This is a genomic window from Vibrio sp. KUL80 (genome assembly GCF_059725495.1).
This window is the reverse complement of record NZ_AP045842.1, coordinates 115,343-576,715: the sequence shown is the minus strand read 5'-3', so window position 1 is coordinate 576,715 and position 461,373 is coordinate 115,343. Positions and strand designations below refer to the sequence as shown.

The following is a 461,373-nucleotide window of genomic DNA, read 5'->3' as shown; positions in this document are numbered from 1 at the left end:
ATCTTGTCGCTATCTTTGTTTTAGGTTGGTTTATTTTACCTGAGACTCTGCCTTATCAGCCGAGACCGTTTCGACCTAGTCTAGTTATGAGCAATTACGCCAAGCTAATGGTCAACCCTCAAGTCATAGGCAGCGCGAGTTATAACTGGATAAGTTACCTTGGAGCAGTAGTGACGTTAAGCCTGTTTCCATTCCTTATGCAGCATGAGTTGGGGCTGACGGCCGCCGAATATGGATCTGTTATGATCATACCTTCGGCAGGGTTGATGATGGGTAGTGTGTCGCTCAATATCCTCAATCGGTTCTTCTCGACCAGTTGGATCTTGTTTCTTGCAATCATCATTATGAGCTTATCTGGTCTTTGGCTGATGATGACCGAGATGACCGTCTTCAACTTATTGTTCGCATTTACTTGGCTCACGGTGGCTCAAGGACTTTCATTTCCTATTTCTATATCGCTGCTGCTTGGGCCACATAAAGAGCAAGCCGGTGCCGTTTCTGCATTATCGGGCTCAATTCAAATGGTCATTGCCGGTGTTTTTGGCGGATATTTGGTTGAACAGTGGGTAACCACACAAGATTCACTAGGACGTTTTTATTTGATGTCCGCTCTAATCATGGTCGTCGTGTTGCTGATGAGCCAAATACGACGTTTTGGGCAAGGCGTTAGTTCTGCTAGTGATGTTGAGACGCCCTCACGCGTTAGAGAGTAAGCGGCCCTAAGTTATTCATTTGATTGACAACCCAGTGTGTTCTCTTGTTCACATAATCAGACATGGGAGTAGGCTGCATTCTGTATGGATTCGGTAACACGACGGCAAGTTGAGCCGCTTGAATGGCAGTGAGTTCTTTTGATTGAATTTCGAAGAACTGCTGGCTCGCGGCTTCGACGCCATAAATGCCCGGTCCAAACTCGATGACGTTGAGGTAAACTTCCATGATTCTCTCTTTGCCCCAGATCAGCTCAAGCAGCATCGCGATATACAGCTCGTAAGCTTTACGCACATAGGTTTGACTCGGAAACAAAAACACATTTTTTGCTGTCTGTTGGGTGATGGTGCTTGCGCCTCGTGCTGGTCCCGATGAGCCACTTTGTGCGATAACACTAAACAGGGCTTGAAAATCAACACCTGAATGAGATGGAAATTTTTGATCCTCAGAAGCGATCACAGCTTTGGGCATGTTTGGACTGATATTAGAGATGGATACCCATTGATGATAAGTCTGTTCAGGGTACCCGTTTGGGGGAGATAGGGTGCGCGCTATTTTCCACCCCCAAATGGGTGGATTAACAAACTTAAAAAACAGCACTAAGAGCAATGGAACGCCGAGTACGATACAAACCAAGTTGAGCAATAGCTTCTTTAGCATAGTTTTCATTGCCTTACAGGAGTCAAGAGCGACTCTTTAGTTTAGGTTGAAACGCAGACTGAGGCAAAAATACCGAGCTTGATTGTTGAACTATTAAAATCCTTCATCGTCTAACGTTGTGCATATCCAATGAGTTAGTATCTTAACTAACGTTGCCTATCAAAAAAACAAGGAAAGCACATGTTCGTCAAAGTCTCACCTTTACTGCTTGCAGTATGTATTGCCGTTACTCCTAGCGTATTTGCTGAGGAGGCTCAACAAGATGTTAATAAAGTACAAAACACTGCGTCTTCAGAATCTAGCAGTAAATATGAAGCCACTCTCAATAAGTTTAAGCAAGCGGAAGCCACGCAGCCGTTTTTTGAAAATGCGTATGGTTATGCTGTGTTCCCGACCGTCGGCAAAGGCGGGTTTGGTATCGGCGGATCTTATGGCGAAGGTCAGGTTTATCGTCAAGGTACACACGTTGGCGATTCGACATTAGCGCAGCTTAGTATCGGTTTGCAGTTGGGCGCTCAGGCCTATAGCGAAATCATCTTCTTCGAGAGTAAAGCGGATTACTACGCCTTTACGAGCGGTAGCTTTGAATTTGGTGCGCAAGCATCAGCGGTGGCTCTGACACTTGGAGCGAGCGCACAAGCAGGTTCAACAGGAGCGGGAGCACAAGCGGGTGATAAGCAGAGTAAAGCAACTTACATCAATGGTATGGCTGTGTTTACTATGACTAAAGGTGGCCTGATGTACGAAGCATCGATCGGTGGTCAGGGATTCTCATTTGCCCCAAATAACAACTATGACGCGGAATAGTTGAATAGAAATAAATGACGCCTCTAAAAGAGGCGTCATGGCTAGTTAGCGGTGAGACTCTCTGCGCCTCGCAACATGGCTTCGATCAATTCGCCGGCATTAAACTTCACCAGCGCTTCATGCGCCCCTACCTGATGGGCTCTTTCGGTACACATTTCACTTGAAAGTGAGGTGTGTAAAATACGATAAGCGTGACCAAGTGCAGGGTCATTTTGTACTTCAAAGGCGAGTTCATAGCCATCCAGCCCCGGCATCTCAATATCACTCACGAGAATATCTATCGCGTCATTTCGCGAGGCTTTTGCACGCATAAATTCAAGTGCACTGTTGCCATCTTTGCAGAGATCGAATGGAATGCTGATTTGGTTTAGCGCATCACCCAGTTGTTTTCTTGCGATGGATGAGTCGTCGACAAGCAGAATATTAAGCGCCTTTATTCTCTCGCGCTGCACGTCGGTAAGCATCGGGATCTTGGTATCGGCATATTGCGGATAGATCTTAGAAAGCAGAAGCTCCACATCAAGAAGCTGAACAATCTGATCATTAAAGCGTGTCACACCCGTGACGAACACATTTTTACCACTGCTCTCTGGTGCGGGCTCAATGGACTTCCAATCGCACTCGATGATTTTATCGATATCTCGGACCATAAACGCCACCACCGTGCGAAGGCAGTCGGTCACGACCAGATAGGTACTGTTGTACTCTTCAGGGGCGATAGGTCGGAACCCGATAGCAGCAGCCATATCGATGACGGGTACAGTAAGCCCACGTATGCTGACCGTCCCCACAACATGCTGGTGTGAATATGGGATTTGCGTAGTCGGCATAAAAGGCACAATTTCACGCACCTTGAGCGTACCAATGGCAAAACGCTGCTTTTGCATGTTAAGGGTAAACAACAACATGCCCTGAGATTGATTAGCCTTACTGATGCTTGCTTTCATTTGAATTCTTACTCTAATCACCAATAGGTTGATTTTATAAACTTTATCGCTAAAAGTTAATGCGGCAGATCATTAGAAAAGTTTAACTGCGTGAAAAGTAAACGTGATTTACATCTCAGTTTAGATTACACTCTGCGCCACTTATCATCCCATACTCGCGAGAACACAGAGGCATACCATGGCAAGAACTGCGGCAGCACTTCACATTTTGGTAAAACACAAAGAACAAGCTGAAGATATCATTAAACAGCTTAAGAAAGGCGCTAAGTTTCAAACGCTTGCAAAAAAATACTCTACGTGTCCATCTGGCAAGAAAGGGGGGGACCTGGGTGAGTTCCGCAAGGGTCAAATGGTGCCACAGTTTGATAAGGTGTGCTTTTCGGGTGAAACGCTTGTCCCTCATCTGGTGAAGACTAAGTTTGGCTGGCATGTTGTAAAAGTCTTATATCGCACTTAATAGAGTATTATTCCATAAAATTTAATAGCATACGGGTTAACGCCATGAGCATGAAACAAGAACTTCAAAAACTAAATAACCGCCTCGACAAGTGTAAGTACAAGTTGGATGGCGCGAAATCTCGTGGCGACAATGAGTTGATCTCACGCTTTACGGATGAGATTGATAAAATCACCAAAAAGATCGCTCAAATGAAACACAAGCAGAGCTATGACATGAACAAAGAGCGCAAAAGCTTGCTCGACATGCCATTCTCTCGTGAAATTACCAAAGCCGAACAGGCTGATATGGGTAAACTGAAAAAGTCAGTAAAAGGCTTAGTTGTGGTTCACCCAATGACTAAAATTGGCAAAGAGCTGAAGCTGAAGGTAATGACTGGCTACGCTCCTAAGCCATTCTAATCATTATTTCTTTTTCAAAGGCGCACTAGTTAGCTAGTGCGCCTTTTTTGTACCTGACAGACGTGGTTTTTCGATACAGTTACGTTGATACGTGCTGTGACACGGCTCACGGCTTAGGAAGCTAGAGATTTAACCATTTCGTAACGGGTGTGACAAAATGTTTCTTATTCAGGTCGAAATGTATTTATATTTCATAGTGTTATGACGATAACTTTAGAGATGCTCTAAAATATCATCTTAATTTTTTATCTACGCCCACTTTCTAATACAAGATAAAGCGGTCGGGGGATGAGCCCTACGTTTCCTCAGTCACTATAATTTGTCTTTATTGACGTAATTCCAAATAACAAAGGCGATTTAAATGTCTAACACTACCACTAGTCAGAGTAACGTGATTCTTCATGCGTTCGATTGGCCATATGCATTGGTAACTGAGAGAGCTCAGGAAATCAAAGCTTGTGGGTACAAGACAGTGCTGGTTTCACCGCCAATGAAGTCATATCGAAGTGAGAAAGAGGTCCTCTGGTGGCAACTTTACCAGCCGCAAGACTATCGAGTTATCGATAACAAGCTAGGTAACACCGAAGACTTCAAAGTCATGATGGATGCCCTCAATGAACTCGGCTTATGGGTTTATATTGATGTGGTCTTTAATCATATGGCGAATGAATCGAGTCAAAGGCTCGACCTTCAGTATCCTAGCGCTCAAGATATGACGAACTACCAAGATCATTCGACTTACTTTGAGCAGCAGAAGCTGTTTGGCGATCTCAGCAAGCCACTTTTTACTGAAGAAGATTTTGTTGAAGCGTTTGGTATCGAAAACTGGAAAGATCGCTGGGAAGTTCAAAATGGTCGTCTTACTGGTGGTCCAGAGGATCCAGGTTTACCAACACTCAGAACAAGCGATCACGTGATTGCGCAGCAGCAAGCTTACTTGCTAGCTATGAAAGACCTTGGCGTACGTGGCTATCGTATCGATGCCGCCAAGCATTTGACGCTAGAGCACATCAAAAAGGTGTTCACCAAAGATATTACTGAGGGTATGCACGTATTCGGTGAGATCATTACCGACGGCGGCGCGACGGAAGAAGAGTACGAGTTATTCCTTCAGCCGTATCTAGAGGAAACTCGCCTTGCTGCTTACGACTTCCCGTTGTTTAAGACCATTTTTGACGCCTTTTCATCGAAAGAAGGCAGTCTCACATCCTTGATCGACCCATACTGTTTTGGTCAGGCGTTAACGCATGAGCGCTCTATCACGTTTGTAACTACCCATGATATTCCAAACAATGATGTGTTTAGCAACATGGTTATGGAAGAGTCGGATGAATGGCTGGCATATGTTTATATTTTGACTCGCGGGGAGGGGGTTCCGCTGATTTACAGTGACCTTGATCCGAGTGGGATCAAAAATGCGAAAGGTCTACCAAGGTGGGTCGATAGCTGGAAAGATCCTAAACTGGCGAAGCTTATTCATTTTTACAATACAGTACACGAATCAAGTGCTGAGGTGATTGAAGCAAACGAAGATCTTCTCGCTTACCGTCGCGGCGATAAAGGTGTCGTCGTCATCAATAAATCTTCGCGCAGCAAAGTGATCGCACTGAATGAATCTAAGACACTGACGTCCATTTTCTCTGGCGCAGTCGTTGAAGCTGGTGGTGCACTGCACATTGAGCCTATGAGTGCTGAAGTGCTTACTATCGCTTGAGAAGTGAAAAGATATTGATTGAGAAAGCCCCTGCTGGATAGTAGGGGCTTTTTTGATTTCGGGTTAAGCTAGCGCAACGAGTTTAGTTACCAGTTTATCGATACCACTTGCCGCGTCTGAAATGCTATTAGCGAGCATATATGCAGGCGTCGACAGTACGTTGTTTTCTTCATCGAACACAATATCGTCGACTGGACAATCAACATGTTGGCCACCAAGGCCATTAAAGCCAGCTGCGGTGCCATCGTCATTGCCTATCGTACCTTTTACTGACTCTGGATAGACCATTGGGATGATGACAGGCGCAATACAGAGGTAACCCGCGGGCTTATTCGCATCCTTGAATGCACGACATGCAGCGGCAACGTCAGCATTGATTGAACACTCTGCACCGTTGATAGCAAAGTCTGTTAGGTTTTTAGCAGCGCCAAAGCCACCAGGTACAAGCAGAGCATCAAAGTCATCGACATTAAGCTTTGCAACATCTTCGATATTGCCTCTTGCTATTCGAGCTGCTTCAACAAGAACATTTCGTGACTCTTCCGTTGTTTCCCCTGTTAGGTGATTCACCACGTGGAGCTGCTCAACATTTGGCGCGAAGCAGTGCCAAGTGGCGCCTGCTTTTTCTACAGCGTGAAGCGCAAGTACGGACTCATGAATTTCCGCACCGTCAAATACGCCAGACCCGCTGAGAATTACTGCTATTTTTTTCATAAACCAATGACCCCTGTTGACTGTTTTTTATCAATAATAGTTTATCTAACAGAAGGTTGGAGTTACTTGTTTCTTTTCTGTGCTCTATCAAGCAAAAGTATATCAACCAGCATTCTTCTATCGAGTGGAAGCGTGTTGCAAAGAACCCTCATCAACGGTTTTGGTTGCTGCCATCGTAGAGTCCAGTACCGCTGCCATTTCTTCGAAGTAGGGGTTAAAGGTTAGTCGAGCGTGCACTTTACCCGGCTCTTGATACCCATAAGATGAATACCACATCTCTTCGCCTCTCAGACACGCATTGTAGCCTTCTTCAGATTGACCATTGTCGCAAATCGCAACCGTTCCTTTGGTGCCGTAATAGGGGTTGTTTGGGTGGAAAAGCATGCCCATATGAGAGCCATTTGACACGCGGTACTTCGGAAGTTTCATCGACTGTTGGATAACTCGCTCGCCACTGGGTGCTGATTCTCCTTGCCAAATCAATCGGTTGGCGGGGTTTGGAAATTGACGGTTGAACCATTCAACGGCTGCGGCTGTATCGACAACACTGTCACCCTCACTGAGTACCATTACGGTTGGCTTACTGAAGTCATGAGCAGCGAGCTTGTTTTGTACTTCGCTCACGGTGTCGTAATAGACGGCAGCGCCATTCATAGGTAGCGAGTTGTATCGAAGCATATTGTCTTCAGGGTCTTGGTCAGCCCATTGCATGAACAGGCTTGCAAAACCTGCGTACTTAACGGCGGTTGACGTTGGCTGGAAAGCCGGAGAAAACAGCAAGAGTCCAGATACACGGTGATCTTCAAGTGCTCTGGAGGTGACTAGGTTTGCGCCTGTGGAGTAACCGCCAAGCCAAACCGATGGATAATCTTCTAATAGTAGGTCGGTATGATGGTCTACGACGCCTCGCCAGTCTTCAAAACTTGGTAGGATAAGATCGCCCACTTTGCTGCCGTGACCAGGCAATAAAATGGCTCTGACTAAGTAGCCTTGATCAGCGAGATGCTGTGCGATATCGTGAAAAGAGTAGGGGGAGTCGCCCAAACCATGCACGAGTAGAACGGCCTCACCGTTAGGTTTGTTGGGAGTGACCTCAAAAGGGCTGTTCAAAGCCACTTCCAATTGATGATCGTCAGACTTATAGGCTCTGTTTTCGGCGAGCCATTGCTGCGTCTCGGTCACGTAACCTTGATAGCTATCTTGTTGATAACTAGGTAGTGACGTTGAATGCGTAAATGAAGGGTTTTCGTTTTTGGTTGAACAGCCAAAGATACCTGCTGTAACAAATGCAGCAAGATAGAACGCTAACGCCACCACTTTTCGTTTGTGGCGTGATCGCTTCTCTCGTTTAGATTCATTTGGACGATACTTCTTCATATTCACCCTCTATCGTATTTCCTTGTGTTGAGTGACCTTGAGCCTGACGCTGACGAGCGAATTCTTTATCTAACTGCTTTTTTATACGGTTGCCCGTGATGTATGCAGCAATCGCCATTGGAATCGCCATGATTAGGCTGAACATCATTGCAACAAAACCGATAAACAGTGCGCTGATAGTTAGGAGTGCTTGTTTCATAATGACCTCTCTGTAAAAACCGAATTTAAGAATGGATGAGTCTTTATGGCATCTCTCCTTGATATCGAAATAATACGACAGAGAATATGAACCAAACATGAACGCCTAGTCAGATTGGCGTTCATGTTTGGTAGGAGGAGGGAAATTTTTTAGGAGAGAGAGTTAATCGCCCAGTGGCTGACGATCACTGCCCGTACGATGAGTATCCAGAGCCAACTTCAATCGGCGTAGGCGGTCGCGAGAACGGCGCTTGTGATTCACGGCAAGTTCCATGGCTAGCACGTCAACAAGAGCCAACATTGCGTATCGAGATGCCGAGGGTTTGTAGATAAAGTCGGTCTCTTTATGAACGATAGGTAACACGATGTCGCTCAAGTCAGCCAGTGGTGAACCTGAAGGGGTAATGGCAATGATAGGAACCCCATATTGCTTCGCAGTTTCTGCGGTTTCGACCACGATCGGTGTGTGACCTGTTGCAGAGATGACCACCATAACGTCGTTGGCATCTGCCGTCGCTGCCACCATCCGGGTTAACAGACCGTCATTGTACGATACAACCGGGTATCCAAGGCGAAACAAACGATGTTGCAACTCTTGCGAGGTGATGGTTGAGCCTCCGCCAACGCCGATAGCAATGATCTGCCTTGCCGAATGCAGCAGTTCCACGGCTTTGCTGACGTCTGCTTCGTTTATTAATGCGCGGTTGATATCTAGAGCTTGTTTGATCGACTCATAAATACCTTGGTGCCCAGTTTGAACTGGGGGCTCAATGATGAAACGTTGACCCACAGCTAGCGATTGAGCGAGCTTGATTTTCAGGTCACGTACGTTTTTGCATCCCACTGCCTTGGCGAAGCGTGTAATAGTCGCTTCACTGACGCTCGCTTGTTCCGCAAGCTCTGTAATACTTGCGTTTGCGGCACCGCTCACATCGTCGGTGATCAGGTCTGCCACCTTCTTTTCTGCGTCACGAAGCGCGCTGTAGCGCTCCGTGATCTGAGAAATAATGTCTACTTCTACGCTCAAAATGTTTCCTCTAGAATGCCGTCTCGACCCAACGGTCTACGTTATGTTGGTCGTCACTGATGGCTATGTAACGCCACTTATCAAACGTCAGGCAAGGATGTGACGTTGAAAAGGCAATGATATCACCAACTTGGAGGTCGCAGTCCTCAGGAATGGATAAAAATGTGTGTTGATCCATCACATCTGTCGCTACAAGGTCTTTGATATTGAGTACTTCGCCATTGCGATAGATGCGCTCTGGGATGGGTAAGCCTGCGTCGAATGCTACATCCCTCTTTCCTAGTCCAATAATCGCCTTGGTAGCTTCTGGGCGTGAGATAACATAAGCCCAGACCTCTAATGCTGAGGAAAGATCGCCCCCTAGCTCACAGGCAAATCCTTGGTTTTTCTCGGCTCGTTGCATCACTTTGTGCTGCGCATCGAGGTAGATACCTGTGTCGTGAATAACGTAGCAACCTGGTCTTAAAATGGCATCAACGTTATCTAAGTGAGCAAACTCTTCGGCAACGACATCATACCAAGCCGAGCCAGCACCGGTGACGATTGGCTTCGCTGGCAGTAGTTTATCAGCGACTAAGCTGGCCGCCAGTCCAAGTGTGTTGGAAAGGAACTGACGTACTCGCGCCTCTTCGTCTCCGCCATGAATAACGCCCTCATAGACCTCAATTCCAACCAGTTCAACGTGCGATAGCGTTGCGATAAGCTGCGCAAGTGCGGTGACTTCTTCTACGGTGCGGCAGCCACAACGCCCCCCCTCAACCCCATATTCGATCAGCACTTCAATCGTGTGAACCGTTTGCTCAAAGTAGCGTTGCAACTGCTCAACGTTTTGTTTTGAATCGACACAAACCATTACTCTAGCGCCAGTATCACGCTTAACTCTGTGGATCAAAGCCATGTTAGCTTTGCCGACTAACTGGTTCGCCATCATGATGTTAGCAATACCGCTGTGAGCGGCGACTTCAACTTGTGGGGCGCTTGCTACCGTGATGCCCCAAGCGCCATGCTGTTGTTGCTGACGAAAAAACTCAGGCGTCATGGTGGTTTTTCCGTGAGGGCAAAGCTTCACGCCATGATGGTTAGCAAACTTCTGCATCCACTCCATATTGTTCGTCAAATGACTGCGTTTAATGACTGCCGCCGGCAGGCTGATGTCTTCATTGATTAAACTATAACTCTGCTTTTTTTCTTCACTACACGCCAAGCCTTTGTGACCGATTGCATAATCAAGTTCTTGTTTTTTGTGATTGTTTCTATCTTCTGTGAATAGGTTTTTCATTTGTTGTCTCGCACTAACATGATCTAAGTTGCTGATAATTAATGATTGTTGCTTTCTATTATATTTGTCATGTTAGAAACTATCAAACTTTGATTGTTATTTTGTGTAATTTGTCACTGAGTTTTGTCAGGTTAGTTTCTAACATACCTCTTATGGAAAGCGCGAAGATAAGAGAGAAGGTCATGTTGTTCGACATCATTATAAAAAACGTAGAAATCGTCGATGGCACCAATGGACCTGCCTACCATGCAGACCTAGCAATTAAGCATGATCGTATTGCAAAAATCGGTGATCTTGCAGGCTCAAAAGCGGGTTTGGTGATTGATGGGCAAGGGCAGGTATTGAGCCCAGGGTTCATTGATGTTCATACGCACGATGACACTAACGTTATTCGCTATCCAGATTGCTTGCCGAAAATTAGTCAAGGGGTGACGACGGTTATCGTCGGTAACTGTGGGATCAGTGCTTCGCCTGCGACGCTTCAAGTTGCACCACCTGATCCAATGAACCTACTAGGGAAACAAGAAGATTTTAAGTATCCAACGTTTGCAGAGTATGCCAAGGCGGTCGAAGCCGCGCAGCCAGCGGTGAATGTTGCGGCGTTGATTGGTCATACCACACTTCGCAATAACGTGATGGATGAGCTACTTCGTGAGGCGACCGAGGACGAGTTGCAATCAATGAGAAGCACTCTGAGTCAGGCGATGGCAGAGGGCGCGTTAGGCTTGAGCTCTGGTCTGGCTTACGCCAGTGCGAAACAAGCGACAGCGAGTGAAGTGATGCGTTTGGCTGAGGTACTTGCTGATTTTGGTGGTATCTATACCACGCACATGCGCACTGAATTTGAGGCTATATTAAATGCGATGGAAGAGGCCTTTGAAACTGGCAAACATGCTCGTGTTCCTGTGGTGATCTCGCATCTGAAATGTGCTGGAGCGGGTAACTGGGGCAGAACTGTCGAGGTGCTCGATCTGCTCGAAAAGACGGCAGAGCATCAAGATGTTTCATGCGATTGCTACCCATATTCGGCAAGCTCTTCAACTCTGGACCTAAAGCAGGTTACTAACGACTTCGATATCTTTATTACATGGTCGGAATCTAAACCTGAGTTTGCAGGTCAGCTTCTCGCTGACATTGCCAAGCAATTGGAAATGTCGTTGATGGATGCAGCGAAAGCTCTCCAACCAGCGGGAGCCGTATATCACTGCATGGATGAGCAAGATGTGGAGCGAGTACTTAAACACAGGCTTACCATGGTTGGATCTGACGGACTGCCGAACGATCCACATCCTCATCCAAGGTTGTGGGGCACCTTTCCTAAAGTATTGAAACATTACTGTCGAGATCGTGAGTTATTTCCACTCGAGGAAGCGGTTTGTAAAATGACAGGAATGTCGGCGCAACGTTATAACTTATTGAATCGAGGGGTCATCAAAGAAGGTGCCTTCGCGGACTTAGTTCTTTTTAATAAACATAATGTTCGAGATACTGCGACATTTGAAACACCTATTTCTGTAGCAGACGGAATAGAGTGTGTATTAGTTAACGGAAATGTTAGCTATCAAAATAAATTAGTCGCCAAAGAAAGATTTGGCCGATTTATATATCGTGATGGTATTAATTGCTCTTGAATTATACATATTCAAGAAATGTAGAACTTAAATAAGACGTAACAAAACTGGAGTAAACAATGACAATTAAACGCTATGGTGTAGAAGGTGGTGTCGGTACAGGTGGACAACATTTACCATTCGCTCGAGCAACAGAAGCTGGTGGTTTTCTTTACGTGTCGGGTCAAACACCAATGACAGATGGCGAAGTTGTGGAAGGCGGTATTGTTGACCAATCACGCCTGGCTATCCAGAACTGTGTCGATATTATGGAAGAAGCTGGCTACGGCCTAGAGGATGTTGTGCACGTTAAAGTGGTACTGACAGATTCTCGTTATTTCCAATCATTTAATAAAGTATTCAAAGAGTTCTTTGGTGCAAATCCGCCAGCACGAATCTGTATGGTTTGTGACCTAGTGGTGGATGTAAAAGTAGAAGTCGACGTGACTTGCTATCGCGAAGACCGTCGATAAATATAAAGTCGTTTCTACACACAACTTAATAATGGGCATTTTGCGATGCCCTTATCAATAAAAATAATAATGACATTGTGATTACATTGTGTAGTTACGTTTCGAGATTAAATAACGTAAAACGATAGGCAGTATATAAGTTGCTTATCTCTCTGGAGGTGTTCAATGAACAGTACACTATTCTTATCCGGATTCGGGATATATGTGTGTTTTCTTATTTGGCTTGGTTGGTATGTATCGCGCAACCAAAAGTCAGGTGAAGATTTTCTACTTGGTGGGCGCGGCTTACCACTGTTTTTGGTACTAGGTACCACTGTAGCGACCATGGTGGGTACTGGCTCAAGTATGGGCGCAGTCGGTTTTGGTTACGCTAACGGTTGGGCTGGTGCACTCTATGGCATTGGTGGCGCTCTTGGTATTTTACTACTCGCACTCTGGTTTGCCCCTGTTCGTCGACTCAATTTTATGACCATGAGTGAAGAGTTGTCCTACTATGTCGGTGCAAACCGCGTGGTGAAAAATCTGGTCGGTATTCTTATCTTTATTGCTTCTATTGGCTGGTTAGGTGCCCACATCTTAGGTGGCGGTATGTACCTAGCTTGGATTGCAGACATTGACCTTAATGTTGCGAAAGTCATCATTGCAGCCGCGTTTACGATTTACGTTGTCATTGGTGGTTACACCGCCGTGGTGTGGACTGATACAATTCAAGCTGTGATTCTTTTCGTTGGTTTCATCTTGATGGCAGTACTATCGGTGCAGCACATCGGTGGTCTTGATAACCTTTACGCTGCGATGGACCCAGCAGCGACCAGCTTTCTAGCGATTGAAAAACTCGGTCTGATTCCAGCTATCTCATTAGCCGTTGTGGTTGGTGTAGGTGTGTTGGCGACGCCTTCATTCCGTCAGCGTATTTACTCAGGTAAGAACGTATCGACCATCCGCCGTTCATTTGTGTTGTCTGGTGTATTGTACCTGTTCTTCTCAATCATCCCTGCGGTTATTGGTATGGCGGCGCATGCGATTGACCCTAATCTAGATAATGCTAATTTCGCGTTCCCATACATTGCAGCGACGGTACTACCAGTTGGTATTGGCATGATCGTTCTGATTGCAGGTTTGTCGGCAACTATGTCGAGCGCGAGCTCTGATGCGATTGCCGGTGTTTCTATCTTACTGCGTGACGTGTATGTCATGTTTACAGGTCGCGTTCCAAATAAAGAATCGATGATGAACTACTCAAGGCTAGCGCTTATCGTCGTGATTGGTTCTGCTCTACTGTTTGCACTGACGTCAAACGACATTATCGGCTACATCACTAAGATGATCTCAACGGTGATGTCAGGCATGTTCGTGTGCGGTATGTTGGGCCGCTTCTGGAAGCGCTACACATGGCAAGGTGCGATTGCGACGCTTGTTGGTGCATCAGCGGCTTCATTCACAGTTATTCTCAGCCCAAGCCTAACAGCATTCTGGGGTAACCCAGTCATCCCATCTGTTGCAGTCGCGACTCTAGCGGGTGTTGCAGTGAGCTTGTTCACGCCAAGAAATTTGGTGTCCCCAGAGGAAGCTCAAGCCATCTTAGACGCAGAACGCGCACAGATGGAGCAAGGTGGTGAGTCCAACAAGGACACCACGACTTCAACGCCAATTACAGAGTAATCACTCTCTTAGTCAGGGTGTAGCATACGAGCACCCTGACGCTACCGAATTAGTCTGAATTTTGTTTTCTAAGGAAGTGGTAATGAACAAGAAACTGGTATCTCTTTTAATTGCAGGCACACTAACATCAACGGCATGGGCTATGGCACCAAATACCGATCTGAACTTAATGCCTTATCCTCAAACGGTGGAATTGAAACAAGGCAATGTTGTTATCGATAAAGACTTCAGTATTTTTATCAAAGGGTACAATTCAGAGCGCGTTGACGCGACGGCAAAACGTTTTATCACTCGCCTTGAGCGTCAAACAGGTTTACCGACTCTGAATTGGCAGGCTGGAAGCGCGAGTGAAGCGACTTTGGTTATCGACATCCATGATGCGCCTAAAGCTTCGGTTCAGGATATCAATGCTGATGAATCTTACACCTTAAATGCAGAGAATGGGCAGATAGTTCTAAAAGCGAACCGTCCATACGGCGCGATCCGTGGTATCGAAACCATTCTTCAACTTGTCAAAACGGATGCTATCGGTTATTCGGTACCAGCAATTTATATTGAAGATGAACCTCGTTTCCGCTGGCGCGGTGTCTCTTATGATACCTCTCGTCACTTCATTGAGATGGAAGTGATCCTGCGTCAATTGGATGCGATGGCTTCAGCGAAAATGAACGTGTTCCATTGGCATATCTGGGATGACCAAGGCATCCGTATCCAACTGGACAACTACACTAAGCTTTGGGAGAAAACCACGGATGGTGATTACTACACTAAAGATCAAATTCGCTATGTTGTTGACTATGCTCGTAAGCTAGGTATTCGTGTGGTTCCTGAGATCTCACTTCCTGGTCACGCTTCGGCAGTTGCTCATGCTTACCCTGAACTAATGTCTGGGATGGGGGAGCAAAGCTACCCCCAGCAGCGTGAATGGGGTGTATTTGAGCCGCTCATGGACCCAACAAATCCTGAGCTTTACACCATGCTGAGTAGTGTCTTTGATGAAGTGGTTGAACTCTTCCCAGATGAGTACTTCCACATTGGTGGTGACGAGCCAAACTATAAGCAATGGCAAGAGAACCCTAAAATCCAAGCGTTTATCAAAGAAAATAATCTCGATGGCGAGCGCGGCTTACAGTCTTATTTGAATGCGAAAGTAGAGAAGATGCTTGAAGAACGCGGCAAGAAGATGACGGGCTGGGATGAGATCTGGCATAAAGATCTGCCAAAGTCCATCGTGATTCAAAGCTGGCGCGGGCATGACAGTATTGGTCGTGCGGCGAAAGAAGGCTATCAAGGACTTCTCTCAACGGGCTATTACCTAGACCAACCTCAGCCGACGAGTTGCCACTATCGCAACGATCCTATGCCACATGGTATTACGGTCGACGATACGTTGCATCAAGGCGAGCGTTTCGTTAGCTATCAGTGGGAAAAACCGCGTACGAAGGGCGGTCCACGTAAGGGGTTGCTCACTATCATTCAAGCTAAAGATGGCAGCGTCAGAGCGTTTACCGACTACAACGGTAAGTCTCGTACTGAAGTTGAAATTCTTGAGTACACGCCAGGCGAGAGCTTCAAAGGGCACTTTGACAACTTTATGTCGTATACGGAGTTTAACCTGAAGCTGGCTGGCGACAAGCTTGCAGAAGGGAGCTATCAGCTTATTGGCAACGTGCGTTGGCCAACCACGGGAGAAATCGTGGCTTCTTCTGCGCAGCCAGGCTCGACTATACCTGAGCCAAGCGGTGGTTACCCAGCGGAACTAACGGAAGACGAGCAGTCGCTCATTCTTGGTGGCGAAATCACCGTCTGGGCTGAAAACATTAACTCTCAGACTATGGAAAACCGTATTTGGCCGCGTAGCTACGCCATCGCGGAGCGATTCTGGTCTTCCGAAGAGCTGACAGACGAAGCAAGCATGTATAAGCGTATGCGCGCTATCGACAGTTGGTCGGAGATCTCTCTGGGGATGCGCCATCACGCTGACTCTAGAGTTATGATGCAGCGTTTAGCGAATGGCGCCGATGTAACGCCATTACTGACACTTGCTCGCTATACTGAGTCTGCGCAGTATTACGCTCGCAACTGGGAGAAGTGGATTCAAACGGAAAATCACGGTGATCTTTATAATCAACATGAGCGTTTGAATCGTTTCGCTGATGCACTGCCTGTTGAGAGCTATGTTGTGTATGAAATGCGAGATCTTGTAGAGCAGTTTGATAAAGGTGATAAGCAAGCGCTCTCTGCTTTAGAGCGTCACTATCAGACAGTTTTAAACGCTGCTACCACTGCTGAACCTATCTTCGCTGCGAACGTTGCATCTGTTGATACTGTTGCGGTGACAAAAGCAACGAAGAAAATCGCGGAATTAGGTCTGACTCTAGTGGCTAAAGCGCAAGCTGGAGAGGTTGTCTCTAAAGCAGATGCGAATGCATATCAAGCGATGATCAACGAGTCGGCGATCATCATAGACGAAACCATTGTTGCCATCGTTAAGCCAACGGAAATGTTGTTGGAAGCTCTCTGAATAGATCATAACTAAATCACAGAGCTGATTGGTCGAATGCCGAGTGTTGCGAGTAGCAATACTCGGCTTTTTTATGAATACGCCCGTTCGGTATAAGCTGATAACTACTGCTTATCAGCCTAATAACGACAAGTGAATTCCTTGCAACACGTCAAATCGGTATTCTCTCCGGCATAGAAACAACCACTGCGAGATTACTGCTATGACTTTTACTAAAACTTCTCTTAAATCATTATTTGCTGTTACGACACTAGCTTTGCTAGCTGGTTGTTCGTCACCTGCTTTCGATAAGGAAAACGAGAACGCAGCACGTAATCGAGGAGCAGCTGGAGGCGCACTTTTAGGCGCAACGATGGGCGTTCTAACGGGTGAACCTGATCTAGCGGTCAAAGGCGCAGTTGCAGGCGGTGTTGCTGGAGGTGTTGCCGGGTCGATGAAAGATCTAGAAGACTCTCGTGAAACTGGTCGTACGGAAACTCTGGCGGAGGGTATTAAACAGGATAATCGCAGCGATGCTGAAAAGCGTGCAGATGAGCTTGAGGCTGAAATTCGTATCCGTGAGTTAGAGCAAAAGCTAGCAGAAATGGAAAAAGCGCAAGAATCTCAATCTGGTCAGCAAGGGTAATAACTCGCTAGCCTGTTTTAAACGCCAAGACTAAATAACGCGCAAAGAAAAGGCCGATTGACAAGTCAATCGGCCGAAAACAGTGTGAACAAATCGGTTCACTAACAACGTCAGTTGGCTAGGTGACTTCAAAAAGAAGTCATAGTTTATAAAGCATGATGTATGCCAACTTTTTCAAAGTCTATTCTCCCTCTTTTTGTGCTCCAAAACACACATCAAGCCCTATTAATTCCAGTTTGCAAATGCATTACGCAATTAATTTGCTAAATGCGAATTATATAATTATCAACAGAGTGTGATTTCATATGAATTTACGATAAGAATATGATGCTTTTGTGGCAAGTCAGGGTAATTTTGGCTAATTTTAAGTCTGTAGTTCCGTTTGAATTCCGTGACTGAGCTATTCATAGGGACGCCCCGAGAATCATGCCAAGGAAAAAGAGCACATGCAGCCAGCGCCAATCCCGTTTGATGATGATTATCGCCTTAAAGTCGTTAAACAACTAAATATATTAGAAAAACCTGAAGAGCGTTTTGATAGAGTCACTCGACTGGCAAAGCGAATGTTCGATGTAGACATTGCACTTTTGAGCATAGTTGAGCAAGACAAACAATGGTTTAAATCTAATGTAGGCCTCAACGCTCGAGAAACGGGGCGAGGTGAATCTTTTTGCGGACATGCAATATTAGGCGATGAACCTTTTATTATTCCCGATGCATCTATTGACGTTAGGTTTAGCGACAACCCTTTGGTAATAGGTGAACCTAATATACGTTTCTATGCGGGTGTCCCGCTCAAGATAGACAACGGGGTGAAGATAGGGACGTTATGTATCATCGACAATAAACCAAGGCATTTAAGTGACCAGCAAGTTCAAGACTTAATTGATTTGGCAAAACTTGCGGAGTCAGAGCTTGTTGCGAATCTAAACTCGACCATAGACGAGCTGACACAGATTTCAAACCGACGGGGCTATAATGCACTTGCCAGCAAAGTCATTCAAAAGTGTCGCTTTGCTGCAGAACCTTGCACTATCGCTCTATTTGACTTGGATAGCTTTAAACGCATTAATGATACGTTTGGTCATTCAGTTGGTGATGATGCGTTACGTCAGTTCGCAAAGTTGCTGAAATCCAACTTTAGGGATTCGGACGTTATTGCTAGAGTCGGTGGAGATGAATTTGTTGTAGTGATGTCAGGGACAACAGGTAATGATTCTAAATTCCCGATCACGCGATTCAAAGAAAGGGTAGATACTTTCAATGAAAAGCAGAGTGCTGTTTACTCACTTGGTTATTGTGTCGGTGTTGTCTGTTGTACGCCTCTTGATTCAGTCGACCATGAAGAGTTGATAGAGCTTGCCAGTAAGGCGATGTATTTAAACAAAAGTACTACCTATTGAGTCTTTAAGTAGCTGTGAAGCGCGGTTAGAGACGGATAATGCAAATCTGCGCCATAGTTTGCTGATAGCTCTGACGAGTTGGATATATAACAGCTTAAACAACCAGCGTTTTGTGCAGTGAGTACATCGTATTGATGGTCTCCAACGTACAAAACGTTTCCTTTCTCTAAGCTCCATTCCTCCATTAAATGAAACAGTGCTGTAGGATCTGGCTTCGCTGGAAAATCTTCTCTTGTGATGAGCGTCTCGACAACAAGGGCGTGCTCTTTCAGTTTGGTTTCAGCGGCTTCACGGCAGTTTCGGGTAATGATACCAAAACGCATATCTTGTGTTAGCAGCCAATCGAGCAATGCTTGCGCCCCGCTCATAAGGTTGCTCGACTTAGCGTCATTGATCTCGTGCTCTAGAATGACACCGTTTCTCATCTTGCGTTGATTGTCACACTTGGTTTCAGCAACATGGGTAAGCAAGTCCTTACCTGTTGGACAATCGATCTCTCGCCTCAGCAGTTCAAAATCGATATTTGATGATACTAGGGTGTTGTCCAAGTCAAATACAACGGCTTTGATAGTCAAGTGCATGTCCTTTCGCTAGTGTACATCTCTACTTAGATATATTAGACGACTTTGGCGCAGCCTTGTCGGTCTGCTGTGCGTTTTTGTCTAGTATTCTTGTCGCTTCATGAATGTTGACTTCTACGAGATTTATCAGAGATTGGACTTCTTCCAAAGCAGGCAACTTGTCGAGTTTTAATGTGGTCTGAAGCTGTTCTATTTTGTCGACCACGCGATGCAGAGCAATAGCGCGACACTGCTGCGAAATGATTTTAAGAGTTTCATTCAGCAGTCTTGTATCTTTTGCTGAGTAATTGGAAATGATTCGATTTAAGTGCACTTCGCCAATTTGCTTAAAGTTGGCTACTTGCGCATAAGTGATTGGGTTTCCATTTTGAACCGAATCCATACTTAGTTCGGCTTCTGTTGCAGTTGGTAGATCAGACTTCGTAAAATCATGTCTAATTAGCTCGACGACACTGGAGTTGGCATCTGTTTTAGGAGGCATAACTAAGAGGTGTCGATAGCGTTGAAGTGCATCAATAAAACTCTCTTTTTGCAGTGGTTTAGTTAAAATATGATTAGCGCCCGCGGCAACAAAGTTATCGTGCGCTTCTTTGAAAACATCTGCAGTGCAACCAAAAATTATGGTCTCTGATTTGAGCTCTTCTCGGATGACTCGCGTTGCTTCTATACCATCCATTACTGGCATATGATTGTCCATAATGATGAGGTCATATGAGTTTTCCCTAACTTTATTAACGGCAATTTGGCCGTTTTCGGCAACCTCCACATCATGTCCTTGTTTTTTACAAAATGTTTTAGCGACTAACGCGTTAACTTTATTGTCTTCAACTAACAGAATCTTCAGGGATTGCGCTAGCGCTTGGTCATCGAGCGAGACAATGGCTTTTGTTTCTGCTTGTACGGGCTCAGCGTGCTCTAGCTTGAATGAGACAGTGAAAGTACTCCCTTTGCCTACGCAGCTGGTTACGGTTGCGTCGCCTCCCATGATTTTCGCGAGCTTTTTAACGATTGCGAGACCAAGACCCGTCCCACCAAATTTCCTTGTCGTTGATGCTTCTGCCTGAGTAAATGGATCAAATATGCTTTTCAATCTTTCTTCTGGAATACCAACGCCACTATCTTCGACAGAGATGGTGAGCTGTTCTGTACTATCGGAATTTGTTTCACCAGAGAGTGTTACTCTAATATGACCAGAGGCGGTGAACTTGACTGCATTGCCCAGCAAGTTAAATATGACTTGTCGAATTCGAGATTTGTCACCTCGGTAGCTCTTACCTTTTTCTAGATGATTATCTAGTTCAAACTCGATGCCTTTTTCCCTGCAGATCGAGGAATAGGTGCTGATGATAGGTGAGCAGAGTTCTTCTACGGCGAAGTCGATAGATTCAAGTTCAAGCTTACCTTCTTCTATTTTAGAGATATCGAGTATGTCATTGAGCAGTGACAGTAGGTGATTACCTGACTCAAGCAAGATATGCAGTTGCTGCTTGTGCTGCTTTTGCGTGACCGAGGATTCGAGAATTTGAGCCATACCAAGGATGCCATTTAGTGGCGTCCTCAGTTCGTGGCTCATCGTAGCGAGGAAGGTAGATTTAGCGTGGTTAGACGCATCCGCATTCTCGACCGCGAGTCTCAAGTCACTTTCAAGACGTTTCCTGTCACTGCTGTCTCTCTCAACGGCTATGAATTGTTCGACTTGATTGCTCAGGTTTTTAATAGGGGTGATTGCAATATCTATCCAATAAGGGGTGCCGTTTTTGTGGTAGTTGATGAGTTCTGACTGAACCGCATTACCCTCTCTTAGGCTAGCGGATATGCGTTGAACTTCCTCTTTCGATGTTTCTTCTCCCTGAAGGAAACTTCCCGGCTTTTGGCCCATGACTTCATCTAGCTCAAATCCCGATAAACGCTCGAATGCTGCATTGGCCCATGAGATACGACCTGATTTATCTGTGATGATGATAGCGTCACTTGCGTGCTCGACCACTAATGCCAGATGCGAGCGCTCCTTTTCTTTGGTAAACAGTTCACGATTGAGTTTGGCTTCTCTGTACTGTTGTATCCACTGACGCCAGTAAATGTAGCCCGCTAGAAAAAGAAACAGCAGTACGCCGGAGATAATGACATTTCGTTGTTGGCTAGAAGAGCGGTCTAACCAATAGGTATTCACATCATTAAGTAGGGTGTGTATCTCACTGTTTAATAGTGCTTGCTTGTCTTGGTCTATCTCCGCACCAACGCGATTATTGAGTTTGATATAGCTATCTATTGCCATGACCACATTATGTGTTTTGATATCAGAGGGCAGATCTTGGCGTCCGATGCGGTTATCAAAGTACTGGTAGATGCGAAGCTTGTTTTGCTCAGAAAGCGTCGTGGAGAGAAGTTCGCCTTTAAGCTCTTGAAGCGTGTTCGTTGAGTATTCAAAGGATACTTTCGCACTAAGTAGCCTCTCTAGACGTTGAGTAAAACCAAGAATCTCATTTTTGATGTGTCGCCCGAACAGCACAGCTTCATTGGGAATAGGGCTGAGCCAATCAACGTAACTCTTTTGGTTGAGTGTTAGGTTGTCATAGAGATGATTGGCTTTGAGCTCAATATCCACCAACTCATTCGAGAAGGTGTCGTAGGTTTTATTACTGTTGTACTCAAAAGAGTATATGTCCTCGAGAGAGCGAGTAATGTTGTGTGAGAGGCTTAGATAAGATTTCTGGTATGCATCACTAACTCGGCTGTTGGCTACACTAATGATCAACCAAATAGCCGATAGCACAATGGCAAGCTGGTAGAGCGCCTCGACGCGTCTTCTGGATAGTATTCTATGGCTCATGGTAAAAGCTCCTCAAGAATGGGAGGCGGTGGTGCGGTAAGAGCATTGAGAAACGCAGTGAGCTCAAGGATAGTTGTTGCATCGAGATCGCGCCCGAGTTGCACTCTAGCCATAGTAACAATGGCCGACTCTAAGGTTTGAGCTCTACCGTCGTGAAAGTAGGGGGCTGTATTGGCGACGTTTCTCAGGCTCGGAACGCGAAATACGCCTTTGTCAGACTCAACTCCAGTGACGTTGTAACGACCAAGATCTTTCTCTTGCTCGCCAGTGCTATTTACGTTGCCAAATTTTTGAAACAGGTTACCACCTACATTGGTACCTTGATGGCAAATGACACATCCGAGATCTTGGAACTTTTTCCAGCCGTTCTGTGCTGCTGCAGGCAATGCGCTTTTGTTCCCATCCAAATAGTGGTCGAATGGCGCATCGGGTGTGTCTAGCGCCATCATAAAGGATTTGAGGGAAGCTTTTATATTTGCTTCGTTGACCTTGCCATCAAAGTGTTTCGCGAATTTATCTTTGTAGTCCGATACTGACGATACATAGTCGCTGATCTTTTGCCAGTTAGTATTCATTTCAAGTGGGTTGTGTACCGGGCCATCCATCTGTGATTCCAAGCTTGATGCGCGACCATCCCAGAAAAAACGTGAGTTGTGGGTGATGTTAAATACTGTAGGAGAGTTCCTCACACCATTACCTTTCACCCCTTTAGAGACCTTAATATCTTCCGCGCCATTGGTAAAAATGTGATGACATGACTCACAACTGACGCGTCCATTCGAGGAAAGGTTTGGGTCAAGAAATAGCTGCATACCCAGCTTAGCAATAGCGAGTTCATCAGATGTTAACTGTACAGGAGGAATAGGTGAGACAAGTGCGATTAGGCTTTGATTTGCTGAGCGACTCTGGTCTTTAATTGCTGATGAAACGTGTTCATTTGGTGACGTAAAAGTGAGAAGAAGGTACACAGAAAGTGTCGCTATGGCACCAAGAGATAATATCCACCGTACAATGACAATGTTCATAATATGTTTCATCTATATAGAATACTTGTAGCAGTATGGGATACTTATTCATCGTTTCAATAAAAGATAAAAAAACACCAAAAATAGTGAACTAGTCCGATTTTCGTGGTCTTAGAGGGAGTTTCTACGTGCCACAGTGTGTAAATAGTGGTTAATGCGTTTTATAAAGTTATGTTTTTGTGTAACGTTTGTTGCTTTTTGCTACGCTTAATGTAACTTGTGAAATAGCGTGTATTCGATCTCGTTAGCCAAATATTGTATTGGTTTTTATAAATTTTTATTGGGTGGTTGTTATGAAAACTCATTTACGTGCTCTTACTCTGGCAGCAGCGATTGGCGTTGCTTTGACCGGTTGTAGCCCAGAGCCTGAAAAAACAGTCGAAGCGCCTGTAATTAGGCCAGTTAAAACTGTCGTTATCGGTTTAGAAAACCAAAGTATGATCCGCGAATTTCCAGCGCGTGTGCTCGCTTCGGATCGTGCAGATATGGCTTTTCGTGTATCTGGCAAAGTAAACAGTATTCCTGTGAAAGAAGGGGATAACGTTAAGAAAGGGACTGTGCTCGCCACACTGGACGACACAAACTTCAAACTTGCTGTACGTGATACTCGAGCAACGTTGCAAAGAACTCAAGCTGACTTCAAACGAGCGCAAGAGTTAATTAAAGATAACTTCATCTCTCAGAAAGACTTTGAGCAGTTGCGTGCAAACTTAACGCGAGCAAAAGCAGCTTACGATAAAGCCAATACTGAGCTTAGCTACACCAAACTTTTAGCGCCCTTTGACGGTTTCGTCGCTCAGCGTGATATCCAAAACTTCGAAAACGTTGAAGCGAAGCAGGTGGTATTTACATTCCAGAACCTAAATACCCTTGAACTGAAGTTCAATGTTCCTGAGAAACTTGTGCGTCAGATTCGTGATGAGCAGGCAGAAGATCCTGTTGAGATTCCCGTTTTTGCTTATTTCGATGTTGCTCGTGAAAAGCCATACCCAGTAACAGTCACTGAAGTATCCTCAAAAGCAGATTCAGATACTCAGACGTTTGAAGTAACGGTTTCTATGGAAGCGCCAACAGACCAGAATATTCTTCCGGGTATGACGGGTTACGTGACAGCTGATTTCTCTAAATTACAAGAAACCTCGGGTTCAATTCAGGTACCCGCAACCGCTGTAGTTAGTGATAACGCCCACAATGCGACCGTTTGGGTTGTTCAAGAAGATAATACTGTTGCACCGAAGCCTGTTGAAGTGTCAACCATGTCTGGTGATCGCATCACAATTCTTTCTGGCCTAGAGATGGGCGAGCGCATTGTAACGGTTGGTGTGCCATTCCTTATTGAAGGTATGGAAGTCAGCTTGATGCCAGAGATCGATCAAGCGCAATAAACCACTGTGACTCAGCAAGAAGAGAAGTTATATGAATTTAGGTGAGTATTCAGTAAAGAATAAGGTCAACAGTTGGCTATTAGTCCTGTTGATGACCATTGGCGGTATCTTAGCCTACTTTGAGATGGGTAAACTTGAGGATCCAGCGTTTACTATCAAAGAAGCCAAGATTATTACCACTTATCCAGGCGCTTCGCCTCAGGAAGTGTACGATGAGGTAACGTATCACATCGAAGATGCGGTACGTTTGCTTGGTCAAGTTAAGCGCATCAAGCGCTCAGTGACTCGTGAAGGTCTCTCGGACATTACCATCGAATTTAAAGATGAGTATACGTCTGCCGAAATGCCGGGCATTTATGATGAACTTCGTCGTAAGATCGCTGATAACAAGCATAAACTGCCTCCAGGTGCAGGTGAGCCGCAAATTATCGATGATTTTGCCGACGTTTACGGTGGTTTCATGGCGCTTAACGGCGAAGGGTATACGTATCGAGAGCTAAAAGATGTTGCTGACAATCTTAAGAAGCAGCTTGTTCTCGTCCCTGGTGTGCGTAAAGTCTCAATCGATGGCGACCAAAAAGAAGTGGTTTACGTGCAGATGTCTCGCACGAAAATGGCTGAACTTGGCATCGATATGGCGACGATTGAAAATCTCCTTCAATCTCAGAACTTGGTATCTGATTCAGGTCGATTCCGCGTTGGTCCAGAGTACATTCGTATCGAGCCAACGGGCTCGTTCAAGCATGTAAGTGAAATCGAAGATCTGCTTATCTCAAGTAACGATAAGAAGCTCATTCGCCTCGGTGATATTGCTAAAGTTACACGTGAGTATGACGACCAACCAAGCAAACTTATCTACTTTAACGGTAAGCCGTCATTGACCGTTGGTATCTCAATGCTAAGCGGCCGTAACGTAGTCGAAGTAGGCGCATTGATCGAAGACAAGCTAGCGAGCTTGGAAAACCAGATCCCGCTTGGGATGAACCTAGACATCATCTACAACCAGCCTCAAGAAGTCGATCAATCGGTAGCAGGTTTTGTGACCAATACGGTTGAGGCTCTCATTATCGTAGTTGTGGTACTTCTCGCCTTTATGGGACTTCGAGTTGGTCTCATCATCGGTGCGGTACTGATGATTACCGTAGCAGGTACGCTGGCGCTAATGCATCTGTATGGCATTGAACTGCAACGTATCTCGCTTGGTGCATTGATCATTGCTCTCGGGATGCTGGTGGATAACGCCATCGTTGTCGCCGAAGGTATGATGATACGGATCAAGCGTGGTATGCCTGCCATGAAAGCGGCCGGTGAAGTAGTTGGTGCGAATGGTTGGGCGCTACTCGGCGGTACTGCGGTTGGTATCCTTGCGTTCGCGGCGATTGGCATGTCGCAGAGTAACACAGGTGAGTTTACTCGTTCTCTATTCTACGTAATCCTAATTTCGCTGTCTCTAAGTTGGGTAACGGCAGTGTCTACAACACCACTGTTGTGTGCGCTTCTGCTTAAGAAAGATGACAAGAAAGAAGGGGAAGAGGAAAAAGATCCTTACGCTGGTGCTGGTTTTGTTATCTACAAAGGCATTCTTAAGTTCGCACTCAAGCAACGTGTGCTAACGATTGGTGTCATCCTTGCGATGTTCGTGTCTGCCGTTTGGGGCTTTGGGTTCGTTAAGAATGCCTTCTTCCCGAATGCGAATACGCCGATGTTCTTCGTGGATGTCTGGGAAGTTGAAGGAACGGATATTCATCAAACCCGCGACGATACTCTCAAAGTTGCTGAGTTTATTCGTGGACAAGAAGGTGTTGAATGGACAGCGACCTTTATTGGTGGCGGTGCATCTCGTTTCTCGCTGGTATATACACCACAAGACTCAACTAAAGCTTATGGGCAGATCATTGTTCGTACCGAAAACCGTGAGATGATCGCGGATCTTCAAACGAAAATTGATCAGTTCATGACGGACAACATTGAAAGTATCGAGCCGAAGATTAAGAGTCTTCGTATCGGTCCTGGACGTGACTCTAAGATCGAAGCTCGCTTTGCAGGTCCGGATCCTGAAGTTCTGCGTGACTTATCGTCTCAGGCTGAAGCGATTATGCATGCGGATCCTGGCGCGAAAGAAGTACGTAATGACTGGCGTCAACCAGTTAAGCTCATCAAGCCTATCTTTAACGAGCAGGTTGCGCGTCAGCTAGGTGTGACCAGAACAGAGCTTACTGCGTCACTTCGTGCGGCTAGTGAGGGTACTCAAGTCGGTATCTATCGCGATGGTGTGCGTTTGTTGCCAATCTACTTCCGAGCGGATGCAAGTGAGCGTCAAGACGTATCTCAGTTGATGGATGCTCAAGTATACAGTCCTGTACTTGAACGCACGGTTCCAATCGCTCAGGTAGTTGTTGGTTTTGAGACGGTCTGGGAAGATGCCATGATTCGTGGTCGTGACCGACTAACAACCATCATTGCATCAGCTAACCCAACCGGTGAGCTAGCAGCACCGCTGTTCGAGCGATTGAAACCTCAAATTGAAGCGATCGAGCTACCACCAGGCTACACGATGGACTGGGGTGGTGAGTATGAAGACTCTGCAGAAGCACAAGGCGCACTATTTAGCGCGATTCCTGTGTCATTCATCATGATGATCATTGTTGTCGTGTTGCTATTCGGTAAGGTTCGTCAGCCACTGATTATCTGGATCACGGTGCCACTTGCGATTATCGGTATCACAGCGGGTCTACTGCTACTTGATGGCGCTTTCGACTTTATGGCGCTACTGGGTGCATTGAGTCTGATAGGTCTGTTGATTAAAAATGCGATCGTACTCCTCGAAGAAATCGACATGCAGGCAGAAGAGAAACCTATCTACGATGCGATTATTGATTCTTCGATCTCTCGTATGCGTCCGGTTATGCTGGCGGCATGTACGACGATCCTAGGTATGATCCCTCTGTTAAGCGATGTGTTCTTCGTCAACATGTCCATTACGGTGATGTTTGGTCTTGGCTTCGCTACCGTTCTGACTCTGGTATTTATCCCAGTGATGTACGCGATTCTGTTCAAGGCTAAGAACCCAGCCTAAAAGCAATCTCGTAATTAAATAAGAAAAACCCAGGAGTGATCCTGGGTTTTCTATTTTTGGCGTTTAAGAATAGCTAAATGGAGTCAATTAGCTACATAGCCTTAAGGCCGGTCTTCTCTTCTAAGAAGCCAGTGAATGCCATCCAAGACTTCTTGTCTGCGTCCTCACGGTAGCGATCTGAGCCAAATACGGTGAACGCATGCGGTGCACCGCTGTAGGTAATCATCTCATGTTTAACGCCGCTCTCTTCGAGCTCAACCGCTAAGCCCGCAAACTGAGACATCGGGATTGCAGAATCAGCCGTGCCATGTAAAACCATGATTGGTGCCTTCGTTTGCGCATAGTTTTGACCTTCTGGCGTTTTCAAACCGCCGTGGAAGGTCACAAAGCCTCTTGCGTTCATACCTGCGCGTGCCGACTCTAACGCTGCTGCACCGCCGAAGCAGTAACCCATGACAACCGTGTTGTCGAGATTGCCACCTAACTTACCAGCTTCCGCTAATCCTGCCGCCATCAAGGCTTGGAGTTTATCGCGGTTTTTGTAGAGCTCGCCAGTATGCTGCCTCTTGTCTTCAACTTTTGTTGGGCGGACATCTTGCCCAAATAGATCCACAGCAAACACGTTGTAACCCATTTCGTTGAGCATTTCAGCACGCTTTTCTTCATATTCGGTCAAACCGTCCCAATCGTGTACTAAGAGTACGAGCGGAGCGGTATTGCTCACTTTAGCCCAGTAGCCTTCATACGGTTCGCCATCTACGTTGTAGATAACATGTTCGCCCGCTAATGCGACGGGGGCCATTAATGCTGCACAGACGGTAAGTCCTTTGAGTGTTGTTTTCATTGTTTTCCCTTTTGTCTGACATTTGTCATCAAAAGCTTAGTACGTCTTTAAATGCTTTATGGATGAATTTGCGAGAAATTTTTCTATTTAATTTATCGATTTTTTCTCAATGGATTAGGTGGCGTTTGGGATATTCAATTAATTGATTGGACTAGCGGCCAAGCGTTAGCGCTTCAAACCATTCAGTGTATACTGGTTAATGAACTGTATACATGGATGTTGTTAATGTTAAATCACCTTATTAGTCAGTGCTTAAGGCGTACTTCTTTTCTTTCTTTACTCGGACTTTTGGGGGCATCTTCATGGTCCGCTATCGCGGCAGAATATAAAGACCATGTTGATGATAAAAAAGCCAAAGTAGATAGCACTAGTAAAACCAATGAGGAGAAGCAGGGGTTTATCGCTTTACCCATTCCAATGTCAAACCCAACATTGGGTACAGGTGTGCAGTTAGTTGGGCTCTACATGCATGCTAAAGAGCCAGGCTCAAAAGCTCACAATGACACATCCGGTATTATTGGCATGTATACCTCTACCGAGAGTTGGCTAGTTGGCGCCTTTCATGACGGGGCATTAAAAGATGACTCAATGAGATACACCGGTGGGATTTTCCATGGTGATCTGAAACTTAAGTACTATGGAGACGGTAACGATCCCATATTTGCAGGTAATCCACTCAAGTACGACATGAAGATGAGTGGCGTGATGTTACGAGCCCTGTTTCAGGTCTTTGATTCCCATTGGTATATAGGTCCCCAATACAACTATATGCAAACCGACATTAACTTTCGTGAGTTGAATGAGTTTTGGCCTGAAGAAGAACGGGTAAAATCTGGCGGTCTTGGTGCCGTCATACACTACGATACTCGTGACGATAACTATTACCCAACTGAAGGTTGGTATACCCAGTTTAGCTATATGGATTACGGACAAAATTGGGGTGGGGATGGTAACTACAATATAGGCAAGCTATCGACAAGCAACTATTGGAGTGTCAGAAATGACTTAGTTATTGCTTCTCAATTAACCGGAATGACCAGTGGAGGTGATGTACCGTTTTATGAGAAACCGACACTTCAAATGCGAGGCTTTAACCATGGTCGCTATAGAAATGACAATATTGTGCAAGCGCAGTTCGAGGGGCGTTGGACGTTTTTGGCGCGATTTGGTCTAGTTGGTTTTGTTGGGTTTGGTAAGACCGCTGAAGCGGAGCAAGATATCTTAAGCCAGAGTACTGTCGTGACCAAAGGCGTTGGTCTTAGGTGGCAACCTGTCGAGCAAAAGAAAATGAATATCCGACTTGATGTAGCTCGAGGACCAGAGGAAAGCACACTTCACTTATCCGTGGGTGAAGCATTCTAGAGATTGCGAAAAGGGGGCACAAGCCCCCTTCGTTTGAGTGCTAAACGGTCATTGGTACCAAGACTAAAGTACCAAGAATCACCGTAATCAAACCCGCGATCACAGGTACAGACGTGCGTTTTACAACCTCAAAAGGCGAGATCTGTGCCATCCCCGATGTTGCAACAATAACACCTGAAACCGGTGAAATGGTTCGACCCAAGTTCGAAGCTTGAAGCATCGGGATGATAAGAAACGCTGGGTTAAGTCCCATTTTTGCTGCCAATGAAGGCGCAAGCTCTACAAATGCGTAGAAAGGAGCATTACCTGAGCCAGTGGCGATGGCTGCGGCAACAGTTAGGCCCGTTAGGATAAGCATAAGCGCGATACCGCCAGCCCCAGCTTTGTCCGCCAGGTGCAGTAGGTTATCGATAGCGCCAATAGACATCAGACCTTGCGCAAATACACCCGCCGCGACTAACAGCATGACAACGCCTTTGAATGCGTCTGCCATACCTTGGTAACAAGACTCGAGATCTTCCAATGTTTGTTTGCCGTTGAAGCGTTTGGTCACGAAATCAACAAGCGCGCCTAGGAAAATAGAACCTACCACAATGGTGTAGATATCGAGAGTCAACCCCGGGATTGTACGGCCGTTGAAAAGAAAAACCCCGATAATTGGTAGGAAAGGCAGCACACAGTAAAAAGCTGGCGCGTTTACTTCCATCTCAGAGACATCAACGCGCTCCATTGGTGTATTGTCTTTCTTGTCTAGGTATTTGTTCCAGAAAAAGGCAGCGACTGCCATAACAATAATGGCGCAAATAGAAACCGGTAAAACGGTTTGTACAGCAAACACATCCAGCGCCAAGCCAGACTTTTCAGCGGCAATCACAACATCGCCAGAAGTTGGCGATAGGATAATCGCTGCAGGAGATGCACAGACCGCGACAGCTGCCGGACGAGAAATCCCCATAGCGGTCATCATAGGAAAGAGCGTCGCCATTAGGAGTACACCTAAACCTGTTGCTGAACTCACAGCCAGAGACATCAAACAAGCTACTATGTATGCCGCAACCAGTAATACGTATGGAGAGGTGATGAATGACAGAGGCTTTGAGAATTGTTTAACGACAACGTTATTCGCGCCGATGTGCGTCATGTAAGAAGCAAAGCCACACAGCAACATGATTTGCATGCCCAAGCCGCCACCGCGGTATTGAAGCATGTATTTCACGTATTCCAGTGCATCGGTGACCATATTCCCGGTCGACGTAATCTTTGCAGGCAGTACAGTGTGCCCCAAAATACCGGTGAGTAGCAGCAGGAAAATCCCCGCTGTTAGCAACACGCCAGCGGGCTTATAGCCTTTAACAATAAAATAGCCCACGGTGATGGTGACGACTAGGCCGATCATCAGTTCTAACATAAATCTCCCCTGATACTGTTAAAAAGTTCGTCTATTTATTTCTAAATGTGTCAGGAACTGTACAGATAAATGTTTTGTAGCACGAGTGCAGTACGGCATATTGATGATCTAGGACAAATAATATTTTCATATGAGAAAATGGTGTGTCTAACTGGTTAAATGATGTATTTCTAGTTGTTAGTATTGTTATTGCTTTAAGGTTTGAATGTTTTAACTGGTTCGAATGTGGGCTTGAGTGGGGCTGAGCTCTATTTTTTATGATTTAGGGAGGTTAGCGGCCAAAGTGGATATTTAATTGCTTTTATTTTCTTGTGGCACTGACTGAAAATTGAGAAGTGCGTTGTTTAGGCTAACAATAGTTGCAATTTGCCCATTAGCGAACAAAATATAGAAATATACCCAATACGCGCGCAACCTATGTATCACTCTTCTATAAATCTGCTTGATATTCGTGCTTTTGTTCTTGTGGCAAACATGGGCAACTTTACTAAGGCTGCTGAGGCTCTTGGTGTTTCTCGTTCCCACGTTTCTCGTCAAATTCAGTCACTTGAAAAACAAATGGGCGTCAGTTTAATCATTCGCACCACACGTTCGATGAAGCTTACTGATGCTGGATTAAGCTTTTTGTCGTCCTGCGATCAAGCTTTGCATACGATAGATAAAGCAGTACATACCGCAGTCGATGATACTGAGACGATTCGCGGCAATATCAAGATCAATTGCGTTGGAGGCTACTTAGGAGAAGAAGTGGTCGCTGTGGCTGTCGCTCAGTTTCTAAATGCGTATCCTGATGTCACTATAGAATTGGATTTTTCCAGCCATCGTGTTGATTTATTGGAAGAAGAGTTTGATCTCGCCATTCGTATGGGCGATCTTGCCGATGCGAGCTATGTAGCCAGACGTTTGACTACTATCGAGATGCAAACCCTAGCAAGTCCAGTATACCTAGCAAACAACCCAGCACTGACACATCCAAAACAGCTAAAAGAACACAAGTGTATTACAGGGTCGGTGAAAAAATGGCATTTTGAGCATATTCACACCGCCGAATCTATCGAAGTACCTATTGAAAGCGCTTTGAACTGTAAGAATGGCCGGGTATTGGTAAATGCAGCAAAGCAAGGAGTGGGATTAATTAGAGTTCCAGCCGTGTACTGTGAAGAAGAGATTCGCCAAGGTGTACTTGTGCCAGTGTTTGAGGATTGGCGTATACGAGATGTACCACTTTCACTCATCTATCATAAAGATAGATTTCAGCCTAATCGAGTCCGAGCCTGTGTGAACCATCTTATCGGAGCCTTTAATGATACATAGAGCCAAACCTCTTGCATAAGAGTTACTCTAAGGTGTGTTATTGATTATAAAAGACTATTGTCTGATAATTGAAAGCGTTAACTTCACTATTGGTTCATACTTTTTGCATGCAAGCTCACGCCAAAAAATACGCCTTCATTTTGCTTAAATCCGTGCTTCTGTCGGTTTTACTCTATGGAGTGGGGGTTTATCATAGCAAAGATAAGCTTATCAATAATGAGGAAGCTCAGTTTCGCTTGCTGACGAAATCTATTCAGGACTACAAATCGACACTGTATCTCATTGGTGTTTTGTTTGAAGCTCAAGTAGAGGCCAATAAAGGGAAAACGATCGACGTAGAGGAGTTCAAGCGTGGTCAAATATATTATTACCACTACGATCGGACGTTAACGCACAATGAAAAAATCGTGGGTGCGACAGCTGAGAAAATGTTTAACAGTATGCCTGCGATCACCAATGACATTTCTCACGCACTGTATTACCGATCTTACGAGGGCAAAAAACTACTCTCCTCCAAAGACTTCGCCATGTCGCCCCAAGAGGTGAAAGAGGCATTCTCCAAGAAGGCGTGTGTCGCGACTCGAAATTGTGCGTTCTACATGCCTGCAGAAGACCTAGACAATCGACTTATCGCGTCTGATATCTACCTTGATACGATTACGAAGCAGCAAACCATTACGTTATCAACGCCTGTTTATGACGGACAAGTGATGGTCGGTGATGTGAATGTTGATATTTATCTGAGCTATTTCCCTTTCCTCAACAATAAGGACTTTATCTCAACGCGATCGGATGAGAAAAGGCAGGTTATCATAGAAAATCTTCGTTACCCATTCTATGAATCGGCCTTCTCCGTGCAGTTTGATATAGATGATAACCTCGAGTTTGTTTATCGAATTCCCTATAGTAAGTTGATCATTGATACAAGCTGGTGGCTTATCTGTCTCATCTTGGTGATGTTTTACGTCTTGCTTAAGCTTGAAGAGCTAAGAGTGAAGCGTGAAAAGCTTGAACTAGCAGAAATAGCGATCAGCAAAGATGAGCTTACAGGCTTGTATAATCGAGCCATCCTTAAAGATAGCGCTCTCAAATATGCAATAGAGAAACAAGGGCTCTCAGTGATAGTGATCGATGGTGACGGACTTAAACCGATAAATGATACACATGGTCATCATGCTGGAGATCAAGCGATAGTTCATATCGCCAATAGAATGGCAATGAACTTCAGAGAGAGTGACTACTTAGTAAGAAGTGGAGGCGATGAGTTTTTAGTGTTATTGCCGGGGTGTACGGGCAAGACAGCAGAGATACTTGCAGAACGGTTCGCTAACGATATTAAAAAACACTCTTTTGGCGATAAGGCATTAACTATCAGTATCAGCTTTGGTGTTACAGAGGTGCTGCGTGGAGAATCATTAGATGCCGCCATTAAAAGAGCAGATAATTTGTTGTACCGTGATAAACGGAGAAAAGCGCGTTTACTGTTAAAGTCGGAGTCCAAAAATGCATAAAGAACGTGACTATAACTTATTAAAGGTACTCGTTCTTATTTACGAGTATCGCAGTCTAACTATTGCTGCGGCTCAACTGGGCAAGACAGAAAGTGCTGTAAGCAAGCACTTAGCAAAGTTGCGTGAGCAACTGGGTGACCCTCTATTTGTTCGTGGTAGTGATGGTCTAGAGCCGACACATTACTTGGAACGTATCATGCCTGGAATTCAGCGTGGTCTACGTTTAGTCGAGACGGCACTGAAACAAGGGCCTATCTTTGATGAGTTAAGCTACGATCAACCCATTACCGTGGCGTTAGACAATATGTCTGTTGAACGGTTTGGAAGTGAAATTCTATTGGCGCTTAAATCGGTTTTTCAAAACTCGATGATTCACATCACGACTTGGCGCCGAGATACCTATCAATCGATCCTCGAAGGTAGTGTGCAAATAGGGGTTCAAATGTTCAATGAGGACTGTTCGAAGTCTCTTTATCAAAATTCGATCTTAAATATTGAAATGGGCGCTATCGTTGGTGCTCAGAGTGATATTCTTCAATGGCAAGATGTATTTGATTATCCCTGTATTCACTTTGAGATTCGTGGTTGGAATGAGACAAATCATCGTTTGATTAGACAGATGGCTGAGTACGATCTTGTTTTTGATTATCAAACCAAAATGGACAGTCTCTCATTGGCGTTAAAGATGGTTACTCAAGAGAATACTTCTGTGGTGTTAGCAAAGCACTTGATGACGGATGAGAGTGAGTTCAGGTATGTGCCTTTCCCTGAGCATATGCAAACTTATGCGCCGCTTGTTACCTGTATCAAGCAGAGCAACAGGCAAAATCCGTTGCATCAAAAACTTCATACCATTATCAAACAAGCAGTACTCGATGCTATCGCTTGATATTTGGGCGTCCTTGCCCAGAACGAAAAAACAAAACTAACACTAGACCATGGCGACTGGCGCTTCAACCATGGGGGCCAAGTTAGCAATAGGCGCGTCAGGCTGCGTTTGAACCACATCTTGAGTATGTAATAACTCTACAATTGAGTTCGCTTCGTACTTGTCGAGAATACGTGATTTATAAGTACTGATGGTTTTCGCACTCAATGATAGAAACTCAGAGATCTGTTTATTGGTGTAACCTTTTTTGAGGTAGTTAAACACCACAGTTTCACGTTGTGACAACACAATATTACGGCTGCGCTGCTTGTAATCTGTTTTAAACAGATTGTAGCCACGCATAACGCCTGCTATCGCATCGCGAATGAGCGCCGTATCTTCTGATTTACTAATGTAGCCGTTAGCACCCAGTTTGTAAGCGGTTTCGGAATATACCGGGTAGCCGTAACTAGACACGAATATGGCTTTTCCCTTATAGCCAGCAGCATAGGCACGACGCATAAGTTCAAACCCGTCAGCCTCCGCTAGGTTCACATCTAGAATGATCAGTTCGATATTACCCGTTTTAACCAGACTCAGAGCAGTCTGAATGCTGGCAGTTTGGTGCACTAAGTTCATGTCATCGATACTGGTGACAATCTTAGCGATAGACTCCCTAACGATTGGGTAGTTATCAACGATGAGACAATCTTTGCTGTTTGGATAGAGCATTAACTTAACCTTGCAAAACAAGTGAATAACAAAAAATGAGCGACTAGAAGGGCGCATCCACATTGCTTGTAAGCGTCATATCACTGACTCAATTAATTCAAGGCTCAAATTATCTGTGCCCGAAGTATAGGAAACATTCGGTTGAAAGTGTGGAAAGACGGAAATTCCAAAATGGAATAGTGTCAGAATCCTCTTTAGGGTATTAAAGATCAGAATGTTGGTTGACGACAATTCCAGTTTTCTATCGTGATGAGTTGAAAGATTGATTGACAGAATTAGGTCCAGAGCTATCAAGATACGCGTTGGGGTGGGAACTATTTTTGAAAGATAACCACAAAAAAGTGTGATTTGAGTCTTGTTTTTTTCTTGGTTAGGTATAAAATTACAATCAGATGAAATTTAATTACATTTTAATCGGGAAACAATCATGAGTTATGAACTAGGTTCTGCGTATATTGGTCAACTAGCAGCAAAGAAAATGATCGATGACATGATGTATGGAAAGCCGACGCCAAAGAAAAAGTCGTTCGTTAAGCGAATGATGAAGAAATTGGCAAAGTAATGGATTCAAAAAAGCCCGCAATTAATACTGCGGGCTTTTTGTTTGTATCTTCAAAGCGTTAAGAAGCATTCTTCTCGCCAAAATCGACAACATTGTCTGGTGTTTGAGCGTGGCTTCGATCCTTCAACCACTTCTCTAAATTGTCGGCACCACCAATATATTCCCCTTCCAACCAGATCTGCGGTACTGTCACTGGCGTCTTCAAGCCAATATGTGCTTTCACCTCAGGAATCATACGATACAGAGCGGCACTGTCTTTGACGACATCGGAATAGGTGTATGGGATACCTGCTTCATCAAGCATCTTCTTGGCTTTCACGCAATAAGGGCAGGTCGCTTTCCCATAGACAATGTTACCTTGTAAGGTATCGCGCTTGGTCCACTCCTGAATCACAGACTGCACGAGAACACCGCGGTTTAAGGCTTCTCCCTGACTGACGACTTTACCTTCAACCATCAGTATTGGAGCGTGCCATGATCCTGCTTTAAGAGGTTCCCACCAGTGAGACAGCCAATCTTTCACTTCAAGCTCAATAGGAATACCGTCCAGCTCGTTAGCAAAGGTATCCGTTAGGATGTCTTTTGTGAGCGTACATTCACCACAAGGAATGTTTACCTTGAATGGTCCCCAACTGCCTGCCCAACGATATAGAGTGAGTTTGATTGGTTGTGCCATGTTATTCGCCTCTTAATTCTTCCATTTATAGAGTAGAACCTTGGTTACGGGTTTTCATTTCATTCAGAGCAAAATATTTTTTACTTTGCTCGTTTAGACGTTTCCCAATGGGTAATGAACGCGACCGAAGCAATAATGATTGCGGCACCCAACCAGAGGCGTCCCGGTGGTGCCCAGCCAAATACAATCCATCCAGCGAGCACATTCATAGGCAGTTTAGCATGGTCAAATGGTTGTACGAATGAAGCATCAGCGACGGAGTAGGCTTTTACAATTGCCCACTGTGCCAACGCTGTGAGCGCACCTGCGCCTATTAAAAGCGCCCATACCCAAGCTGAGCTAGGCAAAGACCACTCGGGTACGGCTAGAAATAAGTTAAATGGCGTGATCAAAAGCAGTAGGTAGACCACCATGGTTGAAGGTGAATCTTCCGAAGACAAGTGTTTCACCATCAAAGAGTAGCACGCCCAAAAGAAAGCAGCACCGACTGGCAGCAAAGTTGCCCAGCTAAAATCATCCGCCCAAGGCTCGAGTATGATCATGGCTCCGACAAAGCCAAACAAAGTGGCTAGCCAGCGAGCAGGACCAACATTCTCTTTAAGCAATAGCCCTGAACCGAGGGTTGCAAATAAAGGTGATGTCATTAGCAAGGCGATTCCTTGCCAAATAGGCACGGGATAGGCAAGCGCCCACATCCATAGCTGAATACCAATGACAGAGAGAAAGACTCGAAAAAGGTGTTTAGAGAAATGTTGTGTCTTTAGTGAATGTCTTAACCCAAGCGAGCTGAGGTAAGGCAGTATTACGACGAGCGCTATTGCGTACTGAATCAGTGCGACCATAGTAGACGGCATTTGATGATTAATACTGACCACTTGCGCAATGTTATTTACAAGAGCGAATGACGCCCCAGCCGCTAGCATCCATACTGCTCCGCGAATAGGTTGGTGGTTTGAACTCATAGGTTGGCTTTAGATTGCATTCTTAGTTTTTGCGCATGTTACTACGAATGTTTAACACCACCAAGCGAGCGAGCTGAGGTACTCAGTTGAAGTACACACTGATATTCGCTGCTTTAGATCAATTTATCCTCCAAATGTTCAAATGCTAGTCAGTTGCTTATTGATTTTTTATGCTGGTTAAAGCATATTTATGCCAAATTTTATGCTTAACTAAAACATAATTATGAACACTCACACTGAAGCGCATTCAAGCGCGTCGTCAGGAACCAAAACCTGGCAGATGCCGGATACTCTTATCCTAATCTTTATCGTTGGCATCCTAGCAACGTTGTTGACCTATTTTATTCCAGCTGGTCATTTCGACAGTCAAGAAGTGACCTACTTGGTGGATGGTGCAGAGAAGTCTCGTACGGTAATCGATCCGCACTCTTTTGAGTATGCAACCGATGAAAATGGCGACCTGGTATACAAGTCAGTAGGTTTGTTTGCATCAGGTGGCGGCATTGGTCTTATGAACTTCGCGTTTGAAGGCCTAGTTTCTGGCTCTAAGTGGGGTTCAGCGATTGGTGTCATTATGTTCATGCTGGTTATTGGTGGTGCATTTGGCATTGTAATGCGCACTGGTACTATTGATAACGGTATCCTAAGACTTATCGACAAAACTAAAGGCAGCGAAGCGCTGTTTATTCCAGTTTTGTTCAGTTTGTTCTCGCTCGGTGGTGCGGTATTTGGTATGGGTGAAGAAGCGGTTGCTTTCGCCATTATCATAGCGCCATTAATGGTTAGGCTTGGCTATGATGGCATTACCACGGTAATGGTCACCTACGTAGCGACCCAAATCGGTTTTGCTACTTCGTGGATGAACCCATTCTCAGTAGCCGTCGCTCAAGGTATCGCTGGCATCCCAGTGCTATCAGGTATGACAATGCGCATGGTGATGTGGGCTGCGTTTACGATTATCGGTATTGCCTTCACCATGATTTACGCCTCTCGCGTTAAAGCGAATCCACAGCTATCTTACAGCCACCGAACGGATGGTTATTTTAGAAAGCAAACTGATACAGTACAGGAATCTCGTTGGAACCTAGGTGACACTTTAGTTCTGTCCACTGTCGTTGTAACGACTATCTGGGTAGTCTGGGGTGTAGTGGCTCACGCGTGGTATATTCCAGAAATCGCGTCTCAGTTCTTCACTATGGGCTTTGTTGCCGGGCTTATTGGTGTGATTTTCCGCCTTAATGGTATGACACTAAACGACATGGCTGATGCATTTAAAGAAGGTGCGTCTATCATGCTAGCGCCTGCTTTATTGGTTGGCTGTGCCAAGGGTGTCTTGCTGATTCTCGGTGGCGGTACAACGGATGAATCGAGCGTATTGAATTCAATTCTAAACAGCGCTGGTGGCATGATCAGTGGTCTTCCTGATGTCGCTGCTGCGTGGCTAATGTTCGCTTTCCAATCAATTTTTAACTTCTTTGTGACCTCAGGCTCTGGTCAGGCAGCCTTGACGATGCCGTTGCTAGCCCCACTTGCTGACATCGCAGGCGTAACGCGCCAAGTAGCAGTGCTGGCGTTCCAGTTAGGTGATGGCTTCACTAACGTTATCGTACCAACCTCGGCGTCGCTTATGGCGACACTCGGTGTCTGCCGTATCGATTGGGGTGACTGGGCAAAATTCTGCTGGCGCTTTATACTGCTGCTATTCGTTTTGGCAAGTTTTGTGGTTATTGGCGCGCACCTCGCAGGATTCGCGTAACATCGAACACAATACAAACTTGATTGATACTAAAAGCGGGCATAGTCCCGCTTTATTTTTATAGGCAATTCAATGACTCAACAACAACTTCAATCAGAGTACTCTACGATTACTGCACTTGACGTCGATTCACTCGCTGCGGGCGTTCACCGATTTTGGTTCCAAGCCTCAACGAACGCGATGGGCGTGAATATCCAATTGCCAGTGATAACAATCAAAGCTGACAAGCCGGGCCCTAAAGTCATGATTACGGCAGGTGTACATGGTGATGAGCTTAACGGCATATTGACGGCTCACAAACTCGCGCGAACGCTTGAGAATAAAGTGAGTGCAGGTGTGGTGACGATCGTTCCATCGGTCAACATCCCTGGGATTTTGAATCACAGTCGCGACTTTATCTCATCGGATCCAGACGCATCACCAGCCAACTTGAACCGCTTCTTCCCTGGTAACGAAGAGGGCGATGCGGCAAACCGCTATCTTTATCGCCTTTGGAATCTTTTACTCAAGCCTAATGCTGATTTTGCTGTGGATTTGCATACGCAAACTCGAGGATCAACCTATCCGCTGTATGTGTTTGCAGACTTTCGATTGGACAAGGCTCTTGAGATGGCTCGTCTCATTGAGCCCGATGTGATCTTGAATGATCCCGGTGATGCTGGCGTGCTTGAGACGGTATGGAACAGCTCGGGCATTCCAAGTATCACTATTGAAGTTGGGATGGGAAAAATTACCCAGCCAGAGTTGATTGAACGCACGGTAACCGGTGTTCAGCAAATTCTCATCAATAATGAAATGCTCGATGGAGCAGTCAAAGTGGTTGAACCATGTCAGCTGGAAGGGCAGAGCATTACCACGGTAAGAGCTCGTCAAGGTGGATTTGTCATCCCAGAAGTAAGCTTGCTACAGTCTGTTGAAGAAGGGGAGTTGCTTGCGAAACAGTTTGACGCGTTTGGTATGCAGATATATAGCTATCATGCTCCGCATGCAGGTACGGTTCTGAGCTATAACGTTGATAGTTTGAGAGATCCGGGTGCGCTGGTTGTTCGCCTAATCCGATAAAAACGGGATAAAAAAAGCCTCCCCCGTATTAGCATAAGGGGAGGCAAAATAGTGACCACTTATTAAGCCTCTTCTGCCTAGATAGCATCTACTGCGTTATCTTCTCCCTCTAAAAAAACAACTCAACAGACACCGAGACCGATAAGTGCAAATGCTGCCAGCATTTGTCCCTACTACTAAAGCAGTACTCGTGCCAATAATTGGATTTAATTTAAGTTACTGAAATATAGGGTTAATATTAAATTTTGAAGATTGAATGGTAGGGAAGGATTCAGTAGAAGTGGTGCAATTGCACTAAGATGGGGAAGGCTGAGTCAATGACTCAGCCTTTAAATACGAAGCTACTTAACAAGTTGGCAGTGGTTGAATAGCTATGTTTACAAGCGATTAGAAATCGTAGCGAACACCTAGACGCATTGAATCTTCAGCATCCACCGCAGTAAGTTTACTTGATTCGCCTTTCTTAAGGTTGTTCAGTTTAAATGCAAGGTAAGTGCGTAGGTTGCTGTTGAACTTGTATTGACCAGTCAGCTCATAGAAATTGGTTTTTTCTTTGCCGCTGTTTGCGTCAACGGAGTCTTTTTCTGTGTTCTGGTAAGCCGCAAGAACCGAGAAGCCGCCTGTGATTTTGTAAGCTGCTGAAAGCTCAGCACCTTTAAAGTCAGTACCTTTCTTGTCATCTAGCTTACCTTGAGTATAGGTAGCGCCAAGCTCTAGTCCGCCGATGTTGTAGCCTAGGCCTGCAATTGTTTGTTTTGCGTTGCCTTCGTCGATACCGTTTGTTTGACCATTTCCATTTTGTGCATAGCCAAGACCGACAGACAGACCAAACGGCATTTGGTATTTCGCTGCGATACCCGCACCATCTTCGTTTTTGCCAGACGCTAGGATTGCAGATGCTTCGATAGTCAGGGCATCCGTGAACTCAGCAGAGTACTTCACAGTGTTGTTGACTTGCTCGTTACCCGCGTTGATGAACTCTTTTTGAATGCCTGTGTAGATTTGACCATTGTCAGACATTTGAGAAATGATAACGCCGGCCGTATCTTGCTTACCGAATGATACAGCACCATATTGAGTGCCAAGACCTGCGAACATGTAGCGCTGTTTAAAATCAGACTTGTTGTCTTTACCTGCTGAATCTGGAACGCCGTGTTCTGCTTCATACTTACCGAAACCAGTTAGGTTGTCGCTAATCTGAGTCTTACCTTGGATGCTTAGACGTGCACGGCTCTTGTTTTTCATTGTACCGTCTATCTTAGTGCCGTCATCTGCCCCGCCAAAGTCACCACGAAACTCCATACGACCACCAACCTCTAGAGAAGTACCATCATTGCTGTAAACTTCTGCTGCGCAAACGATACCTGACATCAACGCTGATACTACTGCACTCGCTAATGCTGCTTTTTTCATTGTGTAAACACCTTAGTTATCATAAATGAGGTTCATGCCTCAAAGTCGATGGCTAAGGTAAGGGGGGGGATTGTGAAGGTAATATTTCAGTTTGATTAAGGAGTAAATATATTTTTGATAATGTTTTTATAGGGTTAAGCTAGAAGGTCTCGTTTGTAAACATCAATAATTAAAAGGCATTTAGGGTGGATTGGTGTTTGCCGCGTTAATGTTTTGGGGGTGGGGAATGAAAAAGGCTAGAGATTTCTCTCTAGCCTTGCTTTATGAAATATGGAATTTTTTTACTTCAAATTAGAAGTCGTAGCGTAGGCCTAGGCGTACTGTATCTTCTACTTTCTCAACACCCGCATCTTCTGCTTTGCGGTTGTCAAGTTTGTACGATAGGTACGTACGTAGAGACTTGTTGAAGTGGTATTGACCAGTCAGTTCAGCGAAGTCATTTAGAACTAGTTTGCTGCCGTCACCAGTGTCTTTAAGCTCTTGCTTCTGGTAAGCTGCCATGATTCGGAAACCATTGTCAAACTTGTAAGTACCAGAAAGTTCAACACCAGAGAAATCTACGTTACCAGAGAACGGTACGTTAGATACGTTGTCGAACTTGTAAGCACCTTGAGTGTATGTACCACCAACCGTCAGGCTTGCAATTGAGTAGCTAAGACCACCAATGATCTGGTCTGCTTTGCCTGGGTCAAGTGCGTCGACACCACCAATTACTATCTCGTTGAAATCATTTTGCGCGTAACCTAGACCAATATCTAAGCCAAATGGCGTAGCGTAGATACCAGAAATACCATAACCGTTCTCATTTTTCTCATCAGAAGCAATAACACTCGCTTTCAGTGAGAACACATCCGCAAATACGTTTGAGTAAGCAATAGCGTTGTTCGCTTGCTCGTCACCAGCTGCGATAAATGTCTTCTGAGCACCAGTCCAGATTTGGCCATCATCAGACATTTGTGAAATTTGAACACCAGCCGTGTCTTGTTTACCAAAAGAAAAATCACCAAACTGAGTGCCAATTCCTGCAAACATGTAACGTTGTGTGTTTTTTCCAGCGCTACCTTCTTTGCCTGAACTAGACTTCACAGTTTGCTCAGCTTCATAAAAACCAAAACCAGTTAAGTTATCAGAGATTTGAGTCTCACCACCAATGTTAAGACGAACTCGAGAGTTGTTCTTCATCGTGCCTTCAATCTCATCGCCATTGCTGCCGATGAAATCACCACGGAACTCTGCACGGCCGCCAATTTTTAGTGATGTACCATCTGCATTGTAAACTTCAGCCGCTAGAGCTGAACCCGAAATCATAGCTGCAAATACTGCGCTCGCTAGAACTGCCTTTTTCATTTTAATTACCTTTATAAGTATTGAATAACATGATGCTTTGAAGCGACATCACGTCTTCCTTGGGATGCGGATAAGGTATGATTTAAATGTGACAGATAAATGTGATTTATATTACATTCTGATTTAATTGAACTTTTTCAAAAGTTAAATGTATATAAGTGTTTCTAGAGGTAAAAAAGGGCGAATATATTCGCCCTTTGTATATTGAATCGATTGATAGGTTAGAAATCGTAACGTAGACCTAGACGTAGTGAGTTGTCTGCATCTTGGAAAACGCCATCAACATTCGTTGTTTGCTCATCGTCTGCTTTAAGGTTGTTGAACTTATAAGTGGCATACGCGCGAATTGCACTGTTGAAGTAGTAAATACCAGTCAACTCAGCATAGTCACTCACGTTGTACTTAGAACCACCTTCTGGGTCAATTTCACCTTTTTGATAACCAACAACAACCTCAAAGTTGTTTTGGAATCTATATTGACCAACGAATTCGATACTGTTGAAGTCGTTGTTGCCTGTTGCTTTCTTGGAACCTTCGCCTTGAGTGTATGTTAAACCAAGGTATAGACCGTCTAAGCGGTAGTTTAAACCACCGAGGAACTGTTTACCGTCTTGTTTTGTACCTGCGTTATCATTCGCCGCATAACCAAGGCCAATACCTAAACCAATCGGTGTGTTATAAATTGCAGAAAGTGCATATCCATCTTGATCTGCTTCGTTTGCGGCTAATAAACTTGCTTTCACCGACAGTGCATCCATAAAGTAACCCGCGTAGTTGATAGCGTTGTTAATTTGCTCATCACCAGCAGCAATGTATGTTTTCTGAATACCACTGTGGGTAGAGATCGTATCAGACATCTGTGAAATCTGAACTGTCGCAGCATCTTGTTTACCGAAAGAGACTGTATTGCCTCCAGTTACTAAACCTGCGTACATGTAACGCTGTTGGAATTCAGTGTTGCCAGTTTTTCGATCGTCTTTTCCGTTACCTACTCCGTTACCGACAGTTTGCTCTGCCTCGTAAAACCCAATACCTTTCAAATCACTTGTAATCTGAGTCTCACCACCTACGTTCAAACGAAAACGTGATGCATTATTCATTGTGCCACCTAGCTCGTCACCATCTGCAGTACCCTGGAAGTCGCCACGGAATTCCGCTCGACCACCTACGCTTAGAGAAGTACCGTCTGAATTGTATACCTCTGCTGCAAGTGCTGAACCAGAGACGAGTGCTGTTGTAATCGCCGTAGCGATGGCTGCCATTTTCATAATTTTATCCTTTAATTATTTTAACCACTGCAATGTTTCCACTGCGAGATCGCTCGTATACCACCTACGAATGATCTAATTGAAGAATAGAACGGGTTCTGAATGTTTCCTCTTCGTTTGGTGTAAAGTTCCGTCCAAACTGTAATTTTGTGATCGAATGCTCATATATTGCCCAACTCATTGGCAGATCTGTAACTCATATAACTGACGGTGCAGCTCAATAACCACAACGGTTTCATCCAAAATCTTCACTGCACCTCCATAGACTGCATTTCCAATTGATAGAAAAAACAACGAGTAACGAAACTAGTGCTGGCTGTTTTTTTGAACGGTAAATCGGTAAAAAGCACCATAAAAACCCCAAAAGATCTCAATTTCACTCAACATAAACGATGTTTTAGAACTGTTTATGAAATTTATATTTATTGTATGTAGCTGAATTTATTTGTTTTATTGAAATAGAAAACACTGTTTTTAATGTTTTACGTCTTTTTATGAAGTCTTTGGGAACTTTGAGGTTAAAGTGACTCTCGTCATGTTAATCCAGCGTTACACACCAGTGGGTTGCATGCATAGGTGTTATGTCTGTGTACGTAACCGCTTAGTGAACGTGATGTCATTGATTTCGATGACACAAAAACTTGAAATATGGAAATCCCAATGAACAAAAAATTTATCGCACTAGCAGTGGCAGCTGCAGCATTCGGTACAACTGCACAAGCAGTTGAGCTATACAACCAAGACGGTTCTACTTTCTCTGTAGGCGGTCACTTCACAGTTGGTCTAGGTGACTCTGAGTCAACAGCTGGTGGTGTAAACTCTGTTTCTCCACGTATCAACATCGAAGCAACTCAAGACCTAGGTAACGGCTGGACTGCTGATACTAAAGCTGAGTTCCAAACAAACCTTCTTGACGGTGGCGCTAACTCTTTCACTACTCGTCTTGGTTACATCGGTGTTGGTCACGATGAGTTCGGTCGCGTAGCTGCTGGTACACAGTGGTCTCCATACTACGCTGCTGCGGGCGTAGCGGATCTTCCAATCGCTTTCGCGAACGACTTCCTATATGACAACCACGGTGCCCTAGGTACTGGCCGTGCTGACGCAATGGTTGCATACACAAACGGTTTCGACTTTGATAACGCTGGCTCACTATTTGTAGGTCTAGGTTGGCAGGGTTCTAACGACATCGATAACAAAGATGAGAACGACAACTCTATTGCTAAGTACAACCTTGGTCAACGTGGTCAAATCGCTCTAGGTTACGAAATTGCAGGCTTCGGTGTTAACTATGCGTACACTGGTGGCGATATTTCATCAACAGCACAAAACATCGATGACAAAGCTCAATCTCACCTAATCTCTGCTAACTACGGTACTTACGGTAAAGGCCTATACGTAGCTGGTGTTTATGCAATGAACGATTACATGAACAGCTACGAAGGTATTCAGCTTAAAGATACTAAGGCGTACGAAGCTATCCTAGCTTATGGCCTATCTAACAGCCTAAACCTAAGCATCAACTACGAAGCAGTTAAGAACGACGGCGATACTTTCGGTGCTGGCTACAACGGCGAAACTATCTACGCTACTACTGCTATCCAAGCTGAGTACGACGTAACTTCTCGTCTACGTGCATACGCTGGTTATGAGTTCGACCTAGAAGGTACAGGCGAATTCAAGAACGACAACACTCGTGACAACGTATGGATGGCTGGTGTTCGTTTCTTCCTATAATGGAAAGCGTCTAACCTGACATTTTGAAACCCGCTCTTATGAGCGGGTTTTTTTGCCTGAAGTTTAGGTTTATTGTTGGGGTGAATAGCTTCCTTTTATTGTATTTGTAGAAAAAATGCACAAAAGGTAAAAATATCTTACAAAAGATGAGGTTTGCTCTGTTTTTCTTAAAGCTCTGTTGGCTATCTTGTTGAAATGAAAGTAGTAACTATGCCTTCTTTTTGTCTTTGTAATTCTTAATTTCATTTAACGTCACATCGCGGAACTTCCCGTTTAAAGTAATTCCATATCGCAAACACATGTTTTTCATGCACTTGTAGTGAGTGTTCTGTCAATGCAGGCATTCAGGTAGTGCGATTAACACCCTATTACTTGAGTTTTGCTTCTCGCTCTTATGGATAGAAAGAAGCGCTTAAGTATGAAACCGTCATATGGAAGTCATTATGAACAAAACACTACTAGCAGTAGCAGTTACAGCTACAGCAATCGGTACTCAAGCTAACGCACTAGAGCTATACAATAAAGAAGGCACGCAGATGAACATCGGCGGTCACGTAACTGTTGGTCTAACAAGTGCAAACGGTAAGAACAAAGATGCAGCTGTTGAAGAGAAGTCTCCACGTATCAATCTAGAAGTTATCCAAGACCTAGGTAACGGCTTCAAGGCTGATTTCAAAGGTGAATGGCAACTAAACATGCTAGAAGGCGGCGAAAACTCGTTCAAGACTCGTCTGGGCTACATCGGCCTTGGTCACGACACATACGGTCGTCTAGCTGCTGGTACACAGTGGTCTCCTTACTACATGGCTGCGGGTGTAGTTGATACTCCAATCGGGTGGTCAAACGAGTTCCTATACGACAACCACGGTTTCTTCGGTACTGCACGTGCTGAAAAAATGGCAGCATACTCAAACACAATTGATTTTGAAGATGCAGGTTCACTATACATCGGTGGTGGCTGGCAAGGTTATAACGAGCAAAAAGACTCTGCAGGTCAAGAGTGGTTAACGACTCAAAACCGCGCACAAGTTGCTGCTGGCTACAACATCACTGGCTTCAACGTAAACGCTGCATTCAACTCTGGCAATATTATCGATAAGAAACAAGGCAAGCAAAAAACTGCTGAATCTGCGTTAGTGTCTGCTAAATACGGTAACTTCGGTTCTGGTCTATACGTTGCAGCAACCTATGCTGACAACAAGCACATGAACTCTTTTGACAACCAGCTAATTGATAGCACTAAAGCATTCGACTCTATCCTTGCTTACGGTCTAGATTTCGGTCTAAACCTAATCCTTAAGCACGAAGAGATGAACGATGACGAAGCGAACCTACGCGTTAAGTCTGGTACGTCTGTTCAAGCTGAGTACACAATCTCTCCTCGCCTACGTGCATACACAGGTTACAACTACGATAACCAAGGTGAAGGCAAGTACATGAAAGCGAAAGATCACCAGTTCATCATTGGTACTCGTTTCTACCTATAATCGCTTAGGTTGATGATTAAAAAGGCGCTCCAATGGAGCGCCTTTTCTGTTTCAGTAAGTTAGAGTCTTGCCAAGGCGTCAGCCTCGTCACTTGTTAGTTTTAGCTTTTCAGTCCGTTCAATTAACTGTTTATTGTCCCAAGCACCGCTGGAATGACCTAGTGAGCTCTCGCTCATCCTGTTTAATTCACTTTGAGCAAAAGTAACGAAGTCTTCTGGAAGGCGCTCTTGCTTTCGCCAATGCTCAAAGCAAGATTGAGCCCAAATTGGGTCGCCGGATTTTATTGCTTGAATAAACTGGTCTTTCTCTGCCGCATTACGGTTCTTCCCTGTAGAAAAAGCCTCTTTAGATGCTGTTTTGGGAGCGCGACTTCGTTCTCTATACCAAAGAAAAACAAATGCTAGCCAAAGCGCCGCGAACAACGCCGTCAGTGTTGGCCAGATGCCGGCATCTGTGATCGTTTGAGGAGTAGGGGGCACAACAGCACTGGTTGAAGGAAGTGCTGGAACAGAGCCTTCTCCTTGCTCGATATCGACTTCAAGGCCAGCTAGCGTTGTTGTATCGGCTTTCTTCTCTTTTGTGTTCCACCATTGGATATCAAGCGAAGGTAGTTTGACTTTATCGACCGATTTGGCGATTAACACCTGCTTCATTGTCATGGTAACGGAGCCGTCAGGGTTGCTGATAAAGCTTGGTTTTTCTGGATACACTCGAAATGCACGCGGATTGGTGATGCTAAGAGCGGGCATTTGCTCTTGAGATACCCCTTGTGCGGTTACCGAAATGGTGCGAGTCAGAGCATCGCCTGTTTGAAGAGTAACGGACTTAGACGTTAACTCCTCTCCATTATCCAGTGTCCAGGATTGCTCAGCGGTCAGCGAGGCCGTAGGTAACCAAATACCGTTGTAGTCGTCAGGAATCGGCAGCACGCTAATCGAAACCTGAGGCGCTTTACCATCAAGGCTTAAGATCTTGGTGCTGCCATTGCGGTTGTTTCCATACAACACTCCACCACGCAGAGTTGGAGCCGTGATAGTAAAATCGCCGCTCTCTTTCGCAGTGACACGGTAGCTTTGATCAACGATTAACACTTCTACACCATCCATCACCGCTTGGTATTGCTTCGGTTCAGCGATAGGCTCAATGTTTAGTCCTGTTGCGATTGGATCACTTAGCGATGGGTTTTGTAACAACCTTGGGTCGACCTTTACTATGATACGGGTATCAAGAATGGTGCTCTCTTTCGGATAGAGCTCAGATTTACTGAGCTGCGTGCGAACTTCGATGAGATCGTCGGTCGTAGGCGTATGTTCATCCATAGTGACATTCAGCGTGATCGGAGAGGTCTTGACACCATCAACATCGAAACTAGGTATGACGATTTTCCCGAGTCGCTGTGGCGCAATAGCGATAGTCCAGATGCTGCTATCCGTTCTGGTGCCATTGAGAATGTTGACCGAAGAGCTGAAGTTTGGTCGCCCCATAAAGAAGTCGTCACTCAATACGTCGAAATTTACTTTACTGCCATCGAGTTTTTCGTCCGCCATGATCTTTAACTGAATGACTTCGTCTTTACTGACATTCGTTTTGGTCACGCTCGCGGAGACATTGAGCGCAAGCGCGTTATAGCTTGTTAGAATCGTTAAGATGACGATTAATGGTTTAATGAAAGATAATCTTGATTTCATTTTGTTTACCAGTTCTTACCCGTTGATGACGGAGTCTCTTTCTCTTTAGCTTGCAATAGCATTTGCGCTTTGAGTAGATAGCTAGGATCGCGAGCGCTTTCCACTTGCTCTAGTTTACGAAGGTCAGAGTTCGCTTCTTGCTGTTGTGCTTGAGAAGTGACCTTGGAGTTGCTTTGCGGTGACTCATTAGAATCTTGCTCTGCTTCGCCTGTCGTTGATTGTGCATCACTTTGACGCTCGTCATGTTGTTCTCCCTCGCTCTCTTGCGTTGATGGTGATTGAGGCTCAGGCTCACTAGGGCTTGAAGGTTGAGGTGTTTCTGAACTATCTCCATTGTCTTGAGATTGCTCTTGTTGGCTCTGCTGAGGCTGACTTGAGTCGGCAGTGTCTTGTTGCTCCGAACTATCTTGCTGCTCTGAATTCTGCTGAGATTGTCCTTGCTCCTGCTCTGCATCGCCTCCAGGCTTTTGTTGCTGTTGCTGTTGCTGTTGCTGTTGCTGTTGCTGTTGCTGTTGCTGTTGCTGTTGCTGTTGCTGTTGCTGTTGCTGTTGCTGTTTCAAGAGCTCTAGGTTGTACTTAGCGTCAGCATGCCCAGGATCGGCTGCCAGTACTTTTTCAAAGGCGTCGATAGCTTGATCTAACTCCTTTAGCTGTGCTAAGGCATTTCCTCGGTTATATAAGTCATCTACAGTTTCAAGCCCTTCGAGTGCATCTAGGGCACTTTGATAGTCACCAGCTTGATAGTAGGCAGCGGATTTCCAGCGTGGGTCTAGGAACAGAGCTGCGGCTTGGTCAAAGTTATTCGCTTCGTATTCGGCGAGCCCGCGCTGGTCATTATTCAAGAATGCCCCATCTAACACTGAAGCTTGCGCGGGAGTAGGGTAGCCAGCAGACACAACCATCAAACCAATCAATGAAAAGATCACTTCTTTACGAAACAGTGGAAGCACTAAAAGCAGCGCGAGAGGCAATAACCAATAGCCATGATTGATAGCGATATCGAGCGTTTGCCCTGACGACTCGGAGATCCCTTCAAACGATGATGCTGCTACTAATTTTTCGATATCCGAGTTGTCGGTTTGATAAGTGGCGAAATTGCCCCCCAATGATTTTGCAAGCTGTTGCATCTGTTTGTGGGGTGTTTTTGCGACCACGGTTCTGCCTTGGCTGTCGGTCAATAGCGAGCCATCGTTGAGCGGGATAGGTGCTCCGCTTTGACTACCAAAAGCTAAAATGGACAAAGTGAAGTCAGTGCCATTAAGCACCTTGCTTATGGCCTCTGATTCTGAAGAGCTTAGATCGTCAGCGAATAGAACGATACTGCCCCTAGTCGTCCCCGCCTGTGTCATTAGCTTGACCGCCTGTTCAACGGCCAGATCTGCCCTCGCACCCTGAAAAGGCATAATTTCAGGGGAGAGATACTGAATGGCATTAGCTAAGGTTGCCGCATCCGTTGTGAGAGGGCTAAGGGTGTATGCATCGCCAGCGTACGCCACCAACCCGGTTTGGCCCTGTTCAAACAGAGACAATATATCGAGCGCCTTATAGCGGATTTGAGCAAGTCGACTTGGCTTAATGTCTTCGGCGTAGACCGACTGAGACATATCTACGACCAAAACCCTTGAGTTTGCCGATTGAGCGCCCGGTTTTTCAGCCTTTCCGAAGCTAGGTCCCGCCAAAGCGATGATTAAGGCAAGGCATAGGGGGGTGAACCACCAAAAAAGGTTGTTCTGCTTTGTATCGGAGCCAAGTGCTTTGGCGAGGTGGTCAGCAATAATTCTTGAAGATTTTTGACGACTCTTAAGCCATAGAGAAATAGCCGCCATAGGCAATAACAGCCAAAGTGCTTGTGGGTAGAGAAACTCAAAATCAAACATGGCTCCTCCTAATCATCAGAGTCATAGCCAATAACAGTAAGGCGATAAATGTAGGGACAAAAAACCATTCGGTTTTTGGGCGCCATGACTGAGTCGCCTGCTGGACGGGTTGCAGTGCGTTGATCGTATCGTAAATGGTGCTCAGTTCTTTGGCATTTCTTGCTCGAAAATACTGTCCGCCCGTCAGTTCTGCAATGTCGATCAGAGCTCTTTCATCGAGATCCTCCGCAGTGTTAACGGTGCGAGTCATAAAGAACTCACGTACTTGCATCTCACCAGCACCAATACCGACGGTATAGATAATGGTATTGTTCTTTTTGGCAATTTCAGCCGCTTCCATTGGGTCAAGAACACCAGCATTGTTACTGCCATCACTGAGCAAAATCATGACACGTTGGGGCGCATCGCCATCAATGAAGGTTTTGGTTGCAAGACCAATACCGTCACCTATAGCGGTTTGTGTGCCGATAAGTTTTAGCACAGTTTGGTTGAGTTGAGTCTCAATCGCCTGGTGATCGAACGTGAGTGGCGTTTGAAGGTAGGCGTGATCGGCAAAGTAGACTAAGCCCAATCGGTCGCCTTCTCGCTGCTGAATGAAGTCCGATACAACGCGCTTCACTGTCGATAATCGATCGATATATTCGCCATCAAACAACATGTCTTCTTGTGCCATCGAGTAGGACAGATCGATCACGAGCATCATGTCGCGGTGTTTGGGGTAGACAGTAATGGGTTCGTCATACCAAACCGGGCGCGCGCTCGCGGTTACCAAGCAAATCCACGCCATCACCGCGAGCACTTTCCCCACGGTATCTCGACGATTTGCAGTGGTCGAGGCAGAGTCTATATGCGGTAAGGTCACTCTCACTGATGAGGACTGTGCTGGCATTAAGCGATAGGCAATGATGGGTAATGGGAGCGCGGCAAACATCCACCACCATTCAAACGTAAATCCAGTCATGACTGCTTCCAGTTTCGGTATTTTCGTTTAGGGGGGAGTGCTTTCTCTACCCAGTAAAGACAGTCTTCGACGAGCGCTTGGTTTGTCTCTTTGTTGTTGACTCCAGAAGTGTATAGCACTTGTTGCCATTGCGGATGGTTGTTGGCAAAGCGAGGTTGATCGAGTTGTGAATCCAAAAAAGACAACCATTTTTCACCCGTTAACTTAGCGATGTCTTCACGTGGGAAATAGCTGAGTGCCGCTTGCCGAACGACTTCCAATGCCGATGACGGTGTCGAGTTTGTGTTAGTTTTAATAAGATTAGACGCCGCCACCTTAGCTCTAGAGCGTTTTTTATGGTGGCGAATCATCCACACCAAAAAGCAAACTGAAATAATAGCGACGGCTAAGATTGCCCAGTAACCCCAAGGAAGAGGCCACATTCCCGGTTCTTGAGGAAGGTGGATTGGTTTAAGAGGCAGTGATGACGTTTGTGTTGATTGATTCATGATTTCGTTGTCGATTAAAGCGTTTTGATGAGTTGGCTAAGTAATGGTGAACCACTTGAGATCTGTGACAATGCGATCCCATGGTCTGATAACGTCTTTGCCAACGAGTCTTTTTGATCGTTAAAAGCATCCGCTAATTGATGCCTGACGTGGGCACTAGAAAAATCCAGAGATAGCTCTTGATGTCTGCCTCGAACTTTTTGAGTACCCCGTGCCAGAGTGTGTCCTATTTCGATTGGGTCGAAGACTTGAATCGCGCGTACGCGATTGTGCCTAGCTAGTCGTCCCATGGCTTGTTTATTCTCATCGCTCAGCTCAGAAAAATCGCTAAGAACAATGACCTCGCTGCCTTTTTTACATAGGTTAGAGAGAGCATTGAAAGGATCGGCGAGAATAGCCGGTTCTTTGTGATGCGATTGATGTAAGAAGCGATTGTGCAGCATACATAGCTGACTCAATAGACGAAGGACCGATGCCTTTGAACTAGAAGGTTTGATCTCGACTAGCTCAGATCCAACACGAACTACTGCGCCGACGCGATCTTTCCCACTCAATGCAACCCATGCGAGTAATGCTGCTAAGTGGCACTGTTGAACCGATTTTAGTAGCAATTGCGTGCCCGTGAGCATGCTCGGCGTCAAATCAATAAATAGAACGACAGGGCGTTCTCGCTCTTCGGTGAAAAGCTTAGTGTGAACTTTTCCTGTTCTTGCCGTAACGCGCCAGTCAATCTGACGTACGTCATCGCCGGCTTGGTATTGGCGAACTTCGGAAAAGGTCATACCACGACCTTTTCGTGGACTCGCATGCTGTCCATTGAGTTGAGACCAAATACTTTTAGCTGGTGGCTGCCACCGTTGGCTGTGCGTTTGGTAAAAGCAGAGTTCTTCTAGAGTGATGGTTACACCCGTAGTCTGCTGAGGTAGTTTTCCCATCTTCACATAGTCTTGTAGAGATGGTGCAGCTACTTCAGTTGACCCCAATGCCTGCTTTAGCTTTGATTTAATGCTAGTGAACATAGAGTGTTATTCTTATCTTCTTACAAATGCGATAGCAATCATGCCAGAGCTTCATTTATGCCGAAGCCACAGTGCGTAACAGCTCTTCGATAACCGCATTGCCATCAATGCCTTCTGCCTGTGCTTGATAGGTTAGCAGTAGGCGATGGCGTAGTACCGGATAGATAACTTCATGGATGTCCTCTGGGCTTACAAAGTCTCGTCCTGCCAACCAAGCGTGCGCTCTCGCTGCTCGGTCTAATGCGATGGTCGCTCGAGGGCTGACACCCATTTCAATCCAGTTTTCTAGATTGGCGCTGTAAGTGTTTGGTTGTCTGGTCGCCATGACCAAGCGTACGATGTAGCGCTCAATAGCGTCAGCCATGTGTATGGCAAGGACTTCTTGGCGTGCTTTAAATATCGATTCTTGCGAAATCTTGGCCTCAAATCGGTGCGTTTCGCCCTGAGCTTCGCCGCGATTCAACCTCAAAATCTCAAGTTCACTTTCTTCATTAGGGTAATCCACTTCCAAATGAAGCAAGAAGCGGTCGAGTTGCGCCTCTGGAAGAGGGTAGGTGCCCTCTTGCTCGATTGGGTTTTGTGTCGCCATCACCAAAAACAGTTCCGGTAATGGATAAGTCGTTTGACCCACACTGATCTGTTTTTCCGCCATCGCTTCAAGCATTGCTGCTTGTACTTTCGCAGGGGCACGGTTCACTTCATCTGCGAGAACCAGTGAGTGGAATATTGGACCAGATTTAAATTGAAACTCACCTGTTTCTGGACGATAGATATCTGTACCCGTCAGGTCCGATGGAAGTAGGTCGGGTGTAAACTGGACACGGTGAAAGCTTCCCTCAATACAATCTGCTAGGGATTTTACTGCACGTGTTTTAGCAAGACCCGGAGGACCTTCTACGAGGATATGACCATCAGCCAGTAATGCTACGAGTAGTTGCTTGACGAGATTGTCTTGGCCAATAACTTGAGATTGCAAGTACTGTTGTAGTTGTTGGAAAGACTGTGCTGGCATGATAATGGGTCCTTATAGCAAGCATTAAGAAAACAGTATAAGAAATAGAGAAAACAATGAGAGAAAAGTTCCCTAATCTAGGTCATTGTTTTGTAAATACATAGCTGTGGGCGCAATGGACAAAGTTCAAGAGCAAGCTGGATGAAAAGCAATCAGTTGCTTACCTAGTTCAACAGATAATTGGTATAGACCCCTCAAAACGAGTACACTTGCCGAAGTTTAGAGTTACAGATGAGGTTAATCATTATGAGCGATTTTGAGAAAGAGCTAGAGCAAATGGCGTCTCAAGTAGAGTCTGAGCCAGAAGTAGCGCTGCCTTCGATTGAAGAACAACGTGAAATTGCCGCAGAACTCAAAAGACTGGAAGCCGAAGGCAAGCTCACTCCAGAAGTGCTAGAGCACTATTTTGGTAAGTTCAACAAGGACAACCAAACCCCGATTCACTAATTGCTAATAATACAATAGTTAGCTGTCTAATTTGAGCCCTTACGGTCTTCTAAGTTATTAGGACTAGAATAAGTAGTAAGGGCTTATTTATGACTGTAATAATATAAACTTCCGAATGAGCCACATAGTAGCATTTATTCATTAGTTTAACTGCCATATTTATCTAATCTAAATTCTAATTCGTCTCATAAATGAGACTCAACCCTAAGCCACTGTTTATTATGCCCGCTATGGAATGTAATGGGTTTCATTGTGATCTAGATCGACTTGACGTTTTGAGGGTACAAGAGTCTATTATTAATCCTGTTATTTAAACTAAAATAATTAATTCAAAAATAATCAACTAATCACATGGAGTGATAGATGAAGATGGCTCAGGCAAGGAGTCAACGAGCAGTACTGTTGGCAGCAAACACTCTTCAATCGTGCCTGTTAAAGGATATGGTTGAACAGAATCTGGATGTGGAGATTCGGCTTATTTCCCCAGAACGGCTTAACTACAACAACAAAGACACTAACCTAGAGGGCTTTGATTTAATCATTGCTGACTGCACAACACTCACAGCATCGCAGTTCAAAAAATATCACGATCTGAAAACAAGCTCCAACAGCAGAGCTAGGGAAGTGTTGATAAATGCGAGTCCTGGCCTGCGGCAAAGTGAATTGCTGCAATGGCAGCATCTGGTGGGTGTTTTCTATATCAATGATGATTTGGACAAAGTGATCAAAGGGTTCGGTTGTATTCTCGAAGGTGAAATGTGGTTGAGTAGAAAGTTACTCCACGAATATATAATGTTTTATCGAGATAGAGTTTGTGCATCAACGAATCCTGATTACAGTAATCTAACCAAACGAGAACAGCAAATCATCAAGCTTTTGAGCGACGGAGCATCGAATGTGGAGATAGCTGAGAGGCTCTTTGTTAGTGAGAACACGGTTAAGGCACATTTACACAATACCTTCAAGAAAATAAACGTGACCAATCGGGTTCAAGCATTAATTTGGGCTAAAAATAACATCTCAGTGCACGAGTATGCTTAACTCAATGAAACAGGGAGATTTTGGACTTCCTGATTTAATTCGGTAACGCTAAATAAAGCTAGTTTGCAAGCGTGCTGGTTTCTCATATCTGAGAATATTTAAGTAACTTTCTGAATCTTGGACGTAAATACCAAATATGTACTAAGTCACTCGGCTTCTCTTTTTCTATCCTTTGTTATACTACACAAGTAGTAGCGCACAAAAGCATACTGACAAGGAGTTCGCTATGCCCAATGACAAGGACGCCAATACAAAGCAAGCTATTCTATTGGCGGGGAACAGCTTGCAATCCAGTTTGTTGAAGGAATCACTGGAACAAAAGGTGCCGTTGAATATTAGGCTGATTGCCCCTGAGCAGTTATATCAGCAACGACAGCAGGCACTCAGTCATGAGCTCGATTACGTCATTATTGATTATGCTGCGATTGGTAAGGGCAACATCGAGCGCTACCTTGAAATCGTTGAAGGCACAGAGCAGTATACGAAAGAGGTGTTATTAAACGCGCCGAAAAGTCTTGCTCATGCCGATATGCTCAAGTGGCAAAACTTGGTTGGGGTGTTTTACGACACTGACACCATAGAAACATTAGCGAACGGGTTTGAACGGATTATCGATGGGGAATTATGGATGAGCCGCAAGCTTGTCTACGAGTATGTACATTTTTATCGACGTCGTCAGTGCGCTAAAACCAGTCCTTATTACACGAAACTCACCAAGCGCGAGCAGCAGATTATAAAATTACTTGGCGATGGTGCTTCCAACACAGAGATTGCTGAGGCCTTGTTTGTAAGCGAAAACACGGTTAAAGCGCATTTGCATAACGCGTTCAAGAAGATAAAAGTGAAGAATCGCCTGCAGGCGCTACTATGGGTTAAAAATAACGTCGCGACGAGTGAGTTCGTGCCGTAACAACCAATCCTTAGTGAGTATACCGTGGTAATAATGTACAGCAGAAGCCGAGCCTATTCGCTTCTGCTTTTTTATGTTTATCTACTGCTCATTGAATTCACTACAAATAAGGCTTCTATTACTTTTGAGCTCCTTTTGTTCAGGAGTTTCAGTGATGAGATGTCTTTTTACTGTCTTTCTTTTTAGCCTGGTGTCTGGCGTTAGTGTGGCTGGTCAATTTCGTGAAGGTATCCATTACCTCGAAATGGATAGGGAACCTACAGTGACTCCGATGGTCATGCTATTTCACTCTCCCTATTGTGGGCCTTGTGCCATGATGCATGACCCAATTCTTAAGCTTGCTTCAGACAAAGCTATGGACATCAAGGAAGTCGTTGTCCCTGTTGGAAAGATAGGTAATGATATACAACAAGGGTATGTCGTCGCCAAGCGACAAAATAAAGCCCACGCTTATATCAAGGTGCTTATCCGTCGAATCCACTTTACTAAAGACGAGGCCCCTAGATACAGAAAGGATGTGTTGAAGGTATTAGATGACTGCGGCGTCGATGCGAGCGAGTTCGAAACGCCGAGCCAATGCACAAAAGATGAAATGGATGAGCACAACCTTTTGGTCAGTGAATACCGTATTCGCCAAACGCCAACGATTATCGTCAATGGTAACAAGCAAATTATTTTGCCTTCATTGAAGAATATGGATGAGCTAGAGGCGTTGATCTCTGAGCTTTATCAAGGATGAAAAAACAGGGCCACGGGTAAGTTCCTTTTTCCGCATAGCCCTGTTTGCTGCTTACTCGTTGAGAGCGTGCTCAAGCACTACAGTATTTCTGTGGTCTCGTTTGAATAGCGAGCGATGATAGGGTTAGACATCGCGTTTGGGTCTTGGGAGGACCACATACCTCTTTCCATTCCTTTCACGATAAGATGAATCACTGCAGCGTCAATGGCTGACATAATTGCGATGTTTACAGGCTCGTTATTACTGTATCCCATTTCAACTTCGAGTAACTCTTTGTAGTCGATAAAACGGAACGCCCCTAAGCCTACCTCATGAGAAGAAATGGTTTTGGACGTGGTGATACTCAGTAAGACTTGGCCACTACGAACGTCCACCGCTCTGAGGTTTACTGTCACTTGGTCCGTTCTGTATTGCCCTGACGCGCCAATGCCTAAGTATTTGGCGCCAACACCGCCTGTGCGTATGTTGGAGTCATAGGCGACGATGCCTCCCTCGATGACCACATTGGCTGAGTTGAGCGACGATAAGTCAGCACCGTGATTCGAGATGCTTTTTTCCTTCTTTTGAGCCGCTCTGATTATTTTCCGTTCTGTTAGCAGGTTTTGCAGTCCCTCACGTTCCAAGGGAATAAACCATTGTGAGTCAAGTAAGGAAGTCGTCAGCAACGATGTTCCACCTTGAGGAACTGCGGTTGAGAAGTTACTGTTTGGCTGGGGCTTGTATTGACCCGTCTGGTCTCTGAAATCATACACCGAGACTAATATCTTTCCCGCAGGCTTAGGGAGTGATACGAGATCTGTGTATGTTGCCCCTCTAGGCATTAGCTTTGGTGTCGCTGACGTATCTGGAATATCTAGGGAATATGCACACCCACCCAGCATTGCCGCTAGGCATAGCATAACGAGACCTTTCATAATTCTTTCCTTGTAAATTAGAGGTCGGGATTGAGTCCAGAAACACTGATTTCTGTCGATTCACCAGTTAACTTATCGACGATTTGAACCAGCAGGGTGCCGGAATCGTCGACGACGTTTAGGAAGAAGTCGTCGGTCTCGAGTTGTCCTGTATTACCGTTGCCAATATCTGCAAGCAACTGACTGATTAATCGAGACTCAAGGCTTGAGGCTAGTCTGTCCAACGAAGACTCTTCTTCAAAATCAAACGTGCTGGCATTTGGATCTTCGTAATCATTAATCGCGTTGGCGTGGTTGATCAAAATGGTGCTGTTTAACGGATTTCCCCCAAAGCTTGGGTTGACTGGGGTATAGATAAGTTCCGTTCCAAACGCATACAGCGGCGTCATTATAGCTGCCGCTAACAGGGTAAGTTTCATGGTTGCTTTTGCCATCCCTGACTCCTTAGAATTCATCATGCTCTAAATCGAACGTGTCTAAATACAGCCTTTCTGCTTGCCAACGGATCATATAATTGCCTACCACTCTAATGGCATCGTTTGCTCTATCTTTTGCTTGTCTTCGACCTGGCGAAAGAGCGGTTCTATATATCACCTGCCTTGAGTGAAACACTTCAATAATACTGCCGGACAATGCTGTGGGTATTTCTTTGACCGAAAGGTTTTCTTGTAAGTCTGGGTACTGATCGTTCAGTTGCTGAGAAAAGAAAAAATAAAAATCCTCACCCAGACGTGTAATCGTTCTATCGACGATGACACCGCTTACTTCGTTATAGTTGTAAAACGGAGAGGCTTCGTGGCTTTCGAGCTTGCCACCATTTTCAAGGGGAGCACTACTCTCCAAACTCTCCGCAGCCGCGGTAGAGCTCGTCATAAGTAGCAAGGTTGCAATTGAAGGAAGCAGCTTATCCATCCCTAATCCCGTTTGAAATCCATTCCCGATACAAGAGAAGCGGTATAACACCGACACCATTAAGACTAATCCACCGAATATGAATCCAAAATAAACTAGAGCACTAGTTATTAGATTAATTTTTTCATACTTGCGATGACCATTTCATAAAAGATATTGCACATCTCATTGAGAACTTAATTTGATAAATCAATTTAAGTTTAGGGTTAATGTCCTCACCAATATTTACTCTTACCAAGGCGCAACAATATTCGACACGTTAACTGGACATTAAATACATTTTGGGTCTTCATCCAACGTATTTGCTCAGTTTCATTTCGTGATCAAACAAACATTGTTGAACGCAAGGAGAGCTTAAATGGGATGGTCAAGAAACAGAGGTCGATTGGTGTGGAATGGGGTGACTAGCGCCATTCTAATGGCGTTTACATCATTACCCGTTTCGTCCTCTCCATTAGTGCTGGCACCAAACGGCGGTGTGTCGTCGAGTGGCTCTTTTTTACATGGCGTGAGTGAGGACATTGTAAGCGATTATGAGGACCTCGCTTCGTATTCGGGAGACGTAGACAACCTGTCGGAGATAGAGATCGTCAACTCATTTGATTCGGTTGTTATCGTCTCGCAAAAAAGTCACGGACCTGGTGCAGGGAATCGGTCGAGAGTAAGGCAAGAAGGAGTGAGTAATACCGCTTTAGTGGGACAAAAGGGTAATGACAACGTGGCGTATATCAACCAAGAGGGTGATAACAACGCTGCTGCTGTTGGGCAAATAGGGTTTAACGGAGAAGCGCTGGTCAATCAACGAGGTGACAACAATCTAGCGTTGCTAGGGCAGGCCAACTTCTCAGGCTCGTCCAACAGGCTAAGCATCAATCAGCAAAATGACAACAATATAGCGCTTGTTGTTGCTGGAGGTGGTGCCAATCTCGGTATTTCGCAAGACGGTGGCGATGCAGCCATCATCAATGCGTCGAGTGCCATGAGAGTTTATATAAACCAAGCGAATTGAGTGGTAGCTGCGCGGTTTAGAAAGAGTTTCTCGCAAGAGAAAAACTGTCGACAAGGAAAGAAAAAAAGGAAATAGGTGTGATTATGAAAAAGTTAGTTTTGTGTATAGGTTTGGCATTGGCTTCTACTACGGCTTTGGCGAATGGTCCTGCAACGGGTAAAGAAGTCAACTTCGGTGGCTACGGTCAACTGGCCAATCAAGGTCAAGACAACAACAGTGTGGTTCTACAAGCCAATGACCAAGGAACTACGGTCACGGTAATGCAGGGTGAGCTAGGTGTGTTTGACGGTAACCGTTCTGCGGTTGATATTCGCTTGCAAAGCCCAGGTAACAATAATGATGTGGCGATTACACAGTCTGGTAATTTCAGCTTCAATGACTCTTTGGTTAAAATCGCCGGCAAAACTGGTGGCGCAGATGTCGATATCATGCAGACAGGTCACGCTAACGACTCTGTTGTGTACATGGCACACGATGAAGACAACTCAACTGTTTCAGTGACGCAAAACGGGGTAGATAACTGGTCTCGTGTTCGTTCTACTAATAAGAGTAAAGGTAACGAGACGACTGTAGTACAAAATGGCTTACAACAAGACTCTGAAGTTTGGTTTGATGCGGCATCATCTAACAACACAGTAGATGTTAAACAGGGTAAGAATACCTCTCGCTTTGATAACACGTCGATCGTGTCTCTGCGTGCTGCTAGTTCAGACAATGAAATCAGTGTGAACCAAAAAGGCAACCGCAACGACTCTAAAGTCTTCCTACATTCATCCACTAACAATATGGTAGACGTAACACAAACGTGGGATGATGCATCGTATGTTGCTCAAACAAACTCTCACAATACTTCAGTCACAGTGACTCAGTACTAATCTCCTATGAGCCTCTATATGAAAAAGGTTACCCTTTGGGTAGCCTTTTTACTATGTTCGACTTTCGCTGATGCTAACAACCTCGGTGAGTACATGAAATGTTACAAAGACGGTCCATTTTTGGTGGTAGAACTCACCGTAAGAGACAGTGAATCGCTAAGGATTCAAATTCTGACGAGCGACTCCTCTGTATTAACATCGAATCAAAACGGTGGCGTATCGAGTTTTTATCTTCAACGAGATGCCTTTCCCTTGACTGTCATAAATAAGGTTGATGAAGAGGTATTTGCGGTAGACGAATACTGTAATATTTCACCAAAATAAAAACCCTCCGCTTCGTTAGAAGGGAGGGTTTTTCAGCAAGCAAAGATGCTTAAAACTGTTATGAAGGCTTATACACCCGCTTCTTTATACAAACGGCGGCAAGCTTTGCCATCGCTGTGGAATAGGTGACAGCGGTGAGCTGGGATACCAATCTCAAACTTATCACCAACTTCAACAGAAAGCGTATCTGGCTGACGGTAGATAACGTCTGCATCTGCGCTTTCAAGGTTTAGATAAACCTGAGTTTCGTTACCTAGTTTCTCAACGATCATGACTTCGCCACCGACTTTCGCATCGCCTTCTTCCGCCGATACCAAGTGCTCTGGACGCACGCCCATAGACATACGGTCGCCTTTGTTAACGGTTGTGCCGTCAACAGGAATCCAGAAAGAGTCGCCATCAGAAAGCTGAACTTTAACGCGCTCGGCTTCTACTTCTTCGATGAATACGCTCATGAAGTTCATCTTAGGTGAACCAATGAAGCCAGCAACGAAGCGGTTATCAGGGTAGTGGTAAAGCTCAAGAGGCTTACCAACCTGCGCAACATAGCCTGCGTCTAGAACAACAATCTTGTCTGCCATTGTCATCGCTTCCACTTGATCGTGCGTAACGTAGATCATGGTGCAGCCAAGTTGGCGTTGAAGTTTCGTGATTTGCGAACGCATGTTTACACGAAGCGCAGCATCAAGGTTAGATAGCGGTTCGTCTAGTAGGAATACGTTTGGCTGAGAGACTAGAGTACGACCGATAGCCACACGCTGACGCTGACCACCAGAAAGTGCTTTTGGTTGACGCTCTAGCAGGTGACCAAGCTGAAGGATTTCTGCAGCGTGCTCAACACGACGATCAATTTCTTTTTTGTCTGCTTTAGCAAGCTTAAGACCAAATGACATGTTGTCATATAGGTTAAGGTGAGGGTAAAGAGCGTAAGACTGGAATACCATGCCCACACCGCGCTTCGATGGTTCAACATCGTTCATGCGCTCGTCACCAATATACAAATCACCGGACGTGATGTCTTCTAAACCCGCGATACAACGTAGTAGAGTTGATTTACCACAACCTGATGGACCAACGAAGACAACAAATTCGCCTTCATTGATTTCTAGGTCGACATTCTTGGAGATCAGTACGTCACCGTACGCTTTACTAACATTTTTTAACGTGACACTCGCCATGTAGCTCGTCCTCGATTCATTTTTCTTTCCGTCGGTCATTATAGAGATAATTCGACAGGTAATAATAGTAGGAAATTGGTCAGTGTGTGACTCCAGCAACATGGCTGAAGCGTTAGGACTGTTTTGCTTATGGTATTAGGGTTTTATGTTCCTTCGTTAGTGCAAATTGTCCTAGATGGAAAGAAAAAAGGGTGGCGCTGTACGATTTGGCGCCACCCTCAAAGCCAAGACTTCGCTAGTATCCCCCGACACAAATTGAAAACCTCCCCCGTAAAATAAATTACCACTAGTACTTCAATTTATGACTACTTGGCGAGCCCGGCGATGAAAACCCAGTATACGTTCCTTGTAGAAACTGATAGAGACAAGCTCTTACTGGTAAAGGGTTCTTACCATCCACTCTTGGATGACTGCAGTTTCCTTGATTGAGGTCGCTCGGACATCCTCCTGACAAAAATAATTATGGGGGTAGTAGAAAAGGAGGAGGAGGATAGGGGGGTAGAAATGACGTGTGAGATCTTGGTCAAAAATTTGCCCCTGATAATAGTGAATTCTGTCACAAGTGCAGATTGTTTTGTGATGTTGATCTATAGTCTTGGGCGATTGAGGTCACGGAAATCAACGCTTGTAGCGAGGGCGTAGAGAGTAGGATGATGAGAGCTTGCTGTATTTTTTAGATGATACTCGTCGAAACTTGGGAAATCCTCTGGATGAACCTCTGGATGAACCTGCGATCAAAACTATAAAAAGGATATAAACATGAAAAAAGCCCTAAGCACTGTAGCTCTAGGTACCCTAGTAGCTCTAGGTTCTTTTGGTGCAAACGCTGCTATCGAAGAAGGACAACTTACCATTTGGATTAATGGTGACAAAGGTTACAACGGTCTTGCAGAAGTAGGTAAAAAGTTCGAAGAAGACACAGGCATCAAAGTGACAGTTGCTCACCCAGATGGTCTTGAAGCTCGCTTCCCTCAAGTTGCAGCGACTGGTGATGGTCCTGATATCATTTTCTGGGCACACGACCGTTTCGGTGAGTATGCTCAAGCAGGTTTGCTAGCTGAGGTTAAACCTTCTAAAGAAACTAAAGAAGGCATCGTTGATTTCGCATGGGACGCAGTTAAGTACGACGGCAAAATCATCGGTTACCCAGTAGCAGTTGAATCTCTATCTCTAATCTACAACAAAGATTTGGTTCCAAACCCACCTAAGACTTGGGAAGAAGTTGAAGCATTGAACGCAAAACTTGCTAAAGATGGCAAGACTGCAATCATGTGGAACCTAAAAGAACCGTACTTCACATGGCCTCTAATGGCTGCTGACGGCGGCTATGCATTCAAATACAACGGTGGTAGCTACGACGTTAAAGACGCAGGTATCGCTAAAGAAGGTGTGAAGGACGCGCTTAGCTTTGTTAAAGGTCTAGTAGACAAAGGCGTTATCTCTGCAGACATGGACTACTCAGTATCTGAGTCTGCGTTCAACCAAGGTAAGACTGCAATGACTATCAACGGTCCATGGTCTTGGGCGAACATCGAGAAGTCTGGCATCAACTACGGTGTTGCTACGCTTCCTAAGTTCAACGGTCAAGCTTCTAAGCCTTTCGTTGGCGTACTAACAGCAGGTATCAGCACTGCGTCACCTAACCGTGACCTAGCGGTTGAGTTCCTAGAGAACTACCTACTAACTAACGACGGTCTACGTGAAGTGAACAACGACAAGCCACTAGGCGCAGTTGCTCTGACTTCATTCCAAGACGAGCTAGGTTCTGATGCACGTATCGCAGCGACAATGGACAACGCGATGAACGGTGAAATCATGCCTAACGTTCCACAAATGAGCGCATTCTGGGCTTCTGCTAAGAACGCTATCATCAACGTGGTTGACGGTCGCCAATCAGTTGACGCAGCTGTTGCTGATGCTGAAAAGCAAATGACGAAGTAATTTTCTAGAACTACCCTTTTAAGGAGGGGGTAACCCCTCCTTCTTTTATTTTTTGTATTATCGCTAGCAGGTCCTTTTATGCAGTCAGTTCAAGGTACAGATGCCATGTCAGCTGAAACTAGTACAGTTCCAAGCAGCAAGAAAGTATTCATCAAGTGGGGACTTCTTGGCTCAGTGGGACTTATCAATGGTTACGCGACTATTCTTATGTATTCCCGTGGTGAGCTTGCATTCGCATTGCTTACTGTGATTCTTACCGCTCTGGCACTCTATATTTTCGGCAGTAAGAAAACGTACGCACACCGTTATATCTATCCAGGTATCGCGGGTATGATCCTCTTTATTCTTTTCCCTTTGGCGTACACGGTAGGCCTAGCCTTCACGAACTACAGTGCGAAGAACCAACTCTCTTTGGAAAGAACTCAAAACGTTCTGATGCAGCGTACTTTCCAAACGGGTGAGAGCTTCTCGTTTGATCTTTATAAGACAGAAAACGGTCACCGCATCTATGTGAAAGACGGTGAACAGCTGCTCGCTACACCTGAATTTGATATCTCTAGCCCATCTGCTGATTATGACCTATCGGCGGTAGATACTCAGGCTGGTGATAAGGAACAGATCAAAACGATCATTCAAAACCGTTCTACTTTGAACACGATTGATCTGCATATGCCGAGTGGTGAAGACATTCGTATGAGTGGTCTTCGTAAGTTCGCATCGGTACAGCCACTTTATACGTTTGTTGAAGGCACTGATGACCTACGCGACAACAAGACTGGCGATCTACTACGTCCAAATATGGAAGTAGGTTTCTACCAACCAGTGAATGACAATGGTGAGTTTGTTGGTAACACAGTCTCTCCTGGCTTCATTGTGGGTATTGGTACGCATAACTTTGAACGTGTCTGGAAAGACGACGGTATCAAAGAACCATTCATCAGTATCTTCATCTGGACAATCGTATTCTCTGCAGTGAGCGTCGCACTAACAGTACTGATTGGTCTTATCTTGGCGAGTGTTGTTCAATGGGAAGCACTACGCGGTCGCGCTGTCTATCGTGTACTACTGATTCTTCCATACGCGGTACCAGCATTTATCTCGATTCTAATCTTTAAGGGTTTGTTCAACCAAAGCTTTGGTGAAGTGAACATGCTACTTGAAGGTCTATTTGGCATTAGCCCGAGCTGGTTCTCTGATCCACTGATGGCTAAAGTGATGATTCTTATCGTAAACACTTGGCTAGGTTTCCCTTACATGATGATTCTATGTATGGGTATGCTAAAAGCGATTCCTGATGACCTGTATGAAGCGTCAGCAATCGATGGTTCAAACTTTGTTTCGAACTTCACTAAGATCACAATGCCACTGATGATTAAGCCGCTAACTCCGCTACTAATTGCAAGTTTCGCGTTTAACTTCAACAACTTCGTACTGATTGCCCTTCTAACGAATGGTGGTCCTAACATGATTGGTACTTCTGAGCCAGCGGGTTACACCGACCTATTGGTTAACTACACGTACCGTATCGCGTTTGAAGGCTCTGGTGGTCAAGACTTCGGTCTAGCGAGTGCAATCGCAACACTGATCTTCCTACTAGTAGGTGCACTAGCACTACTTAACCTACGCGTCACGAAAGTAGCTCAAGACTAAGGAGGCCTAAAATGGCAATGGTACAAGGTAAGTCATTAAAATACCGCGTTTGGGCAACACACATCGCTATGTGGGCTTTCCTATCGCTGATTATTTTCCCACTACTGATGATTATCGCTATCTCATTCCGTGAAGGTAACTTCGCGACAGGTAGCCTAATCCCAGAGAACCCATCGCTAGAACACTGGAAACTAGCACTAGGTTTCTCGGTAACGAACGCAGACGGCTCAGTAACACCGCCTCCGTTCCCAGTACTAACTTGGTTGTGGAACTCAATTAAAGTTGCGGGTATTTCATCAATCTTGATTGTATGTCTATCAACAACGTCTGCTTACGCATTTGCTCGTATGCGCTTTAAAGGTAAGTCAACCATCCTAAAAGCGATGATGATTTTCCAGATGTTCCCAGCAGTACTAGCACTGGTAGCGATTTACGCATTGTTCGATAAACTAGGTCAGTACATTCCGTTCCTAGGGTTGAATACACACGGCGGTCTGATTTTCTCTTACTTGGGTGGTATTGCACTTCACGTATGGACAATCAAAGGCTACTTCGAAACGATTGATGGCTCTCTAGAAGAAGCTGCAGCACTTGATGGTGCAACGCCATGGCAAGCATTCCGCCTAGTTCTTCTGCCACTATCAGTGCCAATTCTAGCGGTTGTATTTATTCTGTCGTTCATCATGGTTGTTGGTGAAGTACCGGTAGCATCACTACTACTTTCTGATGTAAACTCGTACACACTAGCGGTTGGTATGCAGCAGTACTTGTACCCTCAGAACTACCTATGGGGTGACTTCGCGGCAGCGGCAGTACTATCAGCACTACCTATCACAGTCGTATTCCTACTCGCACAGCGTTGGCTGGTTGGTGGTTTGACCGCCGGCGGTGTCAAAGGATAAAAACGATAAGGGTGACCGCAAGGTCACCCATTTTTTTGTCTTGTTTAACACCTATTGGTTTGGCCGCCGACAAGTTAAATAAGCAACACTGGTGTTACGTATAGCTGGCTGTTAAACGGATTCCTTACTATCACGACTAACAGTTCTTGTAACCGACGCCCGAGCATTCGCTCGGGCTTCTTCTTTTCTACACCTAGATGACTTTTCCCACTTGTTACTTGATGATGACGTTGACGTAATTGTCGCCTTGTCTGCGGTAGTAATGTCCATCCACACGTGCATAGGTGAAGTTGCCGATTTTTATGTACGTCGTGTGCCTCGGCATTTTTTTGTAGTGGTAGTGTCGATGTTTTGGGCGCTTCTTAGGGGAAGGGTGGTACTTCTTAACGACTACGACTTCCTTGTGGGGTTTTCCTTTATGTTTATGTTTGTGCTTGTGGTGTCCTTGAGGGTGTGCCGAAGCATTAAGGCTCACTAGACCAACGAGAATGGCTACCACTGCAGAAAGTTTTAATTTGGACATTATTCGCGTCTCTAATAGGTTCTTGGAGTGAACAATGTAGATCCCTAGGGTCATAGTCCTGTTACCCGACGGTTAGCGACCGTACGGGAATCGCAAAGAAATCCCCAACTTTGTCAGGATGTTACCTTTTGATACTTTTGTTTTTATGTGGAAAACGAATTGTTCCTAAGCTGACCTAACGTAGGAATGTGATAAGTGATGTCACCGTTTGCACTAACTTTGAGCAAACGGTGTGTCCGCCATAGGAATGGTCATATAGCTGTGTTATAAGAATTAACACAATGGTAATAGTTACTGCGTTTGGAAAGGATGACCAAATGATAAAAATCAATGAATCCAGAGCATTAATAATTTCAGCGGTAGGTGCCGGTATTCTCGCGCTTTGGGGCGGTATTATGGCCTCTATTTCGGGTTCTAGTGCCATCTTATTAGATGCTTCGTTTAACCTGCTTTCAGCTGTGGTATCGTTCGCCTCATTGCGTATCGCGAAGCTTACAGAGTCTGGCACGTCAAGACATTATCCCATCGGCTTCTTTGCGTTTGAGCCGCTAATTGTGGTGATTAAAGGCATAACGATACTGATTTTGATCGCGTTTGCGGTGGGCAGTAATATTCCTGTGATCCTTGCTGGTGGTAGAGAGCCCGCATTGGGTCTAATGGCCGTCTACGTGTTCCCTGCAGTGATTCTATGTGCACTTCTTTATTGGGCGTGCCACATAGGCCACAAGCAGTCTAACTCCGATATCCTCAAGGCAGAGAAGAACGCTTGGTTTATCAATGGTGTGATATCCGGTGCTATCGGTGTCGCATTGGTGCTGGTGATTATTATCCAAGAGACGTCGTTTGGATGGGTTGGGCGTTACATCGACCAAATCTTAGTGGTGCTGTTCAGTCTCGCGTTTATCAGTGACCCGATTAAACTCATAAAGAATGGTATGCGAGAGCTTACTCTAGCCATGCCACCAATTGAGCACACTAAACCGATCTACCGCAGCTTAAAAGGCTTAGCGCAAGAATACGAGATTGAGATTGTCGATATTTTCATTACCAAGTTGGGTAGAAAAACTTGGGTATCGATATACGTTGATCCGAAGCGAGAATCGATGACGTTTAAGAGCTACGAGCGCTTTGTGGAAGATGTTAGTTGTAAGGTCGATAAGCCTTATACGGTGACAGAAGTGGATGTCATTCTGAAACGCTCACCCACTACAGAAGACAGCGCTAACCTAGTTCACGGCTAGAGGGTGCACACCCTACGTACTGGAGTAAGACATATAAGCTTTCTTGCTCCAGTGCGACTCTCTGAAATAAATCAGCAAATACATCATCACCACCAAAGCAAGCATTGATGTAGTGGTTGATCTCTTCTCTTTGATACCCCTCGACATACATGGTTCTAATCCATTGATATTCAACAGACTTTAAGTTGGTCAATGTGGTTTCACTTAAGGTGATGTCGCTAAGGGTCAAGTCGAGCTCCTGTCTCTTACTAAAATAGGAGTCGCGATTACATCAAACTTTAATGAAAGAAAGATGACAATCGAGTGACCTTACAGGGAATTTACATTTGTGTACGCGATATCAGCGTTGGACTTCAGAAGTTCAATCAACTCATCCACGTTTCGCTTCGCTTCCCCTTGTTTAGTGTAGATACCAATGTTTCCGATTTTTTGGCTATCTAGATGCGCGGCAACGATGTTGTGCTTTTCCAACCATGCTTGTGCCCTATGGCTGTATGGCATTACGGCTTGGGTTATATGAAGCATATCTATACTCGCCATCACTGAGTCCACGTCATAGATGATCCGCTCGTCGAGCAGTTCATCATGTGGTAGGCCATTTAATAGGACAGACTGATGCCTTGGATGGCTTGGCGTCACTCTGAGCAAGGGGTAATCGCTTATACCACCGTGATCAGAGATGCCAGTGGCGAGAGGATGGTTATTTGAAACATAGAGCGCTTCGAAGTCTTGAAACAAAGGTTGAAAGGCGACGCGGCAGGATTCTGATAAGTCTGAAACCTCGTGACCTATAAATAAATCTATATCACCTTGGATTAAGTGATGCAGCAAAGAAAGATTGTTGCCAAACTCAAGATGAAAGGAACTCGCTGGATGTATCGCTTGATAGTCCATAACCGAACGCTTAACAAACCCTTCCCACCACACTTCACCAGTACCAATTTTCACCTTACCAAACTGTCGCTGCTGCATATCATTAAACTGGTGTTTTAGCGCAAAGTAATGCTCTTGCTGTTCTTGAGCAAACTCGCGAAACTTAAGACCATAAGCCGTCAGCTCCACACCTTTTGAGAGACGGTTGAAAAGTGGTGCTCCCATCTCGCTTTCTAGCTTTTTGATCGCCGCGGTGAGTGAGGGTTGGCTAATGTAGAGTTCATCAGAGGCACGTTTGATATTGCCGTGTTTTGCTACCGCTAAGAAGTACTTTATCGATTTATTTAGTGCCATGGCATCGAAAGCTCTGCTATATAAAAAAACTATAGGATTATACGAAGATTCTATTTTTAATCCCAGCATGAACTTCGTAAAGTGGTGGCAAATCAATATTAGTAAAGGATCGGTTCATGGAACAAAAATGGTGGCATGACTCTGTGGTCTATCAAATCTACCCGCGAAGCTTTTGCGATTCCAACGGTGATGGCATTGGTGACCTAAATGGTATTCGCTCAAAGCTCGATTATTTGGCAGGTTTGGGCGTCGATGTTCTTTGGTTGTCGCCTGTCTATCAGTCACCGATGGATGACAACGGCTACGATATTTCTAATTATCAAGCCATTGCCCCTGAGTTTGGCTCTATGCAGGATATGGAAGCACTGATCGAGGAAGCCAAACAAAAGAATATTCGTATCGTGATGGACCTTGTTGTCAACCACACATCCGATGAACATTCTTGGTTTCAACAAGCCTGTGAGTCAAAAGACTCGCCATATCGCGACTACTATGTGTGGCGAGATGCAAAGCCTGACGGCAGCGCGCCGAGTGACATGGAATCTATATTCGGTGGCAGCGCATGGGAGTGGCACGAGCCGACTCAGCAGTACTATCTTCACTTGTTCTCCAAAAAACAGCCTGATCTAAACTGGGAAAACTCAAAGGTCCACGATGAAGTTCATCAAATGATGAACTGGTGGATAGAGAAGGGGATTGGTGGTTTTAGACTCGATGTTATCGACCTTATTGGTAAAGATATCGACAAGGGCATCACAGGCAATGGACCGCGCCTGCATCCACTCCTTCAGAAAATGAACCAAGCGACATTTGGCAATAAGGACTTGCTGACAGTAGGGGAAACTTGGGGTGCAACGCCGGAGATAGCCAAATTATATAGCGCACCTGAACGAGGTGAGCTGTCAATGGTGTTCCAGTTTGAACATATCACCCTAACCTGGAAAGATGGGGACAAATGGCAGCCTGTTGCGTTAGACTTAAGAGCTTTTAAGGATGTATTAACAAAGTGGCAATTAGAGCTCAAGGATACGGGTTGGAATTCATTATTCTGGAATAACCATGATCTCCCTCGTGCAGTGTCCAAATATGGCGATGATGGAGAGCATCGTGTTAAGTCTGCAAAAATGCTGGCTACTGTTTTGCATTGCCTTAAAGGTACGCCGTATATCTATCAAGGTGAAGAGATTGGTATGACTAACGCGAACTTTGAGCATCTTGAACAATACCGAGATATCGAGTCGCTGAACTTTTATAAGGTCAAGACAGACGCAGGCGTCAGTCATGACGAGATGATGCAAGCACTGCAAGAAAATGGCCGAGACAATGCCCGCACGCCTATGCAGTGGTCTACAGAGCCGCAAGCTGGCTTTACAAAAGGTACACCGTGGATTGAGGTGAATTCAAACTACACAGAGGTAAATGCGGAAAAGGATTTAGCGTCCGACGACTCAATTTATCACTACTATAAAGCGTTAATTTCTCTTCGTAAGCAGCACAAGTCCATAGTGTATGGAGAGTTTCGCCCTCTACTAGAAGAGCATGAAGATGTGTTTGCTTATTTGCGTCATCTTGGTGAAGAGCGTCTATTGGTTGTTGCTAACTTCAGCAGTGAAAATCACCAGGTAGATCTGAGCCAATATAATGAGTTTAACCAAAATATCTTACTCTCAAATGGACGTGGTAAGCTTGAAAACCTCAATAGCTTAATGTTGCAACCATACGATGCGATGGTCATTCAGTTAACCTAACTATCCGAATAGGTGTTTAAAAAAGCAAAAGGCGAACTAAATACTTAGTTCGCCTTTTGCATTGCGCTTTGTCTGAAACTAGAACGAGCGATCACCTTCTTTATCTAGCTCAATCTCAATTTCTAGCTCATGGTAGTAGGGGTCATAGGAGCAATCACCAATCTCATTTCTAGGGCATACGTGTTCTGTGTTTCTCTCAATCATAGGGGTATTACACATTGGGCAAGTACGGTCCATATTAGTTCTCCTATATTCAACTAACACTGATGCTATCGCGCTAGGTTGACGGACACATCAGCTCTTTTACGCGCTCGATCCTCAGAGGAACGTTTGGCGGTATCTTTGTGTATAGCCAGTATTGTGGGGTAATTCCATGTCGGTTTTGTGAATCCAGAGCAGAGTGTGATCGTCCATTTACAATTAAATGTTCGATATGTAAGAAGTGACAACGTCAAGGTGTTGTTCTCACGTGGCTTTTGCGTAGATGATTATAAATTAGCCAAGTCGTCGCCAACATCCAGCAACACATTTGTTAACAACTTCGCTATTTGCAGATAGAAAAAAGTTGCAGATAGAAAAAAGCCCACCTGCTAGTGTGGGCAAAACCATTTAGGTGCAAACTATGGTGAAGGTTATTTCACTAACTGTTTCTCTGCTGTGGCCAAAGCGGCTTTGACTGTTTGACGACCAGTGAGAGCATTCTCAATGGCTGCGCCTTCCGACATCCAGAATGTCATCATTTGTGGTAACGCTGGCATGATTTCACCGTTTTCGGCGTTTATCATGGTAGAGCGGATCCTGTCATCGGATTCTAATGATTGTTGGAATGACTTGAGAGTGACAGCCCCCAGAGGTTTATCGTTGTTAATGGTCTCTAAAGCATCATCAGTAAACAAATAGTTCTCAATGAACTCAACCGCCAAATCTTCATTTGGACTCGCGGAGCTGATACCCGCACTTAAAATACCAACAAATGGGTTGGACTTATGGCCATTCAAAGTAGGGAAGGTAGCCACACCGTAATTAATACCTGCCTTGTCGAGGTTGCCCCATGACCAAGGTCCGTTGATGGTCATTGCGACTTGACCTTTAACGAACGATGACTCGGCGTTGGCGTAGTCCATTCCAGGGTCGAATATGCCACGCTGCTTCATATCTAATAGGAATGCCAAGTTTTCTTGCGCTTGTTGGTTGTTGATGCCAATGTCATTTGCATCATGACCATCTGCAGTTTTCGCGAATGAGTAAGTGCCTGCTGAAACAATTGGCCAGGTGAAGTAGGCGTTTTTCACATCCCACATCATAGTACCTTTGCCTTGCGCTGCCATTTTGGCGTGAATTTCTGGCAGCTCTTCCCATGTGCTTGGAGGCTCTGGCAATAGGTCTTTGTTATAGATAAGTGAGATAGCCTCAATGGCGAGAGGATAGCCAATCAATTTACCTTTGTAATTGACGGCATCCCAGCTAAAGTCGACCAGTTTTTCCTTAAACTCTTTGCTTGGATTTACTTCGCGGAGTAAGCCAGATTCCGCATAGCCTCCAAATCTGTCATGGGCCCAGAAAATGATATCGGGGCCATCGCCAGTAGCCGCCACTTGTTGAAAACGAGCTTCCAGAGACTCAGGAAACTGAACACTGACTTTGATGCCGGTATCTTCTTCAAACTGACGGCCGACTTCTGCGAGTCCTTCGTAGCCTTTATCACTGTTGATCCAGATAAGCAGCTCACCTTCGGTCACCGCGAGTGCGGGTGTAGCCATTGACGTTGTTAGTGCTAAAGCAGTTAAGGATGTTTTTAGTGTTTTCATTATGACTATCCTGTCCATTTGCATTGGACCCAGAATAGTCTGATGTTGGAGGAAGAGAAAATAGGCTAAGTTTATAGTGGTATAGTTTATTTCTATTTCACCTGATTGCTTTGTGATCTGAGTTACCTAAATGACGTGCCGCAGCATTTAAGCTAAGGCACGCCTGAGCTTCTGAGGCTACTTTGCAACAGAGGTCAGTTCGAAAATATGTGAGGCTAATGGCTTTATGTTCATATCGAGTACTGCTCGGCCTTGTTGCACACGTAGGACGGCGGATTTACTTGGCTCTAGTGAACAGCTAAGAGGGTAGTTGCCATCCGGCAGCGCCAAAGCATCAAAACTGGCCTCTGAGAGAGCAATAGGGCACGTGGTAGCGCTATTGGCATCAAAGTTGGTGACAATCAATGCCTTATGCTCCTTCCAGCTGCGAACAAACCCGTAAAGCCTGTGGGCAAGTTCTCCATGCGCTGAATCATGCTCTATACCTATCGGGACCATGCCACCTTTAAAGGCTGGGCAAGAGAGTGAAACTTGCATTAGACGCTGATAATAGTCCCGCAACTGTTTCTCTTGCTGGGAGCTCTGACCGCCATCAAAAGCGCCATCGTTCATCCAACGTTGGTGTGCTGGTACGCCGATATAGTCAAAGATAGAGGTTCTTGTCGGCTGCCCGAAACCTGCCATTTCTCTGCCAGCTTCACCTACTTCTTGTCCGAAGTAGAGCATGGTTGGTGCTCGGCTGATAGTTGCGGATAAGACCATGGCTGGTAGAGCTGCCTCGGCACTGCCTGCAAAGGCTTCACATGGAATACGCTGTTCATCGTGGTTATCGAGGAAGTGAAGCATATTCGGCTCGATATCGGCGAGTTCATTTTGAATTCGAGTGATTTCACTGGTGCTTGTATGACCGCGAATGATGCCTTTAAGGGTATCGTATAAATCGACCTTGTCGTACAGCGCATCCATTTTTCCAAGATGAATGTAATCACGATACAAATGAGGTTGATAGACCTCAGCAACCAGGAATGCTTGAGGGTTCTTCATTTTGATGGATGAGTTGAGAAAACTCCAAAATTCGACAGGCACCATTTCGGCCATGTCATAGCGAAACCCATCAACCCCTTGATCTAGCCAGTAGAGTGCGATGTCTCGAAATTTTCTCCAAGAGCTAGGCACATCTTTGGCATACCAAAAGTCGGCATGTTGCTGTGCATTTTTGCTTCGATAACACTCTGGCAGTTCTGGAAAATCTTTTGTGCCATCAGGTCTGATGCCGTAATTGACCTTAACTGTTTCGTACCAATCATCGACATTTGGTTTTGCGCTGCGTGAGCCATTGCCTGTCCATTTCGCTGGATACTCAAGGTAAGGTGTGGCAAGCAGCGGATGTGGTTCCCCGCCTAGCGGAGCAAGATGGTCGGGAATATCCGGCAACTCAAATCCTTGGTTGGGAATGTAGTAGAAATTGTTTTCGCGTGAGTACTCTAAGCCGGTGTCATCCTCTGCACCAAAGTCCGTAACACCAAGTGGGTTGTTGAGACCTTGATATTGCCTAGCCACGTGATTAGGCACGATATCAATGATGACTTTAAGGCCAGCTTGGTGGGTTCGCTGGATAAGTTCGTGAAACTCCTCGTTACGGTTTGCTGGGTTGTCTGCTAAGTCAGGGTTTACCGAGTAATAGTCTTTGACTGCATAGGGTGAACCTGCACGACCTTTAACAACCGCAGGGTGATCATTGCTGATACCAAACTCAGTGTAGTCACGCACTAGGGCATGATGAGGGACACCTGTGTACCAAACGTGTGTCATGCCGAGCTCTTTTATTGCGGTAAGGGCAGATTCGTTGATGTCACTAAACTTACCTACACCATTCTCCTCGGCAGTTCCCCAAGGTTTGTTGGATGTCTTTTTGTTGCCGTATAGGCGTGTGAAAATTTGGTATAGGTGTACTTTTTGATTGTTATTATCGATCGGAAGGGTAGACATAAGATCTCTCAATGCTCACTCTCAGGGTATAGAAAAAATCTATCATATGCGGCGAGTGTAGATGAAGTCGTTTAGCAAAAACTCATCCTTTTAGGGTGAGTTTAGGGCGTAGATGAGACCTTGTTAGAAAAGGCAGATCTTCGTCACGAGATCTGCCTTCTGTCATGAGGTGAAGCTAGCAGGGCATTACTTGAGATACTTAACGTGCGCTTCCATCTCTTCGCCAATCTCTTTACGCATGTTCATTAGCTTGATCGCGGAGTCGCGAAGTTTGATGTCTTCTTCACTCTCCGGCACCCATTCTGGCACTGAAGTGGGTTTACCGTCTTCGTCGACTGCCACCATAATCACGATACAGTGTGTGGTGAGTCTGTTCTGCAGCTCTTTAGGATCGCTTGCCTGTACGTCGATAGCGATGTGCATTGAGGATCTGCCGGTATAAATGACCTTTGCGCTAACCTCGACCAAGTTGCCGACATGAATCGGCTGAACAAATCGAATACCACCCGCATAAGCCGTAATACAGTATTTGCCACTCCAAGCGGCGCTACATGCATAGGCTGCTAAATCGATCCATTTCATCACGGCACCACCGTGTACCTTGCCACCAAAATTAACATCACCCGGTTCAGCAAGAAAACGAAGGGTTGTCTCTCTTCTGCCACTACTCATTTGTGTAATCCTTTTTATTTGAGCTGCTTACTCTTAGTCCATGTGGTTAGTTCGACCGACATTTTGAGCGTCTTAGGCGTTTAGTATGACAAATTTGTTAACAAGGTGCTACGACTTATGGCCCCCTTTTTTTAGAGGGCTCTGACCCAATTACTGTTTATCAATAGTGAGATTTTGTGCCACACCGTCTGTGGTCGGCTGCACTTTCCTTGTTTTGATTTGTGACAGAATAACGCCAGAGATCACCATGAGTCCGCCGATAAGGTGAAACTGAGTGATGGTTTCGCCAAGTAGCATGGCTGCGAGCGCTACGGCTATTACGGGTAGCAGGTTCATAAACATTGCACTGCTGTCCGCGCCAATAAGGTCGATGGATTTTACCCAAAGAAGTGGAGCGATTAGTGAACCGAGTAAACCTGCGTAGGCGATTAACGGTAGTGAGGCTTGAGTCGGCATCACCTGATGACTGGTCAGTAACAGTGGGAACAGCATGATGACCGCAAATACCCCTTGTGTGTAAATGAGCATCCAGCTAGAGAGTTGCATCTTCCAACGTTTAAGTAAAACGCAGTATGTCGCATAAACCACGGCTGCTAGGACCATTAGACCATCACCTTGAGAAACATCTTGGTGCACAAAGAATGCGACATCTCCTTGTCCTAGCATAAATGCGAGACCTGCGAGAGAAATGACACCGCCTACGATGCTCAATCCTGAAATACGCTTGCCCAATAGAGGTACTGAGATAAAGACAGCAAGTAGCGGCACGAGCGAGGTAATAAGGGCCATATTCGATGCCGTGGTGGTCACTGCGGCGTAGTAGCCTAACGATTGGTTGAGCACCATACCTAATAAAGCAAGGAACGCGAGTTTGCCGCTGTTACGACGGATCTCTGGCCAGTAGCGTTTTATCTTTGGGAGACAAAAGGGGGTCATCACCAAAATCGCCAGTGCCCAGCGATAAAAACTCATCGCACTAGGTTCGATAGCAGAGGCTGAAAGTTTGTTCACAATAGCGTTACCGCCCCATATGAGCACGGTAAAGAAAGGGAGAAGATAGACCACTGTGAACCTCATCGCGTTTTGTAAGTTGATACATAGTGTGACAGGTCGTTATACTATTATGTATCTTTAAAAAGACATTGCGCGCGATAGGAAGACAAGTTGAAAAAACACACTAGAAATCTGCACCCCTCTTTGTCTATCGACAAGATGCCATCCAATGTTTTCATGAACTTCGATGCGTTTCTTTCTAATACCGAAACACGTGTTCACTGTCATCCGTGGGGGCAAGTACAACTGATAAGTGGTGGGATTCTAGAAATGGAGGCCCAGGACACTCGATTTCTCGCACCGCCTCATCTTGCGATTTGGGTGCCGGCTGGCGTAATGCACTGCAGCTATAATCGAAAACCCCTAGAGTACTGCTCACTGAACATCGCTCATGAGCTTACTGATAGCTTTCCAGAAACCACGAGCCTGATAAAAGTCACCCCAATTGTATCGTCGATCATTGAGGATTTTCGCCATCGTAGTGTGAATGTGGCGGAGTCAGAAAAAGATAAGCGATTAATCCAAGTTCTTTTGGATCAACTGAGCGATCAGCAAGAGCAGCACCATTTTCTGCCATCAAGTAATAACAAGTATCTTGCGCCGATCCTTGCTGCGATTGAGGAGGAGCCGACGAACGACATTAGTCTTAAAGAGTGGGCGTCAAGGGTTCATACGACAGAGCGAACGTTAGCGCGATACTGTCAAAGTGAGCTCGGAATGAGCTTTACTGAGTGGCGCTTGAGGGTGCGCTATCTGTTTTCGATGGACTTATTGCGCAGTGGACATTCGGTCAAAGAGGTGGCATTTACGCTAGGTTATAACCAAGCAAGCCCATTTATCTCGATGTTCAAGAAGTATTCGGGCCAGACACCGGAGCAGTACAAGAACAAACTGCTCTAGCAAAAGAAAACCACTAATATTCTCTATTAGTGGTTTTCCTCGTTTGGTTTCTTTGAAGTTGTGAAGTCTAAGTCCTAGAGCTCGCTGAACTACTTAGCTTTGGAGCGGTAATTCGGATCCGTCCAACAGCGTGGTAGCTCTTCACCGGACATAAAAACCAAATCAGACTTCTTAAATTCTTGTGGGTCTTGCTGCTCTTCCCCTGGCTGAAGTCGACCTTCAACACTATCTTGGAATAAGTTAGTCAGCCTTCTCATTTCCACAACGTCTACGAGGTCGCCACTCTTTCTCTCTTTTAAAAACATTGTCTCTGTCCTTAATCGATTTGAACCCTATTAATTATAATTGCTATTCGGATAATGAGAACTTTTCCAATTCGCCGCTCCCTTGACTAAGTAAGCCTCAGAGCTACGCTTATGAATATCAATCAGTTAATCGATTAATAAGTGGAGCTGTCATGTCAATCGCACCAAAAGCAAACAACGTAAGTGAGCTCATTGGCAACACCGATCTCGTTCGAATCAACAGCCTTTCAGAGATTTCTGGCTGCGATATTCTTTTAAAATGTGAACAGCAAAATCCGGGAGGTTCAATCAAAGATAGAGCAGCCTTGCAGCTAGTTACCGATGCAATCGCTGCAGGCAAACTTAAGCCAGGCATGACGATCGTCGAAGGGACGGCTGGCAATACCGGGATCGGCTTAGCCTTGGTAGCAAAAGCGCTTGGTTACAAAATGTTGGTGGTTATGCCAAAAGGTCAGGCAATAGAGAAAGAGCGGATGATTTCACTCTACGGCGCAGAGCTCTTGCTTGTTGATCCCTGTCCGTTTGCGAATCCTGATCATTTCTATCACACCGCCAAGCGAATAGGGGCAGAGCGAGAAGACTGTTGGTGGGCGGACCAATTTGAAAATTTGAGCAACTATCGAGCTCATTACTTAAATACCGGTCCCGAAATCTGGAAACAAACTCAAGGTAATATCGACGCGTTAGTCTCGGTAGTAGGGACAGGCGGCACGATCGCGGGTAACTCGCACTACCTATCACAGCAAAAACCAGATCTAAAGACTTGGCTCGTCGATCCTGATGGTTCAGGTATCTATTCATTTTTGAAAGATGGTCAGTATCAATCAAAAGGCAGCTCGTTCACCGAGGGCATTGGTATTATGCGAACCGTTGAAAACTTTAGAAAGGCGAAAATCGATCATGCGATCACGTTGCCAGACCAAGATCTCGTGACCATTTCTCGATTGGTAGCAGAGCATGATGGCATTGTCTTAGGCAGCAGTTCATCTCTAAATGTGGCAGGTGCATTTTATACTGCGGCGAGAATGGGTAAGGGCAAGACGATTGTCACGTTTAGTTGCGACCTCGCTGATCGTTCTTATTCAAAGCTTTATAATGAAGAGTTTTTAAAAGACAAAGAAATAAAGCTCAATCACGAGAACCTAGAACAGATCTGGGCACGTTATCAAGCGGATGGTGATAGTAAGGTCGTGAATGTATAGTCCATTTCCCATGAAGAAGATCCATAAATAACTTTATGGATCTTCTCCGTCATTAAGGGGAAGTAGAAGTCGATATAAGTTCTTAGACTAGCTGTACCACCAGTCACGGACCAACCTAAACGTGAGCAGGAAAAATAGACCAAACAGGGTGATGCTGCCGCCTTCACGACTGACCGTGGAGGTATCCACTGAGCGACTTTCGATATCGGCACTTGTTGCACCCTGAATAGGAATGAGTTTAACCGCGACCACGGTTTCTGTTTCTAAACCATTGCCACAAGTGGCAAAGTGATCGGTGTTGTCATAGCCAGATGCACACTTAATAGCAGTCGCTGAAATGACACCCGCGTCGTTGATATCGGATGCGGTAACGATTCGGTAGGCGTTGTTTAAATCACCATAGCTGCCACCATTAGTAAGATCATCGAGCCACCACGCTCGCGAGCTAAATATCGCCATTCGTTCTTCGTCACTTCCGGCGCCACTGAATGGGAAGATAAATCCGCGTCGACGGCGTTGTGGTCCATCAATTTCGGTGTGACTTTCTGCGTCAACCTCTCCGACAATTTCATTGTAGGTGTTGATGGCATTGGCATTACCGCCAGCGCTAGTGAAGAAAATAGACTGCGATAAATCGCTAAAGTAGGTGGCAGAAGGTGATGATTGGCCAGCATCTGCAACAAACATGCGATTTGCCGCCGCTCCGCCTTCCGGTACGCTTCCTAATCTCTTGGTTTCGCCTATAACAATCAACTGTGAGTTGATGTCCGTTGCCAGCGAGTTGCTGTAGTAATAACTGTCGTCATACTCGAGTTTGGCGTTGTTGATAAATACCGATGTCCACGCGTTCTCATCGACAGAAAAGTTGCTGGTGCTGCCTGGGTAATAGACGGCAGCTTGCATTATCAAGTCATCGTCTGCTAACTCAGTGTTAAATCCAACGAGTACGGGTAGACCTTGGTATTCGCTGTCTTCTCGCTCAACAATCGTAGCTGCGCGGGCGCTGGCTTGAGCTGTGGCATAATCATAATTGTCGTAGCTGGTGGCCCAACTGCTTGCGGGAAAACGTGTTTCTCCATCGTCTGCGAGTGACCAGATAAATGCTTGGCTTGCGAAACCAAAGTGTTGACATGCGCTACCCAAAATAGGTTGTTCAAAGTCAATACACTCGCTGACATCCAAAGAGTTATAGTATTTTGAGGTATCTGAATAATCGAACGTGGCTACCGAAGCGCTGCCTATGACATAGGTTTGGCTCTCCTCACCAGAGGTGGGATAGGTGAAACTATCATACGCAATAGTGGAGCCCATCTCTTCGATGATCAACTGCTCACCTTCTGCGTCCGCAAAGCTTAACGTAGTGTTAGCTAAAGGCTTAAGAGATGTCGATTGGCTGCCATCTATTATTAACCCGCGGCTGCTGTATGGCTGGACATAATAACCGTCATAGTCAAAGTAACCACTACTTGCGTTAGCAATAATACGTCCCTCAGAGTCGATAGCGCGGGCTTTTAACTCAGTGGTATTGCCGACAGAAAATATCGTTTCTTCATATCCCGAGGGGACTTGAGGGTCGATGCCAAGTTCGGCGTCGTTTTCCATAAACGAGTGATAAAGTGGAGAGTAATTGGCGTTGTAGAACGCATCTTGAATGCTCTCGAGTCCACCAACTCCCGTACTGGCATCACCGTACCATCGATTACTTGCCCACGCCTCACATGTCGCATAACCCAGCTCACTTTCGCAGTAAGAATAAAGCGAATCATAATCGAGATAGTAGAAGTGATTATCGACGCCGAACGCGACTTCTTGATCGAGAGGGACACCTTCCATGCCATTCATACTGTAGCCAAGAACGGTGTATTGACTGTCGTAGCAGCTATCTTCAAAACACCAAGTTGATGATGAAGGTGAAATCGCAGCGGAGTAATACTCATTGGCTGTGGTAGTTGAAGATGTATCCACTTCGACGACTCGGTACAAAGCAGCAGAAGTAACAATGGGGTAGGTTAGCAAAGCGCAAACTAAAGGAAAGTGAAATACCTTGGACACGTAAAGACCTTATTTCCATATAAATGAGGAGAACACTGCATAACAGAACCGTTATGCAGTGAAGAGATTAAAGTTGATTAGCTATCGCGTTTCGTACGCTCAGGTGGCTCAGGAAGCTCAGACTCAGATAGGAAGCCATCACCGTCGCTATCAAACTTGTCGAAGTCATCCAGTAGCGGGCCTCGCAGTTCATCTTTACTCAGCAAACCATCACCATTCGTATCCATCTCTTCAAATGAAGGTGGCTTTCTGTGTTCCCCTTTAGCAAAAGCTGGCTGGAAAGCGGATGCGATCAGTACGATACAAAGTGCGAATACAGTTTTCTTCATGGGGTTTCTCTCATTGGCAATAATGAAGCATTAGTGTCGATGAAGACTGAGTGGAAAAAATGAGCAAAATGTGGAGAAAATAAGGAGAATAGCGATAGAATCACTCTGCTATTACCCTCTCGGAGCAATTGGAAAACAGATGGAAATCAAACTGCTGACAGCCGATGAAGTATTGCCAATAAGACATCAGGTTTTATGGCCAGATAAGCCGGAATCATTCTGTAGAGTGGAAGGTGACGAGCAAGCGCTTCATTATGGGGCTTTGATTGATGGTCGATTGGTGTGTGTAGCGTCGGTTTACTTGGATGGCAAAACGGCAAGGCTAAGAAAGTTTGCGACGCTAGAGGACTACCAAGGTCAGGGAATTGGTACCAAGATGCTAGAGCATACCATTGCATCAGTTCGTGCTTTAAGTGCTGATTACTATTGGTGTGATGCCAGAGTGAGTGCTCAAGATTTCTATAAGAAATTTGGGTTAGCAGTTGAAGGTGAAGCGTTCAACAAATCAGGTGTCTGGTATTTTAAAATGTCGGTCGATTGGTCGGAAAAACGTGTTTAGCCAAAAAACTAAAAAGGAGCGTGTTCTGAACAACGCTCCTATTTTTTTTGGTGGCTTTTAGCTTTTTTGGTATTAGTGACTAGCTACGATTGATAACCGATTCACGAGTAACAAGGCGGCCAGTAATTAGAGGCTTATTCGACATGGGTTTGTCGTCTAGAATCGCATCTAATTGCTCCATCGCCATATCAACAATCTGTTGGGAAGGGTAGCTGATACAGGTAAGCGGTGGATTAAGCTGACTGGCCAGTTGAGAATCTTCTAGCGACACGATCGAAACCTCTTGCGGTGTCGCTAAGTTGAAATCTCTAAACAGGTTCATTGCTACCGCGGCTTGGCTGTCACGCATAACGACCAGCGCCGTGAACGGGTGATAGCTGTTTAATAGCGACATAATCGCTTGTTCATTGTTGCCATTTGCTGTGACGATAAGCTGTCGATTAACTGGCATTGCCGAGTTTTGCAGTGATGTTTTATAGCCCTCGAGAACCTGCGTTGATGCGTAGCTTTCATCATCCACTACGATGGCGATACTTGCATGTCCTTTACTCGATAAGAATCGACATGCACTCTCTGCAGCAAACTTATAGTCGTATCCGATGGCATGCTCGGCGCTCGCCAAACTATCGACAGCAATAACATTGTCGTTGGCTAGAGACTCGACGGTGCCACCGAGCGAGATGATAGCGTCACAGTGTCTCTGGTTGAGTTCTTCCACCATGCGAACTTGCTCATCTGCGGTTTCAGCAAATTGCACCAGCATGTGCTTGCCTTTTGCTTTCAATGACTTTGCAAGTAGTGGCAGATAGGTAGAGACTTGTCCTGCATCGCTAGATGAGAGAATCACACCAATATAATCAGAGCGTTGATTTGCTAGTGTTTGCGCAGCGGCATTCGGACGGTAGTTCAGCTCTTCTGCGGCGCGTAATACGGCCTCACGACTTTCAGGTTTAACGCCACGGCTTCCGCTCATCACGCGAGAAACGGTCGCTTTCGATACGTTTGCTAGCAGAGAGACATCGGTGATAGTAGCCATGACAACAACCTTAATAGATTCATAGAGTTTCTAGAACTGGGAAACCGTTTCCCAAGATTTCCGTTATTGTACTCTTTCAGAGGTAGTGATCCAAGTCTGATGAGAGGTTATGTAGGGCGAGAAAAAAAGCAGCTTAGTGTATGGAGCACGACTGGCCTGCTACGACCAAGCTGCTTCGACCAAAGATGTTGAAAACGCTCCTATAAGACGTCTTCTTGCCTGACTCGCTCCGTGTCTGGTCGAAAAACTGGAAAAAGTAAGGTGAGACTGAATTACTTAGCAGTACGCTTATGTAGTTCAATCATCTCTGCGACGAGCTCTTTTGCGAGCATAGAGGTCATCAGGTGATCTTGTGCGTGAACCATGACTAGCGTCATCTTCATTTTACCTGTGCCTTCGTCAGCTTCGATAAGTTGGGTTTGCACTAGGTGAGCTTGGTTTGCGAACTCTTGTGCTTCTTTCATCAAACCTTCTGCTTCTTCGAACTCGCCGTTTTTAGCATGGCGAAGCGCTTCATAACATAGGCTGCGAGATTGACCCGCGTTGATGATGATGCCCATGACTTGTTCTTCTAAATCCATAGTTTCCATTTTACGTACCTCTTAAATCTTAAATGGTGTCTACCCGAAGGTAGGAAGTGTCGCCCCACGCTCAACCCCAATTAAGACTAGGGGGCGACTTTTTTATTATTTGTGTCAACTGCGTTTGTTGTTACTAATAACTAGTTGATTAAGCTGTAACTGGTTGACCTGCAGCTTCTTGTTGCTTCTTCTCGTCCGCTGCTTCTTGCTCTAGAAGTTGCTTCTCATAAGCTTTTAGGAACGGTAGGTACATCATTGCCGACATAGCCATACAGATGAAGCACATGATGACAGGACTGAATGCCCAGTTAGCTGCCCACGATGCACCGATAGGTCCTGGTGTTGTCCAAGGCGTTAGAGAAACCACGCGCTCTACTAGACCCCAGTCAAGAGCAAACCAACCAAGAGTCGCGTTCACCATTGGTACCAAGATGAATGGTAGGAAGAACACTGGGTTCATGATGATTGGCGCACCAAACAGAATTGGTTCGTTGATGTTAAATAGACCTGGTACTGTACCCATCTTGCCAATAGTGCGTAGGTGAACGGCTTTACTACGAAGTAGTAGGAACGCAAGTGGAAGCGTTGAACCTACACCACCGATAAGTAGGTAGTGATCCCAGAAACCTTGAACGAAGATGTGCGGGATTGCTTCACCTGCTGCCATTGCAGCTTGGTTAACTGAAAGGTTAGCCATCCAGAATGGGTTCATGATGCCAGTTACAATAAGCGCACCGTGGATACCTGCAAACCATAGGATTTGACAAACCAGTACTGCTAGTAGAACCGCTGGAAGCGTGTCAGATGCAGAAACTAGAGGCTGAACTAGGGCCATAATTGCTTCTGGAATGATCATGCCAGTTTGTGCTTCAACGAACAGGTTTAGTGGGTGAAGCGTAATGATGATCGCCAGTACAGGAATTAGGATTTCGAATGAGCGTGCAACACCGGTTGGTACTTCAGGTGGAAGCTTGATTGTGATGTTGTTGCGCTTCAGGTATGCGTACACTTCCGTTGAGTACAATGCAGTAATGATTGCAGTGAAGATACCTTGGCCAGAGAAGTACTGCATTGACAGCATGCCGTCTTGAACGGGTGCTGCAACAAGTAGGAAGCTCATTAGTGATAGTAGACCTGTCGTAACAGGATCAAGATCGTGATGGCGAGCCAAGCTGGACGCTATCCCTACCGATATGAATATGGTCATGATCCCCATACTCAAGTTGAATGGCAGCATCAACTGCTCACGATACGTCTCAGAAAAATCTAGCCATGCGCGTGCAAATCCCCAAGTTGTTTCCGCAGAAAACGGAGGGAAGATAAACACCAGCATGAAAGAACCAACAATCATAAAAGGTAGTGCGGCAATAAAGCCGTCACGTATAGAAGTGATGTATTTTTGTTGACCAATCTTACCGGCAATAGGGGTGACCTTTTGCTCGATAACATTGACCATTTTGTCGTACATAGCGCCCATGTCGTTACTCTCGTTAGGATAAAATTAAGAAAAGCTCGGCGTCAAAAAGTGACCAAGGGGGGACACCGAGCAAAAAGAAGTTAGCCGATAAGTTCTAGTGCAAAATCAAGCACCTTATCGCCTTTCTGCATGCCGTAATCCATCATGTTGATTGGCTCAACTTTGATGCCATGAGCATCTGCTTTCTTTTGGAAATCTGCTTGCATGTATTTCACTTGAGGACCAAGTAGAACGACTTCGTAGTTGCCTACTTGAACGTCAAACTCACTTGCGCCAAATGCTTTGATTTCAGCCTCGATACCGCGTTCTTGCGCAGACGCTTCCATTTTCTTAACCAGTAGAGAGGTAGACATACCAGCAGAGCAGCAAAGCATAATTTTTTTCATTTTTTCTTCTCCAGAATCTTGAATGCCTATTCAATATGCACGCTAGGAAATAATTTGGAAACCGGTTTCCAAATTATTTCCATCTAAGTGTGAAAACGATCACTGGAAACCAAAGTTATGGCGAAAAATTCGTGACACAGTTAACGAATGTTCTGGATTTGGGAAACCAGCCCGTTCAATCGAAGTGGATTGTTTCAATTCAGCGTCTGAAATGGCTCGCTGGCTGATGAACCGTGATCTGAATTCGGAATTTAGCGAACGGTTGGGTGAAAAACGTGGTGGAGTCAGCATATTTGGATAGTCGGTTTCCGCGAGTCTTTGCTTTCGGGTATCCTGTCGCGGATCCATATAGCTGGTAGAGTGAATGAACCAATCCATTATGAGACTGTGTGCCAATCAGGTAGAGCAGTTCATGAATCCTGTAGCAAAACTGCTGATGCGCAGTCAGCACCTTATGGCTATGCGTGATGGTTTCCAGTTGGCGATGCCCTTCATCTTTGTGGGCTGTATGTTTGTCCCGATTATCTTTCCCCCATTTGCAGATTCCGAGTCTTGGATGTCAATGGCTTGGATGGACTTATCTCTGGCGCTAAGACCTATACTGTTGCCGACTTATCAACTGACTCTAGGTGTCGTCGGGCTTATCGTTTCCTTTGGCGTTTCGGCAAGTCTCGCTAAGAGCTATCAATTGCCAGAACGACTGTCCGGACTGACAGGCTGTATGGCATTTCTCATGTTGGCGGGCTTCTATATCGATGGGCAAGAAGATGTTCGCTATCTTGGTGGGGCGGGGTTGTTCACGGCGCTTATCGCAAGTCTTTACTCTATCGAGATCGTTAGATTGTTTATCCGTATGGGCTGGTACATCAAGATGCCTGAAGATGTGCCCATCCTAACGATTCAAAGTTTTAAGCTCATCGTGCCGATCTTCGCAGTCATGATAAGCATATCGACGTTCAATGTATTTCTTGATGCGCAATTTGGTGTGCATTTCCCGCAGCTGATTGAAGAGCTATTTCGTCCCTTGGTGTTGGCCTCTGATAGCCTTGTTGCGGTCTTGATTTCGATACTCATCTGTCAGCTTCTTTGGTTTATGGGGATTCACGGTGCGCTGATCATTACCGGAATTATGAATCCATTTTGGATGTCCAACTTGTTAGAGAATCAAACTGCGCTAGAAGCGGGTGGACAGGTTCTTCCCCATATCTACTTACCTGCTTTTTGGGACTTCTTTGTCCTTATCGGTGGGGTAGGTTCAACGCTCCCTCTTGTGTACTTAGCGATTAAAAGCCGTTCGAAGCAGCTTAAATCGGTGGGTAAAGTCGGCGCCATTCCTGCGATATTCAATATAAATGAGCCAATATTGTTCGGTTTTCCAATCATTATGAATCCGCTTTTTCTTGTGCCGTTTATCTTCGTTCCTATGTTCAACGCTACTATTGCTTGGTTTTTAACCTCTGCTGAGGTCTTAGACCGCGTGGTATTAATGATCCCTTGGTCGGTACCAGCCCCAATAGGCGCGGCATGGGCTGCAAATGGTAGCTACATGAATGCACTAATGGTTGTGTTCGCAATGGTGAATGCCTACTTTATTTACCTACCATTTTTCAGAACTCATGAGAAAATTTTGGTCGAGCAGGAAGCAGAACGCGCTAAAAGAATGCAGCAAACGCAGGTTGCTCAGTAACACTAGTGTCCCTGTGTCAGAATTACCACTTCGGCGAGCATTCATTCGAGGTAAACCTATTACACCGGATTCTCATTGGCTGAGACCAAGCGACGAAAACGTTGCGTCAGATTAATGAAATCATCAATAGGTGCGAAGTATTATTGTTAAGTTATTCATAAACCAAAGCAATTTCGGCTCGTGTTTTCAAAACGTACTTGGCAAAACCTAATCTTAATTTTTCTCTACACTCTGCTTGTAGGCTGTGTGTATCAAGTGCTGACGTTTCGTCAGGAGCTTAGCGATAGTGCTGAGCGTGTGTTAAACCAAGTTGAAAGCCAGCTCGCCACTATCGAAGACGAACTTCGATCGATTTATGTCACTACTGAGTGTAGTGAAGAGGTGCAACGGACTCTCGCCCACCATGTGTTTAAAAGTGTCGGCTTACGCGGGCTTGCGGTCGGAGAACGTTCCTCAGCTGGGAATGTCAAAAACGTGTACTGCAGTAATTTTGGACCTCAAACTGGGGAGGTTGACGATACCTTTTGGAATGCACGCGCTCAGCGCGATATCGTCTTTGCTAAGCTGAAAATTAAACAATACCGCCGCGACTTGTCTTATGCGCTTGCCGTTATTGGTAACGGAAAAATCGCTATTGGCACGATAAACCCTCGAATCATACTCGGATGGTGGGTAGAACCCATGATTCCTGACACTCAGTTAGAATTATTTTTCAGTGATGGAGAGCGTCTTATTATCGCTGGCGAGCGAGTACAAGATGATGAAGGGTTTGAAAGTACAGCTCGGTCAGAGCGATATCCCATCATGATCAAGGCAACCCAACCAACTATCATTCTGCAAGAACGAATGGTGACTTTCTTTCAGAGGCTTGTTGTTGGAGGATTGATAGCACTATTGGCCTTAATCATTTTTGCTGTCTATCAGCGTATTACCGGCATAGATGAGCGAGACGCTGAGTTAGAGGTGAATCGTGATTAGACTGTTCATCGTTGCCTTATTATCAGGAGCTGTAAGCTTAGTATTTGCTTATGTTGTGATTAATAATGAGCTTAGTGTTAGCGCCAGTCAGTCTACCGCTAAAATAGATCAACAAATCGAAGACATTCTCAAAATCATTGATGATCTGCCTAGCGATCCAAGCTGTCCAGATGAAGTGAAGAGGGAGTACGCTGATATCGCTCACGAGAATGAACGAATTCGCGCGGTTGGGTATGTGTTTGATGCAGGAGAACAGTGGCATGTCTGCAGCATGTTTGGGAGAACATTGTCGAAACTCAACTACTGGAGCGGAGCTAAAGTTGAGGACGTGTTTGTTGGTCGATCTCTCCTAACGGTGCATTTTCCAGAAACTTCATTTGTGGTTGGTAAAGAGAGCGGCAATTTAAAAGCCTTCGCTTACGTCAATCCTCGCCGAGTATTGGGCTATTGGATTGAACCGAGTTTGCCTTATGCAAATTATAGCTTGAGATTGGATGGCGAGAATGTACCTGCGTACACACGTGCTCCCGTTGAGTTACAAAGTATGCTTTTGAAATCTGCGCACTCGAAGAAGTACCCGTATTCAATACAATCTGCGGCTTCCATTGTGGATATGCTCAAAAGATCAGGAGTTTATTGGTTACGTTTGTTAATAGCGATATTTTTTATTTGTAGTAGCTTTGGTTTGTTGCGACGTTCGATATTAAAGCCTACTTGAAGATATGCGCTATGCAAGTCCTCACAGGGCTAAATTTATAATGTCTAGCCTGATATTTTATGTATTTACTAAAATTAACAAAATCTCACATATATTTATGAAATGAATGTAAGTGTCAGGATTATATTTAATTATTCTTAGAAACTTGCGTTGAGATAAAGTACGCGTGTTTATGCTGGTGTATAAAAGTAAGGAAAGTCAGAAAATTCTTAATAAATGCGATTAAAACAGACCACTGCGAACTTATTTTATATTTTTATTTACACCCTATTAGTAGGGTGTGTATATCAGTTTTTTACGTTTCGTGAGCAAGCAAGTCAAGAAGCTGAGCAAGTGCTGGAAGGCATTGAACAGCAACTTAGTCAAATTCAAAGTGAACTCGAATTTATATCCGATCAAGTGTTGCCGGTTGGAGCCTGTGACAGCTCTATGCAAACTGAGCTAGGCCATACGGTGTTCCGCAGTGTACCGATAAGGGGTTTGTTTGTAGGTAGCCAGGCAGACGGGGTGTACGAGATATGCAGCAATCTGGGGCTGACAAAACAAGTACTCGATGAAAACTTTTGGAATGAAGAGCGAAAGCACAATATCGGATTTGCTAAAGTGCGCTTCGTAAGAAGTGATGGTAATACTTCTTTTGCGCTTGCTGTTTATCAAGGAGATGATGTGGCAGTCGCTACGATTAATCCGAGCGCAATTTTGGGGTGGTGGGTTCAACATGTACCCAATCAAACATATCGAGTTCTCCATTTTTCTAACAGTGAGCAGCCTTTACTAGTACAAGGTACTCTAGCTCAGAATCAATATAAAACCACCAAGACATCAGAGCATTTCCCGATTTCAATCTCAGTCTATAAAGATACATCATTATATATTCAAGGGATGGTCACTTTTGCGATTCGTCTTCTTTGTGCTTTTGGTGTGGTTGTTATCTTAGTTATAGGACTTGGTATACGACGACAGCGTGCACATGGAGTGAGTGAAGCACAATGAGAAAAACAGTTCGAATAGCGTTGTTGGTAGGTTTATTAGCAGCGTTTAGTTACGTATTGGCAAGAGCTTCGCTTATTCAAGAGATGCATGAAGAGTTGCAATCAAGTTTAATCAATATTGATAGTCGAATAGAAACGATGATTAAGTTACTTGATGCGCTACCTCGTCACGATGGGTGTGACGCTGAGCATAAACGTTACTACAATCAAGTGTCCTACACCGAAGAGGAAGTGAGAGCGCTTGGGTACATTAAAGAGCGCGATACTGGATGGTATGCCTGTAGCATCTTCGGAGAAACTCAATCTACACTCGCACATTGGGATGGAAACACAAACGTACAGGGTGTGTTCATCGGCTGGTCGTTACTCACTAACTATTTCCCTGAGCCCTCATTTGTCATTGCAATGCGCGAGCAAGACACAAAATATTTCGCTTATGTAAACCCTAGAAGAGTGGTTGGACATTGGCTTGAAAGGCCTTCTCAGCATTATGACTACCACGTATTTTTGCAGGGAGAGGCAAGTCCTCGGTACTCTAGTGAGCATGGTGATGTCAGCAGCGACTATTGGTCAGAGCGGATACTAGAACACCAAGCTGTGTCTGAGCGCTATCCTTATGAACTAAAACTATCAGCAGAGCGAGAAGCATTGGCCTGGAGAACTCTCACTTATACACTTCGTGGAGGCTTAATGTTTGCGGTTGTTTGGTGGCTGCTGATCATCGTGAGAAGTGCGGTAAAGCCCGTAGCGAGGCATCAGTCGGCAGTTTATACCGACTGATCATGAAGCGCTCTATTTTGATGCTGCTCGTTTACCAAAGGTATTAACGAGAGCCCCAACTACGATGAGTGAACCACCGATGTAGGTCCAAACGGTTGGAACTTCATTGAATAGCGCTAGCCCCAGTAATATAGAAAACACAATCTGAACGTAAGAGTATGCCGAAGCCTTGCCTGCCGCCTGTGTTTGCATGGCTTTGGTTAAACCTAGTTGACCAATTTGCGTGAAGACGCCTACCGCCACTAACATCATGGTGAGATACCAGTCTGGCATTATGAAGTCGTCCCCGATCAAGAGGATTGATACAGGCAGTGCGACTAACGGGAAGTAGAAAATGATCACTGAGCTGTCTTCAGTTTGACTGAGTTTTCTGACGATAACGTAAGCGATAGAGCTACCAAATGCGCCAAGAAGCGCGACACCAACACTAAATAGAGGCAGTGGCTCTGACGCGTTGCTACCTAATGTCGGGCCTACCATAAACATCAAGCCAAGAATGCTCAACACGATACAGATGATGGTGGATTTCTGAACGCTTTCTTTTAGAAACCAAAACGCCAGTAAAGCGGTGAAGATAGGGTGGATGTACTGAAGTATGGTTGCTTCAGCCAAAGGTAGCGTCGTCACTGCGTAATACACGCAGATCAACGCTAGTGAACCCACGATACCACGCAATAGCAGTAGGGGTTTGTTGTGTCCCCAGACAGAGATCCCTTTCCGTTTTACATCTAGATAGCTCAGGACCAGTGAAACTAAGGCACGGGCAGCTACGATTTCAAATACAGGAATGCCGTAGGTACTCACGTACTTTACGCAGGCAGACATCAGCGCGAAACCAAGCGCCGATAGCACCATATAACGAACGCCGACAGGGACAATTGAGTCGAAAGTAGTGGTCATAGATGTCTCTTTGAAAGGTTAAAATGGGTTCTATCTTTGCTTAGCTAAGAATTTCTCAACAGATGCTTTTGGCTGTTTGGCGAGTTTTTGCATCAATTCAAAGCTTGGCTGCCCAATAGCGTGTTTATCCGTAAGAGAGTTGACCAAAAGTAGCCATAGCGACGCGGTCACCTCAGCATCCGCTAACGCGCGGTGAAATACACCATCGTTGGCAATATTATGATAAGCGACGAGATCCCCCAGTTTGTGAGAGCTTGCCTCTTGATTGAGGCGGCGTGAGACCAACAGTGAACAAGCAAACTCGCCGCGATAGCCTTTGCCAATCAAATCCAGTTCAGCATCGAGAAATCGCTTATCGAATGAAGCGTTATGAGCCACTAGGTTCGCATCACCAATGAAATCGACAAATTCATTCATGACCTCGTCACAGCTCGGTGCGTGGCTTAGCATATTATTGGTGATCCCGGTATAGCCTTCAATAAAGCTGCTGACTCGAAAGCCTGGATTCATCAACGATTGAAAACGGTCAACAACCTCACCATTTTCTAGTTTCACTGCACCAATTTCAATTGCGCGATCTCCTTGGTTTGGTGATAAACCGGTGGTCTCGAAGTCGAGTACAATAGCGGAAGTGGCAGGCGCATTCATGGTGAAATCTCAGGAAAAATATGGGAGGCAAAGTCTAGCTTGAACGAGCGATGAAGGAAACCTCTCAAGCGTTGTTTTTGGGGTTACAGACAGTTTATTTGGAAAAGAAAAGGCCCAGTAAAACTGGACCTTTTTTAAAACGATTAATCGAGGTTTTCACCGTTAGTTTCTATCACTCTTTGGTACCAATAGAAGCTGTCTTTTTTGTAGCGTTTTAGCTCCTTCTCGCTCTCTTCGTCACGGTCAACGTAAACAAAGCCATAGCGTTTGGCATAGCCATTAAGCCAACTGAACAGATCTTGATAAGACCAAGTGCAGTAGCCGATCACTTCACAGCCGTCTTCAATAGCATCGTTGATCGCTTCAACGTGCGCTTTTAGGAATGCGATGCGATAGTCATCGTGCACTCGACCATCTTCCGTCAGCGTATCATAGGCCCCTAAGCCATTTTCACTGATAAGGATTGGAAGGTTGTAGCGTGACGTGATGCGGCGAAGTGCGACGCGCAGCCCCTCTGGGTCGATAGCCCAGTTCCAATCGGTCATTTTTAGATGTTCGTTGTCAGCGCGAACATAGTAATCATCAGTAGGAATACGAGCCACATCAGAAACGACAGAAACCTGCGCCGCATTACCAGTTTGAGCCGTCTGCTCACGGTTTTCTGGTGCGACAAACGTAGCAGATTGATAGTAGTTCAGACCCATGAAGTCGCAGATACCCGCTTTAAGCAGTTCTTTATCGCCCTCTTGGAAATCGATGTGGATGCCAAGACGCTCCAGTAGCTTTAGACCAATCTTTGGATAAGCACCTTTTGCGTAAACATCCATCCAGAGCAGATCTTGTATCTCTTGCGCGTTCTCTGCAGCAATTACATCTTCTGGAGCGGCTGTTTTTGAGTAGGTTGGGCTGTACGCAAAGCTTGCGCCAATTTGACCTTTGATACCCATCTCTTTGAATCGCTTCACTGCACTCGCGTTTGCAAGGCTTGCGATGTGGTTCGCGTTGATAAAACGCTGATAATCAGAGACTTTAGGTGGGTGAATCTTTTGAACATACCCTAGGCTCGTAAAGATATTTTGCTCATTCATGCAAACCCAGTACGGCACCTTGTCACCATACTCGCTGAATAAGACTTCGCAATATTGGGTAAAGTCAGCCAGAATCTTACGACTTTCCCAGCCTTGATATTCATCTTGTAGCGCCTGTGGCAGATCCCAGTGGTAGATTGTAAGGATCGGTGTGATGCCACATTCGATCAGCTTATTGATAACGTTATGGTAGAACTCAATGCCCTTCGGGTTGACCGTGCGACCATCTGGCATGATGCGCGTCCAAGCGACAGAGAATCGATAAGCCTTAAGACCCATTTCTCGCATCAGTTCGATGTCTTCTTCATATTTGTGGTAGAAGTCGATCGCCACTTCGCCCGTTGTATCCTTAAACGTATTGCCCGGAACGCGTGAGTACACATCCCAAATCGAATCGCCTTTACCGTCTAGGTTCGCTGCGCCTTCGATCTGGTAGGCTGCTGATGCGCTGCCCCATAAGAAGTTCTCTTGAAATGCCATAACTACCCCGATTAACCCTTTTTCATGTAATTGTTTTCTGCTGCCGATAATATTAAAACCATATGGTTTTGTAATTGTTATTAGCTCAAAACAAGATCTAGATCGGATTATTTTCTGTTTTGTTGAAATATTGAACGGATAAACTATAGGTTTATGTCGTATTGCTTGAGTCTGGCTGTAATAGAAAGTAATCTCAGTTGCACTTAATGTAGACATCAATTGTTATGGAAAGCGAGTAAACGAAATGGTCAAGTATCAGGGCATTTATAGTGAAATGAAGCAGCGCATTTTATCGGGGTACTATAGTGATTCCGATAAGCTCCCTGATGGCAAAGCTTTGGCTCAAGAGTTTGAATGCAGTGAGATAACGCTCAAGAAAGCACTGGATTTTCTTGTCAAAGAGGGGCTGGTAGTACGTAAGCGTGGTTCGGGGTCATTTGTAAAACAACGTTCAAATGCGGTGTCGCAATCCCATCTGCTCGGAACTAAAAAAAGAGCAGAGGATCGCGGACAAGTCGTGAATACTCGAGTTGTTACCTTCAAACTGATTGAAGCGACAGAAGACATAGCAGCGAAACTAAAATGTTCGGTTGGCGACGAGGTTTACAGCATTACGCGCGTTAGGATCTTAGACGGTGTTCCAACGATTATTGAGTACATCTATTTGTCCAAAACAGTGGTTCCAAACTTGTCTATTGAACACGTTAAATCATCGATTTATGGCTACCTCAGCGAGTACCTAAACCAAACCGTTCACAGTGCGAATCTCAAGATAACGGTGGGGCATGCAACCTCTACAGAGGGAGAGTATCTAAACACACCAATTGGTGAGCATCTTGTTTGTGTCGCTCAGAATGCTTATCTGGATAATGGTCAACTGTTTGAGTATTCAGTGGCTAAACATTTGTGTGAGTCGTTCGAGTTCTCTACAACCTATGTAAAAAGCGAAACTCAGCTTTAACAACAGAGACTTAATTTCACTCGATTTCAGTGTCTCATTATTGAGACACTCCTGTCCCTCTAAACGTGGTGACTACAACTAAACTGTAAGGAGTAGTCGTTTAGTTTATTCAGGAGGACTCTTTGACTGGCTTAAGTGGGGTCAGCAAAGCCATTGATATTACTAATAAACGGATTTCTCAATATGCAGCCAGTGACAGTGAAATACTGATTCAAGGAGAGACTGGTGTAGGTAAAAGTCGCTGTGCTAAGCTAATTCATCAATTATCTCTGCGCTCTAAAGGACCTTTCGTCGAAATCAACTGTGGTTCGATTCCTCGCTCATTGATCGAATCTGAGTTGTTTGGACATGAAAAAGGGGCCTTCACTGGCGCTGTCAAAAATCATGTCGGTTTTATTAAGCGGGCAAACACGGGTACGCTCTTCCTTGATGAAATTGGCGATATGCCGCTGGAAGTTCAAGGGCATTTACTTCACTTTTTGGAATCTAAAGAGGTACACAGTCTCGGATCAGACTGTAATGACATTGTCGATTGTCGTGTTATTGCTGCGACAAATGAAGCGCTCGATGCCCTAATGGCCAATGGGGATTTTAGACAAGATCTGTTCTATCGTTTGAACGTCCTTCCTCTGACGATACCCTCCTTAAGGGAGCGGACAAGCGACATTGAGATCCTCGCTAATTCGTTTCTAGAGCAAGAACTGCTCAAATCTGGACGAGAAGCGCTTACCCTATCGGACGCCAGTATTACCGTCTTAAAGCATCATCCTTGGCCTGGCAATATTCGGGAGTTGAAGAATGTCATCAAAAGAGCAGTGGTGTTAGCCACAGGCAGTGTCATCGAACCAGAAGCGTTAGGCATCGATATGGTGTGTGACTTTCGAACTGTTCATCATAACCAACTCGCATCAAAACACATAGAGAAGGTCATTAGAGATCACAAATACAATATGACCGCATCGGCAAGGTATCTTAATATCTCCCGTCCTACGCTGTATCGTTTAATCAAAAAGCACAAGTTAGAGCTGGATAGCTAGAACGAGGTCACCATTCGCGATGTCACTAGCAGCATACGTCGTTACAGACTGTAACGCGCACTGTAAAGGCAAACTGCTCAACTATCAAAATGTTAACATTTAAAGCTGTCCGCCCTGTATTTCAAATCTAATAAAATCAGTTAGTTAACTATGGTATAGGATTTGCTGTTGTAGTAGTTCAATCAGAACTCGTAAGGAGTAACGAATGAACTCTCAGCGAACTAGTACTCACACTCAGCGGCTGTGTTTTTCGTTTGTGTTGGCATCTTCGCTTGCGCTATCAGGAAACGCGGTTGCCAAACTTGATGATGCCATTTTTACGACAACTCCCGGAGGCGAGATCGTCAATGAGAATGTGCGTTATGAATCCAAACTGGAAGTTTTTTTAGATGGCGGTCCGGGTCCCAATGCACCGGGCAGTGCTGCTGCGCTTCCGGCGGGTTACTACTATTTTCAGGTCACGAATCCTTCGGGTAAGTGTTTACTGTCCAGCATTGAGCCTGATGCTGGTGTTAATGGGGGGACCTGTTATGAAACAGTAAAAGGAAAAGGTGGACCCAAAAACGCAGTGACATTTGAAGCTGAGCCTCTTGAGTGTCGTCTGTTCTACTTCGATGGTGAGGATGGTATCACGCTCACCAATCCGACTTACACCGTAACACAGAAAGTAAAAAGGCAATGGGTTGAGCAAGAGATACCCTGTTCACATGTCTTAGGCAGCGAGTATATTGCTGAGAATGGTGGTGAACTTGCCGAAGGCGATACCATTCAGCTTTATCCGTTTGCTAATACCCCGAATGCGGGTGGCGTCTACAAAGCTTGGGTGTCTACCTACGAGAGTGTCTATGATGCTTGTAATGGTGATGTCGATAATGGTGCAACCGGTGAAAACTGTGACGGTGTGTTTGGGTTTGTGCCGCGATTCTCCAAAACCGACAACTTTAAAGTTCGCCTTGGTGATCGAGATATACCAGTTACATACGACATTGCCTTGCGATCTTTCCACGATAAGAACCTGAACTGCCAATATGACCCAGATTACAACAACCCCGCCAATGGCGACGAGCTGATTGAAAACTGGGACTTTGGTGTGACTGACCCGTTCGCGAGTCGAACTATTTTCCGCACTACGGGCTCAGAGGCGCTACCCATTACGTTTAGTGTCTTAGAGCAGGAAATGCTTGCGTGGTCGGTGGATCATTTTATGTGGTTTGCGAGCGTCAATGGCGTCACTCCTCTTAATGCGAACTTCACGCACTTTACGACCTTTGCAGAGCTTCGTAACTTCGCGCCACGTCATAACGATGGGGCATTGCGACTTGGGTTCATGTCCCCGCTTGCATGTGACCAAGGTGAGGGTGCCGCTGTGATCAGTCGAGATTCTGGAGAACAAACGGATGATGGCTTTACGCCAACAGACTTTGCCGATCCTGTTCAGGGTAAAAAAGGCGAAGATCCGGATCCTGTGCTTGTCGTCGCGTTTGGTAGTATCGGTATTGCTGATATCAGCGTGTGTAAAGTGTTTGACCGCAACAAAAATGGCATGAAAGACGATGGCGAACGATACATTCCAAACTGGCCAGTGAAGCTGACAGTACCACTGAGTGTGCCATTGCCAGACGATATCAACCCAGTAGCGACTCGAGATCTATGGACTGAACTTGTCGCCATCTTTGGTAACGATATTAGTGGTATGTACAACCGAGTTATCAGCAAAAATACCGGAGACAACGGGTGTGCAGTCTTCAGAGCCTTGGTTCCTAATATTCGAGGTGACTTAGCGCCTTACGAAGTCAGTGAGAGCTTGAGTCAATCACCGGGGTGGGGTAATACGACGACCGATAAAGTCGAGTTTGATGTTCGATCTGTACTCACTTACGTAAACAGTTTGCCTGTTATTGATGGTGAAGTGGTGAACCGTACCGACGGCAAAACCGGTGATACATTTATGTTCCATAACACCTGCGACGTTCTAGTCAACTTTGATACTAAAGGGTACTGGCATAATAAAAACGGGTTATCTGAACTGGATGAAACAGATAAGGCATACGTAAACAGTCTTGCACCCTACAGTTCACCATCCGCCTACTTTGGCGCAGGTGACGAGCCATTCAACGGACTGTTCCAAGGCGGCGCGCCCGTTGCAGCGGCCTTTAGTGGTGATAGCGTGATATGGGAAGCGGGTACGTGGCAGTCTGAGGTGTCGCACTTCCTAGTTGATAGCAATGGCAATGCTGAAGAAAACATGCATAAAGAACAGCTCGCTCAACAATTGCTCGCGTTTATCTTCAACACACGTCACCGTCCAGGGACGGATGGGTTGTCCGGCTCAGCTTCGATTGAGGTCAATGGCACTTGGATGACCATTGATGAGATCATTTCACTGGCGGTAGCAACATGGTCGTCAAACGATGTCTCTGCCATCATCTCGCTTGCAGCAACAATCGATGGCTTCAACAACAATGATGCGCTACCAGTAGCGCCTCAAAGCTACACCGATTGTCTCGCGCCTTTCTAAGGATTGTGTGTCATTTGTCGATTAAGCCAACTCTTGCGGTTGGCTTTTTTATGACCACATTGAGACCTCGCAGTGTGCGCTTGCGGTCAAAATCTGGGGATGTTCTACGCTTTACAGTGCGATAACTATAATCCGATCAAGGAAGCACTATGAGCAAACCAATCATTGCCAATAACATCCCGGTCAAGGTTGAGCTGACCGAAGGTCAAGATTATTACTTCTGTACATGTGGCCGTTCCAAAAACCAACCTTATTGTGACGGCTCTCATGCCGGTACTGACTTTAAACCGAAAAACTTCAAGGCCGAGTCAACGGGTGACGCCTATCTGTGCCGATGCAAGCATTCTGCAAATCTTCCCTATTGCGATGGCACACATAAAAACTTTTCGGATGACATGGTGGGTAAAGAAGGACCGGGTATTTCGAGTGCTGCCGATGCCGCGCCGGTAGCAACCCAAACCAAAGAAGAGCCTACCGTTGAGTTCATTCATCAGCTCGCTCGTGAAGGACTATCAAAGCTGGGGCATCATGGTCCTATGACTTCGATGGGTGTGCCACGACATCTATTGCCGCATTGGGATGATCTTCAAATCATGGTGGCGCAAATGGCGACAAAGCCCCTGCTGGAAGATGTCGCAGTAGGTACAGAACTTGTGATTGGTCCACAAGCTAAGAAGCCGCTCAAGCTGAAAATTCCTTTGTTCGTCTCTGACATGAGTTTCGGTGCGTTATCTGAAGAGGCCAAAGTCTCACTGGCAACGGGGGCTGAGCTTGCGGGGACTGGGATTTGTTCTGGTGAAGGAGGTATGCTTCCTGAGGAGCAAGCCGCGAACTCACGCTACTTTTACGAGCTAGCCAGTGCAGGCTTTGGCTACGATGAAGAAAAATTGAAATCGGTTCAAGCGTTCCACTTTAAAGGCGGGCAGGGTGCAAAAACAGGAACAGGCGGTCACCTTCCCGGCAACAAGAATATCGGGAAAATATCTGAGGTTCGCGGTATTCCGGAAGGCGAGGCGGCAATATCGCCACCTACCTTTAAAGATCTCCATACAGTGGAAGACTTTAAAAAATTTGCAGATAGAGTACGGGAGGTTACCGGGGGCATTCCTATCGGCTTTAAGCTAAGCGCAAACCATATTGAGGAAGACATACAATTTGCATTGGATGCGAGTGCTGATTACATCATTCTCGACGGTAGAGGAGGCGGTACGGGGGCTGCGCCTGAAATGTTCAGGGATCACATTAGCGTGCCAACGATTCCTGCGCTGGCAAGAGCTCGTCGCTATCTAGATAAGCAAGGTATGAGCGGTAAAGTAACGCTCATCATCACAGGTGGATTGCGAGTACCAATGGACTTTGTGAAAGCGATGGCATTAGGCGCTGATGGTGTGGCGATTTCTAACAGTGCGATGCAATCCATCGGTTGCGTCGCCGCTCGAATGTGCAATACCAACAATTGCCCTGCTGGCATCGCAACACAAAAGGCCGATCTAAGGCAGCGACTAAACGTCGACAAAGCCTCTCACCAGCTAAAGAACTTCTTTGAAGCCTCGGTTTCGTTAATGCAGGTAATGGCGAGGGCGTGTGGTCATAATGAACTCGGTCAATTCAATAAGAAAGATTTGGCGACATGGAATCGGGAAATGGCACATTTATCTGGGGTCAAATACTCAGGTTTTGAGTAGGCGTCCATCTATTGACGGTATAACGTGGAGCTCGTAGTGATAACCGCGTCCTTTTGGTCGCGGTTTTTTCTATTTGCTGTTGACCTGTCTACAGCTTTATAGTTTACAGTGCCAACCATCAATCGAAGAGGACGTTGTGGTGTATCGGATATCAGAGTTAGCCGCAGAAGTGGGGTTGTCGAGAACAGCGCTGCTTTATTATGAAAAACAGAACCTTATTAGCGGGAAACGTTTATCCAATGGTTACCGAGTCTACAGCGATAAAGACCTGCAACGTGTCCGATTGATCCAACAACTGCAAGCTGGTGGTTTGACTCTGAAAGAGTGTAAAGCGTGTTTGGAGGCGAAAGTCGACCGAGCATTGTTACAGCAACGCTTGCAAGTATTGGATGATGAGATTGAGCAGAAGCAGCGCTCGCGTGATCTGTTAGCCGCTATGTTGGGAGAAGGTGATCTTAAAGCATGGCATGAAGGGCTAGATAAGTTAGCGCCAGATGCCCATCTCGAATGGTTAATTAATCAGGGCTTTAGTGAAAAAGATGCCCTGAGATTGAAATGGTTATCAAAAGACATGAACGAACACGAACTTTATATGGCTGACTTTATGACGGTATTCGAAACGCTTGAACGTTGGGGACCGGGAAGTGAGCAAGAAACACAAAAGGCACTACACGCAGTACCAAAAGAGCCCAAAAACCTGCTTGAAGTTGGTTGTGGAAAAGGACTGGCAACCAAAGTGCTAGCAGAAAACAGTAATGCAACTATTACTGCAATCGACAATGAGCAGTCAGCGTTGGATCGACTTACCGAGCGTTTCCAACAACTTGGTTTAGCTGAAAGGCTTAATACCGTTGCTGCAAGTATGACTGAGCTACCTTTTGAAAAGAAGAGCTTTGATCTTATTTGGGCAGAGGGCAGTGCCTACATCATGGGAGTAGAGAAAGCTCTATCACAATGGAAGCCTTTCTTAACGGACCACGGATACATTATGTTGAGTGACATGGTTTGGAAGACATCGACACCAAGTGAAGCGTCCGTGGAGTTTTGGAATCAAGAGTATCCAGATATCCAACAGGTAGAAACGCGCCTTGAGCAGATTAAAAATGCGGGCTACGTCGTTGTTGACCACTTTCCGATGAGCCGTGAAGCTTGGATGAACTACTACGGACCACTGGGTGAACGAGTCAAAGAGCTTGAACCAGAGATGTCTGAAAAGGCTGCATGGAAAGACATCAAGCATGAGGTAGAGATCTGCACTCAATTTGCTGAAGAGTTTGGTTACCATATGTTTATCGTTCAAAAGCAGTAACAATAAGGTTACTCGTCGATTTAAAGAGCCCACTAAACAGTGGGCTCTATAATTACTATGCCGCATCAGTTGCCCTCTATTATTCCAAAATGTTATGTAAATCATAATATCTGATAATTTCACGTACTTTCCCTTTTGTCGTAATCTAGCGCCAGTTGGAAATCACCATTTCGCTTATGTGGTTAACTCAACGGTTTAAAAGTGAGTGTCTGCATAAGATTCAGGCGAGGGTTAATATGAAAGTTTTGCACACAATGATTCGCGTAGTGGACCTAGATAAGTCCATTAAATTCTACTCAGAAGTTCTTGGTATGAAGGTATTAGACCGCTTCGAGAATGAAGAGTATCGCTATTCACTAGTCTTCGTCGGCTACGAGGGTCAAGATGCAGGTTCTACCATCGAGCTGACTTACAACTGGGACACAGACCAGTATGATCAAGGCAATGCATGGGGACACATTGCGATTGGTTGTGATGATATTTATGCGGCATGTGAGCGCATTGAACAACTTGGTGGCAACATCACTCGTGCACCGGGTCCAATGAAAGGCGGCGAAACTCACATCGCGTTTGTAAAAGATCCTGATGGTTACTCTATTGAGCTAATTCAATCGAGCAAATAATAGAGAACATATAGAGGTTTATGATTATGACAGATTCAATGTTTCAACCAATTCAATTGGGTTCACTTACTCTTAAAAACCGTATCGTGATGCCACCTATGACTCGCTCTCGCGCGTCACAGCCGGGTAACGCAGCGAACGATATGATGGCTGAGTACTACGCACAGCGCGCCTCAGCAGGTCTTATCGTTGCTGAAGGCACACAAATCTCTCCAATGGGTCAAGGTTACGCTTGGACGCCGGGTATCTACTCTCAAGAGCAGATTGCTGGCTGGAAAAAAGTGACTGACGCAGTACACGCAAAAGACGGCGCTATCTTCGCTCAGCTTTGGCACGTAGGTCGTGTTACGCACCCTGATAACATTGGTGGTGAACAGCCTATCTCTTCCTCTGCAATAAAAGCAGAGAATGTGAAAGTTTTCGTCGACAATGGCACTAACGAGCCGGGTTTCGTAGACGTGGTTGAACCTCGCGCAATGACAAAACAAGACATCAAAGATGTGGTCGAGCAATACCGCCAAGCAGCACTAAACGCTGTTGAAGCAGGTTTCGACGGTATCGAGTTGCACGGTGCAAACGGCTACCTAATCAACCAGTTTATCGACTCTGAGGCGAATAACCGTGATGACGAATATGGTGGTTCTATTGAAAATCGTCTACGTTTCCTAGACGAAGTAGTTGCTGCTGTTGTTGATGCCATTGGTGCAGATAAAGTGGGTGTTCGCCTAGCGCCATTTACTTCGCTAAACGGCACTGTCGATAAGACACCTGTTGAGACCTATACTGCGGCTGCACGTGTACTTAACAAACATAACGTAGTGTACATGCACATTGCAGAAGTAGATTGGGATGACGCACCTGACACACCGGCTGAGTTCAAAACAGCAGTACGTGAAGCGTATCAAGGTACCATCATTTACGCTGGTCGCTATAACCAAGAGAAAGCAGAACAGGCTCTGGCTGGTGGACTTGCTGACATGGTTGGCTTCGGTCGTCCATTTATCTCAAACCCAGACTTACCAAATCGTATCAAGCACGGCTACCCGCTAGCTGAGCACAATCCAAACACCTTGTTTGGCGGTAACGAAGTCGGTCTGCTTGACTACCCAGAGTACCAAGCATAAGTATACAAGCCCGAGGCTAGGGGGCTTCCCATTTAGGGAATGACGCCTTGGGCTTGTCTCCCGCTCCCTATTATCCTTGTTCCTTCTACTATCCCTATCCCTTTCTTATTTATTCGCTTCCAAAGTGACTATTCGTAGTCGATCGCTTACAATCTCGACAACTTCCTCAACCCTTTCCAGTACGATGAGCTTTGTTGAACTTCAAGACAAACTGGCGACCTTCACCGCTTTAGAACAAGTGTTTGACTACTTTGAGGTTGAATACGATCGCAAGTTTCTTGATGAATATCGCCTGCCGCTTTTAAAGCGTTTCAACGGCTATCTTTTGATGCAAAAACCGGAAGACTGGTTTGCAGCGAGAAGGGTGCTTAGAAATGCGTATTGTAAGATCCAAAGAGGTCGATTAGATTCTGCAACACGTTCTGCCTGTAGAGGATGTACGTCTTGTATTCGACGTTAAAAATCGAAACTTAGACTCAGTCAACATGGCTATAAAAAGAAAGTGTGACGACAAAGTTCGAAAATCACTTTTGGAAAAAAGCTTCTTGTTGATTCCAACCCCTCCGCTCGCCAGGTATTCTTCATCCTCACGAAAGCGAGGATCTCCTACCGCGTGTAGGTAACTGAAAATATTCGACTAAGTCACGTCATTCAACTTTTCAACGCGCTGAATGAGATCCCCCTTTTTCAAGGGGATGAGGGTGATTTTTGGTATGGTTTGCAATGATGAGATTATTTATTGAAAAACTCTGCGACAGCATTTGATGAGAGCGTGACTGCCTCAGGCTTATAGTAAAAATCGACGTGACTAAATTCAGCAAGTGCCGTAACTTCATGCTCATTCGTTAGCTTTTCAATAAACGCCGTTGAGCAGATTGCGGTTGGAGCATCTTGCCCGTAAACAATGAGTGTTGGCTGTACAATTTTATCCGCATAATGTTCACACAAAGAGAACAGAGACTGCATTGGTTGATCTGCTATATGCATATTAGTGTAGTTTTCTACCGCCACAGGGCCTCGGAAACCATCACGACCATAGTAATCATAACTTTCGCCAGCCATTGCTGGGTATGCAGTTTCACCTACAAACTCCTCTCTCGACTGTTCATCATTAAGGCCAAAAGGTGCGACGTAATCTGGCTTACTCGTTTCAAACATTTGTTGCTTTGAAGCGTTCGCTGCGGTAATCATTTGATGAGCCATAGCTTTATCAGTCCATTGGAATGCGTCTGCCGCCATCATGCCTGAGATGAGCGCCATCTTTTTGATTCGATGATCTGTCACTGAAGCTGAAGCCATAATGGAACCACCCTGACAGATTCCCAGGCCGTAAACTTCTTCGACGTACGGTAGCCCGCTCAAGAAAGAAACCGCATCCCACGTATTTTCAATAAGGCGGAACATATAGCGAGATTGCATGTATTCGCCCGGCAATGCTGGTGAGTCCCCCATACCTAAATAGTCGAAAGCCAAGAAGATGAAACCGCGCTCAGCCATTTCTGGGCCGTAAGTAGCAAGTACCTGCTCTTTTACTTGTGGGAACGGGCTTGCTCCTAGAATTGCTTTGTACTTTTTGTTTTCGTCAAAACCTTCTGGCAGGTATAAGTTGCCAGCGAGGTTCACACCAAATGATTTAAAAGTTACTTGTTTCGTTTTCATTGTTCTACCTTTTGTTTCTGATTTTATTGGAATAATTGAGCTAATCATTCTTGATTAATCATCGAACACTGGAATCAATTCTAGTGTTGTCGCTTCATGTTTTTTTCTATCGAACGTTAAGCGCATAATTGGGTAAATGAGACCTAATAGTTTTCGATAGGCTTGATTAACGCTTGGTATCATCGCATGCAAATCTTCTGGCACCTTGCCATTAATCTGCACTACTAAGTCACCAATTTTCATCGCTCCATTTGGCAGATCGTCATTCTTTGGATTATTGATGAAAGCGTCGTACCAGCTGCGTTTACCGAACTTGTATTGTCTAATGAAAAAGCGACCTTGGGTCTGAACAATGGTGATATCAATAAAGTGGTGATCACCACATCGGATTTGATGAACTTTTTGTCCATCGACAGCTTGAATGAGCTGAGTCAACTTTGCGCTTTTCGCCACCATGATTTTTACTCCTAGAGTCACTACAACGTTTCAATACAGGTATATTAGGCGTTGTAGCTAATGCGGTCAGTGCACAAATCTGCGGAATTTGTATACAAAAAAACGATAAGCCCAAATAAATCCAAGTTATTCATAAATGAGGTCGCTGTGTTATTTGGGTATGAAGACCAAAACTCTTTTTATCGTGCTTTAAACAGCTCGAAGGTGACACCCCATCGAGTTGGCGAGAATCCCACTTTTCCTTCAAATAAACTTGTTTGCCTAGAATGACTTCTTTAAGACAATGCAGCCTTATGGTAAACCACGAGGCTGCATTGATAGATTGATTGTGGTTATTGGGTTGTCATCACATCGAACATGGTGTTTTCAAGCTCTTGGTAGTAAGGGTTCCACGTTAATCTAGCATGCACCTTACCTTCTTCTTCATAACCCCAAGCAGACCACCATACCTCGCCGCCTTGCTCGCAATATGCTGTCGCCTTACTATCCATACTATTCATACACATTCTATAATCCGAGTCTTGACCATAGTGAGGATTGGCTGGTGAAAATAACGGGCTCATATGTGAGGCGGTACTGATTCTAAGATCTTCTAGCTTCATACTAGAAACCTTAACCGTCTCTTCCTCAACACTAGATTCGCCGTACCAAAGCAATTGATTTTTAGGGTGGGTAAATCTTTGTTGATAATAATTACTTACTGCTTCAGGATCGATAATGCTGTCTGCTTCACTCAACACAACCAACGTAGGTACCCCTACTTTATTCTCTTTCAATAGGTCTCTTAGCTTTTGCGCGCTTTGGGAATAGGCTATCGCGCCATTAAGCGGTGCTGAGTTGTAGCGAGCAAAATTGTCCTCTTGAGTGATGTAGCCATCAAAAAAGACAGAAGCGAGTGGCGCTAGCTTTTCAAGGTATGGCGTCTTAGATTGAAAGCCTGGTGAAAACAATAACAGACCATCAATATCCCCTTCCTCGATAGCGTGAATTGTAACGAGATTTCCGCCAGTAGAGAAACCACCTAACCAGACTTCATCATATTCTTGCTTGAGTAAACCAGCGTAGTGATCAACAACGGTTTGCCAATCTTTGTAGCTAGGCAGCATTAGGTCCTCTGGCTTGCTTCCGTGTCCAGGAAGTAGAAGTGTCTGAACGTAAAAACCTTGCTGTTGTAGGGATGGTCCAATGTCTGAGAAGCTGTAAGGCGAATCCCCTAAACCATGCACTAGCAAAATAGCTTTGTCTGTTTTCTGTTTTGGAGACAGTTCAAACGGCATATTCATCGCTACTTCTTTATCTTGCTCTTCACTGATGTAAGCTCGATTCTCTGCTAGCCATTCTTGCGTTACGGCTAAATAGTGTTCAAATGAGGGTTGAATATAGTCGTAATAATCTGGAGATTGATTAAGGGCCTTCGGAGCACTTGAAACGCAACCTATTAGTGAAAATACCAAACTAAGTAACAATAATTTAAAAAGGTTTGCTCGCATGTTCTCTATACCCTCATTTGTCATCAATGAATCTTCCGGGGAAGGAATATGGGCATAATACGTTGGAGAGTGCATTCTGGCAGTGCACAAAATTACCGGAGTTGTATACAAAATCCCGAAATTGTTGCCTTCGTTATTTTGTATACACATTACGGCGTTTTGTGCACTGCGTAATCAATCAAGCTTAATCATAATAATCCCAACTTAAGCACATACGTTGCTTTTGAAACTTGGAGAACGACACATGAATAAGCGTACAGAGTTGGTTTTAGAAAATATCATTGCTGGTAAAAACGAAGTTAAGTTCATCTCAACTACAATGGGTGGCGAGCTGAGGCTTGCTGGTCTACTGTTTACTCCTGCCGATTTTGATTCTTCAAAGCAATACCCAACAGTTGTGCTGACAGGCGCATTTAACCAAGTTAAAGAGCAAACATGCTCAATCTATGCCCAAAAACTGGCAGAGCAAGGCTACATCCGTCATTCCGCAGCCAATTTCAGAATTAAAATAATGTGATCCAGTGATCATTTACAACGGTTAGTGCGATAGGCCTCTTGACCGCGATCCCCAGTTTTGATCTATTACTGTTATTTAACGGTCACTTATTATGTCTGCTGTTCAACCTGTCATTAAACGCCTGGACCACTTAGGGCTAATCGCTGCTTTCTGTCATGAAGTCGGTTTACCAGGCATTATTGATCGCATCATTCCCAAGTACTCGGATCACAACGTCTCACATGGCGATGCAGTCTTAGCTATGATTCTGAATGGTCTTGGCTTTCACAGTAGAACGCTGCATATGTTCTCTGACTTCTTCGAGACGAAGCCTGTTGCCAAGTTACTCGCTAAAGACATTGAAGCGCACCATTTAACTGACGATGTACTCGGACGCACGTTAGATGCTTTATATGAAGCAGATGTGTCCGCAGTTTATCAAGCGATTGCAGAGCATGTCGTTGATAAGCTTGGACTTAAAACAGACTCTGTCCACCTCGATATCACGAGTTTTCATGTCGATGGTGAATACGCCCAAAACGAAGATCTTAATGCCATCAAACTGGTAAAAGGCTACAGCCGAGACCACCGTCCAGAGCTAAATCAAGTGGTTCTTGAACTGATTTGTGAAAATCAAGCAGGCCTACCTGTTTACATGCAAGCGCTCAGTGGCAACACCAATGACGCTAAGGCATTTTCAGAGGTCACTAAACGGCATATTCATTGCCTTAAGGCTGCTCAAAACAGTCGCTACTTCATCGCCGATGCCGCTCTATACACCGAGGAAAGCATTCGTTCACTGGATGAGCAACAACAGAAGTTTATTACGCGTGTTCCAATGACCATTAAGTCGGCCAAAGAAGCCTTAATGAACCTTGAACTAAAGCAGTTGAGTCCTATCGGTAATGGTTACTCGGGTTGTTGGATTGACGCTGACTATGGCTCAGTATCTCAGAAATGGCTGTTGGTTCATAGTGAACAAGCAACCAAACGAGAAGAGGCAACGTTCTATAAGAACTTAGATAAAAATATCACCAAAGAGCTGAAAGTACTGGGACAACTAATGAAAAAGAAGTTTGCTTGCGCAGTGGATGCCGAGCAAGCAATGAGCGACTTCGTCAGCCAGTGTCATTTGCTTGGCTTTGCGCAACCAACCATCGTTAAAGAGCCAATCTATTCAGGTCGCGGTCGGCCGAAGAAAGGCGCAAAGCCAGCGGGTTACCATTATGTTATAGATGCTACGCCTTATACCGATCTAGAAAGAGTGAAGCTGGCCAAGCTTAAAGCAGGTATGTTTATTCTCGCAACCAACGATACTGACTGCGCCGATCTAACAATGGCTGAGTTGCTTGAGCATTACAAGTCACAGCAAAAGGTAGAGCGCGGATTTCGCTTCTTGAAAAGCCCTGAGTTCCTAACATCATCAATTTTCCTGAAGAAACCTCAGCGAATTGAGGCACTGTTGATGATCATGACGCTTAGCCTACTCGTTTACGCAAGCTTAGAGCACAAAATCCGAGAGAGTCTCACTAAGACCGAAGAGTTCTTTCCTAGCATGGTGAAGAACAAAACGACAACCAAACCGACGGCTCGTTGGGTATTCTTAAAATTCGAAGGTATCGACACACTCGAGTTTGGCGGTCAAAACTTCATCACGGGCATTCAAGAGCATCAGATTCGGCTGCTCAAGCTTCTTGGCGCACTGTATGAAGCGGTTTATTCCTAAATTGGCTGCGGAATATCGGCTACATCGCCCTTTGTTTTGACCACCAAGGTTACGGTGAGAGTGAAGGCTACATTCGTAACTATGAATACGCACCAGCTAAAATCGAAGCTATTCATGATGCTATCAGCTTCTTGTGCATGCAAAAGTTTGTCGATACTGAAAACCTATTCGGTATGGGCATCTGTGCGGGTGGCTCTCATATGGCGTATACCGCTCTGACTGATAAGCGTCTTAAGAAGATTGCCCTAGTGGGTGGGATGCTAGTGAACACCGTGGTGCATTTTACGGCGAATGGCAAAAAGAAATCGCAACAGATGCTAGAGGCAGCGTCGCAAGCTCGTCAGAAAGCTTATGAGACAGGTGACGTAATCGCTTTTGATGCGCTAGGAATGGATGACGGCACTGCAAAAAACTCTAAAATCACCGACCAAAAAGAAGGCTATGATTACTATATGACTGAGCGTGCGGGTGCACAAACTTACCCAACCTACAGTCATAAAACGCCTGAATTTTTCATGCTAGATAACGCGCGCTATTCAGCAAGAGCGATCGCAAGGTTCTTAACCACGCCAACAATCACGATTCATGGTTCAAAGGCGAGCACTAAGGTTTTTTCATGCTTGTTTCATTGGGCTAAAAAAGGACCGAAAAAGCGCGTATCGATAAAAGGTGCTACCCATGTTGATCTATACGATAAAGACCAATATGTTGACCAAGCAATCAAAGCGGCAGCGGACTATTTTCAGGCATAATTTGTTATGACAACTGTTTTTAAAAACATGGGCTATGGACCACTGAATGAGGCTGAGCAATGAAACAATTTCACTTCGAAACCATTAGAGAACAAAATGAAGCCCTTGGTTTACGTCCGCCTGAGCACCCTTTAATTGATGTAATGAAGATGAGTTCAAGCAGTGAAGACAATCAGCTAAGTTGCGGTGAGGAGATTTCACTGGTAACGAGTTTCTATTCGATTTCGCTCAAACATATCATCTCAGGTGAACTCTTGTATGGGCGCACAAAGTACGATTGTTCAAATGGCACCATGCTCTTTCTTGCGCCCAACCAAGAGATGACCGCTAGTGGTATTAAGATCGACTCTATTGCTCGAACCATCTGTTTTCACCCTGATTACATCCGAGGGCATAAGCTGCAAGAAGAGTTAAAGCAGTATCAGTTCTTCAATTATTCAGTGAACGAAGCGCTTCACCTTTCACCGAAAGAAGAGCAGCACATGGCGATGATGTTTGATGCGCTAGAGGTTGAAACTAGCAATAGCTTAGATGCTTTTAGTAAAGATTTGATCTTGTCGCAAATCAGCACCTTATTGATGTACGCAAACCGCTACTACCACCGTCAGTTCTTGATGCGTAAAGAAGCCGACACCTCAGTTCATGATCAGTTTAACGCGCTTTTGGAAACTCGCTTACAGGCAGTGATTGAAGAGTCTGCGCCAATTCCTGAAGTAGAAGAACTGGCTGAAAGGATGAATATGACCAGTCGTTATTTGAGTGATGCCCTGAAAGCAGAGACAGGAAAAACGACCAAAGACTGGATTCATTATGCGTTGATTGATAAGGCGAAAGACCGCTTGCTTTCTAGCAAGGATTCTGTAGCCACCATTGCCTACTCACTTGGTTTTGAATACCCACAGTATTTCTCTAGGTTGTTTAAAAATAAAGTTGGTATGACGCCTTCTGAGTATCGAACTGAAAATATTCGTCACTGATTAAGAGGGGATTCATTGTCAGTTCCAATCGCAGACATATTGGTTTCAAACTCATTTCGAGGCAGTTCTGAGTTACGTTGATCTACCCCGCCAGCACAGGTCTGGACATAAATGCTCTGCATCCATTCATTTCTAACGTACCCCATATAACCGTCATTCACACGAAAGTGAGGATCTTCTATAGAGTGTAGATGACTGAAAGTATTCAACTAAGTCGCATAAATCAACTCCGCGACGCGCTGAATGAGATCCCCTTTTTCAAGGGGATGACGATGATTTTGGTATGGCTTGAAACACCAAAAAGGCCCACACTCTAATAACTATCTCTAGTTAAAAGCGTGTGAGCCTTTTCGTTTTAGACTACTTGTAGATTATTTATCGTCGACGTTAACAAACATCATAGTCAGAGCAAATGCCAGAGCAAATACACCCACAACACCAAGTACCGCTTGAATGAAGTTCTGTGTGCCGCTTGCTAGGTAAGCAGGAAGACTAAATACAGACGATAGAATGTAGCTTGTTAGGTGAGTATCAATCGTAACAGAGATTGCGCCGACAACACCTGCCGCCAAGCTCGCAGTAAACAGTGCCTTTGTGTACTTAGTTAGAACACCGAATAGAGCTGGTTCAGTGATACCTAGAATCGCTGTGATACCAGAGCCTACTGTTACTGACGACTCTTCTTTAGAAACGTGCTTACGCTGTTTGTACCACACGGCCATAGTTGCACCAGCGATGGCTAGGTTGCCAAGACACATGATTGGCATCAGTAGATCTTTTCCGTACAAAGCAAAGTTGTTCAAGCTGATTGGCGTCATGCTGTGGTGGATACCAAACACGATAGTAATTGGGCGTGTCAAACCGAACACGAAGCCAGTTAGCGTTGGTGAAATTTCAAGAAGTGAGCTCACGACCCAACCTGCACCGTTGCTTAGCCACATACCCGCTGGAGCAACCAAAGATAGGACGATTGTTGATGTTACGGTGAATGCGAGCAGTGGTGTGAATACCGGTTTTGCTGGCGATGGTACAAATCGGTCGACAAATGGAGTCACCTTAGAGAGTACCCAAACTGCTAGGATGGCCGGAACGATAGCACCGCCGTAGTTCAGCAGCTCTACAGGAATCACGCCCATTACGGTGAGTTCAGGTGCTGCGCCAGCATCTTTAAGTAGTGCTGCTTTTTCAACCAGCTTTGGTGCCAGCATCGCTGATGACACGGCTAGAGCGATGTACTCGTTAACTTTAAACACCTTGGCTGCAGAGAAAGAAACCAGCATAGGTAGGAAAAAGAATACGGCAGTAGAGATTGAACGGAAGAAATAGACCGTATCGGATGATTCTGAAATCACATTGGTTGCGATAAGACCAGACAGCAGTCCCATTAACATACCGGCACCAGCGATGGCTGGTACTACTGGCCCGAAAATACCCGCGACTACGCGCATTGCACTTTGGAACAGCTTACCTTTTTCGACTTCGAGAGTTGGCTCTTCGGTACTCGTGCTGACACCAGAGAGTGCGTTGTACCATTTTTCCACATCGACCCCGATGACAACTTGAGTTTGTCCTTGTGCAAGAACTACACCTCGCACGTCAGGGATTTTCTCAAGGGCATCTTTTTTTGCCAATGACTCGTCCGCAAGCTTAAAGCGCAGGCGCGTCATACAGTGGGTAATGTTTACGATGTTGCTCTCACCACCAAGCGCCGTCACTAGCACTTTTAGGTTGTCGTTGAAACCGTTTTGCTCACTATTATTTTTCGTTGTTGAGTTCACGTCATCAAGCGTTTCAGTCAGTTGCATAATGGAATTTCCTGCCGTTATTTGATGGGGACATAATATCCAGAGGGCGTATCTGCCCCAATCGAAAAAACAGAGAGATTCGTCACATTAAATGCGTCAATTCATTAATTTTAAGCTATTTTCATCGATTGGTTCGTTTTTCTTTGCAAAAGTCCATCGATAACGAACCAGTCAAATTTTGCCATAAAATAGCGCTTGAATTCTGTTTTTTTTCGCTGTTAGATAGAATGAAATTTCTGACCTAGAGCCAATATCGTGAAAGAAAATCTCATTACAAATATTGAATGTGTGATTACCAAACCGGACCGTCATAATCTAATTACTGTGATTGTGGAAACTGAATCAGGTGTGACGGGTTATGGTTGTGCAACATTTCAGCAGCGTCCACTTGCCGTAAAGACAATGGTGGATGAATATATTAAGCCACTGATTATTGGTCGAAATGCAAATAACATTGAAGACCTGTGGCAAATGATGATGGTTAATTCCTATTGGCGTAATGGACCAGTGATTAATAATGCGATTTCTGGTGTGGATATGGCGCTCTGGGATATTAAAGCAAAGCTTGCAAATATGCCGTTACATCAACTGTTTGGCGGCAAATCAAGAGATGCGATTCAGGTCTACACTCATGCAACTAGCGACACTATGGAAGGCTTGTACGAGCAGGTTGATCAGTTCCTAGAACAAGGCTACAAGCACATTCGTTGTCAGCTTGGTTTTTACGGTGGCGTGCCAGAGAACATGCACACAACAGAAAACCCAACGGAAGGCTCGTATTACGACCAAGACCAATACATGGCGAATACACTGAACATGTTTAAGCTACTTCGTGAGAAGTACGGTAATCAGTTCCATATTCTGCATGATGTTCACGAGAGGTTGTTCCCGAACCAAGCGATTCAATTTGCCAAGCAAGTCGAGCAGTACTATCCGTACTTTATTGAGGATATCCTGCCACCAAACCAAACTGAATGGCTGAGCAACATTCGCAGTCAAACCTCGGTATCTTTGGCTTTAGGCGAGTTGTTTAACAACCCAGAAGAGTGGAAGTCGATCATTATCAATCGTCAGATAGATTTCATTCGCTGCCACGTTTCGCAAATTGGCGGCATCACACCTGCATTGAAACTTGGTCATTTCTGCGAGAGCTTCGGTGTGCGAATTGCTTGGCACTGCCCACCAGATATGACACCAATCGGTGCTGCAGTGAACACACATATGAATGTTCATCTGCACAACGCGGCCATTCAAGAGCACGTGCATTACAAAGAGAATACGCGTCGCGTGTTCCCGAATGCAGCAGAGCCAAGAAAAGGTTTCTTGTACGCATCAGAAAAGCCAGGTATTGGCGTTGAAATGGATCTACAAGCGGCGAAAGACTTCCCTGTTGAATATCGTCCACATGAATGGACGCAAAGTCGACTACCTGATGGTTCAATTCATACGCCATAAAATGATTAATAGAAAACGACCGCTAATTTAGCGGTCGTTTTGATCTCGGTATTGCAAACTTTCGTTATTAAATTTGGTGTGATACGTACATTGATAGTTAATATCGAGAATGTCACTGACAATAAAAGCCTTTCCCGATAAAAGAAAACCTCGATTAGTAATATTCATAGCCGACGTAGAATGTTTGCATTCTAGTAACTTAGCATCTTCTGAAGATAAACTAACGGCTTTATAACTCGTTAAGTAGCTGTCTATTTCTAAGCCTAATGAAAGCGCGAGCTTTTGCAGCGAACTTTCAACAATAGTGTCGTTCATTTTAGGGAATAAATGTACCGGTAGAATCGTTTCTTCTATTTGAGTGATTTTATCTTGAACGAGTCTTAACCGTTTGATGTGCCACAAGTAATCATTTTCACCTATAGAGAAAACTTGCATCTCGTGATGAGTAGGTACTCGTTTATTAAGCTGAACTTTTTTATAGGAGATCTGTTCGAAGCTATTTTCTGTTATCGAGTTATATATGAGTGGCGAGCCAATCATCGCTGTATTAACAAAATACCCAGAACCCGTTTTAGGTTTGGCGACACCAATTGCCTCAAGTTTCGATAGGGCCTTTCTAATAGAGAATCGAGATAATTGATATTTGTCGGCGAGCTCTCTTTCTGAAGGCAGTTTGTGTGTGATAACACCTTGGCAGATTTTACTGATCAGGTCTTGAACCAGCTGTTCATGCTTTTTCATTGCGGGCTTTGTGAATTACATCAGATGGTATTAATGATAGCGACGAAAGAGGGATATTGGCAAACCTATTGAGTTAGCCTTTGAGAGTTTTGAGGGGTCAAGCGAGATTTGAAGCCAAGTGAGGTTTACTCACTTGGCTGCGAGGCGCTACATGCACTTATTCACTGATACAGCGACGGGATTTGCTTTCTCGTCAAACTTAACTGACCAAACGTACTTTCCAGCAGTTTCGATGACCGATTTAGTATCTTTGCCATAGCCACCCCACTTAAGTACTTTTGTCTCTCCTGGGTTAAGTGTGCGTCCTTCAGCGGTGTATTGTGGTTTCCAGTCTGAAGCTGCGTACTGCATGCTGAACTTACCTGGTTTTTCGTCGATCACTGCTTGATACAAACCGTCTCCTTTGTGCTCGAACTTACGTCCGTCGACGTGTTTCCAGTTTGAATCGGCAAACGTACCGACTACGAAAAGCTGTTTGCTAACAGGACCTTTATCAGCAACCGTTGGTGCGTCACAGGCTGCCATCGCGGCGGTATCGACGCCTGCTGGAGCAGCCGCCACAGCAGCTGTCGTTGTTGCAGCACTGTCATCCGCTGATGATGTCGCTGGGTCAGACGCACAGCCAAACATTAGTGCACTTATCACTGCCATAGACAGAGCAGATTTTATTGATGTCATGGTTTGTCCTTTTTTATTTTTGGTTAGGGCGAGCCTAGGATATTCCTGACCCAAAAATAGCTACTCATCCCCCTAAAGAGGTGAAGGGGGATGAGTACAAAGGGTGAGAGTAATAGGTCACAAAATGTGCAAGTTTTCTTGCTGCGTTTTGTTAGCTGTTTTTAAGATAATTCTGATTTTTATCGTTAACGACAGGTCTGTTCAATATAAAATTCTGAGACTGTTCTCTTATTGAGGAAATATAACCAAATATTACAAACTGATAACGGGATCGTTTTTGGTAACACGAAGGGGCGTGTTTTCTGGTATTTGAGGTGTGGTGATTTTGCTAAAAGGTGAACCAGTAAGAATTGCGTCGCGTAAGTAAAGAGCGTCGGCAAATCAGGAGAGAACCATGCGAAGCACTATAATCCTCGTAACCAGTATGATCGTTTCATCAAACCTTTGGGCTGCCGGCTCTGGCTCGAGCAGCAACTCTCTCAGCCGGGCTGAGCGGATATACAATCAGGGTGTTGAGTTGATGATGGACAAGCAGTTTCTTGATGCAGAGCGAAAATTTCGAACAGCCTTGAAGCGAGATAAAGACTGGGCGGAAGCGCACAACAACCTAGCGTATACCCTAAGAAAGCAAGGCCCAGACCATTACAATACCGCGATGTTTCACTACAACAAAGCCATAGCTCTCTCTCCAAAAATGCCTGAACCTTACATGTATCGAGGTGTATTACATGTTCAGATGGGCAATGCCGCACTCGCGAGAGAAGATCTAGATACGCTGAGACAATTGCGTTCACCTTTGGCGGATGAGCTGGCATTTGTTATTGCCCAGGGTGAAGAGAAAACGCCAGAGCAGTTCTTTGGTGTGTCTGAAAAAGTAAAAGGCTGAGGCTCGCGTGCGAGTTAGCCAATCTGTCGTGTGATACTGAATGTTGCACATCCGTTGAAATGAGCAAACTGTGTGAGTTCAAGCTCTAGACTGTCTTTAAATGCAGTCTGCTTGCTTGCACCTGGCTCAATGTGGAGCGTTATAACTTCTAGATGCGCCTCTTTTCTGTGGGCTTTACAATCTGCTCTTGCAACCAATCGCCCGTCCCACAATATCGGTAAGACAAAGTAGCCATGTTGCCGTTTGTTCGCGGGGACGTAGCACTCTAGAAGATAATCGAAGTTAAAAAGCTTGCTCACCCTGTCGCGCTGAATGACGAGATTATCAAAGGGGGAGAGGATGCGTGTTTGTTTTCGATTCAGCCTTTTATCTAATAACGAAAGGGATTGAGGACGAGTGAAATAGATCTCTCCATTCACTGATACCTTATCTATTTCTCCCTCCTCAATTAGCTGATTTATCGCTTCATTGACGCTCGCTTTCATACCTTTTTGTAGATAGGTTATTTCTGCCAATGTGGCTAGACCATGAGTCACAAGCGAGTTAATGACAAGAAACTTGGCGTACTCTAGCGCCGAGGGAGTGGTCGTATTGATACTAGATGGCAGTACACGTTCAGTTAGATCGTAAACTTTATGGAAGTTTTTGCGTTCAGTGATCATTAAATCACCTTGCATATACAACATTTCAAGCGCTTGTTTAGTTGGTTTGCTCTCCCATCCCGTTTTCTTTGTGACCGTAGAATCGAAGTCTTTCGCCATTAATGGCCCATCTGATGTGATTCTCGCGAGTACCTCCGACATCAGCTTAGGGTTTTTCCTAAACCAGTGATTTTGCTTGTCTGACTTGATGGCGTGTTTTCGAGGTAGTGAAAATTGAAAATTTGCCATATCCAGATACGAAGCAGCATGAGACCAATACTCGTATACCAAACGTTCTTTCACCATCCGATCTAAGTGCTCTGGAGCGTAACTATGATTCCGGCTCCATAAGGTATGGTGGTGAGCGCGTTGCACCACAGAGATGGTATCAATCTGCACATAGCCTAACGTCTGCATCGATTGCACGCTTTTTTGGTAAGCGGTACCAGTTAGCTTTTGAGCCGGGAGCCCCTGAGACAGCAGAGCAATTTTCTGAGCCTGTGCGAGAGAAATAGACTGCATTACATAACTTCCAAGCTAGCCATTAAGAAAACACTGTTGTTCGCTTGTTCATTATGTAGAACCAAGCACTGATAGCGATAAACAGAAACGCAAAGTAATAAACAAACGATGACAGAGAGGCAATGAAATCAATATGTTGCTCAATTTGTTGTTCCGTGTAGTTTTGGGAAAGCAGTTTGTAGTAATAGGCGTAAAGCATGCCGATAAACCCATAGCCAAGATTAAACATGAGTCCCTTAAAACTAAGTACAGTGGCTCTGTTGTGCGATTCGGTCTTCTTGTTCAGGTGATAGCTGATGAAAATGTTCATCGTCATAGTGATGAAGATTAATGCTAGTGCGGGAATGACTCCGTAGATAGGCCAGCCTAGACTAATGCAATAGTAGGTTGCGATTGTGGCAACTCCCATTGCTAGAATGAATTGTTTTGGTTCCATTTTTTCAGCCAGTCTACGACTCCTTCCTGCGAGTAGTATTTGAAACACACTGATTCCGGCACCAATAAAGCCGATGTAGATAATGGGGATCTCAATCGCTCGATAATATTGACTGTTCATGGTGAGAAACATGCGCGAGGTATGCTCGAACAGGCTGTAGTAGAGCAAAATAAACAGAACGTAAGGGGTTGATAGCACCCACTTCCCAGTATTCATGGTTAGCTTGAGGCTCGCCATCGTTGTAGCGAGTTTTCCACCTTCTGCCGTCTTCTCCTTTTTCTCTTCTTCCATACTAAATGCAGCATAGATAGCAATGAGAGCGACAATTAGAGTGGCGAAAACCGGAATACGCATGATGTCTTGTGTTGACTCTGGCCGCTTCATCCCAAGCGCTTCAAAAATCGGAGCCATAAAGTTCACATCGTACATCGCCGCACCAAGCAAGGTAACGACAATCCCTACGCTTGAGGCAATGCGAAGCTGCATTTGCAGAACTTGGGGCCAGACTTCTTCTTTACCTTGATCTTTGAGTGTGTCGTACGCGAGTGCTTCGTCGGCACCACTTGCCAGTGACATGGCGAGCCCACTCAACACTCGATTAATCAAGAAAACCATGAAGACCACGTTGGGGTTCTCTGTCGGTACTAACGCTATCATGGCGATTTCAACAAACATCACGAGCGAGGAGAGGACGACCAGCTTTTTGCGACCTAAGGTGTCAGCAAACGCGCCCGATGGCACTTCTGAAATGACAATGGTCGCCGCCCAAACGACATTGAGCATAGCAAACTGTGAGAGGGTAAGACCGTAATCCAAGTAGAGTAGTGTGAAAACTGGGTAGTAAAAGCGTGCAAAGTAACTGCTTCGGAACATTAAGAAACAGCGGACGTTGCGAACTTGCAGGATCTCTTTGACGGTCATAATGAATAGATACTTATTGTTATATAGGAATAGGTATAAACCTATTTGCTCGATAGGTAAAAGATTTCACTTCAATAATAGCTACATTAGAAAGATCAGTCATTTACTGCTATAGCTGATTGTATGTTCTGTTCGAAATTATCTGCTTTAGAGTGAATTATGGATCCAATAACACAGGGTGTCCTCGGCGCGTCTTTGTCGCAATCGGCGAGTAAAAAGCAAAATATACTGATTGCTGGCGCTCTTGGGCTTCTTGCTGGCATGTCGCCTGATCTCGACGTTCTAATTCGCTCTTCAAGCGATCCTTTGCTGTTCTTGGAGTATCACCGCCAGTTTACCCACTCTCTACTTTTTATCCCATTTGGCAGTGTTATTTGTGCCTTTGTTTTGTTCCACGTGTTTGCCAAACGTTTCGGCTTTTCATTCGCACAGACTTGGTTTTACTGCGCTCTAGGATACGGTACCCATGCGCTTTTGGATGCATGCACCTCTTACGGTACTCAGCTTCTCTGGCCATTGAGCAATGATAGGTATGCGTGGCGTGTGGTGTCGGTTATCGATCCCATGTTTACCTTTCTTCTTGTACTCTTGGTGGTTATCGCAACAATAAAACGTAATCCGTGGTTTGCCAGAATCGCCATGATATGGGCGCTAGCTTATCCGCTTGTTGGAATGGTTCAAAGGGATCGTGCTGAGGTAGCGGGCTGGCAACTTGCCAAGGCGCGTCAACATCAGGTTGTTGAGCTTGAAGCCAAACCGAGTTTTGCCAATATCCTAGTGTGGAAGGTCGTTTATGAGACTGAGGATAGTTACTTTGCGGATGCAGTGCGAGTGGGGAGGACAGTAAAAACTTATCCGGGAGAGTCCATTAATAAACTGGTGGTTACCAGAGATTTTCCTTGGTTAGATCCAAATTCGCAGCAAGCGAAAGACGTGGAGCGATTTCGTTGGTTCTCTCATGGATACCTAGCTCAAGATCCCAATAACTCATCCCGAATTATGGACGTTAGATATTCGGTTGTACCTAACGAGTTTAAAGCGCTATGGAGTATTGAGCTGTCACCTACGGCTTCAACCGATGAACACGCCAATTACGTGACACACCGAGGCAGTACTTCGGAGTCGAGACAAGTATTTTATGACATGCTGTTTGATAGGTGAGTGTATTTTATCGGTCGGTGCGCTTGAAATAACGCGTGGCACATTTATTGCGCTCTTTGAACTGGAGATGTGCCAAGAGCGCAATAGTCTTAGTGAGCGGTTTTATTTGCCATTCAGCTTAAGTGCTGAGAAGGTTACGCTGTTGTAATCGCCATTTTTCTTATCTGTCGCGAAGTCACCCGTACCTGCACAGCCTGGTCCCCAAACAGGGTGTTTCTCTTGGGTGCTACATTGACCATAAGCACCTGCCTTAAAGTAGAAGTCATCTTCCGCATAGCCGGTTGGGAAGTCTTTTTCATCGATGCCTTTGCTTAGGTCGATTTCGTACTTCACGGTATCGTGTCGTGCAGTTTCGAACGTTAGATACATCATGGTGCCTTTCACTTCCACTTTGTAGCTGAACTCTTCTCCAAGCTTAATACCTGCTTTACCTGGCTCTGCTGGGTTTTCCCATGTGTTACCCCAAACAGGGTAAGCAATGTCAGCGCGATCAGGATCAGCTTTGGCTAGGTTGCGCTCATAGTTCCAGAAAACGGAACCATACTCGTGATCAGGAAACTTCTTGTAGAAAATCTTCAGCGGTTCGTTACCGTGGCCATAACCCGTTTTGGCTTCTATCAACTCGTTGTGTTTTTTAGCGTGAATCTGACCAACTACCACAGAGTGTGCTGGGTATTTTTCAGGGAATTTCGCATTCAAAGACACGTGATTGACTTTCAACGTTGCCTCTAGCGTTCCGCCCACGGCGCTGTAGCTTTCTGCATCGGGGTGGCTAGAGAGAGCCCACTGGTTGAGTTTGTCGTTGGTGAGAATGTTATCGAAGTTCGCGCCGCGTGGCATTTGACGAAGCTCAGAGCGTGCATTCTTTGAGTTCTTGGTGGTGATGGCTTTGTTGTGTACTTCAAATACTAGGTTGCCATCTTGATCGAGATGGAAGAAGTCCTCGTGAGAGTAGCTAAGCATAGCAACCCCTTCAATTTCATCGACCTTACCATCTTCATTAATATCAGATGGGATCGTGATCTTCCAGTTTCGCATATCAAATTTATCGGCAGGGACGGGATAAGAAACACCATTATTGGCAACATCAGCCAGTGTGGTTAACGGCAAAGACAACAGGATAGATCCAGCAATGACAGTTAACTTTTTCATTTTCTACTTCTATTGTTATGTAATATTGTCTTACATAATATGAGTGAGTAGTTGATTGGAAAGTAGCGATAAGTTGATGTGTGTAGACGATCACAGAACCGAATTAACGTTGTATTGAATATCGGCGTCAGTTAACAAATATTGTTTTAGGGACTGTGTTTGTAAGGTGATAATCGATTTTGATTTCAGTCATAGATTGGTCTGCTTTGATCTCTCTGTACTTTGACTAGCCGATAATCAAATAAAGACAAAGAAGTATAACTTGTAAGACAAAAAATTCGGTTGCGAGCTTCAATAAGACTCTCTAAGAGCCAACATAAGCCTATCGTGGCGCGTAAGTGGATAGTCGCATGACTTCAAGTTTCGCCTAATTGTGGTTTAATGGCTGCTAATAAACGCCGAGAAAAAGCAGTAGGTGAGAAGGATGGTTAGATTAACAATTTTAGATGGTGGCATGGGGCGAGAGCTAGAGCGTATTGGCGCGCCTTTTTCGCAGCCTTTGTGGAGCGCGCAAGCTCTAATTGAAACCCCCCATTATGTTAAGCAAGCTCACCAAGCTTTTATTGATGCCGGTGCTGAGATCATCACGGTCAACAGTTACGCTTGCGTTCCGTTTCACCTCGGAGATGAGCTATACGAAGAACAAGGCGCCTCACTCGCGGGTAAAGCAGCACGGTTGGCTCATGAAGTTGCATCGCAGAGCGAGCAAAAGGTGCAGGTAGCAGGTTCACTGCCACCTGTATTTGGTTCGTATCGTCCCGAGCTATTTGAACCAGAGCGCGGGAAAGCGATAAGCATCGAACTGCTGCGCGCACAAGAAGAGTATGTCGATTTGTGGTTGGCGGAGACAGTCGCAAGTATTGCTGAAGCGAAAATGTATGCTGAGCTCTTCAGTCTCACCGATAAACCTGCGTACATCTGTTTTACGCTACAGGATGAAGAGGATCAGCCTGCAACGCTACGTTCGGGAGAGTCTTTGAAAGACGCCATCGCCTTATTGGCAGATATTGACGCACAGGGTGTCTTTTTTAACTGCTCGATCCCCGAAGTTATTGAGCGAGCGATAGAAGTGGTCAATCAGGTTACCAACCAAGTGGGTAAGTCACTTGAAGTAGGTGTGTTTGCTAATAGCTTTACGCCAATCAAGTCGGGTCATCAAGCCAATGCATCGATTCAAACTGTGAGGCATTTTTCTCCGCAAGAGTACTTGGTGTTCGCGAAACGCTGGCATGCACTTGGCGCTTCTATCATTGGTGGCTGTTGTGGCATTGAGCCGCGCCATATCGATGAGTTGATGAAATGGAAGCAGAGCTTAAATCAGGGGTAGGTCTACATGGAACGTGTTGGAAAAACGGCCTTGATCGTTGAAGGTGGGGCGATGAGAAGTGTCTTTTCATGCGGTGTGTTGGACCACTTTATGGCAATGGACTTTTCGCCTTTTGACAGCTTTTGGGGAGTATCGGCCGGTGCGAGTAACTTGGCTGCATACCTAGCTAAGATGCCACTAAGGAACAAGCGTATCTATCTTGATTACAGTTTGAGAAAAGAGTTTGTATCGCTCTCTCGTTTTATCCGAGGTGGCGACATGATTGACTTGGACTGGATGTGGGAGATTACGCTTAAAGAGCTCGGTATCGACAAGCAAACTTTTGATAGCGATACGCGCCCATTTTTTCTTGTTGTGACGAACAGTGCAACGGGTCAGCCGGAATACCTCACGCCGGACTCTAAGCTCTTAGCAGAAACAATGAAGGCGAGTAGTGCGCTACCCATTCTTTATCGTAGTGGTGTAGAACTCGACAATGGTCATTTTGTTGATGGTGGCGTGTCTGACTCGATTCCTATCCAAGAGGCGATAAAGCGTGGTGCTTCGAAGATCATGATCATACGAAGCCGAGATAAATCGTATAAAAAATCCAAGCCGAAATTAGGCCCTAGCTATCCTTTGTTTTTGAAAAAAACGCCGGCCCTTGTTGCCCCAATGCAGACGATTTATGAACGCTATAATCAAACGCTTGAGCTTATCAATCATCCGCCAAAAGGTATCCAGATATTAGAAGTTTGTCCGCCAGATGGGTTTTCGTTGAGTAGGCTAACACAGAGTAAGGGTGAACTAGCGAAAGCGTATGAGTTGGGCGTGGAAGCGGGTAAACATGCGATCACTGCCTGGGACAAGGAAAGCAAGTAAGTAGTGGTTGAAATTTCATCAATGCAGAATGAAAAATAGTAATCAAAGTTAGTAACTAAACGCCGTAGGCTAGTCAAATCACGAATAAACTGACGAGCTTACGATGCTAGTACAACAACTGCGAACTGATATTTCCTATGCACTACACAAAAATTTCAAGGCTGGTGTTGCTCTTCAGTGCTTCGCATTATTCATTGCACTGAGTTACTTCTATTGGCCGCAATCTCACCTCGTATTTGACGTCATGTCTCAAACCAAAGCTAAATATGGCTGGGTCTATGGTGCAATAGCAACGGCATTATTCGGTGGGATTTTCCCTTTGCTGGTACTTAATGCATTGGGATATAAAAGTTCTCGTTTTGGCGCCGAATTGCTCTGTGTCGCTCTATTTTGGGCGTATAAAGGCATCGAAGTAGATCTCTTCTATCAATTGCAGTCTCACTGGTTTGGTGATGTGCTGAATGTTGGCACTGTGGTCACTAAAGTGGCAGTTGATCAATTTATTTACTCTGCATTTTGGTCAGTGCCAACTATCGCAATCTTGTACTTGTGGAAAGACCTTGGTTTCCCCAAACGCGGCTTTTGCCAGTACATCGATCGTGACTTTTGGTTTCGTCGAGTATTCGCCATGACCATTAGTAACTGGTTAATATGGATACCCGCAGTTATCGTGATTTACATGATGCCGGTCGATCTACAGCTTCCTCTTTTTAACATAGTTCTACTGTTTTTTGGGCTGTTAGTGGCGGTATTGAGTAAGAATGAGCGTGAGATTTAAGACGCACCTTGAATACGAAATTGAGTAGATGAGTTTTGACTGTCTGTAGAGCAATCCTCGTCACACCATTTACGAATCATAGATACGAGCTGCTTTTTCTCCGCAGGCTTCGGGATGTAGTCATCCATTAACTCATCGATAGATTGGCGGGCATCAGGTCCGCTTTCCCCTGAGAGCGAAATAATGGGCACAGAGCGTCTGAACTTTCGAATCTCTTCACAGGCTTCAAAGCCATTCATATTAGGCATTCGAATGTCCATGAAGATAAGATCAAAGGCCGTTTGCTTCGCCTTTTCAATGGCTTCCATTCCTGATGCTGCAAGGTGTACATCGACACCTTCTAAAACTAGATAGCTTTGTACTAAGAGTCGATTCACGTGAGTATCGTCAACGACAAGCACTTTCTTACCTGTCAGTGACACCTTTTTCTTGAGAGCGCCAGCTTCACAAGCTTTAACGAATGAACGCCAGAAACTGTGTTTACTTGAGACCGACAGTGCTGCATCAAACACGTTGTCACTTGGGCTAAGCTCCTCATGAAAATATGAGCGGCAGTACAATATTGGCAGTTCACTCCCTTGTACAGTACTCCGAACCGCATTGGCAATTTCAGATGCTGTGGATGGTTCGCAGTCGGAAATCAGGATAAAATCGACTGCTGAGGCTTCGATTTGACCTGTCGCCTGATCGCTGTTTTGGCTGTAATGAACAGAAACGTCAAAGGCATCATCAAAATATGGGTCAAGAGGTCTCTGCTGTGCGGCGGGAGAGACGATTAACGCACGCTTTTTCGATAGGTGTGGTTGAAGATTAGAGCGCAGCTCAGTTTCAAACTCTGAATCATCTACTAAGGGAAAAGAGAGTTTAAATGTAGCATAGACACCTTGTTGGGATGTGCAGCTTATGTTGCCTTTGAATGCCTCCATTACTCTCTTGCAATAGGCAAGTCCAAGACCCGTACCTGAGTCTTTGCCATCGGTAAATAAGTCGTCAAAAAGGTGCGGCAGGTTTGACTCTGGAATACCAGGGCCATAGTCGGTAACAAGCAAGGTATTTGCGGTTTTTCCTCGGCTCAGCTTGATGTCTATTTTGCTTTCTGGATATTGTTCGAAGTAATACGTCGCATTCTTAAGCAGGTTAAATATGACGAAGCTAAACAGCGTATCGTCTCCCCAAAACACAAAGTCTTCGAGGGTCAGACTGACGCGTTGCCTATTTTCCGGTTTATTGAAGCTGAAGTCGTTGATGGCTGAAATGGTTAACTCACTAGCAGAGTGCAAAGAGAACAGCTCAGACTTCAGTGTATCGCCGCGTATCTCTGCCAACATAGCATCAATAAAGCGTGTTCCAGATAATACCGCTCGTTTACTCTCGTTAAGCGCTTGATGGAGTTCCTTGATCTCCTCTGAGCTCTGATTCCCCAAGTCGATGCTTTCTTTGCCAAGCACTTTGGTATCAATTTGGTCAAAGTGATATTTGAGCTTGCTAAATGGGTTACGTATTTCGTGGGCGATTGAACCCGCAATGATCTGGCTCTTACGTACTTTTTCTTCGGCGATGATCCAACGGCTAGCCTCGTTGAAAAGCGCATGCAGTCCGACCTCTTGGTCTGCAGTAATTAAAGGGTGCTGTTTAGACTGACGCGCAAGATAGAAGTGGGTAATCTCTTTACGGCTTCCAAAAATGGGCAGGACCAAAGACACGTTGTTGGCGGAGATAAAGCCGACGATCTCAGCAACCTTGTCTCGACCGCCCATATGGTTGTCGAGAATATACTCCAGTTCTTCCTTGATGATGATTCGCTCGCCTTTTGCGAAAAAGTCCAGAAGTAGGGCATCTTTGTCCGCCAGCACTTTTCTTATGTAGCCGCGCTTAACTCCTAATGTTTGATTGAGCTTATCAACCGCATCGTCGCACGAGAATCGAAACTCAGATTCAAGGCTAACTAATTGGTCAATGCTGTTACCTGCTTTGCCGTAAAGGAACTGATTAAAGAACCAATAAACTTTCTTGAAGAGCTTTTGATAGAAAAGGCCAGTGATCACTATCCAGCAGAGTAGAGCGATGTTTTGGTGACCACCAAAATCCGTGATTATGAGTGCGGGAGCTAAGAAGATGGCGATATTAGTTAAAGAACTTACGCCAACCAGTGTGATGTATCGACCGCTATAGAATCGATTACACAGTAAAGCGTAACCAATTAATGTCATCTCGAAGACTGACAAGGTGGGGGCAACCCACACCAGCGAAAAGTCGTCAAAGAAGTAGGGTATAAAGATCATCACAATCAAGGTAGAAACCATAAACAGGATGACGCCACCCATCATGTAGCCAGATTTCAACTGTGTTAACCGAAGCTCGCTCTTCCATGCTCGCAGAAAGTTAATAAAAGTCAGGCAGATGATGAAAGGAGCGGTAAGGAAAAAGATTGTGTTGTAATCCCCGAAGCGGATTAAAAACTCACCGGCTGCACGGGTCTCTACACTAATGACTGTCATCCCAGGAATGATGTTCACGATAAGGGAGTGGAGGGACAGTCCCACTAAAAGTACTAACTGTAATCGAGATATTTTCCGGCTTTTAGACTTGGAGATGAGCTTACAGGAAAACCAGTAAGCTGAGAGAATCGCAAAAGCACAGAAAATATTCGCGCCGATAGCCATGTACCAGGCAACATCACTGTCATAGTAGGTGAGCAGATCAGATTGAAAGTAAGCATTAGCGAAGATCCAACACGCGATGAAAAAGGTGTACAGACAGTAAGGGAGGTAGACCGATTGATCTACTCCAAACTGATTCTCTGCCATCTTATATGACATGTAAACTGTCCATATAAGTACACCAGTACCGATCAAGTACATGATCAGTGCTGGTGTATGAGACAGAGCGTATCCTAGAATTTCATGCATGATGCAAAAAGTGTCTTACTTCTTTTCCGTGCTGACAAAACTTTCTTATAGTACTGCTTATAGTTGCATTCTCCAATAGCTTTAACCATAGGCGCACTTAAAATTAAGCCTTTGTAGGTTTGTGGTGCGGTCGGGTTAATTTGTTGATAAGTCATAGGGACATAACAATCGTTGAGTTCACTATATAAATTTACAGACTGAAAAAAATAGAGCAGCGCGGGTTGTTCGGTAATAACATACACTCCTTTTATACCTACTTGCTTCATAAATATAGAGATATACTTAATTGTCAAAAATAAGATGTTATTGAGTTTACTGACTGGGGCTCCTATTGCCATTCTAATCAACTCACAACAGTCTCGTCCATGTTTGACGTTTTGAATAAAGGATTGATCTAGGCCTTTAGGGTTGGTTAGGTCAAGTTTATTGGCTAAGTTATCATTAAAAATGCCTGAAAAGTCTAGTGCTTTTATATTTCTATCCTCCAGTGATACCGTCCAATTATCGGATTGAAAAAATGGATTGAAAGCCAGCCAATCATTTTTTTCGCGCCAGCGCTGAATTTTTGCTGACGATACCAAGGTTTTGATACCCTCATCGTCTTGCTGGTATAATATGAAATGTTCACCTTTAGACGACAGTTCTAGTTCAGATAACATTTCATACCAATGCTGTTGCCTGACAAAGGTTTCAAGATTGATCAGTGTATTGGCACTTGATAGAGGTAGTGACTCGTCTGCGAACTGAGTCAAAAAGCATCTTTCATCATTTTCAATGTTCTGCACCAGCTCTGCCACGTACCCATCTTCTAATTCGCACCTTGCCAGTAGAACCGCCTGCTCAGATTGCTTGCTCCACTTCAGTAACACATTGTCTAGCAGTAAGGTGTATCGCTTATACTCTACCCAGAACGGCAACAACCCACCAAACAGTGAGAGTGATTGAAGTTCGATGTAGTGGTAGAAGTTGGGAACGCCAAAAAGCGTGGTGTCTTCGACCAGTGCCGACATAGTATCGGAGTTGTATTTTGCATCTAAATTTCCTTCGTAATTACATGAATTATCGAGATTATTTAACTGTTCCAATCGTTTACTGATAATTACCTCAAAAACTTTTCTATCGTTTTTAGCCACAATATAGTTGTGGACTTCCCTCAGAAATAAAGTTTTAACGTCTTCGGTTGATTTCAGATTGGTGGTATTTAGCGCTAGGGGTTGAGTGCTAGTAATATGGAACTCAGACATTTCTTTTCCTCTTTTGTGATTAACTAAAGAAATTGTATGCACTAAGTTGCGAAGATCTTTAGAGAAGAGTGAAATGTGTTGCTAAATATGTAACTTGGCGCGATGTCTGAGTTGTTGCTCGAATATCTTTGTTGAGTATGACTGCGGGATCAAATGATAGTGTTAATACAGAGATAGCTCATTTCTGTAAGAACATTCTTTTTGTTAGAACTGACAATAAAAAGGCGAACCAAGTGGGTTCGCCTGTCAGGGTGAGATCGTGAACATTTTTCAATCAAAATCACGATCGATTTGACGATCACATTTAGCTGTGATCATATACTCCCTTTTTTAGGAGAGCATCATGCACATTGACCACTTCAAAGAACATTTTCAAACGATTATCGACCAACGGCAAAGTGCAAAGGTCACATATTGCTTGTTTGATGTCCTTTTTGGGTCGCTATGTGCGGTAATTGCAGGCGCGAAAGGCTGGTTTGATATTCGTGAATACATTCTCGGTCATCATGATTGGTTTAAGCGTAATGACCTGTTTTTGAATGGCATTCCTGCGGATGACACGATTGCTCGTATCATCTCTACCATTGAACCTGAGCAGTTTCATGAGTGCTTCGTTAACTGGATGTCATCAATACATACTCTTACAGAAGGTCAAGTGATTGCGATTGATGGTAAAACACTTCGCGGTTCATATAATCGTGAAGACAGGGCGAGTACGATTCATATGGTCAGCGCTTATGCGTCGTCAAACAAGCTCGTAATGGGACAGCTAAAAACTGAACAAAAATGTATGGTCCGCCCCGTTATTGCAACTACAATTTAGTAATAACGGAGTTGGTTTGCGCTAATGATGAAATGGTCTCCCCCTCCCACTAACGGCGTCATATTGCGCCAAAATAGAACTAGTTCTATTTTATCGGAAATAAGGGGAAGACCATGATTAAGCGTAAAACAATAGGCCTCGATTTAGCAAAAAATAGTTTCTTCTTTGTGGTTTTGAACGAGCATGGAAAGCGGGTAACCCGAAAGAAGTTAAGCAGAAACCAGGTACTACCATACTTGGCAAACCTAGATCTGTCAGTCGTTGCTATGGAAGCTTGCTCCTCAGCCCATTACTGGGGGCGTGAGATTAGAAAACTTGGTCATGATGTTCAACTTTTGCCGCCTCAGCATGTTAAAGGTTATTTACGTGGTCAAAAAAATGATTACAACGATGCTCAAGCGATAGCTGAAGCCTCGCAACACGGAGCTATGCGAACGGTCGCGATAAAATCAATTGAACAACAGGATCAGCAAAGCATCCTTCATATGCGCCGACTTTTAAATGTCGAACGAACCAGGCTAATTAACCATATCCGTGGGCTTTTGAGTGAATACGGTATCGTCATAGCCCAGCGAGCCTCTACGGTTAAAAAAGAAGTCCCCAGAATACTAGAAGATGCTGAAAATGAGTTGACTAATGTGTTTCGCCAATTTCTTAACCGTCAATATTTGCGATTGCTTGATATCGAGAAAGAACTGAGTGCGTATCAGGATTATATAGAAGCCACTGTTAAATCGAATGATACTTGTCAGCGTTTAATTACAATGCCTGGTGTCGGTTCTATCGTAAGTATTTCCTTAACCTCTTGGATGGGAGATGGGTATCAGTTTAAGCGCGGCAGAGATGCTGCGGCAGCTTTAGGATTAATCCCCCGTCAAAACAGCACTGGAGGAAAAAATGTCTTACTGGGTATTAGTAAAAAGGGGTGACTCCCACCTCCGCTCTTTAGTTGTTAACGGTGCAAGAGCTGTAGTTGCTCATGCTAAGAAGAAGACCGATAAGCTTAGTATCTGGATTAACCGCTTGGTTGAGCAAAGAGGCTTTAATCGAGCTGTTATTGCGTTCGCGAACAAAATGTTACGGATGGCGTGGGTAATTGTGACTAAGAAACAGGAGTATAAACCAATCGAAAAGTTAGCAGGTTGCTAACTCTTTAATCTGAAATTTTTAATATCACCAAATTTGTGTGATTAGCATTTAAGATGAGACACAGGTCAAACCGACGTACCCAAAACCTGACGAATACATCGGATATTAAGTCCGAGCTAATGATTAGTAGGATGGTACGTGCGAATGATTCATCAAGGTCCGAAGTTATAGCTTCAATATGAGAGACCGAATATATGACCGCTAACCTGTCCCTATCATCGAAATGCTGCTTGCGCAAATGGGGGAGACCATATATGTATTCGGAGTCCACGTTGGGAACACTAACTTCCCCGCTCCACGATGATATCCGCGCCAGATTATCCTTAAAAAAGCCGAAAGCATTAAATGCTATTTTTTGTGACAGGTTACTAATCTGGCCGATTGACCGTTTTTGTCATCACGTTCATTGGCGTTGCAAACTTGGTTATGGCTATGCAGCCTGAAAAGCTTGGCGGTGATACAACACCGCCCAAGCTATTCTCGCCAGCTTGTTGGCAAGTGCTACTAAAACCACATTAAAAGGTTTCGTTGCTCGAAGATTCACTAACCAATCTCCAAACACCTTTCCTGTTGTTTCTATCCTAGAAAGTACGGCCCGAGCGCCATGAATAAATAGAGTCCTTAGGTGTTTATTCCCTCGTTTACTCATGCCTAACAGCTTAGACTTTCCCCCTGTTGAGAATTGTCTAGGAACTAACCCAAGCCATGCTGCCATCTCTCGCCCTCCATCGAAATTAGAAGCGGAACTGATGTTCGCTACGCACAACGTTGCCGTTAAATCACCGACCCCTGGGATGGTCTTCAGCAACTCTGCGCTTTCATTACTTATAGCGATGCTTTTCAACTTTTGGTCTTGCTCAGAGACTCGGTCATTTAAGTACTTGTAGTGTTCATGAATCGAGAGAAGTTCAGCAATAAGACTTTGTGGCAACTCAACATCTTGTTCCGCTAACCATTGAAACAGTGTTTTCATCTTCGCATGCCCTCTAGGGAAGCTGAGTCCAAATTCGAGTAGCAATGCACCAATACGACTCATACATGCGGTTCGTTCTTTCACATAGCCTTCTCGTACACGATGAATAGCAGAAATAACTTGAGCTTCTTCTGATTTAACCGAGACAAATCTCATGGTTGGTCGACTGGCGGCTTCGGCTATCGCAGCTGCGTCGATGAAGTCATTCTTATTGCCTTTGACGTAAGGCTTTACATATTGAGGTGGGATGAGACGAACTCGATGCCCAAAGGCTTGGCACTTTCTTGCGAGCCAGTGAGCACCACCGCAGGCTTCGAAAGCAATCGTTGTGTGTTCGAGTGAGGATAAGAAACGCAGGAGTTGGCTTCGATTAAACTTACGGCGAATAACTTCCTTGCCAGAATAATTATTACCTACTGCATGAAAGCAGTGCTTACCTAAATCGATACCTAAAATGTGGATGGTAGACATATGGTTCACCTCGTTCTGAGAGCCTACTCTAAGCGTAGGGGCTTAAGAGTGAGGCGGACCATATAATTAAGCAATGAAATTACCGCGATACCTGAACTTATAAGGATGCTCGATATCAAGGGCGCTCTAGTAACTATTGATGCTATGGCCTGTCAAACCAAGATTGCTAAAGCCATTGTAGAACAAGGTGGAGACTACTTGCTTGCCGTAAAGAGCAACCAAGGAAAACTCCGACAAGCAATCGAAAAAGCATTCTCTTCCCAGCGAGTTAATATGGCTGATGACATCTCTCTTGAGCAGGGACACGGCCGCATAGAATCTCGCCAATGCTATGTTTATGACAGTACAAAGCTTGACGGTAACTTCTCTCGCTGGAAAGGCTTGAAGAGCATTGTAATGGTTGAAAATTTTCGCCTTGTGAAAGGTAAACCTGTCGACCTAGAGTACCGTTATTACATCAGCTCCAAAGAGCTTAGTGCAGAGCAAGCAGCTATGGCTGTCAGAGAACATTGGGGCATAGAGTCAATGCACTGGGTGCTTGATGTCACCATGAATGAAGATGCGTGCCAGATATACAAAGCTCACGGTGCAGAGAACCTATCATGCCTACGTCATATGAGCTTGAACATGCTCCAAGAAGAGCCAACCAAGCTAAGCATCGTAGGGAAGCAAAAGCGATGTATGATGAATACGTCCATGCTAGAGGCTGTATTAAGTGCTGGTTTTAGTCAAGTGGCGAAAAACTAGACACTCATGCGCTCGCCCTGGTTCGCCTGTAAGTTTTTCAATCGTTTATTTATATCTCTATTACTAATGCTTGGTAAGGCTTAAGCATCATATTATGTAATGAACTCAAGGTATTAGAGTAATTATTAATAACGGTTGCTTTTACGCCGTATTCGTAAGTTCTCTCTAACGTCTGGTTGGTAAAGTTAGCGATGGTGAGCAGTGATTTGTCACCAAATGTACGAATGTACGCGTAGACATCGCTGTCTTCTGGGTCGAGTAGTGTGTGGTTCCCATACACAATCACACCGCCATACTCCTCACTTTTTCGCAGGGCAATAAGTTGGCGGTAGTGATGGTAGATAGACGTTTCGTCGTTGACGGCTTGCTGTGCATTAATATCGACGTAATTGTCATTGACGGGAAGCCAAGGTGTACTGGTCGTGAAGCCGGCGTGTTTTGTGTCATCCCATTGCACAGGAACACGAGCATGGTCTCGAGAGAAGTCGTTGAGAAAGGCGATGGCGTCTTCATCGGACACACCGCGCTCCATCATTTTCTGATAATGGAACTTCGCCATAAGATCGTTAAACTCTCCAATATCATTGAAGTGTTTATTGGTCATACCTATTTCTTCACCTTGGTAGATATAAGGTGTGCCGCTCATCATATGAAGCACGGTACCAAGCATCTTGGCGCTGATGACTCGATATTCGGAACAATCAGAACCATAGCGAGATACGGTTCTCGGTTGATCGTGATTACTCCAATAGAGACTGTTCCAGCCTTTTTGGTAGAGGTCGTCTTGCCAGCGCGACATGATTTCTTTGTACTGAACTAAATCGAAATCTTTCTTGACGGCATTGTGCTCTTCTCGGTCGATGCTGACGTGCTCGAACTGGAAGATCATGCTAATTTCATTACGGTCAGGGTGAGAGTAGTAACGCCCGTCAAGCGTGGTGGTGAAAGGTGTCTCGCCAACAGTGAGTACATCATAATGCTTAAGCACTTTGTCATGCATCTCTCGAAGGTATTGATGTACGAGTAGGTTGTTTGACCAATGCTCCCATCCTGCAACACCTGAATCAAAAATCGTTGCATCTGGGTAATCTGAAGGCTTACCTATCATGTTGATGACGTCCATTCTAAACCCACCCAAGCCTTTCTTAAGCCAGAAGTGCATCATATCGTAGACGGCTTCTCTTACTTCTGGGTTCGCCCAGTTTAAGTCTGGTTGCTTATTGCTAAACAGGTGAAGGTAATATTGCCCTGTGTTTTCATCGAGCGTCCACGCTTTGGGCTTAAAGAACGATTCCCAATTGTTAGGCTCACTGCCATCCTCTTTTGGATCTTTCCAGATGTACCAGTCACGTTTGGGGTTGTCTTTGCTACTTCTGGATTCGATAAACCATGGATGTTCATCTGAGGTGTGATTGACGACTAAATCCATGACTATCTTGATACCACGCTGATCGGCTTCCTTCAAGAGTCTCTCCATGTCAGCCATGGTCCCAAATTCTGGGGCGATCTCTTGATATCCAGAAATATCATAGCCGTTGTCATCCATTGGTGACTTGTAGACTGGACTTAGCCAAATCACGTTGACGCCTAATCCTTGGATGTAGTCAAGCTTCTCAATAATACCTGGGATATCGCCAATGCCATCGCCATTAGAGTCATTAAAACTTCTAGGATAAATCTGATAAACCACGGCGTCGTGCCACCAACGTTGCTCTAGTTGTTCCGTGCTCATGGAAGTGTTCTCCTTAGCAAGTGAGGTAAGTTCTAACTGCTGCTGCGAATAATGAGTTCCGATTCCAGCTGAATAGATTCGTAGGGTAGTTGGCCAAGCGCCATCTGCGCGGCGATTTGACCTTTTTTGGCAATAGGTTGCTGAACGGTTGTCAGTTCGGCTTCGGCAGACTTGGGAATGCCGTCGAAGCCTACGATTCGAGTATTAACGTTGAGCTCTTTTGCCACGGATAGCGCGGCAAGAGCGATCTTGTCACTCATACAGAGCAATACATCGACTTTTCTAGGAGCGGTGAGTGCGCCTCTTAGCATGGTCTTGAGCGTGGCTTCTTCAAGGTCGTGGATCTGCCAAACGTTCTCATTCGACAACGTGATGCCGTTTTCTTCGAGCGCTTGTTTGTAGCCATTAAAGCGACAACGCGAGACGGATTCTTCACTGGAATACAAGTTGTCGAGATTTGCCAACGAGAGCGAGGTAGACGGCTCAAGTCTTAGACCTAATATGAGCACATTGTCGTCGCTGCCGTGGATCGCGTGCATCGCGATATCGTAGCTAGCTTTGTGGTTATCAATGTTAATGGACGGGATATCGGGTAGTGAAAAATCGACGGCGACCACGGGCTTATGCTGCCTTAATATCAAATCGATAATGTTTGAGTCGACAGGCTTTCCATAGACGATGAAGCTATCTGGGATCGTCTCTACCTGGGTGTTTTGATAGTTTTCTCTGCTCGGAGGAAGCAGCAGCATATTTACGTGTGCTTCATCTAGGGTTTTGGATACGCCGGCCAAAAACTCTGTGGCGACAGGGTCTGTGAAGTTGTATGCCAAGTTGTCTGCCAGCAAGACTCCAATGACACCAGTTTTACCTGTCCGAAGACTCCGCGCTGTGATGCTTGGTCCGGTATAGCCGAGTTTTTCGCACTCAAGAAGAATGCTTTCTCGCAGCGCCTTAGATAGCTGACTAGGGCGATTGAAAGCATTGGAGACCGTAGCCGTTGAAACCCCCAAATGGGCGGCGACAGTTTTTAGAGTCGGCTTCTTGCGCTGCATAGCAACCCCTGATTGTCCCTAAATTGAACCAAGAATAGCGAGTGATATTGATTAATTCTAAAACGATTAAGTAAGAATGAAAATGCGACTTTTTGAGGTGGAGTGAATAGTTTGAACTTCGTCATCTTGTTGAAAATAGAGCGACATAAAACATGATCGATGGCACAAGAACTGGTTAGAAAGTGGTCGAAATGTCAATAAGGATTTATGGTAAGTAATATTGGCTTAACCGATTAAGTTATTTTGTTGTGCACGCTACCAATCCGAAAGCCAAGGACCTAAGAGACAAATAAAAAGTATCTAAATACATGGAGTCTTGCTGATGAAAACCTCCCTACTTGCTAGTGCGATAGCACTTACGATTTCTACCTCCTCTGCGTTTGCTGCTGACCTCAAGTACACACCTGGCGAAGATGCTCGCTTTAACTGGCAGAGCTACGAAGAGCTCAAAAAGATGGATCTAAAAGGTGAAACTGTCACCATTTTTGGACCTTGGTTAACCGAAGATAAAGAACTTGTTGAAAGCGTCATCGCGTATTTTGAGGCGGCGACGGGAGCAACAGTGAACTACTCTGGCTCCGACTCTTTTGAGCAACAAATTGCTATTGACGTTCAAGCGGGTAGTGCGCCGAATATCGCTATTTTCCCTCAGCCAGGCCTTGCCGCTGACCTTGCTTCAAAGGGCTTTTTAGCACCACTGGATCCTAAGATGGGTGAGTGGATTAACGATAACTATGCTGCGGGTTCTTCTTGGGTTGATTTAGGTACGTTTGCAGACAAAGATGGCAAAGATCATTTATATGGATTCTTCTACAAAGTCGACTTGAAGTCTCTGGTTTGGTATGTGCCTGAAAACTTTGAAGATGTCGGGTATGAAGTGCCTGAAACGATGGAAGAACTAAAAGCGTTGACAGAACAAATCGTTAAAGACGGTGAGACACCTTGGTGTGTAGGGCTCGGTTCGGGCGGTGCAACCGGATGGCCAGCAACCGACTGGGTTGAAGATATGATGCTTCGCACCCAACCCCCTTCCGATTACGACAAGTGGACCACGAACGAGCTTAAATTCAACGATCCTAAAGTTGTTGGTGCGATTGAAGAGTTCGGATGGTTTGTAAGAAACGACTCGTTTGTCGATGGTGGCGCACGCGCAGTCGCTGCGACTGACTTCCGTGATTCGCCTAAGGGGCTGTTTACGTCGCCAGCTAAATGTTACCTACATCGCCAAGCCTCGTTTATTCCAAGCTTCTTCCCTGAAGGAACCGAGCTAGGGACTGATGTCGATTTCTTCTACTTCCCTGCTTACGAATCAAAAGATCTCGGTAAGCCAGTACTTGGTGCAGGTACTATGTGGAGTATCACCAAAGACTCCGAAGCGGCGCGTGCTTTCATGGCCTTCCTACAATCGCCAATTGCTCACGAAATCTGGATGGCTCAATCTGGGTTCTTAACACCGCATAAAGGGGTCAACATCGAAGCATACGGCAATGATACCCTCAAGAAACAGGGTGAGATCTTACTAGATGCAACGACGTTCCGCTTTGATGGCTCTGATTTGATGCCAGGTAAAATCGGCGCGGGTGCATTTTGGACCGGTATGGTGGATTACAGTGGCGGTAAATCCGCTCAAGACGTTGCCAACGACATCCAAAAAACATGGGATGCACTTAAGTAATAAGGCATAGTCAGGTGAAACCGATAGATGCAGTTTTTAGTGTGTCTATCGGTGTTCACATTTCACACCTTTGTTAAGCATCAATAAAGCGAGGTAGTGATGGAACAGCTTTATTCCTCTCTATTTATCATGGTGTTAGGCGTAGCGAGTTGCGTCGTGTACTTTTTCGGCAGTAACTTCTTGCTCACCGTTATTTTCCCTACCAGAAACGTATCCAACCAGAGAATGGCGAAGAACCTAAGACGCGCAGCGGCGATTCGTCCTTGGCTGTTCTTGGGTCCAGCACTGGCATTTTTAACTCTGTATCTTATCTATCCTGTCTTCGAATCTTTGTACTTATCATTGCATGACCGAAATGGGGACAAGTTTGTCGGAATGGGCAACTATACCTGGCTCTTTAAGGATCCTGAGTTTCGAGAGTCTCTGTTCAACAATCTGCTGTGGTTGCTTGTGGTTCCGGCTGCGTCGACGTTTTTCGGCTTGGTTATCGCTGCACTTACCGACAGAGTGAGTTGGGGGAACATTGCTAAGAGTTTGGTCTTCATGCCTATGGCGATCTCTTTTATTGGTGCGTCGATTATTTGGAAGTTTGTATACGACTATCGTGCGTCGGGTTCAGAGCAGATAGGGATATTGAATGCTATCGTCGAAGCGTTTGGCGGAACCGCTCAAGCTTGGATAACCATCCCGTTTTGGAATAACTTCTTTTTGATGGTCATTCTTATCTGGATTCAAACCGGTTTCGCAATGGTGATTCTAGCCGCAGCACTTCGAGGCATTCCCGAAGAAACGGTGGAAGCAGCTGTTCTTGATGGCGCGAATGGTGTTCAGATTTTCTTTAAAATCTTAATCCCGCAAATATGGGGCACGATAGCTGTGGTCTGGACCACGATTACTATTCTTGTGCTTAAGGTGTTCGATATCGTCCTTGCGATGACTAACGGTCAGTGGAGTACTCAGGTGCTCGCCAACATGATGTTTGACTGGATGTTTAGAGGAGGCGGTGATTTCGGTCGTGGCGCTGCGATTGCTGTCATCATTATGATTGCCGTGATTCCAGTTATGGTCTGGAACATGCGCCAAGCGAGCGCACAAATGGAGGACAGATAATGACAAGTAAAGCTGTTGCTCCTACACCGACTGAACCTGATAACGCCAGATTTAGCATGAGCAAACTTCGCCGCTCGCCGCTAACCATATTGGTTCATTTATCTGTACTTCTGATAGTGATTCTGTGGACGCTCCCTACCGCAGGCCTACTTATTTCTTCATTTAGAGACAAAGATCAATTGGCTTTGTCGGGCTGGTGGACGTCCTTAACTGCATCCGAGCAAAACCTCGTCGCACGGACAGACAATCCAGATACGCAGGTTCAAGAAGGCGATGTCTATGTGCTGTCTGGACAGCTATTGGTGGATGGTAGCCCAACAGAGATCATGGCATTTGGTTTTTCATCTCGAGAGCCGACTAAGTTCATGCCAAATGATGTTGCACAAATGCGTAAAGATGGAACGCTCACTGTTACCGAAGACGGTCACTATAAAATGACATCGCCTGAGCCTTTTACTGGCAAGCGCGGAAAGCGAATCTTCTATACAGCTGTAGTGCCTCCAAAGTTTGGGTTAGATAACTATCGTGAAGTATTAACGGCTGAAGGGATAGGGCGCTCATTTATCAACTCGCTGACGGTGACTATTCCTGCCACCATCATTCCAATTCTTATTGCAGCTTACGCAGCGTATGCCTTGTCGTGGATGAAGATGCCTGGGCGCAATTTATTGATCGCACTCGTTGTTGGTTTGCTTGTCGTGCCATTGCAGATGTCTTTGATCCCACTGCTTCGCTTGTATAACGATATCGGAGCATTCTTTGGTGTTGGGGCGAAAACCTATCTAGGAATTTGGTTGGCGCATACTGGCTTTGGTCTGCCACTCGCGATCTATCTACTGCGCAATTATATTTCTAGCTTGCCGCGAGAAATCATCGAATCAGCAAAAGTCGATGGCGCGACTGACTTTGAGATCTTTATGCGCATCGTACTGCCTTTGTCGTTCCCCGCGTTGGCGTCATTCGCTATTTTCCAGTTCTTATGGGTATGGAATGATTTACTCGTGGCGACCGTATTCTTGGGGACAGGTGAAGAACATATGGTTTTGACGGCAAGGTTGCGTGAGCTACTGGGGTCTCGCGGTGGAAACTGGGAAATCTTAACTGCATCGGCGTTCGTCTCTATTGCTGTGCCGCTATGTGTGTTCTTTGTGCTGCAACGATATTTAGTTCGTGGACTACTTTCTGGTTCTGTTAAATAAGCAGTTCCTGATTCAACGATGTGACTGATTTTAAGATGAGATTAGTGAAATGACAGGATTATCTTTAACAAACGTTAAAAAATCATACGGTGAAACTCAGGTACTGCAAGGGATTGACCTCGAAATCAGTCAAGGAGAGTTTATCGTATTCGTAGGCCCATCAGGCTGCGGAAAATCGACATTACTTCGCATGATTGCGGGGCTTGAAGAGATTACCTCCGGTGAGGTGTGTATTGAAGGCGCGAGAGTCAATGAGCTACCTGCTGCGATGCGCGGTATTGCGATGGTATTCCAAACCTACGCGCTATACCCCCACATGACGGTGTATGACAACATGGCGTTTGCCATGCGAATCGCTAAAGAGTCAAAAGAGGCGATTCATGAGCGCGTGATGGAAGCTGCGCGAATGCTACAACTTGAGCCATACCTAGATCGTTTACCCAAGGCACTATCCGGTGGCCAACGGCAGCGTGTCGCTATTGGGCGCGCGATTGTACGTCAGCCGAAGGTGTTCCTATTTGATGAACCGTTATCTAACCTAGACGCAGCGCTGCGTGTTCAAACTCGTATTGAAATCGCCAACTTAAAAGAGGCGCTCACTGAAACGACGATGATCTACGTGACACACGATCAGGTCGAAGCGATGACACTAGCCGATCGCATCGTCGTGCTCTCTGCGGGGCGTATTGAGCAAGTTGGTACGCCACTAGAGCTTTATACCGACCCTGCAAACGTCTTTGTTGCGCAGTTCATTGGCTCTCCCGCAATGAACATTAGTCAGGCAAGAATGGAAAAAGCTGGGGACAAGTCATTAGTGACGGCAGAAAGTGGTCTTAACATCGAAGTGCCAGTGCAGTCGGAAGAGTCCCTAACGGGCTCGAAACTGCAACTTGGTATTCGACCTGAAGATTTTTTGGTGGCAGAGCCAGCCGACGCATTGATGTCAGGAAAGGTACTGTTTGTGGAGTCATTAGGAGAAGTTACTCTGCTTCACATTCGAGTAGAAGGGCATGAAGAAGCCGTAGTAGCAAAGCTGCCGGGTATTTTGGACTTTCATAAGGGAGAAGAGATTTATCTGAAAGCGGACCCAGAAAAGATCCACTTGTTCAATGAGGATGGCATTTCGCTCAAGCACTTATAAGCAGAATATGAACAGTTCCAAAAGCTCTCGCATCGTCGGGAGCTTTTTGGTTTACCCCCCTCGATTTCAATATTGCTAACATCTTTGCGGCAAATAGCATAAGATACACGCCCTTTACCTAGCACTGAGCCACTTTTTGTAATGACAGATACTACAACGCAAGCGACATTTGCCAGCCTTGGTCTCATTCCAACCCTAGTCGAAAGGCTAGAAGCTTTGGAATATAGCCAGCCAACCCCAATTCAATCTCATACTATCCCTCAAGCACTTGAAGGGCGAGATATCGTAGGTGGTGCCAATACGGGTTCTGGTAAGACTGCTGCGTTTGCGTTGCCGATTCTTCAGAAAATCTGTCAACAAGAGACGTCAGCAAATCGTCGTGGTAACTATGTATCGCATCTGATATTAGTTCCAACTCGTGAATTGGCCTCACAGGTGGCTTACAACGTGAAATCTTACTCTTATCACTTAAGAGATAAGATCAAAACGGTTGCGGTGTTTGGTGGCGTTTCAGTGAACCCTCAGATGCTAGCACTTCGCGGTGGCGCTGACGTTATCGTCGCTACACCGGGTCGCCTACTGGATTTGGTTTCAAGCAATGCCGTTAAGTTGGACCAAGTGAAAACGCTTGTTCTTGATGAAGCAGACCGTATGTTGAGCCTTGGGTTTACCGAGGAACTGAACAAGATCCTGGCATTGCTGCCAGAGAAGAAGCAAACGCTGCTGTTTTCTGCCACGTTCCCTGAAAAAGTGACGAACCTTGCTACAGGTTTGTTGAATAACCCCGTTGAAGTGCAACTTCAAAGCGCTGAAGCCAGTACCTTGGTTCAACGCGTATTCAGCGTTAATAAAGGCCAGAAGACCGCGGTACTTGCACACCTCATCAAAGAGAATCAGTGGCGACAGACGCTGATCTTTGTAAATGCTAAGAATGCTTGTAATCATCTGGCTCAAAAGCTGTCAAAGCGCGGTATCACGGCGGAAGTATTCCATGGTGATAAAGGGCAGGGCGCCCGTACTCGCGTATTGGAAGGCTTTAAATCTGGTGAGATTCAAGTGCTAATCGCGACCGATATCGCCGCACGTGGTCTAGATATTGAAAAACTGCCAGTCGTGATTAACTTCGATCTTCCGCGCAGTCCTGCTGACTATATGCACCGAATCGGTCGTAGTGGCCGCGCGGGTGAAGTTGGTCTGGGATTATCGCTCATTGATTACGATGATTACCACCACTTCAAGGTGATTGAGAAGAAGAACAAGTTCCAGTTAGAGCGCGAACAAGTTAAAGGTTTTGAAGTGGAAGACGATCAAAGTGAAGCTTACTTTGCACCGATGAAGCCACGAGCGAAACCTGCGGGTACTGGTAAAAAGAAGAAAAAGCGCAGTCAATAGAATGAAGGTAGTAGCGGGTAGCAAGCCCGCTTTCTAATCTGTCGCTTCTATCAAAACATAAAAGCCTTACTTGAGCATTGAGCATTCAGCAATGCGTTATCGACGTGGTGGACGTCCGCGTCCAGAGCGTTTCTTAAATGCTGTCGCCGCTTTCGCTTGTGATTTAAGAATCGATTCAACAGTCAGTGCCATCGGCTCTTTCGGCTCAAGACCGTGCGGGAAGGTGCGTGCTCTTGGTGGAATGTTGTATTCTTCAGCGCTTGCTCTTGGCATGCGTTTAAAGCGGTATAGATAAAAGTTTTCTAACTTCTCTCTCGCCCATTCGGTTTTCTTTAGATACTTCACGCTACTCGCAATCGACGGCTTAGTATTAAAGCAGTTGAAGCGCATGGCGGTATCGAGAATGTCCCAGCCGTAAAAGTCCACTAACTCTTGCAACATGGTTTCTAGTTTTAACCCATGTAGTGGGTTGTTCTGTTGCAGCTCGATTCTTTCTTCGTCAGTCATCATTTTCTGGGTCTCACTCATTCTAAGACGGAGTTAAGCAAAGTATGTAGTGCATGTGCTTCTATAGCAATGTCACGTCAATTTTAAATGGCTAAACCGCTTTCACTTTTAATCGGTTTTTGTTGTCGCGATTGGCAATAACTTGTTGGTGGTCATCGATGGCTCCCATCGTCTTAGCCAAGCGATCATATAGAACCACATTAACCGTCGCAGCAAGGTTCATACAGCCATTTGTCGGGACGTAAACCACGTGATGGGCTTTATCCACGAGCTCTTGTGGCAGTGAGCCATCTTCAGGTCCAAATACATACAGGGCTTTCTGAGGGTGCTCAAAGCAGGGCAGAGAGCTCGCGCCCACAGCGAACTCTACACAGACGATTTCCACATCATCAGCCAGCTCTGCTGTAAGATCTTCTTTTTCCACCAAGGCAATGCGTTCTTGAATGTTTTGCGTATCGGTTTGAAACCTTACGGCTCGGCTATAACGTGTGCCGTTATAGCGCACTTCATTTGCGTTATAACATCCAGCTGCACGCATAACGGCACCTACATTAGTTGGGCTCTTTGGATTATGCAGGCCAATAGTGACCGTGGATTCTGTTGCCATTGCTGTTTTCAACTCAATTTGCATGGTGGTTGGAGAGACATCGTCGAGAAGGGGCGGATTATGGCTCTAATAAGAGTAAAGTACTAGAGCCAAAGCCTATTATTTTTGCTAGCAGACTCACTTAGAATGAGTACGAAGTATCATCGATTTACAAAAAGCGTTTAAAACAGTTAAAGCAAAAAGGTAAGAAGCGTTACAATACTGGCGCTACTGGCTCGTAGCATCGGATACTCATTCACAGAAAGTCTTAAAGAAGCTGCCTATGTCCAATAACCAAGAATTCACCGCAGAATACACCCTCAACAAAGCGTTTTTTGCTGAGTGTTACGATCAAACCAGTACTCCAACTGAATTCCCTAAATCTTACTATAAAGCCGCGCTGTTTCTTCTCTTTGGCTCAGTGTTGGTTAAGTTTGAGTTACTGCCTAACGGCTATTTGGGTTGGTTCTTTATTGTTTTGAGCTTTGTCGAGGCTCTAAGCGTTTATTTTAAAAGAGGTTGGTGGGTGTGGCGTCAGAACATTGGTTCGAGTGCTGGCAGTAAAGTGGAGCTCAAGGTTGATGCCAAAGGCGTGACGTATAAAAGTGGTAAGGTCAATAACACCATTGCATGGAGTGATATCGACCAACTGCAACAAAGTGATTTGGGACTCATCCTTCACATAGGTACACAACGTCAGTATGTCAGCAAATCATGCTTAAGTGATGAAATGCTTGCCTTTATGGTTGAACAACATACGCCGGTAGATACAAAAAAATAACGATGTGCTTTCTATCGCTATAGCGGTCAGTCAACATAGCGTGGTCGTGGAGAATTACCAATGTTCCTTTATGTAGTTTCTCAACCATGTGTTTATTGGTTTGCTGTGGTTAGCGTCGGCGTATAGCGCTTGGCAGGAATACACTAGCCTGCTATCCAGGGTGGTTTTTAGACGTGCTAGTTTATACTGATGTCTATTTAAAAGGTACAAACTCTCCGGTATCAGGGCATAACCCACCCCTGAACTGACCAGTGATAATTGTCGCTGGAGTGTTTGAGTTTCTATCGTTTTTCTTGAAAAGTTGAAACCTAGCGAGCGCGTTGTTCTGTCTGGGTTAAAGAATGTGATGTGACACTCGGACTCTAAGTCACTTGCATTGATCTCGTTTTTATTCGTCATAGGGTGCTCCTCATGACAAACTAAACACGCCGAAATGGAACTCATCCCTAGGACTTTTAGACCTTTTCCATATTCGTAAGTCATCACATTAAACCCAAAATCGACCTCTCCACTTTCTACCAACTCGGTAATAGCGTGAATACTTGGTTCCACGAAGGAAAATTGAGTGTTCGGAAACTGCCTGACTAGGCTAGATATCATTTTTTGTACTTGTGCTTCCTCAAAAATCTGGGGTAGGGCAATAGAAAACTCAGGTTCGATTCCCATACTCAGCCCATGACAAAAAGTCTGAAACTCCAAAAGGTTGTCGAGCGTCTGATGGCACTTGGTGAGTATCGCTTCCCCGTCTTCGGTCAGTTCCAGTCGCTTAGATGAGAAGTCTCTCTTAAATAAAATCAAACCTGTTTCGTCTTCCAACTGCTCGATATGCCGACTGATTGTCGATTGTGAGCAGTTGAGTTTTCTACTGGCGCGACTCATAGATCCCATTTCAACGACAGTGACAAAGGCATTCATTTGGTGATGAGAGATCATAGCTATCCGAATTATGCATAGTAATGAGTTAATAGTAATCGATATTTGGTTGTTATTCTAATTGCATCAGTCAACAGACCTAACTAAAAGGCTACTATGAAACTTAAATTACTTGTTACTTTCATGGCCGCTGCAACGGCGCTTCCAGTACTTGCTTCCGATAAAACGATTGGTGACAACCTGCCATACTTCAATGCTGATAGACCAGCCATACAAGAAAAAGCGCTTATCATCGACGCTACAGGCAAATCACCGGAGGAGATCGGGGTCATTATTGCAAAAAGCTCTATCGAGCGTGGTGAAGAACTGGCTTCTCTTGGAGACAACGCCGAGTTGTGGTTAGACATTGCTTCACAAGCGATAAAAAATATAGAAAAGATTAATCCTGATCACCTGCGTATGCTTAAATCTCAAGCCGATTACAGAGGAATCTCACTAGAAAGGTTAGTAGCGAGTACGATAGCTCCTGATTACATCATCGATTCAGCCGTTTCTGGTGATGAACTTTCTGACTACATCAGTTTACCAAACGGCTGCACGTCTCTCGCATTCAATAACGGTCTGGTAGGGCAAACATTAGACTGGCCATTAGATTCGATTAAGTCGGACACGACATTATTGAAGTCAGACACACAAATCGGGGAAATCTCTGATGGTACTTTGTATCAACAGATGGGCCGTAATGTTGGTGTCACCATTACTCACCTGGGACGTATGTCGATTCAATTTACAGCCGATTACAGCAATATCATCACGTTAGACGCACTGGCTTCAACGGCGGCGACAATGAACTCTGTCGAAGAAGTGATCGCATTGGCAAAGCAATACAAGTTAGTTGTGCCAATGAACATGACGGTTGCTGATAAAAATGGCGACTACGCAGCCATTAACGTTGCTGGTGAAGACACCGTCGTTCATAGAGGGAACGATAAAGGCGTTGCTTTTACAAATCACTCCGACTCTCTTCGTGCCAAGCTATTGCCTGAAGGGACTTCTGCACAGCAAGAGACAGAGGTGAACAAGAAGAATTTTTGGACGTTTGCTCGTAAAGATGCCGCAGAGAATTTCATTCGATACACGCCAGAGCTGACAGTGGAGTCGATGAAATATTTGTTTAACTCCAAGCCAGTCAACCTCTCTAAGTACAACGGAGATGAGTTTGTGACGACAAAAGCGTTTATTTGGGATCTAAATACAGGTTGCGCGGAATTTGCACCGGAAAACCCACTGTTTATGAAAGAAGACTATACCAAAGTGTGTTTTGACTAGCTCTGCATCTTACGGGCAGGAAGTTTTATCTCAGGGCAAAGGAGTGCTCTGTCTACCAAGAGCAAAATCATCCCAAAGCAAATTAATGACTCATCGATATCGAGACAAGAATTGATATGAAAGCCCATGTGACAAGAAAAAAGCTAGATAGATTAAAAAGTCTGTTAGAAAGTTTTTCCTTTCTTTTTGAGCAAGAACTGCTCCATGCCGCACTAAGAGGTACGATGGAACCATTATGCACAACGAAAGCGGATTTTGAGACGTTTGATGGTAAATGCTGCCATGTGCTCAATATGACGAACGAATGCATCAAGCGCTATAGAGGTGTAAACAACACATTAATAAACACAGCGTGTGAAACTATAATGAAAGATGTTTGGTTGTTGTCGACAAAAACCTAGAACAACCGATTTTTGTCGAGTCACCTTTTTTGATTCATGCAAATAAAACAGCCAATCCGTTGATAACTTCCTGATTCCCTTCCATCCAATATGTAAAGTTCATACTAGTAGCTTTGATCTACGACTAATGTCTAACTGCCTGAGACTATTTGTTTTTTTTCGTTTGATATAAGGTACTAGCAACTGAATTTCAAAGGTCTCCAAAAGAAGAGCTAGCCAGAACCTCATGGCAAAAGTAAGTAGAAACTACTTGCTAAACCTTTGTGCAGTGAACCAATAACGTTTGTTGGAACAACACACCATAGAGTGTGAACGAAAGGAATCAAAATGAGCAGCACTTTAGAAGCCGTACACGCAGGAACAGAAAGTCCTCAAGTCAATCAAGATGAACTCACTTATGAACAACAACATAAACCAAGTTCAGAATTTTCTTCCCGAGAACAATATTTAGAGCATGAGTTACAAATCATGGCGCCGAAACGCTGGCGTCCCAATTTGCCACTCAAGGATTATCGATTTGAGCTAGAAGATACCATTCCAGCTATGGCGGCTACGATTGGTAAGGTTGTTATGGTGGGGGCCATTGCTGCAACTTTTGCTGGGGCTTTGGGACTAAATGAGGGCTTTGTTTTAGAGAACGTGCGTTACGAATTACTCATAGCCTCTGTGTTCATTATTCTTTTCTCTGGCTTCTTACTGCCGACCGCAAACCTTGCTGGTACACACGGCCCATTAATTCCTTTAATACCTATTGTTGTTGCTGCTGGCGGTCACCCTATGGCTTTTGGGTTGCTGATAGGCGCTTTTGGTTTACTGCTCGCCATCAGCAAAGGTGGCAGTATGCTGGCAAACCTGACGAGTAAAGGGGTCTGCGGTGGTCTATTGCTCTACCTTGGCTTTGTTGGAACTGCGTCTCAAGTCAAAAAGCTATTCGCTTGGGCTGACGGAATAGGTATGAGCCACATCGCCTTTGTCGTGATCTTCTGCACCATAATTCTGTACGCTTTATTGGAACACTTTCGTAAGCGTTGGCTAGCGGTACCTCTCAGTTGCTTGCTCGGTGGTACCTTAGCTTTTGCTATGGGTGCACCGTTCTCCTTTCAAACTGAACCAGGTTTACCCAACATGAACCCTATGTATTGGTGGGGAGAAGATACCGGTTGGATGCTAGGCTTACCAACTTTTGAGCACTTCATGGTGGTATTGCCGTTTGCTATTTTGGCTGTGGCTATGTGGTCGCCGGACTTTTTAGGCCATCAAGTGTTTCAGAAAATTAGCTATCCAGAACGTACCGAAAAAGTACACATGAACATCGACGACACCATGACGACGGCATCAATTCGTCAGACGTTCGGCTCTCTGCTCGGCGGCACTAACTTTACTTCTTCCTGGGGCACTTATATCGTACCAGCGGCGATTGCTAAGCGTCCTATACCCGCTGGCGCGTTACTAACAGCACTATTCTGTATCATAGCTGCTGTTTGGGGTTACCCAATGGATCTAGCTATCTGGCAACCCGTACTTTGTGTGGCGCTTATTGTTGGGGTATTTGTTCCGTTGCTAGAAGCCGGAATGGAAATGACGCGTGAAGGGAAGACCACACAATCCGCTGCGATCGTTGTATTTTCATCAGTGCTAGTTAACCCAGCATTTGGCTGGTCTCTCACCATGCTCTTGGATAATTTGGGCCTTGTCGGCTGTAAAGAACGCAGCGGTGAACTAAGCAAAATGAGCCGTTGGGTATTGCCTGGAATTATGTTTATTGTGTTGAGTACTGTGATGGCGTTGGTGGGTCTTCTGCCAGGGATTCCGGCTATTATCCCGAGTTTTCGCTAACCTTTACGTTTTAGGAACTACCAGTTTTGTTATTGGCGATTACCTTGATGACTCAAGGTAATCGTCTTGTTTTTTCAACGATAAAGTCGATAAGAAGTCGAACTTGAGATGGAAGATATTCGCGTGACGAATAGTACAGCCAAATAGGGATTGTCTCTCCCCAGCATTCTTCAAGTAAAGGTATGACTTTTCCTTGTTTTAGCTCTTGTTCAAACATCCAATTACCTAAGCAGGCGATCCCCGCACCTAAAAGAGCGGCCTCTTTGGCTGCCGAGAAGTTATTGACGACGAGATTGCCTTTCGGCTCAAGTAAAACGGCGTGGTCGCCCTGTCTTAACCGCCATTTGTGCATTTTTCCTGTAGTGAGCGAGCGCACAGGCAGACAACGATGGTTGTCTAAGTCGTCTAGCGATTTTGGAGTGCCAAACTTATCGATATATGCTTTTGATGCATAAAGCCCTATCTCTGTATGTAGAATAGGTCTTCCGACTAGTCGTGAATCTTCATTTATAGATGCACCAACGCCAAGATCAAAACCCTCTTCGACAATGCTGACGTTTCTATCGTCAAAGCTGATCTCACATATCACCTCGGGGTAAAGTGCCATAAACTCGATGATGATAGGCAGAATGATATCTTGACCGATTGAGCTTGCCGGAAGGTTAACTTTTATTCTTCCTGATATGCGTGTGGGATCGTCAGTTAGCTGGCTGATCACGTTTTGAATAGCGTTGACCGATGGAGAGAGGCTCGCATAAAGCTGCTCGCCCGCTGGGGTAAGACTTAACGAATGTGAGGAGCGCAGGAATAACTTGGTTTGCCACTCTTGCTCAAGCTTACTGATGGCCTTGCTCACCGCAGGAGCCGATACACCAAGTTCTCTGGCAGCCTTAGCAAAGCTGCCAACTTTCGCTACTTGAATGAAGATAGGAAGTTGCGTTGGTAGTGATTTCATTAACCAATAGTTATCTATAGAGTAATTGAAATGAAGCTACAGGTTATGCCTGAATTCGTCAATACTGTATTTAGCCGCACTGCATGGCTGATAAATAAGTGTTGCAGCATGGCTCATTACATTTTAGTTATTGATAGGGTTAGTCAAAATCATGAAAAAACAACTTAGTGCGCTCATTTTGAGTCTCTTCTTTACGATATCCGCCGCGAATGCAAATAGTGACTTAAATACGTTAAGCACAACTTACGATGCTAAAGCGCGTTATGAGATGAGCGAGAACGACGTGAAGAGTTTTGTTTATCAGTGGTTTGCCGCATTTGATCACCAACGAGAGTCAGGTTACTTCGTTAATCGCATTGCTACTCCGGTTAAAATGGAATACCCGGGTACGCCTATCTCTTCTATCGAAGACTTCTTGGCTTGGTACCAAGGTGTCACTGATAACATCGTTTGGAACAGCCACAATATCGTAAGCATGGATGTGCAAGGTGATCAGCAGTCTGGATGGACGGTTTCGTATGACGTGCGTTGGAAAGCAAGGTCTAAAAATAACGAGAGCTACGACATGATAGTGCATCAAGAGCTCAAAGTTATTCGTGTAGGTGATGCATTGAAACTTGCGCAGTTAGAAGCCAAGGTAGTGGAGTAAGGCGGAAAAATGAAAAAGCTAATTGTTCTGTTCTCAATTCTTGCCACCGCTATGACAGCTGCATTTCAAGCCTATTGCGCTGATACCATTCACCTCGCGGCTTACCACGGTAACGAACAGCGAGTGATTGAATTATTGAAAGCTAACCCAGACCCAGATGATAGAGACTCATATGGTGGCACAGCGTTGCATGCTGCTATGTTTCAAGACAATACACGAATTGTCGAGTTATTGATTGACGCGGGATTTGACGTAAATGCTGTGGGGCCAAGAAATGGTTATACACCGCTGCATGATGCTGTGTGGGAAATAATCTCCCTGCATTGAAAATCTTGGTCGAAAATGGTGGAGACACTTCAATCAAAGGCCACGATGGCAATACGCCACTTGACAAAGCTATTGCTGAAAACAAACCCGAGATTGCGGCTTACTTAAGTAGCCTCGAGCAGTAATAGGAGAGCATTATGCAGTATAAAACGACAGACTATGATGTACTCATTCAGCAATATGGTGAGCGAAAGTTCACCAAGAATGATATCAAGAGCTTCGTTCATCGCGTTTTTTCAATGTACGAGCGTGCTACAGTTGGAAAGGACAGAGTACCTGCCGAGGCTTTTGAAGAACTTGTCGACGAGAGTATTCATGTCGATTTTCCTGACTACAAGATTCGCTCTCGCCAAGAGTTTCTTGAGTGGCATCATTGGATTCATGACTTGTTATTATCCGATGATCACGATATCAGAAATATCGATGTTTCTTACTTAGCTAATGGTAAGTATCAAGCGCGATTCGATATTCGGTGGAGAGGGGAGTTTAAGGATGGATCATACACAGATCTTAATCTAGAGCAGTCTTGGATAATGTATGAATCTGATGAACTCGCTCACCCAGTAATTGAGTATTATTTAGCTGTAGTTAAAGATGCAATGCCAGGTATGACTGCGTCTGAAGCGAATAACAGCTAGAAAAGCTTAATATGTGTTGGGGAAGAGAGTAGTCAATTGTGCCCAAAGGTGATCTGTAATGACGTCGGGTACTTGGAGCGATTCAGATTCTCTGTGTACTCCCAAAAAAAAAGCGAACCACTAAGGTTCGCTTCAGACTGCTGACAAAGGTCTAGCTTTCGAGCCAGACCTTTGATCTAATAGGAGTATCGAAATATGGATACTCCGATATGCTTCAAGAACCTTCTCCTCAGCAATACGAACTTGAAATGGTCACTATGGAACAGCTTGTTCCACAAAATCATCTCGTACGAAAATTTGATAATGCCATCGACTTTGAATTCATCAGAGACGAAGTGGCACATCTATACTGCAAAGATAACGGCCGCCCGCCCGTAGACCCTGTTCGTTTATTCAAAATCATTCTGCTTGGCTACCTATTCGGCATCAAAAGTGAGCGCCAACTGGTCAAAGAAATTGAAGTGAACGTCGCCTATCGTTGGTTCTTGCGAATGTCACTGACCGAAAAAGTTATCCATGCTTCGACGTTAAGCCAGAACCGAATTCGACGCTTCAATGGTACTGAAGTCTTTGAGCGCATCTTCAATAACATAGTGCTTCAAGCGATGGAGAAAGGCTTAGTCGCAGGACAGGAGCTCTTCACTGACAGTACACACCTTAAAGCCAATGCTAACAAGAACAAGCACATGAATCGTCTGCGCCCAGTTAGTGCAGGCGCTTATCTTGATATGCTGAATGAAGATGTGGCCGCAGACCGAGAAGCCGAAGGTAAAAATCCATTCAAGGAGACGCCACCAAAGACAGACGTCAAAAACACCAAAGTCAGCACCACCGACCCTGAAAGTGGCTTCATGACCCGGGACAATAAGCCTCAAGGCTTCTTCTATCTTGACCACCGAACCGTGGATGGCAAGCACGGTATAATCATAGACACATACGCAACACCGGGGAATGTGAATGACTCACAGCCCTATATCCGTCGTCTCGACCACACGCTAGAGCAGTTCAACCTCAACCCCATCGCAGTTGGTATCGATGCAGGTTACTTCACAGCGCCTGTTGCTGAATCACTCGAGCGCCGCAGTCTATTAGGTGTGTTCGGGTATCGCCGCCCATCAAGAACTAAGAACAAATTTAAGAAGAAAGACTTCAAATACCAAAAAAGAGACCGATACCTATCGCTGTCCAGAAGGGCAGGAGCTCGTCTATAAAACCACAACACGCGCAGGCTATCGCTCATACGCTTCCGACCCGAAGCAATGTGCGTTTTGCCCCGTTCGGGACGACTGCACCAAGAGTGAAAACATGCAGAAGGTCATAACGCGTCACCTCTACAGCGAGGCGGTGGAGCGAGCCAATCAAATGCGACTCTCTTGCTACGGAAAAAGACGTATCGGAGGCGAAGTGAAACGGTAGAACGAAGCTTCGCCGATGCAAAACAACACCATGGTCACCGTTACGCGCGCTACCGTGGTCTCGCAAAAAGTGCAGATGCAATGTTGGTTAGCCGCTGCCGCTCAAAACATCAAGAAGATAGCGTTGGTGGTGAGCTATCTGCGAAAAATGGGCTTAAATAGGGCAGAAATACGTCAAATACTGGCCTCTGTATGCCGGTTTAGGCTCAACTCACTTCAGAGCGCTATCTAACAAAAAATATCGCGATCGCGGCCTATGGCCGCTCAGAAAAAAGAACCCCGCTTGAAAAAGCGGGGTTCGTCAGCAATCTGAAGCGAACCACTAAGGTTCGCTTTTCAATTTCTAGAAGTTAACCAACTTCATTAATCTTCATAGTTCTCAATCGAAGGACAAGAACAAATTAGATTGCGGTCACCGTACACGTTATCTACACGGTTAACCGTTGGCCAGTACTTCCAAGTTCTCTGGTGAGCAGACGGGAAGCAGCCTAGTTCGCGAGAGTATGGGCGGTCCCATTCCTCTTTTGAAAGGTCAACTTGTGTGTGTGGTGCGTTCACTAGCGGGTTGTTGTCTAGTGGCCATACACCATCTTTCACTTGCGTCATTTCTTCACGGATAGCGATCATCGCTTCACAGAAACGGTCTAGCTCTTCTAGATCTTCAGATTCAGTAGGCTCAACCATAAGTGTGCCCGCTACTGGGAACGACATAGTCGGCGCGTGGAAGCCGTAGTCCATTAGACGCTTAGCGATGTCTTCTTCGCTGATGCCTGTTTCTTCTTTCAGCGGACGAATGTCGATAATACATTCGTGTGCTACGCGGCCGTTGGTGCCACGGTAAAGAACAGGGTAGTGCGGAAGTAGACGTTCCATTACGTAGTTCGCATTTAGGATAGCGACTTTGGTTGCATCCGTTAGGCCAGATTCACCCATCATCGCGATGTATGCCCACGAGATTGGTAGGATTGAAGCACTGCCAAGGTCGGCTGCAGAAACTGCGTAGTCTTCGCCTTCAACACCGTTCTCGATGTGACCTGGTAGGAATGGCGCTAGGTGTGATTTGACGCCGATAGGACCCATACCTGGACCGCCACCACCGTGTGGGATACAGAAGGTTTTGTGTAGGTTAAGGTGCGATACATCAGAACCAATGAAGCCTGGGTTAGTTAGACCAACCTGAGCGTTCATGTTCGCGCCATCTAGGTAAACCTGACCGCCAGCTTCATGAACCATTTCGCACACTTCTTTCACGTGCTCTTCGTACACGCCGTGCGTAGAAGGGTAGGTGATCATGATGCTTGATAGGTTATCACGGTGCTTTTCGATCTTCGCTGCTAGATCGTCAGTATCGATGTTGCCGTTGTCGTCACACTTAACGACAACCACTTTCATTGACACCATAGACGCCGTTGCAGGGTTAGTACCGTGCGCAGAGCTTGGGATCAGACACACGTTACGGTGACCTTCGCCACGGCTTTCGTGGTAGCGCTGGATTGCGATTAGGCCAGCGTACTCACCTGATGCACCTGAGTTAGGCTGAAGTGAGAACTCATCGTAGCCTGTAATTTCACATAGCTTCTTCTTAAGGTCATCCGCTAGGGCTTTGTAGCCCGCTGCTTGGTCAAGTGGTGCGAATGGGTGGATAGAGCCAAACTCAGGCCACGTTACCGGGATCATCTCTGCGGCTGCGTTTAGCTTCATGGTGCAGCTGCCAAGCGGGATCATACCGTGCGTTAGTGAGAAGTCTTTGTTCTCTAGCTGTTTTAGGTAACGCATCATCTGTGTTTCACTGTGGTGAGTGTTAAACACAGGGTGAGTTAGGTAGCGAGAGGTACGACGGCAGTTTTCAGGAATCGCTGCAAACTCGTTGCCAGCAATCTCTGTAGATAGTGTCTCAACGTTTTCTTTTACTTCAAATACAGCAAATAAAACGTTGATGTCTTCGATAGTGGTGGTTTCATCGAAGCTGATACCAATTTGACCTTCTAGCTGACGAAGGTTGATGTCAGATGCTAGCGCTTTTTGGACTAGCTTGTCTGTGTTGTCACCAGTATTAACAGTGATGGTATCGAAGAAGCTGTTGTGAGCTAGTTCATAGCCAGCTTTCGTTAGACCAGCTGCTAGAATTGCCGTCATGTGGTGCGTGCGGCGAGCGATAGTCTTAAGACCTTCTTCACCGTGGTATACCGCGTAGAATGCCGCCATGTTGGCGAGCAATGCTTGCGCAGTACAGATGTTCGATGTCGCTTTTTCGCGGCGGATGTGCTGCTCACGAGTCTGCATTGCCATACGCAAAGCTTGGTTGCCGTTAGTATCGATAGATACACCGATTACACGGCCTGGCATAGTGCGCTTATGCTTATCTTTGGTTGCCATGAACGCAGCGTGTGGACCGCCGTAGCCCATTGGAACGCCAAAGCGTTGTGCAGAGCCGATCACCACGTCTGCGCCCATTTCACCCGCTGGCTTAAGCAGTGCGGAAGCAAGTAGGTCCGTTGCAACGGTAACAAGTGTCTTGTTTGCTTGAGCAGCAGCGATGATGTCTGTTAGGTCGCGAACTTCACCCGTAGTGCCTGGGTATTGAACTAACGCGCCAAATACATCTTGCTCTGGAAGAGACTCTAGAGAACCTACTTGTACTTCAAAGCCGATGAACTCAGCACGAGTTTTAACAACTTCTAGTGTTTGTGGATGAACATCATCTGCCACGAAGAAGACTTTGCTCTTGCTCTTACCTGCACGCTTACACAGCGTCATCGCTTCTGCAGCTGCAGTTGCTTCGTCAAGCAAAGATGCGTTCGCAATCTCCATGCCCGTTAGGTCCATGACCATTTGCTGGTAGTTAAGCAATGACTCAAGGCGACCTTGTGAGATTTCTGGCTGATATGGCGTGTACGCTGTGTACCAACCTGGATTCTCTAGAACGTTTCGCAGAATCACATTTGGTGTGAAGGTGTTGTAGTAACCCTGACCGATGAATGTGCGTTTTACTTGGTTCAAATCCGCGAACTTTTTCATTTCTACCAGCATGTCTGCTTCACTCATTGGAGCTTCTAGCGTCATTGGTTGTTCTAGGCGGATTTGAGCTGGGACAGTCTCGTCGATAAGTGTGTCTAGGTTTAGAACGTTAATCGCGTCCAGCATTTTTTGTTGGTCAGATTTGTTTGGCCCATTGTGGCGAGCAACAAATTCGTTTTGTGTGCTTAGGCTGTTGAGTAATTCAGTCATGTTTCCTTACCTTCTCAAAGATCCTCTGCGAGACCTTTAAAATCGTAGCCCGAACTTCTACTTTGTACGTCATTCTTGCGCAGGCAGGAATCTACTCAAAGCGAGTACCCAACTTAAACAAGATCCCTGCCTGCGCAGGGGTGACTCGTATGTTAGGTTTATTCGGGCAACGGTTGCGTGTTGCTTATTCGTCTTCGATAGACGCTAGGTATTCCTCAGCGCTCTTAAGGCTGTCTAGCTCAGATGCGTCAGACATTTTCACTTTAACGATCCAGCCACCTTCGTATGACTCTTCGTTGATAAGCTCTGGGCTGTCTTCTAGCTCTTCGTTGATTTCAACGATTTCACCTGTGATTGGTGCGTAGATGTCAGATGCTGCCTTTACAGACTCAACTAGAGAGAAGCTTTCACCTGCTTCGATTTCGTCTTCTACTTCTGGTAGGTCAACGAATACTACGTCACCTAGCATTTCTTGAGCGTGCTCTGAAATACCGATAGTCACAGTACCGTCACCGTTGTCGCGTACCCATTCGTGGCTGTCAGAAAACTTCAAAGTGTTGTCCATTGCTTTATCTCCAAAAATTAAGGATGTTTTGTTCTTTAAGTGTAGAGCGGGAAGCGAGCGCACAGCGCCTTCACTTCTTTACGTACGCGTTTCTCGACCTCTGGATTGCCCTCTGGGCTTTCAACTAGGCCGTCCAACACGTCTCCAATCCACTCACCAATAAGTTTAAATTCTTCAGTGCCAAAACCACGTGTGGTTCCAGCTGGCGTCCCTAAGCGAATACCCGATGTAATCATAGGTTTTTCTGTGTCAAACGGGATGCCATTTTTATTACATGTGATGCCAGCACGCTCTAGGGCTTCTTCTGCTTTGTTGCCTTTTAGGCCTTTTGGACGCAGGTCAACCAGCATTAGATGAGTGTCAGTGCCGCCAGTCACGATGTCGCAACCGCGAGTTTGCAATACTTCAGAAAGTACTTTTGCGTTCGCGATCACTGAATCGATATAAGTTGAAAATTGTGGGCCTAGCGCCTCACCGAACGCGACTGCTTTTGCTGCAATTACGTGCATCAGCGGACCGCCTTGAAGGCCAGGGAATACCGCTGAGTTGATTTTCTTAATGATGTCTTCGTGGTTGGTCAGGATCATGCCACCACGAGGGCCACGCAGTGTTTTGTGTGTTGTTGTAGTAACAACGTGTGCGTGCGGTAATGGGCTAGGGTGTGCACCTGTCGCAATCAGACCTGCGATGTGCGCCATGTCGACCATTAGGATCGCGCCAACTTCGTCAGCGATTTCACGGAACTTAGCAAAGTCGATAACGCGAGGAATCGCACTACCACCTGCGATGATCATTTTTGGTTTGTGTTCTACAGCTAGAGCACGTACGTCGTCGTAGTTTATTTCTAGTGTTTCTTTGTCCACACCGTACTGAACGGCGTTAAACCATTTACCAGAAAGTGCAGGGCGAGCACCGTGTGTAAGGTGACCACCGGCATCAAGTGACATGCCCATGATAGTGTCGCCAGGCTGAAGAAGCGCTAGTTTTACTGCACCGTTAGCTTGAGCTCCTGAGTGAGGTTGAACGTTTGCGTATTCGCACTTAAAAAGAGACTTAGCGCGTTCGATAGCGATGGCTTCCACGGTATCAACGTGCTCACAACCACCGTAATAACGACGGTTAGGGTAGCCTTCTGCGTATTTATTGGTTAGGCACGTGCCTTGTGCTTGCATGACTGCTTTTGAAACGATGTTTTCAGAAGCAATCAGCTCGATTTGGTCGTTCTGGCGAGCGAACTCTGCTTGGATTCCGGTGAACACAGCATCGTCTGTCGCAGACAAATTGGTTGAGAAGAAGTTTTCTAGGCTGTGATTAGGATAGCTTTTTGAGTACTGAGCATTCATGGCGTTGAACCTTCCATTATCCAATCGACGTTTGTGTTTGTCATTGTGTCGATTGAGTCGTGTCTTAGTACTGTAAGAACAGTCAACCTGTTCAAAACAGCGGTGCGAATAAGTCCCAATAGGTAGGACAAAAATCATTCAGTAAACGGGCTGGAGAGTAGGGGATTTCCATTGGCTCACCAGCTCGCAAGTGTATCTCTTCATCTAACAAGCCGATAACATACCTCTGTCAGCCCAAACAATCAATCAGAAATTTCCTATAGGAAACACAGTTTCCAAAAATGTTATCGAGAGCACGCTTTATTTTTATACATGGTCTTTAATATAGAAGTCGCTTCATGCAACAATGAAATTGCAATACAGGAAGTCATGAATAAGAAGGATCGCATGTCAGAAGACATCTACGATGAGTATCCGTCCCTAACGTTGGCCAGAGAGTCGACGGACGAAAATATAGAACCTCTGAAACTGGGAGAGCGCATCAAGGACATTCGTTCTAAGATGGGGCTCACGCTCGAAGAAGCGAGCCAGCGAACAGGGCTTGCGCGCTCTACATTGAGCAAGATTGAAAACGAGCAGATCTCTCCGACCTTTCAGGCGATGCAAAAGCTGGCTTCAGGTCTGCATATCGACATGCCTCAACTCTTTGAGCCGCCTAAGAAAAAAGTCGCGACAGGGCGTCGTGACTTTACCAAGCGCGGAGAAGGAAAACCGCACCCTACACCAACGTATGAACACGAGCTTTTAGCGACGCAATTATCTAACAAGAAGATGATGCCATTCAAAAGCACAGTCAGAGCGCGTAATTTTGAAGAATACAGTGATTGGGTAAGGCACGATGGTGAAGAATTTTTGCTGATTTTATCTGGTCAAGTGATGTTCTTTTCTGAGTTTTATGAACCTATGTCAATGAGTGAAGGAGATAGCGTTTACTACGATGCGAACATGGGGCATATGCTCATCTCAACCAGTGAAGAAGACGCTCATATTCTCTGGGTGACGGCGAAATAATCGCCAGTTGATTAAGTTTCTTATAATAAAGGCAAACGTTTGCTTTGTTGCGAAAATGCCCTGATAAAGCGCGGTTTTGACGGTAATCTCGTCGAAATGGCGCTTTTTTATTGACAGTAATGCTGTAAATAAGATGTTAAATGTCACATTTTGCGGTGTTTGTATCTTGTTAAATGAGAAAAATACCCGCATTCTTGTTCACTATAGGAAACATGGTTTCCTGGTGGTGAACTCTTCACCATTCAGGTTACTCATTTAATGGATACCGATTGAATCCATCGGACATGCGTAAGTCAGTAAACTTGCGCAGATGAAGATAGTGAACCACTCACCTTACAACAGGAGCAGGACTCACTGAAATGTGGTCCAACCCAATGGAGATTACAATGGCTCAAGAACAAGCAACCCAAGATCTATTGAAAACACCTTTGCATGCATTACACGTAAGTGTTGGCGCTAAGATGGTGCCATTTGCTGGCTACGATATGCCGGTTCAATACCCATTGGGTGTAAAGAAGGAACACCTTCACTGTCGTGATGCTGCGGGGTTGTTTGATGTGTCACACATGGGACAAATTCGTCTCCACGGTGCAAACGCTGCCAAAATCCTAGAGACATTGGTTCCTGTCGATATTATTGACTTGCCAGCGGGTAAACAGCGCTATGCGTTCTTTACTAATGAGCAAGGCGGCATCATGGATGATCTTATGGTGGCAAACCTAGGCGATCATCTGTTTGTTGTCGTCAACGCGGCATGTAAAGCGCAAGATATTGCCCACCTGCAAGCGCACCTTGACGAAGGTGTTGAGATGGAAGTGATCGAAGATCGCGCGCTACTTGCACTTCAAGGCCCTAAAGCGGCAGAGGTCTTGGCTCGCATTCAGCCAGAAGTGGCTGAGATGCTGTTTATGGATGTTCGTAAACTGGATATCAACGGTGTTGAGTGCATCGTTAGCCGCTCTGGTTACACTGGTGAGGACGGTTACGAAATCTCAGTGCCGTCTGAGAATGCAGAAGCTTTGGCACAGGCACTAACCGAGTATGAAGAAGTCGAGTGGATCGGCCTTGGTGCTCGTGACTCGCTGCGTCTTGAGTGTGGTCTGTGTTTGTACGGTCATGACCTAGACACGACGACGACACCGGTTGAAGCAAGCCTATTGTGGGGTATTCAGAAAGTACGTCGTAATGACGGTGAGCGTGCGGGTGGCTTCCCAGGTGCGGATATCGTTCTAAACCAAATCGAAACCAAAGATGTAGCTCGCAAACGTATCGGCTTGATTGGCCAAACTAAAGCGCCAGTGCGTGAGGGCGCGAAACTGTTTGATGCTAATGATAATGAAATCGGTATCGTGACCAGTGGTACTGCGGGTCCAACAGCAGGTAAGCCAGTGTCTATGGGTTATGTTAAGACCGAGTTTGCTGCAATTGGCACGGAAGTATTTGCAGAAGTACGTGGTAAAAAACTGGCGATGACGGTAGAGAAAATGCCGTTTGTACCTCAGCGTTACTACCGTGGCTAAGCTTGTTTAGCTCATGAAAGCGCCCTAGAGACACTCTCTCGGTTTTGCTATCCACTTCAAAAGCACCACTGTAAGACAGTGGTGCTTTTTTGTCTGAATTTTGTCATCCTGTGAGAAGCTTAAAAACTTATGGAATTGAAGACGGTTACTATCAGCGGTCACTGATAATAAGCGCCATGATAGGCGTATCGTAGCTGTACACACGAAAGGAGTATCGTTTAGTGTTTCAAAGCTTATTTTCTCGCAGTCCTGTCTCGACTGCTATTTTGGCAACCAGTTTAGGTCTAGCATCATTTGGCGCGCACGCAACAGATGCCGTTGAGAATAGTACACCTGTCGCACCATATATTGTGAATGGTAACGTTGCGAACATTGATGACTATCGCTCATTCATCTCACTGTTTTCCGATCCAACAGGCTATACAAACTATTCTATTGAAGGTCCGTTGTGCGGTGCTACCTTGCTTAATCAAGAGTATGTATTAACCGCAGCGCACTGTTTTTACGGCAGTGACAACAATGCTAAGTGGAACCGACTCTTTACAGTTGCAGTGACTGAGCTTCAAGACTCAAGCGAAGCGGGTAACGCTGAGCGTCTGCGAATTGCAGAGATTTACATGCACCCTAACTACAAGGATGGCGAGCGTTATCTCTGGTCAAATGACATTGCCATCTTAAAGCTAGCGACACCAGCGACTCGAGGTGAGCTTGTAAACTATGGTTTTTCAAAGGACTATCGAAACGAACCGGCAAGTTTTAAGGCGGTTGGGCATGGTGATACGAGAACTGGATTCGACGATTCCACCGATTTGCTCCAGGTGTCGCTTAATTATGTCACTGATAGTCAATGCCAAGCATTTGGCTTAAGTAATGTGCGTGATGATTACATTTGTTTTAGTGGTGACTACAGTGCGGTGACACAACTCAATGGCGGCACATGCCAAGGCGATTCTGGTGGACCTGTCTATTGGAATGATAATGGTCGTCTGGTACAAGTAGGGATTACGAGCTTTGGTCCGACAACCTGTGGCGATCCATCAATACCAGTAACCTCTGTATTTACTGAGGTGGCCGATCATTACGATTGGATTGAATCTGTATTAGGCGGTCACGAAACGGCAACCTATACGATTTCAGAACAAGACCGCATAGACTTTGGTCAAACCATATCACCAACTCCGAATGTGTCTACTTCTGGCAGCGGTGGCGGTGGTAGTATGTCTTTACTATTTGGCTCCCTGTTAGCTTTAGTAGGTTGGTCACGTCGTAGAAGACAGTGATTATCTATCTTTATGATCCTTAATGTAAAACGCCGCGTGTTTCACGCGGCGTTTTTTGTTGTCTACTGGCTCATTGTTAAGACTTGTTTAATCGAACCTAACGGATCGTTCGTAACACTCTATACTGAAAGTGAGAGCTAAATCACGTTAACTCCCACAGATTATTCAGAAAAGGAGATTCCGAATGAATCTAAGCGTGAAATCCGCGTTGATTGCATCCATTCTGCTGCCTTTTGCTTTGGCGGTCGGCAAAGCGCACGCCGAAAACGTCGAAGTGGCTCCGATGATTGTAAATGGTACTAACGCCTCGATACTTGATTTCCCGTCATTCGTGAGCCTGTACATCGACTCTCTAGAGTATGATGGACGCTACTCGTCGGGAGCGTATTGTGGGGGGACTTTACTTAACAATACGCATGTAATGACGGCAGGGCACTGCTTGTCGAGCTTCGACACCTATGATGAAGGTGCCGTTTTATTTACCAGTGCGGTTGTTGGGTTAGAGAATGAAAACCGCTTTTTAAATGCAGAAAAGCAGCGGGTAGAAGCTGTATTCTTTCATCCTAATTTTGAGAACAATATCTCTCGATTGTTACCCAATGACATAGTGGTCTTGCGACTTGAGCAAGCGGTCAATGGCGGCAGTTCAGTAATGCGTGCTACCTCCGCTGAAGCATCGCTTTATCGCAGTTTCTCTGCCTCTTTTGTGGCTCTCGGTCATGGGGATGTAGCAACGGGAGTTTCTGGGACGTCGATTCTGCAAAGAGCAGACCTTTTTTGGGTCACTAATCTTACTTGCGCTAACAACTTCACCAATGGACGCTTCCTAACTGACAAACAAATTTGCTTTAGTGGTGCGACGTCTATTTCCAACGGATTGAAAGCCGGAACTTGTCAGGGCGATTCGGGCGGTCCTATCTATTGGGATGACAACGGAACATTTAAACAGGTAGGTATTACGAGTTTCGGGCCGGCAACTTGCGGCGACTCTTCGTCAGATGTTACGGCGGCTTATACAGAAGTCGCGGATTATGTTGACTGGATTGACAGTGTGTTAGCTGGGCAAGAAATACCAACCGTCACGGTGACAGAGCAAGATAGATTGGATTACCTTGCGTTAAATGGTCGTGTTATTTATCAAGGTGGAACCATCAGTACGACGGAAGGCGATGGTGGCGGCGGAGAGTGGTCTTTGTGGCTATCACTCGGTCTGTTGTCTCTGGCTGTGCTTCGAAGGCGTGAACCAGAATAACAGAACTAAAAAAAGCGCTGCGAGGGCAGCGCTATTAAAATTCCACTATTGGGGGTGAGTGGATGGTTCGCCCAAGTGTCACTTGGGCTTGTCGCAATTAAGCCGCAGCGAGTGCTTTGTCGTCAGCGCGACGCTTTAGGAATGCGTAAGTAAAGCCAGTGACTGCCGTACCTGCTGCAATCGCTACCAAGTACATTAGCACTGGAGAAATTGCACCTGGGATTAGTAGTACGAACAGACCGCCGTGTGGAGCCATCAATTTCGCACCAATCAGCATAGAAAGCGCACCCGTTAACGCACCACCGATCATGCATGAAGGGATAACACGTACAGGGTCTTTCGCTGCAAATGGAATCGCACCTTCAGAAATAAAGCACATACCGAGTACGAATGATGCTTTGCCCGCTTCGCGCTCTCCCGCTTCGAATTTGTCTTTCGCTAGGAATGTCGCTAGACCCATGCCAAGTGCAGGTACCATACCCGCAGCCATGATCGCTGCCATTGGCGCGTAAGTTTGAGAAGCCAATAGACCCACACCAAAGGTGTATGCCGCTTTGTTTACTGGGCCGCCCAAATCGAAACACATCATTGCGCCAAGTAGCACACCTAGGAGAACCGCGTTTGCACTACCCATGTTGTTTAGGAAGTCGGTTAGACCCGCCATAATGCCAGAAACCGGGCCGCCAACGATGTAAATCATCACAAGGCCGGTGAACAAGCTAGCAATAAATGGAATGATCAAGATTGGCTTGAGCGCTTCCATTGATTGAGGGAGGCTGACTTTGTCGGCAATCAGTTTCGCAGAGTAACCCGCTAAGAAACCAGCCACAATACCACCGAGGAATCCTGCGCCTGTTGAGCTCGCTAGCATGCCGCCAATAAGACCAGGAGCTAGGCCAGGACGGTCAGCAATTGAGAATGCAATGTAACCCGCAAGAACAGGGATCATTAGGGCAAAGGCGCTACCGCCACCAATAGTCATGAGCGCAGCTGCTAATGTGCCTTCTTCTTTAAACGCTTCGATACCGAATACAAACGATAGGGCGATGATCAAACCACCAGCTACGACAACAGGAAGCATGTGCGATACACCTGTCATCAGGTGTTTATAAACGCCTTTCTTCTCTTCAGTTCCACCCGATTGGCTTGCGCCAGCGGTGTGTTTGTAAGGCGTGGCTTCAACAAATGCTTTGTTGATCTCTTGTTCGGTCTTTTTAAGTGCTAGACCTGTGCTGGTTTTGTACATCGACTTACCGTCGAAACGATCGAGAGGTACTTCGATATCAGCAGCGATGATGACTAGGTCAGCATCGGCAATCTCTTGCGCTGTCAGTTGGTTTTTAGCACCAACAGAGCCACGAGTTTCTACTTTGATAGTGTGGCCGAGGCGTTTCCCTTCTTCTTCTAGCGCTTCTGCTGCCATGAAGGTGTGTGCCACGCCAGTAGGGCAGGCAGTAATCGCCACGATCTTCTTCGCGCCGTTTGCAGACTGTTCAGGCGCTGATGCTACTGCGACACCTTGCTCTAGTTCGGTTGCTTTTTCGATAGCATCCGTCAGGAATGCTTTTGGATCAGACGTACATTCTGAGATGCTCGCTTGATAGACTTTTTTACCCACAAAACGCTGTGTATCAACCGGCGTATTTGCCGCAATAACAATAACGTCGGCTTCGCTGATTTGTGCATCGCTAAGTGTTTGCGTTTCAACCACACTGGAATGACATTCGACGTTTGCCTCATGTCCTAACGCTTTTGCTGCTTGGTCTAATAGACCCGCCGCGATAATGCTGTTTGCTACGCCACTAGGGCAAGCGGTAATAATTGAAATTTTCATAGGTTCGACCTTCGTGTCCATTTGCCACAAGAATCTAAGTCAAAGACTTAGGAAAATTAGTGGCTAAGCTTTTGTAACTCTATTTTTTGTTGTAGGGATAAAACTTCGTCCACATCCGAAACACCTACGCCAACTTGACTAACAGCCAGTGCAGACAGAGCGGTTGCGAAAGAGAGTAATTCTGTTTTTGGCTTAGATTGCATGTGTCCCCAACATAGACCTGCAACTAAGGTGTCGCCCGCACCAACGGTGCTAACGACGGACATTTTTGGTGGCTTAGCTTGTAGCCATTCGCCGTTTTCAAGCCACAACACGCCTTCAGCACCCATGGAGACGACGATATTGGCAATGCCTTTGTCAGACAGTGACTCGGCAGCTTCAAGACATTGTTCTTGTGTCGTTAAATGGCGACCAACGAACTGGGATAGCTCTTCATCGTTTGGTTTGATCAACCAAGGCTTAGAGTCCAGTCCTTTTGCCAGCGCATCACGGCTGCTATCGAATAAAACGCGCTTACCGTTTTCTTGAAGAAGCTTAATCCAAACGGCGCATTGCTCGGGCGTAATACCACGAGGTAGGCTGCCAGCGAACACGAAGTAATCGTGCTCTTTCATTAATTCATTAAGGGTTTGTTCAAATGCGTCGATAGCGTCAGTGTTGACTTCGACGCCAGGAAAGTTGATATCACTAACGTCACCGTTCGCTTCCACAAGTTTTACGTTGATGCGAGTTGAACCCGCTACGCGAACAAACTTGTCTTGTGCACCCATATCAGCGAACAGTTGGCAGAATAACTCTTGGTTATCTGTGCCCAGAAAGCCTGTTACTGTGACATCTGCACCGAGATCACTTAGGACTTTGGCAACGTTGACGCCTTTACCAGCGGCATGCAAAGAACCTTGATTGACGAGGCTCACTGAGCCCTTGTTCAGCGTGTCTAAGCTACCAGTCAAATCCAATGCTGGGTTAAGTGTGATGGTGACGACTTTGTTTGTAACTGTCATAACCGACTCCTTAGCCTTCACCTAGACCAGAAGCAATGGCTTTGCCAATCGCTTCCAATGCTTCACCAGCATCTGTACCTTCAGCACTGAACTGCAGCTCGTGGCCGTGTTTCACACCAAGAGCGATAACCTTCATAAGGCTTTTCGCGTTTACTGCTTTGCCATCGCCATTTAGGTTCGACACCTTGATAGACGATTCGAATTTCTTCGCTTCTGCAACCAGCATCGCGCCCGGACGAGCATGAAGACCGTGAGCATTTTTAATCTTGAATACAGCCACGTTGCCATCTTCAGAACTCGCAGCTTGAACTTCTTCGCCCGTGAAGAAACCAAGTACTTGTTCCGCAGACAGCGAAAGCAGTTTGTCTTGCTCTTGCTTGAAGACCACTTCGGTGATTTTATTGAGCATAGGTTGGTGTGCGTTGTTACACGCTGCAAAGGCTATCAGCCCTTGTACTGGCGTCCCGTCAAGGTCGCACTGATTAATCGTAGAAACAAACGCCATACCTGTACGTGTTACCGCTTTATCGCTACTAACCAGCCACAGACCTTTACCAAGGTGAGTAGGGGACTTAGTAACGAGATCAGCAACGAATTCAGCGCCGGCGCCACCGGTGTTTTTAAGTAGGCCACCAGCAACGGCTGCCATCTGAACCATGTCGCTTGCTGGGAAGTTAAGTTGGATTAACGAAGCATCGAAATCTGCTTCCAGCTGCACGTCACCGTTAAGCAGGGCGATGATGTCTTTCTCGCTCTTAGCTTGTTTTAGCTTTTGTTCTACACCGTCAGCTGAAAGGATCTTCGTTAGCTGTTTTAAGATGCCTAGGTGCTCGTCAGACTTCGCCGCGATACCAATGGCAACGTACGCCACATTGCCATCCCCCCAATCTACGCCGTTAGGGAAGTGATGAACGGCAACGCCAGTTTGCTTAACAAGATCTCGGGTATCGGTAGTGCCGTGAGGAATGGCGATACCATTGCCTAGAAATGTTGAGTTTTGAGCCTCGCGATTTAGCATGCCATCAACGTAGCCATCTTGTACCAAGCCTTTAGAGGTTAGGTCGGCAGCGATCGCTTTGATAGCGTTAAGTTTGTTATCGGAGGATTGATTTAGTGTAATCGTGTTCGTGTCGAGTTGAAGCATAGTTGCTCACCTGTTTAATTCTATTTAAGAACCGATTCTCGTTTGCTTGACGCTTACTGCTTTAAGCTTAACTGAATCGATTCAGCAAAAATCTCAAAAAAAGTCAGCATGTCCTTTGCTGTTGTCTTGGTGGTCTTTTTTATGGAGTTGCTACTCACAAGGATGCGTAATTCTCTGCATCAGACTTAGCGCCACTCTTGTCTATGTTCACTGTCTGTCCACTATCATTATGGACCAAATTCTAAAACTGTGAACTTTGCTGAATCCTTTCAGCTTTTATACTGAACCGATTCAGCATATAATTCAATTTATCAGTTGGCTTGGAATTCATTTATATGATCCATCGCACAGAAAAGGATCGAAACATGACTCTCGACGAGATAGCGAAATTAGCTGGCGTGTCTAAAACGACCGCGAGCTACGTCATCAATGGCAAAGCTCAAAAGTATAGAATTTCTGAAAAAACACAGCGCAAAGTGATGGCGGTCGTTGAAGAACATAACTATCGACCAGACCACGCTGCGTCTTCTTTGCGAGCAGGGCAGAGCCGTTCGTTTGGTCTGATCATCCCTGACCTTGAGAACACCAGTTACGCGCGCATCGCAAAACTGCTTGAACAGAACTCTCGTAAAGCGGGTTTTCAGATACTCATTGGCTGTTCTGATGATGATCCGGACACCGAAAGGCTGGTGGCGGATGCTCTAATATCACGCCGTATCGACGCGCTGTTTGTTGCCAGTGCTATCGCCGATGCCAGCGACTACTACTTGTCGATTCAGCAGCGCGGTACACCTGTAATCGCTATCGACCGTAGTCTAGATGATGAACACTTCAGTTGTGTAATTAGTGAGGATCATGGTGCCGCTTATGACCTCACGCAGTCTGTTATCGATGAGCAGGTTGAGACAATAGGGTTGATCGGTGCGCTGCCTGATCTGAACATATCTCGCGAACGTCAGTTGGGCTTTGAAACGGCGGTAAAGGAGAAGCAGCTTGCGTCACAAGTCGCTTATGGCGATCACTTTAACAGTGACGAAGGCAAGCGTGTGCTTATGGAGTGGATAGAGCAAGGGCAACTCCCTGATGCGCTAGTTACGACGTCGTACACCTTGCTAGAAGGTGTGCTGGATGTGTTGATAGAAAAACCAGAGCTTATGGGCAAGATTAAAATTGGTACCTTTGGTGATAACCGCTTGCTCGATTTTCTGCCATTACGAGTAAACTCATTGCCTCAGCAGTTCGAGCTTATTTGTGATAGCGCCCTTGAGCTTGCTCTTAACGGTTCTGCTAAACGCTATAAACCGGGAGTTGAACTCATTCCGCGTAAGTTGAAGGTTCGATAGACCAACAGAGACAAATGAAGGCGTGTTACCCGAGCGCAATGCTAAAGTAGCACGCCAAATTTTTATTTCCATTTCCGTCACTTAACTGAAATCTTTCTCGATTCTTGTTTAGCAACGCCTAGACTGCTCCATAGAGGTATCTCATTAACAAGGAGTAGCTATGAAATCTTTGGGGGTTGGGCTAGCTTTGCTGACAAGTACGTCGGTATTGGCAAGCGAGCTGGTTATTAATCAGTTGGGTTTCGTGCCACAGGCTGACAAAAAAGTGTTCTGGGTCGATTATGTCGGCGATGTAAAAGCGCCAGAATCGGTAGAACTTATTTCTGTGAGTGACCCTCGAAAACCAGTCAGTTACTCGTTCTCATACAATAGCCTTCTTCCCGACGGCCAATCTACCATGGTGGCGGATTTCTCTTCGCTCAATGAACCAGGTTGGTACTATTTTCAAAGTGGTGAAACTAAATCGCCACCTTTTGAAATCAAACCTAGTGTCTATCAAGATTTGCACCAAGCCCTTGTTCACGCTTTATTTCTACAACGCTCTGGTCAAGCGGTGTACTCAGCGCAAACTGGCATGGCGAGACCGCCTAGTCATATGGAAGATGGGGTCATCTTTCGTAGCGATGAGTTTAACAAAGAGGGGACAAAACTCGACGGTGCGGGCGGTTGGTATGATGCAGGAGACTTTGGGAAATACATCGCAACGGCGACTATCACGATCGCTCGGATGCTAGAAGCCTACCGGCAAGCACCGGATTTGTATCCGATTCAAGAGCCCAACAAGATGCCAATAATACTGAGTGAAGCGCTTTATGGCATTGAATGGATGGAAAAAATGCAGCGACAAGATGGTGCTGTTTATCGAAAGCTTTCTGGCGCTGCGTGGCCTGCGAAAATTCCACCTTGGCTAGATAATCAGGTGCGTTACGTTTATGGTGTTAGCACATCGGATACCGCTAAGTTTGCCGCGACGATGGCGTTTGCCACTAGAACCTACAAGCAATTTGACGAGTCACTCTCTGAACGTTTTTTACAGGCGGCAAACTTGGCTTGGGCGTATCTGGAATCACAGCCCGAGCAGTATATAGATTGGCAAAAGGAAGACGATACGGGTTCGGGGCCTTACATCCTTAATCAGTATGATAAAGAAGAATCGCTCGCAACCGACCTAGACGACAGGCTATGGGCTGCTGCTGAGCTCTATGTCACCACTCGAGATGAAAAGTATCTAGATTTTGCACAGCAGGCTTATGATGACCTTGTCGGACAGAGTATCGATATGCTCGATTTCTTTGAATGGAAAAATCCTGCCGTTATGGGTGTTTGGCATCTCATGTTGACTATAGATTCGCCTTTTATAGACACCATGAAAAGTGACCTACATGCGGTGGCAAATCGTTATGCGAAACTGGCTGAGCCTTCGCCATTTTTTGTTGCTAACCAACGCTTTGTATGGGGTTCTAACAAAGTGGTGGCTGAGGTCGGTATTTTACTCGCGTGGAGTGACTTAGTGTCTGGTCGTAAGCAGCATCGCTGGCTAGTGCAGGCGCAACTCGATTACTTACTAGGAGCCAACGCGTTTAACATGAGTTATGTCACTCACTTTGGAACCTATGCAGTTCGTAATCTTCATCACCTGTATCGCATCGGGACAGGCGTCAGTCTCCCAGGTTTTCTAGTGGGAGGCCCCAACATTAAAGCACAAGCAAATGTCGCACCAAAAAATATGGGAATGCAAAGTTATGTGGATGATGAGAAGTCATATGCGGTGAATGAGTTTGCTATTGACTACAATGCGGCATTGATAGGCTTGTTGGCGGTACATAGCAGCTATTTTGAATAACACTGAGAAAAAGACCGATGCTTACAAACAAAAACGCTCACTTTTTTAGTGAGCGTTTTTCACGTGTTCTCAGATTAGATTACTGCATAGCGCAGTTGATATCGCCGAGCGCCGTACAAATTTCTTTCTCGCGCTTCGCGTCTTCTTCCATCTTAGTACCAATTTCTTGGTTGTTACGATATTCGTTTGATGGGGCACAGCCCGCTAGCACAGCTGCCAACGCTAAGCCCATTACCACTGGTACTTTCGAACTCATCGTGAACTCCTTGTTAATTTTTTCATAAATTTAACACTGAACTCGCGCCGAAACTAGAGATTTATCTTATGTTTGGGCGCGATCGATGATTTCTTTACCAGTTGTAATGCAGGCGGATACTATTCTGTTAGTGATTGACCGTTGCTTGAAATGACACCTTGGTACCAGTAGAAGCTCTTCTTGCGTCTTCGCTCTAACGTGCCCGTGCCATCGTCATGACGATCGACGTAGATAAAGCCATAGCGTTTGCTCATTTCGGCAGTGGAGTTGGCAACTAGGTCAATCGGCCCCCAGCTTGTAAAACCCATAAGCTCGACACCATCTGCAACGGCTTCTCTCGCTTGAACTAAGTGATCGTTCAAATAAGCGATACGGTAGTCATCTTGGATATCTCCGTTTGCATCAAGCTCATCTCGCGCACCTAAACCGTTTTCAACAATAAACAGTGGTTTTTGGTAGCGGTCATACAAGAAGTTAAGCAGAACGCGCAGACCTTTGGGGTCGATCAGCCAGCCCCACTGACTTTTCTCTAAGTAAGGGTTTGGTACGCTATCAACAATGTTCCCCACTTCTTTTTGCTTTGGATCGGCACTCGCACAGCCACTAGCATAATAACTGAACGAAATGAAATCGACAGAGGCGTTCGCAATGGTCTCCAGATCACCGTCTTCCATAGCTAGTTCAATACCGTTCTCTCGGAAATAACGCAGCATGTAGCCCGGGTATTTACCGCGAGTTTGGACATCACCAAAGAACAACCACTTGTTGTTTTCATGCATGGCAGCAATGACATCATCTGGGTTGCAAGTGTATGGGTAGTTCAGCGCACCCAACAGCATATTACCGATCTTTCCATCTGGGATAATACGCTTACACGCTTGTACTGCTTTCGCATTTGCCACCAATTGATGGTGGATTGCTTGGTAGATCTCTTGCTCTGTCGCGTCTTCTTGCAGACCAACACCCGTGAATGGGGCATGCAAAGACATGTTGATCTCGTTAAAGGTTAGCCAAAGTTTGACCTTGTTTTTGTAACGCTCAAACACAGTTGTCACGTAGCGCTCAAACAGATCAATCAACCGACGATCGCCCCAGCCGCCATAATTCTCGACCAGCGCGTAAGGCATTTCGTAATGCGATAGTGTTACAAATGGCGTCATATTGTATTTTGCCAGTTCGTCGAAAATGCGGTCATAGTAGGCGAGACCTGCTTCGTTTGGTTCTGCATCATCACCATTCGGGAAGATGCGCGTCCATGCTATGGATAGTCTCAGACAGTTAAAGCCCATCTCATCAAACAGAGCAATGTCTTCTGGGTAGCGATTGTAGAAGTCGATCGCGATATCTTTGATGCCCGGAGTTCGCTCGTCACGCGTTTGGTGTGGGCTTAGAATACCCGAAGGCAACATATCGGACGTCGAGAGTCCTTTACCATCAAGGGTATATGAGCCTTCAACTTGGTTTGCGGCAATAGCGCCACCCCAAAGAAAATTGTCTGGAAACTGAGTCATAGAAACCTCTGGATTGATGAGATTGGTGGGCGCGCTCAGCGTATACGCGCTTGTTCAATATAGACTTAGTATCTGACTTAAATGGGAAGATAAAAAGAGTTTGGTTTTAATGATAAATTTCCCTAATAGTGAAATTTGTGAATATTATTAGGCTTTGTGACGTTGAATGGCTAATATAAGGAAGTTAACAATTCATATTCTTCCTTAAATTGTAAACGTATGAAAGACGAGCGAGCGCTGCAATACTACGAGAGACTGTTGAGTCTTGGTTCTAAAAATCTAGATGCTGAACCTTCAGTTTCGAACAATGAATACCACCTGCCTTTGGCTGATGTCGCCGAGGTTTTGTTTACCACAGCAAGGCATGCGAGAACTGTTCTGCAAGCTCTTCAGCAGCGAGGTTGGTTAACTTGGAACCCAAAAGTTGGCAGAAACCAGCGTTCGCACCTCACGTTGCATTTTGATGCTAAAACCCTGCGTCAGCAGTTGGGTAAAGAGCTGATTGAACATGGGCAATATGAGTCTGCTTTTTCACTGTTGCATGGCGATCAACAACAGTTTTCGCAATTACTACAACAAACTTCCGGAACCATGGTCCGAGAAGGGCAGCTTCATATTCAGCTTACCTACCAACGTGCTTTCCAGACTATCTTGCCACATAAGCCACTCAGAAATAGCGAGCGGTTTTTGGTTCGCCAGATCTATTCGTGTCTGACGGCGTGCGATCATGAAGGAAACGTATCACCACAGCTAGCCCATCATTGGACGGTGAACGAAAATCATACCCAGTGGCGCTTTTATATAAGACCGAGACTGGAGTTTCACTCAGGCCTATCGCTTACCCCAGAAGTCGTCGCAGAGCTGTTCTTTAAACTCAAATCACTACCGGAGTATGACTCCGAACTGGCTCATTTGAAGGCGGTAAATTTCGGGCATCAAACCGTCACTTTCGAGCTAGATAGTCCGGATTGCAGCTTTGATGCTTTAGTGTCGGATTTACGCTATTCGATTCAGCCTCCAAAGCAACTGGAGGGTTTAGTGGGGCAAGCCGTGGATGGATGCGGTGCATTTCGAGTCATAGAGCATTCGGATGAACGCCTGCGGTTAGAAGCGAACGATAGATTCTTCGATCTTCCAGCACTAACCGATACCGTGACAATTTGGCAGCTTGATAAAACGCCAAATGAACGGATTGAACTTGAACACTCACAGGCAGAGAGTGTTTTTGCGAAACTCGAGAATCTGAACGCTCAAGCTCACACCCAAACTCGTATCGAGAATGGATGTCTTTATTTACTCTTGAATGCCAATGAGTCTTCATACTCGCTGAGCAACTTGCAAAGAGCCTACCTTTGTAGTGTTCTCTCCCCGTATTCGATATTAGAGAACCCAGACCTCAACCCATTCTCAAGAGCCTCTATTCCCGCTCACAATATCTTGCCAAGCTGGACCAAGATCAAACGACGTGTCGCGGAAAGAGTCGCGCTCCCAGAGACACTGAGCATAGCCGTGTATGACCACCAAGTGATACTAGACTGCGCGAATGGCATCAAAGCACAGCTAGCCTTGTTGCGAGTAGAGTGTCAAATCAATGTGTATACGCTCGAGGCTCTGCACAGTAAAGCGAATGAAGGAAAGCTCAAAGAAGACATAACCATCGCGAGCTTTATTGTTGATGACAACCTTCCAGTATCTGTCTATCGCTGGATGTGTTCGGATGCCGTTCTGAGACAAGGACTCGATGCACCCTGTTTAGAATGGTTAGATACGCAACTTAATGACATCAGAGAGCAACATAGCGCAGAGTCCTACCTCAAAGAGCTAGAGTCTGTTGCGACGAATCTATTGATAGAAAACAGACTTCTGCCTTTGTTCCACCATAGACAAACTCTGCGATGGGGCAGTGTGCTGCAAGGTGTAAAAATTACCGATTGGTCATGGCCTGATTTTAGAAGCGTTTGGACGGAAGAAGAGTCGCGTTAATCATTAACGCGACCGTTATACTAGATAGTTTCGGGTTATAGCAGTTATTTGAGAGGATCCCCTTCCGGAAGTGCACTATGCAACCAAAGCGCAAGACGCTTCTTGATATTCTGCCCATCGACTTTATCTTCTGGCAGTGGGACGATTTGGCGCACTTCCACTAAGAACAGATACAGAGCTCTAGCTTTCATAGACTGACTTGCCGAAGGGTCGTGTATTGGGTAGCCCTGCATTGCCGCCATTTTACAACCCACTTCAAGTGCTTTTTTGAACAACTTGTCTTCGTTTTCTAATTTTGCTGTCTTTGACATACATTGCCTAGATTGATTTATGGGTGAATCTAAACCCTAGCAGTAAAGTTCTGACTACGCTGTTAACTCATTCTATTTTTGATAGAAATGACGTTACCGTTTGTAAAAATTCGACGTGTATCGAGAAGAGAGAAGCAATAGAAATAAGCCCCGCAATTGCGAGGCTAGTTAGGCTTATTGACCTTTAATCTGATCTTTAATGGTCTTCTTCAAGTTCTGCATGAAGTCTTTGAAGTGTGGGAAGAAGTCCGCAAACAAAGGCTGCTTTCTGTCTTGCATCATTAAAGGACCAAGCAGGCGAATGCTTAAACCTAATCGAGTAGCGGATTGGTCATCGAGACCACTGCCTTGCTGCATTTTTTCGATGACATTGAACATGTCTTCGCGATCCTCGAACTCGAAAGTCAGCGTTTGTGGTTCACGCTCTGCTTTGGTGCTGACTTCTTCAATAGTAATGCGGTATTGGTTGTGTTTGCTGATAAGTGATTTCATGTGGTTCTCCAAAAATTAGTAACTGGTTAGCTTTTAAGAAACTTTTCAATCTTAGGTTTTATGGTCAGTGACATAACGATCATGATCGTTAGGCCAACTGGGAGCGCGGCGATAAAGCCGTTGAACCATCCAGTGGTAAAATCTGAAGCATCAGAAAATCCAATTGTGTTGGCGGCGGTCACGAAAGCCAAAAGTGACTCCATAACAACAGCCATGAATAAGCCAACCACCAAGTTGCGAACGTGCTCGCTTTTCTCAGGCATTAGCTTGCCGATAAGTTTGGTCATCAGCGTTATCAATCCCATACCCACGGGCATCATCACCAATGCGGCTAGGGCAAATGAAGATAACCATTGACGAACGAATGACTCACCAAATCCGACGTTCATATAGGTCATCACTGCGGTCAGTGATCCTCCAACTAGGCTCATCATGCTCACCATAACGAGCACTTTTAGAAGGAGAGGTGTTTTCTTGTTGGTCTCTAGAGAGGCGTGTGACTCTAATGGACTAAGTGTTACTTGTGTCGTCATTTCGATTCTCCAGTCTTGAAATAGCGTTCAATTAAGTTGATAATGTCAACTATAAATTCGATGGTTGATAATGTCAACTACATTTTTAAGGGATCGATCATGTCTGAAAACACCTCTTTGGAATCTGTCTTTCGTTTAGTTCACTCTTTAAAGCGTCAAATGACCGAACAAATCGAGCAGCTCGACTATGATATTGCGCCTATGCACATGCGAGTAATGAAGATCATCACTAAGACGGCACCGTGCACGTCTATTGACATCGCACATTACCTTGATCGAGATAAAGCTCAGGTTACAAGGCTGATAAATGCGCTTATTTCTCAAGATTTGCTGGTTAAAGCTGCGAACCCTGCTGACAAGCGCAGCCACTTTTTGGAGCTTACTGAATCGGGGCAGAAAGTGATGACGAGTCTGGCGGATATTGACCGCCGAGTTTTCGAGATTATGTCTGACGGGATAAAACAGGATGAATTGGTTGATTTCACGAAAACTGCTGAGAAGATGGCGAGAAACCTTGAACAAGGAAAGGCTTAACAACTGAGTACCGCATTCTCATTTTGAGAAAATTTGTCGTGATTTGACTCTATGCTTGAGGCGCAAATTGTGTCTCACTTGTTGGAATAGCCTATTTTGATTGACTATGGAGCGGCAGCTGCCTTGCGCAGTATAGGCCGCTCTACAATACTTTCTCTCGCAAATTGAGACGCAAAATGACATTTTGCCAGCTCAACGAGAAAGGACACCCGAATGAAACACATTGTGCCACTTGCCGTATTTTTCGCCTCTTTACCTCTCATCGCTGCCCAATACCCCTCCGCTAATACCGCTATCGTTCTTCCCGGTCTTCATGAAAATGGGGTGGGCTTGTCGGGCTCTGCAGTATCTTCGCAAGATGTGATTGATTGGGAAATAAACCACAGTGATCTTGTGTTCGGTTCTTATGCTGACACTGCGGATAACCAGCGAACGCAAGCCGTGGGTTACATGTACAACCAAAAGCTAGAGATGAATTCCAATTGGCTTGAACATGAACTTAGAGAGAAAGCGGAACAGCAAGGTATAGACTTCGAAGACCTGTTTTTGCACTTTGCTGAGGATACCGTGCTTGCCGAGGTGGATACAACGCACGGTGAGAATACCATCCTCAATCGTAAACCTATGATAGTCGGCTATACCGCCAACGAGGATCACGCGGGCTTTTGGCTTTATCAAGCTCCCCCTTGGGACGCCGATGTTTTTGAGAACTTTGCGTCTGGCGGTGCGTTGTATGTCTATCATTCTGAACCGTTCGATCGCCTAGTGTTGAAGTTTTCCAAATATGCTCAAGGCGGGGAGTTTTGGGTCGAGTATCCGAGCTCGGTTGATACTGATGGTAAGGCGTTAACATGGGAACGTTTTACTATCACCAAAGACAAAACCTTGAACATGACAAAAAATCAGAATGTGATATGGAGCGTTCCAACGGATTGGGTGAGGGCAACGACACACGATGGCTCTGGCGTAAGCTATGGCGGCGGTCAGTACTTTGGTTCTACGTATCTGCGTGATGGTGGCAAATTATACGTCGCGCGTATTCGTTGGAGCGGGAGTGACCCTGAACATCGCCCGCGTGTAAAAGAGGTGAAGCTCAAAAATAGCTTCCAAACAGTTAAGTTGACTGATGCCCCTTCGGAAACCACCGACGGAAAAACGATAGAGCGCTGGCGTAAGGTTCGTGGGTTTGATGCGTCAGCGGATCTTGATGGTGACAATTACCTTTCGTGGTCTGAGTACAAAAACCGAAGTAATAAGCAGGCCACTGCACGCTTTCGTTGGGAATCTCGAGTCATTCCATTTGGTCGAATGTGGAATCAAAACTCATCTTGGGCGCTGACTAATCTAGCCAACCCGAATTACCTTGCCTTGATGAGCGACTACTATGCATCAACCTGGTCAGAACAAGGACTGAATGGTGCGTATAACGACGACACAAATAAGCTCCTTGGTCCGAATCAATTTCATGTTTACAGCGGTGGCCGGGTGGCAGAACTTGACGTCGTGGCAGGTTCTGAAGCGGCGGATCAGCTATATCAGACTCAGTTCGCCAAGTTCCTGCAAGAACTCTCTGTGCGCCAAAGTAATTCGCTGATAAGTGTTAACGTTGGTACTGCTAACTTATTAGGAAGAAATGGACAACAGGCATTGACCGAAGCTGCGTCACTGTATCTGCGTGAGCACTATATCTTCCCTTCAACGGGGTTTAGTGGCTACGCTGGGATTGCAAAATACTGGGATAACTCCGTATTTGCGAGGGACGGACGCAGTGTCATCCTTCAAGCGAGTACCCGATATGGACGCGTCCAATATTTTGGTAACTCACAGGATAATTGGCAGCAAGACCAATATGCAGCATTGGCGATCTACTACTTAAATAGCCACCCAGAACTTAGCTTTTTTAATCAATGGAACAACGGCTATGTCTACGGAAGTGACAATACATCAGTGGACAATTTCTGGCAGGCTGGTGTGCCTAAGAACATGGCGTATCAACCAAGTGCGTTATTGGCTGTGGATCTAGGTCAGCCGGCTCAGCAGATCCCAGAAGGATACGAGCCAATTCCTTTGATGCTCTCCACTGAAACTCCTTATCCAGCCGATTACACTGTTGTCGGAGACGCTTCTCAAACCTCTGTAGTACACGCAGACCTTCCAGAAGGGATAAGCCATCTCTTGCCAACCTACACCTACTTTCTGTATCAATCAGGGAGCACTGTAGTGACTGGTGGACCTGAAGATATGGTCCTTGCCAGAGAGTACACTAAAGGCAAGGTGCTGTATCGAACCGACTTCTTTGGTAAGAGTCGTGACTTTTATCAATCAGAGCCTGTGACTGTCTATTTGGACACTCCGATGAGAGTGGTAGGTGCTGATGGTCAAGTAGGCGACTATGTTGAAGAAGTCACTATTGGCGGTTATCAAGGGCTGTTTCTCCTTTACTAGCGTAAAGTGTCCAGAGAGGTCTATTCCATAAAAGGGAACTGGAACTAGTGGAGTTGCGTAGTTAGTTGTGTAACTAGTGCGGATTTAGTCACTGTTTCGAACAGATAACTCGCGGCAACTTGGAAAGAGACTATTCTTGATAGTATAAAAACTCTAAAAAACAAAGGAGAAAGACATGGATTGTTGCTCACTTGCCATCTCAATTGACATTAACGGAAGTAAAATAGTGCTTGCGTGGGGGCCGAACAAAACCACGCAGCAATGTATCGATGAATACCACGCTATCAGCGCTGACCTCAATGCAAAGACCTACCTGTTAACATTAAAAGACCACAAAGATGCCTCGTTAGAAAAGCCAATCAGCAGCGAAAAGGCGAGTACTTTGATGGCTGAGTGGCATGACATTCAAAGCGGTCTGAATCAAGACCTAGATATCCATTGGTAACAAGTAAGTGCATCCTTTCAAATTTTTGTTATAGAGTGTGCATAGGTATATGTATTTATTTGGAAAGGTTGCATGTTCACACTAAAGGTAGATAGGGACTTATCGCTGGCGTTGGTACAGCCGAGTTTTGCCGCTCGGTATCATGAGATTGTTACCCATGAACGTGACTATCTTTCTCAGTGGCTAGCATGGCCGCCACACGCAGAAGATGAAGCGTTTTTCCTGAGCTTTATAAGACAATCTTTACATGACTATGCTGATGGAAAATCCATGACCTGCGCGATGATTTATCAAGATGAGGTTGTCGGAAATATCAGTTTCAACACCATAGACTCGTCATTAAAAAGAGTCGAGATAGGCTATTGGCTAAGCCAGTCTATGCAAGGGCGCGGCATAGCCACGCGAGCCGTCTCAAAACTCGTCGAAATAGCTTTCTTAGAGCTAAAAATGGAGAAGGTTCAGATCTCGGCGGCAAGTGAGAATAAACCAAGCCGAGCGGTGTGCGAGAGACTTGGTTTTACTCTTGAAGGTATTATTACATGTGCCGAAAACTTAAATGGTCGAGTCGTTGACCATGCTATCTATGGACTGTCACATCAAGCATGGTTCGAGGGTAGAGTTAGCTCGCCAAGTGTTTAAACTGCAGGTCGACGAGCCTGCGATATAGCTCGCACGTCTGTAGCAGTTCTCGGTGATTGCCCTTATCGACTAAGCGACCCTGGTCAAGTACTGCAATTTGGTCGGCATGCTGAATGGTGGATAAGCGGTGTGCGATGATGATGGTTGTGCGACCTTGCATTAGCTCGTCCAGTGCCTGTTGGACGTGATGTTCGCTTTCGCTATCTAGGGCGCTGGTGGCTTCATCAAGTAATAAGATCTTTGGATCTTTTAGAATGGCTCTAGCGATGGCAATACGTTGACGTTGTCCGCCAGAGAGTCGCACTCCTCGCTCTCCCAAGAAGCTGCCATAATCGTCAGGTAAGTTCATAATAAAATCGTGCGCATGCGCTTTTTTGGCGGCTTCAATCACCTCTTCATCAGTGGCGGTTGGGTTGCCATATCGAATGTTGTGGAACACATCATTACTGAACAGTGCAGGCTGCTGCGGAACCAATGCCATCTGTTTGCGAAGCTCAAGCGGATCGAAACGTTTGATATCAACTCCGCCAAGCGTGACTTGTCCGCTTTCTGGGTCGTAGAATCGTTGCATCAGTTCAAACAAGGTTGTTTTACCTGCTCCAGATGGCCCCACAAGCGCGAGCACTTTCCCTTCTTCGGCAACAAGATCAAGCGATTCAACAGCCGCTTGTGTCGGTCTAGAAGGGTAATGGAAGACAACTTGATTGAAGGCGACTTCTGGGCGCAATGTATCAGGGGAGAGTATCTCTTCCGTTGGAGCCGTAATGTGACTTTCTACCTGCAAGATCTCAATTAATCGCTCGGTTGCGCCGGCTGCTCGTTGTAGCTCTCCCAAGACTTCAGAAATAGTAGCGAGAGAAGAGGCAACCATAATAGCGTAAAACACAAATGCCCCCAGATCGCCGGCTGACATAACGCCATTGATAACGTCACTGCCACCTACCCACAACATGCCCGCTATCGCGCTAAAGACGATCACAATGACACCAGAGATAAGGATTGCGCGCTGCTTTACTCGTCGTCGACCTATCTCATAAGCGCGTTCTACTTCAGTGGCGAATGAAGCGCGCTCTTGCGCTTCAAAGCTGTAGCTTTGTACCGTCTTAATATGCTCAATGGCTTCTCCCGCATAGCTTCCCACATCTGCCATTGAGTCTTGGCTTTGTCTTGAAAGTGCCCGAACTCGTCTGCCATAAAACAAAATAGGAACTAAAATGAATGGCACGGAGGCAAGAACAATGAGCGTCAGTTTGATATTGGTCGCAAATAGCATGACGATGGCACCTACGCACATCAACGCGCTACGCATCGCCATGGAAAAAGACGAGCCGATGATGCTTTGCAGTAGCGTCGTGTCTGTGGTGATACGAGACATGATGTCACCGCTGCCGTTGGTTTCAAAGTAGCTTGGGTGGAGCGTAATAATGTGGTCAAACACGGCTTGACGAATGTCGGCACTCACGCGCTCGCCAACTGATGAGACTAAGTAGAAGCGGAAAAAGGTGCCAATCGAAATACATAATGTGATGACCAGAATAAACTGGATAGCGTTTTCAAGGTCGGACAGAGATTGCTGCGTGAATCCTTGGTCTATTAGGATTCGAACACCGTGACCGACAGAGAGCGTTAACCCTGCGGTAACGATCAAAGCGATGAGCGCTGCAAACACCTTCATACGATAGGGGCGAATAAAGGCGAGTAGTTCAATCAAGATCCCCAAGTTTTTGCGTTGTTGTTTTGTCTCGGAGGGAGTCTGCATGTTTTGCCCTTTAAGATTCGCTATCTGTGATGGATGTCAAAAGAGAAATGACAATAGGAAAAGCATCCGCACATAACTTGGGACGCTAGTTATCTAAAGTACTGTAAAGTATAGAGTATACCTAATGTAAATAGGAAATAGATATGCACCACTCACTGCCATACTTTGAAGATTGGCCGCGCATTGACTCTGCGATTAAGCAAGACCCCTTGATAGAGACTGATGTGGCTAGACTGGTTTCTCTGATGACAATTGAAGAGAAGCTAGGTCAAATGATTCAGCCAGATCTTCGAGGTGTCACGCCCGAATTGGCAAAGCAGTACAAACTCGGCTCCATATTGAACGGAGGAGGCGCGTGGCCAAATGAGAACAAGCGGGCAAGTGCGCGTGAGTGGGTGTCGCTTGCTGACGAACTTTGGCACGCGGTAGAGGAAGCATACCGCGACCGTCCATTCAGAATTCCTTTTATGTGGGCGACGGATGCCGTCCATGGACACAACAATGTCTTCTCGGCGACCGTCTTTCCGCACAATATTGGCTTGGGAGCCGCTCGGGATCCTGAACTGATTGAGAAAATAGGCGTCATTACGGCCAAAGAGGTCGCGGTAACTGGGCTAGATTGGACATTTGCTCCTACGGTTGCCGTCCCAAGAAATCTAAGATGGGGTAGAGTCTATGAAGGTTACTCAGAAGACCCAGAGATTACCTACTTGTATGCATCAAAAATGGTGAAAGGTCTGCAAGGGTCAGCAGAAGAACTCAAAGGCGACCAGCGTGTTATTTCTAACGTCAAACATTGGGTTGGAGATGGCGGAACGCTCGAAGGGGAAGATAGGGGAAGAAATCACTATGATGAGTCTTCGCTTCGCAATATTCATGCAATGGGCTACTTCAGTGGATTAGAAGCTGGTGCTCAAGTGGTGATGTCTTCTTTCAATTCTTGGGTCAATCTTGCTAACTACGATCACTCTCCACAAGACGGCGAGGCCTATAATCACAAAATCCATGGCAGTCGCTATCTCATTGATGACGTCCTCAAAAGAAAAATGGGATTCGATGGCTTTGTCGTCACAGATTGGCATGGTCACGCTGAAGTCAGCAAGTGTTCTGATGGCGACGCGACATACGCTATTAATGCGGGTAACGACGTTATGATGGTGCCTGTCTATGAACACTGGATAGCGGTATACGAAAAGGCGTTAGCGGATATTAAATCTGGCGTCATACCCATGAGTCGTGTTGATGATGCGGTGACGCGTATCCTCAGGGTGAAGATGCGTGCAGGACTTTGGGATAAGCCTTGTCCGTCAAAGCGCGCGCTCGCGGGTAAGCAAAACATACTGGGAGCTCCAGAGCATAGATCTGTCGCGCGTGAGGCCGTTCGTAAATCTTTGGTATTGTTAAAAAATGAAGGGCAAATCCTGCCGTTGCACCCTGTTCAACGCGTGATTCTTACAGGAAGCGGAGCGGATGATATTCAAAAGCAATCGGGTGGTTGGAACCTAACGTGGCAGGGCGATGAGAACAGCTTAGATGACTTTCCTGGTGCGACGACGGTTAAAATGGCATTGATCGAAGAACTTGGGCGTGACAATGTCACTTATAGTCCGTCATTAGATGTACCGCTTTCAAAACAAGATGTCGCTATCGTAGTCATAGGTGAAGACCCATACGCCGAGATGATGGGAGATATCAAGTCATGGCAGAGCTTAGAGTTTGCCAAGCTGAAGCGCAGCTATCGTAAAGATGCAGAGAAGATCCGTCTGCTTCACCAACACGGAGTGCGCGTGATTACGATTTTATTCAGCGGTCGTCCTCTTTACTTCAATGAGGAGATAGCAAAATCAGACGCCTTCGTTGCTGCGTGGTTACCAGGCAGTGAAGGCGCGGGGATTACTGATGTGTTGATTGCCGACGGCGCGGGCAACCCAAGATTTGATTTTCAAGGGACGCTATCTTACAGCTGGCCAAATACCAAATTAGGCGCGATGGTCAGTCGCCAACCTATACATATCCCGGGTTATGACGTTCCTGAGTTTGAACAGTGTCCGAACGGTGAGCATCGACCTCTGTTTGAATACGGTTACGGGCTCAATTACTCTGATAAACTTCAAACACGGGATCTCACTAACATTCCTCTAGATATCACTCATGAGCCAGCGGGACCTGCAGACGTGAATACCGAGCATTTGTATGGGGTGAGGGCGTCGATTGGTGACTATCAAATGAAAGTACAAGATGGTGACCATTTAGAGGGGGAAAATGTATCACGTAATAATGCCCTTCAACTTAGCGCAATCTCTACCAAGCCCTATAACTACCAACAGCAGCAAGATGCCGTTCGCGTGAACTTTCAGGGTGGAGATGCGGCACTAACAATGGCAACTGGTGATCAAGAGCCTGAAAACTTTGCTCAGTTCTATGAGTCAGGCAGTATCGCGTTTGATGCAAAAGTCATTTCACCGTGTAGTGAGCCAGTCTATCTCTTCATTGAGAGTCAAAGTAATAAGGTTAGTAGTCAGTTTACCAAGTTAGACATAACCGAACAGCTTCACGCCAATGACGAGTTTAAAACCGTGGTGATTCCCGTGACTTCGGTTACTTCTAATTCGGCAGCGTTAACACAAGTTCAAATCCCTTTTGGCATCAAGACCACAGGGACGCTTGATGTTGTGATCGCGAACATACGCTGGCAACGTGAATAAGTTGTCGTTTGGTAATGACGTTGGACAACAAAGTTTGAAACTCATTTTTGGACAGAAATGTGTCAGTGATTTTGCTAAATTAGCATTTGACGGATAATCTGAAGTATTGCAAAGCCTCTTATCGATTGGCCATAACAACTTATCCACTACTTGTCATTTTCTTTCATACGTACCACTCTAGTTAGATTGGAGGGTAAGTGCTGGTATCAAAAATACAATGATTAATTGGGTGAGCATTCTTTTCAACGATGTACTCTATGGTTTCTACTAGAGCTCTGTTGTTTAGATGTACACGCTCATTTCCTGCGTATATCGCTTTGTCTTGGCAGTCTGGAAATCGACTCAAAAGATTACGTTCAACTCTATCATTAGCTTTATAAATCAGATCTCTATATGAGCTCCTATTCAAGCGATGAAGCTCACCAACTCCAGTAATAAACTGGTCAAGAATTCTGTGTAAATCTAAGCCTTTATCTTTATAACAGTTAGCTTCAATAACAGCTTGGAGTCTATCTAGTTTTGCTTCCGATGGTTTGCGTCCCTTAATGAATGTTAGAAGCTTTGTTTGGTCCACACATGAATACAAAACAATCGTTTTTTGGTGAAAGCCATATGTAAAAACTTCCATCAACATAGCTTTATGTTGAACATAGTTTCGCAACTCATCTCCGACAGCATAGCCGTCGTTAGTTTCGAATAGCTTTTGTCTCAGCGCCTTGAAATCTAGGTGGTTTTCATCACGATTGGTTAACTTACCAATAAACGAGGTATCTGTTTTATGCTGGTAGCACTTGTCTAAGTACAGCTTACTCCCGATTTCAGATAATAAGTGCGACATTCATGGGAAGGTGTAGAAGAGGAAGCCAACTGCTGAAAGTGGTACGCTCTTCTCGCCAAAGAAACAAGCAGTACTACCATGAATTATCAGCAGTTGACCGAGGGCAGAAGATACCAGATTTCTGCTCTTTTGGAACGGGGAATTTCAGTTTCTGAAATAGCTAAAACAGTTCAGTGCCACCGCTCAACGGTTTATCGAGAGCTTAAAAGAGGTCGTAAAAGCAACCATTACTGTCCAAGCACGGCACAGATGCTGTCCATTACGAGACGAAGAGCTGCGCTTAAATACCGAATACCAAAGGAGCGTGTTGACTTTATTCGTCTTCTTCTATACCCGTGATCATTGAAGACGCTTGATTTTTCCTGAATAGAGGATCATGCTAGCAACTATGAAAATTACTCTGACCAATGAACAAAAGCAGGAACTAAAAATCCAGCACAGCACAACGCGTGACGGACGAGTTCGTGACCGTATAAAAGCGGTTATTCATGCGAGTAATGGTTGGTGCCCCGAAGAAATTGCAGACGCACTTCTTATTCATGAATCCACTGTTCGACAACATATCAAAGATTACCTAGAGTCGAACAAGCTCAAGCCTGAAAATGGCGGTTCACAAAGCTATCTATCGGCTCGGCAAACCCAAGAGTTGGTTCAGCATCTAACTGAAAATACATACCACCATTCGTCCGAGATTATTGCGTACGTGTTTGAAAGGTTTCAGATTCACTATAGTGTTCCTGGCATGAACAAATGGCTTCATCACAATGGTTTCAGCTACAAGCAGCCGAAAGGCGTTCCACATAAGTTCGATGAGGAAAAACAGCAAGCGTTCATAGAGGCTTATGAAGCACTGAAAGCAAGCTGTGGCGAGGATGAATCGATAGTGTTTATCGATGCCGTTCACCCCACACTGTCAACCAAACTCTCCCATGGTTGGATACGTACAGGTCAAAGTAAAGTTCTGGACACAACAGGTAATCGTAGCCGATTGAACATTGTTGGTGCTCTGAACCTATCAGATATTGGAGCGACCATTGTTAGCGAATACGACAGCATTAACAGTGAAAACATGGTTCGATTTTTCTGCAAACTCAGAGAGAGCTACCCGCTAAATCACAAGCTCCATGTCATCTTAGATGGAGCTGGATATCACCGCAGTGATTTAGTCAGAGATGCGGCATTTGTCCTTAATATTGAACTGCATTATCTCCCACCTTACAGCCCGAATCTTAACCCAATAGAGCGGCTTTGGAAGGTTATGAACGAGAAGTCAAGGAATAACGTTTACTTCAAAAGTAAACGGGATTTCAAGGAAGCCATTACCCAATTCTTTACGGTGACTCTTCCAGAGATTGCAGGCTCGCTGACGTCTCGAATCAATGATAATTTTCAGGTGTTCAAGCCTGCATCTTCAAGTTGATTGGGTATAGAGGCGGATTGGAGTCCAGAGCAGATTTCGAGTGTATTGACGAAAGCTGGCGCAGCAGTCAGCCATGAGTGGATTTATCGTTTTGTTGCTAGCGACAAGCGCTCAGGCGGTAAATTATATCGTCACTTGAGACAAGGCCATAAGCGGTATCGTCGTGGTAAAAAAGAGAAAGCTCCAGCGATTAAGAATGCCGTTTCAATTGATGACAGACCAAGCATTGTTGACAGCAGAGAGCGGTTTGGTGACTGGGAAATTGACACTGTTCTCGGGAAGCATGGCACAGGCGCAATGGTGACTATTTTAGAGCGCAAAACACGGTTTTACTTGGTAAAGAAAGTACCATCTAAGTCAGCCGATGATGTTACCCAGGCCACAATAGATCTACTGATGCCTTACAAGGAGCATGTGCATACTATCACCGCAGATAACGGGCGAGAGTTCGCTGGTCATGAAGCCATCGCGAAAGCGCTCAAGGCAGATGTGTACTTTGCTCACCCCTACAGCTCTTGGGAGCGAGGTGCTAATGAAAATGCGAACGGCCTTCTAAGGCAATATGTGAAGAAAGGAACCGACCTATCGACGGTGACAGACAGTGATATAGAGTTCGCCCTATCGCGGATAAATTATCGACCAAGAAAGTGTCTAGGCTTCAAACAGCCAGCCATAATATTTAACAAAATGGCTTTGGCTGCTTGATATTGGAGAGTGTCGCACTTCGCCGTTGAATTCGGGCTTAAATTTAGTGTGGTTAATAAAAGTCGGTTAGCTCTTAGCTTCCATTCATAGCCCATGTGCTTTGGCATAAGACCCATACCTGAGAACTGAACGCATGCATTATACAAATGAGTTTTATAATCAGTGTAGGATTGAACTACTTGATCATATAGTTCTTCGAATTGATAGATTTTGTACAATGTTTCAAGGCAGTGTTTGTAGTCGGAAAACTCTTCTTCGCTAAGCTCTTCCCTGATTTGTGTTGGGTAACTACTGAAAAAGTAATAGTCCATTAATTTCCATTCTCATTTATAAGTGCTTGGTCCTTCAAGGATTCTTGCACTACATATATCTAATAAATATGTCAAAAAACGTTCAGACGATAGTGATATCCAATCATAACTAAATAGAAATGCAGGGTTATCATGTCGAATGCTTGACTCAATCCTCATTTTCAGGGTGTGCATTTCTAAATGCCTCGACGAACTCATTACGAGTACTGGTATACCCGCAATCAGAGCAGATTAAGTCACCAGTCTGAACACCAAACATTCTCTCTTTACGAATTTCCTCACACCCACACTTTGGGCAAGCTGCATTTTTTGCTCTAGCCATTTCTACTCTCCCGATTGTACTTTATACAGACCTAAAGATACTTTGTTGCATAAGAGGGAGTCAGTCAATCTCTGTACACACAAATGAGGTACTGTACTGCTCCAGCTAACAATGGGGCACTTCTGAGTTACGAAGCGCTAGCTGTGAAGGTTCTGGACAAAAGTCTCTTGTTGATTTCAACCTCTCAGCTGACCAGATATTCGTCATCCTCACGAAAGTGAGGTTCTCCTACAACGTGTAGGTGACTGAAAATATTCGACTAAGTCACGTAATTCAACTTTTCAACGCGCTGAATGAGATCCCCTTTTTCAAGGGGATGACGGTGATTTTTGGTATGGTCTGAAACACCGAAAGGGGCAAATATCTTCCATAGTGAAAGGGGTTTCCCAATAACTAAATTAGTCCTTCTGGATACAATGTTTTTCTTCTACTTGTGAACTCATCGATGTGGACCCAAAGAGCCTTGAACGCAGTATCATTTTCATACCCAGTGAACTCAGTTGCAGAGTAGAAAGAAGAGTCCTGAAACTTTGCTTTAAAAATGAACATAATTTCATGACCTGGGTTACCATTGAATTCAAACAAGTTCTCAACTATTTGGAACTCATCACTGATCGAAATATCAGTGTCAAGTTCTTCGCGAAACTCTCGAACCGCTGCATCTTTCGCCAGTTCGCCAAACTCAATACCACCACCTAGTGGCCTATAGAAGGTTTCATCTTTGATGGGATCGTAGCACTCAGAGACAAAAATATGACTCTTATGCTCAATCATGCAAATTGCGACATTTCTTATGTTCACTTGTTAGCACTCCACTGCATAACTTCATAATCATGGCCTCTGAACTCTATATGCGATTTATCAGGCCATCTTTACTAAACACGTTACAGACATTAGCAAAACTTAGTCAAGCCAGCCCTTGCTCCACATCAATAGAAAACTGGTCTGAAACGAAATGGGGCAGTTATGAGTTGGATAGCGCTAAATGCATTGTGTGATCACAGCCTGAACTAGCCAAACTCGCTCTGGGATTTGATCAGCGTCTCAGTTCACAAACCTACGCACTGAACCCCTACAACATAGTCTTGAACGGAGCGCGGTACCTACTAGTTTATAAAATATATAGAAATGAGAGCCTCAGTAGTGACAGCACATGGACTTTAATCTAGCGTTATTGAGCCAAACCAAGAAACGGACTATCAACAATCTATTTTTGATGGGTGGGCTGTCTGTGCTGTTTGGTCTTTTTTCACAACCAGCTTCTGCAGCTACCAACTACGCTATTTTCTCTCTCAACTCAGAGTTTAAACCACTTAGCCGAAGCAAAGCTCGCATGCTGTATCGTGGAAAAATGAAATCACTACAGGGACAGCGTATCGAACTGGCTGACTGGCCACAGCGCTCCACAGAGCGCGAGCTTTTTTATCAATCCCTACTCGGTAAAGACATTGCACAAATGAATGCTTACTGGGCTAGTTTATCTTTTTCTGGCAAGGCGAGACCGCCAAAGGAAATCTTATCCGCAGAGATGGGCTCGCTCGTGATTTGGCTCCAAGAAAAACCAAATCGAGTGGGTTATGCGCCATTAGAATCACTTCCTTCCGATGCCAATATCCTTTATGTCTTAGCTGTGGAGTAAATATGCCAAGCAAAGTACTGTTAGCACTCGTCGCCATTATCAGCTCACCCGCCCTTGCGGTCGTTGAACTGACTGAGCATCTTTCGTTTAGTGGTTTCGGTTCGACCTCTTGGGCTAAGTCAGACAATGAAACCCCTTTACTCATCAACCGAGCTATTCGCAATGAAAGCTGCTTTGATTGCGACACGACGTTTGGGTTGCAGCTTGACTATTACAACAATGGTTTTAAGGCCTCTCTGCAAGGGGTCAAACGACCTCAAGACAACTGGAGTGAACCTAAGCTCGAATGGGCTTACGTCGGCTACGAGTTTGAGAATCTCGATGTGAGAGCGGGAAGGCAGCGATTACCTCTGTTTTTAGCATCTGAATATTTCTATGTAGGACAAGCCTTTACAACGTCTCGCCCTCCTGCAGAAGTATATAGTGCGTTGCTTGGACTGACCGCTTACAACGGTGCAAGTATTAACTGGCGATATTATGTATCTGATGAGCTTCAACTTTCCTTAACCCCTTTTGTTGGATTCGAAGATGAGGCGGAGGTCACTTACAACCCGAACACGACTCTAGATTTCGATACTCAGAACTTGTGGGGCCTCAACGCTCAACTGACGGGTGACTTTTACCGCTGGAACTTCACTTACCTTGATGCCGTGTATGATGTTACAGCGCGTGTTACTCTCCCAGGTATCCCTCCCCAATTTCAACCAAAGCCTGAGTCGGTTCGGAATACTGTTAAACAGTACTCGGTGGGAACCGTGTATGAGTTCGACGCCTTAAAAACCACGTTCGAGTTTCAAAGGTTGGAAGGAATACGCATGGATTGGTACGGACAAGTTGAGTATCGCCTTGCTCCGTTCACTCCGTACATCGCATACGGGCAATTGTATCAAGACAATGAACGTTCCAATGCCAGTGCTACTGTTGGTGTGAGGTATGATTTGTTAAGTAACCTTTCCATCAATGCTGAGTACCAATATTTTCAAGTGCTCAACAGTGGTTCTGGCTTATTTATCAGCCGTCCGGGCGATGATGATAGTGCTCAGCTTTTTACCGTGATGGCGAGTTTTGCTTTTTAATAATCGTACCAAGCTCTGACGGGTAGGTAGATTCCAACGTTCTGTGATGATACATCAATGGGGAGGGTGTGTGACAAAAACCTGTAGCCCTGAGAGAGCGTCCTCTCACAGAGTGCGATAACGAGTGTCCTTAATAATGATTAAAGGTCGTTGTTACTGGCACGCCTTTTCTTTCATTATCCCGATGCCGACTTCGAGTGTGTCTCGCCACGCTTTCTCTATGACATCATTGTAAAGTGGGTCATATTTTTCAACCGTTGCAAGCAAGCTCTCCACCCACATATCCAGCTCTCCTTCCGAAATGTTCAGGCCCATCTCTTTGTGCTTATCGCCTAATTTTCGGACCGTGTCGCGCACTGAAGCCAATGCCGAGGCATTCTGTATTAGCACCAAAGAAGCTTTCAGCATTCGCGCTTGCTTCTTTGTGTCGACAGCTCCGAATCGCTCTTGAAACCGATGATTGGTCGCGCAAAAGTGGTCTAGGAAGTCAGTTAAGAAATGAACCCCTATACGGCATCGTTGATAGCTATCAAGAAAGATTTCATTGCTGCTCATGTCTGTTCCTTTCTGACGATTAGCCAGCTAGCGGTAGCTCAGGTGACATTTGTCGTTTCGACACGTCACCATATAGAACTCATGCTCACCTTTATGCTCCTTGACCTCAAAATAGATAACCGATTTATTAAGGCCGTCTTTGAAAGCAAAGGCCAGCTCTGCGTCATCGATAGTCAACCCTTCTTCTTCTAAATGCTCTGCCAACGACAGTCGAGCTAACTCAATAATCTTATCGTCCTTAAGAGGGGTGAGTGATGCCTGTGCAAAGGGAACGGCAAACACAAAAATGAGAATCGGTAACAATTTCATACTAACTCCTTTAATTGTATGACTACTCGATTGACAATAGTGGTATTCAATCACTCAGGTGGAGGTCATCGTTACATCTAACTAAAGTTATAAAAAGTCCGCTGTTTTGGTTCATTCCAACGGGATTTGTACTGATTCTTTTAGACGCTTTCCCTTCCATCGGCATTGCCTTTGTTCTCGATATCGCTTTTCTTGATAAGTACTACGACTAGTGTGAATCGTTTTATATCAACCTACAGCGCAAATCTAGATTTAGTGACGTTCGGTCCACCCCATGTAGTCTAATTTTCGTTGAAGTTTCCCAATAGCCTCATTTTGTAGCTGCCTAGCACGTTCCTTCGACACGCCATTCATTTTACCTATCTCATGAAGCGTCAGCACTTCGCGACCGTGCAACCCAAAGCGATGAATGATGATATCGCGGTACTTTTCTGGAAGGAGATTGATGAGTGCATCGATGTTCGCTTGCAAACTCTGATTTTGATGAGAGCGGTCCGGCTCTTCATCTATCTCTGATGGTATCGCTTCAAGGTGAGAAGGGATAGAGATAGAGTCAACCGTTAGCCTAGGCTCAATATAACCACTCATATCGATGAGCTCCCCCACATGTCCCTGTTCTCCATTAACTTGTTTGGAAATCTCGCTAACTGAAGGGGGATGGTGAATTGAAGAGAGCATTTGATTTGTCTCGCGATAAAGTTTGCGCATCTCTTTGATAATATGAACGGGCAATCGAACCGTACGTTCTGTATTCATAATAGCGGACTCAATACTCTCCCTTATCCACCATACTGCGTAGGTGCTAAAGCGAAAGCCCATCTCCGGGTCATACTTGTTTACTGCCTTTATCAGCCCAATATTACCCTCTTCAATCAAGTCAAGAATCGTAAGATGAGTTAAACCTCTCTTGATATAGCTTCGTGCTAACTTTACAACCAACCTTAGGTTTGTCTCAATCATAACATCTCTAGCAGCGAGATCTCCGTTACGAGCTAATGTGGCAAAGTGATATTGCTGCTCAGGCGACAATTGCTCTATGGCGACCACGTCGTTGATATACTTCGCGTGCAAATCAGCATTTGCTTCTTTATCAACACTTGAAACGCTCGCCACTCTAGCCATCATTTTTCTCCTTCGATCAACATTTTGGTTTTAATCGAGCAAGCCGAAACGTACAATCTACCACTTACCCCTTCTAAAGCTAGACAGACTTCGTATATGCCACAAGTTTTAATTAATACTTATTAGGAAATTCGAAGGGAAAATAAACTAAAGTCGTATGATTTGAATGACCATATCTATTGAGTTTAGAGCAAGACGATTGAATGGTAATTTACGCATTATAGTGAGGATATGAAGCACAATTTGACATCTAGGAACATCAACAAGCGTTTACTCACGAATTCGTGTCAGCCTAGCTGAGGGCGGTTTAGCCGTGCCATCCTTGGTTCGGCTTTGTTGAGGGCAGCGCTCTGACATCATGTCTCAACACTTTCTGATAAGTTGAGCGCATCTTCTATCTCTACGCCAAGATAACGAATCGTATTGTCCAACTTAACGTGACCAAGCAACAACTGAACAGCGCGAATGTTTTTTGTCCTTGCATAGATAATGGTAGCTTTAGTGCGACGCATTGAGTGCGTACCATAGAGCGAAGCATCATACCCTAATTCGGATGCCCAACGACGAATGATAGAAGCATAATAACTGTAGCTCATCGGTTTGCCGGGGCGACGGGGGCTAGGAAACAAATAGTCAGTCATTGAAATACCACTTTGAGTCAACCAATGGGTTATGGACTGCGCTGTTCTTGATGAAACTTCGAACTGCACATCACGGTTTGTTTTTCGTTGTCTGTAACGAATGCGCCTATTAATAACTCCTCCGCTAGAGATATCATTTACCCTCATTGTCAGCAGGTCACATGAACGAAGCTTACAGTCGATAGCAAGGTTTAATAATGCCAGCTCCCTGACATTACCTTCTATCTCCAGTCTCGTTCGAATACGCCAAATATCCTCTAACCGGAATGGTTTTTTCTGTCCTGTTGAACCGCTTTTCTTAGACCACATTTTGACCTCCTTTGAATGTGCCTGTGGTGTGAATATGGTTAGAGGAATGGAACCCAAAGTGACTATTGACGATATCTTTTTCGACACTATATTTAGTCACGCACAATAAAAAGATCGGCCTCATTGTAGTGAAGCCGACCAAAAGCAAGAAAAATCTTTAAGGAAGTTTTAAAAACTAAAACCGAAGCGAATGCAGAAAGGCTAGATTCCACATCAACCGGAAGTGTAGTCAAGTACCTAATAAACCGCCATCTTCACCACGAGATTTGTTTATGGTATTTCAACAAATCCATTATCACAGATAGCATTGCCGCTTCCCGCTTGAGGGGAATACCCGTACCATTAGTTTTTCTGGGGAAAATAGTTTTACCTCGTAAACCAATCACAATTGAGCTAAGCCATTATGGGGCAGAACCTTCTCAGAGAAGAAGGCAAACTACGACAAAAAGCATCGAAAAGAGTCATAGTTTCAAACTTTAATGTCCTCCGACAACTGGGCTAGAGAACTGAACTAGCTCGGCGACACACAAAACGTATGATGGGTGACATCATCCTGATCTAAATCAATCATTCTCTCATTTTATTTACATTGACTTAATTCCGTCACACAGTCTCGTTAGTTTACATTTACTTACAAACGTAAACTTATGGAGATTGTATGAGACAAACATTAATCAGAACTATGTTCGCTATTTCAACTATTGCATTTACTAGCGCCTCATTAGCTCAAGATACTATTTCGGCGGTTGGCTCTAGCTCCGTGACTCCTCTTATGGAAACGTTCGGTGAAGTCTACTCCAAAGCACACCCAAACATCTTTATTGAAGTTCAAGGACCTGGATCAAGCGCAGGTGTTAAAGCAGCAAAATCGAATGCCGCTGATTTAGGTATGGCATCTCGTGAGCTTAAAGAATCTGAAAAAGAACCAGAGTTAAAGACTAAAGTTATTGCTCGTGACGGTATTGCGGTTGTCGTAAACCCAAACAACGAAATGACTCAACTAACCTCAAAGCAAATCCAGGACATTTACAAAGGCAAAATAAAAAACTGGAAAGAAGTGGGTGGTGCAGATAAACCTATTGTTGCTATCACGCGAGACACTGCATCAGGCACTCGCGGTGCATTTGAAGACATCATGAGCTTAAAACAAAAGATTAACGGCAAGAAAGTTTCCGCTATTTCACAACATGCTCAAGTAGCGAATGGTAATGGCGCACTAAAAACATCTGTCGCCTCTAATCCATATGCCATTGGTTACATTTCACTAGGAACGGTTGATTCCTCGGTTAAAGCACTATCTGTCGATAGTACAGAGCCAACCGTTAGTAACGTTAAAAATGGCAGCTACAAAGTCGCTCGTCCATTCTTAGTTTTATATAAAGGCCAACCAAACGCCCGTACTAACGACTTCCTTCAATGGATGTCGAGTGAGGAAGCACAGAAAATTGTCGACGACAATGGCTATATTTCCATTCACTAATAGTTAGTTTAATCTCTAGACTCATCAACAAATCATATAAAGAGGCCGTGGCCTCTTTATTTCTTCCCATCCAATTGCAAGTTCCCTTGCTCAAGATCTCATGATATTAGAATACCTAAGTCAAAATATACACAGTTTAAAGTTGTCTCTCGACGATAACTAGCTTGGAACGGAGCAATTTCGTGTTACCAATGGAGTTAGTCGTGACCTTGCTCGCATGACTGAAAGTATGGAAAAACTCTATATACGTGGCCAGTTTTAGTGAATCACTACAAGATGTCTGGAATAGCTTGACCGGAATATAGGCTCTTAACTGGCTTAAGGTTTTAGCTTGGGCTTATCTTGGTAGGATCATAGAGGGCGGTGTGTGTCTTGATTCTAAAAGCCGAGCAGATTTCAGCATGGTTTGATAGGTATCTACTGAAGAAAGCCAAAGAGTAGACATGATTGTGAAGCTCTAATACCGGTCTTTAACATGATAAAAGCGAGTTGCCAAATAAAATGGCTATCGCTTTTTTAGTCAATTATCACGTTCGATTCGAGATAAAAACTACCCAGTAAACTCTTCAGAATCGGGACGATTGGTAAACTGCACACCATTTAAGAAGTCGCACAGCAGTTGGTCTTCACACTGTTTATAGTTTTTGTTGTTTGGCTTGCGGAAATACGCACCAATTTCGTATTTACTTAAACTAATACCAACCACTTCTAGTACGTCCAACACGTCTTCTGCTTTCATGTCTAGCGCAATGCGCAGCTTCATGAAAATCATGTTGTTGGTCAACGAGACTTCTGGCTTAGGTTGCTCGCCTTCTTTTTTTCCTCGCTTGAGGTTAATAAAGCCATTTAAGAATACCGCCAACTCTTGATCCTTCATCTCAACGTAAGATTTGTCGCTTTCATCTTTTAACCAGTTTGCCACTTTATCGTGAGCCACAGTGACTTCAGCCTGCCCGAAAGCTTTCATTATCTGAGCATTTTTAAGGTTTAACGCGTGTTGGATACGACGTAAAATTTCGTTGTTAGTCACTAGGGATTCCTGAAATGAGTTCTAAGGGTGAATAAAAATCCATCAATTACATGCGATTTGTGGGTGTCTTTATTCAATAGCGTAGTTGACGGTGACTCTAACAGAGAACACGTTTCTTCGGTAGGTTAAAAAATGGAAATAAGACGGCCTATTCGAACTAGTTGGCTAAGTGGGTAAGACCCCACTTTCATAGACACTATGCTGATTGGGAGAGGTAGGTCAAATCACGACAAAAACATCGAAAAGTTTCGGACTTTATTGTCAAGTTTCAAGCTTTGATGTCCGCCTGCAGCTACTTCCAGTGGTCGTTAACAAATTGGTGTTTTTGCAATAACCCAATAAGCTCTAAAAGCACTGGACCGTTGGCATGGCGACGGGAGACTAAACAACCTACCGTCGTCACCCAGCCACTTTTCTCGTGCGCAACGGGTAGGGCGATGAGCTTCCCTTCTTGTATAGGTTGTTTAACCAACATCTCAGGTAGGTTTGACCAACCGATTCCCTGCAATACCATGTCTACAAGGTTTTGATGTGTGTTCGCATACCAAACATTGGTGCTGATGCCGTAAGTAAACCAAAGCTCTTCTTTGTCCGAACTACGATGTACGCATTGGCGATACGCTTTGAGGTCAGAATCTTTAACTATGGGCAGTGTTACTAGGGCGTGATCAGGAGCGACAACCGTCAGAAATCTCGCTTGTCCAAGTACGAAGAAATCCATATCCACTCGCAACTCACCGTCGGCATAGACGATGCCTATCTGCGCAACTTCGTCTCGAACCAATTTTTCGACATCAAACGTAGAGGCAGTGATTATCTCGAAGTTAGTAACAGGGTATTGGTTTGCGAGAGGAGCAAGAATGGAGAGCAGAGTTTTACTCATTAAGCTTTCGTCGACGGCAATCACCAGCTCATGCTCATAATCGTTCGCCAAGGAATCCACTTTCTGATCAAAATATTGTTGCTGGTGAAGTATTGAACGGGCTATTGGCAATAATGCTTTGCCGCTGTCAGTCAGTTCAGGCGTATTTTTCTCTCGACTGAATAGGATTTGGTCAATCGCGATTTCTAAGTTTGATACGGCCTGGCTAACGCCTGATTGTGCTCGACCTAGTTTGCGTGCTGCGGCTGAGAAAGAGCCGTATTCGCACACGGCAACAAAGACTTTAAGCTGTTCGAAACTGTACATAGCGATTCCAAATCACAGATTTATGTCAAAGGTATCAGGATGTGTGATGGTTGTTAACTTTCTATCTAATTTTAGCTAGGCATAATCACTGTCAATTCATTATTAAACAAAGAACAGAAAATGAGGAGTTGAAAATGGGAGTGCTTGAAAGAGTCTTTCATTCAGTATTGTTTGAAGTGTTAGCAGTGAGCTTATCTATTGCCGGTTTAGCCATTTTTACTGATCATGATGTCACTCGATTATCAGGAACCATGATTGTCATCGCGACAATGGCGATGTGCTGGAATTATATCTTCAATCTTATCTTCGACTACTTCGTTAAGGGTGAGCGTGTAGAACGAGCCGTGATGGTTCGAGTTGTTCACGTGCTACTGTTTGAAGCGGGACTATTGATAGCAACAGTACCCGTCATGGCGTATATGTTAGGTGTAAACTTATGGCAGGCATTTTTGATGGATATTGGTGTCACCATTTTTGTTACCGTCTACGCATTCTTGTTTAACTTAACGTATGACCATATTCGACTGTGGGTGATCAACAGTAGAAAAGCGTTGGCATGAAGCTGCTTTTTTTGAGAAGTAAGGGGCGGAGTATTTAACTCGCCCCAGACTATCGTCTCTAAATGTAATAATTGATAGGAACAAAAATCATTAGCTCTAAACATTAGCAAGGTGAACTTGCATTGATTGCATATACAATTTTGTCGCTGCCTGCCGCTTTGTACAGACAGACATTCGAACCGCCTTGGCCTGTTGTCGCGCCAGCAGTTTCAAGTCGCTGTGCTGAAGCTGAAAACGCAAAGCCAAAAGTTAAGGCTGCAATAATAAGAGCTTTCATAGCTAAGTCCTTTCGTTGAACTGAATGTGTATGCACTAAACGTGACCTGTATCACACTTTTTGTCAGTAAGACTAGTTCGGTTTTCTCTATTTACAAGCTCGTTATGGCTAGGCTGGCTACGTTTATATAAAGGAAAGTAAATTACGAGGGCGTGTTTTAAACGTACCTATCATAGTAAGTGATGACAATGTCAATAGATTTAGAGGCAGATTCTTACGCAAAGCTGTGATCTTTGTTCAAATCGTGCTCTAGATATCAAAATTTGATTTTGGGCTTGGGGATTGGATAAGAATCACTGCAAAACCAATAAGTAGGGTTTAAACTCTAAGATTATTATATTCAACACGGTGCATTTTAAAGCAACTATATGCTTGATCTGATCTTATCAACACATCAGGGTTCACACGAAGAGCTGCTCGGTTTATCTGAGGTGTTTGACGCTGTGGATGCCTATATATTTATAAAAGATAACGAAGGTCACTATCAGTATGTCAATCGTAAAGTCTTAGACACTTTTGGTGTGACGCTCGATGGAATTAGAGGTAAAACAGACTGGCATTTGTTTAGTTTTCGCACCGCCAAAATGATGCGTTTGAATGATAAGAGCGTTATAGACACTCGCAAACCTACTCAGCAAAAAATTCCTTTCTCCATCGACAATAGTGAGCTCTACCATTTAACGGTGACGTCCCCAATCATTAAAAATAATCAGGTTCTAGGCGTCATTGGTTTTGCCGTAGATGTGTCCAAAGATATGGCTGAACGTCAGGTTCTGCTCGAGGAGGCTAATACTGATGGGCTGACTGGGTGTTTTAACCGTCGCTATATGCACTTAGCGTTAGAAGAAGAACAAAATAAGCACAGAGAGCTCGGAGTGCCGAGTTCGCTACTGATCATTGATGTTGATCGCTTCAAACCTATTAACGACAAGTACGGACATTCTATTGGCGACAGAGTCTTGGTTGATGTGGTCGCTGTCATTGACCAATGTACTCGTGAGCAAGATAAACTGTGTCGATATGGTGGAGATGAGTTTGTCTTGCTGCTACCCGGAAGTAATGTTCATCAAGCTTATGCACTTGCTACGCGTCTGTCGCGCAAAATAGATGCGCTCGAGTTTCAGAGCAGCAGTGGTAAAACCTTTGGTGTGTCATGCTCAATTGGTGTCGCGACTCAAGCGCTCGATGACGGAAGTATTGTGGAGCGTGCCGATAAGGCGCTCTACATGTCTAAAAAAGGGTGCTCTGGTCGTGTTCACATGTATTGTCCTGAAACCCATGTTATACAAGAGTGCAGCCAATGTGGTGATTAAATCATCGGTTAAACATGCATCCAGTAAACTTTAACCCAATTTTGAAACAGCCTCCCCTGTTCACCCTTGAAAACCCCGTCAAATACAGCTATTTATAACAGTATAAGCAAGATGAAACTGATCTAGGAAAGGACGCTCTCAAACGCCCTTTCTTTATTTTTAGGGGAAAGGGATGACGTTAAAACGAAACGCGCTTTTAGCGATAGGGGTGGGGCTGTTTGCCTCAGGTGTGATGGCAGCAAATGTGGTTGAGACCACTTCGCTAACCGGGTTTGGTACGGCTAAATACCCGCAAGACTTCCAGCACTTTGATTATGTAAACCCAGAAGCACCCAAATACGGCAAAGTGACTTTTGGACAAATGGGCACCTTTGACAACTTCAATCGCTATGCCTCTCGTGGCCAACCTGCTGCTGCAACTGGCGAGCTCTATGATCCCCTGATGCTCCCTTCCTCTGACGAAATTGACTCTTATTATCCATTGATTGCCGAGAAAGTTCGTTATGCCGACGACTACAGTTGGCTTGAGCTCGACATCAACCCTAACGCGCGTTTTAGTGATGGAGTCCCTATCACAGCGAAAGACGTCGAGTTTACTTTCGATAAGTTCATGAAAGAAGGGGTACCTCAGTTCAGGGCGTACTATAAAGATGTGAAAAGCGTTAAGGCGACGTCGAAGCTAACTGTGCGCATCGAAATGTCTGTTCCTAATAAAGAAAAACTGTTTGGATTGGCTCAGGGCACTCGAGTGTTACCAGAGCATTTTTGGAAAGATAAGAACTTCGCAGAGCCTTTGAATGAGCCTCCAGTAGGAAGCGGCGCTTATAAAGTCGTAGATTACAAGATGGGTCAGTCGCTGACTTATGCCTTGGATGAGAACTACTGGGCAAAAGATCTACCAGTTAATGTCGGCCGCAACAACTTTAAGACCATCCAGTATGACTATTACCGTGATGACACCGTAATGCTCGAGGCATTTAAAGCCGGTGAGTTCGATTTAAGACAAGAAAACAGCGCGAAGTTCTGGGCAAGCTCATACACAGGTGCCAATTTTGATCGTGGTTTTATCAAGAAAGAAGAGATTGAACACCACAAGCCAATGGCTACTCAAGGCTTCGTATTCAATATTGAACGACCTGTGTTTAGCGATCCAAAAGTGCGTGAAGCGCTGAGCTATGCGATGGACTTTGAGTGGATGAACCGAAACATGTTCTACGACCAATACACGCGTACCCGAAGCTATTTCCAAAACTCAGATTATGAAGCAAAAGGACTTCCTTCTGCGGCCGAGCTTGAAGTGCTGAATAAGTATAAAGGGAAGATACCTGAGCGTGTATTCACTGATGAGTACAACCCACCGGTTACCGATGGTACAGGTCGTATTCGCCCACAAATGCGCAAAGCATTCGCTCTATTAAAAGAAGCGGGTTGGGAGCTTAAAAACAAGGTGATGACTAATGTAGAAACAGGTCAGCCTCTGAGTTTCGAGCTCTTGATCTACAGTCCCACGACTGAGCGAATTGCTATTCCTGTCCAAAAAAACATGCGTGCGATGGGGATCGACATGCGTATTCGCACCGTGGATACAACACAGTACCTCAAACGCTGGCGTGACCGCGATTACGACATGATTTCTTCTAGTTATTCAGCACAGCGTTATCCTAGCTCAAACCTAAAGATTGTATGGAACTCGAATTTTATCGATTCAACATACAACCAAGCAGGGGTAAAAGACCCTGTTATCGACGAGCTCACCGACTTAATTGCAGACAGCCAGGATGATCCAGAAAGATTATTGGTCCTAGGTCGGTCATTAGATAGAGTGCTTCAGTGGAACTATTTCGTTATCCCTCAGTGGCATATCAAAAAATATCGTGTGGCAACATGGGATAAATTCGAGCGCCCAGATGTCTTACCTACTTATGACTTAGGTATTGATACGTGGTGGGTGTCAGAAGAAAAGGCACAGAAGCTACCTGCAAAACGTCGATAAGAGGAAACAATGGCGGCCTATATATTCCGACGCTTGTTGTTGGTGATTCCAACGCTTTGGGCGATTATTACGATCAACTTTTTTATCATTCAGATTGCTCCTGGGGGGCCTGTAGAACAGGCGATTGCACAAGCACAGGGGCTAGATTCTGGCATCATGGAGCGATTCAGTGGTGGGGGTACAGAGGTTGACTTGGATACCGACCAAGGTGACGTGGCGACAGGCTATAAAGGCTCTCGTGGTCTAGATCCTGAAGTTGTTGAAGCCATTAAAATCCAGTTTGGTTTTGATAAGCCGCTGCACGAACGTTATTTCGATATGCTGAAAAACTACGCCATGTTTAATTTTGGCGATAGTCTTTTCAGAGGTGGTAATGTTATTGACTTGATTAAAGAGCGTCTTCCCGTGTCCATCTCTCTGGGATTGTGGAGTACGCTGATTATCTATCTGATATCGATACCGCTCGGGATTCTCAAAGCTATTCACCATGGTTCTCGATTCGATATCTGGTCGAGTGCTGTGGTGATTGTCGGTTACGCTATCCCTGGCTTCCTATTCGCGATTATCCTGATTATTTTCTTCGCAAGTGGTAACTACTTTAGTTGGTTCCCTTTGCGTGGATTGGTGTCGAGTAATTTTGACCAGCTAACCTGGTACCAGCAGATCATTGATTACTTTTGGCACCTAACGCTGCCAATCTTGGCCATGGTCATTGGTGGGTTTGCGACCTTAAGTATGCTGACTAAGAACTCGTTTCTTGATGAGATCAATAAGCAGTATGTCGTGACGGCTCGAGCGAAAGGTCTCGATGAGAGTAGCATTCTCTACAAGCACGTTTTTCGCAACGCCATGCTAATCATCATTGCTGGATTCCCCAGCGCTTTTATCAGTATCTTCTTTACCGGTTCGATGCTGATTGAGGTGATGTTTTCACTTGAGGGGATAGGGCTGTTAGGCTTTGAGTCAACGATTCAACGTGACTACCCAGTGGTATTTAGCTCGCTTTACATAATGACGTTATTGGGTCTGATTTTGAGCATTATTTCTGACTTAACTTATACGTGGGTGGATCCTCGTATCGATTTCGAGGCGCGATAGATGGCAATGAATCCTCTCACGAAAGCACGTTGGCAACGCTTTAAAGCAAATAAGCGAGGTTATTGGTCGACATGGATCTTTTTGGTCCTGTTTTTCTTTAGTCTATTTGCCGAGTTTATTGCCAACGATAAACCACTTTTGGTCGAGTATGACAATCAATGGTACTACCCGATCTTTGAACAGTACGCAGAAACAGAGTTTGGCGGAGAGTTTGAAACTGAAGCTGACTATACAGACCCCTATGTCATTGACCTTATTGAAGAAAAAGGGTTTTTGATCTGGCCGTTGATTCGATTCAGTTATGACACCATTAACTACGATATTGTCGCTTCCGTACCATCAGCGCCTGACAACGTGAACTGGTTGGGTACTGATGACAAAGGGCGAGATGTCCTAGCTAGGGTGATTTACGGTTTTAGAATTTCCGTATTGTTTGGTTTTATTTTGACGCTGGTATCGAGCGTAATTGGTGTCGCGGTTGGTGCGACGCAAGGCTATTACGGTGGCTGGATTGATCTACTGGGGCAGCGGTTTATCGAAGTGTGGTCGGGGATGCCGACACTTTTCCTTTTGATTATCCTATCGAGCTTTGTAGAGCCGAATTTCTGGTGGCTACTCGGAATTATGGTGCTGTTTAGCTGGATGAGCTTGGTTGGCGTTGTTCGGGCTGAATTTTTACGCTGCAGAAACTTTGATTATGTAAAGGCAGCCCATGCCATGGGCGTTGATGATAAACGTATCATGCTACGTCATATGCTGCCTAACGCGATGGTAGCCTCACTGACCATGATGCCGTTTATTCTTTCTGGCTCTGTGACGACATTAACCTCGCTAGATTTCTTAGGGTTCGGTCTACCTGCAGGTTCACCATCACTTGGTGAGCTGCTTGCTCAAGGTAAAGCAAATCTACAAGCGCCATGGCTCGGATTATCTGCGTTCGCGGTGTTGTCGATTATGCTAACCCTTCTCGTTTTTGCGGGCGAAGCCGTTCGCGATGCATTTGACCCACACCAACAAGGCTAAGGAGAGGATGATGACAAAAGACGATCCTAAACACGTTCTCTCAATCGACAGCTTATCGGTGGGTTTTGGTCGAGGTAAGAACATCGAACAGGTGACGTTCGATGTATCGCTGGATATTCGTAAGGGTGAAACACTGGCACTGGTTGGCGAAAGTGGCTCTGGCAAATCGGTCACGGCCAACTCTATTCTCAAGCTGTTACCAAAAGGTTCTAGTCACTATTTGAACGGTCATATTAAGTTTGACGATATTGATATGCTCAATTGCTCAGAGCGCCAATTGAGAGGTATTCGTGGCGGTCGTATTGGAATGATCTTCCAGGAGCCGATGGTCTCGCTTAATCCACTGCATAAAATCGGACGTCAGCTAGTTGAAACACTAGCGGTTCACCGTGGTATGCGAACCAATAAAGCAGAGCAACTGGCAATCAGCTGGCTCAAAAAAGTTGGGATTCGTAATCCTGAGCAGAAGATTACTGCGTATCCTCACGAGCTTTCTGGTGGTGAGAGACAGCGCGTCATGATTGCGATGGCGCTTATCAATGAACCTGAACTTTTGATCGCTGATGAGCCAACTACTGCGTTGGACGTATCTGTTCAGGCGCAAATTCTCGATTTGCTAAAAGACCTGCAAAAAGAGATGGGGATGGCGATGCTGTTCATTACTCATGATCTTAGTATCGTGCGTCGTATCGCAGACCGTGTCGCCGTTATGCAGCAAGGTAAATTAGTTGAAGTCGGAGAGTGCCAGCAGGTGTTCACTACTCCAAGCCATCCATACACGCAGAAGCTTATTAACTCCGACCCAAGAGGTCTACCTGTTGAGGTGAATGAGCAAGCGATACCTTTGCTGTCTGTTGAAAACCTTAAAGTGTGGTTTCCAATTAAAGGCGGATTGTTCAAACGTGTTATCGACCATGTTAAAGCTGTGACCAATATGAAGTTTGAACTGAAACAGGGCTACTCTATCGGCTTAGTAGGAGAGAGCGGCTCTGGTAAGTCAACGACGGGTATGGCGATTCTTAAGCTGGTTCAAAGTGAAGGCTTGATTGAGTTTGATGGTCAGGATATTCAATCACTAGACCGCAAAGGCATGCTGCCTTATCGGAGTCGGATGCAGGTCGTTTTCCAAGACCCATTCTCAGCCTTAAACCCGAGGATGTCTGTTGCCCAAGTTATCGGGGAAGGTTTAAGAGTTCACTTTGAACATGACGAGCAAACCTTAGACTCTATGATTTGCGATGTGATGCGAGAGGTGGATCTCGACCCAGAAACAAGGCACCGTTATCCAAACGAGTTTTCTGGTGGTCAGAGGCAACGCATCGCTATTGCACGTGCGCTGATTCTTAAGCCAGAGTTCATATTGCTCGATGAGCCGACCTCCTCGTTGGATAGGACGGTTCAGGCTCAGGTTTTAGACTTATTGAAAGAGTTACAAGTGAAGCACGGCCTGACTTACCTGTTTATCTCCCATGACTTGAATGTCGTTAAATCGCTGTGTCATTACACGATAGTGATGAAAGACGGTCAAATTGTGGAGCAGGGTAGCACGCAACATCTGTTTGCGAATCCAGAAAAAGAGTACACCAAAACGCTAGTTTCTTTGTCTGCGTTCTAGTGATTTTGAAAATAGGTCCAAATTGAGAAGTAATTATCTTCAAATATGGACCTTTCTCTAAAAGTCGAAAGACAAATTAAAGTCCCAATAGTTTAATGAAGAGTCCTCTAGATTGAAACGGTGAGACAGAAGGGGTTTTACTCCCCATAGATCCAAAGCAAATCCGAGATTTACATAGCTATCGTGGTTTGATTTTAACTTGGCAATATGCTCAGATTTCCCTGAGACTTTGCTTTGATTTATATGGCGCTTATCATGCCCATATGACGAGAGAATCGATATGACGGTATTTATGTCATAGCTAAATCCTACTAATTTGTTCAATGCTACAGTGTGAGAGTCAATAGTAACCGGACCTATAATCGGTAGATCAAGTGTCTCCTTATATCTATCAATATATTGAAGTTCGAAATTGCTGTAGAAGACCCAATCATTATATTGTAAACGCCCCATGAACCCACGGGGCGATATGACTAATGTTTGAAGTTCCAAGGTAGGAGCGCATCGACATCTGGCTCTGCTTTTGCCAGCTCTTTCATGCACTTGACCATGTAGTCGTATAGGATAAGGCCGTTGGCTTTTGCAGTTTCCACGATACTGTAAAGCATCGCGCTCGCGTCAGCCCCGTTAGGATTGGCCGAGAATAACCAGATGGTATGACCTTATATACTAAGACTCACCTATGGTGCGTTTTTGGAGGTCATCAATATGGAACCCGTCAACTATTCTGCTTATATTGGGCTTGATGTGCACAAGGATACGATTGCTGTTGCGATTGCAAGTCCAGAACGGCAGGGAGAAGTTCGCTTTTATGGGAACATTTCTTCAGCAAAGGATGCCGTTATTCGTCTAATGAAGAAGCTCATCAAGCTACACAGTACGATCCTTGTCTGCTACGAAGCAGGCCCAACAGGCTACGGGCTGTATAGGTTGCTACTTAGCATGAACATAGATTGTACCGTTGTGGCTCCTTCTAGAATACCTAAGATATCAACCAACAAGATCAAAAACGATCATCGCGATGCCGTCGCTTTAGCGAGGTTGTTGAGAGCGGGCGAGTTAGTTGATGTCTGGGTACCTGACATGACACATGAAGCTATGCGTGATCTTGTGAGAGCCAGAAGTTGTGCAAAGAAAGATACTAAGGTTGCAAAGCAGCGAATTCAAAGCATTCTTCTGAGAACGGGGAAAAAGTACGAAAAGAAAATGTGGACTGTGCGCCATCGAGTATGGCTAGCCAACCAATCTTTCCCCTTGGCGTCTCAACAAATAGCTTACGAACACTATCGACAAAGCTTGGAGCAAATAGAAAATCGTATTGAGCAACTAGACCAAGAAATTGATAGGTTACTTCCTAACTGGTCGCTTTATAGCCTGGTTAATCAACTGCAAGCTTTAAAAGGTGTCGGACGTACTATTGCAATCTCCGTCGTGGCTGAGCTGGGTGATTTCTCTCGATTTAGTAATCCTAAACAAATAATGGCGTTTCTTGGTCTAATACCTGGAGAGCACTCAAGTGGTAGTATTACTCGTAAAGCTGGGATCACTAAGGCTGGAAATGTTGAGTTAAGACGGCTTCTGTATGAGGCTGCATGGGCATATAGAAACAATGCTAAGGTCGGTAGTTGGCTAATCACGAATCGACCAGATAGCGTATGCCAAGAAGCCAAAGATATATCCTGGAAAGCTCAACAGCGGTTATGCTTTCGTTACCGAAGCTTGGTAGCTAAAGGGAAAAAATCACAAATAGCAATTACTGCTGTTGCTAGAGAGTTGCTTGGATTCATGTGGGACATTGCAGTTACTACTCGAAACCAGAACGTTTAAAAATTTGCTTGAAAGTGAAGAAGCTCTGGTGAGTAATCCTCGTCAAGAATTTAAGCGACCACTTGGTTAGATGCTAGTAGCCAGATAGAGGTAAACTCATTACGAAAACCATGTTGGGGCTAAAGATCCCCGAATAAGAGTATGTATAACCCAAGTAATTGCTGATTCACTTTCAGGCAATTCTAGCGTTGAAAACATGCCTCATCTCACAGAGGAGAGAGAGGTTTTACCTAAAAACTTGAAAAAGGTCATAAGAATTTTTTCGGCCAATGACCAGCGGTTTAATTGCGCGTTCAGCACGGTTATTGGTAAACGCCCCATGAACCCACGGGGCGATATGACTAATGTTTGAAGTTCCAAGGTAGGAGCGCATCGACATCTGGCTCTGCTTTTGCCAGCTCTTTCATGCACTTGACCATGTAGTCGTATAGGATAAGGCCGTTGGCTTTTGCAGTTTCCACGATACTGTAAAGCATCGCGCTCGCGTCAGCCCCGTTAGGATTGGCCGAGAATAACCAATTTTTTCGGCCAATGACCAGCGGTTTAATTGCGCGTTCAGCACGGTTATTGTCTATCGATAAGTGACCGTCGTCAATGTAGCGGATGAGCTTCGGCCATTGTCCAAGCGTGTATTTTATCGCTTTACCCAACGGGCTAGACGCTATCACTTGTTGAGTTGTCATCCACTCGTACAACTCATCCAGTATTGGCTTGGCATGCTGTTGGCGTTCAGCTTTTCGTGTTTCGACAGACGCACCTTTTAAGCGGGATTCTATTCCATACAGCTTCTGGATTTTGGCCAACGCTTTATCTGCTTTGCCTGACTTACCTTTACCTTGAAGCTTCTTAGCATCCATGAACTTACGACGTGCATGCGCCAAGCAGCCGACATTGGTTACTTGATGAAGGCCATCATAAGCACCATAGCCATCGGTTTGCAGATAACCACTGTAATCCCCCAAGAAGGCAACAGGGCACGCCCTCGCGCGACTGTTTTGATAGTCGTACAAGGCGATATTTTTCACGTTGGGAAGTGCGACTTCTGGCGAGTCTGCGCCTGAGCAGTATAGCCACATGTAGCATTGCTTATCTTCCTTGAGGACATTGAGCGGCGTTTCATCCGCCTGAACCACCACTTGTTCAAGTAGGTGTGTTTTCAAGGCCGCGTAAAGCGGTGCGAACTTTTCACTGACTTGGATAACCCACCTTGCCATAGTCGTGCGCGATAGTTCGATACCCGATTGGGTAAAGAGCGACTCTTGGCGATACAGCGGCATCGCGTATTGATATTTGCCAAGAATGATATTGGCCAGCAGGCTTTCTGTCGCGAAGCTTTTAGGGATAATGCTTTGCGGCGCTGGTTTTTGAACGATGTGGCTTTTTTCTTCAGTTTGCTCGCACTGACGACAAGCATATTTAGGACGAACATATTCCAGCACTTTGAGTACCGCTGGCGAGAACTCTAGCTTTTCACTGCGGTCTTCACCGATTTTATGCAGGTTATGCTTGCAGCACGCACACTGCTTTTCATGGTCGTCTAAATCGAGTTCGATAACCTCACGAGGCAAGGTTTTTGGAAGTGGCTTACGCTTACCACGTTTCTTCGTTGTGGTGGTTGTCGTGACCTCAACCTCATCTTCCTTAGCGGCTTCACATTCCACTTCGTTGAAGAGGTCACCTTGAGATGCATCGTAAGGCTTTAACGCCTCCGAGCGTTTAGCGAACTGGCGGTCGAAGGCAAACTTGAGTTGTTCAAGTAGCGATTGGCGCTCTTGTTTCAATCGGTTTTCTGACGCCATGAGCGCTTTCACCATCGCTTGTAGCTCGGCAACATCTTGACTTTCTGGGTTGATATTTGGCGTCTTTTTCATGGCATTTATTATACTGAAATCATGCCGCTAACGCTTGGTATATAAGGCTTTATTATCGTTTAAGTCATTGTAAAATCGTTTATTCTTACGGGTCTATGGCCGATAATCGTGAAGCCTGAAAGCAGCCTATCAAGCTCAAATTGAGTCAGGGTAAACACCTCATTTTTCTCTTTTGATGGCCATTTGTACTTGGCTTTTTCGAGGCGTTTGTACCAAAGAGCAAAGCCTGTTTTATCCCAGTACAATACCTTGATTTTGTCGCGCTGTTTATTGGTGAACAGGAACAGTGCGCCACTTCCTAAAGGTAAGTCGGTGTCACTTTCGATAATCGCGGCGAGGCCGTTGATGGACTTTCTAAAGTCGACACTCTCACGATATAAATAAATCTCTGGAGCGCTAAGCATGCGTTTCATGATAGCGCTCCGATGAGTTCTGCTAAGTAAGCGGCTGGCGTGCCTTGTGGGATGCTCAGCTCAACATCATTGACGAGCAGAGTCATGTTAGCCGTTACCACTGTCGCTTGATACTTGGTTGTCTTTTCGACAACTTCAGCTTTTACGAAGCCTTGAGAAACCTCAATTTTATTGAGCTGCTGGCGCTTGGCATAAAACGTCGAAGGGTTGATCTCCTTGAGTTTGCAAAAAGCGAGTATTGACAAGGAACTCGATTCAGATTGCTCGATAAGCGTTTGCCATTCTTGGTTAGTGCGTCGTTTTCCCATTTCAAATCTCCTTATGGTTGGAGATTTGATCTTATTGTTCGTTCTAGGTGATTAGAATGCGGGGTTTATGATGCGCTTACGCACTGTTTCGGTTTTTATGGTGGTATACGGCATTGATTTCCGCATCAATGCTTACTTTTCCAAAATAGATATCCAGGGATCGAAGGCCGGGATGTGTGTCGAGGTTGAGGTAGCTTGACCCAGGGAACATCATGTCTGAATTTTTTACGACATCGATGACGGCTGAAGGTAGCTCAGAGCGAAATGCGATGTTTGGCTCATGTCCTCTCATTCTAATGATTTTCTCGGACACTGATTGATTGGAATTCCAGTCAGCAGCAATCAATGTCGCGATTTCAAAATCTACACCATCATCAACCTCAATATAATCTTTTGGTTAAGGGTGGTCTGCTCGTACGTAACCTTTAAAAGAGTCTTCGATGATCCTCTTCTGAAGCAACTCTTTTGGAGCATGGCCAATGGTATAGTTCAAACCAAACTGTATATCATCATTTACTATGTCTTGAATAGTCGATTTACTCCAGTTTAGTAATTGAACTTGTACATTCGGAGCTTCTGAGCGTATCGATTTAAATAAGTCTTTAGCGATACCAGAAAGAAGGAAAGGTGATATAGCGATTTTGAGCGTCACATCTAATTCGGCCGGATCAAACTCATTGGAATGATTAACCGCACTGGCAAGTTCATCCATCAGTGGCGAGATAGATTCTGCTAACTGATTCGCTTTCTCTGTCGCTCGCAAACCATGGTGCGTCTTCACAAATAACTCATCTTCAAAATGATCTCGTAAACGCTGAAGGGCTTTACTTACGGCAGGTTGTGAGACAAATAAACGCTCTGATGCTTTTCGCATATTGCGTTCTTGATTCAAAATGATGAAGGTGCGAAGGAGGTTTAGATCGAGGTTAGCGAATAAGTCTTTAGCCATGAAAACATCTCATTGTACAAGGTCTGTTTTCAATCTTAAGTACAAATATCAAGCACTGCAAAACCTTCAGTAACAAAAATATAAACAAATTGTTTAAAATTCTCGTTGGTTGCCGATATAGTGTCAAATCAGTTGTATTTTATAGAGGTTTAAGGATGAAACTCTCGATATCGGGTAAGCTTCGGACGAGTTATCTGGCGCTTGGTGTACTTTTTATCGTCTCATCTCTGTTTGTGTATCGTAGTGTTGATGGGCTGCAATCACAAACCCATTCATTGTTGCAGTATGATTTGCCAACCGTTGACGCGAGTAGGCAGTTAGGTCAATCGCTACAAACTACCGTGTCTGAACTGCGAGGCCATATGCTCCTTGTGGGCAGTGAAGAGCAAGTCGAGCAATCTAAAGCAAGTGTCCTCCAACATATGGATGGCGTCGACATTCAGCTACTGAGCCTTGAGGGGCTGCTATCAGACCAAAGCTATCAGGCGATCAACGACAGTTGGAGCTTGATTAAAGAGTCGGCAAACCAAATCCTCGACATTGCTCAAACCAACGAAAATTTGCCTGCACACGCATTATTCATCAATGAAGCTGCACCGATTGCCGAGGTTGCGCTAGACCAACTACAAGGCTTGATCAACGACGAAGCAGGTCGCTCAGAAGGTGGGGAAAGAAAGCACTTATTTAAGCTTTATGCCGATGCGTATAACTCGCTTGCTAATGCACTTGCTGCTCAGCGTGATTATCTTCAGTACGGCAATCAGGATTATCTAGAAAAATACAACGATTTCATTAAAGCGCATGCAAAAGTTGTCGAGCAAATCGGCTATAAGACAGACCTGCTAAGCAGTAGCGATCAGAGCCTTTGGTCGCTATTCAACGAAATGAAATCGCTTTACACGCCGCTGGCAGCGCAAGTGATAGAGCTTCGACAGTCCCCTAACTGGAACGAATCTAACTATCTCATGGCGAGTGCACTACTGCCTGCGATTGATGCGGTGCAGACTGAACTCAACAGCATCGTGTCTACGCAACAGCAAAAAGCTCGCGAGACGGAAACGCATATTTCAAGCAGCGTAACGTCGTTGATTGCGATCTTGGCGATAAGCTGCGCCATCGTACTTGCGGTTGCCTTCTTGGTTTCTCATTTCTTAGGACGCCAGATAGGTGGGCGAGTCTCTCTTATCGCTAAACGAGCACAGTTGATTGCAGCAGGTGATGTGTCGAGTGAACCACTCAAGGTGGCGGGTAACGACGAGCTTGCTGACCTCATGACATCAATTAACTCTATGAACCAGTCGTTAGCTCAGGTGGTGGGTAAGGTCTCACACAGTGTAGAGGCGGTGGAAGCGCGAATGGGGGATTTGACCCAGAACAGCCGTCAAAGTCTTGAGCAAGTTGAACAGCAATCTTCAAGCCTAGACAATATTGGTCACTCTCTATCAGAAGTCGCTGTGGGTTCAGAGCAAACTGCAAGCCAAGTTCAGGTTTCTTCATCTGCGCTGGTGGACGCTAAACAAGAGTTAGCCTCTGGTGAGAGTATGCTAACCGAGAATCACAGTAATATGACGTCACTTGTCGATGCGATTCAGAACGCACAACAGCTTGTTGAGCAGCTAAGTAATGAAAGCCAAGCCATTGGCAAAGTGACGGAAGTGATTGAAGGGTTGGCAGAACAGACTAACTTGCTAGCGCTGAATGCGGCGATTGAAGCGGCGCGTGCGGGTGAGCAAGGACGAGGCTTTGCGGTCGTTGCAGATGAAGTGAGAATGCTGGCAAGTCGAACCACAGAGTCGACAACTGAGATCAACGCTATCGTTCAAGCGATTCGCACTTCAACCAACAAAGTCGAACAGCAAATCAACGAAGGGACAGCCATAGCGTCTGATGCCATGGGACAGACCCATCAGGCACTGAGTCGTATTCAATCCTCAGCTGAACAAGTGGAGTTGGTGAATGAGCAAATGGAAAGCCTAGCTGCGACAGCAGAGCAGCAAGCGAATGCCACACAGACGATCTCGGGTCTCGTTAACGACATCAACGATTCATTGAGCGCTGTCGCGGAGCAGACACGTTCAGCGAACCAAGTGACCGAGCAGGTGACGAGCAATGTTGGTGATCTTCATGCTCAGGTATCGAACTTTAAAGTCTAAGCTCTGACAGAAAGAAACAAAAAAATGCCCATCAAACGATGGGCATTTTTCTCTCTGATAAGCGGTGAGTGGTTACACCAGAATGTTCATTAAGAACATAGCACCAAAGGCATTCAATACAGAGATAGCAATCATGACAGGAATGTAACGACCTTCTGTACCGATTGGACCCAAGATACGACCCATGTATTGGATCTGAGAGCCCATCAGGTAGATAGCAGGGGCAAGGATCGCGATATGAGAGCCATTCAAGATACCTTGGTCAAATAGCGTGATAACCACACCAACTGCACCACCCATCGACATCCAAGCACCAATCAATACTGCCGCCGCTTCACCTGGCAAACCAAAGATGGCCATAATAGGTGCGAAGATCGCGCCCATTGCATCCAGTGCACCAGTAATTTGAAGCGCCTTAATGATAACGAATGCCATCAGTACGTTAGGTACAGTAGACGTTGTTGCGATAACCCAACCTTTTTTCGCACCTTCTACGAAGATATCAGTGACCATAGGTTTTTTTGCTTTTACTTCGCTCATTATGCGGTCTCCTGCTGTGCGTTAGTTTCGTCTTGCTTGGATGATTTGTCTTCTTTGCCCTCTGTGATGTTTAGGTACACACGGAACAAGTTAGCGCCGACAAATTTAAATAGGAACATGACTGCTACTGCCAAACCAATAGAAGAGGTTACAGCTAGTGAACCGTCCATCATAGTCAGCGTAAATAGCACGGCACCCGATGAGAAGAAGTTAACGATCGCTGCACCGGCAGTGAACTGGAACATGGTAAAGACATCGGTTTCGCGCTTAGTCAGGTGACCTTCATCTTTAAGCTGACGTGTCATCGCCGCACCAGCGTCGGTGCTTTGCAAAGAAGCGATTAGAGCCAGACCAGAGTTACCTGGAATACCCATCAGTGGACGTAGAAGTGGCGATAGAAGTTTGCGAGCAGCATCTAATGCACCGTAGTGCTCAAGTACGTTGATCATACCGAGAGCGAACATCACGGTTGGAATTAGCGTTAAAGCGAAGATAAAGCCGTCACGTGCACCGCTGCCACCCACACCACGGAAAGAGGTGGTAGCCGCTTGAACACCGTTTTCGGTTTCCGTTACGTTATGGGCAACTTGGCCAAACGCACCGTTTAGCGTGGTGAAGTCGAAAACACCATACCATTCGTTTGATTGGAGTAATCCTGAGAAAAAGACAATAGCGAAAGCCAGAGCAATATAGCTTCCTATTGTCACCTTACGTTCTTTTGTTAGATCAGACATTGGGGGGTCCTTAGAGACTGGAACAGAGTGCATAGTCTGAGGATTTCCATGTGCCAGAATACTGATCCGAATCAAATGAAGGATTATTTTTATGAAACTAATTATTACCAAATATGTAACTGTGAAATAGTCCTAAAATTAGATATAACTCTGTTAATGAGTTGAATTAGATAAGCTAATGCTAGTTAAGAAATCTGGTTGAAGTAGAAGAGGATGTTATCGTGTGTCCGCATTAGATATTGGTCGGATACGGTGTTAAACGACATACATTGCAATATCATGGCGCTCTTGTGAGCGCCATTTTTTAGGTCTGTAGATTGAACTAAGCATCGCTTACTCTGCGTACCAGTAGCCCTTGTTTAGCAGTTCGGTAAGCAGAGGAACAACGTGAGTGTTAGGTTCAACGTCAACAAGAACGTCTTCATTAGTCAGTGCACGTGCCAACCAAACCTGTGACTCGGCCAGTTTGAAAACCTCACCATTGATGTACACCATAGTCGGTTCATCTTCATGAACTAAAGCTCTTAGACCGGCGACCTTATATAGCTCACCACCTTGTGAAAGATGCTCAGCTACTTCTTCCGACGTCCATTTAGTGTCTGGTTCAATAATATTCAATTGGTGACGAGACTGGCTTAACATGCAGCCAAGAAAGTCTTTAACTGTGGTTTCATTTTCAAGTGCTGAGGTCAGCATCTGGGTTAGAGTCTCTCGATCTCCAGAGGTGATTTCACCGAAGTGTTCTTGAGTCGAAAGCTCTGGTTTGTGCATGTGCACATCACCATAATCATGGGCGAGAATGTAATCTGCAAAGTTACTGATTAGCTCTTGTTCCTTCGGTGAACGAAAGCCAACTGAATAGCTCATTGATGGCTCTAACGCATAACCGTCGTGTGGGAAACCAGGTGGGATATATAGGATATCGCCAGGCTCGAGCACATCATCAATGATGGCGTCGAACGATTCAATTTGGCGAAGTGCTTCGTGGCGCTTGGTCTCTTTGTACTGACCAACGTCTTTAGCGCCCACTCGCCAATGGCGTTTACCAGAGCCTTGAACAATGAATACGTCGTATTGATCAATGTGTGGACCGACGCCACCCCCTTCGACCGAATAGCTAATCATGAGATCATCAAACAGCCACTGAGGTAGCGCCTTGAATGGCTCAACGAGTTCAGCGGCACCTGCATGCCAATGGTTAACCGCCTGAACAATCAGAGACCAGTGGCTCGCGCCAAGGTCGGCAAATTTGTCTTCAGAGAATGGGCCATGCTCCGCTTGCCATTGGTCGTTGGCATTTGACACAAATCGAGAGTCGATCTCTTCTTCCATTGAAAGCCCTGCGAGCTCTTCTGGAGAAATAGGATCGGTAAAGTCAACAAATCCACCTTTGATAATAGTGGGTTGCTTTTGCCAATACCTGGCGAGGAAGTCTTCAAGGTTATCGCTTAGTTGGTACATGGTGATTCTACTATTTTGGAGGCTGAAGAAGGCAGTAAGAGATTAGGTGTCGTTGTAGTTATAGGTAGGCGTCAAGGTGTTTCGAAACTACAACGCCTTGACGCATAATGACTACTTGTTCAGTTGCTCTTTCGCTGCTTCAACTTTAGAGAAGTCCAGTCCTAGCTCTTCAACCGCTTCTTTGATTAGGTTAGGGTTTTGCATAACTTGACCCATAAGAAGCTGTAGTTTGTCTTGAGGCAGACCAAGCTGGCTGATGGTTGCCATCGCCGCGAGTGGGTTTTGAGTGAGTGTTTCGAAAATCTCGTTGATCTGAGCGTCGCCAATATTGTTCTCTTTCAATAGGGCAATAATTGGGTTCATTGTCTTACCTTTTTAATACATGACATGTTGGCGCTAAGTTTAACACTAGCTTTGGTATTAGAGAACCGTCACTGAAAGTGAAAAGCGCTACTCTCAATGGCAATCGGCGGAGTGGCTTCTATACTCAAATGGAAGGAAAAATTTGTGTGCTAACAGTGATATAGGTGAGCAATGAGAATAGGGATATTAACGTGTGGACATGTAGACCCACCGCTAAGTGACGAAAGTGGTCAATATGCAGATATGATTTCTGCAAATCTTGGAGCGGTAGATAACACCTTCGAGTTTGCTGATTTTGACGCAACAAAAGGCGAGTTGCCGGACTTGGATTCATGCCACGGATTTATCATCACGGGTAGCGTGATGAACGCTTACGATGATGATCCTTGGATTCTGGCACTGTGTGACTGGATAGTAAGCTGTGAAGCCCGCCATAAGCCGCTGGTGGGGATATGTTTCGGTCATCAGTTAATTGCTCGTGCATTGGGTGGCAAGGTTGAAAAATCGAGTAAAGGTTGGGGGCTTGGCAGCTACGAAGTGAGCATTACTTCTCAAAAGAAATGGATGAATCTATCCGTCGACTCTTTAAGAATGTTAGTGAGCCATCAAGACCAAGTGGTTATAGTACCCAGCGGCATGAAAGTATTGGCGACCAATGACTTTTGTCCCAACTTCATGCTGGCAAAGGACAACCATATTTTGACGGTGCAAGGGCACCCGGAGTTTAGCGCCGAATTTACTCGACTTCTTATTGAAAAACGACGTTCTTTAATCACAGAAAATCATTACTTTGATGCATTAGAGCAGATTAACAAACCTCAAGATTCAAGCTTAGTGCTTCACTGGATTAGCGCGTTTTACTTTTGCAACCATCGATATTTAAGTCAGAACGAATTAGAACTCACAGCTAAATAGCGTACATCATAGGATCGGTTAGAAACTAAAAAGGGTGTCGCTCAGTAGAGTAACACCCTTAATTATCTATGGTTGCATGATTTTAACTACGCAAACTCTTTCTGAAGATAGGTAACGATATCAGATGACTCGTACATCCATGTCTCTTTACCATTTTCAGTAATTTTTAGGCATGGCACCTTAACTCGACCACCACCGGCCAATAGTTCTTCTCGAGCGATGTTGTCGTTCTTAGCGTCTTTCAAAGCGATGTTTACCGATTGGCGCTTCATTTCACGGCGAACTTTTACACAAAAGGGACATGCCTCGAATTGGTAAAGTTGCATGGTTGATGCTTTTTCATCTGCTTGCTTTTGGGCTTCTTCGCTGCGCTTTACACCGCGTGGTGAAAATACGAAGTTAAGTAGGAGGATGATCTTTCCTAAGATAATGCGAATAAACTTCATAACTACCTTTCTTATCTTGAATACGTTGAGCTTTATGGTTGTTATAGGGTGTGATGAACACGCATCACACCGCAGAATATTAACACCACTTTCACTTTACTGATACGTTTAACTCTAGTCTCGAGAGAGCGTGTGACGTTTGGTAACACTTAGTCCTAAACGTTTAGAGAGTCGAATCAAGTTCGCGCGGTCAGTTTGCAAGGTTCGTGCTGCTTTCGCCCAATTGTAATCGGCACTTAATAGAGCGTCGGTGATAAGGGCTCGTTGATACTCTTCTGTCGCTTCACGGATGCCTTTAGTGGTATCGACAACCAAGGTGTTTTTTGACGATGTCTTAGGCGCTGGGGTTGATACGTCGTCATCGAACTGACCACAATCGTCTATGCTGACTGTGACAACTTTCTTGCCCATCGAGCGCGCTTTTGCCTTGAGTGCAGCTCGGTTAATCACATGCTCCAGCTCGCGCACATTGCCTGGCCAGGAATAGCGGTTGAGGTGCGTAACCGCATTTGGACTCATTTTTATCTGCGAAATGCCAAGCTTTCTTCTAGCTTGCTCTAAGAAGAAGCCGGTGAGAAGCTCGATATCTCCGTGGCGCTCTTTAAGTGGCGGCACTGAAATCGGGTAAACACTGAGTCGATGGTATAAATCGGCGCGGAACTTACCGTTGTCGACTTCTGCTTTTAGATCTCGGTTTGTTGCCGCTAGAACACGCACGTTGATCTTCTGGATCTGGTCTTTACCGACAGGTTGAATCTCATTGTTTTGCAGTGCTCGTAGCAGTTTACTTTGTGCGGCAAGTGGCAGCTCACCGATTTCATCAAGGAATAATGTACCGCCGTCTGCGAGCGCAAATTTACCCATTCGGTTTTTGTCCGCTCCGGTAAACGCACCTTTAACGTGACCAAACAGTTCGCTTTCAATCAAGTTCTCAGGAATTGCCGCACAGTTCACGTAGACCAAAGGCTGCTGTCGTCGTGTCGATTGGTAGTGGAGGGTACGAGCGACGAGCTCCTTACCAACGCCCGTTTCACCGTGGATAAGGATATTGAAATCAGAGGGTGCGACGATCTCAATGTCGGATTTGAGGGCTAACATTGGCTCGCTGTTGCCAATCATCTCACCACCGTCTCGCTCCCAGGCTTCAACATTGAGCTCTTCGAGAAGCTGTTTTGACTGCTTTGCTTGATACTCGAGTTGAGAAAATGTCAGTGCCATTTTTAGCGTAGAAGCAGCAACTGCGGACAATACTTCAAGACTGCGCTGTGGAATGTCTTCAAACGCATTCGGGGCGAGGCTATCCAGTGTCAGCGCACCAAGCATTTTCTCGCCAAAAATCAATGGAAGCCCCATACACGAGTGCATAGGTAGATCGCCATGATGATCAATCAGTAGACCATCAAACGGATCGGGCAACTCACTATCAGCGTCAAAGATAACTGGGCTGGTGGCAGCACATATTTCAGCGAATCTAGGGTGTTCTTGAATGACGAACCTTCGTCCTAGGGTGTCTCGAGCCAGTCCTTGCATAGCGAGAGGTACGAGCGTGTCTCCTTGCATAGAGAGTAAGGCGACGCAATCACATCGAATGGTTTTACGTATGGTATTGAGAAGCGAATCGAAGCGCTCTTGGTCGTTGCTGCTGCTGGCAAGACCAACGGTTAGATCGATAAGGCTAGAAGTGGAGATATCTTGCATAAAACGGATAGCGAGTCGAAATGAGTGAAGAGCTCATTTTAGTGTCATTTAGACATAAAGAAAAGGAGTCATTTTGACTTTTTAACAGAAGAGAATTACCAATAAAACCAATAACTACGGTGTTTCTAAACTTGGCACAAACCGTGCAAAGATATATTCAGTTGTTGAAGTGCACACTATGTGTTCAACAATTCAGCCTATTATTAAAAATATCATAAAAACGATAAGTAGTACTATTAAGCCTTCTAGGGAGCGACTATGCTAAACAACCAACATATTGAGATCATCAAAAGCACCATTCCTCTATTAGAATCAGCAGGACCTGCATTGACTCAACATTTTTATCAAAGAATGTTTTCTCACAATCCTGAGCTGAAAGATATCTTTAACATGACGCACCAGAAAACCGGTCGTCAAAGTGTCGCGCTATTCGAAGCGGTAGCGGCATACGCAAAAAACATTGAAAACCTAGCCGCACTTACCACAGCAGTAGAACGCATCGCTCATAAGCACACCAGTTTCAATATCAAAGCGGAACATTACCAAATCGTGGGACATCACTTGATTGAGACGCTACGAGAACTGGCTCCTGATGCATTCACCCAGCCAGTTGAAGAGGCATGGACCGAAGCGTATCTTTTCCTAGCGCAGATCTTTATTGACCGTGAAGAAGAGTTATATCAGTTGAGTGAAAAAGCGCTGGGTGGCTGGCGTGGTACGCGCCGCTTTGTTGTGGCGGAGAAAACCCCAGAGTCTGAGTTGGTGACTAGCTTTGTGCTTCAACCAGAAGATGGCGGTAAAGTTCTTGGCTATGAAGTAGGGCAGTATCTCGGTATTCAGGTGAAGCCAACCAATAGTGAACACGTTGAAATTCGTCAGTATTCGTTGTCTCAAGCGCCAACGGGCAGCAACTACCGTATCTCAGTTAAACGTGAGCTATCGGATTCTCACGATAATGGTCTTGTGTCTAACTACTTACACGACAGCGTTAATGTGGGTGACGTTATCGATGTCATGCCGCCGGCGGGTGACTTTTTCTACAAAGAAACCGACAAACCAGTTGTCTTGATTTCCGCTGGTGTGGGTTGTACGCCGATGCAGGCGATTTTGCAGAAACTATCACAAGTCGACAAGACAGAAACCGTCACGTATCTGCATGCTTGTGAACACGAACAGCAGCATTCCTTTGTCGATGAAGTCGCGACGATCGTATCTGCGAAAGGTTGGAATCAAAAGGTTTGGTACCGTGAGCCAAAGCTAGCTGAGAACGAATCGGCGAAAGGGCTGATGGATCTCAACTCGATGAAAGAGACATTGCCAGTACACTTCGGTGAGTTCTACATCTGTGGTCCGATTGCCTTTATGGATGCTATGGTTCAGCAATTAGATGCATTAGATGTGGACCGCTCTCGCGTTCACTACGAAGTATTTGGTCCGCACGCGAACCTATAAATCGTTAATAACTTACAGGTCGTTAATTAAACCACTTTTCAAACCACCGCTTCCAACCGGAAGACGGTGGTTTTTTAGCTTCAAATTCACGGTAGCCTTGATAGTAACTCTGGGTAAACTGAGTTCGAATTTCATCCACGCTCAACCCAACGAGTGGGCTCAGCGTTTCACTGGTTTGCATGGCATGATCGTTTGCTAGGCTGTAATCCAACCCAAGATAGCCCTGAATATAAACCCAAATATGAGTGACCAACATGAGTTCTTCGACCATCGGCAGCTTGAAGGATTCAGCATGTTTTGTGCCGACTTGCTCTTCAATGGCCGATTGCATCGCTTGAATCTGATCGAGGTGAGCATTTAATGAGGAAAGCGCTTCGACATTGAGCTTAGTGAACAAGCCTAGCAACAGATCCGATGGTGCGTTAACAGGTTTGTTTTCTTGGGCTCTGGCAAACAGCATACTCTCACGTTCACATAGATTATTGAGCGCGTCAGTGTGTGTTGCAACAATAGCCAGCCTGTCGATTTGGATTTGTGCTAGTGCTTTCCTTAGCTCAATCATTTGTCCTGCAGTTCCTCGACTGTTACCTCAACAGAACCGCCTTCGGCATCGACAAACAGTGACGTGCCGGTAATCATTACCGATAGATCCATAGTGCGAGTTACAAGACCGGCTAGAGACTCGATAGATTCATTGTTAAAGCGATAGATACTAGCATCTAGGTAACCAAATTTGCCTTGGTTTTGTTGCCACCACACATCGCTTTTGGTGTTGAAGCTGTACACTTTCGTTTTCTTTGAAAGGCGAGTCGCTTTCTTCACACGATCGACATCAGGTTCGCCAATATCGATCCATACTAGAGTTTGGTCGTCCAGAGACTTTTCCCAAATATCAGGCTCTTCAATGGTGGACAGCCCTTTAGTGAACTGGAGCTCAGGAGAGGCGTTAAGACAGAATGCCATTAGCCTTGCCATCATGCGCTGCTCATTTTCTGATGGGTGCAGAGCGACGGTAAGATTCAGAGAGTCGTAATAATCGCGATTCATGTCTGTCAATGCGACACGAAATTTGTAAATAGTTGGTTTTAAAGCCATGAGATTGCTCTGGGGATATTTGAATGCATTAATGCCTATAGTACGCGTCTATGGGTAAAAGGACACTAACAAAGGGGCGCACATGTGCTAACTGATACAAAAATAGCCAGCTGAGCTGGCTATTTATCAGAATGTACTGGAAGCGAGTACTTAGACCGGTTGGATTTCTTCCGCTTGAGGTCCTTTTTGACCTTGAGTTACGCGAAATTCAACTTTCTGACCTTCAGTTAGCGTACGGAAACCGTCTGCTTTGATGTTGCTGAAGTGAGCGAAAACGTCTGGACCGTTCTCTTGTTGAATGAAGCCAAAGCCTTTAGTTTCGTTGAACCACTTAACTGTACCAGTAACTGTGTTAGACATACTTATATCCTAAAATTTTCTACTATCTTTTGTTTCTTTATTGCCAATCCGGCAGCTATAGCGTGAAAAGGAAATTGCTATTGCGTACAACGCGTCGGGGGAATCACGAGAATTCAACGATTGCTACTTGTAAACAATGTAACTTTTTTTTCTAGCCAGTCACGAATATAAGCGAGTTCTTAGGTAAGTCAAAGAGCTGCAATTACAATTTGTCTGAATATTTGAAGTGCAGCTCGTTTTTAGGTGTCACGTACATGACATTTTCAAACGCGAAGATAAATTTTTGACGCTAGGTCAACAAATGTGCAAAGCTTGTAACGTGTTGATATAAAACATTATTTAGCGCTTCGAAATAATGTATTGTAAAGATTATGCAAACATTGTTGGTATTTTGAAGCGCTAGCGGTTTTTATAGAATTGCCAATTAAAGTGGACACTACCTCTCTATTTTTGGCGAATATATTGAGTATGCGGTAATTTGTCCTGCCACAATTGCTGAGAACATAAATAATGCGGATAAACCGATATTAGGTATCGGTAGAATCGATTGTTCAAAAACCGACTGGCTGGCGCTCACCATTACTCGACTGCCTGGTACCAAAATAATGATGCCTTGCACAATATAAATAGAGCCTGTGAGGTCCAAACGCTTAGCCACCCAAGTGCCATAGAGGGTAATAAGTACTGTCGTGACCCAAGTTCCAACCACCCAACCACTTTCAAAACCAAGATAAAACGGTCCCCACATCCCGAGTACTGCTACCGGTAATCCCAATAAGATATCTTTCGGTCTTGCGTTGAATATCACGCCGATAGAGGTGGAGATGAGTAACAGGCCAAAGCAATGCAGCCACAGCGGAACTTCGTTAGTGTATGAGATAGAGTCGGTTTGCCCCCAAAAGGCTTCACCGATATTCAGTCCCATCATCACGCCGATAAAGAGTTTGATGAGCGTTAACGCACTTTGGCCCAACAGCGCGGTCCCGGACACCAAATCATTAAAGGCCAAACATTCGAGCGAGTTGGCAATGGAAAGTCCAGGCACAAAAAGCACCACGCTCGCAATACAGAGCGCCCATATCGGTATTGCGGCACCAGTACTGGCAATAAACGCAACCAAAACACCCGTTAGCAGTGCTGAGATAAACTCAACCGCGATAGCGTTGCGGCCACGATAAACTAACTGACAAACCCATACCATTAAGCCAAGCAGCATAGAGAAGGCAATTGCTTCGAGTGTGCTGCCAACCAGCATCAGATATGCGGGAGGTATACCCATATTGGCAAGTGCTACGATCCATTTCGGATAACCAACTGGTTCTGGAACCGGCTCATTACTTGGCTGATTGATGCGAATAATGGTGTTAGCGAGTAGGCTGAGGTTGATTGATGCTGGCTTTAAGCGCTTCAAAACCACCGTATTGTTTTTATCGGGAAACTGGTAGTTGATTGCCGTTGGCGTCGCTTGGACCATGACGTCAACCCCGTGCTTTTGGGCGTAATGTTGAGCGTATTTCTCGACTTTGTAGGGAGCACAGCCGCTTCGATGAAGCGTGTCACCAATATCGACGATTTTCTTGATGGTTTGAGTGGAAGGCATAGGTCCGTCTAATCAATCTGGGGGTCTTTTTTGATGGCGTAAAGGTATCAGAGCTTTTGTGGTTTTTCGATAGTAAATATTCGTTTTTCAGTCAATTTTATTCGGCTTTAGATTTTCGAACATAAACGAAGCAAGCGTTTGCCTCAATATGGCTAAAACGAAGGGTCGCATCCTACAAGAACGATTTTTAATCTTGCTGCTATCAAGCTAACTTTAGTCCATCAAAGACACTAAGGGAGGCGCACAATGACACATTTCAGCCCAATGGCTATCCGAAAGCTTGCAAGCCTAATGCTAGAGACGGGCTTTAAAGCCATCGATGTTCAGTATCATAGAGTTCAATTTATTACTCGGGATCGAGTAGGGACGATAGATAGACACGGTATTGTGGTATGGGAGTAGTTATTGGAAGTCGTGAAAAGTAACTGCGCTTTCCGCCATAACGTTGTGAATAGCTCAACCAAGCCTTTTATACTCATGCATAAGAGGCTTGGTTGGGGTTGAATGAGTTACGACATTAGCCTTTGTGTTCAGTGTACTCTAACTTGTAAAAGTGAGCTTCACTTTCGCCATCGGTAAACTGATTGTAGACACCCGCTTTAAAATAGCTGAGTAGGTGACGCCAATAATCGATGTCCTTCTCCATTTTTCTCTCGCCATTTACATCGACCGCAAGGATCTTGTTGCCGACGGTGATGTCAAACTCAGTCGTTTCACCAACAGGCGCTTTACCTAAGTCAATTTGAGAATATGCAACGTCCGATTTGCACATTTCTTTATCTTTGTTTTTCTTACCCATTGAGCCTTTGCAAATTACCGCATTGTTTTTCACGATAGCCCAGTAGTGCCCTTGAACACCGTTATTATCTTGTTTCCACACGACACGAAGAAGTGGGTGTGGAACATTGTGTGTACCTAGGTCGTCCAGACCTTTGTTATGTACTTGCAAGAAGGTGATTTCGTTCTGCTTGGATTTCGAGTTTTCCATCGCTGCTTCAGGGTTCACGATTTCAACTTTTGAGCTGAGTGTATAGAACTCATTTGGAAGATCAGTACGGAAGTTTTCTTGTACTCTCAACTCATTACGAAGGTGGTCATTCTTCATCTTGAAGACCAAAGCTTCACTCGTTTTGTCGACATAGAAATTGTTGTTCACAATACCTGAATAGTTGTTGTCGAGCGCAAAGTATTCTTTGTTGCCTTTCTTTCCATCAGGATCAGAGATTTGCAGCTCAGAAGCCGATAACACATTGCTGTATTGAGGGTAATCTGCAGGTTCACCTAGTTTACCTTCAGGATTCGAAAACTGAACATTTGCACTCGCCATTGAAGAGATAGCAAGCAACACAGTAGTAGAGATAAGCTTATTTTTCATGAGTTAAACCTTTTTATATTATTGTCATACATTTTAATAAGGTAGATATCATTGTTCTGGACTTAGCGAAATATTCAGAGCGTTAAATTGTGCTCTAGCGCCTAGTTTTGCAATGTTTGAAAAATTTTGTAGGGACATTGTCTGACGTATAAGAGATGGCGATTTAACAGTGATATGTATCGAGGGTTCGATGAAAAGTAGGAGACAGGAGAGAGAAAATCGGAGAGCAAGGCTCTCCGGTTTTCGAGGGCGAGTTAGCTCGCATCGAGTTTCAAAAACTGCCTTACTCGAGTGGAATCTGGGTCGGTAAAGAATTTTTCTGGGGGATTTTTCTCAATCAATATGCCTTTTTCCAAAAACACTACTTGGTCAGAAACTTGTCTGGCGAAGTCCATCTCATGGGTGACGATGACCATGGTATAGCCCTCTTTAGAGAGCTTTTGCATAACCGTTAGTACTTCTTCTACGAGCTCAGGGTCAAGAGCTGAGGTTGGCTCATCAAAGAGCAACACTTCAGGCTCCATTGCTAATGCGCGAGCAATAGCCACGCGCTGCTTCTGTCCTCCCGATAGCATGCTTGGGTAACTGTCGAGTTTGTGTGACATGCCAACTTTCTCAAGTTGTGTTTCCGCCATGCCTTCTGCGTCGGACTTCGACCATTTTTTCACGTGAATGAGCGCTTCCATCACGTTTTGCTTAACGGTAAGGTGCGGCCATAGATTGAAGCTTTGAAATACCATGCCGACGCGTTGTCGCATCTTGGCGAGCTCTTTGTATTTGGCGGGCTTGTTGGTCTCGGCGTTGACGCCGATGCGCTCGTCGCCAACGTAAATAAACCCTCGCTCCGGCTGCTCAAGCCAGTTAATGCAGCGCAATAAGGTAGATTTACCTGAGCCCGATGAACCGAGAATACTGACGACTTCGCCTTTTTGTATATTGAGGTTGATATCTCGAAGCACTTCGATTCCGTCAAACTGCTTCGATAGGTTTATGATTTTGATGATTGAGTCTGTTTGTTCTTCGCTCGTGTCTTGAGTAGCGTGAATCAATGCAGACTCTTTATGTTCAACTGTGTCAACGATGTGTAAATCTGCACTCTCTTTAAATGCGCTGACCGGGAGCTCTGGAGTAGTTTCAACTGATTGTTTAAGCATGACTTAGCCCTCGTTGTTGCACTTTGTTAAGTGCTAGTTTGGTTATTTGTTCTACTGCAATACTGACCATCCAATACAAACCAATCGCGACGACAAAGGCGTTGAGTGGGATAAAGTAAGTAGACTGAATACTGTTCGCAGCGGCGGTGATCTCGCCGACAGTAATGATGCTCAAAAATGCCGTATCCTTGAGACAGATAATGAGTTGATTCGCAATGAGTGGAATGGACTTAAACAGCACGTTCGGTGCAATAACTCGAGTGAAAATCTTAAACTTCGAGAAGCCACAGGATTTAGCGGCTTCTATGTAACCTTCATCCATATCCTTTCTGACACCACGGAATATTTCGCAGAAATAGGTGCTGTGGTACAAACACAGTGAAACGAGACCGGCGGTGATAGCATCCATGCGAATGCCAACTTGCGGTAAGCCGTAATAGAGTAGGTAAGCGAGAATAAGAAACGGCAGCGTCCTCATAATGTTGATACTACCTCGCACGCAGTAGCTTAGACCTTTGCTGCCATTTTCAAGCACGCTTAGAAGTGCTAATCCCATAAAAAAGCTTATCGTTGATGCAGATACAAACAGCATGACTGTCGTAAATAGGCCGTAGGTAAAGATCTCGCGTTGATCCCAAATAATTTGCCATTCGTTCATACTGTTTCCTCCTACGCGGCTAAGTTGCTGGCTTTTTGCTCAGCCATATGTTGAAGCTTTATCAGTAAGCCGATGATGCACATATATAGGACAGCAGCGCAGAGTATTGGTCCAAGAGGTTCATAAGTGACGGCTGCGATACGGTTAGTTACGCGTGTTAGGTCTACTACACCAATGACGGCAATTGCTGGGCTGCCCTTAATTAAGAACGACATTTCATTTACAAGCGCGGGTAGGCTAACGATCACCATCTGTGGGAACATAATGCGGCGAAAGTAAACCAATCGAGACATGCCGATCGCTTCGGCGGCTTCTTTTTGTCCATTTGAAAAGTTGAGAAACGCATTGCGCCAGATTTCAGCGTTGAAGGCGGACGTGTTGAGCGTGAGGCATAAGATAGCGGATAAGTGTTTGTCTAGATTGATGCCAAATGATGGGAATGATAAGAAAATAAACAAGGCTAACGTGACCAGTGGTGTCGCTCGCGCCCAACTGACGTAGACGCCCAGAAACTGGTCTAAGAAAGGTACTTTCGCCATTCTAACCAGAGCAATCATAAGCCCTATGACAACGCCCAAAGCGATAGAAACAAGGGAGATCCAAGCGGTCGTCCACGCGCCTTCTAATAACTGCATCCATGCGTAGTAATCCATAATGTATGCACCTCCAAAAAGATTGTTTAGGAATGTGGGCTTGCAGTTACATGACAAGCCCACTTGTTTAGGTCATCGTTTAGCTAGGGTTTACTGCAGTTAATGAGTGGTATTGTTCAACTGTTGTGATTGGCTCGATTGGCAAGTCATCAAAGGATTCGCCGAACCATTTCTCTTGGAGCTCAGCTAATCGTCCCGTTTCTTTGAGGTGTTTGAAAAAGTCCGTTAGGTACGCCAATAGTTCTGGATTTTGTTTTGGTACGGGCCAGCTTACGAAACCAGGACCAGATACCGCTTCACCCTTCTTAAACACCTTCGACTTAGTCTTCACTACCTCATTGACGGAAACGATGCTGTTTATGACATAGTCAACGCGTCCATTTGCGAGATCGGCATAGGCTTCTGGGTAAGATTGATATTCAACCACTCGACCCAAAGATTTGCCCTCAGCCTCAAGCATAGTTTTAAGCTCAGGGAGACGCTCTAGCAGAGCGCTACCAGCTTGAAGGCCGACGGTTTTGCCATCTAAGTCAGACACGCCAGATATCGAGTCATCTTTGGCTCGAGCTAAGAAGTAATGCTGAGCAGAGGCGATAGGGGGAGTGAAATCAAAAACTTGAAGCCTTGCATCGGTGACGATTGCGCCAGTCAAAGCTAAGTCATATTGACCCGCAGAAACAGAAGCGAGTAGGCCTGTCCAAGGTAGGATGTCTTGTTTGACCTCAAACTTTGCGTATTCGCGAAGCTCATCGAGAAGATCTTTGTTGATGCCGCTTGGTTGACCTTTCGCGATGTAGTTAAACGGTGAGTAGTTATCCTCTGTCGCCACCTTTAGCACGCCCGACTCCAAAACCTGTGGAAGGTCGGCACTGACAGCGCTAGCTGAAGAGCCTACTGCTAATGCAATTGCCGCGACTGAGAACCATTTTTTAATCTGCTTTCCATGTCCCATATATCCATCCTTTTTAATATTGTGAACGTTTTCTTTGAACACATTCACTTTAGATATTTGTAACCATTCGGAGTTAGAGCCAATTTTAAAATCGGTATGGGACAGCTGCAGTTTGTAAACAAATAATACCCACAGTTGTTGTGGTCTATTTCTTGCTCTCTTAATTAACAGTTAGTCGTCGTAATGTATTTCTGGAGGGGGAAGTTGTGGCCGTGGATTATCAGTGTTTTATTGAGTTTGATTCAACCAGAAGTTTACAAGAGCAGGTCCGTGAATACCTGGTGAAAGCGATTTTGTCGGGGATCTTCTCGCCTGAACAGGCGCTCCCATCTTGTCGTAAGCTGTCCCAACAACTTAAGGTTTCGAGGAATACTGTCTCTTTGGTGTATGAGAGTTTGCTAGACGATGGTTATCTAATCAGTCGTCCAAGAAGTGGGTACTATTTATCTGATGGCTATAAAGAAAGCTCGCAAGAGAGCGCTGCGAATATAGAGCTAAGTACAGATAATAGTGCAGACGCTGCACCAAATTGGGACGATAAAATAAAGGTGAATACCCACCAGTTTCCAAGAATTGTAAAACCGACACATTGGAGTTGCTATAAGTATCCGTTTATTTATGGTCAGCCCTATATTAATGATTTTCCATTATCACACTGGAGAGAGGCCACAAGAAAGGTGATTGCCGACTCCCACGATCATGGCTGGCTGTGCGACAAGGTTGATAAGGATGTTGAGTTGCTCGTTGAACAGATACGAACTCGCGTTCTTCCGCAAAGGGGCATTCACGCCAGCAATGATGAGATTTTGATTACCATTGGATCTCAAAACGGCCTCTATTTGTTGTCTCAGTTGCTGATGAATCGTGATTCAAGGGTGGGTGTTGAGAACCCTGGTTATAAAGAGGCATACAATATTTTCGGTTTGGCAGGTGCGCAGTTGCATCCACATCAAGTTGACGATGAAGGATTGAAACCAAACTCACTCTCTTCAATGTGCGACTATTTCTATGTAACGCCTAGTCATCAAGCGCCAACGGGAGTAACGATGAGCCAGCAGCGTCGAAAAGAGCTATTGGAACTTGCGCAGCGGAACGACGCCATCGTTATTGAAGATGACTACGACTCCAACAGTAACTTTGAGCTCAACCCTGCACCGGCTTTAAAAGCGCAAGACAAGTCCGGTAGAGTGATATACGTAAGTAGTTTCTCGAAAATCCTCGCACCAGGACTCAGACTTGGGTTTATTGTCGCTCCAGAGGAGCTTATTTATGAGCTGAGAGCGCTGCGCCGGTTGATGTTTCGTCATCCGCCGACTCGATTACAGATGGAGATGGCGCATTTCATCGCTCAAGGCTACTACGATAGCTTTGTACGTCGTTTTCGTGAGAACACCAGACAGCGCTGGGATATTATCAATGATGCCGTATCAAAACATATTCCATACTGCGACAGACTTGCCAAGAATGAACTGAGCAACGCTCTATGGTTGCAAACTCCCGACAAGATAAGTAGCCAAAGGCTTGTTTCGCGCGCTGCTCAGCATGGGGTGTTAGTGGAAACCGGGTATTCGCACTTTATGACGGCATCTCAGCCCGATTTAGGTGATCAATCGACAATGTCTAATACGTTGATGAGTAACGATGCTAATCGCTATTTCAGGTTGGGGTTTCATTCAATTGATAAAGCACTAATACAACCCGGTATCATCGAGCTCGCCAAAGCGTTTGATGGGCTAAGGTAGTGCCTTAATAGTTTGGTTAGCGGATAGTTTAGTGAGAGTGAAATATGAGTGCCAAGCAAATTGCTTGGCACTTATTATTTTTGTTAGTCGAATTCAGCTAAGACTTCATCAATAATAGCGACACCATGTTTGATCTCGTTTGGCTTGATGATCAGCGGTGGGGTGACATGAATTCGGTTGTTGACGATAAAGGTCAACAATCCTCGCGCTGTGAGTTTTTGCTTGATGAGTCCCATCTTCGCATTACTCAACGGCTCTTTGGTTGATTTGTCTTCAACAAGTTCTACTGCCCAAAACATCCCTTTACCGCGAATGTTACCAATGACGCTGCGCTGGTCGTACAAAGCCATTAAAGATGGACCTAGCAATGAGTTTCCAATCTCATCGGCGTAGTGAATGATGCCTTCTTCTTCCATTGCATCGATAGCCGCGACAATCGTCGACATGGCAAGTGGATGGCCTGAGTAGGTCAGTCCACCCATAAAGAATTCGGACTTAAAGAACTCGCAGATAGCTTCGCTAACCATCACGCCACCCACGGGCACATATCCGGAGTTGACCCCTTTAGCAAAGGTCACAAGATCAGGCGTCACATTGAAGTGTTCAAACGCAAACCATTTGCCAGTGCGTCCGAAGCCGACCATCACTTCATCGAAGACCAGCTGAATGCCATGTTGCGTCGCGATGTCACGCACACCTTGTAAGTAACCTTCAGGGGGCAATAGGAATCCAGCCGTTCCTGGGATGGTTTCAAGAATAATGGCGGCAATTGAGTTTGGTCCTTCGCACTCAATGACTCGTTTTAGGTGAGCAAGTGCGCGTTCGCATTCTTCTTGTTCGGAGGTCGAGTTGAACTCGGTGCGGTAGAGATAAGGATTAAAGAAGTGCACGTGGCCGCGACTATACTCATTTGGCACGCGTCTAAAGTCGCCAGTCGCTGCAATTGCTGAACCAGTGTTGCCATGATACGAGCGATAGGCTGAGAGGACTTTATCACGTCCAGTAAACTGCCTTGCCATACGAATGGCGTTCTCGTTAGCATCGGCACCTGCATTGGTAAAAAACACCTTTTTGAAGCTCGTTGGCGCACGTTCTAGAATACGCTTAGCAGCCATCCCTCGCGTGAGGTTAGCAGTAGCTGGCGCAATCGTTGCCAATGTATCTGCCTGAGCCTTCAGCGCTTCAATGACCTTAGGATGCTGATGGCCAATATTGGTGTTCACCAACTGGCTGCTGAAGTCCAAGTACTCCTTTCCATCAAAATCCCACATGGTGCAGCTTTGCCCATTAGCAATCGCGATGGGCGTCGCACTCTCTTGAACTGACCAAGAATGGAAGACGTGTTTATCCAGTTCGATAACGTCTTGGTTAGTGATTTCAGATGATAACAAATCCATTTTTCTCTCCTGTGCAATGACATCGCTCCTGAATCGCGAGCAGTACAGCTATCTTGGCGAGAAATGGCGTCATGGAAGTAGTGTCAGTTTCAAAAAAGTCGTGGGTCAGTAATTCCAGTATCTGTCTGCCCTAGAGGATTCTTCAAACTGGCTCTATGGCACCAAACGCAATCTATTTACATTGAAAACACACAGCGCATCAGTATTGAGATTTGAGGTCAGCATATTGGAACAGCATCGTCATGGCATGGATTGAGATAGGGATCGCGTCGGTACTGATCGTTTTTGCAGGAGTGGTACGTGGCTATTCCGGATTTGGTTTTGCGGTCATTGCGGCTCTGTGTTTGAACTTTGTTTTTACACCGATTGAGTCGATTGTTATCGCCATAACGCTGGACCTACTTAGTAGCCTTTGCTTGCTGCGGGGTGTGCATACCGAGATAGACAAACCGCTAGTCAAGAGGTTGATAGTAGGCATGCTTATCGCTACGCCGTTTTCGCTATTTGTCGTGTCTTGGATTTCATCTGAGGCTTTGAAAATGTTAATCGCCGGGCTGTCTATGGCGGCGGGAGGGCTGATAATGCTGGATTTAAGGCTGCGTTGGCTCGACAAGCGATATTCACTCGCAGTAGGGGCGTTCTCCGGGTTTGGTATGACTGCCGGTTCTGCTGGCGGGCCACCGCTTATTTTGTACTTGTTGAATCTGACGATGAGCAGCAAAGAGCTCAGGGCAACAGCCATCGTCTTTTTTATGGTCAGTGCTTTGACCTCATTGGTGGGGTTAACGGCAATTGGAGCGGTTAATAGATATTTGATGTTGGTCGGTCTTACATTGCTGCCGTTTGCTTTAGTGGGTAATTTGCTTGGGCAAAAGATGCATCAATGGCTACCTGAGCTCTCGCCAAGGTTCACTACAGCTCCAATTTTAATGGGTTTAGCGCTCGTTACTTTTTTACTTTGATATGGACTTACTTTGAAAGGGAACAGCAAGATGAAGAAAATTGCATTTATTACTGGCGCAACTTCTGGTTTTGGACGCGCAGCCGCAGAGAAATTTGCAAGTGAGGGGTGGTCTTTAGTGCTATCGGGAAGACGCTTGGCAAGATTGTTAGATCTTAAGGAATGTTTAGATGTCCCAACGCATGTCATTCAGTTGGATGTACGAGATGCAGCGGCTGTGAAAGAGGCTGTCGAATCCCTACCGAGTGAGTTCTCAGAGATAACCGCACTTATCAATAATGCAGGGCTAGCGCTGGCGCCAGAAGGCGCTGCAGAAGTGGACCTATCCGATTGGCACACCATGATTGATACCAACTGCACGGGGCTCGTCAACGTGACTCACGCCTTACTTCCGAAGCTAATTGAAGTAGGCGCGGGGACAACTATCATTAATGTTGGCTCTATTGCAGGACAATGGCCTTATCCAGGTAGCCACGTTTATGGTGCAAGTAAGGCATTTGTTAAGCAGTTTAGCTACAACCTGCGCTGTGACCTTCAAGGTACAGGTGTAAGAGTGACAGATCTCGCTCCAGGTATTGCTGAGACAGAGTTTACCTTGGTAAGGACCAAAGGCGATCAAACTGCCTCGGATAACTTATACAAAGGTACAACTCCACTTAGCGCTCAAGACATTGCTGAGCATATGTTTTATATCGCCAATCTTCCTGAGCACATCAATATCAACAGAGTTGAGGTGATGCCGACACGTCAAGCTTGGTCTCCGTTTGCCATTGATCGAGACTAGTCAGGTCATAACAAAAGGCTGTTCATAACAGTAAACCCATATGCTTAGCATATGGGTTTGTTGGTTGTGGGGCTGAATATGATTGAAATCCATTTACCTACCTTATTCCTTTACTTTTATCCCCTCGATGTATTGCTCCAATTGCTACGAAAAGTACAAGCGAACACGATAACTGTCTATGTTCCAAACGGTGTCAATAAACCACAATGAAAGCACATAACAGGGAGCGCTCTCCAAAGCGCCAAAACTCAGTCTAGCGAAAAGGAAGATACCATGTCTCTACAACAAGAATTTCGTAACGCGATGTCGAAGCTCGCAGCAGCCGTCAACATTGTAACCACGGGCGGTGAAGCCGGAACTATCGGTATTACCGCTACCGCCGTGTGTTCAGTTACAGATAGCCCAGCAACCTTGCTGGTGTGTGTGAACCGCTCCAGTGCTTCTAACGATATCTTTAAGCGCAATGGTCGTATGTGCATCAATACCTGTGCGAGTGAACACCAGGAAATGTCCATGCACTTTGCAGGGATGACAGGATTAGAGATGGAAGAGCGTTTCGCGTTGGAAGGCTGGAAGCTCAACCAGCATCAAGTGCCAGTATTAAACGGTGCACTAACCACGCTTGAGGGTCGCATCAGTGATATGAAAGAAGTGGGGACGCACACGGTGTTCTTTTTAGAAGTCGAGGCAATCACGACACAAGACAAAGATGCGCTCATGTACTTTGACCGTCAGTTCAAACATCTACAAGCAGATGTGAAGGTCGCCGAAGTGGCATAGTCGTTAAAAAGCTAAGTAGGAATAAAAATAAAAACACCCGCATAAGCGGGTGTTTTAGTGTTTGCTCGCGATAAGTTCGTTGAGCAAGTTAGAGAGCTCTGAATAACGATCCTCTCCAATACGCTCTTTTAGAGCGACATATTGCTCTTCAATTTGTGGCCGTAAGCGTTCTACCAAGCTTTCCGCTTTGGCAGTTAGGTGAATGTAGGACTTGCGTCCGTCGTGTTCGCACTTCTTCTTCTCTACATAACCAAGCTTTTCGAGTCGATTGATAATACCAGTGAGACTGGGACTGAGAATACAAGACTCACGAGATAGGGTAGTGAAGTCGATTTCGCCTTTGGTGTCCAATACACGCATAACGCGCCATTGCTGCTCGGTAAGGTCGTTACTTGCCAGCACGGGACGGAAATATTCCATGGCGATGTCTCTGGCTCTAATCAGTTGGAGCGGCAGAGAATCTTCGTATTTTGTCACTAAGTTAACCTTCATAATTTCCTTACTACTAATAAACCATATATCAGAAATAAAATGAAGTCATCCTATTGATATATGGTGATTTATTTGTCAATAAATACAGCTAGATATTTTACTCTAAATGAAAAAGTGGCTTCCCCAAAGGAAAGCCACTTTGCTTTTTAATACAACATGTTAGGCAAGAACAACACAATAGCGGGTATCAGAACAATAACGGCTAATCGAACCATATCCGCTACCCAAAATGGGAACACGCCTTTGAAAATAGTACCGGTGTTAATGTCTTTGATAATGCCCGAGAGAACAAATACGTTCAGACCCACTGGTGGAGTTATCAAGCTGATCTCCGTTACCACCACAACAACAATACCAAACCAGATAGGATCGAAGCCCAATTCAACCACGACAGGGAAGAAGATTGGCACCGTCAGTAGCATCATCGACATACTTTCAAACACGCAGCCTAGAATGATGTAGACCAGTAGAATTAAACCGAGCGCCATCATTGGTGTTACGTTAGCGGCTTGAATCATTTCAACTAAGGCAGTTGGCAGCCCAGCACGGTTAATAAAGTTAGACAGAATCAGCGCGCAAATGACAACAGCGAAGAGTGAAGCAGACGTTTTTGCAGTATCCACCAAAATATCACGCATCACCTGATAGTTGAGCTTGCGTCGATATGCGGCGAGAGCAAATGCACCTGTTGCACCTATACCAGCTGCTTCCGTTGGCGTAAAGGCTCCCACATAGATGCCTCCCATCACAAGCACGAATAGAAGTAGCGTTGAGAGGATGCCTTTTAGCGCGATAAATCTTTGCCCCCAAGGCATGCGCTCGCCGGGAGGTGCACTTTCAGGGGAGCGGAATACAACCCACTGTACTGCCGCAAGATAGAGCCCGATACCAAGCAGTCCAGGTAAGAAGCCTGCGGCAAAGAGTTCGCGAATACTGCTCTCAGTGAGCAGTCCATAAATTACCAGCATGACACTCGGTGGAATCAGAATTCCGAGTGTGCCACCTGCGGCGATAGAGGCGGCTGCTAACCCATCAGAGTAGCCATACTTTCGCATCGGCGGCATGGCAACTTGTGACATGGTGGCAGAGGTTGCAAGACTAGACCCGCATATGGCAGAGAACCCACCGCAGGCAAGAATCGTCGACATCGATAGCCCGCCTCGCTTGTGCCCAACAAAGGCATTACAAGCGCGGTAAAGCTCGTTCGATAAGCCCGCTTTGGTTACGAAGTTGCCCATTAAGATAAATAGTGGAATGACCGAAAGACTGTAGTCTTGGCCGGTATCGATGATGCGTCTTGCTGCCATCGACATGGCGGCATTCCAGTTGTAGTCATTGATATACCAAAAGCCGATAAATCCAACCACACCCATCGCAAACGCGAGAGGAAGGCGAAGAAATACCATAATGATCAATGCAGTAAAGCCGATAATTGACTCAATCATTTACGCCTCCTTGCTATTTGTGTTGACGGTTGGAGCAGGGCTCTTTTTGCTAAATAAGCCTTTTGCGTACACCAGAGCGTTGAACCCTGTAAGTGCGCCACCAACAAAGCCGGTAATGGAGATGAGATAAGTGACATAGCCTAGTGGCATTTCAAGGATCTCGGTCACCTCTTCGTATTCCAGAGAGCGTCCGGCTAGCTTCCAGTTCATCATTGCCACCAAAATAAGCGAGCAGCTGCAGATGAGGTTAATCACAATCTGCCTCACGCCAATCCACTTCTCTGGGAAGTAGTTGTCGAGCAGGTCAACACATATATTTTCTTCATTCCACGACACCAGTGGAAACGCCATAAAAACCATCACTGCGAGCAATACTTCGATGAGCTCAGTAGACCCCACCACGGGAGCGTTAAAGAAGTATCGACCAGTCACATCAACGAACGTTATCAACATCATGAGAAGTAAGCTGATGGCAGCGAGGGTTTCTAGCCCTCGCCGTATGGTCTTAGCAACACTAAAACCATTCATAGTGATTACAATCCTTGATCAAGTTGTTGGTAGAAATACTCATAAGCGGCAGGACCATCGACCTTGCGCTTTTTCGCAACCTTGTACCAGTTATTGACGAGCGGCTCGCTGGATTTTTTCAACGACTCAATCATTTCTAGTGATGCTGGAGTGAAAGTATGCCCGCCCTCTAAAGCGGTTTCGTAAGCAGCGTTGTCAACGTCATCCCACATTTTGCCGAACAAACGCGAGAGTTTTTCACCGGAAACATCTTTGATCGCTTGTTGATCTTCTTTCGAAAGTCCACGGAAGGTATCGATGTTCATAACGATGGCAAAGCTGCCGCGATACAGGCCGCCAGGAATCACTAGTGTATTGTCTGCAACTTCGGCAAGTCGGAATGAACTCAGCGCCTCAACCGGTTGATACGCGCCTTCAACGACACCTTGAGAGATAGACTCGTAAACTTTAGTTGTTGGAATGAAAACTGGAGTCACCTTCATATCTTTGGCGACAGAAGAAATCACACCACCACCGACACGAATTTTCTTACCCTGGATAGCTTCAAGGGACTCTACGGGATTTTTAGTAATGAGCTGACCGGGTCCGTGGACACTCAATGCCATCACTTCAACACCGCGGTGCTCACGCCCTTTCTTAAGGTACTTATCGTAGGTTCGCCAGTAAGCTTGCGACATTAACTCAGAGCTTGTGCCTTCAGAAAAGGTTGGAATTTCAGGTAACTGAGTCAACTGAAAGCGTCCTGCTTTGTGACCATGAAAAATCCAAGTGACATCACCGATGCCATCTGTAACGACATCAACTTGTGTTTGTGGTGGGGCGAGATCGTATTCAATTTTGATACCGACACGACCATCAGTCGCTTCTTCTATCCATTGTCCCCAAGTTGGCCATACAACCTTGTTGATGCCATGGTTGGGTGAACCCCAAGTACTGATTTTAATGACTTTTTCTGGTTCAGCGTGTACGGAAAAAGATCCCATAAGAAGTAGAGCAGTTGTAGTAATAGCGGCGACTTTATTTACTCGCATAACGTCTTTCCTTTCGTTTCACGGTTTATTAGTTGCTCGATCCTGCTTGAGCATTGCCCACTTAGTGAGTCGTTGTTTTGTTGATTACTTAATATATTAACTAGTTTCGCTCAAAATCAAATCGCCAGTGTTAATTAAATGTATCAATAATGCTTAATATGTTAACTAGATCAATGAATCAAAAATTAATCAGGGTTTTGTAAAACACTCTTAGTGATAGATGCCTCACTTTGCTCTTAATACCCATCAAAAATCATGACTCCTGTCACGGTATGTATGAAATGAAGTTACATTTCATCATTCTGTAAAATTGGAGTTTTAATTAAATTTATTTAAATACAGCAACTTAATCTGGATTTTGTCATTTCTGGACTTTACTTAACATATTAACTAAAGTACTTAACATATTAATTACTTTGGGCGGGTAACCGCTCAGTCAGCAAGACCAAAATAGAAAACAATAAGTCATTGCTTTAGCCAGCACGGAAACGAAAGGAAATCGAATGTTAACAGAAGAGCAAATTCAAGTAGCTGCCGAACGTCTCTATAAGGCAGAGAAAACCAGAGAGCAGATCGCTGCTCTTACGTTGGATTACCCAGAAATGTCGATGGACGATGCCTACAAGATCCAGAGCCGTTGGGTGGAACGCAAAAAACGCGAAGGGGCAGAGGTTAAAGGTTACAAAATCGGGCTAACGTCACGCGCTATGCAAATGGCCGTCAATATCGACCAACCTGACTACGGTGTGCTTTTGGATGACATGTTCTTTTCTGATGGTGCGCAGATCCCTGTTTCAGACTTCCTAGACCCCCGCATCGAAGTAGAGCTGGCTTTTGTTCTAAAGGACAAATTAGAAGGTGACAATGTCACTATTTTCGACGTCCTCAACGCGACCGATTACGTCATTCCTGCGCTTGAACTTATTGCAGCTCGATGCCATCGAACCGATCCCGAGACAGGCTATACCCGCAAGGTGTACGACACCATCGCTGATAACGCAGCAAATGCCGGCATCATTCTCGGTGGACGACCGATCAAACCAACAGAAATCGACCTTCGATGGGCTGGCGCCATGCTGTATCTCAATGGGCAGATCGAGGAAACCGGCCTTGCGGCTGGGGTATTGGGCCATCCTGCAAATGGCATCTGCTGGGTCTGTAAGCGCTTTGCGCCGCATGGCGTTTCTCTTGAGCCGGGTCAGGTCATTCTAGCGGGCTCCTTTACAAGACCCGTTCCAGTGAAAGAAGGCGATACGATTCATGCTGATTTTGGTCCGTTAGGCGGTATTTCAGTCAAGTTCGTGTAGGGGAAAGTTATGTTGGAAAACCAATTTAAACAGTCGCTATCAGGTAATGATCCTCTTTGGGGATTGTGGCTAGGACTGCCAGATACAAGCTGCGCAGAGATCTGCGGTGGTGCAGGGTTCGATTGGGTATTAATCGATGGTGAACACGCCTCGTTTGACCTAACCAATATTAAGTTTCATCTGCAAGCGCTCGCACCATACAACACGTCACCAATAGTCCGTGCTGAAGATGCTAACCCGACACTGATAAAGCGACTGTTAGATATTGGTGCACAAACTTTGTTGGTGCCAATGATCAATACAGCAGAACAAGCAGAAAATGTCGTGAAATCAGCCTTATACCCGCCGCTTGGTACTCGTGGTATTGGCAGTGCGCTCGCACGAGCATCGCAGTGGAATCGCATCCCACAGTATCTGCACCGCGCTAACGACCAGATTTGTATTTTGGTTCAAGTAGAGACCAAAGAAGCGATCGACAACATTGAGGCAATCGCCGCTGTTGAGGGCATTGATGGCATCTTTATTGGCCCGTCAGACCTAAGTGGTTCGATGGGGCACATTGGCAACCCTGGTCACCCTGAAGTGACTGCCGCCATCGATCACGCAATCGATGTGATTCAAAACGCAGGCAAAGCAGTGGGAATACTCTCTCTAAACCCAACCCAAGCGAAAGATTATGCCGATCGCGGCGTTACCTTCATCGGCGCTGGCGTCGATACGCTGCTTCTTCGCTTAAGCGCGGAGCAGCTCGCATACAAACTTAAACACGTTGACGATATTGAAACCCCCGTCATCGATAACGTCTATTAAAGGTAGGAAAAACGATGAATGCGAAATTACAAGGGAAAGTAGTTTGCGTGGCGCTCAACGATAGCCAGCAGCTCGAAAACCTAGCTGACACCTTTGAGCAACCACCTTACAAGGCATTGCCGATAGAACCTGTGCTGTATTTCAAACCGCACAATACTTGGAATCAGGATAACCGCGCTATCGAATGGCCCGCGAAGCAAAACGAGCTCGTAGTAGGAGCGAGTCTCGCAGTGATTATTGGCAAGCGTTGCTGTCGAGTGACTCAAGAAGAGGCTCTTAACTATGTGGAAGGGTTTGCGCTGTTGCATGATTTTTCTTTGCCAGAAGCAAGCTATTACCGTCCAGATATCAAGGGTAAATGTATCGATAAGTCTGCCACGATATCTGTCCCTGTGCTCACATCAGATTTGAGCAACTACAAAGAACTGGAGCTGGTGACGGCAGTTAATGGTTCGGTAAAGCGCTACTTTCCTTTGAGTCGATTAGAGCGTGATGTTGAGCAACTGCTTGAGAAGATCTCTCGCATTATGACGCTAGAGAAAGGGGATGTCATCGCGGTTGGTTTTGCCGGTGAGCGCGTCGAACTCCAACCATACGATCACGTCACCTCGACGCTTGGTGAGGTACTACGTTTAGAAAATATTGTCGCAGGAGGTGAGGAATGAAACGCGCACGTATTCAATATCAACAACAAGTGCTGAATGTGACAGTCAATGACGATCTATCGGTGAATACCGAGGCGGGTGATGTGATTGAGTCAGGCGCTTATGAGTTTTTGGTACCAGTAGAGAACCCAGGAACGATTTTCGCATTGGGTCTTAACTATGCCGATCATGCGTCAGAGCTCGCCTTTGAACCACCTAAAGAGCCGTTAGTTTTCCTCAAGGGTCAAAACACGCTAACACCGCACGGCAAGCCATCATATCGACCTGATGGTATCGAATTTATGCATTATGAGTGTGAGCTGGTTGCTGTGATTGGCAAGGAAGCACGCAACGTAAAGCGTGAGGATGCGCTGCAGTATGTGAGTGGTTTTACCGTGTGTAACGACTACGCCATTCGCGACTACCTAGAGAATTACTACCGACCAAACCTAAGGGTGAAAAGCCGAGATTCACTGTGTCCTATTGGTCCGTGGATTGTGGATGTAGAGGACATTGAAGATGTCACTAACCTCAAGCTTGAAACTCAGGTTAATGGCGAAGTGACTCAGGTTGGGACGACGGCCGACATGATCTTCGATGTGCCTTTCTTGATTGAGTACTTGAGTGAATTTATGACCCTAAGACCGGGCGATCTTATCGCGACAGGCACGCCTAAAGGACTCAAAGACATTCATCCAGGCGACGTGGTTCGCTGCGAAATCGAAGGAATTGGCGCGCTCGAAAATCCAGTGCTCTCAGAGCAAGATTTTTACGCTCAGCGATAGCTCAGAATAAGAAAAAGGAACAAAGATTATGGCTCAACAACTAGATAGCAACCTCACCAAAGCAGAGCAGTACCTAGCAAAATATCGCAACCAAACACTCGGTCATTATATTGCTGGCCAGTGGAGCTTAGGCTCAGAGGGTGAAACATTCGAAAACCTATCGCCAACAAACAACGAAAGCCTTGGTAAAGTCGTCAAAGGCAGCGCTGAAGATGTGAACCAAGCGTGCCTTGCGGCGCAATCAGCATTTAAAGAATGGGCGGAGATGTCTGGCGGTGAACGTAAAAAGATCCTGCATCGCCTAGCCGACAAAATCGAAGAGCGAGCGGAAGAAATCGCTTTAGTTGAATCCATGGACTGTGGTCAACCACTGCGTTTCATGAAGCAGGCAGCTATTCGAGGCGCAGCGAACTTCCGATTTTTTGCGGATAAGTCACCGGAAGCGAAAAACGGATTGTCTCTACACCAAGACAATCACACTAACTATACGGTTCGCACACCGATTGGCCCTGTCGGCGTCATCACTCCTTGGAACACGCCTTTCATGTTATCAACGTGGAAGATAGCACCAGCGTTGGCGGCGGGTTGTACTGTGGTTCATAAACCGGCGGAGTTCAGTCCTTTAACGGCAGCAATATTGGCTGAGTGTGCTGAAGCGGCGGGTTTGCCTGCAGGTGTGTGGAATATGGTGAATGGTTTTGGTGAAGTTGCAGGTAAAGCACTGACCGAACATAAAGCAATCAAAGCGGTGGCATTTGTTGGTGAAACCGTGACGGGCTCAATGATTCAAGCTCAAGGCGCACCAACGCTTAAGCGCGTTCACTTCGAACTTGGCGGAAAGAACCCTGTCATCGTGTTTGATGATGCTGATTTTGAACGCGCACTCGATGCTGTTGTGTTCATGATTTATAGCTTAAACGGTCAGCGCTGCACGAGCTCAAGCCGCCTTCTTATTCAAAATGGCATCAAGCCCAAGTTCATTGAAGCACTAAAAGCACGCGTCGAGAATATTCAAGTCGGCCATCCATTAGATCCTGCGACTGAAGTTGGCCCTCTGGTTCATCAATCCCATTACAACAAAGTCCTGAGTTATATGGACGCTGCAACCGAAGATGGCGCGACCATCGCTGTAGGTGGCAAAGCGATTGATAGCTTTGGAAATGGTAACTATCTGACGCCTACGCTGTTTACAGACGCCGATAACAATATGCGTATTGCTAAAGAGGAGATCTTTGGGCCAGTACTAACGTGTATTGAGTTTGATAGTGAAGAGCAAGCACTCGAGATTGCAAACGACACTGACTACGGGCTGTCAGGGTATATCTGGACCTCAAACACTGGCCGAGCGATGCGTATGGCAAGCAAAGTAGAGGCAGGAATGATCTGGGTGAACTCTGAGAACAACCGAAACTTACCATCACCATTTGGCGGCGTGAAAATGTCGGGCATTGGTCGTGATGGTGGAGACTGGAGCTTTGATTTCTATATGGAAACGAAGAATATTTGTATTGCGCATGACACTCACAACGTCCCTACGCTAGGAAAACAATAGGTAGTAGTTGAAACAATAATAACAACCTTTGCGCAGGCTCGCTTCGCCCTGCTTAGCGAGCCTTTTTTAAGGAGTGACCCAATGCCACATTTTATTATGGAATTCTCACCAAATATTGAGTCGGATATCGATATTCCCGAGCTGATGAAAGTGATTCACCGAGAAGCGATCGAAACAGGCGTATTTCCAAAAGGTGGAATTCGAACCCGAGCCGTTAAGAGCGACTATTACCTCGTTGCCGACGAAGACCCAAACAATCGCTTTATACATCTCACGGCAAAAGTGGGAGTAGGGCGAGACCTTGAGGTTCGCCGCCAAGCGGCAGAGCGAATCTTTAACGTGTTTTGTGACTATTTACAGCCAACGTTTGATAGCCAATATCTCAGCATTGGTTTTGAGATGATCGAGCTGCATCCAGAGCTGAATTACAAGAAGAACAATATTCATCAGAAGCTAGCGGCGAACAATAACGCTTGAAAGAGAAAGGGAGACCAACATGCCGTCACTAGGGCATTTGAATCATGTGGTGATGACTATTCTTCCTGTTTTTCTCGTTATTGGCCTGGGCTACCTTGCTTCTAAACAAAAAATTATTCCGGAAAATGGTCACAAAGCGCTTGCGGCGTTTGTGTTTAACTTCGGATTGCCAGCGGCCATTTTCAGTGCTCTAAGCACCAGACCGCTCTTGGAAATTTGGAATGCGGACTATTTACTGGTTTACACCATAGGCTCTCTGCTCGCTTTCATATTGGTCGCTGTGGTGAGTGCGTTAGTTCTACAAAAGAACCTCACAGAAAGCGTGGTGCTAGGACTCGGTGGGAGTTTTTCAAACAGTTTACTTATCGGTTTTCCGATCATTTTCTTTCTGTTCGGAACACAAGCATTAGTGCCGTTTTCACTCACGCTCGTGGTGGAAAACTTAATAATGCTACCGCTACTCCTTACGCTTGCGGACCTGACAAACGGCGATGGCAATAGTCAGTTAACCGAGAAAATGAAAGCAACGTTTATTAGCCTGACGAAGAACCCGGTCGTGATGGCGATAGTGCTAGGCATGTCTGTATCAGCGCTTGGAATAAAAACGCCCGAAACCGCAACCCATATTGTTGACATGCTGGCAAATACAGTTACAGGAGTGGCCTTGTTTACCATAGGGGGCGGCTTGGTTGGCGTCAGTGTGCGCGGACGCAGGAAGGAAATCGGCACTGTGATGTTGGGCAAGCTGCTCATACACCCTTTACTGTTGCTAGCAATGATTCTGCTTTGGTTTGACCTTGAGCCAACTATGGCTGCCGTAGCTGTAATTTTGGCAAGCATGCCTATGTTTGGTGTCTACGCTGTGATTGGACAGAAATACAACATGGGAGCCATCTGCTCAGCAGTGCTGCTTCCAACCACCATTTTTGCAATGGTGACCGTGAGCCTAGTGACGGCATCGGTCATCATGATTTTTAGCCTCTATTAAGGGCTTAATCGATAACTTGAAACCGTACAACGAGCTTCTTTGCACAATGACGGGAAGCCATATTCAAAAGGAATAGAACGATGGGAAAACTCTGCGTTGCCGCCAAAATTACTCATGTACCAACCATGTTGATGTCCGAAGAACCTGGCCGTCTTCATGGTTGTCGTAAGCCTGCGATTGATGGCCATAAGCAGATCGCTCAGATGGCCAAAGACCTAGATGTTGATACTGTTGTCGTCTTAGATACGCACTGGTTGGTCAACGCTGGCTATCACATCAATGCCCGAGACAAGTTCTCTGGCACCTATACAAGTAACGAGTTTCCCCACTTTATTCAAAACCTCGGCTACCAATACTACGGAAACCCAGAACTGGGCGATAAAATCGCTGAACTGGCGACGGAAAAAGGCGTGTATACCTTGTCGCATCAAGTAGATTCTCTGGATCTAGAGTATGGCACGCTGGTTCCTATGCGTTATATGAACGAAGACTGTCAGTTTAAAGTTGTTTCGATCGCCGCTTGGTGTACGGTTCACGATATACAATCGTCGAGAAGACTTGGTGAGGCAATACGTGAAGCGATTGAAGCCAGTAATTGTCGCGTGATGTTGCTCGCTTCAGGGTCGTTATCACATCGAATTTGGAACAATGAGGACTACGAAGCCAACAATGGCACCTTCACTATCTCAAAAGAGTTCAACCGACAAGTCGATTTAAGAGTCCTTGAATTATGGGCACAGCGCGATTACTCGACCTTCCTTAAAATGCTGCCAGATTACGCCAACCTTTGCTCTGGAGAAGGAGGTATGCACGATACGGCCATGCTGTTTGGTGCACTTGGCTGGGATAAATATGAAGGCGAGAGTACCGTTGTCACAGAGTACTTCCCAAGCTCGGGTACTGGGCAAGTGAACGTTCTATTCGAAGTAACAGAGTAAGGGGTCACTATGCAGTTAACTAACCCAGCGCTATTCATAACCGAACACTGCTTTATAGGCGGAGAGTGGTTTGCGTCGCCCACTCAAAAATTCACAAATGTCGTGAACCCTTCGACTCAGCAGCCAATAGGTGGCGTACCGAATCTTGGCGCGGTCGAAGCTGAATTATCCGTCGAAGTTGCCCAAGCGGCGTTTCAAGGATGGAAGCAAACGACGGCAGAGCACAAGTCTTTGGTATTGAGGAAATGGTATGACCTAATCGTTGAAAATACGGATGATTTAGCTCGTATCTTGACGACAGAGCAAGGGAAACCATTTTCTGAAGCGAAAGGGGAAGTCGCTTACGCCGCAAGCTTTGTTCTTTGGTACAGCGAAGAAGCGAAGCGTGCTTATGGAGAAATCATCCCTAGCCACAAAGCAGATGGTAAGATCGTTGTCACGAAAGAGCCTATAGGCGTGGTTGCTGCGATTACACCGTGGAACTTCCCTGCAGCAATGATTACGCGTAAATGTGCTCCGGCCTTTGCAGCAGGCTGTTCCGTAGTACTAAAGCCCGCACCTGAAACCCCATTCACTGCGTTAGCGCTGGCGAAACTGGCTCAGCAGGCAGGTATCCCCGATGGTTTGTTTAATGTGATTACCGGAGATGCGATCGAAATCGGCAGCGTGCTGACATCGAGCAAGAAGGTACGTAAAGTGTCGTTTACCGGTTCCACCAACGTGGGTCGAATCCTCATGAATCAATCTGCGTCTTCTATCAAAAAGATGGCACTTGAGCTTGGTGGAAATGCGCCATTCATTGTCTTTGAAGATGCAGATATTGATGCGGCCGTCGAAGGGGCCATGATCGCCAAGTTTAGAAACGCCGGACAGACCTGCGTGTGCGCTAATCGACTGTACGTTCATGACGCGGTTTACGATGAGTTTGCAAGTAAACTGACTCAAAGAGTGCTAGCACTAAAGGTCGGTGATGGCTTTGAAGAAGGCGTTACCATTGGTCCGCTAATCAATGAACAAGCAGTAGCAAAAGTGCAAGCTCACGTCAGTGATGCCCTTGAAAAAGGGGCGGTGGTTCAGTGTGGAGAGTTTGATTCCACGAATAAACAGTTTGTTCACCCGTTTGTTGTCACTGAGGTCACCGATGATATGTTGATTGCTGAAGAAGAAACGTTTGGACCTTTGGCACCCTTGTTTAGGTTTACTAGTGAAGCAGAGGTTATCGAGCGAGCCAATGACACCGAGTCTGGTCTTGCTGGTTATTTCTATACCAAGTCATTAGGTAAGGCGTGGCGAGTCGGGGATGCACTAGAAGTTGGGATGGTAGGCATCAATGAAGGCTTGATATCGACAGCGGCTGCTCCGTTTGGTGGTGTTAAAGAATCGGGACTCGGCCGCGAAGGTTCACGTCATGGGATGGATGAATTTATGGAAATGAAATACTTATTTATGGGTGGTTTAGACTAGCCATACTTGACCACCCCCATTCTTCAAATCTCATAATAAGGGAGAGCCTTTAGCGCTGCTCCCTTTCTCTAAAACCAGACGCAGTTTCCCCAGAGTTTTTCTTAAAAAACCTCGCAAAGTACGCCGGATCTTGATAACCCAGTTCGTACGCCACTTCTTGTACCGACATAGCGGTAAGGAGTAGCAAGCGCCTTGCTTCTTGCATGACACGGTCTGCTACTAGGCGTTTCGACGCAAGCCCACTCACTCGGCGACAAATATCATTGAGCCGCGCTGTGGTTAAACCTAATTGATCCGCGTACTGAGGTAAGGTCCAATGAGACTTATAATTTTGCTCGATGAGCTGACTAAACTGATTGAAAACATGGACATCATTGCTGCGGTACGAGGTGTTGGTTGGCTGGGCATTAGCAAGCCGCAGTACATCGATAAGTATCAACTGCAATATGGCCTGACATGCTGAGTCATTCATGAAATCCGAGCCGCTTTGCTCATCAATTAACTGCTCAAAACGTTGAATAAGTCGGTGGTCTTCGGGTATCTCAGTACAAAAAGGCTGCATCGCCGTTGAAGCTACATCATTGCGCCCAATCTCGATGTCTAAAAGTCTCCAGACTAATGTTTGGCTCGCCGTAATCACAAAGCCGCTGGAGTGATCGTCAGTCACGAATGAGTGCGGTACTGTCGGAGGGGTGAAGAATAGGGTGACGCCGTGTTTGGAGTAGTGGGACTCATCCAACAATACGTGGGTATTCCCCTCCAAAATGCAGTGAATCTGGTAGTAGCGATCATGGTAGTGTGTTGGCATGTTCCGACCAAAAAACAGCGCCAAACTATCGAGCTTTTCGACGTGAAATTCACTTTCTTCGTAACGAGAGTCGTAGACTTTACCAATGTTCAAATTCGGGATCGTTAGTGCTTCCATGTATCCAACTCACCTTATTTTTCGAAAATAGCTAGTAGCTTTTTGATAATAGTTAATATATTAGGTAAATCTGCGAAAAGTACAAGCTAATACTGCTAACATCCATTTAACATTACCGGTTTTGTGAACATACTACCTAGTAATTGCCCACTTAACACAATTACAACAGGGCTAACGTTCAAAAGGAATCGATGATGAAAAGACCTAATCCTCTACTCGAAAAACTTCAATCTGTTCTTCCAACTATTGCCAACAATGCAATGCAAGCAGAGCAGGACCGTACACCACCGGAAGAAAACATTCGCTTGTTACGAGAAATTGGCTTCTTTAGAGCGTTTCAGCCTAAAGCGTATGGTGGCTTAGAGATCTCTCTTCCTGAATTTGCGGATTGTGTTGCCGCGCTAGCTGGCGCTTGTGGGGGCACCGCTTGGGGAGCAAGCTTGCTAGCAACGCATAGCCATCAAATGGCGATGTTCTCTAAACAGGCACAAGAAGAGTTTTGGGGAACCGACCCAGAAGCAACGGCAAGCAGTAGTATCGCGCCATTCGGTAAGACAGAAGAAACTGAAGGTGGTGTTATCTTTAATGGCGACATGCGTTGGAGTAGTGGCTGCGATCACGCTGACTGGGCAATCTTAGGATTCAATCGTTTCGATGAAGACGGCAACAAGGTTTACTGTTTTGGTGTCGTACCTCGCCATCAATACAAGATTGTCGATGATTGGTATGCGGCAGGGATGAAGTCCAGTGGTACTAAAACACTAGAACTACGCGACGTCTTTATCCCTGAACACCGCATTGAGACAGCGAAAGGCATGATGGAAGGGTATTCTGCCGGCTTTGACTTGTATCCAGATAGCGATATTTTCTATACCCCATACCGTCCATATTTCGCTTGTGGCTTCGCTGCTATCAGTTTGGGTATCGCAGAGCGTATGTTGGAAGTCTATAAAGAGAAACAGAAGAACCGAGTCCGTGCCTATACAGGCGCGAATGTGGGAGTGGCAACACCCGCATTGATGCGTTTAGCTGAATCGACGCATCAGGTCGCTGCAGCTCGAGCACTATTAGAAAAGACTTGGGATGACCATAAAGAACATGGTGAGCGTAAGGAATACCCATCTGCTGAAACATTATCTTTCTGGCGAACTAATCAGGCTTACGCGGTTAAGATCTGTATCGAAAGTGTCGACCGTCTGTTCGAGGCTTCTGGTGGTATGGCATGGTTTAGCGACAATGAAGCACAACGTTTGTTCCGTGACTCTCATATGACTGGCGCACACGCCTACACGGACTACGATGTCTGTGCCCAGATCTTAGGTCGCTCGCTGATGGGCCTTGAACCAGATCCAACTATGGTATAGATGAACCGACCTAACTACTAATAGAGAAAAAGTGAGACTCGTGTCTCACTTTTTCTTTTCACATCAGTGTGATAGTACAATTAAGAAGCAAATCGAAGCAAAGATGCGCAGTTAACCCAAAATGAGTAAAAAGAGGCTTTTCTTTTCCATCAGATGTGGCATATTAACTCTCGTCCCACGATGATGCGTGCATCGTATAATGGCTATTACCTCAGCCTTCCAAGCTGATGATGCGGGTTCGATTCCCGCTGCACGCTCCAATCCTCATCTGTTATAAAATCAAACTAAACTATTAAAAATAAACGCTTTATTGCGTGCTTTCTCATACCTGAAATCCAAGAACAAGACGTTGCCTTGTATTTCGGTGTCCAAATGGTGGCCAATTTGGTGTCCACCACTGGTTAAGGGTATTAAGTGACGTTAAATGTGCTGAAGCGTAATAGTCGTCAGCTCATCATTACTTTTTCTAATTGTTGTTTTGAGGTATCCGTTCGAATAACTCTGCAACAGTGATATCAAAGTAGTCACACAGTGTATCAATCACTTCTAACTCTACACGGGTTGCTGTTTCATTATACAAACGTGTAATAGTGCCTCTATTGATCCCCGTATCGCGTGATACATCGGAAATTTTAAGCTTTCTCTCACCCATGATTTTCGATAAGTGGCACTTCAGCATGGTCTTCTCCTGTAAAAAATGACCTCCTGTAGATTAAAAATGCTTGCAAAAGAGAATTCTTATGATACATTTTGTTCCTCAGGAGAGTATTAAGCTCTTTTGAAAGATATTTAGTTCAGTAGGAGATTGTACGATGGATAATACCTATTTGACAACGTCAGAGCTCTCAAAGCGAATCAAGTATGACGAAAGAGTGATCAGAGAGCAGTTGAAGGACAGTGTACTGTTTGAAGGAGTACATTACATCCGTCCGTTCGGTGGTAGAAAAATACTCTTTATTTGGGAAAGAGTAGAAGAAGAAATGCTTAGCGGTGTTTCGATGCAATCATTAATCACTGGTTTGTAAGGGGGACAATATGGGGGTATTGAACGTTCGAAATGGCAAGCTTGTTCTTCAGTTTCGCTATCGTGGTCAGCGTTGCCGAGAACAAACGCAACTGCCTGACAATAAGCCCAATCGAAACCGATTGGAGCGCTTACTCAAAAGGATAGAGGCGGAAATTGTACTCGATACCTTTGACTATTCCGCTTACTTTCCAAAAAGCTCAATGGCAAAGCGTTTTGCTGAGGTAAAACGAAGAGAGGAAACGGCAAAAAGCTACTTTGAAGCGCCAGAGTCACCAAAGTTTCAGGAATTCGCTGAAATATGGCTAGCCGAGATGAAAGTCGAATGGAGTCACGGTCACCTAGTAGATGTTGAAGGCGTCTTGAATAAATACCTACTACCGACGTTCGGCAGTAAAAGGATCAGCGCCATCAATAAGGCTCAAATCATGCAATTTCGCTCCTTCCTCGCCAAAGTACCGGGACGAAATGCACAGTTCTTAAGTCCATCACGGATAAATCACATAATGACACCGCTTAGGATGATTCTTAATGAAGCCGCTGATCGTTATGACTTTACCCCAGCATGGAAGAATATCAAAGCCTTAAAAGTAGGTCGTACGGAAGTTGACCCATTCTCATTAGAGGAAGTGGAGCGCTTCCTCAAATATGTTGATGAGGAGTACCAGGCTTATTACGTAACTCGCTTTTTTACTGGTATGAGAACCAGTGAAGTTGATGGGTTGATGTGGGAAGCCGTAGATCTAGAGAACAAAACCATTACGGTTAGTCAAAGTATTGTGCGTGGTCGATTAAAAGGGCTCAAAACCGATGGTTCATATCGTGTGATTCAGCTTACAGATAGGGTAGTGGAAGCCCTTCAAAAGCATTGTGTCAGCGCAGATAAAAAACTGAAATATGTGTTTACTAATGCCCAAAATCGTCACCTCAATTACGCCGTAGTTGCTCGTTCCGTTTGGTATCCGGCTATTGAAAGAGCAGGGTTAAAACGACGTAATCCGTATCAAACCCGCCATACCTTCGCAACGTTACTTTTGGCGGCAGGTGAATCTCCAGAGTGGATCGCGAATCAGATGGGTCACACCACGACTACGATGCTGTTTCGTGTGTACTCCCGTTACGTGCCCAACTTAACACGTCGAGATGGCAGTGCATTTGCCGCTTTCTTAAATGCAGGGGGTAACTGATGCGTTATTCACCATTAGCTATACATTGCACAAGCCTTTGCTTCGATGTAATCCAAAGTCATTATTTTGATGAAATGACGGTTGAAGATATCAAACAATCTAAAGCAGAAATCTATCTTCTACTTAAAGGCCGAACGTACATGCTACCTCACCAATTTTGGCGAGAAGACCTGTTTCTCGACATGGTAGCGAATAGCGTTGTGGAAGTGTTATACCAATGTCGTCATCACCGTTCAAAGCGAGATGTGGGGTGGGTGCTGAGTTTTGTAGAGCGGCAGATTGAGTTGGCGATAAACAGGACAAAGCATTAGGTCAAATAACGTGCGCCCTAGTTCAATGAGCGAGTCATTTGACTCGCTCATTTACTTTTGATGCGCAAAACGTGAAGCCTAGCTGGAGAAATTGATATCAAAAGTCCATTAATACACAGAACTGTCTAGGATAATCCATGGTGTCGGCGTCGGTGCATTAGTTTCTATACCCAATCAACTTGAAGATGCAGGCTTGAACACCTGAAAATTATCATTGATTCGAGACGTCAGCGAGCCTGCAATCTCTGGAAGAGTCACCGTAAAGAATTGGGTAATGGCTTCCTTGAAATCCCGTTTACTTTTGAAGTAAACGTTATTCCTTGACTTCTCGTTCATAACCTTCCAAAGCCGCTCTATTGGGTTAAGATTCGGGCTGTAAGGTGGGAGATAATGCAGTTCAATATTAAGGACAAATGCCGCATCTCTGACTAAATCACTGCGGTGATATCCAGCTCCATCTAAGATGACATGGAGCTTGTGATTTAGCGGGTAGCTCTCTCTGAGTTTGCAGAAAAATCGAACCATGTTTTCACTGTTAATGCTGTCGTATTCGCTAACAATGGTCGCTCCAATATCTGATAGGTTCAGAGCACCAACAATGTTCAATCGGCTACGATTACCTGTTGTGTCCAGAACTTTACTTTGACCTGTACGTATCCAACCATGGGAGAGTTTGGTTGACAGTGTGGGGTGAACGGCATCGATAAACACTATCGATTCATCCTCGCCACAGCTTGCTTTCAGTGCTTCATAAGCCTCTATGAACGCTTGCTGTTTTTCCTCATCGAACTTATGTGGAACGCCTTTCGGCTGCTTGTAGCTGAAACCATTGTGATGAAGCCATTTGTTCATGCCAGGAACACTATAGTGAATCTGAAACCTTTCAAACACGTACGCAATAATCTCGGACGAATGGTGGTATGTATTTTCAGTTAGATGCTGAACCAACTCTTGGGTTTGCCGAGCCGATAGATAGCTTTGTGAACCGCCATTTTCAGGCTTGAGCTTGTTCGACTCTAGGTAATCTTTGATATGTTGTCGAACAGTGGATTCATGAATAAGAAGTGCGTCTGCAATTTCTTCGGGGCACCAACCATTACTCGCATGAATAACCGCTTTTATACGGTCACGAACTCGTCCGTCACGCGTTGTGCTGTGCTGGATTTTTAGTTCCTGCTTTTGTTCATTGGTCAGAGTAATTTTCATAGTTGCTAGCATGATCCTCTATTCAGGAAAAATCAAGCGTCTTCAATGATCACGGGTATATACGCGGCCGAAAATGACCTGATTGAGTTGACACTGGGTTGTGTTCACATGGACATTATGATCACCCGATGGGAGAAACTTATCGCATGAAACATGAGTGTAACAAAGCCATGGTTCGTACAGAGCAAGGTAAAGAGATTTGAATATAGATTGATCACAGAAGGTGGCGAATTGCAATACACAAGTGGCAGCAACTCCCCTAATCGTTATTAAAATCACATAACTAATTGAATATATTGTATTATGTCAACATCATTTATAAAGTTATTCTGACCTTTCATTTTTTTGGTTAGACGACAATATGGATATTTTACTTCTACCAGATACTGCGACCGACGGAGAGTGGTTGCGGAGCGAGCTTGGGCATCTTTATCATAAATTAGAAATCAAAGAGGCCGACCACAACATGATTATTAGTCAATTGGGTCTATTACCAACTGGCTTTAATCCTAATTTGGTGGTATTTCCAAAAGGAATTACGGTGTCTTATTGGTTAGCTGTAACGAACCATTTTGCAGAGAAACCGCTGAAACCACAGTTGATTTTTGAAGATACCGACTTGAATACAGGTACTTTGAAATGGTTGACAGCAAATTTAGAATTATATGAATGGCCATGCTGTAAAAAGAAACCGCAAGTAGAGAATTTCGAACCGGTCACGACACCTAAAACGTCGTGTCAATCAACTAGTCAAGACAAAGAAACACTATATCATCTTCGTTGTGAATTATTTAAATGGTATTACTTTGACGCGTTAAATAGCTCGTCAAAAAATCAAGATCAAATATTTTCCGTTCAGACACAGATAAAGGCCATTACCCCAAATAGTGCTAAAGTTACAGATTCGTTTGAACGACTCCAGCGTCAAGCAAACGAGACGGCAAGTGTGTACCAAAATGAACTGTTACCTAAGTTAAAATCAGGTATGTCGAATGATGAGGCGAGAAAGTGGATATCAGCCAAATACTCTCCAAAAGGTCCTAAAAATATCCAGCATCGTCGATTAAAAACAGAGATGAAGAAGTTTTTCAGTAAAGGGAACATTGATAGGCATGCAATTAAGAAGAAACAAGCGAAGTTGGAGCCGTTAACTGTCGAGCTTTTAAGCAATGGTTTTCACCCCAAAGAGTTGACGCAGCTTCCCATTACCTCACGGTATGATGTCTTTATTGATGAAACAGGCGCTAATTTTAATGAACAGGATACTGGCACGGAAGGCAAGTATGTCGCTCTTGTTGTACCAGATACTATTCAGCTTCCAGCATTAGAAGGCTTCCATGCCACGGATAAAACAGCTGACGACATTACAAAGGTGACAAACGTTTTACTAGAACAACCCATAGGCTTACTCGGCTTTAGTGCTTTTGACACTGTCATTCAACTAGGGACAGGTTGGATTGATGGTATCAAACAGCTAGTGACTTGGGTTTTGTATTTATTGCCCGATTCAGACGAAAACCAACAGTTGAACGAAGTCTATTTTCATATTGAGCAGCGTTATCAATACGATAGTAAGATGGGGGCCGAAGTTCTAACGGGGCTTATCTTAGCGAATATTAGAGCAATCGATGAACGTTATAGCAATATTAATATTCATCTAGAATTTGTTGATAAGTCGCACCCGCAAATAGGCTATGTTGATGCGATCGCTTACACTTGGGGTACTGCCAATACAAAGAACAAGAATAGTCGAGAGCGTTTTAAACTCGCCAAATTGGATGCTTGTCTATTCAATCAACAGTCCGTTCATTTTAATAAATTGCTGAATGTACTCAATGGTCGTGGAAAGTTATTGGCACACGAATGGTACCAACTTATCCAAGGTTGTTATACTGCCTCTTCTGAGATGAGTTGGTTAACTAGAGCACTGGAAAAAACCAATTCTTACTTAGAAGAACATCCTGAGGTTTGGGGCAGTTACATTCAGTACGTAGAGCAAGTGATTGCAAGCAAGAATTATAGCCCACAAGGACTGTTGTACGCAGCAAGTTGGCTGAAAAAGTATCAGCCCTCTACAAAGTATATTTCTGTTGAATTAGAGTTACAGTTACTTTCGATTGAGTTAAGTGCGAGCAGTCATGTAGGAAAATCAGAGCTCGATTTAGTCAACACGGCACTCGAATTGATACAGAAAGTGCTACCCGAAAACGCACACCTATCGTGCCATACGTTGCTAAGATTGTTTTCTCTGCAAACGAACAATCTTGCATTATCAAACTTGGAAAGCGTCGCCAATTTAGTAAAAATGTTTATTCAGCTTGACAACAGTCAAGCCATCTTTGGTCGTGCTTTGTACGCCAAGTTATGTTCAACTTATGGGCAATATCTGGCGATTAATAGGGAGTTTAGTCAGGCCGCGATGCAATTTGAAACATCTATCAAGCACTTTGGCTCTCTAAACGACAGACAAGTTGTAAGGCGGGAAGTCGCGCAGGTTCGATGTTATCTACTACATTCCTTGCTAATGTTAGAAGATGAAGTTAGAGCGGTGGGTATTTTGTACCAGCTACTCGACGACGTCCCATTGCAAGAAATCAGTCAAATTAGTGATCGTTCAGACCGCTTTATTCATCATGCGGTTGTTAAGGCATTGGCACTGAGGCCGGAGTGGTTTTATCGTGAAAAAAATAGCTACTTAAATGGCATGCCTATCCAGGTCAACAATGGGGCTCTAAGAAAGGAGCATCCAGAGCACTGGATTTCATTTTATCAGGGCCTGCTATTACAAGAAGACCATGATGCTTTTGCTGAAAAGATGGTCACGGCAATAAACCAAAGTAAATTGGAACATCCGCTCTATCAATGGATGGAATGGATCATTACTCATCTGTCTATTGGGTTTGGTATCCCTATTGAACAATGTCCGCAACTTGATGAGGCAACTCAGTTATTTGAAGACAAAAAAGGCATATTCCGTCAACGAGAAACACAAAGTGTTAACGCAAAAAACATACGCGATTTGATGCCAGACTTACTACCTTTTCATTTTTACTAATGGAATGGTCGGTCATGATTACTAATCAAAATGATCATTTGGTATATCCTCAGCACTATGTCTTGATTGTTTCACAGCATAACACAGCAGGCCTTTTAGCCTGTTGTCATTTTAAACCTCAGTGTATCTACCTGATTGCCACCAGAAATTTTACTAAACAAGCAAACAGACTGAGACTTGCACTAGAGCAGGTTTGCCCAGAATCAAAGATAACCATATTACCGTCATTCCGCAGCCAATTTAGGTATTTACATAATGTGATCCAGAGATCATTTACAAGCCTTAGTAGCCTAGACCGCTTGACCGCGATCCCCAGTTTTGATCTATTACTGTTATTTAACGGTCGCTTATTATGTCTGCTCCTCAACCTGTTATTAAACGTCTAGATCACTTAGGGCTTATCGCTGCTTTCTGTCACGAGGTCGACCTGCCGGGTATTATCGACCGCATAATTCCTAAGTATTCGGAGCATAACGTTTCACATGGTGATGCTGTGTTGGCAATGCTCCTTAATGGGTTGGGTTTTCATAGCCGAACACTGCACATGTTCTCTGATTTTTTCGAGACCAAGCCGATTGCTAAGTTGCTAGCTAAAGACATTGAGGCGAAGCACTTAACTGATGATGTTCTTGGGCGTACATTGGATGCTCTATATGAAGCCGATGTATCTGCTCTTTATCAAGCGATTGCCGAGCATGTCGTTGATAAACTTGGGTTTAAAACCGACTCCGTTCATCTCGATATCACGAGTTTTCATGTCGATGGTGACTACGCACAAGACGAAGATATTAATGCTATTAAACTAGTCAAAGGCTATAGCCGAGACCACCGTCCAGAGTTAAACCAAGTCGTCCTTGAGCTGATTTGTGAGAACCAAGCTGGCTTACCCGTTTACATGCAGGCGCTCAGTGGCAATACCAATGATGCTAAAGCCTTTTCTGAAGTGACGAAGAAGCACATCCATTGTCTAAAAAGCAGCCCAAAATAGTCGCTACTTCATCGCTGACGCTGCGTTATATACCGAAGACAGTATTCGTTCACTGGATGAGCAACAGCAAAAATTCATTACTCGAGTGCCAATGACCATCAAGTTAGCCAAAGAAGCGCTATTGGCTCTAGAGCCAGAGCATTTAAGCATCATAGGTAATGGCTATTCAGGTTGCTGGGTTGAGGCTAACTATGGCTCGGTCAATCAGAAGTGGTTGTTGGTTCACAGCGAACAAGCCACCAAGCGAGAAGAAGCCACGTTTTACAAAAACTTAGATAAAAATGTCACCAAAGAGCTGAAAGCGCTTGAGCAACTAATGAAAAAGCAGTTTGCTTGCGCAGTGGATGCCGAGCAAGCGATGAACGACTTTGCCAGCGAGTGTCATTTACTGGGCTTTGCCCAGTTCTGCATCGTGAAAGAGCCGATCTATGCTGGTCGCGGTCGACCTAAAAAAGAAGCGAAGCCAACAGGCTACCACTATTACATCGATGCGACGCCTTATACCGACCTAGAGAAAGTCAAACTGGCGAGGCTTAAAGTAGGCATGTTCATCCTCGCAACCAACGATACTGATAGTTCAGAGCTGACAATGGCGGCGCTGCTTGAGCATTACAAATCCCAGCAAAAGGTTGAACGCGGATTCCGCTTTTTGAAAAGCCCAGAGTTCCTAACCTCATCCATTTTTCTAAAGAAGCCTCAACGTATTGAGGCGCTACTGATGGTGATGACGCTAAGTCTTCTTGTTTACGCGAGTCTAGAGCACAAAATCCGAGAGCGCCTCACCAGCACAGACAAGTTCTTTCCAAGCATGGTGAAGAACAAAACAACAACGAAACCGACAGCGCGTTGGGTGTTTTTAAAATTCGAAGGCATCGACACTCTCGAACTAGGCGGTCAACATTTCATAACTGGAGTACAAGAGCATCAGACTCGACTACTCAAATTGCTTGGTTCGCTATATGAAGCGGTTTATTCCTGAATTGACTGCGGAATCTCGGGTAAAGATTCAGTCTGTGAAAATTAAATATATTATTTGTTGGATATAATTGCAACGATTAAATATGAAATCAATGATTTACATAAATTAGGTGTAAATGTGTTTTTCAAAAATAATAAAACCATTTCTGTGTGTTTAATTAATTACAAAAGGAATTATTTATATTCAATAAATTAAAAGTGAGATCTGCATAACATTTTTGTAGTTAATGTTCATATAGTGTACCAAAAAAGAACGTTATTTAATCTATGTGGAAAAATGCTTATTAATTAAGGGTGTAAGGTATGTTAAAAAAATCACCATTTGTTCTTTGCACACTAGTACTTGCTACTACTTGTGTGAAAGCTTCTGAATTACCAATAAAAGGTTTAGCCCATGTGGCATTCCAATCTACTAGTCTTGAACGGGCACGTGTTTTCTATACAGGTTTTCTAGGCTTTGAATATACTTTCCCTGTACTGGAAAAACATCAGTCATGGTATCTAAAAGTAAACGATCGTCAATTTGTCAAGTTAGTTCTAGATGGTAGTGATAATAACTATGTTTTGTCAGGTGTTAAGAAAAACGAAGACTACCTGGTTGAAATAGCACTTCAGGTTACTGATGCGAAGAAAACATTTAAGGTACTAAAAGACAAAGGTCTTAAACCAACAGCAGTTAAAAAACGTTTAGATGGAACTTTAGCCACAACCATTAAAGATCCTGATAATCACACAATTGCTTTTATTGAATATACCAAAAACAGCCTTCAGTCTAAAAGCAAAGGAAAAAATCTGGGGGCTCGTCGCATAGCCAAGCACATGTGGAGAGCAAGCTTTGCCGTTACCAATGAGTCCAAATCTAAACATTTCTATCACGACTTATTAGGTTTCTCAGAGGAGTGGCATGGTGTGTGGCCGTATGATCACTCCAGTAAATCTGGCTACTTCAAATTACCCGGAACACAGGGTGACTTATTAGAATATGTCGTTGTTAAAAAGGACGCTACTGCAGATGAAAAAGCAGCGATGCAACACGCTACTTATGAAGCTAAGGATGTATTTGCCGCCAATCACGCAACGGGCACATTTGGAAGACCTCAGCTTAAAAAATACGCCATGCATACTGATGGATTAGGTAGACCATTCTTCAACCTTTACGACACCGATAATGTCCGTGTAGAAATTACTCAAAAAACACCATCTCCACTGAAATCAAAGTAGGAAATCGCAGATGAAACCAATTATTTATACTTTATCTTTGTGTGCTTGTTTATTAGGGGTTAGTCAAGCCTATGCGGCGACTTCCACAGTTAGATATTATGGTGCACATAAAGGTAGCTTAGCTATTTCAAAAAGTAAGATTAAAAAACATGATGCTGCAGTTATGCCTGCGTATAACAAACTCCTTAAAGAGGCAGATAAAGCATACAAACTTACATGCCCAACCGTAACTAATAAAGTGAATACAGCAGCTAGTGGTGATGTACACGATTACTATAGTACTGCACCGTATTTGTGGCCAGATCCTACAAAAGCAGATGGGTTACCGTATGTTCCTAGAGATGGACAGATTAATCCTGAATCTCGAAATTCTAAATATACCGATTTCATGCGTATGAAACGATTTGGGGAAATGATCGATACTCTAGCTTTGGCCTATTATTTTAGTGATCAGACAAAATATGCTGAAAAAACAGCAGATTGCTTACGGGTTTGGTACTTAGATGAGAAAACTCGCATGAACCCTAACATGGATTATGGTCAAGCTGTTCCCGGAATCAATACTGGTCGCGGTATTGGTATTATTGAAGGTGAACCTTTGATCTCTACTGCAGATGCAGCTCTATTACTAAATACGTATAAAGGATGGACCAACAAAGATCAAACGGCTTTGAACAAATGGCATACAAAATATCTTAACTGGTTGTTAACAAGTGATAAAGGCAAATCAGAATCAATCATGAAGCAAAATCACGGCAGTATGTTCGATCTTCAAATCGTTCGGCTTGCTTTGGTTCTCGGCAAAAATGACGTTGCAAAATCAATGTTAGAGAAAGTGAAGACGAATCGAATTGCCCTACAGATCGAACCAGACGGCGCTCAACCTATGGAACTGCGTCGCACAAAAGCATTCAACTATTCTCTATTTAACCTTGAATCATTAACAGAACTTGCTGATCTAGGTACTTGGATAAACGTTGACCTTTGGCACTATCAGACTAATGACGGTCGAGGTATTTTGAAAGCCATCGAATTTATGCGTCCTTATGTTGAAGCTCCTTCAAATGGCGTTCCGCCTGCAGTATGGCACTACGAACAAATCCACCCAATTAATCAAGAACGTTCAGCACCTGTCTTTAGACGTGCAGCAAACATCACTCATAACAAGCATTATGAAGAAATTGCAGGGCGTTTTAAATCAATGACAGCAAATCGAATACAATTACTACAACCAAGCTTACTAAAATAAGTATTTTTCGGTTATTGATATGACTTGGATGACTATCCAAGTTATATCAAATAACTTAAATAAAAAGACATTTATTTTAAAGTGATAAAACCGTCATTCTACGGCCGATGTCAGAATTTTAATAGTGTGATCCAGTGTAAGCGTTCACCAAGCCCTATTGACACAAAAAGTGTGACGTTGCGCACTTGATCTGACTTTAGCTATTGAGTGATCTTTCAGGCATATCATCATGGCTCCATGACTAGAACCGTCATTCCGCAGCCAATTTAGGAATTTACATAATGTGATCCAGAGATCATTTACAAGCCTTAGTAGCCTAGACCGCTTGACCGCGATCCCCAGTTTTGATCTATTACTGTTATTTAACGGTCGCTTATTATGTCTGCTCCTCAACCTGTTATTAAACGTCTAGATCACTTAGGGCTTATCGCTGCTTTCTGTCACGAGGTCGACCTGCCGGGTATTATCGACCGCATAATTCCTAAGTATTCGGAGCATAACGTTTCACATGGTGATGCTGTGTTGGCAATGCTCCTTAATGGGTTGGGTTTTCATAGCCGAACACTGCACATGTTCTCTGATTTTTTCGAGACCAAGCCGATTGCTAAGTTGCTAGCTAAAGACATTGAGGCGAAGCACTTAACTGATGATGTTCTTGGGCGTACATTGGATGCTCTATATGAAGCCGATGTATCTGCTCTTTATCAAGCGATTGCCGAGCATGTCGTTGATAAACTTGGGTTTAAAACCGACTCCGTTCATCTCGATATCACGAGTTTTCATGTCGATGGTGACTACGCACAAGACGAAGATATTAATGCTATTAAACTAGTCAAAGGCTATAGCCGAGACCACCGTCCAGAGTTAAACCAAGTCGTCCTTGAGCTGATTTGTGAGAACCAAGCTGGCTTACCCGTTTACATGCAGGCGCTCAGTGGCAATACCAATGATGCTAAAGCCTTTTCTGAAGTGACGAAGAAGCACATCCATTGTCTAAAAGCAGCCCAAAATAGTCGCTACTTCATCGCTGACGCTGCGTTATATACCGAAGACAGTATTCGTTCACTGGATGAGCAACAGCAAAAATTCATTACTCGAGTGCCAATGACCATCAAGTTAGCCAAAGAAGCGCTATTGGCTCTAGAGCCAGAGCATTTAAGCATCATAGGTAATGGCTATTCAGGTTGCTGGGTTGAGGCTAACTATGGCTCGGTCAATCAGAAGTGGTTGTTGGTTCACAGCGAACAAGCCACCAAGCGAGAAGAAGCCACGTTTTACAAAAACTTAGATAAAAATGTCACCAAAGAGCTGAAAGCGCTTGAGCAACTAATGAAAAAGCAGTTTGCTTGCGCAGTGGATGCCGAGCAAGCGATGAACGACTTTGCCAGCGAGTGTCATTTACTGGGCTTTGCCCAGTTCTGCATCGTGAAAGAGCCGATCTATGCTGGTCGCGGTCGACCTAAAAAAGAAGCGAAGCCAACAGGCTACCACTATTACATCGATGCGACGCCTTATACCGACCTAGAGAAAGTCAAACTGGCGAGGCTTAAAGTAGGCATGTTCATCCTCGCAACCAACGATACTGATAGTTCAGAGCTGACAATGGCGGCGCTGCTTGAGCATTACAAATCCCAGCAAAAGGTTGAACGCGGATTCCGCTTTTTGAAAAGCCCAGAGTTCCTAACCTCATCCATTTTTCTAAAGAAGCCTCAACGTATTGAGGCGCTACTGATGGTGATGACGCTAAGTCTTCTTGTTTACGCGAGTCTAGAGCACAAAATCCGAGAGCGCCTCACCAGCACAGACAAGTTCTTTCCAAGCATGGTGAAGAACAAAACAACAACGAAACCGACAGCGCGTTGGGTGTTTTTAAAATTCGAAGGCATCGACACTCTCGAACTAGGCGGTCAACATTTCATAACTGGAGTACAAGAGCATCAGACTCGACTACTCAAATTGCTTGGTTCGCTATATGAAGCGGTTTATTCCTGAATTGACTGCGGAATCTCGGCTAGAAAGAAAGCGCCTAAATACCAAGAAGCACCACCAGTAGTCTCAGACTTGAATGAGGCGAAGGTGCTTATTGAAGAGTTATGGGAGCAACTTCGGCATTACGAAGATAAGCTCAGTACCAGTTCTAAAAACTCTTCTAAATCACCCTCATCAGACTCGCTAAAAGATCGTTATGAACGAAAAAAGATGAAAGCTCTGGTGGTCGCAATTCGAGAGGAGCTCAAGAAGGCCACACAGGGCATCAAAGAAAACTCTCACCGCTAAAAGATAGCGACGTAATTGTTGACTGTTTTCCTGAAACTTGTCCGTGCTGTGCTCGGTCTGACATTGATGTTCAAGGCGGCCCGTACTACCGCCATCAAGTGTTTGATATCCCGAAGCCCACTGTGAATATCACTGAATATCGCTTGTTCTCTGGTCAATGTCGCCACTGCAAACAAACCGTGAAAGCGCAAAAGCCTGAGAATGCTTCGCAAGGTATTATCGGAGCCCATTTATTAAGCTACATCGGTGTACTTGCTGGTCAGTACCACTTAAGTGTTCGAAAAATACAATCACTGCTCAAAGAGCAGCTTGGTACAACGTTTTCCATTGGTGCAATCAGCGAAGCCCAAACGAAAGTCGCCTCCGTTTTAACGCCATTACACCAAGCGATAAAGCAAGCCCTGAAGAAAGCGCCGTTAATTCATGCTGATGAAACATCCCACCACCGAAATGACGAGCAAAGTCTCCGCTGGTGTTGGTTAGTTGCTAGTGATGACCTCGTCTATGAGAAAATACTGTATTCTCGTTCAGCCTCGTCGGCCAAAAAAGTCATCGACGAAAACTACGCTGGGATCGTCGTCAGCGACCAATGCCCAAGCTATAACTGGATAGCGGCAGATCGGCATCAGCTGTGCTGGGCACATGTAAAACGCAATCTTCAGCAAATGGCTGACTATAGTGGTGGTGGTCACACGGCTTATATTGGAAAGCGCCTCTGTTTGCTAACCAATGTTATTTTTCGCACTCGGCATCGTTATGAGCAAAATGAATTAAATTATTCACTGTACTTGCGGCGAATGCGTAGGCTGCAAAAAGCATTCGTTCATTGGTTGGCCAAGGGCGCAGATGTCATGGTCAAACGGTATCGAGGGAGGTGCCAACTGCTCATCAAGCATCGAGAGAGCTTGTGGGTGTTCCTGAAGCAAACCTCAATACCTTTGACGAATAATGAGGCAGAACGGTGCATTCGCGGTTTTGTTATCCAAAGGAAAATCAGTTTTGGCACCACCTCGGATGCCGGAGACAAATTTCGCAGCCGGATCCATACACTCATTGAAACCTGTAAAAAACGCGGCCTATCAGCAATGTCCGTGCTGAGTGAGATCATCACGTCTGTGGTTGAGAGAAGACCGTACCCGAACGTTTTTGATCTCTAGCTGAGCTTTAGGTCCGTCCACTATGTCAAGGAGACTCGGTGAACACTTACCAGAAAACTGTCTACCATTCTGAAATTGTTGACCTGATCCAACTTCACTAACAATTGCAGCAGTTAAAATCGGGCCAAAGCCAGGGATATTCTTAATCGCCTTGTAACGCGGACTTTGTTGACTCAGTGTAATTGTGTCCTGAGTTACATCATCAATCTTGCCGCTAATGTTGATAAAATCACAGTATAAGGTTTGCAGTAAGTTTCTCATTACGTGGGATAACTCATTCTCTGCATCTTCAATGATGAGCGGTAAGTGATTACGCAATGCCCTTATTGAAGTTGGGAAAACTATCCCATATTCAGCCGTTAGACCTCTGATTTGGTTAGTAAGACCTGTTCTTTGTTCTACTAAACGAGAGCGAACGCTGCGCAAAGCTTTCAGGTCTTGTTGTTCGATAGATTTAACAGGCACAAAATGAATATCAGGCCTCGAATAAGCTTCACAGATAGCTCTTGCATCATTAGCATCGTTCTTTTGCCGCCCGACGAACGGTTTAACATGTTGTGCTGGTATAAGTGATACCTTAAAGCCAAGCCCTAAAAAGACTCGTCCCCAATAATGTGATGATGTACATGACTCCATTGCGAGTGGGGTATTATCTGGAAGTTGACGGATTGTATGGAGCAATCTGTCTCGTTGAACCTTACGGTTTGACGAGATAGTTCCGTCAATATTCAATACGCATACTTGAAAGAAATTCTTGGCTAAATCGATACCGACAACTTTAATAGACATACTTGTTACTCCTGCACTCAATGGTTGTACTATTAGTTTGGTAAAACGACGCTAGAAGGGAGGTGCGTCCATCACATCAAAGCCCCATCAGTGCGGTAGTAATGGCTAGGTCGCGGTATCGATGACGAATGAAACGTCACACGAAAAAACGACCATCCCAGATAACGTAGTTGATCTCTTTGCTTTCAAAAGTGACGTTAAGCATTAATACCAATCTGGAAAATTAACTGATCAGGTCAATCCAATCTCTTGTGCACATTTTGGTAACCCTATTCGTACTGTCCAAGAATCGATTCCATGCCTTGCACACTTTCGACACGATATCGTTGTAATCGGTAAAACTCGGGTTAGCAAGATAATGTTGTCTGAGCCAGCTCCACACTTGCTCTATTGGGTTTAGCTCTGGAGAGTAAGGCGGGAGTTTAACGATGCTGACATTATTGAACCCTTTCGCAATGTCATCGGTGTGCCATCCAGCACCATCCATAATCACGATTGCATGACGACCTTTTTCGGTGACCGCGGATATCTGCTTAAGGTGCTCAATCACAATTTCTTTGTTCACTCAAGGAACAACTATAGCCTCCCCAATCCCTTTAGCCGGACATACCGAACCAAATAAATACGCATACTCAAACTGCTGCTGTTTTACCGCTCTCGAGCCACGTTGAGCCCAAATGCGAGTTGTCGTATTTTGCTGACCAAATCTCGCTTCATCTTGAAACCAAACATCGACGTTATCAAGCCTCGTATGACCTGGGATCTTGAGGATCGTTTCAATTTTGATTTTTTTAAAATCGGCTTGGACTCGTTGCGATTGGCGAGGGTGTTTAGAGCGTGAAGTTATCCAAGAGAAACCCATATGATTGAGCAAGTAGTAGATGGAATCGGGGTGGTAGTGTTTACTAAACTCTTTTACGATATAGGCATGTATATCAGCCCCTGTTAACCTGCCACCAGATGGGTCTTCTGCTCGCGACTTTATGAACTGACTTAGTTGTTCACGTTGTTGGGTGTTGAGAAAGGCGGGACGACCCGTTCTTGGTTTTTCTTGCAGCCCATCAAGTCCTTCCTCAAGAAATGTTTGCACCCACTTGTTTTCGCTGGTTCTACTTACATTAAGAAACTTGGTGATTTGGGTGCGAGAGTGACCATCTTTGAAATGGGCCAGTGCCAGCAATCGCATTTTCATCTGAATAGACTTTTGTTGGCTAGCAAGCTTTTTAAAATCAATCTTATCGAGGCTGTCCATAGCATCCATTTTCCCGTGGAAGTAACAGTCTCAATTAGATCATGTTTTTACTTAGATTGGTATAAATGGAGACCTAACATCTTAAATAGGTGTGCCTTTTAGAGCGTCGATTCATCCCCACCATTTAGGTTCATCATCATAATACCCATCATATGGAACAAATGCAGCAAAAGTGGGGATGATCGCTTAGTTTCTGACTTTTTGTTCATTCGTGAACTAGGGTGTGCTAATTCTAACCTAACCGCCCCTTGTGCTTTTTTACTACGGCCTGACGGTTTCCTCTCCTTGTACATTTTAATACCTTTGAGAGCATCAAACCATTCCGATTTTTTTATGCTGCTACCGAGGTACTGCGTTGCTGCGCGCCAGTGAGACTTAGGGATAAATAAATGGGTTGTCTCAAGAAATTGGCTCAACTCAATGGGTGAGTTGAAATGGATACCTGAGCGAGAAACGCTGGAGTGTTTGAGGGCATACATAATAGTATCGGCGATAGCATCATGGTGTTGCTGGTAGTGTTTTTTTAAATCTTTTATGTATTGATTCTGCGTTTTGATTTCTATGGAAGTTTTGAGTGATGAGGGCAGAAGTTTCGTCGAGCGGGCATTAGAAAAATGACGGGAGTATTGTTGACCACCCGACTCAGTGGAAAATGCTTTAATGTGTTTGGCATTGTTGATCCACTTGTTGAGTGTTTCCTCAGTGATTCTATGTCTTGTACAAATATCTTCATAACTAAAACCTTGCTGATAAAGCTCTAGAGCACTTTGGCAAATCGGAAAGGATTGGACTTCTCTATCTTTTTTAATATGGAGCGTGGGAACAATACCATTGTCTATGTTTGTTGATAGCTCTTGAATCGCGAGCTTTTTCATCAAGTAGGGCAGGACATATCGTTTGAGTCTTTTCTCTAGTGGGACCCTTTGAGGCAATAAGCCCACTTGGCTCATTGCGCCTTGAGGAAGTGAAAAGTCGATCTCTTTCAGTTTTTGAGCAACGATCCAATCAGAAAAATGGAAGTAATGCTCAAAGGTCATCCGTGGCGATTCATGACCCGCCATAGCGGCGATGGCATCGTAGCCGTTCATGGCCGATCGTCCAAACACGATGCCTTTGATTTTCTGGAGCTGGCTTCTATCGTATGGGGATAAGTGTTGGGGTAGTGATCTTAAGTCATCGACTTCCAAGATAAGTTGCAGCCTACTTAGACAGCTATGGCGAAGGTGGTGAAACACAAAATAGTTCAATTGGGAAAGGGACTTGAGCAGTTCCCCAACAAGCATAGACACTCGAAAGCTATCGACGGGAAGCTTTGCGTCGGCACCAAGCGAAAAGAAGGGGTGTTTTTGTCCAAGTTGTTGTTCCTGCCTGATATGGTAATAGTCGTTGATGATTTTGGTTTCGTGCTCAAGCAACATTGGGTAAAGCGGTACTTTCCGTAAACTCGCTGCGGTTTTGTTTTGACCAAGGTGATTGTCTCGAAGGGAAAGCCAGCCAATTCTGGAAGGCTCAATGTCTTTAATTCGTAGCTTGACCAACTCATTGAGTCTTAGGCCGCATCGATAGGAGAGGATGCACATTGATTGAAGGCACAGTTTATCGGCTTCATTTAGCCCCTCAGTAGAAGAGATACCGTCAAGTAGGCCTGTGAATAGTGCTTCATCGACAAACGCGGCGCGAGTATGGGGTTGAGTAGGGTCAGTGTGTAAATAGTCTCTCGAAATAGGCGTAAGCACATTGGTTTCCACAGCAAAAGCGTGTAAGTCTTTGAGTCGACCTGCAAAGTACTTCTTTGACTTGTCTGTCGTGTGGCTGTCGATGGTTTGCTTATAGATTTGTTCTAATTCTTCACTGTTGAGTGAATTCAGTTGATATCTTTCGCTGAGGTAAAGCCATTTGCGTGTTAGGCTCGAATGGTACGCTTTTAAGGTGCCGACACTGCAAGAGTCTAGTTTATGGCGATACCACTGGATGAGTAAGCGTTGGTTTATTGCTTCTTCACTCGATATTTCCGCTATTAACGTTTCCAGGCTTTGCTTGAGTGTTGCTTTACTGACTGGTTTGAGGGTTCCTTTGGGGCGCAAACAAGCTTTTAGTTTGTCAAAGAGTTCAAGGTGTTGTGATTTTGGTTTCGCATTCTTCACGCTTAGCTCTGAATCTGAGGAAGCCGAAGTTGGGGTAACGTCGATATCCGTCAATGGATAGACCATTGGGTGAATCAAGCGGGCAAGATTGCTCGGCGGAAGACCGTAAGATTTTGTTTTGTTCACCTGGTATTCAATGAGCGCTTGGCTGATGGCTAAATCAGATTGGTTTTCTGCCACGTATACCGAGGTTTGGCAAAGTTGACTGAAAGTCAGGTCGCATTGATTTCTTGTCAATATGGTGCCCAACTCGCCTCTATCTCTAGGCGCTTGCCAACTATGGCGCCGCCACCGTTTCCATAAACGCAGTAAGCCAAGTGTAATAGGGTGAAGGTAGCAATGAAATTGGGTAACTTTATTTCCCGCGACATCAACATTGGTGTTAAACCGTTCAGAGTCGATGGTTACGCTAATAAAAGGCGACTGATTCCAATGATGCACTGTGACGTTTGAGCTAGCAATTGATCGTTGGAAGGCGTCTACAACATCAGGATTCGCTTGGCCGCTATGATAGATGAGCGAAAGGATGAGATTCCGAAAAGCTTGCTCTTTGGATGGAGCGGGCGACTTCAGTAGCTCACTGAAGTACCAATGCTGATAGAACTCATAGCCTTTCCAAGCATTCTGCATCCAATCGAGCGTGCGCAGTGGTTTAGGTGACTTTTTGGTGACAATGTAACTTGGAGGGCTGACCTTCCAGTTATAGAGTTTTTGATAACTGAGGACGTTTTTTACACCGATGTTAAAGGCACGTCGGTAATCGCCAATTCGCCCAAATATGTGGGTGATGTCATCGATGAACTTCGCCCAGTCTTTATAAAAACGTTCAGGCTTCGGCACTATGACTGGGTTCGGGAAATATTTTTCAAATACTAGCTGTGCTTTTTGATTGACTCGCTCTATCTGGTTCAGTCGATTTTTACGGCGAGCTTCGACACCAATCTCAGTCATAGGCGGCCTCCACGCCAATATCTAACAGGTGTTCGTTAAGGATGTTTGAGATCGTCACCATATGTTGGCGGGTGAGCGTACTAAACTCGTGAAAACTGCGCTTCGATTGATTCATGTGTCCCATCCAGGCGTTAATGACTGAGGTGTCAACGCCCTTTGCCGTTAATAGTGACCGAGCGTGATGCCGTGCCCAATTGGCTTGGAGAGGGAAGACAGAGTCAATGAAAAATGTGTAGTTTGATGGTGTACACGGCTCATACTGACTTTCTCTTAAGTAGAAAAAGAGATGAGTCTCCCCTGTGAGTAAACGTTTATACTCGAGTGATAGCTCTGGTTGAGTGTTGGCGAGCTGTAATACTCGTCGCTTGCAATAGCTCAAATAGTTGTCGAGGATTTTAATCGTGATGTCTGGCAGCTTGATGACGCGGCTATTATCACCAATACCGGACTCTTTGTCTGAAATCCAATAGTCGCCTGTTTGCAGCGATAGGTGCGTGATTTTTCCAAACCAACCGGTGACGGGACGATAGCCTGACGCTATCGCAAGAATAAGCTGAGTGTAAATCGTGATGTCGTTATGGAAGCATTCATCCTTTGGCTGCTTTGAGTTCAGCTTTGACTGAAGGTGGGAAAACAATGAAGACAATACATCCGTTTCAATATACAAGGGTGAACCAAGTGATAAAGGACTGGGAATTTCATCGAACAGAGTTAACGCGGAGGGATCTAGAGTTAAGTGTGATAGGAAGTCCAAGTAACGGTTGTAGGTTTGAAGCAGGTATCCATGAGAAAGCTGCAGGTAAAACACAGCAGGTATGGTGTTGATTACCTCACCTGTAAGCAAAGCAATAATGGTCGAGTCAACATTTTCATGCGACAGCTTCTGTCTAAGATAGGATGTTACTTTTCTCAGTGTTAGATGTGTATCATGCCGCTTGTTAATGTAACTGAGCAATCCTTTCAGCTCCGCTTCTTCTACATCTCTGAAAGTAAGGCTGCTCAACCCATGACAGACAATCAGCGGTAAAGGCAACCAAAACTCTACCGTGGTTTTTGTAAGAAGAGGCAGGAGCTCAGTACGCTGTTTTTGAGAAGGCAGCCTGTGCTTTCGGCAAAAGCCTACGAGCTTTCGGCGCGAGGAGCGTTTACTTTTCAGCTTTTTTGCTTGGGTGTAGGTACTACCGCTAAATAGCATAACAAGCAATAACTTGGCTGCCATCAAAGTGTTTGAATTGGTGCCGATTTGTTCCATGCAATAGCGAACCAAGGCTCCTATTTCATAAATAGTCGCACTGTCTATATCGCAAGCCAAGCTCATGTCTCGCTTTTCAATACGAGCTTGAATGGCGCGAGCATGCAATGCCCCAGCTGCATAGCTCGGTTGAGTATGGGTATAGCTGCTGACTATACTTGTCGTTCGACTGCTCTCACCGTGGTGGTCTTCTTTTTGCCAGCTATGACTCGTTGATTTGGGGCCTTCGTTGAACTGTGTTAGCTCAAATAACCCTTCTTCACCATCGTCATCGAGTGTTTTGAGTTCACCTTGTTCAAGGCGACCACTTTTTTTGAATTCACTACTAGTAACATTACGAGTGTAGCCGTCCGAGTAGTTTAAAGTGGACTCATAGGGTCGGCGATAGTGATTAAGTTTGTCGACCACTTGATTCGGGGGACGATCATCATTCTCTTCATCAACAAGAGTTTGAAACGCTTCTACAAGCTGGTGAAAATTGAGTTGCTCAATGTCTGGTAAGTAAGCGGCCATTGTTTCTCGTTTACCATTGGCAAATAACCTCACGTCATTACAGATGTCTTTGATTTTGGATTGATGCGTGCCAATAAATGAAAGGCGCGCCACGGATAAAAAAGTCAGCGCTTTATATTGGTCGAATTTTTTGCGGTCATAGGAGGTCAGTAAAAGGTTGGATGACAAGAAAGCAGGTAGATAGTGGACACCAAGATTTTTACTATTCGAAATTGAGATGACGATATCGTGCAAATTTGCCGAAGCTGGCGAGCGTTGTACTCTTTGGGCTTCTGAAACAAGAAAGGGGATTTCAGGGAATTCGTTTCTATATTCTTCTCTGATGACGGCACATAGCCGAATGACTTCAGTTGCGATAAGAGCATTGTGACTCTCGTCGAATGGGAAGAGCTGCGTTAGAAAACGCTCGATATTCTTATGTTTAAACCGCTCTTTTACGCCCTCAAACATCTCGTTTTTTTTCCTGTAACAGTCGCTCAAAAATGGAAGGTTCTTCATTGGACGGCGTTTCTTGGAGTTGTGCTTTGGCGTTTTGCTGAGCGAGAGAGCTTCTAGAAGAATGTGTTATGGCGGAGAGCTGTTTTTGGCTCAATTTATTCTTATCAAAAAGAGACTTAATGATGGTGTTTGGCGCCTGTTGATTAAGTGCTCGACGAAAGTCTTCTGCTGATTTGTTGTCGATTGAGGAAAGCATGGTGCGTAACACGGCCAACCATGCTCTTTTCTCGACTTCAACATCACTCATCTTATCGTGAATAAGCACTTCGCAGTCGATGAGCTTCAGCGTTGTTAATGAAAAACTGAATGATTCAAATCCGGATATAATGGCGATTTTGCTGTGTGATATGCGTATGGCCTGAAGCGTGAGACCGACATTAATCTCATCTAATGACAGCTGCTGAATAACCGCTTTGTCCACCCAAAAGTGACGAGAATGGAAGAACGAAAAGGCGGGTAGGGCAGCTCTATGAATCGAAAATTCTAATCGATTTTTTGAACGATTCGACAAAATATGAGACATTTCAAACGCTCGTTTAAGTCATAAAATGTACAATAAGTGTACATTAGTTGAGGCTCAAAGTTAAAAAAATCGATCAAAAATGGTGAAAAATGGGATTGAAATTGATAGGGGGTAGTTTGGTAAGCTATTGAAATTTAATTTTTTTAGTGTTTTTCTGCAATAAAAAATTGAGTGGGTGTAATGCTTCCAAGCTGATGATGCGGGTTCGATTCCCGCTGCACGCTCCAAGCTTCTTGTCTATAGTAATTCCCAAAAATAAATGCTATCAAAGCGTTAGTACAAATTTATAGCTATCACTAGAGATTTCCAAACCCATTTCTGTAGACTGAGGCCATTTTTAGGCCAAGCTTAAACCATCATACTTTCATGTATATGGTGTTAACTGATCCTAAATGTCTAGTTGTCAGCCCAACATTACCCCAGTTTATTCGAAACTAGTCCTATCATCTGGAATCAATGCTAACAACTCACCTACACTGCACTCTAAGTAGATACATAACTTTTCCAGCGTATAGAGATCTACACGATTGTTTGTTTCATGAAATAGAGGTTAACAGTACTTCGGTTGATTTCTGTGACCTTAACAACCTCAATGAATGGGTGACAAAAATGAGGTAGACCATACATTTTTGTATCTGGCATTTAGTGATTTTCATTTATTTCTAACAAGTAAAAGACTCCACCCAACCAGTAAAGCCACTACTGGGCGCCTTCCTCACGCTTCGTAAATACAATGCATAAATTGATTCGCCAATTCACAAATATCAGCCTTATGCATTATTCATAAAGCACTAATAATACATGATTTCTAATGAAAATTTAAAACAAGACAATACAAAAATATTACCTGCATGAAATTTAAAGGTAAAACCCCAGGAATTGATACATGAAAAAAGTCACTATAATTGCCTTAGCTATACCCTGTATCGCTGTTAGTACCTCCGTCGTTTCGGCTACATTAATGGTTCGTCAAGAGCACTTGTCTGACCCCAGTTCACCTGAAAATACAAATGCCACACTGATTAAACTTGGTGCTAGTTCTGGGAATACGTTCTTCGGGGCTCAAGTTTCACATAAAGGAGAAACGCTAAGTACCTACCAATTGGGTAGCGGAGAGGTCCAACTTGGCTATCGTTACGATTATAATGATACGGTTGTATTAGTTCCACAACTTCAAGTGACATCAACGACTACTGGATTAATGTGGAAGCCACAAATGGCAATGTTGTATAAACTTGGCGGTGGTTTTTCTACAGAGATAAAATATAAGCATGAGTTTTATGTCCGTAATGATGGCGAAGATACGACTCAAAAAAGTCAATATCAATTTAATTTAGATTATCAACAAGATGCATTGAGTTTAGGTTTACAATATGATTACTTTAAGAGCCTGGACAATGTAATACAGTTTAGCGACTATGACTATAAACATTTACTTGAACTAAAAGCGTACTACAAAATAGCAGGTGGTTGGACTCCATTTGTTACTTTTGCAGGTATTCCGGTTGGTCCTACCTCCGACGACTACCAACTTCGAACTAGATTAGGATTTTTATATAGCTTTTAACTCTTATTACAAAGCTAAACATACGTTCGATTAAGGGCACGGTCGAATGTTACCAAACTATGAGTCGCAAGAAGGCTTCTTCTTTGATACCCCAGGTGATCGCGCGGTATTTTGGGAGAAAGAACACCCTAAAAACCAAGATGTAGGCTGCAAGAAACTCTAGAGTTCAAACAAGAGTTGGAAGTAGAAATGCGGTTAGCAAAAACGCTTACTGTTTGAGACGACTATGCACCGAGTGAGGTAACTCTTTGGTGTTTCGTAGAACTTGCGAAGTTGCAATGCTCATGTAGGGGAGACTTACGCGATGATCAAAGCGTTGAACAAACTCACTAGGTTAGGTAAGTCTGAAACTCAGTGTATTGTTTGAAACGTAGTTATTTTAGAAGCATTGCACCTCTGAATTTGACCGAAGCAATCGAGCCTTAGTTCATTCGAATTCTGAAACAAAGCCAATGGATAGTGGTTTTCTATCCATCACAAAGCAACGAAATTGGATTAAATTTCTTCTGATTGTTTTATTTTAATTCTTTAATATTCCCCTGTTCAAAACCTGAGGTTTTGCTCACAGTTATAGTCAGCCATTATATTATTATTCAATAAGGGCAAACACAGATATCTAGCAAAAATTCCCACAGTATCAATGGAGTTGTGGTTGTTATTATCACTTTGAAAAATATTCAATCTTCGGAAAGGAATTTATTGATGTTTTAATTGCTTGTAACATATCTTATTAGGCATGTTGTGAATGGTGTTTCCCAAAGTTGGTTTTATCTTGATACATATAAATGTTTCTATTTCAATATAAGGAGTGTGACACATGATGGGGAAGTTTTTCCTTCGGTCTTGCTTTAGCGCTATCATTGTTTCGTTGTCTGCCAGTTGTTATGCAGACAATGTCAACGTTATCTCTAGCGACTATACGGATTTAAACAATCATATTGGCGAAGTATACGATTTCTTTGATGTTAGTGTGCGAACGGAAAGAGGGAATCCGGTAGAAAAACCTGCCAGGTTTGGGCGTAAAGCCAAAGTAAATACCGTGCGGATGCTGGGAGGGTGGTACAATCAGGATCTCTCTGGTGACACCTATTTGTGGGATGGTGATAAGTTTAGTTATAACTTTGAAGCAGCGACACGTCGAATTGACAGTTGGTTAGAAAATGATTGGGATATCTTCCAAATTGTTTTAGATAATCCTCCTTGGGCGTTCCAAGAAGGTTATACCTTTGTAGATGAACCTGATGGTATTCACTATCTCTCTAAAGATCGTGTAGGGGTATATGGTAATGGCTTACCTCCAGCAGATGCCAAAGCTTGGAATAGTTATATACAGTCCTTTATCACTCACCTTATAGAGCGTTATGGAAAGGAAAAAGTGTCGACGTGGCGTTTTAGGGTAGGTTCAGAGATTGATACTCGACCACAACACTGGGCTGCGACGCGTCAAGAGTTCTTTGACCATTATCAGAATACGGTTAATGCCGTGCATAGTGTGTTGCCTGAAGCAGTGATCGGCGTACATTTCAGGGAAGCAACTCATGTAAGTCAATATGTTGATTATAAAGGAGAAAAAGAGGACGCTTATGCTCCTTACTTTGTTAGCTGGGCAAAGCAGAACGATATCCCTTATGATTTTTTAGCTATATCCTATTACCCTATGGTAACTCATCCGAAAGAGATGGATATGGATTACGTTTACCAAAATCTTATTGCGCCAATATTAGAACACCCTGATTATAACCCAGAAGCCAGTTTTGAGATTCATGAGTTTAAGTATATCGTCAAAATGAAGCGTGCCGGATTTTCCAGTGTGGAATCTTCACACGGTTCGGCATTTTTTGCTCTATTCTCTAAAATGATGTTAGAAAACAATGTTAGTCGTTTGTTTCAGTGGGGAAATGTAAAAAGAGACGGTACCTATAATTCAGAGGCCCTCACTCAGTCGGCTATTTTTGATATGGTGGGCAATGAGCTATATCAAAGTAATGTTAAGGGTGAATCTAAGCATGCTGGCAATTTGATTGATGGTATTTTTACTCGTAAGGTTGACGATTCTGGTTTTGATCTTCTTTTGTTTAGCTTTAACAAGGATGACTTTAACTACTATGATGAGGAAAATATTGTAGTTGAGTTAAAAGTTAACAAGTCGAAAAATCGGAAGTACAGATATCGCTTAGCGCAGTTAGATCGCTCTAACAATAGAGAGCAGATGTTTTTGGCAGAATTCCCTAAATCTCAACAATCTTCAAGTGATGGAGGGTGGAAAAAAGACGATGTTCATGCACTCGCTCCGGTCGCTGATGCGCTGACTAAGGAAGGTTTGGACGTGTATAAATCTGTTAAAGATAAGTATAACGACGTAAATGAGTTGCAGTGGAGTGAATGGAAGACATCTAGTGTTATTGAAGATGTAGATGGTACAAAGATTAAGATCGTAAATACCATTCCATCATTCTCTGTGCAAAAGTACCAGATAGAGTGGTTGGACTAGTTATTAGTTAAGTCGGCTCTGTCGCGATTACAGTTAGCGACAGAACCGAGACAACTTTATTGTAGTAGAAGAAATATTGGTTGATTAATGTTTTAATTTGACAATCAATTAAAAAAAGCTCATATCATTAAAAATGATATGAGCAAGGCAGCAGTTAATATTAACTTAAACTATATTAGTTGATTACCAGTAGGTGTTCCAATCACGATTTTTTCTGATAAGTGCTTCTAGGAAGAAATAGTCTCCCCAAATGCAGAACTCATCAATGCCTCTACCGTCAGGTTTCGCGTAAGTACCATGTAATAAAACGCCAAACTCATCGTCATTTTCACTGATGTATGACGCTGAAAGGTTTGCGATTGCCTGTTCAACAAACTGTTCATATCTAACTCTATCGCCATCGTTAGCAGGCAGATGCTTTAATAACTCTTGCAAACCGCATAGGAAGATGGCTGTTGCTGAGCTGTCTCTTGGCTCTTCACCGCTTGTGAACGTTAAGTCCCAATAAGCCACAAGATCTTCTGGTAGGTGCGCTAGGAAGTAGTTTGCGAGCTTTTTAGACATCTCAATTAAGTTGTAATCATCAGTATGCTTGTAACTCAATGCTAGCCCGTAAACGCCCCATGCTTGACCCCTCGCCCAAGTAGACTCGTCAGAAAATCCTTGGAAAGTTCTACCGCCGATGGCCTCACCATTGGTTTTGTCGAAGAAATAGGTGTGGTGAGTAGAAAAATCCTCGCGAATGATATGCTTATTTGATTGCTCCAAGTGACTTAACGCTATGTTGCGATACTTTGGATCACCAGTAACGTCAGTAGCCCAATAGAGCAGTGGTAGGTTCATGTTGCAGTCGATAATCATGCGAATCTTATGGTTGGGATCGTTTACATTCCCCCAAGCTTGAATCACTTTTGCTTTGTCATGATAACGGTTAATCAACACGTCAGCAGCTCTGATTGCAAGCTCTTTTGCTTTTTCATTGCCGAGCAGTTTGTGTGGAGCAAGACAAGATAGAGTGTACAGGAAGCCCATATCGTGTGTTTCTAGACAGATTTTTTTATCCAGCCGCTCTTCAAACTTATCCATCAGCGACTCACCTAGCAAGCGGTACTTATCATCGTGACTGTACTCATACGCTAACCACAACATTCCGGGCCAAAAGCATGTCGTCCATTGCGTGTTGTCGATTTTAGGGTAAACCAACCCTTCACTAGCAGAAGCAGGAAAACCGTCATGGTAAACCGTCATCATAAGGTCAATTTTCTTTAATACACGTTTAATTGAATTGTCAATTAATTCTGAATGTGAACTGTGAACCGCTAAATTATCTTCCACTATGGTAGTCATATTTAAAATCTCGTTTATTTACTTACAGTAATATAATGTATTGATTGCTACCAATATACATCAATTACCTTTTTTATTATATACATTACTATATTTTATGGTTGTGGTTTTGCTCACAAAACAAGGCATCTTCTGTCTGGGTGAATACATGTTGTGGTTTTGATCACAGGTTTATTTTTCAATTTATATTCTAATTAAATCATAGGTTTTGTAAGTTAGTATAAAAATTGGTCAATTGTGACTTACTTGATCAATTATTGGAGTAATATAAATGAAAAAGAAGAATGTAATTATATTTTTTACAGATCAGCAACGGTTTGACACATTAGGTGTGCATGGTAACCCGATGGGGTTAACTCCAAACCTTGATTATGATGCTGTTCGAGGGACACACTTCGAAAATGCATTTACTCCTCAGCCAGTGTGTTTACCTGCGAGAGCTTGTCTACAAACGGGTAAATATGCAACAGAAACCAATTGCAACACAAATGGCAGTAGTTTGTCCTCCGATGAGCGGACACTAGCCCATTTTTTCAATGAAGCAGGTTATCAGACAGGCTATTTTGGCAAGTGGCACCTTGATGCGTCGACGGTGGGGCCTTTTGATAGTCCACAAGGTGGTTATCAGACTTGGCGTGCTGCCAATATCCCTGAGTTTGTTTCCGATGCTTATCGTACCGTTGTCTACGATGAAGTTGGCAACGAACTGAAGTTACCTGGTTATCGAGTCGATGCAATCGTTGATGAAGCGATTCGATATATCGATCAAAACCAAGATTCGCCGTTTTACATGATGGTTTCGTTATTGGAGCCGCATATGCAAAACCATCGTGACGACTTCCCAGCTCCAACAGGTTATAGCGAACGCTATTTAGATAATTGGACTCCACCAGATCTGCAGGCCCTGAATGGCACTAGCGCCTCTCATTTGCCTGGCTATTACGGCATGGTTAAAAGAATAGATGAAGCGTATGGTCGTCTGAAAGATGTTCTGAAAAGCCTCAACCTGCTCGATGACACTATCGTAATTTTCACGTCAGACCACGGATGTCACTTCAAAACTCGTAACGATGAGTACAAGCGCTCTTGCCATGATGCCTCCATCAAAATTCCAATGGTTATGGCTGGTGGTCAGTTTGATCGTGGTGGACGCTTCGCCAATCCAGTGAGCTTGGTTGATGTTGCACCCACGTTGTTAGATGCGTGTGGTATTGAGATTCCAAACGATATGTCAGGCCAATCTTTACTGCCACTAGTAGAGAAGCAAGAACAAAATGTTAGAAAACACGCTTACGTTGAGATTAGTGAGTCTCATGTAGGTCGATGTATCAGAACCACTCGATGGAAGTATAGTGTTAAGCAAGTTGAATCAGATACTTATGTTGATGATTTCTTGTACGACCTTCAAGCTGACCCTTATGAGTTAGATAACTTAATTGGTTACACATCCCATGACAAGGTTGTCAGTAAATTAAGAGAGACATTGCAACAACAATTAGAGGATATCGGCCATAACACCATAACAATCTTAGATGCTCCCTCAAAAGAGGCCAAGCAGAGAGTCGTCTATGACTATGAAGTTGATCTCTAAATAACGAATTAACTAAGGAAATTTGAGAGGGAATCATGATTGATATAGCGATACTTTTTGTCTACTTCGGTTTCTTAATTGCGATCGGTTGGGCATTTAGGAGATTCAGTTCGAACACGAGTGATTACTTTCGTGGGGGCGGCAAGATGCTTTGGTGGATGGTGGGTTCTACATCATTCATGACAGCGGTTAGTGCGATGACTTTTACCGGTCATATGGGCAAAACGTTAACTGGCGGCTTCGCTGTCGCTATCGTTGTGTTTTACGCATCGGCATTAGGTTTCTTGTGTAACTATTTGTTCTTTGCCGCTAAAGCGCGACAAATGCGAGTCATCACGCCACTTGAAGGTGTGAGAATGCGTTTTGGACGTGTGAATGAACAGATCGTCATGTGGTCTAAGATGCCTCTGAGTATTTTACAAGCGGCTATTTGGGTAAATGCGCTTGGTGTATTTGCGAGTGCCGTTGTAGGCATACCGCTAGAAGTGACCATAGTCGTGACTGGTTCGATTGTTGTGTTTATGTCACTGGTTGGTGGTGCTTGGGCGGTTATTGCTTCGGACTTCATGCAGATGGTTATCTTGACTGTCATGTCGCTAGTCACAGGTCTTGTGGCTGTTTGGAAGTCTGGCGGTGTGGTGACGTTGCTGGAAACTGGTTTGCCAGAGAATGCAATCGTTGGTGATGGCTATAACTATACTTATCTATTTGTTGGTTGGTTTATCTGTATGTTTATCAAACAGTTCCTAACCACAAACAATATGCTGAGTTCATATCGCTATATCACAGCAAAAGATACTAAGAACGCACGCAAAGCTGCTCTTCTGGCTGCGTCGTTGATGCTTGTAGGACCTCTGGTATGGTTTTTACCGGTTTGGTTTGTTGCTGGTCACTATCCTGATCCGTCAACCTGGGGTATCGAAGGTCTGGGTAACAAAGTACAAGATGCGACCTACTATATCTTCGTTAAGCGTGAAATGCCTGTCGGAATGATTGGACTGTTATTAGCTGCGATTTTTGCTGCCACAATGTCATCGATGGACTCCGGGCTAAATGGTAATTCAGGTATCGTCATTAAGAGTATCTACGAACCATACATCAATAAAAATGCTTCTGAGAAGCACTTATTGAAAGTCGGAAAACTACTGACGGCAATATTTGGTGTCATCATTATTTGTGCAGCACTTGGTTTATCTTCGTTAAGGCAGTTCGGCTTGTTCGATTTAACGATGTTAATAAACACGCTCATTGGCCTACCAGTGCTAATTCCAGCTTTGTTGGGTTTCTACATCAAGAAAACGCCAGAGTGGGCTGTTGGAGGCACAATTCTTGTAGGGATGTGTGTTTCAGCAACAATTGCCTTTGTTATTACCCCAGGAATGATTGAATCACTTATTGGCTTAGAACAACCTCTCACAGCACGTGAATGGGCTGAGATGAAATCTGTGACGCTTGGTGTTATTGGTCACTTATGTTTTACCTTGCCGTTCTTTGTGTGCTCTCAGTTCTTCTACAAAGGCTTGGCTCCAGAGCGTGAAAAGAATGTTGAGAAGTTCTTCAGCAATGTTGAAACAGAAGTTGTGGTTGAAGATACGGCAGAAAGTATTGAGTTGGATAACAAACAGAATATCGTATTAGGCAAAATGATTCTTGTTGCAGCCGGCTTTATTCTGTTGCTAACACTGGTTCCTAATCCGCTATGGGGAAGAATTATTTTCCTAATTATGTCAATGATTGTCGCTGGTATCGGTATCGCACTGTTGAAAGCAGTTAGAAAACCAGATTATCAGTTATCTGTTGCTAGAGACTAGTCGATAGCCATGTCATATGAGCACATACTGAATGACTGAGTATGTGCTCTTTTTAATCAAACTGTTGAAAGTAGACCTATGAAAGAAAAGAAGTTATATATTGACGAGCTCTATCTCAACAATCAATTAGAGACTAATTGTCTCGAGTCTTTACCAACAATGACTTGGAAAGTGCGCAGTGCACTTAGCAATGATGTCCAAGTGGCTTATCAGTATCAAGTCTCAACTACAACGTGCTTCACAAGTGTGCTGTTCGATTCTGATGAGGTACAAAGTGATCGTAGCGCGAACGTAACCATGAGCGCGCTTGTTCTAAAAAGTTCGACTAAATACTTTGTTAGGGTTAGATGTTGGAATAGTCAAAAACATGTTACCGACTGGAAACAAACTAGCTTCCTAACCGGTATAGTAAATGAACCGTGGCTGGCACACTATATAACTTGTGTTGACGAAGGTACCTCATACGAACAGCAAGCGTTCTATATTAAGAAGTCTTTCAAGGTTGAGCAATTAAGTAAGGTTAAATCTGTTGCTGTGCACGCTACGGCCGGTGGCATCTATCAAGCGCATTTCAACGGGTCAGAAATCTTAGATGGCGTATTAAAACCTGGTTTTACGAGTTACAACCACAATCACCTCTATCAAACTGCTGACATCACCGATCAGATTCAAGAAAACAATGTTATTACATTTCATGTCGGTGGGGGGTGGTATTGTGGCCGCTTAGGTTGGTTGGGCGATAGTGCGCTATACGGAGATAAGCCCGGTATCATTTGTCAGATTGTTGTCCGCTACCACAGTGGTGAGGAAGAAGTCATTGCGAGCAACGATTCATGGTTATACAAAGAGTCACCCGTGGAGTTCTCCAGTATCTACGATGGCGAACGGTACGATGCTAGGAAGGAAAGCTCGGATTGGAATCAAAATACTCTAGCAAACTCTGATTGGAAATGCTGTCAGGTAGCAACTTTTGACAAGCGAGCGCTTAAACCGCAAACAGGGCCAGGCATAAAATGTGTAGAGACGTTAAAGCCACAATCAATATTTAACACGCCTAAGCAAGAAACTGTCATTGACTTCGGGCAAAACTTTACTGGTGTTATCGATCTGACAATATCAGGTAATGAAGGCGATCAGGTTATTATTGAGCATTTTGAAGTGCTTGATCAAGACGGCAATGTACATCTAGACAACTTGCGTACTGCTGCTCAAAAGAACACATTCATTGTTGGTGCCGACAAGCAATACCGCTACATACCTAAATTTACATTTCATGGTTTTCGCTATGCAAAAATCACCAAGTCTTGTGCTGAAATTGCGATTGCTGACATTGAAGGTGTGGTGTTTCATACGGCGATGGAGCCAACAGGGCAGTTTGAATGTTCGAATTCTTTACTGAACAAACTACATGAGAATATTCGATGGGGAATGCGAGGTAACTTTGTCGATATTCCAACGGATTGTCCACAACGTGATGAGAGATTGGGTTGGACAGGAGACGCACAAATCTTCTCGAAAACCGCGTGTTATCTGTATGACTCGCAAAGTTTCTTCTCTAAGTGGTTAGTTGATGTTCGCCATGACCAACTTCCTGAAGGTGGTATCCCTTTTGTTGTTCCTGACACGATGACCGGTCGCGTTGATGATCATCCTTTCTTTAAAAAGAGTACGCATTCAGCCGCGGGGTGGGGGGATGCAATCGTCATTATCCCTTGGAACATGTATCTGATGTATGGCGATGACGATGTCCTAAGAGTTAACTATCAATCGATGTGTGATTACATTAATTATGTTAACAATCAATCGGTTGATTATATCTTTGATGTTGGAATTCAGTTTGGAGATTGGTTGGCACTTGACGCTGAGAAAGGAAGCTTTTTTGGTGGAACGCCAACTGCATTAACAGGAACCGCATATTTCGCTTATTCGACAAAGCTGTTAGCAAAGATAGCGGGGGTGCTAGGTGATAGTGAGGGGGAGAGCTACTTCTCAGACTTATTTGCCAACATTCAGCAAAAGTTTGTTTCGCAGTTCGTTGGTGCAAAAGGAGAGCTGTTACCAAAAACTCAGACATCACACATCCTTGCTTTGTACTTCGACTTAGTACCGGCTGAGTTGAAACCGACACTTGCTTCGTGCTTGGTGTCCTTGATTGAGAACAATGGCGGCCACCTTAACACTGGCTTCTTAGGCACACCGCATATTTGTGATGCACTGAGTGATAACGGGTATCCTGAAGCGGCGTACAGTTTGCTGCTAAAGGACTCGTATCCATCTTGGTTACATCAAGTCAAATTGGGCGCAACGACAGTGTGGGAACATTGGGATGGTATCCAATCGGATGGCGCACTAAGAGATCCTGGTATGAACTCGTTTAACCACTATGCCTATGGTGCAGTAGGGCAGTGGTTATATAGCAATATCCTTGGTATTAGACCCGTAGAGTCCAAACCAGGTTTCCAAACCTTGTATATCAGCCCACGATTTACCGAAAAGCTGAACAGTGCCTCGGGACGTTACACCACGATTTATGGTGATGTTAAGTCTAGTTGGGTATTCACGGGTGATAAACGATATCAGCTTGAGATAGAGGTACCTTTTAATTGTTCTGCAGTTGTTCAAGTAGAGGGTTATCAGATTCATTCTATTGATGGTGACACAGCCAGCAATACTACCGAAATGACAGTTGGATCGGGGCACTACATTATTGAATTAATGGCAACGGACAAAGAAGAAACATGTATTTAAACTAAATTTTTATGGAAGTAAGTATGTTAAAGAGTAAAGTTGGAAGCTGGGGTGATCAAGGCGACGGTACTTATATTAATCCGGTACTAAATGCCGACTACCCTGATTCGGATATTGAACAAGTAGGTGATACCTACTACATGATCACATCAAAACAACACATGTCTCCTGGGATGCCTATATTAGCATCGAAAGATATGGTCAACTGGACCAATGTAGGTTTTGGTTTTAATAGCTTAAATTGGGCTCCAGAATACAATTGGGACAGAATGAATGGCTACTCTTTCGGAGTATGGGCGGGTGATCTAGCCTACAACGATGGCACATGGTACATCTATCAAATTGACTATAATCATGGGCTTATGGTGACAACGGCCAAAGATATCGCGGGCCCTTGGAGTGAGCCAAAAATTCTATTGGATACTTCACACGTAATGGATGACCCGGCTGTCTATTGGGATAAGGATACCGGTAAGGCGTACATCATCGTTAACGCAGGGGTAAAAGCTGAGCACGCAGATGAGCCTTCGCCAGTTAACACCAATGTGATCTATGAGATGAGCTGGGACGGACTATCTATCATTGATGATGGTCAGGAAGTCTACGCGGGTATTGGTGCTGAAGCGGCTAAAATATATAAGTTCAACGGCTACTGGTATGTGTTCTTAGCAGAGTGGACCATTGGCGATAGCTCTACTGGTCTTGGTAAAATCAACGAAAAAAATGACCGCAAGCAAGTTGTACTGAGGTCCTCTGAAAGTATCTATGGTCCATATGAGAAAAAAGTGGTGATGCAGAAAGGGAGCCACTTCGGTCACAGAAGTGCGAGTCAAGGTGCATTGCTTCAAGCACCTGATGAATCATGGTGGTATATGCATCAGCTGGTTCAAAACGACGTAGACCCGTTTCAAGGTCGAGTTCAGTGCTTAGAACCAGTGGAGTGGATTGATGACTGGCCGATCATTGGTATCGATGAAAATGGTGATGGTATTGGGGAGCCTGTTAAAAGATTCCGCAAACCTATTGATGGATTTCCTGTTCAAGCACCACTGTCTGACGATGACTTTTGTTCAGACAAGCTAGGACTTCAGTGGGAGTGGAACCATGACCCTAGAGACAGTCACTGGTCATTGACAGAAAACCCGGGCTCTTTAAGACTTAGAGCGAGTAAGTTGGTACCAGATGAAGAAGGTTATGGACCAAAAACTAACCAGTGGACAAACAGTGATGGTTCTAAGTCTGATTTCTGGCGAGCGTGTAATACGTTAAGCCAACGTATTATGGGGACTACCCACGGTGTTGCTGTAGCGAAATTCGATCTGCAAGGTATGAAACCAAATCAGATTGGTGGCCTTGCTCGATTCGGCGGCGTTTTCAATTTGATGGGAGTGAAGGTAAGCGAAACGGGTGTTCGTAATCTCATTTTTGTTAATGCTAAAGGAGAGCAGACTGAAGGTGCTGAGCTAAATAGTGACACCTTGTTTATTAGAACTACAAACCATGGAAACTCGGCATTTTTCGAATATAGCTTAGACGGTGAAAGTTACACATTCTTTGGCGAAGAGTTCAAGATCGAGTTTGGTAACTGGACCGGTGACCGTATTGGGTTCTTTACTTGGAATGAAGTGGAAGAAACAGGTTATATTGATATTGAATCATTCAGCTATGACTATGATGGTCCCAAAGGCTAATCGAAGTCATAAAAACTAATAGTAAGGGGCATTTTTGTGTCCCTTATTCGTTTTAGGATAACGTATATTTTAAGCTTTAAATAGGCAGTGAGTTGTCAGAATTAATGCCGATCTCGCTAGCAAGATTTATATAAGTAATAATTGTATTTTTGGTTGTCTGCGTTTTATTTTAACGATATAGATGTATGTCTATATTTCTGAAATTGTATATTATGAGGTATACGAAATGATTTGTTATGATAGCGATATTCCAGTTAAAAAGAAAATAAGTAGTATTTTATTATGCGGTCTTCTTACCTGTGCAACTAGTGCATACGCAGATACGACAGCTCCCGTTGAAGCGCCTACTAACGTATTAATATTTCTGTTCGATGATCTTCGAGTTGATATAGGCAGTTATGGTAACACACAAGTAAAGACTCCTAACATTGACAAACTTGCCTCCGAAGGAGTTCAGTTCAATAAAGCTTATGCACAACAAGCGATATGTGGGCCTTCTAGAGTGAGCATCTTAACAGGATTGAGACCAGAAACAACGGGACTTTATACTATTGACAAAAGTGGTCGATTGCGCCCTAATCAACCAAACCTTATTTCAATGCCCCAGTTATTTAAAGAAAATGGTTATAAAACTATAAGTATTGGCAAGGTTTTTCATCATACGACAGATGATGCAGGAAACTGGAGCACTCATATAAAGAAACTACCGAATTTCTATTCAATTCCTGAGAATAAGGCTAATAAGTTTGCTTATGAAGCCGGTGAAGTTGATGATGATTTCTATAAAGATGGCCAAGTTGCCAGAGATGCGGTGAAACTGCTAAATGAAGTCAAAGAAGATCCGTTTTTTATGGTCGTAGGCTTTAGCAAGCCTCACTTACCTTTTAATGCTCCCAAAGCCTATTGGGATTTATATGAGCGTGAACAGTTTAAAGTACCATCACGGGCAGTGCCAGATAATATGCCCAAGCTATCGCTTACTAACTGGAACGAGTTAAGAAGCTATGGAGGCATACCAAAAGAAGGTTATACTGATGATTTACTTACCAAAACGTTGATTCACGCTTATTACGCTACAGTCAGTTATGTGGATGCTCAACTTGGACGGGTAATGAACGCCTTAGATAAATCTGGGCTAAGGGAAAATACAATTGTTGTCTTAATGAGTGACCATGGCTATAAGTTAGGTGAGTATGGTGCCTGGAATAAACATAGTAATATGGAGTTGGATACCAGAGTTCCATTGATAATTAGCAGAGAAACCAGCCATAAAGATGCCGCTGTGGGGCAAGAGTCAAATTCTCTTGTGGAAAATGTCGATATATTCCCGACTGTTATCGAAGCGGCTGGTTTGCCTATGCCTAAATTAGATGGAGTTAGTCTTTTGCCGATAGTCGACGATCCGAATGTTGAATTAAAGGATGTTGCATACAGTGTTTTTGCAAAGGAAGCGAAGCAAAAAATGGGTGTAACTGTCACTGATGGAACGTGGCGTTATTCAGAGTGGCGAATTTCAGAAACGCAAGAAATACTATCGAAAGAATTGTACTCACATGCTGACTCAGATATTGCTACGAGTAATGTAGCGGATATTGAAGATTATGAACCTATCCAGAAGAAATTAACCAATAAACTTCATGAACAGTATCCTCTCGATGCACCATCATTTAACGATAGGCCAGTTTTTGAAAGCAATTACTAATCGTTTTTAAGTGATACTTTTTAGTGATAACAGACGGTGGGATTATGATTAATAGAAGGCAGTTTATTTCTGGAGCAGCAGGCTTTGTCGCTGCAAGTGCGTTTCCTAGTACAGCATGGTTACGAACTATGCAAAGCTCAAATAGTAATGTTTTAATGTTGGCTATCGATGACTTAAATGACTGGATAGGGCCGCTTGGTGGCCATCCACAGGCTAAAACTCCTAATCTAGACCGGCTTGCCTCTAAAGCAACCGTGTTTAGCAATGCTCATGCATCCGCACCGTTATGTGGTCCTTCAAGGGCAAGCCTTATGACAGGGCTTGCCCCCTCTACGACCGGTATTTATGGGCATGTCGAAGACGATGATATTAAGAGTGCGAATAACAAGGCGAGTAGTGCCATCTTTCTTAGCGAGTACTTTAGAAACAATGGCTATTATACAGCCGGTGTTGGAAAGCTTTTTCATAAAAAAGTCGCGACCGGTAGTTTTGAGAACTACGGAGGAAGAATAAACGGGTTTGGGCCATACCCAGAAAAAACAATGAAATGGCATAAAAAGGGAACCAGCACTGACTGGGGAGCGTTTCCAGAGTCAGATGAACAAATGCCCGACTATGAATATGCACAATGGTTAGTAGAACAGTTGCAAATCAAGCATGAGCGACCTTTCTTTTTGGCTGGCGGGTTTATAAGACCCCATGTGCCATGGCATGTACCTCAGAAGTGGTTCGATCTCTATCCTGTTGAAGACTTAGAGCTCCCACCATATCTGCCTACCGATTTAGATGATGTACCCGAGTTGGCTAAGTTGATTTCAGACTATCCACAAATGCCGACCACCGAATGGGCAATAGAGAATGATGAGTGGCGATACATTGTTCAAGGATACTTGGCATGTGTTTCGTTTGTCGATTCCTGTATTGGGCGTGTACTCGACGCACTAGAGAGTAGCCCTTATGCAGACAATACAACAATCGTATTATGGGGCGACCATGGTTATCAACTCGGTGAAAAAAGTCGATTTGCAAAGATGTCGCTATGGGAAAGGGCAACACGTACGCCGTTGATCATTAAGGTTCCAAACTTGAACAAGGCTCAGGTGGTCGATAAGCCAGTCAGTTTATTGGATATATATCCAACACTGTTGAGTGTCAGTGGATTGCAAAAAAACGATTTGAACGAAGGCAATGACCTCACACCGCTACTTCTAAACCCAGAACATGATTGGCCACATGTTGCGACTACAACGTTTGGTCCGAATAATCACAGCATAAAAAGCGAAAGATACCGCTATACTAGATATGCAGATGGGTCAGAAGAGCTGTATGATCATAAGGTCGACTCTAATGAATGGCTTAATGTGGCAGATGATGAGAAATATTTGGAAGTGAAAACGGAACTAATTGCAAAGCTACCAAAGTTTAACGCTGATTGGTCACCGGTTTCTTTTTACACTGGAAATAAGCATTTCAAAAATCTAACTGAAGAAGCGAAGAACGATTTACTAGAACTGCGTTAGTCTTGGAAAAGGTTCAACAAGTTTAGGCAACAACGCCCTACTAGACTTGTAGTACAACGGTTCATGGATTAACAGAGGCTCAGTCACATTTTCCTTGACGCGGAAATGATACAAGACTGGAAGCATCCCATTCGAGGGAAGTGTGGTGGGCCTCGCACATATTGATTTCACTATCACCACTGCTCTTATGGTAAAGCATGTATTCTCGATGCCCGTGAGAGCACTTAAAGGATTAAAAGGCTCGGTATTTAGGTTAGTCCATGTTTCATTAGTATGTCCCAACTATACCTTTATCAACCAGCGAGCGAAGGATGTTGAAACCTTATTTAAACTCTTTAACTGCGACCCAATACAACACCTAGCTATTAACGCAACAGGTCTCAAAGTTCATAGCTAGGGTGAGTGGAAAGTTAAGAAGCATGACACCGACGGTGAGTGAGGAAGTGGCGCGAGCTTCACCTAGATGCAGGCTGCTACAAACTCCACTGTCAAACAAGGAATATGGCGATCGCCAACGATCACTGCCTGACACGTCGGTGTACAGATTGAAGAAACTTTTCAGCGTGCGAAGCTACAAGGCTTAAGTTAAGGATACTTACGTCATGACCAAAGCGTTGCACCAACTTACTAGGCTAGATATACGTGACACTCAACATATTACCTAAAGCATGGCTTTAGGTAGGTTGTATCCGAAATTATATTGTCCGTGACAAAGCCGGTCAACAGCCAGAGAAAGACATTTAAAAAATTTCTCAGGTTTCAGTACTAAACGAGAAATACTTTGCCTTTCTTGCGATGTTAATTTGCTGTGATGCTTGGTTTCGAAATCCTGTTTTTCTCTTTTTTCTGGCAAGTTCAGATAAACAGTTTGCCTCATTAATACGTATTTTTGTTTTTCTATCGCCCTGAACGCTCATAAACACTCCCATTATTATTTAGAATGTAAAGTACAATGCAAAGTAACTTTTCTAGCCGTTGTTTAATTACCATAAAATAAAATTCTAGTGTGGAAATTTAACTCAAAATTACTTAGTGTCGGTTAACTATTAATTTGGAATACAATAATAGTGCAACAAATAACCGATACGTTGTCTTTCACACATATCATCATGGTTACTGGTATGATAACAGGGATAGCGGGATTCTAAACAACTAATTCTGCCCTCAATATTGTCAATTTTTGCGTCTTTGATATCGCAGTGATCGAATGCAAAGTTGGCGCGTGGGAGGGGGTGGGAATTGTGAAGTCAGGCGTGAGTGCCCGGTAGCTATGGTTTCTCTGAGTCGAATGGAGCCCTAGAGCAGTTGAGGTGACATTTAAGGAGGTAGTCAAACATTCCTATCTGAGATGGATGCACATGAGTGAATTGATTACTCAATCATGTCTGCGAACCTAAAAGAAATAGAGTCCATTTCGCTGTTCTCTGAAGAACGATTTTGGTTTTGGTAAAACAAAATTTTAGTATTAAAATATTTTTGATTCATTGGTGTTTCTATACTCTCTGGGTGACATATCAAATTTACTGCGAAATTTCTTATAGAAATCACTAGTGTTTGAAAACCCTACCTCCATCGCCAAATCATTAATGCTGACATTGGACACTTTTATCATCTCACAAAACTTTTCTAAACGAATGTCCTTCAAGAGTGTATTAAAAGTCACGCCGCTTTCACGCTTTATCAGTTTAGATAGATTGTAGTTCTTCAAGTTTAGCTTACTGGCAATATCTCCAAGATTAGCATTTTGTAGATCGCGTTCTATGTAGTTAATCACTTGGGAAAGTACTTTACTATTATGAGATTGCTTGTCGATTACTTGTGGTGAGTCTTGGATTAATTCTATGACGAGTAGCCCCAACAGAAATTTGATTTTTGATTCCATAAAACTATCGTTGGTAGTTACGTTATCAATAATTTGGTCTAACAGACCTTCTATAGAACTCTTGCCAAAAGTGCTGAATATCAGTGCTTTAGATGTAGTGTGTTTGAAAATAGTATCAGTGAAAAAGCTAGATAGACTATTGATGTCTTCAATAAATTCAAATATGTAACTAAAGAATTTCTTATGGATGATAAAATTAATCATGATGTCATTTTCGGAACAAGCCAGGATTTCATGCACTGCGCCAGGGCCCATAAAGAGGATATCCCCCTGCTTTAACAGAACCTTTCTATTCTCAATACGCTGATTCGATTCTCCTTTGAGTACGTAACAGATCTCTACATAATCATGCGTGTGAACCGGATAACGTATGTAACGAGTATGTTTCCTTATCGAAATTAGTTTTCCTTTTGAGACGATTTTATCAAAAGATATTGTGGTTTGTCTTTGGTCTTTGAATATAGACCCGTCAATGCTGTGTTGGTGATCGAGGATACCTATTTCTTCTTTATTGTTGCGTTTCATGTGTTCTGCGAGTCGATGCAATCCACTGTTCATAGGTACCTACCATTGTCTTTAATGCAAAATATCTGTTACTTGTAATATGGAAGTTCAGTAAAAAAAGCCCATGTAAATCCAATTGATGGTACCTGGGCTTTACGAAAGAGGTCACTCACGAATTACTTATAAATGAAACCATTTACAATATTCTCGAGGTATTCTTGACGACCCGATTCTTTTACCGGTGCAAGGTTAGCGTCAACCGCGTAGTTTGCAACCTGCTCTAGATTAAAATCACCAGATAGGATTTTCTTACCTAAGTCTTCATTCCAACCTGAATAGCGTTGTGCAATGTTCTGAGAAAGCACGTCATTTTCAATCATATCTGCAGCACGTTTTAAAGAGAGTGCCATAACATCCATTCCACCGATGTGACCGTGGAAGAAGTCTTCCAAATCGATAGACGGACGACGAACACGTGCATCAAAGTTGAAACCACCTGTTGTAAATCCACCGGCTTTTAGAATCTCGTACATAACGAGTGTATTTTCTTCGACACTGTTAGGGAACTGGTCTGTGTCCCATCCTAGTTGTGCATCGCCACGGTTTGCGTCGATAGAACCGAAGATACCAAGAGAGGTAGCGGTAGCGACTTCATGATGGAAACTATGCCCAGCAAGCGTTGCATGGTTGGCTTCAATGTTTACTTTGATCTCGTTTTCTAGGCCAAACTGCTTTAAGAAACCATAAACGGTTGCGGTGTCGTAGTCATATTGGTGCTTAGTTGGCTCTTGTGGCTTCGGCTCAATTAAGATGGCACCCTTAAAGCCAATTTTATGTTTATGCTCGACAACCATTTGCATCAAGCGACCAAGTTGTTCGCGTTCCTGTCTTAGGTCAGTATTTAAAAGGGTTTCATAGCCTTCGCGACCGCCCCACAGCACGTAGTTTTCGCCGCCTAATCGCTTGGTCGCGCCCATAGCATTGAAAATTTGTGTCGCAGCATAAGCAAAGACTTTAGGATCAGGGTTAGTACCAGCACCCGCCATATATCGAGGGTGGGAAAACGCATTGGCTGTCCCCCAAAGTAGTTTAACTCCAGTCTCTTCTTGTTTCTGTTCAAGTACATCGACCATACACTGGAAGTTGTTCACATACTCTTTAATTGAAGAACCCTCAGGCGCGACGTCGGTGTCATGGAAACAGTAGTAAGGGACGTCTAGTTTTGAGAAAAACTCAAAAGCCGCATCAGCTTTTACTCGAGCATGTTCCATTGGGTGAGACACTTTCAACCATTCGTGGTCAAATGTGCCGTCGCCAAAAATATCTGCTCCAGGCCAGCGGAAGTTGTGCCAATAACAGGCGGCAAACCGAAGGTGCTCCTTCATTGATTTGCCTAGAATCATGCGGTCAGCGTCGTAATGGCGAAACGCAAGTGGATTATGCGAGTCCTTTCCTTCAAATTTGATCTTACTAACGTTCTTAAAATATTCAGTCATCTGCTTACTGCCTAATTAGTTGTTGTGGAAATCTTTATCGTCAGTATTCAATATTTTAAACAACGTCATCAATTATGATTTTTAATACCAATTTTCATGTATTTGTCAAACGTGTGCTAGATCGCAAAAATTGAAACTAAATTGCGGGTAATCGTGGTTTTGTCCAGAAAACTAGCAGGAGGAATTCCAAAACAATGATCAAACAGTCACAAGCCAGCGATGTTGTTGAACCAAATGTGTGATGAAAAATGGACAGAGTGGAGGTGGTAATGCCGTTCACTTAAGGTGAGCGGCATTGTTTTTTCTAGGGTATCGGCATGGTTTTTTCTTCACTACTCTAGGGAAGGATCTTTCCCGTCTTGGCTCTAATATTAAACTCTCGCTTATTGAGTAAAAGTTCTGGAGTTGCCTAGGTATTGCTCCTGGTGACGAATATGGAAGGCCTACTAGTAAGCGCATAATATGGGCTAATGCACCGTTGAAGCTTAGTTGGTATGGCAGGTAATCTCCATTCAACGTGTGACACATTTGAACCATTTGATACCTGACCAAGTTATACGTTAGCAAGATCCCCCATAGCTCCTGCTTCACTAATTCTGGAAGTCGACTTCTTAGTGTAAGTCGGTTGCCAAGCATATATTGTTTTTGTTCTCTGTATCCGAGCTCAATTTCCCAGCGGTATCCATAAAGACCAACTATGTCTGACTTTGGGTAAAGCATCGGGTCGGTCATTGAGGTAAGAACATCATATGACTTGCCATTCTTGACCTTCGTGATTAGACGGACAACAACTTCTCGTTCTAGCGTTGGCCATTTCTTGCGAGCTTGCGGATTACTCTTCAGTTTAATGAGTTTATCTTGTCGACCAAGGGACTGAACGACTTCGTAATTTAATCCCTTTTTCATTGGGATGAGCCAATGTCGATTTACACCTTTAGCGCTCCACTCTTGAAGTAACCCAAGAGAGTAAAAGCCTTTATCGAAAAGGGTTAGACTGTTATCGGGAGTCGTTTCTATTAGTTGCTCGGCCAGCGTCATTTCATTCACGGTATAACAGCCGAAAGCGCTGCCTGTTATTAGATGACTGCTTAGTTCCATCTGGCACACCATACGTAGCTGAGGGTACTGTGTTTCTTTACCATCACGATTGGTAGGCTTTGCAAAAGCCTCGGCGTTATCATTAGTATCTTCTGTTCGCCACAAAACCCCATCAACACCAAGCAGTGTGAGTCCGTTCCAGTTGGGTAGTCTTGCATGCTCAAACCAATGCCTTTGCGTACACTTAAATAGGGCTTTAGCCGCGGATTCACCGAGATTTTTTCTACGCTGTGTCAATGCACTCGGGGCAACAAACGGTTTACCTGAACGGTCGACAATATCAAGCATATTGGCGATATCAGCCATAGATTTGTCGTTATAAATAGCCATTCCGACCAAAAGCCATGCCATCGATTCCAAAGTCAGTTTTCGCTTTCTAAGAGTGACTGTGTCTGTCAGCTCATAGGCATCTTTGATTAGCTCAATCGGTAGGAGGTCTGCGAGAGTTTCGACTTGATTCGGTTTGTAGTTATTTATGATATCGAGGGCTTGAGAAACGTGCATAAAAAAATCCGATAAACAGGGTCTATCGGATTTTTACACACTGGAGGGATCATTCAATTGATCTGCCGATTAATGTTTAACTGATCGGCATTAGAGTGGAGGTGGTGCTTGAAATATGCACATCGCATAGCTAGGGCTGTAGGTTATGACGCCCCTTACTAGCGATGTGAATGAGGTTTAATCGTTCTACTCTGCGTTACAGTTTGGACTATCTCGGTACTCTTTTGGAGTTTGTTCAAGGTTTTTCTTAAACACCGTGTACATATATTGCTGAGACGGATAACCACAAAGTTCGGCGATTTCAACGATAGGTAACTCAGTGTTCATTAGCAAACTGCATGCTCTGTTGAGCTTGGAATTATGAATTTCTTGGTGGATAGAATGCCCCCGTTCTGACTTAAACCTGGCTTCCATGTTGGAACGAGAGACACCTAAGTGGTCGAGTACCTGGTCGACTTTTATACCCCTACAGGCATTGTGACGAATAAAGTGCATAGCTTGAATTACATAGGGATCTTTCAGTGCATGGAAGTCAGTACTTTGGCGTTCAAATACTTTGGTTGGTGGTACCATTACGCGGGCGTGCTTCAAAACTTGGTTATCTTTATTGTCACTGTTTTGAGCTTCGAGTAAACGGTGTAGCATTTTTGCAGCACGGTAGCCCATTTGCTTAGTTCCTTGGCCAACTGAGCTTAGCGATACGCGAGTAAGGTGCCTTGCCAGTTCCTCGTTATCGATACCAATGACCGAAATCTTATCTGGCACCATTATATTTAGGTGTTGGCAAACTTGCAGGAGGTGTCTAGCGCGCGAGTCGGTAACGGCTATGATACCTGTGGGTGTCGGCAAGCGCTGAATCCAGTCAGCTAACCTATTCATGTCGTAGTTCCAAGTCTTGGAGTTTGTTTCGTTACCCCGATAGATAGCACCGCTATACCCCTCTGCTTTGACCACTTTTTCAAAGGCTCGTTCTCGCTCTTTTGCCCAACGGTTGTGGGAGTCATGTGGTTTTCCATAGAAAGCGAAATTCTCTAACCCTTTATCTCGCAGATGCTGATAGGCGAGTTCCACTAGAGCTTGGTTATCTGTGGCGACATAAGGAATGTTGGGGTAGTCTGCCTCGTTCTCATAAGAACCGCCAACACCAACAATCGGTATATCAGAATCTTTGAGAAGTTCGACGATTTTGGGGTTGTCAAAGTCAGCAATTATTCCATCACCTTGCCAATTTTTAAAGTCGTCAAGGTGCGTGGTGAACTCTTCCTCTAGAAAAATATCCCAGTCACATTGCGAGGCTTGCAGGTACTCTCCAATTCCTTCAATGACCTCTCGGTCAAATACCTTATTAGCATTAAATAACAGTGTAATTCGAAAATGTTTATCCATAGTGACCTGATTACTATTGTCTTGTTCTCTATTTCGATATGAATTCTATCAATCACCTATGACGCATGGTGTGATCTCAGACTCACTCGTTAAATCCGTGAACTCTGGTGTCAAAAAACATAATTGTCGCAGTATGTTATTAGCATGATACTGGCAAAAGGTTAAATGCGGCGAGCTTTGTGTAACAAACAGTGTCTCGTAGCATAGAGGAATATGAAGAGGTAGAGGAAGCAAAATGTATTTAGGTATCGACTTGGGGACTTCAGGCGTGAAGTCTATCGTGATGACGGAGCAAGGAGAAATCATTGCTACTTGTACTGTCTCTTTAGAGGTTTCCCGTCCTCAACCATTATGGTCAGAACAAGACCCTAACGCGTGGTGGCAAGCAACATGTGAATCTATTGCTGGTCTAAAAACCTCAGTAGATCTTAGTGAAGTTATCGCGATTGGTCTTTCTGGCCAGATGCACGGGGCAACGCTTCTTGATGCTGATGGGGATGTGTTACGACCTGCCATTCTTTGGAATGACGGACGCTGTGAGGCAGAGTGTAAAGAGCTTGAGGCTGCAGTCCCTAACTCACGTGATATTACCGGTAATATAATGATGCCCGGTTTTACAGCACCTAAATTGAAGTGGGTCGCAAATCATGAGCCAGATCTGTTTGATAAAGTAGATAAAGTTCTATTACCAAAGGACTATTTACGATTTAAAATGACGGGTGATTTTGCCTCTGATATGTCCGATTCTGCAGGCACATGTTGGCTAGATGTCGAGAAACGAAGCTGGAGTGAAGAGTTACTTGCTGCCACGGGATTGTCAGTTTCGCATATGCCTAAGCTATACGAAGGAAGTGACGTAACAGGGATCTTAACGCCAGAAGTCGCCCATGCTTGGGAGATGCCACAGGTTGCGGTAATTGCTGGGGGAGGGGATAACGCTGCAGGTGCTGTTGGTGTGGGTATCACGCAGCCAGGTCAAGCGATGTTATCGCTTGGGACATCCGGTGTGTATTTCGCTGTCAGTGATGGTTTTGTTTCAAATCCAGAGCTTGCTCTGCACAGCTTCTGTCATGCAGTGCCACAAACTTGGCATACTATGTCAGTTATCTTGAGTGCGGCATCATGCCTAAGTTGGGTAGCGGAATTGACTGGGTTTGAAGATGTTGGCGACATGATTGCTGAAGTTGAGGAGAGGGCGGATAAAACCTCACAAGTCATTTTCCTGCCATACCTTTCTGGCGAGCGGACCCCGCACAACAATCCGAATGCAAAAGGTGTTTTCTTTGGTATGACACATACCACGACCAAGCTTGAGTTGGCTTTGGCGGTATTAGAAGGGGTTGGTTTTGCATTCGCAGATGGTTTCGACGCGTTGCATGTTACTAAAAATGTGCCTGATGAGGTATCGCTTATTGGGGGGGGCGCACGCAGTGAGTATTGGCGTCAAATGCTGGCCGACATCGTAGAAATGCCACTCGTGTATAGGAAAGGTGGTGAAGTGGGGCCTGCACTAGGAGCAGCAAGGTTAGCCGTTTTGGGTACCAAAGAGGGCGTAACACTTTCAGATGTATGTCCGGTTCCAGAGTTGGTACAAAGACATACACCGAATCTTGATAAATCGGCTTATTATCAGCATAAGCGTGATACTTATCGAACGTTGTATAGGCAACTAAAAGATATTTATTAACTAATGTTGTGGATAGTGAGACAAACTACAGAGACTCACTATCCTTAATTAGTTGAATTTTTTAGGCTTGTGTTCTGTAGTTAGTTATAAACTTTTTCCGTGGTTGAAAAAGTCAGCAACATTTCGAGTTGCTTCTTAGGTTGGGTTTTATTGGCTAAGCACAGTGAAACTAAGGAGCATTTCACCTTTCTTTCTCGTGAAATATTCTGTTTGAATACCGATGAATTTGTTAGACATACTTGCTCCTCTAGCGCTCAGTGGTAGTACCACTAGTTAAAAACAACTTATATAGCAAAGGGCTACTGATTAACATTACGAATGGTATTTAGGGATATAATAAGTGTTTTCAAATAAATATATTTTAATAAGTCACATTGATATAGATCAATAATTGCCGTTCTTGTCATTTTATTACTTGTTTTTTCTGAAGTAATTGTGAGTGCTTGGACAATTATTATATGTTGTAATTGAATTATCAAAATTCATCATTGTCTGAATGTCAATAAAAAATACATTATTAACTAAATGGTATCTTGGCTTTACATAACTTTTAAGCAGAAAGTGCATCGTGTGAGTCACGCATAGTAAATGTGAAACTAAGAAAGTAAAAAAGATTCTGAAAATTTCCCGATAACTTAATAAAGAGGTTCTGATGAAAAGCTTGAGTATACGAGAACGGATCGCCTATGGCGCTGGAGATGCAGGTTGCGCATTTGTTTGGCAAACTGTAATGTTGTTTCTAGCCTACTTTTACACTGATGTCTTTGGTTTGTCACCGGCGCATATGGGAACAATGTTTCTTCTAGTAAGAATCTTAGATGCGATTACTGACCCATTAATAGGAGCGCTAGCAGATAGGACCAAGTCCAAGCACGGTAAGTATCGACCATATATGCTGTGGGTATCCGTTCCATTTGCGATTTCATGCATACTTGTATTTTATACTCCTGAACTTGAGGGAACAGCAAAAATCGTGTACGCGTATGCTTCCTACATATTCCTGACCTTGATGTACACCGCGATCAATGTTCCTTACTGTGCGATGGCAAATACATTATCTAATGATTCTAATGAACGAACAAAATTACAATCCTACCGATTTACAATGACGTCAATCGCTGGCTTAGTCATTGTTTTATTGGCGATGAAACTTGTTGAAATTATAGGTGGTGGTAATCAACAACTTGGTTATATCGGGGCAATATCAGTGATGTCTAGCCTTTCTGTATTGCTATTTCTATTCTGTTACTTCAATGTTAAAGAGAGGTGCATTCCCGAACAAATAAGTAAGGGTAATCTTAAAGATGATCTTAAGAGCCTATCTAAAAATCCCGCGTGGCGAGTTCTTTTTTTCCAAAACATTGTGATGTTGGTTGGTTTTGTATTAAAAGACGCGGTTATCATCTATTACGTAGTCAGTATTTTACAAAGGCCAGAGCTTGTAACTATATTCATGGTGTTAGGTAAACTAGCTGGCGTCATGGGTGCCATGTTAGCTGTTCCTATGTTCGGTAAATTTGACAAAGTAACAGCATACAAGTTAATAAATTATATAATGGGAATGTTCTGTATATTAATTTACTTTGTGCCTAGTACCCAAGTTACATTAATTTTTGCTCTAGTGATAATTGTAAACTTCTTGAAGATGGCGGCGAGTCCGTTCTTATGGAGTATGATGTCTGATGTGGTCGACTACGAGAAGTATCTTTCTGGGAAATCGGTTGGGGGAGTCGTATTTTCAACAAATTTATTCGCAATAAAAATGGGTGTGGCCTTAGGTGGAGCGCTATTGGGCTGGCTGCTTGCTTTCGGAGGATACGTAGGCGGAGCGGAAGTACAAAGTGACAGTGCTTTAAATATGATTAACGCACTGTTTACTCTAATTCCAGGTGGTATTTTCATCTTTGTGGCCTTCCTGGTTAACTTTTATCCATTGGAACAAAACAAGGTAGATGAGGTAAAAGAGGGTTTAGAAGCTCAGAACTAACCCTAACCAAGGTTGATGAAAGTTAGGAATAAAACCGATATTCCTGACTTTCGCTTCACCGCTAAAAGTTGAGCTATGTATATAATATATACTAGCTCTCTGTCATACCAAATCCTCTATACCCAATCAACTTGAAGATGCAGGCTTGAACACCTGAAAATTATCATTGATTCGAGACGTCAGCGAGCCTGCAATCTCTGGAAGAGTCACCGTAAAGAATTGGGTAATGGCTTCCTTGAAATCCCGTTTACTTTTGAAGTAAACGTTATTCCTTGACTTCTCGTTCATAACCTTCCAAAGCCGCTCTATTGGGTTAAGATTCGGGCTGTAAGGTGGGAGATAATGCAGTTCAATATTAAGGACAAATGCCGCATCTCTGACTAAATCACTGCGGTGATATCCAGCTCCATCTAAGATGACATGGAGCTTGTGATTTAGCGGGTAGCTCTCTCTGAGTTTGCAGAAAAATCGAACCATGTTTTCACTGTTAATGCTGTCGTATTCGCTAACAATGGTCGCTCCAATATCTGATAGGTTCAGAGCACCAACAATGTTCAATCGGCTACGATTACCTGTTGTGTCCAGAACTTTACTTTGACCTGTACGTATCCAACCATGGGAGAGTTTGGTTGACAGTGTGGGGTGAACGGCATCGATAAACACTATCGATTCATCCTCGCCACAGCTTGCTTTCAGTGCTTCATAAGCCTCTATGAACGCTTGCTGTTTTTCCTCATCGAACTTATGTGGAACGCCTTTCGGCTGCTTGTAGCTGAAACCATTGTGATGAAGCCATTTGTTCATGCCAGGAACACTATAGTGAATCTGAAACCTTTCAAACACGTACGCAATAATCTCGGACGAATGGTGGTATGTATTTTCAGTTAGATGCTGAACCAACTCTTGGGTTTGCCGAGCCGATAGATAGCTTTGTGAACCGCCATTTTCAGGCTTGAGCTTGTTCGACTCTAGGTAATCTTTGATATGTTGTCGAACAGTGGATTCATGAATAAGAAGTGCGTCTGCAATTTCTTCGGGGCACCAACCATTACTCGCATGAATAACCGCTTTTATACGGTCACGAACTCGTCCGTCACGCGTTGTGCTGTGCTGGATTTTTTAGTTCCTGCTTTTGTTCATTGGTCAGAGTAATTTTCATAGTTGCTAGCATGATCCTCTATTCAGGAAAAATCAAGCGTCTTCAATGATCACGGGTATAAGCGTATTCAGCGTTTTAGCCTTGGCGCAACGATCGTTAAACTGAGTATTTTAATTACTGAGACTAAGTTTACTACCCAATAACTACTGTAGCAGATTCGGAAATATCTCAGCATCGGTTTCGCGGATAAACTCTTCTCAACTACAATCATTTCGTGAGCACTTGTATCGATTTTTATGTTCAGATCATGCCAGACCGTGTGATTGCCTCAGTCCCTGTTTCTTGACTTTCCACTCACTTTTACAAGACTCAATAAAGAGATCTAAATTCCCGTGGTGTTTTCTTCATTACTTGTTTGAATTTTGTCGAAAAATAATTGCTGTCTGAATATCCGACATCGAATGCTATCTTTGTGATACTTGATTCACCGTTTAGTAATAACTGCATCGCGTGCTGAGCTCGAACAAAATGTAGATAATGATTAAAGCTCATTCCCGTCGCCCGTTTGAACTCTCTAGTTAGTGTTCTTACAGGAACTTTAGCACGCTCTGCAATCCGTTCAATATCCAACGTTGCCTTGTAGTTTTTGTTTAAGTACATAATAGTCTGCGTGACTTTATCGCTTAGAGAGAGCGAACTAGTATCAACTATACGGCCTCGCCATAGCTCTACAACCAGCTGCTGAAACAACAACTCTGTCATCGCCGCTGATGCAAGTGTGTTTAAATGGGATTCAATATTGAGGTGCTCGATAATCTTGTGAACCCGGTGTGCAGCCTCATCTTCGATAAACCAATCTACACTACCATGTAATGTGCACGGTAAAAACTGCGTTAAAGAAAAAGAAGGTTCCAACTTGTCACGGATAAATAGGACATTGCTTAGAAATAAATCGTTAACGTTTTCAAATAGGTGACGGTCTTGTTGTGCTACGAAACAAACGTAATTTTTACTTAAACACATAGGAACGTCATTTACAACATGAAGGCCATTACCTTTGGAGACAATAATGATTTCTTCAAATGAATGATAATGCTCCGGAAAATCCTCTTGAGGAGTGCGTAATTCAGTAGTGATAAAACTATTTGAACTGTGAAAAAAATCGTTAGGTTTGAGGTGTATCATGGAAGATTTCCCACTGTCTAAGTTGTGTATATGACAAATCAGTAATTTTTAATCCTGATTAATGCTAGTAATAAAATCGCAATATGGACGTAAAAAATAATCACTAATGTTGTGGTTTTGTGAATCTAGTTGCACTATGTAAAGAGATGTAATGTTTTGCTTTGGTGTAGTTGCGTTTTCGAGTAAATGGGTCACGTACGTTACTTATTACGAACATAGCATCGAGAAGTACTTAGCTCAATGAAGTTCTGCGATAACATGAACTGTTAAGTATTTGTGAGTTCCAGGTGGCTTTCTTTGAGTTTTAGTAGGGCTATTTCTTTGATCCTGCAAATATTCAAAGGTTTAAAGGCCGTAAAGCACATAACATCCCCAGTGAATTTAACATGTTTTTTACAGGTTTGGATGTGAATTGAACACTCTCAGTGTTTGGTTCGCGTGCGCTTACTACTACGTGTGTGGCAATGGTCCGACGAGGGAACTAACTGCAAACAAGGAGAACATCCGATGCAAACTAATCTACATTACAATAATTACATTAATGGCTGTTTTACAGAGACTAACGAACGTATTGAAGTCTATAGTCCGGCGACAGAAGCATTGATTTCTACAGTGCCAGATTCAGATGAGGCGGAAGTAGATAAAGCACTAGAGGCGGCGACAAAAGCGAAACGTAATTGGGCAAGTACTCCGGCGATAGAGAGGGCAAAGCACTTGCGGGCTATTGCCCAAAAAGTTCGTGAAAACTCAGACTACTTGGCTAGAGTGATTAGTGAAGAACAAGGTAAAACACTTGATTTAGCAAAAGTTGAAGTTGGATTTACCGCTGACTACATCGATTATATGTCTGAATGGGCCAGACGTATTGAAGGTGAAATCATTACTAGTGATAGGCGCGGTGAAAACATCTTTCTGTTTAGAAAGCCGATTGGTGTTGTTGCGGGTATACTCCCATGGAACTTTCCGTTTTTTTTGATTGCTCGTAAAATGGCTCCAGCCCTTGTAACTGGCAACACGATTGTTATCAAACCGAGTGAAGAAACTCCGAATAATTGTTTTGAATTTGCCAAGTTGGTTGCTCAAACAGATCTTCCTGATGGTGTATTTAACGTTGTCTCAGGTCGTGGCAATGTGGGTGGCCAGTTATCGAGCAGCAGTGAAGTCGACATGATTAGCTTTACAGGCAGCGTTAAAACCGGCGAAAACATTATGGCGGCAGCTGCACCTCACATTACCAAACTGAACTTGGAGCTTGGCGGTAAGGCACCAGCCATTGTACTCGATGATGCGGATATTAGCTTGGCGGTAAAAGCCATTAGAGATTCTCGTATCATCAACTCAGGTCAAGTCTGTAATTGTGCTGAGCGAGTATATGTTCAACGAGGTATCGCTGAGGAATTTATTGCGCATATCACTCGAGAGATGGAAGCAACTCGCTTTGGCGACCCTTTATTGGACAATGATATAGAAATGGGCCCACTCATTAACAGCCAAGGGTTACAAAAAGTTCAAGATTCAGTCAACACAGCGCTGGCGCAAGGGGCGAAGTTAGAGTGTGGAGGCTCCCGCGCCGATACTGGTAAAGGTCATTACTTTTTGCCTACGGTATTGAGTGGTTGTGACATGTCAATGGATATTATGAAATATGAAACTTTTGGTCCTGTGTTGCCAATTCAAATCGTAGATTCGCTGGATGAGGCAATTAGTTACGCAAATGATTGTGAATATGGCTTAACCTCATCGATCTACACTAAGGATCTGACGAAAGCTCTTCATGCTGTAAATATGCTGGAGTTTGGTGAAACATACATTAACCGTGAAAACTTCGAAGCGATGCAAGGCTTCCATGCTGGCGTCAGAAAATCGGGTATTGGTGGCGCAGATGGGAAACATGGTCTTTATGAGTATCTAAGTACCCAGGTAGTTTATATGCAATCTTAACTTTTTCTGTTGAGCGCTACAGATCAAACTACTCACTAAGTTCAGAAACGGCTATATCTCATCAACTATATTAGCGATATAGCCATTTTAGGGTCTTGATACAGATTTTTGCGACAAAACTACTATCGAGCTCTTAGATTTCGTTGGTCAGACACCAATTCAAAATACTTATCTTGAATGAACTTTGTATCTCTCCACCAAGATACCAAGCTTGGTCGAAAGTAAAAGTACATCATATCTTGAATGAAGACACTTCAACCTAACCTACCAATTTCAGGGTTATTATTATTTCTAACTATCTGATAAGTATAATATATGCTCTATGTGCATTCTTTTATATTAAATAAATGCACTTTACACATTTACTGTTGAGATTATGATAGCCAGCATCAATAGGCAGTTGAACTAACTGACTTACAAAATAGCGAACTCTTAAAATAATGAGGTGGGCATATGGCTAATCTAACATCTGAAATGCAACAAGCGTGGCGTGGTTTTCAAGCTGGAGAGTGGCAAACTTCCGTTAATACTCGTGATTTTATCCAAAAGAACTATACCCCATATGAAGGAGATGAATCATTCCTAGCAGATGTCAGTGAGTCTACTGCTCAGCTGTGGCAAAGCGTGCTTGAGGGGATTAAGGAAGAGAGTCGTACTCACGCTCCAGTGGATTTTGATACGGATGTTGTTTCAACCATCACTTCCCATGATGCCGGTTATATTGATAAAGGGTTAGAAAAAATCGTTGGCCTGCAAACCGACAAACCACTTAAACGTGGCATCATTGCCAATGGCGGTATTCGTATGGTTAAAACGTCATGTGAAGTGTACGGCCGCGAGCTCAACCCAGAGATTGAAAAAACATTTACAGAATACCGTAAAACCCACAATCAAGCGACGTTCGACCTTTATACCGATGAAATTAAAGCGTGTCGCCGCTCAGGCATTATCACAGGCTTGCCAGATGCGTACGGTCGTGGTCGTATCATTGGTGACTACCGTCGTCTTGCACTTTATGGTATTGATTTTTTAAAAGCCGAAAAGCAAAAGCAGTTTAAGTCGACTCAACCTATGCTTGAGCAAGGCAAAGATCTTGATAAAACCTTCCGTTTACGTGAAGAGTTGACCGACCAAATCCGTGCGCTAGAAGACATTCGCAAAATGGGTTTGAAATACGGTATTGATATGTCATCACCAGCACGCAGTGCGCAAGAGGCAATTCAATTCACATACTTTGGTTACCTTGCGGCGGTGAAATCACAAAACGGAGCGGCGATGTCCCTTGGTCGTACTTCGACTTTCCTCGATGTCTACATTGAACGCGATCTTGAGCTAGGGCTAATTAATGAAAAGCAAGCGCAAGAGTTGATTGACCACTTCATCATGAAGTTACGCATGGTACGCTTCCTTCGCACTCCTGAATATGACTCACTGTTCTCTGGTGACCCAATCTGGGCAACTGAAGCGATGGCGGGTATGGGTGTTGATGGTCGAACATTGGTATCCAAAACTACATTCCGCTATTTGCATACCTTACATACTATGGGAGCCGCTCCAGAGCCAAACATGACGATTCTTTGGTCTGAGCAGTTGCCACAAGCGTTTAAAGAGTATGCGGCAAAAGTTTCTATCGAAACGTCTTCAGTGCAATACGAAAATGACGATTTGATGCGCCCTGACTTTGACAACGATGACTATGCAATTGCTTGTTGTGTAAGTCCACAAGTCGTGGGTAAACACATGCAGTTCTTCGGTGCACGTGCCAACCTAGCCAAAGCCTTGCTGTACACCATTAATGGTGGCGTGGATGAAAAATCGCATGCGCAAGTTGCCCCTAATTTTGGTCGTTTTGATGGCGAAGTGCTCGACTATGATAGTCTTATGCCGCGCTTTGATGAAATGCTTGAGTGGCTCGCAACTCAATATGTGACAGCACTTAACGTGATCCACTACTCACACGATCGCTACAGCTACGAAGCCTCATTGATGGCATTGATGGACAGAGATGTTCACCGCACTATGGCTTGTGGTATCGCTGGTCTATCGGTAGTCGCAGACTCATTGGCAGCGATCAAATACGCAACCGTGAAACCAGTGCGCAACGAAGAAGGTATCGCCATCGATTTCGATATTGAAGGTGAGTATCCAAAATTTGGAAACAATGACGCGCGTGTTGATGACATTGCTTGCGATTTGGTAGAACGTTTCATGAAGAAAATCCAGCAGAAACACACATACCGTGATTCAGAGCCTACTCAATCCATTTTGACTATTACTTCAAACGTGGTTTACGGCAAAAAAACGGGTAATACGCCTGATGGCCGACGCGCGGGTATGCCATTTGGACCCGGAGCTAACCCTATGCATGGTCGCGATGAGAAAGGCGCTGTAGCTTCATTAGCATCGGTCGCGAAACTACCGTTTGCGTATGCGAAAGATGGTATCTCATACACCTTCTCGATTGTTCCAAATGCACTGGGTAAGGATGAACTGAGTCAAAAGGCGAATTTGGCGGCTTTGATGGATGGTTACTTCCACCATGAAGAGCAACAAGGTGTCAATACTGTTGAAGGCGGTCAACACTTAAACGTTAATGTACTAAACCGTGAAATGTTGTTGGATGCGGTGGAAAATCCTGAGTTATATCCTCAGCTTACTATTCGAGTGTCAGGTTATGCGGTACGGTTTAATTCACTGACGCGTGAACAGCAGCAAGATGTGATTAGTCGTACGTTTACAGAAAAAATGTAATAACACTTGCGACCCCGATACCACGGCCTTTGGCCGTGGTAATTGTTTTTTCTCTGTACCAGGTCTTTGATATGGGGAGTTCTGGCTCCGACTATTGGAGGTGACCTACGACATATATTGACCACCATTAACGTGTAGGATCTGTCCAGTGACGTAGCCTGACATAAGATGAGAAGCTAGGTAGCCAAATGTTGGGGCCATTTCTTCTGATGTTCCTAGTCGGCCCATCGGTATGCCTCTACTCATCCTAGCTTTGTCTTCGTCGTCTTTGTCTGCGTGAAATGCGGTATCAACCGTACCTGGAGCAACAACATTGAATCTAATGTTTTCCGCGGCATGTCTTTTTGCCCAAGAGCGGTTTATGGTATGTAACCAAGCCTTAGAGGCAGCATACAGAGATGCGCCAGGCCCACCGCCTGAATAAGCTGCAATGGAGCCAACACTGATGACGGAAGCTGACCAGTCCTTCTGTGATGCAGAGCTTTTTAGGTAAGGTAAGCATAGTTTTACCATCGTTAGTGCAGAGCGCATATTCAAATAAGCCACATCGTCAAAGAACTCAGCGTCAATTTCTTCGGTCTGTTTTCGATCTACGAGACCGCCAACATTATTGATGAGCACGTCAATGCTTCCGCGCTCTCGAACAAAATTCTCCACAAACGCCTCACACGCTTTATCATCACAGAAATCAACTTGATAAAAGCTCGCCGAGCCACCTAGTTCAGTAATACGCTCGATAGTCACAGCAATATCTTCGTGCTTTCGGTACGACGTTAGTGAAACATGAGCCCCGCAAGAGGCTAAGAACTTAGCGGTCGCCAATCCAATACCGCTGGTTGAACCAGTAATCAAGATGTTTTTATTTTTTAGGTCGTTCATCAGTCTCTCATCTCCATACTATGTGTCTAACGAACAAGTATATTGGAAATTATGAATCATATAAATCAAAACATCGTTTTAATTTTATTGTTGATTGATTCGATTCAATGAAAGAATGTGACATGCCTTATTTAAAAATGTAGATCTGACTCTTTGTTACGCAGGGTGAGATCGTGAACATTTTTCAATCAAAATCACGATCGATTTGACGATCACATTTAGCTGTGATCATATACTCCCTTTTTTTAGGGAGAGCATCATGCACATTGACCACTTCAAAGAACATTTTCAAACGATTATCGACCAACGGCAAAGTGCAAAGGTCACATATTGCTTGTTTGATGTCCTTTTTGGGTCGCTATGTGCGGTAATTGCAGGCGCGAAAGGCTGGTTTGATATTCGTGAATACATTCTCGGTCATCATGATTGGTTTAAGCGTAATGACCTGTTTTTGAATGGCATTCCTGCGGATGACACGATTGCTCGTATCATCTCTACCATTGAACCTGAGCAGTTTCATGAGTGCTTCGTTAACTGGATGTCATCAATACATACTCTTACAGAAGGTCAAGTGATTGCGATTGATGGTAAAACACTTCGCGGTTCATATAATCGTGAAGACAGGGCGAGTACGATTCATATGGTCAGCGCTTATGCGTCGTCAAACAAGCTCGTAATGGGACAGCTAAAAACTGAACAAAAAAGCAATGAAATTACCGCGATACCTGAACTTATAAGGATGCTCGATATCAAGGGCGCTCTAGTAACTATTGATGCTATGGCCTGTCAAACCAAGATTGCTAAAGCCATTGTAGAACAAGGTGGAGACTACTTGCTTGCCGTAAAGAGCAACCAAGGAAAACTCCGACAAGCAATCGAAAAAGCATTCTCTTCCCAGCGAGTTAATATGGCTGATGACATCTCTCTTGAGCAGGGACACGGCCGCATAGAATCTCGCCAATGCTATGTTTATGACAGTACAAAGCTTGACGGTAACTTCTCTCGCTGGAAAGGCTTGAAGAGCATTGTAATGGTTGAAAATTTTCGCCTTGTGAAAGGTAAACCTGTCGACCTAGAGTACCGTTATTACATCAGCTCCAAAGAGCTTAGTGCAGAGCAAGCAGCTATGGCTGTCAGAGAACATTGGGGCATAGAGTCAATGCACTGGGTGCTTGATGTCACCATGAATGAAGATGCGTGCCAGATATACAAAGCTCACGGTGCAGAGAACCTATCATGCCTACGTCATATGAGCTTGAACATGCTCCAAGAAGAGCCAACCAAGCTAAGCATCGTAGGGAAGCAAAAGCGATGTATGATGAATACGTCCATGCTAGAGGCTGTATTAAGTGCTGGTTTTAGTCAAGTGGCGAAAAACTAGACACTCATGCGATCGCCCTGATATGACCTCCAGGTTTCAAGTCTAAGCATATAGTTAATAGAATTTGCAAACCTTTAAAATATTCTTACCTTAATCTTCATAGATGTAGTAGTTCAAAAGTCTATGTATAAGCTTCACATCTTTAATTTGTGGGTTGTTATTCAAAGGATGTTAGTTGTTAGTATACCTGTGATTATGGTTCCAAAATTTATCTTTAAATAAAATCCATATTGTTAACTTGAACTGGAATTATTAAAAGTTATCCTTATTAAATGCGCATTTTTGTTGTGCGGGAATGACTAATATTTTGAGGTTGAGTGGTTATCTGATAGAAGTTACTAGTGAACATGAGGATGGTTTTATAATAATAATTTTCATGTTAGTAGTGATTTATTTTGAGTGTTAATAAATATAATCTGAATGTTTATAGTGTAAAAGTTAAACTTTAACGTGGATCAAATAAATGAAAAGATACTTTATAATAGTTTCATTATTCCTTACTCAGTTATGTTGGACTAATGTAGTGCAAGCTGCGGATATGACTTCTTTAGTTAACCCTCCGGAAGGGCGGCTTGCTATTGTCATTGACGGAAACTCTCCGGATCCTGATGATGTTGGCGCGACTAGCGTCATGCTTGGGATTCTAAAGGGCGCTGGCCTTACAGATCGGTTGGTCCACTACTCTCATTCTTGTGATCTCAATCCTTTTAGAAACCCCGGGCTTCAGAAAATTGATAAGATAAACGAAATGAGACGTCAAAAGATCCTCCAGTATGTGGCAGATGAGGGCTTGAGTCACTTTGGACCCTTTGAGAACCTGAGAGCCGATTACAATTGCCGTCAAGATCAGAAAGGGGCAACACAGGACCTTGTGGATGCGATAAATAGTTCTAGCAAGTCAGACCCATTATGGATTATTGAAGCGGGAGAGCCAGATCTTATTGGCTATGCGCTTGAAGCGGCGGATAGTAAAGCGATAGATTTCGTTCACGTGGTCTCACATCATCCAGCGAATGACAACAGCGGTGACTTTTTCACCTGGCAGCAAATTTTGGATTTCGGGATAACTGAACATCAGATCGGTGATCAAAACGTAGAACTTCAAACGCCGACCGATAAGTGGGACTGGGCAAAAGATCACGAAAACAGGGGGATTGCGTTTATTTGGAGAATGCTGGCATACGCTGAACATGACGGTGTTGTCGATTTTCAAGAGAATAAGTTTGATTGCTCCGATGCTGGCATGGTTTATTGGTGGATTACTGGCGCTGATAATGGTGGTAATAAGCTTTCGATGCCAGAAGATATGAAAGAAATGTTGTTAATGAACTAATGTTACGCATTTAACCTTGACTAATAGCTGTGTCTTTATTGTTAGCTGTTAGTCAAGGTATGTATTAATTGGAAACATCTCGTCGAGATTTATTCAGCTACTTTAGCTTAATCTGTTGCTAACAGTTTAAGTTCTGCCGGAAATTCCTTGGGTTGATATCATGGTTCTGTTTAAACTTAGTGGAGAAATAGTTACTATCTGTATAACCAACTTCAAATGCGACTTCGGTGATATGCTTTGATGTGAAAGCTAGTAACTCCGCGGCTTTTGTTGTCCTGACATAATGTAAGTGTTTGTTAAACCCGCGCCCGGTGACTTTCTTCAGCTCTGATGTTAGCGTTCTACTCGGTAATCCAACCATATATGCTGTTTCATCAAGCTCTATATGGTTACGAAAATTGCGATTTATATACTCGATTGCGAGGCTAACTTTGTCTTCTTTGATGATCGCTGCGTTATTTGTCACCCTGCCTCGAAACAGTTCAACGACTAACTGCTGAAACAACAAGTTACTCAAGAGTCTAGAATCTTGACACCGTTTACTAGACTCTGTGCGTAGTTGCGCAATAATGCCGGTCACTTGTTGCGCTGTGGACGCATTGATCAACCAGCTTTTATTGCGAGACTTTGCCGATGGAATGCGTGTTCGCACCATTTGGGAGAGCGATAACTTTCCATCTTCGAACAGTACATTGCAAAGCTTGAGGTCCACTGGTTTTTCTATGGCGTGATAATCAAATTTGGACACGTAGAAGATCTGGTTCCGGACCAATTGGTGGGGAACGTCGTTGACGAGGTGAGTTCCATAGCCATCAAGCACAATGATCAGTTCATTAAATGTATGACAGTGTTCTGGAAATGGATGTTGTGGGTCTCTGAATGCAGTAGCTACTGCGCAGCAGTCGCTGTGGAAAAACTCGTTGGTGTCAAGTGTAAGCATATAGTGCACTCTCTTTTGTTTGTATTTCACGGCGCGAAGTGCGGTTTTTGCAAAGCCTTTTCCTTGTGTCAGTCGCCAAATTTTATGAAGGATGGCAAATGAAGATCAGTGATAAAGAAAACAAGGCTACTTTATTCAAGCAGCCTTGAAGATGAGCTAACAAGCGTTTATTACTTCTAATCCTTCGCGAGCCATCATTAGTTCTTCGTTCGTGTTGACGACGGCCAATATGACCCTTGAATCATCGCCATTAAAACGTGGTTCATTATTCTGATTTCGCGCTTCATCAATCGTAATGCCAATGCCCTCAAGCCCTGCACACACTTTCTGCCTGATCAGTCGAGAGTTTTCACCTATGCCGCCCGTAAAAAGGATAGCGTCACAACCATCCATTTGTAGCCAGTAGGCACCGATAAAATGACGAATACGTTCGCAGAAGATATCGAGGGCTAGTGTAGCTTTGCTGCTGCCTTCTTTGGCTGCGTTCTCTATCGCTCTGCAATCGTTCGAAATTTGAGAGACACCCAGTAAGCCAGACTCTTTGGTTAGAATGTCTTCAACTTCCTGGAGGGTTTTGTCGTGCTTGGCTGCAATGAAACTTGGAATTGCAGGGTCAATGTCTCCACAACGTGTCCCCATCATTAAGCCTGCCAGCGGTGTAAAGCCCATTGACGTGTTCACCGATTTTCCATCTTTGATTGCACAGATACTTGAACCACTACCCAGATGGCAGCAAATAATCTTAGTGTTGACTTCACTCGATCCAACACTCTTCAAGTAAGACTGGTAGACAAATTTATGGCTTGTGCCATGAAATCCATACCTTCGGATGCTGTCATTCTCGTAGAATTGGTAAGGAATAGGGTACACATAATGCTCAGGCGCAATCGACTGATGAAACGCTGTATCAAATACGGCGACTTGGTAGACGTTACTTAAGGCGTTTTTCGCTGCTTTAATAAACGCCACATTCGTAGGATTGTGAAGTGGGGCTAAAACAGTATTGTCCTCAATCGCTTTTAGAACGTTATCATCAATCAGTGTTGACTGCTGAAAGTGTTCACCACCATGAGCGACTCGGTGTGAGACACCAGCAAGGTTACCAAGATCATCGGTGTACTGGTCGAGTTTAGAGATAATTAGGTCGAAAATCTCCCCTGGAGACTTTTGCTTTATGTTACTTAAAACGAGTTTATCTGTGGACGTCTTTAGTTCGAAGCTTGCATCTGGTTTGCCTAGCTTATCGACCATGCCCTTCGCTAAGCAGGTTTCGTTTTGCATGTTAAAAAGCTGGAACTTTACCGTAGAGCTTCCAGCATTAATTGCCAACATCGTATTTTTCATTGTTATGAATTCCATTTAAGGTATGAGCGAAGCTCATCAATTCCCTTGTTTTGTTTTGATGACGTGACAAAAACCGATTTTGCACCGGCAGAAACTAGATAGTCTCGGTGTTGGTTTAAGTCGCCGTCGTTTACGAGATCAGTTTTAGTCACGATCCCAATGACTTCCTTGTTGAACGCGGAGGCGAAGTTGGGTGCGAAGTGATGGTCGCTGCGACTCGCATCAAGTACAAACGCAACAACGTCAGACTCTGTCGCGGTATTGATCAATGCGGAGTACAAACGTCGGTTTTCTAGGTATTCGCCTGGCGTATCGATAACGTTTTGGTAAAATTCGATAGACTGGGTCTTATCGTAGGAGAGGTCATCCCCACCTAAAGACTGCATTAGGGACGTCTTTCCGCATCCAGATATCCCAACAAACATAACCCTATTAGTACCACTCAAGTTCGCGTAACCTCGCAATTAGTAAAGTTAAGTAACTGACCTAACGTGTAGTTGACTTGTTTAAGGGCATATTCAACGGATGATACGTCTCCGGTAATAACCACTGAGCCTGTGAAACGGTCGACAAACTCAAGTTCTATTGCTCCCGATTTTGTCGCTACGTCACCTGCGATGATAGCCGCCTCACTGGGCGTGATCGTGAGGACGCCAATGGCGTTAGTCTGTTTGTCTATGCCCATTTTTTTATAGAGCGACTTGTTGGGGTTAGCAATGAGATGAGCTAGAGTTATCTGCTTCCCAGGAACATACTCTTGAACTACTCGTTCTTTGGTTTCCGCTGTCATTATGTTTCCTCAATAACTGCATGCCTTACAGCAAGTGCTGCCAAAGTCCTTGAGCGGGTTTAGCGATGCTAGACGATTGAACAAGTAACCCTTTTTCACCTGCATGGTTTGATGCTTCGGTGACTGCAGTCTTCACATCGGTTATATCCCCATTGATGACCATGTAACATTTACCACCAATACCAAAAGCCATGTGGATGCGAACGAGTTCAATATTGGCACTCTTTACTGCTGCATCGGCGGCACTAATGCACGCTGCGACACTGTAAGTTTCGACAACACCGATAGCTTTCCGGTCATTTACCTCTGCCACACCACTTAGAGCAGGCAATACGGATGAATGAACGTTCGCAATAACAAAACTGTCCACTAATAAGTGGTCAGCCTGATGCTTTCCGTTAGCGATCGCTTGTTGTACAGCGCCGATTTCCCCACCTACAAGCGCAATATACTTACCTGGGCAGATGGTTTTAGAAACCAATAACTCAACATTTGCGCTAGTCAACATGGTGTCTGTCGCCTCAATACCGATAGCGATACTGCTAACCTCGATTAGTCCAATAGCGTGGTGCATAGAATCTCCTTGCGTGTTCAGCCAATAGGCTTTAGTTAACGACGAACTGTAATATGAGTGGCTGATACACTCTCTACTGTGCCAGTAATACTGCTATGAATTGCAACGCTTAAGGCATCGGGTGCAGGGGCTGCGATACATTGTCCTTCTGAAACTAAGTCCCCGACTTTTGAAATCGGAATAGCCGGAGCCCCAATATGCTGCTGTAATGGGATAGTGACTTTCGAAGGGTACCAATCCAATCGCTTGAATGGTGCTGCGTGATTAAATCTTTCTAAACCCAGTCGTGTTACCAGTCTTTTAATAGGCACAAATCGATGATTGATAATAGGATCGACTGGACGAAGTTCTCCGCTGTAACGGATTCCTTTTTCTCGATACTGCTTCTTTAGCTCTCTATTCACACGCATTGGGGAGATGTCCACTGGACAAGCGTAAGCTTCACATACACCACATTCCGAGCATGTGAGCGCTGAGGTAAGGATTGATGGTTGACTAACATTTTGATAGCAAACCGCTTTGACTATTTCACTCGGTGACAGCTCATGGCCAATTAAATGGCGTGGGCACAGCTCTGTGCACATCTTGCACTGTTCACACACATTTCGAGCCATATTGAGTATTGAGCTCAATGAAGTGTTCTGGCGTCGGATCAATATGTGATCGTGTGGTAGTACGAGTAATCCACCAGTGGTCTTTGTTATAGGCTGTGACAAGTCGTCGATAACTTTACCCATCATAGGGCCACCAACGATGAATGCAGGGTGCTCTATGGTTGGATCGCCTGCGAGAGCTAAAGCCTCTCTCAAAGTCATCCCAATCGGAGCTTCGAAGGTGATAGGAGAGGCTACCGCTCCGTTTACAGTCAGCGTTCGATGAGTGACAGGAGACTGTTTTTCTAGTGCTTTTGACACCGAAATCAGAGTTTGAACATTGTTCACTAGCACACCGACACTGGATGGAAGCGCGCCAGCGGCGACTTGACGGCCGGTGGCTAACCAGATCGTAATCACCTCATCGCCTGCAGGGTAGATATCCGGCAGGAGAAAAATGTCGATGTTGTGTGGTAAAAGCGGCTCGAGCGCGTTTATTGCGGGTGCATACTTTTCCTTAATCGCAATGATGCCTTTCTTAGCGTTAGTCATTGCCATGCCGTAAAGTAGGCCACGTATCATTTCCGCTGCGTAGTGCTCGATGAGCTGCTGGTCTACTTTCAAAAGTGGTTCACACTCTGCGGCGTTAACCAATAAAATCTCGATATTACTGTCTAACTTTACGTAAGTCGGAAACCCGGCGCCACCGGCGCCCACGATTCCATTTTTCTGAACCAAATCGATCATCTGTTCACGAGTTAGATTACCCAGAGTTTCTCTGACCAGCTCTTGGTTAACCGATTTGGCTGTTGTGCTTGCTTCACTGATCATAATGCTGCCTCTAAAATTCGTTTGATATCATTGTCATTTGTTGGAGCTGGGTTGGTTGCGATAGTGCTGTCATTATGTGTAGCGGCTATAATTTCAGACAGCTTCTGACTTAAAGCCGATTCAGAGATGCCATGTCGGCGAAGTGACATGTTAATCTTCAGATTTCTTGCAAGCTGATTGATGTGCAATATGAGTTGGTTTGTGGCCGTTATATCGTTGGTCGATTTGGAAGCAATCAAACAATGCTTGGCAAGTTTTGCGTATCGTTTGCGTGTTTTTGTATCTTTTGCGTTGTGTCGAATAACATGAGGCAAGAGGATCGCATTAGAAAGCCCATGTGGTAGCTTGAACTGACCGCCGAGTTGATGTGCGATAGCGTGATTGAGTCCAAGTCCCGCTTGGCTAAACGCCATTCCAGCCATGCTAGATGCATTGTGCATTTTGGTTCTACGCACTATGCATTCGCTATTTTTGAAAGCTCCCTCAAGATACTGAAATACATTCCACACCGCTTTTTCTGCCAATGCGTCGGAGAACTCATTCGATTCTAACGATACATATGCTTCAATCGCGTGCGTTAGTACATCCATACCGGTATTTGCGGTGATATGTGGTGGGACGGTGAGTACCAGTTCAGGGTCCAAAATTGCGATATCAGGAAAAATGTCAGGATGAAAAATGGGATACTTGATCCCCCTTTCCTTATCACTAATAACAGTCGCTGATGTGACTTCCGACCCTGTACCGCTCGTTGTTGGAATTGCGATGCAGCAATCTAAGTTTAGAGATTCATTCCGTTCTATAATAAACCTTATCGCCTTTGCTGCGTCGATAGCCGAACCACCACCAAAGCCGATGATAATATTTGGCTTTGCTGCCCATAGGGATTCGATGCCTTTCGCAATGACAGTGATATCAGGATCGGAAGTGATGTTCGAGTAAACACTGACCTCATTGTTAGAGAGCAGTCCTTTCAGCTTCTCGAACATAGTGCTAGACGCTAGAAATTCGTCACAAACGATCCAGACCTTTCGGTTCTTGAAGCGAGACAAATACTCTAAGCTACCAACACCACTGTACACTCGAGTTCGAACAGAGAACTTTTTCATGATCCCGATATCCCTTTACTTAACGAATTGAGAAGCCGTTTTGCAACACGCAGCGTCTTGAACGCGCAAACGATCTTGCAGAAGTAGTACCTTCTCCCGTAGGAGTAGCAATGGTGAACGTGGTGAAACTCTCGGCACCAACACCAATGCCGGCGAAGGAGGGGCCGTTTTTTACAAAAATCGAGGTTTGAACGCGCTGTGCTACTTTGTTTAAGCGAGACACATTTTGAGAATGCATAATTGCCGTATGATGCAGGCCCCCCTCAACTCTGAGCGCATACTTCAAGGCCGTGTCAAAATCTGCTGCTCTGACAATTGGTAGTACTGGCATTAACTGTTCTTCAAGAACAAACACGTCTTCAAGTTCCGTCTCCAAAATTAGGAGTTTGGGATCGTTATCCGGGCAATCTAACCCTGCTGCGGAAAGAATGGCATTTGGACTACGACCCACGAGGTTTTTATTTACTGTCTCTCCATCAAAGCAGGCGTCTCTTAGCTTTTTGATCTGGGATGGGCATGAGATAAGGTGCGCGCCAAATACTTGCATTTGCTGAACAAGTTGGTCTGCTACATGGTCCACAACAACCACGGCTTTTTCTGCGATGCACGGAATGTTATTGTCAAGAGACGCACCAGCAACAATGCTCTTTGCTGCGTGGACAATTTCAGCCGTTTCGTCGACAAGGCAAGGAGGGTTGCCTGCGCCAGCACCAATGACTTTCTTGCCGGTTTTCATCGCAGCCGTCACGATACCAGGGCCGCCAGTAACAGCGAGTAGGGCGATATCAGGGTGAACCATCATTTCTTGTGTTGCCTTGAAACTTGGTTCTTTCACTGAAACGATAAGGTTTCGAATACCGCTAGCTTTGAAGGCGATTTCTTCTAACTTTTCGATCAGCCACACGGATAGCGCCTTTGCACCAGGGTGTGGAGAGAAGTAGACAGCATTGCCTGCAGCCAACATGCTAATAGCATTGTTGATCAAGGTTTCGGTTGGGTTAGTACTTGGCGTGATCGAGCCGATGACGCCGTAAGGGGAATACTCATAAAGCACCATACCGTCATCACCGGTTAATGCTGAGGTGGTGAGGTCTTCTACACCGGGGGTATTAAATAAAGCCGCCTCGTTTTTGAGAAGTTTGTCTTCTACCTTTCCCATACTTGTCTCGGCGACTGCGTCAGCGGCGAGTTTGGGTATTAGTGGTTTAACTTCTTTTCGAATGTTGTCAATAATCGCACGTCGCGTTTTTAGTGGTGCAACGACATACTGATCAAAGGCTACTTTTGCAGCAGCAACCGCTTGGTTGACATCATCAAAAATAGCAACTTGTTCGCTACCTGCGCTGCTTGTAACTTGTGCTAGCTTCTCGGATAGGATGTTGCGTACAATATCCTCGAGTTCATGAGTATTCATTGTTCTTTTTCCTTCAAATAATGCTTTCAATAGACGCTAAGGCAATGTTGATATCCTGTTCGACACTTCCTCCACTTATCCCAACAGCGCCAACAATTCGATTGTTCTTATAAATAGGTACACCGCCACCGAATGTGACGATCTTTCCATCGCAATGAGTATCCAGCTGATAGAGATCAGCGCCGGGTTGAACAAGAGCAGAGAGCTTCTCGGTTGCACATTTCAGGGCGACAGCCGTGTAAGCTTTCTTTGGAGCAAGGTCAGTGCTAACGAGCAGGGCATTAGGCATTCGATAGGTGGTAATTAGATGCCCATGTTCATCAACAATAGAGATGACAATAGGGATGTTGTGTTGCTCAGCAGACTGCAGAGCTTGTTGTAAAATTCGGTGAACTTCTAAAAAGCTAAGCTCACGACAAGAAGAATCCATAGGTGATTGCTCCTGATAGTCATGGGTTTGTGTCGCTGATTGGTAAAGGTTCACGATGTCGTCAACCATCGATTTTTTAAGGCTTAACTCATCCTCGTATCTGGCTAGCGCATATAGAAAGTCAGACATACGATTGATGTATTTGAGTAAGGTACTGCGAACCTTTGCGTGTGTTGTTAGCTCAATAAGACGGCGCTCTGCACGTCGAGCGACTGTTCTCGCCACGTGGAGTCGACTTCCTACTTCGCTACTACCTGGTAGGACAAAGTTGCTAAATGGAGGAAGTGCCTCCATACAACGATCGATATGGTCTTCAAGATCGTGTACGTCTTGGTTTTCTATGACGCGTTGATTCTCGCGTAAAGCTGTCTCTGAGCTGGTGGCGATCTCTGCCCCGAGGTAGAACAGCTGATGCTGTACAGCGATGAGGGCCCTTCGATTATCCTCATTGAGGATCAGCTTAGCAGCTAGGCTGACGTGAGAGTTAAGTTCATCTATGGTTCCATAAGCTTCGACACGAGTATCAAACTTACTCACACGCTCACCACCAATGAGTGAGGTAGCGCCGGCGTCTCCAGTTTTGGTATAAATACCCATTGTCACCTCCTACTGATGGAAATTAAACGAATCAACTATACCAACGATGGCGAGGTCGATAGCTTCTCCTGCGCCTTCCTGAGCTAATCGTGCGGCACTGCCTCTGGTGACAAAAACAAGGTCACCTTCACCTGCCCCTACACAGTCTGCAGCGACTTCGTCACACCATTCAGGGTCCAAATACTCGGTGTCGTGGCTGTTTACGCGTCGAACAATCAGCAGCTTTTTTCCAATCAGAGACGGTGACTTTTGAGTAGAGACGACGGTGCCTATAACTTTTGCTAATTGCATGCTTTTACCTCACCTTAATAAGGTTGATATTTCGGCCTTCCATAAACTCTTTGGCGAGGGGCGTAACGATCGTACTTGCCTCTACCACGAACCATTGGCATTCGAGCGTAAGTAGATCGTGGGTGCTGATGATAGGGCGATGATGTAAATGGACTTTATTTCCGAAGTGATCCGCAATCCGAACCGGCAAACCAGTCAGCCCAGAGATGGGTAACGCAGAAAGTAGACTGTCATGAACATTTAGCTGTATAGCAACACCAAACGAAAGAGCTTCCTGTATGGCGCTAACGGCCTTAGTCAATGAACTACCAGGAACTGGTTGTATTAAGCTAGTGACCAGTTCAAGAGGTGGTTGCTGAACAACCACCAATCCATGACGTAAATACACAGAGGGATCAATACCAAGTGATAAACGACTAGCGTCAATTTTATATACCGACGTGGCCCTGTGTTTAAGGATTTCTACCACTTGGTTAACGATGAGCTCAATGACACTATCAGAATGATTCATGACGGCTTACCTCGGCTAATCCTTGATAATGATTGCAAATGCGTCACGATTTGCTATATCGACGGCATTGGCCTCATCAGTGTCAATGTGCATCTCCAAACGTTGTTTGGGGTCAACACGTATCGCGACATCATCAAAGATCGTCTTTCTCATTGAGCCTTCAATAGAAACCCTAACGGTATCACCGTCTTTGAGGCCATAAACTAAACTGTCGATCGTAGACATATGAATATGTCTTAGTGCAACGATGGCGCCACATTCCAATGTGATCTCACCAAAATCACTAATAAGTTTTACTCCAGGCGTGCCTTCTAAATGGCCAGATACGCGAAGAGGTGCTTTAACCCCGATAGAGCGAGCATCAGTAGCAGAAAGTTCAACTTGCGTCTGCTGACGAAGTGGACCTAGTACTCTTACCTTTTGAATACTTCCTTTTGGTCCAACAACCGTTAGTGTTTCTTCTGCAGCGAAGTGACCTGGTTGACGCAATGCTTTGAATGGCGTTAGGTCTTTGCCGGGAAATAGGGCACGGAAATCTTCCAATGATAGGTGGATGTGCCGATTCGAAATACCGACCGGAATTGGTGATTGTCTGATCTTATCTAACGCATTGTCGACTGCATTTCTGACTTCTTGCTCAATGATCATGACTCACTACCTCCGTGAATACAGTCGACACGTGGGTCTCCTTTTTTACGTGGGCAGGCTGGGTCTTGGCAAATGTTGCAGCTTGCCTCTAATCCCTCTTCCACAGTTTTTGTCGGTTGTTCCTGTGTTTCAGTGTTTTCCGATTTAGGTGTACTTTCTTCTAATGTTGGCTCATCGATGACAGGTTGTTCAACGTCTTGTCTATTGTGTTCAGTCGCATCGTCTTGTGGTACTGATTGTCTACACGCTTTGCTTGCAATGCTCAATGCCTGTTTAATTAGTTGATTGTCTGGGTTGGATAGGACAGTCTTAGAGATCAGTCCTCCAAAGCTCTGCGCGAGGCTTGAGCCTGAATGAACCGCAGCTTGCACTCCCGCAACATCGCCAGTGACCTTGATTAACATCCAACCAGACCCATTAGTGTTCTCAATATCAACGACTTCTATTGCTGCGCACTTGGCCATGTTGTCTGCAACCATTATCGCCAGTGCTAATCCTTTTACTTCAATTAACCCGAGGGAAACCTTCACTGCTATCTCCTTAACCAAAAACTACTTAAATGGGAGGCCTTTAACTAACCGAGCCGCATTGTGCCCAAGAACTTTTAACTCTTTGTAACTCGTTGTTTCTGAATTGGTAATGCGAAACAAAGGATGGTTCTGATCCAGATTTTTCTGTTGCAGTACAACAGTCGTCTCATCACACGCGATACCAACACCAAGAGCAGAAAGCCGCGCTGCCTCCGAGGCATTGGCATTAAGCTCATAACTTGCCCTACGAGACGTCTTAACCGGGATACCTTCTTCTTCGATACCATGGAGGACCGGTAACCATCTATTGAGCAGGGTTGCTGTTGTGTACCATAGGTAGATACAAGGGCTATTCTCACTTGCATTGATCAATGGTGTTCTCCTTTTGGCTGAGAGAGAATCAATCCAGTTGCGACCGCATTTCGTGGGCCTTCAACTGAACGGACATTGCCTTGACCTGCAACTAAGTTGTAATGCGCTAGGGCGTCTGTAACGAGCTGAGGGATCTCAAAATCCAGTGAAGAACCACCAACTAACACTACAAAAGGAATATCTCGAATGTTACCGGTGGGGCTAACGCTACGCAGTGCTCGCAGGGAGTTGGTCACAAACACTCTTGATTTGGCAGAGCGGCGGATGTTTCGCACTTTTTCCAGCGTGAGGTCTGCGTCTAGTGGGATGAAGCTTTTCTCCTTGACGACAACCACTCTAGCGAAAATATCCGAGGGTAGTGGGGCATCGAAAAACTGCACCGTGCCGTTCTCATGGCGGATATGGAATAGGCTTTCCACTTTAGCCAGTGGATAGCGTTTAATATCTTCGGCGACGTAATGATCCTCAAGGCCCAGTTCTGACGCAATGATCATGGTGACCATGTGGCCAGCCCCTGCCAAATGAATCGCTGTAATGTCATTATGTTGACTAATAATGGAAGCATCCGTTGACCCTGCGCCGAGGTCTAAAATAGCCATCGGCTTGTCAGTGCCAGGCGTGGTTAGCGCTCCTAAAATGGCCGCTTCTGCTTCCGCGCCTCCAATTTGAACGTTAACGCCCAAAGTGTGTTTAACTTCTTCAGCGATGCGTGCCATTTGAAGGTGGTCAGACTTAACCATAGAGGCAATACCAACAGCATGTTCTAGAGCGAACTCGCCAGCAAGACCACCTTTTACGTTGACTGGCACTAGGGTATCTACTGCCAGGAGATCTTGAATGTAAATCTCATCACAGGGTTTGTTCGTCAAGCCCGCCATGGTTTGGCGCACGTTTTCAAGCATTCCACCAATGTTTGTGGCCGTTTCACCATATGCGTTGTCAAGACCATCCAGTGCACTGACTGCATCCATAATGGCTTCACTTCCTCGAGTAATGTCGATCTCTGTATGGCGTCCTTTACTATCGAGGATCAATTTGCCGGCAGGAATTACACGAGCTTTTACGTCTCCCTCTGGCGTCTTTACCACTACTGCGGAACGATTCCCGATTAACGCTCTTGCAATTGGGACAATGTTTTTGGTCTCATCCGAAGACAAATCAAACAGTGTGGCAATGCCATAGGGATTTGAAAGCGTGCTGATGACTTGGCCTTGCGTTGCTACCTCAATAGCCGCCAACATGCCGACAGGCACCTTGTCGATGAATGCTACTTCGTCAATGATTGGAATTGGTGTTTCTAAACGGTTGTTAACAAGCACTCCATCATCAGCTTGAAGAATTGCGCCTGTAATACAATAGCCCGCACGTGTACTTGCGTTAATCACCGCGGCTATATCGTCGAAGTCAAAATCTCTGGGTACGACAACGATATAGTCTCGACTCTTATCGACATGGAGTAAATCTCCAACGTGAATGGTAGTGCCCACACCAGTGCCTAGGCCGCCTGGTGTTTTAGGGTTGTGGCCAATCATCGTTGATTCAGTAATGATCGTTTCCGTGATCATTTCCATTGCAACATCACCGATAACTGGTGTTGCTTCATTAATACGGATAAGACCAAGCTCATGCAGTTCGATTCCGGCTTTTTGAGAGAGTAGATTTAGAGCCTTGTAAATACCAACAAGGTTTTGCTTCGTTCCCTTTATACCCGTTGTATCTGTGATAGCACTGGTAATAAATTCAGTCGTACCGTTAGCGAGTTGTTTTGCTAGCGCCACTTCTGTAGATGAATTACCAATGTCGACACCTACTACATACGTCATAGTCTTATCCATATCTATTGTTAAGCGGATTAATTATCGCCTTTGAGTTTTTTGCGTTGTTCGTATAGCTCAGCTGCTTCTCGAACATAGTTGGCACAGATAGAGGCTTGATACTTACTATCAAGCTCATCACCAATAGCGAGAAGTTCTTGTTTTGAGGAGCGATATGGACGAAGGGCGTTGTAGATTTCAAGAACACGATCATCCGGCACTGCTGTAAGCTCTGCTGCGCGCTCAAAGTTAACCGCAAGTAACTCTCGACCAGCGTCACGAGCTATCTGAGCTTGAATGCGCAGAATCTCAGGTGTTATGCGCATATCCTGGTCGGTAACTGTGCCATTCAGAACATTGTCTAGAGTTATGTCTTCCGCTGTTTTTCCCGTGGGGGTTTTAACCCATTCAGGGTGTTTTGAAGCCAGCGGATAATCGTCAACGGTAACAGATGACGAGCTTGACGAGGCCGATGAAGGGCTTGGCGCCGATTCTTGGTTGGTCATTTTCTCTAATACGTCACGAACCATGGACTCAATAGATTGTGAATTCATCTCTATTTCCTTATTAACTGGTCACTGCGAGTTCAACTGCGTTTTTGCCAACAACGACATGTTTGGTTTCTTTAATGTGCAAGACCGCCGACTTTGCTTGATACTTCGGTCTAGCCATTTGATCATTCATCGTTGGCACTGGTTGTGGTGTTTCACCTTTTGCATATTTCGCAGCGTTCTTACCAATCTGGCGGTATGTTTCTAGCGTCAACAGAGGCGCCTGTGGGAACAACTCAAGATTGGAAAGCGGTGGGAGCCCTTTTTGGTGGATAACGGTTGTTCCTTTAGATTGGATACCGATACAAATGCCGGAACCACACAAATGCTCCCCTTCAACAGCCACAAAAGCGACATCTGAGGACTTGAAGCAGCGAACCACTCGTGCAGACAACCCTTCCTCTTCGATACCCGCTTTCATTTCTCGAATGATCTGTTGATGAGGAACGCCAACAATAGTCTCAGTCTGAGATAGACCAAATGCCGGTCCTACCGCGATCACTACTTCATCGCGCTTGGTACTGACTTTTGCTTCACCAATTTCTTGCAAGAAACCTGTGCTTGAGCCGACTGTAGACGTCTTTTCAAACGTAACAGCTTGAGACTGCTGTTGAACCTGCATGTTACTGACAACTTCTTCAATGATGTTTCTCAGTAGCTTTTCATTAATTTCCATTTGCGGCCTCCTTAGCTCAACTCGTTAGGGTCAAGGGCATTTGGGATATCTTTGATTTGCTCCCAGCGCTCGCCTTCGAGTCGATAACCAGTAGCAGGGCCCGCGTAATCATTTAATTGATTCACCGCAGAAATTACCTCGTTGTCACCAACAATGATCGCAGAGGTATGAAGGTAGTCACCGGAGATTTTGGCTTTTTGAATATCGAGCATATCCTTAGCAACATCGCGGAAACCGCCATCAACAAGTGCTTTAACTACTTCCAAACCAGTACGGTTTTGATCGATGATTTCTTGTGCGGCTTTGATGTCTTCAACCATGTTTCGCTCAGGCATATCTTTAGAGCCATGTGCGTACGTAGCAGCAGTGACTTCTTCATCCGTGATTTCTGGAAGCCCCATTCCTTTGAAAATGGCTTGCATTGCTCGGGCTGCTTTGTTTCGAACAGCGACAACATCTTCTTCCCTTACAGGGTTAAGGCCTCCGTCTACACGCAAGTCGCGTTGCAGAACGGTATAGTCGTCGAAGTCTTCTGCATCTTCATTGGAGCCTGCAAACATGTTGTCGTAGTTTGGTGTAGCGGAGTAACCCGACGAAATGAAGTCTGTGCCTGGTAGGAACTGCATAAGCATACGAGCAGTGCGTCGCATATCTGAGTGAGTAAATGTTTGGTCATTACTCGACGCGCACTCAAGGTCGAGTGACGAGCAAATAAGGTTTTCTGCAAGAACCGCACGAATACCGGAAGGTACGGCTGATGGCACCCCAATACAACTTACCGAACCGTTTTGAAGTCCCTGTACGCCGGCTGCTTTAGTAATGTAAATACAGCGAGCCTCTAGATACAACATCGACTTACCTTCGGCATAGCCCATTTGTACTTCCGAGCCACTACCTGATGTGAAACGCATCTTAAGGCCACGTGACGCATAAGAGGAAGCTAAGAAGCCTTTCGACCAAGGTGTGTCGTCCCCGTCAGTAAATACTGGCTCTGTACCATATACAGATATGGTCTCTGCATAACAGGTGTGACCCAGCATACCTAGCTTGAGTTCGGTGGCTTCTTCAAGAGCACATTGTGTTAGAACACCAGGTCTACCGACTTGTGAACCTACCAATAGAGCAATCGCGTTGAATGGAGCATAACGAGCAACAGCAACTGTTGTTTCTTGCTCGTCAAAACCACGGAAAGCCCCTTCGGCTGCATCTGCAGCAATTTGGACAGGGTTGTCCTTGATGTTAGTCACGTGAGCTTGCTGCGATGGTGACTTTCTCGCACGCATTTTCTGCATGGACATCATCATTTCGACCACATTCATTTGCGACATGACGTCGACAATTTTGGCTGGGGTCATCGCGGTAGTAAGCGGAACAATTTCACTGCGTGAAACGTTAGGATCACACAACATATTGGCTAGCTTGACTGAATCCATCGCCATAACTTTCTCAGCATTAGCGAGATTTATGCCGTAGCGAGCAATGAAATGATCGATTAAATCAAACTCAGATTTTGGCTTACTATCGAGTTCTACGACTTCACCATTGACGATTTTAATAGAGGGCTTAGGATCATTCGGGCTTTCCATTGCGATGAAGCCTTCCTCTACCCACTCTTTAACGAAACCATCCTGGTTTACAGGGCGTTTCGCCAGTGCTTCGAATCTTTTAGATCTCATGTTCAAACCTCGACATGTGTTTAAATATAAGAAGGACGAGTGTTAGCTGGCTCATCACCCATAGCCGCAAGTAGCTTCTTGCCCACTTCACGAGCTGAGATAACCGCTTGGCGAACCGCACCTGAATCACCTGAAATGACCAAGATCGCTTCGTTACTAAAGCTAGTTCCGTTGGCTGGAGTACTGTATGCGATAGTCTCAACATTCGCAGATTTGACGGCAGTATCCGCCATGAGTACACCAACTGCTGCAGGAGCACCAACAATGACGCCACACGCTTTACCCAATGGTGTACCAAACGCTTTTTCTAAGGCGTAACTTGCACGTGCACTGTATTGAAGCTCGATGTGACCAGCATCGTTGGCATAGACGTCACCAAAGGTTCGGTCTAATTCTTTTAGTGCGACTTCGACTGCACGACGTACATCAGAAACGTCATCGCCACCAAATACAATCAATGAACCGTGCCCTGCACCACCTTTAGTGTCGCGGGGTAGTTCAATTGAGATAACTTCCGTGTTAGTACTTTTGACAGCTTCATCAGCTGCCATAATGTGTGGCCCTGCTCCAGTACGTGCTCCGAGAATACCGATTGAGCGGTACTTCTTTTCAAGCTTCATCGCCTCTAGCACTTCGTTATCTACGTTTGCGATAACCAAACCGATAGTGTCGCCAATGGCTGTGCCAACGAACTCTGTCAATCCACAAGTTTTCTCGACCATTGTATTGCCTCTTGTTGTTGTCCCTTGTGAGGACTCATCTGTACCCTGATGATCCATTACTTTTGTCATGACTTGAGCCATGACTTGGTCAACTAGGTTGTCATCCATTACTCAATTCCTTTGGGAAGAATTTTCTCCACGTCGGTGTGTGGGCGAGGGATCACGTGAGTTGCGACGATATCACCTACGTTTGCTGCTGCAGATGCACCCGCGTCAGTGGCGGCTTTTACGGCACCAACGTCACCACGAACGATGACAGTAACTAAGCCAGAGCCAATTTTTTCGTAACCCACCAGATTTACGTTTGCGGACTTAACCATAGTGTCAGCGGCTTCAATCGCGGCGGTTAGACCTTTTGTTTCAACCATACCTAGAGCTTCTTGTTGCATAACTACCTCAACTTTCAAAGAATAATTAAATAGTGCGTCATTTTTCAGCAACCTATTATCATTAAAACTAAATGGAAAAAATTGGCATGTTTGTGCGGGTGATGTGCAAAAATTTATCATCACGATGGTAAAAAATTGTTCATTGACACGTTAGAGCTTGAAAATATGGGCTTTGCTCAGGAGCGCGATATAATAAATAATTGTGATCAGACATTTTTTAAAACGTGCAGTAAATCAAATAATTTGAATATTTGTGACCGGATGGAAATTTCTACTATTTATTAATGTCACAATTTTACTACTAATTCTCAGAGCCTTAAGTGGTTGTAAGGCATTGGTATTAATAATTATAGTTGGTTTTAGTTTGATGCTAAGCATGATATTTTTATATGATAGAGCGTTTTTTAATCATAGGTAACCGTGGTGTTAAGCAATATACTACCATTGAGAATTAAAATTATAGTCTAATGTTTTATTGATTTTCTTTAGGGTTGAACAAGGCGAGGTTTGTTGTATGTATAGACAAAACGTTTTAGTTCAGTGTGCGTATTTATTTAGTAACACGGTAGGTAGAAATATGACTAAGAGCTTAAAATCTCAGTGTGTAGCTGAGTTCTTCGCAACAGGGCTATTTTTGTTTTTTGGTGCGAGTTGTTTAGCATCCGCGATTCTCGCCGGTGCAGCATTTGGTTTGTGGGAAATCTGCATTGTATGGGGCTTGGCAATTGCCCTTGCCGTGTACTTGGCAGCGGGAATATCAGGAGCTCATTTAAACCCTGCGGTAACAATAGGGCTATGGTTGTTCGCAAACTTTGAAGGTAAAAGAGTAGCACCTTATATTGTCGCTCAAACCGCCGGTGCTTTTTTTGGTGTAACCATTGCGTATCTAATTTTCTCCGATCTTTTCGTCGCCTATGAGCTAACCAACAATATCACTAGAGGTAGCGAAGAAAGCCTCGCTTTAGCGGGTATTTTTACCACTTTCCCAAACCCTGAAATTACTGTGTTTAAGGCAGCGTTCGTTGAGGTGGTTATTACTGCGACGTTGATGGGGCTGATTCTTGCGTTAACCGATGATGGCAATGGTGTTCCAAAAGGTCCATTAGCGCCACTATTGATCGGTATTCTGGTTGCTGTTATTGGTGCTGCAACCGCACCGTTGACTGGCTTTGCGATGAACCCTGCTCGTGATTTCGGCCCTAGGGTGTTTACGTTTATAGCGGGCTGGGGAGAGAACACATTCACAGGTGCGAGAGACATCCCGTACTTCATTGTGCCAATCATCGCACCGGTCGTTGGGGCAATCATTGGTGGAGCAGGTTACCGATTCTTCATTACGAAAGGCTTAGAGCTTCAAGAGCAGTAGATTTAGCTAACTGGGTGGTTTTTATACGAGATAGCTTAACAGAGTGAGACCTAGACGATGTTTCTGACGTCTTAAAATACAATCAAAACGCTGGTTCAATTACATTGGGATATGTATCACTGAATTGTAGTTGGATACTGTGTAGTGTGTTTTTTAACCAGTTTAAGCGTAATGAGTAAGGTGACAGAGTGAACACGGATCTAGTTTTTGAGTCGAAGGGTATCACTAAAGTCATGCAGGACTTTGCTTATGCTACGGGTTTGGCCGTTGTTCTGGTGAATCTAGAGGGAAAAGAAGTATCTGACAGCATTAACTTTAGTAAGTTTTGTATAAAGATCCGCAAGAATCGATCATTGAATGAGAAGTGCAGAGCAAGTGATCGGTGCGGCGGGTTGGAGGCGACAAAGGTTAACCGGCCCTGCATATACAAGTGTCATGCAGGGTTGACGGACTTTTCAATTCCCATTGAGATAGGAGGTAGTCTTGTTGGTTTTGCGCTATGCGGCCAGGTAAAACTTGATGACCCAGTCAATCTGGATGATGTGCAAGAAATTGATAATAGTTGGATGAAAGATCCTGAACTCGTTGAATACTATGACCAAATACCGCAAATTGATTACAAGCGGCTGTTTGCTTCCGCCGACTTACTAAAGACACTGATTGATGATTCGGTCAAGAGTAAGTTGGATGTGATGGTCATCAATGATAAAAGTGATATTAAGTCGTTGTTTGCAAGCGATAGCCAAATTAAGTCAAGTCATACTCGTATACACAAAGCAATACGATATATTGAACGGCATTATTTCGAAGACTTAAAGTTGGAAGATGTTGCAGAGTATGTCTATTTGAGTCCACATTATTTTAGTAAGTTGTTTAAGAAAGAGGTAGGGGTTGGATTCAACCATTATCTTAATAGTCAACGTTTAATAGGTGCTAAGAAAATGTTGCAATATAGTGATTGGCCTGTTTCGCGCATCGCTAGTAATTTAGGTTACTCCTGTTCAAGTTATTTTTGTAAAGTATTTAAGAATGCACATGGAATGACGCCACAAGAGTTCCGAGATGAAAATATGATGACGCAGAAGGAAGACCTATTAGAGAATGCAATGATCTAACTTCCATCGACACTTAAAGACAAAGCCAGGCTCCGTAAAAGACCTGGCTTTTTGTTTATTTATTATACTGTAATACTAATAAATTGGCACATCGCTGTAATTATTTGTCGTCTTGTCTTGTTTCGTTGTTAAGACACATTATGAACGCCTTTGTATGGTTACAATGTCTACAGTTATCTTATGTAGAGGAATGCTGTTATGGCTTTTGCACTAAATGTACCAAAGTTGAGTTTTACTGGTGAAGGAGCAGTTGAAGAATCTGTTGCTATTCTGGCTCAGAAGAATCTCAACAAGGCTTTGGTCGTTACTGACAAAAATTTGGTTGATCTTGGAATTTTAGATTCGCTGTTTGCTGCACTAAAAGACGCAGATTTTGAGTACGTTGTTTTTAGTGAAGTGACTCCGAATCCCACGGCTAGCTTGGTTAGAAAGGGCGCGGCATTTTACCAAGAATCGGGTTGTGACTGTTTCATTGCAGTCGGTGGCGGTAGTCCAGTAGATTGCGCTAAAGCTATTCGCATTGTGACGTCAAACGAAGGTGATATCTGTGACTTTAATGGCGTCGGCCTTGTTAAAAATGAGGGTGCGTTCTTTGTCGCGATCAATACAACGGCTGGTACTTCTGCCGAAATGACTTCTAACTCGGTCATTACCGATGAAGATAATGCTGTAAAAATGGTTATCGTTGACGCGAAGCAAATTCCAGATGTTGCGGTTAACGATCCAACGCTAATGGTTGGGTTGCCTAAATCAGTAACGGCAGCGACCGGTATGGATGCGCTGACCCATGCTATCGAGTCTTATGTGACGCCAGGCGCTCATACATTAACTAAACCAACAGCGCTAGAAGCGATCCGTTTGATTGCCAAATGGCTTCCTGTTGCGGTTGAAGATGGCTCAAACCTTGAAGCGCGTGAGCAGATGGCCTGTGCTCAATTCCTTGCAGGGATGTCTTTCAATAGTGCAGGTTTAGGTCTCGTACACGCGATGGCGCACCAACCAGGCGCAACTCATGATCTACCACACGGTGTGTGTAATGCGATTCTATTGCCAGTCGTTTGTCAGTTCAACGCAGAGACAAATCCAGAACCTTTCCGCGCGGTAGCGGAAGCGATGGGTGGTATCACGTTTGACTTGAACGATGTTCAAGCTGCCACGCTTGCAGTCGATCTAATCAACAAGCTTTCTAAGGAAGTCGGTATCCCTTCAGGCTTTGGTGAGTTGAATATTGCTGAAACGGATCTGAGCGGTTGGATTGATAAAGCGATGGCTGATGTCTGTTTAGGTGGTAACCCAAGACAGCCTAGCCCTGAAGAGGTATTGGCTCTGTATAAACAAGCCATGTAATGCGCCGCTAATGTATTGACTGTGGCAAGACTTATTCTGTTGATTTGGACTAAGATTTGCCGCAGTAAATAAACTAAGGGCGTCAGTGCAAACGGCTGTAAAGATAAAGGAGTTGAAGTTGATTGTAATTGAAGCTGTAGAGTCGGTATTTCAAAACATTGTGTTTGTGACTCTGTTATTACTTTTAGTCTCATCAGCTTGCGAAATGATCGCTTAGTTTATTAGTCCCTTGGATTAACGACATCACAATAGTTATTTGTTCGCTAACTGTATTGAGAGTTTTAAAGCAAAAAATACTTACAAAGTTATTTGGTAACTACTTTTGTAGACAAAAGTGAATCAGGTGTAACTCCTGGACTGTACCCGCAACTGTGATCGAGAGTCATCTCGAAAGTCAGAGCCTTGCCAAACAACCATACCCATTTAACAACCTGGGCGGGATCACTCAGCGTCGTTTATCGATAGATATCGACACCTGTCCATTTTATGCACAAATGACTAGAGAGATGTATTTTGTGGGCAAACTCAAGTGTTCAAAATCGAAACGTGACCTTAGAGAGGGTTATACCACGGGTGCTTGTGCTGCAGCGGCAGCAAGAGCAGCGGTTCGTGGTTTGATTGAACAACTGCCAAGCAAACACATCACTATACAAATACCAAACAAACAATGGGTCACCTTTCAGCTTGAACGGATGGAGATAGATACGTCTGTTTTAGTTGGCGTGAAAAAAGATGCGGGAGATGACCCCGACTGCACGCATGGATTAGAAATCCAATGCAGCGCAAAGCTATCGGCTAATAAGGGGATCAGGCTCAAAGGTGGCCATGGTGTTGCTGTGGTAACCAAACCAGGATTAGAGTTACCAGTCGGGAGTGCGGCTATTAATCCAGTACCGAGAGCCAATATTATCGAAATGGCACAATTAGAGTGGGTGAGTGCGCCGATAGAGCTACAGAATACCTTTGGGGTTGAGTTGACAATCATCGTTCCCAATGGTGAGCAAGTTGCTAAGCAAACAATCAACGACCGACTTGGATTGTTAGGTGGTATTTCGATATTAGGAACGCGAGGTACGGTAAAGCCTTACTCGACGTCTGCGTATGCCGCGTCGGTGCGTCAATCGATCCAAATTGCCGCGTCAAATGATCTCGACACTATTGTCCTGACTACTGGCAGTCGCTCAGAAAAGGCAGCAACCAACATGTTGCCTGATGTAAATCCGATGGCGTTAATTCAAGCAGGCGATTTCATTGGCGTAGGTCTGCGGGCCGCAAAGCGGTATCAGCTTAACAAAGTCATTTTGGTCACCATGATTGGCAAAATGGGAAAGTTGGTATCAGGGCGCATGATGACACACGTATCGGGCCACGGTATTGATTTTTCTCACCTATCTCAGTTGGCGCTAGAAGAAGAGATAGATAGTGCTGTTTGTCGCGAGATAGCGCATGCAAACACAGGACGGCATGTTCTCAATTTGGTGAGTAAACACCATCCTAAAACCTTCTTTAACCGATTGTGCAATGAAACCCAAAAACATGCACTTTACTACGTCAAGTGTGGACTGGAAATTGATGTGATCTTGATTGATTTCGATGGGTCTCCACTAGGGCGTTCACATCAACCTATTCGAATGGAAGCTACAGGGTAACAATGATGAACTCTACTCAAGCCAATATCGCTCTCCCCGAATGTATGCATCAGCTTACTAAAAAAGGGCGTGAAATTGAAACGGACTCGTTCTCGATAATTGATCAAGAAATAGAACAGTTTCATGGCGGACACCACTTTGATAATAAAAGCTGGGAAGTCGTAAGACGAGCAATTCATACCACGGGAGATTTTGAGTTTTCGAAGCTGTATCGCTTTAGTCAAGATGCGGTCGACGCTGGTGTTACGGCATTGCAACAGGGATGCCCAATTGTCAGTGACGTTACCATGATATCAAGTGGCATTAGTAAGCAACGAATTCAGGTTTACGGCAATGGGGTCCATTGTTTTATCAGCGACCTCGAGGTCATTCACAAAGCGCGCATGCTTGGTGAAACTCGAGCGGTGGGAGCCATGAGAAAGGCACGGGACCAAGGGTTGCTGGACAACGCGATTATAGCGGTTGGAAATGCGCCAACCGCCTTATTTGAAGTACTAAGAATGGTTGACGACGGAGAGATAGAGCCGGCACTCATCATTGGTATTCCGGTTGGATTCGTCAATGCTCAAGAGTCCAAGCAGGCTTTGCTAGAGCAAAAAAAAGTCGACTTCATTACCAGTGTGGGGCGCAAAGGCGGTAGTCCATTAGTCGTGTCCACCATTCATGCCTTGCTCTACCAGACGGTGTAGTTATGGCGATCAATATTACCGTAGTCGGTGTTCAAGAGGATGGTTGCGTTAGCCTTTCAAGCAAGGCTGTTAATGCTGTCAGCCAGGCACGTGTTGTAGCAGGGCACCCTCGGCATCTTGCTTGGTTTCCCCAGTTCAAGGGCTTGTTCTTAGATATGACTGATGGCTTTTCATCTTGGTTGCTACAGGTCATAGAAGAGAGTGCAGAGGGCGGAGTGGTTGTTTTAGCATCAGGCGATCCGCTGTTTTTCGGTATTGGAACCACGTTACTTAAGCAGCTACCGAAACAAGAGCTTGCCTTCATCCCATCACACAGTTCGCCTCAGCTTGCATTCTCTCGCTTAGGTATCTCGTGGCCTAGGGCGCAATACCTCTCTTTGCATGGCAGAGAGCTCATTGGCATCGTCTCGCAAATGCAAAGTGCAGAGCTCTACGTGTTGTTGACGGATGGTACCAATACACCTCAGAGGATAGCGTCGCACCTGGTTGAGTTTCACCAGTTGCAATGGAAGCTCAGCGTGTGTGAGCAGTTGGGTAGCGTAGAAGAAAGGATCACGAGCTTCAACGTTGAAGAGTTAGCCAACTGTCAACACGACTTCGACAGCCTGAATATTATTGTTGCCGAGCGTCTTGTTGACATTAGGTGGGGTGGACATGGTCAGTTTGCCAGTGATCACAGCTTTGCAAAGCGCACACCGAAAAATGGCCTCATCACTAAGGAATCGATACGAAATCTCGCCATCACTCAACTAAAAGTGCAAGCAGAAGATGTTGTTTGGGATATCGGCGCGGGGTCCGGGTCGATAGCTATTGAAGCCGCGAAGTTTGCGGTTGAGGGGACGGTTTATGCGGTCGAGTGTAATGCTGAGTGCTTTGACGCTATCGAAGCGAACCGTCGTTCTCATGCGACAGACAATGTCCAGTTGATAAAACACAAAGCGCCCGCAGGGTTACCTGAACTGCCATCACCCAATGCCGTGTTCATCGGTGGGTCGCGAGGTCAAATGAATGACATATTGGAGCTGTGCTGGGAAAGATTGCATAGCCATGGGCGAATGGTGGTTTCGGCGGTGACGTTTGACACGGCAAGTGAAGTGTATCAATGGCTTAGAACGAATTCCGTCGACTTTGATGTTCAGTTAATCAACATATCGCATCTTCAACCACTGGCTCACTATCACCGATACCAGGCTGAGAATCCTATACACCTTTTTTGCATCATCAAAAATCAAGAACAATCATCGAAAGACGCAGAGTTACTGCGTGATATGGAGTAGTTTCATGACCGATACACCATTAGGAAAGTTGTACGCAGTTGGCGTTGGGACAGGAGATAGTGAGTTGTTGACACTAAAAGCTGCTCGTTTGATTCAGACTGCAGATGTTATCGCTATTCCCGAGAAGAACAAAGGCAAAGCGGATTCATTTGCGTGGGAGATTGTCACTGGCGCTATTGCCGAGAGCGATATTTTGGGTGAGCGTTGTTTTTTGCACTTTCCGATGACGCGCGATGCGTCGGTTAATGTGCCTGCTTGGCAATCTGCAGCAACGAGCATCCTCCAGCATCTAAGGTTAGGGAAATCAGTGGTATTTGTCACCGAGGGTGACCCGTCGGTATTCAGTACTTGGGCTTATATTCAAGAAGAGCTTTCAGCTTTGGTGCCAGAGCTAATGCCAGAGATCGTCCCCGGAATTACATCAATTACCGCCGTGCCTGCGGTTACAAAGATCCCCCTTGCTGACGGTAGAGAACGATTCTGCGTGGTACCGACAACTTATGGAATCGAGTGTCTAGATAGATTGGTCGCGGAGTTTGACACAATCATGTTTATCAAAGCTGGAAGGATGATCCCTGCGCTATCCGCTAAGTTCAAACAACTTGGACTACAAAATAATGCTACCTATGTGTCGCATGCAACGACTGAACGACAAGAGATCTACACCAACCTAGATGATGTACCTGAAGAGCACCGATATTTTTCGATGGTGCAGCTATCGATTCGCAGTCGTAGCGGTGTTCTTCGCGGTAAACAGGATGATCTGAATTCGATTCCAAGTCAGCCTGTTATTAGCAATGAAACAGTAGCTTTAACTTAGAGACGACGTAGATATGAAGAAAATTGCCATCTACGCCATCACTAAAAATGGAACTCAAATCGCCACTAAGCTGGGGCGCGATCTTCCTTTTGCCGATGTGTTTGTTACACATGGTGTTAAAAGTCCTTTAAGTCGTACTCAGAAATTGGAATTGCCGCTTTCGCAATTTATATCGGAACGGTTTTCCAAATACGATGCTCACATATTTATCTGTGCGACAGGGATTGTTTCACGCACTATTGCTTCTCTTGTAAACGATAAACGCACGGATCCGGCAGTGGTCTGTGTCGATGAGCAAGGCAAGTTCGCCGTGTCGATGCTGTCTGGCCATCGAGGCGGCGCGAATGCGTTGACGACAAGGGTTGCATACATTGTAAAAGGTACTCCGGTCATCACTACCGCTTCTGATGTTACGGAGACAGTATCAACGGATATGTTAGGCGCTCGGTTTGGTTGGATGCTTGATCCGGTCACTGAGCCCGCGATTACCTCAGTTTCAGCTGCTATCGTGAATGAAGAACCGGTGCTGATTGCACAACAGGCTGGAGAAAAAGATTGGTGGCCATACGACAAACGGATGCCTTCGCATATTCACTGCCATCACAGCTTAGAGGTTCTGGATAGCTCAAACTACAAGGCAGCAATCCTCGTGAGTGATCAGCGAAATATTGGCTTAAGCTCATGGGACCGTAATGTCGTCATTTGGAGGCCACGATCCCTTGTCTTGGGTGTGGGTTGTGATCGTGGTACGCCACTTTCGGTTTTAATTGCCGGCCTAGAGGCATTTAGTCGACAGTTCAATCTTTCTCTCAGTTGTATTAGATCACTTGCGAGCATTGACCTTAAATCGGATGAGAAAGGATTGCTCGAACTTTCCAAAGCTTATCAGTGGCCGTTCGTCACCTATGCGGCGGCGGAACTTGATAACTTGAAAGGTATTGAGAATCCCTCCGATTATGTACGGAAAGTGACTGGAAGCAACTCTGTATCAGAAGCTGCCGCATTGAAGGCGAGTGGTTGCAATCAATTGACCGTGGCCAAATGGGCGTTCAAAAGCGAAGGTTTCAATATGACAATCGCCTGTTGTCGACTGCAGTACTCTGAACCTTTACCAAAACGCAACCGCAAGAATTGGGTAGGCGAAAAACCACACCATAGTTCTGACAACATTAAGATCAATCTTCATGGGAGCGAGGTGGTTGAAGGTTATCAGTGTAAACCCAAGCATGTTGACTTGGATCGTCCAATGCTCTTTCACACACATCATTTATTGGTATGTGAAGGTGCTCGCTGTGCGAAGCAGGGAAGTAAGAATCTCGCTCATGAGTTAAGAAATATTCTTAAGCGACTAGGTTATGCATCCGGTAATCAACGCATCAAAATCAGTCGCACAATGTGCGCGGGAGCATGCCGAAACAAAGCGACCATGGCCATTTACCAAAGAACAGCGAATGGCAAAACTGGGGCTTTAGTTAATCATGGTGTTTGGCTTAGGGGCGTTGAAGAATTTACAGAGGCACTTTGGGAAGCGCTGTTTACCGCTCTTGCTAAGAATCAACCTATCTCTGAATTATTAGCACCTCGTTTCTTTGCGCCTTTTGAGGAGGTAGAAGTATGAAGCGACTTAGACACTACAACAAGTCAACCGCCATAGTGCTCAGCTGTTTTGGCTCGGTCGTCGAACAGCAACGTTATGTTCGTTTGTTAGAAGAAGCACAAGCAAAGTATCCAAATTGCGAAGTTCGGTTGGCAGTAACATCTCGAATGGTCATTAAAAAGCTATCAAAGGAAAGCCAAATATTCGAGCATCTTCCATCGGTATTAGCCTCGCTCGACCTAGAGGGGTATCAAAGAATACTGGTTGTATCATGTTACTTGTTCCCAACCGATGAACATAAGCAACTGGTCAATGTGGTAGAGGGCTTCCGTCAGTTTTCGCTGTCCAACATCGAACATACCCCAGCCATAGTTCACCATACTCAATTAGCCACCAGTTTATTGAGTGCGATTGATGAGCGGTTCTCACAAGGCAGCGATATCAATGTGTATGTACATCATGGCGCGCCCTTTCTTGATAATCCAGGACACCAAGCGATCACGTACTGTGGAGAGTTTCTGTCGACACTCTCAGACAAGAACATTTGCTGTTCACTAGAGGGTGCTATGCCGTTTCATCTTATTAAGACCAGACTCAAACACTCGATGATTGAGTCCTCTGCCAGAGCGAAGCTAAGGCTCATACCGCTACTACTGGTCTCTGGAAATCACTTCATCAATGACATGCATCGAATCAAGGCTGAGTTTGAAGATTTTTGCGATGTGGAGTTAGCCCCAAGTGATGATGGTTCATCGTTCAACCTATTGAGTCTTCCTGAAGTGAAAGAGGTCATTTTCAAGCAGATAGACCAAGGATTAGTTCGATTAAGTGCACCTGAACAGGAGAGTTTACATGGCTAAGTTATATCTAGTGGGACTTGGTCCGGGCAGTCTAGAACTGATGTCGTTGAAAGCTCGTCAAGTCGTAGAGCAAGCAGATGTCATTGTTGGTTATGGACTGTATGTCAAACTCATCGCCCCACTCATTAAACAGCAAACACTGGTGAGAAGCGGTATGACGAAAGAGTGGCAACGGGCAGATGCCGCTATTAATTCTGTACAAGAAGGTAAGACGGTTGCACTGGTGTGTTCTGGTGATGCGGGTATATACGCGATGGCTTCCTTGGTGTTTGAGTTAATTGCCGAACAGGATATGTCGATAGATGTCGAGATGGTACCAGGTATCACCGCTGCTAACGGGTGTGCCTCTTTGGTGGGCGCCCCTTTAGGCCATGATAGCTGCACCATTTCACTGTCGGATCTATTAACCCCGTGGGATGTCATCTTGCGAAGAATTGAAGCTGCCGCATCTGCTGACTTCGCTATTACCTTTTATAACCCCCGCTCAAAAAAGCGTCAAAATCAAATTGTCGAGGCGCGAGACATATTGCTGAAATATCGATCAGCTCACACTCCAGTAGCCGTCGTCAACGCCGCTTACCGAGAAGAGCAGAGCGTTCAACTGTCGACATTACAAGAATTTATCAATCTCGAGTTTGGTATGAACGCCTCGATCATTATTGGCAACACAAGTAGCTACCGCTTCCGAGACTGGATCATTACTCCACGTGGCTACAGGAACAAGTACTCGTTGGAAGATGGTGAGACTAAATTGGGACAAACACCAGGTCGAGCATTGGTCTTTGAGAATAGCGAGCAAAAAATTGAGGAAGGCATGTCATGACCGTATTTTTCATTGGGGCAGGCCCAGGTGACCCCGATCTTATAACAGTTAAGGGCGCAAATCTCGTTGAGCGCTGTCCCGTCATTCTCTATGCGGGAAGTCTAGTACCAAAAGCGGTGATAAATCGAGCACGGGCTGACGCACAGGTATTTGATTCTGCAAGTATGGATTTAGACGAGATTACAAAGGTATATACCGATGCCCATGCACTGAATCAAGACGTGGCGAGGGTACAAACGGGTGATCTATCTATTTACTCCTCCCTAGCGGAGCAAACCCGTCGTCTCGACAAGCTAGGCATAGATTGGGAAGTGATCCCCGGTGTCTCTTCTTTTCAAGCATCCGCTGCCGCATTGGGCCAAGAACTCACACTTCCTGAAGAGTGCCAGACGATCATCCTTTCGCGAGCATCTGGGCGTACGCCGGTTCCGGAAAAGGAAAATCTTAAGTCATTAGCGAGCCATGAAGCCACCATGTGTTTATTTTTGAGCGCAACGTTGATTCGAAAAGTGGTAAGAGAGTTAAGTGACGTCTACCCGAGCCATTGGCCGGTGTGTGTCGTCGAGAAAGCGTCTCACCCAGAGCAACGCATTATCAGAGGTACGTTGGCTGATATCGCTGAAAAGGTTCATGCAGCGAAAATCCGCTCTACAGCAATGATCATTGTCAGTAAGGTCTTTGCCATTGATGATTTTGTTGATTCAAAGCTCTATGACGCAACGTTCTCTCATGCGTGTCGAAAGGCGAAAATTGTTGAATCGAAAGGTACAGAATGTGAGGAAGAACTATGAGCAAGGGAAAAGTGTATCTCGTCGGTTCAGGACCAGGTGATCCAAGGTTGCTGACATGTAGAGCGAAGCAACTACTCAGTAAGACGGATGTCGTTTGTTACGACAAGCTTGTCAATGCTGCAATTCTGTCGCTGATCCCAGAGGACGTGGAGATGCACGAAGTGGGGTATCGCGGCTACCAAGGAACTCATATCGACTATGGAATGCATCCTGAGGTTATTGAATTTGCTCTGAGAGGAAAGAATGTCACTCGTCTCAAAGCAGGAGATCCTTGTATTTTTGGACGCACGACTGAAGAGTGCAGGAGCCTCAAAGAGTTGGGGATTGCTTATGAGATCATCCCTGGTATTACCGCCGCTCTTGGTGCTGCTTCTTATTCAGGTTTTCCCTTAACCAGCGCAGGGAGTGCATCGAGCGTGACCTTTGTCAGTGGACACAAAAACACAGACGCCATGGAAGACTGGGTGACGAACAGCAACAAAAGCGGAACTTTGGTGTTGTACATGGGCGCTAAGAAACTGGCTGAACATACACAACATATGATGGATAAAGGGGTGAGCCCATCGTTACCGATGGCAGTGATCAGTTCTGCCACGAGTGCAGACCACAAATGCATCATTGGTACCGTCAAAAATATGGCAAGGCGAGTTGAAGAACTTGGCTATGTTGGTCCTGCGTTAGTGATTGCTGGTGACGTTGTCACGCAATCGGAAGAGTTAGACTGGCGTCAGTATTTACCCATGGCAGGCTGCAAAGTGTTGATCTGTGGCAGTTATGAACATGCAGAAACGCTTCGTGAAATGGGCGCTGAAGTTATCAGTGTTGATGTAACCAAAGTTCGTCCAACCATTAACGAACAAACGTTACTTGAGCTTTGTGATAAGCCGGAAATTGAGTTCATTGACGTATCTGCTTTTGAGGCTTGGTGGCAAGCTCTAGTGATGTACAAAATTGATGTTAGACAGTTTAGAAATCCATTAAGCAGTGCTGAACCCAAGGTTAAAAACGCAATGAGTAAGTTAGGCTTAAGGTGCGACAAGCCGTCACACGAAGCGTTTAGGCTTGGGACCACGTTGGGCGGTCTAGAGGGCTCTGGGGATTTAGCCATTGGTAGTGTTGACTTATGTTTACCAAGATATGAACTGCCACAGGTCGCTTGGGCACTCGTCAGTGACTTCAACATCTACCAGGCCATCAAAGAACAGCAGCCAAGCAGTTTGGAGCATGCTCAGTTTGTTGCGCTAAATCCGGTTATACATCGAATGGCGAAGGAACTGAAGGAAGTCTGCGATTATGAGGATATGCCTTGGTTCGTGCATACGGAATCAGAGTCTTTGATTTCTAACCTAGGAGATGTTCATGCTGTTTGAGCTATTTGGTCTAGATGTAAGGGCGGGTATCACAGAGCATTGGTTTAGTTACCTGCCTCTCAGTGCTGCAATAGTGATAGCGGCCCTTTCTGTGGACCAATGGCTTGGAGAAGCAAAGCGTTTCCACCCTCTCGTTGGATTTGGCTGGCTTGCAAATCGTGTAGAACGGCTGTTACGTAATCGAACTTCTAATGCCGAACAACAGCACACTCTCGTCAAGGTAAATGGAGGGATAGCATGGGCTTTGGTCGTTGTTCCAGTTACCTGTATTTTCGCTGCAGTCGAGTTTTACATGACCTCTCTATCGACAACGCTATGGTTTGTCACTAATGCCCTCATTTTATATGTGACCTTGGGTGGACGTAGCTTGGTAGAGCATGCGGACAGGGTATATACACCACTCAGCCAAGGTGACTTACCGGCTGCGAAACATGCACTGTCAATGGTAGTGAGTCGAGACACTGCGCAGATGAATGAGGAACAGATAACTTCATCGACCGTCGAGACGGTGTTGGAGAATGGCAATGACGCTGTTATTGGCCCAATTTTCTGGTTCGTATTGTTTGGCACTCCAGGCGCGGTTTTGTTTCGCTTAGCGAATACCCTCGATGCGATGTGGGGTTATAAAAACTCAAAATACCAACACTTTGGGTATGCGAGCGCAAAGATCGATGACCTTTTGGGCTGGGCGCCTGCTCGTATTACTGCGGTGCTCTATGCAGTGCAAGGACAGTTTAAGAACGCTATTCACTGTTGGCTGACTCAGGCAAGGCATTGCTCGAGCCCTAACGGTGGCGTGGTCATGACCGCAGGCGCCGGCGCATTGGGCGTCAAAATTGGTGGCCCGACCTACTATGACGGGATCCTTTATAAAAAGCGACCTATGGGCGTTGGGGAATACGCCCAGTTCGATTCGATAGCCAAAGCGAACTTACTGGTTCTCCGTGGCAGCTTCGGTTTAGCAATTTGTTGGTTGGCTGTCAGTGGTGCTGTTTACATTGCTATGGACGGGAGGCTTTTATGATTCATCATGGCGGTAACCTTATCAAAGCCATCAATGAATATGGTGGTGAGCCTAATGATTGGTTAGATATATCAACAGGGGTGAGCCCTTTTACCTATCCAGTCCCTGTTATTCCTGATTCCATATGGAATCGTTTGCCTCAAAGTAACGATGGGTTAGAACGTGCTGCTCGCTTCTATTATCGCTCGGCGTCAGAGCCGCTTGCGGTCGCGGGCTCTCAAGCAGCCATAGCGTCACTGCCGGAGCTATTCACCAGCCATTTGAAACGTCTTGGCACGGTTTGCTTGCCGAGAGTTGGATACAAAGAGCATCAACGAGCGTGGGAAACCTATCGGTATCACGGTAGCCAATGGTTGATTGAGTTCTACGATGAAACCCCTTCTGTTTATCAACTCGAAAACAGCGATGTTGTCGTGATCATTAACCCAAACAATCCAACTGGCCAGCGATTCAGTCAAAGCCAGTTAGATGCGATGTATCAAAAAATGCAGATAAATCAGGGGTATTTGGTCATTGATGAGGCATTTGCGGACTGCACGCCTGAGAACTCGCTACTTAGAAGACAGCCCCTTTATGAGCGTCTGTTGGTGCTTCGCTCGGTTGGGAAGTTTTTTGGCTTAGCAGGTGCTCGAGTTGGTTTTGTGTTTGCAATGCCACCTCTGTTATCCGCGCTCGAGAATCAGTTAGGTCCTTGGACTGTAACGGGCCCATCACGTTGGGTGGTAAAAACGGCGTTAATGGATACCGATTGGCAATTAAAAACTCGTCAAAGTTTGGCTCAAAACATGAAGAGACTGCATGCATTGCTGATCAGAACGTTGACTAAACGTGTTGCGTATACCGATTTGTTTATTACGGCTTATGTTAACGAAGCAGCGGTGCTGCATCGACACCTTTGTGAGAGGCAGGTGCTCACTCGTTTGTGTGATGAGCGAAACGCATTACGTTTCGGGCTACCATGCACGTCCTGTCAATGGGCCAAGTTAGAAAGCGCGTTATTGGCCGTCTCAAAATACCAAAAGGAACTGGCGCATGAAAGCTAGCCTAAACCGTGTTGAGCTGATCATTGGAGGGGCCCGCTCTGGTAAGAGCCATTATGCTGAATCTGTCGCAAAGAGCTCAAACAAGCCGGTGATCTATATCGCAACATCACAAGTGTACGACGAGGAAATGGCGATAAGAGTAGAGAAGCATCGAAAGCAGCGACCGGCAGAGTGGAGAGTGATTGAGGAACCTACTCAGCTTTCTAATGCACTCAGAGAGTACAGCCAAAAAGGCAACTGCATCTTAGTTGATTGCCTGACTTTATGGCTTTGTAACTGTTTGTTCGGACAAGACAGTGAAACTTGGAATCAAACAAAATCTGAGTTTCTTGATCGAATATCTGCTTTACCGGGTCAAGTGCTATTGGTAACAAATGAGGTGGGATGTGGTGTCGTGCCGATGGGCAAAGAGACTCGTCAGTTTGTGGACGAGGCGGGAGCGCTTCATCAAGCGATTGCTAAGCGGGCTGCAAAGGTCACGCTTGTCACTGCAGGACTCCCACATGTACTGAAAGGGGAAAGGGAATGAAGTGGCTTAACTACATAACACTCAACTGTGTGGCACCGTTATCGAACTTACATGAAATCAGCGACGCAGGTGCCGGAGAGGGGCTCATGCACTTGCACCCCACACGAGACACCGAATTACTGGCTTGTGGTAGGGCAAACACCCCTTTAAATGGGAAATCACTACCATCTCCGGTGCTTGGTAATCACTCAGTTACACCGGCCATTTTGGTTCATGGTGTGTTCAAGGCACTGCAAAGCAGGGGTTATAAAATTCGAGTGCACTGTTATCAGCTAGGGCTAGAGAGTACACCGGACTTTACTGATGCTGGGATAGATGAGTGTATTACTCACCATTGTCCATTGGGTGAAGAGCAAGCGCTTATTCGGAGCACGTTGATCCCGGAGCTTGAAAGGCAGCGAGAGGCTGGTGAGGAGCATATTATTGCTGAGTCCGGGATCGGCGGAACCACATTGGCAACGCTTTGGCTTAGGCGATGGGTAGATCCAACTTTATGGTTCGCGGGAAGTACCAATGATGCGTCAAAGCTTGCCATTAAGTCGAAGGTCTTGGAGCAGTTGTGGCAAAAAAGCTCCCAGTTGTCGTTGGATGTTGACCAATACACTCGTGATCTAGAGTGTTCAGATCCCCTGCAGCGTTCGGTTTGCTGTTTGTTAGGAAGTCGTTTGGAGAATCTCAATTTAGCAGGTGGCGCGATGCTGTTTGCACCCGTCGTCGCGATGATGAAGCAGATAGACACCAAACAACTGACCATTGCGACTACTCGGTGGGTAATGCAATCCAACGACGCGAAACTTGTCGAGCAACACTTGTCCCATCTCGCTTCCATTCAAACACACAAAACAGACTTCAATCTATCCGCCTTTGATGCAATTCGAATGTACGAGCGAGGCTATGTGATTGAAGGATGCGGTTTGGGTGCGTGTTTAAGTTTTGCCGAGCATGTTGGCTTAAATGAATCGCAAATTATTAGTTTCCTAGATCTGGCGGTTAGCCCTTGGCTTGAAAAACAGTCAAGCGAATCTAATGCCGGTGAGGTTAGCCCCAAGCAAGGTGTCCTTACCCCCGTTTGAGATGGATACAGAGTAGGAGTTGTATATGAAACCAACATCGCAGGTCGTTATGGTACAAGGTACCACTTCAGACGCAGGAAAGAGTGTACTGTCTGCCGGTTTATGCCGAGTCTTGGCAAGGAAAGGGATAAGTGTTGCGCCATTTAAGCCTCAAAACATGGCTCTGAATAGTGCGGTGACCGCGGATGGCGGTGAAATCGGGAGGGCGCAGGCTGTACAAGCGCATGCTTGTGGCATTGAACCAGTGACGGATATGAACCCGATTCTACTCAAACCCAACACGGACATTGGAGCGCAAGTTATTGTACATGGTAAAGCACTGACTGACATGGATGCGCGCACCTACCATGCATTTAAACCCAACGTTATGAAGTATGCTGTGGAGTCATTTCAACGTCTTAAAAGTCAGTACCAAACGATTGTAATCGAAGGCGCCGGAAGCCCTGCCGAAATCAATCTTCGAGAGCACGATATCGCCAATATGGGATTTGCTGAGAAAGTGGATATCCCGGTAGTCATTGTTGCTGATATCGATCGAGGCGGTGTCTTTGCTCACCTTTACGGAACATTTGAGTTGTTGAGTGCTTCCGAAAAAGATCGAGTTGTTGGTTTTGTGATCAATCGTTTTCGAGGAGACGTCTCACTGCTAGAAAGTGGACTTCGTTGGTTAGAAGACAAAACAGGCAAACCCGTACTAGGTGTTCTGCCATATTTACATGGTCTCATGTTAGAAGCCGAGGATGCGATTAATGTGAACCAACTCCAAGAGGGCAAACCACAACTAAAGGTAGTGGTACCTGTTTTACAGAGGATCAGTAATCACACTGACTTCGATCCCCTACGAATGCATCCCAATGTTGATTTAGTTTTTGCTCCTAAGAACCAGCCTTTACCCAAAGCGGACCTTATTGTCTTGCCTGGTTCAAAAAGCGTCCGTAGTGACATCGCATTTCTTCGAGAGCAAGGGTGGGATAAGCAAATCGAACGTCATTTGAGGCTGGGTGGAAAACTCATCGGTATTTGTGGTGGTTATCAGATGCTTGGTGAGTTGATTTCAGACCCACATGGTATTGAAGGGCCATGTGGTCAAAGTCCCGGCCTTGGGTATTTGCCATTAACGACAGAACTCCACGAAAGTAAGCAGCTCAAGCAAAGTCATGGAACGTTGACGCTTCCCAATCAAAAAAGTGTCAAGGTCACTGGTTATGAGATCCATGCCGGAATTACCGAGGGTGTCTCGAAGCACGCTCCCGTTCAGCTCGCGAGTGGACCAGATGGTGCCGTGGGACTCGATAACCAAATATTTGGAACCTATTTGCATGGCCTGTTTGAATCCAGTGATGCATGTGCCGAGATATTGAAGTGGGCAGGCTTAGAGCAAGCAAAAGGAGTGGACTTCGAAGCCCTTCGCGATGAAGGCATCAATCGAGTCGCCGATGCAATAGAAGCACATCTGAATTTGAGCGTGTTGTGGCCCGACATGGAGGAGTTTGATTGATGACAAAAGTGGCGTGCCCAGCATTAGTCATTTCAGCCCCGAGTTCCGGCAGCGGAAAAACAACGGTTGTCGCGGCAATAGCGCGTTATTTCACGAATCAGGGGAAGGACGTCAGGGTATTCAAAACAGGTCCTGATTTTATCGACCCTGCCTTTTTAGCTACTGCTTCTAAAAACGCGGTCTACCAATTAGATTTTTGGATGTGTGGTGAGCGCCATTGTAAACAACTCATTGCCCAAGCTGCGTTGCAGGCAGATCTTATTCTTATTGAAGGGGTAATGGGGATGTTTGATGGTCAGTGCTCGAGCGCTGATATTGCCGCGGTATTGGGTATCCCGGTACTCGCAGTGATAGATGCAGGGAAAATGGCGAGTACGTTTGGAGCTGTTGCCCATGGGTTAGCAACGTACAGAAATGACATTGATATGTTTGGAGTATTTGCCAATCGAGTTGGCTCAGAAACGCATTCGCAAATGTTAAGTCAGTCTCTGCCTGGTGATCTCAAGTATTTTGGCTACCTTCCGAAGCGATTAGATATCTCACTGCCTGAGCGACACTTAGGTTTGGTGCAGGCCCAAGAGCTGGTCGATATCGAGCAACGTCTAGATCTTCTCGCCGATTTGATTGGTCAAAGTGGACATTTGTCGTTGCCCCCTTCAGTTTGCTTCGAAGTCCAATATGATGAGCCAGCAGCCATGTGTCTTGAAGACGTTGTTATTGCTATTGCCAAGGACAGTGCGTTCAGTTTTATCTATCAAGCTAATATTGATGTGCTGCGACAGATGGGTGCGACGCTCAGCTTCTTCTCTCCGATAAGAGGGGAAACCTTGCCAATCTGTGATGCGCTGTACCTTCCTGGAGGGTATCCGGAATTACACCTAACAGAGCTTTCACAAAATACGACCCTAATAAATCAGATCCTTGAGCATATTCACTCTAACAAGCCTGTGCTTGCTGAATGTGGCGGGATGCTGTACCTGAATAAGAGTCTCACTAACGCTGACGGCAGATGTGAGGAGCTAGTTGGCGCGTTAGATGCGCATTCAACAATGCAAACCAAGCTTGCTGCACTGGGATTAGTAGAGGGAGATCTGGAGCCTGACAATAGCTTGAGAGGGCATACCTTTCACTATTCAAAAACAGACTCGTATGAACAGGTCATTTGTCGGCCCGGTTCTCAGCGAGGAAAAATACTCGATCCAGTGTGGGTAAAAAATCGCGTCGTTGCTTCATATGTTCATTGGTACTTCCCATATAACTCGCAACTGGTAGGAAAAATATTTCGCGGAGAGTTGGAGCACGAATTGCAAGCGGAAGTCGGAATGCGATGATGAAGCTTATTTTAATACGCCACGGACAAACAACATGGAACCTTGAGGGACGCCTGCAGGGGTGGTTAGACAGTGCACTGACTCCGGAAGCTGTCGACGCTGTTCAAACTATGGCGCTTCCTAAATTGTCGAGTCCAACTCTATACAGTAGCGATTTAGGCCGAGCGGAGAAGACTGCGATGATAATTGCTAAACGTTTGGGGCTTGATTTAAAGACCGACTCACGACTGCGTGAACGAAGTTTTGGCCGGCTCGAGGGAGAGCTGATTGGTCGCCAATTCATCGACAACAGTGTGGACTCTCACTCTGCTTGGAAGACATATCATTCTCGCTATAAAGCTCCCGTGGGTAATGCGTTCTGTATCGAAGATGAGAGAACATTTGAGGATAGAGTACGGTGTTTTCTCAGTTCAATCAATCATCAGTCGCCCAGCAGCGAGGTCATTGTCGTATCGCATGGCGAGTGGATCCGTGCTTGCAAAAATATTTTGAGTGGAATTCCTGCCTGGCATGAAGGTGATGGCGTCACATCTAATAATACTGTGGTCACTTTTGATATCGACCGTGTTGACGTTCCGGGAGGTCTATTGCATGTCGGCTGACAAATCTCTTGCTATTACGCGAATCGCCTTACTGAGGCATGGCATTACCTATGGTGAAACTTGCTTTCGAGGTTCGACTGAGTTTTCGTTGACTCAGGTAGGTCTACAGCAAATGCGCAGCGCCACTGAAAGCATGAGTGGAATCGATCATGTTATCAGCTCTCCTTTAAGCCGTTGCCATCAGTTTGCAACGGAGTTCGCCAGCAGGTGTGGCATTGAATTGTCGATAAATGAGGATTTTCGAGAACTCGATTTTGGGGATTGGGATGGCAAAGAGAAGCAACTGGTTTGGAATGAAGAGCAAGATCAATTGTCGGCCTTTTGGAACGACCCATGGGATTCGACTCCGCCGAATGGGGAAACGCTCAAAGCGTTTGACCGACGTGTCCAGTCAGCGTGGCATAAAACGATAAGGCAACATCAAGGACAATCACTTCTGGTAGTGACTCATGGCGGAGTAATCAAACAAATCCTCCGGTATCTACTTGAAATGCCGAGAAATGCGTTTTATCTGCAACGACTAAACATTCCGTTTGCTGCGCTAATTCATGTGTCGATTTATCAAGATGAAGCCGGACACCTTTGGCCAGAAATACTGTTCCCTGGGTTTGTCGACAAGATCATACAGCGCGGTTAATAGGTGAAGTGAGCATGCAAGAAAGAATCATCAGAGAGTGGCAGTTGTACCTACTGGCGATAAGCACATTTACAAGATTACCTGTTTTCAGAAACGTTCCCTACAGCGAATCTCGACAAAATGAATGCTACAAGTACGCCGGTTTAGTTGGGCTGGTTGTTGGAGTCCTGAGTGCAATAGCGTTTTATGCTGCGGATCTTCTTTGGACAAAAGAAGTCGCAGTTGCGATCTGTATGGTCGTAAGCATCTATTGTACAGGAGCTTTCCATGAAGATGGCTTTGCCGATACATGTGATGGATTTGGAGGTGCATTCTCTACTGAGCGTAAGCTGGAAATCATGAAGGATTCACGGGTGGGTGCTTATGCGTTGATCGGGACGATTATGATTTTACTTTTTAAGTACGCCACATTAATTGGTAGTGAACAGGTCATAACGAGTTTGGTCATTGCACATGTACTCAGTCGAACTGTTGCTGTGTCCTTTTCTCATACACATAAGTATGTGAGGGACCCAAGGTCCTCCAAAGTGAAGATTTCTAGTCAAACAAATTCCCAAAACGAACAAATAGTGCTCTTGCTGGTGGCACTGTCGATTTCCGCGAGCCTCCTTTCGTGGGCACATTTTGTAGGGTTATTTGGATGCTTATTCATAATCAGGTGGCTGCTTGGTCGATGGCTCGTCAGTCATATTGGAGGATACACAGGGGACACGTTAGGGGCTGTGCAGCAGATCTCGGAAATAGCTTGTTATTTATATTTACAGGCTGTGTTAACAGCCTAAATTCTGAGCTTTGGAGCAAATATGCATATTGTTGATGGAGTAATAAGCATGCCAGTTTTGGCTGCAAATACAGTGATAGCCGTGATTGGCTGCTACTTGGGGATGAAACATTTGAAGGATAGCAAAATCCCACAAGCAGCAGTGATGACTGCCTGCTTTTTTGTTGCTTCCTTGGTTCATGTGCCCGTTGGCCCTTCTAGTGTGCATCTCATATTTAATGGATTGCTGGGACTGCTATTAGGATGGAGTGCATTTCCTATTGTACTAATTGGTCTTCTTCTTCAAGCGGTATTCTTTGGGTTTGGTGGTTTGACTGTACTCGGTCTAAACGCAGTCAACATAGCGTTGCCTGCTGTCATTATTGGCTTCGCACTAAGGCCAATGATTCATAAGACGTCACCCATCATTGTTGGTTTTCTCAGCGGTTGCGGTGCGGTGCTGCTTACCAGCTTATTTGTTGCTCTTTCACTTGCGCTGTCTGGTGAGGTATTTCTCAACAGTGCGGCATTGGTGCTCGCCGCACACCTTCCGGTTGCAATTCTCGAAGGGGTGATTTGTGCTTATGTTTTGCATCTTCTTCTTAAGGTCCGTCCGGAACTGGTGGTTCAAAGGACTTAAAACTTTGGAGTTTAGAAATGAATATTGAGAAACGATTGAAATGGATAGTAGCCTTTGCCGTTTTACTAGGAGTGCACACTTCTGTGTGGGCTCACAACATGCGGATGTCAGTCTACATTGAGGGTAGCAATCTCGAAGGTGAAATTTACTATGTTGGGGGAGGCAATGCCGCAGCAAGTGGTGCTGCTGTAGAGCTAATAGCATCCGGTGATGTGATAAACACCACAACAACTGATGAGGATGGCCTGTTTGTCTTCAGTTCTGTGCCTCCAGCAGACTACCTCGTCAGGGGTGATGCAGGACAGGGTCATGTCGCTACGTTTGATGTCAAACAAAATGAGTTTCTTGACATCGATTCAGCTACGGATATTACACAAAACAATCAAGGTGAAAACGCAGTAAGTGTGCAGAGTGAGCTTAGTGAGATTAACGCACAGCAACTACAGGTTGCGATCACTAAAGCGATAAGGCCTTTACGCGAGCAAATTGACCGTTACGAAGCAAAGACTCGTTTTCATGACATCTTGGGTGGTATTGGATACGTTTTTGGTCTCTTTGGTTTGTTGGTGCTGATTAGGCAGCGGAGACAGCTATGGACATAATTATCAGTGGTGGAGTTCGTTTAGAACGTTCTGATGCATCACCTACCCATACACGAATACTTGTAGCAGTAATAGCAATCACTTGTTTGGTAATGTCAGATACAGTCACGGCTTTGGGAGTATTCTTTGCGTTAGCAACTTTTATGTGGTGGCAAAGTCCTCTTAGTTTTCAAGCGGGTTTAAAGCGTCTGCTATTGATAGATAGCTTGATTTTCTTGACTATTTTACCCCTCCCTTTTTCATTTGTGGGCGAACAAGCAATTACAGTAGGTCCTTTGACGTTATCTGAGATTGGGCTAGTTAAAGCTATCGAGGTTTTTATTAAATCGACGTTGTCAGCCACTATTATGATCACGCAGCTAAGTGGTGTGACAGAGATAGAATTGGCGAATGCTCTGCAACGCTTAAGAGTCCCTTCAAGATTCATCATGTTGCTTCAGTTTACGGTACGTTACATCAGTGTTATGCACCGGGAACTATCTAAAATGAGACTCGCCTTGAGAGCACGTGGCTTAGGGCGAGGGCCAAGTTGGCATAACTGGAAGAGCTTTGGCTATCTATTTGGAATGTTATTTGTCAAAGCATTAGCTCGCGCTGATCAAATCTGGTTTGCAATGAAGTGTAGAGGTTATAGAGGATATTTTCCTAAACGGAAAGTATCGAGCAACGAAGTGTTCTTTGATCAAGCGTCACTTATCATCCTCAGCATTTCTTTGGTTTTTCTTGTGGCGGACAGTTGTCTTTTGCTCCCTGGGTATCGGCTGTAGGTTAGGAGAATATTATGAACACCCTTATAGAGCTAAGTGATATCTGTTATCAGCGTTCGAATGGTCAAATTTGCGCCAACAAACTTCACTTTCGACTGCAAGCTGGTGACAGAATTGCCATAACAGGGAGCAACGGAACGGGAAAAAGTACCCTCTTTCAGATCATGCTTGGTTTATTGGAGGGGGTCACAGGAAAGGTAGAACTGTTCGGGGAAGAATGTTTGTCCGAGAAAGACTTTGTTAAGCATCGTGTTCAGATTGGCTATTTGTTCCAAGATTCAGATGACCAACTATTTTGCCCAACGGTAATGGAAGACGTGTGTTTTGGCCCAATAAACCAGGGTTACAGTCAAAAAGCAGCCGAAAGAATGGCCTATGAAACTCTTAGAGAGTTAGGCATTGAGAGCCTAGCGCATCAAGTAAGCTATTTACTCTCTGGCGGACAAAAAAAGCTTGTCTCACTGGCAACGATTTTAGTGATGAAACCTAAGGTACTGCTACTTGATGAACCCACCAATGGACTAGACGAAAAAAATTATCACATGCTGATAAACATAATTAATACAACTCAATTACCCATTATCTTGGTAAGTCATGATCAAAAGCTCAGGAAAGCATTGACCAATACTGAATATCAGTTATTAGACGGGAAGCTAATGGCTTCTCAGGATTTTGCTACTAGTTAAGTATCATTTTTTTAGAGAAGGAATAATCATGAAAAAAAACGCAATTGTTGCATCGGTACTAGCCTTAGCGGTTTGTGGTCCGGCATCCGCACATTTTCAGTTGATGTACACGCCGACATCGCAGCTAGACAGACCAGAAACGATAGACATGAAGTTCGTGTTCGCACATCCAATGGCAAATGGACATGTGATGGATATGGGGCAACCTGAAGAAGTATTTGTTGTATTTAAAGATACCAAAACGGACGTTACCAAGAATTTAAAACCAATCACATGGACTGGACCTTCAAATCAAGCAAAAGCTTATGAACTAACCTACAGCGTAAAGCGCAGCGGAGACTACTTGTTCGGTTTCGTGCCAGAGCCTTATTATGAGGAAACTGAAGATATCTATATTCAACAGATCGCTAAGAGAGTTATCAATCGAGGGGGGTTAGATAGCGGCTGGAATGATTCGTTAGGTCTGAAAACCGAGATCATACCAATGAATAAAACTTATCAGATCTTTGCGGGGAGCACATTTACAGGGCAGCTTCTTTCTGAAGGCAAGCCTGCTGCTGGCATTGAGTGTGAAGTAGAGTTTATCAATACAAAAGTGGACACTCAGTCCAACTCTTTTTCGAAGGAAACGCTTCGAGATGAACCCACTTCAGCTATCGTTGCTGTCACTGATGATAACGGCATGTTTACATTTGGTATCCCTGTTGCCGGTAAGTGGGGTTTCGCATGTCTTGGTGCGGGCCCAGATACAGAATACCAAGGAAAAGAGCTCTCTCAAGATGCGGTCCTTTGGCTCGAAGTCGAAGATATTTAACGGTTAAGCTACTATCCATAAGTATGCCTTGTGATGGCATAGTTATATAGCAACCCCATACTATTTGCTTAATAATGCGCCTTTGGCGAGGGTTAGTTGTGCCCTTAGTTTGTCAAAGGCGCTTATTTGAAAATCTATTTACATCGTTAGAGAGGGTTATAAGATGTCTTGGATAATAACAAAGTATGTGCTTACGGCTACGGTTGTTGTTATTGTTTCCGAGGTGGCTAAAAGGAGTGACAAGGTAGGGGCGTTGATTGCATCATTACCTTTGATCACTATTTTGGCTATTTTCTGGATGTATGTGGAGGGGCAGGGAAAAGAGAAAATCGCTAATCATGCCTTTTATACGTTTTGGTACGTGATTCCAACGCTGCCAATGTTCTTGATTCTTCCCTGGCTACTGAATAGGTTTTCATTTTGGCTGACATTGAGTGTTTGTATGCTTGTCACAGTAGTTTGTTTTATTGCTGTAGTATGGCTAGCGAAAAGTATCGGCGTTAACTTATTCTAGTGGACGAAGTAGGGTTAGTCATAGCGGACTAAATTTTTTTCTATGTCGTTTTGGTGGAGTAAAAAGGGGGCGCGAAGGGCCCCCAAACATTGCCTGTCATACCCTACAAATTAAACGTTTCTTTAAGTTCCTGCATGTCTTTATCGCTTACGCCTTCTGGAACAAACCCAGAGGCTAGACAGCCCAAGAATAGTTTAGCGCCTTTATTAGCCACATCGATATAGTCAAACGCTACCGCAGCATCTTCGCCAGTCGCTACAGCACCGTGTTTTTCCCAAATTGCCACATCATATTGCATTAACTTTTCTGTGGTGACATCTGCCATAGTTTGGCTGCCAGGCATACAGTAAGGGACGATACCAATACCTCTAGGTACGAACGCCCTCACTTCCGGAAGCATTTGCCAACACGCGTAAGTATATGCTGATTCATTACTCGCGTAATCAGGATGGTGGGATAACATGATGAGTTCTAGTGGGTGAGTGTGAACAACACATCGGTCATTTGACCCAGCCTTTTGCTTTGCCATGATAATCTCAACGTGTGAGATGAACTCACTAGTAGGCGCAAAGTTTGGATCGTTTCGTCCACCCCAAAGCAAGTGATAGCCTTGGGCATTGTCGTCGATCCTCAGTATACAGCCTGCAGAATGCGGAGAGACTAACTCACGAATACGTTCACCAGTGCCTTTTACGTAGAAAATATGTCCAGCACTTTCTTTTGGAAAAGCAAAGTCACCGACAGACGTTAGCTCCTTATGTGGAAATGTCGATAGATCATACTCAAAATCGCCAAAGATCTCCGTAATATCGACGGAGATGTTGCCACCATTGCGCTCGGCCCACTCACGCTGCCATAGATATGTCCCAACTTCTGAAACTTTGCGGATCTCTTCTAATACAGCTTCGTTTAACGCGATTTCTTTCATAATTCAGCCTTAATATTGCAGTTTACGCCATGTAGAAGACGTTCTTAAGTTCTGTAGAGACGGGAGAGTTATCCTCGTTCGTCTCCATTAAAGGTTTCATATATGCCCACCACTTTTGGCAGACTTCCGTTTTAACTACTTGAGCCCAACGCTCCTCACTTTCTATTTCGACATACGCAAACAGCAGTCCTCGCACCTCATCCAAATAGATTGAGTAGTTTTGTGCACCATGTTTTTTTAGAACCTCGATGAGTTCGGGCCAGATTTCGTCGTGACGCTTTTTGTATTCGCCATAGCACTCTGCATGGACATACATTAGAGACGCTTTTTTTATGTGAGCATTTGTCATTAATTTATACCTTTAGGCTTTGTTTAATCAGTTTGAATGCTCTAGGTAATGCGATGACGCTAATCAGCATGCAGCCGATGATGATTGACATAACGATTCCAGGAACATTAAGTAGCCCAAGCCCAACCGTCACTAACCCCATGACAAACACTGAAATGACAACGCCGAGAATAGTGCCTGAGCCACCTAGAATGCTCACACCTCCCAAGACAACCATGGTTATGATGCTAAGTTCCCAACCAAACGCTATGGTAGGTCGTGTACTTCCAAGTCGTGAGGTCAACATGATTGAAGCAACACCACAAAAGAATCCAACCAAGCTAAATAGAATGAGCTTATGTTTTTTCACATCGATCCCAGAATAATAGGCCGCAGTTGGATTGTTGCCGATGGCATAAGTCTTTCGCCCAAAGTTCGTTTTTTGCAGAAGCACATAGAAAAGGGCGGCTAGAACAATGAAGCAAGTGAACTCAAAGCTGATAACCCAGAACACATAACCTTGACCAAAATAACTGAATGATTCCGGATAGTTACGAAGTGCTTGGTCGCCGAGTAGAATGAATGTAATCCCTCGGAATAAAGACATCGTACCGATCGTAACAACGATTGATGGAATGTTTAGTCTGGTAACTAAGAGTCCATTGAACATGCCACATAGCGTGCCGACAGCCATACCAACTAGACAGATAACAAAAACACCTGAGCCGGATTGAGCTGCGAACCCCATTGCCGTTGAGCTGAGCGCTATGATTGACGCAACAGAAATATCAATTTCGCGAACAATAATCACCAGTGCTAATGGCAGCGCGATGATGGCCTTCTCAGTAAAGTTAAACGTCGCATCGGATAGTGACCACGGATTAAGAAAGTATGGGGATGCGATACTATTTACGATGAAAATAATAACAGCAATACCGAATAAGAAGCTCTCCCAAGATAAAAGCCAATTAGGTAGCTTCTTTGGGGGCTTATTTAGAGGGCTATTATTAATCGATTGTCGATTTGTATTTTCCATTATATTTCCTCACCTTATTCAGGATGCATCTTGAACGGCCTTACGAAGAATAATTCTTCCAGGTCTACGTTCTGATCGTGAGTTGGCGATAACGGCAATAATGATTACCGAACCAGAGATAGCCATTTGCCAGAATGGTGAAATACCAATGACTGGAAGGGCGTTGTTAATGACGCCAAGGAATAGGGCACCTAACAGGCATCCCAAAACCGTACCGGATCCTCCAGCGATACTTACGCCACCAATTACACAAGCGGCGATCACTTGAAGCTCGAAACCATTAGCGATATCAACATAGGCAACCGCGTAACGAGATATCCAAAGGTAACTGGCGATACCGCCCATTAACCCAGAGATAGTAAAAGCAATGAACTGCTTTTTACCCACATCGACACCGATATAATATGCGGCGGTAGGGCTGTTGCCCGCTGCATAGATTTTGCGACCCAATTGTCGATGCTTAGTAAAGTAGTACATGCCGCCTACCGCAGTGATAGAGGCCCAACCTAATAAAGGGAGGCCTAGCAGTTCAAATCGTGGGATACTCAAAAATGTCTCACTCATCTGGTGAGCGTTGATCCATGCCCCTTTACTGATTAGGAACACCGCACCACGATAAATACTCATCGTTCCCAAGGTGACTACAATGGCTGGGATCTGCATCTTCCAAACCAAAAAGCCGTTAAACATGCCTAATAGTGTACCTATGCCGGCACCTAGTACGATTAGCAGTGGGACGGGAAATCCTGGATAAACATTGTTTATCGTCGCTAAGATCATTCCAGTTAGTGCAACATTTGCAGCGACGCTTAAATCAATGCAACGCGTAATGATAACCAGCATCTGACCAAGCGCGAGAATAATCAGAATTGATGTATCGTTGTAAACCGAAAAAAGGTTACTTGCTGACAGAAAATCGGGGACAATTAGCCCAACCAAAATTAGTAGGCTAAGCACCACGACTCCAAGTTGTGCTTCCCTGTTCTTTAGAAGTTGTTTCATGCCGTTTCCTCCAGTACTCCTGTTGCAGCGCTCACCAAAGCCTCGGCGCTGAACTCTGAACGTGAAAACTCTTTAACCTGTAGGCCTTCTCGCATTACGATGACACGGTCAGCCATTCCCATAACTTCTGGTAACTCCGATGACACCATGACCACGGCCAACCCTTGACCTGTGAGTTCAGACATAAACTCATGAACGGCAGCTTTGGAGCCAATATCAATACCTTTTGTTGGTTCATCAAGAATGATGACCTTAGGCTTGGTCGCCAACCATTTACCAATGACCACTTTTTGCTGGTTACCACCAGAAAGGTTTTCAACTTTTTCATGCCAATCTGGAGCTTTTACGCGCAGGCGTTTTGCGTATTGGTCCGCGAGTTCGTATTCTCGCTCTTCATTAAGTATTGAGTTTGGATTAACGCGGTCGAGTTGCGGAAGACCGATATTTTGATATATAGGGAACTCTAGAACGGCACCTTGACTCTGACGCTCTTCCGGAACGTAGACGATACCGGCTTTGATTGCATCTGACGGAGAGTTGATCGATACCGTTTTACCATCAATCTTAATGGTGCCGCGACTATTTTTAGTCACTCCAAAAAGGGATTGCATCAGCTCGGTTCGACCTGCCCCAACGAGTCCATAAAAGCCCAAGATTTCACCCTCTTTAAGGGCAAAGCTGATATCGTCGAACTCGGTCGGGTGACTATATTCATTGACTTCAATAACGGTTGAGCCTAGCTCTGCGTCTACTTTGGGGTAGGCGTTGTCGATAGTTCGACCTACCATCATAGCGACGAGTTGTCTCTCTTCGACATCTTTAATTAAGCCGCTATTGACATAGGTGCCATCCCTGAACACAGTGAACCGCTGTGCGATTCGATAGATTTCGTCAAACTTGTGGCTGATAAACATGATTGCGCAGCCCTTTGCTTGCAATCTATGCACAATTTCATAGAAATCTTCGATTTCTCGGTGTGACAACGCTGCTGTTGGCTCATCGAGGATGACCACTCTGGCATCGAATGATAATGCTCGAGCTATCGCTACCATATGGCGCTGTCCGATGCTGAGTTCCTTGAGCACTTTATTAGGGTCTAATGGCGCATCAATTTCTTTCAAAATTCGATTGGACTCACGCTCCATTCCTTTCCAGTCAAGTGTGCCAGATGGGTGCTTCATGTAGTGACCGGCAAAGATGTTTTCTGCAACAGTCAACTCATCAAAAAGAACCGTTTCTTGATGTATCGCCGTGATTCCGAGCTTTCGAGCATCATCTGGATTGCTTAAGGAGACTTGCTTATCATCGAGATAGAGCTCACCTGCTGTAGGTTGATGAATACCGGTCATTACTTTGACCAGAGTAGATTTTCCTGCACCGTTCTCGCCTACTAATGCCGTGACTTCGCCGGGATATAGGTCGAGTTGAACGTTATCCAGAGCTTTCACACCAGGGAAATGCTTACTGATATTACGTAGTGAAAAAATGGGTTTGGCTTTTGACATTCCTTGCCTCCATTAAAAACGGTTCTATTGAAGAGCATGTTCACATTACCAGTCGAACACGCTCTTCGACGTCATTTCAGACTTCAATGCCAATTAGAAAATCTTGGCAAACTTCTTAACGTTAGAACTGTCATATTTAAAAGGAGGTGCCATTGCCGCATTACCCTCTGCGTCTAGTTCTGCGACACCAAGGCGTCCCATACTTACTTCTTTTTCAGTTGCATCACCTTTTACCAACTCATGAGCGATGATTGTTGCGGCATAGCCAAGGTCAATAGGGTTCCAAATTGCGAAACTCTTAACCGCACCTGAATCTACGTGACCGGCAAGTTCTGAAGGTAGTCCAAGGCCAGTAACGTAGATTTCACCGGTTTTACCGGCATCCGTTACAGCTTGTGCTGCAGCAACGATACCGACTGATGTCGGAGCAACAATCGCCTTCAAGTTTGGATAGGTCTTAATAAGTCCCATAGTCTCGCGATAACTTTTGTCTGCTAAGTCATCACCATAAACGGTTGCAACCAAATTAAGCTGAGGATATTGAGGAAGCACTTTCTTCATCTCATCGATCCAAATATTTTGGTTCGTTGCGGTAGGGGATGCTGACAAAATAGCGATATCACCTTTTTCACTGCCTGTCGCTTGCACCGCTTCAGCCGCTAATTCGACATTTACCTGTCCAATAAGAGGGTTGCTTGAAGGGTTTAAATGAACCGCTCGACCCGGTTCGGCAACACCGGAATCAAAGGATACGACTTTGATACCCCGCTGCTGGGCGCGTTTTAAGATAGGAACAAGAGCATCGGTATCGTTGGAAGAAATCGCAATCGCATCAACACGTTGTGATATTAGTGAGTTGACAATCTCAATTTGTCCTTCTGCAGTTGGCGTAACTGGACCTGTATAGATAATTTCTACATCGTCTGATAGCTCCTTAGCGGCTTGTTGCGCTCCTTCATACGCGGCTTCAAAGAAGCCAATCCCCTGTGCTTTGACCACAAGACCGATACGCATATCGGCTGCAAAGGCTGCGCTTGTCGCTAAAATGCTACTAGCGATAACTGCATGTTTAAATAAACGTTTAAGATTCATAGGGTAACTCCATGTGAGAGTAGGTTCACGTTGTATTCCGGCCCGAGCAAGACTGCTAAATTCCCTCGGACCGCATTGATCGAATTAGTGTGGGACTTCTTGTCCTACTTTCGATTTAATAATATTTCTTGTTCGTACTGTTTAACTTGGGCTAGCCAATCTGAGCCAACTGGGACATCTTGTGAAACGCAGTAGTGATCCCAAACTGCCGTCCATGGAAGAGATTTGAGTTCTTCCATTAGCGCCAATCGGCTAGTGTAGTCTCCTGCAAGTTCCAGATCTTTGAGCTGTTGTGACGGCTCTAACAACGCACGAAGTAGCGCTTTTCTCATGTTACGAGTACCAATGACCCATGCAGCTACTCGATTGATAGATGCGTCAAAGAAATCGAGGCCGATATTGACTCGATCCAGTAAACCGTGACGGATAATCTCATTTGCTACAGCTTGCGTCTCATCGTCGAGCAGGACGACGTGGTCACTGTCCCAACGGATAGGGCGGCTAACGTGCAGTAGCATTTCTTTTACAAATAGGGATGTAGAAGAGATCTTGTCTGAGATGACCTCTGTTGGGTGATAGTGACCAGCATCCAAGCAAAGAACGATGTCTCTAGTTGAGGCATAGCCCATGTAGAACTCATTAGAGCCCGCAGTGTATGCCTCTGTGCCAATGCCGAAGAGTTTAGATTCAACTGCGTCCTTGTGATATTCCTTTGAAATAGGTTCAGCAATGATTGCATCAAGAGAATCGGCAAGACGTTTGCGCGGTGCCAAACGGTCAGCAGGAATGTCTTTAAATCCATCAGGGATCCAAATATTCATCACCGAAGGGGTACCTAGTTCCTTCCCGAAGTACTCAGAAACTTTACGGCTTGCAATACAGTGGCGGATCCAAAACTCTCTCACTTCTTCATCTGGGTGAGTCAGAGTCATATTGTCCGCACTTAGCGGGTGTGAGAAGCACGATGGGTTAAAATCCAAGCCAATTTTCTTGCCTTTTGCCCACTCTACCCAGTTAGCGAAATGTTTCGGCTCAATCTTGTCTCGTTCAACAGGAACATCGCTCTCAAGATAAATTGCGTGTAGGTTAAGTCGTAGCGCTCCCGGGATCATACTCATCGCATAATCGATATCGCCACGAAGCTGTTCAGGCGTTGTCGCTTTACCAGGATAGTTCCCTGTTGCTTGAATGCCACCAGTTAATTCACCGTCTGGACTTTCAAATCCAGCAACATCATCTCCTTGCCAACAATGCATAGAAATAGGGATTTGATTAAGCGCTTGCATTACGCTTTCGGTATCGATGCCTAGCTCTGCATAACGAGCTTTTGCAATCTCATAACTTGATTGAATTTGGTCGATTTTTTCCATTTCAGTTCCTTACTAAAATTGGCAGATACGTATGAATTCAGGCCATTTTTCGTCAAAACGGTCCGTGTCCTGCGGAAGATATTTGTGTGTTGGGAATGACTTCGCGACGAGCGCTCTAGCTTCAGCAACATTTGTAACTTCGCCTAGTGCGATCAGTTGTCCGCAAAGATTCCCGATTGCTGAGGCCTCAATTGGGCCTGTGGTTACTTCTACACCTGCTGCATCAGCGCATAGTTGGCTTAAGAAAGTGTTTTGAGTGCCGCCACCAATGATATGAATTCGGTCCGCGATGGTTGGCTTTATACTTTGAAGCTCCTCAAATACCTTTCGATACTGCAGCGCCAAACTCTCAAAAACGCAAAGAGCTAATTCACCAGGGGTTTTGGGTACGGTTTGTCCTGTTTGACTACAAAACGTTTGAATTGCGTCAATCATCGAATTTGGATTGAGAAAGCTAATGTGGTCAGGATCAATTAGAGACTGCATTGGTGTACTCACTTCTGCAAGGCTGACTAGTTCAGAGAAGCTGTATTTATCTAGCTCCTTTTGAACGTTTTGGATAAGCCAAAGTCCCATAATGTTCTTAAGTACTCGGTAGCGTTTTTCTGCTCCACCTTCATTGGTCACATTGATCGCTTTTGCCATTTCATTGACGATAGGCTTTCGACTCTCAAAGCCCATTAAAGACCAAGTTCCCGAACTAATATAGACAGCGTCGTCACCTTGAACAGGTAGCGCCAAAATAGCGGATGCTGTGTCGTGGCTTGCAATTGACGCAAGTGGTATAGACTCACCATCTTGACGACTATAGCTACCGATAATGCGATTCGGTTGCTCAGGAGGAAGTAGCCACGAACTTGGTACACCAATCTTTTCGAGTAGCTCTTCGTCCCACTCGTCCGTATGGCAATTTAGGAGTTGCGTAGTGGTTGCATTGGTATATTCACAGCCTTTGATACCGGAAAGTTCAAAGTTAAGGTAGTCAGGGATCAGAAGCAGTTTATCTACTTTAGAAAACCAATCAGGCTGTTCCTTAACCACAGATGCGAGTTGATAGAGAGTATTGAACGGAAGAAACTGAATACCGGTTTTACTGTAAATAGATTCTTTGGTCAGTTTTTCGGTCACTTCTTCAAACACTGAACTGGTTCGGGGATCTCGATAAGAAATAGCAGCATCAACTTTTCTACCAGCCGCATCAATCAGAACGTAGTCAACGCCCCAGGTGTCAATAGCCATACAATCAATAATCGGATGACTAGCTTGCGCTAAATCACAGCCAACCTTAATTTCTTGGAGAAGCATTTCTGTGTCCCAGCAAACATTTTTGCCGATACGTTGAAGGGAGTTTTCGAAGCGATGAACTTCTTCTAATGTAAGCTTATCCTTGTCGTATGTGCCTAAAATGACACGACCGCTTGAAGCACCGAGGTCAACAGCAAGTAGTTTTCTCATCTTTGAAAGGCCTCCTTGATAGTGTTTATCCTAGGAGTCTATAGGCGCGCTGAACGGATGACCTTCAATAAAACTCAACGAATGTTATGAAACATGTAGATTTTCAAAGACGCTGCATATTTGGTCACATTTCGAGGTTTGCCCTTTGTCAAAGATTGTCTGACGATATGGAGTCATTATGAATCTATAAATGAAGTATAAAAATTATGTGAATGATCCTGAAAGGGAGGTAGGTTAGTTTCATGTATATCAGTAAGTAGTTGATAGAGTATTAAAGTTGACAAGTAAACGTATACCGTTTGAAGTATCGGATAATATCAGCTTTTCTTATCGAGAGCATATTAAGCAGGCTCTTATTTCACTTGGCGTAGAACATATTGCTGTTTCTGTGTCGATGCAAAACAAGGCGCCGTACTACCTAGAAGTAAACGCTTTGAGAGATAGGTTGAAGTCACAATCTAGAGAAAAGACCATTCAAATACTTGAGAGCTACTCTGTTGAAGCTGGGGACTCAGGGAGCCAAAAGGTCACTTGTATTGTCAACAAAGAAATGTAGGTCAGCTACTTCTGTAGTGATGAACTCGTTATCAAGTATACTAATCCATATCTGTATATTGAAAAAATGAAACTAGATTGTTGAAGTCAAGTCGTCTTATATATTCAAAGCTTAGAGGCATTAGACGAAGAGTCATTGCTTTCATTAAGAAGATTTTCATATATTGTCGAGAAGTGGGTGATTTCTTGACTAGCTCACCAAAGGTTACTTTTTTCCTTAGCAAACTTTCAGAACTTCAATCAAGAAGCTTATGAACTCAAGCTAACTAAAGCGGAGCAAGATGTTCTAAATCTTATGCTCAAAGGTTATACCTGCAATGAGATTGCTGTGTATCGTCAAGTGTCCAAAGAGACAGTGCGTTGCCAAATAAAATCGCTTCTCCACAAAATAGATTGCCATAGTCAGAATGAACTAATTGCAAGTCACAGTCATTTCAATCACCTTTGCTACTTACTGTTTGATTGTCATCCCTAAACCACGCCTTTGGCGGTGGTGATTGTTCCTAAGGGCTGTTGCCCGAAAACACGCCCATGTTAGAAGTAAGACTCTTATTCACCACAAGTAAGAGGAAACAATTAACATGGGCGATTATAGAAGTTCATCACACGTCTACTGACGATGCAAATACCATATATACCCGTGATCATTGAAGACGCTTGATTTTTCCTGAATAGAGGATCATGCTAGCAACTATGAAAATTACTCTGACCAATGAACAAAAGCAGGAACTAAAAATCCAGCACAGCACAACGCGTGACGGACGAGTTCGTGACCGTATAAAAGCGGTTATTCATGCGAGTAATGGTTGGTGCCCCGAAGAAATTGCAGACGCACTTCTTATTCATGAATCCACTGTTCGACAACATATCAAAGATTACCTAGAGTCGAACAAGCTCAAGCCTGAAAATGGCGGTTCACAAAGCTATCTATCGGCTCGGCAAACCCAAGAGTTGGTTCAGCATCTAACTGAAAATACATACCACCATTCGTCCGAGATTATTGCGTACGTGTTTGAAAGGTTTCAGATTCACTATAGTGTTCCTGGCATGAACAAATGGCTTCATCACAATGGTTTCAGCTACAAGCAGCCGAAAGGCGTTCCACATAAGTTCGATGAGGAAAAACAGCAAGCGTTCATAGAGGCTTATGAAGCACTGAAAGCAAGCTGTGGCGAGGATGAATCGATAGTGTTTATCGATGCCGTTCACCCCACACTGTCAACCAAACTCTCCCATGGTTGGATACGTACAGGTCAAAGTAAAGTTCTGGACACAACAGGTAATCGTAGCCGATTGAACATTGTTGGTGCTCTGAACCTATCAGATATTGGAGCGACCATTGTTAGCGAATACGACAGCATTAACAGTGAAAACATGGTTCGATTTTTCTGCAAACTCAGAGAGAGCTACCCGCTAAATCACAAGCTCCATGTCATCTTAGATGGAGCTGGATATCACCGCAGTGATTTAGTCAGAGATGCGGCATTTGTCCTTAATATTGAACTGCATTATCTCCCACCTTACAGCCCGAATCTTAACCCAATAGAGCGGCTTTGGAAGGTTATGAACGAGAAGTCAAGGAATAACGTTTACTTCAAAAGTAAACGGGATTTCAAGGAAGCCATTACCCAATTCTTTACGGTGACTCTTCCAGAGATTGCAGGCTCGCTGACGTCTCGAATCAATGATAATTTTCAGGTGTTCAAGCCTGCATCTTCAAGTTGATTGGGTATATGTTGCCAGACTCTAAGTTGTCGATTAATTTATTGTGCTCGATAATCGAATCCCATGGTAAAGGTCTAAGCTTAATAACTATGTCTTTGCAACGCTTATTTTGTTCGTTATATTTTCTTGCGGTTTCTATAAGTCTAGAATTTTCAGTATATTGAAATATTTGGTCATGGAAGGCAAAGTCATGTATCGCCCACTGTTGAATATCATTATGGTCAAGTGCCTGCTCCATTTTGGCCGTATAGTCACGAAGTATATCTAATTGCGCCTGTGTGAGTCCTTTTGATATACAAATATCGAGTGCCATTACCTCTAGGTGTGCAATGAGCTCGTAAAGCTCTTCTACATCGCGTCTTGACAAGGCGCATATTTTAAGACCGTGTCTTGGGTGGAGTTTTATGAGTCCATCTTGCTGTAGTCTTAGCAGAGCTTCTCGTACAGGAGTTCTGCTAAAGCCACAAATCTCAACTGCCTCATCGACTAGTAGTTGTTGGTTGATTCTAAATTTATTCTCTAAAATCATGCATTTAAGCTTGTTATATGCTTGTTCTGATAGCTTCATAGTGCTTACCACTGCCTCCATGTGACACTCAAAAACTGAGCAAAATCAATTAATTTTCTACTGCATTCATTAAAAAATTTATTAAAACATCCGTTAATTGCTATTGAGTATAAAATAAGCAGCTAATTTCAAACGCGATCTGAATCACGCTAACAGACAAAATATAACTTATTTTCCTCGTGAGTTAATGTACAAAAAAAGAATATTAAAATATTCTTATGGATTGTTATTGTGTTTGATTAATATATTAATGTCTAACTAAAATATAATGGCTGACTAATTTTAATTACTAATGCACAAAATAAATAAGAAATAAATTAATAAATTCTTTGTGACGCAATTCAAATATGACCTGTCTAAAATAAAGTACTTTAATAATAAGTGTTGTTAAATCTACTCCATTAGTTAGTAGGTAATATGAGTATTGCGATTGGCTGCGATGATGCGGCGGTGAACCTTAAATATGTACTTTGTGAACATTTACAAAAGTTAGGTTATGAATATACAGACTATAGTGAAGCACCAAAGGATGTTTCTAATTTATATGCAGATATTGCCGAACGTGTTGCACAAAAGGTAGCAGATAATACCCATGAGCGCGGAATTATCGTTTGTGGTACGGGTATTGGGGTATCGATTGTCGCGAATAAAGTGCCGGGGATACGAGCTGCATTGTGTCACGACGTTTTCTCAGCAGTGCGTGCGCGCAAGAGTAATGGTGCTCAGATCATCACTATGGGCGAGCGAGTCATTGGGGTGGAGCTTGCTAAGACCATTTTAGAGGCTTGGCTTAATGCTGATGAGATTGATGAGTCATCCAAGCCTAAAGTACAAAGGATTTGTGAGATAGAGGCAGAGCTTCACGCTCAATCGTGATTGAGGGATAGATAATGAGAAAACCAAAGAAACTGATTAATGACAGAAACGCGGTTGCTCGTGAGCAATTTGAAGGGTTTATGGCTGCGATGAGTCGTGATCTTGAGCCTATCTCAAATCACACCTGCGCCATTCGCAAAGCACCTCTGAACGGCAAGGTAGCCGTGTTTACTGGTGGTGGTGCCGGTCACGAGCCGATGTATGGCGGCTATGTGGGCGAAGGGTTAGCGGATGCGGTCGCTATTGGTGACGTGTTTGCTGCCCCGACCCCTGATGCGATCTTCGAAACAGCTTTGGCACTGAATCCAGAGAATGGCGTGGTGTTTATCTACGGTAACTACGCTGGTGACAACATGAATTTCGATATTGCTGCAGAGCTACTGGAGGACGAAGGGGTTCGAACTCACACGATTCGCATCAACGACGATGTTATTTCCGCTCCGATTGACAACAGTAAAGAGCGCCGAGGCATTGCAGGTGCCCTGTTCGTTCTCAAAGTTGCCGGTGCTGCTGCCGCTCGTGGAGACAGTTTTGAGCAAGTCGTCGAGGTGGGAGAGCATGCGCTTCGATCGACGAGTTCGATTGGCGTCGCGCTCGGTCCTTGCGCAATACCTAGAAACGAGGGTTTCAATTTTCAGATCTCAGACGATGAAATCGAGATAGGAATGGGCCTGCATGGCGAACCAGGTGTTGGCAAATCCAAGCTCTCAAGTGCTGATGATGTGGTCTTTGAAGTGATGACCAAACTAGAGCATGAGGCTGAACTTAAAGAAGGCGACGAGGTAGCGTTACTCATTAACAACCTCGGCGCATCGACTCAGATGGAACTGCTTATCGCCAACCGAGCAGTTCATCATTATTTGAGTCAGAAAAATGTATCCGTGGTGGATAACCTGATAGGTGGTTACTGCACCTCGTTAGAGATGTCGGGTTGGTCTATCTCTCTACTCAAGCTTGATGAGCAACTGAAGTCTCTTTATCAGGCACCTTGTCAGTCATTCGCATTGAGGAAGTCACTATGAACAGTCAAGAAACGAAACAGATGTTGAAAACTATGTCCTTAAATATGGTCAAGAGTGAGCCACTACTGACTAAGGTGGATCAAGCAATTGGCGATGGTGATCATGGCCTAGGTATAGAACGCGGCTTTCAAAACGTCTATGACATGATTGATCAAGGATTTGAAGCTAGTAATGTGGGTGATGTTTTGACCAAAGTTGGCACTAAACTCTTGACCACTATGGGCGGAGCATCAGGAGCGATCTTCGGTACCTTGTTCCGAAATGGCGGAAAGGCTGTGGCTGGTGAACCCGAACTGACGACCCCTGTCGTTGCTGAGTTCTTGGCAGCTGGCCTAGAAGGCATTCGTAAGCGAGGCGGCGCGGATGAAGGCGCGAAAACGATGATCGATGCTCTTGCTCCTGCAGCTCGAAAAGCCAATGAGTTGTCGCATTTGCCGTTGAACGAATCAATGCCACTCATTGTAGAGGCATCTAAGCAGGGCGTTGAAGCAACCAAGTCTATGATTGCTACGACAGGTAAAGCCAAAACATTAGGCGAACGCTCACTGGGATACCCAGACCCTGGAGCAATTTCAATGTCACTGATTTTGGAGTTTATGGAAGCGTCGATTGTAGAGGGAGAGCCCGCATGAAAAAGGTCTGGTTGGGCTCTAGCTGGAAAATGAACAAAACTCACGATGAGGTGGGCAGATACTGTCAGCTGATAAAACCGTATCTTTCAAATCTTAGCGCTGACCTGCAGACTTTTCTCATACCTCCGTTTCCTTATGTAAAGCAAGTTGAAACGGCACTTAGTGAGATCCGATGCTTAGCGGGTGTCCAGAATGTGGGCTGGGCGAGCAGTGGACCATATACAGGGGAAGTGTCTGTGGATATGGCGAAAGACATAGGCGCATCCCTTGTGGAGATCGGACATTCAGAGCGCCGAGAGTGGTTCGGTGAGACAGACGCGACGGTCAATAAAAAAGTGATCCTGTCACTCAATACAGGTCTAAGACCATTAATTTGTGTTGGGGACACTGCAGATGAAAAGTGTTGGGGAGTATCAGCGGAGTCTATCGTGCGGCAGGTAAAGATTGCACTGCACGGTGTTTCCGTTGAGCAAGTGACTAAAGTACTTATCGCCTATGAGCCTGTATGGGCAATTGGCGAGAATGGTACGCCTGCATCGACAGAAGAAGCAGAAACTGGTCTTGCTGCGATAAGGTCTGGGCTGATGACACTTTATGGCTCCAAGATCGCACAATCTGTTCCACTTCTTTATGGTGGGAGCGTAAACATCCACAATGCCAAGATGCTGTTGAGACAACCGAATATCGATGGTTTGTTTGTTGGTCGAACGGCTTGGCAACCTGAGGGATTTGCGAGGTTAATCCAACTGGTGACGGAGGTCATCGAGGAGCAAGCTTATGCTTGATAACTTCTCAGTCAGTACCGTTGCTTACTCGGGGTATACGCTTGACCAAGCGATAGAGTCATTACATCGCATTGGGATAAAAAACATTGAGCTGGCTCTGATTAAAGGAGCGGTACACGATCTGGTAGAGTCTGATATCACTATTGAATTGGCCGAGTGGGTAAAAAGCAGCCTTGATCAAAAAGGTATGCAGTGTACCTCTTTTGCTGCTCACTGTGAGATGAACCTAGGCAACTGCAAAGAGCGGTTGTTAAGGCGTGTCCAGCTCTGCTGTACGCTCGCTTGTCCAAGGTTAGTCTTATATGCGCCAAGAGATACAACGTGGCTTCAGTTCTATAACGAGGCTAGGGCAGCATTCGATCTTGCTAAGTTATCCGGTATTAAAATACTGATAGAAAATGTTGGGGATACACGCTCTTATTTACTCAATGATGCCGATGATTTTGATGCGTTTATTGAGCAAGTAGACAGCTCGGTTGTTGGAATAAATTTCGATCCAGGTAATTTTTTGTCTCATCGTCCAGAGCTTGATGTGCTGGAACATTCCATTGCTAGTCTTGAAGTAGCGGAACACATCCATATTAAGGATTTAATTCAGTCTGGTGATGCTTGGCAATGTTGTGAAGTTGGTGATGGTGCAGGTCGCTATGACGCGCTTTTTGACGTCGCCTATCAACAGGAAAGCATGCCTTTTTTCAGTATTGAATCACCATACTCCTTAGAGCGGTTAGTGGATGGTTCAACTAGGCTGAAGCCAAGGGACACAGTGCTATCGATTCAAGACATTGAGATGAGGTTGTGCTCTTCCATTGAGTTTGTCCGCGCTCGAATTTAGTACGAACTCGAATTTAGAAAGAATAGGTGCGCAAGCCGTTTTGGTTTGCGCACCTAAGGTATTAAGTTTATCTAAGTCGTAGAACTGCTCTTATAGGGCTTGTTCTAGGATACGACGTGATACGTCAATACTAATTGCTTGGTTTTCGCCAAGTTTGAGGTAGCCATAGTCCTCGAGCTTCTTGATAACTGCGTCTACGGCTTCAGATTTGTCACCTTGCACCTCTGAAAGCTGAGTATCGACATTCAAACTCGCGTAGAAAGCCTCAATCGCTTGAATCGTGCGCTCTGCAAGATCGTCGCTATCTGTTAGCCCAAACACGTTGCGACCCATCTGTTCAATCTTGCCTTTCTTAAACTCCATTTGGCTTCTGAGTAGCGAAGGCTGAATGATAGCAAGCGAGCGCGCGTGGTCGACATCCCATAGCGCCGTTAACTGATGACCAATCATGTGAGTAGCCCAGTCTTGAGGCATACCTGTGCCGATGAGTCCATTTAGCGCTTGGTTAGCTGTCCACATCAAGTTCGCACGCCATGCATCGTCTCTTTGCTCGAATGCTTTGCCAAGCTCGAGAAGATTTCTCAACAATACTTCGGCGTAACCTTCTTGAACCATATGTCCTGTTGGAGACGTAATGTACTGTTCACAAACGTGAACCCATGCGTCGACGAGACCATTGATCAGCTGGCGCTCCGGGAGGGTTTTCATTGCATCTGGGTCAAGTACAGCGAACGCGGGACGAACGGTTGGAGACAAAAAGCCGAGCTTTTCTTGCGTTGCTTTTTTAGTCACGACCGCCCCCATATTTGATTCTGAGCCCGTTGCCGGGAGCGTGAGAACCACACCCAATGGAAGGGCAGACTCTGGTTTGTACTTACCAGTAATGAGATCCCAGCTGTCTCCGTCGTGTAGAGAGGCTGCGGCGACGTATTTGGTTCCGTCAATGACGCTACCACCACCGACGGCGAGTAGATAATTGATGTTCTCGGATTTAACTATCTCGATGGCTTTATCGAGGGTTTCTTTGGTTGGGTTTGCTTCTACTCCTGAAAACTCTAACCATTGATGATCTTTGAGCGCAGCGACAACTTGGTCGTACACGCCATTCTTCTTAATGGAGCCACCACCGTAGATGACTAGTACTTTTGAATCTTTGGGGATGCTATGACTAATTTGCTCAATTTGACCTTGACCAAAATGAATAACAGTAGGGTTTACATAGCTGAATTTCATGACATTGCCTCATGTATCGTATTATCGATTATGCGAATGGATCGAAATCGGTTCGATTGCTCTTACTTATACTTGGGGCGAATGGATCAGGCTTCAAGGTAAACCTGACCCATAATTGGAAGGATTATCCGCAGGTTGGTGCTGAACCGGCGATTTCACGCTCTTGCTGCAGTTCTTTGTGCAGAGCTTCTAGTTGAGTTTTTGCCTGGTTGGCATCGTTCATGGTGGAGCTCAATTTCACGTATTTATCAACGGCGCGATCGACCCCTTGGGTGTTTCCTCGGTCATAGTCTATGAGAGCCTGCATTGCGACGCCTGCTTCTTTATAAGATTGCTGAGACGCTTGTTCTGCTTTTAGCGCTGCTCGATACGCATCATCATGCTGGCAAGAGACAAGCGCACCGATAGACGTTTCAACATCTGGTCCGAATTCTAAAGCTGGCTTAGAGGGAGCCGGCGGTGCCGATTGAGCCGCTTGTTGAGCCTCTACTTGTTGGTCTTTTGAATAACCGTCGATAGCGCCCGCTGTACCACCTGCTAGTGCACCTGCGGTGACATTTCGGCTAAGACGGTAAGTATCAACCTCACCATCGACAATAAGGTCGGTTAGTGCACCAAGCATGCCCGCCGATACTGCACCAACCGCGGCCCCCTCAGCAGCGCCTTGCGTGGTGTTAGCTCCGCACCCAACCAAGAGGCTCGCAGCAATTGCAGTAGCCAAAAACGACTTTAACTTCATAGTTTACTTCCTATGTAACTGACTGTATTAAAAGAATTATAGGACCATATTTTCGAAAGTATGCGAGTAATGTGAGAAATTTGGGTCACGGTGCAACAAATTAGCGTTAGACCTACAATTGAAGCAGCCGCTCTTTAGGGAGCGGCTCAGATTGCTGACAAAGGTCTAGCCATCAGGCTAGACCTTTGATCTAATAGAGGTATCGAAATATGGATATCTCAATATGCTTCAAGAGCCTTCACCTCAACAATATGAACTCGAAATGGTCACTATGGAACAGCTCGTTCCTCAGAATCATTTAGTTCGTAAAATAGATAAAGCCATCGACTTCGAATTTATCCGTGATGAAGTCGCTCACCTCTACTGTAAAGACAACGGTCGCCCACCTGTTGACCCTGTGCGCCTGTTTAAAATCATCCTGCTTGGCTATCTCTTCGGAATCAAAAGCGAGCGACAACTCGTGAAAGAGATTGAAGTCAATGTCGCGTATCGATGGTTCTTGCGTATGTCACTGACAGAGAAAGTTATCCATGCGTCGACACTCAGCCAAAACCGTATTCGCCGCTTTAATGGTACCGATGTGTTTGAACGTATCTTTATCAATGTCGTGGAGCAGGCTATGGCGAAAGGCTTGGTTGCTGGCCAGGAGCTCTTTACTGACAGCACGCACCTAAAAGCCAATGCCAATAAGAATAAGCACACGAACAAAGTGACTAAGGTTCGCGCCAGTGCCTATCTTGATATGCTCGATGAAGATGTCGCGCTAGACCGAGAGAAAGAGGGTAAGAAACCTTTAAAAGCACGTGCCTCAGAGCCTAAAACTAAGAATACAAAAACAAGTACGACCGACCCGGAAAGTGGCTTCATGACTCGAGATAATAAGCCTCAAGGCTTCTTCTATCTCGACCACCGTACAGTGGATGGGCAGCATGGCATTATCTTAGATACCCATGTCACTGCAGGTAATATCAATGACTCTCAACCTTATGTTAAGCGTCTGGACTCTACCCTAAAGCAATTTAACCTTAATCCAATCGCCGTTGGACTCGATGCGGGCTACTTCACTGCGCCAGTCGCTGAGTCATTAGAGCGTCGAAATATCTTGGGCGTGTTCGGTTATCGCAGACCGTCCAGAACAAAGAATGCATTCAAGAAAAAACACTTTATCTACAGCAAAGAGCGAGACAGTTACCGCTGTCCTAACGGTCAAGAGCTCATCTATAAAACAACGTCTAGAGATGCGTATCGTGAGTATCACTCCGACCCGAAAGAGTGTGCTCTCTGCCCAATGCGAGATGACTGTACGCAAAGTAAAAACATGAAGAAAGTCATTACAAGACACATCTATACAGACGCGGTGGATAGAGCAAACCAAATGCGGCTCTCACCTTATGGAAAAAAGACATACAGACGAAGAAGTGAGACGGTAGAGCGGAGCTTCGCCGACGCTAAGCAGCACCATGGTCACCGTTATGCCCGCTTCCGTGGATTATCCAAAGTGCAGATGCAGTGTTGGCTGGCTGCTGCCGCTCAAAACATCAAGAAGATAGCGTTGGTGGTGAGCTATTTACGAAAAATAGGGCTAAATATGTCCCAAATACGTCAAATTATGGCGTCTAGATACCAAATTAAGCATTGTGCTTTTCTAAACTTGGCATGACCAAAAATATCGCGATCGCGGCCTACGGCCGCTCATAAAAGAGAACCCCACTTCGAAAAGTGGGGTTCGTCAGCAGTCTGAGCCGCTCTTTAGGGAGCGGCTATTGTTTTATTCAAGGAGCAACTATATCTTTCGGGGGAGAAGAGAGTCAGCTAGTCAAACACATATCCTTCAGGTATCACGACAATACCTTTTTCTGAGATATGGAATCGAGCCGCATCCTCAGTTGGGTTCAAACCAATGATAGTGCCATCTGGAATAACAACGTGTTTGTCAATGATACAGTTCGCTAGTTGGCAGTTCTCGCCGACCGTTACATCGCCAAAAATAATGCTATCCGCAATAGTTGCACCGTCATTGATACGTACGTTAGACGAGAGAATAGAGTGGTGCACTGAACCGCCCGAGTTCACAACACCATTGGCAATAATCGAGTTGATAAAGATCCCCTCATTACCAGTCGCTGAAGGTACGGTTCTCGCTGGTGGCAGTTGAGGCTCATAGGTTCGAATCCCCCAGTTTTCCTGATACAGGTTCATGGGTGGAACAGGCTCCAACAAATCCATGTTGGCTTCATAGAAGGAATCGATAGTCCCTACATCACGCCAATAACAATCGCGCGCAACTCGGCCTTTTTCGTCACCAAAGTTGTAAGCGTAAACACCTTGGCTATCAATGAGCTTAGGAATGATGTCTTTGCCAAAGTCATGACTAGAGCTATCAAGCTCTGCATCTTGTTCTAACGCTTGTTGGAGTGCTTCCATTTCGAAAACATAAATACCCATTGACACCAAGGAGCGACTCGCATCCGTGGGCATACAAGCAGGGTCTTCGGGTTTTTCATTAAAATCAACAACTTGGTTTTTGTCATTGATCTCCATAACACCAAAAGCAGTGGCTTCTTCACGGGGAACATCCATGCACGCAACGGTGAGTTTAGCGCCAGACTCTTTGTGTTCTTGAACCATAGCTTCGTAGTCCATGCGATAGATGTGATCGCCAGACAGCACAACGACATGTTTCGCATCGCTGCGGGAGAGTAGCCACATGTTGTGATAAATCGCATCTGCCGTTCCTTCGTACCAAGCGCCGCCTTTTCTCATCTGTGGGGGGACCACAGTGATAAATTCTTTGAGCTCGGGATTAAAGATCGACCAGCCATCACGGATATGCTTGTGAAGTGAATGCGATTTATATTGAGTCAGTACCAGAATTTGTCTCAGCCCTGAGTGCAAACAGTTAGTAAGCGTGAAATCAATAATCCGGTATTTTCCACCGAATGGAACCGCTGGCTTAGCTCTATCATCGGTTAGGGGGCTTAACCGAGAGCCCATGCCTCCAGCTAGGACAATAGTAAGAACGTCTTGCATCTTATTTCTCCCTGAAATTGTGCAATTTGAATAGTCTAGGTAATTTCCTTTCAAGAAACACGCCAGACCCTAACATATTGAATATCAAAGGAGAGGGTAGGAGGAATAAACACGATTGCACCAAAATGGTGATAGAATTTGAGCATGCGCACGTTTATTGTGCTCAGTCACTGCTTATGATTCATGTTGGTGCAATGTTGACGAAACATCGTTTAGAAACACAAAGTTACACGCGTGGCCAGAAAGTAGTCAAAAGCTTCTCTTTAGGCTATGTATAAAGGCGTTTTACATTGTAAATGCAGTATAGTTTGGAGCCTCGCACCTAGTGATAGGAAGTCAATAGGTGCGAGGATGAACTTAATCGAATGGGATTTTAACCGCGAGAGTTATTTCTCGGCGAGGTGTTGGTTAACTTTATCAAAAACGAGCTTAAACCATGCGGTGTACGCTTGCGGTGTTTTAGCTAGGTGCTCAGCTATCGCTTGTTTAGATTGCCATTCACATGCTTCAGCTTCTTTGTCGTTGACGTCTAGTTCAACGGTGTTGCTCTCTGCAATAACGATGTGGTCTAGCTCGTTTTCCGTTAAGCCGTTATCAAATTTGGTGCGGTAGCTGATTGTACCGATGTCTTCCAGCACAAGTGAGTCACGAATACCCAGCTCTTCATCTAGACGACGTGCAGAGGCTGCAAGGATCTTTTCATCTGGGCGCGGGTGAGAGCAGCATGTGTTGCTCCATAGTCCACCGCTATGGTACTTATTTGCTGCGCGCTTTTGCATCAGGAACTCGAGTTGACCATCGTTATAACGATAAATCATGACCGAAAAGGCGAGGTGTCGAAAGCCCATTCTATGTGCGTCGAGTTTATCCTCTGTTCCAATAGGGTTTCCGAATTTATCTACAACAACAACGAGATCTTCAAGCATAGGTACTCTCATATTTTGGTATTTGCGACATCCCATGTACGCTTTACCAATGTTAGGGGTTCACTCAACTCCTGTTGTGAGCGCGAATCATACCACCAAAGTTTTTTTTCGCACGTTTAATAAAACCCTTACTAGAAAATAAGTAAGATCGTCTACATTCTCCGATACTTTCGGCTTAATTTTTGAACATCAAAGACTTTCACCGAAATATCCTCTGGCCAATACGTAGGGTGCCAACCTGCTTTTTGCTTTAAGTGTTGTAAGAAATGGATCGGGCTTGGGAGTTGTTCCCATACTTGTGGGAGAAATAGAGCACCTTTTTTGCCATCAGAAAGCGTCAATCCAGATTTGTTGTGTTTGAGATAGTCGATTAAAGCAGATTCTGAGGCTACATCGAGTGTTTGAGGTTCAGTCAGTACAGAGACTTCAATTTCTAGCCCATCTACTTGAGACTTCTGCAGGGGTAAAAATCGTTTGTCTTGGCAGCAGCTTGCCCACGCTTTTCGCATGACCTCGAGAACGAGAGGCACTTGCGGGACTGTCGTCCCGATGCACCCTTGGAGTTGGTCATCGACGTGCAAGGTGACAAAGCAAGCACCTTTTTCTCTGATAGCTTCTGGATGATCCTCAAGCCTGACTTTTGGTAAAGGCTCTTCTGCGAGATAACAGCCTACGGTTATTTCTACCATATCAAGTAATCGAGATAGTTCTGTATTGGTTAGCGTTTTATCTTGATATTGCGTAGCTGACATAGCCTACCACCCTTTGTTTATCGCCGTGAGGGCTGTCTCCCGAGTTGGTGAGAGACAACCGAGTCAATCGACGGTTTCGTTTATTAATAATTAGATTGGCAGCATTGATACTTGTGTGCCCACATGCCTCGTGACCTGTCAGGGGGAGCCCGCTTTCAATTTTTGAGCAGCTATTATTATCTCGAACAACGCAGTCGTCGTAGCTGAGAAAATGACTCAGATCAGAGCTGATAAGAAGTAGAGTATTGGTGTCCCAGAGAGGTTCCACAAGCTTCGCTACGCTCACCATATCGACATTGCCGGTGAGAATTGGAACGACGCTAAAACGCTTCAAACACTTGAGCAAAAAGGGCAGTTGTACTTCTAGGCAGTGCTCATTTTTATGTGCAAGATCGTTAACCGTGCAAACGTCGTTTTCAGACAGTCTATCGAGAGCTTGTGTATCTAAAGGCACTTTTCCCAAAGGGGTATCGAAGTACTTAACACTTGGAATCGCGCAACCTGAAAAAGCGACTCTATGGCTAGGTCCAATGATGATAGCGCGCGAAAATTGTTCATTTTGCTCTTTGAGTAATTGATAAGCAAAGGCTGCAGTGTGCCCAGAAAAGACATAACCAGCGTGAGGAACAATCAGTCCGCTTATCGCTTCTTCGGAATGATGGTTTCCCTCTGAGGAGGCAGAAGCCATTAACTGAGAAATATGTGTCTGTAACTTATTAGGGTCACCGTAATAGAATTGCCCAGCGACGGCAGTCGGTAGCACATCCATGTCGCCTCCAGAAGTTTCATGCTGTCTATACTTAGCAAGTATAGAATCTATCCACTTTTAAGGTGTGAGATGAGCCAACTTAAACCCTATTATCCAACCAAATACTGGCAGAAGCTGGATGACGGCAGAGTACAGTGCACTGTGTGTCCCCGTTTATGCACGCTACGAGAGGGAAAGCTTGGCGCGTGTTTTGTTCGAAAAGCAGAACACGGGGAGATTGTACTGACCACATACGGGCGTTCGAGTGGGTTCTGCATCGATCCAGTAGAGAAAAAACCACTGAATCATTTCTATCCAGGGAGTTCGGTTTTGTCGTTCGGCACTGCTGGATGTAACTTGGGTTGTAAGTTTTGCCAAAATTGGAGCATTAGTAAGTCACGGCAGATAGATACACTAGGGCAGCAAGCAAGCCCCGAACAAATCGCCCAATCTGCACTCTCAAATCACTGCGATAGTATTGCATTTACTTACAACGATCCTGTCATTTTCATGGAATACGCGGTCGATACCGCGATAGCCTGCCGCGAAGTCAACGTCCATACGGTTGCTGTTTCGGCGGGTTACATGAATGAGAAACCAAGAGAGCAGTTTTTCTCGGTAATTGATGGCGCCAATATTGACCTGAAAGCCTTCAGCGAACGTTTTTATAAAAAGATCTGTGGTGGCGAGTTGGCACCAGTGCTCGAAACATTGATGTACTTGAAGCGTGAAACTGATGTTTGGTTTGAAATCACAACGCTGCTCATCCCTGGGGAGAACGAAAGTGAAGCAGAATTAGAAGCAATGACTCAATGGATCTTTGAGCATCTAGGGCCAGACGTCCCACTTCATTTTAGCGCCTTCCATCCAGATTTTAAGATGATGGATACGGTTCGAACACCCACAAACACATTGGTGAACGCGCGGCACATAGCGAAAAGAAACGGCCTTCATTATGTCTATGTTGGTAATGTCCATAATGAGCAATGTAGCAGTACGTACTGTCCGAATTGCGGACAAAACGTTTTAAGCCGAAATTGGTATGAGTTGGGTTCGTGTTCATTGTCGAGCGCGGGAAAATGTCTACATTGTGGCTATCAACTGGCAGGACGATTCGCCCACATCGATAAGCCGTTTGGGCGTCGGCGTATACCGATCCAAGTTGCTCAATGAGATGAATTTTTGTGATGTTGAACTGATAAGTCTCAAGGATGATATTCGTAGTAATACTTTAGTCGCAAAGTGTTGAAACTGACTTTAGAACTGACTAACTTAGAAATCAAAGGGACAAACCAGACTAGGAGATAAACATGGACGTAGTCGTAATGCTAACTAACGGACGTTTTGGTGTACTTGAAGACTGTGACAAGCTTGAACTAGAAGGCGAGCTAGTTGAGTGCTGGGTTGAGGAAGAAGAAGGATTTGAACTGGCAACGGTTCAAGTGGAGCGTGTTCTTTAGCTAAACACCAAAAAAACGAAATTAAAAAAGCCCCGTCAGAGCACGACTTCTGACGGGGCTGTCTAATTTTCTTAAGCTTGCTGTGCTGTTAAAGCGCGCTTTTCTAAGAATTTAGCGATTGCTGTTACACCTGCGATGTACATTGCACCACCCAGTAACGCTACCGCCATCCAAGAGAAACCATGCTCAACTACGTGGTCTTTGTGAAGGATACACATTACTACGTAGGCAAAGGTAATGTAGCTGAACGCAAAGTGGGCGATTGGACCCATACCTATGGTGACTAGTACAACACCAGCTACATAAATATAGAACGCGTTTTCGCCGCCAACCATTGGAGCAAGCGTGCTCAGTGTCGCTGGAATCAACATACCCATTGCGATACCAACAATACCTGCAGCAAAGATGTTTTTGAGCTTTGATAGGTCGAACTTCGCTTCAAAGAAGAAAATTAGCGCCAAAAACGCTGGCCACTTATCGTGGATGCCAAGTTTTTGAAGGATAACCGTGCCTGCTACGATCCAGATCGTTAGCATTAGCGTTTTCGTCATGTGCGCTGAATTGAATACTTGATTCATGATTAACTCTCATAGGGTGTTTGTAAGAAGTTTGGGCGCGGAGTCTATAGAGAGTTGATGAGTGGGTCACTACCACATTTTTGCCAACCATAGGGTTACCGTTTAGGAGAACGCAGATAGTGCGTGAATTATCAATTGGTGTTTAAAAAGCAATCAATGACCATAATGGGGTTTAATGGTGTAGTAGGTGGGAATAGGGGGTACCTATTAGAGCAACGTAACTAACATGCATGTTATTAAGCTGTTTTTTTCTTCACAGTAGCGAATTTTGGCGGGAAATTAGCCCATTGCCACACTTAGATACAAAGCATCATGAAATGATAAACATCTCAGCTATAACATGTACCAATCACATGGTTTAATCGATCTCGTGATTTAGTTGTTCTGTCCACTTTCAATTAAACACACACATCCAACATTGTATTGATGTTTGCCCTGCTGTGGATTACAGCAGGGCCTTTTTTTTAATGAGCAAGATAGTCTGAGCCGACTTCATGAGTTAGAGATTGTCTTTTTAGCTCAGGCAAAATGGTCCAGTGAATCCCTTCAAGCGCGCCAGCAATACAAAACAATAGGTTGACACCAGGATGCTTCTCTTGGCTGACGCAAACGGCTTTGTATGCGTTGACGGGGCCTTGTTCTCGCAGTTCATCAATTGACGTGATTCCCGCTTTTCGAAGCATGCGTTCGGTTTTGTACTGCATGTTCGGCAGATCTTTGATACGAGTTGGTGTCTCTTTCTTAATTTTTTCTTTCAGGCCTGCGGTCCATACTTCTTCACACAAAGAAGCGATCTGCTGTTTACTATGGCTGATTGAGTCTGGTACAGAATAGTAGTTAGAGAGGCTAGGGTAGTTTCTGGAGTGAGCTCGCCAGTTAAATTCATAAGGCGTGCAACCAGAATCGATGAATTCTTGCTTTAAACTCTCACTGCTTGCCCTAAGGTAGACCTCGTCGCCCTTTATTAGTGCAAACATGACCCCACCTGACAGAACCCCTTTACCCCCAAAAACAGAACGAATGGTAATGTCGTCTAGTGTCGTATGCGCCTCGATAGACTCTACAAAAGTTTCCAACATCATATCTCTCTCCTTGAATGCTTAACGCGTCCATAATCGACAAATTTAAAACAAATCTGTGATAGACCTAGCATTAATCATTCCAACTTGAACATGAGTTACAAATTAATGAGAGATGGAATTCAGTTAAGGGTCTGACCTTTGCTGTTTTCCTCTACTCGCTGCCGCACTATTGGGAAGTCTTCAGGCTAAACAATTTGTTTTTAATTCAGTAACAAAGGCTCCTATCTGAAAGAGTTGGAAAGTATGTGTTTGGCTTCTTAGTAGCGTATACTTTTACTCAATTGTTGAGGAGAATTTCAATGCAGTTAGGGAATTTATTTACCAATATTCCGAACCAACTACCTGATGAGCTTTTTGAGGATATAGTTAAGACGTCAAACATTCGCGTAGAGCGGATTCTCTCCGATGGTCACTCAACACCCGACGGTGAATGGTATGACCAAGTTGAAAATGAGTGGGTTGCCGTGCTCCAAGGGCAGGGTGTTCTTGAGTATGAAGATGGACAGACCATTACTCTTGATGTCGGCGATTACGTTAACATCCCAGCTCACGTTAAACATCGCGTAAAATCAACGGTTTCAGGTGCGACTACGATTTGGTTGGCTATTTTTTATTAAGGACGAATAATGAGACTTCTTTTTATTGCGTTATCTGCGGCTCTACTCATGCTAGTAGGCTGTTCTTCTTCCGAAAAAACTCAAACTTCGCAGTTTAAAACGTACAGTGATTTCTCTCCGGGTCCCGATGGTGGTGTAGACCTAGTATGGGCAAGACAAGATGTATCCACGCCAGAGCAGTTGCGAGAGATTTTCTCTCAATACGATAGCGTCGTGTTAGACAGAGTGTACGTAGTTGTTGATGAGACGGAACTCAGTGATAGTGAAATCAATGAGCTGACAGATCATTTAGTCTCAGGGCTTAAAAGTAAACTTGGCGAGTTTAAGTCGATTGTAGACAAGCCTTCCCCAAGGACTCTTCGCGTGAGCATAGCGATAAGTAACGTAGAAACACCAAATCCCATCTTAGCAGTCACGAGCAGTGTATTACCTGTGGGGCTTGGGATATCAACCATCTCTAAGATCACGACAGGTGAGCACACCAATGTGGGAAAAGCTACCATTGAGCTTCTTGTTTCGGATTCCATGTCGGACGAACCAATTATTGCAGCTATCGACTCACGATCTGGAAACAAAGACTTTACCACTATGATAGACTCCCTCGATGATGCGAAAGACGCCATCGACTGGTGGGTCGAGCGCCTAGGACACACGCTGGCGACGGCTGGCGAATAAAGGTAACGCAATGCTGCAAAAAGAAAACTTAGTAAAACTCGCCCGAATGCAAATGCCATTTGGTAAGTATGCCGGACGAGTTTTAATTGACCTACCCGAAGAGTATTTACTTTGGTTTGATAAAAAGGGCTTCCCGGATGGTGAGTTAGGGGAGTTGCTTAAGTTATGCTTGGCACTAAAAATCGAAGGCTTAGATAGCGTAGTCAAACCTTTGAAGAGAATGTAACCAGACTATATGAGATTATCGTTTGAAACCCAAAGATTGAATGCATTAAACCCTAGGTAGTTGCTAGCGTTCCTCAGTTAAACAGGGAAGTCATCTCGATGAAAATAGTTCCAGAGTTATATGTCCAAAATCTCGACGAAAACTTAATATTCTTTGTCGATATTTTAGGTTTTAGTATCAAGTACCAACGTCCAGAAGAGCAGTTTGCCTATCTAACTCGAGAAGGGCTAGATTTGATGCTAGAGGGAGTAGAAGGAAACTCTCGTAAATGGCTGACAGGAGAGCTTAAACCGCCGTTCGGTCGAGGTATCAACTTTCAATGGGATGTAACGGGTATCAATGTTCTCTACTCGAGAGTCCAATCAATATGCAGCGAGGCTATTTTCCTGCCCTTAGAAGCAAAGTCTTATCAAGTTAGTGGTCAACTCGTCACTCAGGAACAGTTTATCGTGCAGAGCCCAGATGGGTATCTTTTCAGGTTTTGTGAAGACGTACAGTGAAGCGGTTGCTTGCGTTGTTAATTTGTATGACAAAATCTGTTATGGTAGAAAAATTGTTCCAACGATGACACGTATCGACTAACCAAACAGGGCAGAATTATGAACGACAAAGTATTCCAAATTTGGCATCAAAAGCGTGAACAGGGGTTTCTAAAGTGGATCGCCAAAAGTACGTTTGCCGCAGTGCTGTTTTACATGATTTTTAGCATCGTATTCCAATACTCATCGATTGGAGAAGAAGGCATTGCAGTCTTTTTACTGAGTCAGATTAACAACTTTGGGTTGTTTGCAGGTCTCATGCTTGTAGCGAATTGTGCGCTTTGGCTGTACCGAGAGTCCAGTTATAAGAAAGAAGTACACCGCAGAAACGGCGAGTAGTAATAGTTATAGGGACGAAGATGGAACTTGTACCTTTCACACCTCCAAGCTATCAAGATTTGATTGCTTGGATATCATCACCTGATTTGAATTATCAATGGGGTGGGCCGACCTACGATTTTCCGCTGACTATAGAACAGATTTCCAACCATTGTGGAAAGCCCGATATTTTCCCGTTTCTCTTCCTAGTAGAAGGTGAGGTCGCCGGTTTCATCGAATTTCGTCGGGCAAGTGACACTCTGTGCAGGATTTGCCGAGTATTGATCCTTGATCCTTTCAAAGGAAGAGGACTGGCAAAAGAGATGGTCGGCTTACTCATCAAAGAAGCAAAGTTAGCAACTAACTGCTCAGAGTTCAGCCTATGTGTTTTCGACCATAATGAAGCTGCCAAGTCCCTCTATCAATCACTTGGGTTTCAAGTTGCCTCTTCAGAAAAAAGTTCTGAGAAAATCTTTGGTCGATATTGGGTTGCTTTGGAGATGGTGGCCAAGTTCTGACCCTCTACTCAAACAATAACAATAGATTGCCAACAGCTAGAACTAACCTCAGTTTTGTGTTTATCTTTGACATAGTTTCAATTGGATATAGTGTGAGTTTGACAGGAGGTTAGATATGAAAAACAAAGGCATCTTGACCTGTTTTTGCGGCAAAATGGGAGCAGGAAAAACCACCTTAGCTAAATCTCTTGCTGCGACAGAAGGCGCGATTTACCTTTCCGAAGATGAATGGTTAGCAGCTCACTATCCTACGCAAATAAACTCGTTTGAAGACTATATTGCTCACTCAAACCTAATTAAACCATTCGTCAGAAAATATGTGATAAAGCTGCTGAATCTCGGAGTAAACGTAGTCATGGACTTCCCAGCAAACACGATCAAACAGCGTGCTTGGTTTATCGCTTTGAGTGATGAAGTGGGTTGTAAGCATGAGATCCACTATCTAGATGTTACCGATGAGCAGTGCTTAGCGCAGATAAAAAAGAGAAGCGTTGAGCAACCAGAGCGCGCCCAGTTCGATAAGGAAGCTGTATTTCATCATGTGACACAGTACTTTGAGGTCCCCACCAGCGAAGAGCAGGGTATTAACATTATCTATGCCAATTAAATTGAGAATGGACTTTCAGAAGACCAATAAAATGGAGTTCAACCGACTTTGACCCATATAGATATTTCATCTTCCCTTGTTACCGCGATTCCTATCAAAGACTGTCTCGAAGACCTCGTGTCAGTAAAAGGGCACCTTGCTTATGGTCCTCCACCTGAGTGTAATGAAACGAAAGATAGTTACCATTTTGTCCGAAGAGGAGTTTTAGAAAGGCTCCTCATTGCACAAAAAGAGCTTCCGTCGGGTCTGACATTAAGGCTTTATGAAGGCTATCGTTCGCCAGAGTTTCAAGAAACGCTGTTCCAAGAGCAATTAGTGAGAGTTGGATTAAGCAATCCAGGTTACTCAAAGCGAGAGGCCTACAACGCCGCCGCCTGTCTGGTTGCGCCCACAAAAACGTTTGAAGGTGAAATCCTGTCACCTCCACATAGTACTGGTGGCGCAGTTGATGTGGAGATAGTCGATGATGAAGGCAAGGTCATAGACTTTGGTATGGAGATAAAAGACTGGATTCATGTCCCGGCCTCCTTGTGTGAGACAGACGCCCCCAACTTATCCTCGCAAGCAGCGAAAAATAGAGCAATGTTGTTTTCTGTTATGTCCAAAGCGGGATTCGTGAATTATTCGAGAGAGTGGTGGCATTTTTCTTTTGGGGATCAATATTGGGCATTCGTTAAACATGAAGCTTATGCAATGTATGCGAGCACAAGTAGCGCTATATAAGCTCACGCCTCGATCAGCAACCAAGAAAATGGCTAAAAAAAGGTGCTCGATGGGAGCACCTTTTTGCGTTAATGCTTTTATAGTTAGCTATATAAATACTAATCCAGCTCAATCCAAGTCGATTTTACTTCCGTGTACTTATGTAGTGCATGAAGCGATTTATCTCGACCATTACCACTCTGCTTATAACCCCCAAATGGCATCGTCATGTCACCTCCGTCCCAGTTATTGACGAAGACAGTGCCAGCTCTCAGCGCTCTAGAGCAACGAACCGCGGTTGAAATATCCGAGGTCCACACACCTGCGGCGAGTCCATAGTCGCTGTCGTTAGCAAGCTTGATGGCTTCTTCAATGGAATCAAATGTGGTGACGCATAGGACGGGTCCAAAGATCTCCTCTTGGAAGATTCTCATGTCTGGAGTGACGTCGGTAAACACCGCTGGCTGAATAAAGTAACCATCGGTATGAGTCATTGTTGGCAGACCACCAAACGCGAGTGTAGCGCCTTCATTCTTACCGATATCAATATAACTAAGTACGCGCTCGTATTGCGATGCGTCGACGATAGCACCAACGCGAGTGTCTTCTAGGAGCGGATCGTTAGGTTGCCATTTCGCCATGTATTTAAGTAGTAGCGCCGTAAACTCTTCCTTGATTGAAGAGTGGACAAGTAAACGAGAGCCAGCCGTACAGACTTCGCCTTGGTTGTAACAAATCGCTGAAGCAGCGGTTGCGGCTGCCTTTTCCATATCTTTGACGTCATGATGAACAATGTGAGGGCTCTTACCACCACATTCCATAAAGGCACGTTTGAGATTAGACTCTCCAGCGAAGGACAGCAGCTTTTTGCCGACTGCTGTAGAGCCTGTGAAGGTGATGCAGTCAACATCGTTATGAAGCGCCAATGCTTGTCCTGCTTCATGACCAAACCCTGGGAGAACTTGGAATACACCATCGGGAATGCCCGCCTGCTTGGCAAGATCGGCAAGAAGGATGGCCGTTAACGGAGACTTCTCAGAGGGTTTTACGATGACTGAGTTACCTGTTGCTAGAGCAGGACCAATTTTCCACGCCGCCATGACAGTCGGAAAGTTCCACGGCACAATCGCTGCAACGACGCCAAGTGCTTCGCGGGTGACTAGAGCCAACGCATCTTCTGTGACAGGGGCGACTTCGTCGTACACTTTGTCTATGGCTTCGGCATTCCACTGTATGCAGCGTGCGGTTGCCGGTGCGTCATATCCCATTGCATCTGAAATCGGTTTTCCCATGTCTAAGCTCTCAAGCAGAGCGAAGTCTTCTTTGTGTTCGTCGATGAGCTTAGCGTAGTTCAGCAGAATACTTTTGCGTTTCGCTGGTGGAAGACCACACCAAACGCGGCTTTCAAATGCGAGTCGAGCCGCTTCCACTGCAATGTCCACATCTTCTTGGGTACAACGCGCAACATGTGCAAGCGAGTGCCCGGTTGCAGGGTTAATGATCTCGAATGTATCGCCGGAAACCGAATTGACAAAATGCCCATTGATAAATGCCTGAGTGCGAAAGCTCAAGGCTTCTGCTTTGTCGTGCCAAGTAATATTGTCCATGTGATTTCCTTTCCTTAAAAGCTTGCCGGGGAGTTAGCGCTGACGATAACGCAATCAGCATCGGTTGTGTTTCTGAATCGATGAGGGCGCTGACTGTCAAAGTAGTAGCTGTCGCCCTCCAGTAATACGGTTACTTGATCATCGACAGTGAGTTCTAGTTCGCCTTGCACTATCACACCGCATTCTTGTCCCTCGTGAGCCAGCATCTCTTTACCTGTATCCGCGCCAGGGGACAGCGTTTCTCTTAGCATGCCGATGTGACGATCTTCATGATAGTGACCTACCTGTCTGTAGCTGATTTTACCTCGGCCGATTTCTGGTTGTTCTTGGCGACGAGTATAAAACTGTTCGGGCTGAGGCTCATCGATGGCGAAAAACTCTGCCATTGAAGAGGGGATTTTGCTCAGCAACTTACTAAGAGAGGCAACAGAGGGGCTTACTGCATTACTCTCAATTTGAGAGATAAAGCCGTTCGTCACGCCCGCACGCTTTGCCAACTCACGCTGAGAGAGTCCTGCTCGTTCTCGCAGAGCTTTAAATCTTGGTCCAATCTCCATTTCCATGGAATGAATGCTCCCTGAAAAGTAAAAGTGATTATTAAACTAAACACAATCCTAGCTCACTAAACAGAAAAAACCAGGAAATGTTTATAATTTAATCATTGCACACCTAAAAAGAACGATCTATAGTCATTTTTGCTTAATATTTAATAACACTACATTTACATTGTGCAGTCTGAGTGTTTAGTGGTGTTTAGTAAAAGAAACGACCAAGGCTGTGTGGTTGCCTTGAAGAATACGGCCTTTAAAAAGAGCGTTGGGGTGCACTATGCATAACGGGAACGAGAGAAGCATGGACTCGCTAGGTAATGAGTCAGCAAATAATATGGACGCATTTTGGATGCCGTTTACGGCAAACTCGCAGTTTAAAGCGTCACCAAGGATGTTGGTGTCGGCGGAGGGGATGTATTACACCTCTGAAGACAAAAGAAAGATCTTAGATGGCACCGCAGGTCTATGGTGTTGCAATGCGGGGCATGGACGACATGAGATCAGTGAGGCCGTCGCGAGTCAAATTCACACGTTAGATTTCGCACCAACATTCCAAATGGGGCATCCATTGCCATTTAAACTTGCGGAATCTCTGGCGGAGATCGCGCCTTCCGGTCTCAATCGTGTGTTCTTTACTAACTCGGGGTCTGAATCGGTTGATACTGCGCTAAAAATTGCGCTGGCTTATCAGAGAGCGATCGGTCAGGGCACGCGAACTCGTCTAATTGGTCGTGAGCGTGGTTATCATGGCGTTGGTTTTGGTGGTATCTCAGTAGGCGGGATCGTCAACAATCGTAAAACGTTCGGTAGTCTGCTCACAGGAGTCGACCACCTTCCTCATACATTAAGTATCGAAAACAGTGCCTTTAGTAAAGGGCTACCAGACTATGACCCTGGCTGGGCAGAAAGCTTAAATAATATTGTCACTCTGCATGATGCAAGCAATATAGCGGCCGTGATCGTAGAGCCTATTGCGGGGTCTACAGGCGTTATTCTGCCGCCAAAAGGTTACTTGAAGCGTCTTCGAGAGATTTGTACTCAAAACGGTATCTTGCTTATCTTCGATGAAGTGATCACAGGATTTGGTCGTATCGGCAGCCCATTTGCTTCTCAAGAATTTGATGTGAAACCTGACATCATCACGACAGCCAAAGGGCTTACCAATGGCGCAATTCCTATGGGAGCAGTATTTGTTAGCGACGACATCTATCAAGCTATGGTATCGCCTGATAGCCAAGCTATTGAGCTCTTCCATGGCTATACCTATTCAGGTCACCCTGTAGCGGCAGCAGCAGGGCTTGCAACGCTGGATATCTATCGCAACGAAAACCTTTTCTCCAGAGCTGCTGACCTTGCTGATTACTGGCAGCAAGCGGTACACAGCTTGAAGGGCTTGCCACATGTTAAAGATCTGCGCAACTACGGTCTGATTGCAGGTATTGAGCTTGAAGGTATCGCAGGCAAACCAGGCTCTCGTGCGTACCAAGTCTTCACCAAATGTTTCGAGAAAGGGGCGTTGATTCGAGTGACTGGCGACATTATTGCGCTGTCACCACCGCTGATTATCGAGAAGCAGCATATTGATGACCTATTTACACTTATTGCCGACGTTCTACAACATATTGAATACAAGGAATAAAACCTATGTCAGTTTTGGTATCAAACTTTATTAATGGAGAGATTGTTGAGAGCAACAGCAATCGCAGTGCAGACCTTTTTAACCCAGCAAATGGTGAGCTAAGGGGGCAGGTTCAGCTATCTAGTGCCCAAGAGGCAATCGATGCCGTTGAGGTCGCAAAACAAGCTCAGGTAGATTGGCAAGCGACGCCACCATTACAGAGAGCTCGCGTGATGTTCCGCTTTAAAGCGCTGCTTGAAGAAAACGCCGATGAACTGGCAACGCTGATCTCGACAGAGCACGGAAAAGTGCACAGTGACGCATTAGGTGAACTCACCCGTGGTCTAGAGGTGGTTGAGTTTGCATGCGGAATTCCACACCTGTTAAAAGGCGAGCATTCCCTTAACGTAGGACGTGAAATTGACAGCTATTCCATGATGCAGCCTGTTGGCGTGTGTGTTGGTATTACGCCGTTCAACTTTCCTGTCATGGTGCCATTATGGATGATTCCTGTCGCATTGGCTTGCGGTAATAGTTTTATTCTAAAACCTTCCGAGAAAGATCCAAGTGCGTCGCTTATGTTGGCGAAGCTACTTAAAGAAGCTGGTTTACCTGATGGTGTGTTCAACGTTGTACAAGGTGACAAAGAAGTCGTGGATGCACTGCTAGAAGCACCGGATGTCGCGGCGGTGAGCTTTGTTGGTTCAACCCCAATAGCCGAGGCAATTTACTCAAAAGGCAGTGCTCATGGCAAACGCGTACAAGCTTTGGGCGGCGCAAAAAATCATCTTGTTGTTATGCCTGATGCAGATCTGGAAGGTGCAACTAATGCGATTATGGGCGCGGCGTATGGCGCTGCTGGTGAGCGCTGTATGGCAATTTCTGTCGCGGTCGCAGTCGGTGACGAGGCAGCAGATAAGTTGGTTGCGGCGTTAAAAGAGAAAGTTGAGGCGCTACGTGTTGGTCCTGGTTTAGGTGTGTCGCCAGAGAATGAGATGGGACCGCTAGTCAGTGAGCCACATATGAATAAGGTTAGAGAGTATATCCAAAGCGGTGTCGACCAAGGGGCTACTTTAGTGGTTGATGGTCGAGATATTGATACGGGAGCTCCGGGTTATTTTGTTGGTGGTACGTTATTCGATGATGTGAAGCCAGATATGACCATCTATAAGGAAGAGATCTTTGGCCCTGTTCTCTCAGTGGTTCGAGCTAAAGACTATCAGGAGGCGCTTGAGCTCATTAATCAACATGAGTTTGGCAACGGAACGGCTATCTTTACTCGTGATGGTGATACGGCCCGTGATTTCTCTGAAAAAGTACAAATCGGTATGGTCGGTGTGAACGTACCTATTCCAGTACCGATGGCGTTTCATAGCTTCGGTGGTTGGAAGCGTTCCATCTTTGGACCGCTGAATGTGCACGGCAACGACGGCGTGCGTTTTTATACTCGTATGAAGACCATCACTGCGCGTTGGCCTAAAGGGCAGCGTGAGAGTGAGTTCGTTATGCCAACAATGAAATAGGTGATAAATGAAGATAGGGATATTAACCTGCGGTCATGTTGACCCTCCTTTGTCAGATGATCATGGTCAGTACGCGGACATGATCGAAACCTCTTTGTATGAGGTAAACAATGCATTTACGTTTCAAAACTACGATGCGACAAAAGGGGAGTTGCCAAAGCTAGACGAATGCCACGGCTTCATCATCACAGGCAGTGTTCATAATGCTTATGATGACCACCCTTGGATACTGATGCTGATTGACTGGGTGGTTCGCTGTGAAGCGCAAAGAAAGCCTTTGGTTGGTATCTGTTTTGGACACCAACTGATTGCAAGAGCATTGGGTGGAAAGGTTCAAAAGTCCGAAAAAGGATGGGGACTTGGAAGCTACGAGGTGCAAGTCCGTGCTCAAAAGAAATGGATGAACCTATCGGTTGATAGCGCCCGTTTGTTAGTGAGCCACCAAGACCAAGTGACCATAGTACCGAAAGGTGTCAAGGTCATTGCAGGTAATGATTTTTGCCCTAACTTCATGTTGGTTAAAGATAATCACTTGTTCACTGTACAAGGGCACCCAGAATTTAGTGTGCCGTTTACTCTCAAGTTGGTTGAGAAACGCAAGCATCTGATAACGCCGCAGCATTATCAGCAGGCGTTTGTCGATTTAGACCAGCCTCAGGACTCTGCACTAATCTTGCACTGGGTAGACAATTTGTTTGTGATGGCGGAGCAAGGTAGATCTTCAGAGCGACTGCAACAAGCCGTCTAGGTCACTGCTATTAAACAAAGGCAGGCTTTAAAGCCTGCCTTCAGATTGCTGACAAAGGTCTAGCCATCAGGCTAGACCTTTGATCTAATAGAGGTATCGAAATATGGATATCTCAATATGCTTCAAGAGCCTTCACCTCAACAATATGAACTCGAAATGGTCACTATGGAACAGCTCGTTCCTCAGAATCATTTAGTTCGTAAAATAGATAAAGCCATCGACTTCGAATTTATCCGTGATGAAGTCGCTCACCTCTACTGTAAAGACAACGGTCGCCCACCTGTTGACCCTGTGCGCCTGTTTAAAATCATCCTGCTTGGCTATCTCTTCGGAATCAAAAGCGAGCGACAACTCGTGAAAGAGATTGAAGTCAATGTCGCGTATCGATGGTTCTTGCGTATGTCACTGACAGAGAAAGTTATCCATGCGTCGACACTCAGCCAAAACCGTATTCGCCGCTTTAATGGTACCGATGTGTTTGAACGTATCTTTATCAATGTCGTGGAGCAGGCTATGGCGAAAGGCTTGGTTGCTGGCCAGGAGCTCTTTACTGACAGCACGCACCTAAAAGCCAATGCCAATAAGAATAAGCACACGAACAAAGTGACTAAGGTTCGCGCCAGTGCCTATCTTGATATGCTCGATGAAGATGTCGCGCTAGACCGAGAGAAAGAGGGTAAGAAACCTTTAAAAGCACGTGCCTCAGAGCCTAAAACTAAGAATACAAAAACAAGTACGACCGACCCGGAAAGTGGCTTCATGACTCGAGATAATAAGCCTCAAGGCTTCTTCTATCTCGACCACCGTACAGTGGATGGGCAGCATGGCATTATCTTAGATACCCATGTCACTGCAGGTAATATCAATGACTCTCAACCTTATGTTAAGCGTCTGGACTCTACCCTAAAGCAATTTAACCTTAATCCAATCGCCGTTGGACTCGATGCGGGCTACTTCACTGCGCCAGTCGCTGAGTCATTAGAGCGTCGAAACATCTTGGGCGTGTTCGGTTATCGCAGACCGTCCAGAACAAAGAATGCATTCAAGAAAAAACACTTTATCTACAGCAAAGAGCGAGACAGTTACCGCTGTCCTAACGGTCAAGAGCTCATCTATAAAACAACGTCTAGAGATGCGTATCGTGAGTATCACTCCGACCCGAAAGAGTGTGCTCTCTGCCCAATGCGAGATGACTGTACGCAAAGTAAAAACATGAAGAAAGTCATTACAAGACACATCTATACAGACGCGGTGGATAGAGCAAACCAAATGCGGCTCTCACCTTATGGAAAAAAGACATACAGACGAAGAAGTGAGACGGTAGAGCGGAGCTTCGCCGACGCTAAGCAGCACCATGGTCACCGTTATGCCCGCTTCCGTGGATTATCCAAAGTGCAGATGCAGTGTTGGCTGGCTGCTGCCGCTCAAAACATCAAGAAGATAGCGTTGGTGGTGAGCTATTTACGAAAAATAGGGCTAAATATGTCCCAAATACGTCAAATTATGGCGTCTAGATACCAAATTAAGCCTTGTGCTTTTCTAAACTTGGCATGACCAAAAATATCGCGATCGCGGCCTACGGCCGCTCATAAAAGAGAACCCCACTTCGAAAAGTGGGGTTCGTCAGCAGTCTGAAGGCAGGCTTTAAAGCCTGCCTTTTTAGTATGTGGTGCAGTTAATATTTGATCAGTACTTTTACTGAACCATCGACGGTGCTTTCATCAACATACCCAATAGCGTTAGCGTCCGCTGCAACCGCATTGATTACGGCCGTATAGTCCGCCACCTGAGTAGGTGCCTCGGCTTTACCTGTGAACACTAGACGAGACCAAGCAGATTGTAGTTGCGCTTCTGAGCGACCAGTTGTCGCCGCATGGAAAGCGATACGGTCTGCGTTACCATCGTTTAGCTCGATGATCTTTGCTGGTTGTCCATTCGCAAGCTGAGTTTTCTTACCCAAAAACAGCTGCTTAACTTCCGCATCAGACATAGCATCGACGCCCGCAGGATTACCAATAACCACATAACCTGCGTTAGCTGCAAATGACATTAGGCTTACTAGAGCCAGTGTAGCGATTTTTTTCATAGTGGCTCCTTAGAATACAAAGTCGATAGATGCTGAATAAACGAATGAGTCTGAGTATTTGATAGTTGCTGTAGACGTATCAACGTTACCAGGTAAGTCACCTGAAGTACCTTTATAGTCGACGTAAGTAACGTCAGCTTTAAATGCGATGTTCTTAGCAAAATCCCATCGAGTACCTACAGAGTATGATAGGCGTTCAAAGTTGTTTAGCGCCATTTCACCTTGGTGGATACCTAGTTGAACAGGTAGAGTACCCGTTGGATTAGCTCGCTCGTCGTTATCGGTCGTCTTATTCCAACCTGAAGCTAGGTATGGCGTCCATGACCCAAAACGATATCCAACTAAGCCTGAAATTGCTTGAACGTCAGAGAAGCGACCTTCCAGTTTCATATCCATACCTTCTATTACAGCGAGTAAATTACCGTTGTCGTACTGTGCGCCAGCTGAAATAAATGTCGCTTTTTTATCGTCCAGTACGTGGTTCGCGTAAGGTACAGCGTAGATTGATGGTACGCTGCCCATTGTTAGATCTGAAGGTGCATCGTAGCTAGTTTTAGCTTGAACATAAGAACCACGGAACGTGAAATCATCCACATACCAGTGAGCAGTCAAACCAAAGGTGTTGTTTAGGTCCACTTCACCCCAAGTCGAATCGCGCTCTTCAACCTGAGATACGCCAGCGAATGGTTGGATTTGAAGCGTCGTTTCACCAATAGAGAATGGGATCAACAAATCCGCACCAGTGTAGCTATTGATAATGATGTGCTCGTACACTTCTTGCGAAGGACGAATCATAGGGTAAGCGTAACCCACATCTAGGTAATCAGAGTACATGAATAGCGGTGTACGCATTTTACCTGCGCGAGCGGTAAAGCCATCAAACTGATAAGAAAGATACGCAACTTCGATTGAAGGCTCAAAGTTGTAGCGACCATTCGCTACTAGCTGAGTGGTGAACTTCGCTTTATCGTTAATATCGAAGTCAAACTGAATACCAGCAATCGTATCTTGTTTAGTATCGATACGCTCGCTTGTGTACTCCGCATATCCCGCATCATTGTTCGCTTTGCCGATACCGACAGAGCCGAAACCACTGATTCTTAGGTCATCCAAGCTTGCCGCATTTGCGCTGCAAGCAAGCGCAACTAGAGTAGCAACCAAAGTCTTTTTCATTATGAACTCCAGAAAGACAAATATTGTTCTTTTTTTAGGTAAAGCCTCTCTAGCCCATGCTCTATGAAGGGCTGGGAAGAGAAGACTGAATAGTTGTTGAAATTAGGGTTAGTTAACCTTAAAGCGTCCGGTGAGCTGGCTAAGGTTATGTGTGATAGTGTTGATTTCGAGCGCGACTTGGTTCACGTGGGCGACTGAATCTGAAGTCTCGCGAGCCATAGAAGAAATATCGCCAATCACTTCCTGAATACGAGAAGACGAGGCTTCTTGCTCTTCGGTTGCACTCGCGATGCTTTCGTTGCGCTGATTAATGTCTAGAACATCTGCTGTGATCTGTTTTAGTGACTGCTCTGCCACTAAGGACTGTTCCACACAGGCTTCTGCTTTTTCTGCACTCTCGGCAATGATGTTCGCTGCAGTTCGAGTCTGTTCTTGAAGTTGCAGCAGAACGCGCTGGATTTCTTGCGTCGAGGTTTGAGTGCGAGATGCCAGCGTTCTCACTTCATCAGCAACTACGGCAAAGCCTCGGCCTTGTTCACCAGCACGCGCTGCTTCAATCGCTGCGTTTAGAGCCAGTAGGTTAGTCTGTTCGGCGATAGAGCTGATAGATTCAAGAATGGAGCCAGCGCTTTGTGCGTTGGTATCGAGTTCGCGAACCACTTCTGAAGCGGCGCGAACATCCTCCGTAAGATTGTGCACAGATTGAATGGTGCTATTGACTTGCTCTTCCGCGAGTTGAGCTTGAACACTTGCACTTTGCACAGATGAGACTGTGTCGTTCGCGTTGACTGCAATATGGCGCGCACCCTCAAACATTTGCGATAGCGATTCTGTCGCTTCGTCCACTGCTAAATGCTGCTTAGTGGTGAGCTTGTTTGAATCTTCGCACGATTGAACTAGGGTAGAAGCGATGCCACCCAGACCATTTACGTTTTCGATCGTTGCATTAATGTTCATCTGTAGCTGCTGCACAAAGTTGTTGAATGAATCTGCTAGTTCAGAGAGCTCATCCTTTTTGTTGTGCACTAAACGAACTGTTAGATCGCCGTCGCCTTCGGCAATGTCTTTCATCTTGCTGCTAATGTTCGCAAGATCTTTACGAATACCGTGAACAACAACAAAACCAAACAACGCAATAAGAATAAGTGCAGCACTGCCAATAGTTAACATGGTGCTACGAGCGCTATTGTTTTCGTTTTCTAGAGTAACAACCAAAGATTCAAACTCATCGGAACGTTGTTGTTCAAACTGAGCCATACGTTCAGTTAACGTCTCTAGAATCTGGGTGTTTTTTGCTGCAAGATCGGCAGCTGAGCTTAGATCAATAGTGCCTTCAATCATGCGATAAGCGATATCGTAAGACGCATCGAAATACTGTTTCGCAAGCGTTTGGAGACTATTAATAGGTTGAGCAAGTGAAGGCTGAAGCTGCTTTTGTTTGTCGAAGTTTTTTGTTAACTGTGAAAACGTTTCTTTATTGAGCAGCAATAGTTCAGAATCACCAAGCGTGACTGATAGATTAAATCGCTCGCTCAGCTGACTTAAAATGGCATTATTTAGTGTGGCAGAACTCATAATAGGGTAATAGCTATTCTTGAGTTCTGAAACTAGAGTAGTATTTGATTTAAGCGATTGACTACCAATGGTAAATATACTTACCGCCCCGGTCGCAGCAAGCGCTACAAGTAAAGCAATTTTATTATTTATAGACAACATGGTATTTATTCTCTGACAAAGTCCTTTCTTATCGAGCGTAATTTATCAGAAAAAATTGGGGTGAAAATCTAATTGTTGAAAAATAGAAATGACATTTCTCATGCGGTAAGAAAAAGCTATTGGAAAAATGGAATGTCTCAAAAGTTAGACGGATATTTAGAAGTTTTATCGAAGGGTTTGTGTCTTAAGTTATTGATAATGCGACATTTAAAGGAGTTTTGTTATAACTGATTGTTTTTATTGAGTGATGGCTTTTTGATGTGATTTTGTCAGACTATTCTTATTGAATGATACATGTTAACTATTATTTGTACATAAGTTGATAGTCGGGTACAAAGCTTTCCCAAATCGCCGGTTCGCCAATGTATTCTTTAACCTCATTAATAAACTCAGAGACAAGAAGTGTTTGTTTTCTATGAGGGTAAATAGCATAAATACCGGTATTCAATGTAGATAACGTATGGTCAGTTAACAATGGAACCAATCCTAGTTCATCGATAGGCTTCTCTAAATTGAATAAATCAATAACTGAATAGCCAATGCCATCACGAACCGCGCCCATTAAGGTTCTTACGTCACTCACTTTGTAATTCCCTTGCATTTTGTATGAGCGTAGCTCGTTGCTTTTGGGCTCATGACTCATTTTGAAGGTATCTAAACAGACGTTGCCGTTGTTGTAGATCACAGCAGGTAGTTTTACCAGTGCCTCTGGCGTTAGAGGCCGGCCGTGCTCTTCAACAAAGGAGTTAGAAGCGATGACTGCAAAGTTGGTATTGGCAATTTTCTTAGCGATCAGGTTTGAGTCGTTAAGTTTGCCCATACGAATGGCAACGTCATAGTGGTCGGCTATGATGTCTGTGCGTTTGTCATCTAGGTGCAAGACTATTTGAACGTTAGGGTACTTGCGCATGAATCTCGTAATGACAGGTTGTATATATTGCTGACCAAGAAAGACCGCCGACACAATGCGAATCATTCCTTTAGGCTCGGATTGATAGGAATCCGCGATGTTTTGAATATTATCGAGCGTATCAATTAACTGATACGTCTCTGCCAGAATATCCTCTCCTGCTGAGGTAAGCGAGAATGAACGGGTCGATCGGTTAAGTAACTGCACCCCCAAGCTTTCTTCCAACTTCTTTATTTGTTTGGAAAGGGAAGAGTTGTCCATGCTATTCAGCGAGGCAGCTTTGGCGAATGAGCCTTGTTGTACGACATCAACAAATAGTCTTAGTTGAGAAGTGATAGACATGGATATACGCCTTATGCAGACAGCGCCTTGTAGTAATAGCGCCTTAACTTAATGATTCGTCTACATAATAGTTAATGGTAAGGGATAAGGAAAGAGGGCACATCGACTTAGCGTATCGAGTGCCCAGTTGTAACTTTAGTGTTTTACGACTTCCTCTAGCATGTCACCTGTCGCACCACTCGGTGTACTGACGTTTAAATAGCCAGATAATGTCGGAGCGATATCGTAAGGTGTAACGGGTCTTGTCACGGTGTTCGCTTCAAGCTTGTTGCCTGCAAAGATAATTGGCACATGAGTGTCGTATCTCCATGGAGAACCATGTGTAGAGGCAATGGTAAGCCCGTCCATATCATTTATATAGGTTCGTGGTCCAAACACCATGTAGACGTCGCCCGAGCGTAGAGGGTGGTAATTGTTTCTAATGAGCTGATTGACGCGAGAATCTGCCACGCGGTTGTTGGCAATATCCTCACTCGTGACCGCCGCCGCAACGCCTTCAACCTTCATCACTTCTTGAGCAATGAGTTTTTGCACATCACTTAGTGACACTTTCTTTTCAGCGATGAGTTCGTGATCTAGGTAGATGTAGGGTTGGGCGTAGAGCTTAATGACTTCTTCACTAAGACCAAACTGCGATTTGAGTTTGCTCATTAGAGTTTCTGTAAGCAGGTTGTCCTTATTAAAGTAAAATGGCTGTCTGAAGCCAAGGGTGTTGAGAGTTGGCGCTGCTTCTGGAACGCCGTGGTCCGCAGATAATACGATGAGGGTATTATCAAGCCCAACGGAGTTGTCGATGTGTTTGAAAAGGTCGGCCAGCGTTTTATCTAGCCTGATTAAGTTGTCTTCAGTCTCAAGGCTCGATGCGCCGTACAAGTGAACAACATAATCGTTTGAAGAGAAGCTAATCGCGAGATAGTCCGTTGCCTCTCCAGTCCCCAGCTTTTCTTGCGCCATAAGAGTTTTAGCGAAATCCGCAGTTATTTCATCACCCGCAGGGCTGACTGTTAGCATGGTTGAATAATACTTGTAGGATGCCGGACCATAAGGGTGTGGGAAAGTACGGGCAAACCCGCCTAAATCAACTTTCTGATCTTGTACTCGCTCTTGCAGAGAATACTCATCTTTAGGAAGAGTCAGCTCCCAACGCTGACCCGAGTAGCGAGTAGGAATCGCTTTTTCGTTCCAGCGGTCTACCCACATTGGGTTGCTGTCGTAATAGTAATTACTGGTGACAAACTCAGATTGCGCCTTAGAAAACCAAAATGCTTTACCACTGTGACCTGCCAATGAGATGGCCCCACGGTCTTTCACCGAAACAGAAAACACACGCGATTGACCATTATTTGAAATAACCAGCTCGTCACTGAATGTGGTCGACATAATTGGCTCTGGAGAGCGCCCATCACCTGCCGCAGCCTTTTGGGTTGGGTCGATTTCAGTCGATTTATCGACGCCAGCCCCTGTGGCTAGCATGGAGTAGTTAGGGTCTTCAACATTGTAGACAAGACGATCAAGACCGCGATCAAACCATACATTACCGACCATACCGTGTACCGCTGGCGGAGCACCTGTAGCTAGGGATACGTGCCCAACAATCGTCTCTGTGTTTGCGTGTTGATAGTGCGCATTTTTGTAGTAGACACCTTCATCCATTAGGTAGCGAAACCCACCCTCAGAGAAGTTGTGCTTATAACGCTCAATAAGGTCGGCTCGAAGCCCATCGACGGTAATTTGTACCACGAGTTTAGGCTTTGACTGCTCAGCGAATGCCTGCGGCGCCATAAAAACGGCGCCTACTAGTGACGCTGTCACTAGTAGGCTTGTGCTAAGTCGAGGTGTTGTGTTGTGACGCGAGTTTTGTTTCATATTGAATCCTTGCCATGACATTAAATCGTTAGTTAGTGTTATTTGTCCTTCGCAAGACGTAGTCCCATGTCCGACATAATTATAGATTGGCTTGCAAAGTCACGACGGAAATTTTCAGATTCATCAGCGTCATACGCGAAGCTGCCGCCTCGAACAGACTTGTGGGAAAGCCCAGAATCTGAATGCTTGACATTGTTTGGATTTTCTACTGGAGAGAGTCTATAAAAGCCGTCATCAAAGGCGTCTTGGACAAATTCGCCAACATTGCCTGTCATGTCATAAAGACCAAGTTCGTTGGGCTGTTTTTGGCCCACAGGGTGAGCTTGGTTGTTTGCATTACCAGCATACCAAGCAACGTCATCAATATTGTTTGAACCTGCATAAGTGAAGCCTTGGGATAGGTTGCCACCTTTGGCTGCGAACTCCCATTCCGCCTCAGTCGGTAGGCGATAGTTTTCGCCTGTAAGCTCGTTGAGCTTCTCAACAAAGTAGTTGGCTTGCTGCCAGCTTAAGTTGTTCACTGGAATCTTTGGATCGGGGAAGAAGCTCATCGATGAACCCATCACAGATTCAAACAGCTCTTGTGTGACTTCAAATTTAGACAGGTAGAAGCTGTCGAGTTTAACTGTATGGGCAGGGCGCTCTGATTTAGCGGCCGTTGGATCGTCTGAGCCCATGATGAACTCACCACCTTCTACGAGCACCATATCGTTGTCTATTTTGAGTGCGATAGGGTGGTTAGGTTGAGTCGCGCATCCTGAGAGTAAAATAGGCAATGCGATAATGGCGATAACGGCTAAAAATTTGGTCGCGTTCCATGCCTGCTTTTCCTCTAGATGATCGTTCATGCTCTGTGCTCTTATTAATGAATTAAGTCGAGTAAATAGTAACCGCAGAGCACTTTCCATTTAGTTATATGCACTATAACAAAGCACGCTTTGTACATGGGATAAACTGGGTCTGTTCATCCGATTAAAGGTCTATTTCTATGGTTTCGAGCGCTAATGCGACATCGTCAGCTTCGTCTATTGCGAGCTCAACTTCTTCTAATACGTCGTCACCTATGCAGCTATCACAAGGACCACAGTTTCAAGGAAGACCATCTAAACGAATGCATGTTATGGCAAAGCCGATTGGTGCTGTGTGCAACATCGATTGCAACTATTGCTATTATCTGAGTAAACAAGATCTACTTGAGTACAAAAAAGGCTGCTCTCCAGAAATGGATGAAGTGATGCTTGAGCAGTACATCAAAAATTATATTGAGGGACAAAACACCCCTGAGATTATCTTCTCTTGGCAAGGTGGCGAGCCGACTATGCTTGGTCTCGATTACTTCAAGAAAATTGTCGAGCTACAGGCGAAGTATCAGCCTTCCGGTGTGAAAATCTCGAATGACCTCCAAACCAATGGCACGCTACTTGATGAGAAATGGTGCGCGTTTTTGGCAGAGCATAACTTCTTGGTAGGCTTAAGTATCGACGGTCCTCAAATGCTGCATGATGCCTATCGAACCAACCGCGCTGGTCGCGGTACGCATAAACAAGTGATGAAAGCGGTCGAACTGCTGCATAAACACAACGTGAGTTTTGCGACGTTAACTTGTGTGAACAATCTTACCAGTAAGAACCCGCTAGAAGTGTATCGATTTCTTCGTGATGAGGTGCGTTCACCACAAATGCAGTTCATTCCCATTGTGGAGCAAAAGACGTTTCGCACCGATGCGCCGCAGACAGGATCATCAAGCCAGCAGTTGAGACAAGGCGATAAGCGTCTAATTCCAGGCAACTCAAACTCAATAATGGAACCTTGGTGTGTGTCTGACGAAGCCTGGGGCAACTTTCTTATCGCTATTTTTGATGAATGGGTGCAAAAGGACATAGGCAAAGTTTTTGTTCAGTATTTTGAGGCGAGTGTCGAAAGATGGATGGGGCGCAAGAACCCACTTTGTACTCTAGGCTCGCTATGCGGCAAGGGCTTAGCGATGGAGCCAAATGGTGACGTCTTTAGCTGCGACCACTACGTCTACCCAGAATACAAAATCGGTAACATCGATACTTACAGCCTTGAAGAGATGGCGTACAGCAAGCGACAACAAGAGTTTGGTTTTGCTAAATCACGCACTCTAACGAGTCAATGTCAACAATGCGACTATCAGTTCGCTTGTTATGGTGAATGTCCAAAGAACCGATTTATTAAAACGCGCAGTGGTGAGCCAGGGCTTAACTACCTTTGCGCAGGTTGGAAGAAATTCTTCTCTCACGCTGACAGGGCGTTAGCTTACATACTTCGTGCGACGGGAAATCGAGTGGCTCATGGGAAGTACAGTGACCAAATGATTCGCACGGCAAACTCAGCGCAAGGCGCGGGTTTTAATCCAAAATTCTAGGAGCTAACGATGAAATTGAGACCACTAGTACTAGCAGGCATAGTTGTTGCCTCGATGAGCCAAGTTGCATTGGCAACCGACACGCAACAGCAAGCACCAATCACAACCACCACTCAAAATCAGTCTGAATCGACCGAGCAGCGCATTCAAAGACTTTCATACACAGCACAAAATCAGAGTGAGAGTGCAGAGAGGCGCGTGGACGCGTTACATGAGCTTAGCCAGTATCCGAATCAAAACGCGCTGGTGGCAGTGACCAGATCGCTTAAGGATACTAATGCGGATATTCGAGAAGCTGCCATCGTTGGTGCCAAGCCCTACCAATTTGAGTACCGTTGGAAGTTAGTCTCGCCTTTGCTATCAGACCCTGAAAAGGCGGTACAAGTGGCTGCAGTTGTGAGTTTAATTCCGGACTTTTCAACGATGACGAAGTTGCAGCAAGAGGCTATCAATAAGAATTATCCTACGACGATTGAGTACCTTTCAAAGCAGTCAGGAAAGCGCAGCCAGCTACTTTTAGCCGATGTCTACCGTTGGCACAAAGAATGGGATAAAGCCGAAGCACTATATCAAACACTGCTTGCCGAACCCTCATTATCTACGCAAGCATCTTTGAGTCTGTCAGATAATTATCGAGCTCAGTCTCAAGATCAAAAAGCGCTGGACGTACTTAATGCAGCGATTGAGCAAAACGCCAAGTCAGGGCAGCTGCAATACGCGAAAGCGCTAACTTTGGTCCGTATGGATGAAAAAGCACAAGCCGCTGTGGCGATTGAGAAAGCAACAACGCTCGCGCCAGGTAACAGCTATTACTGGTATTTAAATGGTGTATTGCAGGAGCCTTTGGACGTGGAGAAAGCGACGGACTCGTTTGAGAAAGCGTATCTAATTTCCGGGGCGCCAGAGCAGCTTTATGCAGTGTGTGACATTTACTTTCGCTATGACCATCCTAAAGCCGATGTGTGTTTAGAGGAGTTGGGAAATGTTGCGCCTCCTTATGTCATAGAACAACTAAAGGCTCAAAACTAGTGCCGAATGCTTTTTGAGCGATGTGTAACAAAATAAAAAATTAATTAGAAAAGAGTTGGATAGCGTTCTGATTAAGGGCATCCTGTAGTTAGAAATTTGTTACAGGATGTAGATTTATGATCATTGAAGACGGTGTCATTCATATTGATTCTTTTCTAGCGGTGACGATGGGCATTATTGTTCTATTTGTCGGACGCAGACTTAACCAGGTGGTGGGGTTTCTAAAGGAGTTTAGTATCCCCGAGCCTGTTTCAGGCGGTATTGTATTCTCGGTACTGTTCGCTCTATTTCACATGGCTACGTCTCTTGAAGTGTCGTTTGATTTAATGGCTCGAGACGTGCTGCTGGTCTATTTCTTTACGACGATTGGTATTAATGCAAGCCTTGGTGATCTAATGAAGGGTGGTAAGCCGCTTATCATTCTATTGGTGATCACGGTTGGCTATATGCTTGTACAGAACCTAACGGGTATTACGGTGGCGACGGCATTTGGTCTAGAGCCTGTGGCGGGGCTATTGAGTGGTACGGTTTCACTGATCGGCGGTCATGGTACAGCAATCGCGTGGGCTCCTAGGATTCAAGAAGAGTTCGGTTTGAATACCGCGATGGAAATTGGTATTGCGAGTGCAACCTTCGGATTGATACTGGCAAGTATCATGGGTGGTCCAATTGCTAAGTTTTTAATTAAACGTCATGATTTGAAGCCTGCTGAGGATCAAGCGTTAGACGTTGGTGTTGCAGACGACAAACCTGAGCCAAAGATTACCTCTTACGACTTCCTAGATGCCATGTTGGCGATTCACACTTGTATTATTGTGGGTGTGTTCCTTAACGAGGGTGTGGAATACCTTGGGCTTCAATTACCGCTATTCGTAACGTGTCTGTTCGCAGGTATTATTCTTTCTAACATCGTACCGCACAACTATCCGCGCATTACCGGGACTACTTGGCCTGCCAATAAGCCAGCAGTCGCTTTGATTGCGGATATGTCTCTGGGTGCTTTCTTGGCAATGTCCCTGATGAGTATGCAGCTGTGGACGCTGGTTGATTTGGCTGGACCGATTTTTGCGATATTGGGTGCCCAGTTCATCGTCGCTATTTTGGTGAACCTGTTCATCATCTTCCCTGCGATGGGCAAAAACTATGACGCAGCGGTTATCTGTTCAGGTTTTGGTGGCATCTCATTGGGCTCGACACCAACGGCGATGGCAAACATGTCAGCAGTAGCGCAAAAGTACGGTAACTCGCATCAAGCCTTTATTGTGGTCCCATTGGTTTGCGCATTCTTCATTGATTTGGCTAACGCGTTCATTATCCCTTACTTTATGGGCGTGCTCGCCTAGTTCTAGAATGAGTTGTGAAAGAAAAAGACGCCTAGAAAGGCGTCTCAGATTGCTGACAAAGGTCTAGCCATCAGGCTAGACCTTTGATCTAATAGAGGTATCGAAATATGGATATCTCAATATGCTTCAAGAGCCTTCACCTCAACAATATGAACTCGAAATGGTCACTATGGAACAGCTCGTTCCTCAGAATCATTTAGTTCGTAAAATAGATAAAGCCATCGACTTCGAATTTATCCGTGATGAAGTCGCTCACCTCTACTGTAAAGACAACGGTCGCCCACCTGTTGACCCTGTGCGCCTGTTTAAAATCATCCTGCTTGGCTATCTCTTCGGAATCAAAAGCGAGCGACAACTCGTGAAAGAGATTGAAGTCAATGTCGCGTATCGATGGTTCTTGCGTATGTCACTGACAGAGAAAGTTATCCATGCGTCGACACTCAGCCAAAACCGTATTCGCCGCTTTAATGGTACCGATGTGTTTGAACGTATCTTTATCAATGTCGTGGAGCAGGCTATGGCGAAAGGCTTGGTTGCTGGCCAGGAGCTCTTTACTGACAGCACGCACCTAAAAGCCAATGCCAATAAGAATAAGCACACGAACAAAGTGACTAAGGTTCGCGCCAGTGCCTATCTTGATATGCTCGATGAAGATGTCGCGCTAGACCGAGAGAAAGAGGGTAAGAAACCTTTAAAAGCACGTGCCTCAGAGCCTAAAACTAAGAATACAAAAACAAGTACGACCGACCCGGAAAGTGGCTTCATGACTCGAGATAATAAGCCTCAAGGCTTCTTCTATCTCGACCACCGTACAGTGGATGGGCAGCATGGCATTATCTTAGATACCCATGTCACTGCAGGTAATATCAATGACTCTCAACCTTATGTTAAGCGTCTGGACTCTACCCTAAAGCAATTTAACCTTAATCCAATCGCCGTTGGACTCGATGCGGGCTACTTCACTGCGCCAGTCGCTGAGTCATTAGAGCGTCGAAATATCTTGGGCGTGTTCGGTTATCGCAGACCGTCCAGAACAAAGAATGCATTCAAGAAAAAACACTTTATCTACAGCAAAGAGCGAGACAGTTACCGCTGTCCTAACGGTCAAGAGCTCATCTATAAAACAACGTCTAGAGATGCGTATCGTGAGTATCACTCCGACCCGAAAGAGTGTGCTCTCTGCCCAATGCGAGATGACTGTACGCAAAGTAAAAACATGAAGAAAGTCATTACAAGACACATCTATACAGACGCGGTGGATAGAGCAAACCAAATGCGGCTCTCACCTTATGGAAAAAGACATACAGACGAAGAAGTGAGACGGTAGAGCGGAGCTTCGCCGACGCTAAGCAGCACCATGGTCACCGTTATGCCCGCTTCCGTGGATTATCCAAAGTGCAGATGCAGTGTTGGCTGGCTGCTGCCGCTCAAAACATCAAGAAGATAGCGTTGGTGGTGAGCTATTTACGAAAAATAGGGCTAAATATGTCCCAAATACGTCAAATTATGGCGTCTAGATACCAAATTAAGCATTGTGCTTTTCTAAACTTGGCATGACCAAAAATATCGCGATCGCGGCCTACGGCCGCTCATAAAAGAGAACCCCACTTCGAAAAGTGGGGTTCGTCAGCAGTCTGAGACGCCTAGAAAGGCGTCTTTTTTTTATGCGCTTTTTAAGTATTGGAGCAGGACCTGTGTGGCGGTATCAATTTCTTGATAGCGTTTTGCTTTGCCAAGTACTCGCATCCCTTGCATCTGGCAGATGACGAACTGTCCCAGTGACTCTGCATCCTGTTTTCGGCTTATCTGTGACTGGTCCTGGGCACTTTTGATCGCTTCTACGATTGCAGTTTGTAGGGTGTTGAATAGCGCATCGCTGCGCTTTAAGACTTCTTGATTCTCGCCGGCATGTTCGACCACGGCGTTCTGAATAAAGCAGCCACACGTATTTTCTTTCTGTTTTTCAGCAAAGCCTACTAAGAAGGTTTCTAGCGTTTCGATACCTGCATCTCTAGCTCGCAAAGGCTCTAATTTAGGGAAGGAGATCGACCTTAGGTAGTTGTCGAGAGCTTGATAATACAGAGTCTCTTTATCACCAAAGGTGTTGTACAAGCTAAAGCGGTTGATCTCGAGCGTTTCAGTCAGGTCGTTAATGGAGGTATTGGCAAAGCCTTTGCTCCAGAACAGAGCCATCGCTTGTTCAAGCTTTTCTTGTTTACAAAAGTTAGCTTTTCTTGCCATACAAACCTCAGATAAAACGTTCATTTCGTTACTGCCAAACTGCAGCTCGTATTGTACAAGCATACTGAGCAGAAACGGAAATTAATTCTTGACCGATCGTTTAGTTATTGCATAGAGTATATCTAAACGATCGGTTAGATAAAAGGGACGAACCATGAAATTGTACGAACAAGCGGCGACGGTAAGCTGTAAACGCCTTAATCTTTTCTTGCGTGAAATCGGTGTTGCTGATTTGGAGCGAGTTGAAATTAACGTTAGGGAAGGGGATAACCTAGATCAGGGTTACCAAGACAAAAGCGTGAACGGTAAAGTGCCTTTGCTAGAGCTTGATGATGGTACGCACTTAAGTGAAACCGTGGCTATCAGTCGCTATTTTGATGAAATCACACCTAATGACTTGAACCTGTTTGGCCAGAATACGGTAGAGCGCGCCAAGGTAGAAATGTGGAACCGCATCGTTGAAATCGATGGTATTCAAAATGCGTTTCAAGCATTCAGAAATCTAACAGGTTTATACAGCGATCGAGAAAACTGTGTTGAGGATTGGGGTAAAGAAGCGAAGCACAGAGTGGAACTGTTTTTACCGAAATTAGACAAGCAACTCGGGCAGTCAAGTTACGTAGCAACAGAGAATTATAGTATCGCTGATATCAGCGCTTATATCTTTGTAGTGGTTGCGGTCAATGCACTGAAAATTGAAGTTTTTGAATCTAATCAGAACATCAAAAGTTGGTTTGATAAGGTGTCAACCAGACCTGCTCTACAAGGTTAAGTCGTCTAGCAATATGATAGGGGATTGGGTTATCGGATCCCCTTGTATTTGAAATTTCTCAGCTTTTCACTAGGTTTAATGTAGACATCTAGTGGAGAGTATCGAGTGACTCAAAAGAAAATCCTAATAGTCCTGACATCACATCGTCGTTTGGGTGATACCAACGAAGAAACAGGATTTTGGTTAGAAGAGTTTGCCGCCCCGTATTATGTTTTTAAAGACGCGGGTCTTCATATCACATTGTGTTCTCCTGCTGGTGGTCACCCTCCCATCGATCCCAAGAGCCAAGACGAAGACTATCAAACAGAAGCGACAAAACGCTTTGAAAATGATGATGTCGCGAAAACACATCTATCGCACACCTTGAGGCTAGTCGAAGTCCGCGCAAGCGATTATGACGCCATATTCTTCCCTGGTGGACATGGACCTCTTTGGGATCTTACCTGCGATCCTGACTCCGTTACTTTGATTGATGATTTCTACAGCGATGATAAACCCATTGGGGCAGTATGCCATGCTTCAGGCGTGTTGATTAATGCCGCTAATGAAGACGAAACGCCTATGGTTAAAGGTCGTCAAGTAACCGGGTTTAGCAATTCAGAAGAGGCCGCTGTCGGTCTTTCTGATGTGGTTCCATTCTCTCTCGAGGATGAGATGGTAAAACTCGGTGCATCGTATTCCAAAGCGGAAGATTGGGCAGAATATGTTGTGATTGATGACAAGCTGGTCACTGGTCAAAACCCCGCTAGCTCGCGAGCCGCTGCGCAAGCAATTCTAAGCTTGATTGCCAATAATTAGACTTCTACACATAGTGTGACGACGCTAGCGATACCATGAAATAACCGCGCTTATCTGACAAATTTCTGACATTGTCATAGATTGTTAATCATTGAATGCTATCAGTAATTACAATAAGTGGAAGAAATAGATGTCTACCAAAACTGAACGTGAAAAAATGCTTGCTGGCGAACCTTATCTAGCATGGGATGAGGAGTTGCTGGCTTCACGAGTCCAATGTCGTCACACTCTCAAAAAGCTAAACGATAGTATCCCTAACACACCTGAGTGGAAAGAAGCGCAAGAAGCCTTAATTCCCAACAGAAAGGGCAGTCTTTATCTAGAGCCGCCATTTCGCTGCGACTATGGTGAGAATATTCACGTTGGTGAAAACTTTTACGCCAACTTTAACTGCGTCATCCTAGACGTTAATGTGGTTGAGATTGGTGATAACGTGTTGTTTGCGCCGAACGTACAGATCTATACCGCGGGACATCCACTCGATGTGAAAGGTCGAGTTGAAGAGGAAGTTGAGTTCGGGTTACCAATTAAGATAGGTAATAATGTGTGGATTGGCGGTGGCGCGATCGTTTGTCCTGGTGTGACCATTGGTGATAATGCCGTGATCGGTGCGGGAAGTGTTGTGACCAAAGACATTCCAGCGAATAGTTTAGCCGTAGGGAATCCATGTCGTGTCATTAAACAGATTGATAATGACTAGCGCGTTTTAAACGCTTCTTCACGTCTGCATTTCCATACATAGTTCGTCTAACTGTCATAATGTTAGGCGACTATGCTCTCCAAGTTGCTGTCTCAAAGACGATTAGTTTCTAGTGCGTCAAAAAAATGTTGTTAAAACAGCAAGTTTTTGACGTTTTGTTTGATGTTGGTTCCATTAAATTTTATCATGTTTTCCTTACTTATCGATATTGACTGTTAGAAGTTAGGCTAGGCGTTACGTTTTATGGAATTTGAGTTGTCGTTAGGATTGATGGAATCAGCACTGAAAAGCGCTTCGGTTGCCGTCATTATTACTGATGACACTGCACGCATTCAGTACGTCAATGAACAGTTCACTCGACTGACTGGTTATACTCGCGAAGAAGTCATTGGCAGAAACCCTAAGCTCCTCAAGTCAGGACAAACCTCTTCTGCCACCTACCAAGATATGTGGTCTAAGCTTGTAACCGGTAAGGATTGGCATGGTGAGTTGGTAAACAGAAAGAAAAATGGTTCTTTGTTTATCGAGCATGCCCACATTAGCCCCTTCGACTACCTTGGACAGTCTTATTACATTGCGGTTAAACGAGATGTAACGTCAGAGAAGCACCTAACGGATAGACTCAGTGATCTCGCCTATTTTGATGCCCTTACTAGACTTCCAAATCGAACGTCTTTCTTTGAGCACCTGCAACGTTTCTTAGTAGATGAGCAATCTACCAACCATCCATATTCGCTGCTGTTGATCGACCTTAATGAGTTTAAGTCTATCAATGACAGCAAAGGGCATGACTTTGGTGATCTGTTCCTGCAAAACGTGGCCAAGCGCTTTAAAACGGCGGTTGGTGATAATGGCTTGGTCGCGCGTTTGGGCGGTGATGAGTTTGTTGCCTTGCTCCCTAATTGTGGGAAAAAGCGCGCAGAACACTATGCACAACATATTGTGGATGCGATTGCCTTTATTGAGGTGGGCAACAAATCCGAGCGTGGCTCAGCCTCTGTTGGGATTACAACGAATGTAAGTAGGACGATTCCTACTAGCTTGTTACTTAAACAAGCCGATCTCGCGATGTACCGTGCCAAACAGTGTCAAACGACTTGGATGAGTTACGATGAAGCGATGGGTGAGCAGTGGGGACGCAAAACTGCGATGGCGCAACGTCTTGCTCAAGCCATAGAATCACACAAGCTCGAGGTGAGCTTTTTACCCGTCATCGATCTCGAGCTAAAAAACGTCGTTGCTTACAAGAGCCGCCTTGAGTGGAGCGATGCGATGTTTGGCGAGGTCGATAGATTCGAGTTCATTCCTATTGCAGAAGAAACTCAGCTGATTCGCAAGCTTAATCTATTTACTATCGAACAAGCCTGTAAGTACGCCTCAGTTGGCGAGCTAAAAACTGTCGCGGTTAAGGTATCCTCGAAGAACTTCGGACATGGACTCTTTACTCAAGAAGTGACCGATATTCTCGAAAAGTATCACTTACCTCCTCGCTGCCTAGTGCTAGAAGTATTTGAAGACATGCTCTCGAAGAAACGTTGTGTCGATGAGCTCTATCAACTTGTCGAACTGGGTTGCCAGATAACCGTGGCAGATTTTGGAATGGGGCACATTTCCATTTCTGAACTTCGTGAGCTGCCAATACAAAAGTTAAAGGTTGGTGCACAGCTCGTCGCTGAGATCGCGCAGGACAAATCAGTCGAGCAGGTTGCAAAAGCCATTGTTAGCTTAGCTAAGGTACTGAATATAGATACGATTGCTGAAGGCGTCGAGACCGAAGGGCAACTAGAATCACTTAGACTCATTGGCTGTCACTTTGCTTCAGGACCGCATATCTCATCTTGTGTGAAAGTGGAACACGCTCTTTAATCAACGTGATGCTTATCTAACCAATCCGTTTGATTAGCTCTTCATTTATTTCCTCCCTTAGACACTCTATTTACAATTTGAGACCTTTCACGAAAAACACATCGAAACGTTTCGATGGAGCGATCTAAGTCACACTTAAATGCAACTTGCATCGATCTTTATTCAGACTGCGCTAGGATTGTCATCGAAACGTTTCGATGATTGTTTTATCAACAAAAGATAACAGCAAAGTGACCAAGAATTTTTATCAAGCCCTACAGTCTCGATAAAGCCGCATGAAGCAGGTACTAACAATGAAAAAAAGCGCCCTAATTAACTCAGAACTTTCCTATTTGGTGTCAACCTTGGGGCACACCGATGAGGTGACGATCTGCGATGCAGGTTTGCCGATTGCTGATAAAGTGCAGCGTATCGACTTAGCCCTAACTCACGGCGTACCAGCCTTCATCGATACCGTTAAAGTCTATCTATCAGAAGCGCAGGTTGAAGGTGTGATTCTAGCTGAAGAGTTTAAAGCAGTGAGCCCAGAGCTTCACAACGCATTGCTCGCAGTGATAGAGCAAGAGCAGGTTAATACGGGGAAAGAGATTACTGTTCGTTATATTACTCATGAAGAGTTTAAAGCCAAAACTGTTGATTCAAGAGCAGTCGTTCGAACAGGTGAGTGTACACCTTATGCCAATGTGATTTTCCAAGCTGGCGTCGTGTTTTAAGCCGCCACGAAATACGAGTTAAGTTCAGCGAAATATACAGGACATCCTCATGCTGCAACCAATTTTACAACTCAGCGAGATTGAAAAAGCCTTCCCTGGTGTGAAGGCTTTGGATAAAGCGAGCCTTAACGTCTACCCAGGTAAAGTGATGGCACTGCTTGGCGAAAACGGTGCTGGCAAGTCTACGTTGATGAAGGTGCTGACAGGCATTTACTCGAAAGACTCGGGAGAGCTTCGCTATCAAGGTGAAGAAACTGGATTCAAAGGACCGCGAGACTCTCAACAAGCGGGCATCAGTATTATTCACCAAGAGCTCAACCTAATCCCTGAGCTTACCATTGCGGAGAATATCTTCTTAGGTCGTGAAAAGACCAATGCGTTTGGACGTATTTTATGGTCCGAAATGTACGCTGAAGCAGACCGATTGCTGGCCAGGCTCAACGTGAAACATAGTGCGAAAACGCCTTTGGGTGAGTTGAGCTTAGGCGAACAACAGATGGTTGAGATCGCGAAAGCTCTGTCGTTTGAGTCGAAAGTTATTATCATGGACGAGCCAACCGACGCACTGACAGATACAGAGACCGAATCCCTTTTCAGTGTCATTAATGAGCTTCGTGAACAAGGCTGCGGCATTGTTTACATTTCTCACCGCCTCAAAGAGATCTTTGAGATTTGCGATGACATTACCGTACTTCGTGATGGCAAGTTCATCGGTCAGCGTACCGTTGCCGAAACTGATGAAGACACCCTAATCGAGATGATGGTAGGTCGTAAGCTAGATGAGCAGTACCCTCGTATTGATGCCGTCCACGGTAAAACAAGCCTCGAAGTAAAAAATCTTTCGGGCCCAGGCGTTGATAATGTGAGCTTTACCCTAGATCAAGGAGAGATCCTTGGTGTATCCGGCTTGATGGGAGCAGGGCGCACAGAGCTAATGAAAATTATCTATGGCGCGCTGAAACGCCAGTCTGGTGATGTGATTCTTAATGGTAAAACCATCAACCCAGATAGCCCTCAAGAAGGCTTGGCAAACGGTATTGCTTATATCTCAGAGGACCGTAAAGGCGATGGTTTAGCACTAGGATTGTCCGTTAAGGAAAACATGTCGATCTGTGCACTCGAACAGCTATCTAAAGGCATGCAGATCCAGCATGGTGAAGAAGTGATTGCAGTAGAAGACTTTATCAAGCTCTTCAACATTAAAACGCCAACTCGTGACCAAATCATTGGCAATCTTTCCGGTGGTAATCAACAGAAAGTCGCCATTGCCAAAGGGCTTATGACTAAACCTAAGGTGCTTATTCTGGACGAGCCAACTCGCGGTGTGGACGTTGGTGCCAAGAAAGAAATCTATCAACTTATCAGCAAGTTTAAAGCAGATGGCATGAGCATCATTTTGGTGTCATCTGAAATGCCAGAAGTACTTGGCATGAGTGATCGAATTTTGGTGATGCATGAAGGGCATATAAGCGGTGAGTTTATGGCTCAAGATGCAGACCAAGAGAAACTACTAGCATGCGCTGTCGGTAAAAATGTAAGTGAGGAAGCAGCATGAACAACAAAACCATCAACAAAGAGATGAGCATCGAGATGGAAAACAAGAAGCCTCTTTTCAATAAAGAATGGTTGATTGAGCAAAAATCACTGATTGCGCTGATCTTCCTAATTATCGTGGTGTCTTTTCTAAACCCGAACTTTTTCACCGTCGATAATATTCTGAATATTCTCCGCCAAACCTCTGTGAATGCCATTATCGCAGTGGGTATGACTTTGGTCATCTTAACCGCAGGTATCGATTTGAGCGTAGGCTCAGTACTCGCACTTTGTGGCGCATTTGCGGCCAGTTTGATAGCGATGGAAGTCCCGGTATTGATCGCGGTTCCAACCGCGCTTCTTGCTGGTGCAGCTCTTGGTGCAATAAGCGGTATTATCATCGCCAAAGGTAAGGTTCAGGCGTTCATCGCCACTCTGGTTACTATGACGCTTCTGCGCGGTGTGACCATGGTGTACACCGATGGTCGTCCAATCTCTACAGGCTTTACCGATACGGCTGACGCGTTCGCATGGTTTGGTACGGGTTACGCTTTGGGCATCCCAGTTCCAGTTTGGATTATGGTCGTCGTATTCGCTTCTGTTTGGTATCTACTTAACCACACTCGCTTTGGTCGCTACGTTTATGCGCTAGGCGGCAATGAATCAGCGACTCGCTTATCAGGTATCAACGTCGACAAAGTGAAGATTGGTGTTTATGCCATCTGTGGTCTGCTTGCAGCACTGGCGGGCATTATCGTTACCTCTCGTCTCTCATCGGCTCAGCCTACAGCGGGTATGGGATACGAGCTTGACGCCATTGCCGCGGTTGTTCTTGGCGGTACCAGCTTGATGGGTGGTAAGGGTCGAATTATGGGTACGCTAATTGGTGCTCTGATTATCGGCTTCCTGAACAACGCACTTAACCTATTGGATGTTTCCTCTTACTACCAAATGATCGCAAAAGCAGTGGTTATCTTGCTTGCGGTACTGGTGGATAACAAAAACAAGTAACCTCGATTAACACTAGATTATTTACAATAACAGGCTCGACAATGAGTTGAGCCGCCCCCTACACAAAGGACTAAAACGATGAAAAAACTAGCCACTTTAATCTCTGCTGCCGTGCTATCTGCTTCTATGTCTACAGCTGCATCAGCACAAGACACGATGGCGATTGTTGTCTCTACGCTTAACAACCCGTTCTTCGTAACGATGAAAGAAGGTGCGGAAGCGAAAGCCAAGGATTTAGGTTACAACCTAATCGTTTTGGACTCGCAAAATGACCCAAGCAAAGAGTTATCAAACATCGAAGATCTGACGGTTCGTGGCGTTAAAGCAATTCTTATCAACCCAACTGATTCAGACGCAGTATCGAACGCTATCCGCATGGCAAACCGCTCGAACATCCCTGTACTGACGCTTGACCGTGGCGCTAGCCGTGGTGACGTAGTAAGCCACATCGCATCAGATAACGTAGTTGGTGGCGAAATGGCTGGTCACTACATTATGGAAAAAGTGGGTGAGAAGGCGAAAGTTATCCAACTAGAAGGTATCGCAGGTACGTCAGCAGCACGTGAACGTGGTGAAGGTTTCATGAATGCGGTTAAAGGTTCAGAAATGGATCTACTTGCTAGCCAACCAGCTGACTTCGACCGTACTAAAGGTCTGAACGTAATGGAAAACCTTCTAGCAGCAAACCCAGATGTACAAGCGGTATTCGCACAGAACGATGAAATGGCACTGGGTGCACTTCGTGCGGTTCAAGCAGCGGGTAAAGACGTGATGATCGTTGGCTTCGATGGCACTGAAGACGGCATGGCAGCGGTTAAACGCGGCAAGCTAGCAGCAACGATTGCACAGCAACCAGATATGATCGGTGCACTAGGTGTGGAGACTGCTGACAAAGTACTGAAAGGCGAGAAAGTAGAAGAGTACATCCCAGTACCTCTTAAAGTTGTAGCTGAGTAATAGGCGAGGCGACGTAGGAGCCAGCCTATAGTTCCTCCCCTTACAAGCGGGGCGCGTAGCTGGGAGGCTAGGAGGGGTGCTCTTGAATTTGCGAAGCAAATTCGAGTAGTGCGTGTGAGTCAAACTCCTTCGCATATACCCCCTCTAGCTCCCCCTTATCAAGGGGGAGAACTAATGCTAGCGACAACCAGATACCTTCGGCTTGCCACCCAAAGGCAACCCCAAGTTATCTACATAAAAGAGTTAAAAAGGAACAAAGTATGAATAAACTCATCGTGTTGGGTAGTGTGAATGCAGACCATGTACTGCAAGTTCCTTCTTTCCCTCGCCCAGGCGAAACATTGCATGGTGGAAACTATCAAGTCATCCCAGGTGGCAAAGGCGCAAATCAAGCGGTTGCTGCTGCGAGACTCGGCGGCGATACGGGCTTCATTGCTTGTGTGGGCGATGACGCTTTTGGTATCAATATTCGCGAAGCATTCAAATCTGATGGTATCAACATCGCGGGTGTTCAATTAGAACCAGGCACACCGACGGGTATTGCTATGATTCAAGTAGCCGACAGTGGTGAAAACAGCATCTGTATTTCAGCAGAAGCAAATGCCAAGTTAACCAAAGCACGTGTAGAGCCACATAAAGGCCTGCTAGAGAACGCGAATTACCTACTCATGCAGCTAGAAACGCCAATCGAAGGTATTGAATACGCAGCGCAAGTGGCTAAAGCGGCAAAGACCAATGTTGTGCTTAACCCAGCACCAGCTCGAGCTCTACCTGATTCTCTGCTCTCTTGCGTTGATGTCATCACACCAAACGAAACCGAAGCCGAAGTCCTAACGGGCATTACCGTTACCGACGATGATTCCGCACAAGAAGCTGCAAACGCGCTTCACCGCAAGGGTATCGAAATCGTTATGATTACCCTTGGTTCAAAAGGAGTTTGGCTCAGCCAAAATGGTCGTGGTGAGCGTATCCCTGGCTTCAAGGTAGAGGCGACAGACACAACAGCGGCAGGTGACACCTTCAACGGCGCGCTAGTCACTGGTCTCATTGATGGAAAGCCTATCGAAGAAGCGATTGTGTTCGCTCACGCTGCGGCAGCAATTTCAGTAACTCGATTTGGTGCCCAGACTTCCATTCCTACCCTGAATGAAGTAAAAGAGTTTCGAGCTCAACAAGCTTAGCGGCATACTCTAAGCGTATAAACATAACAAAAAGCAGTGGAGACCCTTGATCAATGGCAACGATGAAGGACATAGCAAGGCTCGCGGGCGTTTCAACGTCGACCGTGAGTCATGTCATCAATAAAACGCGATTCGTGAGTGAAGAGATTTCTGAGCGCGTGACCAACGCAGCGAAAGAGCTCAACTATGCACCTTCTGCATTGGCACGTAGCCTCAAAATGAATCGTACACGAACAATTGGAATGCTAGTGACTACCTCAACCAACCCGTTCTTTGGTGAGGTAGTAAAAGGGGTCGAACGCAGCTGTTATCATCAAAACTACAACCTCATCCTTTGTAATACCGAAGGTGATACCGAGCGAATGAAAGCCTCTATCGACACCTTGCTACAAAAGCGTGTAGATGGACTGATTTTGATGTGTGCGACACTAGCAGGTGAGAAACTCGATATCTTTGAGCAGTACCCGTCAATCCCGGTTGTCGTTATGGACTGGGGGCCAATGCATTTCGAAAGTGACAAGATCCAAGATAACTCCTTTCTGGGAGGATATCTTGCGACAAAACACTTAATCGAGAATGGTCATAAAGAAGTGGGGTGTATTACTGGTCCACTTAACCGTCATCAAGCCTTGATGCGTTATGAGGGTTACAAGAAAGCGCTGAAAGAGCATCATCTTGCGATTAATCCAGACTGGATTATCGAATCAGACTTTGAGTGTGATGGTGGCGCTAAATCGCTTGAAGCCTTGATTGAGCGTGGGCCTCTGCCTTCGTCACTATTTGTCTGTAATGACATGATGGCGATGGGGGCGCTCAATATTGCTCATGCCAAGGGAATTACCGTTCCCAATGAACTTTCGATCATTGGCTACGATGATATCCATATCGCTAAGTACATGACCCCGTCACTTACAACCATTCATCAGCCTAAGTATCGATTAGGTAAAGCAGCGGTTGAAACCTTGCTGGCAAAAATCGATAAGACCGATCTTGCCCCTGATGTGGTTCAACTCGAGCCGTCATTAGTGGTACGCGACAGCGTAAAAACCATTTAGTAGTCGTCTAAGCTCAGCCTTAAGCAGGCTGAGCGACCTTAAACCCTCTAATAACATTGCTTAGCGTAATCACCGCGAATACCGCAATGACGATAGACAAGTGCCACGGTTGGCTTAATCCAAGTTGCACCAATGACATACTGACAATCGAAGAGACGATCATCTGTCCGCCACCTGATAACGCAGCCGCTGCGCCCGCTTGTTTTTTATAAGGCAGCATAACCATCGCTTGTGCACAAGGCAGTGCAATACCATTCCCTAAGATCATAAGCAGTTGCCCCAACATGAGGTAGATAGGCTCTAGCGGACAAAATAATAACCACAGGGCAGCTATTGCATGCAAAGCAGGTGTCCACAACAGCATTTTCTTACTGCCGATGATAGGACGAACACGATTACATATCGTGGTACCACAAATCATACCGAGGGCAGGGATCAGCGCCCATAACGCATACTCATCGGAATTCATTCCAATTTGATTTTGCATGATGAACGGCATGACAGAGACCGTAGTGATCATCAAGCTAAAATTGAGCCAACCGATGCTGGCAAAGCTCATAAAGTAACTAGAGCCTAGAAGCTCTCCATACTGGATAACCATCTTTTTTGGAGAAGGGATCGATGACTTCTCTGCCACTGTTTCTTTGAACAGAATCGCGATTGCCACCCAAGCGAGTGCTACATAACTAAACAGCGACACGAAGACCATGCTCCAGCCGAAGTGGAAGTTGATGAATCCACCAAGCACAGGCGCAATAACTGGTGTAATCGAGGCTGCCATTGCAATGTATGACATCGCCAGTGGTAGATCCGCTCCGCTGAACTGATCACGCGTGGATGCCCTAGCAAGTACCGCGCAGCAACCTGTTCCCACCCCTTGCAAGAATCGACCAAGCACCATGCCTTTGAAGGTGTCTTGCATCAAGATGATCATCACTAGACCCAAGAGAGCGATAACTAAGCCGGTCAGCAATACCTTTTTTCGACCGATAGCGTCAGAAATGGGACCATATAAAAATTGTGAAGGCCCAAAGCCCAGAAGGTAGATACCAACCAACAACTGTGCTTCATCTAGTGTGATGTTGAAATCTTTAGCTATCCAAGGCAGAGAGGGAAAGACTAAGCCCATGCTAAGTTGACCAACGCTGATGATCAGGCAGGCGAGAAGAATGACTTTATAGCGAATTCCTTGAGTCATTGAGATTCCGTATTAAATGGCAGAAAGGAGAGGGAATTTTGTATGACATATTACGCTAATAGACTGAGTGTTGGCTAGTTATTAAGATAAAAGTCATACTTATCCATAGAATGTCCGTATGATGCTGGCAGAGATTGAAAATTATCAAAGGGATTAGAGAGTTAGGATGAGTGAACGAGCAGTGAAAACGTCGAGCCAAGGAATCACTACCATCGAAGAGTTTGCCAAAGCCGCAGACTACTCATTAATGATGTCGCTTAACCGTGACCCTGACTCTGATGGCACTGGATACGACCATAAATTGAGGCAGGTGTTTACAGGACATTTTGTCCCCGTAAAACCCACACCTATTTCCGATCCTATCTACATTACTCACAGCCAATCACTATTTGAAGAACTTGGTTTAGAGGATGCATTAGCGCTAACAGATGAGTTCCGAAACGTTTTCTCAGGCCAGTTAAGCCAGGCACCTGAACCCATGGAAAAGTTCGGCTGGGCAACGGGTTACGCGCTTTCTATCTATGGTACTGAGTACATTGAACAGTGCCCATTCAAAACAGGTAACGGATATGGTGACGGTCGCGCCATGTCTATCTTTGAAGGTGTCTTCAACAATAAGCGTTGGGAAATGCAACTGAAAGGCGGTGGTCCTACACCTTATTGTCGAGGCGCAGATGGACGCGCGGTACTTCGCTCTAGCGTTAGAGAATTCCTCGCTCAAGAGCTGATGCATAGCTTGGGCATCCCCACAACGCGCTCACTTTGCTTGTTTGCCTCTCAGTCTGAAACGGTTGATAGACCTTGGTATCGTGAGGGTTCTCATTCAGAAAACCCAGATATTATGGTTTCCAACCCAGTGGCAATATCAACTCGTGTAGCATCGTCATTTCTAAGAGTAGGGCAGTTAGAGCTGTTTGGACGCAGAGCTCGCAGCGACGCTCACCCCGAAGCAATGCGTGAACTAGAGATGATCGTCGACCATGCCATTGAGCGCGAGTATTCAGGTCAAATTGATACCACACTACCTGCTGGCGAAAAGCTACTCGCCTTTGCCACAGCTTTTCGCGACAGACTTACAACGTTAGTGACCCACTGGATGCGCGTCGGATTCTGCCAAGGAAACTTCAATAGTGATAATTGTGCGATAGGCGGTTTCACCCTCGATTTCGGTCCGTTTGGTTTTGTTGAGCGCTTCGAACCTTACTATCAACCATGGACTGGCGGTGGTCGTCATTTTTCATTCTTCAACCAACCCCAAGCGGCAGAGAAAAACTTCGAAAGCTTTTGCTCGGCATTAATGCCTTTGATTCGTGAAGATTCCGCAGCGTTGGAGCAACTGGGGCAGATTCAAGATGATTTCGCACAAGTGATGCACGATAAACTGAGCGAAATGTGGACTGCAAAGCTAGGTCTTACAGAGTTCGACGGCGACCTTCTTCAAGAACTGTTTAAACTCATGATGATGACACATGTGGATTACACGATCTTTTTCCGTCAGCTGTCTTACCTTCCGAATGCTATATCTGAGCTTGAAGCCAGTTTCTATACGTCTCTAGATGAGGAACTGATGAATCAATGGAGTGACTGGTTAACGGAGTGGAGAAGCAAGCTTGATACAGCTATTAGTGAGCAGGAATTATCAACGCAAATGCAGGGCGTGAACCCTAAGTATACTTGGCGTGAGTGGTTAGTTGTGCCAGCGTATAAACAAGCAGAGCTTGGGGAATTTGGTTTAATTCATGAGTTGCAAGAAGTGTTTGGTGAACCTTATGGGGAGCAATCGAAAGAGGTTGAAGGGAAGTTTTATCTGTTGAGACCGTTGGAGCTTTTTGATGTGGGTGGGGTGACGCATTATAGTTGTTCGTCGTAGGTGCACAATATCCACTGCTTAGGCAAGAAATGTGATTAGTGCAAAGTACACCCAAAGTGGAAGAAGCACTCAAGCTGAATTGATCGTCATTCCGCACTTGGTGCGGAATCTACTTAACGCGGGCGCCCAAAGTTAAAATGTGCGAACTGGTGTTGCGTGAGGCTTTCAACTTGCTTTTGGACAGAATGAGTTTCGGCGAACCTAGTATTAGCAAATCACGAATTAGTATAAGCCCGAATTCAACGGCGAAGTGCGACACTCTCCAATATCAAGCAGCCAAAGCCATTTTGTTAAATATTATGGCTGGCTGTTTGAAGCCTAGACACTTTCTTGGTCGATAATTTATCCGCGATAGGGCGAACTCTATATCACTGTCTGTCACCGTCGATAGGTCGGTTCCTTTCTTCACATATTGCCTTAGAAGGCCGTTCGCATTTTCATTAGCACCTCGCTCCCAAGAGCTGTAGGGGTGAGCAAAGTACACATCTGCCTTGAGCGCTTTCGCGATGGCTTCATGACCAGCGAACTCTCGCCCGTTATCTGCGGTGATAGTATGCACATGCTCCTTGTAAGGCATCAGTAGATCTATTGTGGCCTGGGTAACATCATCGGCTGACTTAGATGGTACTTTCTTTACCAAGTAAAACCGTGTTTTGCGCTCTAAAATAGTCACCATTGCGCCTGTGCCATGCTTCCCGAGAACAGTGTCAATTTCCCAGTCACCAAACCGCTCTCTGCTGTCAACAATGCTTGGTCTGTCATCAATTGAAACGGCATTCTTAATCGCTGGAGCTTTCTCTTTTTTACCACGACGATACCGCTTATGGCCTTGTCTCAAGTGACGATATAATTTACCGCCTGAGCGCTTGTCGCTAGCAACAAAACGATAAATCCACTCATGGCTGACTGCTGCGCCAGCTTTCGTCAATACACTCGAAATCTGCTCTGGACTCCAATCCGCCTCTAGAAGAAGACGAATAAAGTCAACACGCTCCTTTGGTATTCGGTATTTAAGCGCAGCTCTTCGTCTCGTAATGGACAGCATCTGTGCCGTGCTTGGACAGTAATGGTTGCTTTTACGACCTCTTTTAAGCTCTCGATAAACCGTTGAGCGGTGGCACTGAACTGTTTTAGCTATTTCAGAAACTGAAATTCCCCGTTCCAAAAGAGCAGAAATCTGGTATCTTCTGCCCTCGGTCAACTGCTGATAATTCATGGTAGTACTGCTTGTTTCTTTGGCGAGAAGAGCGTACCACTTTCAGCAGTTGGCTTCCTCTTCTACACCTTCCCATGAATGTCGCACTTATTATCTGAAATCGGGAGTATGGAAAGTCACTAAGCTCACTGTCTTGCTTTTGCACAAATCTGACATTGATGAATGCCATAAGGTATCGATATAAACATCAATATATTGTATTATTGCATTTGTATTTATACTTATTAGGATTTTCTATGTTGATTCACGAATTTTCGAATAAGGACGTTACTGCTGAGCATGTAATTTTAGCTCAAGCAATATTAGCAGGGACTGCTCAAGGCGATAAAAATAAAGCACAACGCTTTATGACTTTTGTAAATGAGATTCCCGATGCGCCGACTGTGCCTAGCCTGATTCCACGCTTAAGTAAATTTATAAAGCGATTTAAAGCCAACTGACATTCAGAAAACGTTACACAGGGATGTGTAATTAAGATCACCAACTCCCCCTAACCACTACCTACTTTTAAACTCTATCTGACCCTGTGCTCGCTCTTTATCTGGCCATTGTTGTCGGAGGACAGTAGAGTTTGATCAATTTTAAAAACGTTTCTGGACAAAAATTTCTTGTTGATTCCAACCCCTCCGCTCACCAGATATTCGTCATCCTAACGAAAGTGAGGATCTCCTAAGGAGTGTAGGTGACTGAAAGTATTCGACTAAATCACACAATTCAACTTTTCAGCGCGCTGAATGAGATCCCCTTTTTCAAGGGGATGACGGTGATTTTGGGTATGGTTTGAAACACCGAATTGGGCAAAACTGAGTTATCCAAAACAGATTGCTACTCGTTGTGGCTAGATTCCTGCCTGCGCACTGACGAATCCCCAAAAAAATGACAAGCATGGCGAGTTGTGATCTTATGTAATCGCCAAAAAACAAAAGTACAACTCACGACGCCATGCTTATTACTAAATTCTGCCACAAAACCCTCCGCCAATCTCTAGCTGATTTCAATCATGCTAGAGTGAATTCATTGCTGACTGCCAGTAACGCACTTATTCGTTCTAATGAGTTGAGTCTGACGGCTATTGGTCGTTGTCTCGAAGGCTTAACCTCTGTTAAACACAAAATCAAACGTATCGACAGACTTCTCGGTAACAAAAAACTTCATAATGAGCGAGATAGTATTTATCGAGCCTTGTTCAAAGGCTTATTCGCTAAGCTTCCGTGCTATGTGGTAGCAGTCGATTGGAGTGGATGCTGTAACCGTGAACATTGGCTTCTAAGAGCTAGCTTGCTAGTAGATGGCAGGGCCATTCCTATCTACAACACGGTTGTAACGCAAGACAACCAAGAGAAGGAACATATCCATAATCAATTTCTCGACGTTTTAGCTACGATGCTTCCCGCGAACAAAACTGTCTATATCGTCACAGATGGCGGATTTAAAACACCGTGGTTCAAAAAAATAGAGAGCCTAGGTTGGTATTATCTCGGTCGAGTACGTGGTCGGATTTTTGGAAAAGTTGACGGTAGCTCATGGTGTTCAGTTTCAGACCTTGGAAAAAACGCGAATATAAAGGCTAAAAAGCTGGGTGATGGGTTACTTGGAAAAACATCGAAGAGCCAAGTGTCTTGCTCTTTTGTTAGCTACAAGGGGAAAGCAAAAAACCGGCATAAGGTAAAACAACGAAACAAAGGTATCTATCCTGATGCAGAAAGGACATACAAGTCCATTGCAAAAGAGCCGTGGGTATTAGTAACCAATGACTCGAAGTTAAGTCCAATGAAAGCTGTGATTTACTACAGCAAAAGAATGCAAATCGAACAGAACTTTCGGGATGATAAAAGCCAACGCTATGGGTTTTCTTGGCACCACAGCCAGACACAGAACTCAGAGCGGATCTCCATACTTTGTTTGATTGCTTGTATTGCAACTCTCGTTTTATGGGTGATCGGTTTTGCATCTGAAAGGAAAGGTATTAACCAAAAATATCAAGCAAATACGACGAAATCAAAACGTGTTTTGTCATTCTTAACGCTAACCAAAAACATGATATTAGATACAAGCAAAGCACAGTTGATTCGATTATTTAGCAGTGGGTTGGCGATACTCTCAAAAAACTATCTGAGAATTATCGACCAACCGTTGTTCTAAAAAATGGGGATCCCTCAGTGCCTGCGCAGGAAGGACGACATCTTGAGCTATTTATTAATCGAACTGGGCTCAGTGGCAAACTCTCTGGCGCCACTGAACCGTCCAACTACTACTTACCCCCAATACTCAACCTTGCAAACCTAACATCAGGCGCAAAGAAACTGCGGCTATCATTCGCAAGCTGTGTATCCCCAACAGCGTCGATCTCTTTCAACATCTTGTAGAAGTTACCCGCTACAGTGATACCGCGAACGGGTTGTACTCGTTTACCATCTCGGCATAAGAAACCGCTAGCGCCAAACGAGAAATCACCGCTGACCACATCAGCACCAGAGTGCACGCCTTGGAGTTCAACCAACTCTAAATATTCTCCAGCTTTCACTTCAGAGGCGCTACTTTGACCGGTAGCAATCACTTTGTGATTTGTGGAAACATCTAAGCTCGATTTTGCACCGCGCGCTGCGCTAGCCGTTGATACTGCACCAAGGTAGCTAGCAGTGTGGCTGTTGTGGAGTAGGGTACTTAATTGCCCGTTGGCGATTAGGATGTTGTCTTGCGTTGCAAAACCTTCACTATCAAATGCTGCGATGGCCATGCCGTTTGGCATGTATGCTGCGTCGGTTAGGGTGATTAGCTCGCTAGCGACAGATTGACCAACTTTATTCGCAAGTGGTGTGATGCCTTTCATTGCACTGACACCAGAGAATGCGCTGCCGAATGCTCCGAATAGGCTGCTTAGTGCACCGACATCAAAAATTGCTGAATATTCACCAGTAACAACCGGTGCACCATCAAGGAGGTCGCGTGCAAGGTTATAGCCTTGTTCGATGCAGTAGGTCGGGTCTAGTTCGTCGAAGCGTCGACCAACCGACACTTTACCGGCCATGGATTGCTTGCCATCTTTTTCGAATAAGGTGTAAGCGTAGCAACTAAACGAGCGCTCGAAGTGCTGGCATAGCGTGCCTTGAGTGTTGGCAAGGATCAGTTGGCTCTCGCCATCGGCATACCCGTTATAAGGAGCGCTTGAGGCATGAGGCAAGTCGAGAACGCCTTTTTCAAGTGCTAGAGACAGAGCGATTTTTTCATCTGCGGAGGTTGTATCTTGTTGCGCTATTTCTGCAATATCGGTGGTGATCTTGCTATCGACACAACTAATCGTTTGGTGCTCATCTTGTTTGGAGAAACGAGCACTTTGCAGCGCGTTGGTGAGCATCAAATCTAGGCTGGATTCTTCTAATGATTCAGAATAGCTAGTTGCAATACGTGCATCTTTGACAACTCGAACACCAAGTACTTGGCTTGAACTGACTTTGTATTCATCTAGCTGACCTTGGTTGGCCTTCAGTGAGAAACTGTTACTGCGATTGACGATAACGTCGGCTTCTGCACCTTGGCGTTTTGCCTCTGAGAGGACGTAATCAACAGCGCTGAGAAGTTGTTTGTCTTGGCTCATTAGTTTCCGCCTCCCACTAGAATGTTGTCCACTTTTAACGAAGGCTGACCAACCGTTGTTGGCACTGAGCCACTAACAGAGCCACACATACCCGGTGCTAGCGCCATGTCTTTGCCTACCATGCTGATCTCTTTGAGTACTTTAGGACCAGTACTGATAAGGGTCGCGGTTTTAAGCGGTTTAGTGATTTTGCCGTTTTCTACCAAGTACGCTTCGCGAACCACGAAGTTGAACTCTCCAGTACCTGGTTGAACTGAGCCACCGCCCATTTTTTTAGCGTAGATGCCGCGTTCTACACCCGCTAGCATGTCGTCTAGAGAGTGCTCACCTGCTTCAATAAAGGTGTTTCTCATGCGCGACGTAGGGGCAAATTTGTAGTTTTGGCGGCGTCCAGAGCCAGTGGGCTCAAAGCCGGTTTTCATGCCGCCCATTTTATCAACCATAAAGCTAGTGAGCTGACCATCTTTGATTAATTGAGTGCGCTGCGTTGGCATGCCCTCATCATCGACATGGATAGAGCCCCATTCATTGGTCATCGTGCCATCATCAACGGCACTTACCGCTGTATGCGCAATCATTTCACCCATTTTGTCATGGAAGACGGATGCTTTTTTGGCGACAGAGGTGGTCTCGAGTAAGTGCCCACAGGCCTCGTGGAAGATAACGCCACCAAATCCATTACCAATGATTACAGGCATTTCACCTGATGGACAGGCATCAGCACCAAGTTTGACGAGTGCTTGTTGGGCGATGGTCTGGCCGAGTTCTTTGGCATCCAACTGCTCACTAAACTCCCAGCCTGCTAGTGCGCCTGGACCTTCCATACCGGAGGATTGCTCATTACCTTTTTGAGCAACGGAGTTCCCCGACACGCGGATGTAATGACGCGTATCGTCAACGTGTAAGCCCTCTGAGTTGAAAATAGATACTTGCTGCTCTCGCTGCAGAACACTTCCGATAAATTGCGTGATGTATTCACTTTCAGCGCGAACTGCTGCATCGGTTTTTAGTAGAAACGCAATTTTTGAGTCCAAGTTGGCGTCTTTGCTCAGTGGCAAGCGGCACCCGTGTTGAACTGGGTAGCGGTTTAGATTCAAAGCACCTGCTGTTGCGATTTGCTCTCTCTTGTCTTTTGCTGCGAGTAGTGACGTTACGCGCTTTAGTTCAGCCTCATCAGTGTTGTTGGTGTAGCCGTATAACACTTTGTGACCAAAGAAGAGACGAATACCAATACCAAAATCGATACCTGAGTTAACTTTATCGACTTCACCAGACGCGATCTGGACAGAATTGGTTTGATGGTGTTCGACGAAAAGCTCTGCGAAATCAGCGCCGAGAAAGAGGGCGTGATCGATGACTGCTTTCGCCGTATCAGAATTTAACATGAAGTCTCCTTGTTCATAGAAGTTCCAATGTTCCTCATTTTGCCAGAGGATTATTGAAATATTAGCACTATTGCACGGCTAATTCTTCCATGTAATCAAAGGGAAATCGTATTCGCCCAAGATGGCTTGTAATGACGAAGCAAATTAGTTCACCTGCTATGAATCGGATTTTGGAGTTGGTTCGTAAGCAATCTAAGTCATTGAAAAGGAGTTCCCATGTTCTCATTCCTAAAACGAGATCCAGCAAGAAAACTAAAGAAAAGACACTCAATGTTGCTAGAGCAAGCGATGCGTGCTCAGAGAAATGGCGATATCAGAATGTACTCTAAACTCACAGCCGAGGCAGAGGAGCTCTTTGTTCATATCAAAAAGCTCTCTGCTGACGACTCTCAGTAGCTTAAGACTTAATCTTCAAGAATTAAGCAGGTCTACTTAGATACCTTTCTGATACTGTTGGTTTCTTGTCGGCGCGATCAGCGCTGTGACACCGCTCGATGCGTCATCACCTTTCCGAAGCAACTCCGCTTGGAATGCATTGATGATATCTAGCTTACTACCTAATACCTTGGTTTCGGTTTGGATGTCTCGAAGGTCAATAAATACATCCGTGATGAGATCACGATGATCACTAAGGACATCTAGGTTTAGCGTGTTCAAGTCGCTATAGATAGAGTTGTGCGAGCCTCTCTGCTTTTGAACGACGTATGGATTGTCTTTTAGATTGATGATAGAGGTGCGCTTGTCACAGCGTCTCAAGCAACCCTTATTGACCTTGATCTTCTTACAGCCTTCAGTTTGCTGGAACAAGCACTGGCGGCTAGTCAAAAGCGTATTCGGATGGTACACGCTGTAGAAGGTACGCATTTGATTAGGTCTGCGAATGTAGCGAAGCTGTTTGTTGCTCAACTCGTTAGATAAAAATGCGCCAGCGGCCGAGTATTCTTCTTCGAGACACTTGAGTGTGTATGAGTTCGTGGTGTTCATTTGTGGACCTGCGATCCATTTCAATCCATTGCTTTGCGCATAGAAGCCCACACCAGAGTTGTTGGTGATGAGTAAAGAGGGCTTGATAGTCTCGAGAAACACCTTCGCCGCTTCATAATCATCGCCGATCAAAATGGCAGGGAACCATGGTTTTAATTTTGGGTTACTCTCAAACAGAGCAATCATCGCAGGCAGCTCTGCTTTTAGTCCCATAGGGAGCTGAAAGTAAACATCGACATTGTCTTCAAGCGCGAGTGCTACATCCTCTCGTTCTGAAATCAATACAGAGAGAGGTTTGGTCTCAGTTAGCTCAGGGTTATTCGGAAGCGTTGCCAGTTTTGGCGCTTCGATGGCGCCCTTTAAGCTGGCTTTCGGGCGATCTGAGTTGATGTCCATCTTAGCGATCTCGGCATCAACATGTTGGATAATATCGGTTTTCTTGTCGTACAGACGCTTTTTGACGCTTTGAACATCATCGGTATTGGTGCATTGATAGACCTTTGAGAAATGCGTGACGGCATTATCTCTTGGATTATCAATGTACATGCTTTTGCCATAATTCCCTTTCAAAAACGCGTTTGAAAAATCGCGGTTAAACACTGTGTAGAGTTCAGTTGTGTCTTGCGACAGCGTTTCACCATCACACAGTCGATCAATCTGCTTACGCCAGTTGTCGATGACTGTGTAAACGTAATGTGGCTTTTTGATTCGACCTTCCACCTTGAGCGAATACACGCCAGCATCGGCAAGCGCTTGTAGATCACCAAATGCGGAGTTGTCTTTGAGGTTTAGCGGGTAGTCATAACCCTGTTTAGTGGTTTGGTACTGCTCTCGGCATGGTTGGCTGCATCGACCGCGGTTACCTGAGGCGCCATTGCGAGCAGAACTGATATAGCAAAGACCAGAAAAACCGATGCAGTAGGAGCCATGAACGAATACTTCCATCAAAACGTCATGTTGATGACCAAAGTGTGCGAGATGAGCAATTTCATCGATGTTCAACTCTCGGGATAGATTGACGCGACTTGCGGTCATCTTCTTAAGGTACTCAATTTGCCCTGTGTTGTGGGTATTTAACTGAGTTGATGCGTGAACATCCAACGCAGGGAAATGATGCTTTAGAAGATAGGCTAAGCCAAGATCCTGAACGATAACGCCATCGATGTCTGTATCGACTAACTGGGCGAGAAGCCTCATTACCGCAGCAATTTCACTCTCGAGAATTAGGACGTTAAGGGTAAGGAAAACTTGGCATTGATTGGCGTGAGCCAGTTCGAGAACGCCATTTAAGTTATCTAGTGTCAGGTTAGCAGCGCGATTACGCGCGTTAAAACGATCCAGTCCACAGTAAACCGCATCAGCACCCGCTGCAATTGCTGCTTTGATTGATTCTACGTCACCGCCCGGTGCTAATAACTCAAACTGATCTCGTGTCACGACCATACCCCTAAAAAAAGTGAGGGCGTAGTCTACAGGAATTAGTGACGAATTTCGTTAGTTAATTAGAGGTAGTTGTGGACGAAAGTAGGAAGGAACATGAAGTGGTGTAAAAAACGAGAAAAGGTGGCATCTGCCACCTTTTCGTTAAAGTAAAGCTCAATTACTGCATTTCTTTCATTGCAGAGACCACTGACGGGTCGTTAAGTAGGTTGAACAGTAAGCTTTTTGCTGAAGAACGCTGAGAGTCAGAAAGTTTCTTCGTTGGGTTTTCACGCGTTTGCGTTAGGATGTTTTTGACGAATCGACTGTTGGTACCAGACAACTCATACACAAAACGAAGCGTATCCATCAGTTCATCTTGAGGCAGGCTGTATACTGCCATCTCGCAGCTCAGTCCATCCATAGCGAGTAGGTTATTTACGACCTCGCGTCGCTCAGCATTAAACTTTTCTTTGGCAATGTAGCCGTCGATCAACGCTTGTACACGGTCTGCGATAGCAACAGGTACTTCCATGGTTTTTGTTTCGTAAGTCATCGCTGATTCTACTCCTTCGACTGGGATGTTTTTATCGTCACTGACTAGGCATGAAAAGTGAGTCGATGCCAAAATGTTCAGTCTTGTGACATTGTTTGCCTTACCACTTCTAGTCAGGCTTTTCATTTGTTCATAATGACAGAAAAACATTTCGAATAGTAGGGCAACTCGGGGCTCACGTTCTATTTGATAGATTCTTAAGCAATTTTGAACTCGCAGAGAGGGTAAATCCGTACCACACTTTTATTATCGTTAATGTGGAGTTTGGAAAGATGGAACGACGTGATTTCCTAGCATTGTGCTCTGTGTTTGTTGCTAGCCCGGTACTGGCAAACACAAAACTACAAAAAACGCCATCTCAAGCAGAGGGGCCCTTTTACCCAGTGACAACTATTCCCGTTCGCTCAGATCTGATTATCGAGAGCGACGAAGTCGAAGGTGAAAGCATGAACTTAGTTGGGCGAGTGGTAGATATTCAAGGTAATCCAATCTCTGATATCAGGGTTGAAATCTGGCAGTGTGATGGAAGAGGGGTCTATGACCATCCACGGCAACCTAACGTTGAGAGATTCGATAAAAACTTCGCAGGCTTTGGCGCGCTTCAAAGTGATGAAAGAGGGCAGGTACAATTTAGAACTCTATTTCCAGTCCCCTACACAGGCAGACCTCCGCACATACATGTAAAGCTTTGGCAGAATCAACGAGAGTTGTTGACGACGCAACTTTACCTCAAAGGCAAGACAGGTAACGAGTGGTGGGGCGGTAGCGAGCGAGATTTACTGCAAATGGATGTGAACAAAGATGGCAAAGGAGAGTGGACAACGCAGTTCCAGTTCGTGGTCTGACGTTGCCCATCTATTTAGCACTTATGCGCCGCTCTGTACGGGTTGATAACGCCCGGGCTTGTGGTTCATCGCCAAGATCAGATTGGTTGCGATAGCACCCAATACAGAGAGTGCGATTAGATAGATATCGACAACAAACAGAGAAAGTACAACGATGGAGCAATCCAGTGCCATTTGCACTTTGCCTGCACGGATACCGAATCGCTCTTGTAAGAACAGCGCCAAGATATTGAACCCGCCTAGGCTCATCTTATGTCGAAAGATCACGAGCATGCCCATACCAATCAAGCCACCACCTATTAACGCGGCGTAAATTGGCTCGATGTGCGAGATCTGAATGACGTGGTGTAAGTGGTCCACAGCGAAAGAGACGATACTAACCGCAATAAAGGTGTTGATCGTGAACTGCCACCCCATGCGGGTGACTGACAAAATATAGAAAGGCAGGTTTAATGCAAAAAATACCTGTCCGAAGCTAAGCGTGGTGACCTTAGTGATAAACAGGGCAAGACCGGCTGTTCCGCCTGTTAACAAGCCAACCTGATTAAAGAAGATAACACCTAGAGATACCAAAGCACTCCCGAGCGTTAGGGCGAGCAAATTCTCGCGCAGGCTATGATCTTTATCCATAAAGAAAATTCCAATTTATAGACGCCAAAAGGGGCGTGTTGTTACAAGTGATTGGCGGCGATGTTAGCCTTCTATGGATACTTATGTCGATAACGTGGCGAATTTTCGATTTTTAATGAGTGTTTCGTTAGATTTACACATGAGGTGGCTAACGAGGCCGTTTTAGCCTCGTCTAGCTTCTACTTCCATACTGCGAAGAATGTAATCTGTCATCCATGCGGTTGCCAATAAACACATCCATACGACAACAACTTGATGGGGAACTTCGACTTTTGACCATACTACCAAGGTTGCAAAGCCAACTGCTGGGACTGTCCAATAGATGAGTTTGTTCCAGCGAAAACCTTTGAGGTCAGATAGGCTTTCGAGGGAGGCAATAATACCGGTGATGGAAAGAGCGACGACGATGGTATAAGCCTGATCGGTAAACCATAGGGGTAAGATGAGTGCCAATACCCACCAATTTTGCTTGCGAGAAGTGTTCTTGCGTCTCGCCGCCCACCAGATGACACAAATAGAGACCATTTGAACCAGAGTAATCAGTGGTGAGCCATCGAGTGTTCCGAGTATCTGACTGACCATGATGCCCGCTTGTAAGGCACTAACGATGGCTGCAGTAATGATTCGGACGTTGCGGTTGCTGCGTTTTGAAAATGCAACGAAGAGCAGTGGGAACAGCGTCCATTGTGTCACAGATAGAGAGATGGATTGATAAGGTAGCGTGAGTCCGTAACAGAGCATTCCTGCAAGAAGCACAAGTCCACTGGCACCTTTACGAGGCAGTATCCATAGCGCTGGAATGACTAATGCGAGAACAGAGATATCACCATCACTAACACCAATCGCTTTTGCGCAGGTGATGGCGAGTAAAGTGGTGATGACAAAATGCAAAGTAGAAAACATCAGAACCCTCTTATATTTAAGAAGTGAAATCCTTAGTCACAGAAACAGAGCTTTTCGTTTGAATGTAAAACGTAAACAAGGACCTAACCGGAAGATTAGGTCCATAAAGTAGCGTTAAATCGAGAGTGCTGAGTAAAGCACACCAAGCGTACCAAGAGTGAAGATAAGCAGTACCGCTTTGCTCGACATCTCGCCGTTGTTCTCGGTCGCTTTACCAAACAGACCAAATACCAACGGATGCACCAAGAATGGTGTCGCGAAGATGAAGGTGATCATGCTTGCTGCACTATCGCCAAACATTCCGCCTTGTGTTGCCGCAAACAAGCCGAAGTGAGACAGACCAGAAGCTGCTGCCATCGATGCGTGTTCAATAGGCATACCGGCGAAGTGTAGAATCGTGAAACTGCCGAATACCGCAACAATCTGCCAGCCAAACGAGAACTGCATCAGACCCTTAACTTCAACTGCATGGTCACCATTCGCTTTACGAAGGTTCTTGGTTGCAAGATACACACAAGCCAAGCCTGCAAGCACGAGAGGCAGTGTCCAACCAACAAGCAATGCGCCACGCTCTGCACTTGCCGCAAGAATAGTAAATACAAAGATATGACCAAGGAATGGAATATTGATCATGATTGGCGCGCGAGCCGCTGCCGTATAGCCGAAGTCACCTGCAGTACATGCGCCTGTTAAGCCAGAGTGAGACAAACCACCTGCCATACCTGGGGCTAGGTTACGAACGTGGTTCGCTTTCGCTAGGAAGATAAGGATAGTTAGACCACCAAACATCCAGAACATTTGACCTGCAAAGCCATAAACGATAACGCTTTGTAGACCAGGGATGCTAAATGCTTCAAGCATGTGTGAACCACCAACCAAGAAAGTACCGGTCAGTAGAACTGGGATGCCTGCAAACAACAGTGAGTTTAGTGTCGGGCCTGCTTTCCAATGTGGAAGCAACATACCTAAGCCAGATGAAATGATCATAGCGAAGAAGATTTGCGGCAAACCAATCACACTAGCAACTAGATGAGAGAGTCTTAGCGACAACATCATAATGATGACGATCGTCAGAACCTCGACCACACCCTTAAATAGGTAGGTACGCATCTTAGCGACTTCTTTTTTACTATCGACGAAGATGATGGCAACGCCGATACACAGGTACGCCATCGCAAGGTAGGATTCACCCATTGGGTGAGAAGCACTACGACCTGTTAGCAACGCTGAAATCATCTCGATACCCATCAGCAATACAAACGCGCGAATGATGTAGACGAATTGAGTACTCGTGGTGCCAAAGAAAACTTCATTCTTTGCAGGAACAGCTAACACATCAACGTGACCTGTCTCCTTTGAAAGCAGACGACGGATTTCTTGTCCACCGACAAAGAACGTCGCGATCAAGGCAATGACGGTCGTTTGGCTTAAAAGCACGATAGCAGGGAACTCTTGAAGTCCCGGGGTAGCAAGACCTGTTTTTACAAACAAGGTACCCATAAGCAGACCAAGTACAACGATAACTAAAACAGCTGAGTACTTAGTATTAGCGACGATGGTTCTTGAAAGCAGAACCATGATGACAACAGCCACCATTGAAAACAATAAATGATTAAAAGAAATCAGATACGAAAAGTGTTCCATTAATTACACCAGATAAGTCTTTGAAAATGGCAGCACTAGCGAGCCATAAATTTATGGCGGCGATCCTATAAGAATTCACTGGTGTGATGTACTTCGAAAATGTAACGGCTGAAACATTTAATCATACAAATGAATGTAAGGTCGGTTTTTATTGTTTGTGGTTATCTGTAATATTTTATGAAAGACTTTAAAAAACAAGTAGTAAGCGAGGTTGGTAAACTTACGTGCTTTTGGGGACTTCTGTTTTTTCGAGGTTTTTGCTCGATATAACGGTTGAATGCGAAGTCGAGTGCATAGCTTAGTTTGACGTCTGCATAGCTTAGTTTGACGTCGATAGATTAGCATCTCACAATGAGGTAAAGCATTAATGTATGGAGAGCTATGAACTTTCTCGCCCACTTACACATCGCAGAGCATTGCAGTAGTAGCTTACTAGGCAATTTATTGGGAGACTTTGTCAAAGGTGACCCAACAAAGAACTATCAAGACGATATTGCCCAAGGCATCATGCTGCATCGATTTGTTGACTCCTACACAGACAACCATCTCATTATGAAGCAGTGTAAAACCTTGTTCGACTCTGACTTAAAACGGTTCGCCCCGATTGCGATGGATATGTTTTGGGATCACTGCCTTGCAAAACACTGGTCTCGATTTCATCACCAGTCACTCACTCGATTTGTAGATAATGCAGAACTGACCATTAAGCAGACTTCGGCACCTTTACCTGACCGTTTTGTGCGAATGAGTACACATATGTGGCAAGGGCGTTGGCTAGAGTCGTATCAAGAGTTCGATAACATCAAGTTTGCCTTGGAGCGTATGTCCTTGCGTAGCATGCGCATGGCACCATTGGCAGAGTGCGGTGAACAACTTGAAATGCACTATCAAGAATTTTCAGAGTTTTTCAATCAGTTGTACCCTGAGGTGCTAGAGAAGGCAAAACAACAAACTCGCAAGTAGTTAGGCGAGAATAGCATTAACCTAGCGCTTTGTTTCTGTTACACTCGCGACCCTTTTGAATACTTCCTGTTGGCGACGTTATGACAGACAAGACTTTACTCGATACTGCCAGTGAGCAGTCCACTTTTGATGCTTTTGCGTTTAACGATACGTTAAAGCAAAACCTTGCTGACCTAAACTACACGTCGCCGACACCAATTCAGGAAAAAGCCATTCCTTTTGTATTGGACGGCAAAGACATACTTGCAGGCGCACAAACAGGCACGGGTAAGACCGCAGCGTTTGGATTGCCATTGATTCAGCAGTTGCTGGATGAGCCTAAAGCGAGAGAGCCAGAGAGTAAGGTAATCCGTTCATTGATCCTCACGCCAACGCGTGAACTGGCTCAACAGGTTTTCGATAGTCTGGTTCAGCTCACCAAATCAACCGATTTAAAAGTGGTTGTCGCGTACGGTGGTACCAGCATTGGTGTGCAGACTAAGAATCTTCGTGGTGGTGCCGACATTCTAGTGGCAACGCCGGGTCGTCTCCTTGACCATCAGCACACTCGTAACTTGACGCTTGCCGAATGTGAATACCTAGTGCTAGACGAAGCTGACCGCATGTTAGACATGGGCTTTATGCCGGACCTTAACCGTATCCTAAAACGGTTACCAAAAGAGCGTCAAAACATGATGTTTTCGGCGACCTTTGAGCAGCGGATTAAAGCGCTTGCGCATCGTATTATGAATCAGCCAGTAGAGGTCCAAGTTACACCAGCGAACTCGACGGCAGATACCGTAAAACAGATGGTTTACCCCGTTGATAAGAAGCGTAAGCACGAATTGCTTGCCTACTTGATTGGTTCTCGTAACTGGCAGCAGGTCCTTGTGTTCACTAAAACAAAGCAAGGCAGTGATGCACTTGCTAAAGAGCTCAAGTTAGACGGTATTAAAGCGGTGTCCATTAATGGCGATAAGAGCCAAGGAGCACGTCAAAAAGCGCTAGACGACTTTAAGTCGGGCGCAGTGAGAGCATTGATCGCGACCGATGTTGCAGCGCGTGGTTTGGATATCCAACAGCTAGAGCAAGTGGTGAACTACGACTTACCGTATAAAGCGGAAGACTATATTCACCGCATCGGTCGTACAGGACGCGCAGGGCAGGCAGGTCTTGCCGTTTCGCTGATGAGCCACGATGAACAATACTTGTTAGAGGCGATAGAGCGTTTGCTCGACAATCGCTTACCTCAAGAATGGCTAGCAGGGTTTGAACCAAGCCCAGAATCAGAAATAGATCCTGATAGAGCACCACGCCGAAGAGGTCGAGGCGCAGATAAGCGCAAGATGAAGGCGAAACTAAAGATACACGCTAATCGCGGTAAGAAACGCTAAAAAAACCAACTGAAAAAGACAAGCTGAGGCCTGTCTTTTTTAGTTTTTACACTCTGCCAATGGAATTTTTTGTCTCATACAATCAGTCTTTTAATGAGAATGACTATCACTTGTTAATTTATGGTTACAATTGTTAACTAGCTATTAAGGGGTAGGCTTGGTTAATATTTGTGCAGCCAAGGAGGAGTGTATGAGACGATTTGAGAACATACTATTTGCTACCCAAGGTTTACCGGGGCACAGTGATGCACTGGCGCAGGCTATTATGCTGGCGGCCAACAATCGCGTTCCAGTTAAGGGGTTGATTGCCAGTCCCACCTTTCCAGATGATCTCTCCGAGTATCAGCATGCCTATGAGAGCTCGTTGCAAGATTCTCTTAACCAAAGCGTGATTAAAACCAAAAATGACGTTGGTCTGTCAGATGATGAGGTGCTTTTTCCGATTGAGGTTCAAAGTAGCGAACAGCCCGCGGTTTGCATCATTAGGCATGTTCTCAACAACCACAACGACTTAGTCATCAAAGAAGCGGAACCAATCACCGATGGTGGCGATGGTTTCAAAGCGATCGACATGACGTTGCTGCGTAAATGTCCAAGCCCCGTGTGGCTTCATAGACCTACCTCCAAGCCTAAACAAAAACGACGAGTCGCGGTTGCGATTGACCCTGTCGCTTCGACGCAGGAACAACATGCCTTAGCCCTGCGACTGTTAGAGCTATCGCGTTCGATCGCTGATAGTTGCGATAGTCGGCTTCATGTTATTTCGTGCTGGCAACACTACATGGAAAATTACATAGACAGAAATACGTGGGTCAAGATTGAGCATGAAGATGTGGCGAAGGAAGTTGAAGAAGAAAGAGTTCGACATGAAGAAGCGCTGCAAGCTTTGATTGATGAGTCGGGAATAAAAGGAAGTATCGTCATCCATCATCTTCACGGTAAAGCGGACGATCAGATTCCAAAGTGTGTAAGAGAGCGTGATGTAGACGTGTTAGTAATGGGTACTGTTGCTCGAACGGGCATATCTGGATTTGTGATCGGCAATACAGCAGAAAACGTACTTCAATCGATCCACTGCTCGCTGGTTGCACTCAAGCCGCAGGGCTTCAAAACACCAATAGCAAGTTGAAACAAATCAAACAGAACTGACAACCATAGGGAGAACGGAGTTAATCAAGCGTAACGACATTGATTTGGCAACACAATTTTGTGAGTAATCACAGGAGGATATCATGAAGCACTACTGTCCACATTGTAATACTGAACTGATAGAACGCCATCATACACACGTTTGCCCAAGAAACGACATAGGTGAATGCACCTACAACGCTTTCGAGTTGATGGAGCAACACAACGAGCACGTTAAAACCTTGATCGCTCCCCACCCAGATACGCTTGCCTCAGGCCCTACCGATAGAGTTTTCTGATGCCATTCTCTTCAGTTTGATGCTGAAAGCTAAATACTGATAACCATTACACCGAGAAAGCTAGTGAGCCTCCGTTTTCACTAGCTACTCGATGTTTACTAGGAGCACAGTGCAGCAAGATGATGAGCAATGGGATAAATCGAGTACCTGTTACGCAGTCCGCAGCAAGGGAAGAACCGCTTTGGATTTTTGCCATCCTACCAGCGGGGATTCTGGTTGCACTGACTTATTGGTATCAGCCATCAGGATTGAGCTGGACAGTAGAGTGGGTGCCTAGCTTAGGGATCGATCTTAGCTTTAGGCTCACTGGTTTATCTTATCTGTTCGCGGCAATGATCTCTGGTGTCGGCGTAATGGTTCAGCTTTATGCTTATGCTTACTTAAAAGGGGCAAAAGATCGTTGGTTGTTCCACAGCTATCTAACGCTGTTTATGCTCGCCATGTTAGGTGTTGTGGTGAGTGACAACATCCTTCTGTTGTTCGTATTTTGGGAGCTGACCACACTTACTTCCTATCTGCTTATCGGCTTTAACCATGAAAAGGAGCAATCGAGAAAAAATGCACTGCAATCGCTGATCGTTACTGGTGCTGGTGGGCTTGCTTTGCTTGCGGGACTCATCCTATTGGGGCAAGCCGCAGGCAGTTTTCAACTTAGTGTGATCATCTCTGAGCAAGCGGCGATTACACAAGCGCCGATCTACCACGCCTCGATGGTTTTGGTCATGCTCGGCGTATTAACGAAATCTGCTCAGTTTCCATTTCATTTCTGGCTGCCAAATGCGATGGCAGCACCCACGCCAGTCAGTGCCTATTTGCATTCGTCGACCATGGTGAAAGCGGGCGTATTCTTGTTAGCTTTATTGTCACCGGTCTACTCGGAATCAGACGTTTGGTTTTATACCTTAACAACAGTGGGTGGGTTTACCGCTTTATGGTGCGCGCTGCTGGCAGTAAGGCAAACGAACCTCAAACTGATGCTCGCATACAGTACCAATGTCGTGTTGGGCATGCTGGTGCTGCTACTGGGTATTGGTAGCGAACTCGCGTTGGTATCAGCATTTCTGTTGATTATTGCTCATGCTTTTTATAAAGCAGCACTGTTTATGGTCGTGGGTAACATAGATAAAGCGACGGGGACACGAGACATTCGGCTGCTTCGCGGTTTGAAAAGTGTGCTGGTTATATCGTTAATTGCTGCTGCTATTGCTGCATTATCAAAATCTGGTATCCCACCCTTTATGGGGTTCTTGAGCAAGGAGTACATGTACAAGGCGCTACTTGAGGTCAACACATGGATTTTGCTGGTGCTGCTTGTTGTCAACGCACTTATGGTGTCGCTAGCGATGTCGCTCATTTTTAAACCGTTTCTATCTTCAAAACCTCAGGGTTCTCGAGAAAACAGAGTGGCAGTAGCAAAGCCGGTAGAGACGAGTTTCATGCTCTGGATACCGCCAGCCTTACTGGCACTGGGTAGCATCGCTTTACCTGTTTTGGCTCTTGGTTGGCTTAATAGCAATATTGTGGCCCCTGGCGTGCAAACCGTCTCACCCGATCTTCTAGTCGGCGACGTTAAACTATGGCAAGGCATCAACCTTCCTCTGATCCTCAGTGGGCTTACTTTGGGTTTAGGTGTCTTATTTTACAAGTTATCAGGTCGCGTACAAACATGGTGGGATAGGGACGGCGCAACAACGCCCGTGGCTGACACTGTGTTCCATCGATTCATAGCATACTTGGTCGGCGTTGCTAAATGGCAAACTAATCTACTTCAACATAAAAAGCTTGGTGGATACGTGCTTACCTCATTTGCTGTCCTCGCGGTCTTGCTGGTCAGTCATATCTCGCTGGGGAATATTAATTGGTCGTCTGGTTTTGCCGAGCTTCGTTATTTCGAGATCGTCATTGCTGCTGTCATGATTGCCTCAGCACTGCTCTGTATTGTTGCGACCTCTCGTCTTTTAGCAGTCGCGTCATTAGGTGTGATTGGCTTTATGACGACATTGGTTTTTATGCTCTATAGCGCGCCGGATGTAGCCAAAACTCTCTTATTGGTAGAGACGCTGCTGGTGGTCTTCGTCGCACTGTTAATGCGCCATTTACCGTTGTTCTCAACGGTTCCTAAACATCCACGTCGACGTCGAGCACTGCACGCAGTCGTCGCTATTTTCATTGGCTTTGCAGTCACTATGTTGCTAATTACGATCACCTCCCAGCCTATAGATATGAGCTTATCGCAGTTCTTTGCACAGCAAAGTGTGCCTGGTGGTCATGGGCGCAATATTGTGAATGTGATTTTGGTTGATTTTCGTGCCTTCGATACCTTTGGCGAGGTGGTGGTTGTTGTTATCGCGGGGCTATCAGCCGCAAGTCTAGTCAACACAAGCGCTCATAAAAAGAACAAGATCAACTCGCTCATTTTCGCCACCACAGCGCACATTGTCGCAGCGCTTATGCTGGTGTTCTCACTCTATCTGTTGCTGAGAGGTCACAATGCACCGGGAGGCGGCTTTATCGGCGCACTTATCGCCGTTATTGGTCTGTCTCTACTTATGTTTGCTGAATCGCCAAGTTACGTAAGGGAACGTTTGTATTATTCACCGTTTGGCATCGCGATGGTGGGCATTGCAGTGAGTGCTTTGTCTGGCGTAATGAGCTTATTTGTGGGTCTGCCGTACCTCACGGGTTTGTGGTGGAAAGAAGTCGTGCCGCTTGGAACGCCTCTTTTATTTGATGTCGGTATTTACCTGGCGATTATCGGTGGAGTGATGGGGATGCTGCTAAAAGTGAATGAGGAGCTCGACTGATGGAAATATTATGGAGTGGGGTAATAGGTATCTTTGTCGCAGCCGGTATCTACTTGATGTTGGAGCGCCACTATCTGCGAGTTATCTTCGGACTAATACTACTTAGCAGTGCCGTTAACCTAGCAATATTTACTAGCGGTCGACTAACCTTCGGCGTGGCGCCGCTTATCGACGCAAATGACGTATTGCCGCCAGAGGGCTACGCAAACCCATTACCACAAGCCTTAGTTCTGACAGCGATCGTGATTGGATTTGGTTTACTGGTGTTTGCCTTGTTGCTGTTTTACCGCTCCTACCACGAGTCAGGGAGTGCAGATGTTGAGCAGCTAACCCGCTCTGAGGAGGATTCATGACAGAGCTAGGTTTGACGTTACCCGTTGTCATATCACTGCTGACATCGATACTGACATTCTTTGCTCGACGCCATTTGCGTGTTTTGGACTACGTGAGCGGCATCAGCGTCAGCGTCACGTTTTGTATCGCGTTAGCTTTGCTAGTTGGTGTGCTCAATGGTGGTCCTCAAGCCGTAGCATTCGGGCAATGGGCAGCACCTTTTGGAATCGTGTTTGTAGCTGATTTGCTCAGTGCCGCCATGGTTTTAGTGACAGCAATAATAGGGGCCGTCTGTGTCTTCTACGCGATGGCCGATCTTAGAGATAAACCTTCATACGGCATGTACCACGTGCTGATACATGTGTTGCTCGCGGGGGTGTATGGCGCTTTCCTCACCGGAGATATCTTCAACCTCTATGTGTGGTTTGAGGTGATGCTGATAGCCTCATTTGGTCTGATGGTTCTGGATGCTGGAAAAGTTCAGGTTGATGGGGCAGTCAAGTATGTGGTGCTTAATCTGGTCTCTACGTTGGTCTTATTGCTAGCGATAGGCTTATTGTATGGTGCAACTGGCACACTCAATCTGGCAGATTTGCACTCTAAAGCGCAAGCAATACCAACAGAAACCAAGGCTCTGCTTTCAGTGTTGTTCTTGTTCGCGTTTGCCATTAAGTCAGCTTTGTTTCCGCTTTTTTCATGGTTACCTGCGTCCTACCACACTTTGCCGAATGCAGTGGTTGCTTTGTTTGCGGGTTTGCTGACCAAAGTAGGGGTGTACGCACTCATTCGACTGTTTACTTTGGTATTTCCATTGGCGGAGAGTGGATGGCAGCCGTTGCTGATATGGGTAGCGGGTTTAACCATGTTAACAGGCGTGTTGGGAGCTGCCGCTCAGTTCGATATTAAGCGCATCTTATCTTTTCATATCATCAGTCAGATTGGCTACATGATCATGGGGTTGGCTATCTACACGCCGTTAGCGCTAGCGGGGGCGATTTTCTATATCGTTCATCACATCATAGTGAAAGCTAACCTGTTCTTGATTGGTGGATTTGTCGAGCGCCGATATGGCTCCAGCCAACTGTCCAAGCTTGGTGGTGTATACAAGTCAATGCCTCTGCTGGCCTTCTTATTCATTATTCCAGCCTTCTCATTAGCAGGTTTTCCACCTCTGTCTGGTTTCTGGGGCAAGTTTCTGGTCATCAAAGACAGCCTTCATACGGAACACTACATGCTCGCTGCAACCGCTCTAGTGGTGGGGTTGTTGACCATTTTCTCGATGACCAAAATTTGGAGTGAGGCGTTTTGGAAGCCTCAGCCTGAGGAGACGAGATCGGTGGCCTTGCCCAAGGCTGTTCAACTCTTGTATTACACCCCCATTATTATTTTGACGTCAACCAGCTTGGTGATTGGCTTCGCCGCAGAGCCGTTTTTTCAATTCGCCATGGGGGCTGCGAACCAGCTTTTAGTACCAAGTGCCTACGTAGATGCCGTGTTAGGGGGCCGATTATGAGTTACTTCTTGCTTAATTTGTTTCTTGCTTTCGCTTGGATGCTTATTAACGGTAGCTACAGCAGCGGTAACTTTGTTGTTGGATTTATTGTCGGTTTCTTTGCTTTGCGCCTTAGTCAGCCTTTTGGATTAAAAACGAGTTATTTCAAACGCTTTAGGGCGGCGCTATCTCTCTTTGTTTATTTTATTTACGAGATGATAGTGTCGGTTGCAAGGGTTATGTGGGATGTCATTACGCCAACGCACTTAAGTGACCCTGACATTGTTTATGTCCCATTGGATGCCACGAGTGACGTGGAAATAACCTTACTTGCCAATATGGTTTCGTTAACTCCAGGTAGTCTTTGTCTCGATGTTACGGAGGACAAGAAGCATCTTGTGGTTCACGCGATGTTTGCACCTGAGCATGAAGAGGTGATCCAAAGCATTAAACAAGGAATGGAGAGAAGAATATTGGAGGTGACCCGTGGGTGAGTTCGTTCAAATGAGTATCCAGTTTGCCTATGTGGGATTGTTAGTGAGCTTGGTGCTGTCTTTCGTGAGGCTTGCTAAGGGACCAACGTTGGCAGATCGAGTCGTTGCCTTGGACCTTATGGCGTTCATTACCATTGGATTCATTGCCATAGTGACCCTCGATACGATGCAAACGTCGCTACTTGATATTGCGATTACTTTAGGATTGGTCGCTTTTTTTGGGCACAATCGCGTTTGCTCGTTTAATTGTTAAAGACAAACAAGCAGGAGGGTCGTAATGCAAGTGGTTGTCGCGCTACTATTAATATTCGGAACTCTGTTAGTTCTGGTCGCGAGTATTGGCGTTCTGCGCATGCGCGATCTCTATACGCGTATGCATGCTGCAACGAAAGCAGGCACTGTTGGGCTTGCTGCCATACTCTTCTCTGTTGCCTTGTCTATTCATGATCTGACAGTGCTATCACGGGTGATAGGCACTATGGTGTTCATCGTCCTAACTGCACCCGTCGCAGCCCACTTGTTGGGTAAAAGTATGCAGGCCCGCGGCTATAAGATTTGGCGCAATCGCGCAGGCGATGCACCGTCGGTAGAACAAGAGACTAGCGAGAAAGGTGTGAGCTAACCTCTTATCGAATGGCTGTTAATTGCTTGCGCCTTCTGAAGAGTGTGTTAGCTCCAGTAACGCATCAAATCTAGGATTACCATGTAAGCCCTCCAAATCTGGTTCGGTGTTGATCAGCTCACGAATCGAGGGACTTGCTTCAATAGCAAGTTCTAAATCTTCAATAGCTTGTTCTTCCACCCCAAGACGAGAGAATGCGCAAGCACGTTGATACAGTGCAGGGCCGTTTGTAGTATCCAGTTCTAATACTCGATTACATAAGCTCAGTGCCCAGTGATATTCCCTAATTTCCATAGCTGCATCCGCTTTATAGGTGAGTGCTTCGAGGTCTCCGGGTCGAATCGTTAAGATTTCATCGTAGACATCGATACGCTGCTCAGCGGTTGGCATACTCTGAGCCCTCAACCAAAGGTTATGTATCTCATTGATTCGCTCTATCTCTTTGTTGTTCTCGCTGATGATTCTAGTCTTTCGTTTCAGATCTCGTTCTAGCGCACTAAATTTCTTTTCATATTCGCTCGCAATAGCGTCTAGCCTTTTGTCTGCCATTTCTTTCGTGTTGTTCTTAAATTCACGCAACGATTGCCATCCAACAAACGCAATTAAAGAAGCCACACCGGCAATGATGTAGAAAAAGTAGGTGACGGTGACATTCGCGTAGTTTAGTGACTTATCAGCCACTGCTAGTTCTCGGTCAGTAATTTGAACTACCAGTCTTTTCTCCAGCTCTTGTTGGTCTTGTCTTAGCGATTTGAGCTCATCAAGTATGTATCGCTCCATCAGGGGGCGATCAAGCAATTCAGAATCAGAGTATTTTGTGGATTGTGCCAGAGCCGGACCTTGCCATAGAAGCGTTAGCATTATTGTTATCAAGAGTAATTTCATCTCTTCTTCCCGGTTTTGTGTTTAGTTAGTTTTACTATAGTCAGACGTCTGTTTAGTACAAAGCCCACGTGATCGTAACATCTCAAAATTACTTAGACATCTAAGTATTATTTCCAATTTGATAAGTGTGATGCGCGTCACGCTTTTCGTGTTTTAGTTTGATTTTAAGCGCAATAAGGCAGTCATAATGATTATCTAAATGCTTAGTGTACGAAGTGTTTAGTAATCAAAAATATTAGAGTACTAACCAAATTGAGGGCGGGATGCAGTTTACTAACAAGGCTATCAAACAGGGTTTGGTTGATACGGAAACGGATCAAAATGAGCAGCTCTGGCGTTTACAAGCACCAAGTGCCGAGGATGGCTTGAAGATTAACAAGCTGGTGGCACAGACCGAAGCGCTGGATGACAACTCAACGTATTGCAATTTTCTACAGGCAATACATTTCCAAGACACATCGATTGCTGCTTTTTACAAAGGTCGCCTCGCTGGTTTTGTGTCGGGTTATTTGAAACCGAACCAGCCAAGTACGTTGTTCATATGGCAGGTCGTGGTTGATGGCGATTTTCGAGGTCAAGGCGTTGCTAAGAAGATGCTTAGTCGTCTTTTGGAACGCGAGAACCTTCATTCAATCAACGCGATAGAAACCACCATTACGGAAGACAATCTAGCGTCTTGGTCACTGTTTCGTGGGATTGAAAAAGAGAAAGGGGAGCAGGGGAATGTCTCAGTCTTCCTCGATCATGACGTACATTTTGAAGGTCAACACGAAACCGAACATCTCTATCGAATCTTACTTAAAAACACTCACTAAAGGAGATAACTACAGCACTTATTATGGATATTTTTAACAAGCAAGAATCCAACGTTCGCTCATACTCAAACCACTTTCCGGTCATTTTTCACAAAGCTAAAGGTAGTTGGCTTGAAACTGATACGGGTGACAAGTATCTCGACTTTCTCTCTGGCGCAGGTTCATTGAACTATGGGCACAATAATCCAGTGATGAAATTGGCACTGCTTGATTACATCGAAAAAGATGGCCTCACCCATGGTCTTGATCTGCACTCCAACGCGAAAGCAGACTTTTTGCGGGCATTAAAGCAGCACATTATGCAGCCGAGAGGGCTCAATTACAAAGTTCAGTTTACCGGACCGACTGGTACTAATGCCGTCGAGGCAGCCTTAAAACTTGCACGAAATGTAACTGGGCGTAGCAACATTGTGGCATTTACTAATGGTTTCCATGGTTGCACCAGCGGAGCGCTTGCCGCAACAGGCAACCAACACCATCGAAATGGCGCCGGTACAGGGTTAGCCAATGTCACGCGTCTGCCGTTTGAAGGTTACGCTGACATCGATGGGTTAAAACTGCTCAGTACCATGCTCGCCGATAACTCCTCTGGCATGGATAGGCCAGCTGCTGTTTTAGTCGAGACGGTTCAAGGGGAAGGCGGGCTCAACGTTGCATCAGACAAGTGGCTCTCGCGTCTAGGTCAGATATGCAAAGAAAATGATGTACTGCTCATTGTGGACGACATTCAGGCGGGTTGTGGCCGAACCGGTACTTTCTTTAGCTTCGAATCCTCTGGAATAAAGCCTGACATAGTAACGCTATCAAAGTCTCTCTCGGGTTATGGTTTACCGTTGGCGGTTGTGTTGTTGAAACCACACCTCGATATTTGGAAGCCCGGCGAGCACAACGGCACGTTTAGAGGCAATAATCACGCCTTTGTCACGGCGGCCAAAGCGATTGAAACCTATTGGCTTGATGATCAATTTTCACAGCACATCGGCGAACACGCCAAGACCATCGCAAGTTTCATTGATCGATTACTGGAGCGTTTCCCAAACTATGTGAATCAAAGAAAAGGTAAGGGCTTGATGCAGGGTATTGAGTTTCACTCAGAACGTTTTGCAAAAGAGGTGTCCACGGCCTGTTTTGAAGAAGGTTTGGTGATTGAGACTGCCGGTCCAAATGATGAGGTGGTTAAGTTCTTTTGCCCTCTAACCATAACGGCGGAAGAGCTGGAGGATGGGTTAAATCGGTTTGAGTCCGCGTTTAATTCTGTACTTGCCAAGCATTATAAAAATGCATCATAACGGGGGAAATCATGATAGTTAGAACATTAGAGCAGTGTCGTGATAGCGAGAGACGCGTAGCGTCTGAGACTTGGGAAAGTGTGAGGATGATACTCAAAGATGACAACATGGGTTTTTCGTTCCACATCACGTCTATTTACGCGGACACAACCACGCACATTCACTACAAGAATCATCTGGAGTCAGTGTACTGTATTCAAGGTGAGGGAGAAATTGAGATCGTAGGCGGTGAGACTTATCCAATAAAACCGGGAACGCTTTATGTCTTGGATAAACACGATGAGCATTTTCTGAAAGCCAACAAAGGCAAGGAAATGGTCATGGCCTGCGTGTTCAACCCGCCAATTACTGGGAAAGAAACTCATGATGAAAACGGGGTTTACCCACTCGTTGACTAATCGAAGTCATTTCATCTCTATCCCATTAAACAACAAAATAGGCTAATTATGACTACTTATACCGTAGAGAAAATCGGCGGTACATCAATGTCCGCATTTGACACTGTGCTGGACAACATTCTCCTTCGCCCTACGACAGAGGGCTCTCTTTACAATCGGGTTTTCGTCGTGTCTGCGTACGGCGGGCTCACAGATTCCTTACTGGAGTGCAAAAGAACCGGCAAACCCGGAGTTTACTCTTTAGTTGCAAGTGGTGATGAGCGCTGGATTGACGAATTGGATATCGTTGAGCAACGTATGCTGTTGACCAATGACCATATGTTTGCCGACCCGATGGACCGGATGGCAGCAGACAAGTTTATCCGCTCTCGCGTTTCCGAAGCTAGACGTTGTATCACGCATCTACTAGAGGTGTGCCAATATGGTCAGTTTGACCTCAGCAATTATTTACCAGAAATTCGAGAGTTTTTAGCATCGCTCGGTGAAGTTCACAGTGCTTATAATACTGCGCTGAAACTCAAGTCAATGGGCATCAATGCAACGTTCGTCGACTTGTCTCTTTGGGATGCTGAGACCTTGCCGGAAAGCTTAGAACAGGCAATATCGCAAGCGTTTGAGAAAATAGATACAAAAACTGAGTTACCCATTGTCACTGGTTATGCGGCGTCAAAACAAGGTGTGATGTCGTTGTACGACAGAGGCTACAGTGAAATGACGTTTAGTCGCCTTGCTAGCGTCACCAATGCTGATCTGGCTATCATCCATAAAGAATATCATCTGAGTTCAGCGGACCCGAGGGTGGTGGGCGCAGAAAGCGTCAAGCCTGTGGGTGAAACGAACTTCGATGTCGCAGACCAATTGGCATCTCTTGGCATGGAGGCTATTCACCCAAGAGCGGCTGCTGGTCTACGAGAAAGTGGTATTGAACTGCAGATCAAAAACACATTTGATCCTGACCACGATGGTACTCTCATTTCAGAACACTACACCTCAGACGATGAAAGTGTAGAAATTGTCGCAGGAAAAGCCAAGGTTCATGCTTTACAGTTATTCGATCAGAGCCACGCTTGCCATATCGATAAAGTGAGCCTGGATTTGATGACAATCATCGAGCCAATGAGGCTTGAAGTCATTAGCAAAGAAATGACGGCTAACTCGCTGACTTATTATGTAAGCGGTTCTGCTTCAACAATCGATAAGGTTAAGCAGCGGTTAAAAAAGAACTACCCAGAAGCGCAAGTTTCCTGCCGGGTTGTGTCTATGGTGTCGGCTATTGGTACAAAAATAGACTCGACTGAAACGCTATCGATAGGAACAAAAGCGCTCTCAGAGGCTGGTATATCCCCCGTTGCTTTGCATGCTCCGGTGCGTAATGTCAGCGTGCAATATGTTGTTGAAGAAGATGAGTATCAACAAGCGCTCGGTGTGGTTCATCATGCTTTGTGCGAGCCCAAACAAGAATCGCGTGGTCTAAAAGGCGCGGCCTAGTTTTTGGTCGCTAACTTAACCTCTATCGGCTAGGCTTCATGATATCAGAGAGTTTTGACAACTGAACGTTGAATAATCAGCGTATTAGACTGCCCTTAAACACTTGTGGTGAATCATGAAGCCTAGTTTTAACTTTGAAGATGTGAGTCAACTACTTGTTGGCGCTTTCGCCCTTGGTATGCCCATTTCTTTTTCAGAAGAGGCCTGGCACCTAGGGGCAACGCTTCCTGCAATCAACTTGCTAATGATTGTGCTGTTGTCGGTATGCTTTGTTACTTTGTACACCTATGAAGCTGTGTTTCAACGCAATATTGTCGAGCGTAAGCTGGCTTTTATATCTCGTGTGTTTTGGGCTTATGCACTAACCATGGTCGTTGTTGCGTTGATACTGATATGCCTTGATAAGTTACCGATATTGGATGATCCAGCGGTTGCTTTCAAACGAGTCCTTCTGATTTCAATGCCAGCTTCCATGGGTGCGATTGTCGTCGATAGTTTTGATAAAGAGTAGTTTCGATAAAGAATAGTTATCTTCATTATCAGATAGTTTTGACGACTATTTCCATACCTTTGCTCTGGCTGCTCTATAGTTTAAGTATCCTATTAATTTACTCTCAAAAGTCACGATTGATAATCGGTCAAATTAGTTAAGGAGTACTGTATGGCTCGAGTTGAGTTGCTGTCTAACACGACCGCTATCCCATCACGAAAAGTTTTAATCAAAGCATTAAAGCTAGCTGCTGCCACACAAAGCTCAATCTGCATCTTTGCTAAAGACTATCAGCGAAGTGAAGACCACACCTTTCTCGATCTTCTGCTTTCAGAAGACAGACGAAGAAAAAGTCTCAGTGACAGTTATCTACGTTGGAGTGCTCAAGTTCTCGAGAAGGTTGATCTCATTTCCAAAGAAGAGGGTGTAGATTGCAAGCTCGATTTGATTCGGTTAGAGGGGCGGCATTGGGCCAAGCAAATGCTAACGGCGCAATTAAGCTCAGAAAAATTGCCCATTCTCATTGATCGCGCTTCTATTCGTGTAACTTCAGACCTTTTATCTGTACTGGCAAAAGCGAATCGAAATGTCCTTCTACTCACAGACAAAATGTGGGTTCAAAATAGCACGGCGTTGGCGGCCATTGACCCTCTCCATAGAGAAGATAAAGACGCTAAGGTTGATGAAACCGTTGTAGAAACGGGTAGAAGTGTCGCGAAACTACTCAATATGAATATCGAACTCGCGTATTGTCGTTTTGTGGCGGGATACCTCAATGAATACAAGAGTGAAATTCTTGAGAGTCAGAAAAGAGGCGTTGTGGATTTTGTTTCAGATAAAGGCTTTCATCAAATACCGATAGTGTTTGGGCGTGGCAACCCGGAGTTCGCACTCCCAGAGATAGTCAAAGTTCATAAAGCCTCGTTGCTGGTCATGGGGGCATGCAGAAGAGGCAGCGTTTCTCGATTTTTGACGGGGAGTACGGTTGATGTAATGCTAAAAAATCCGCCATGTGACTTACTTTTAGTGACGCATTTCTAATAGAATTAAGCCCAATTTACCGTTTGTTATAAAACGTCTTCTCAACATGATTAGATATATAGTATTGCTTTGCGCGCAGATACTTTATTGGGCTCCCATGTCTGCTTTTAGTGGAAGCTTGGCGTGTCCAACGTCCCACGATGTCTCGAACCAACAATATGAAAGATCGGTGGATTTTTCCAACCTAACGGATTGGGGACGGCACTTCTCTTATGCACATTCCGCAACACTTGTTTCCGAACCGCATAACGAGGAACACAACGTATTGCGAGTAGAAGTTCGAGAAAATGATGCATTTACTACAAGAACGGGTGATGCCTACCGGGCTGAAGTCTATGAGCGCTATAAAGCACCATTTAATACGGGAATGCGCTATCGATTTAGAACACTCATCTCCGAGGAGTGGGAGTTTGACGACGTGCGGGCTCTTATCGCCCAATGGCATGCTACGCCGGATTTACACTTGGGAGAGATAAGTCGAAGCCCTAACTTAGGTATAGAGCTACGGAATGATCGCTTTTTAATTCGAGGACAAACCAGTGACCTCCCTGTGAACTTGCACAACAAAGAGGGTATGACTCGAGTCCGCCATTATTTAAGTGAGCCAATTGAAAAAGATCGTTGGTATCAATTTGATATTAAAGTAATGTGGACACCAAGCACTGAGGGCTACCTTAAAGTCATGATCGACGATGTCATCGTTGTCGATTACGTCGGTCCAACGAGCTACTTGGACTGTGTTGGACCTTACTTTAAGGCGGGTATTTACCGAGACTACACGCCCAATACTTTTGTTATTCTTTTTGATAACTACATTCGAGCGCGCGCTGATAAGTAAATCATTAAACTTACGACTTCGTCTCTGTATTCGTGGGTTCTTCTTTGGGAAGTGGTGCTTGTGGCGTCATCACCTGACTTCTTTCATCAGACGTGAGCTTTACGACGCCTTTTTGCAGAATCAAATTGTTTGGGTAACTAATTTGTTCTCCGCTTTCATGACGGATAAGTACATGAAACATAGTTATATCTATGATTTTTCCTCGAATGTCGGCATCTTTCTCAACTACCTGTATTTTGTCACCAATTCGATACGGAAAAACGAAGAAGATCAGCACGCTAGCAGTCACATTACTCAAAATAGACCATTGAGCGACAAGTGCTACACCTAGTACAGCGAAAATGGACGACAAGAATAGTGCGATGTCACCAAATCCGATTCCCAAAAGTATGAAAAAGAGAGCGCCAAAAACGATAAGAGCGGCGACATTAAACGCTTTTAAGATGAACTGTTTTCGTTGAATCGAAACTTGTTTACTGGTCGCGAGTGTATTGATCCAAGATTGAACCACTTTAACAACTATTTTGTACGCAACAATCAGAATGACAGCGATGGCGAGTTGTTTAACTAAGTCAGACTGTAGCAAGGTTTCAAGCATGTTTACTCTCAGAAAAAGTAGAGCGTTTATTTTATTAGATTAGGCTTTCAATCATATCTCATTCCCTGTGTTGTTGTAATTCACTTTTCATTCCAATGGAGTCTTTTCGTAATACTCATAAGGCTTTTATATCTTAGGTTAGCTTTAAACCTCTTTTAGTGTCATAGCTACGATAAAGGCTGTGAAGCTACTTAATGAGAATAACACTAGAACTGCAGTCATATTCCACTGTGCCATGAGTCCACTAATTATCCCGTATACCAGAAGGAGCACGCCAATGATCGTATTACTTACCGATACATAATCGGTTCGTTTGTTACCTTCCGCCATGTCTACAAGGTACGTTTTGCGACCTAGGCGAACCCCTTGATGTGTGATGGCAAGAAGGAAATAGAGTGTGAGGTACACGACTAATACAATCTTTGACGACAGAGCGGGCTCCAAAACTGTGTGGAACAAGGCTGCGAACAAAAATATGCAAATTGATAAAGTTGCAGTCAGTAGGATTACATAGCGACTGCTTCTATCTGCAAGGAGTCCCCAAAATAAACCACTGACAAGATTGGCAAGTCCAGTCAAAATCACAAAAAGAAGAACACCGGAAAAATCAGTATGAGGCGTTGCAAGTAAAACGATAAATGGGGCGGCCAATCCAGACCCCATCAGCAATGCGCGTACAGTGACAAAGCATTGGAATTGCGTATCGCTTCGCAATAGGTTGAGGTTCTGTATAGCGACTTTGAACCCGTTATTGGCGCCTTCTTTTGCACCAGCATATTCATTTATTAATCCAAAGCTCAGTGCGGCTAATAGCCAGCAAAGGCTCGCTGTCACGAGCATTCCAATAATAAAAGTGAGGGAGGTTTGCTGCAAAGCCAGCAAGCTGCCTGTGATAAACAAAGTCACTATGCCCGAAAGGCTGGCACTCAGTCCGCTCAGGCGACCGCGTCGTGCTTTGGGTATGGTTTTTCCAAGTACATCTTTGCTAGCAATAGAGCATAGCCCACGGCTTAGCGAAAAGAAGACGAGTAGGACAGTGATAGTCCAGCCGAGTTGAGCTCCTTCAAGTTGCACAGCGGAAATAGCCATTAAGGCGACCATGGTACCCTGGAATAAAGAGCCAATGACAAAAAATTGCTTGCGTTGCTGACATTGTCGAACGATGCCACCGAGCAACAGTTGTGGGATCAGTGAGCCAGATTCTCGAATAGGAACCAAGAGCGCTGTGAAGAAAGCTGGAGCGCCAGCTGAGGCAAGAAGCCACGGTAGAACAACTTTGCTGCTACTAAATGAATCTGCTAGCTTTGTGCTGAACTGAGCAAATAAGATTTTTAGAAAATTACCAGGCACCTCTCGACAAGCTTGATCCGAAATGCCGCTACATGCTCTCGCATCCTCTTCGTTCGAGAGTCGCTCGTAGAGTGTCGTACTATTTAGTTTCATTTTTTCCTCCCAAGACATTGGTTACGAGGGAGACAGAAAATAAGTTCAAAGATACACTCAGTGGCATGTTTAAGTCGGACCTAAACTCACTTGCTAACCCGACCTAATAGTGCCCAAATCACAGCTAATACGACGACGGCATATATCATCGCCAAACCAATCGAGAACAGCACCAAAACACATAAGATAAGTGATAGTATTGCGAGACTTTTTCGCCACCCATTAAGCAGTCTCACCGCACTCCACATCGCGAAAAGGTAGATCACCACGAAGATCCCATTGGCGAGCGTTAAAAAGATATCAATGTCGATACCAGACAAATAACCAAATACGCATGACACAGCAAGTGTGGCTCCAACTATTAAAGTGGCGATAGTAGGAACGCCTTTCACTGACACGCGAGCAACAGGACTTTCTGGGCGATACTCTCGAGCCAGCGACCAGATCATACGAGCCAGGCTTTGGGTGTAGAGGTTTATAGTTGCAAAGCATGCAAAAAAACCAACAATACTGATAATCCACGTGGCTTGAGGACCAAACAATTTGTCAGCAATGAAGGGGACTGAGGTGGTGTTTAAAGCTTGAGTACCGTATGCGTGATGCTCCAAGACCACAACCGAGAAAACGTAATAAACAGCGCCAGCGAGGAGGCACCCGACCAAAATGGCGATAGGGTAGTCACGCTCAGGTCTTTTGAACTCTTCGCCCATATGAGCAAACGCCTCGATTCCTACGAAGCACCAAAACATAACTGCGATAGCTTGAGCAATAGAGCCCATATCAGCAATTGACGAGGCAGTCGGAGCAAAGTTCGTCACGTGTAAATCACTGCTCCACACAAAACTCGCCACTAATACAATAATGCCCACGGCTATGAGGGTTTGAAGTCGACTTGATGATTTGCTGCCTGAAAAGTTCACTGCCATGAGCAGGGCGACCACAAATAGCTGTGCAGATAGTGGGTGAGACATAAAGCTTGGTAAGAACTGCTGTGCAAAGCCACCAGCAATTGCAATGGCAGCGGGAACACCGACGGGTATGACGCTAATAAATAGCAGGGCAATGGCTTTTTCCAGTCGCGGACTGAATGCTTGGCGCACAAAGTACGATGCTCCTCCGGCGTTAGGGTAGCGCTTTCCAAGCGATGCGAACGTAATCGCAATCGGGCAGATGGCAAGTAATAGAGCAAACCAGGCCCAAAGGATTTGCTCGCCGGCAATACTGGCGGCAATAGCGGGTACCATGAATAAGCCAGTACCAAGGAGCGTGGTAGACATCTGGCCAATGCCACCGAGTAGGGTAATTTCTTGTTTAAGCTCTGACATCGCGTTACATCGGTCGTACTGTGTAAAGCTGTCTAGCTTAGTATTTAGGCGTTAAATTAACAACTTATCTATAAAGATTACCTAGTCGAGAAAGTGTAGAGTTCGCGATTTATTGCTCAGAATAAAACGCCGCAACATCCTTTAGATCTTCATCTGATAAGTTTTGAAGTTGAGCGTTCATCAATGCAGCCATGGGGCCCGAACGCTCGTCGTTGATATAGGCTCTCATTGCGTTATATAAGTAAAGTGGATCTTGTCCGTTAAGGTCTGGGTAGCTCGGCTGGCTGGTGGGACCGTTCGGGTTATGGCAAAACACGCAACTGGGTGACTTAAGCTTTCCAAGTTCAGCATCACCAAAGTTGCTGGCGAGTACAGTGCTCGAGAATAGAATCGATAGTACGGAGACAGCAGGAAGGAAATTCATATCAATACTCAAAAAAACGTAACCTAGGCAATAAGATAAACCTTACCCCTAGGTTAAGCTCAACTCTATTTTAAGTGCGGTGTGACTTGCGTTACACCAGCGCTTTTAGTTTCTCAAGTAAGACGTCAATATCGTTGCTGGAAACATCTTTGTGAGTCACAAAGCGAACTGGGTTACTTGGTGTGATCGTAATGCCATCTTCAGCGAGCTGTTCAGCAATACGGTCGATATTGACTTTTTCATCGAGCTTAGCGAAAACGATGTTGGTTTGGACAAAATCAGCGTTAACGTTAAATCCAGAAACAGTGCTAAGTCCTTCGGCGAGTTTCTTCGCGTTCGCGTGGTCAGTCGCAAGTTGAGCCACTTGCTCGGTAAGAGCCAGCTTACCTGCCGCGGCTAAAATACCTGCTTGACGCATACCGCCACCAACCATCTTACGTAAACGACGAGCGCGCTCGATAAAGGATTTAGAGCCTAGAAGTAGTGAGCCAATCGGAGCAGATAAGCCTTTCGATAGGCAGATAGTCATTGAGTCGAAGTGCTTGGCTATTTCAATGACATCCACATCAAGAGCGACTGCTGCGTTGTATACTCGAGCACCATCAAGGTGGAGGCTCAATCCGTGTTCATCAACGAACTGTCGCGCTTCCGCCAAGTAGGAGAGAGGGAGTACCTTTCCGTTGATCGTGTTCTCTAGGCTTAGCAGTTTGGTGCGAGCAAAATGGCTGTCGTCAGGCTTAATTGCAGCTTTTAGTTTACCAAAATCAAGCGTGCCATCTGGGTTGTTTTCGATAGGTTGCGGCTGGATAGAACCCAAGACCGCCGCACCACCTGCTTCGTATTTGTAGTTGTGCGCTTGTTGACCACATAAGTACTCATCACCGCGCTGACAATGCGCCATCAAGCCCAAAAGGTTTGCTTGTGTGCCTGATGTGGTAAACATGGCAGCTTCAAAACCATGTCGCTCTGCTGCCCACGCCTCTAGCTCATTAACCGTTGGGTCATCACCGTAAACATCATCGCCCACAGGAGCGTTTGCCATTGCTTCGCGCATAGCTTGGGTTGGTTTGGTGACCGTATCTGAGCGAAAATCCATTGAATATCTCCTAAATGTATCCGCATAGCGCTGCCTTGCTAAGACAGGCTATGGTTTTGGCGTCGGTGATTTTACCGTCGATAATGTATTGTTGTAGTTGTGTATGTGACATTGTCACAACTTCGATGACCACATCTTCGTCACACGAATATTCATCGCTAGGCGATAAGGACTTTGCGATAAACAGGTGTTGAATCTCATCGCAAAAACCCGCCAATGGGGTTACCTGACCGAGCGAAATCATCTCACCCGCGGCGAAACCGGTTTCTTCAATCAGCTCCCGAGACGCGCATTGCGTGGGATCCTCATTTGGCTCCATTGTGCCTGCAGGCAGTTCTAACAACCATTTCTTTAGCGATGGGCGAAATTGATTGAGTAGTAGGATTTCACCATTGTCGTTGATTGGCAGAATTACGGCGGCGCCAGGATGCTTGATGGTGGTATGTGTCACTGATTGATCATTCGGTAGGGTGACTTCTTCTTCGATGAGAGAAATAGATTTCCATTGATGAATGGTTTTGTAGGTCATAAATCATCCGTGACTGCGATGTTGAAGCGATAATATCACCACACAAAGGATCAAATGTCGATGATTAGTCTGCAGTGATAAAAGTGTTGATTGCCTTCCGAAAATGGAAACAGTGTTTTCTGCACTATTTTGACATCGAGAGATTAGGTATATCAAAGGCTTCAGGTGTATTTCATAAAAAGGTAGCGATAGCGTGTTAGGGGCAGATGGGCTAAATTTAGCATTGATGGTAGCGGAATCAGGCATGATTGACTCCGCAGTACGAGAAATCATGCAGCACACTGATCTTATGGCGCTTGGCAATGAGGATAGCGTTAAGCAGAGCCTCACCGCATCTATGGCCAAGTGGTCGAAGAGCGTTAAGCGCAAGCTAGTCAAAACTCAAGATGAAGACTCGATTCAAGTTGAGTTAAACCTTTATCAACAAGCGGTGTATATGACTGAGTCTGAGTTTGACGACAACCTCAGTACTCTCGTGGCACAGCTACCTGAAGACTCTGTGTTTATCGAAAAAGCGCAAAAATTGATTGCTTCGAAGCAAAGTTACCCCAGCTCTCTATTTGCAAGACAGTTTTGTCGTCAGTGGTATGAGAGCCTAACCACATCCGTTCAGTCTAAACAGCAAGATACTCTTGATGAGCAGAAATCCCGCTTTCTAAAACAGCTGTACCAGCGCATAGACACGCTCAAGGATATGGAGAATCTTAACCAGACGGGCGAAAACACTAAGCTTGGTCGTTTATGGGATCTAGCAGGTGCTGAGCTTACTAAGCAAGATTGGAAATCCATAGAGCGCACCGCAGAATACCTATCTAAGCATAGCGATTTAAACGCAATAGCAGACAAGTTAGGTCGTATGGCTGATGAAGTCGATGCCCCTGAGCTAAATAGAGTTGAGACGCATGATGATGTGGTGGTTGAAGAAAAGTCTGATTTTGCCACAGACGACATTGTTGGTATCCACACCAGTAACGATATCAATAAACTGCTACCAAACGAAACCATGTATCTTGCCTATCCAGAGCTAGAAACCGTGTTCTACCAACACCTTGTCGAGAAGCGCTTGTTGACCTACAAAGCCGAAGGAAAACAGAGAACGATTCGCCAGCTTCATAATCCATCGCAGTCACATGGAGAAGCGATAAAGGAAAAAGGTCCCATGGTTGTCGCGGTGGACGTTTCGGGCTCTATGCAAGGTGCACCTGAAAAGTCGGCGAAGGCTATGGCTTACGCGCTGATGAAAATGGCAGCAGAGCAGTCTCGCGAGTGCCATGTGATTCTCTTCTCATCGACCTTTATTACCTATGACTTATCTGGATCAAAGGGACTAAAAGAGGCTTGTGATTTTCTCTCTTACACATTCAAAGGTGGTACCGATCTCAGTAAGGTCCTAGATTATGCGGTGGATGTGATGAAGGGCGAACAGTACAAAAACGCTGACCTCTTGGTGATCTCCGATTTTATTGCGCCAAAGCAGGAAGAGAACGTCATTGAAAAAGTGATGTCGTTGAAAGGAAGCTATAACCGATTCCATTCATTGTGCTTGTCAAAGTACGGTAACCCAGAGGTATTATCGCTATTCGACACCCAGTGGCGATATCATCCAAGCTTAGTTGGTAAAATTGTCAAGAAGCCAACTGCAGGTTTACAAAGAGCTCGACAAGTTTTTTCTCATACTTTTGGCTAATATAAACGGCGTTTATCGCCGTTTTTTTAGTAAAATTCTAATTAAATCAACTTGATAATTTTGCGTTGATGCGCATGCTTAAAATACGCAGGATTGAAAGATCTTGTAACATAATGATAACAAATGTATAAAATTAATTATGCATTCCAATTTTGTGCACAGAGGTATTGGCATGATTAAGCCCACAGTTGTCTCACACGCCGACAAAGCGTTGCTATCAGAACGAATTACAAAACTTGCCTCAGCACTTTCCGACGGAGTGTATGAGCGTGAAGAGACCATCAAGCTATGTCTTTTAGCTGCGCTTGCTGGAGAGAGTGTTTTCTTATTGGGTCCTCCAGGTATCGCCAAAAGCTTAATTGCCAAGCGCCTTATTCAAGCATTTGATAACAGTAGCTATTTTGAGTACCTAATGACTCGTTTCTCGACGCCTGAAGAGGTGTTTGGTCCATTGAGTATTCAAGAGCTAAAAGATAATGGACGTTACCTGCGCCTTACCGATGGCTATCTGCCTACCGCCCAAGTTGTGTTTCTCGACGAGATCTGGAAAGCGGGCCCTGCGATTCTAAATACGCTATTGACCGTTGTGAATGAAAAGACCTTCAAAAATGGCAGTGATATCGAGAAGGTGCCAATGCGTCTACTTGTGTCTGCATCGAATGAACTGCCTGATGAAGATAGCGGTCTAGAAGCACTTTACGATCGTATGCTTGTACGCATCTTTGTTAACCGTATTCAAAACAAGCAGAACTTCAAGTCAATGTTGACGGTCGGCACTTCAGAGGAAGCGAAGATCCCTGAGGGGCTCGCAATTACTGATGCTGAATACCATCAATGGCAGCGAGAGCTGAACGATGTCGCGCTCAGTGATGACGTATTTGAGAAACTCTATCAGTTAAAAACCATGCTAGAAGCGTCTGCGGACGAGCATAGGGCAACACTTTCTGAGGCGGATTTGTATGTCTCTGATAGACGCTGGAAGAAGGCCGTCAAGCTTCTCAAAGCAAGTGCTTTCTTTAATGGTCGTGACAGCGTTAACCCGCTGGATCTTCTGTTACTTCAAGACTGTTTATGGAACAGCCCTGAGTCATTAGAGATCGTACGAACAGTGATAAAAGACTTCGCCTTAAATCATGCCTTTGATCAGCAAGAAGTGTTTCAACAGATCGAAGAGGGCAAAGAGCAGCTTGAAGAAATCCAGGAGGAGATCGAGGCTGAGTTTGCTATGCCACTATCAATGGAAACCACAACAGGGCTGCTTCGCAAAGATGTTTATCAGTACGACATCAGTAACGCTAAATCTTACAAAGTCGGTCCGGCTACAGACTTGGTGAAACTGGTCCTACTGCAGAGCAATATGTCGGTATCTGAAAGTGAAAAAGGCGACAGTCGTTGGGTCTATATCGCAAAAGATGAACTCAGCCGCGCTATCAAAGAGGGGGGCAGCGAGGTTTATGGTTATGTGAACCAAAATACTCACCTATGCCGTTTAAGACTCGATATCAACGCCTCAAGTCACCTAGTTGTAAAAGACATTGCAAATCGTTCCGTCCTGACGACTTTAGTGACTACCAATGGTATTGACGAGAGCATGCTTCAAGAGTGGGTGACTAAGTCCGATCAAGTTCTTACTCAGTTAAAACATGCAGAGCATCACCTTCGCTCGGTACGTTCAAAATTCCACGGTGCTCTGCCACACGGCTTCATTCAACCAGACATACCAACAGAAATGGAAGTCAGTCTGCAAACAGTGACTCAAACATTAGAGTCGACAACAGCAGAAGCCGAAAAAGCAGTGACAAGAATAAAAGGACTACAAACCTTTTTTGCTTGATGAAGCGAAACTCAGATAAGAGACAAACAAGATTGAGAGCGGGCTGTGTAATACGCAAAACCATGTAAAGGTGAGAAACGGAGACAAGGATGCTCGGAGCAGATGGATTAAACCTCGCATTAATGGTGGCAGAATCAGGCTTAATTGATTCTGCAGTCAACGATTTGATGGCGCGCTCTCAGGTTTTGGCGATCAGCGAAAACCGTGGCATGCGAAGCTCAGTGAAGAATCATCTGCTCAAATGGCGCGGCTCAGTGAAAAAGCGCATGACGCGCGTGTGTGAAACTGAGCGCTTCCAACAAGAACTCGCTCTATACCAAGAAGTGATTCATTGGGACGAAGCGACTTTCTTTGAGCGAATCCCTGGCGTGGTGAAAAAGCTGGAGTGGCACTCCGCATTCTACCTCCAAGCTCGTCGTTTGCTCGAGAAAAACAAGTCCGTCAATAATCCCATGTTCCCGCGCTATTTTTGCGATCTTTGGTACAAGAGTCTAGCTGACGCTATTAAGCAAGCGGAAGTGTCAGAACTAGAATCGAGCAAGGAGAAGTTTCTCGCAGATCTATATCAACGCATGGAAACCATCAAAGATATGGACACGGTTACTCAGCAAGGTGATGAAGCGACGATGGGGCGCTTGTGGGATATGGCCGCTGCGAAACTGACCAAGACAGACCTTAAAACCATGCACAGCCATGCAGAGTTTTTGAAAAAGAACGATGCACTTAAACAAATAGCGGCGCAGTTAGGCCGTATGGCGAGTGAGCAAGACGACCCTGAGTTAAACAAAGCGCAAGCTGACAATGTTGAAATGGTCGAGGAGCAAAGCGACGAAGCGACCGACGATATTGTCGGTATTCATGAATCTGACGACTTAAACAAACTCCTTCCAAACGAAACCATGTTCTTAGCATACCCTGAGCTTGAGGTTGTCTTTTACAAGCATCTTGCCGACAAACGCCTTATGAATTACAAAACGCAGGGTAAAGCTCGAACCCTCAAAAAGGTTCGTACTAGTGCTCCAGATAATAGTAAGGTGGATATCGAGAAGGGACCGTTTATCGTATGTATCGATGCATCTGGTTCGATGAGTGGATTTCCAGAGCAGTGTGCGAAGGCGATGGCGTATGCATTGATGCAGATAGCGCTAGCGGAAGAGCGCGAATGCTATGTGATTCTATTCTCGACGACTCACATTACCTATGAGCTAACCAAACAAGATGGCTTGCGAGAAGCGGCAGACTTCCTAAGTTATTCATTCCATGGCGGCACTGATCTTGAGCCGGTCCTTAATAAATCGATTGATCTGATGCAATCGGATACTTACAAGAACGCTGACATGGTAGTCATTTCGGATTTTATTGCACCAGAGCAAACGCAAGAGATGATTGAAAAAGTTGCCGATCTTAAAGCGCGCAAGAATCGTTTTCATGCGATTAATTTGTCCAAGTATGGTAACCCATCATTGATGAGTATGTTTGATCACTGCTGGTCCTATCATCCGACGCTAGTAGGGCGTTTGATGAAAAAGTGGTAATGCGCGAACGTACTTTAATTGAAGGGCAGGTTTGTTCAATCGTTGTGCAGTGCTGACGCATTTACACTCATCTTGGTTGGAAAGTCAGCGAACAAACATTTTTTTCGAGTTTTTGTTTGACTAATTTTCTCATATCCGTAAAGTATGCCTCGAACACGGCGAGAGAGCTTCTCTAACGTGTTGAAAAGAAAGGCGCCTTGGCAGAGTGGCTATGCAGCGGATTGCAAATCCGTGGACCTCGGTTCGACTCCGGGAGGCGCCTCCATTATTCAGAAGCCCCGACATTACGTCGGGGCTTCGTCGTTTCTGGCTCAGAATTCTTGGTTAATTGGGCCTTACGTGTCTTGCGAGTATCCGTTCAGATTCCTGCTTTACATCCAAACGTCGCTTAAAGCCCCAAAGTCTTTCACGCGCCGCTTTACCTGATTCTTCTAGATTGATGATTGGGTCAAGATAAGGGCTGTCTTCTGACAGTTGGTACATCTGCGCTTCAAGGCTAGTTAGCTTCCAAGGCTCAAATAGCAGCGGAGGGGGAACCGACGCGAGTTCTGGTATCCAAAGATGAATAAAGTGTCCGTCGGGGTCATGTTCAATGGCTTGTTTGGTGGGGTTGTAGATTCGAATCGTGTTAGTGCCAGTCACGCCCGCTTGCATTTGAAATTGCGGGTAATGAATACCAGGTTCAAAGTCTAGAAACAGCTGTGCTAGGTGTTTCACTCCATGCTCCCAGTGAATATTCAAATGATGAGTTAAAAAGCTTACCAGCATGGCGCGCATTCTAAAGTTGATGTATCCAGTTGCTTTCAGGCAGCGCATACAGGCATCCACCAGTGGATAACCAGTACTTCCAGATTTCCACGCATCAAGCTTGTTGAGGTCGTTTTCGTACTCCAGATGTTTGTAAGCGCGATTAACGGGTCTAAATTCCATTTCCGCTTCAGACTCAAACTTTTGAATAAAGTGGCAATGCCAATGCAGGCGAGATGAGAGTGCCACTAGGCTACGTCTGAACCCCTTCACATTCCAGTGAGCAAGCAGGGCTTGGTAAACTTCTCTAAGAGAAATGTTGCCCCATGCTAGATAAGGGGAGAGGCGGGTGCAGGCGCTTCGACTCTCTAGCGGTTTGGATATTTGATAGTAATAATGTCGTCCCCGCTCTTGGAAAAAACTTTCGAGTGTCTGCCAAGCTAAAGTCGTTCCACCGGTCTGCATTCCTTTTTGTTTTGTCGTCCAAGATTCTGGTGTGTGCTTTTCCTCATCGAAATCGAGTAATTCCAGTGGAACGAACGAGCCGTCCTTGAGGTCCGTTGATTCTATCGGCGCTCTCATTACTGACTTCCAATGAGTATCCCAGTCGATTCTGTCGCGTGCACCTCGAACCACTGCACCATAAGGGCTTTCATGCCAGTTAATATTTGCGTCCTGAAACCGCTGTGTAAGTTCTCTGTCTCTTGCAAACGAAACCTCTAGCCCTATTTCTTGATATGAAAAGACGTTTTCGATGCCAAACTTAGTCTCGAGCATTCTAAACGCCTTTGCTGCTGAACTAAAAAGGATCAGAACTTTCGTATTGCTGTCCTTGAGGCGTTGATTCATGTCATTCAGTGATTGCCACACGAATCGCCAATGTCTGTCGTCATAGTGACCATCGTTGAGTAGTTCAGGCTCAAAAAGATAGAGCAGTAGCGTAGGGGCGCCATTCGTTAATGCTAAGTTCAATGGTTGATGGTCGGTAAGTCGCAAATCTCTTTTGAACCAAACAACATTAATGTTTTTCATACAATTTCCTCGTCACTTAACGTGTTACGAGAGGCGCCCTCATTAGTTCAGTTGGCTGAGGTTGAGAGTGAGAGCACAGCAGCGTATCTTAGCCAATCAGATTGATTGCAAATCAACCAGAGCGGGCATAATCTAGCATTAATAGCTAATGCATGGAGGTGCTTATGGCAGAAGTGTTAATAGTACTGATTATCTTCGGCGCAATTTTTGGAAGAGGGTTGTTGCGCTCTTTTTACAGTCATCGAGAGAAAATGCGTGCAATTGAGCTCCATAATTCTTCTGCGGATACAAAACGTGAAAATAGTGAGCTTTTAGATAAAGTGGACAAGCTTTCAGAACGTGTCGAAGTGTTGGAGAAAATTATCACCGACGAGAAATATCAGCTAGACCGCAAGATTGCCAATCTCTAGTTTGCTGTAATTATCGACGAATTGTTCGTGCTTCATACCGCAAAGTTCGCTATTTAATCACTTGATTCATAAAGTGAAAAATACCTGTTGACGGAAATCCTGAATCCGCTAAAGTACACCTCGTTCTCACGGGGAAGCCTGCTGAAACAAAGTCTGATAAGACAAAATGCGACACTAGCTCAGTTGGTAGAGCGCAACCTTGCCAAGGTTGAGGTCACGAGTTCGAACCTCGTGTGTCGCTCCAAATTAAAGGTTATTGCAAAAGCGGTAGCTACAGATGGTGTTTACCCATCGCAATATATTGCGTGCCCTGGTGGTGGAATTGGTAGACACAAGGGATTTAAAATCCCTCGACGTTCGCGTTGTGCCGGTTCAAGTCCGGCCCGGGGCACCATCTCTAAAAAGCTGAGTCATTACTTAGCACACAATTTAAAGGCGCCTTGGCAGAGTGGCTATGCAGCGGATTGCAAATCCGTGGACCTCGGTTCGACTCCGGGAGGCGCCTCCATTCTCACTCCATATCCTATTCTAAAGTCTCTCTTTTTGAGCGCTTCATTACTTACATACCAGACCTATTTACACTTTGTAAAATCATAAGACTTTAATGATTTCTTGTAGTTAACTGGCCTTAAAGTACCAAGGCGTTACACTCTGTATCACGGTCAATCTTCCTAATAAAATAATCGCTTCAAAATTAGTAAGTTAACCATTGGCATAAACTATGCTGACTGGCCTCTGTCTCTTAAAGCGCACTTAGCAGTATGCGTATTCTTTTGCTCAGAAGGACAGAACGATGAATAACAGTCTATTGCAGCACCTGCCTCGGCATGGGGCAGTTATCGCACTTGGTATGTTCTTATATGCCAGTCCATCTCACACACAAGCCGCTGGTTGGGATTTTGGCGATGATTATGAACGCCGATGTATGGCAGATGCCTATCTTCTCAAACCAGGAAACTCCTTACCCCAAAACCAATTGAACTGTACCGCTAACGACGTTGAAATTACCAATGTTGTACCAGTGGGAATCAGCGAATGTACGCCCGGCCAAATCGTTAGCTTTGATGCAGATGTTACCATTAGAACCAATGCAAAAGAGCGTTACGATACCACTTTTTATCTTCCACTCACGCCAGAATCACCCCAAGTTGTTCAAGGGGGAGCGGAAAACTGTAGTCTAATATTGCCTAAACCAGGGGATAGTGGAGCCGATCAAGATGTTAATATTGATGGCGACGAATGTGGGGACATTATCAAAACCAACACAGGCGACCAGTACGTGCTAGTCAATGAACGTATAAACATGCTCTGTGTCGATAATGATGACGATGGTCGTGCAGATTTCTCATACTGTGCTGCCTGGGACAATATTGAAAGAAACAACTGTACCGTCGACGACAGTAACTTCTCCTCCGGTCAAATCCCTAACACAAAATCCAAATGTAACTGTGACACGTTCAATATTGATCTATTCATTAGACCTAATCCACCGGCAATTAACAAACAGGTGGTATCAGCAACCAGTGTTTCAGAACCCGGTGGCAAATTCGACTATACGGTCAGCTTTACTAATCCAAGTACCGCTTCATCACTGTTTGTTACTTCGCTCATTGACGAAGTCTCTGTTGTTCCAGTAAGTAGTGCGCCGGCGGATTACTCGGTAAATCTACTCTTACCACCAGTATCAACGCCCACGCAGTCTGATCCAGATGGCGTTTACCTTGTAGCGAATACATGTCACACACAATCGACCGAAGTAGTGCCTTCAGCAACGTTTAGCTGTGCATTTTCTGTGTATGTCAAAGACATCGATCTAGATAACACGACTAAAACTGAGGTTTATCGAGATGTTGTTAATGTTGGTTTAGCTGACAAAAATAATGAACCAGTTGGCGATGGGTCGACATGTCCTACCTGGCTGAGTTCTGGGGCTGGAAGTAATTGTAGTTCGCCTATTGACGTTACCATCACTAATGTTATGCCAAGTGTTAACCTCGTTAAAGTTGGTGATGTA

Annotated in this window: 412 protein-coding genes, 5 tRNA genes, 15 pseudogenes and 1 riboswitch (2 of these 433 only partly in view); of the genes and pseudogenes, 240 read left to right on the top strand and 192 right to left on the bottom strand. The window is 45.0% G+C overall.

The window, feature by feature from the left end:
- On the top strand, window positions 1-713 hold the 3' portion of the coding sequence (locus AC6I8U_RS19235) for a multidrug effflux MFS transporter (protein ID WP_498019334.1). 526 nt of this gene lie to the left of the window's left edge; the window shows 713 of its 1,239 coding nt (coding positions 527-1,239); its start codon lies beyond the left edge, outside the window; it ends in the stop codon at window positions 711-713.
- Here the strand turns inward: AC6I8U_RS19235 and mtgA are convergent.
- Window positions 703-1,380, bottom strand: a complete 678-nt coding sequence (gene mtgA / locus AC6I8U_RS19230) for a monofunctional biosynthetic peptidoglycan transglycosylase (RefSeq protein ID WP_498019333.1) — start codon at window positions 1,378-1,380, stop codon at window positions 703-705. The two genes, AC6I8U_RS19235 and mtgA, sit on opposite strands and share 11 nt — an antisense overlap.
- Before the next feature lie 171 nt (window positions 1,381-1,551).
- Here mtgA and AC6I8U_RS19225 point away from each other — a divergent pair, with 171 nt between their 5' ends.
- Window positions 1,552-2,178 (top strand): lipid-binding SYLF domain-containing protein, encoded by a 627-nt coding sequence (locus AC6I8U_RS19225; RefSeq protein ID WP_498019332.1) that lies wholly within the window; start codon window positions 1,552-1,554, stop codon window positions 2,176-2,178.
- Window positions 2,179-2,219: 41 nt separating this feature from the next.
- Here AC6I8U_RS19225 and AC6I8U_RS19220 read toward each other — a convergent pair whose 3' ends face one another.
- The gene (locus AC6I8U_RS19220; protein ID WP_234496321.1) at window positions 2,220-3,125 is read right to left on the bottom strand and encodes a chemotaxis protein; all 906 of its coding nucleotides are present in this window, start codon (window positions 3,123-3,125) and stop codon (window positions 2,220-2,222) included.
- Between the two features lie 178 nt (window positions 3,126-3,303).
- Between AC6I8U_RS19220 and ppiC the strand changes: the two genes are divergently transcribed.
- From ppiC to AC6I8U_RS19205, 3 genes are all read left to right on the top strand, one after another.
- Window positions 3,304-3,582 carry a peptidylprolyl isomerase PpiC gene (ppiC, locus tag AC6I8U_RS19215; protein ID WP_004737764.1) on the top strand — a complete coding sequence of 93 codons (279 nt, stop codon included), beginning with the start codon at window positions 3,304-3,306 and terminating at the stop codon, window positions 3,580-3,582.
- A 44-nt stretch (window positions 3,583-3,626) separates the two neighbouring features.
- Window positions 3,627-3,983 (top strand): YibL family ribosome-associated protein, encoded by a 357-nt coding sequence (locus AC6I8U_RS19210; protein ID WP_042469905.1) that lies wholly within the window; start codon window positions 3,627-3,629, stop codon window positions 3,981-3,983.
- 361 nt (window positions 3,984-4,344) lie between these two features.
- Entirely contained in the window at window positions 4,345-5,697 is a 1,353-nt protein-coding gene (locus AC6I8U_RS19205; RefSeq protein ID WP_498019331.1) for an alpha-amylase family protein, read from the top strand.
- 63 nt (window positions 5,698-5,760) lie between these two features.
- Here the strand turns inward: AC6I8U_RS19205 and elbB are convergent, their stop codons facing one another.
- The 5 genes from elbB to AC6I8U_RS19180 form a co-directional block, all read right to left on the bottom strand.
- On the bottom strand, window positions 5,761-6,411 hold the full coding sequence (gene elbB, locus AC6I8U_RS19200; protein WP_498019330.1) for an isoprenoid biosynthesis glyoxalase ElbB: 651 nt from the start codon (window positions 6,409-6,411) through the stop codon (window positions 5,761-5,763).
- A 117-nt stretch (window positions 6,412-6,528) separates the two neighbouring features.
- Window positions 6,529-7,788, bottom strand: coding sequence for an alpha/beta hydrolase (locus tag AC6I8U_RS19195; RefSeq protein WP_498019329.1), 1,260 nt, complete (start codon window positions 7,786-7,788; stop codon window positions 6,529-6,531).
- Entirely contained in the window at window positions 7,766-7,987 is a 222-nt protein-coding gene (locus AC6I8U_RS19190; RefSeq protein ID WP_498019328.1) for a hypothetical protein, read from the bottom strand. Before AC6I8U_RS19190 ends, AC6I8U_RS19195 begins: the two co-directional genes overlap by 23 nt.
- A 162-nt stretch (window positions 7,988-8,149) precedes the next feature.
- Complete coding sequence (locus AC6I8U_RS19185; protein WP_042469910.1) at window positions 8,150-9,013, bottom strand: MurR/RpiR family transcriptional regulator; 864 nt, start codon at window positions 9,011-9,013, stop codon at window positions 8,150-8,152.
- Window positions 9,014-9,023: 10 nt separating this feature from the next.
- On the bottom strand, window positions 9,024-10,292 hold the full coding sequence (locus tag AC6I8U_RS19180) for an amino acid deaminase (protein ID WP_498019327.1): 1,269 nt from the start codon (window positions 10,290-10,292) through the stop codon (window positions 9,024-9,026).
- A gap of 182 nt (window positions 10,293-10,474) precedes the next feature.
- Between AC6I8U_RS19180 and AC6I8U_RS19175 the strand changes: the two genes are divergently transcribed.
- The 6 genes from AC6I8U_RS19175 to AC6I8U_RS19150 all read left to right on the top strand — a co-directional run bounded on the left by AC6I8U_RS19175 (window position 10,475) and on the right by AC6I8U_RS19150 (window position 18,589).
- Window positions 10,475-11,923: an N-acyl-D-amino-acid deacylase family protein gene (locus tag AC6I8U_RS19175; RefSeq protein WP_498019326.1), complete on the top strand. Its 1,449-nt coding sequence runs from the start codon at window positions 10,475-10,477 to the stop codon at window positions 11,921-11,923.
- Between the two features lie 59 nt (window positions 11,924-11,982).
- Window positions 11,983-12,375 carry a RidA family protein gene (locus AC6I8U_RS19170; RefSeq protein ID WP_006069083.1) on the top strand — a complete coding sequence of 131 codons (393 nt, stop codon included), beginning with the start codon at window positions 11,983-11,985 and terminating at the stop codon, window positions 12,373-12,375.
- 165 nt (window positions 12,376-12,540) lie between these two features.
- Entirely contained in the window at window positions 12,541-14,037 is a 1,497-nt protein-coding gene (locus AC6I8U_RS19165) for a sodium:solute symporter family protein (RefSeq protein WP_498019325.1), read from the top strand.
- Window positions 14,038-14,119: 82 nt separating this feature from the next.
- Entirely contained in the window at window positions 14,120-16,561 is a 2,442-nt protein-coding gene (locus AC6I8U_RS19160) for a family 20 glycosylhydrolase (protein WP_498019324.1), read from the top strand.
- A 202-nt stretch (window positions 16,562-16,763) separates the two neighbouring features.
- Entirely contained in the window at window positions 16,764-17,186 is a 423-nt protein-coding gene (locus AC6I8U_RS19155) for a YMGG-like glycine zipper-containing protein (RefSeq protein WP_498019323.1), read from the top strand.
- 446 nt (window positions 17,187-17,632) lie between these two features.
- Window positions 17,633-18,589 carry a sensor domain-containing diguanylate cyclase gene (locus AC6I8U_RS19150; RefSeq protein ID WP_252015415.1) on the top strand — a complete coding sequence of 319 codons (957 nt, stop codon included), beginning with the start codon at window positions 17,633-17,635 and terminating at the stop codon, window positions 18,587-18,589.
- On the opposite strand, the gene AC6I8U_RS19145 is transcribed toward AC6I8U_RS19150, so the two are convergent.
- Genes AC6I8U_RS19145 through AC6I8U_RS19135 form a run of 3 tightly spaced genes read right to left on the bottom strand, consistent with a single transcriptional unit; the run spans window position 18,583 to window position 23,025 of the window.
- Complete coding sequence (locus AC6I8U_RS19145) at window positions 18,583-19,170, bottom strand: HAD family hydrolase (protein WP_498019322.1); 588 nt, start codon at window positions 19,168-19,170, stop codon at window positions 18,583-18,585. The two genes, AC6I8U_RS19150 and AC6I8U_RS19145, sit on opposite strands and share 7 nt — an antisense overlap.
- 22 nt (window positions 19,171-19,192) lie before the next feature.
- Window positions 19,193-22,000 (bottom strand): PAS domain-containing hybrid sensor histidine kinase/response regulator, encoded by a 2,808-nt coding sequence (locus AC6I8U_RS19140; RefSeq protein WP_498019321.1) that lies wholly within the window; start codon window positions 21,998-22,000, stop codon window positions 19,193-19,195.
- Window positions 21,997-23,025, bottom strand: coding sequence for a cytochrome-c peroxidase (locus AC6I8U_RS19135; protein WP_498019320.1), 1,029 nt, complete (start codon window positions 23,023-23,025; stop codon window positions 21,997-21,999). Before AC6I8U_RS19135 ends, AC6I8U_RS19140 begins: the two co-directional genes overlap by 4 nt.
- Before the next feature lie 293 nt (window positions 23,026-23,318).
- Between AC6I8U_RS19135 and AC6I8U_RS19130 the strand changes: the two genes are divergently transcribed.
- Window positions 23,319-24,410, top strand: a complete 1,092-nt coding sequence (locus tag AC6I8U_RS19130; RefSeq protein ID WP_042469929.1) for an efflux RND transporter periplasmic adaptor subunit — start codon at window positions 23,319-23,321, stop codon at window positions 24,408-24,410.
- A gap of 31 nt (window positions 24,411-24,441) precedes the next feature.
- On the top strand, window positions 24,442-27,486 hold the full coding sequence (locus tag AC6I8U_RS19125; protein ID WP_498019319.1) for an efflux RND transporter permease subunit: 3,045 nt from the start codon (window positions 24,442-24,444) through the stop codon (window positions 27,484-27,486).
- Window positions 27,487-27,577: 91 nt separating this feature from the next.
- Here the strand turns inward: AC6I8U_RS19125 and AC6I8U_RS19120 are convergent, their stop codons facing one another.
- Window positions 27,578-28,330 carry a dienelactone hydrolase family protein gene (locus AC6I8U_RS19120; RefSeq protein ID WP_498019318.1) on the bottom strand — a complete coding sequence of 251 codons (753 nt, stop codon included), beginning with the start codon at window positions 28,328-28,330 and terminating at the stop codon, window positions 27,578-27,580.
- 225 nt (window positions 28,331-28,555) lie between these two features.
- On the opposite strand from AC6I8U_RS19120, the gene AC6I8U_RS19115 reads away from it, so the two are divergent.
- Window positions 28,556-29,692: a BamA/TamA family outer membrane protein gene (locus tag AC6I8U_RS19115; RefSeq protein WP_498019317.1), complete on the top strand. Its 1,137-nt coding sequence runs from the start codon at window positions 28,556-28,558 to the stop codon at window positions 29,690-29,692.
- A 40-nt stretch (window positions 29,693-29,732) separates the two neighbouring features.
- Here AC6I8U_RS19115 and dcuC read toward each other — a convergent pair whose 3' ends face one another.
- Window positions 29,733-31,100, bottom strand: coding sequence for an anaerobic C4-dicarboxylate transporter DcuC (gene dcuC, locus AC6I8U_RS19110; RefSeq protein WP_234496342.1), 1,368 nt, complete (start codon window positions 31,098-31,100; stop codon window positions 29,733-29,735).
- Window positions 31,101-31,517: 417 nt separating this feature from the next.
- Between dcuC and AC6I8U_RS19105 the strand changes: the two genes are divergently transcribed.
- The 3 genes from AC6I8U_RS19105 to AC6I8U_RS19095 all read left to right on the top strand — a co-directional run bounded on the left by AC6I8U_RS19105 (window position 31,518) and on the right by AC6I8U_RS19095 (window position 34,814).
- Window positions 31,518-32,414: a LysR family transcriptional regulator gene (locus tag AC6I8U_RS19105; protein WP_498019316.1), complete on the top strand. Its 897-nt coding sequence runs from the start codon at window positions 31,518-31,520 to the stop codon at window positions 32,412-32,414.
- 68 nt (window positions 32,415-32,482) lie between these two features.
- Window positions 32,483-33,925 (top strand): GGDEF domain-containing protein, encoded by a 1,443-nt coding sequence (locus tag AC6I8U_RS19100; protein ID WP_498019315.1) that lies wholly within the window; start codon window positions 32,483-32,485, stop codon window positions 33,923-33,925.
- The gene (locus tag AC6I8U_RS19095; RefSeq protein ID WP_498019314.1) at window positions 33,918-34,814 is read left to right on the top strand and encodes a LysR family transcriptional regulator; all 897 of its coding nucleotides are present in this window, start codon (window positions 33,918-33,920) and stop codon (window positions 34,812-34,814) included. Before AC6I8U_RS19100 ends, AC6I8U_RS19095 begins: the two co-directional genes overlap by 8 nt.
- A 42-nt stretch (window positions 34,815-34,856) precedes the next feature.
- On the opposite strand, the gene AC6I8U_RS19090 is transcribed toward AC6I8U_RS19095, so the two are convergent.
- A complete protein-coding gene (locus AC6I8U_RS19090) occupies window positions 34,857-35,525 on the bottom strand; it encodes a response regulator (RefSeq protein ID WP_394149232.1) in 669 nt (222 codons plus the stop codon).
- Window positions 35,526-35,952: 427 nt separating this feature from the next.
- Between AC6I8U_RS19090 and AC6I8U_RS19085 the strand changes: the two genes are divergently transcribed.
- Window positions 35,953-36,087 (top strand): hypothetical protein, encoded by a 135-nt coding sequence (locus tag AC6I8U_RS19085; protein WP_128649903.1) that lies wholly within the window; start codon window positions 35,953-35,955, stop codon window positions 36,085-36,087.
- 58 nt (window positions 36,088-36,145) lie between these two features.
- Here AC6I8U_RS19085 and AC6I8U_RS19080 read toward each other — a convergent pair whose 3' ends face one another.
- Together AC6I8U_RS19080 and AC6I8U_RS19075 are read right to left on the bottom strand one after the other, a co-directional pair.
- A complete protein-coding gene (locus AC6I8U_RS19080; RefSeq protein WP_234496346.1) occupies window positions 36,146-36,763 on the bottom strand; it encodes a glutaredoxin family protein in 618 nt (205 codons plus the stop codon).
- Between the two features lie 80 nt (window positions 36,764-36,843).
- The gene (locus AC6I8U_RS19075) at window positions 36,844-37,725 is read right to left on the bottom strand and encodes a DMT family transporter (RefSeq protein WP_498019313.1); all 882 of its coding nucleotides are present in this window, start codon (window positions 37,723-37,725) and stop codon (window positions 36,844-36,846) included.
- A 280-nt stretch (window positions 37,726-38,005) separates the two neighbouring features.
- On the opposite strand from AC6I8U_RS19075, the gene yfcC reads away from it, so the two are divergent.
- Both yfcC and AC6I8U_RS19065 read left to right on the top strand, forming a co-directional pair.
- On the top strand, window positions 38,006-39,481 hold the full coding sequence (gene yfcC / locus AC6I8U_RS19070; RefSeq protein WP_498019601.1) for a putative basic amino acid antiporter YfcC: 1,476 nt from the start codon (window positions 38,006-38,008) through the stop codon (window positions 39,479-39,481).
- 72 nt (window positions 39,482-39,553) lie between these two features.
- Entirely contained in the window at window positions 39,554-40,543 is a 990-nt protein-coding gene (locus AC6I8U_RS19065) for a succinylglutamate desuccinylase/aspartoacylase family protein (protein ID WP_498019312.1), read from the top strand.
- Window positions 40,544-40,930: 387 nt separating this feature from the next.
- Here AC6I8U_RS19065 and AC6I8U_RS19060 read toward each other — a convergent pair whose 3' ends face one another.
- From AC6I8U_RS19060 to AC6I8U_RS19050, 3 genes are all read right to left on the bottom strand, one after another.
- Window positions 40,931-41,956: a porin gene (locus AC6I8U_RS19060; protein WP_498019311.1), complete on the bottom strand. Its 1,026-nt coding sequence runs from the start codon at window positions 41,954-41,956 to the stop codon at window positions 40,931-40,933.
- A gap of 291 nt (window positions 41,957-42,247) precedes the next feature.
- Window positions 42,248-43,303: a porin gene (locus tag AC6I8U_RS19055; protein WP_498019310.1), complete on the bottom strand. Its 1,056-nt coding sequence runs from the start codon at window positions 43,301-43,303 to the stop codon at window positions 42,248-42,250.
- A gap of 221 nt (window positions 43,304-43,524) precedes the next feature.
- Entirely contained in the window at window positions 43,525-44,571 is a 1,047-nt protein-coding gene (locus AC6I8U_RS19050; protein ID WP_498019309.1) for a porin, read from the bottom strand.
- A 660-nt stretch (window positions 44,572-45,231) separates the two neighbouring features.
- Here AC6I8U_RS19050 and AC6I8U_RS19045 point away from each other — a divergent pair.
- Window positions 45,232-46,308 carry a porin gene (locus AC6I8U_RS19045; protein ID WP_498019308.1) on the top strand — a complete coding sequence of 359 codons (1,077 nt, stop codon included), beginning with the start codon at window positions 45,232-45,234 and terminating at the stop codon, window positions 46,306-46,308.
- A 443-nt stretch (window positions 46,309-46,751) separates the two neighbouring features.
- The gene (locus AC6I8U_RS19040) at window positions 46,752-47,795 is read left to right on the top strand and encodes a porin (RefSeq protein ID WP_498019307.1); all 1,044 of its coding nucleotides are present in this window, start codon (window positions 46,752-46,754) and stop codon (window positions 47,793-47,795) included.
- A 59-nt stretch (window positions 47,796-47,854) separates the two neighbouring features.
- Here the strand turns inward: AC6I8U_RS19040 and AC6I8U_RS19035 are convergent, their stop codons facing one another.
- The 6 genes from AC6I8U_RS19035 to AC6I8U_RS19010 are packed head-to-tail and all read right to left on the bottom strand — an operon-like array spanning window position 47,855 to window position 54,840.
- Complete coding sequence (locus AC6I8U_RS19035; protein ID WP_498019306.1) at window positions 47,855-49,483, bottom strand: BatD family protein; 1,629 nt, start codon at window positions 49,481-49,483, stop codon at window positions 47,855-47,857.
- Between the two features lie 5 nt (window positions 49,484-49,488).
- Window positions 49,489-51,360: a vWA domain-containing protein gene (locus tag AC6I8U_RS19030; protein ID WP_498019305.1), complete on the bottom strand. Its 1,872-nt coding sequence runs from the start codon at window positions 51,358-51,360 to the stop codon at window positions 49,489-49,491.
- The gene (locus tag AC6I8U_RS19025; protein ID WP_498019304.1) at window positions 51,353-52,321 is read right to left on the bottom strand and encodes a VWA domain-containing protein; all 969 of its coding nucleotides are present in this window, start codon (window positions 52,319-52,321) and stop codon (window positions 51,353-51,355) included. The genes AC6I8U_RS19030 and AC6I8U_RS19025 overlap by 8 nt, the downstream gene beginning before the upstream one ends.
- Complete coding sequence (locus tag AC6I8U_RS19020; RefSeq protein ID WP_498019303.1) at window positions 52,318-52,809, bottom strand: DUF4381 domain-containing protein; 492 nt, start codon at window positions 52,807-52,809, stop codon at window positions 52,318-52,320. Before AC6I8U_RS19020 ends, AC6I8U_RS19025 begins: the two co-directional genes overlap by 4 nt.
- Before the next feature lie 14 nt (window positions 52,810-52,823).
- On the bottom strand, window positions 52,824-53,828 hold the full coding sequence (locus tag AC6I8U_RS19015; protein WP_498019302.1) for a DUF58 domain-containing protein: 1,005 nt from the start codon (window positions 53,826-53,828) through the stop codon (window positions 52,824-52,826).
- A 55-nt stretch (window positions 53,829-53,883) separates the two neighbouring features.
- On the bottom strand, window positions 53,884-54,840 hold the full coding sequence (locus tag AC6I8U_RS19010; protein WP_498019301.1) for an AAA family ATPase: 957 nt from the start codon (window positions 54,838-54,840) through the stop codon (window positions 53,884-53,886).
- Window positions 54,841-55,086: 246 nt separating this feature from the next.
- On the opposite strand from AC6I8U_RS19010, the gene AC6I8U_RS19005 reads away from it, so the two are divergent.
- The 4 genes from AC6I8U_RS19005 (at window position 55,087) to AC6I8U_RS18990 (ending at window position 57,977) form a co-directional block, all read left to right on the top strand.
- The gene (locus AC6I8U_RS19005) at window positions 55,087-55,287 is read left to right on the top strand and encodes a restriction endonuclease subunit S (protein WP_234496360.1); all 201 of its coding nucleotides are present in this window, start codon (window positions 55,087-55,089) and stop codon (window positions 55,285-55,287) included.
- A gap of 363 nt (window positions 55,288-55,650) precedes the next feature.
- Window positions 55,651-56,328, top strand: coding sequence for a LuxR C-terminal-related transcriptional regulator (locus tag AC6I8U_RS19000; RefSeq protein ID WP_498019300.1), 678 nt, complete (start codon window positions 55,651-55,653; stop codon window positions 56,326-56,328).
- A 226-nt stretch (window positions 56,329-56,554) separates the two neighbouring features.
- The gene (locus tag AC6I8U_RS18995; RefSeq protein ID WP_498019299.1) at window positions 56,555-57,238 is read left to right on the top strand and encodes a LuxR C-terminal-related transcriptional regulator; all 684 of its coding nucleotides are present in this window, start codon (window positions 56,555-56,557) and stop codon (window positions 57,236-57,238) included.
- Window positions 57,239-57,392: 154 nt separating this feature from the next.
- Window positions 57,393-57,977 carry a thioredoxin fold domain-containing protein gene (locus AC6I8U_RS18990; RefSeq protein ID WP_498019298.1) on the top strand — a complete coding sequence of 195 codons (585 nt, stop codon included), beginning with the start codon at window positions 57,393-57,395 and terminating at the stop codon, window positions 57,975-57,977.
- Between the two features lie 77 nt (window positions 57,978-58,054).
- On the opposite strand, the gene AC6I8U_RS18985 is transcribed toward AC6I8U_RS18990, so the two are convergent.
- From AC6I8U_RS18985 to AC6I8U_RS18975, 3 genes are read right to left on the bottom strand one after another with little or no spacing between them, the layout of a single operon-like run.
- Window positions 58,055-58,891: a CsgG/HfaB family protein gene (locus AC6I8U_RS18985; protein ID WP_498019297.1), complete on the bottom strand. Its 837-nt coding sequence runs from the start codon at window positions 58,889-58,891 to the stop codon at window positions 58,055-58,057.
- Window positions 58,892-58,908: 17 nt separating this feature from the next.
- Window positions 58,909-59,310 (bottom strand): curli assembly protein CsgF, encoded by a 402-nt coding sequence (locus AC6I8U_RS18980; protein ID WP_498019600.1) that lies wholly within the window; start codon window positions 59,308-59,310, stop codon window positions 58,909-58,911.
- A 25-nt stretch (window positions 59,311-59,335) separates the two neighbouring features.
- Window positions 59,336-59,764 carry a curli production assembly/transport protein CsgE gene (locus AC6I8U_RS18975; protein ID WP_394150435.1) on the bottom strand — a complete coding sequence of 143 codons (429 nt, stop codon included), beginning with the start codon at window positions 59,762-59,764 and terminating at the stop codon, window positions 59,336-59,338.
- 397 nt (window positions 59,765-60,161) lie between these two features.
- Here AC6I8U_RS18975 and AC6I8U_RS18970 point away from each other — a divergent pair, with 397 nt between their 5' ends.
- The 3 genes from AC6I8U_RS18970 (at window position 60,162) to AC6I8U_RS18960 (ending at window position 62,011) form a co-directional block, all read left to right on the top strand.
- Window positions 60,162-60,812, top strand: coding sequence for a curlin subunit CsgB (locus tag AC6I8U_RS18970; protein ID WP_498019296.1), 651 nt, complete (start codon window positions 60,162-60,164; stop codon window positions 60,810-60,812).
- A gap of 83 nt (window positions 60,813-60,895) precedes the next feature.
- Entirely contained in the window at window positions 60,896-61,687 is a 792-nt protein-coding gene (locus AC6I8U_RS18965; RefSeq protein WP_498019295.1) for a hypothetical protein, read from the top strand.
- Between the two features lie 18 nt (window positions 61,688-61,705).
- Complete coding sequence (locus tag AC6I8U_RS18960; protein ID WP_498019294.1) at window positions 61,706-62,011, top strand: hypothetical protein; 306 nt, start codon at window positions 61,706-61,708, stop codon at window positions 62,009-62,011.
- 68 nt (window positions 62,012-62,079) lie between these two features.
- Here the strand turns inward: AC6I8U_RS18960 and malK are convergent, their stop codons facing one another.
- Window positions 62,080-63,189 carry a maltose/maltodextrin ABC transporter ATP-binding protein MalK gene (gene malK / locus AC6I8U_RS18955; RefSeq protein WP_042469966.1) on the bottom strand — a complete coding sequence of 370 codons (1,110 nt, stop codon included), beginning with the start codon at window positions 63,187-63,189 and terminating at the stop codon, window positions 62,080-62,082.
- A gap of 759 nt (window positions 63,190-63,948) precedes the next feature.
- Between malK and malE (AC6I8U_RS18950) the strand changes: the two genes are divergently transcribed.
- The 3 genes from malE (AC6I8U_RS18950) (at window position 63,949) to malG (ending at window position 67,682) form a co-directional block, all read left to right on the top strand.
- Window positions 63,949-65,130, top strand: a complete 1,182-nt coding sequence (gene malE / locus AC6I8U_RS18950) for a maltose/maltodextrin ABC transporter substrate-binding protein MalE (protein WP_234496370.1) — start codon at window positions 63,949-63,951, stop codon at window positions 65,128-65,130.
- A gap of 78 nt (window positions 65,131-65,208) precedes the next feature.
- A complete protein-coding gene (gene malF, locus AC6I8U_RS18945; protein WP_498019293.1) occupies window positions 65,209-66,780 on the top strand; it encodes a maltose ABC transporter permease MalF in 1,572 nt (523 codons plus the stop codon).
- An 11-nt stretch (window positions 66,781-66,791) separates the two neighbouring features.
- A complete protein-coding gene (malG, locus tag AC6I8U_RS18940; protein ID WP_042469972.1) occupies window positions 66,792-67,682 on the top strand; it encodes a maltose ABC transporter permease MalG in 891 nt (296 codons plus the stop codon).
- A gap of 214 nt (window positions 67,683-67,896) precedes the next feature.
- On the opposite strand, the gene AC6I8U_RS18935 is transcribed toward malG, so the two are convergent.
- Window positions 67,897-68,205, bottom strand: a complete 309-nt coding sequence (locus AC6I8U_RS18935; RefSeq protein ID WP_234496372.1) for a VPA0510 family protein — start codon at window positions 68,203-68,205, stop codon at window positions 67,897-67,899.
- A 317-nt stretch (window positions 68,206-68,522) separates the two neighbouring features.
- Between AC6I8U_RS18935 and AC6I8U_RS18930 the strand changes: the two genes are divergently transcribed.
- Window positions 68,523-69,446, top strand: a complete 924-nt coding sequence (locus tag AC6I8U_RS18930) for a cation efflux transmembrane domain-containing protein (RefSeq protein WP_128650111.1) — start codon at window positions 68,523-68,525, stop codon at window positions 69,444-69,446.
- On the opposite strand, the gene AC6I8U_RS18925 is transcribed toward AC6I8U_RS18930, so the two are convergent.
- Both AC6I8U_RS18925 and AC6I8U_RS18920 read right to left on the bottom strand, forming a co-directional pair.
- Entirely contained in the window at window positions 69,427-69,675 is a 249-nt protein-coding gene (locus AC6I8U_RS18925; RefSeq protein WP_128650112.1) for a hypothetical protein, read from the bottom strand. The genes AC6I8U_RS18930 and AC6I8U_RS18925 overlap by 20 nt on opposite strands.
- A gap of 80 nt (window positions 69,676-69,755) precedes the next feature.
- On the bottom strand, window positions 69,756-70,673 hold the full coding sequence (locus AC6I8U_RS18920; RefSeq protein ID WP_498019292.1) for a LysR family transcriptional regulator: 918 nt from the start codon (window positions 70,671-70,673) through the stop codon (window positions 69,756-69,758).
- 116 nt (window positions 70,674-70,789) lie between these two features.
- Between AC6I8U_RS18920 and AC6I8U_RS18915 the strand changes: the two genes are divergently transcribed.
- Complete coding sequence (locus tag AC6I8U_RS18915; protein WP_498019291.1) at window positions 70,790-72,421, top strand: glycoside hydrolase family 13 protein; 1,632 nt, start codon at window positions 70,790-70,792, stop codon at window positions 72,419-72,421.
- 78 nt (window positions 72,422-72,499) lie between these two features.
- Here the strand turns inward: AC6I8U_RS18915 and AC6I8U_RS18910 are convergent, their stop codons facing one another.
- The 5 genes from AC6I8U_RS18910 to AC6I8U_RS18890 form a co-directional block, all read right to left on the bottom strand.
- On the bottom strand, window positions 72,500-72,658 hold the full coding sequence (locus AC6I8U_RS18910) for a hypothetical protein (protein WP_197058645.1): 159 nt from the start codon (window positions 72,656-72,658) through the stop codon (window positions 72,500-72,502).
- A gap of 395 nt (window positions 72,659-73,053) precedes the next feature.
- Window positions 73,054-74,229, bottom strand: a complete 1,176-nt coding sequence (gene malE, locus AC6I8U_RS18905; protein WP_498019290.1) for a maltose/maltodextrin ABC transporter substrate-binding protein MalE — start codon at window positions 74,227-74,229, stop codon at window positions 73,054-73,056.
- 177 nt (window positions 74,230-74,406) lie between these two features.
- On the bottom strand, window positions 74,407-76,218 hold the full coding sequence (locus AC6I8U_RS18900; protein WP_498019289.1) for an alpha-amylase family protein: 1,812 nt from the start codon (window positions 76,216-76,218) through the stop codon (window positions 74,407-74,409).
- A 186-nt stretch (window positions 76,219-76,404) separates the two neighbouring features.
- The gene (locus AC6I8U_RS18895) at window positions 76,405-76,890 is read right to left on the bottom strand and encodes an acyl-CoA thioesterase (RefSeq protein ID WP_042469983.1); all 486 of its coding nucleotides are present in this window, start codon (window positions 76,888-76,890) and stop codon (window positions 76,405-76,407) included.
- 150 nt (window positions 76,891-77,040) lie between these two features.
- Window positions 77,041-77,955: a DMT family transporter gene (locus AC6I8U_RS18890; protein WP_498019288.1), complete on the bottom strand. Its 915-nt coding sequence runs from the start codon at window positions 77,953-77,955 to the stop codon at window positions 77,041-77,043.
- Window positions 77,956-78,054: 99 nt separating this feature from the next.
- Between AC6I8U_RS18890 and AC6I8U_RS18885 the strand changes: the two genes are divergently transcribed.
- Window positions 78,055-78,843, top strand: coding sequence for an AraC family transcriptional regulator (locus tag AC6I8U_RS18885; RefSeq protein WP_498019287.1), 789 nt, complete (start codon window positions 78,055-78,057; stop codon window positions 78,841-78,843).
- 89 nt (window positions 78,844-78,932) lie between these two features.
- On the opposite strand, the gene AC6I8U_RS18880 is transcribed toward AC6I8U_RS18885, so the two are convergent.
- Complete coding sequence (locus tag AC6I8U_RS18880; protein WP_234496377.1) at window positions 78,933-79,148, bottom strand: acetyltransferase; 216 nt, start codon at window positions 79,146-79,148, stop codon at window positions 78,933-78,935.
- Between the two features lie 152 nt (window positions 79,149-79,300).
- On the opposite strand from AC6I8U_RS18880, the gene AC6I8U_RS18875 reads away from it, so the two are divergent.
- Window positions 79,301-80,350 carry a cysteine synthase A gene (locus AC6I8U_RS18875; protein ID WP_498019286.1) on the top strand — a complete coding sequence of 350 codons (1,050 nt, stop codon included), beginning with the start codon at window positions 79,301-79,303 and terminating at the stop codon, window positions 80,348-80,350.
- Window positions 80,351-80,437: 87 nt separating this feature from the next.
- Here the strand turns inward: AC6I8U_RS18875 and AC6I8U_RS18870 are convergent, their stop codons facing one another.
- Together AC6I8U_RS18870 and AC6I8U_RS18865 are read right to left on the bottom strand one after the other, a co-directional pair.
- A complete protein-coding gene (locus AC6I8U_RS18870; protein ID WP_498019285.1) occupies window positions 80,438-82,402 on the bottom strand; it encodes a DUF3466 family protein in 1,965 nt (654 codons plus the stop codon).
- 77 nt (window positions 82,403-82,479) lie between these two features.
- Complete coding sequence (locus AC6I8U_RS18865) at window positions 82,480-82,731, bottom strand: hypothetical protein (RefSeq protein WP_498019284.1); 252 nt, start codon at window positions 82,729-82,731, stop codon at window positions 82,480-82,482.
- 139 nt (window positions 82,732-82,870) lie between these two features.
- Here AC6I8U_RS18865 and AC6I8U_RS18860 point away from each other — a divergent pair, with 139 nt between their 5' ends.
- Window positions 82,871-83,290, top strand: coding sequence for a GNAT family N-acetyltransferase (locus AC6I8U_RS18860; RefSeq protein ID WP_498019283.1), 420 nt, complete (start codon window positions 82,871-82,873; stop codon window positions 83,288-83,290).
- 79 nt (window positions 83,291-83,369) lie between these two features.
- Here AC6I8U_RS18860 and AC6I8U_RS18855 read toward each other — a convergent pair whose 3' ends face one another.
- From AC6I8U_RS18855 to AC6I8U_RS18840, 4 genes are all read right to left on the bottom strand, one after another.
- Window positions 83,370-84,326: a LacI family DNA-binding transcriptional regulator gene (locus AC6I8U_RS18855; RefSeq protein ID WP_128650689.1), complete on the bottom strand. Its 957-nt coding sequence runs from the start codon at window positions 84,324-84,326 to the stop codon at window positions 83,370-83,372.
- A 272-nt stretch (window positions 84,327-84,598) separates the two neighbouring features.
- Window positions 84,599-84,907, bottom strand: coding sequence for a PTS N,N'-diacetylchitobiose transporter subunit IIA (gene chbA, locus AC6I8U_RS18850; protein WP_031496580.1), 309 nt, complete (start codon window positions 84,905-84,907; stop codon window positions 84,599-84,601).
- A gap of 148 nt (window positions 84,908-85,055) precedes the next feature.
- On the bottom strand, window positions 85,056-86,384 hold the full coding sequence (locus tag AC6I8U_RS18845) for a PTS sugar transporter subunit IIC (RefSeq protein WP_234496382.1): 1,329 nt from the start codon (window positions 86,382-86,384) through the stop codon (window positions 85,056-85,058).
- An 80-nt stretch (window positions 86,385-86,464) separates the two neighbouring features.
- Window positions 86,465-86,770, bottom strand: a complete 306-nt coding sequence (locus tag AC6I8U_RS18840) for a PTS sugar transporter subunit IIB (RefSeq protein WP_042470000.1) — start codon at window positions 86,768-86,770, stop codon at window positions 86,465-86,467.
- Between the two features lie 364 nt (window positions 86,771-87,134).
- Between AC6I8U_RS18840 and AC6I8U_RS18835 the strand changes: the two genes are divergently transcribed.
- The 5 genes from AC6I8U_RS18835 (at window position 87,135) to AC6I8U_RS18815 (ending at window position 91,925) form a co-directional block, all read left to right on the top strand.
- The gene (locus AC6I8U_RS18835) at window positions 87,135-88,457 is read left to right on the top strand and encodes a PTS sugar transporter subunit IIC (RefSeq protein ID WP_498019282.1); all 1,323 of its coding nucleotides are present in this window, start codon (window positions 87,135-87,137) and stop codon (window positions 88,455-88,457) included.
- Window positions 88,458-88,637: 180 nt separating this feature from the next.
- Entirely contained in the window at window positions 88,638-89,435 is a 798-nt protein-coding gene (locus tag AC6I8U_RS18830) for a hypothetical protein (RefSeq protein WP_498019281.1), read from the top strand.
- A complete protein-coding gene (locus AC6I8U_RS18825; protein WP_498019280.1) occupies window positions 89,428-90,153 on the top strand; it encodes a hypothetical protein in 726 nt (241 codons plus the stop codon). The genes AC6I8U_RS18830 and AC6I8U_RS18825 overlap by 8 nt, the downstream gene beginning before the upstream one ends.
- 216 nt (window positions 90,154-90,369) lie before the next feature.
- Entirely contained in the window at window positions 90,370-91,146 is a 777-nt protein-coding gene (locus AC6I8U_RS18820) for a hypothetical protein (protein WP_498019279.1), read from the top strand.
- On the top strand, window positions 91,143-91,925 hold the full coding sequence (locus AC6I8U_RS18815; RefSeq protein WP_498019278.1) for a hypothetical protein: 783 nt from the start codon (window positions 91,143-91,145) through the stop codon (window positions 91,923-91,925). The genes AC6I8U_RS18820 and AC6I8U_RS18815 overlap by 4 nt, the downstream gene beginning before the upstream one ends.
- 12 nt (window positions 91,926-91,937) lie before the next feature.
- Here the strand turns inward: AC6I8U_RS18815 and AC6I8U_RS18810 are convergent, their stop codons facing one another.
- The 3 genes from AC6I8U_RS18810 to AC6I8U_RS18800 form a co-directional block, all read right to left on the bottom strand.
- Window positions 91,938-92,825 carry a DMT family transporter gene (locus AC6I8U_RS18810; RefSeq protein ID WP_498019277.1) on the bottom strand — a complete coding sequence of 296 codons (888 nt, stop codon included), beginning with the start codon at window positions 92,823-92,825 and terminating at the stop codon, window positions 91,938-91,940.
- Window positions 92,826-92,855: 30 nt separating this feature from the next.
- Entirely contained in the window at window positions 92,856-93,473 is a 618-nt protein-coding gene (locus AC6I8U_RS18805) for a 3'-5' exonuclease (protein ID WP_498019276.1), read from the bottom strand.
- A gap of 143 nt (window positions 93,474-93,616) precedes the next feature.
- Complete coding sequence (locus AC6I8U_RS18800; RefSeq protein ID WP_498019275.1) at window positions 93,617-95,041, bottom strand: glycoside hydrolase family 1 protein; 1,425 nt, start codon at window positions 95,039-95,041, stop codon at window positions 93,617-93,619.
- 244 nt (window positions 95,042-95,285) lie between these two features.
- Here AC6I8U_RS18800 and AC6I8U_RS18795 point away from each other — a divergent pair, with 244 nt between their 5' ends.
- The 8 genes from AC6I8U_RS18795 to AC6I8U_RS18760 all read left to right on the top strand — a co-directional run bounded on the left by AC6I8U_RS18795 (window position 95,286) and on the right by AC6I8U_RS18760 (window position 104,758).
- Complete coding sequence (locus AC6I8U_RS18795; RefSeq protein ID WP_498019274.1) at window positions 95,286-96,002, top strand: GntR family transcriptional regulator; 717 nt, start codon at window positions 95,286-95,288, stop codon at window positions 96,000-96,002.
- Window positions 96,003-96,124: 122 nt separating this feature from the next.
- Window positions 96,125-97,039, top strand: a complete 915-nt coding sequence (locus AC6I8U_RS18790; RefSeq protein ID WP_498019273.1) for a sigma-54 interaction domain-containing protein — start codon at window positions 96,125-96,127, stop codon at window positions 97,037-97,039.
- Window positions 97,040-97,244: 205 nt separating this feature from the next.
- Window positions 97,245-99,557, top strand: a complete 2,313-nt coding sequence (locus tag AC6I8U_RS18785) for a hypothetical protein (protein ID WP_498019272.1) — start codon at window positions 97,245-97,247, stop codon at window positions 99,555-99,557.
- Window positions 99,558-99,706: 149 nt separating this feature from the next.
- Window positions 99,707-101,242 (top strand): glutamate synthase-related protein, encoded by a 1,536-nt coding sequence (locus AC6I8U_RS18780; protein ID WP_498019271.1) that lies wholly within the window; start codon window positions 99,707-99,709, stop codon window positions 101,240-101,242.
- Window positions 101,243-101,381: 139 nt separating this feature from the next.
- The gene (locus tag AC6I8U_RS18775) at window positions 101,382-102,551 is read left to right on the top strand and encodes a MerR family transcriptional regulator (protein WP_498019270.1); all 1,170 of its coding nucleotides are present in this window, start codon (window positions 101,382-101,384) and stop codon (window positions 102,549-102,551) included.
- 236 nt (window positions 102,552-102,787) lie between these two features.
- The gene (gene gloA, locus AC6I8U_RS18770; RefSeq protein ID WP_042470576.1) at window positions 102,788-103,174 is read left to right on the top strand and encodes a lactoylglutathione lyase; all 387 of its coding nucleotides are present in this window, start codon (window positions 102,788-102,790) and stop codon (window positions 103,172-103,174) included.
- Between the two features lie 26 nt (window positions 103,175-103,200).
- The gene (locus AC6I8U_RS18765; RefSeq protein WP_498019269.1) at window positions 103,201-104,298 is read left to right on the top strand and encodes an alkene reductase; all 1,098 of its coding nucleotides are present in this window, start codon (window positions 103,201-103,203) and stop codon (window positions 104,296-104,298) included.
- A gap of 184 nt (window positions 104,299-104,482) precedes the next feature.
- The gene (locus AC6I8U_RS18760) at window positions 104,483-104,758 is read left to right on the top strand and encodes a nitrogenase-stabilizing/protective protein NifW (protein WP_498019268.1); all 276 of its coding nucleotides are present in this window, start codon (window positions 104,483-104,485) and stop codon (window positions 104,756-104,758) included.
- Between the two features lie 272 nt (window positions 104,759-105,030).
- Here AC6I8U_RS18760 and AC6I8U_RS18755 read toward each other — a convergent pair whose 3' ends face one another.
- The gene (locus tag AC6I8U_RS18755; protein ID WP_498019267.1) at window positions 105,031-105,957 is read right to left on the bottom strand and encodes an alpha/beta hydrolase; all 927 of its coding nucleotides are present in this window, start codon (window positions 105,955-105,957) and stop codon (window positions 105,031-105,033) included.
- Window positions 105,958-106,011: 54 nt separating this feature from the next.
- The gene (locus tag AC6I8U_RS18750) at window positions 106,012-106,413 is read right to left on the bottom strand and encodes a hypothetical protein (RefSeq protein WP_498019266.1); all 402 of its coding nucleotides are present in this window, start codon (window positions 106,411-106,413) and stop codon (window positions 106,012-106,014) included.
- 126 nt (window positions 106,414-106,539) lie between these two features.
- Here AC6I8U_RS18750 and AC6I8U_RS18745 point away from each other — a divergent pair.
- Window positions 106,540-106,664, top strand: a pseudogene (locus tag AC6I8U_RS18745) (helix-turn-helix domain-containing protein); the annotation flags it as partial.
- An 81-nt stretch (window positions 106,665-106,745) separates the two neighbouring features.
- On the opposite strand, the gene AC6I8U_RS18740 reads toward AC6I8U_RS18745, so the two are convergent.
- The gene (locus AC6I8U_RS18740) at window positions 106,746-107,903 is read right to left on the bottom strand and encodes an alpha/beta hydrolase (protein WP_498019265.1); all 1,158 of its coding nucleotides are present in this window, start codon (window positions 107,901-107,903) and stop codon (window positions 106,746-106,748) included.
- A gap of 244 nt (window positions 107,904-108,147) precedes the next feature.
- On the opposite strand from AC6I8U_RS18740, the gene AC6I8U_RS18735 reads away from it, so the two are divergent.
- From AC6I8U_RS18735 to AC6I8U_RS18720, 4 genes are all read left to right on the top strand, one after another.
- Window positions 108,148-108,420, top strand: coding sequence for a hypothetical protein (locus AC6I8U_RS18735; RefSeq protein WP_498019264.1), 273 nt, complete (start codon window positions 108,148-108,150; stop codon window positions 108,418-108,420).
- Between the two features lie 91 nt (window positions 108,421-108,511).
- Window positions 108,512-110,125, top strand: a complete 1,614-nt coding sequence (locus AC6I8U_RS18730; RefSeq protein WP_498016648.1) for an IS1634 family transposase — start codon at window positions 108,512-108,514, stop codon at window positions 110,123-110,125.
- 137 nt (window positions 110,126-110,262) lie between these two features.
- On the top strand, window positions 110,263-110,877 hold the full coding sequence (locus tag AC6I8U_RS18725) for an alpha/beta hydrolase (protein WP_498019263.1): 615 nt from the start codon (window positions 110,263-110,265) through the stop codon (window positions 110,875-110,877).
- A 59-nt stretch (window positions 110,878-110,936) separates the two neighbouring features.
- Window positions 110,937-111,854 (top strand): helix-turn-helix domain-containing protein, encoded by a 918-nt coding sequence (locus tag AC6I8U_RS18720; RefSeq protein WP_498019262.1) that lies wholly within the window; start codon window positions 110,937-110,939, stop codon window positions 111,852-111,854.
- A gap of 371 nt (window positions 111,855-112,225) precedes the next feature.
- Here the strand turns inward: AC6I8U_RS18720 and AC6I8U_RS18715 are convergent, their stop codons facing one another.
- Window positions 112,226-113,659: a PTS transporter subunit EIIC gene (locus AC6I8U_RS18715; protein ID WP_498019261.1), complete on the bottom strand. Its 1,434-nt coding sequence runs from the start codon at window positions 113,657-113,659 to the stop codon at window positions 112,226-112,228.
- A gap of 255 nt (window positions 113,660-113,914) precedes the next feature.
- Here AC6I8U_RS18715 and AC6I8U_RS18710 point away from each other — a divergent pair, with 255 nt between their 5' ends.
- Window positions 113,915-115,114 (top strand): enolase C-terminal domain-like protein, encoded by a 1,200-nt coding sequence (locus AC6I8U_RS18710; protein ID WP_498019260.1) that lies wholly within the window; start codon window positions 113,915-113,917, stop codon window positions 115,112-115,114.
- A 27-nt stretch (window positions 115,115-115,141) separates the two neighbouring features.
- Here the strand turns inward: AC6I8U_RS18710 and AC6I8U_RS18705 are convergent, their stop codons facing one another.
- Window positions 115,142-115,855 (bottom strand): GntR family transcriptional regulator, encoded by a 714-nt coding sequence (locus AC6I8U_RS18705; RefSeq protein WP_498019259.1) that lies wholly within the window; start codon window positions 115,853-115,855, stop codon window positions 115,142-115,144.
- A 147-nt stretch (window positions 115,856-116,002) separates the two neighbouring features.
- On the bottom strand, window positions 116,003-116,533 hold the full coding sequence (locus AC6I8U_RS18700) for a glycosidase (RefSeq protein WP_234496404.1): 531 nt from the start codon (window positions 116,531-116,533) through the stop codon (window positions 116,003-116,005).
- 394 nt (window positions 116,534-116,927) lie between these two features.
- On the opposite strand from AC6I8U_RS18700, the gene AC6I8U_RS18695 reads away from it, so the two are divergent.
- On the top strand, window positions 116,928-117,419 hold the full coding sequence (locus AC6I8U_RS18695; RefSeq protein WP_498019258.1) for a tetratricopeptide repeat protein: 492 nt from the start codon (window positions 116,928-116,930) through the stop codon (window positions 117,417-117,419).
- A gap of 14 nt (window positions 117,420-117,433) precedes the next feature.
- On the opposite strand, the gene AC6I8U_RS18690 is transcribed toward AC6I8U_RS18695, so the two are convergent.
- Entirely contained in the window at window positions 117,434-118,582 is a 1,149-nt protein-coding gene (locus AC6I8U_RS18690) for a winged helix-turn-helix domain-containing protein (RefSeq protein WP_498019257.1), read from the bottom strand.
- Window positions 118,583-118,604: 22 nt separating this feature from the next.
- Window positions 118,605-119,939, bottom strand: coding sequence for an MFS transporter (locus tag AC6I8U_RS18685; RefSeq protein ID WP_498019256.1), 1,335 nt, complete (start codon window positions 119,937-119,939; stop codon window positions 118,605-118,607).
- Window positions 119,940-120,098: 159 nt separating this feature from the next.
- On the opposite strand from AC6I8U_RS18685, the gene AC6I8U_RS18680 reads away from it, so the two are divergent.
- Entirely contained in the window at window positions 120,099-121,100 is a 1,002-nt protein-coding gene (locus tag AC6I8U_RS18680) for a metal-dependent hydrolase (protein ID WP_498019255.1), read from the top strand.
- A gap of 102 nt (window positions 121,101-121,202) precedes the next feature.
- Here the strand turns inward: AC6I8U_RS18680 and AC6I8U_RS18675 are convergent, their stop codons facing one another.
- A complete protein-coding gene (locus tag AC6I8U_RS18675; RefSeq protein ID WP_498019254.1) occupies window positions 121,203-122,252 on the bottom strand; it encodes a polysaccharide lyase family 7 protein in 1,050 nt (349 codons plus the stop codon).
- 424 nt (window positions 122,253-122,676) lie between these two features.
- Between AC6I8U_RS18675 and AC6I8U_RS18670 the strand changes: the two genes are divergently transcribed.
- The 3 genes from AC6I8U_RS18670 (at window position 122,677) to AC6I8U_RS18660 (ending at window position 125,218) form a co-directional block, all read left to right on the top strand.
- Window positions 122,677-123,579: a homocysteine S-methyltransferase family protein gene (locus AC6I8U_RS18670; RefSeq protein ID WP_498019253.1), complete on the top strand. Its 903-nt coding sequence runs from the start codon at window positions 122,677-122,679 to the stop codon at window positions 123,577-123,579.
- 6 nt (window positions 123,580-123,585) lie between these two features.
- Entirely contained in the window at window positions 123,586-124,440 is an 855-nt protein-coding gene (locus tag AC6I8U_RS18665; protein ID WP_498019252.1) for a patatin-like phospholipase family protein, read from the top strand.
- A gap of 103 nt (window positions 124,441-124,543) precedes the next feature.
- Entirely contained in the window at window positions 124,544-125,218 is a 675-nt protein-coding gene (locus AC6I8U_RS18660; RefSeq protein WP_498019251.1) for a hypothetical protein, read from the top strand.
- Here AC6I8U_RS18660 and AC6I8U_RS18655 read toward each other — a convergent pair.
- Window positions 125,215-128,037 (bottom strand): response regulator, encoded by a 2,823-nt coding sequence (locus AC6I8U_RS18655; protein WP_498019250.1) that lies wholly within the window; start codon window positions 128,035-128,037, stop codon window positions 125,215-125,217. The genes AC6I8U_RS18660 and AC6I8U_RS18655 overlap by 4 nt on opposite strands.
- A 74-nt stretch (window positions 128,038-128,111) precedes the next feature.
- Window positions 128,112-129,371: an acyl-homoserine-lactone synthase gene (locus AC6I8U_RS18650; RefSeq protein WP_498019249.1), complete on the bottom strand. Its 1,260-nt coding sequence runs from the start codon at window positions 129,369-129,371 to the stop codon at window positions 128,112-128,114.
- A gap of 343 nt (window positions 129,372-129,714) precedes the next feature.
- On the opposite strand from AC6I8U_RS18650, the pseudogene AC6I8U_RS18645 reads away from it, so the two are divergent.
- Window positions 129,715-130,158 (top strand): annotated as a pseudogene (locus AC6I8U_RS18645) (ISAs1 family transposase); the annotation flags it as partial.
- A gap of 149 nt (window positions 130,159-130,307) precedes the next feature.
- Window positions 130,308-131,343 (top strand): annotated as a pseudogene (locus AC6I8U_RS18640) (IS110 family RNA-guided transposase).
- A gap of 430 nt (window positions 131,344-131,773) precedes the next feature.
- Here the strand turns inward: AC6I8U_RS18640 and AC6I8U_RS18635 are convergent.
- Window positions 131,774-132,787 carry an IS110 family RNA-guided transposase gene (locus AC6I8U_RS18635; protein WP_498017778.1) on the bottom strand — a complete coding sequence of 338 codons (1,014 nt, stop codon included), beginning with the start codon at window positions 132,785-132,787 and terminating at the stop codon, window positions 131,774-131,776.
- A 69-nt stretch (window positions 132,788-132,856) separates the two neighbouring features.
- Between AC6I8U_RS18635 and AC6I8U_RS18630 the strand changes: the two are divergent.
- A pseudogene (locus tag AC6I8U_RS18630) lies at window positions 132,857-133,534 on the top strand (ISAs1 family transposase); the annotation flags it as partial.
- 49 nt (window positions 133,535-133,583) lie between these two features.
- On the opposite strand, the gene AC6I8U_RS18625 reads toward AC6I8U_RS18630, so the two are convergent.
- Window positions 133,584-135,266: a glycoside hydrolase family 13 protein gene (locus AC6I8U_RS18625; RefSeq protein ID WP_498019248.1), complete on the bottom strand. Its 1,683-nt coding sequence runs from the start codon at window positions 135,264-135,266 to the stop codon at window positions 133,584-133,586.
- A gap of 32 nt (window positions 135,267-135,298) precedes the next feature.
- A complete protein-coding gene (locus AC6I8U_RS18620; protein ID WP_498019247.1) occupies window positions 135,299-136,318 on the bottom strand; it encodes a LacI family DNA-binding transcriptional regulator in 1,020 nt (339 codons plus the stop codon).
- A gap of 322 nt (window positions 136,319-136,640) precedes the next feature.
- On the opposite strand from AC6I8U_RS18620, the gene AC6I8U_RS18615 reads away from it, so the two are divergent.
- The 5 genes from AC6I8U_RS18615 to AC6I8U_RS18595 all read left to right on the top strand — a co-directional run bounded on the left by AC6I8U_RS18615 (window position 136,641) and on the right by AC6I8U_RS18595 (window position 142,835).
- Window positions 136,641-137,993 carry an ABC transporter substrate-binding protein gene (locus AC6I8U_RS18615; protein WP_498019246.1) on the top strand — a complete coding sequence of 451 codons (1,353 nt, stop codon included), beginning with the start codon at window positions 136,641-136,643 and terminating at the stop codon, window positions 137,991-137,993.
- Between the two features lie 99 nt (window positions 137,994-138,092).
- Complete coding sequence (locus tag AC6I8U_RS18610; RefSeq protein WP_498019245.1) at window positions 138,093-139,103, top strand: carbohydrate ABC transporter permease; 1,011 nt, start codon at window positions 138,093-138,095, stop codon at window positions 139,101-139,103.
- Window positions 139,104-139,159: 56 nt separating this feature from the next.
- Window positions 139,160-140,302, top strand: coding sequence for a carbohydrate ABC transporter permease (locus AC6I8U_RS18605; protein WP_498019599.1), 1,143 nt, complete (start codon window positions 139,160-139,162; stop codon window positions 140,300-140,302).
- 49 nt (window positions 140,303-140,351) lie between these two features.
- Entirely contained in the window at window positions 140,352-141,443 is a 1,092-nt protein-coding gene (locus AC6I8U_RS18600; protein ID WP_128649193.1) for an ABC transporter ATP-binding protein, read from the top strand.
- A gap of 141 nt (window positions 141,444-141,584) precedes the next feature.
- Window positions 141,585-142,835, top strand: a complete 1,251-nt coding sequence (locus tag AC6I8U_RS18595; RefSeq protein WP_498019244.1) for a DEAD/DEAH box helicase — start codon at window positions 141,585-141,587, stop codon at window positions 142,833-142,835.
- Window positions 142,836-142,931: 96 nt separating this feature from the next.
- Here AC6I8U_RS18595 and AC6I8U_RS18590 read toward each other — a convergent pair whose 3' ends face one another.
- Together AC6I8U_RS18590 and AC6I8U_RS18585 are read right to left on the bottom strand one after the other, a co-directional pair.
- Window positions 142,932-143,345: a VF530 family protein gene (locus AC6I8U_RS18590; RefSeq protein ID WP_498019243.1), complete on the bottom strand. Its 414-nt coding sequence runs from the start codon at window positions 143,343-143,345 to the stop codon at window positions 142,932-142,934.
- 88 nt (window positions 143,346-143,433) lie between these two features.
- Window positions 143,434-143,949, bottom strand: coding sequence for an RNA methyltransferase (locus tag AC6I8U_RS18585; RefSeq protein WP_498019242.1), 516 nt, complete (start codon window positions 143,947-143,949; stop codon window positions 143,434-143,436).
- A 262-nt stretch (window positions 143,950-144,211) separates the two neighbouring features.
- Here AC6I8U_RS18585 and AC6I8U_RS18580 point away from each other — a divergent pair, with 262 nt between their 5' ends.
- Complete coding sequence (locus AC6I8U_RS18580; protein ID WP_498019241.1) at window positions 144,212-144,709, top strand: YcxB family protein; 498 nt, start codon at window positions 144,212-144,214, stop codon at window positions 144,707-144,709.
- Window positions 144,710-144,763: 54 nt separating this feature from the next.
- Here AC6I8U_RS18580 and AC6I8U_RS18575 read toward each other — a convergent pair whose 3' ends face one another.
- Window positions 144,764-145,642, bottom strand: a complete 879-nt coding sequence (locus AC6I8U_RS18575) for a LysR family transcriptional regulator (protein ID WP_498019240.1) — start codon at window positions 145,640-145,642, stop codon at window positions 144,764-144,766.
- Window positions 145,643-145,738: 96 nt separating this feature from the next.
- Here AC6I8U_RS18575 and AC6I8U_RS18570 point away from each other — a divergent pair, with 96 nt between their 5' ends.
- A complete protein-coding gene (locus tag AC6I8U_RS18570; protein WP_498019239.1) occupies window positions 145,739-146,911 on the top strand; it encodes a C45 family peptidase in 1,173 nt (390 codons plus the stop codon).
- 728 nt (window positions 146,912-147,639) lie between these two features.
- Window positions 147,640-149,148 (top strand): DUF3360 domain-containing protein, encoded by a 1,509-nt coding sequence (locus tag AC6I8U_RS18565; protein ID WP_498019238.1) that lies wholly within the window; start codon window positions 147,640-147,642, stop codon window positions 149,146-149,148.
- A 52-nt stretch (window positions 149,149-149,200) separates the two neighbouring features.
- On the opposite strand, the gene AC6I8U_RS18560 is transcribed toward AC6I8U_RS18565, so the two are convergent.
- Window positions 149,201-150,103 (bottom strand): LysR family transcriptional regulator, encoded by a 903-nt coding sequence (locus AC6I8U_RS18560; RefSeq protein ID WP_498019237.1) that lies wholly within the window; start codon window positions 150,101-150,103, stop codon window positions 149,201-149,203.
- Between the two features lie 151 nt (window positions 150,104-150,254).
- Between AC6I8U_RS18560 and AC6I8U_RS18555 the strand changes: the two genes are divergently transcribed.
- The 5 genes and pseudogenes from AC6I8U_RS18555 to AC6I8U_RS18535 all read left to right on the top strand — a co-directional run bounded on the left by AC6I8U_RS18555 (window position 150,255) and on the right by AC6I8U_RS18535 (window position 153,364).
- A complete protein-coding gene (locus tag AC6I8U_RS18555; protein WP_498019236.1) occupies window positions 150,255-150,752 on the top strand; it encodes a hypothetical protein in 498 nt (165 codons plus the stop codon).
- Between the two features lie 9 nt (window positions 150,753-150,761).
- Window positions 150,762-151,079, top strand: coding sequence for an ankyrin repeat domain-containing protein (locus AC6I8U_RS18550; protein WP_498019235.1), 318 nt, complete (start codon window positions 150,762-150,764; stop codon window positions 151,077-151,079).
- Window positions 151,055-151,204, top strand: a complete 150-nt coding sequence (locus AC6I8U_RS18545) for an ankyrin repeat domain-containing protein (RefSeq protein WP_498019234.1) — start codon at window positions 151,055-151,057, stop codon at window positions 151,202-151,204. Before AC6I8U_RS18550 ends, AC6I8U_RS18545 begins: the two co-directional genes overlap by 25 nt.
- Window positions 151,205-151,216: 12 nt before the next feature.
- Window positions 151,217-151,717 carry a hypothetical protein gene (locus tag AC6I8U_RS18540; RefSeq protein WP_498019233.1) on the top strand — a complete coding sequence of 167 codons (501 nt, stop codon included), beginning with the start codon at window positions 151,217-151,219 and terminating at the stop codon, window positions 151,715-151,717.
- A gap of 209 nt (window positions 151,718-151,926) precedes the next feature.
- A pseudogene (locus AC6I8U_RS18535) lies at window positions 151,927-153,364 on the top strand (IS1182 family transposase).
- 131 nt (window positions 153,365-153,495) lie between these two features.
- Here AC6I8U_RS18535 and gcvP read toward each other — a convergent pair.
- The 3 genes from gcvP to AC6I8U_RS18520 form a co-directional block, all read right to left on the bottom strand.
- Entirely contained in the window at window positions 153,496-156,360 is a 2,865-nt protein-coding gene (gcvP, locus tag AC6I8U_RS18530) for an aminomethyl-transferring glycine dehydrogenase (protein WP_498019232.1), read from the bottom strand.
- Window positions 156,361-156,544: 184 nt separating this feature from the next.
- Entirely contained in the window at window positions 156,545-156,925 is a 381-nt protein-coding gene (gcvH, locus tag AC6I8U_RS18525; RefSeq protein WP_498019231.1) for a glycine cleavage system protein GcvH, read from the bottom strand.
- Window positions 156,926-156,960: 35 nt separating this feature from the next.
- Window positions 156,961-158,268 (bottom strand): serine hydroxymethyltransferase, encoded by a 1,308-nt coding sequence (locus tag AC6I8U_RS18520; protein ID WP_112462898.1) that lies wholly within the window; start codon window positions 158,266-158,268, stop codon window positions 156,961-156,963.
- 387 nt (window positions 158,269-158,655) lie between these two features.
- Here AC6I8U_RS18520 and AC6I8U_RS18515 point away from each other — a divergent pair, with 387 nt between their 5' ends.
- The 4 genes from AC6I8U_RS18515 to AC6I8U_RS18500 all read left to right on the top strand — a co-directional run bounded on the left by AC6I8U_RS18515 (window position 158,656) and on the right by AC6I8U_RS18500 (window position 163,331).
- Window positions 158,656-159,279 carry a helix-turn-helix domain-containing protein gene (locus AC6I8U_RS18515; RefSeq protein ID WP_498019598.1) on the top strand — a complete coding sequence of 208 codons (624 nt, stop codon included), beginning with the start codon at window positions 158,656-158,658 and terminating at the stop codon, window positions 159,277-159,279.
- Window positions 159,280-159,665: 386 nt separating this feature from the next.
- On the top strand, window positions 159,666-160,799 hold the full coding sequence (gcvT, locus tag AC6I8U_RS18510; protein ID WP_498019230.1) for a glycine cleavage system aminomethyltransferase GcvT: 1,134 nt from the start codon (window positions 159,666-159,668) through the stop codon (window positions 160,797-160,799).
- A gap of 221 nt (window positions 160,800-161,020) precedes the next feature.
- Window positions 161,021-162,079, top strand: a complete 1,059-nt coding sequence (locus tag AC6I8U_RS18505; protein ID WP_498019229.1) for a S1 family peptidase — start codon at window positions 161,021-161,023, stop codon at window positions 162,077-162,079.
- Between the two features lie 184 nt (window positions 162,080-162,263).
- Window positions 162,264-163,331, top strand: coding sequence for a S1 family peptidase (locus AC6I8U_RS18500; protein ID WP_498019228.1), 1,068 nt, complete (start codon window positions 162,264-162,266; stop codon window positions 163,329-163,331).
- 97 nt (window positions 163,332-163,428) lie between these two features.
- On the opposite strand, the gene fruA is transcribed toward AC6I8U_RS18500, so the two are convergent.
- The 3 genes from fruA to fruB are packed head-to-tail and all read right to left on the bottom strand — an operon-like array spanning window position 163,429 to window position 167,313.
- Complete coding sequence (gene fruA / locus AC6I8U_RS18495) at window positions 163,429-165,165, bottom strand: PTS fructose transporter subunit IIBC (protein WP_498019227.1); 1,737 nt, start codon at window positions 165,163-165,165, stop codon at window positions 163,429-163,431.
- Window positions 165,166-165,221: 56 nt separating this feature from the next.
- The gene (pfkB, locus tag AC6I8U_RS18490) at window positions 165,222-166,169 is read right to left on the bottom strand and encodes a 1-phosphofructokinase (protein ID WP_498019226.1); all 948 of its coding nucleotides are present in this window, start codon (window positions 166,167-166,169) and stop codon (window positions 165,222-165,224) included.
- Window positions 166,170-166,179: 10 nt separating this feature from the next.
- Entirely contained in the window at window positions 166,180-167,313 is a 1,134-nt protein-coding gene (gene fruB, locus AC6I8U_RS18485; RefSeq protein ID WP_498019225.1) for a fused PTS fructose transporter subunit IIA/HPr protein, read from the bottom strand.
- A 365-nt stretch (window positions 167,314-167,678) separates the two neighbouring features.
- Here fruB and cra point away from each other — a divergent pair, with 365 nt between their 5' ends.
- Both cra and AC6I8U_RS18475 read left to right on the top strand, forming a co-directional pair.
- Window positions 167,679-168,656: a catabolite repressor/activator gene (cra, locus tag AC6I8U_RS18480; protein ID WP_498019224.1), complete on the top strand. Its 978-nt coding sequence runs from the start codon at window positions 167,679-167,681 to the stop codon at window positions 168,654-168,656.
- Between the two features lie 160 nt (window positions 168,657-168,816).
- Window positions 168,817-170,499: a glycoside hydrolase family 9 protein gene (locus tag AC6I8U_RS18475; RefSeq protein WP_498019223.1), complete on the top strand. Its 1,683-nt coding sequence runs from the start codon at window positions 168,817-168,819 to the stop codon at window positions 170,497-170,499.
- A gap of 79 nt (window positions 170,500-170,578) precedes the next feature.
- Here the strand turns inward: AC6I8U_RS18475 and AC6I8U_RS18470 are convergent, their stop codons facing one another.
- Together AC6I8U_RS18470 and AC6I8U_RS18465 are read right to left on the bottom strand one after the other, a co-directional pair.
- Window positions 170,579-170,755 carry a hypothetical protein gene (locus tag AC6I8U_RS18470; protein ID WP_498019222.1) on the bottom strand — a complete coding sequence of 59 codons (177 nt, stop codon included), beginning with the start codon at window positions 170,753-170,755 and terminating at the stop codon, window positions 170,579-170,581.
- A 119-nt stretch (window positions 170,756-170,874) separates the two neighbouring features.
- On the bottom strand, window positions 170,875-172,266 hold the full coding sequence (locus tag AC6I8U_RS18465; RefSeq protein WP_498019221.1) for a glycoside hydrolase family 1 protein: 1,392 nt from the start codon (window positions 172,264-172,266) through the stop codon (window positions 170,875-170,877).
- A 219-nt stretch (window positions 172,267-172,485) separates the two neighbouring features.
- Between AC6I8U_RS18465 and AC6I8U_RS18460 the strand changes: the two genes are divergently transcribed.
- A complete protein-coding gene (locus AC6I8U_RS18460) occupies window positions 172,486-174,249 on the top strand; it encodes an SgrR family transcriptional regulator (RefSeq protein ID WP_498019220.1) in 1,764 nt (587 codons plus the stop codon).
- A 44-nt stretch (window positions 174,250-174,293) separates the two neighbouring features.
- Here AC6I8U_RS18460 and AC6I8U_RS18455 read toward each other — a convergent pair whose 3' ends face one another.
- The 3 genes from AC6I8U_RS18455 to AC6I8U_RS18445 form a co-directional block, all read right to left on the bottom strand.
- Window positions 174,294-174,560, bottom strand: a complete 267-nt coding sequence (locus AC6I8U_RS18455) for a DUF5062 family protein (protein ID WP_498019219.1) — start codon at window positions 174,558-174,560, stop codon at window positions 174,294-174,296.
- A 174-nt stretch (window positions 174,561-174,734) separates the two neighbouring features.
- On the bottom strand, window positions 174,735-175,052 hold the full coding sequence (locus AC6I8U_RS18450; protein WP_498019218.1) for a DUF3861 domain-containing protein: 318 nt from the start codon (window positions 175,050-175,052) through the stop codon (window positions 174,735-174,737).
- A 26-nt stretch (window positions 175,053-175,078) separates the two neighbouring features.
- Window positions 175,079-175,585: a DUF2798 domain-containing protein gene (locus AC6I8U_RS18445; protein WP_498019217.1), complete on the bottom strand. Its 507-nt coding sequence runs from the start codon at window positions 175,583-175,585 to the stop codon at window positions 175,079-175,081.
- Between the two features lie 99 nt (window positions 175,586-175,684).
- Here AC6I8U_RS18445 and AC6I8U_RS18440 point away from each other — a divergent pair, with 99 nt between their 5' ends.
- From AC6I8U_RS18440 to AC6I8U_RS18425, 4 genes are all read left to right on the top strand, one after another.
- A complete protein-coding gene (locus AC6I8U_RS18440) occupies window positions 175,685-176,119 on the top strand; it encodes a MarR family winged helix-turn-helix transcriptional regulator (RefSeq protein ID WP_498019216.1) in 435 nt (144 codons plus the stop codon).
- 213 nt (window positions 176,120-176,332) lie between these two features.
- Window positions 176,333-178,564 carry a hypothetical protein gene (locus AC6I8U_RS18435; protein ID WP_498019215.1) on the top strand — a complete coding sequence of 744 codons (2,232 nt, stop codon included), beginning with the start codon at window positions 176,333-176,335 and terminating at the stop codon, window positions 178,562-178,564.
- A 175-nt stretch (window positions 178,565-178,739) separates the two neighbouring features.
- Entirely contained in the window at window positions 178,740-179,009 is a 270-nt protein-coding gene (locus AC6I8U_RS18430) for a hypothetical protein (RefSeq protein WP_498019214.1), read from the top strand.
- Between the two features lie 72 nt (window positions 179,010-179,081).
- On the top strand, window positions 179,082-179,648 hold the full coding sequence (locus AC6I8U_RS18425; RefSeq protein ID WP_498019213.1) for a GNAT family N-acetyltransferase: 567 nt from the start codon (window positions 179,082-179,084) through the stop codon (window positions 179,646-179,648).
- On the opposite strand, the gene AC6I8U_RS18420 is transcribed toward AC6I8U_RS18425, so the two are convergent.
- Window positions 179,629-181,407 (bottom strand): ABC transporter ATP-binding protein/permease, encoded by a 1,779-nt coding sequence (locus AC6I8U_RS18420; protein WP_498019212.1) that lies wholly within the window; start codon window positions 181,405-181,407, stop codon window positions 179,629-179,631. The genes AC6I8U_RS18425 and AC6I8U_RS18420 overlap by 20 nt on opposite strands.
- Window positions 181,408-181,550: 143 nt before the next feature.
- Here AC6I8U_RS18420 and AC6I8U_RS18415 point away from each other — a divergent pair, with 143 nt between their 5' ends.
- The gene (locus AC6I8U_RS18415; protein WP_498019211.1) at window positions 181,551-184,112 is read left to right on the top strand and encodes a glycoside hydrolase family 3 protein; all 2,562 of its coding nucleotides are present in this window, start codon (window positions 181,551-181,553) and stop codon (window positions 184,110-184,112) included.
- A gap of 181 nt (window positions 184,113-184,293) precedes the next feature.
- On the opposite strand, the gene AC6I8U_RS18410 is transcribed toward AC6I8U_RS18415, so the two are convergent.
- The gene (locus AC6I8U_RS18410) at window positions 184,294-184,950 is read right to left on the bottom strand and encodes a hypothetical protein (protein WP_498019210.1); all 657 of its coding nucleotides are present in this window, start codon (window positions 184,948-184,950) and stop codon (window positions 184,294-184,296) included.
- 78 nt (window positions 184,951-185,028) lie between these two features.
- On the opposite strand from AC6I8U_RS18410, the pseudogene AC6I8U_RS18405 reads away from it, so the two are divergent.
- From AC6I8U_RS18405 to AC6I8U_RS18395, 3 genes and pseudogenes are all read left to right on the top strand, one after another.
- Window positions 185,029-185,280 (top strand): annotated as a pseudogene (locus AC6I8U_RS18405) (helix-turn-helix domain-containing protein); the annotation flags it as partial.
- Between the two features lie 58 nt (window positions 185,281-185,338).
- Window positions 185,339-186,370, top strand: coding sequence for an IS630 family transposase (locus tag AC6I8U_RS18400; protein WP_498016718.1), 1,032 nt, complete (start codon window positions 185,339-185,341; stop codon window positions 186,368-186,370).
- Between the two features lie 6 nt (window positions 186,371-186,376).
- Window positions 186,377-187,075, top strand: a pseudogene (locus AC6I8U_RS18395) (IS30 family transposase); the annotation flags it as partial.
- Between the two features lie 459 nt (window positions 187,076-187,534).
- Here AC6I8U_RS18395 and AC6I8U_RS18390 read toward each other — a convergent pair.
- Together AC6I8U_RS18390 and AC6I8U_RS18385 are read right to left on the bottom strand one after the other, a co-directional pair.
- Entirely contained in the window at window positions 187,535-187,708 is a 174-nt protein-coding gene (locus AC6I8U_RS18390; RefSeq protein ID WP_498019209.1) for an Eag protein, read from the bottom strand.
- Window positions 187,709-188,101: 393 nt separating this feature from the next.
- Window positions 188,102-188,509, bottom strand: a complete 408-nt coding sequence (locus AC6I8U_RS18385) for an NUDIX hydrolase (protein WP_394153729.1) — start codon at window positions 188,507-188,509, stop codon at window positions 188,102-188,104.
- 415 nt (window positions 188,510-188,924) lie between these two features.
- On the opposite strand from AC6I8U_RS18385, the gene AC6I8U_RS18380 reads away from it, so the two are divergent.
- Entirely contained in the window at window positions 188,925-189,347 is a 423-nt protein-coding gene (locus AC6I8U_RS18380; protein WP_498019597.1) for a hypothetical protein, read from the top strand.
- A gap of 2 nt (window positions 189,348-189,349) precedes the next feature.
- On the top strand, window positions 189,350-190,423 hold the full coding sequence (locus AC6I8U_RS18375) for a porin (RefSeq protein WP_498019208.1): 1,074 nt from the start codon (window positions 189,350-189,352) through the stop codon (window positions 190,421-190,423).
- 153 nt (window positions 190,424-190,576) lie between these two features.
- Here AC6I8U_RS18375 and AC6I8U_RS18370 read toward each other — a convergent pair whose 3' ends face one another.
- From AC6I8U_RS18370 to AC6I8U_RS18355, 4 genes are all read right to left on the bottom strand, one after another.
- A complete protein-coding gene (locus tag AC6I8U_RS18370; protein ID WP_498019207.1) occupies window positions 190,577-190,978 on the bottom strand; it encodes a globin family protein in 402 nt (133 codons plus the stop codon).
- Between the two features lie 27 nt (window positions 190,979-191,005).
- Window positions 191,006-191,287, bottom strand: a complete 282-nt coding sequence (locus AC6I8U_RS18365) for a hypothetical protein (protein ID WP_498019206.1) — start codon at window positions 191,285-191,287, stop codon at window positions 191,006-191,008.
- Window positions 191,288-191,539: 252 nt separating this feature from the next.
- Window positions 191,540-192,412, bottom strand: a complete 873-nt coding sequence (locus AC6I8U_RS18360; protein ID WP_498019205.1) for a sigma-70 family RNA polymerase sigma factor — start codon at window positions 192,410-192,412, stop codon at window positions 191,540-191,542.
- A 353-nt stretch (window positions 192,413-192,765) separates the two neighbouring features.
- Window positions 192,766-193,359, bottom strand: a complete 594-nt coding sequence (locus AC6I8U_RS18355; RefSeq protein WP_498019204.1) for a tyrosine-type recombinase/integrase — start codon at window positions 193,357-193,359, stop codon at window positions 192,766-192,768.
- A gap of 658 nt (window positions 193,360-194,017) precedes the next feature.
- Between AC6I8U_RS18355 and AC6I8U_RS18350 the strand changes: the two genes are divergently transcribed.
- Window positions 194,018-194,839 carry a phosphate ABC transporter substrate-binding protein gene (locus tag AC6I8U_RS18350; RefSeq protein WP_498019203.1) on the top strand — a complete coding sequence of 274 codons (822 nt, stop codon included), beginning with the start codon at window positions 194,018-194,020 and terminating at the stop codon, window positions 194,837-194,839.
- A 550-nt stretch (window positions 194,840-195,389) separates the two neighbouring features.
- Here the strand turns inward: AC6I8U_RS18350 and AC6I8U_RS18345 are convergent.
- Window positions 195,390-195,869, bottom strand: a complete 480-nt coding sequence (locus AC6I8U_RS18345) for a YehS family protein (RefSeq protein ID WP_498019202.1) — start codon at window positions 195,867-195,869, stop codon at window positions 195,390-195,392.
- Window positions 195,870-196,161: 292 nt separating this feature from the next.
- Window positions 196,162-197,058 carry a LysR family transcriptional regulator gene (locus AC6I8U_RS18340; RefSeq protein WP_498019201.1) on the bottom strand — a complete coding sequence of 299 codons (897 nt, stop codon included), beginning with the start codon at window positions 197,056-197,058 and terminating at the stop codon, window positions 196,162-196,164.
- 134 nt (window positions 197,059-197,192) lie between these two features.
- Here AC6I8U_RS18340 and AC6I8U_RS18335 point away from each other — a divergent pair, with 134 nt between their 5' ends.
- Window positions 197,193-197,618 (top strand): PACE efflux transporter, encoded by a 426-nt coding sequence (locus tag AC6I8U_RS18335; protein ID WP_498019200.1) that lies wholly within the window; start codon window positions 197,193-197,195, stop codon window positions 197,616-197,618.
- Between the two features lie 103 nt (window positions 197,619-197,721).
- On the opposite strand, the gene AC6I8U_RS18330 is transcribed toward AC6I8U_RS18335, so the two are convergent.
- On the bottom strand, window positions 197,722-197,895 hold the full coding sequence (locus AC6I8U_RS18330; protein WP_498019199.1) for a hypothetical protein: 174 nt from the start codon (window positions 197,893-197,895) through the stop codon (window positions 197,722-197,724).
- A gap of 368 nt (window positions 197,896-198,263) precedes the next feature.
- On the opposite strand from AC6I8U_RS18330, the gene AC6I8U_RS18325 reads away from it, so the two are divergent.
- The 5 genes from AC6I8U_RS18325 to AC6I8U_RS18305 all read left to right on the top strand — a co-directional run bounded on the left by AC6I8U_RS18325 (window position 198,264) and on the right by AC6I8U_RS18305 (window position 204,937).
- Entirely contained in the window at window positions 198,264-199,208 is a 945-nt protein-coding gene (locus AC6I8U_RS18325; protein ID WP_252015168.1) for a GGDEF domain-containing protein, read from the top strand.
- A 232-nt stretch (window positions 199,209-199,440) separates the two neighbouring features.
- Complete coding sequence (locus tag AC6I8U_RS18320; protein ID WP_498019596.1) at window positions 199,441-201,201, top strand: extracellular solute-binding protein; 1,761 nt, start codon at window positions 199,441-199,443, stop codon at window positions 201,199-201,201.
- A gap of 9 nt (window positions 201,202-201,210) precedes the next feature.
- Window positions 201,211-202,299, top strand: a complete 1,089-nt coding sequence (locus AC6I8U_RS18315; protein ID WP_042470094.1) for a microcin C ABC transporter permease YejB — start codon at window positions 201,211-201,213, stop codon at window positions 202,297-202,299.
- Window positions 202,300-203,322: an ABC transporter permease gene (locus AC6I8U_RS18310; protein WP_498019198.1), complete on the top strand. Its 1,023-nt coding sequence runs from the start codon at window positions 202,300-202,302 to the stop codon at window positions 203,320-203,322.
- Between the two features lie 10 nt (window positions 203,323-203,332).
- Entirely contained in the window at window positions 203,333-204,937 is a 1,605-nt protein-coding gene (locus tag AC6I8U_RS18305) for an ABC transporter ATP-binding protein (protein ID WP_498019595.1), read from the top strand.
- A 473-nt stretch (window positions 204,938-205,410) separates the two neighbouring features.
- Here AC6I8U_RS18305 and AC6I8U_RS18300 read toward each other — a convergent pair.
- Window positions 205,411-205,599: pseudogene (locus AC6I8U_RS18300) on the bottom strand (transposase domain-containing protein); the annotation flags it as partial.
- Window positions 205,600-205,645: 46 nt separating this feature from the next.
- Here AC6I8U_RS18300 and AC6I8U_RS18295 point away from each other — a divergent pair.
- Complete coding sequence (locus AC6I8U_RS18295) at window positions 205,646-206,764, top strand: IS110 family RNA-guided transposase (protein ID WP_498018163.1); 1,119 nt, start codon at window positions 205,646-205,648, stop codon at window positions 206,762-206,764.
- Between the two features lie 226 nt (window positions 206,765-206,990).
- Here the strand turns inward: AC6I8U_RS18295 and AC6I8U_RS18290 are convergent, their stop codons facing one another.
- From AC6I8U_RS18290 to AC6I8U_RS18270, 5 genes and pseudogenes are all read right to left on the bottom strand, one after another.
- Window positions 206,991-207,137, bottom strand: coding sequence for an IS66 family transposase (locus tag AC6I8U_RS18290; RefSeq protein ID WP_498019594.1), 147 nt, complete (start codon window positions 207,135-207,137; stop codon window positions 206,991-206,993).
- Window positions 207,106-208,635 (bottom strand): IS66 family transposase, encoded by a 1,530-nt coding sequence (gene tnpC, locus AC6I8U_RS18285; protein ID WP_498018980.1) that lies wholly within the window; start codon window positions 208,633-208,635, stop codon window positions 207,106-207,108. The genes AC6I8U_RS18290 and tnpC (AC6I8U_RS18285) overlap by 32 nt, the downstream gene beginning before the upstream one ends.
- A 59-nt stretch (window positions 208,636-208,694) precedes the next feature.
- Entirely contained in the window at window positions 208,695-209,048 is a 354-nt protein-coding gene (gene tnpB / locus AC6I8U_RS18280) for an IS66 family insertion sequence element accessory protein TnpB (protein ID WP_498018162.1), read from the bottom strand.
- On the bottom strand, window positions 209,045-209,356 hold the full coding sequence (gene tnpA, locus AC6I8U_RS18275; RefSeq protein WP_498018161.1) for an IS66 family insertion sequence element accessory protein TnpA: 312 nt from the start codon (window positions 209,354-209,356) through the stop codon (window positions 209,045-209,047). The genes tnpB and tnpA overlap by 4 nt, the downstream gene beginning before the upstream one ends.
- A 76-nt stretch (window positions 209,357-209,432) precedes the next feature.
- Window positions 209,433-210,305 (bottom strand): annotated as a pseudogene (locus AC6I8U_RS18270) (LysR family transcriptional regulator).
- A 155-nt stretch (window positions 210,306-210,460) separates the two neighbouring features.
- On the opposite strand from AC6I8U_RS18270, the gene AC6I8U_RS18265 reads away from it, so the two are divergent.
- The gene (locus tag AC6I8U_RS18265) at window positions 210,461-212,458 is read left to right on the top strand and encodes a HAMP domain-containing methyl-accepting chemotaxis protein (protein WP_498019197.1); all 1,998 of its coding nucleotides are present in this window, start codon (window positions 210,461-210,463) and stop codon (window positions 212,456-212,458) included.
- 72 nt (window positions 212,459-212,530) lie between these two features.
- On the opposite strand, the gene AC6I8U_RS18260 is transcribed toward AC6I8U_RS18265, so the two are convergent.
- From AC6I8U_RS18260 to AC6I8U_RS18245, 4 genes are all read right to left on the bottom strand, one after another.
- Window positions 212,531-212,998: a YjiG family protein gene (locus AC6I8U_RS18260; protein ID WP_042470104.1), complete on the bottom strand. Its 468-nt coding sequence runs from the start codon at window positions 212,996-212,998 to the stop codon at window positions 212,531-212,533.
- The gene (locus tag AC6I8U_RS18255; RefSeq protein WP_128650410.1) at window positions 212,998-213,732 is read right to left on the bottom strand and encodes a nucleoside recognition domain-containing protein; all 735 of its coding nucleotides are present in this window, start codon (window positions 213,730-213,732) and stop codon (window positions 212,998-213,000) included. The genes AC6I8U_RS18260 and AC6I8U_RS18255 overlap by 1 nt, the downstream gene beginning before the upstream one ends.
- A 333-nt stretch (window positions 213,733-214,065) precedes the next feature.
- A complete protein-coding gene (locus AC6I8U_RS18250; RefSeq protein ID WP_498019196.1) occupies window positions 214,066-215,193 on the bottom strand; it encodes a ribosomal protein uL16 3-hydroxylase in 1,128 nt (375 codons plus the stop codon).
- Window positions 215,194-215,304: 111 nt separating this feature from the next.
- Window positions 215,305-215,556: a DUF2999 family protein gene (locus tag AC6I8U_RS18245; RefSeq protein ID WP_042470114.1), complete on the bottom strand. Its 252-nt coding sequence runs from the start codon at window positions 215,554-215,556 to the stop codon at window positions 215,305-215,307.
- A 171-nt stretch (window positions 215,557-215,727) separates the two neighbouring features.
- Here AC6I8U_RS18245 and AC6I8U_RS18240 point away from each other — a divergent pair, with 171 nt between their 5' ends.
- Complete coding sequence (locus AC6I8U_RS18240; RefSeq protein ID WP_498019195.1) at window positions 215,728-216,471, top strand: type 1 glutamine amidotransferase; 744 nt, start codon at window positions 215,728-215,730, stop codon at window positions 216,469-216,471.
- Window positions 216,472-216,557: 86 nt separating this feature from the next.
- Here the strand turns inward: AC6I8U_RS18240 and AC6I8U_RS18235 are convergent, their stop codons facing one another.
- Complete coding sequence (locus AC6I8U_RS18235) at window positions 216,558-216,917, bottom strand: glutaredoxin family protein (RefSeq protein WP_042470121.1); 360 nt, start codon at window positions 216,915-216,917, stop codon at window positions 216,558-216,560.
- A 114-nt stretch (window positions 216,918-217,031) separates the two neighbouring features.
- Window positions 217,032-218,615: a nitric oxide reductase transcriptional regulator NorR gene (norR, locus tag AC6I8U_RS18230; RefSeq protein WP_498019194.1), complete on the bottom strand. Its 1,584-nt coding sequence runs from the start codon at window positions 218,613-218,615 to the stop codon at window positions 217,032-217,034.
- A gap of 258 nt (window positions 218,616-218,873) precedes the next feature.
- On the opposite strand from norR, the gene hmpA reads away from it, so the two are divergent.
- Entirely contained in the window at window positions 218,874-220,067 is a 1,194-nt protein-coding gene (gene hmpA, locus AC6I8U_RS18225) for an NO-inducible flavohemoprotein (protein ID WP_498019193.1), read from the top strand.
- A gap of 22 nt (window positions 220,068-220,089) precedes the next feature.
- Here the strand turns inward: hmpA and AC6I8U_RS18220 are convergent, their stop codons facing one another.
- The 4 genes from AC6I8U_RS18220 to AC6I8U_RS18205 all read right to left on the bottom strand — a co-directional run bounded on the left by AC6I8U_RS18220 (window position 220,090) and on the right by AC6I8U_RS18205 (window position 223,122).
- Window positions 220,090-220,629 (bottom strand): hypothetical protein, encoded by a 540-nt coding sequence (locus AC6I8U_RS18220; RefSeq protein ID WP_498019192.1) that lies wholly within the window; start codon window positions 220,627-220,629, stop codon window positions 220,090-220,092.
- Window positions 220,626-221,162, bottom strand: a complete 537-nt coding sequence (locus AC6I8U_RS18215; protein ID WP_042470125.1) for a YaeQ family protein — start codon at window positions 221,160-221,162, stop codon at window positions 220,626-220,628. Before AC6I8U_RS18215 ends, AC6I8U_RS18220 begins: the two co-directional genes overlap by 4 nt.
- 150 nt (window positions 221,163-221,312) lie before the next feature.
- A complete protein-coding gene (locus AC6I8U_RS18210) occupies window positions 221,313-221,522 on the bottom strand; it encodes a cold-shock protein (protein ID WP_042470128.1) in 210 nt (69 codons plus the stop codon).
- Window positions 221,523-221,958: 436 nt separating this feature from the next.
- The gene (locus tag AC6I8U_RS18205) at window positions 221,959-223,122 is read right to left on the bottom strand and encodes a threonine/serine exporter family protein (protein ID WP_234496486.1); all 1,164 of its coding nucleotides are present in this window, start codon (window positions 223,120-223,122) and stop codon (window positions 221,959-221,961) included.
- A 246-nt stretch (window positions 223,123-223,368) separates the two neighbouring features.
- Here AC6I8U_RS18205 and AC6I8U_RS18200 point away from each other — a divergent pair, with 246 nt between their 5' ends.
- The gene (locus tag AC6I8U_RS18200; protein ID WP_234496487.1) at window positions 223,369-223,524 is read left to right on the top strand and encodes a hypothetical protein; all 156 of its coding nucleotides are present in this window, start codon (window positions 223,369-223,371) and stop codon (window positions 223,522-223,524) included.
- Window positions 223,525-223,639: 115 nt separating this feature from the next.
- Here AC6I8U_RS18200 and AC6I8U_RS18195 read toward each other — a convergent pair whose 3' ends face one another.
- From AC6I8U_RS18195 to AC6I8U_RS18175, 5 genes are all read right to left on the bottom strand, one after another.
- Entirely contained in the window at window positions 223,640-224,497 is an 858-nt protein-coding gene (locus AC6I8U_RS18195) for a polysaccharide lyase family 7 protein (RefSeq protein WP_498019191.1), read from the bottom strand.
- A 254-nt stretch (window positions 224,498-224,751) separates the two neighbouring features.
- A complete protein-coding gene (locus AC6I8U_RS18190; RefSeq protein WP_498019190.1) occupies window positions 224,752-225,651 on the bottom strand; it encodes an amino acid ABC transporter ATP-binding protein in 900 nt (299 codons plus the stop codon).
- On the bottom strand, window positions 225,644-226,309 hold the full coding sequence (locus AC6I8U_RS18185) for an amino acid ABC transporter permease (protein ID WP_498019189.1): 666 nt from the start codon (window positions 226,307-226,309) through the stop codon (window positions 225,644-225,646). Before AC6I8U_RS18185 ends, AC6I8U_RS18190 begins: the two co-directional genes overlap by 8 nt.
- An 11-nt stretch (window positions 226,310-226,320) precedes the next feature.
- The gene (locus AC6I8U_RS18180; protein ID WP_234496490.1) at window positions 226,321-226,962 is read right to left on the bottom strand and encodes an amino acid ABC transporter permease; all 642 of its coding nucleotides are present in this window, start codon (window positions 226,960-226,962) and stop codon (window positions 226,321-226,323) included.
- A 79-nt stretch (window positions 226,963-227,041) separates the two neighbouring features.
- Window positions 227,042-227,914 (bottom strand): transporter substrate-binding domain-containing protein, encoded by an 873-nt coding sequence (locus tag AC6I8U_RS18175; RefSeq protein ID WP_042470138.1) that lies wholly within the window; start codon window positions 227,912-227,914, stop codon window positions 227,042-227,044.
- 206 nt (window positions 227,915-228,120) lie between these two features.
- Here AC6I8U_RS18175 and pdxR point away from each other — a divergent pair, with 206 nt between their 5' ends.
- A complete protein-coding gene (pdxR, locus tag AC6I8U_RS18170) occupies window positions 228,121-229,656 on the top strand; it encodes a MocR-like pyridoxine biosynthesis transcription factor PdxR (protein ID WP_394151315.1) in 1,536 nt (511 codons plus the stop codon).
- A gap of 83 nt (window positions 229,657-229,739) precedes the next feature.
- Here pdxR and AC6I8U_RS18165 read toward each other — a convergent pair whose 3' ends face one another.
- Window positions 229,740-231,053 (bottom strand): aspartate aminotransferase family protein, encoded by a 1,314-nt coding sequence (locus tag AC6I8U_RS18165; protein WP_498019188.1) that lies wholly within the window; start codon window positions 231,051-231,053, stop codon window positions 229,740-229,742.
- Between the two features lie 242 nt (window positions 231,054-231,295).
- Between AC6I8U_RS18165 and AC6I8U_RS18160 the strand changes: the two genes are divergently transcribed.
- The 3 genes from AC6I8U_RS18160 (at window position 231,296) to hpaC (ending at window position 233,578) form a co-directional block, all read left to right on the top strand.
- Window positions 231,296-232,015: a TSUP family transporter gene (locus AC6I8U_RS18160; RefSeq protein ID WP_498019187.1), complete on the top strand. Its 720-nt coding sequence runs from the start codon at window positions 231,296-231,298 to the stop codon at window positions 232,013-232,015.
- Window positions 232,016-232,045: 30 nt separating this feature from the next.
- Window positions 232,046-232,798: an SDR family NAD(P)-dependent oxidoreductase gene (locus AC6I8U_RS18155; protein WP_498019186.1), complete on the top strand. Its 753-nt coding sequence runs from the start codon at window positions 232,046-232,048 to the stop codon at window positions 232,796-232,798.
- A 273-nt stretch (window positions 232,799-233,071) separates the two neighbouring features.
- Window positions 233,072-233,578: a 4-hydroxyphenylacetate 3-monooxygenase, reductase component gene (hpaC, locus tag AC6I8U_RS18150; protein ID WP_112462859.1), complete on the top strand. Its 507-nt coding sequence runs from the start codon at window positions 233,072-233,074 to the stop codon at window positions 233,576-233,578.
- A gap of 54 nt (window positions 233,579-233,632) precedes the next feature.
- Here the strand turns inward: hpaC and hpaR are convergent, their stop codons facing one another.
- The 4 genes from hpaR to AC6I8U_RS18130 all read right to left on the bottom strand — a co-directional run bounded on the left by hpaR (window position 233,633) and on the right by AC6I8U_RS18130 (window position 237,074).
- A complete protein-coding gene (gene hpaR, locus AC6I8U_RS18145) occupies window positions 233,633-234,070 on the bottom strand; it encodes a homoprotocatechuate degradation operon regulator HpaR (protein ID WP_081935721.1) in 438 nt (145 codons plus the stop codon).
- A gap of 146 nt (window positions 234,071-234,216) precedes the next feature.
- Entirely contained in the window at window positions 234,217-235,515 is a 1,299-nt protein-coding gene (locus AC6I8U_RS18140; RefSeq protein ID WP_498019185.1) for a TRAP transporter large permease, read from the bottom strand.
- Entirely contained in the window at window positions 235,516-236,043 is a 528-nt protein-coding gene (locus tag AC6I8U_RS18135) for a TRAP transporter small permease (protein ID WP_498019184.1), read from the bottom strand.
- A 5-nt stretch (window positions 236,044-236,048) separates the two neighbouring features.
- Window positions 236,049-237,074, bottom strand: a complete 1,026-nt coding sequence (locus tag AC6I8U_RS18130; protein WP_498019183.1) for a TRAP transporter substrate-binding protein — start codon at window positions 237,072-237,074, stop codon at window positions 236,049-236,051.
- Window positions 237,075-237,577: 503 nt separating this feature from the next.
- Between AC6I8U_RS18130 and hpaH the strand changes: the two genes are divergently transcribed.
- The 9 genes from hpaH (at window position 237,578) to AC6I8U_RS18085 (ending at window position 246,039) form a co-directional block, all read left to right on the top strand.
- Window positions 237,578-238,381, top strand: a complete 804-nt coding sequence (gene hpaH, locus AC6I8U_RS18125; protein ID WP_042470151.1) for a 2-oxo-hept-4-ene-1,7-dioate hydratase — start codon at window positions 237,578-237,580, stop codon at window positions 238,379-238,381.
- 9 nt (window positions 238,382-238,390) lie between these two features.
- Window positions 238,391-239,191, top strand: coding sequence for a 4-hydroxy-2-oxoheptanedioate aldolase (hpaI, locus tag AC6I8U_RS18120; RefSeq protein ID WP_498019182.1), 801 nt, complete (start codon window positions 238,391-238,393; stop codon window positions 239,189-239,191).
- 14 nt (window positions 239,192-239,205) lie between these two features.
- A complete protein-coding gene (locus AC6I8U_RS18115) occupies window positions 239,206-239,856 on the top strand; it encodes a fumarylacetoacetate hydrolase family protein (RefSeq protein WP_498019181.1) in 651 nt (216 codons plus the stop codon).
- Window positions 239,853-240,620, top strand: a complete 768-nt coding sequence (locus AC6I8U_RS18110; RefSeq protein ID WP_498019180.1) for a fumarylacetoacetate hydrolase family protein — start codon at window positions 239,853-239,855, stop codon at window positions 240,618-240,620. Before AC6I8U_RS18115 ends, AC6I8U_RS18110 begins: the two co-directional genes overlap by 4 nt.
- Window positions 240,621-240,648: 28 nt before the next feature.
- Window positions 240,649-242,172 (top strand): 5-carboxymethyl-2-hydroxymuconate semialdehyde dehydrogenase, encoded by a 1,524-nt coding sequence (hpaE, locus tag AC6I8U_RS18105; RefSeq protein ID WP_498019179.1) that lies wholly within the window; start codon window positions 240,649-240,651, stop codon window positions 242,170-242,172.
- An 81-nt stretch (window positions 242,173-242,253) separates the two neighbouring features.
- Window positions 242,254-242,649 carry a 5-carboxymethyl-2-hydroxymuconate Delta-isomerase gene (locus AC6I8U_RS18100; RefSeq protein WP_234496503.1) on the top strand — a complete coding sequence of 132 codons (396 nt, stop codon included), beginning with the start codon at window positions 242,254-242,256 and terminating at the stop codon, window positions 242,647-242,649.
- A 19-nt stretch (window positions 242,650-242,668) separates the two neighbouring features.
- The gene (locus AC6I8U_RS18095; protein WP_498019178.1) at window positions 242,669-243,637 is read left to right on the top strand and encodes an AEC family transporter; all 969 of its coding nucleotides are present in this window, start codon (window positions 242,669-242,671) and stop codon (window positions 243,635-243,637) included.
- A gap of 80 nt (window positions 243,638-243,717) precedes the next feature.
- Window positions 243,718-244,575: a 3,4-dihydroxyphenylacetate 2,3-dioxygenase gene (hpaD, locus tag AC6I8U_RS18090; RefSeq protein ID WP_498019177.1), complete on the top strand. Its 858-nt coding sequence runs from the start codon at window positions 243,718-243,720 to the stop codon at window positions 244,573-244,575.
- A gap of 9 nt (window positions 244,576-244,584) precedes the next feature.
- A complete protein-coding gene (locus tag AC6I8U_RS18085) occupies window positions 244,585-246,039 on the top strand; it encodes an NAD-dependent succinate-semialdehyde dehydrogenase (RefSeq protein ID WP_498019176.1) in 1,455 nt (484 codons plus the stop codon).
- 49 nt (window positions 246,040-246,088) lie between these two features.
- On the opposite strand, the gene hpaA is transcribed toward AC6I8U_RS18085, so the two are convergent.
- Window positions 246,089-246,964, bottom strand: coding sequence for a 4-hydroxyphenylacetate catabolism regulatory protein HpaA (gene hpaA, locus AC6I8U_RS18080; protein WP_498019175.1), 876 nt, complete (start codon window positions 246,962-246,964; stop codon window positions 246,089-246,091).
- A 194-nt stretch (window positions 246,965-247,158) separates the two neighbouring features.
- On the opposite strand from hpaA, the gene AC6I8U_RS18075 reads away from it, so the two are divergent.
- Both AC6I8U_RS18075 and AC6I8U_RS18070 read left to right on the top strand, forming a co-directional pair.
- Window positions 247,159-248,328, top strand: a complete 1,170-nt coding sequence (locus AC6I8U_RS18075; RefSeq protein WP_498019593.1) for a p-hydroxyphenylacetate 3-hydroxylase oxygenase component — start codon at window positions 247,159-247,161, stop codon at window positions 248,326-248,328.
- 185 nt (window positions 248,329-248,513) lie between these two features.
- A tRNA-Gly gene (locus AC6I8U_RS18070) sits at window positions 248,514-248,588 on the top strand.
- A 206-nt stretch (window positions 248,589-248,794) separates the two neighbouring features.
- Here the strand turns inward: AC6I8U_RS18070 and AC6I8U_RS18065 are convergent.
- The gene (locus tag AC6I8U_RS18065) at window positions 248,795-249,007 is read right to left on the bottom strand and encodes a helix-turn-helix domain-containing protein (RefSeq protein WP_498019174.1); all 213 of its coding nucleotides are present in this window, start codon (window positions 249,005-249,007) and stop codon (window positions 248,795-248,797) included.
- A 133-nt stretch (window positions 249,008-249,140) separates the two neighbouring features.
- Here AC6I8U_RS18065 and AC6I8U_RS18060 point away from each other — a divergent pair, with 133 nt between their 5' ends.
- The 3 genes from AC6I8U_RS18060 to AC6I8U_RS18050 are packed head-to-tail and all read left to right on the top strand — an operon-like array spanning window position 249,141 to window position 250,850.
- Window positions 249,141-249,353 (top strand): hypothetical protein, encoded by a 213-nt coding sequence (locus tag AC6I8U_RS18060; RefSeq protein WP_096993182.1) that lies wholly within the window; start codon window positions 249,141-249,143, stop codon window positions 249,351-249,353.
- A gap of 10 nt (window positions 249,354-249,363) precedes the next feature.
- Window positions 249,364-250,539 carry an Arm DNA-binding domain-containing protein gene (locus tag AC6I8U_RS18055; RefSeq protein WP_498019173.1) on the top strand — a complete coding sequence of 392 codons (1,176 nt, stop codon included), beginning with the start codon at window positions 249,364-249,366 and terminating at the stop codon, window positions 250,537-250,539.
- Entirely contained in the window at window positions 250,539-250,850 is a 312-nt protein-coding gene (locus AC6I8U_RS18050) for a hypothetical protein (protein ID WP_498019172.1), read from the top strand. The genes AC6I8U_RS18055 and AC6I8U_RS18050 overlap by 1 nt, the downstream gene beginning before the upstream one ends.
- Before the next feature lie 174 nt (window positions 250,851-251,024).
- On the opposite strand, the gene AC6I8U_RS18045 is transcribed toward AC6I8U_RS18050, so the two are convergent.
- On the bottom strand, window positions 251,025-252,056 hold the full coding sequence (locus AC6I8U_RS18045) for an IS630 family transposase (protein ID WP_498016718.1): 1,032 nt from the start codon (window positions 252,054-252,056) through the stop codon (window positions 251,025-251,027).
- Window positions 252,057-252,417: 361 nt separating this feature from the next.
- Here AC6I8U_RS18045 and AC6I8U_RS18040 point away from each other — a divergent pair, with 361 nt between their 5' ends.
- The 6 genes and pseudogenes from AC6I8U_RS18040 to tnpC (AC6I8U_RS18015) all read left to right on the top strand — a co-directional run bounded on the left by AC6I8U_RS18040 (window position 252,418) and on the right by tnpC (AC6I8U_RS18015) (window position 262,981).
- Window positions 252,418-255,111: a hypothetical protein gene (locus AC6I8U_RS18040; protein ID WP_498019171.1), complete on the top strand. Its 2,694-nt coding sequence runs from the start codon at window positions 252,418-252,420 to the stop codon at window positions 255,109-255,111.
- Between the two features lie 352 nt (window positions 255,112-255,463).
- A pseudogene (locus tag AC6I8U_RS18035) lies at window positions 255,464-257,078 on the top strand (IS1634 family transposase).
- A 302-nt stretch (window positions 257,079-257,380) separates the two neighbouring features.
- Entirely contained in the window at window positions 257,381-258,298 is a 918-nt protein-coding gene (locus tag AC6I8U_RS18030; RefSeq protein WP_498019170.1) for a VOC family protein, read from the top strand.
- Between the two features lie 10 nt (window positions 258,299-258,308).
- Window positions 258,309-259,547, top strand: a complete 1,239-nt coding sequence (locus tag AC6I8U_RS18025; RefSeq protein WP_498019169.1) for an alginate lyase family protein — start codon at window positions 258,309-258,311, stop codon at window positions 259,545-259,547.
- Window positions 259,548-259,925: 378 nt separating this feature from the next.
- Complete coding sequence (locus AC6I8U_RS18020; protein WP_498019168.1) at window positions 259,926-261,539, top strand: IS1634 family transposase; 1,614 nt, start codon at window positions 259,926-259,928, stop codon at window positions 261,537-261,539.
- Window positions 261,540-261,551: 12 nt separating this feature from the next.
- Window positions 261,552-262,981, top strand: a protein-coding gene (tnpC, locus tag AC6I8U_RS18015) for an IS66 family transposase (protein ID WP_498019592.1) whose coding sequence is annotated in 2 segments (ribosomal slippage) — window positions 261,552-261,747 and window positions 261,747-262,981 — 1,431 coding nt in all. Because the reading frame shifts where the segments join, the coding sequence is not laid out codon by codon here.
- A 42-nt stretch (window positions 262,982-263,023) separates the two neighbouring features.
- Here tnpC (AC6I8U_RS18015) and AC6I8U_RS18010 read toward each other — a convergent pair.
- The 6 genes and pseudogenes from AC6I8U_RS18010 to AC6I8U_RS17985 all read right to left on the bottom strand — a co-directional run.
- Window positions 263,024-263,770, bottom strand: a pseudogene (locus tag AC6I8U_RS18010) (IS110 family RNA-guided transposase); the annotation flags it as partial.
- A 223-nt stretch (window positions 263,771-263,993) separates the two neighbouring features.
- Window positions 263,994-265,022, bottom strand: a pseudogene (locus AC6I8U_RS18005) (IS630 family transposase).
- Between the two features lie 98 nt (window positions 265,023-265,120).
- Complete coding sequence (locus AC6I8U_RS18000; RefSeq protein ID WP_498019167.1) at window positions 265,121-268,117, bottom strand: tyrosine-type recombinase/integrase; 2,997 nt, start codon at window positions 268,115-268,117, stop codon at window positions 265,121-265,123.
- Window positions 268,110-270,332 (bottom strand): hypothetical protein, encoded by a 2,223-nt coding sequence (locus AC6I8U_RS17995; RefSeq protein WP_498019166.1) that lies wholly within the window; start codon window positions 270,330-270,332, stop codon window positions 268,110-268,112. The genes AC6I8U_RS18000 and AC6I8U_RS17995 overlap by 8 nt, the downstream gene beginning before the upstream one ends.
- On the bottom strand, window positions 270,325-270,903 hold the full coding sequence (locus AC6I8U_RS17990; RefSeq protein ID WP_498019165.1) for a hypothetical protein: 579 nt from the start codon (window positions 270,901-270,903) through the stop codon (window positions 270,325-270,327). Before AC6I8U_RS17990 ends, AC6I8U_RS17995 begins: the two co-directional genes overlap by 8 nt.
- A gap of 424 nt (window positions 270,904-271,327) precedes the next feature.
- Window positions 271,328-271,411, bottom strand: a complete 84-nt coding sequence (locus tag AC6I8U_RS17985) for a hypothetical protein (RefSeq protein ID WP_498019591.1) — start codon at window positions 271,409-271,411, stop codon at window positions 271,328-271,330.
- Window positions 271,412-271,789: 378 nt separating this feature from the next.
- On the opposite strand from AC6I8U_RS17985, the gene AC6I8U_RS17980 reads away from it, so the two are divergent.
- Both AC6I8U_RS17980 and AC6I8U_RS17975 read left to right on the top strand, forming a co-directional pair.
- Window positions 271,790-272,470: an oligogalacturonate-specific porin KdgM family protein gene (locus AC6I8U_RS17980; protein WP_498019164.1), complete on the top strand. Its 681-nt coding sequence runs from the start codon at window positions 271,790-271,792 to the stop codon at window positions 272,468-272,470.
- 817 nt (window positions 272,471-273,287) lie between these two features.
- Window positions 273,288-274,961 (top strand): GH39 family glycosyl hydrolase, encoded by a 1,674-nt coding sequence (locus AC6I8U_RS17975; RefSeq protein ID WP_498019163.1) that lies wholly within the window; start codon window positions 273,288-273,290, stop codon window positions 274,959-274,961.
- A gap of 183 nt (window positions 274,962-275,144) precedes the next feature.
- Here AC6I8U_RS17975 and AC6I8U_RS17970 read toward each other — a convergent pair whose 3' ends face one another.
- The gene (locus tag AC6I8U_RS17970; protein ID WP_498019162.1) at window positions 275,145-276,212 is read right to left on the bottom strand and encodes a glycoside hydrolase family 88 protein; all 1,068 of its coding nucleotides are present in this window, start codon (window positions 276,210-276,212) and stop codon (window positions 275,145-275,147) included.
- Window positions 276,213-276,579: 367 nt separating this feature from the next.
- On the opposite strand from AC6I8U_RS17970, the gene AC6I8U_RS17965 reads away from it, so the two are divergent.
- The 7 genes and pseudogenes from AC6I8U_RS17965 (at window position 276,580) to AC6I8U_RS17935 (ending at window position 288,036) form a co-directional block, all read left to right on the top strand.
- On the top strand, window positions 276,580-277,899 hold the full coding sequence (locus AC6I8U_RS17965; RefSeq protein WP_498019161.1) for a sulfatase family protein: 1,320 nt from the start codon (window positions 276,580-276,582) through the stop codon (window positions 277,897-277,899).
- A 32-nt stretch (window positions 277,900-277,931) separates the two neighbouring features.
- Window positions 277,932-279,710, top strand: coding sequence for a sodium:solute symporter family transporter (locus tag AC6I8U_RS17960; RefSeq protein ID WP_498019590.1), 1,779 nt, complete (start codon window positions 277,932-277,934; stop codon window positions 279,708-279,710).
- Between the two features lie 78 nt (window positions 279,711-279,788).
- Complete coding sequence (locus AC6I8U_RS17955) at window positions 279,789-282,458, top strand: alpha-L-rhamnosidase (RefSeq protein ID WP_498019160.1); 2,670 nt, start codon at window positions 279,789-279,791, stop codon at window positions 282,456-282,458.
- 23 nt (window positions 282,459-282,481) lie between these two features.
- On the top strand, window positions 282,482-284,149 hold the full coding sequence (locus AC6I8U_RS17950) for a glycoside hydrolase family 43 protein (RefSeq protein WP_498019159.1): 1,668 nt from the start codon (window positions 282,482-282,484) through the stop codon (window positions 284,147-284,149).
- Window positions 284,150-284,375: 226 nt separating this feature from the next.
- On the top strand, window positions 284,376-285,851 hold the full coding sequence (locus AC6I8U_RS17945; RefSeq protein ID WP_498019158.1) for a sulfatase: 1,476 nt from the start codon (window positions 284,376-284,378) through the stop codon (window positions 285,849-285,851).
- Between the two features lie 44 nt (window positions 285,852-285,895).
- Window positions 285,896-287,371, top strand: coding sequence for a sulfatase (locus tag AC6I8U_RS17940; RefSeq protein WP_498019157.1), 1,476 nt, complete (start codon window positions 285,896-285,898; stop codon window positions 287,369-287,371).
- Window positions 287,372-287,438: 67 nt separating this feature from the next.
- Window positions 287,439-288,036, top strand: a pseudogene (locus tag AC6I8U_RS17935) (transposase).
- Between the two features lie 800 nt (window positions 288,037-288,836).
- Here the strand turns inward: AC6I8U_RS17935 and AC6I8U_RS17930 are convergent.
- The 4 genes from AC6I8U_RS17930 to AC6I8U_RS17915 form a co-directional block, all read right to left on the bottom strand.
- The gene (locus AC6I8U_RS17930) at window positions 288,837-289,778 is read right to left on the bottom strand and encodes an AraC family transcriptional regulator (RefSeq protein ID WP_498019156.1); all 942 of its coding nucleotides are present in this window, start codon (window positions 289,776-289,778) and stop codon (window positions 288,837-288,839) included.
- Window positions 289,779-289,933: 155 nt separating this feature from the next.
- The gene (gene xylA, locus AC6I8U_RS17925) at window positions 289,934-291,253 is read right to left on the bottom strand and encodes a xylose isomerase (protein ID WP_498019155.1); all 1,320 of its coding nucleotides are present in this window, start codon (window positions 291,251-291,253) and stop codon (window positions 289,934-289,936) included.
- A 276-nt stretch (window positions 291,254-291,529) separates the two neighbouring features.
- Entirely contained in the window at window positions 291,530-292,855 is a 1,326-nt protein-coding gene (locus AC6I8U_RS17920; RefSeq protein WP_498018591.1) for an IS4 family transposase, read from the bottom strand.
- 186 nt (window positions 292,856-293,041) lie between these two features.
- Window positions 293,042-294,241, bottom strand: a complete 1,200-nt coding sequence (locus AC6I8U_RS17915) for a XylR family transcriptional regulator (RefSeq protein ID WP_498019154.1) — start codon at window positions 294,239-294,241, stop codon at window positions 293,042-293,044.
- A gap of 235 nt (window positions 294,242-294,476) precedes the next feature.
- On the opposite strand from AC6I8U_RS17915, the gene xylB reads away from it, so the two are divergent.
- Window positions 294,477-295,928: a xylulokinase gene (gene xylB / locus AC6I8U_RS17910; protein ID WP_498019153.1), complete on the top strand. Its 1,452-nt coding sequence runs from the start codon at window positions 294,477-294,479 to the stop codon at window positions 295,926-295,928.
- A 652-nt stretch (window positions 295,929-296,580) separates the two neighbouring features.
- Complete coding sequence (locus AC6I8U_RS17905) at window positions 296,581-297,915, top strand: glycoside-pentoside-hexuronide (GPH):cation symporter (protein WP_498019152.1); 1,335 nt, start codon at window positions 296,581-296,583, stop codon at window positions 297,913-297,915.
- A gap of 126 nt (window positions 297,916-298,041) precedes the next feature.
- On the opposite strand, the pseudogene AC6I8U_RS17900 reads toward AC6I8U_RS17905, so the two are convergent.
- Window positions 298,042-299,074 (bottom strand): annotated as a pseudogene (locus AC6I8U_RS17900) (IS630 family transposase).
- A gap of 309 nt (window positions 299,075-299,383) precedes the next feature.
- Window positions 299,384-300,199, bottom strand: a complete 816-nt coding sequence (locus tag AC6I8U_RS17895; RefSeq protein WP_498019151.1) for a helix-turn-helix domain-containing protein — start codon at window positions 300,197-300,199, stop codon at window positions 299,384-299,386.
- A 507-nt stretch (window positions 300,200-300,706) separates the two neighbouring features.
- Here AC6I8U_RS17895 and aldA point away from each other — a divergent pair.
- Both aldA and pflB read left to right on the top strand, forming a co-directional pair.
- A complete protein-coding gene (gene aldA, locus AC6I8U_RS17890; RefSeq protein ID WP_498019150.1) occupies window positions 300,707-302,140 on the top strand; it encodes an aldehyde dehydrogenase in 1,434 nt (477 codons plus the stop codon).
- Between the two features lie 453 nt (window positions 302,141-302,593).
- Window positions 302,594-304,891, top strand: coding sequence for a formate C-acetyltransferase (gene pflB, locus AC6I8U_RS17885; RefSeq protein ID WP_498019149.1), 2,298 nt, complete (start codon window positions 302,594-302,596; stop codon window positions 304,889-304,891).
- 105 nt (window positions 304,892-304,996) lie between these two features.
- Here the strand turns inward: pflB and AC6I8U_RS17880 are convergent, their stop codons facing one another.
- Window positions 304,997-305,773, bottom strand: a complete 777-nt coding sequence (locus AC6I8U_RS17880; protein ID WP_498019589.1) for an SDR family NAD(P)-dependent oxidoreductase — start codon at window positions 305,771-305,773, stop codon at window positions 304,997-304,999.
- A 256-nt stretch (window positions 305,774-306,029) separates the two neighbouring features.
- Between AC6I8U_RS17880 and AC6I8U_RS17875 the strand changes: the two genes are divergently transcribed.
- On the top strand, window positions 306,030-307,151 hold the full coding sequence (locus tag AC6I8U_RS17875) for an ISAs1 family transposase (RefSeq protein ID WP_498019148.1): 1,122 nt from the start codon (window positions 306,030-306,032) through the stop codon (window positions 307,149-307,151).
- A gap of 463 nt (window positions 307,152-307,614) precedes the next feature.
- Entirely contained in the window at window positions 307,615-308,484 is an 870-nt protein-coding gene (locus tag AC6I8U_RS17870) for a hypothetical protein (protein WP_498019147.1), read from the top strand.
- Window positions 308,485-308,602: 118 nt separating this feature from the next.
- Here the strand turns inward: AC6I8U_RS17870 and AC6I8U_RS17865 are convergent, their stop codons facing one another.
- The 20 genes from AC6I8U_RS17865 to pduA form a co-directional block, all read right to left on the bottom strand.
- On the bottom strand, window positions 308,603-309,424 hold the full coding sequence (locus AC6I8U_RS17865) for a helix-turn-helix domain-containing protein (protein WP_498019146.1): 822 nt from the start codon (window positions 309,422-309,424) through the stop codon (window positions 308,603-308,605).
- Window positions 309,425-309,580: 156 nt separating this feature from the next.
- Window positions 309,581-310,768, bottom strand: coding sequence for an acetate/propionate family kinase (locus tag AC6I8U_RS17860; protein ID WP_498019145.1), 1,188 nt, complete (start codon window positions 310,766-310,768; stop codon window positions 309,581-309,583).
- 2 nt (window positions 310,769-310,770) lie between these two features.
- Window positions 310,771-311,154 (bottom strand): EutP/PduV family microcompartment system protein, encoded by a 384-nt coding sequence (locus tag AC6I8U_RS17855; RefSeq protein ID WP_498019144.1) that lies wholly within the window; start codon window positions 311,152-311,154, stop codon window positions 310,771-310,773.
- Window positions 311,155-311,210: 56 nt separating this feature from the next.
- Window positions 311,211-311,558, bottom strand: coding sequence for an ethanolamine utilization microcompartment protein EutS (gene eutS / locus AC6I8U_RS17850; protein ID WP_394154246.1), 348 nt, complete (start codon window positions 311,556-311,558; stop codon window positions 311,211-311,213).
- A 25-nt stretch (window positions 311,559-311,583) separates the two neighbouring features.
- Complete coding sequence (locus AC6I8U_RS17845; RefSeq protein ID WP_498019143.1) at window positions 311,584-312,132, bottom strand: BMC domain-containing protein; 549 nt, start codon at window positions 312,130-312,132, stop codon at window positions 311,584-311,586.
- Between the two features lie 35 nt (window positions 312,133-312,167).
- On the bottom strand, window positions 312,168-313,472 hold the full coding sequence (locus AC6I8U_RS17840) for a 4Fe-4S dicluster domain-containing protein (RefSeq protein WP_498019588.1): 1,305 nt from the start codon (window positions 313,470-313,472) through the stop codon (window positions 312,168-312,170).
- An 80-nt stretch (window positions 313,473-313,552) separates the two neighbouring features.
- Entirely contained in the window at window positions 313,553-314,665 is a 1,113-nt protein-coding gene (locus AC6I8U_RS17835; protein WP_498019142.1) for a 1-propanol dehydrogenase PduQ, read from the bottom strand.
- Between the two features lie 19 nt (window positions 314,666-314,684).
- Window positions 314,685-316,079 carry an aldehyde dehydrogenase family protein gene (locus AC6I8U_RS17830; protein ID WP_498019141.1) on the bottom strand — a complete coding sequence of 465 codons (1,395 nt, stop codon included), beginning with the start codon at window positions 316,077-316,079 and terminating at the stop codon, window positions 314,685-314,687.
- 13 nt (window positions 316,080-316,092) lie between these two features.
- Entirely contained in the window at window positions 316,093-317,106 is a 1,014-nt protein-coding gene (locus tag AC6I8U_RS17825; protein WP_498019140.1) for a cob(I)yrinic acid a,c-diamide adenosyltransferase, read from the bottom strand.
- A gap of 9 nt (window positions 317,107-317,115) precedes the next feature.
- Window positions 317,116-317,397 carry a EutN/CcmL family microcompartment protein gene (locus AC6I8U_RS17820; protein ID WP_498019139.1) on the bottom strand — a complete coding sequence of 94 codons (282 nt, stop codon included), beginning with the start codon at window positions 317,395-317,397 and terminating at the stop codon, window positions 317,116-317,118.
- 4 nt (window positions 317,398-317,401) lie between these two features.
- A complete protein-coding gene (pduM, locus tag AC6I8U_RS17815; RefSeq protein ID WP_498019138.1) occupies window positions 317,402-317,908 on the bottom strand; it encodes a PduM family microcompartment protein in 507 nt (168 codons plus the stop codon).
- Between the two features lie 15 nt (window positions 317,909-317,923).
- Window positions 317,924-318,553, bottom strand: a complete 630-nt coding sequence (locus AC6I8U_RS17810) for a phosphate propanoyltransferase (protein ID WP_498019587.1) — start codon at window positions 318,551-318,553, stop codon at window positions 317,924-317,926.
- The gene (locus tag AC6I8U_RS17805) at window positions 318,553-319,086 is read right to left on the bottom strand and encodes a BMC domain-containing protein (RefSeq protein WP_498019137.1); all 534 of its coding nucleotides are present in this window, start codon (window positions 319,084-319,086) and stop codon (window positions 318,553-318,555) included. Before AC6I8U_RS17805 ends, AC6I8U_RS17810 begins: the two co-directional genes overlap by 1 nt.
- A 21-nt stretch (window positions 319,087-319,107) precedes the next feature.
- The gene (locus tag AC6I8U_RS17800; protein ID WP_498019136.1) at window positions 319,108-319,458 is read right to left on the bottom strand and encodes a glycerol dehydratase reactivase beta/small subunit family protein; all 351 of its coding nucleotides are present in this window, start codon (window positions 319,456-319,458) and stop codon (window positions 319,108-319,110) included.
- A complete protein-coding gene (locus AC6I8U_RS17795; RefSeq protein ID WP_498019135.1) occupies window positions 319,455-321,281 on the bottom strand; it encodes a diol dehydratase reactivase subunit alpha in 1,827 nt (608 codons plus the stop codon). The genes AC6I8U_RS17800 and AC6I8U_RS17795 overlap by 4 nt, the downstream gene beginning before the upstream one ends.
- Before the next feature lie 29 nt (window positions 321,282-321,310).
- Complete coding sequence (pduE, locus tag AC6I8U_RS17790) at window positions 321,311-321,826, bottom strand: propanediol dehydratase small subunit PduE (protein ID WP_498019134.1); 516 nt, start codon at window positions 321,824-321,826, stop codon at window positions 321,311-321,313.
- A 13-nt stretch (window positions 321,827-321,839) separates the two neighbouring features.
- Window positions 321,840-322,499, bottom strand: coding sequence for a propanediol/glycerol family dehydratase medium subunit (locus AC6I8U_RS17785; RefSeq protein ID WP_498019133.1), 660 nt, complete (start codon window positions 322,497-322,499; stop codon window positions 321,840-321,842).
- Window positions 322,500-322,510: 11 nt separating this feature from the next.
- On the bottom strand, window positions 322,511-324,175 hold the full coding sequence (gene pduC / locus AC6I8U_RS17780) for a propanediol dehydratase large subunit PduC (RefSeq protein WP_394154272.1): 1,665 nt from the start codon (window positions 324,173-324,175) through the stop codon (window positions 322,511-322,513).
- 20 nt (window positions 324,176-324,195) lie between these two features.
- Complete coding sequence (gene pduB / locus AC6I8U_RS17775) at window positions 324,196-325,005, bottom strand: propanediol utilization microcompartment protein PduB (protein ID WP_394154274.1); 810 nt, start codon at window positions 325,003-325,005, stop codon at window positions 324,196-324,198.
- Window positions 325,005-325,286: a propanediol utilization microcompartment protein PduA gene (gene pduA, locus AC6I8U_RS17770; protein WP_498019132.1), complete on the bottom strand. Its 282-nt coding sequence runs from the start codon at window positions 325,284-325,286 to the stop codon at window positions 325,005-325,007. The genes pduB and pduA overlap by 1 nt, the downstream gene beginning before the upstream one ends.
- Window positions 325,287-325,863: 577 nt before the next feature.
- On the opposite strand from pduA, the gene AC6I8U_RS17765 reads away from it, so the two are divergent.
- The 27 genes from AC6I8U_RS17765 (at window position 325,864) to AC6I8U_RS17635 (ending at window position 351,510) form a co-directional block, all read left to right on the top strand.
- Complete coding sequence (locus tag AC6I8U_RS17765) at window positions 325,864-326,652, top strand: MIP/aquaporin family protein (RefSeq protein WP_498019131.1); 789 nt, start codon at window positions 325,864-325,866, stop codon at window positions 326,650-326,652.
- Window positions 326,653-326,885: 233 nt separating this feature from the next.
- Window positions 326,886-327,767 (top strand): PocR ligand-binding domain-containing protein, encoded by an 882-nt coding sequence (locus tag AC6I8U_RS17760; protein WP_498019586.1) that lies wholly within the window; start codon window positions 326,886-326,888, stop codon window positions 327,765-327,767.
- Between the two features lie 198 nt (window positions 327,768-327,965).
- The gene (fucO, locus tag AC6I8U_RS17755; protein ID WP_498019130.1) at window positions 327,966-329,114 is read left to right on the top strand and encodes a lactaldehyde reductase; all 1,149 of its coding nucleotides are present in this window, start codon (window positions 327,966-327,968) and stop codon (window positions 329,112-329,114) included.
- A gap of 293 nt (window positions 329,115-329,407) precedes the next feature.
- Window positions 329,408-329,538: riboswitch (cobalamin riboswitch) on the top strand.
- Window positions 329,539-329,629: 91 nt separating this feature from the next.
- The gene (locus AC6I8U_RS17750) at window positions 329,630-330,763 is read left to right on the top strand and encodes a cobalt-precorrin-5B (C(1))-methyltransferase (RefSeq protein ID WP_498019129.1); all 1,134 of its coding nucleotides are present in this window, start codon (window positions 329,630-329,632) and stop codon (window positions 330,761-330,763) included.
- Between the two features lie 2 nt (window positions 330,764-330,765).
- Window positions 330,766-331,452: a precorrin-8X methylmutase gene (locus AC6I8U_RS17745; protein WP_394154285.1), complete on the top strand. Its 687-nt coding sequence runs from the start codon at window positions 330,766-330,768 to the stop codon at window positions 331,450-331,452.
- A 2-nt stretch (window positions 331,453-331,454) separates the two neighbouring features.
- A complete protein-coding gene (cbiE, locus tag AC6I8U_RS17740) occupies window positions 331,455-332,729 on the top strand; it encodes a precorrin-6y C5,15-methyltransferase (decarboxylating) subunit CbiE (RefSeq protein ID WP_498019128.1) in 1,275 nt (424 codons plus the stop codon).
- Between the two features lie 4 nt (window positions 332,730-332,733).
- Window positions 332,734-333,549 (top strand): precorrin-2 C(20)-methyltransferase, encoded by an 816-nt coding sequence (gene cobI, locus AC6I8U_RS17735; protein WP_498019127.1) that lies wholly within the window; start codon window positions 332,734-332,736, stop codon window positions 333,547-333,549.
- 13 nt (window positions 333,550-333,562) lie between these two features.
- Complete coding sequence (locus AC6I8U_RS17730) at window positions 333,563-335,167, top strand: cobalamin biosynthesis protein (protein ID WP_498019126.1); 1,605 nt, start codon at window positions 333,563-333,565, stop codon at window positions 335,165-335,167.
- Window positions 335,164-336,006, top strand: a complete 843-nt coding sequence (locus tag AC6I8U_RS17725; RefSeq protein ID WP_498019125.1) for a sirohydrochlorin cobaltochelatase — start codon at window positions 335,164-335,166, stop codon at window positions 336,004-336,006. The genes AC6I8U_RS17730 and AC6I8U_RS17725 overlap by 4 nt, the downstream gene beginning before the upstream one ends.
- Entirely contained in the window at window positions 335,999-336,829 is an 831-nt protein-coding gene (cobJ, locus tag AC6I8U_RS17720) for a precorrin-3B C(17)-methyltransferase (protein WP_498019124.1), read from the top strand. The genes AC6I8U_RS17725 and cobJ overlap by 8 nt, the downstream gene beginning before the upstream one ends.
- Entirely contained in the window at window positions 336,826-337,620 is a 795-nt protein-coding gene (cobM, locus tag AC6I8U_RS17715) for a precorrin-4 C(11)-methyltransferase (RefSeq protein ID WP_498019123.1), read from the top strand. Before cobJ ends, cobM begins: the two co-directional genes overlap by 4 nt.
- Window positions 337,617-338,990 (top strand): uroporphyrinogen-III C-methyltransferase, encoded by a 1,374-nt coding sequence (gene cobA / locus AC6I8U_RS17710; RefSeq protein WP_498019122.1) that lies wholly within the window; start codon window positions 337,617-337,619, stop codon window positions 338,988-338,990. The genes cobM and cobA overlap by 4 nt, the downstream gene beginning before the upstream one ends.
- Window positions 338,980-340,014, top strand: coding sequence for an adenosylcobinamide-phosphate synthase CbiB (gene cbiB / locus AC6I8U_RS17705; protein WP_498019121.1), 1,035 nt, complete (start codon window positions 338,980-338,982; stop codon window positions 340,012-340,014). Before cobA ends, cbiB begins: the two co-directional genes overlap by 11 nt.
- A complete protein-coding gene (gene cobD / locus AC6I8U_RS17700; protein ID WP_498019120.1) occupies window positions 340,011-341,057 on the top strand; it encodes a threonine-phosphate decarboxylase CobD in 1,047 nt (348 codons plus the stop codon). The genes cbiB and cobD overlap by 4 nt, the downstream gene beginning before the upstream one ends.
- A complete protein-coding gene (cobU, locus tag AC6I8U_RS17695) occupies window positions 341,047-341,586 on the top strand; it encodes a bifunctional adenosylcobinamide kinase/adenosylcobinamide-phosphate guanylyltransferase (RefSeq protein WP_498019119.1) in 540 nt (179 codons plus the stop codon). The genes cobD and cobU overlap by 11 nt, the downstream gene beginning before the upstream one ends.
- Window positions 341,583-342,659, top strand: a complete 1,077-nt coding sequence (locus tag AC6I8U_RS17690) for a nicotinate-nucleotide--dimethylbenzimidazole phosphoribosyltransferase family protein (protein ID WP_498019118.1) — start codon at window positions 341,583-341,585, stop codon at window positions 342,657-342,659. The genes cobU and AC6I8U_RS17690 overlap by 4 nt, the downstream gene beginning before the upstream one ends.
- A gap of 25 nt (window positions 342,660-342,684) precedes the next feature.
- Window positions 342,685-344,157, top strand: coding sequence for a cobyric acid synthase (locus AC6I8U_RS17685; protein WP_498019117.1), 1,473 nt, complete (start codon window positions 342,685-342,687; stop codon window positions 344,155-344,157).
- Entirely contained in the window at window positions 344,157-345,488 is a 1,332-nt protein-coding gene (locus tag AC6I8U_RS17680; RefSeq protein WP_498019116.1) for a cobyrinic acid a,c-diamide synthase CobB, read from the top strand. Before AC6I8U_RS17685 ends, AC6I8U_RS17680 begins: the two co-directional genes overlap by 1 nt.
- On the top strand, window positions 345,485-346,090 hold the full coding sequence (locus AC6I8U_RS17675; protein ID WP_498019115.1) for a histidine phosphatase family protein: 606 nt from the start codon (window positions 345,485-345,487) through the stop codon (window positions 346,088-346,090). Before AC6I8U_RS17680 ends, AC6I8U_RS17675 begins: the two co-directional genes overlap by 4 nt.
- The gene (locus tag AC6I8U_RS17670; RefSeq protein WP_498019114.1) at window positions 346,080-346,727 is read left to right on the top strand and encodes a histidine phosphatase family protein; all 648 of its coding nucleotides are present in this window, start codon (window positions 346,080-346,082) and stop codon (window positions 346,725-346,727) included. The genes AC6I8U_RS17675 and AC6I8U_RS17670 overlap by 11 nt, the downstream gene beginning before the upstream one ends.
- A gap of 14 nt (window positions 346,728-346,741) precedes the next feature.
- On the top strand, window positions 346,742-347,509 hold the full coding sequence (gene cobS / locus AC6I8U_RS17665; RefSeq protein ID WP_498019113.1) for an adenosylcobinamide-GDP ribazoletransferase: 768 nt from the start codon (window positions 346,742-346,744) through the stop codon (window positions 347,507-347,509).
- A 21-nt stretch (window positions 347,510-347,530) separates the two neighbouring features.
- Window positions 347,531-348,127 (top strand): cobalt transporter CbiM, encoded by a 597-nt coding sequence (cbiM, locus tag AC6I8U_RS17660; RefSeq protein WP_498019112.1) that lies wholly within the window; start codon window positions 347,531-347,533, stop codon window positions 348,125-348,127.
- Between the two features lie 17 nt (window positions 348,128-348,144).
- Window positions 348,145-348,729: a NikL family nickel/cobalt ECF transporter subunit gene (locus AC6I8U_RS17655; protein WP_498019111.1), complete on the top strand. Its 585-nt coding sequence runs from the start codon at window positions 348,145-348,147 to the stop codon at window positions 348,727-348,729.
- Window positions 348,720-349,496: an energy-coupling factor transporter transmembrane component T family protein gene (locus AC6I8U_RS17650; protein ID WP_498019110.1), complete on the top strand. Its 777-nt coding sequence runs from the start codon at window positions 348,720-348,722 to the stop codon at window positions 349,494-349,496. Before AC6I8U_RS17655 ends, AC6I8U_RS17650 begins: the two co-directional genes overlap by 10 nt.
- Window positions 349,497-349,510: 14 nt before the next feature.
- Window positions 349,511-350,182 carry an energy-coupling factor ABC transporter ATP-binding protein gene (locus AC6I8U_RS17645; protein WP_498019109.1) on the top strand — a complete coding sequence of 224 codons (672 nt, stop codon included), beginning with the start codon at window positions 349,511-349,513 and terminating at the stop codon, window positions 350,180-350,182.
- Window positions 350,183-350,210: 28 nt separating this feature from the next.
- Complete coding sequence (locus AC6I8U_RS17640) at window positions 350,211-350,996, top strand: DUF4198 domain-containing protein (RefSeq protein WP_498019108.1); 786 nt, start codon at window positions 350,211-350,213, stop codon at window positions 350,994-350,996.
- A 163-nt stretch (window positions 350,997-351,159) separates the two neighbouring features.
- Window positions 351,160-351,510, top strand: a complete 351-nt coding sequence (locus AC6I8U_RS17635; protein ID WP_498019107.1) for a DUF3147 family protein — start codon at window positions 351,160-351,162, stop codon at window positions 351,508-351,510.
- A 103-nt stretch (window positions 351,511-351,613) separates the two neighbouring features.
- Here AC6I8U_RS17635 and rhaD read toward each other — a convergent pair whose 3' ends face one another.
- The 8 genes from rhaD to rhaB form a co-directional block, all read right to left on the bottom strand.
- Entirely contained in the window at window positions 351,614-352,438 is an 825-nt protein-coding gene (rhaD, locus tag AC6I8U_RS17630; RefSeq protein ID WP_498019106.1) for a rhamnulose-1-phosphate aldolase, read from the bottom strand.
- A gap of 22 nt (window positions 352,439-352,460) precedes the next feature.
- Complete coding sequence (rhaM, locus tag AC6I8U_RS17625) at window positions 352,461-352,787, bottom strand: L-rhamnose mutarotase (protein WP_498019105.1); 327 nt, start codon at window positions 352,785-352,787, stop codon at window positions 352,461-352,463.
- A 4-nt stretch (window positions 352,788-352,791) separates the two neighbouring features.
- The gene (locus tag AC6I8U_RS17620; RefSeq protein ID WP_498019104.1) at window positions 352,792-353,802 is read right to left on the bottom strand and encodes an ABC transporter permease; all 1,011 of its coding nucleotides are present in this window, start codon (window positions 353,800-353,802) and stop codon (window positions 352,792-352,794) included.
- An 18-nt stretch (window positions 353,803-353,820) separates the two neighbouring features.
- Window positions 353,821-354,804: an ABC transporter permease gene (locus AC6I8U_RS17615; protein WP_498019103.1), complete on the bottom strand. Its 984-nt coding sequence runs from the start codon at window positions 354,802-354,804 to the stop codon at window positions 353,821-353,823.
- A complete protein-coding gene (locus AC6I8U_RS17610) occupies window positions 354,801-356,309 on the bottom strand; it encodes a sugar ABC transporter ATP-binding protein (protein ID WP_498019102.1) in 1,509 nt (502 codons plus the stop codon). Before AC6I8U_RS17610 ends, AC6I8U_RS17615 begins: the two co-directional genes overlap by 4 nt.
- A gap of 93 nt (window positions 356,310-356,402) precedes the next feature.
- Window positions 356,403-357,401 carry a rhamnose ABC transporter substrate-binding protein gene (rhaS, locus tag AC6I8U_RS17605; protein WP_394154341.1) on the bottom strand — a complete coding sequence of 333 codons (999 nt, stop codon included), beginning with the start codon at window positions 357,399-357,401 and terminating at the stop codon, window positions 356,403-356,405.
- A gap of 104 nt (window positions 357,402-357,505) precedes the next feature.
- Complete coding sequence (locus tag AC6I8U_RS17600; RefSeq protein ID WP_498019101.1) at window positions 357,506-358,771, bottom strand: L-rhamnose isomerase; 1,266 nt, start codon at window positions 358,769-358,771, stop codon at window positions 357,506-357,508.
- A 12-nt stretch (window positions 358,772-358,783) separates the two neighbouring features.
- Complete coding sequence (gene rhaB / locus AC6I8U_RS17595; RefSeq protein ID WP_498019100.1) at window positions 358,784-360,226, bottom strand: rhamnulokinase; 1,443 nt, start codon at window positions 360,224-360,226, stop codon at window positions 358,784-358,786.
- 277 nt (window positions 360,227-360,503) lie between these two features.
- Between rhaB and AC6I8U_RS17590 the strand changes: the two genes are divergently transcribed.
- From AC6I8U_RS17590 to AC6I8U_RS17580, 3 genes are all read left to right on the top strand, one after another.
- The gene (locus tag AC6I8U_RS17590; RefSeq protein ID WP_498019099.1) at window positions 360,504-360,782 is read left to right on the top strand and encodes a hypothetical protein; all 279 of its coding nucleotides are present in this window, start codon (window positions 360,504-360,506) and stop codon (window positions 360,780-360,782) included.
- Window positions 360,783-361,076: 294 nt separating this feature from the next.
- A complete protein-coding gene (locus tag AC6I8U_RS17585) occupies window positions 361,077-361,256 on the top strand; it encodes a helix-turn-helix transcriptional regulator (RefSeq protein WP_498019098.1) in 180 nt (59 codons plus the stop codon).
- 218 nt (window positions 361,257-361,474) lie between these two features.
- Entirely contained in the window at window positions 361,475-362,506 is a 1,032-nt protein-coding gene (locus AC6I8U_RS17580) for an IS630 family transposase (protein ID WP_498016718.1), read from the top strand.
- On the opposite strand, the gene AC6I8U_RS17575 is transcribed toward AC6I8U_RS17580, so the two are convergent.
- Window positions 362,484-363,074 carry a GntR family transcriptional regulator gene (locus AC6I8U_RS17575; RefSeq protein ID WP_498019097.1) on the bottom strand — a complete coding sequence of 197 codons (591 nt, stop codon included), beginning with the start codon at window positions 363,072-363,074 and terminating at the stop codon, window positions 362,484-362,486. The genes AC6I8U_RS17580 and AC6I8U_RS17575 overlap by 23 nt on opposite strands.
- A gap of 417 nt (window positions 363,075-363,491) precedes the next feature.
- On the opposite strand from AC6I8U_RS17575, the gene AC6I8U_RS17570 reads away from it, so the two are divergent.
- Genes AC6I8U_RS17570 through AC6I8U_RS17550 form a run of 5 tightly spaced genes read left to right on the top strand, consistent with a single transcriptional unit; the run spans window position 363,492 to window position 367,224 of the window.
- Window positions 363,492-363,950: an RpiB/LacA/LacB family sugar-phosphate isomerase gene (locus tag AC6I8U_RS17570; RefSeq protein ID WP_498019096.1), complete on the top strand. Its 459-nt coding sequence runs from the start codon at window positions 363,492-363,494 to the stop codon at window positions 363,948-363,950.
- A gap of 14 nt (window positions 363,951-363,964) precedes the next feature.
- The gene (locus AC6I8U_RS17565; protein ID WP_498019095.1) at window positions 363,965-364,972 is read left to right on the top strand and encodes a dihydroxyacetone kinase subunit DhaK; all 1,008 of its coding nucleotides are present in this window, start codon (window positions 363,965-363,967) and stop codon (window positions 364,970-364,972) included.
- Entirely contained in the window at window positions 364,969-365,604 is a 636-nt protein-coding gene (dhaL, locus tag AC6I8U_RS17560) for a dihydroxyacetone kinase subunit DhaL (RefSeq protein WP_498019094.1), read from the top strand. Before AC6I8U_RS17565 ends, dhaL begins: the two co-directional genes overlap by 4 nt.
- Window positions 365,601-366,389, top strand: a complete 789-nt coding sequence (locus AC6I8U_RS17555; RefSeq protein WP_498019093.1) for a triose-phosphate isomerase — start codon at window positions 365,601-365,603, stop codon at window positions 366,387-366,389. The genes dhaL and AC6I8U_RS17555 overlap by 4 nt, the downstream gene beginning before the upstream one ends.
- On the top strand, window positions 366,382-367,224 hold the full coding sequence (locus tag AC6I8U_RS17550; protein WP_498019092.1) for a sugar phosphate isomerase/epimerase family protein: 843 nt from the start codon (window positions 366,382-366,384) through the stop codon (window positions 367,222-367,224). Before AC6I8U_RS17555 ends, AC6I8U_RS17550 begins: the two co-directional genes overlap by 8 nt.
- A 90-nt stretch (window positions 367,225-367,314) precedes the next feature.
- On the opposite strand, the gene AC6I8U_RS17545 is transcribed toward AC6I8U_RS17550, so the two are convergent.
- A complete protein-coding gene (locus AC6I8U_RS17545) occupies window positions 367,315-368,457 on the bottom strand; it encodes an iron-containing alcohol dehydrogenase (RefSeq protein WP_498019091.1) in 1,143 nt (380 codons plus the stop codon).
- 124 nt (window positions 368,458-368,581) lie between these two features.
- A complete protein-coding gene (locus AC6I8U_RS17540; RefSeq protein ID WP_498019090.1) occupies window positions 368,582-369,196 on the bottom strand; it encodes a YMGG-like glycine zipper-containing protein in 615 nt (204 codons plus the stop codon).
- A gap of 223 nt (window positions 369,197-369,419) precedes the next feature.
- Here AC6I8U_RS17540 and AC6I8U_RS17535 point away from each other — a divergent pair, with 223 nt between their 5' ends.
- Window positions 369,420-370,856, top strand: coding sequence for an IS1182 family transposase (locus tag AC6I8U_RS17535; protein ID WP_498019069.1), 1,437 nt, complete (start codon window positions 369,420-369,422; stop codon window positions 370,854-370,856).
- Window positions 370,857-371,008: 152 nt separating this feature from the next.
- Here the strand turns inward: AC6I8U_RS17535 and glgC are convergent, their stop codons facing one another.
- The 4 genes from glgC to amrB form a co-directional block, all read right to left on the bottom strand.
- A complete protein-coding gene (gene glgC, locus AC6I8U_RS17530; RefSeq protein WP_234496572.1) occupies window positions 371,009-372,226 on the bottom strand; it encodes a glucose-1-phosphate adenylyltransferase in 1,218 nt (405 codons plus the stop codon).
- 386 nt (window positions 372,227-372,612) lie between these two features.
- On the bottom strand, window positions 372,613-373,152 hold the full coding sequence (gene idi / locus AC6I8U_RS17525; RefSeq protein WP_498019089.1) for an isopentenyl-diphosphate Delta-isomerase: 540 nt from the start codon (window positions 373,150-373,152) through the stop codon (window positions 372,613-372,615).
- Window positions 373,153-373,304: 152 nt separating this feature from the next.
- On the bottom strand, window positions 373,305-373,904 hold the full coding sequence (amrA, locus tag AC6I8U_RS17520; RefSeq protein ID WP_498019088.1) for an AmmeMemoRadiSam system protein A: 600 nt from the start codon (window positions 373,902-373,904) through the stop codon (window positions 373,305-373,307).
- Window positions 373,879-374,673 (bottom strand): AmmeMemoRadiSam system protein B, encoded by a 795-nt coding sequence (amrB, locus tag AC6I8U_RS17515; RefSeq protein WP_498019087.1) that lies wholly within the window; start codon window positions 374,671-374,673, stop codon window positions 373,879-373,881. Before amrB ends, amrA begins: the two co-directional genes overlap by 26 nt.
- A gap of 69 nt (window positions 374,674-374,742) precedes the next feature.
- Here amrB and amrS point away from each other — a divergent pair, with 69 nt between their 5' ends.
- Complete coding sequence (amrS, locus tag AC6I8U_RS17510; protein ID WP_498019086.1) at window positions 374,743-375,825, top strand: AmmeMemoRadiSam system radical SAM enzyme; 1,083 nt, start codon at window positions 374,743-374,745, stop codon at window positions 375,823-375,825.
- 137 nt (window positions 375,826-375,962) lie between these two features.
- Window positions 375,963-376,112, top strand: coding sequence for a hypothetical protein (locus AC6I8U_RS17505; RefSeq protein ID WP_498019085.1), 150 nt, complete (start codon window positions 375,963-375,965; stop codon window positions 376,110-376,112).
- Window positions 376,113-376,183: 71 nt separating this feature from the next.
- Here AC6I8U_RS17505 and AC6I8U_RS17500 read toward each other — a convergent pair whose 3' ends face one another.
- A complete protein-coding gene (locus AC6I8U_RS17500) occupies window positions 376,184-376,690 on the bottom strand; it encodes a hypothetical protein (RefSeq protein ID WP_128650501.1) in 507 nt (168 codons plus the stop codon).
- A gap of 464 nt (window positions 376,691-377,154) precedes the next feature.
- Window positions 377,155-377,772: a TfoX/Sxy family DNA transformation protein gene (locus AC6I8U_RS17495; protein ID WP_498019084.1), complete on the bottom strand. Its 618-nt coding sequence runs from the start codon at window positions 377,770-377,772 to the stop codon at window positions 377,155-377,157.
- A 299-nt stretch (window positions 377,773-378,071) separates the two neighbouring features.
- On the opposite strand from AC6I8U_RS17495, the gene AC6I8U_RS17490 reads away from it, so the two are divergent.
- From AC6I8U_RS17490 to AC6I8U_RS17455, 8 genes are all read left to right on the top strand, one after another.
- A complete protein-coding gene (locus AC6I8U_RS17490) occupies window positions 378,072-378,389 on the top strand; it encodes a cupin domain-containing protein (protein WP_498019083.1) in 318 nt (105 codons plus the stop codon).
- A gap of 6 nt (window positions 378,390-378,395) precedes the next feature.
- Window positions 378,396-379,064 carry a DUF3313 domain-containing protein gene (locus AC6I8U_RS17485; RefSeq protein WP_498019678.1) on the top strand — a complete coding sequence of 223 codons (669 nt, stop codon included), beginning with the start codon at window positions 378,396-378,398 and terminating at the stop codon, window positions 379,062-379,064.
- A 10-nt stretch (window positions 379,065-379,074) separates the two neighbouring features.
- Window positions 379,075-379,290 (top strand): DUF3820 family protein, encoded by a 216-nt coding sequence (locus AC6I8U_RS17480; RefSeq protein ID WP_128650504.1) that lies wholly within the window; start codon window positions 379,075-379,077, stop codon window positions 379,288-379,290.
- Between the two features lie 92 nt (window positions 379,291-379,382).
- Window positions 379,383-379,790 carry a bleomycin resistance protein gene (locus tag AC6I8U_RS17475; RefSeq protein ID WP_498019677.1) on the top strand — a complete coding sequence of 136 codons (408 nt, stop codon included), beginning with the start codon at window positions 379,383-379,385 and terminating at the stop codon, window positions 379,788-379,790.
- A 99-nt stretch (window positions 379,791-379,889) separates the two neighbouring features.
- Window positions 379,890-380,168, top strand: a complete 279-nt coding sequence (locus tag AC6I8U_RS17470; protein ID WP_394151219.1) for a hypothetical protein — start codon at window positions 379,890-379,892, stop codon at window positions 380,166-380,168.
- A gap of 20 nt (window positions 380,169-380,188) precedes the next feature.
- Window positions 380,189-380,665 (top strand): GNAT family N-acetyltransferase, encoded by a 477-nt coding sequence (locus AC6I8U_RS17465; RefSeq protein WP_498019082.1) that lies wholly within the window; start codon window positions 380,189-380,191, stop codon window positions 380,663-380,665.
- A 115-nt stretch (window positions 380,666-380,780) separates the two neighbouring features.
- Window positions 380,781-381,272 (top strand): P-loop nucleotide/nucleoside kinase family protein, encoded by a 492-nt coding sequence (locus tag AC6I8U_RS17460; protein ID WP_498019081.1) that lies wholly within the window; start codon window positions 380,781-380,783, stop codon window positions 381,270-381,272.
- A gap of 48 nt (window positions 381,273-381,320) precedes the next feature.
- Window positions 381,321-381,995 carry a M15 family metallopeptidase gene (locus AC6I8U_RS17455; protein ID WP_498019080.1) on the top strand — a complete coding sequence of 225 codons (675 nt, stop codon included), beginning with the start codon at window positions 381,321-381,323 and terminating at the stop codon, window positions 381,993-381,995.
- 98 nt (window positions 381,996-382,093) lie between these two features.
- Here the strand turns inward: AC6I8U_RS17455 and AC6I8U_RS17450 are convergent, their stop codons facing one another.
- Together AC6I8U_RS17450 and AC6I8U_RS17445 are read right to left on the bottom strand one after the other, a co-directional pair.
- Window positions 382,094-383,581 carry an aldehyde dehydrogenase gene (locus AC6I8U_RS17450; protein WP_498019079.1) on the bottom strand — a complete coding sequence of 496 codons (1,488 nt, stop codon included), beginning with the start codon at window positions 383,579-383,581 and terminating at the stop codon, window positions 382,094-382,096.
- A gap of 14 nt (window positions 383,582-383,595) precedes the next feature.
- Entirely contained in the window at window positions 383,596-384,138 is a 543-nt protein-coding gene (locus AC6I8U_RS17445; RefSeq protein ID WP_498019676.1) for a cupin domain-containing protein, read from the bottom strand.
- 295 nt (window positions 384,139-384,433) lie between these two features.
- Here AC6I8U_RS17445 and aptA point away from each other — a divergent pair, with 295 nt between their 5' ends.
- The 4 genes from aptA to AC6I8U_RS17425 all read left to right on the top strand — a co-directional run bounded on the left by aptA (window position 384,434) and on the right by AC6I8U_RS17425 (window position 389,575).
- On the top strand, window positions 384,434-385,771 hold the full coding sequence (gene aptA, locus AC6I8U_RS17440) for an omega-aminotransferase AptA (protein WP_498019675.1): 1,338 nt from the start codon (window positions 384,434-384,436) through the stop codon (window positions 385,769-385,771).
- 5 nt (window positions 385,772-385,776) lie between these two features.
- Window positions 385,777-387,273 carry a CoA-acylating methylmalonate-semialdehyde dehydrogenase gene (locus tag AC6I8U_RS17435; protein WP_498019078.1) on the top strand — a complete coding sequence of 499 codons (1,497 nt, stop codon included), beginning with the start codon at window positions 385,777-385,779 and terminating at the stop codon, window positions 387,271-387,273.
- 7 nt (window positions 387,274-387,280) lie between these two features.
- Window positions 387,281-388,021, top strand: coding sequence for a glutamine amidotransferase-related protein (locus AC6I8U_RS17430; protein WP_498019077.1), 741 nt, complete (start codon window positions 387,281-387,283; stop codon window positions 388,019-388,021).
- A 117-nt stretch (window positions 388,022-388,138) separates the two neighbouring features.
- Entirely contained in the window at window positions 388,139-389,575 is a 1,437-nt protein-coding gene (locus AC6I8U_RS17425) for an IS1182 family transposase (protein WP_498019076.1), read from the top strand.
- A gap of 121 nt (window positions 389,576-389,696) precedes the next feature.
- On the opposite strand, the gene AC6I8U_RS17420 is transcribed toward AC6I8U_RS17425, so the two are convergent.
- The 6 genes from AC6I8U_RS17420 to AC6I8U_RS17395 all read right to left on the bottom strand — a co-directional run bounded on the left by AC6I8U_RS17420 (window position 389,697) and on the right by AC6I8U_RS17395 (window position 396,962).
- Window positions 389,697-390,107, bottom strand: coding sequence for a phosphate ABC transporter substrate-binding protein (locus AC6I8U_RS17420; RefSeq protein ID WP_498019075.1), 411 nt, complete (start codon window positions 390,105-390,107; stop codon window positions 389,697-389,699).
- 9 nt (window positions 390,108-390,116) lie between these two features.
- Complete coding sequence (locus AC6I8U_RS17415; protein ID WP_498019074.1) at window positions 390,117-391,280, bottom strand: porin; 1,164 nt, start codon at window positions 391,278-391,280, stop codon at window positions 390,117-390,119.
- 108 nt (window positions 391,281-391,388) lie between these two features.
- The gene (locus tag AC6I8U_RS17410; RefSeq protein ID WP_498019073.1) at window positions 391,389-392,855 is read right to left on the bottom strand and encodes a methyl-accepting chemotaxis protein; all 1,467 of its coding nucleotides are present in this window, start codon (window positions 392,853-392,855) and stop codon (window positions 391,389-391,391) included.
- A 445-nt stretch (window positions 392,856-393,300) separates the two neighbouring features.
- Complete coding sequence (locus AC6I8U_RS17405) at window positions 393,301-394,248, bottom strand: LysR family transcriptional regulator (RefSeq protein ID WP_498019072.1); 948 nt, start codon at window positions 394,246-394,248, stop codon at window positions 393,301-393,303.
- A 135-nt stretch (window positions 394,249-394,383) separates the two neighbouring features.
- On the bottom strand, window positions 394,384-396,030 hold the full coding sequence (locus tag AC6I8U_RS17400) for an alkaline phosphatase family protein (protein ID WP_498019674.1): 1,647 nt from the start codon (window positions 396,028-396,030) through the stop codon (window positions 394,384-394,386).
- A gap of 122 nt (window positions 396,031-396,152) precedes the next feature.
- Window positions 396,153-396,962, bottom strand: a complete 810-nt coding sequence (locus AC6I8U_RS17395) for a formylglycine-generating enzyme family protein (RefSeq protein ID WP_498019071.1) — start codon at window positions 396,960-396,962, stop codon at window positions 396,153-396,155.
- A 215-nt stretch (window positions 396,963-397,177) separates the two neighbouring features.
- Here AC6I8U_RS17395 and AC6I8U_RS17390 point away from each other — a divergent pair, with 215 nt between their 5' ends.
- The 4 genes from AC6I8U_RS17390 (at window position 397,178) to AC6I8U_RS17375 (ending at window position 402,432) form a co-directional block, all read left to right on the top strand.
- Window positions 397,178-398,503: an anaerobic sulfatase maturase gene (locus AC6I8U_RS17390; RefSeq protein WP_498019673.1), complete on the top strand. Its 1,326-nt coding sequence runs from the start codon at window positions 397,178-397,180 to the stop codon at window positions 398,501-398,503.
- Between the two features lie 9 nt (window positions 398,504-398,512).
- Window positions 398,513-399,532 carry a tetratricopeptide repeat protein gene (locus tag AC6I8U_RS17385; protein ID WP_498019070.1) on the top strand — a complete coding sequence of 340 codons (1,020 nt, stop codon included), beginning with the start codon at window positions 398,513-398,515 and terminating at the stop codon, window positions 399,530-399,532.
- A 116-nt stretch (window positions 399,533-399,648) separates the two neighbouring features.
- Entirely contained in the window at window positions 399,649-400,875 is a 1,227-nt protein-coding gene (gene gltS / locus AC6I8U_RS17380) for a sodium/glutamate symporter (RefSeq protein WP_394151206.1), read from the top strand.
- A 121-nt stretch (window positions 400,876-400,996) separates the two neighbouring features.
- A protein-coding gene (locus AC6I8U_RS17375; protein ID WP_498019069.1) for an IS1182 family transposase occupies window positions 400,997-402,432 on the top strand; the annotation gives its coding sequence in 2 pieces (ribosomal slippage) (window positions 400,997-402,170 and window positions 402,170-402,432; 1,437 coding nt in all).
- A gap of 105 nt (window positions 402,433-402,537) precedes the next feature.
- Here the strand turns inward: AC6I8U_RS17375 and AC6I8U_RS17370 are convergent.
- Window positions 402,538-403,116 (bottom strand): TetR/AcrR family transcriptional regulator, encoded by a 579-nt coding sequence (locus tag AC6I8U_RS17370; protein WP_498019068.1) that lies wholly within the window; start codon window positions 403,114-403,116, stop codon window positions 402,538-402,540.
- A 154-nt stretch (window positions 403,117-403,270) separates the two neighbouring features.
- On the opposite strand from AC6I8U_RS17370, the gene AC6I8U_RS17365 reads away from it, so the two are divergent.
- From AC6I8U_RS17365 to AC6I8U_RS17320, 10 genes are all read left to right on the top strand, one after another.
- On the top strand, window positions 403,271-403,888 hold the full coding sequence (locus AC6I8U_RS17365; protein WP_498019067.1) for a glutathione binding-like protein: 618 nt from the start codon (window positions 403,271-403,273) through the stop codon (window positions 403,886-403,888).
- A 105-nt stretch (window positions 403,889-403,993) separates the two neighbouring features.
- Window positions 403,994-404,686, top strand: coding sequence for a type 1 glutamine amidotransferase domain-containing protein (locus AC6I8U_RS17360; RefSeq protein WP_498019066.1), 693 nt, complete (start codon window positions 403,994-403,996; stop codon window positions 404,684-404,686).
- A 130-nt stretch (window positions 404,687-404,816) separates the two neighbouring features.
- Window positions 404,817-405,386: a sugar O-acetyltransferase gene (locus tag AC6I8U_RS17355; RefSeq protein ID WP_498019065.1), complete on the top strand. Its 570-nt coding sequence runs from the start codon at window positions 404,817-404,819 to the stop codon at window positions 405,384-405,386.
- A 243-nt stretch (window positions 405,387-405,629) separates the two neighbouring features.
- Window positions 405,630-407,252 carry a putative bifunctional diguanylate cyclase/phosphodiesterase gene (locus tag AC6I8U_RS17350; protein ID WP_498019064.1) on the top strand — a complete coding sequence of 541 codons (1,623 nt, stop codon included), beginning with the start codon at window positions 405,630-405,632 and terminating at the stop codon, window positions 407,250-407,252.
- A 293-nt stretch (window positions 407,253-407,545) separates the two neighbouring features.
- On the top strand, window positions 407,546-407,965 hold the full coding sequence (gene rbsD, locus AC6I8U_RS17345) for a D-ribose pyranase (RefSeq protein WP_498019063.1): 420 nt from the start codon (window positions 407,546-407,548) through the stop codon (window positions 407,963-407,965).
- A 49-nt stretch (window positions 407,966-408,014) separates the two neighbouring features.
- On the top strand, window positions 408,015-409,520 hold the full coding sequence (rbsA, locus tag AC6I8U_RS17340; protein WP_498019062.1) for a ribose ABC transporter ATP-binding protein RbsA: 1,506 nt from the start codon (window positions 408,015-408,017) through the stop codon (window positions 409,518-409,520).
- On the top strand, window positions 409,517-410,509 hold the full coding sequence (gene rbsC / locus AC6I8U_RS17335) for a ribose ABC transporter permease (protein ID WP_498019061.1): 993 nt from the start codon (window positions 409,517-409,519) through the stop codon (window positions 410,507-410,509). Before rbsA ends, rbsC begins: the two co-directional genes overlap by 4 nt.
- A 78-nt stretch (window positions 410,510-410,587) precedes the next feature.
- On the top strand, window positions 410,588-411,466 hold the full coding sequence (rbsB, locus tag AC6I8U_RS17330; RefSeq protein ID WP_042470265.1) for a ribose ABC transporter substrate-binding protein RbsB: 879 nt from the start codon (window positions 410,588-410,590) through the stop codon (window positions 411,464-411,466).
- A gap of 260 nt (window positions 411,467-411,726) precedes the next feature.
- The gene (rbsK, locus tag AC6I8U_RS17325; RefSeq protein WP_498019060.1) at window positions 411,727-412,647 is read left to right on the top strand and encodes a ribokinase; all 921 of its coding nucleotides are present in this window, start codon (window positions 411,727-411,729) and stop codon (window positions 412,645-412,647) included.
- 53 nt (window positions 412,648-412,700) lie between these two features.
- Window positions 412,701-413,702, top strand: coding sequence for a substrate-binding domain-containing protein (locus tag AC6I8U_RS17320; protein ID WP_498019059.1), 1,002 nt, complete (start codon window positions 412,701-412,703; stop codon window positions 413,700-413,702).
- A 19-nt stretch (window positions 413,703-413,721) separates the two neighbouring features.
- Here the strand turns inward: AC6I8U_RS17320 and AC6I8U_RS17315 are convergent, their stop codons facing one another.
- A complete protein-coding gene (locus AC6I8U_RS17315; RefSeq protein WP_498019058.1) occupies window positions 413,722-414,900 on the bottom strand; it encodes a multidrug effflux MFS transporter in 1,179 nt (392 codons plus the stop codon).
- A 166-nt stretch (window positions 414,901-415,066) separates the two neighbouring features.
- On the opposite strand from AC6I8U_RS17315, the gene AC6I8U_RS17310 reads away from it, so the two are divergent.
- The gene (locus tag AC6I8U_RS17310) at window positions 415,067-416,770 is read left to right on the top strand and encodes a protein adenylyltransferase SelO (RefSeq protein ID WP_498019057.1); all 1,704 of its coding nucleotides are present in this window, start codon (window positions 415,067-415,069) and stop codon (window positions 416,768-416,770) included.
- A gap of 268 nt (window positions 416,771-417,038) precedes the next feature.
- Here AC6I8U_RS17310 and AC6I8U_RS17305 read toward each other — a convergent pair whose 3' ends face one another.
- Window positions 417,039-417,986: an IS30 family transposase gene (locus AC6I8U_RS17305; RefSeq protein WP_498018479.1), complete on the bottom strand. Its 948-nt coding sequence runs from the start codon at window positions 417,984-417,986 to the stop codon at window positions 417,039-417,041.
- 236 nt (window positions 417,987-418,222) lie between these two features.
- Here AC6I8U_RS17305 and AC6I8U_RS17300 point away from each other — a divergent pair, with 236 nt between their 5' ends.
- Window positions 418,223-418,426 carry a pyrophosphatase gene (locus AC6I8U_RS17300; RefSeq protein ID WP_498019056.1) on the top strand — a complete coding sequence of 68 codons (204 nt, stop codon included), beginning with the start codon at window positions 418,223-418,225 and terminating at the stop codon, window positions 418,424-418,426.
- Between the two features lie 502 nt (window positions 418,427-418,928).
- Window positions 418,929-420,128 carry an IS4 family transposase gene (locus AC6I8U_RS17295; protein WP_498019055.1) on the top strand — a complete coding sequence of 400 codons (1,200 nt, stop codon included), beginning with the start codon at window positions 418,929-418,931 and terminating at the stop codon, window positions 420,126-420,128.
- Window positions 420,129-420,237: 109 nt separating this feature from the next.
- On the opposite strand, the gene AC6I8U_RS17290 is transcribed toward AC6I8U_RS17295, so the two are convergent.
- Together AC6I8U_RS17290 and AC6I8U_RS17285 are read right to left on the bottom strand one after the other, a co-directional pair.
- The gene (locus AC6I8U_RS17290) at window positions 420,238-421,581 is read right to left on the bottom strand and encodes a TldD/PmbA family protein (protein ID WP_498019054.1); all 1,344 of its coding nucleotides are present in this window, start codon (window positions 421,579-421,581) and stop codon (window positions 420,238-420,240) included.
- Window positions 421,581-422,966: a TldD/PmbA family protein gene (locus AC6I8U_RS17285; RefSeq protein WP_498019053.1), complete on the bottom strand. Its 1,386-nt coding sequence runs from the start codon at window positions 422,964-422,966 to the stop codon at window positions 421,581-421,583. Before AC6I8U_RS17285 ends, AC6I8U_RS17290 begins: the two co-directional genes overlap by 1 nt.
- Before the next feature lie 216 nt (window positions 422,967-423,182).
- Here AC6I8U_RS17285 and AC6I8U_RS17280 point away from each other — a divergent pair, with 216 nt between their 5' ends.
- Entirely contained in the window at window positions 423,183-423,362 is a 180-nt protein-coding gene (locus tag AC6I8U_RS17280; protein ID WP_498019052.1) for a DUF6435 family protein, read from the top strand.
- A 36-nt stretch (window positions 423,363-423,398) separates the two neighbouring features.
- Here AC6I8U_RS17280 and AC6I8U_RS17275 read toward each other — a convergent pair whose 3' ends face one another.
- Entirely contained in the window at window positions 423,399-425,387 is a 1,989-nt protein-coding gene (locus AC6I8U_RS17275; protein ID WP_498019051.1) for a U32 family peptidase, read from the bottom strand.
- Between the two features lie 163 nt (window positions 425,388-425,550).
- Window positions 425,551-425,925: a hypothetical protein gene (locus AC6I8U_RS17270; RefSeq protein WP_234497839.1), complete on the bottom strand. Its 375-nt coding sequence runs from the start codon at window positions 425,923-425,925 to the stop codon at window positions 425,551-425,553.
- 272 nt (window positions 425,926-426,197) lie between these two features.
- Between AC6I8U_RS17270 and AC6I8U_RS17265 the strand changes: the two genes are divergently transcribed.
- Complete coding sequence (locus AC6I8U_RS17265) at window positions 426,198-426,770, top strand: dioxygenase family protein (RefSeq protein WP_498019050.1); 573 nt, start codon at window positions 426,198-426,200, stop codon at window positions 426,768-426,770.
- A 21-nt stretch (window positions 426,771-426,791) separates the two neighbouring features.
- Here AC6I8U_RS17265 and AC6I8U_RS17260 read toward each other — a convergent pair whose 3' ends face one another.
- The 3 genes from AC6I8U_RS17260 to AC6I8U_RS17250 form a co-directional block, all read right to left on the bottom strand.
- On the bottom strand, window positions 426,792-427,400 hold the full coding sequence (locus AC6I8U_RS17260; protein ID WP_498019049.1) for a DUF6198 family protein: 609 nt from the start codon (window positions 427,398-427,400) through the stop codon (window positions 426,792-426,794).
- A 162-nt stretch (window positions 427,401-427,562) separates the two neighbouring features.
- Window positions 427,563-428,306 carry a VP0952 family biofilm-associated protein gene (locus tag AC6I8U_RS17255; protein ID WP_498019672.1) on the bottom strand — a complete coding sequence of 248 codons (744 nt, stop codon included), beginning with the start codon at window positions 428,304-428,306 and terminating at the stop codon, window positions 427,563-427,565.
- Window positions 428,307-428,417: 111 nt separating this feature from the next.
- Window positions 428,418-429,947, bottom strand: a complete 1,530-nt coding sequence (locus AC6I8U_RS17250; protein WP_042470296.1) for a hypothetical protein — start codon at window positions 429,945-429,947, stop codon at window positions 428,418-428,420.
- A 381-nt stretch (window positions 429,948-430,328) separates the two neighbouring features.
- Between AC6I8U_RS17250 and AC6I8U_RS17245 the strand changes: the two genes are divergently transcribed.
- The 10 genes and pseudogenes from AC6I8U_RS17245 to mnhG all read left to right on the top strand — a co-directional run bounded on the left by AC6I8U_RS17245 (window position 430,329) and on the right by mnhG (window position 439,455).
- The gene (locus tag AC6I8U_RS17245) at window positions 430,329-430,910 is read left to right on the top strand and encodes an acyl carrier protein phosphodiesterase (RefSeq protein ID WP_498019048.1); all 582 of its coding nucleotides are present in this window, start codon (window positions 430,329-430,331) and stop codon (window positions 430,908-430,910) included.
- A gap of 80 nt (window positions 430,911-430,990) precedes the next feature.
- Window positions 430,991-432,283: a DEAD/DEAH box helicase gene (locus tag AC6I8U_RS17240; RefSeq protein ID WP_498019047.1), complete on the top strand. Its 1,293-nt coding sequence runs from the start codon at window positions 430,991-430,993 to the stop codon at window positions 432,281-432,283.
- A 190-nt stretch (window positions 432,284-432,473) separates the two neighbouring features.
- Window positions 432,474-433,412 carry a universal stress protein gene (locus AC6I8U_RS17235; RefSeq protein WP_498019046.1) on the top strand — a complete coding sequence of 313 codons (939 nt, stop codon included), beginning with the start codon at window positions 432,474-432,476 and terminating at the stop codon, window positions 433,410-433,412.
- Window positions 433,413-433,515: 103 nt separating this feature from the next.
- Complete coding sequence (locus AC6I8U_RS17230) at window positions 433,516-433,710, top strand: hypothetical protein (RefSeq protein ID WP_498019045.1); 195 nt, start codon at window positions 433,516-433,518, stop codon at window positions 433,708-433,710.
- Window positions 433,711-433,931: 221 nt separating this feature from the next.
- Window positions 433,932-436,514, top strand: a complete 2,583-nt coding sequence (gene mbhE, locus AC6I8U_RS17225; protein WP_498019671.1) for a hydrogen gas-evolving membrane-bound hydrogenase subunit E — start codon at window positions 433,932-433,934, stop codon at window positions 436,512-436,514.
- Window positions 436,514-436,867 (top strand): Na+/H+ antiporter subunit C, encoded by a 354-nt coding sequence (locus AC6I8U_RS17220; protein ID WP_042470305.1) that lies wholly within the window; start codon window positions 436,514-436,516, stop codon window positions 436,865-436,867. The genes mbhE and AC6I8U_RS17220 overlap by 1 nt, the downstream gene beginning before the upstream one ends.
- Window positions 436,864-438,360 (top strand): proton-conducting transporter transmembrane domain-containing protein, encoded by a 1,497-nt coding sequence (locus AC6I8U_RS17215; protein WP_498019044.1) that lies wholly within the window; start codon window positions 436,864-436,866, stop codon window positions 438,358-438,360. The genes AC6I8U_RS17220 and AC6I8U_RS17215 overlap by 4 nt, the downstream gene beginning before the upstream one ends.
- Complete coding sequence (locus tag AC6I8U_RS17210; protein WP_498019043.1) at window positions 438,357-438,833, top strand: Na+/H+ antiporter subunit E; 477 nt, start codon at window positions 438,357-438,359, stop codon at window positions 438,831-438,833. Before AC6I8U_RS17215 ends, AC6I8U_RS17210 begins: the two co-directional genes overlap by 4 nt.
- 10 nt (window positions 438,834-438,843) lie before the next feature.
- Window positions 438,844-439,111, top strand: a pseudogene (locus AC6I8U_RS17205) (monovalent cation/H+ antiporter complex subunit F).
- A complete protein-coding gene (mnhG, locus tag AC6I8U_RS17200) occupies window positions 439,111-439,455 on the top strand; it encodes a monovalent cation/H(+) antiporter subunit G (RefSeq protein WP_498019042.1) in 345 nt (114 codons plus the stop codon). Before AC6I8U_RS17205 ends, mnhG begins: the two are co-directional and overlap by 1 nt.
- Window positions 439,456-439,473: 18 nt before the next feature.
- On the opposite strand, the gene AC6I8U_RS17195 is transcribed toward mnhG, so the two are convergent.
- On the bottom strand, window positions 439,474-440,340 hold the full coding sequence (locus AC6I8U_RS17195) for a TPR end-of-group domain-containing protein (protein WP_498019041.1): 867 nt from the start codon (window positions 440,338-440,340) through the stop codon (window positions 439,474-439,476).
- Between the two features lie 263 nt (window positions 440,341-440,603).
- On the opposite strand from AC6I8U_RS17195, the gene ectA reads away from it, so the two are divergent.
- From ectA to AC6I8U_RS17160, 7 genes are all read left to right on the top strand, one after another.
- Window positions 440,604-441,155 carry a diaminobutyrate acetyltransferase gene (gene ectA / locus AC6I8U_RS17190; RefSeq protein WP_498019040.1) on the top strand — a complete coding sequence of 184 codons (552 nt, stop codon included), beginning with the start codon at window positions 440,604-440,606 and terminating at the stop codon, window positions 441,153-441,155.
- A 23-nt stretch (window positions 441,156-441,178) separates the two neighbouring features.
- Window positions 441,179-442,444, top strand: coding sequence for a diaminobutyrate--2-oxoglutarate transaminase (ectB, locus tag AC6I8U_RS17185; protein ID WP_498019039.1), 1,266 nt, complete (start codon window positions 441,179-441,181; stop codon window positions 442,442-442,444).
- Window positions 442,445-442,455: 11 nt separating this feature from the next.
- Entirely contained in the window at window positions 442,456-442,842 is a 387-nt protein-coding gene (locus AC6I8U_RS17180) for an ectoine synthase (RefSeq protein WP_498019038.1), read from the top strand.
- 48 nt (window positions 442,843-442,890) lie between these two features.
- Window positions 442,891-444,330 (top strand): aspartate kinase, encoded by a 1,440-nt coding sequence (locus tag AC6I8U_RS17175; RefSeq protein WP_498019037.1) that lies wholly within the window; start codon window positions 442,891-442,893, stop codon window positions 444,328-444,330.
- Window positions 444,331-444,445: 115 nt separating this feature from the next.
- Entirely contained in the window at window positions 444,446-444,841 is a 396-nt protein-coding gene (locus AC6I8U_RS17170) for a DUF2391 family protein (RefSeq protein ID WP_498019036.1), read from the top strand.
- Window positions 444,842-444,991: 150 nt separating this feature from the next.
- A complete protein-coding gene (locus AC6I8U_RS17165; protein WP_498019035.1) occupies window positions 444,992-445,861 on the top strand; it encodes a universal stress protein in 870 nt (289 codons plus the stop codon).
- A 97-nt stretch (window positions 445,862-445,958) separates the two neighbouring features.
- On the top strand, window positions 445,959-446,699 hold the full coding sequence (locus AC6I8U_RS17160; RefSeq protein ID WP_498019034.1) for a polysaccharide lyase family 20 protein: 741 nt from the start codon (window positions 445,959-445,961) through the stop codon (window positions 446,697-446,699).
- Between the two features lie 10 nt (window positions 446,700-446,709).
- On the opposite strand, the gene AC6I8U_RS17155 is transcribed toward AC6I8U_RS17160, so the two are convergent.
- The 6 genes from AC6I8U_RS17155 to AC6I8U_RS17130 form a co-directional block, all read right to left on the bottom strand.
- On the bottom strand, window positions 446,710-447,297 hold the full coding sequence (locus AC6I8U_RS17155; protein ID WP_498019033.1) for a mechanosensitive ion channel domain-containing protein: 588 nt from the start codon (window positions 447,295-447,297) through the stop codon (window positions 446,710-446,712).
- Window positions 447,298-447,441: 144 nt separating this feature from the next.
- Window positions 447,442-448,740 carry an MFS transporter gene (locus tag AC6I8U_RS17150; RefSeq protein ID WP_498019032.1) on the bottom strand — a complete coding sequence of 433 codons (1,299 nt, stop codon included), beginning with the start codon at window positions 448,738-448,740 and terminating at the stop codon, window positions 447,442-447,444.
- Window positions 448,741-448,826: 86 nt separating this feature from the next.
- Complete coding sequence (gene yjeH / locus AC6I8U_RS17145; RefSeq protein ID WP_498019031.1) at window positions 448,827-450,065, bottom strand: L-methionine/branched-chain amino acid transporter; 1,239 nt, start codon at window positions 450,063-450,065, stop codon at window positions 448,827-448,829.
- 109 nt (window positions 450,066-450,174) lie between these two features.
- The gene (locus AC6I8U_RS17140; RefSeq protein WP_498019670.1) at window positions 450,175-450,489 is read right to left on the bottom strand and encodes a c-type cytochrome; all 315 of its coding nucleotides are present in this window, start codon (window positions 450,487-450,489) and stop codon (window positions 450,175-450,177) included.
- A 91-nt stretch (window positions 450,490-450,580) separates the two neighbouring features.
- Window positions 450,581-451,585 (bottom strand): low-specificity L-threonine aldolase, encoded by a 1,005-nt coding sequence (gene ltaE / locus AC6I8U_RS17135; RefSeq protein WP_498019030.1) that lies wholly within the window; start codon window positions 451,583-451,585, stop codon window positions 450,581-450,583.
- Window positions 451,586-451,595: 10 nt separating this feature from the next.
- Window positions 451,596-452,114, bottom strand: coding sequence for an NUDIX hydrolase (locus tag AC6I8U_RS17130; RefSeq protein ID WP_498019029.1), 519 nt, complete (start codon window positions 452,112-452,114; stop codon window positions 451,596-451,598).
- A gap of 193 nt (window positions 452,115-452,307) precedes the next feature.
- On the opposite strand from AC6I8U_RS17130, the gene viaA (AC6I8U_RS17125) reads away from it, so the two are divergent.
- From viaA (AC6I8U_RS17125) to AC6I8U_RS17110, 4 genes are all read left to right on the top strand, one after another.
- Window positions 452,308-453,801, top strand: coding sequence for an ATPase RavA stimulator ViaA (gene viaA / locus AC6I8U_RS17125; protein WP_498019028.1), 1,494 nt, complete (start codon window positions 452,308-452,310; stop codon window positions 453,799-453,801).
- Window positions 453,802-453,973: 172 nt separating this feature from the next.
- Window positions 453,974-455,635, top strand: a complete 1,662-nt coding sequence (locus AC6I8U_RS17120) for an ATPase RavA domain-containing protein (RefSeq protein WP_252014824.1) — start codon at window positions 453,974-453,976, stop codon at window positions 455,633-455,635.
- Between the two features lie 89 nt (window positions 455,636-455,724).
- On the top strand, window positions 455,725-457,170 hold the full coding sequence (viaA, locus tag AC6I8U_RS17115) for an ATPase RavA stimulator ViaA (protein WP_498019027.1): 1,446 nt from the start codon (window positions 455,725-455,727) through the stop codon (window positions 457,168-457,170).
- Between the two features lie 191 nt (window positions 457,171-457,361).
- Window positions 457,362-457,435: transfer RNA gene (locus AC6I8U_RS17110), tRNA-Cys, on the top strand.
- 59 nt (window positions 457,436-457,494) lie between these two features.
- Here the strand turns inward: AC6I8U_RS17110 and AC6I8U_RS17105 are convergent.
- On the bottom strand, window positions 457,495-458,949 hold the full coding sequence (locus tag AC6I8U_RS17105) for a cryptochrome/deoxyribodipyrimidine photo-lyase family protein (RefSeq protein ID WP_498019026.1): 1,455 nt from the start codon (window positions 458,947-458,949) through the stop codon (window positions 457,495-457,497).
- A gap of 164 nt (window positions 458,950-459,113) precedes the next feature.
- Between AC6I8U_RS17105 and AC6I8U_RS17100 the strand changes: the two genes are divergently transcribed.
- The 5 genes from AC6I8U_RS17100 to AC6I8U_RS17080 all read left to right on the top strand — a co-directional run.
- On the top strand, window positions 459,114-459,359 hold the full coding sequence (locus AC6I8U_RS17100) for a nitrite reductase (protein ID WP_498019025.1): 246 nt from the start codon (window positions 459,114-459,116) through the stop codon (window positions 459,357-459,359).
- A gap of 168 nt (window positions 459,360-459,527) precedes the next feature.
- Window positions 459,528-459,603: transfer RNA gene (locus tag AC6I8U_RS17095), tRNA-Gly, on the top strand.
- Between the two features lie 63 nt (window positions 459,604-459,666).
- Window positions 459,667-459,753 (top strand) — tRNA-Leu (locus tag AC6I8U_RS17090).
- 40 nt (window positions 459,754-459,793) lie between these two features.
- Window positions 459,794-459,867: transfer RNA gene (locus AC6I8U_RS17085), tRNA-Cys, on the top strand.
- A 285-nt stretch (window positions 459,868-460,152) separates the two neighbouring features.
- A protein-coding gene (locus tag AC6I8U_RS17080; protein WP_498019024.1) for a CLIPPER-2 domain-containing protein crosses the window boundary here: on the top strand, window positions 460,153-461,373 show its 5' portion. It continues 1,089 nt past the right edge of the window; the window shows 1,221 of its 2,310 coding nt (coding positions 1-1,221); the start codon lies at window positions 460,153-460,155; the stop codon falls past the right edge of the window.

Bases quoted from the DNA above. Each gene is read 5' to 3' on its own strand.
- gcvT (WP_498019230.1), top strand. From the start codon at position 159,666: ATGGCTCAAGAACAAGCAACCCAAGATCTATTGAAAACACCTTTGCAT.
- AC6I8U_RS18755 (WP_498019267.1), bottom strand. From the start codon at position 105,957: ATGAAAACGAAACAAGTAACTTTTAAATCATTTGGTGTGAACCTCGCT.
- AC6I8U_RS19120 (WP_498019318.1), bottom strand. From the start codon at position 28,330: ATGAAAACAACACTCAAAGGACTTACCGTCTGTGCAGCATTAATGGCC.
- hpaD (WP_498019177.1), top strand. From the start codon at position 243,718: ATGGGAAAACTCTGCGTTGCCGCCAAAATTACTCATGTACCAACCATG.
- cbiE (WP_498019128.1), top strand. From the start codon at position 331,455: ATGGCGATCAATATTACCGTAGTCGGTGTTCAAGAGGATGGTTGCGTT.
- AC6I8U_RS18110 (WP_498019180.1), top strand. From the start codon at position 239,853: ATGAAACGCGCACGTATTCAATATCAACAACAAGTGCTGAATGTGACA.
- AC6I8U_RS18965 (WP_498019295.1), top strand. From the start codon at position 60,896: ATGAAAAAGTTAGTTTTGTGTATAGGTTTGGCATTGGCTTCTACTACG.
- yfcC (WP_498019601.1), top strand. From the start codon at position 38,006: ATGCCGGATACTCTTATCCTAATCTTTATCGTTGGCATCCTAGCAACG.
- AC6I8U_RS17505 (WP_498019085.1), top strand. From the start codon at position 375,963: ATGGACGTAGTCGTAATGCTAACTAACGGACGTTTTGGTGTACTTGAA.
- AC6I8U_RS19190 (WP_498019328.1), bottom strand. From the start codon at position 7,987: ATGAAACAAGCACTCCTAACTATCAGCGCACTGTTTATCGGTTTTGTT.
- AC6I8U_RS18705 (WP_498019259.1), bottom strand. From the start codon at position 115,855: ATGAAAAAGCATGAACAGCTGGTTCAAGACCTGATCAGTAAAATCTGC.
- AC6I8U_RS17760 (WP_498019586.1), top strand. From the start codon at position 326,886: ATGCAGGACTTTGCTTATGCTACGGGTTTGGCCGTTGTTCTGGTGAAT.
- AC6I8U_RS17165 (WP_498019035.1), top strand. From the start codon at position 444,992: ATGGCTCGAGTTGAGTTGCTGTCTAACACGACCGCTATCCCATCACGA.
- AC6I8U_RS18520 (WP_112462898.1), bottom strand. From the start codon at position 158,268: ATGAATGCTCAGTACTCAAAAAGCTATCCTAATCACAGCCTAGAAAAC.
- AC6I8U_RS17655 (WP_498019111.1), top strand. From the start codon at position 348,145: ATGAATATTGAGAAACGATTGAAATGGATAGTAGCCTTTGCCGTTTTA.
- AC6I8U_RS18740 (WP_498019265.1), bottom strand. From the start codon at position 107,903: ATGCGAGCAAACCTTTTTAAATTATTGTTACTTAGTTTGGTATTTTCA.
- pduE (WP_498019134.1), bottom strand. From the start codon at position 321,826: ATGAATTCACAATCTATTGAGTCCATGGTTCGTGACGTATTAGAGAAA.
- AC6I8U_RS17210 (WP_498019043.1), top strand. From the start codon at position 438,357: ATGAGTTACTTCTTGCTTAATTTGTTTCTTGCTTTCGCTTGGATGCTT.
- AC6I8U_RS18610 (WP_498019245.1), top strand. From the start codon at position 138,093: ATGGAACAGCTTTATTCCTCTCTATTTATCATGGTGTTAGGCGTAGCG.
- AC6I8U_RS17140 (WP_498019670.1), bottom strand. From the start codon at position 450,489: ATGAATTTCCTTCCTGCTGTCTCCGTACTATCGATTCTATTCTCGAGC.
- pduM (WP_498019138.1), bottom strand. From the start codon at position 317,908: ATGAATCATTCTGATAGTGTCATTGAGCTCATCGTTAACCAAGTGGTA.
- AC6I8U_RS17365 (WP_498019067.1), top strand. From the start codon at position 403,271: ATGAAATTGTACGAACAAGCGGCGACGGTAAGCTGTAAACGCCTTAAT.
- AC6I8U_RS18815 (WP_498019278.1), top strand. From the start codon at position 91,143: ATGAGAAAAACAGTTCGAATAGCGTTGTTGGTAGGTTTATTAGCAGCG.
- rbsC (WP_498019061.1), top strand. From the start codon at position 409,517: ATGAACAACAAAACCATCAACAAAGAGATGAGCATCGAGATGGAAAAC.
- AC6I8U_RS17825 (WP_498019140.1), bottom strand. From the start codon at position 317,106: ATGGGTATTTATACCAAAACTGGAGACGCCGGCGCTACCTCACTCATT.
- AC6I8U_RS19095 (WP_498019314.1), top strand. From the start codon at position 33,918: ATGCATAAAGAACGTGACTATAACTTATTAAAGGTACTCGTTCTTATT.
- gcvP (WP_498019232.1), bottom strand. From the start codon at position 156,360: ATGACTGAATTACTCAACAGCCTAAGCACACAAAACGAATTTGTTGCT.
- AC6I8U_RS18060 (WP_096993182.1), top strand. From the start codon at position 249,141: ATGGATAATACCTATTTGACAACGTCAGAGCTCTCAAAGCGAATCAAG.
- chbA (WP_031496580.1), bottom strand. From the start codon at position 84,907: ATGGATTTAGAAGAACAAGTCATGGGCATCATCATCAACGCGGGTCAA.
- AC6I8U_RS18695 (WP_498019258.1), top strand. From the start codon at position 116,928: ATGCGAAGCACTATAATCCTCGTAACCAGTATGATCGTTTCATCAAAC.
- AC6I8U_RS17540 (WP_498019090.1), bottom strand. From the start codon at position 369,196: ATGAAGTTAAAGTCGTTTTTGGCTACTGCAATTGCTGCGAGCCTCTTG.
- AC6I8U_RS18130 (WP_498019183.1), bottom strand. From the start codon at position 237,074: ATGCGAGTAAATAAAGTCGCCGCTATTACTACAACTGCTCTACTTCTT.
- AC6I8U_RS18380 (WP_498019597.1), top strand. From the start codon at position 188,925: ATGGGTGGGCTGTCTGTGCTGTTTGGTCTTTTTTCACAACCAGCTTCT.
- AC6I8U_RS17930 (WP_498019156.1), bottom strand. From the start codon at position 289,778: ATGAAACGCAACAATAAAGAAGAAATAGGTATCCTCGATCACCAACAC.
- AC6I8U_RS18900 (WP_498019289.1), bottom strand. From the start codon at position 76,218: ATGTCTACCCTTCCGATCGATAATAACAATCAAAAAGTACACCTATAC.
- AC6I8U_RS18155 (WP_498019186.1), top strand. From the start codon at position 232,046: ATGAAGAAAATTGCATTTATTACTGGCGCAACTTCTGGTTTTGGACGC.
- rhaS (WP_394154341.1), bottom strand. From the start codon at position 357,401: ATGAATCTTAAACGTTTATTTAAACATGCAGTTATCGCTAGTAGCATT.
- AC6I8U_RS19035 (WP_498019306.1), bottom strand. From the start codon at position 49,483: ATGAAATCAAGATTATCTTTCATTAAACCATTAATCGTCATCTTAACG.
- AC6I8U_RS17270 (WP_234497839.1), bottom strand. From the start codon at position 425,925: ATGACTTACGAAACAAAAACCATGGAAGTACCTGTTGCTATCGCAGAC.
- AC6I8U_RS18655 (WP_498019250.1), bottom strand. From the start codon at position 128,037: ATGTCATATAAGATGGCAGAGAATCAGTTTGGAGTAGATCAATCGGTC.
- AC6I8U_RS17215 (WP_498019044.1), top strand. From the start codon at position 436,864: ATGACAGAGCTAGGTTTGACGTTACCCGTTGTCATATCACTGCTGACA.
- hpaC (WP_112462859.1), top strand. From the start codon at position 233,072: ATGTCTCTACAACAAGAATTTCGTAACGCGATGTCGAAGCTCGCAGCA.
- AC6I8U_RS17495 (WP_498019084.1), bottom strand. From the start codon at position 377,772: ATGATGTTGGAAACTTTTGTAGAGTCTATCGAGGCGCATACGACACTA.
- AC6I8U_RS17320 (WP_498019059.1), top strand. From the start codon at position 412,701: ATGGCAACGATGAAGGACATAGCAAGGCTCGCGGGCGTTTCAACGTCG.
- AC6I8U_RS19205 (WP_498019331.1), top strand. From the start codon at position 4,345: ATGTCTAACACTACCACTAGTCAGAGTAACGTGATTCTTCATGCGTTC.
- AC6I8U_RS17105 (WP_498019026.1), bottom strand. From the start codon at position 458,949: ATGAAAAACATTAATGTTGTTTGGTTCAAAAGAGATTTGCGACTTACC.
- AC6I8U_RS17290 (WP_498019054.1), bottom strand. From the start codon at position 421,581: ATGAGCCAAGACAAACAACTTCTCAGCGCTGTTGATTACGTCCTCTCA.
- AC6I8U_RS18910 (WP_197058645.1), bottom strand. From the start codon at position 72,658: ATGGACCGTACTTGCCCAATGTGTAATACCCCTATGATTGAGAGAAAC.
- AC6I8U_RS18970 (WP_498019296.1), top strand. From the start codon at position 60,162: ATGGGATGGTCAAGAAACAGAGGTCGATTGGTGTGGAATGGGGTGACT.
- gltS (WP_394151206.1), top strand. From the start codon at position 399,649: ATGATCATTGAAGACGGTGTCATTCATATTGATTCTTTTCTAGCGGTG.
- rbsK (WP_498019060.1), top strand. From the start codon at position 411,727: ATGAATAAACTCATCGTGTTGGGTAGTGTGAATGCAGACCATGTACTG.
- AC6I8U_RS19025 (WP_498019304.1), bottom strand. From the start codon at position 52,321: ATGACTGGATTTACGTTTGAATGGTGGTGGATGTTTGCCGCGCTCCCA.
- AC6I8U_RS17855 (WP_498019144.1), bottom strand. From the start codon at position 311,154: ATGCAGTCTTTAGGTGGGGATGACCTCTCCTACGATAAGACCCAGTCT.
- AC6I8U_RS18415 (WP_498019211.1), top strand. From the start codon at position 181,551: ATGCACCACTCACTGCCATACTTTGAAGATTGGCCGCGCATTGACTCT.
- AC6I8U_RS19220 (WP_234496321.1), bottom strand. From the start codon at position 3,125: ATGAAAGCAAGCATCAGTAAGGCTAATCAATCTCAGGGCATGTTGTTG.
- AC6I8U_RS19015 (WP_498019302.1), bottom strand. From the start codon at position 53,828: ATGTTCACTAGCATTAAATCAAAGCTAAAGCAGGCATTGGGGTCAACT.
- AC6I8U_RS18240 (WP_498019195.1), top strand. From the start codon at position 215,728: ATGAGAATAGGGATATTAACGTGTGGACATGTAGACCCACCGCTAAGT.
- AC6I8U_RS17120 (WP_252014824.1), top strand. From the start codon at position 453,974: ATGATTAAGCCCACAGTTGTCTCACACGCCGACAAAGCGTTGCTATCA.
- AC6I8U_RS17730 (WP_498019126.1), top strand. From the start codon at position 333,563: ATGAAGAAAATTGCCATCTACGCCATCACTAAAAATGGAACTCAAATC.
- AC6I8U_RS18760 (WP_498019268.1), top strand. From the start codon at position 104,483: ATGAGCTTTGTTGAACTTCAAGACAAACTGGCGACCTTCACCGCTTTA.
- AC6I8U_RS19005 (WP_234496360.1), top strand. From the start codon at position 55,087: ATGAGCGATTTTGAGAAAGAGCTAGAGCAAATGGCGTCTCAAGTAGAG.
- AC6I8U_RS18305 (WP_498019595.1), top strand. From the start codon at position 203,333: ATGACAAAAGACGATCCTAAACACGTTCTCTCAATCGACAGCTTATCG.
- AC6I8U_RS19080 (WP_234496346.1), bottom strand. From the start codon at position 36,763: ATGGCACAACCAATCAAACTCACTCTATATCGTTGGGCAGGCAGTTGG.
- amrS (WP_498019086.1), top strand. From the start codon at position 374,743: ATGAGCCAACTTAAACCCTATTATCCAACCAAATACTGGCAGAAGCTG.
- AC6I8U_RS18210 (WP_042470128.1), bottom strand. From the start codon at position 221,522: ATGTCTAACACAGTTACTGGTACAGTTAAGTGGTTCAACGAAACTAAA.
- AC6I8U_RS18570 (WP_498019239.1), top strand. From the start codon at position 145,739: ATGAAACTTAAATTACTTGTTACTTTCATGGCCGCTGCAACGGCGCTT.
- rbsA (WP_498019062.1), top strand. From the start codon at position 408,015: ATGCTGCAACCAATTTTACAACTCAGCGAGATTGAAAAAGCCTTCCCT.
- cobI (WP_498019127.1), top strand. From the start codon at position 332,734: ATGACCGATACACCATTAGGAAAGTTGTACGCAGTTGGCGTTGGGACA.
- AC6I8U_RS17150 (WP_498019032.1), bottom strand. From the start codon at position 448,740: ATGAAACTAAATAGTACGACACTCTACGAGCGACTCTCGAACGAAGAG.
- AC6I8U_RS17370 (WP_498019068.1), bottom strand. From the start codon at position 403,116: ATGGCAAGAAAAGCTAACTTTTGTAAACAAGAAAAGCTTGAACAAGCG.
- cbiB (WP_498019121.1), top strand. From the start codon at position 338,980: ATGCTGTTTGAGCTATTTGGTCTAGATGTAAGGGCGGGTATCACAGAG.
- hpaH (WP_042470151.1), top strand. From the start codon at position 237,578: ATGTTAACAGAAGAGCAAATTCAAGTAGCTGCCGAACGTCTCTATAAG.
- AC6I8U_RS19135 (WP_498019320.1), bottom strand. From the start codon at position 23,025: ATGAACATTGTCATTGTACGGTGGATATTATCTCTTGGTGCCATAGCG.
- AC6I8U_RS17860 (WP_498019145.1), bottom strand. From the start codon at position 310,768: ATGAAAAATACGATGTTGGCAATTAATGCTGGAAGCTCTACGGTAAAG.
- AC6I8U_RS19210 (WP_042469905.1), top strand. From the start codon at position 3,627: ATGAGCATGAAACAAGAACTTCAAAAACTAAATAACCGCCTCGACAAG.
- elbB (WP_498019330.1), bottom strand. From the start codon at position 6,411: ATGAAAAAAATAGCAGTAATTCTCAGCGGGTCTGGCGTATTTGACGGT.
- AC6I8U_RS19065 (WP_498019312.1), top strand. From the start codon at position 39,554: ATGACTCAACAACAACTTCAATCAGAGTACTCTACGATTACTGCACTT.
- AC6I8U_RS17230 (WP_498019045.1), top strand. From the start codon at position 433,516: ATGAAGCACTACTGTCCACATTGTAATACTGAACTGATAGAACGCCAT.
- AC6I8U_RS18670 (WP_498019253.1), top strand. From the start codon at position 122,677: ATGGTTAGATTAACAATTTTAGATGGTGGCATGGGGCGAGAGCTAGAG.
- AC6I8U_RS19150 (WP_252015415.1), top strand. From the start codon at position 17,633: ATGCAGCCAGCGCCAATCCCGTTTGATGATGATTATCGCCTTAAAGTC.
- AC6I8U_RS18095 (WP_498019178.1), top strand. From the start codon at position 242,669: ATGCCGTCACTAGGGCATTTGAATCATGTGGTGATGACTATTCTTCCT.
- AC6I8U_RS18355 (WP_498019204.1), bottom strand. From the start codon at position 193,359: ATGTGGTCTAAGAAAAGCGGTTCAACAGGACAGAAAAAACCATTCCGG.
- AC6I8U_RS18390 (WP_498019209.1), bottom strand. From the start codon at position 187,708: ATGGCTAGAGCAAAAAATGCAGCTTGCCCAAAGTGTGGGTGTGAGGAA.
- AC6I8U_RS18605 (WP_498019599.1), top strand. From the start codon at position 139,160: ATGAGCAAACTTCGCCGCTCGCCGCTAACCATATTGGTTCATTTATCT.
- AC6I8U_RS18840 (WP_042470000.1), bottom strand. From the start codon at position 86,770: ATGAAAAAAATTATGCTTTGCTGCTCTGCTGGTATGTCTACCTCTCTA.
- AC6I8U_RS17305 (WP_498018479.1), bottom strand. From the start codon at position 417,986: ATGAATTATCAGCAGTTGACCGAGGGCAGAAGATACCAGATTTCTGCT.
- AC6I8U_RS18780 (WP_498019271.1), top strand. From the start codon at position 99,707: ATGAGCAAACCAATCATTGCCAATAACATCCCGGTCAAGGTTGAGCTG.
- AC6I8U_RS18320 (WP_498019596.1), top strand. From the start codon at position 199,441: ATGGCAGCAAATGTGGTTGAGACCACTTCGCTAACCGGGTTTGGTACG.
- AC6I8U_RS19020 (WP_498019303.1), bottom strand. From the start codon at position 52,809: ATGAATCAATCAACACAAACGTCATCACTGCCTCTTAAACCAATCCAC.
- AC6I8U_RS19105 (WP_498019316.1), top strand. From the start codon at position 31,518: ATGTATCACTCTTCTATAAATCTGCTTGATATTCGTGCTTTTGTTCTT.
- aptA (WP_498019675.1), top strand. From the start codon at position 384,434: ATGGACTCGCTAGGTAATGAGTCAGCAAATAATATGGACGCATTTTGG.
- AC6I8U_RS17315 (WP_498019058.1), bottom strand. From the start codon at position 414,900: ATGACTCAAGGAATTCGCTATAAAGTCATTCTTCTCGCCTGCCTGATC.
- AC6I8U_RS18235 (WP_042470121.1), bottom strand. From the start codon at position 216,917: ATGAAGTTTATTCGCATTATCTTAGGAAAGATCATCCTCCTACTTAAC.
- malG (WP_042469972.1), top strand. From the start codon at position 66,792: ATGGCAATGGTACAAGGTAAGTCATTAAAATACCGCGTTTGGGCAACA.
- AC6I8U_RS19145 (WP_498019322.1), bottom strand. From the start codon at position 19,170: ATGCACTTGACTATCAAAGCCGTTGTATTTGACTTGGACAACACCCTA.
- AC6I8U_RS18050 (WP_498019172.1), top strand. From the start codon at position 250,539: ATGCGTTATTCACCATTAGCTATACATTGCACAAGCCTTTGCTTCGAT.
- AC6I8U_RS17785 (WP_498019133.1), bottom strand. From the start codon at position 322,499: ATGGAAATTAATGAAAAGCTACTGAGAAACATCATTGAAGAAGTTGTC.
- AC6I8U_RS17845 (WP_498019143.1), bottom strand. From the start codon at position 312,132: ATGCACCACGCTATTGGACTAATCGAGGTTAGCAGTATCGCTATCGGT.
- AC6I8U_RS18475 (WP_498019223.1), top strand. From the start codon at position 168,817: ATGAAATCTTTGGGGGTTGGGCTAGCTTTGCTGACAAGTACGTCGGTA.
- AC6I8U_RS17260 (WP_498019049.1), bottom strand. From the start codon at position 427,400: ATGGATAAAGATCATAGCCTGCGCGAGAATTTGCTCGCCCTAACGCTC.
- AC6I8U_RS17970 (WP_498019162.1), bottom strand. From the start codon at position 276,212: ATGATGACGGTTTACCATGACGGTTTTCCTGCTTCTGCTAGTGAAGGG.
- AC6I8U_RS18245 (WP_042470114.1), bottom strand. From the start codon at position 215,556: ATGAACCCAATTATTGCCCTATTGAAAGAGAACAATATTGGCGACGCT.
- AC6I8U_RS18680 (WP_498019255.1), top strand. From the start codon at position 120,099: ATGGATCCAATAACACAGGGTGTCCTCGGCGCGTCTTTGTCGCAATCG.
- AC6I8U_RS18565 (WP_498019238.1), top strand. From the start codon at position 147,640: ATGAGCAGCACTTTAGAAGCCGTACACGCAGGAACAGAAAGTCCTCAA.
- AC6I8U_RS18715 (WP_498019261.1), bottom strand. From the start codon at position 113,659: ATGCAACTGACTGAAACGCTTGATGACGTGAACTCAACAACGAAAAAT.
- AC6I8U_RS18575 (WP_498019240.1), bottom strand. From the start codon at position 145,642: ATGATCTCTCATCACCAAATGAATGCCTTTGTCACTGTCGTTGAAATG.
- AC6I8U_RS17615 (WP_498019103.1), bottom strand. From the start codon at position 354,804: ATGAAACAACTTCTAAAGAACAGGGAAGCACAACTTGGAGTCGTGGTG.
- AC6I8U_RS18675 (WP_498019254.1), bottom strand. From the start codon at position 122,252: ATGAAAAAGTTAACTGTCATTGCTGGATCTATCCTGTTGTCTTTGCCG.
- AC6I8U_RS18800 (WP_498019275.1), bottom strand. From the start codon at position 95,041: ATGGCATTTCAAGAGAACTTCTTATGGGGCAGCGCATCAGCAGCCTAC.
- AC6I8U_RS17840 (WP_498019588.1), bottom strand. From the start codon at position 313,472: ATGATCGATTTGGTTCAGAAAAATGGAATCGTGGGCGCCGGTGGCGCC.
- gcvH (WP_498019231.1), bottom strand. From the start codon at position 156,925: ATGGACAACACTTTGAAGTTTTCTGACAGCCACGAATGGGTACGCGAC.
- AC6I8U_RS18175 (WP_042470138.1), bottom strand. From the start codon at position 227,914: ATGGGACATGGAAAGCAGATTAAAAAATGGTTCTCAGTCGCGGCAATT.
- AC6I8U_RS17300 (WP_498019056.1), top strand. From the start codon at position 418,223: ATGTTGATTCACGAATTTTCGAATAAGGACGTTACTGCTGAGCATGTA.
- AC6I8U_RS18980 (WP_498019600.1), bottom strand. From the start codon at position 59,310: ATGAAACTTACCCTGTTAGCGGCAGCTATAATGACGCCGCTGTATGCG.
- AC6I8U_RS19180 (WP_498019327.1), bottom strand. From the start codon at position 10,292: ATGAAAAACCTATTCACAGAAGATAGAAACAATCACAAAAAACAAGAA.
- AC6I8U_RS18650 (WP_498019249.1), bottom strand. From the start codon at position 129,371: ATGTCTGAGTTCCATATTACTAGCACTCAACCCCTAGCGCTAAATACC.
- AC6I8U_RS18185 (WP_498019189.1), bottom strand. From the start codon at position 226,309: ATGAACGAATGGCAAATTATTTGGGATCAACGCGAGATCTTTACCTAC.
- AC6I8U_RS18845 (WP_234496382.1), bottom strand. From the start codon at position 86,384: ATGGGCGCTATGTACGACAAAATGGTCAATGTTATCGAGCAAAAGGTC.
- AC6I8U_RS17385 (WP_498019070.1), top strand. From the start codon at position 398,513: ATGAAATTGAGACCACTAGTACTAGCAGGCATAGTTGTTGCCTCGATG.
- AC6I8U_RS19010 (WP_498019301.1), bottom strand. From the start codon at position 54,840: ATGCCAGCACAGTCTTTCCAACAACTACAACAGTACTTGCAATCTCAA.
- cbiM (WP_498019112.1), top strand. From the start codon at position 347,531: ATGCATATTGTTGATGGAGTAATAAGCATGCCAGTTTTGGCTGCAAAT.
- hpaA (WP_498019175.1), bottom strand. From the start codon at position 246,964: ATGGAAGCACTAACGATCCCGAATTTGAACATTGGTAAAGTCTACGAC.
- AC6I8U_RS18220 (WP_498019192.1), bottom strand. From the start codon at position 220,629: ATGATTGAGCTAAGGAAAGCACTAGCACAAATCCAAATCGACAGGCTG.
- AC6I8U_RS18690 (WP_498019257.1), bottom strand. From the start codon at position 118,582: ATGCAGTCTATTTCTCTCGCACAGGCTCAGAAAATTGCTCTGCTGTCT.
- AC6I8U_RS17600 (WP_498019101.1), bottom strand. From the start codon at position 358,771: ATGGAAAAAATCGACCAAATTCAATCAAGTTATGAGATTGCAAAAGCT.
- AC6I8U_RS17745 (WP_394154285.1), top strand. From the start codon at position 330,766: ATGATGAACTCTACTCAAGCCAATATCGCTCTCCCCGAATGTATGCAT.
- AC6I8U_RS18550 (WP_498019235.1), top strand. From the start codon at position 150,762: ATGAAAAAGCTAATTGTTCTGTTCTCAATTCTTGCCACCGCTATGACA.
- AC6I8U_RS18895 (WP_042469983.1), bottom strand. From the start codon at position 76,890: ATGAGTAGTGGCAGAAGAGAGACAACCCTTCGTTTTCTTGCTGAACCG.
- AC6I8U_RS18425 (WP_498019213.1), top strand. From the start codon at position 179,082: ATGTTCACACTAAAGGTAGATAGGGACTTATCGCTGGCGTTGGTACAG.
- AC6I8U_RS18720 (WP_498019262.1), top strand. From the start codon at position 110,937: ATGAAACAATTTCACTTCGAAACCATTAGAGAACAAAATGAAGCCCTT.
- AC6I8U_RS17390 (WP_498019673.1), top strand. From the start codon at position 397,178: ATGCAGCTATCACAAGGACCACAGTTTCAAGGAAGACCATCTAAACGA.
- AC6I8U_RS19055 (WP_498019310.1), bottom strand. From the start codon at position 43,303: ATGAAAAAGGCAGTTCTAGCGAGCGCAGTATTTGCAGCTATGATTTCG.
- AC6I8U_RS18995 (WP_498019299.1), top strand. From the start codon at position 56,555: ATGCCCAATGACAAGGACGCCAATACAAAGCAAGCTATTCTATTGGCG.
- AC6I8U_RS17565 (WP_498019095.1), top strand. From the start codon at position 363,965: ATGAGAAAACCAAAGAAACTGATTAATGACAGAAACGCGGTTGCTCGT.
- AC6I8U_RS19170 (WP_006069083.1), top strand. From the start codon at position 11,983: ATGACAATTAAACGCTATGGTGTAGAAGGTGGTGTCGGTACAGGTGGA.
- AC6I8U_RS19165 (WP_498019325.1), top strand. From the start codon at position 12,541: ATGAACAGTACACTATTCTTATCCGGATTCGGGATATATGTGTGTTTT.
- malF (WP_498019293.1), top strand. From the start codon at position 65,209: ATGCAGTCAGTTCAAGGTACAGATGCCATGTCAGCTGAAACTAGTACA.
- amrA (WP_498019088.1), bottom strand. From the start codon at position 373,904: ATGTCAGCTACGCAATATCAAGATAAAACGCTAACCAATACAGAACTA.
- AC6I8U_RS18100 (WP_234496503.1), top strand. From the start codon at position 242,254: ATGCCACATTTTATTATGGAATTCTCACCAAATATTGAGTCGGATATC.
- AC6I8U_RS18795 (WP_498019274.1), top strand. From the start codon at position 95,286: ATGGTCAAGTATCAGGGCATTTATAGTGAAATGAAGCAGCGCATTTTA.
- AC6I8U_RS17465 (WP_498019082.1), top strand. From the start codon at position 380,189: ATGGAACTTGTACCTTTCACACCTCCAAGCTATCAAGATTTGATTGCT.
- ltaE (WP_498019030.1), bottom strand. From the start codon at position 451,585: ATGGATTTTCGCTCAGATACGGTCACCAAACCAACCCAAGCTATGCGC.
- AC6I8U_RS19160 (WP_498019324.1), top strand. From the start codon at position 14,120: ATGAACAAGAAACTGGTATCTCTTTTAATTGCAGGCACACTAACATCA.
- AC6I8U_RS18880 (WP_234496377.1), bottom strand. From the start codon at position 79,148: ATGTTTTTAAAAGAGAGAAAGAGTGGCGACCTCGTAGACGTTGTGGAA.
- tnpB (WP_498018162.1), bottom strand. From the start codon at position 209,048: ATGAAACGCATGCTTAGCGCTCCAGAGATTTATTTATATCGTGAGAGT.
- ectA (WP_498019040.1), top strand. From the start codon at position 440,604: ATGCAGTTTACTAACAAGGCTATCAAACAGGGTTTGGTTGATACGGAA.
- AC6I8U_RS17640 (WP_498019108.1), top strand. From the start codon at position 350,211: ATGAAAAAAAACGCAATTGTTGCATCGGTACTAGCCTTAGCGGTTTGT.
- AC6I8U_RS17545 (WP_498019091.1), bottom strand. From the start codon at position 368,457: ATGAAATTCAGCTATGTAAACCCTACTGTTATTCATTTTGGTCAAGGT.
- AC6I8U_RS18455 (WP_498019219.1), bottom strand. From the start codon at position 174,560: ATGTCAAAGACAGCAAAATTAGAAAACGAAGACAAGTTGTTCAAAAAA.
- AC6I8U_RS19140 (WP_498019321.1), bottom strand. From the start codon at position 22,000: ATGAGCCATAGAATACTATCCAGAAGACGCGTCGAGGCGCTCTACCAG.
- glgC (WP_234496572.1), bottom strand. From the start codon at position 372,226: ATGCAAGACGTTCTTACTATTGTCCTAGCTGGAGGCATGGGCTCTCGG.
- mtgA (WP_498019333.1), bottom strand. From the start codon at position 1,380: ATGAAAACTATGCTAAAGAAGCTATTGCTCAACTTGGTTTGTATCGTA.
- AC6I8U_RS18420 (WP_498019212.1), bottom strand. From the start codon at position 181,407: ATGCAGACTCCCTCCGAGACAAAACAACAACGCAAAAACTTGGGGATC.
- AC6I8U_RS18025 (WP_498019169.1), top strand. From the start codon at position 258,309: ATGAAACCAATTATTTATACTTTATCTTTGTGTGCTTGTTTATTAGGG.
- AC6I8U_RS18555 (WP_498019236.1), top strand. From the start codon at position 150,255: ATGAAAAAACAACTTAGTGCGCTCATTTTGAGTCTCTTCTTTACGATA.
- rbsB (WP_042470265.1), top strand. From the start codon at position 410,588: ATGAAAAAACTAGCCACTTTAATCTCTGCTGCCGTGCTATCTGCTTCT.
- AC6I8U_RS19000 (WP_498019300.1), top strand. From the start codon at position 55,651: ATGAAGATGGCTCAGGCAAGGAGTCAACGAGCAGTACTGTTGGCAGCA.
- AC6I8U_RS17980 (WP_498019164.1), top strand. From the start codon at position 271,790: ATGAAAAAAGTCACTATAATTGCCTTAGCTATACCCTGTATCGCTGTT.
- AC6I8U_RS18935 (WP_234496372.1), bottom strand. From the start codon at position 68,205: ATGTCCAAATTAAAACTTTCTGCAGTGGTAGCCATTCTCGTTGGTCTA.
- AC6I8U_RS18730 (WP_498016648.1), top strand. From the start codon at position 108,512: ATGTCTGCTGTTCAACCTGTCATTAAACGCCTGGACCACTTAGGGCTA.
- AC6I8U_RS18260 (WP_042470104.1), bottom strand. From the start codon at position 212,998: ATGAGCGAAGTAAAAGCAAAAAAACCTATGGTCACTGATATCTTCGTA.
- AC6I8U_RS17835 (WP_498019142.1), bottom strand. From the start codon at position 314,665: ATGAAAAAGTTCTCTGTTCGAACTCGAGTGTACAGTGGTGTTGGTAGC.
- AC6I8U_RS17955 (WP_498019160.1), top strand. From the start codon at position 279,789: ATGAAAGAAAAGAAGTTATATATTGACGAGCTCTATCTCAACAATCAA.
- AC6I8U_RS18460 (WP_498019220.1), top strand. From the start codon at position 172,486: ATGAAAGACGAGCGAGCGCTGCAATACTACGAGAGACTGTTGAGTCTT.
- AC6I8U_RS18310 (WP_498019198.1), top strand. From the start codon at position 202,300: ATGGCAATGAATCCTCTCACGAAAGCACGTTGGCAACGCTTTAAAGCA.
- AC6I8U_RS17170 (WP_498019036.1), top strand. From the start codon at position 444,446: ATGAAGCCTAGTTTTAACTTTGAAGATGTGAGTCAACTACTTGTTGGC.
- AC6I8U_RS18595 (WP_498019244.1), top strand. From the start codon at position 141,585: ATGACAGATACTACAACGCAAGCGACATTTGCCAGCCTTGGTCTCATT.
- AC6I8U_RS17445 (WP_498019676.1), bottom strand. From the start codon at position 384,138: ATGGAGATTGGACCAAGATTTAAAGCTCTGCGAGAACGAGCAGGACTC.
- AC6I8U_RS17950 (WP_498019159.1), top strand. From the start codon at position 282,482: ATGTTAAAGAGTAAAGTTGGAAGCTGGGGTGATCAAGGCGACGGTACT.
- AC6I8U_RS18960 (WP_498019294.1), top strand. From the start codon at position 61,706: ATGAAAAAGGTTACCCTTTGGGTAGCCTTTTTACTATGTTCGACTTTC.
- AC6I8U_RS18450 (WP_498019218.1), bottom strand. From the start codon at position 175,052: ATGAAATCACTTATCAGCAAACACAACCAATACCGCATTACTATTGAA.
- AC6I8U_RS18000 (WP_498019167.1), bottom strand. From the start codon at position 268,117: ATGACTGAGATTGGTGTCGAAGCTCGCCGTAAAAATCGACTGAACCAG.
- AC6I8U_RS17310 (WP_498019057.1), top strand. From the start codon at position 415,067: ATGAGTGAACGAGCAGTGAAAACGTCGAGCCAAGGAATCACTACCATC.
- AC6I8U_RS18065 (WP_498019174.1), bottom strand. From the start codon at position 249,007: ATGCTGAAGTGCCACTTATCGAAAATCATGGGTGAGAGAAAGCTTAAA.
- AC6I8U_RS17905 (WP_498019152.1), top strand. From the start codon at position 296,581: ATGAAAAGCTTGAGTATACGAGAACGGATCGCCTATGGCGCTGGAGAT.
- AC6I8U_RS17435 (WP_498019078.1), top strand. From the start codon at position 385,777: ATGTCAGTTTTGGTATCAAACTTTATTAATGGAGAGATTGTTGAGAGC.
- pduA (WP_498019132.1), bottom strand. From the start codon at position 325,286: ATGCAACAAGAAGCTCTAGGTATGGTTGAAACAAAAGGTCTAACCGCC.
- AC6I8U_RS18665 (WP_498019252.1), top strand. From the start codon at position 123,586: ATGGAACGTGTTGGAAAAACGGCCTTGATCGTTGAAGGTGGGGCGATG.
- AC6I8U_RS17280 (WP_498019052.1), top strand. From the start codon at position 423,183: ATGTTCTCATTCCTAAAACGAGATCCAGCAAGAAAACTAAAGAAAAGA.
- mnhG (WP_498019042.1), top strand. From the start codon at position 439,111: ATGCAAGTGGTTGTCGCGCTACTATTAATATTCGGAACTCTGTTAGTT.
- AC6I8U_RS18835 (WP_498019282.1), top strand. From the start codon at position 87,135: ATGAACCAATCCATTATGAGACTGTGTGCCAATCAGGTAGAGCAGTTC.
- AC6I8U_RS19040 (WP_498019307.1), top strand. From the start codon at position 46,752: ATGAACAAAACACTACTAGCAGTAGCAGTTACAGCTACAGCAATCGGT.
- pduB (WP_394154274.1), bottom strand. From the start codon at position 325,005: ATGGATGACAACCTAGTTGACCAAGTCATGGCTCAAGTCATGACAAAA.
- AC6I8U_RS17265 (WP_498019050.1), top strand. From the start codon at position 426,198: ATGGAACGACGTGATTTCCTAGCATTGTGCTCTGTGTTTGTTGCTAGC.
- AC6I8U_RS18265 (WP_498019197.1), top strand. From the start codon at position 210,461: ATGAAACTCTCGATATCGGGTAAGCTTCGGACGAGTTATCTGGCGCTT.
- AC6I8U_RS18820 (WP_498019279.1), top strand. From the start codon at position 90,370: ATGCGATTAAAACAGACCACTGCGAACTTATTTTATATTTTTATTTAC.
- AC6I8U_RS19115 (WP_498019317.1), top strand. From the start codon at position 28,556: ATGTTAAATCACCTTATTAGTCAGTGCTTAAGGCGTACTTCTTTTCTT.
- AC6I8U_RS17940 (WP_498019157.1), top strand. From the start codon at position 285,896: ATGATTAATAGAAGGCAGTTTATTTCTGGAGCAGCAGGCTTTGTCGCT.
- AC6I8U_RS17610 (WP_498019102.1), bottom strand. From the start codon at position 356,309: ATGTCAAAAGCCAAACCCATTTTTTCACTACGTAATATCAGTAAGCAT.
- AC6I8U_RS19155 (WP_498019323.1), top strand. From the start codon at position 16,764: ATGACTTTTACTAAAACTTCTCTTAAATCATTATTTGCTGTTACGACA.
- AC6I8U_RS18590 (WP_498019243.1), bottom strand. From the start codon at position 143,345: ATGATGACTGACGAAGAAAGAATCGAGCTGCAACAGAACAACCCACTA.
- AC6I8U_RS18195 (WP_498019191.1), bottom strand. From the start codon at position 224,497: ATGAAAAATAAGCTTATCTCTACTACTGTGTTGCTTGCTATCTCTTCA.
- AC6I8U_RS18315 (WP_042470094.1), top strand. From the start codon at position 201,211: ATGGCGGCCTATATATTCCGACGCTTGTTGTTGGTGATTCCAACGCTT.
- AC6I8U_RS17725 (WP_498019125.1), top strand. From the start codon at position 335,164: ATGAAGCGACTTAGACACTACAACAAGTCAACCGCCATAGTGCTCAGC.
- AC6I8U_RS18085 (WP_498019176.1), top strand. From the start codon at position 244,585: ATGCAGTTAACTAACCCAGCGCTATTCATAACCGAACACTGCTTTATA.
- cobU (WP_498019119.1), top strand. From the start codon at position 341,047: ATGAAAGCTAGCCTAAACCGTGTTGAGCTGATCATTGGAGGGGCCCGC.
- AC6I8U_RS18915 (WP_498019291.1), top strand. From the start codon at position 70,790: ATGGAACAAAAATGGTGGCATGACTCTGTGGTCTATCAAATCTACCCG.
- AC6I8U_RS18335 (WP_498019200.1), top strand. From the start codon at position 197,193: ATGGGAGTGCTTGAAAGAGTCTTTCATTCAGTATTGTTTGAAGTGTTA.
- AC6I8U_RS18865 (WP_498019284.1), bottom strand. From the start codon at position 82,731: ATGAAGAAAACTGTATTCGCACTTTGTATCGTACTGATCGCATCCGCT.
- viaA (WP_498019027.1), top strand. From the start codon at position 455,725: ATGCTCGGAGCAGATGGATTAAACCTCGCATTAATGGTGGCAGAATCA.
- cra (WP_498019224.1), top strand. From the start codon at position 167,679: ATGACTCTCGACGAGATAGCGAAATTAGCTGGCGTGTCTAAAACGACC.
- malE (WP_498019290.1), bottom strand. From the start codon at position 74,229: ATGAAAACACTAAAAACATCCTTAACTGCTTTAGCACTAACAACGTCA.
- AC6I8U_RS19050 (WP_498019309.1), bottom strand. From the start codon at position 44,571: ATGAAAATGGCAGCCATCGCTACGGCGATTACAACAGCACTCGTCTCT.
- AC6I8U_RS18115 (WP_498019181.1), top strand. From the start codon at position 239,206: ATGAATGCGAAATTACAAGGGAAAGTAGTTTGCGTGGCGCTCAACGAT.
- AC6I8U_RS17285 (WP_498019053.1), bottom strand. From the start codon at position 422,966: ATGTTAAATTCTGATACGGCGAAAGCAGTCATCGATCACGCCCTCTTT.
- AC6I8U_RS18160 (WP_498019187.1), top strand. From the start codon at position 231,296: ATGGCATGGATTGAGATAGGGATCGCGTCGGTACTGATCGTTTTTGCA.
- AC6I8U_RS18860 (WP_498019283.1), top strand. From the start codon at position 82,871: ATGGAAATCAAACTGCTGACAGCCGATGAAGTATTGCCAATAAGACAT.
- AC6I8U_RS17965 (WP_498019161.1), top strand. From the start codon at position 276,580: ATGAAAAAGAAGAATGTAATTATATTTTTTACAGATCAGCAACGGTTT.
- AC6I8U_RS17100 (WP_498019025.1), top strand. From the start codon at position 459,114: ATGGCAGAAGTGTTAATAGTACTGATTATCTTCGGCGCAATTTTTGGA.
- AC6I8U_RS18625 (WP_498019248.1), bottom strand. From the start codon at position 135,266: ATGAGCACGGAACAACTAGAGCAACGTTGGTGGCACGACGCCGTGGTT.
- AC6I8U_RS17155 (WP_498019033.1), bottom strand. From the start codon at position 447,297: ATGCTTGAAACCTTGCTACAGTCTGACTTAGTTAAACAACTCGCCATC.
- AC6I8U_RS18350 (WP_498019203.1), top strand. From the start codon at position 194,018: ATGAGACAAACATTAATCAGAACTATGTTCGCTATTTCAACTATTGCA.
- AC6I8U_RS17865 (WP_498019146.1), bottom strand. From the start codon at position 309,424: ATGCTTACACTTGACACCAACGAGTTTTTCCACAGCGACTGCTGCGCA.
- AC6I8U_RS18855 (WP_128650689.1), bottom strand. From the start codon at position 84,326: ATGGCTACTATCACCGATGTCTCTCTGCTAGCAAACGTATCGAAAGCG.
- AC6I8U_RS17945 (WP_498019158.1), top strand. From the start codon at position 284,376: ATGATTTGTTATGATAGCGATATTCCAGTTAAAAAGAAAATAAGTAGT.
- AC6I8U_RS18875 (WP_498019286.1), top strand. From the start codon at position 79,301: ATGTCAATCGCACCAAAAGCAAACAACGTAAGTGAGCTCATTGGCAAC.
- AC6I8U_RS17420 (WP_498019075.1), bottom strand. From the start codon at position 390,107: ATGAAAAAAATCGCTACACTGGCTCTAGTAAGCCTAATGTCATTTGCA.
- AC6I8U_RS18205 (WP_234496486.1), bottom strand. From the start codon at position 223,122: ATGCCTTCCACTCAAACCATCAAGAAAATCGTCGATATTGGTGACACG.
- tnpA (WP_498018161.1), bottom strand. From the start codon at position 209,356: ATGGGAAAACGACGCACTAACCAAGAATGGCAAACGCTTATCGAGCAA.
- AC6I8U_RS18045 (WP_498016718.1), bottom strand. From the start codon at position 252,056: ATGAAAATTACTCTGACCAATGAACAAAAGCAGGAACTAAAAATCCAG.
- amrB (WP_498019087.1), bottom strand. From the start codon at position 374,673: ATGGATGTGCTACCGACTGCCGTCGCTGGGCAATTCTATTACGGTGAC.
- AC6I8U_RS17875 (WP_498019148.1), top strand. From the start codon at position 306,030: ATGCACATTGACCACTTCAAAGAACATTTTCAAACGATTATCGACCAA.
- AC6I8U_RS18700 (WP_234496404.1), bottom strand. From the start codon at position 116,533: ATGACATCAATAAAATCTGCTCTGTCTATGGCAGTGATAAGTGCACTA.
- AC6I8U_RS17395 (WP_498019071.1), bottom strand. From the start codon at position 396,962: ATGAACGATCATCTAGAGGAAAAGCAGGCATGGAACGCGACCAAATTT.
- AC6I8U_RS17235 (WP_498019046.1), top strand. From the start codon at position 432,474: ATGAGACGATTTGAGAACATACTATTTGCTACCCAAGGTTTACCGGGG.
- AC6I8U_RS18920 (WP_498019292.1), bottom strand. From the start codon at position 70,673: ATGGCACTAAATAAATCGATAAAGTACTTCTTAGCGGTAGCAAAACAC.
- AC6I8U_RS17410 (WP_498019073.1), bottom strand. From the start codon at position 392,855: ATGAGTTCTGCCACACTAAATAATGCCATTTTAAGTCAGCTGAGCGAG.
- AC6I8U_RS18135 (WP_498019184.1), bottom strand. From the start codon at position 236,043: ATGAATGGTTTTAGTGTTGCTAAGACCATACGGCGAGGGCTAGAAACC.
- fucO (WP_498019130.1), top strand. From the start codon at position 327,966: ATGGCTTTTGCACTAAATGTACCAAAGTTGAGTTTTACTGGTGAAGGA.
- AC6I8U_RS18020 (WP_498019168.1), top strand. From the start codon at position 259,926: ATGTCTGCTCCTCAACCTGTTATTAAACGTCTAGATCACTTAGGGCTT.
- AC6I8U_RS17685 (WP_498019117.1), top strand. From the start codon at position 342,685: ATGAAACCAACATCGCAGGTCGTTATGGTACAAGGTACCACTTCAGAC.
- AC6I8U_RS17450 (WP_498019079.1), bottom strand. From the start codon at position 383,581: ATGGACAATATTACTTGGCACGACAAAGCAGAAGCCTTGAGCTTTCGC.
- rhaM (WP_498019105.1), bottom strand. From the start codon at position 352,787: ATGACAAATGCTCACATAAAAAAAGCGTCTCTAATGTATGTCCATGCA.
- AC6I8U_RS17690 (WP_498019118.1), top strand. From the start codon at position 341,583: ATGAAGTGGCTTAACTACATAACACTCAACTGTGTGGCACCGTTATCG.
- rhaB (WP_498019100.1), bottom strand. From the start codon at position 360,226: ATGAGAAAACTACTTGCTGTTGACCTCGGTGCTTCAAGCGGTCGTGTC.
- AC6I8U_RS17975 (WP_498019163.1), top strand. From the start codon at position 273,288: ATGATGGGGAAGTTTTTCCTTCGGTCTTGCTTTAGCGCTATCATTGTT.
- norR (WP_498019194.1), bottom strand. From the start codon at position 218,615: ATGCAAGATATCTCCACTTCTAGCCTTATCGATCTAACCGTTGGTCTT.
- fruA (WP_498019227.1), bottom strand. From the start codon at position 165,165: ATGAAAATTTCAATTATTACCGCTTGCCCTAGTGGCGTAGCAAACAGC.
- AC6I8U_RS18180 (WP_234496490.1), bottom strand. From the start codon at position 226,962: ATGGATTACTACGCATGGATGCAGTTATTAGAAGGCGCGTGGACGACC.
- AC6I8U_RS17130 (WP_498019029.1), bottom strand. From the start codon at position 452,114: ATGACCTACAAAACCATTCATCAATGGAAATCTATTTCTCTCATCGAA.
- AC6I8U_RS18325 (WP_252015168.1), top strand. From the start codon at position 198,264: ATGCTTGATCTGATCTTATCAACACATCAGGGTTCACACGAAGAGCTG.
- AC6I8U_RS18330 (WP_498019199.1), bottom strand. From the start codon at position 197,895: ATGAAAGCTCTTATTATTGCAGCCTTAACTTTTGGCTTTGCGTTTTCA.
- AC6I8U_RS18515 (WP_498019598.1), top strand. From the start codon at position 158,656: ATGTCAGAAGACATCTACGATGAGTATCCGTCCCTAACGTTGGCCAGA.
- AC6I8U_RS17645 (WP_498019109.1), top strand. From the start codon at position 349,511: ATGAACACCCTTATAGAGCTAAGTGATATCTGTTATCAGCGTTCGAAT.
- AC6I8U_RS17220 (WP_042470305.1), top strand. From the start codon at position 436,514: ATGGAAATATTATGGAGTGGGGTAATAGGTATCTTTGTCGCAGCCGGT.
- AC6I8U_RS18365 (WP_498019206.1), bottom strand. From the start codon at position 191,287: ATGAAATTGTTACCGATTCTCATTTTTGTGTTTGCCGTTCCCTTTGCA.
- AC6I8U_RS18400 (WP_498016718.1), top strand. From the start codon at position 185,339: ATGAAAATTACTCTGACCAATGAACAAAAGCAGGAACTAAAAATCCAG.
- AC6I8U_RS17575 (WP_498019097.1), bottom strand. From the start codon at position 363,074: ATGAAGCTATCAGAACAAGCATATAACAAGCTTAAATGCATGATTTTA.
- AC6I8U_RS18290 (WP_498019594.1), bottom strand. From the start codon at position 207,137: ATGCGCTCCTACCTTGGAACTTCAAACATTAGTCATATCGCCCCGTGG.
- AC6I8U_RS18440 (WP_498019216.1), top strand. From the start codon at position 175,685: ATGTCTGAAAACACCTCTTTGGAATCTGTCTTTCGTTTAGTTCACTCT.
- AC6I8U_RS18580 (WP_498019241.1), top strand. From the start codon at position 144,212: ATGTCCAATAACCAAGAATTCACCGCAGAATACACCCTCAACAAAGCG.
- fruB (WP_498019225.1), bottom strand. From the start codon at position 167,313: ATGCTTCAACTCGACACGAACACGATTACACTAAATCAATCCTCCGAT.
- AC6I8U_RS17535 (WP_498019069.1), top strand. From the start codon at position 369,420: ATGCTTCAAGAGCCTTCACCTCAACAATATGAACTCGAAATGGTCACT.
- AC6I8U_RS17400 (WP_498019674.1), bottom strand. From the start codon at position 396,030: ATGGCGCCGCAGGCATTCGCTGAGCAGTCAAAGCCTAAACTCGTGGTA.
- tnpC (WP_498018980.1), bottom strand. From the start codon at position 208,635: ATGAAAAAGACGCCAAATATCAACCCAGAAAGTCAAGATGTTGCCGAG.
- AC6I8U_RS18685 (WP_498019256.1), bottom strand. From the start codon at position 119,939: ATGACCGTCAAAGAGATCCTGCAAGTTCGCAACGTCCGCTGTTTCTTA.
- AC6I8U_RS19125 (WP_498019319.1), top strand. From the start codon at position 24,442: ATGAATTTAGGTGAGTATTCAGTAAAGAATAAGGTCAACAGTTGGCTA.
- AC6I8U_RS18295 (WP_498018163.1), top strand. From the start codon at position 205,646: ATGGAACCCGTCAACTATTCTGCTTATATTGGGCTTGATGTGCACAAG.
- AC6I8U_RS18055 (WP_498019173.1), top strand. From the start codon at position 249,364: ATGGGGGTATTGAACGTTCGAAATGGCAAGCTTGTTCTTCAGTTTCGC.
- AC6I8U_RS17870 (WP_498019147.1), top strand. From the start codon at position 307,615: ATGAAAAGATACTTTATAATAGTTTCATTATTCCTTACTCAGTTATGT.
- AC6I8U_RS18445 (WP_498019217.1), bottom strand. From the start codon at position 175,585: ATGACGACACAAGTAACACTTAGTCCATTAGAGTCACACGCCTCTCTA.
- rbsD (WP_498019063.1), top strand. From the start codon at position 407,546: ATGAAAAAAAGCGCCCTAATTAACTCAGAACTTTCCTATTTGGTGTCA.
- cobJ (WP_498019124.1), top strand. From the start codon at position 335,999: ATGGCTAAGTTATATCTAGTGGGACTTGGTCCGGGCAGTCTAGAACTG.
- AC6I8U_RS18075 (WP_498019593.1), top strand. From the start codon at position 247,159: ATGAAAAGACCTAATCCTCTACTCGAAAAACTTCAATCTGTTCTTCCA.
- AC6I8U_RS17470 (WP_394151219.1), top strand. From the start codon at position 379,890: ATGAACGACAAAGTATTCCAAATTTGGCATCAAAAGCGTGAACAGGGG.
- AC6I8U_RS17795 (WP_498019135.1), bottom strand. From the start codon at position 321,281: ATGACGTATGTAGTAGGTGTCGACATTGGTAATTCATCTACAGAAGTG.
- AC6I8U_RS18200 (WP_234496487.1), top strand. From the start codon at position 223,369: ATGACACATTTCAGCCCAATGGCTATCCGAAAGCTTGCAAGCCTAATG.
- AC6I8U_RS18370 (WP_498019207.1), bottom strand. From the start codon at position 190,978: ATGAGCAGCAATGAAATCTTTCTTGATAGCTATCAACGATGCCGTATA.
- AC6I8U_RS17570 (WP_498019096.1), top strand. From the start codon at position 363,492: ATGAGTATTGCGATTGGCTGCGATGATGCGGCGGTGAACCTTAAATAT.
- xylA (WP_498019155.1), bottom strand. From the start codon at position 291,253: ATGACTGAATATTTTAAGAACGTTAGTAAGATCAAATTTGAAGGAAAG.
- AC6I8U_RS18810 (WP_498019277.1), bottom strand. From the start codon at position 92,825: ATGACCACTACTTTCGACTCAATTGTCCCTGTCGGCGTTCGTTATATG.
- AC6I8U_RS18750 (WP_498019266.1), bottom strand. From the start codon at position 106,413: ATGGTGGCGAAAAGCGCAAAGTTGACTCAGCTCATTCAAGCTGTCGAT.
- AC6I8U_RS18410 (WP_498019210.1), bottom strand. From the start codon at position 184,950: ATGTCGCACTTATTATCTGAAATCGGGAGTAAGCTGTACTTAGACAAG.
- AC6I8U_RS17550 (WP_498019092.1), top strand. From the start codon at position 366,382: ATGCTTGATAACTTCTCAGTCAGTACCGTTGCTTACTCGGGGTATACG.
- AC6I8U_RS19060 (WP_498019311.1), bottom strand. From the start codon at position 41,956: ATGAAAAAAGCAGCATTAGCGAGTGCAGTAGTATCAGCGTTGATGTCA.
- AC6I8U_RS17820 (WP_498019139.1), bottom strand. From the start codon at position 317,397: ATGCAATTAGCAAAAGTTATAGGCACCGTCGTCTCTACTCAAAAGTCA.
- AC6I8U_RS17830 (WP_498019141.1), bottom strand. From the start codon at position 316,079: ATGAATACTCATGAACTCGAGGATATTGTACGCAACATCCTATCCGAG.
- dhaL (WP_498019094.1), top strand. From the start codon at position 364,969: ATGAACAGTCAAGAAACGAAACAGATGTTGAAAACTATGTCCTTAAAT.
- AC6I8U_RS17580 (WP_498016718.1), top strand. From the start codon at position 361,475: ATGAAAATTACTCTGACCAATGAACAAAAGCAGGAACTAAAAATCCAG.
- cobS (WP_498019113.1), top strand. From the start codon at position 346,742: ATGCAAGAAAGAATCATCAGAGAGTGGCAGTTGTACCTACTGGCGATA.
- AC6I8U_RS17620 (WP_498019104.1), bottom strand. From the start codon at position 353,802: ATGGAAAATACAAATCGACAATCGATTAATAATAGCCCTCTAAATAAG.
- AC6I8U_RS18470 (WP_498019222.1), bottom strand. From the start codon at position 170,755: ATGAGTTCGAAAGTACCAGTGGTAATGGGCTTAGCGTTGGCAGCTGTG.
- AC6I8U_RS18190 (WP_498019190.1), bottom strand. From the start codon at position 225,651: ATGCTTAAACAATCAGTTGAAACTACTCCAGAGCTCCCGGTCAGCGCA.
- AC6I8U_RS18735 (WP_498019264.1), top strand. From the start codon at position 108,148: ATGAATAAGCGTACAGAGTTGGTTTTAGAAAATATCATTGCTGGTAAA.
- AC6I8U_RS17250 (WP_042470296.1), bottom strand. From the start codon at position 429,947: ATGGAACACTTTTCGTATCTGATTTCTTTTAATCATTTATTGTTTTCA.
- AC6I8U_RS19225 (WP_498019332.1), top strand. From the start codon at position 1,552: ATGTTCGTCAAAGTCTCACCTTTACTGCTTGCAGTATGTATTGCCGTT.
- malK (WP_042469966.1), bottom strand. From the start codon at position 63,189: ATGGCGAGTGTCACGTTAAAAAATGTTAGTAAAGCGTACGGTGACGTA.
- AC6I8U_RS17415 (WP_498019074.1), bottom strand. From the start codon at position 391,280: ATGAAAAAGACTTTGGTTGCTACTCTAGTTGCGCTTGCTTGCAGCGCA.
- AC6I8U_RS17990 (WP_498019165.1), bottom strand. From the start codon at position 270,903: ATGTCTCATATTTTGTCGAATCGTTCAAAAAATCGATTAGAATTTTCG.
- AC6I8U_RS17430 (WP_498019077.1), top strand. From the start codon at position 387,281: ATGAAGATAGGGATATTAACCTGCGGTCATGTTGACCCTCCTTTGTCA.
- idi (WP_498019089.1), bottom strand. From the start codon at position 373,152: ATGCTTGAAGATCTCGTTGTTGTTGTAGATAAATTCGGAAACCCTATT.
- AC6I8U_RS18985 (WP_498019297.1), bottom strand. From the start codon at position 58,891: ATGAAAGGTCTCGTTATGCTATGCCTAGCGGCAATGCTGGGTGGGTGT.
- AC6I8U_RS18975 (WP_394150435.1), bottom strand. From the start codon at position 59,764: ATGACGAGCTCTACCGCGGCTGCGGAGAGTTTGGAGAGTAGTGCTCCC.
- AC6I8U_RS17915 (WP_498019154.1), bottom strand. From the start codon at position 294,241: ATGGATAAACATTTTCGAATTACACTGTTATTTAATGCTAATAAGGTA.
- AC6I8U_RS17895 (WP_498019151.1), bottom strand. From the start codon at position 300,199: ATGATACACCTCAAACCTAACGATTTTTTTCACAGTTCAAATAGTTTT.
- AC6I8U_RS17460 (WP_498019081.1), top strand. From the start codon at position 380,781: ATGAAAAACAAAGGCATCTTGACCTGTTTTTGCGGCAAAATGGGAGCA.
- gloA (WP_042470576.1), top strand. From the start codon at position 102,788: ATGAAAGTTTTGCACACAATGATTCGCGTAGTGGACCTAGATAAGTCC.
- AC6I8U_RS17995 (WP_498019166.1), bottom strand. From the start codon at position 270,332: ATGTTTGAGGGCGTAAAAGAGCGGTTTAAACATAAGAATATCGAGCGT.
- AC6I8U_RS19045 (WP_498019308.1), top strand. From the start codon at position 45,232: ATGAACAAAAAATTTATCGCACTAGCAGTGGCAGCTGCAGCATTCGGT.
- AC6I8U_RS18165 (WP_498019188.1), bottom strand. From the start codon at position 231,053: ATGGATTTGTTATCATCTGAAATCACTAACCAAGACGTTATCGAACTG.
- AC6I8U_RS19075 (WP_498019313.1), bottom strand. From the start codon at position 37,725: ATGAGTTCAAACCACCAACCTATTCGCGGAGCAGTATGGATGCTAGCG.
- AC6I8U_RS17555 (WP_498019093.1), top strand. From the start codon at position 365,601: ATGAAAAAGGTCTGGTTGGGCTCTAGCTGGAAAATGAACAAAACTCAC.
- eutS (WP_394154246.1), bottom strand. From the start codon at position 311,558: ATGACAGCGGAAACCAAAGAACGAGTAGTTCAAGAGTATGTTCCTGGG.
- AC6I8U_RS17680 (WP_498019116.1), top strand. From the start codon at position 344,157: ATGACAAAAGTGGCGTGCCCAGCATTAGTCATTTCAGCCCCGAGTTCC.
- AC6I8U_RS18765 (WP_498019269.1), top strand. From the start codon at position 103,201: ATGACAGATTCAATGTTTCAACCAATTCAATTGGGTTCACTTACTCTT.
- AC6I8U_RS17425 (WP_498019076.1), top strand. From the start codon at position 388,139: ATGCTTCAAGAGCCTTCACCTCAACAATATGAACTCGAAATGGTCACT.
- AC6I8U_RS18040 (WP_498019171.1), top strand. From the start codon at position 252,418: ATGGATATTTTACTTCTACCAGATACTGCGACCGACGGAGAGTGGTTG.
- AC6I8U_RS17175 (WP_498019037.1), top strand. From the start codon at position 442,891: ATGACTACTTATACCGTAGAGAAAATCGGCGGTACATCAATGTCCGCA.
- AC6I8U_RS17635 (WP_498019107.1), top strand. From the start codon at position 351,160: ATGTCTTGGATAATAACAAAGTATGTGCTTACGGCTACGGTTGTTGTT.
- AC6I8U_RS18435 (WP_498019215.1), top strand. From the start codon at position 176,333: ATGAAACACATTGTGCCACTTGCCGTATTTTTCGCCTCTTTACCTCTC.
- AC6I8U_RS17160 (WP_498019034.1), top strand. From the start codon at position 445,959: ATGTCTGCTTTTAGTGGAAGCTTGGCGTGTCCAACGTCCCACGATGTC.
- hmpA (WP_498019193.1), top strand. From the start codon at position 218,874: ATGCTAAACAACCAACATATTGAGATCATCAAAAGCACCATTCCTCTA.
- AC6I8U_RS18785 (WP_498019272.1), top strand. From the start codon at position 97,245: ATGAACTCTCAGCGAACTAGTACTCACACTCAGCGGCTGTGTTTTTCG.
- AC6I8U_RS18250 (WP_498019196.1), bottom strand. From the start codon at position 215,193: ATGTACCAACTAAGCGATAACCTTGAAGACTTCCTCGCCAGGTATTGG.
- yjeH (WP_498019031.1), bottom strand. From the start codon at position 450,065: ATGTCAGAGCTTAAACAAGAAATTACCCTACTCGGTGGCATTGGCCAG.
- pfkB (WP_498019226.1), bottom strand. From the start codon at position 166,169: ATGACAGTTACAAACAAAGTCGTCACCATCACACTTAACCCAGCATTG.
- hpaR (WP_081935721.1), bottom strand. From the start codon at position 234,070: ATGAAGGTTAACTTAGTGACAAAATACGAAGATTCTCTGCCGCTCCAA.
- AC6I8U_RS18255 (WP_128650410.1), bottom strand. From the start codon at position 213,732: ATGTCTGATCTAACAAAAGAACGTAAGGTGACAATAGGAAGCTATATT.
- AC6I8U_RS18805 (WP_498019276.1), bottom strand. From the start codon at position 93,473: ATGAATGCGCCTGCCACTTCCGCTATTGTACTCGACTTCGAGACCACC.
- cobA (WP_498019122.1), top strand. From the start codon at position 337,617: ATGAGCAAGGGAAAAGTGTATCTCGTCGGTTCAGGACCAGGTGATCCA.
- AC6I8U_RS18930 (WP_128650111.1), top strand. From the start codon at position 68,523: ATGATAAAAATCAATGAATCCAGAGCATTAATAATTTCAGCGGTAGGT.
- AC6I8U_RS18540 (WP_498019233.1), top strand. From the start codon at position 151,217: ATGCAGTATAAAACGACAGACTATGATGTACTCATTCAGCAATATGGT.
- AC6I8U_RS18500 (WP_498019228.1), top strand. From the start codon at position 162,264: ATGAATCTAAGCGTGAAATCCGCGTTGATTGCATCCATTCTGCTGCCT.
- AC6I8U_RS18615 (WP_498019246.1), top strand. From the start codon at position 136,641: ATGAAAACCTCCCTACTTGCTAGTGCGATAGCACTTACGATTTCTACC.
- cobD (WP_498019120.1), top strand. From the start codon at position 340,011: ATGATTCATCATGGCGGTAACCTTATCAAAGCCATCAATGAATATGGT.
- AC6I8U_RS17670 (WP_498019114.1), top strand. From the start codon at position 346,080: ATGTCGGCTGACAAATCTCTTGCTATTACGCGAATCGCCTTACTGAGG.
- pduC (WP_394154272.1), bottom strand. From the start codon at position 324,175: ATGAGATCTAAAAGATTCGAAGCACTGGCGAAACGCCCTGTAAACCAG.
- malE (WP_234496370.1), top strand. From the start codon at position 63,949: ATGAAAAAAGCCCTAAGCACTGTAGCTCTAGGTACCCTAGTAGCTCTA.
- cobM (WP_498019123.1), top strand. From the start codon at position 336,826: ATGACCGTATTTTTCATTGGGGCAGGCCCAGGTGACCCCGATCTTATA.
- dcuC (WP_234496342.1), bottom strand. From the start codon at position 31,100: ATGTTAGAACTGATGATCGGCCTAGTCGTCACCATCACCGTGGGCTAT.
- AC6I8U_RS17490 (WP_498019083.1), top strand. From the start codon at position 378,072: ATGCAGTTAGGGAATTTATTTACCAATATTCCGAACCAACTACCTGAT.
- AC6I8U_RS17295 (WP_498019055.1), top strand. From the start codon at position 418,929: ATGCTTATTACTAAATTCTGCCACAAAACCCTCCGCCAATCTCTAGCT.
- AC6I8U_RS17585 (WP_498019098.1), top strand. From the start codon at position 361,077: ATGCTCAAAGGTTATACCTGCAATGAGATTGCTGTGTATCGTCAAGTG.
- AC6I8U_RS18585 (WP_498019242.1), bottom strand. From the start codon at position 143,949: ATGGCAACAGAATCCACGGTCACTATTGGCCTGCATAATCCAAAGAGC.
- aldA (WP_498019150.1), top strand. From the start codon at position 300,707: ATGCAAACTAATCTACATTACAATAATTACATTAATGGCTGTTTTACA.
- AC6I8U_RS18030 (WP_498019170.1), top strand. From the start codon at position 257,381: ATGTTAAAAAAATCACCATTTGTTCTTTGCACACTAGTACTTGCTACT.
- AC6I8U_RS18560 (WP_498019237.1), bottom strand. From the start codon at position 150,103: ATGAAATCACTACCAACGCAACTTCCTATCTTCATTCAAGTAGCGAAA.
- AC6I8U_RS17405 (WP_498019072.1), bottom strand. From the start codon at position 394,248: ATGTCTATCACTTCTCAACTAAGACTATTTGTTGATGTCGTACAACAA.
- AC6I8U_RS17650 (WP_498019110.1), top strand. From the start codon at position 348,720: ATGGACATAATTATCAGTGGTGGAGTTCGTTTAGAACGTTCTGATGCA.
- AC6I8U_RS18215 (WP_042470125.1), bottom strand. From the start codon at position 221,162: ATGGCTTTAAAACCAACTATTTACAAATTTCGTGTCGCATTGACAGAC.
- AC6I8U_RS18660 (WP_498019251.1), top strand. From the start codon at position 124,544: ATGCTAGTACAACAACTGCGAACTGATATTTCCTATGCACTACACAAA.
- ppiC (WP_004737764.1), top strand. From the start codon at position 3,304: ATGGCAAGAACTGCGGCAGCACTTCACATTTTGGTAAAACACAAAGAA.
- AC6I8U_RS18635 (WP_498017778.1), bottom strand. From the start codon at position 132,787: ATGTCTACCATCCACATTTTAGGTATCGATTTAGGTAAGCACTGCTTT.
- AC6I8U_RS17675 (WP_498019115.1), top strand. From the start codon at position 345,485: ATGATGAAGCTTATTTTAATACGCCACGGACAAACAACATGGAACCTT.
- AC6I8U_RS18340 (WP_498019201.1), bottom strand. From the start codon at position 197,058: ATGTACAGTTTCGAACAGCTTAAAGTCTTTGTTGCCGTGTGCGAATAC.
- AC6I8U_RS19175 (WP_498019326.1), top strand. From the start codon at position 10,475: ATGTTGTTCGACATCATTATAAAAAACGTAGAAATCGTCGATGGCACC.
- AC6I8U_RS18620 (WP_498019247.1), bottom strand. From the start codon at position 136,318: ATGCAGCGCAAGAAGCCGACTCTAAAAACTGTCGCCGCCCATTTGGGG.
- AC6I8U_RS17480 (WP_128650504.1), top strand. From the start codon at position 379,075: ATGCTGCAAAAAGAAAACTTAGTAAAACTCGCCCGAATGCAAATGCCA.
- pflB (WP_498019149.1), top strand. From the start codon at position 302,594: ATGGCTAATCTAACATCTGAAATGCAACAAGCGTGGCGTGGTTTTCAA.
- hpaI (WP_498019182.1), top strand. From the start codon at position 238,391: ATGTTGGAAAACCAATTTAAACAGTCGCTATCAGGTAATGATCCTCTT.
- AC6I8U_RS19085 (WP_128649903.1), top strand. From the start codon at position 35,953: ATGAGTTATGAACTAGGTTCTGCGTATATTGGTCAACTAGCAGCAAAG.
- AC6I8U_RS17355 (WP_498019065.1), top strand. From the start codon at position 404,817: ATGTCTACCAAAACTGAACGTGAAAAAATGCTTGCTGGCGAACCTTAT.
- AC6I8U_RS18725 (WP_498019263.1), top strand. From the start codon at position 110,263: ATGCAAAAGTTTGTCGATACTGAAAACCTATTCGGTATGGGCATCTGT.
- AC6I8U_RS19195 (WP_498019329.1), bottom strand. From the start codon at position 7,788: ATGAAGAAGTATCGTCCAAATGAATCTAAACGAGAGAAGCGATCACGC.
- AC6I8U_RS17245 (WP_498019048.1), top strand. From the start codon at position 430,329: ATGAACTTTCTCGCCCACTTACACATCGCAGAGCATTGCAGTAGTAGC.
- AC6I8U_RS17920 (WP_498018591.1), bottom strand. From the start codon at position 292,855: ATGCACGTTTCTCAAGCCCTCGATATCATAAATAACTACAAACCGAAT.
- AC6I8U_RS17500 (WP_128650501.1), bottom strand. From the start codon at position 376,690: ATGAATCAAGTATTCAATTCAGCGCACATGACGAAAACGCTAATGCTA.
- AC6I8U_RS18140 (WP_498019185.1), bottom strand. From the start codon at position 235,515: ATGATTGAGTCAATTATCGGCTTTACTGCATTGATCATTATGGTATTT.
- xylB (WP_498019153.1), top strand. From the start codon at position 294,477: ATGTATTTAGGTATCGACTTGGGGACTTCAGGCGTGAAGTCTATCGTG.
- AC6I8U_RS18375 (WP_498019208.1), top strand. From the start codon at position 189,350: ATGCCAAGCAAAGTACTGTTAGCACTCGTCGCCATTATCAGCTCACCC.
- AC6I8U_RS17195 (WP_498019041.1), bottom strand. From the start codon at position 440,340: ATGAAATTACTCTTGATAACAATAATGCTAACGCTTCTATGGCAAGGT.
- rhaD (WP_498019106.1), bottom strand. From the start codon at position 352,438: ATGAAAGAAATCGCGTTAAACGAAGCTGTATTAGAAGAGATCCGCAAA.
- AC6I8U_RS19030 (WP_498019305.1), bottom strand. From the start codon at position 51,360: ATGTTTGATTTTGAGTTTCTCTACCCACAAGCACTTTGGCTGTTATTG.
- AC6I8U_RS18360 (WP_498019205.1), bottom strand. From the start codon at position 192,412: ATGATGGCTAGAGTGGCGAGCGTTTCAAGTGTTGATAAAGAAGCAAAT.
- AC6I8U_RS17765 (WP_498019131.1), top strand. From the start codon at position 325,864: ATGACTAAGAGCTTAAAATCTCAGTGTGTAGCTGAGTTCTTCGCAACA.
- AC6I8U_RS18430 (WP_498019214.1), top strand. From the start codon at position 178,740: ATGGATTGTTGCTCACTTGCCATCTCAATTGACATTAACGGAAGTAAA.
- hpaE (WP_498019179.1), top strand. From the start codon at position 240,649: ATGGCTCAACAACTAGATAGCAACCTCACCAAAGCAGAGCAGTACCTA.
- AC6I8U_RS18990 (WP_498019298.1), top strand. From the start codon at position 57,393: ATGAGATGTCTTTTTACTGTCTTTCTTTTTAGCCTGGTGTCTGGCGTT.
- ectB (WP_498019039.1), top strand. From the start codon at position 441,179: ATGGATATTTTTAACAAGCAAGAATCCAACGTTCGCTCATACTCAAAC.
- AC6I8U_RS18600 (WP_128649193.1), top strand. From the start codon at position 140,352: ATGACAGGATTATCTTTAACAAACGTTAAAAAATCATACGGTGAAACT.
- AC6I8U_RS17350 (WP_498019064.1), top strand. From the start codon at position 405,630: ATGGAATTTGAGTTGTCGTTAGGATTGATGGAATCAGCACTGAAAAGC.
- AC6I8U_RS19090 (WP_394149232.1), bottom strand. From the start codon at position 35,525: ATGCTCTATCCAAACAGCAAAGATTGTCTCATCGTTGATAACTACCCA.
- AC6I8U_RS18465 (WP_498019221.1), bottom strand. From the start codon at position 172,266: ATGACTCAGTTTCCAGACAATTTTCTTTGGGGTGGCGCTATTGCCGCA.
- AC6I8U_RS17240 (WP_498019047.1), top strand. From the start codon at position 430,991: ATGACAGACAAGACTTTACTCGATACTGCCAGTGAGCAGTCCACTTTT.
- AC6I8U_RS19130 (WP_042469929.1), top strand. From the start codon at position 23,319: ATGAAAACTCATTTACGTGCTCTTACTCTGGCAGCAGCGATTGGCGTT.
- AC6I8U_RS17180 (WP_498019038.1), top strand. From the start codon at position 442,456: ATGATAGTTAGAACATTAGAGCAGTGTCGTGATAGCGAGAGACGCGTA.